This window comes from Streptomyces sp. NBC_00572 (assembly GCF_026341815.1).
GTDB lineage: Bacteria > Actinomycetota > Actinomycetes > Streptomycetales > Streptomycetaceae > Streptomyces.
The window spans coordinates 2731470-3184733 of sequence record NZ_JAPENX010000001.1; the positions used below are offsets into that span (position 1 = coordinate 2731470).

General features: G+C 71.1%; 418 protein-coding genes, 17 tRNA genes, 3 rRNA genes, 1 other RNA gene, 1 pseudogene and 2 riboswitches (2 of these 442 running past the window's edge). Of the genes and pseudogenes, 210 read left to right on the forward strand and 230 right to left on the reverse strand.

Annotation, left to right across the window (positions count from 1 at the left end; all coding sequences use genetic code 11):
* From OG514_RS12520 to pdhA (OG514_RS12535), 4 genes are all read right to left on the reverse strand, one after another.
* Window positions 1-202: the 5' end (the start) of a hypothetical protein gene (locus OG514_RS12520; protein WP_266893916.1), read on the reverse strand. The gene continues 266 nt to the left of window position 1, outside the view; the window shows 202 of its 468 coding nt (coding positions 1-202); it begins with the start codon at window positions 200-202; its stop codon lies off the left edge, out of view.
* 81 nt (window positions 203-283) lie between these two features.
* Window positions 284-1684 (reverse strand): dihydrolipoamide acetyltransferase family protein, encoded by a 1401-nt coding sequence (locus OG514_RS12525; RefSeq protein ID WP_266900830.1) that lies wholly within the window; start codon window positions 1682-1684, stop codon window positions 284-286.
* A 31-nt stretch (window positions 1685-1715) separates the two neighbouring features.
* Window positions 1716-2696 carry an alpha-ketoacid dehydrogenase subunit beta gene (locus tag OG514_RS12530; RefSeq protein WP_266893918.1) on the reverse strand — a complete coding sequence of 327 codons (981 nt, stop codon included), beginning with the start codon at window positions 2694-2696 and terminating at the stop codon, window positions 1716-1718.
* A 2-nt stretch (window positions 2697-2698) separates the two neighbouring features.
* Window positions 2699-3892 (reverse strand): pyruvate dehydrogenase (acetyl-transferring) E1 component subunit alpha, encoded by a 1194-nt coding sequence (pdhA, locus tag OG514_RS12535; protein ID WP_266893920.1) that lies wholly within the window; start codon window positions 3890-3892, stop codon window positions 2699-2701.
* Window positions 3893-4235: 343 nt separating this feature from the next.
* On the opposite strand from pdhA (OG514_RS12535), the gene OG514_RS12540 reads away from it, so the two are divergent.
* The 3 genes from OG514_RS12540 (at window position 4236) to OG514_RS12550 (ending at window position 6706) form a co-directional block, all read left to right on the forward strand.
* The gene (locus tag OG514_RS12540; RefSeq protein WP_266893922.1) at window positions 4236-4895 is read left to right on the forward strand and encodes a response regulator transcription factor; all 660 of its coding nucleotides are present in this window, start codon (window positions 4236-4238) and stop codon (window positions 4893-4895) included.
* 146 nt (window positions 4896-5041) lie between these two features.
* Window positions 5042-5494: a pyridoxamine 5'-phosphate oxidase family protein gene (locus OG514_RS12545; RefSeq protein ID WP_266893924.1), complete on the forward strand. Its 453-nt coding sequence runs from the start codon at window positions 5042-5044 to the stop codon at window positions 5492-5494.
* A gap of 213 nt (window positions 5495-5707) precedes the next feature.
* Complete coding sequence (locus tag OG514_RS12550) at window positions 5708-6706, forward strand: phosphotransferase (protein ID WP_266900831.1); 999 nt, start codon at window positions 5708-5710, stop codon at window positions 6704-6706.
* A 6-nt stretch (window positions 6707-6712) separates the two neighbouring features.
* Here OG514_RS12550 and OG514_RS12555 read toward each other — a convergent pair whose 3' ends face one another.
* Complete coding sequence (locus OG514_RS12555) at window positions 6713-8332, reverse strand: protein kinase (protein WP_266893926.1); 1620 nt, start codon at window positions 8330-8332, stop codon at window positions 6713-6715.
* Between the two features lie 275 nt (window positions 8333-8607).
* On the opposite strand from OG514_RS12555, the gene OG514_RS12560 reads away from it, so the two are divergent.
* Complete coding sequence (locus tag OG514_RS12560; protein ID WP_266893928.1) at window positions 8608-10272, forward strand: protein kinase; 1665 nt, start codon at window positions 8608-8610, stop codon at window positions 10270-10272.
* 194 nt (window positions 10273-10466) lie between these two features.
* Here the strand turns inward: OG514_RS12560 and OG514_RS12565 are convergent, their stop codons facing one another.
* The gene (locus OG514_RS12565) at window positions 10467-10853 is read right to left on the reverse strand and encodes a hypothetical protein (RefSeq protein ID WP_266893930.1); all 387 of its coding nucleotides are present in this window, start codon (window positions 10851-10853) and stop codon (window positions 10467-10469) included.
* Between the two features lie 67 nt (window positions 10854-10920).
* Between OG514_RS12565 and OG514_RS12570 the strand changes: the two genes are divergently transcribed.
* The 5 genes from OG514_RS12570 (at window position 10921) to OG514_RS12590 (ending at window position 16432) form a co-directional block, all read left to right on the forward strand.
* Complete coding sequence (locus OG514_RS12570) at window positions 10921-11220, forward strand: hypothetical protein (protein ID WP_266893932.1); 300 nt, start codon at window positions 10921-10923, stop codon at window positions 11218-11220.
* A gap of 96 nt (window positions 11221-11316) precedes the next feature.
* Window positions 11317-12054 (forward strand): PadR family transcriptional regulator, encoded by a 738-nt coding sequence (locus tag OG514_RS12575; protein ID WP_266893934.1) that lies wholly within the window; start codon window positions 11317-11319, stop codon window positions 12052-12054.
* A 136-nt stretch (window positions 12055-12190) separates the two neighbouring features.
* The gene (locus tag OG514_RS12580; protein WP_266893935.1) at window positions 12191-12925 is read left to right on the forward strand and encodes an ABC transporter ATP-binding protein; all 735 of its coding nucleotides are present in this window, start codon (window positions 12191-12193) and stop codon (window positions 12923-12925) included.
* A complete protein-coding gene (locus OG514_RS12585; protein ID WP_266893937.1) occupies window positions 12922-15789 on the forward strand; it encodes an FtsX-like permease family protein in 2868 nt (955 codons plus the stop codon). The genes OG514_RS12580 and OG514_RS12585 overlap by 4 nt, the downstream gene beginning before the upstream one ends.
* 97 nt (window positions 15790-15886) lie before the next feature.
* Window positions 15887-16432 (forward strand): bacterial proteasome activator family protein, encoded by a 546-nt coding sequence (locus OG514_RS12590; RefSeq protein ID WP_189833073.1) that lies wholly within the window; start codon window positions 15887-15889, stop codon window positions 16430-16432.
* Between the two features lie 126 nt (window positions 16433-16558).
* Here the strand turns inward: OG514_RS12590 and OG514_RS12595 are convergent, their stop codons facing one another.
* From OG514_RS12595 to pdhA (OG514_RS12625), 7 genes are all read right to left on the reverse strand, one after another.
* Complete coding sequence (locus tag OG514_RS12595; protein ID WP_266893939.1) at window positions 16559-17545, reverse strand: NAD(P)H-quinone oxidoreductase; 987 nt, start codon at window positions 17543-17545, stop codon at window positions 16559-16561.
* A gap of 97 nt (window positions 17546-17642) precedes the next feature.
* Complete coding sequence (locus OG514_RS12600; protein ID WP_266900832.1) at window positions 17643-18704, reverse strand: TrkA family potassium uptake protein; 1062 nt, start codon at window positions 18702-18704, stop codon at window positions 17643-17645.
* 20 nt (window positions 18705-18724) lie between these two features.
* A complete protein-coding gene (locus OG514_RS12605) occupies window positions 18725-20137 on the reverse strand; it encodes a molybdopterin molybdotransferase MoeA (protein WP_266893941.1) in 1413 nt (470 codons plus the stop codon).
* On the reverse strand, window positions 20134-20988 hold the full coding sequence (locus OG514_RS12610; RefSeq protein ID WP_266893943.1) for an NTP transferase domain-containing protein: 855 nt from the start codon (window positions 20986-20988) through the stop codon (window positions 20134-20136). Before OG514_RS12610 ends, OG514_RS12605 begins: the two co-directional genes overlap by 4 nt.
* Window positions 20989-21132: 144 nt before the next feature.
* Complete coding sequence (locus OG514_RS12615) at window positions 21133-22539, reverse strand: dihydrolipoamide acetyltransferase family protein (protein WP_266893945.1); 1407 nt, start codon at window positions 22537-22539, stop codon at window positions 21133-21135.
* Entirely contained in the window at window positions 22539-23513 is a 975-nt protein-coding gene (locus tag OG514_RS12620) for an alpha-ketoacid dehydrogenase subunit beta (RefSeq protein WP_266900833.1), read from the reverse strand. The genes OG514_RS12615 and OG514_RS12620 overlap by 1 nt, the downstream gene beginning before the upstream one ends.
* Window positions 23514-23602: 89 nt before the next feature.
* Window positions 23603-24763 (reverse strand): pyruvate dehydrogenase (acetyl-transferring) E1 component subunit alpha, encoded by a 1161-nt coding sequence (pdhA, locus tag OG514_RS12625; RefSeq protein ID WP_266900834.1) that lies wholly within the window; start codon window positions 24761-24763, stop codon window positions 23603-23605.
* A 294-nt stretch (window positions 24764-25057) separates the two neighbouring features.
* Between pdhA (OG514_RS12625) and OG514_RS12630 the strand changes: the two genes are divergently transcribed.
* A complete protein-coding gene (locus tag OG514_RS12630; RefSeq protein WP_266900835.1) occupies window positions 25058-25531 on the forward strand; it encodes an Lrp/AsnC family transcriptional regulator in 474 nt (157 codons plus the stop codon).
* Window positions 25532-25769: 238 nt separating this feature from the next.
* Here OG514_RS12630 and OG514_RS12635 read toward each other — a convergent pair whose 3' ends face one another.
* Together OG514_RS12635 and OG514_RS12640 are read right to left on the reverse strand one after the other, a co-directional pair.
* Window positions 25770-26363, reverse strand: coding sequence for a TetR/AcrR family transcriptional regulator (locus OG514_RS12635; RefSeq protein ID WP_266893947.1), 594 nt, complete (start codon window positions 26361-26363; stop codon window positions 25770-25772).
* Window positions 26360-27970, reverse strand: a complete 1611-nt coding sequence (locus OG514_RS12640) for a 3-hydroxyacyl-CoA dehydrogenase (RefSeq protein WP_266893949.1) — start codon at window positions 27968-27970, stop codon at window positions 26360-26362. The genes OG514_RS12635 and OG514_RS12640 overlap by 4 nt, the downstream gene beginning before the upstream one ends.
* A gap of 124 nt (window positions 27971-28094) precedes the next feature.
* On the opposite strand from OG514_RS12640, the gene paaN reads away from it, so the two are divergent.
* A complete protein-coding gene (gene paaN, locus OG514_RS12645; RefSeq protein WP_266893951.1) occupies window positions 28095-29792 on the forward strand; it encodes a phenylacetic acid degradation protein PaaN in 1698 nt (565 codons plus the stop codon).
* Window positions 29793-29885: 93 nt separating this feature from the next.
* On the opposite strand, the gene OG514_RS12650 is transcribed toward paaN, so the two are convergent.
* The 3 genes from OG514_RS12650 to OG514_RS12660 are packed head-to-tail and all read right to left on the reverse strand — an operon-like array spanning window position 29886 to window position 32688.
* Window positions 29886-30551, reverse strand: a complete 666-nt coding sequence (locus OG514_RS12650) for a TrmH family RNA methyltransferase (protein WP_266900836.1) — start codon at window positions 30549-30551, stop codon at window positions 29886-29888.
* A gap of 32 nt (window positions 30552-30583) precedes the next feature.
* Window positions 30584-31849 carry an HTTM domain-containing protein gene (locus OG514_RS12655; RefSeq protein ID WP_266893953.1) on the reverse strand — a complete coding sequence of 422 codons (1266 nt, stop codon included), beginning with the start codon at window positions 31847-31849 and terminating at the stop codon, window positions 30584-30586.
* Window positions 31846-32688, reverse strand: coding sequence for a DUF5819 family protein (locus tag OG514_RS12660; RefSeq protein WP_266893955.1), 843 nt, complete (start codon window positions 32686-32688; stop codon window positions 31846-31848). The genes OG514_RS12655 and OG514_RS12660 overlap by 4 nt, the downstream gene beginning before the upstream one ends.
* 112 nt (window positions 32689-32800) lie before the next feature.
* Here OG514_RS12660 and paaA point away from each other — a divergent pair, with 112 nt between their 5' ends.
* From paaA to OG514_RS12690, 6 genes are all read left to right on the forward strand, one after another.
* Entirely contained in the window at window positions 32801-33823 is a 1023-nt protein-coding gene (paaA, locus tag OG514_RS12665) for a 1,2-phenylacetyl-CoA epoxidase subunit PaaA (RefSeq protein WP_266893957.1), read from the forward strand.
* Window positions 33820-34107 carry a 1,2-phenylacetyl-CoA epoxidase subunit PaaB gene (gene paaB, locus OG514_RS12670; protein ID WP_266893959.1) on the forward strand — a complete coding sequence of 96 codons (288 nt, stop codon included), beginning with the start codon at window positions 33820-33822 and terminating at the stop codon, window positions 34105-34107. The genes paaA and paaB overlap by 4 nt, the downstream gene beginning before the upstream one ends.
* Before the next feature lie 62 nt (window positions 34108-34169).
* Entirely contained in the window at window positions 34170-34874 is a 705-nt protein-coding gene (gene paaC, locus OG514_RS12675) for a 1,2-phenylacetyl-CoA epoxidase subunit PaaC (protein ID WP_266900837.1), read from the forward strand.
* Window positions 34868-35365 (forward strand): 1,2-phenylacetyl-CoA epoxidase subunit PaaD, encoded by a 498-nt coding sequence (paaD, locus tag OG514_RS12680; RefSeq protein WP_266893961.1) that lies wholly within the window; start codon window positions 34868-34870, stop codon window positions 35363-35365. Before paaC ends, paaD begins: the two co-directional genes overlap by 7 nt.
* The gene (locus OG514_RS12685; protein WP_266893963.1) at window positions 35366-36469 is read left to right on the forward strand and encodes a 2Fe-2S iron-sulfur cluster-binding protein; all 1104 of its coding nucleotides are present in this window, start codon (window positions 35366-35368) and stop codon (window positions 36467-36469) included.
* 119 nt (window positions 36470-36588) lie between these two features.
* The gene (locus OG514_RS12690; protein WP_266893965.1) at window positions 36589-37722 is read left to right on the forward strand and encodes an acyl-CoA dehydrogenase family protein; all 1134 of its coding nucleotides are present in this window, start codon (window positions 36589-36591) and stop codon (window positions 37720-37722) included.
* Between the two features lie 6 nt (window positions 37723-37728).
* On the opposite strand, the gene OG514_RS12695 is transcribed toward OG514_RS12690, so the two are convergent.
* From OG514_RS12695 to OG514_RS12710, 4 genes are all read right to left on the reverse strand, one after another.
* Window positions 37729-38073 carry a rhodanese-like domain-containing protein gene (locus OG514_RS12695; RefSeq protein WP_266893967.1) on the reverse strand — a complete coding sequence of 115 codons (345 nt, stop codon included), beginning with the start codon at window positions 38071-38073 and terminating at the stop codon, window positions 37729-37731.
* 57 nt (window positions 38074-38130) lie between these two features.
* The gene (locus OG514_RS12700) at window positions 38131-38874 is read right to left on the reverse strand and encodes a hypothetical protein (RefSeq protein WP_266900838.1); all 744 of its coding nucleotides are present in this window, start codon (window positions 38872-38874) and stop codon (window positions 38131-38133) included.
* A gap of 420 nt (window positions 38875-39294) precedes the next feature.
* Window positions 39295-40794, reverse strand: coding sequence for a DUF2252 domain-containing protein (locus OG514_RS12705; protein WP_266893969.1), 1500 nt, complete (start codon window positions 40792-40794; stop codon window positions 39295-39297).
* Between the two features lie 103 nt (window positions 40795-40897).
* Window positions 40898-41992 carry a hypothetical protein gene (locus OG514_RS12710; RefSeq protein WP_266893971.1) on the reverse strand — a complete coding sequence of 365 codons (1095 nt, stop codon included), beginning with the start codon at window positions 41990-41992 and terminating at the stop codon, window positions 40898-40900.
* 228 nt (window positions 41993-42220) lie between these two features.
* Between OG514_RS12710 and OG514_RS12715 the strand changes: the two genes are divergently transcribed.
* On the forward strand, window positions 42221-42652 hold the full coding sequence (locus OG514_RS12715) for a MarR family winged helix-turn-helix transcriptional regulator (RefSeq protein ID WP_266893973.1): 432 nt from the start codon (window positions 42221-42223) through the stop codon (window positions 42650-42652).
* A 33-nt stretch (window positions 42653-42685) separates the two neighbouring features.
* Here the strand turns inward: OG514_RS12715 and OG514_RS12720 are convergent, their stop codons facing one another.
* From OG514_RS12720 to OG514_RS12735, 4 genes are all read right to left on the reverse strand, one after another.
* Window positions 42686-43345 (reverse strand): response regulator transcription factor, encoded by a 660-nt coding sequence (locus tag OG514_RS12720; RefSeq protein ID WP_266893975.1) that lies wholly within the window; start codon window positions 43343-43345, stop codon window positions 42686-42688.
* A gap of 37 nt (window positions 43346-43382) precedes the next feature.
* Window positions 43383-45164: a sensor histidine kinase gene (locus OG514_RS12725; protein WP_266900839.1), complete on the reverse strand. Its 1782-nt coding sequence runs from the start codon at window positions 45162-45164 to the stop codon at window positions 43383-43385.
* Between the two features lie 181 nt (window positions 45165-45345).
* Window positions 45346-46380: an aldo/keto reductase gene (locus OG514_RS12730; protein ID WP_266893977.1), complete on the reverse strand. Its 1035-nt coding sequence runs from the start codon at window positions 46378-46380 to the stop codon at window positions 45346-45348.
* A gap of 102 nt (window positions 46381-46482) precedes the next feature.
* A complete protein-coding gene (locus tag OG514_RS12735; protein ID WP_266893979.1) occupies window positions 46483-47949 on the reverse strand; it encodes an MFS transporter in 1467 nt (488 codons plus the stop codon).
* A 57-nt stretch (window positions 47950-48006) separates the two neighbouring features.
* On the opposite strand from OG514_RS12735, the gene OG514_RS12740 reads away from it, so the two are divergent.
* The 3 genes from OG514_RS12740 (at window position 48007) to OG514_RS12750 (ending at window position 50655) form a co-directional block, all read left to right on the forward strand.
* The gene (locus OG514_RS12740) at window positions 48007-48882 is read left to right on the forward strand and encodes a helix-turn-helix transcriptional regulator (RefSeq protein WP_266893980.1); all 876 of its coding nucleotides are present in this window, start codon (window positions 48007-48009) and stop codon (window positions 48880-48882) included.
* A 193-nt stretch (window positions 48883-49075) separates the two neighbouring features.
* Window positions 49076-49612, forward strand: coding sequence for a cupin domain-containing protein (locus OG514_RS12745; protein ID WP_266893982.1), 537 nt, complete (start codon window positions 49076-49078; stop codon window positions 49610-49612).
* Window positions 49612-50655 (forward strand): 3-oxoacyl-ACP synthase, encoded by a 1044-nt coding sequence (locus OG514_RS12750; RefSeq protein WP_266893984.1) that lies wholly within the window; start codon window positions 49612-49614, stop codon window positions 50653-50655. The genes OG514_RS12745 and OG514_RS12750 overlap by 1 nt, the downstream gene beginning before the upstream one ends.
* Window positions 50656-50873: 218 nt before the next feature.
* On the opposite strand, the gene OG514_RS12755 is transcribed toward OG514_RS12750, so the two are convergent.
* The 4 genes from OG514_RS12755 to OG514_RS12770 form a co-directional block, all read right to left on the reverse strand.
* Window positions 50874-51752 carry an AfsR/SARP family transcriptional regulator gene (locus OG514_RS12755; RefSeq protein ID WP_266893986.1) on the reverse strand — a complete coding sequence of 293 codons (879 nt, stop codon included), beginning with the start codon at window positions 51750-51752 and terminating at the stop codon, window positions 50874-50876.
* 274 nt (window positions 51753-52026) lie between these two features.
* Window positions 52027-52476, reverse strand: a complete 450-nt coding sequence (locus OG514_RS12760) for a MarR family winged helix-turn-helix transcriptional regulator (RefSeq protein ID WP_266893988.1) — start codon at window positions 52474-52476, stop codon at window positions 52027-52029.
* Between the two features lie 92 nt (window positions 52477-52568).
* Window positions 52569-53000: a hotdog fold thioesterase gene (locus OG514_RS12765; RefSeq protein ID WP_266893990.1), complete on the reverse strand. Its 432-nt coding sequence runs from the start codon at window positions 52998-53000 to the stop codon at window positions 52569-52571.
* Window positions 53001-53011: 11 nt separating this feature from the next.
* Entirely contained in the window at window positions 53012-54571 is a 1560-nt protein-coding gene (locus OG514_RS12770) for an MFS transporter (RefSeq protein ID WP_266893992.1), read from the reverse strand.
* Between the two features lie 175 nt (window positions 54572-54746).
* Here OG514_RS12770 and OG514_RS12775 point away from each other — a divergent pair, with 175 nt between their 5' ends.
* The gene (locus tag OG514_RS12775) at window positions 54747-55715 is read left to right on the forward strand and encodes an aldo/keto reductase (RefSeq protein ID WP_266893994.1); all 969 of its coding nucleotides are present in this window, start codon (window positions 54747-54749) and stop codon (window positions 55713-55715) included.
* Window positions 55716-55805: 90 nt separating this feature from the next.
* Here the strand turns inward: OG514_RS12775 and OG514_RS12780 are convergent, their stop codons facing one another.
* From OG514_RS12780 to OG514_RS12825, 10 genes are all read right to left on the reverse strand, one after another.
* Window positions 55806-56552, reverse strand: a complete 747-nt coding sequence (locus tag OG514_RS12780; RefSeq protein WP_266893996.1) for an HAD family phosphatase — start codon at window positions 56550-56552, stop codon at window positions 55806-55808.
* On the reverse strand, window positions 56549-58213 hold the full coding sequence (locus OG514_RS12785; protein ID WP_266893998.1) for an FAD-dependent monooxygenase: 1665 nt from the start codon (window positions 58211-58213) through the stop codon (window positions 56549-56551). Before OG514_RS12785 ends, OG514_RS12780 begins: the two co-directional genes overlap by 4 nt.
* Window positions 58201-58959 carry an SDR family NAD(P)-dependent oxidoreductase gene (locus tag OG514_RS12790; RefSeq protein ID WP_266894000.1) on the reverse strand — a complete coding sequence of 253 codons (759 nt, stop codon included), beginning with the start codon at window positions 58957-58959 and terminating at the stop codon, window positions 58201-58203. The genes OG514_RS12785 and OG514_RS12790 overlap by 13 nt, the downstream gene beginning before the upstream one ends.
* Before the next feature lie 109 nt (window positions 58960-59068).
* Window positions 59069-60055, reverse strand: a complete 987-nt coding sequence (locus OG514_RS12795) for a 3-oxoacyl-ACP synthase III family protein (RefSeq protein WP_266894002.1) — start codon at window positions 60053-60055, stop codon at window positions 59069-59071.
* A 54-nt stretch (window positions 60056-60109) separates the two neighbouring features.
* Window positions 60110-60862, reverse strand: a complete 753-nt coding sequence (locus tag OG514_RS12800) for an SDR family oxidoreductase (RefSeq protein WP_266894004.1) — start codon at window positions 60860-60862, stop codon at window positions 60110-60112.
* A complete protein-coding gene (locus OG514_RS12805) occupies window positions 60859-62118 on the reverse strand; it encodes a beta-ketoacyl synthase (RefSeq protein ID WP_266894006.1) in 1260 nt (419 codons plus the stop codon). The genes OG514_RS12800 and OG514_RS12805 overlap by 4 nt, the downstream gene beginning before the upstream one ends.
* Window positions 62118-62357, reverse strand: coding sequence for an acyl carrier protein (locus tag OG514_RS12810; RefSeq protein ID WP_266894008.1), 240 nt, complete (start codon window positions 62355-62357; stop codon window positions 62118-62120). Before OG514_RS12810 ends, OG514_RS12805 begins: the two co-directional genes overlap by 1 nt.
* Before the next feature lie 107 nt (window positions 62358-62464).
* The gene (locus OG514_RS12815) at window positions 62465-63520 is read right to left on the reverse strand and encodes a ketoacyl-ACP synthase III family protein (protein ID WP_266894010.1); all 1056 of its coding nucleotides are present in this window, start codon (window positions 63518-63520) and stop codon (window positions 62465-62467) included.
* A 6-nt stretch (window positions 63521-63526) separates the two neighbouring features.
* Entirely contained in the window at window positions 63527-64594 is a 1068-nt protein-coding gene (locus OG514_RS12820; RefSeq protein WP_266894012.1) for a ScbA/BarX family gamma-butyrolactone biosynthesis protein, read from the reverse strand.
* Between the two features lie 343 nt (window positions 64595-64937).
* Complete coding sequence (locus tag OG514_RS12825; protein WP_266894014.1) at window positions 64938-65867, reverse strand: NADP-dependent oxidoreductase; 930 nt, start codon at window positions 65865-65867, stop codon at window positions 64938-64940.
* 171 nt (window positions 65868-66038) lie between these two features.
* On the opposite strand from OG514_RS12825, the gene OG514_RS12830 reads away from it, so the two are divergent.
* The 8 genes from OG514_RS12830 to OG514_RS12865 all read left to right on the forward strand — a co-directional run bounded on the left by OG514_RS12830 (window position 66039) and on the right by OG514_RS12865 (window position 76121).
* Complete coding sequence (locus OG514_RS12830; protein WP_266894016.1) at window positions 66039-66680, forward strand: MBL fold metallo-hydrolase; 642 nt, start codon at window positions 66039-66041, stop codon at window positions 66678-66680.
* The gene (locus tag OG514_RS12835) at window positions 66677-67699 is read left to right on the forward strand and encodes a zinc-binding dehydrogenase (protein WP_266894018.1); all 1023 of its coding nucleotides are present in this window, start codon (window positions 66677-66679) and stop codon (window positions 67697-67699) included. The genes OG514_RS12830 and OG514_RS12835 overlap by 4 nt, the downstream gene beginning before the upstream one ends.
* A gap of 45 nt (window positions 67700-67744) precedes the next feature.
* Window positions 67745-69322, forward strand: coding sequence for a methylmalonyl-CoA mutase (locus OG514_RS12840; protein WP_266894020.1), 1578 nt, complete (start codon window positions 67745-67747; stop codon window positions 69320-69322).
* Between the two features lie 63 nt (window positions 69323-69385).
* On the forward strand, window positions 69386-69796 hold the full coding sequence (locus tag OG514_RS12845) for a cobalamin B12-binding domain-containing protein (RefSeq protein ID WP_266894022.1): 411 nt from the start codon (window positions 69386-69388) through the stop codon (window positions 69794-69796).
* Window positions 69793-72603, forward strand: a complete 2811-nt coding sequence (locus OG514_RS12850) for a non-ribosomal peptide synthetase (protein ID WP_266894024.1) — start codon at window positions 69793-69795, stop codon at window positions 72601-72603. Before OG514_RS12845 ends, OG514_RS12850 begins: the two co-directional genes overlap by 4 nt.
* A gap of 13 nt (window positions 72604-72616) precedes the next feature.
* Entirely contained in the window at window positions 72617-73573 is a 957-nt protein-coding gene (locus tag OG514_RS12855) for an NAD(P)-dependent oxidoreductase (RefSeq protein WP_266894026.1), read from the forward strand.
* 14 nt (window positions 73574-73587) lie between these two features.
* Window positions 73588-74685, forward strand: coding sequence for a methyltransferase (locus OG514_RS12860; protein ID WP_266894028.1), 1098 nt, complete (start codon window positions 73588-73590; stop codon window positions 74683-74685).
* Window positions 74682-76121 (forward strand): FAD-dependent oxidoreductase, encoded by a 1440-nt coding sequence (locus OG514_RS12865; protein WP_266894030.1) that lies wholly within the window; start codon window positions 74682-74684, stop codon window positions 76119-76121. Before OG514_RS12860 ends, OG514_RS12865 begins: the two co-directional genes overlap by 4 nt.
* Before the next feature lie 148 nt (window positions 76122-76269).
* Here OG514_RS12865 and OG514_RS12870 read toward each other — a convergent pair.
* Window positions 76270-76356 (reverse strand) — tRNA-Leu (locus OG514_RS12870).
* 432 nt (window positions 76357-76788) lie between these two features.
* Between OG514_RS12870 and OG514_RS12875 the strand changes: the two genes are divergently transcribed.
* The 6 genes from OG514_RS12875 (at window position 76789) to pknB (ending at window position 84963) form a co-directional block, all read left to right on the forward strand.
* Window positions 76789-77649 carry a DUF3662 and FHA domain-containing protein gene (locus tag OG514_RS12875; RefSeq protein WP_266894032.1) on the forward strand — a complete coding sequence of 287 codons (861 nt, stop codon included), beginning with the start codon at window positions 76789-76791 and terminating at the stop codon, window positions 77647-77649.
* A 10-nt stretch (window positions 77650-77659) separates the two neighbouring features.
* Complete coding sequence (locus OG514_RS12880; RefSeq protein ID WP_266894034.1) at window positions 77660-78190, forward strand: FHA domain-containing protein; 531 nt, start codon at window positions 77660-77662, stop codon at window positions 78188-78190.
* 179 nt (window positions 78191-78369) lie between these two features.
* Window positions 78370-79863, forward strand: a complete 1494-nt coding sequence (locus tag OG514_RS12885) for a Stp1/IreP family PP2C-type Ser/Thr phosphatase (RefSeq protein ID WP_266894035.1) — start codon at window positions 78370-78372, stop codon at window positions 79861-79863.
* Window positions 79864-79889: 26 nt separating this feature from the next.
* Window positions 79890-81332, forward strand: coding sequence for an FtsW/RodA/SpoVE family cell cycle protein (locus OG514_RS12890; protein ID WP_266894037.1), 1443 nt, complete (start codon window positions 79890-79892; stop codon window positions 81330-81332).
* Window positions 81329-82795 carry a penicillin-binding protein 2 gene (locus tag OG514_RS12895; RefSeq protein WP_266894039.1) on the forward strand — a complete coding sequence of 489 codons (1467 nt, stop codon included), beginning with the start codon at window positions 81329-81331 and terminating at the stop codon, window positions 82793-82795. The genes OG514_RS12890 and OG514_RS12895 overlap by 4 nt, the downstream gene beginning before the upstream one ends.
* A gap of 155 nt (window positions 82796-82950) precedes the next feature.
* The gene (gene pknB, locus OG514_RS12900) at window positions 82951-84963 is read left to right on the forward strand and encodes a Stk1 family PASTA domain-containing Ser/Thr kinase (protein ID WP_266894041.1); all 2013 of its coding nucleotides are present in this window, start codon (window positions 82951-82953) and stop codon (window positions 84961-84963) included.
* Between the two features lie 82 nt (window positions 84964-85045).
* Here the strand turns inward: pknB and OG514_RS12905 are convergent, their stop codons facing one another.
* From OG514_RS12905 to OG514_RS12930, 6 genes are all read right to left on the reverse strand, one after another.
* Window positions 85046-85720, reverse strand: a complete 675-nt coding sequence (locus OG514_RS12905; protein WP_266894043.1) for a class E sortase — start codon at window positions 85718-85720, stop codon at window positions 85046-85048.
* A gap of 37 nt (window positions 85721-85757) precedes the next feature.
* Entirely contained in the window at window positions 85758-86981 is a 1224-nt protein-coding gene (locus OG514_RS12910) for a class E sortase (protein WP_266894045.1), read from the reverse strand.
* Complete coding sequence (locus tag OG514_RS12915; RefSeq protein WP_086830118.1) at window positions 86978-87616, reverse strand: aminodeoxychorismate/anthranilate synthase component II; 639 nt, start codon at window positions 87614-87616, stop codon at window positions 86978-86980. The genes OG514_RS12910 and OG514_RS12915 overlap by 4 nt, the downstream gene beginning before the upstream one ends.
* On the reverse strand, window positions 87613-87774 hold the full coding sequence (locus tag OG514_RS12920; RefSeq protein WP_015034837.1) for a hypothetical protein: 162 nt from the start codon (window positions 87772-87774) through the stop codon (window positions 87613-87615). The genes OG514_RS12915 and OG514_RS12920 overlap by 4 nt, the downstream gene beginning before the upstream one ends.
* Before the next feature lie 64 nt (window positions 87775-87838).
* Entirely contained in the window at window positions 87839-88507 is a 669-nt protein-coding gene (locus tag OG514_RS12925; protein WP_266894052.1) for a class E sortase, read from the reverse strand.
* A gap of 61 nt (window positions 88508-88568) precedes the next feature.
* Window positions 88569-89336, reverse strand: coding sequence for a DUF881 domain-containing protein (locus tag OG514_RS12930; RefSeq protein ID WP_266894054.1), 768 nt, complete (start codon window positions 89334-89336; stop codon window positions 88569-88571).
* A gap of 140 nt (window positions 89337-89476) precedes the next feature.
* On the opposite strand from OG514_RS12930, the gene crgA reads away from it, so the two are divergent.
* A complete protein-coding gene (gene crgA, locus OG514_RS12935; RefSeq protein WP_030321260.1) occupies window positions 89477-89731 on the forward strand; it encodes a cell division protein CrgA in 255 nt (84 codons plus the stop codon).
* Between the two features lie 326 nt (window positions 89732-90057).
* Here crgA and OG514_RS12940 read toward each other — a convergent pair whose 3' ends face one another.
* Window positions 90058-90942 (reverse strand): rhomboid family intramembrane serine protease, encoded by an 885-nt coding sequence (locus OG514_RS12940; protein ID WP_266894059.1) that lies wholly within the window; start codon window positions 90940-90942, stop codon window positions 90058-90060.
* Window positions 90943-90964: 22 nt separating this feature from the next.
* Entirely contained in the window at window positions 90965-91492 is a 528-nt protein-coding gene (locus OG514_RS12945; RefSeq protein ID WP_266894061.1) for a peptidylprolyl isomerase, read from the reverse strand.
* A gap of 175 nt (window positions 91493-91667) precedes the next feature.
* Here OG514_RS12945 and OG514_RS12950 point away from each other — a divergent pair, with 175 nt between their 5' ends.
* Window positions 91668-92381, forward strand: a complete 714-nt coding sequence (locus tag OG514_RS12950) for a DUF5324 family protein (RefSeq protein ID WP_266894063.1) — start codon at window positions 91668-91670, stop codon at window positions 92379-92381.
* Window positions 92382-92631: 250 nt separating this feature from the next.
* On the opposite strand, the gene OG514_RS12955 is transcribed toward OG514_RS12950, so the two are convergent.
* On the reverse strand, window positions 92632-93018 hold the full coding sequence (locus OG514_RS12955; protein ID WP_266894065.1) for a DUF6344 domain-containing protein: 387 nt from the start codon (window positions 93016-93018) through the stop codon (window positions 92632-92634).
* 669 nt (window positions 93019-93687) lie between these two features.
* Window positions 93688-93760, reverse strand: a tRNA-Ala gene (locus OG514_RS12960).
* Window positions 93761-93888: 128 nt separating this feature from the next.
* Between OG514_RS12960 and OG514_RS12965 the strand changes: the two genes are divergently transcribed.
* Entirely contained in the window at window positions 93889-94437 is a 549-nt protein-coding gene (locus OG514_RS12965) for a DNA-binding protein (RefSeq protein ID WP_266894067.1), read from the forward strand.
* Window positions 94438-94496: 59 nt separating this feature from the next.
* On the forward strand, window positions 94497-95885 hold the full coding sequence (locus OG514_RS12970) for a serine/threonine-protein kinase (protein ID WP_266894069.1): 1389 nt from the start codon (window positions 94497-94499) through the stop codon (window positions 95883-95885).
* 39 nt (window positions 95886-95924) lie between these two features.
* Here OG514_RS12970 and OG514_RS12975 read toward each other — a convergent pair whose 3' ends face one another.
* The 12 genes from OG514_RS12975 to dnaA all read right to left on the reverse strand — a co-directional run bounded on the left by OG514_RS12975 (window position 95925) and on the right by dnaA (window position 112216).
* Window positions 95925-97232, reverse strand: a complete 1308-nt coding sequence (locus tag OG514_RS12975) for a hypothetical protein (protein WP_266894071.1) — start codon at window positions 97230-97232, stop codon at window positions 95925-95927.
* Entirely contained in the window at window positions 97229-99139 is a 1911-nt protein-coding gene (locus OG514_RS12980; RefSeq protein WP_266894073.1) for a VWA domain-containing protein, read from the reverse strand. Before OG514_RS12980 ends, OG514_RS12975 begins: the two co-directional genes overlap by 4 nt.
* Before the next feature lie 153 nt (window positions 99140-99292).
* On the reverse strand, window positions 99293-99427 hold the full coding sequence (locus tag OG514_RS12985; RefSeq protein ID WP_003958712.1) for a DLW-39 family protein: 135 nt from the start codon (window positions 99425-99427) through the stop codon (window positions 99293-99295).
* Window positions 99428-99585: 158 nt separating this feature from the next.
* A tRNA-Ile gene (locus OG514_RS12990) sits at window positions 99586-99659 on the reverse strand.
* Between the two features lie 97 nt (window positions 99660-99756).
* On the reverse strand, window positions 99757-100323 hold the full coding sequence (locus OG514_RS12995; protein ID WP_266894075.1) for a DUF3566 domain-containing protein: 567 nt from the start codon (window positions 100321-100323) through the stop codon (window positions 99757-99759).
* A 106-nt stretch (window positions 100324-100429) separates the two neighbouring features.
* Window positions 100430-103060 (reverse strand): DNA gyrase subunit A, encoded by a 2631-nt coding sequence (gene gyrA / locus OG514_RS13000; protein ID WP_266894077.1) that lies wholly within the window; start codon window positions 103058-103060, stop codon window positions 100430-100432.
* Between the two features lie 41 nt (window positions 103061-103101).
* Entirely contained in the window at window positions 103102-105132 is a 2031-nt protein-coding gene (gyrB, locus tag OG514_RS13005) for a DNA topoisomerase (ATP-hydrolyzing) subunit B (RefSeq protein ID WP_266894079.1), read from the reverse strand.
* Between the two features lie 436 nt (window positions 105133-105568).
* The gene (locus tag OG514_RS13010; RefSeq protein WP_266894081.1) at window positions 105569-106147 is read right to left on the reverse strand and encodes a DUF721 domain-containing protein; all 579 of its coding nucleotides are present in this window, start codon (window positions 106145-106147) and stop codon (window positions 105569-105571) included.
* Entirely contained in the window at window positions 106144-107265 is a 1122-nt protein-coding gene (gene recF, locus OG514_RS13015; protein WP_266894083.1) for a DNA replication/repair protein RecF, read from the reverse strand. Before recF ends, OG514_RS13010 begins: the two co-directional genes overlap by 4 nt.
* Before the next feature lie 60 nt (window positions 107266-107325).
* Complete coding sequence (gnd, locus tag OG514_RS13020) at window positions 107326-108204, reverse strand: phosphogluconate dehydrogenase (NAD(+)-dependent, decarboxylating) (protein WP_030321240.1); 879 nt, start codon at window positions 108202-108204, stop codon at window positions 107326-107328.
* 109 nt (window positions 108205-108313) lie between these two features.
* A complete protein-coding gene (dnaN, locus tag OG514_RS13025) occupies window positions 108314-109444 on the reverse strand; it encodes a DNA polymerase III subunit beta (RefSeq protein ID WP_015034855.1) in 1131 nt (376 codons plus the stop codon).
* A 1008-nt stretch (window positions 109445-110452) separates the two neighbouring features.
* On the reverse strand, window positions 110453-112216 hold the full coding sequence (gene dnaA / locus OG514_RS13030; protein WP_266894090.1) for a chromosomal replication initiator protein DnaA: 1764 nt from the start codon (window positions 112214-112216) through the stop codon (window positions 110453-110455).
* 393 nt (window positions 112217-112609) lie between these two features.
* On the opposite strand from dnaA, the gene rpmH reads away from it, so the two are divergent.
* The 9 genes from rpmH to OG514_RS13075 all read left to right on the forward strand — a co-directional run bounded on the left by rpmH (window position 112610) and on the right by OG514_RS13075 (window position 119351).
* Complete coding sequence (gene rpmH / locus OG514_RS13035) at window positions 112610-112747, forward strand: 50S ribosomal protein L34 (RefSeq protein WP_079045023.1); 138 nt, start codon at window positions 112610-112612, stop codon at window positions 112745-112747.
* 21 nt (window positions 112748-112768) lie between these two features.
* A complete protein-coding gene (gene rnpA, locus OG514_RS13040; RefSeq protein ID WP_266894095.1) occupies window positions 112769-113140 on the forward strand; it encodes a ribonuclease P protein component in 372 nt (123 codons plus the stop codon).
* Window positions 113137-113463 carry a membrane protein insertion efficiency factor YidD gene (gene yidD, locus OG514_RS13045; RefSeq protein WP_215065479.1) on the forward strand — a complete coding sequence of 109 codons (327 nt, stop codon included), beginning with the start codon at window positions 113137-113139 and terminating at the stop codon, window positions 113461-113463. The genes rnpA and yidD overlap by 4 nt, the downstream gene beginning before the upstream one ends.
* 3 nt (window positions 113464-113466) lie before the next feature.
* On the forward strand, window positions 113467-114792 hold the full coding sequence (gene yidC, locus OG514_RS13050; protein ID WP_266894102.1) for a membrane protein insertase YidC: 1326 nt from the start codon (window positions 113467-113469) through the stop codon (window positions 114790-114792).
* 29 nt (window positions 114793-114821) lie between these two features.
* A complete protein-coding gene (locus OG514_RS13055) occupies window positions 114822-115331 on the forward strand; it encodes a R3H domain-containing nucleic acid-binding protein (RefSeq protein WP_266894104.1) in 510 nt (169 codons plus the stop codon).
* 117 nt (window positions 115332-115448) lie between these two features.
* A complete protein-coding gene (rsmG, locus tag OG514_RS13060) occupies window positions 115449-116165 on the forward strand; it encodes a 16S rRNA (guanine(527)-N(7))-methyltransferase RsmG (RefSeq protein ID WP_266894106.1) in 717 nt (238 codons plus the stop codon).
* A 236-nt stretch (window positions 116166-116401) separates the two neighbouring features.
* Window positions 116402-117478 carry a ParA family protein gene (locus OG514_RS13065; protein WP_266894108.1) on the forward strand — a complete coding sequence of 359 codons (1077 nt, stop codon included), beginning with the start codon at window positions 116402-116404 and terminating at the stop codon, window positions 117476-117478.
* Window positions 117475-118575, forward strand: a complete 1101-nt coding sequence (locus OG514_RS13070) for a ParB/RepB/Spo0J family partition protein (protein WP_266894110.1) — start codon at window positions 117475-117477, stop codon at window positions 118573-118575. The genes OG514_RS13065 and OG514_RS13070 overlap by 4 nt, the downstream gene beginning before the upstream one ends.
* A 158-nt stretch (window positions 118576-118733) precedes the next feature.
* The gene (locus OG514_RS13075) at window positions 118734-119351 is read left to right on the forward strand and encodes a GNAT family N-acetyltransferase (protein ID WP_266894112.1); all 618 of its coding nucleotides are present in this window, start codon (window positions 118734-118736) and stop codon (window positions 119349-119351) included.
* A gap of 97 nt (window positions 119352-119448) precedes the next feature.
* Here OG514_RS13075 and trxA read toward each other — a convergent pair whose 3' ends face one another.
* The 7 genes from trxA to OG514_RS13110 form a co-directional block, all read right to left on the reverse strand.
* Complete coding sequence (gene trxA, locus OG514_RS13080; protein ID WP_323181532.1) at window positions 119449-119784, reverse strand: thioredoxin; 336 nt, start codon at window positions 119782-119784, stop codon at window positions 119449-119451.
* A 46-nt stretch (window positions 119785-119830) separates the two neighbouring features.
* Window positions 119831-120796, reverse strand: a complete 966-nt coding sequence (gene trxB / locus OG514_RS13085; RefSeq protein ID WP_266894114.1) for a thioredoxin-disulfide reductase — start codon at window positions 120794-120796, stop codon at window positions 119831-119833.
* Window positions 120797-120935: 139 nt separating this feature from the next.
* Window positions 120936-121886: a zf-HC2 domain-containing protein gene (locus tag OG514_RS13090; protein ID WP_266894116.1), complete on the reverse strand. Its 951-nt coding sequence runs from the start codon at window positions 121884-121886 to the stop codon at window positions 120936-120938.
* Window positions 121883-122593 (reverse strand): RNA polymerase sigma factor SigM, encoded by a 711-nt coding sequence (gene sigM, locus OG514_RS13095; RefSeq protein WP_266894118.1) that lies wholly within the window; start codon window positions 122591-122593, stop codon window positions 121883-121885. Before sigM ends, OG514_RS13090 begins: the two co-directional genes overlap by 4 nt.
* Window positions 122594-122701: 108 nt before the next feature.
* The gene (locus tag OG514_RS13100) at window positions 122702-124426 is read right to left on the reverse strand and encodes a protein kinase family protein (RefSeq protein ID WP_266894120.1); all 1725 of its coding nucleotides are present in this window, start codon (window positions 124424-124426) and stop codon (window positions 122702-122704) included.
* Between the two features lie 119 nt (window positions 124427-124545).
* Complete coding sequence (gene murJ / locus OG514_RS13105) at window positions 124546-126789, reverse strand: murein biosynthesis integral membrane protein MurJ (RefSeq protein ID WP_266894122.1); 2244 nt, start codon at window positions 126787-126789, stop codon at window positions 124546-124548.
* Between the two features lie 45 nt (window positions 126790-126834).
* On the reverse strand, window positions 126835-129210 hold the full coding sequence (locus OG514_RS13110; protein ID WP_266894124.1) for a DUF6049 family protein: 2376 nt from the start codon (window positions 129208-129210) through the stop codon (window positions 126835-126837).
* Window positions 129211-129421: 211 nt separating this feature from the next.
* Here OG514_RS13110 and OG514_RS13115 point away from each other — a divergent pair, with 211 nt between their 5' ends.
* Window positions 129422-130888: a CCA tRNA nucleotidyltransferase gene (locus tag OG514_RS13115; protein WP_266894126.1), complete on the forward strand. Its 1467-nt coding sequence runs from the start codon at window positions 129422-129424 to the stop codon at window positions 130886-130888.
* Window positions 130889-130969: 81 nt separating this feature from the next.
* Here OG514_RS13115 and OG514_RS13120 read toward each other — a convergent pair whose 3' ends face one another.
* The 3 genes from OG514_RS13120 to OG514_RS13130 all read right to left on the reverse strand — a co-directional run bounded on the left by OG514_RS13120 (window position 130970) and on the right by OG514_RS13130 (window position 134116).
* Window positions 130970-132229, reverse strand: coding sequence for an MFS transporter (locus OG514_RS13120; RefSeq protein ID WP_266894128.1), 1260 nt, complete (start codon window positions 132227-132229; stop codon window positions 130970-130972).
* A gap of 75 nt (window positions 132230-132304) precedes the next feature.
* Window positions 132305-133387, reverse strand: a complete 1083-nt coding sequence (locus OG514_RS13125; protein ID WP_266894130.1) for an inositol-3-phosphate synthase — start codon at window positions 133385-133387, stop codon at window positions 132305-132307.
* Window positions 133388-133435: 48 nt separating this feature from the next.
* Window positions 133436-134116 (reverse strand): PadR family transcriptional regulator, encoded by a 681-nt coding sequence (locus tag OG514_RS13130; RefSeq protein ID WP_189833684.1) that lies wholly within the window; start codon window positions 134114-134116, stop codon window positions 133436-133438.
* 372 nt (window positions 134117-134488) lie between these two features.
* On the opposite strand from OG514_RS13130, the gene OG514_RS13135 reads away from it, so the two are divergent.
* Together OG514_RS13135 and OG514_RS13140 are read left to right on the forward strand one after the other, a co-directional pair.
* Window positions 134489-137257 (forward strand): transglycosylase domain-containing protein, encoded by a 2769-nt coding sequence (locus tag OG514_RS13135; protein WP_266894134.1) that lies wholly within the window; start codon window positions 134489-134491, stop codon window positions 137255-137257.
* A 135-nt stretch (window positions 137258-137392) separates the two neighbouring features.
* Window positions 137393-138895, forward strand: a complete 1503-nt coding sequence (locus OG514_RS13140; protein ID WP_266894136.1) for a glycosyltransferase family 87 protein — start codon at window positions 137393-137395, stop codon at window positions 138893-138895.
* A 29-nt stretch (window positions 138896-138924) separates the two neighbouring features.
* Here OG514_RS13140 and OG514_RS13145 read toward each other — a convergent pair whose 3' ends face one another.
* From OG514_RS13145 to OG514_RS13155, 3 genes are all read right to left on the reverse strand, one after another.
* A complete protein-coding gene (locus OG514_RS13145; protein ID WP_266894138.1) occupies window positions 138925-139956 on the reverse strand; it encodes an alanine racemase in 1032 nt (343 codons plus the stop codon).
* A 103-nt stretch (window positions 139957-140059) separates the two neighbouring features.
* Window positions 140060-141178, reverse strand: coding sequence for a peptidoglycan bridge formation glycyltransferase FemA/FemB family protein (locus tag OG514_RS13150; RefSeq protein ID WP_266894140.1), 1119 nt, complete (start codon window positions 141176-141178; stop codon window positions 140060-140062).
* 119 nt (window positions 141179-141297) lie between these two features.
* Complete coding sequence (locus tag OG514_RS13155; protein ID WP_266894142.1) at window positions 141298-141612, reverse strand: hypothetical protein; 315 nt, start codon at window positions 141610-141612, stop codon at window positions 141298-141300.
* A gap of 284 nt (window positions 141613-141896) precedes the next feature.
* On the opposite strand from OG514_RS13155, the gene rpsF reads away from it, so the two are divergent.
* The 4 genes from rpsF (at window position 141897) to rplI (ending at window position 143615) form a co-directional block, all read left to right on the forward strand.
* Window positions 141897-142187: a 30S ribosomal protein S6 gene (gene rpsF / locus OG514_RS13160; RefSeq protein ID WP_015034882.1), complete on the forward strand. Its 291-nt coding sequence runs from the start codon at window positions 141897-141899 to the stop codon at window positions 142185-142187.
* Between the two features lie 74 nt (window positions 142188-142261).
* Window positions 142262-142858, forward strand: a complete 597-nt coding sequence (locus OG514_RS13165) for a single-stranded DNA-binding protein (protein WP_266894144.1) — start codon at window positions 142262-142264, stop codon at window positions 142856-142858.
* Between the two features lie 55 nt (window positions 142859-142913).
* Window positions 142914-143150 carry a 30S ribosomal protein S18 gene (gene rpsR, locus OG514_RS13170; RefSeq protein WP_003956534.1) on the forward strand — a complete coding sequence of 79 codons (237 nt, stop codon included), beginning with the start codon at window positions 142914-142916 and terminating at the stop codon, window positions 143148-143150.
* Between the two features lie 18 nt (window positions 143151-143168).
* Complete coding sequence (gene rplI, locus OG514_RS13175; RefSeq protein WP_266894146.1) at window positions 143169-143615, forward strand: 50S ribosomal protein L9; 447 nt, start codon at window positions 143169-143171, stop codon at window positions 143613-143615.
* Between the two features lie 119 nt (window positions 143616-143734).
* Here the strand turns inward: rplI and OG514_RS13180 are convergent, their stop codons facing one another.
* Window positions 143735-145072 carry an MATE family efflux transporter gene (locus OG514_RS13180; protein WP_266894148.1) on the reverse strand — a complete coding sequence of 446 codons (1338 nt, stop codon included), beginning with the start codon at window positions 145070-145072 and terminating at the stop codon, window positions 143735-143737.
* Window positions 145073-145495: 423 nt separating this feature from the next.
* On the opposite strand from OG514_RS13180, the gene dnaB reads away from it, so the two are divergent.
* The 3 genes from dnaB (at window position 145496) to OG514_RS13195 (ending at window position 148574) form a co-directional block, all read left to right on the forward strand.
* Entirely contained in the window at window positions 145496-146977 is a 1482-nt protein-coding gene (gene dnaB / locus OG514_RS13185; RefSeq protein ID WP_266894150.1) for a replicative DNA helicase, read from the forward strand.
* Window positions 146978-147147: 170 nt separating this feature from the next.
* Window positions 147148-147741 (forward strand): TetR/AcrR family transcriptional regulator, encoded by a 594-nt coding sequence (locus tag OG514_RS13190; protein ID WP_266894152.1) that lies wholly within the window; start codon window positions 147148-147150, stop codon window positions 147739-147741.
* Window positions 147738-148574 (forward strand): alpha/beta fold hydrolase, encoded by an 837-nt coding sequence (locus OG514_RS13195; protein WP_266894154.1) that lies wholly within the window; start codon window positions 147738-147740, stop codon window positions 148572-148574. Before OG514_RS13190 ends, OG514_RS13195 begins: the two co-directional genes overlap by 4 nt.
* Before the next feature lie 150 nt (window positions 148575-148724).
* On the opposite strand, the gene OG514_RS13200 is transcribed toward OG514_RS13195, so the two are convergent.
* Window positions 148725-149582 (reverse strand): alpha/beta fold hydrolase, encoded by an 858-nt coding sequence (locus OG514_RS13200; RefSeq protein WP_266894156.1) that lies wholly within the window; start codon window positions 149580-149582, stop codon window positions 148725-148727.
* A 225-nt stretch (window positions 149583-149807) separates the two neighbouring features.
* Here OG514_RS13200 and OG514_RS13205 point away from each other — a divergent pair, with 225 nt between their 5' ends.
* On the forward strand, window positions 149808-151190 hold the full coding sequence (locus OG514_RS13205) for a serine hydrolase (RefSeq protein ID WP_266894158.1): 1383 nt from the start codon (window positions 149808-149810) through the stop codon (window positions 151188-151190).
* Window positions 151191-151265: 75 nt separating this feature from the next.
* Here OG514_RS13205 and OG514_RS13210 read toward each other — a convergent pair whose 3' ends face one another.
* The 3 genes from OG514_RS13210 to OG514_RS13220 all read right to left on the reverse strand — a co-directional run bounded on the left by OG514_RS13210 (window position 151266) and on the right by OG514_RS13220 (window position 153301).
* Complete coding sequence (locus OG514_RS13210; RefSeq protein ID WP_266894160.1) at window positions 151266-151718, reverse strand: GNAT family N-acetyltransferase; 453 nt, start codon at window positions 151716-151718, stop codon at window positions 151266-151268.
* 52 nt (window positions 151719-151770) lie between these two features.
* Window positions 151771-152229, reverse strand: a complete 459-nt coding sequence (locus tag OG514_RS13215; protein ID WP_266894162.1) for a MarR family winged helix-turn-helix transcriptional regulator — start codon at window positions 152227-152229, stop codon at window positions 151771-151773.
* 208 nt (window positions 152230-152437) lie between these two features.
* Window positions 152438-153301, reverse strand: coding sequence for a GNAT family N-acetyltransferase (locus OG514_RS13220; protein WP_266894164.1), 864 nt, complete (start codon window positions 153299-153301; stop codon window positions 152438-152440).
* A gap of 119 nt (window positions 153302-153420) precedes the next feature.
* On the opposite strand from OG514_RS13220, the gene OG514_RS13225 reads away from it, so the two are divergent.
* Together OG514_RS13225 and OG514_RS13230 are read left to right on the forward strand one after the other, a co-directional pair.
* Window positions 153421-154074, forward strand: coding sequence for an HAD family phosphatase (locus OG514_RS13225; protein WP_266894166.1), 654 nt, complete (start codon window positions 153421-153423; stop codon window positions 154072-154074).
* On the forward strand, window positions 154019-155536 hold the full coding sequence (locus tag OG514_RS13230) for a globin domain-containing protein (RefSeq protein WP_266894168.1): 1518 nt from the start codon (window positions 154019-154021) through the stop codon (window positions 155534-155536). Before OG514_RS13225 ends, OG514_RS13230 begins: the two co-directional genes overlap by 56 nt.
* Here the strand turns inward: OG514_RS13230 and OG514_RS13235 are convergent.
* From OG514_RS13235 to OG514_RS13255, 5 genes are all read right to left on the reverse strand, one after another.
* The gene (locus OG514_RS13235; RefSeq protein ID WP_266900841.1) at window positions 155479-155958 is read right to left on the reverse strand and encodes an NUDIX domain-containing protein; all 480 of its coding nucleotides are present in this window, start codon (window positions 155956-155958) and stop codon (window positions 155479-155481) included. The genes OG514_RS13230 and OG514_RS13235 overlap by 58 nt on opposite strands.
* Window positions 155959-156049: 91 nt before the next feature.
* Window positions 156050-156946 carry a LysR family transcriptional regulator gene (locus OG514_RS13240; RefSeq protein WP_266894170.1) on the reverse strand — a complete coding sequence of 299 codons (897 nt, stop codon included), beginning with the start codon at window positions 156944-156946 and terminating at the stop codon, window positions 156050-156052.
* 317 nt (window positions 156947-157263) lie between these two features.
* On the reverse strand, window positions 157264-158388 hold the full coding sequence (locus OG514_RS13245; RefSeq protein WP_266894172.1) for a cystathionine gamma-lyase: 1125 nt from the start codon (window positions 158386-158388) through the stop codon (window positions 157264-157266).
* A gap of 5 nt (window positions 158389-158393) precedes the next feature.
* Window positions 158394-158885 carry a low molecular weight protein-tyrosine-phosphatase gene (locus tag OG514_RS13250; protein WP_266894174.1) on the reverse strand — a complete coding sequence of 164 codons (492 nt, stop codon included), beginning with the start codon at window positions 158883-158885 and terminating at the stop codon, window positions 158394-158396.
* 9 nt (window positions 158886-158894) lie between these two features.
* A complete protein-coding gene (locus OG514_RS13255; protein ID WP_266894176.1) occupies window positions 158895-159272 on the reverse strand; it encodes a phage holin family protein in 378 nt (125 codons plus the stop codon).
* 51 nt (window positions 159273-159323) lie between these two features.
* Here OG514_RS13255 and OG514_RS13260 point away from each other — a divergent pair, with 51 nt between their 5' ends.
* The 4 genes from OG514_RS13260 to OG514_RS13275 all read left to right on the forward strand — a co-directional run bounded on the left by OG514_RS13260 (window position 159324) and on the right by OG514_RS13275 (window position 161720).
* Window positions 159324-159641 (forward strand): cupin domain-containing protein, encoded by a 318-nt coding sequence (locus OG514_RS13260; RefSeq protein ID WP_266894178.1) that lies wholly within the window; start codon window positions 159324-159326, stop codon window positions 159639-159641.
* Window positions 159642-159911: 270 nt separating this feature from the next.
* Window positions 159912-160130: a DUF5326 family protein gene (locus OG514_RS13265; RefSeq protein WP_266894180.1), complete on the forward strand. Its 219-nt coding sequence runs from the start codon at window positions 159912-159914 to the stop codon at window positions 160128-160130.
* A gap of 237 nt (window positions 160131-160367) precedes the next feature.
* Window positions 160368-161138, forward strand: coding sequence for a helix-turn-helix domain-containing protein (locus tag OG514_RS13270; RefSeq protein ID WP_323181535.1), 771 nt, complete (start codon window positions 160368-160370; stop codon window positions 161136-161138).
* Window positions 161139-161276: 138 nt separating this feature from the next.
* The gene (locus tag OG514_RS13275; protein WP_266900842.1) at window positions 161277-161720 is read left to right on the forward strand and encodes an SsgA family sporulation/cell division regulator; all 444 of its coding nucleotides are present in this window, start codon (window positions 161277-161279) and stop codon (window positions 161718-161720) included.
* A gap of 9 nt (window positions 161721-161729) precedes the next feature.
* Here the strand turns inward: OG514_RS13275 and OG514_RS13280 are convergent, their stop codons facing one another.
* Window positions 161730-163172, reverse strand: a complete 1443-nt coding sequence (locus tag OG514_RS13280) for a YibE/F family protein (RefSeq protein ID WP_266894183.1) — start codon at window positions 163170-163172, stop codon at window positions 161730-161732.
* Between the two features lie 38 nt (window positions 163173-163210).
* Window positions 163211-163357, forward strand: a riboswitch (TPP riboswitch).
* On the opposite strand from OG514_RS13280, the gene thiC reads away from it, so the two are divergent.
* Window positions 163351-165144, forward strand: a complete 1794-nt coding sequence (gene thiC / locus OG514_RS13285; protein ID WP_266894185.1) for a phosphomethylpyrimidine synthase ThiC — start codon at window positions 163351-163353, stop codon at window positions 165142-165144. Its footprint overlaps the riboswitch before it by 7 nt.
* Before the next feature lie 94 nt (window positions 165145-165238).
* On the opposite strand, the gene OG514_RS13290 is transcribed toward thiC, so the two are convergent.
* The 3 genes from OG514_RS13290 to OG514_RS13300 form a co-directional block, all read right to left on the reverse strand.
* Window positions 165239-165886, reverse strand: coding sequence for a hypothetical protein (locus OG514_RS13290; protein ID WP_266894187.1), 648 nt, complete (start codon window positions 165884-165886; stop codon window positions 165239-165241).
* Between the two features lie 160 nt (window positions 165887-166046).
* Window positions 166047-167417 (reverse strand): metallophosphoesterase, encoded by a 1371-nt coding sequence (locus OG514_RS13295; protein WP_266900843.1) that lies wholly within the window; start codon window positions 167415-167417, stop codon window positions 166047-166049.
* Window positions 167418-167735: 318 nt separating this feature from the next.
* The gene (locus OG514_RS13300) at window positions 167736-168842 is read right to left on the reverse strand and encodes a LacI family DNA-binding transcriptional regulator (protein WP_041130217.1); all 1107 of its coding nucleotides are present in this window, start codon (window positions 168840-168842) and stop codon (window positions 167736-167738) included.
* Window positions 168843-169326: 484 nt separating this feature from the next.
* On the opposite strand from OG514_RS13300, the gene hisC reads away from it, so the two are divergent.
* Window positions 169327-170430, forward strand: a complete 1104-nt coding sequence (gene hisC, locus OG514_RS13305; protein ID WP_266894192.1) for a histidinol-phosphate transaminase — start codon at window positions 169327-169329, stop codon at window positions 170428-170430.
* Between the two features lie 110 nt (window positions 170431-170540).
* Here hisC and OG514_RS13310 read toward each other — a convergent pair whose 3' ends face one another.
* Window positions 170541-170921, reverse strand: a complete 381-nt coding sequence (locus OG514_RS13310) for a cyclophilin-like fold protein (protein ID WP_266894194.1) — start codon at window positions 170919-170921, stop codon at window positions 170541-170543.
* Between the two features lie 205 nt (window positions 170922-171126).
* On the opposite strand from OG514_RS13310, the gene OG514_RS13315 reads away from it, so the two are divergent.
* The 4 genes from OG514_RS13315 to OG514_RS13330 are packed head-to-tail and all read left to right on the forward strand — an operon-like array spanning window position 171127 to window position 179032.
* The gene (locus OG514_RS13315; RefSeq protein ID WP_266894196.1) at window positions 171127-172635 is read left to right on the forward strand and encodes a cytochrome ubiquinol oxidase subunit I; all 1509 of its coding nucleotides are present in this window, start codon (window positions 171127-171129) and stop codon (window positions 172633-172635) included.
* Window positions 172636-172653: 18 nt separating this feature from the next.
* Window positions 172654-173655, forward strand: a complete 1002-nt coding sequence (gene cydB, locus OG514_RS13320) for a cytochrome d ubiquinol oxidase subunit II (protein ID WP_266894198.1) — start codon at window positions 172654-172656, stop codon at window positions 173653-173655.
* 29 nt (window positions 173656-173684) lie between these two features.
* Window positions 173685-177299: a thiol reductant ABC exporter subunit CydD gene (gene cydD / locus OG514_RS13325; RefSeq protein ID WP_266894200.1), complete on the forward strand. Its 3615-nt coding sequence runs from the start codon at window positions 173685-173687 to the stop codon at window positions 177297-177299.
* A 20-nt stretch (window positions 177300-177319) separates the two neighbouring features.
* On the forward strand, window positions 177320-179032 hold the full coding sequence (locus tag OG514_RS13330; RefSeq protein ID WP_266894202.1) for a GAF domain-containing sensor histidine kinase: 1713 nt from the start codon (window positions 177320-177322) through the stop codon (window positions 179030-179032).
* 29 nt (window positions 179033-179061) lie between these two features.
* Here OG514_RS13330 and OG514_RS13335 read toward each other — a convergent pair whose 3' ends face one another.
* The 4 genes from OG514_RS13335 to OG514_RS13350 all read right to left on the reverse strand — a co-directional run bounded on the left by OG514_RS13335 (window position 179062) and on the right by OG514_RS13350 (window position 182309).
* On the reverse strand, window positions 179062-179922 hold the full coding sequence (locus tag OG514_RS13335; protein WP_266894204.1) for a Cof-type HAD-IIB family hydrolase: 861 nt from the start codon (window positions 179920-179922) through the stop codon (window positions 179062-179064).
* 185 nt (window positions 179923-180107) lie between these two features.
* Window positions 180108-180758: an NAD(P)-dependent oxidoreductase gene (locus OG514_RS13340; RefSeq protein ID WP_266894206.1), complete on the reverse strand. Its 651-nt coding sequence runs from the start codon at window positions 180756-180758 to the stop codon at window positions 180108-180110.
* Window positions 180755-181573, reverse strand: coding sequence for a GDSL-type esterase/lipase family protein (locus tag OG514_RS13345; RefSeq protein WP_266894208.1), 819 nt, complete (start codon window positions 181571-181573; stop codon window positions 180755-180757). Before OG514_RS13345 ends, OG514_RS13340 begins: the two co-directional genes overlap by 4 nt.
* Before the next feature lies 1 nt (window position 181574).
* A complete protein-coding gene (locus OG514_RS13350; protein WP_266894210.1) occupies window positions 181575-182309 on the reverse strand; it encodes a hypothetical protein in 735 nt (244 codons plus the stop codon).
* A gap of 68 nt (window positions 182310-182377) precedes the next feature.
* On the opposite strand from OG514_RS13350, the gene OG514_RS13355 reads away from it, so the two are divergent.
* Window positions 182378-182899, forward strand: coding sequence for a MarR family winged helix-turn-helix transcriptional regulator (locus OG514_RS13355; RefSeq protein ID WP_266894212.1), 522 nt, complete (start codon window positions 182378-182380; stop codon window positions 182897-182899).
* Between the two features lie 180 nt (window positions 182900-183079).
* On the forward strand, window positions 183080-183739 hold the full coding sequence (locus tag OG514_RS13360; protein ID WP_266894214.1) for a DUF6083 domain-containing protein: 660 nt from the start codon (window positions 183080-183082) through the stop codon (window positions 183737-183739).
* A gap of 96 nt (window positions 183740-183835) precedes the next feature.
* On the opposite strand, the gene OG514_RS13365 is transcribed toward OG514_RS13360, so the two are convergent.
* The 6 genes from OG514_RS13365 to OG514_RS13390 form a co-directional block, all read right to left on the reverse strand.
* Window positions 183836-184729 (reverse strand): LLM class flavin-dependent oxidoreductase, encoded by an 894-nt coding sequence (locus tag OG514_RS13365; RefSeq protein WP_266894216.1) that lies wholly within the window; start codon window positions 184727-184729, stop codon window positions 183836-183838.
* A gap of 25 nt (window positions 184730-184754) precedes the next feature.
* The gene (locus tag OG514_RS13370; protein WP_266894218.1) at window positions 184755-185207 is read right to left on the reverse strand and encodes a hypothetical protein; all 453 of its coding nucleotides are present in this window, start codon (window positions 185205-185207) and stop codon (window positions 184755-184757) included.
* A 125-nt stretch (window positions 185208-185332) separates the two neighbouring features.
* A complete protein-coding gene (locus OG514_RS13375) occupies window positions 185333-185893 on the reverse strand; it encodes an RNA 2'-phosphotransferase (RefSeq protein WP_266894220.1) in 561 nt (186 codons plus the stop codon).
* A gap of 141 nt (window positions 185894-186034) precedes the next feature.
* Window positions 186035-186964 carry a MerR family transcriptional regulator gene (locus tag OG514_RS13380; RefSeq protein ID WP_266894222.1) on the reverse strand — a complete coding sequence of 310 codons (930 nt, stop codon included), beginning with the start codon at window positions 186962-186964 and terminating at the stop codon, window positions 186035-186037.
* 202 nt (window positions 186965-187166) lie between these two features.
* Complete coding sequence (locus OG514_RS13385) at window positions 187167-189005, reverse strand: SDR family oxidoreductase (RefSeq protein ID WP_266894224.1); 1839 nt, start codon at window positions 189003-189005, stop codon at window positions 187167-187169.
* Window positions 189005-189850 carry a M24 family metallopeptidase gene (locus OG514_RS13390; RefSeq protein WP_266894226.1) on the reverse strand — a complete coding sequence of 282 codons (846 nt, stop codon included), beginning with the start codon at window positions 189848-189850 and terminating at the stop codon, window positions 189005-189007. The genes OG514_RS13385 and OG514_RS13390 overlap by 1 nt, the downstream gene beginning before the upstream one ends.
* Window positions 189851-190113: 263 nt before the next feature.
* On the opposite strand from OG514_RS13390, the gene OG514_RS13395 reads away from it, so the two are divergent.
* The 4 genes from OG514_RS13395 to OG514_RS13410 are packed head-to-tail and all read left to right on the forward strand — an operon-like array spanning window position 190114 to window position 193644.
* Window positions 190114-191094, forward strand: a complete 981-nt coding sequence (locus OG514_RS13395) for an ABC transporter ATP-binding protein (RefSeq protein ID WP_266900844.1) — start codon at window positions 190114-190116, stop codon at window positions 191092-191094.
* Complete coding sequence (locus OG514_RS13400; RefSeq protein WP_266894228.1) at window positions 191091-192002, forward strand: ABC transporter permease; 912 nt, start codon at window positions 191091-191093, stop codon at window positions 192000-192002. Before OG514_RS13395 ends, OG514_RS13400 begins: the two co-directional genes overlap by 4 nt.
* The gene (locus OG514_RS13405) at window positions 191999-192910 is read left to right on the forward strand and encodes an ABC transporter ATP-binding protein (RefSeq protein ID WP_266894230.1); all 912 of its coding nucleotides are present in this window, start codon (window positions 191999-192001) and stop codon (window positions 192908-192910) included. The genes OG514_RS13400 and OG514_RS13405 overlap by 4 nt, the downstream gene beginning before the upstream one ends.
* A gap of 14 nt (window positions 192911-192924) precedes the next feature.
* A complete protein-coding gene (locus OG514_RS13410; protein ID WP_266894232.1) occupies window positions 192925-193644 on the forward strand; it encodes an ABC transporter permease in 720 nt (239 codons plus the stop codon).
* Window positions 193645-193735: 91 nt separating this feature from the next.
* On the opposite strand, the gene OG514_RS13415 is transcribed toward OG514_RS13410, so the two are convergent.
* Entirely contained in the window at window positions 193736-195061 is a 1326-nt protein-coding gene (locus tag OG514_RS13415; protein WP_266894234.1) for an MFS transporter, read from the reverse strand.
* Window positions 195061-195738, reverse strand: coding sequence for a FadR/GntR family transcriptional regulator (locus tag OG514_RS13420; RefSeq protein WP_266894235.1), 678 nt, complete (start codon window positions 195736-195738; stop codon window positions 195061-195063). Before OG514_RS13420 ends, OG514_RS13415 begins: the two co-directional genes overlap by 1 nt.
* 123 nt (window positions 195739-195861) lie before the next feature.
* On the opposite strand from OG514_RS13420, the gene lpdA reads away from it, so the two are divergent.
* Window positions 195862-197265 (forward strand): dihydrolipoyl dehydrogenase, encoded by a 1404-nt coding sequence (lpdA, locus tag OG514_RS13425; protein WP_266894236.1) that lies wholly within the window; start codon window positions 195862-195864, stop codon window positions 197263-197265.
* A gap of 35 nt (window positions 197266-197300) precedes the next feature.
* Window positions 197301-197960: a rhomboid-like protein gene (locus OG514_RS13430; RefSeq protein ID WP_266894238.1), complete on the forward strand. Its 660-nt coding sequence runs from the start codon at window positions 197301-197303 to the stop codon at window positions 197958-197960.
* A gap of 207 nt (window positions 197961-198167) precedes the next feature.
* Here OG514_RS13430 and OG514_RS13435 read toward each other — a convergent pair whose 3' ends face one another.
* The 9 genes from OG514_RS13435 to OG514_RS13475 form a co-directional block, all read right to left on the reverse strand.
* Window positions 198168-198974, reverse strand: a complete 807-nt coding sequence (locus OG514_RS13435) for an HAD family hydrolase (RefSeq protein ID WP_266894240.1) — start codon at window positions 198972-198974, stop codon at window positions 198168-198170.
* Window positions 198971-200260 (reverse strand): serine--tRNA ligase, encoded by a 1290-nt coding sequence (serS, locus tag OG514_RS13440; RefSeq protein WP_266894242.1) that lies wholly within the window; start codon window positions 200258-200260, stop codon window positions 198971-198973. Before serS ends, OG514_RS13435 begins: the two co-directional genes overlap by 4 nt.
* A gap of 498 nt (window positions 200261-200758) precedes the next feature.
* Complete coding sequence (gene pheA, locus OG514_RS13445; protein WP_266894244.1) at window positions 200759-201694, reverse strand: prephenate dehydratase; 936 nt, start codon at window positions 201692-201694, stop codon at window positions 200759-200761.
* A gap of 147 nt (window positions 201695-201841) precedes the next feature.
* Entirely contained in the window at window positions 201842-203113 is a 1272-nt protein-coding gene (gene efeB / locus OG514_RS13450; protein WP_266894246.1) for an iron uptake transporter deferrochelatase/peroxidase subunit, read from the reverse strand.
* A 3-nt stretch (window positions 203114-203116) separates the two neighbouring features.
* Window positions 203117-205042, reverse strand: coding sequence for a copper resistance CopC/CopD family protein (locus OG514_RS13455; protein WP_266894248.1), 1926 nt, complete (start codon window positions 205040-205042; stop codon window positions 203117-203119).
* Between the two features lie 45 nt (window positions 205043-205087).
* Window positions 205088-205543 (reverse strand): copper chaperone PCu(A)C, encoded by a 456-nt coding sequence (locus OG514_RS13460; RefSeq protein WP_266894250.1) that lies wholly within the window; start codon window positions 205541-205543, stop codon window positions 205088-205090.
* The gene (locus OG514_RS13465; protein WP_266894252.1) at window positions 205540-206271 is read right to left on the reverse strand and encodes an SCO family protein; all 732 of its coding nucleotides are present in this window, start codon (window positions 206269-206271) and stop codon (window positions 205540-205542) included. Before OG514_RS13465 ends, OG514_RS13460 begins: the two co-directional genes overlap by 4 nt.
* A gap of 48 nt (window positions 206272-206319) precedes the next feature.
* Window positions 206320-207102: a YcnI family protein gene (locus OG514_RS13470; RefSeq protein WP_266894254.1), complete on the reverse strand. Its 783-nt coding sequence runs from the start codon at window positions 207100-207102 to the stop codon at window positions 206320-206322.
* Window positions 207103-207224: 122 nt separating this feature from the next.
* Window positions 207225-208016 carry a hypothetical protein gene (locus OG514_RS13475; protein ID WP_266894256.1) on the reverse strand — a complete coding sequence of 264 codons (792 nt, stop codon included), beginning with the start codon at window positions 208014-208016 and terminating at the stop codon, window positions 207225-207227.
* 214 nt (window positions 208017-208230) lie between these two features.
* Here OG514_RS13475 and OG514_RS13480 point away from each other — a divergent pair, with 214 nt between their 5' ends.
* A complete protein-coding gene (locus tag OG514_RS13480; protein WP_266894258.1) occupies window positions 208231-208716 on the forward strand; it encodes an ATP-binding protein in 486 nt (161 codons plus the stop codon).
* Between the two features lie 155 nt (window positions 208717-208871).
* Here OG514_RS13480 and OG514_RS13485 read toward each other — a convergent pair whose 3' ends face one another.
* Entirely contained in the window at window positions 208872-210332 is a 1461-nt protein-coding gene (locus OG514_RS13485) for an aminopeptidase P family protein (RefSeq protein ID WP_266894260.1), read from the reverse strand.
* 135 nt (window positions 210333-210467) lie between these two features.
* Window positions 210468-211919, reverse strand: coding sequence for a PP2C family protein-serine/threonine phosphatase (locus tag OG514_RS13490; protein ID WP_266894262.1), 1452 nt, complete (start codon window positions 211917-211919; stop codon window positions 210468-210470).
* A gap of 564 nt (window positions 211920-212483) precedes the next feature.
* Between OG514_RS13490 and OG514_RS13495 the strand changes: the two genes are divergently transcribed.
* Together OG514_RS13495 and OG514_RS13500 are read left to right on the forward strand one after the other, a co-directional pair.
* The gene (locus tag OG514_RS13495) at window positions 212484-213164 is read left to right on the forward strand and encodes a bifunctional DNA primase/polymerase (RefSeq protein ID WP_266894264.1); all 681 of its coding nucleotides are present in this window, start codon (window positions 212484-212486) and stop codon (window positions 213162-213164) included.
* 151 nt (window positions 213165-213315) lie between these two features.
* Window positions 213316-213960: a hypothetical protein gene (locus OG514_RS13500; RefSeq protein WP_266894266.1), complete on the forward strand. Its 645-nt coding sequence runs from the start codon at window positions 213316-213318 to the stop codon at window positions 213958-213960.
* A gap of 219 nt (window positions 213961-214179) precedes the next feature.
* Here OG514_RS13500 and OG514_RS13505 read toward each other — a convergent pair whose 3' ends face one another.
* The 3 genes from OG514_RS13505 to OG514_RS13515 all read right to left on the reverse strand — a co-directional run bounded on the left by OG514_RS13505 (window position 214180) and on the right by OG514_RS13515 (window position 216882).
* Window positions 214180-215157 carry a DUF5926 family protein gene (locus OG514_RS13505; RefSeq protein WP_266894268.1) on the reverse strand — a complete coding sequence of 326 codons (978 nt, stop codon included), beginning with the start codon at window positions 215155-215157 and terminating at the stop codon, window positions 214180-214182.
* Window positions 215158-215322: 165 nt separating this feature from the next.
* Window positions 215323-215946: an ATP-binding protein gene (locus OG514_RS13510; RefSeq protein ID WP_266894270.1), complete on the reverse strand. Its 624-nt coding sequence runs from the start codon at window positions 215944-215946 to the stop codon at window positions 215323-215325.
* A 105-nt stretch (window positions 215947-216051) separates the two neighbouring features.
* Window positions 216052-216882: a glycerophosphodiester phosphodiesterase gene (locus tag OG514_RS13515; RefSeq protein WP_266894272.1), complete on the reverse strand. Its 831-nt coding sequence runs from the start codon at window positions 216880-216882 to the stop codon at window positions 216052-216054.
* A 202-nt stretch (window positions 216883-217084) separates the two neighbouring features.
* Here OG514_RS13515 and OG514_RS13520 point away from each other — a divergent pair, with 202 nt between their 5' ends.
* From OG514_RS13520 to OG514_RS13580, 13 genes are all read left to right on the forward strand, one after another.
* On the forward strand, window positions 217085-218593 hold the full coding sequence (locus OG514_RS13520) for a S1C family serine protease (RefSeq protein WP_266894274.1): 1509 nt from the start codon (window positions 217085-217087) through the stop codon (window positions 218591-218593).
* 48 nt (window positions 218594-218641) lie between these two features.
* A tRNA-Ser gene (locus OG514_RS13525) sits at window positions 218642-218729 on the forward strand.
* A gap of 204 nt (window positions 218730-218933) precedes the next feature.
* Complete coding sequence (locus OG514_RS13530) at window positions 218934-219143, forward strand: antitoxin (protein ID WP_266894276.1); 210 nt, start codon at window positions 218934-218936, stop codon at window positions 219141-219143.
* Between the two features lie 121 nt (window positions 219144-219264).
* Entirely contained in the window at window positions 219265-219789 is a 525-nt protein-coding gene (locus OG514_RS13535; RefSeq protein ID WP_266894278.1) for an O-acetyl-ADP-ribose deacetylase, read from the forward strand.
* 460 nt (window positions 219790-220249) lie between these two features.
* Window positions 220250-220555 carry a hypothetical protein gene (locus tag OG514_RS13540; protein ID WP_015034951.1) on the forward strand — a complete coding sequence of 102 codons (306 nt, stop codon included), beginning with the start codon at window positions 220250-220252 and terminating at the stop codon, window positions 220553-220555.
* A 205-nt stretch (window positions 220556-220760) separates the two neighbouring features.
* Complete coding sequence (locus tag OG514_RS13545; protein WP_266894282.1) at window positions 220761-221927, forward strand: acyl-CoA dehydrogenase family protein; 1167 nt, start codon at window positions 220761-220763, stop codon at window positions 221925-221927.
* Window positions 221924-222886: a bifunctional MaoC family dehydratase N-terminal/OB-fold nucleic acid binding domain-containing protein gene (locus OG514_RS13550; protein ID WP_266894284.1), complete on the forward strand. Its 963-nt coding sequence runs from the start codon at window positions 221924-221926 to the stop codon at window positions 222884-222886. Before OG514_RS13545 ends, OG514_RS13550 begins: the two co-directional genes overlap by 4 nt.
* A gap of 1 nt (window position 222887) precedes the next feature.
* The gene (locus tag OG514_RS13555) at window positions 222888-223952 is read left to right on the forward strand and encodes an acyl-CoA dehydrogenase family protein (RefSeq protein WP_266894286.1); all 1065 of its coding nucleotides are present in this window, start codon (window positions 222888-222890) and stop codon (window positions 223950-223952) included.
* A 44-nt stretch (window positions 223953-223996) separates the two neighbouring features.
* On the forward strand, window positions 223997-224380 hold the full coding sequence (locus tag OG514_RS13560; RefSeq protein WP_266900845.1) for a MaoC family dehydratase: 384 nt from the start codon (window positions 223997-223999) through the stop codon (window positions 224378-224380).
* Window positions 224377-225543, forward strand: a complete 1167-nt coding sequence (locus OG514_RS13565; protein WP_266894288.1) for a lipid-transfer protein — start codon at window positions 224377-224379, stop codon at window positions 225541-225543. The genes OG514_RS13560 and OG514_RS13565 overlap by 4 nt, the downstream gene beginning before the upstream one ends.
* A gap of 52 nt (window positions 225544-225595) precedes the next feature.
* Window positions 225596-226816, forward strand: a complete 1221-nt coding sequence (locus tag OG514_RS13570; RefSeq protein ID WP_266894290.1) for a DUF1906 domain-containing protein — start codon at window positions 225596-225598, stop codon at window positions 226814-226816.
* 125 nt (window positions 226817-226941) lie between these two features.
* Entirely contained in the window at window positions 226942-227487 is a 546-nt protein-coding gene (locus OG514_RS13575) for a SigE family RNA polymerase sigma factor (protein WP_266894292.1), read from the forward strand.
* A 163-nt stretch (window positions 227488-227650) separates the two neighbouring features.
* Window positions 227651-229303, forward strand: coding sequence for a long-chain fatty acid--CoA ligase (locus tag OG514_RS13580; RefSeq protein ID WP_266894294.1), 1653 nt, complete (start codon window positions 227651-227653; stop codon window positions 229301-229303).
* Window positions 229304-229374: 71 nt separating this feature from the next.
* Here OG514_RS13580 and OG514_RS13585 read toward each other — a convergent pair whose 3' ends face one another.
* Window positions 229375-233379: a PAS domain-containing protein gene (locus OG514_RS13585; RefSeq protein ID WP_266894296.1), complete on the reverse strand. Its 4005-nt coding sequence runs from the start codon at window positions 233377-233379 to the stop codon at window positions 229375-229377.
* Between the two features lie 147 nt (window positions 233380-233526).
* Complete coding sequence (locus OG514_RS13590; protein WP_266894298.1) at window positions 233527-233952, reverse strand: SSI family serine proteinase inhibitor; 426 nt, start codon at window positions 233950-233952, stop codon at window positions 233527-233529.
* Between the two features lie 380 nt (window positions 233953-234332).
* Between OG514_RS13590 and OG514_RS13595 the strand changes: the two genes are divergently transcribed.
* A tRNA-Ser gene (locus tag OG514_RS13595) sits at window positions 234333-234423 on the forward strand.
* Between the two features lie 200 nt (window positions 234424-234623).
* Window positions 234624-234696 (forward strand) — tRNA-Arg (locus OG514_RS13600).
* Between the two features lie 164 nt (window positions 234697-234860).
* On the opposite strand, the gene OG514_RS13605 is transcribed toward OG514_RS13600, so the two are convergent.
* Genes OG514_RS13605 through OG514_RS13615 form a run of 3 tightly spaced genes read right to left on the reverse strand, consistent with a single transcriptional unit; the run spans window position 234861 to window position 236870 of the window.
* Window positions 234861-235658: an SDR family oxidoreductase gene (locus OG514_RS13605; RefSeq protein WP_266894300.1), complete on the reverse strand. Its 798-nt coding sequence runs from the start codon at window positions 235656-235658 to the stop codon at window positions 234861-234863.
* Entirely contained in the window at window positions 235655-236347 is a 693-nt protein-coding gene (locus OG514_RS13610; RefSeq protein WP_266894302.1) for an SgcJ/EcaC family oxidoreductase, read from the reverse strand. The genes OG514_RS13605 and OG514_RS13610 overlap by 4 nt, the downstream gene beginning before the upstream one ends.
* Before the next feature lie 58 nt (window positions 236348-236405).
* Window positions 236406-236870: an SgcJ/EcaC family oxidoreductase gene (locus OG514_RS13615; protein WP_266894304.1), complete on the reverse strand. Its 465-nt coding sequence runs from the start codon at window positions 236868-236870 to the stop codon at window positions 236406-236408.
* A 96-nt stretch (window positions 236871-236966) separates the two neighbouring features.
* Here OG514_RS13615 and OG514_RS13620 point away from each other — a divergent pair, with 96 nt between their 5' ends.
* The 4 genes from OG514_RS13620 (at window position 236967) to OG514_RS13635 (ending at window position 240364) form a co-directional block, all read left to right on the forward strand.
* Window positions 236967-237470, forward strand: a complete 504-nt coding sequence (locus OG514_RS13620; protein WP_266894306.1) for a MarR family winged helix-turn-helix transcriptional regulator — start codon at window positions 236967-236969, stop codon at window positions 237468-237470.
* 844 nt (window positions 237471-238314) lie between these two features.
* The gene (locus OG514_RS13625) at window positions 238315-238899 is read left to right on the forward strand and encodes a hypothetical protein (protein ID WP_266894308.1); all 585 of its coding nucleotides are present in this window, start codon (window positions 238315-238317) and stop codon (window positions 238897-238899) included.
* Between the two features lie 132 nt (window positions 238900-239031).
* Entirely contained in the window at window positions 239032-239397 is a 366-nt protein-coding gene (locus OG514_RS13630; RefSeq protein ID WP_030318096.1) for a PH domain-containing protein, read from the forward strand.
* Window positions 239398-239539: 142 nt separating this feature from the next.
* On the forward strand, window positions 239540-240364 hold the full coding sequence (locus OG514_RS13635) for a BRO family protein (RefSeq protein WP_266894313.1): 825 nt from the start codon (window positions 239540-239542) through the stop codon (window positions 240362-240364).
* Here OG514_RS13635 and OG514_RS13640 read toward each other — a convergent pair.
* Window positions 240349-240750: a hypothetical protein gene (locus OG514_RS13640; protein WP_266894314.1), complete on the reverse strand. Its 402-nt coding sequence runs from the start codon at window positions 240748-240750 to the stop codon at window positions 240349-240351. The two genes, OG514_RS13635 and OG514_RS13640, sit on opposite strands and share 16 nt — an antisense overlap.
* Window positions 240751-240814: 64 nt before the next feature.
* Between OG514_RS13640 and OG514_RS13645 the strand changes: the two genes are divergently transcribed.
* From OG514_RS13645 to OG514_RS13685, 9 genes are all read left to right on the forward strand, one after another.
* Entirely contained in the window at window positions 240815-241645 is an 831-nt protein-coding gene (locus tag OG514_RS13645) for a DUF2797 domain-containing protein (RefSeq protein ID WP_266894316.1), read from the forward strand.
* Window positions 241646-241742: 97 nt separating this feature from the next.
* Window positions 241743-242078, forward strand: a complete 336-nt coding sequence (locus OG514_RS13650) for an antibiotic biosynthesis monooxygenase (RefSeq protein WP_266894318.1) — start codon at window positions 241743-241745, stop codon at window positions 242076-242078.
* 76 nt (window positions 242079-242154) lie between these two features.
* On the forward strand, window positions 242155-243027 hold the full coding sequence (locus OG514_RS13655; protein WP_266900846.1) for an amidohydrolase family protein: 873 nt from the start codon (window positions 242155-242157) through the stop codon (window positions 243025-243027).
* 68 nt (window positions 243028-243095) lie between these two features.
* Entirely contained in the window at window positions 243096-243839 is a 744-nt protein-coding gene (locus OG514_RS13660) for a response regulator transcription factor (protein ID WP_323181536.1), read from the forward strand.
* A gap of 6 nt (window positions 243840-243845) precedes the next feature.
* Window positions 243846-245420 (forward strand): cell wall metabolism sensor histidine kinase WalK, encoded by a 1575-nt coding sequence (locus OG514_RS13665; RefSeq protein ID WP_266894320.1) that lies wholly within the window; start codon window positions 243846-243848, stop codon window positions 245418-245420.
* Between the two features lie 26 nt (window positions 245421-245446).
* Window positions 245447-246730: a bifunctional glycosyltransferase family 2/GtrA family protein gene (locus OG514_RS13670; protein WP_266894322.1), complete on the forward strand. Its 1284-nt coding sequence runs from the start codon at window positions 245447-245449 to the stop codon at window positions 246728-246730.
* Complete coding sequence (locus OG514_RS13675; protein ID WP_266894324.1) at window positions 246727-248952, forward strand: glycosyltransferase family 39 protein; 2226 nt, start codon at window positions 246727-246729, stop codon at window positions 248950-248952. The genes OG514_RS13670 and OG514_RS13675 overlap by 4 nt, the downstream gene beginning before the upstream one ends.
* Window positions 248953-249031: 79 nt before the next feature.
* On the forward strand, window positions 249032-250558 hold the full coding sequence (locus tag OG514_RS13680) for an MFS transporter (RefSeq protein WP_266894326.1): 1527 nt from the start codon (window positions 249032-249034) through the stop codon (window positions 250556-250558).
* Between the two features lie 35 nt (window positions 250559-250593).
* Window positions 250594-251394 carry a TetR/AcrR family transcriptional regulator gene (locus OG514_RS13685; RefSeq protein ID WP_266894328.1) on the forward strand — a complete coding sequence of 267 codons (801 nt, stop codon included), beginning with the start codon at window positions 250594-250596 and terminating at the stop codon, window positions 251392-251394.
* Between the two features lie 84 nt (window positions 251395-251478).
* On the opposite strand, the gene OG514_RS13690 is transcribed toward OG514_RS13685, so the two are convergent.
* Both OG514_RS13690 and OG514_RS13695 read right to left on the reverse strand, forming a co-directional pair.
* Window positions 251479-253098 carry an MDR family MFS transporter gene (locus OG514_RS13690; protein ID WP_323181539.1) on the reverse strand — a complete coding sequence of 540 codons (1620 nt, stop codon included), beginning with the start codon at window positions 253096-253098 and terminating at the stop codon, window positions 251479-251481.
* 15 nt (window positions 253099-253113) lie between these two features.
* Window positions 253114-253557 (reverse strand): MarR family winged helix-turn-helix transcriptional regulator, encoded by a 444-nt coding sequence (locus OG514_RS13695; protein ID WP_266894330.1) that lies wholly within the window; start codon window positions 253555-253557, stop codon window positions 253114-253116.
* Window positions 253558-253771: 214 nt separating this feature from the next.
* On the opposite strand from OG514_RS13695, the gene OG514_RS13700 reads away from it, so the two are divergent.
* Window positions 253772-254005, forward strand: coding sequence for a hypothetical protein (locus tag OG514_RS13700; protein ID WP_266894332.1), 234 nt, complete (start codon window positions 253772-253774; stop codon window positions 254003-254005).
* Between the two features lie 72 nt (window positions 254006-254077).
* Here OG514_RS13700 and OG514_RS13705 read toward each other — a convergent pair whose 3' ends face one another.
* Window positions 254078-254710, reverse strand: a complete 633-nt coding sequence (locus tag OG514_RS13705) for a TetR family transcriptional regulator (RefSeq protein WP_266894334.1) — start codon at window positions 254708-254710, stop codon at window positions 254078-254080.
* 100 nt (window positions 254711-254810) lie between these two features.
* On the opposite strand from OG514_RS13705, the gene OG514_RS13710 reads away from it, so the two are divergent.
* Together OG514_RS13710 and OG514_RS13715 are read left to right on the forward strand one after the other, a co-directional pair.
* Entirely contained in the window at window positions 254811-255749 is a 939-nt protein-coding gene (locus OG514_RS13710; protein WP_266894336.1) for an oxidoreductase, read from the forward strand.
* A 14-nt stretch (window positions 255750-255763) separates the two neighbouring features.
* Complete coding sequence (locus OG514_RS13715; RefSeq protein ID WP_266894338.1) at window positions 255764-256624, forward strand: hypothetical protein; 861 nt, start codon at window positions 255764-255766, stop codon at window positions 256622-256624.
* On the opposite strand, the gene OG514_RS13720 is transcribed toward OG514_RS13715, so the two are convergent.
* The 8 genes from OG514_RS13720 to OG514_RS13755 all read right to left on the reverse strand — a co-directional run bounded on the left by OG514_RS13720 (window position 256611) and on the right by OG514_RS13755 (window position 261441).
* The gene (locus OG514_RS13720) at window positions 256611-257516 is read right to left on the reverse strand and encodes an RNA polymerase sigma factor SigF (protein WP_266894340.1); all 906 of its coding nucleotides are present in this window, start codon (window positions 257514-257516) and stop codon (window positions 256611-256613) included. The two genes, OG514_RS13715 and OG514_RS13720, sit on opposite strands and share 14 nt — an antisense overlap.
* A 235-nt stretch (window positions 257517-257751) precedes the next feature.
* Window positions 257752-258597 carry an RNA polymerase sigma factor SigF gene (locus OG514_RS13725; protein WP_266894342.1) on the reverse strand — a complete coding sequence of 282 codons (846 nt, stop codon included), beginning with the start codon at window positions 258595-258597 and terminating at the stop codon, window positions 257752-257754.
* A gap of 244 nt (window positions 258598-258841) precedes the next feature.
* Window positions 258842-259135, reverse strand: a complete 294-nt coding sequence (locus OG514_RS13730; RefSeq protein WP_055599441.1) for a Dabb family protein — start codon at window positions 259133-259135, stop codon at window positions 258842-258844.
* Between the two features lie 10 nt (window positions 259136-259145).
* The gene (locus OG514_RS13735) at window positions 259146-259310 is read right to left on the reverse strand and encodes a hypothetical protein (RefSeq protein ID WP_015034987.1); all 165 of its coding nucleotides are present in this window, start codon (window positions 259308-259310) and stop codon (window positions 259146-259148) included.
* Between the two features lie 459 nt (window positions 259311-259769).
* A tRNA-Ser gene (locus OG514_RS13740) sits at window positions 259770-259854 on the reverse strand.
* Between the two features lie 67 nt (window positions 259855-259921).
* The gene (gene tadA / locus OG514_RS13745; protein WP_323181540.1) at window positions 259922-260350 is read right to left on the reverse strand and encodes a tRNA adenosine(34) deaminase TadA; all 429 of its coding nucleotides are present in this window, start codon (window positions 260348-260350) and stop codon (window positions 259922-259924) included.
* 62 nt (window positions 260351-260412) lie between these two features.
* Window positions 260413-260949, reverse strand: a complete 537-nt coding sequence (locus tag OG514_RS13750; RefSeq protein WP_266894349.1) for a hypothetical protein — start codon at window positions 260947-260949, stop codon at window positions 260413-260415.
* A 282-nt stretch (window positions 260950-261231) separates the two neighbouring features.
* Window positions 261232-261441, reverse strand: coding sequence for a hypothetical protein (locus tag OG514_RS13755; protein ID WP_266894351.1), 210 nt, complete (start codon window positions 261439-261441; stop codon window positions 261232-261234).
* A gap of 92 nt (window positions 261442-261533) precedes the next feature.
* Here OG514_RS13755 and upp point away from each other — a divergent pair, with 92 nt between their 5' ends.
* Window positions 261534-262169 carry a uracil phosphoribosyltransferase gene (gene upp / locus OG514_RS13760; protein WP_266894353.1) on the forward strand — a complete coding sequence of 212 codons (636 nt, stop codon included), beginning with the start codon at window positions 261534-261536 and terminating at the stop codon, window positions 262167-262169.
* A gap of 88 nt (window positions 262170-262257) precedes the next feature.
* Here the strand turns inward: upp and OG514_RS13765 are convergent, their stop codons facing one another.
* A complete protein-coding gene (locus OG514_RS13765) occupies window positions 262258-262887 on the reverse strand; it encodes a LytR C-terminal domain-containing protein (protein ID WP_266894355.1) in 630 nt (209 codons plus the stop codon).
* Window positions 262888-263004: 117 nt separating this feature from the next.
* Entirely contained in the window at window positions 263005-263301 is a 297-nt protein-coding gene (locus OG514_RS13770; protein ID WP_015034993.1) for a type II toxin-antitoxin system VapB family antitoxin, read from the reverse strand.
* Window positions 263302-263398: 97 nt separating this feature from the next.
* Here OG514_RS13770 and OG514_RS13775 point away from each other — a divergent pair, with 97 nt between their 5' ends.
* A complete protein-coding gene (locus OG514_RS13775) occupies window positions 263399-265015 on the forward strand; it encodes a helicase HerA-like domain-containing protein (protein ID WP_266894358.1) in 1617 nt (538 codons plus the stop codon).
* A 14-nt stretch (window positions 265016-265029) separates the two neighbouring features.
* Here OG514_RS13775 and OG514_RS13780 read toward each other — a convergent pair whose 3' ends face one another.
* The 5 genes from OG514_RS13780 to OG514_RS13800 all read right to left on the reverse strand — a co-directional run bounded on the left by OG514_RS13780 (window position 265030) and on the right by OG514_RS13800 (window position 271315).
* Window positions 265030-266583, reverse strand: coding sequence for a M28 family metallopeptidase (locus OG514_RS13780; protein WP_266894360.1), 1554 nt, complete (start codon window positions 266581-266583; stop codon window positions 265030-265032).
* Window positions 266584-266698: 115 nt separating this feature from the next.
* Window positions 266699-267352: an HhH-GPD-type base excision DNA repair protein gene (locus OG514_RS13785; protein WP_266894362.1), complete on the reverse strand. Its 654-nt coding sequence runs from the start codon at window positions 267350-267352 to the stop codon at window positions 266699-266701.
* A gap of 42 nt (window positions 267353-267394) precedes the next feature.
* Window positions 267395-268384, reverse strand: a complete 990-nt coding sequence (gene pip, locus OG514_RS13790) for a prolyl aminopeptidase (RefSeq protein WP_266894364.1) — start codon at window positions 268382-268384, stop codon at window positions 267395-267397.
* A gap of 10 nt (window positions 268385-268394) precedes the next feature.
* Window positions 268395-268955, reverse strand: a complete 561-nt coding sequence (locus OG514_RS13795; protein WP_266894366.1) for an alpha/beta hydrolase — start codon at window positions 268953-268955, stop codon at window positions 268395-268397.
* Window positions 268956-269032: 77 nt separating this feature from the next.
* Window positions 269033-271315: an excinuclease ABC subunit UvrA gene (locus tag OG514_RS13800; RefSeq protein WP_266894368.1), complete on the reverse strand. Its 2283-nt coding sequence runs from the start codon at window positions 271313-271315 to the stop codon at window positions 269033-269035.
* A 99-nt stretch (window positions 271316-271414) separates the two neighbouring features.
* Between OG514_RS13800 and OG514_RS13805 the strand changes: the two genes are divergently transcribed.
* A complete protein-coding gene (locus OG514_RS13805) occupies window positions 271415-272200 on the forward strand; it encodes a TetR/AcrR family transcriptional regulator C-terminal domain-containing protein (protein WP_266894370.1) in 786 nt (261 codons plus the stop codon).
* A gap of 65 nt (window positions 272201-272265) precedes the next feature.
* Here the strand turns inward: OG514_RS13805 and OG514_RS13810 are convergent, their stop codons facing one another.
* Window positions 272266-272904, reverse strand: a complete 639-nt coding sequence (locus tag OG514_RS13810; RefSeq protein ID WP_266894372.1) for a TetR/AcrR family transcriptional regulator — start codon at window positions 272902-272904, stop codon at window positions 272266-272268.
* Between the two features lie 175 nt (window positions 272905-273079).
* On the opposite strand from OG514_RS13810, the gene wrbA reads away from it, so the two are divergent.
* Window positions 273080-273688, forward strand: a complete 609-nt coding sequence (wrbA, locus tag OG514_RS13815; RefSeq protein WP_266894374.1) for an NAD(P)H:quinone oxidoreductase — start codon at window positions 273080-273082, stop codon at window positions 273686-273688.
* Window positions 273689-273791: 103 nt separating this feature from the next.
* Here wrbA and OG514_RS13820 read toward each other — a convergent pair whose 3' ends face one another.
* Complete coding sequence (locus tag OG514_RS13820) at window positions 273792-274079, reverse strand: metal-sensitive transcriptional regulator (RefSeq protein WP_266894376.1); 288 nt, start codon at window positions 274077-274079, stop codon at window positions 273792-273794.
* A 79-nt stretch (window positions 274080-274158) separates the two neighbouring features.
* Window positions 274159-274890 carry a TetR/AcrR family transcriptional regulator gene (locus OG514_RS13825; RefSeq protein ID WP_266894378.1) on the reverse strand — a complete coding sequence of 244 codons (732 nt, stop codon included), beginning with the start codon at window positions 274888-274890 and terminating at the stop codon, window positions 274159-274161.
* 64 nt (window positions 274891-274954) lie between these two features.
* On the opposite strand from OG514_RS13825, the gene OG514_RS13830 reads away from it, so the two are divergent.
* The gene (locus tag OG514_RS13830; protein ID WP_266894380.1) at window positions 274955-276478 is read left to right on the forward strand and encodes an MFS transporter; all 1524 of its coding nucleotides are present in this window, start codon (window positions 274955-274957) and stop codon (window positions 276476-276478) included.
* A gap of 31 nt (window positions 276479-276509) precedes the next feature.
* Here OG514_RS13830 and OG514_RS13835 read toward each other — a convergent pair whose 3' ends face one another.
* Together OG514_RS13835 and OG514_RS13840 are read right to left on the reverse strand one after the other, a co-directional pair.
* Window positions 276510-277052, reverse strand: a complete 543-nt coding sequence (locus tag OG514_RS13835) for a GNAT family N-acetyltransferase (protein WP_266894382.1) — start codon at window positions 277050-277052, stop codon at window positions 276510-276512.
* 91 nt (window positions 277053-277143) lie between these two features.
* Complete coding sequence (locus OG514_RS13840; protein ID WP_266894384.1) at window positions 277144-277560, reverse strand: YciI family protein; 417 nt, start codon at window positions 277558-277560, stop codon at window positions 277144-277146.
* Window positions 277561-277719: 159 nt separating this feature from the next.
* Here OG514_RS13840 and OG514_RS13845 point away from each other — a divergent pair, with 159 nt between their 5' ends.
* A complete protein-coding gene (locus OG514_RS13845) occupies window positions 277720-278349 on the forward strand; it encodes a MarC family protein (protein WP_266894386.1) in 630 nt (209 codons plus the stop codon).
* 14 nt (window positions 278350-278363) lie between these two features.
* On the opposite strand, the gene OG514_RS13850 is transcribed toward OG514_RS13845, so the two are convergent.
* Window positions 278364-279572 (reverse strand): winged helix DNA-binding domain-containing protein, encoded by a 1209-nt coding sequence (locus tag OG514_RS13850; RefSeq protein WP_266894388.1) that lies wholly within the window; start codon window positions 279570-279572, stop codon window positions 278364-278366.
* Between the two features lie 16 nt (window positions 279573-279588).
* Window positions 279589-280434, reverse strand: coding sequence for an alpha/beta fold hydrolase (locus tag OG514_RS13855; RefSeq protein ID WP_266894390.1), 846 nt, complete (start codon window positions 280432-280434; stop codon window positions 279589-279591).
* A 149-nt stretch (window positions 280435-280583) separates the two neighbouring features.
* On the opposite strand from OG514_RS13855, the gene OG514_RS13860 reads away from it, so the two are divergent.
* On the forward strand, window positions 280584-281444 hold the full coding sequence (locus tag OG514_RS13860) for a helix-turn-helix transcriptional regulator (RefSeq protein ID WP_266900848.1): 861 nt from the start codon (window positions 280584-280586) through the stop codon (window positions 281442-281444).
* Window positions 281445-281460: 16 nt separating this feature from the next.
* Here the strand turns inward: OG514_RS13860 and OG514_RS13865 are convergent, their stop codons facing one another.
* The 3 genes from OG514_RS13865 to OG514_RS13875 are packed head-to-tail and all read right to left on the reverse strand — an operon-like array spanning window position 281461 to window position 284396.
* A complete protein-coding gene (locus tag OG514_RS13865) occupies window positions 281461-282519 on the reverse strand; it encodes an aldo/keto reductase (RefSeq protein WP_266894392.1) in 1059 nt (352 codons plus the stop codon).
* Between the two features lie 9 nt (window positions 282520-282528).
* Window positions 282529-283404 (reverse strand): alpha/beta fold hydrolase, encoded by an 876-nt coding sequence (locus OG514_RS13870; protein ID WP_266894394.1) that lies wholly within the window; start codon window positions 283402-283404, stop codon window positions 282529-282531.
* Between the two features lie 14 nt (window positions 283405-283418).
* Complete coding sequence (locus OG514_RS13875; protein WP_266894396.1) at window positions 283419-284396, reverse strand: DUF5937 family protein; 978 nt, start codon at window positions 284394-284396, stop codon at window positions 283419-283421.
* 101 nt (window positions 284397-284497) lie between these two features.
* Between OG514_RS13875 and OG514_RS13880 the strand changes: the two genes are divergently transcribed.
* Window positions 284498-285787, forward strand: coding sequence for an MFS transporter (locus OG514_RS13880; RefSeq protein WP_266894398.1), 1290 nt, complete (start codon window positions 284498-284500; stop codon window positions 285785-285787).
* 25 nt (window positions 285788-285812) lie between these two features.
* Here OG514_RS13880 and OG514_RS13885 read toward each other — a convergent pair whose 3' ends face one another.
* The 4 genes from OG514_RS13885 to OG514_RS13900 all read right to left on the reverse strand — a co-directional run bounded on the left by OG514_RS13885 (window position 285813) and on the right by OG514_RS13900 (window position 289492).
* Entirely contained in the window at window positions 285813-286022 is a 210-nt protein-coding gene (locus tag OG514_RS13885; RefSeq protein WP_266894400.1) for a DUF4287 domain-containing protein, read from the reverse strand.
* 76 nt (window positions 286023-286098) lie between these two features.
* The gene (locus tag OG514_RS13890) at window positions 286099-288351 is read right to left on the reverse strand and encodes an FtsX-like permease family protein (protein WP_266894402.1); all 2253 of its coding nucleotides are present in this window, start codon (window positions 288349-288351) and stop codon (window positions 286099-286101) included.
* Window positions 288348-289022 carry an ABC transporter ATP-binding protein gene (locus OG514_RS13895; protein WP_266894404.1) on the reverse strand — a complete coding sequence of 225 codons (675 nt, stop codon included), beginning with the start codon at window positions 289020-289022 and terminating at the stop codon, window positions 288348-288350. The genes OG514_RS13890 and OG514_RS13895 overlap by 4 nt, the downstream gene beginning before the upstream one ends.
* Before the next feature lie 59 nt (window positions 289023-289081).
* On the reverse strand, window positions 289082-289492 hold the full coding sequence (locus tag OG514_RS13900; RefSeq protein ID WP_266894406.1) for a hypothetical protein: 411 nt from the start codon (window positions 289490-289492) through the stop codon (window positions 289082-289084).
* Between the two features lie 252 nt (window positions 289493-289744).
* Between OG514_RS13900 and OG514_RS13905 the strand changes: the two genes are divergently transcribed.
* Entirely contained in the window at window positions 289745-290377 is a 633-nt protein-coding gene (locus OG514_RS13905; protein ID WP_266894408.1) for a hypothetical protein, read from the forward strand.
* 82 nt (window positions 290378-290459) lie between these two features.
* Here OG514_RS13905 and OG514_RS13910 read toward each other — a convergent pair whose 3' ends face one another.
* Together OG514_RS13910 and OG514_RS13915 are read right to left on the reverse strand one after the other, a co-directional pair.
* Window positions 290460-290864 carry a VOC family protein gene (locus OG514_RS13910; RefSeq protein WP_266894410.1) on the reverse strand — a complete coding sequence of 135 codons (405 nt, stop codon included), beginning with the start codon at window positions 290862-290864 and terminating at the stop codon, window positions 290460-290462.
* 108 nt (window positions 290865-290972) lie between these two features.
* Window positions 290973-291191 (reverse strand): hypothetical protein, encoded by a 219-nt coding sequence (locus tag OG514_RS13915; RefSeq protein ID WP_266894412.1) that lies wholly within the window; start codon window positions 291189-291191, stop codon window positions 290973-290975.
* 112 nt (window positions 291192-291303) lie between these two features.
* On the opposite strand from OG514_RS13915, the gene OG514_RS13920 reads away from it, so the two are divergent.
* Entirely contained in the window at window positions 291304-291948 is a 645-nt protein-coding gene (locus OG514_RS13920; protein WP_266894414.1) for a TetR/AcrR family transcriptional regulator, read from the forward strand.
* A gap of 72 nt (window positions 291949-292020) precedes the next feature.
* Here OG514_RS13920 and OG514_RS13925 read toward each other — a convergent pair.
* Window positions 292021-292108 (reverse strand) — tRNA-Ser (locus OG514_RS13925).
* Window positions 292109-292225: 117 nt separating this feature from the next.
* Here OG514_RS13925 and ffs point away from each other — a divergent pair.
* From ffs to OG514_RS13955, 6 genes are all read left to right on the forward strand, one after another.
* Window positions 292226-292324: signal recognition particle sRNA small type (ffs, locus tag OG514_RS13930), an RNA gene on the forward strand.
* 204 nt (window positions 292325-292528) lie between these two features.
* Window positions 292529-294667: a DNA polymerase III subunit gamma and tau gene (locus OG514_RS13935; protein ID WP_266894416.1), complete on the forward strand. Its 2139-nt coding sequence runs from the start codon at window positions 292529-292531 to the stop codon at window positions 294665-294667.
* Window positions 294668-294728: 61 nt separating this feature from the next.
* A complete protein-coding gene (gene purD, locus OG514_RS13940) occupies window positions 294729-295979 on the forward strand; it encodes a phosphoribosylamine--glycine ligase (RefSeq protein ID WP_266894418.1) in 1251 nt (416 codons plus the stop codon).
* Between the two features lie 251 nt (window positions 295980-296230).
* Complete coding sequence (locus OG514_RS13945; protein ID WP_266894420.1) at window positions 296231-298165, forward strand: hypothetical protein; 1935 nt, start codon at window positions 296231-296233, stop codon at window positions 298163-298165.
* A gap of 337 nt (window positions 298166-298502) precedes the next feature.
* A complete protein-coding gene (locus tag OG514_RS13950; RefSeq protein ID WP_266894422.1) occupies window positions 298503-299963 on the forward strand; it encodes a N,N-dimethylformamidase beta subunit family domain-containing protein in 1461 nt (486 codons plus the stop codon).
* Window positions 299964-300051: 88 nt separating this feature from the next.
* Window positions 300052-300960 (forward strand): phosphoribosylaminoimidazolesuccinocarboxamide synthase, encoded by a 909-nt coding sequence (locus OG514_RS13955; RefSeq protein ID WP_266894424.1) that lies wholly within the window; start codon window positions 300052-300054, stop codon window positions 300958-300960.
* A gap of 105 nt (window positions 300961-301065) precedes the next feature.
* Here OG514_RS13955 and OG514_RS13960 read toward each other — a convergent pair.
* The 8 genes from OG514_RS13960 to OG514_RS13995 form a co-directional block, all read right to left on the reverse strand.
* Window positions 301066-301141 (reverse strand) — tRNA-Gly (locus OG514_RS13960).
* 22 nt (window positions 301142-301163) lie between these two features.
* On the reverse strand, window positions 301164-301808 hold the full coding sequence (locus OG514_RS13965; protein ID WP_266894426.1) for a response regulator transcription factor: 645 nt from the start codon (window positions 301806-301808) through the stop codon (window positions 301164-301166).
* Window positions 301805-303052 (reverse strand): sensor histidine kinase, encoded by a 1248-nt coding sequence (locus OG514_RS13970; RefSeq protein ID WP_266894428.1) that lies wholly within the window; start codon window positions 303050-303052, stop codon window positions 301805-301807. Before OG514_RS13970 ends, OG514_RS13965 begins: the two co-directional genes overlap by 4 nt.
* 29 nt (window positions 303053-303081) lie before the next feature.
* Complete coding sequence (locus OG514_RS13975; protein ID WP_266894430.1) at window positions 303082-303861, reverse strand: ABC transporter permease; 780 nt, start codon at window positions 303859-303861, stop codon at window positions 303082-303084.
* Window positions 303858-304832 (reverse strand): ABC transporter ATP-binding protein, encoded by a 975-nt coding sequence (locus OG514_RS13980; protein ID WP_266894432.1) that lies wholly within the window; start codon window positions 304830-304832, stop codon window positions 303858-303860. The genes OG514_RS13975 and OG514_RS13980 overlap by 4 nt, the downstream gene beginning before the upstream one ends.
* Before the next feature lie 163 nt (window positions 304833-304995).
* Window positions 304996-305071 (reverse strand) — tRNA-Gly (locus OG514_RS13985).
* An 82-nt stretch (window positions 305072-305153) separates the two neighbouring features.
* Window positions 305154-305225: transfer RNA gene (locus tag OG514_RS13990), tRNA-Gly, on the reverse strand.
* Between the two features lie 134 nt (window positions 305226-305359).
* Window positions 305360-305701 carry an Lsr2 family protein gene (locus OG514_RS13995; RefSeq protein WP_266894434.1) on the reverse strand — a complete coding sequence of 114 codons (342 nt, stop codon included), beginning with the start codon at window positions 305699-305701 and terminating at the stop codon, window positions 305360-305362.
* Window positions 305702-306068: 367 nt separating this feature from the next.
* Between OG514_RS13995 and purS the strand changes: the two genes are divergently transcribed.
* The 3 genes from purS to purL are packed head-to-tail and all read left to right on the forward strand — an operon-like array spanning window position 306069 to window position 309240.
* Complete coding sequence (gene purS, locus OG514_RS14000; RefSeq protein WP_017240564.1) at window positions 306069-306314, forward strand: phosphoribosylformylglycinamidine synthase subunit PurS; 246 nt, start codon at window positions 306069-306071, stop codon at window positions 306312-306314.
* Window positions 306311-306991, forward strand: a complete 681-nt coding sequence (gene purQ / locus OG514_RS14005) for a phosphoribosylformylglycinamidine synthase subunit PurQ (RefSeq protein WP_030318250.1) — start codon at window positions 306311-306313, stop codon at window positions 306989-306991. Before purS ends, purQ begins: the two co-directional genes overlap by 4 nt.
* Window positions 306991-309240: a phosphoribosylformylglycinamidine synthase subunit PurL gene (gene purL / locus OG514_RS14010; RefSeq protein ID WP_266894440.1), complete on the forward strand. Its 2250-nt coding sequence runs from the start codon at window positions 306991-306993 to the stop codon at window positions 309238-309240. The genes purQ and purL overlap by 1 nt, the downstream gene beginning before the upstream one ends.
* 194 nt (window positions 309241-309434) lie before the next feature.
* Here the strand turns inward: purL and OG514_RS14015 are convergent, their stop codons facing one another.
* Window positions 309435-309839 carry a nuclear transport factor 2 family protein gene (locus OG514_RS14015; RefSeq protein WP_266894442.1) on the reverse strand — a complete coding sequence of 135 codons (405 nt, stop codon included), beginning with the start codon at window positions 309837-309839 and terminating at the stop codon, window positions 309435-309437.
* Between the two features lie 76 nt (window positions 309840-309915).
* Here OG514_RS14015 and OG514_RS14020 point away from each other — a divergent pair, with 76 nt between their 5' ends.
* The 4 genes from OG514_RS14020 (at window position 309916) to purM (ending at window position 314534) form a co-directional block, all read left to right on the forward strand.
* On the forward strand, window positions 309916-310704 hold the full coding sequence (locus tag OG514_RS14020; protein WP_266894444.1) for a maleylpyruvate isomerase family mycothiol-dependent enzyme: 789 nt from the start codon (window positions 309916-309918) through the stop codon (window positions 310702-310704).
* Between the two features lie 60 nt (window positions 310705-310764).
* Complete coding sequence (locus tag OG514_RS14025; protein WP_266894446.1) at window positions 310765-311664, forward strand: META domain-containing protein; 900 nt, start codon at window positions 310765-310767, stop codon at window positions 311662-311664.
* A 218-nt stretch (window positions 311665-311882) separates the two neighbouring features.
* Window positions 311883-313409 (forward strand): amidophosphoribosyltransferase, encoded by a 1527-nt coding sequence (gene purF, locus OG514_RS14030; protein WP_266894448.1) that lies wholly within the window; start codon window positions 311883-311885, stop codon window positions 313407-313409.
* A gap of 57 nt (window positions 313410-313466) precedes the next feature.
* Complete coding sequence (gene purM / locus OG514_RS14035) at window positions 313467-314534, forward strand: phosphoribosylformylglycinamidine cyclo-ligase (RefSeq protein WP_266894450.1); 1068 nt, start codon at window positions 313467-313469, stop codon at window positions 314532-314534.
* A 140-nt stretch (window positions 314535-314674) separates the two neighbouring features.
* Here purM and OG514_RS14040 read toward each other — a convergent pair whose 3' ends face one another.
* Both OG514_RS14040 and OG514_RS14045 read right to left on the reverse strand, forming a co-directional pair.
* Window positions 314675-314929 (reverse strand): DUF3073 domain-containing protein, encoded by a 255-nt coding sequence (locus OG514_RS14040; RefSeq protein WP_030318267.1) that lies wholly within the window; start codon window positions 314927-314929, stop codon window positions 314675-314677.
* 280 nt (window positions 314930-315209) lie between these two features.
* Window positions 315210-316301 carry a Glu/Leu/Phe/Val dehydrogenase dimerization domain-containing protein gene (locus OG514_RS14045; RefSeq protein WP_266894453.1) on the reverse strand — a complete coding sequence of 364 codons (1092 nt, stop codon included), beginning with the start codon at window positions 316299-316301 and terminating at the stop codon, window positions 315210-315212.
* Between the two features lie 156 nt (window positions 316302-316457).
* Here OG514_RS14045 and OG514_RS14050 point away from each other — a divergent pair, with 156 nt between their 5' ends.
* Both OG514_RS14050 and bldC read left to right on the forward strand, forming a co-directional pair.
* The gene (locus OG514_RS14050) at window positions 316458-317342 is read left to right on the forward strand and encodes a hypothetical protein (protein ID WP_266894455.1); all 885 of its coding nucleotides are present in this window, start codon (window positions 316458-316460) and stop codon (window positions 317340-317342) included.
* Between the two features lie 592 nt (window positions 317343-317934).
* Complete coding sequence (gene bldC / locus OG514_RS14055) at window positions 317935-318141, forward strand: developmental transcriptional regulator BldC (RefSeq protein ID WP_003949541.1); 207 nt, start codon at window positions 317935-317937, stop codon at window positions 318139-318141.
* 341 nt (window positions 318142-318482) lie between these two features.
* Here bldC and OG514_RS14060 read toward each other — a convergent pair whose 3' ends face one another.
* The 3 genes from OG514_RS14060 to hrpA all read right to left on the reverse strand — a co-directional run bounded on the left by OG514_RS14060 (window position 318483) and on the right by hrpA (window position 322968).
* On the reverse strand, window positions 318483-318734 hold the full coding sequence (locus OG514_RS14060; RefSeq protein WP_266894457.1) for a DUF6274 family protein: 252 nt from the start codon (window positions 318732-318734) through the stop codon (window positions 318483-318485).
* Between the two features lie 127 nt (window positions 318735-318861).
* Window positions 318862-318935, reverse strand: a tRNA-Asp gene (locus OG514_RS14065).
* An 85-nt stretch (window positions 318936-319020) separates the two neighbouring features.
* A complete protein-coding gene (hrpA, locus tag OG514_RS14070; protein WP_266894459.1) occupies window positions 319021-322968 on the reverse strand; it encodes an ATP-dependent RNA helicase HrpA in 3948 nt (1315 codons plus the stop codon).
* 124 nt (window positions 322969-323092) lie between these two features.
* Between hrpA and OG514_RS14075 the strand changes: the two genes are divergently transcribed.
* The 3 genes from OG514_RS14075 to OG514_RS14085 are packed head-to-tail and all read left to right on the forward strand — an operon-like array spanning window position 323093 to window position 325176.
* Complete coding sequence (locus OG514_RS14075) at window positions 323093-323452, forward strand: hypothetical protein (RefSeq protein WP_266894461.1); 360 nt, start codon at window positions 323093-323095, stop codon at window positions 323450-323452.
* A 57-nt stretch (window positions 323453-323509) separates the two neighbouring features.
* Window positions 323510-324337, forward strand: a complete 828-nt coding sequence (locus tag OG514_RS14080; protein WP_266894463.1) for a thioredoxin domain-containing protein — start codon at window positions 323510-323512, stop codon at window positions 324335-324337.
* Window positions 324334-325176 carry a cytochrome c biogenesis CcdA family protein gene (locus tag OG514_RS14085; protein WP_266894465.1) on the forward strand — a complete coding sequence of 281 codons (843 nt, stop codon included), beginning with the start codon at window positions 324334-324336 and terminating at the stop codon, window positions 325174-325176. Before OG514_RS14080 ends, OG514_RS14085 begins: the two co-directional genes overlap by 4 nt.
* A 97-nt stretch (window positions 325177-325273) precedes the next feature.
* On the opposite strand, the gene OG514_RS14090 is transcribed toward OG514_RS14085, so the two are convergent.
* From OG514_RS14090 to OG514_RS14100, 3 genes are all read right to left on the reverse strand, one after another.
* Window positions 325274-325347: transfer RNA gene (locus OG514_RS14090), tRNA-Phe, on the reverse strand.
* Window positions 325348-325369: 22 nt separating this feature from the next.
* Window positions 325370-325443, reverse strand: a tRNA-Asp gene (locus tag OG514_RS14095).
* 40 nt (window positions 325444-325483) lie between these two features.
* A tRNA-Glu gene (locus tag OG514_RS14100) sits at window positions 325484-325556 on the reverse strand.
* 104 nt (window positions 325557-325660) lie between these two features.
* Here OG514_RS14100 and OG514_RS14105 point away from each other — a divergent pair.
* The 6 genes from OG514_RS14105 to OG514_RS14130 all read left to right on the forward strand — a co-directional run bounded on the left by OG514_RS14105 (window position 325661) and on the right by OG514_RS14130 (window position 331803).
* Entirely contained in the window at window positions 325661-326011 is a 351-nt protein-coding gene (locus tag OG514_RS14105; RefSeq protein ID WP_266894467.1) for a metallopeptidase family protein, read from the forward strand.
* Between the two features lie 113 nt (window positions 326012-326124).
* The gene (locus tag OG514_RS14110) at window positions 326125-326838 is read left to right on the forward strand and encodes a hypothetical protein (protein ID WP_266894469.1); all 714 of its coding nucleotides are present in this window, start codon (window positions 326125-326127) and stop codon (window positions 326836-326838) included.
* Window positions 326839-327035: 197 nt separating this feature from the next.
* Window positions 327036-329423, forward strand: coding sequence for a DEAD/DEAH box helicase (locus OG514_RS14115; RefSeq protein ID WP_266894471.1), 2388 nt, complete (start codon window positions 327036-327038; stop codon window positions 329421-329423).
* 153 nt (window positions 329424-329576) lie between these two features.
* Window positions 329577-329649, forward strand: a tRNA-Lys gene (locus tag OG514_RS14120).
* 150 nt (window positions 329650-329799) lie between these two features.
* Window positions 329800-331197 (forward strand): diacylglycerol kinase family protein, encoded by a 1398-nt coding sequence (locus OG514_RS14125; protein ID WP_266894473.1) that lies wholly within the window; start codon window positions 329800-329802, stop codon window positions 331195-331197.
* Between the two features lie 6 nt (window positions 331198-331203).
* On the forward strand, window positions 331204-331803 hold the full coding sequence (locus OG514_RS14130; RefSeq protein WP_266894475.1) for a phosphatase PAP2 family protein: 600 nt from the start codon (window positions 331204-331206) through the stop codon (window positions 331801-331803).
* Between the two features lie 31 nt (window positions 331804-331834).
* On the opposite strand, the gene sigJ is transcribed toward OG514_RS14130, so the two are convergent.
* Window positions 331835-332785, reverse strand: coding sequence for an RNA polymerase sigma factor SigJ (gene sigJ / locus OG514_RS14135; RefSeq protein WP_266894477.1), 951 nt, complete (start codon window positions 332783-332785; stop codon window positions 331835-331837).
* A 196-nt stretch (window positions 332786-332981) separates the two neighbouring features.
* Here sigJ and OG514_RS14140 point away from each other — a divergent pair, with 196 nt between their 5' ends.
* The 9 genes from OG514_RS14140 (at window position 332982) to OG514_RS14180 (ending at window position 341303) form a co-directional block, all read left to right on the forward strand.
* Window positions 332982-333476: a rhodanese-like domain-containing protein gene (locus OG514_RS14140; RefSeq protein ID WP_266894479.1), complete on the forward strand. Its 495-nt coding sequence runs from the start codon at window positions 332982-332984 to the stop codon at window positions 333474-333476.
* A gap of 53 nt (window positions 333477-333529) precedes the next feature.
* Window positions 333530-333603: transfer RNA gene (locus tag OG514_RS14145), tRNA-Met, on the forward strand.
* A 108-nt stretch (window positions 333604-333711) separates the two neighbouring features.
* Window positions 333712-334452, forward strand: a complete 741-nt coding sequence (locus OG514_RS14150; protein ID WP_266894481.1) for a MerR family transcriptional regulator — start codon at window positions 333712-333714, stop codon at window positions 334450-334452.
* 135 nt (window positions 334453-334587) lie between these two features.
* The gene (locus OG514_RS14155; protein ID WP_266894483.1) at window positions 334588-334968 is read left to right on the forward strand and encodes a hypothetical protein; all 381 of its coding nucleotides are present in this window, start codon (window positions 334588-334590) and stop codon (window positions 334966-334968) included.
* A 64-nt stretch (window positions 334969-335032) separates the two neighbouring features.
* Entirely contained in the window at window positions 335033-336073 is a 1041-nt protein-coding gene (locus tag OG514_RS14160; RefSeq protein ID WP_266894485.1) for a PLP-dependent cysteine synthase family protein, read from the forward strand.
* Window positions 336070-337287 carry an MFS transporter gene (locus OG514_RS14165; protein WP_266894487.1) on the forward strand — a complete coding sequence of 406 codons (1218 nt, stop codon included), beginning with the start codon at window positions 336070-336072 and terminating at the stop codon, window positions 337285-337287. Before OG514_RS14160 ends, OG514_RS14165 begins: the two co-directional genes overlap by 4 nt.
* 256 nt (window positions 337288-337543) lie before the next feature.
* Window positions 337544-338773 (forward strand): PP2C family protein-serine/threonine phosphatase, encoded by a 1230-nt coding sequence (locus OG514_RS14170; RefSeq protein ID WP_266894489.1) that lies wholly within the window; start codon window positions 337544-337546, stop codon window positions 338771-338773.
* Between the two features lie 201 nt (window positions 338774-338974).
* Window positions 338975-339120, forward strand: a riboswitch (cyclic di-AMP (ydaO/yuaA leader).
* An 11-nt stretch (window positions 339121-339131) separates the two neighbouring features.
* Window positions 339132-340295, forward strand: coding sequence for a M23 family metallopeptidase (locus OG514_RS14175; RefSeq protein WP_266894491.1), 1164 nt, complete (start codon window positions 339132-339134; stop codon window positions 340293-340295).
* 63 nt (window positions 340296-340358) lie between these two features.
* Window positions 340359-341303: an aldo/keto reductase gene (locus tag OG514_RS14180; RefSeq protein WP_266894493.1), complete on the forward strand. Its 945-nt coding sequence runs from the start codon at window positions 340359-340361 to the stop codon at window positions 341301-341303.
* A 131-nt stretch (window positions 341304-341434) separates the two neighbouring features.
* Here OG514_RS14180 and OG514_RS14185 read toward each other — a convergent pair whose 3' ends face one another.
* From OG514_RS14185 to OG514_RS14200, 4 genes are all read right to left on the reverse strand, one after another.
* Window positions 341435-342763, reverse strand: a complete 1329-nt coding sequence (locus tag OG514_RS14185; RefSeq protein ID WP_266894495.1) for a PrsW family intramembrane metalloprotease — start codon at window positions 342761-342763, stop codon at window positions 341435-341437.
* A gap of 67 nt (window positions 342764-342830) precedes the next feature.
* A complete protein-coding gene (trmB, locus tag OG514_RS14190; RefSeq protein WP_266894497.1) occupies window positions 342831-343634 on the reverse strand; it encodes a tRNA (guanosine(46)-N7)-methyltransferase TrmB in 804 nt (267 codons plus the stop codon).
* Between the two features lie 71 nt (window positions 343635-343705).
* A complete protein-coding gene (gene lhgO / locus OG514_RS14195) occupies window positions 343706-344890 on the reverse strand; it encodes an L-2-hydroxyglutarate oxidase (protein WP_266894499.1) in 1185 nt (394 codons plus the stop codon).
* Window positions 344891-344999: 109 nt separating this feature from the next.
* Window positions 345000-346481: an MFS transporter gene (locus OG514_RS14200; protein ID WP_266894501.1), complete on the reverse strand. Its 1482-nt coding sequence runs from the start codon at window positions 346479-346481 to the stop codon at window positions 345000-345002.
* Between the two features lie 571 nt (window positions 346482-347052).
* On the opposite strand from OG514_RS14200, the gene OG514_RS14205 reads away from it, so the two are divergent.
* Complete coding sequence (locus OG514_RS14205) at window positions 347053-349281, forward strand: asparagine synthase-related protein (protein WP_266900849.1); 2229 nt, start codon at window positions 347053-347055, stop codon at window positions 349279-349281.
* 245 nt (window positions 349282-349526) lie between these two features.
* Window positions 349527-352946, forward strand: coding sequence for a BTAD domain-containing putative transcriptional regulator (locus OG514_RS14210; protein ID WP_266894503.1), 3420 nt, complete (start codon window positions 349527-349529; stop codon window positions 352944-352946).
* Between the two features lie 51 nt (window positions 352947-352997).
* Here the strand turns inward: OG514_RS14210 and OG514_RS14215 are convergent, their stop codons facing one another.
* A complete protein-coding gene (locus tag OG514_RS14215) occupies window positions 352998-355052 on the reverse strand; it encodes a sigma-70 family RNA polymerase sigma factor (RefSeq protein ID WP_266894505.1) in 2055 nt (684 codons plus the stop codon).
* 248 nt (window positions 355053-355300) lie between these two features.
* A complete protein-coding gene (locus OG514_RS14220) occupies window positions 355301-356098 on the reverse strand; it encodes a TetR/AcrR family transcriptional regulator (RefSeq protein ID WP_266894507.1) in 798 nt (265 codons plus the stop codon).
* A 353-nt stretch (window positions 356099-356451) separates the two neighbouring features.
* Between OG514_RS14220 and OG514_RS14225 the strand changes: the two genes are divergently transcribed.
* Together OG514_RS14225 and OG514_RS14230 are read left to right on the forward strand one after the other, a co-directional pair.
* Window positions 356452-357816: an NAD(P)/FAD-dependent oxidoreductase gene (locus tag OG514_RS14225; protein ID WP_266894509.1), complete on the forward strand. Its 1365-nt coding sequence runs from the start codon at window positions 356452-356454 to the stop codon at window positions 357814-357816.
* A 106-nt stretch (window positions 357817-357922) separates the two neighbouring features.
* The gene (locus OG514_RS14230) at window positions 357923-359575 is read left to right on the forward strand and encodes a SpoIIE family protein phosphatase (protein WP_266894511.1); all 1653 of its coding nucleotides are present in this window, start codon (window positions 357923-357925) and stop codon (window positions 359573-359575) included.
* A gap of 38 nt (window positions 359576-359613) precedes the next feature.
* Here the strand turns inward: OG514_RS14230 and OG514_RS14235 are convergent, their stop codons facing one another.
* Complete coding sequence (locus tag OG514_RS14235) at window positions 359614-360882, reverse strand: MFS transporter (RefSeq protein WP_266894513.1); 1269 nt, start codon at window positions 360880-360882, stop codon at window positions 359614-359616.
* A gap of 154 nt (window positions 360883-361036) precedes the next feature.
* On the opposite strand from OG514_RS14235, the gene OG514_RS14240 reads away from it, so the two are divergent.
* From OG514_RS14240 to rrf, 4 genes are all read left to right on the forward strand, one after another.
* Complete coding sequence (locus OG514_RS14240; protein ID WP_266894515.1) at window positions 361037-361603, forward strand: MarR family winged helix-turn-helix transcriptional regulator; 567 nt, start codon at window positions 361037-361039, stop codon at window positions 361601-361603.
* Between the two features lie 663 nt (window positions 361604-362266).
* Window positions 362267-363792 (forward strand): 16S ribosomal RNA (locus tag OG514_RS14245).
* A gap of 288 nt (window positions 363793-364080) precedes the next feature.
* Window positions 364081-367203 (forward strand): 23S ribosomal RNA (locus tag OG514_RS14250).
* A 74-nt stretch (window positions 367204-367277) separates the two neighbouring features.
* Window positions 367278-367394, forward strand: a 5S ribosomal RNA gene (gene rrf / locus OG514_RS14255).
* The 16S, 23S and 5S rRNA genes sit together here, the layout of an rRNA operon.
* A gap of 100 nt (window positions 367395-367494) precedes the next feature.
* Here rrf and OG514_RS14260 read toward each other — a convergent pair.
* Genes OG514_RS14260 through OG514_RS14275 form a run of 4 tightly spaced genes read right to left on the reverse strand, consistent with a single transcriptional unit; the run spans window position 367495 to window position 371158 of the window.
* Window positions 367495-368163 (reverse strand): response regulator transcription factor, encoded by a 669-nt coding sequence (locus OG514_RS14260; protein WP_266894517.1) that lies wholly within the window; start codon window positions 368161-368163, stop codon window positions 367495-367497.
* Window positions 368160-369446 carry a sensor histidine kinase gene (locus tag OG514_RS14265; protein ID WP_266894519.1) on the reverse strand — a complete coding sequence of 429 codons (1287 nt, stop codon included), beginning with the start codon at window positions 369444-369446 and terminating at the stop codon, window positions 368160-368162. The genes OG514_RS14260 and OG514_RS14265 overlap by 4 nt, the downstream gene beginning before the upstream one ends.
* A 12-nt stretch (window positions 369447-369458) precedes the next feature.
* Window positions 369459-370259 (reverse strand): ABC transporter permease, encoded by an 801-nt coding sequence (locus tag OG514_RS14270; RefSeq protein WP_266894521.1) that lies wholly within the window; start codon window positions 370257-370259, stop codon window positions 369459-369461.
* Window positions 370256-371158, reverse strand: coding sequence for an ABC transporter ATP-binding protein (locus tag OG514_RS14275; protein WP_266894523.1), 903 nt, complete (start codon window positions 371156-371158; stop codon window positions 370256-370258). The genes OG514_RS14270 and OG514_RS14275 overlap by 4 nt, the downstream gene beginning before the upstream one ends.
* 133 nt (window positions 371159-371291) lie before the next feature.
* On the opposite strand from OG514_RS14275, the gene OG514_RS14280 reads away from it, so the two are divergent.
* Window positions 371292-371849, forward strand: a complete 558-nt coding sequence (locus tag OG514_RS14280; protein WP_266894525.1) for a GNAT family N-acetyltransferase — start codon at window positions 371292-371294, stop codon at window positions 371847-371849.
* A 69-nt stretch (window positions 371850-371918) separates the two neighbouring features.
* Here OG514_RS14280 and OG514_RS14285 read toward each other — a convergent pair whose 3' ends face one another.
* The 6 genes from OG514_RS14285 to OG514_RS14310 form a co-directional block, all read right to left on the reverse strand.
* A complete protein-coding gene (locus OG514_RS14285) occupies window positions 371919-373466 on the reverse strand; it encodes a type IV secretory system conjugative DNA transfer family protein (protein ID WP_266894527.1) in 1548 nt (515 codons plus the stop codon).
* Window positions 373467-374861, reverse strand: a complete 1395-nt coding sequence (locus OG514_RS14290) for an ATP-binding protein (RefSeq protein ID WP_266894529.1) — start codon at window positions 374859-374861, stop codon at window positions 373467-373469.
* Between the two features lie 20 nt (window positions 374862-374881).
* On the reverse strand, window positions 374882-376435 hold the full coding sequence (locus tag OG514_RS14295; RefSeq protein WP_266894531.1) for an SCO6880 family protein: 1554 nt from the start codon (window positions 376433-376435) through the stop codon (window positions 374882-374884).
* A complete protein-coding gene (locus tag OG514_RS14300; protein ID WP_266894533.1) occupies window positions 376432-377751 on the reverse strand; it encodes a hypothetical protein in 1320 nt (439 codons plus the stop codon). The genes OG514_RS14295 and OG514_RS14300 overlap by 4 nt, the downstream gene beginning before the upstream one ends.
* Window positions 377741-378577 carry a hypothetical protein gene (locus OG514_RS14305; RefSeq protein ID WP_266894535.1) on the reverse strand — a complete coding sequence of 279 codons (837 nt, stop codon included), beginning with the start codon at window positions 378575-378577 and terminating at the stop codon, window positions 377741-377743. Before OG514_RS14305 ends, OG514_RS14300 begins: the two co-directional genes overlap by 11 nt.
* 134 nt (window positions 378578-378711) lie before the next feature.
* Complete coding sequence (locus tag OG514_RS14310) at window positions 378712-379020, reverse strand: hypothetical protein (RefSeq protein WP_024757447.1); 309 nt, start codon at window positions 379018-379020, stop codon at window positions 378712-378714.
* Between the two features lie 320 nt (window positions 379021-379340).
* Here OG514_RS14310 and OG514_RS14315 point away from each other — a divergent pair, with 320 nt between their 5' ends.
* The 4 genes from OG514_RS14315 (at window position 379341) to OG514_RS14330 (ending at window position 382773) form a co-directional block, all read left to right on the forward strand.
* Complete coding sequence (locus OG514_RS14315) at window positions 379341-380375, forward strand: bifunctional lytic transglycosylase/C40 family peptidase (RefSeq protein WP_266894537.1); 1035 nt, start codon at window positions 379341-379343, stop codon at window positions 380373-380375.
* Window positions 380376-380589: 214 nt separating this feature from the next.
* On the forward strand, window positions 380590-381312 hold the full coding sequence (locus OG514_RS14320) for a phosphatase PAP2 family protein (RefSeq protein ID WP_266894539.1): 723 nt from the start codon (window positions 380590-380592) through the stop codon (window positions 381310-381312).
* A gap of 312 nt (window positions 381313-381624) precedes the next feature.
* A complete protein-coding gene (locus OG514_RS14325) occupies window positions 381625-382470 on the forward strand; it encodes a hypothetical protein (protein WP_266894541.1) in 846 nt (281 codons plus the stop codon).
* Window positions 382471-382587: 117 nt separating this feature from the next.
* The gene (locus OG514_RS14330) at window positions 382588-382773 is read left to right on the forward strand and encodes a hypothetical protein (RefSeq protein ID WP_266894543.1); all 186 of its coding nucleotides are present in this window, start codon (window positions 382588-382590) and stop codon (window positions 382771-382773) included.
* 84 nt (window positions 382774-382857) lie between these two features.
* Here OG514_RS14330 and OG514_RS14335 read toward each other — a convergent pair whose 3' ends face one another.
* Complete coding sequence (locus OG514_RS14335) at window positions 382858-383214, reverse strand: metal-sensitive transcriptional regulator (protein ID WP_266894545.1); 357 nt, start codon at window positions 383212-383214, stop codon at window positions 382858-382860.
* Window positions 383215-383406: 192 nt separating this feature from the next.
* Here OG514_RS14335 and OG514_RS14340 point away from each other — a divergent pair, with 192 nt between their 5' ends.
* Together OG514_RS14340 and OG514_RS14345 are read left to right on the forward strand one after the other, a co-directional pair.
* Window positions 383407-384027, forward strand: a complete 621-nt coding sequence (locus OG514_RS14340) for a DUF47 domain-containing protein (protein WP_229315230.1) — start codon at window positions 383407-383409, stop codon at window positions 384025-384027.
* Between the two features lie 6 nt (window positions 384028-384033).
* The gene (locus tag OG514_RS14345) at window positions 384034-385032 is read left to right on the forward strand and encodes an inorganic phosphate transporter (RefSeq protein ID WP_266894550.1); all 999 of its coding nucleotides are present in this window, start codon (window positions 384034-384036) and stop codon (window positions 385030-385032) included.
* Between the two features lie 106 nt (window positions 385033-385138).
* Here the strand turns inward: OG514_RS14345 and pstB are convergent, their stop codons facing one another.
* The 11 genes from pstB to mshD all read right to left on the reverse strand — a co-directional run bounded on the left by pstB (window position 385139) and on the right by mshD (window position 396775).
* On the reverse strand, window positions 385139-385915 hold the full coding sequence (gene pstB / locus OG514_RS14350; RefSeq protein ID WP_266894552.1) for a phosphate ABC transporter ATP-binding protein PstB: 777 nt from the start codon (window positions 385913-385915) through the stop codon (window positions 385139-385141).
* A 29-nt stretch (window positions 385916-385944) separates the two neighbouring features.
* Window positions 385945-387018, reverse strand: coding sequence for a phosphate ABC transporter permease PstA (gene pstA / locus OG514_RS14355; RefSeq protein WP_266894554.1), 1074 nt, complete (start codon window positions 387016-387018; stop codon window positions 385945-385947).
* Complete coding sequence (gene pstC / locus OG514_RS14360) at window positions 387015-387989, reverse strand: phosphate ABC transporter permease subunit PstC (protein ID WP_266894556.1); 975 nt, start codon at window positions 387987-387989, stop codon at window positions 387015-387017. Before pstC ends, pstA begins: the two co-directional genes overlap by 4 nt.
* 107 nt (window positions 387990-388096) lie before the next feature.
* Window positions 388097-389239 (reverse strand): phosphate ABC transporter substrate-binding protein PstS, encoded by a 1143-nt coding sequence (gene pstS, locus OG514_RS14365; protein ID WP_266894558.1) that lies wholly within the window; start codon window positions 389237-389239, stop codon window positions 388097-388099.
* Window positions 389240-389661: 422 nt separating this feature from the next.
* Window positions 389662-390114, reverse strand: a complete 453-nt coding sequence (locus tag OG514_RS14370) for an NUDIX hydrolase (RefSeq protein WP_266894560.1) — start codon at window positions 390112-390114, stop codon at window positions 389662-389664.
* The gene (locus OG514_RS14375; protein WP_266894562.1) at window positions 390111-391094 is read right to left on the reverse strand and encodes a CHAD domain-containing protein; all 984 of its coding nucleotides are present in this window, start codon (window positions 391092-391094) and stop codon (window positions 390111-390113) included. The genes OG514_RS14370 and OG514_RS14375 overlap by 4 nt, the downstream gene beginning before the upstream one ends.
* Window positions 391081-393357, reverse strand: a complete 2277-nt coding sequence (locus tag OG514_RS14380) for an RNA degradosome polyphosphate kinase (protein WP_266894564.1) — start codon at window positions 393355-393357, stop codon at window positions 391081-391083. Before OG514_RS14380 ends, OG514_RS14375 begins: the two co-directional genes overlap by 14 nt.
* Before the next feature lie 212 nt (window positions 393358-393569).
* Window positions 393570-394526, reverse strand: coding sequence for an ABC transporter permease (locus OG514_RS14385; RefSeq protein WP_266894566.1), 957 nt, complete (start codon window positions 394524-394526; stop codon window positions 393570-393572).
* Window positions 394523-395377 (reverse strand): ABC transporter ATP-binding protein, encoded by an 855-nt coding sequence (locus OG514_RS14390; RefSeq protein ID WP_266894568.1) that lies wholly within the window; start codon window positions 395375-395377, stop codon window positions 394523-394525. Before OG514_RS14390 ends, OG514_RS14385 begins: the two co-directional genes overlap by 4 nt.
* Window positions 395374-395760, reverse strand: a complete 387-nt coding sequence (locus tag OG514_RS14395) for a GntR family transcriptional regulator (protein WP_055601792.1) — start codon at window positions 395758-395760, stop codon at window positions 395374-395376. The genes OG514_RS14390 and OG514_RS14395 overlap by 4 nt, the downstream gene beginning before the upstream one ends.
* Before the next feature lie 88 nt (window positions 395761-395848).
* Window positions 395849-396775 carry a mycothiol synthase gene (mshD, locus tag OG514_RS14400; RefSeq protein ID WP_266894575.1) on the reverse strand — a complete coding sequence of 309 codons (927 nt, stop codon included), beginning with the start codon at window positions 396773-396775 and terminating at the stop codon, window positions 395849-395851.
* A gap of 152 nt (window positions 396776-396927) precedes the next feature.
* Here mshD and OG514_RS14405 point away from each other — a divergent pair, with 152 nt between their 5' ends.
* Complete coding sequence (locus tag OG514_RS14405; protein WP_266894577.1) at window positions 396928-398757, forward strand: bifunctional UDP-sugar hydrolase/5'-nucleotidase; 1830 nt, start codon at window positions 396928-396930, stop codon at window positions 398755-398757.
* Window positions 398758-398905: 148 nt separating this feature from the next.
* Window positions 398906-399769 (forward strand): phosphatidylinositol-specific phospholipase C, encoded by an 864-nt coding sequence (locus tag OG514_RS14410; protein WP_266894579.1) that lies wholly within the window; start codon window positions 398906-398908, stop codon window positions 399767-399769.
* Here OG514_RS14410 and OG514_RS14415 read toward each other — a convergent pair.
* The 6 genes and pseudogenes from OG514_RS14415 to OG514_RS14440 form a co-directional block, all read right to left on the reverse strand.
* A pseudogene (locus OG514_RS14415) lies at window positions 399766-399975 on the reverse strand (nucleotidyltransferase); the annotation flags it as partial. The gene OG514_RS14410 and the pseudogene OG514_RS14415 overlap by 4 nt on opposite strands.
* A 22-nt stretch (window positions 399976-399997) precedes the next feature.
* Window positions 399998-401425, reverse strand: a complete 1428-nt coding sequence (locus tag OG514_RS14420; RefSeq protein WP_266894581.1) for a cell wall metabolism sensor histidine kinase WalK — start codon at window positions 401423-401425, stop codon at window positions 399998-400000.
* Entirely contained in the window at window positions 401422-402150 is a 729-nt protein-coding gene (locus OG514_RS14425) for a response regulator transcription factor (protein WP_266894583.1), read from the reverse strand. Before OG514_RS14425 ends, OG514_RS14420 begins: the two co-directional genes overlap by 4 nt.
* 32 nt (window positions 402151-402182) lie before the next feature.
* Window positions 402183-403382, reverse strand: coding sequence for a S1C family serine protease (locus OG514_RS14430; protein WP_266894585.1), 1200 nt, complete (start codon window positions 403380-403382; stop codon window positions 402183-402185).
* A 148-nt stretch (window positions 403383-403530) separates the two neighbouring features.
* Entirely contained in the window at window positions 403531-404559 is a 1029-nt protein-coding gene (locus OG514_RS14435; RefSeq protein WP_266894587.1) for a LacI family DNA-binding transcriptional regulator, read from the reverse strand.
* Window positions 404560-404583: 24 nt separating this feature from the next.
* Window positions 404584-405402 carry a response regulator transcription factor gene (locus OG514_RS14440; RefSeq protein WP_266894589.1) on the reverse strand — a complete coding sequence of 273 codons (819 nt, stop codon included), beginning with the start codon at window positions 405400-405402 and terminating at the stop codon, window positions 404584-404586.
* Window positions 405403-405731: 329 nt separating this feature from the next.
* Here OG514_RS14440 and OG514_RS14445 point away from each other — a divergent pair, with 329 nt between their 5' ends.
* The 8 genes from OG514_RS14445 (at window position 405732) to OG514_RS14475 (ending at window position 411000) form a co-directional block, all read left to right on the forward strand.
* The gene (locus OG514_RS14445) at window positions 405732-406481 is read left to right on the forward strand and encodes a S9 family peptidase (protein ID WP_266894591.1); all 750 of its coding nucleotides are present in this window, start codon (window positions 405732-405734) and stop codon (window positions 406479-406481) included.
* Window positions 406482-406526: 45 nt separating this feature from the next.
* On the forward strand, window positions 406527-406781 hold the full coding sequence (locus OG514_RS14450) for a MoaD/ThiS family protein (protein WP_030323286.1): 255 nt from the start codon (window positions 406527-406529) through the stop codon (window positions 406779-406781).
* A 10-nt stretch (window positions 406782-406791) separates the two neighbouring features.
* Window positions 406792-408048 (forward strand): hypothetical protein, encoded by a 1257-nt coding sequence (locus OG514_RS14455; RefSeq protein WP_266894594.1) that lies wholly within the window; start codon window positions 406792-406794, stop codon window positions 408046-408048.
* 123 nt (window positions 408049-408171) lie between these two features.
* Entirely contained in the window at window positions 408172-408858 is a 687-nt protein-coding gene (locus OG514_RS14460; RefSeq protein ID WP_266894596.1) for a DUF2993 domain-containing protein, read from the forward strand.
* A gap of 333 nt (window positions 408859-409191) precedes the next feature.
* Entirely contained in the window at window positions 409192-409272 is an 81-nt protein-coding gene (locus OG514_RS39455; RefSeq protein ID WP_350203226.1) for a putative leader peptide, read from the forward strand.
* 186 nt (window positions 409273-409458) lie between these two features.
* Entirely contained in the window at window positions 409459-410304 is an 846-nt protein-coding gene (locus OG514_RS14465) for a sulfurtransferase (protein WP_266894598.1), read from the forward strand.
* Between the two features lie 51 nt (window positions 410305-410355).
* Window positions 410356-410643 (forward strand): DUF1416 domain-containing protein, encoded by a 288-nt coding sequence (locus OG514_RS14470; RefSeq protein WP_015035121.1) that lies wholly within the window; start codon window positions 410356-410358, stop codon window positions 410641-410643.
* A 96-nt stretch (window positions 410644-410739) separates the two neighbouring features.
* Window positions 410740-411000 carry a DUF3099 domain-containing protein gene (locus OG514_RS14475; RefSeq protein WP_266894601.1) on the forward strand — a complete coding sequence of 87 codons (261 nt, stop codon included), beginning with the start codon at window positions 410740-410742 and terminating at the stop codon, window positions 410998-411000.
* Window positions 411001-411009: 9 nt separating this feature from the next.
* Here the strand turns inward: OG514_RS14475 and OG514_RS14480 are convergent, their stop codons facing one another.
* Window positions 411010-411375, reverse strand: coding sequence for a DsrE family protein (locus tag OG514_RS14480; protein WP_055600546.1), 366 nt, complete (start codon window positions 411373-411375; stop codon window positions 411010-411012).
* Between the two features lie 103 nt (window positions 411376-411478).
* Here OG514_RS14480 and OG514_RS14485 point away from each other — a divergent pair, with 103 nt between their 5' ends.
* From OG514_RS14485 to OG514_RS14510, 6 genes are all read left to right on the forward strand, one after another.
* Window positions 411479-412291, forward strand: coding sequence for a hypothetical protein (locus OG514_RS14485; protein ID WP_266894606.1), 813 nt, complete (start codon window positions 411479-411481; stop codon window positions 412289-412291).
* 17 nt (window positions 412292-412308) lie between these two features.
* Entirely contained in the window at window positions 412309-413124 is an 816-nt protein-coding gene (locus OG514_RS14490; RefSeq protein WP_266894608.1) for a hypothetical protein, read from the forward strand.
* Entirely contained in the window at window positions 413121-414116 is a 996-nt protein-coding gene (locus OG514_RS14495) for a procyclic acidic repetitive family protein (RefSeq protein ID WP_266894610.1), read from the forward strand. Before OG514_RS14490 ends, OG514_RS14495 begins: the two co-directional genes overlap by 4 nt.
* Before the next feature lie 252 nt (window positions 414117-414368).
* On the forward strand, window positions 414369-414941 hold the full coding sequence (locus OG514_RS14500) for an FABP family protein (RefSeq protein ID WP_266894612.1): 573 nt from the start codon (window positions 414369-414371) through the stop codon (window positions 414939-414941).
* 40 nt (window positions 414942-414981) lie between these two features.
* Window positions 414982-415476, forward strand: a complete 495-nt coding sequence (locus tag OG514_RS14505; protein WP_266894614.1) for a Fur family transcriptional regulator — start codon at window positions 414982-414984, stop codon at window positions 415474-415476.
* Between the two features lie 31 nt (window positions 415477-415507).
* The gene (locus OG514_RS14510) at window positions 415508-416473 is read left to right on the forward strand and encodes a folate-binding protein YgfZ (RefSeq protein ID WP_266894616.1); all 966 of its coding nucleotides are present in this window, start codon (window positions 415508-415510) and stop codon (window positions 416471-416473) included.
* A gap of 57 nt (window positions 416474-416530) precedes the next feature.
* Here OG514_RS14510 and dtd read toward each other — a convergent pair whose 3' ends face one another.
* Window positions 416531-416956 (reverse strand): D-aminoacyl-tRNA deacylase, encoded by a 426-nt coding sequence (dtd, locus tag OG514_RS14515; protein WP_266894618.1) that lies wholly within the window; start codon window positions 416954-416956, stop codon window positions 416531-416533.
* Window positions 416957-417095: 139 nt separating this feature from the next.
* On the opposite strand from dtd, the gene OG514_RS14520 reads away from it, so the two are divergent.
* Window positions 417096-417716, forward strand: coding sequence for an ABC transporter substrate-binding protein (locus OG514_RS14520; RefSeq protein WP_266894620.1), 621 nt, complete (start codon window positions 417096-417098; stop codon window positions 417714-417716).
* Window positions 417717-417814: 98 nt separating this feature from the next.
* Entirely contained in the window at window positions 417815-419077 is a 1263-nt protein-coding gene (locus tag OG514_RS14525) for a GNAT family N-acetyltransferase (protein WP_266894622.1), read from the forward strand.
* A gap of 13 nt (window positions 419078-419090) precedes the next feature.
* Here the strand turns inward: OG514_RS14525 and OG514_RS14530 are convergent, their stop codons facing one another.
* Both OG514_RS14530 and OG514_RS14535 read right to left on the reverse strand, forming a co-directional pair.
* A complete protein-coding gene (locus OG514_RS14530; RefSeq protein WP_266894624.1) occupies window positions 419091-419846 on the reverse strand; it encodes an ABC transporter permease in 756 nt (251 codons plus the stop codon).
* Window positions 419839-420822: an ATP-binding cassette domain-containing protein gene (locus tag OG514_RS14535; RefSeq protein ID WP_266894626.1), complete on the reverse strand. Its 984-nt coding sequence runs from the start codon at window positions 420820-420822 to the stop codon at window positions 419839-419841. Before OG514_RS14535 ends, OG514_RS14530 begins: the two co-directional genes overlap by 8 nt.
* Window positions 420823-421025: 203 nt before the next feature.
* On the opposite strand from OG514_RS14535, the gene OG514_RS14540 reads away from it, so the two are divergent.
* From OG514_RS14540 to OG514_RS14550, 3 genes are all read left to right on the forward strand, one after another.
* Window positions 421026-421754, forward strand: coding sequence for a TetR/AcrR family transcriptional regulator (locus tag OG514_RS14540; RefSeq protein ID WP_266900850.1), 729 nt, complete (start codon window positions 421026-421028; stop codon window positions 421752-421754).
* Window positions 421751-422404, forward strand: a complete 654-nt coding sequence (locus tag OG514_RS14545; protein ID WP_266894628.1) for a TetR/AcrR family transcriptional regulator — start codon at window positions 421751-421753, stop codon at window positions 422402-422404. The genes OG514_RS14540 and OG514_RS14545 overlap by 4 nt, the downstream gene beginning before the upstream one ends.
* Window positions 422405-422474: 70 nt before the next feature.
* Window positions 422475-424481, forward strand: coding sequence for an ATP-binding domain-containing protein (locus OG514_RS14550; RefSeq protein WP_266894630.1), 2007 nt, complete (start codon window positions 422475-422477; stop codon window positions 424479-424481).
* Here the strand turns inward: OG514_RS14550 and OG514_RS14555 are convergent.
* From OG514_RS14555 to OG514_RS14565, 3 genes are all read right to left on the reverse strand, one after another.
* Entirely contained in the window at window positions 424393-425400 is a 1008-nt protein-coding gene (locus OG514_RS14555) for a YafY family protein (protein WP_266894632.1), read from the reverse strand. The two genes, OG514_RS14550 and OG514_RS14555, sit on opposite strands and share 89 nt — an antisense overlap.
* Window positions 425397-426824 carry an MFS transporter gene (locus OG514_RS14560; protein ID WP_266900851.1) on the reverse strand — a complete coding sequence of 476 codons (1428 nt, stop codon included), beginning with the start codon at window positions 426822-426824 and terminating at the stop codon, window positions 425397-425399. Before OG514_RS14560 ends, OG514_RS14555 begins: the two co-directional genes overlap by 4 nt.
* A gap of 177 nt (window positions 426825-427001) precedes the next feature.
* Complete coding sequence (locus OG514_RS14565) at window positions 427002-427487, reverse strand: MarR family winged helix-turn-helix transcriptional regulator (protein ID WP_266894634.1); 486 nt, start codon at window positions 427485-427487, stop codon at window positions 427002-427004.
* Between the two features lie 75 nt (window positions 427488-427562).
* Here OG514_RS14565 and OG514_RS14570 point away from each other — a divergent pair, with 75 nt between their 5' ends.
* Together OG514_RS14570 and OG514_RS14575 are read left to right on the forward strand one after the other, a co-directional pair.
* Window positions 427563-428042: a hypothetical protein gene (locus tag OG514_RS14570; RefSeq protein WP_266894636.1), complete on the forward strand. Its 480-nt coding sequence runs from the start codon at window positions 427563-427565 to the stop codon at window positions 428040-428042.
* A gap of 166 nt (window positions 428043-428208) precedes the next feature.
* The gene (locus OG514_RS14575) at window positions 428209-428955 is read left to right on the forward strand and encodes a class I SAM-dependent methyltransferase (protein ID WP_266894638.1); all 747 of its coding nucleotides are present in this window, start codon (window positions 428209-428211) and stop codon (window positions 428953-428955) included.
* Window positions 428956-429036: 81 nt separating this feature from the next.
* On the opposite strand, the gene OG514_RS14580 is transcribed toward OG514_RS14575, so the two are convergent.
* The 4 genes from OG514_RS14580 to OG514_RS14595 form a co-directional block, all read right to left on the reverse strand.
* Window positions 429037-429759 (reverse strand): DUF5710 domain-containing protein, encoded by a 723-nt coding sequence (locus OG514_RS14580; RefSeq protein WP_266894640.1) that lies wholly within the window; start codon window positions 429757-429759, stop codon window positions 429037-429039.
* 82 nt (window positions 429760-429841) lie between these two features.
* The gene (locus tag OG514_RS14585; protein WP_266894642.1) at window positions 429842-430255 is read right to left on the reverse strand and encodes a VOC family protein; all 414 of its coding nucleotides are present in this window, start codon (window positions 430253-430255) and stop codon (window positions 429842-429844) included.
* Between the two features lie 64 nt (window positions 430256-430319).
* Window positions 430320-430727 (reverse strand): helix-turn-helix transcriptional regulator, encoded by a 408-nt coding sequence (locus tag OG514_RS14590; protein ID WP_266894644.1) that lies wholly within the window; start codon window positions 430725-430727, stop codon window positions 430320-430322.
* 60 nt (window positions 430728-430787) lie between these two features.
* Window positions 430788-431462, reverse strand: coding sequence for a TOPRIM nucleotidyl transferase/hydrolase domain-containing protein (locus OG514_RS14595; protein ID WP_266894646.1), 675 nt, complete (start codon window positions 431460-431462; stop codon window positions 430788-430790).
* Window positions 431463-431556: 94 nt separating this feature from the next.
* Between OG514_RS14595 and OG514_RS14600 the strand changes: the two genes are divergently transcribed.
* The 3 genes from OG514_RS14600 to OG514_RS14610 all read left to right on the forward strand — a co-directional run bounded on the left by OG514_RS14600 (window position 431557) and on the right by OG514_RS14610 (window position 433041).
* Window positions 431557-431991, forward strand: coding sequence for a helix-turn-helix domain-containing protein (locus tag OG514_RS14600; protein ID WP_266894648.1), 435 nt, complete (start codon window positions 431557-431559; stop codon window positions 431989-431991).
* A 46-nt stretch (window positions 431992-432037) separates the two neighbouring features.
* Window positions 432038-432607, forward strand: coding sequence for a hypothetical protein (locus OG514_RS14605; RefSeq protein WP_266894650.1), 570 nt, complete (start codon window positions 432038-432040; stop codon window positions 432605-432607).
* 89 nt (window positions 432608-432696) lie between these two features.
* Window positions 432697-433041 (forward strand): DUF2516 family protein, encoded by a 345-nt coding sequence (locus OG514_RS14610; protein WP_266894651.1) that lies wholly within the window; start codon window positions 432697-432699, stop codon window positions 433039-433041.
* 138 nt (window positions 433042-433179) lie between these two features.
* Here OG514_RS14610 and OG514_RS14615 read toward each other — a convergent pair whose 3' ends face one another.
* The 3 genes from OG514_RS14615 to OG514_RS14625 all read right to left on the reverse strand — a co-directional run bounded on the left by OG514_RS14615 (window position 433180) and on the right by OG514_RS14625 (window position 436864).
* Window positions 433180-434427, reverse strand: coding sequence for a PP2C family protein-serine/threonine phosphatase (locus OG514_RS14615; protein ID WP_266894653.1), 1248 nt, complete (start codon window positions 434425-434427; stop codon window positions 433180-433182).
* A 331-nt stretch (window positions 434428-434758) separates the two neighbouring features.
* On the reverse strand, window positions 434759-435808 hold the full coding sequence (locus tag OG514_RS14620; protein WP_266894655.1) for a C40 family peptidase: 1050 nt from the start codon (window positions 435806-435808) through the stop codon (window positions 434759-434761).
* Window positions 435809-436069: 261 nt separating this feature from the next.
* Window positions 436070-436864, reverse strand: coding sequence for a class I SAM-dependent methyltransferase (locus OG514_RS14625; protein ID WP_266894657.1), 795 nt, complete (start codon window positions 436862-436864; stop codon window positions 436070-436072).
* Between the two features lie 244 nt (window positions 436865-437108).
* On the opposite strand from OG514_RS14625, the gene mshA reads away from it, so the two are divergent.
* From mshA to OG514_RS14640, 3 genes are all read left to right on the forward strand, one after another.
* Window positions 437109-438476: a D-inositol-3-phosphate glycosyltransferase gene (gene mshA, locus OG514_RS14630; protein ID WP_266894659.1), complete on the forward strand. Its 1368-nt coding sequence runs from the start codon at window positions 437109-437111 to the stop codon at window positions 438474-438476.
* On the forward strand, window positions 438469-438981 hold the full coding sequence (locus OG514_RS14635; protein WP_266894661.1) for a YbjN domain-containing protein: 513 nt from the start codon (window positions 438469-438471) through the stop codon (window positions 438979-438981). Before mshA ends, OG514_RS14635 begins: the two co-directional genes overlap by 8 nt.
* Before the next feature lie 85 nt (window positions 438982-439066).
* Entirely contained in the window at window positions 439067-440746 is a 1680-nt protein-coding gene (locus tag OG514_RS14640) for a glycosyl hydrolase family 28-related protein (protein ID WP_266894663.1), read from the forward strand.
* On the opposite strand, the gene OG514_RS14645 is transcribed toward OG514_RS14640, so the two are convergent.
* Window positions 440730-441710, reverse strand: a complete 981-nt coding sequence (locus OG514_RS14645) for an AraC family transcriptional regulator (protein ID WP_266894665.1) — start codon at window positions 441708-441710, stop codon at window positions 440730-440732. The two genes, OG514_RS14640 and OG514_RS14645, sit on opposite strands and share 17 nt — an antisense overlap.
* Window positions 441711-441816: 106 nt before the next feature.
* Here OG514_RS14645 and OG514_RS14650 point away from each other — a divergent pair, with 106 nt between their 5' ends.
* Window positions 441817-442749, forward strand: coding sequence for an MBL fold metallo-hydrolase (locus tag OG514_RS14650; RefSeq protein ID WP_266894666.1), 933 nt, complete (start codon window positions 441817-441819; stop codon window positions 442747-442749).
* Here OG514_RS14650 and OG514_RS14655 read toward each other — a convergent pair.
* Window positions 442739-444046: an MFS transporter gene (locus OG514_RS14655; RefSeq protein ID WP_266894668.1), complete on the reverse strand. Its 1308-nt coding sequence runs from the start codon at window positions 444044-444046 to the stop codon at window positions 442739-442741. The two genes, OG514_RS14650 and OG514_RS14655, sit on opposite strands and share 11 nt — an antisense overlap.
* 136 nt (window positions 444047-444182) lie before the next feature.
* On the opposite strand from OG514_RS14655, the gene OG514_RS14660 reads away from it, so the two are divergent.
* The 4 genes from OG514_RS14660 (at window position 444183) to OG514_RS14675 (ending at window position 447544) form a co-directional block, all read left to right on the forward strand.
* Window positions 444183-444941, forward strand: a complete 759-nt coding sequence (locus tag OG514_RS14660) for a phosphoglyceromutase (protein WP_266894670.1) — start codon at window positions 444183-444185, stop codon at window positions 444939-444941.
* Window positions 444942-445160: 219 nt separating this feature from the next.
* Window positions 445161-446522, forward strand: coding sequence for a S41 family peptidase (locus OG514_RS14665; protein ID WP_266894672.1), 1362 nt, complete (start codon window positions 445161-445163; stop codon window positions 446520-446522).
* Between the two features lie 122 nt (window positions 446523-446644).
* Complete coding sequence (locus tag OG514_RS14670) at window positions 446645-446995, forward strand: hypothetical protein (RefSeq protein ID WP_266894674.1); 351 nt, start codon at window positions 446645-446647, stop codon at window positions 446993-446995.
* A gap of 69 nt (window positions 446996-447064) precedes the next feature.
* Window positions 447065-447544 carry a GNAT family N-acetyltransferase gene (locus OG514_RS14675; RefSeq protein ID WP_266894676.1) on the forward strand — a complete coding sequence of 160 codons (480 nt, stop codon included), beginning with the start codon at window positions 447065-447067 and terminating at the stop codon, window positions 447542-447544.
* Window positions 447545-447637: 93 nt separating this feature from the next.
* Here OG514_RS14675 and OG514_RS14680 read toward each other — a convergent pair whose 3' ends face one another.
* Complete coding sequence (locus OG514_RS14680) at window positions 447638-447790, reverse strand: hypothetical protein (protein WP_266894678.1); 153 nt, start codon at window positions 447788-447790, stop codon at window positions 447638-447640.
* Window positions 447791-447976: 186 nt separating this feature from the next.
* Window positions 447977-448657 (reverse strand): phosphate signaling complex protein PhoU, encoded by a 681-nt coding sequence (gene phoU / locus OG514_RS14685; RefSeq protein ID WP_266894680.1) that lies wholly within the window; start codon window positions 448655-448657, stop codon window positions 447977-447979.
* Window positions 448658-448922: 265 nt separating this feature from the next.
* On the opposite strand from phoU, the gene OG514_RS14690 reads away from it, so the two are divergent.
* Both OG514_RS14690 and OG514_RS14695 read left to right on the forward strand, forming a co-directional pair.
* Window positions 448923-450152, forward strand: a complete 1230-nt coding sequence (locus OG514_RS14690) for a cell wall metabolism sensor histidine kinase WalK (RefSeq protein WP_266894682.1) — start codon at window positions 448923-448925, stop codon at window positions 450150-450152.
* Window positions 450149-450829: a response regulator transcription factor gene (locus OG514_RS14695; RefSeq protein WP_017242433.1), complete on the forward strand. Its 681-nt coding sequence runs from the start codon at window positions 450149-450151 to the stop codon at window positions 450827-450829. Before OG514_RS14690 ends, OG514_RS14695 begins: the two co-directional genes overlap by 4 nt.
* 68 nt (window positions 450830-450897) lie before the next feature.
* On the opposite strand, the gene OG514_RS14700 is transcribed toward OG514_RS14695, so the two are convergent.
* Complete coding sequence (locus OG514_RS14700; protein WP_266894685.1) at window positions 450898-451536, reverse strand: DUF461 domain-containing protein; 639 nt, start codon at window positions 451534-451536, stop codon at window positions 450898-450900.
* A 627-nt stretch (window positions 451537-452163) separates the two neighbouring features.
* On the opposite strand from OG514_RS14700, the gene OG514_RS14705 reads away from it, so the two are divergent.
* Complete coding sequence (locus tag OG514_RS14705; protein ID WP_003953493.1) at window positions 452164-452646, forward strand: CarD family transcriptional regulator; 483 nt, start codon at window positions 452164-452166, stop codon at window positions 452644-452646.
* Between the two features lie 328 nt (window positions 452647-452974).
* On the forward strand, window positions 452975-453264 hold the beginning of the coding sequence (ispD, locus tag OG514_RS14710) for a 2-C-methyl-D-erythritol 4-phosphate cytidylyltransferase (protein ID WP_266894687.1). It continues 460 nt past the right edge of the window; 290 of the gene's 750 nt are visible here — the first part of the coding sequence; the start codon lies at window positions 452975-452977; its stop codon lies beyond the right edge, outside the window.

Consider the following 453264-nt stretch of genomic DNA (forward strand, 5'->3'; position numbering starts at 1 on the left):
CGGCCGTGACCGTGTCCCGCTCCTCCAGGAGCACCTTGACGCCGACGCCGTCGCAGGCGGTCGAGACGGTCACGAGGACGCGGTTCGGCCGGGTACGCACCCGGGGCTCACCCCAGGAGGAGACGGCGGCCACCGCCTCGTCGAGCGCCATGCCGAGCCGTACGGGCCCGGCGCCGTGCGGAGGTTCGAGCAGTAGGTCCATTCCCCCACCCTGGCGGAAAGACGTCCGGCGGTGGCCGAAGCCACCGCCGGACGTTTCACGTGAAACAGGCCGATCTGTCCGTCACGCCCAGCTGATCAGGCGCTGCGGCTGCTCCAGGATCGCGGCGATGTCCGCCAGGAACTTGGAGCCGAGCTCGCCGTCGACCAGACGGTGGTCGAAGGAGAGGGCCAGCGTCGTGACCTGACGCGGCTTCACCTTGCCCTTGTGGACCCACGGCTGGAGCTTGATCGCACCGACCGCGAGGATCGCGGACTCGCCGGGGTTCAGGATGGGCGTACCGGTGTCGACGCCGAAGACGCCGACGTTGGTGATGGTGAAGGTGCCGCCCTGCATCGCCGCCGGGGTCGTCTTCCCGTCGCGGGCGGTGGAGATCAGCTCGCTCAGCGACGCCGAGAGCTCGGGCAGGGTCTGCGCGTGCGCGTCCTTGATGTTCGGCACGAGCAGACCGCGCGGGGTGGCCGCGGCGATGCCCAGGTTCACGTAGTGCTTGAGGACGATCTCCTGCGCCGCCTCGTCCCAGGCCGCGTTGATCTCCGGGTTGCGCCGGACGGCGACCAGGACGGCCTTGGCGATGAGGAGCAGCGGGTTGACCCGCAGGCCCGCCATGTCCGTGCCGGACTTGAGCTCGTCGACCAGCTTCATCGTGCGCGTGATGTCGAAGGTCACGAACTCGGTGACGTGCGGGGCGGTGAAGGCCGAACCGACCATCGCCGCCGCCGTGGCCTTCCGTACGCCCTTGACGGGGATACGGGTCTCCCGGGCGTCGGTCGACACGACGGGAGCGGCCTGAACGGCTGCCGGGGCCGCCACGGGCTCGGCCACGGGCGTCGGGGCCACCGGGGCCGCGACGGCCGGCGCGGGCGCCGGAGCGGCCGCCGCGTGGACGTCCTCACGGGTGATGATGCCGTCCGGGCCGGTCGGGGTGACCGTCGCCAGGTCGACGCCGAGGTCCTTGGCGAGCTTCCGGACCGGCGGCTTGGCCAGCGGGCGTCCGGCGGCCGGCGCGTGCCCGTTGAGCTGCTCCGGCACGGCGACGGGAGCGGCCTGCACTGGAGCGGCCGGGGCGCTCACGTCCGCACCCTGCGCCGCCTTGCGGGGCCGACGCTTGGTGGAGCTGGCGGCGACGCCGTAGCCGACGAGGACCGGCTGGCGGCCCTGCGGCTCCTCCTCGACGACGGGCACGACGGCCGCCGGGGCGGGCTCGGCCACCGGGGCGGCGGGCGCCTCGGGTGCCGCCCCGCCGCCGACGTTCACCGAGATGATGACCTGGCCGACGTCGACCGTGGTCCCCTCGGCGAAGAGCAGTTCGTGGACCGTGCCGTCGAAGGGGATCGGCAGCTCGACGGCAGCCTTGGCCGTCTCGACCTCGATCACGACCTGGCCATCGGTGACGGTGTCACCGGGCTGCACGTACCACTTGAGGATCTCGGCCTCGGTGAGGCCCTCGCCCACATCGGGCATCTTGAATTCGCGGATCGTCACGGTGCTCTCCTCAGTACGCCAGCGAGCGGTCGACGGCGTCGAGCACGCGATCGAGACCCGGCAGGTACTCCTCCTCCAGGCGCGCCGGCGGATACGGCGCGTGGTAGCCGCCGACCCGCAGGACGGGGGCCTCCAGGTGGTAGAAGCAGCGCTCGGTGATCCGGGCGGCGATCTCCGCGCCGGAGCCGAAGAACACCGGCGCCTCGTGGACGACGACCAGGCGGCGGGTCTTCTCGACCGAGGCCTGGATCGTGTCGAAGTCGAGCGGGGAGATCGAGCGCAGGTCCACGACCTCGATCGACTTGCCCTCCTCGGCGGCGGCCTCGGCCACCTCCAGGCAGGTCTTCACCATCGGGCCGTAGGCCACCAGGGTGAGGTCCGTGCCCTCACGGGCGACCCGGGCCTTGTGCAGCTCGCCGGGGATGGCCTCGACGTCGACCTCGCCCTTGTCCCAGTAGCGGCGCTTGGGCTCGAAGAAGATGACCGGGTCGTCGCTCTGGATCGCCTGCTGGAGCATCCAGTAGGCATCGGAGGAGTTCGCCGGGGTGACGACCTTGAGGCCCGCGACGTGCGCGAAGAGCGACTCGGGGGACTCGGAGTGGTGCTCGACGGCGCCGATGCCGCCGCCGTACGGGATACGGATGACGACCGGCATCTTCACCGTGCCGAGCGAACGGGCCCGGATCTTCGCCAGCTGGGTGACGATCTGGTCGTACGCCGGGAAGACGAAGCCGTCGAACTGGATCTCCACGACAGGCCGGTAGCCGCGCAGCGCGAGGCCGATCGCGGTGCCGACGATGCCGGACTCGGCGAGCGGGGTGTCGACGACCCGGTCCTCGCCGAAGTCCTTCTGCAGGCCGTCGGTGATCCGGAAGACACCGCCGAGCTTGCCGACGTCCAGGCCCATGATGACGACCTTGGGGTCGGTCTCCAGGGCCTTGCGCAGCGACTCGTTGAGCGCCTTCGCGAGGGGAAGCTTCTGAACAGCCATGATTACTCGCCCTCTCCGTTCGCGAAGGACGCCTCGTAGGCGGCGAACTGCGCGCGCTCCTCGTCGACGAGCGCGTGCCCGTCCGCGTACACGTTGTCGAAGATCGCCATGTGCTCCGGGACGGGCATGGCGCGCACGACCTCGCGGACCTGCTTGCCGAGCGCCTCGCTCTCCGCTTCCAGCTCCTCGAAGAAGGCCGCGTCGGCGTGGCCCTCGTTCTCCATGTAGACCTTGAGGCGCTGGATCGGGTCCTTGGCCTCCCACTCCTCGCGCTCCGCGTCGCGGCGGTAGCGGGTCGGGTCGTCGGAGGTGGTGTGGGCGGCCATGCGGTATGTGAACGCCTCGATGAGCGTCGGACCCTCGCCGCGGCGGGCGCGCTCGAGCGCCGACCGGGTCACGGCCAGGCACGCGAGGACGTCGTTGCCGTCGACACGGACGCCGGGGAAGCCGAAGCCGCGGGCGCGCTGGTAGAGCGGCACGCGCGTCTGCTTCTCGATGGGCTCGGAGATGGCCCACTGGTTGTTCTGGCAGAAGAACACGACCGGGGCGTTGTAGACCGCGGAGAAGACGAACGACTCGTTCACATCGCCCTGGCTGGAGGCGCCGTCACCGAAGTACGCGAGCACGGCGGAATCCGCGCCGTCCTTGGCGATACCCATGGCATAACCCGTGGCGTGCAAGGTCTGCGAGCCGAGAACGATCGTGTACAGGTGGAAATTGTTGGTGCTGGGATCCCAGCCACCGTGGTTCACACCGCGGAACATTCCCAGCAGATTCGTGGGGTCGACGCCACGGACCCACGCGACACCGTGTTCACGGTAGGTGGGAAAGACGTAGTCGTCGTCCCGAAGGGCCCGGCCGGAGCCGATCTGGGCGGCCTCCTGGCCGAGCAGTGAGGCCCACAGGCCCAGCTCGCCCTGACGCTGCAGCGAGGTGGCCTCGGCGTCGAAGCGACGAGTGAGGACCATGTCGCGGTAGAGACCGCGCAGCTCCTCGGCGCTCAGGTCGATGTCGTAATCGGGGTGCTGGACGCGCTCTCCCTCGGGCGTCAGCAGCTGGACGAGCTCGGGCTCCACAGCGTCCGCCTCGGCGCGCGTGCTCGTCTTCTTGGTGGTGCTGGTGCTCGCGCTTGCGGTGCGCTTGGTGCCGCTGCTGCGTCGCGTCGTCTTGCGCGCTGCAGTGCTCTCCACGGTCACGTGCGTGCTCCTCCGTCGGTCCGGCCCCCGGGTTCGCCGGGCAAGGCCAGTGCGGCTCTCCGCCTTATCCGTACCCTTCGCACGGGGTGGGTGCGACGCGGCCGGGGTCGGGCGTGACAGGTGCCCCGGCGAGCGCCCTGTCTTAGGCACGTTACCCACAGCGTGCCATTCCCGCGAAACCCCACTTGACCTGCGATTTTGCTTGGATTTCCAAGTAAATCGAGAAAAGCGGGAACACCGGCTGGTCAGCGCGTCGGCAGCGGCCGAGAGGGCCGCCGGAACATCCGGCACGTTATCCCGCGCACCCCGGGCGCGGGAAGAGCCAATATGTGAGACTGACTGCGTGCGCGAAGATGGAAAAATCCGGGTATTTCTGCTGGACGACCACGAAGTCGTCCGGCGCGGCGTCCACGAGCTGCTCTCCGTGGAGGACGACATCGAGGTGGTCGGAGAGGCCGGAACGGCTGCGGACGCGCTGGTCAGGATCCCCGCGACCCGCCCCGACGTCGCGGTGCTCGACGTCCGGCTGCCGGACGGCAGCGGGGTGGAGGTGTGCCGCGAGATCCGTTCGCAGGACGAGGGCGTCAAATGCCTGATGCTCACCTCGTACGCGGACGACGAGGCGCTCTTCGACGCGATCATGGCCGGGGCCTCGGGATACGTCCTCAAGGCCATCCGGGGCAACGAACTGCTGAACGCGGTACGGGACGTGGCGGCCGGCAAGTCGCTGCTCGACCCGGTGGCGACCGCCCGCGTCCTGGAGCGGCTGCGCGACGGCAACAATCCGAAGGGTGACGACAAGCTCGCCAACCTGACGGACCAGGAGCGCAAGATCCTGGACCTGATCGGCGAGGGACTGACCAACCGGGTCATCGGCGAGCGGCTCCACCTCGCGGAGAAGACCATCAAGAACTATGTCTCCAGCCTGCTGTCGAAGCTGGGCATGGAGCGCCGCTCGCAGGCCGCGGCGTATGTGGCGCGGCTCCAGGCGGAGCGCCACTGACGCTCGGCCGCCCCGGCCGGCCGGGCTCTCGCCTCACCCGTACGGGTCAGAGCACGGCCGGCGGCCCCGATTCGGGACCTACGTCCCCGTGAAAGCGGGGCAGGGGCCCCTTTCCGACACGGTGTTGGTGGCGGAGAGTGGATGCCATGTCCACCGACGAGATCCGCGCCATCGAGTTGCTCAGCGGCGTGTCGTACGGCCGGGTGGCGACGAGCATGCGGGCGATGCCGTTCATCGCCCCCGCCCGGCACATCGTGTCCGACGGCCGCGTCCTGCTCCGGCTGCACCGGGGCCTCGGCTACCACCGCGCCTGCAACGGCAGCGTCGTCGCGTACGGCGCGGACAACTTCAGCTCGGGCTCGCAGCACCTCTGGTCCGTGCAGTTCACCGGCACCGCCGAGATCGTCGAGCCGGCCGAGGAGGAGCTCGCGGCCTTCGGCGCCGAGCCGGAGCAGGTGGACGGCGAGACCTTCGACCCGGTCTACATGCGGATCGAACCGCAGTTCGTGACGGTGCACGCGCTCGACTACGCGAGCGAGACCCCGGTGACCCGGACCGCCCCCCATTCCGTCCGGCGACACCTCCACCACGTAGCGTGATCTAACATCTGGCGGGTGCCGCGCTCATCTGAAACGCTCACTCCGCCGGCTGCACCGCTCGCCCCGCCGGACGCCCCGACCGGTGCCCCCCGCGCGGCCACCCGGCCCGTCGGCGCCCCGGCACCCCGGACTGCCGGCGTCCCGGCCGCCAGGGTCGTCGGCGCCCCGTCGGCCCGGCCCCTCGGCGCCCCGCCCGCCCCACCCGTCGGGGCCCTGCTGCGCCGTCACCGGCACGCCGGGGAGCCCCTCTCCTGCGTGCCCGTCACCGAAGGGCTGCTCAACCGCGGCTTCCGGCTCTCCACCACCCGCGGCACGTACTTCCTCAAGCAGCACCTGGACGCCCCCACCGCCGACCGCGTCACCATCGCCCGCCAGCACCGCGCCACCCAGCGGCTGCACGCCCTCGGCCTGCCCGTCGCCCCGCCGCTGCCCGACGCCACCGGCCGCACCGTCGCCGTCGTCGACGGCCACTGCTACGCCCTGCACCCCTGGGTCGACGGCCGCCACCGGGACGGCACCCAGCTCTCCACCGGCTGCTCGCGGCGCCTCGGCACCCTGCTCGGGCAGGTCCACACGGCCCTGGACCGGGTCATGGAGCCCTCGGGGCCGGACGGGGCACCCGAGGCCGCCGACGACGGCGTCTGCGCGAGCGCCGACCTCCAGGACACCTTCCGGGCCATCGACGAACTGATCCGCCTCGCCCGCGCGCACCGCCCCCGCGACAGCTTCGACGCGCTCGCCGAGCACCGGCTCAGGGAGCGCCGCCGGCTCCTCGCCCAGCACGCCCACCACCGTCCGCCGCCCGCCGCGGCCGCCGACTGGGTGCACGGCGACTTCCACCCGCTGAACCTGCTCTACCGGGGCGCCGAGCCCGCCGCGATCGTCGACTGGGACCGGCTCGGGGTCCGGCCGAGGGCCGAGGAGGCGGTCCGGGCCGCCGCCATCTTCTTCGTACGACCGGGGGGTGAGCTGGCCCTGGAGAAGGTGCGGGCCTACGCGCGCGCGTACCGGCGGGCGACCGGCGCCGACCGCGCCGAGCTGGCGGCGGCGGCGCACCGGGTGTGGTGGGAGCGACTCAACGACTTCTGGACGCTGCGCTGGCGCTACCAGCTGCACGACCGAAGGGCCGACCCGCAGTTTCCTGCGGTGTCGGCCCTGGCGGTCTGGTGGACCCGCGAGTACGAGGCGGTACGCGACGCGTTCGCGGGATGAGACGGGTCAGCCCGCCTCGGTGCCGTCCGTGGGCGGCGGGTCCGAGTTGTTGTTGCCCCCGGTGGGGTCGGTCGGCGTCTCGGTCGTCGGCGTGTCCGTGGTCTCCGTCGGCGGGTCCGTCGGCTGCGTCGGCTCGTCCGTGGGCTCCGTGGGCGGCTCGGTCGTCTTCGACGGCTCGGTCGTCGGCGGAGTCGTGGTCGGCGGCTGGGTCGACGGCTGGGACGTGGTCGGCGGCGGCCACGGCGCCTCCGTGACGCCTCCGTCCGACGTGCCCTCGTCGGTCGACGGCTCCTCGGAGGGCTCCTCCGAGGAGGGCGTGGGCTCCTCCGACTTCGTCGACGGCGAGGTGGAGACCGTCGGCGGCGTCGTGCCGCCCGTGCTGCCGCCCTTCTCGCCCGCCTTGTCGAGGGCGAAGACGACACCGGCGACGACCGCGACCAGCGCGAGCGCGGCGAACAGCCACACCTTGCCGCGGCCGCCCCCGCCACCGCCGTGCGAGCCGTACGAACCGTCCTGGCCGTAGCCGCCGTTCCCGCCCGTACCGCCGTACCCGCCGACGCCGCCGTCGTCCGGGTTCCGCGGGGGAAGGATCGGGCCCTGCGAGGTCTCGCCGTGCATGGGGTGGCCCATCGCGGTCGTCGCGGCCATGCCGCCGACCGGGGTGTGACCGCCGTCGTGCATCTCGACCGGGCCGGTGTTCCACGTACCGGTGTGGCCGCCCTGCTGCTGGAGCATCTGGAGGCTGTACTGGATGAGGCCGCGCATCTCCTCGGCGCTCTGGAACCGGTCGTCCGGGTCCTTCGCGAGCGAGCGCATCACCAGTCCGTCGAGCTCCGGCGGCACGGACTGCGTGACGTCGGACGGCGGGATCGGCGCGTCCTGGACGTGCTGGTACACGACGGACAGCGGGGTCTCGCCGGTGAACGGGGGCCGCAGCGCGAGGAGTTCGTAGAGGAGACAGCCCGTCGCGTACAGGTCGGAGCGGTGGTCGACGGCCTTGCCGAGTGCCTGCTCGGGGGAGAGGTACTGCGGGGTGCCCATGACCATGCCGGTCTGGGTCATCGTCGACTGCGCGCCGTGCAGGGCGCGGGCGATGCCGAAGTCCATGACCTTCACGGCGCCGCCGTGGGTGATGATCACGTTCGCCGGCTTGATGTCACGGTGCACGATGCCGTGCTGGTGCGAATAGGCCAGCGCCTCCAGGACTCCGGAGACGATGATGAGGGCCTGCTCGGGCCCGGGGGCCTCGGCACTCATCAACAGCTCGCGGATGGTGCGGCCCTCGACCAGCTCCATCACGATGTACGGCACGGGCCGGCCGGCCACCAGGTCCTCGCCGGAGTCGTACACGGCGACGATCGCGTGGTGGTTGAGTCCGGCGACGGACTGCGCCTCGCGGGTGAATCGGGCCTTGGAGACCGGGTCCTCGGCGAGATCGGCGCGGAGGAGCTTGACGGCGACGGTGCGGCCGAGCCTTACGTCCTCGGCCGCGAAGACCTCGGCCATGCCGCCACGCCCCAGACGGTGCGTCAGTCGGTAGCGACCGTCGCCGACGACGCCACCGACGCCCCAGGACTCCGCCGACGAGTCGGGCACACCGCCATCTGCTCCGGATTCGGGTGCCATCAGTCCTCGCCGTCGTCTGTCGTGCCGTGTCCAGTCGTCACGCTACAGGCTCCGTACGACAACACAGTCCGAGATGGACCGGCCATCCAACCCCTTCCACGTACACCTGTGCAAATTCGGCAGGATTCCTCCGCCACTTCGAAAACGGTTCGGGGAACCTTCCTGTGCGGAGGGTCACGGAACGGGCACCCGGCTTGACGTGTCACTGCCCTCGGGCAGACTTGGCCAGGAAATTCCGGATCAACGCCGCCACGCGCGCGTAGGGGGAAGCACAGATGAGCCAGGACGGCGCACAGGGCCGCTATGCGGGCGGTTCGGTCGCGGGCGGCCGGTACCAGCTGCGCGACCTTCTCGGCGAGGGCGGTATGGCGTCGGTCTACCTGGCCTACGACAGCGCCCTCGACCGGCAGGTCGCCATCAAGACGCTGCACACGGAACTCGGCCGGGAGCAGTCCTTCCGCGAGCGGTTCCGGCGCGAGGCGCAGGCGGTCGCGAAGCTGTCGCACACCAACATCGTCTCGGTCTTCGACACCGGCGAGGACACCCTCGACGGCGCCGTCATGCCGTACATCGTCATGGAGTACGTGGAGGGGCAGCCGCTCGGCTCGGTCCTCGCCTCGGACATCCAGCAGTACGGCGCGATGCCGGCCGACAAGGCGCTGAAGGTCACGGCCGACGTGCTCGCCGCCCTTGAGGTCAGCCACGAGATGGGCCTGGTCCACCGCGACATCAAGCCCGGCAACGTGATGACGACCAAGCGCGGCGTGGTCAAGGTCATGGACTTCGGCATCGCGCGGGCCATGCAGTCCGGGGTCACGTCGATGACGCAGACCGGCATGGTCGTCGGTACCCCTCAGTACCTCTCCCCCGAGCAGGCCCTCGGGCGTGCGGTGGACGCCCGCTCCGACCTCTACTCGGTCGGCATCATGCTGTTCCAGCTGCTGACGGGCCGTCTCCCCTTCGACGCCGACTCTCCGCTGGCCATCGCATACGCGCACGTGCAGGAGGAGCCGGTCGCCCCGTCCACCGTCAACCGGTCGGTGACACCGGCGATGGACGCGCTCGTCGCCCGCGCCCTGCGAAAGAACCCGAACGAGCGGTTCCCGAGCGCGGCGTCGATGCGCGACGAGTGCCTGCGGGTGCTCTCGGCGGGTCAGACCGGTGCCCCGATGATCGTCCAGGGCGGTCCGGTCAGCAGCGGTGCGGGCGTCGGCTCGGCGGTCTTCCCGCCCGTCGGCCAGACCCCGCCGCCCACTCCGCAGCCCGGGACGCACGGGGTGCAGCAGCCCTACCAGCCGCCGACGCCGCAGCCGGGCCCCTACGGCCCCCCGACCCCGGCGCCCGCCCCCTCGTACGGCTACCCGCAGCAGGCCCCGACGCCCGCTCCGGTGTATCCGACCCCGGCCCCGCAGCCCGCGTACCAGAACCCCGGCCCCGCGCCGTACGCCCCGGTGCACACGCCGGTGCCCGCCCCGGCGGGCGGCGGTCCGCGGCGGAACACTCCGGTGCTCGTGGGCGCGATCGTCGTCTCCCTGCTCGCGGTCGGCGGCCTGCTCGTGGCCCTCAACCTCAACAAGGACGCGGACCCCGACGCCGGCGGCACGGGCGGCACCGACTCCCAGCAGAGCCAGACCGCGGCCCCCGGTCACAAGGGCCCGGACCTGACCAAGAGCATCGACCCGAAGAAGTGCACGCAGCCGACCGAGTCGAGCGACGACCCCGAGAAGTTCGAGGTCCCCAACTTCACCTACAAGAACATCCAGTCGGTGAAGGAATGCATCCAGGCGGCCGGCTGGAAGCTCAAGCCCCAGCGCCCGGTGGACGAGAACACCTACGGCGAGGGCACGGTCCTGGAGCAGTACCCGCCGTCGGGCCAGGACATCGCGGCCGAGGACGCCGAGTTCACCCTCACCGTCTCGTCGGGCAACCCGGGGCAGTGAGGCGCGGCCCTCGGCAGTGACGGGCGACCCGCGGGAATGCGGCGCGACCGGCGACCCGCGTCAGGGGAGCTGACACCTCCTTAAACACCCGCTCCGGGTCGCCGTTACGCCTGCTGCCCCTGTTCCGGATGCCGGAAATGTCCCAGCGTGTCTACGCTGAATCGACCATCTCGGCGGCTCGGTACGGGAGGGGGTCACCCAGTGACTCCAGCACTCCGCAGGGCACGGGCGCGGGCTCTCGGCCCCGCACTCACCTGCGTGTTCGCCTGCGCGTGCGCCCTGTACGGGGAGCCGCTCGCGTACGGAGCCGAGGCGCCCGGCAGCTCGGTGGGGGCCCCGACCACGCCTTCGGCTTCCCCTTCCTCCCCGTCCTCCTCTTCTTCCCCTTCCTCGTCGCCCTCCACGCTGTTCCCCTCGCCCGACGCGCCGTCCGCGACCGTCACTCCCTCCCCTTCTTCCTCCTCCACCTCTCCGGGGCCGACCGGGGGTGCCGGTACGCCCGCGTCACCCGCGCCCGCGCCCACCGGCACCGGGGCTGCCGCGCCCGCCGCGCCGAGCGCCGATCCCAGCGACGCACCCACCCCCATCGGCTCCGCCTCGCTGGCGGGCCGGCCCGCCGGCGAGGGGCGGCCACGGCCCGGACGGTCCGTGGACCCGAGCACCCCGGAGAGCGACACGACCCGGCCGTCGGAGGGCTCTCGTACCGAATCGGCAACAGACCCGGAGGCCGCCGAGGCCGCCGACGAAGAGGCCGGGGCGGTACGCGAGGAGGAGGCCGTCCTCCCGGAGGCGGCGCCCGCCAGCCGGCCCGGCGCCGCGCCGCGCATGGCGTCCGAAGCCGCGCCCACCCTCGTCCACCAGCAGATTCCCGTACTCACCCTGGGGGTCGGGATGGCTCTGATGGGGCTCGGGATCGGCTTCCTCGGGCTCCGGATGCGGCGCCGCTGAGCCCCTCGGCCGCGCCCGGGTCCCCCTTGAGGCGGACCTGCCGCTTCCGTCTCAGGACGGTTGTCGGCTCCGGCATACCCGGTATACATACTGAGTATGTCGATTCGCCACGGGCTTCTCGCCCTCCTCGAACGCGGCCCTCGGTACGGCTCGCAGCTCCGTACGGAGTTCGAGTCGCGCACCGGTTCCACCTGGCCGCTGAACGTCGGCCAGGTCTACACGACCCTCAGCCGGCTCGAACGGGACGGCATGGTCGCCCAGGGCGGCGAGGACGCCGCCGGGCACGCGCTCTACGCGATCACCGACAGCGGCCGCGCCGAACTCAGGACCTGGTTCGAGAAGCCGGTGGACCGCACCAGCCCCGCCCGTGACGAGCTGGCCATCAAGCTCGCCATGGCCGTGGGCGCCCCCAGCATCGACATCCGCGACGTCATCCAGTCCCAGCGCCGGCACACCGTGAAGGCGATGCAGGACTACACCCGCCTCAAGGCCCAGGCACTCGTCGCCGTCGAGAGCGGTGGGGCCCGGGAACGGGACGACGTCGCCTGGCTGCTCGTCCTGGAGCAGCTGATCTTCCAGACCGAGGCCGAGGCGCGCTGGCTGGACCACTGCGAATCCCGGCTGATCCGCCTCTCGGCGGCTGCGACGGCCGGGGCCGCCGCAGCCGCTGACTCGGCGCCCGACGCCGAAACGCCGACCACCCCGCCGACCACCGCGTCGGCACCCCGAACCGAAACGGCCCCGCCGGCCACCTCCGCCACCGCGGCCGAGGCCCCGGCGGCCACCGCCCGGACGGGCGCCGAGGCCGCGCCACCCGTGGCCGGGGCGCGCTGACCGCACGGTCGCGCCCCACCTCGTACCGCCCGCGCACCACCTTCCGTACGGCCCCCGCACCGCGTGCCGTACCGCCTTTCCACCGCTCGCTCCCGTACGCGGCCGACCGCCGCGTACGCCCAAGGGGGGACCCCTCATGTCCGCACAGCAGCCCGTGCTGCAACTCCAGAACCTGACCCGCGTCCACGGCGCGGGTGCCACCGAGGTGCATGCCCTGCGCGGCATCGACCTCGCCGTGTACCCGGGTGAACTCGTCGCCGTCATGGGCCCGTCCGGCTCCGGCAAGTCCACGCTGCTCACCATCGCCGGCGGCCTCGACACCCCCACCTCGGGGCAGGTGATCGTCGAGAACACCGACATCACCCGGGCGAGCGTCAAGGAACTCGCGGCCCTGCGCCGCCGCAGCATCGGTTACGTCTTCCAGGACTACAACCTCATCCCGGCCCTCACCGCCGCCGAGAACGTGGCCCTGCCCCGCGAGCTGGACGGGACCTCCGCCCGCAAGGCGCGCGTCGAGGCCCTCAAGGCGCTGGAGGAGATGGGGCTCGGTCACCTCGCCGACCGCTTCCCCGACGAGATGTCCGGCGGCCAGCAGCAGCGCGTGGCCATCGCCCGCGCGCTCGTCGGCGACCGCCGGCTCGTCCTCGCCGACGAACCGACCGGCGCCCTCGACTCCGAGACCGGCGAGTCCGTGCTCGCCCTGCTCCGCACCCGCTGCGACGCCGGCGCCGCCGGCGTCCTCGTCACCCACGAGCCGCGGTTCGCTGCCTGGGCGGACCGGGTCGTGTTCCTGCGGGACGGCGCCATCGTCGACCAGACCGTGCGCAGCGAGGCCGATTCCCTGCTGTCGGGCCAGGTGGCTGAGGCGTGAAGACCTGGTTCCATTCCTGGCGGGCCGCGATCCGTATCGCCCGTCGTGACGCCTGGCGTTCCAAGGGCCGCAGCGCCCTCGTACTGGCCATGATCGCCCTGCCGATCCTGGGTGTCAGCGCCCTCGATCTGACCATCCGCAGCTCCGAGCTGTCCCCCGCGGAGCGGGCGGACCGCACGATGGGCGCGGCCGACGCCCGGTTCCAGGACTCCGGCTACGGCGGGGTGCCCGTCTTCCAGGACCCGCCCGGCGACATGAACACTCCGGCCAAGGACTACGGGGACTCGGCCTGGCCGAGCGGTTCCGTCGATGTCACCAAGGCCTTCCCGGCGGGCTCCACGGTCCTGAAGGACACCATCGGCGGGGCCAAGCTGACGACGGTTCACGGTCTGCTGATGACGGAGGTCCGTGAGCTCAAGGCGGCCGATCCGATCGCCCGGGGCATCACGACCCTCCTGGAGGGGCGTTATCCGGAGAAGAACGACGAGGTGATCGCGACCTCGCACTTCCTGGAGACCAGCGGCCTGTCGATCGGCTCGACCCTTTCCGCACGCAATTTCGACCGCCAGTACCGCATCGTCGGCGCCTACGAAATTCCCGACTCCCTGAACACCGACCAGGTCAACGCGCTGCCGGGGGCCTTCCTCGCCCCGTACGCGAAGGCCGCGGAGAAGGCGGGGCTGCAGAAGCCCGGCGCCTCCAGCACCTATCTGGTGCGCGCGTCCGGTGGTTTCACGTGGAACATGGTCAAGGAGCTCAACACCAAGGGCGTCATCGTCACCTCGCGTGCCGTGCTCCTCGACCCGCCGGCCAAGTCCGAGGTCCCGCTCTACCAGAGGGGTGGCTGGGGCGACTTCGAGTCCAGCGCGGGGGCCGATGCCGCCGAGCTCGCCGCCCTCGGCACCGTCGTCGGCCTGGCGATGCTGGAGATCTGCCTGCTCGCCGGACCCGCCTTCGCGGTCGGGGCCCGACGCTCGCGCCGCCAGCTCGGTCTCGTCGGGGCCAACGGCGGTGCCCGCAGCCACATCCGGGCCATTGTCCTGAGCGGCGGCCTGGTCATCGGTATCGCCGCCGCCGTCACCGGTACGGTCCTCGCCCTGATCCTCACCCTGGCGCTCCAGCCGGTCCTTGAGGACACCATGGGCCAGCGGTTCGGCGCCTTCGACGTCCGGCCGCTCGAAATCCTCGGCATCGCCCTGCTCGCCGTGCTGACCGGTCTGCTCGCGGCGATCGTGCCGGCCATCACCGCCTCCCGGCAGACGGTCCTCGCCTCGCTCACCGGCCGCCGCGGAATCCGCCGCAGCAGCCGCGTGCTGCCCCTGATCGGCCTCGTGGCCCTCCTGATCGGCGGCGCGATCGCGCTCTTCGGCTCCCTCGTCAGCCAGCAGTTCATCATCGTGGCGGGCGGCTCCGCCATCGCCGAACTGGGCATCGTCGCCATGACCCCGGCCCTCGTCGGCCTGTTCGGGCGGACCGGGCGCTGGCTGCCGCTCTCGCCGCGGCTCGCGCTGCGGGACGCCGTGCGCAACCGGGGCCGTACGGCACCCGCCGTCGCCGCCGTCCTCGCCGCCGTCGCGGGATCGGTCGCCGTCTCCGTGTTCATGGCCAGCAGTGAGGCCCAGTACGAGGCCGAGTACCAGGCCCAGCTGCCGTACGGCGCGGTCTCCGCCTTCGTCACGGAGGAGGGCGGCCGGGACGTCCCCGCCGTCCGCGACGCGGTCCAGCGCTTCCTGCCGGTCGACGTCCGCGCCGATGTCGAGCGCGTCACGGTCGGCAAGGCCGGCTGCCCGATGTGGGGCGGCGGCGGCGACGGCTGCGGCCGCTACGAGGTCGTCGTCCCCCCGGCCAACGAGTGCCCCATGTACGCCACCGTCCCCGGCGACGGTGACCCCTCGGAGCGGTTCACCCCCGAGCAGCGGCGGAAGATGGTCGCCGAGGACTGGCGCTGCGACCAGTCCTACTCCGGCCACGGGGTCTACACCGAAGGCGGTCTGCTGGTCGGCGACGCCACGGTCCTCAAGGTCCTCGGCATCGAGGACGCCGGAGCCGCGAAGGCCCTCGCCGAAGGCAAGATCGTCAGCTTCACCCGCGCCCAGGTCGACAAGAACGGCACCATCGGGATCAAGCAGGTCACCGACATCGCCGCCGCCGACAAGGCGGCCGAGGAAGGCCGTCCCGCACCCGGGAAGGTCAGCTCGATTCCCGCCTACCGCGTGCCCGGCAGCCCGAAGACGTACGGCCTCCAGGCCCTGATCACCCCGGCCACCGCCAAGGCCGCCGGCCTCTCCACGACGCCGATGGGCCTGTACGTCGCCACCGACCGGCTGCCCGACAGCGAGGCGCGCCAGAAGCTCGACAGCGAACTCGCCAAGCTCGGCAGCGACGTCGAACTCCACGTGGAGGAAGGCTTCGTCAACGACAACAGCATCATCCTGCTCGCGCTCGCCATCTTCGCGGGCCTGGTCACCATCGGCGCCGCAGGCATCGCCACCGGCCTCGCCCAGGCCGACGCCGAGGCCGATCTGAAGACGCTCGCCGCCGTGGGCGCCCCGCCCCGCGTCCGCCGCACCCTCAGCGGATTCCAGTGCGGAGTCGTCGCCGCGATGGGCGTGATCCTCGGCTCGGCCGCCGGAATACTCCCCGCGGTGGGGCTCCGGCTCACCGAGGAACGGCAGCAGATCCGCTTCCACGAGGAGGCCGTCGCCCAGGGCTGGAGCAACGCGACGGACATTCCGTCCCTCCCGATCGTCATCCCGTGGGAGACCCTGGCCGGCCTGCTCATCGCCGTGCCGCTCGGTGCCGCACTGCTCGCCGCCCTGGTGACCCGCTCGCGCGGCGCACTGGCCCGGCGCGCGGCGATCTGACGTACTTCGTTGTCGTGCTGTGCCCCCGCACGAGGGTGGATCACCCTCGTGCGGGGGCACACCTCGTGGTGACGCGTGTGTACGAGAGAATGGCGGCATGGAGATGCCGAGGAATGACAGGTCGCAGGAGAGCCCCCAGGTCCTCATCGTGGGACAGGACGGGATGGCGCTCGGCGGCACTCAGGGCGACGACGAACCCCGCGAGGTCCCGGTGACGGAAATGGTCGAGCAGCCTGCGAAGGTCATGCGGATCGGCAGCATGATCAAGCAGCTCCTGGAGGAAGTACGCGCGGCACCTCTCGACGAGGCCAGCCGGGTCAGGCTCAAGGACATCCACGCAAGCTCCGTGAAGGAGCTGGAGGACGGGCTCGCGCCCGAGCTGGTCGAGGAACTGGAGCGGCTCTCCCTGCCGTTCACGGATGAGGCGATCCCCTCCGAGGCGGAGCTGCGCATCGCGCAGGCGCAGCTGGTGGGCTGGCTGGAAGGTCTCTTCCACGGCATCCAGACCGCGCTGTTCGCCCAGCAGATGGCGGCCCGCGCGCAGCTGGAGCAGATGCGCAGGGCGCTCCCGCCGGGTGCGTCGCACGACGATGACGACGACGACCGCGGCCACGGCGCGATCCGCTCGGGGCCCTACCTGTAAACAGCCCCTCACCTGCGGTCCCGCGTACGACGGGGGCTGCGGGTCCCTCGTACGGCAGGGGCTGCAAGCCCTTCACACGGCAGGGGCCCGGCACACGGTGTGCCGGGCCCCTGCCGTGTCCCCGTGTCAGTCCTGGGGTGCGAGCAGCAGGACCTTGCCGACGTGGCTGCCGGACTCCAGCGCCCGGTGGCCCTCGGCGGCGTCGTTCAGCGGCAGCGTCCGGTCGACGACCGGCCGGACCGTGCCCGCGCCGATCAGCGGCCACACGTGCTCCCGGACGGCGGCGACGATCGCCGCCTTCTCGTCCACCGGGCGGGCACGCAGCGTGGTCGCCATGACGGCGGCACGCTTCGCGAGCAGCGCACCCAGGTTCAGCTCGCCCTTCACCCCGCCCTGCAGACCGATGACGACGAGCCGGCCGCTCACGGCCAGCGCCTTCACGTTCCGCTCCAGGTACTTGGCGCCGACGATGTCCAGGATGACGTCCGCGCCCGCCCCGTCCGTCGCCTTGGCCAGCTCCTCGACGAAGTCCTGCTCCCGGTAGTCGATGAGGATGTCCGCACCGAGCTCGGCACAGCGCGCCAGCTTCTCGGGGCCGCCGGCGGTGACCGCGACCCGCGCCCCGACCGCCTTCGCCAGCTGGATCGCCATCGTCCCGATCCCGCTCGCGCCGCCGTGCACCAGCAGCGTCTCGCCCGGCCGCAGGTGCGCGATCATGAAGATGTTGGACCAGACGGTGCAGACCACCTCGGGAAGTGCCCCCGCCGTGGCCAGGTCGACACCCTCCGGTACGGGGAGGAGCTGACCGGCCGGGACGACGACCTTCTCCGCGTAACCGCCGCCCGCGAGCAGCGCGCACACCTCGTCGCCGACAGCCCAGCCGGCCACCCCCGGACCGAGCGCGGCGATCCGGCCCGAACACTCCAGGCCGGGGTACGGGGACGTGCCCGGCGGCGGGTCGTAGAAGCCCTGGCGCTGGAGCAGGTCGGCGCGGTTGACGGCGCTCGCCACCACCTCGACGAGGACCTCGCCCTCGCCGGGCACGGGATCGGGCACCTCGGCCCAGACCAGGGCCTCGGGACCGCCGGGTTCCGGAATCGTGATCGCATACATGGCGGCGAGGCTACTCCCGGCACCGGCCGGGGCCGGTCCTCCCCGCCGGTCCGCCTCCCCGGCCGGGGGTGTCCGGCCCTGACCGGCCGGTCAGGTCCTAGTCCTCCGGCGGCGTGCTGAGCGGGGTGACCGGCGCGGCGCGCACGATGGTGATCACCCGGTCGGTGAGCTGGAGCGGGCTGGCCGCGGGGTCGTCGTAACCGATCAGCCGGTGGCCTCGGAGCACGCTCACGACCAGGTCGCCGGTCTCCCGCACGCTCTTGCCCACCTCGCTCTTGGTCACCGGACGCTCGACCAGGTCGAGGCCGGAACCCTGCTGGATGAGGTCCTCCATCACCGTGCCGGCGCTGGGGCTCAGCACGGAGAGGCCGAGCAGGCGCCCGGCGGCGCTGGCGCTGGTGATGACCGCGTCCGCACCGGACTGGCGCAGCAGCGGCGCGTTCTCCTCCTCGCGGACCGCGGCGACGATCTTCGCGCCCCGGTTGAGCTGGCGGGCCGTGAGGGTGACCAGCACGGCGGTGTCGTCGCGCTGGGTGGCGATGACGATCTGCCGGGCCCGCTGCACCTCGGCGCGGAGCAACACGTCACTGCGGGTCGCGTCACCGACGACGCCGACGAACCCGTCCGCGTTCGCCGTCTCGATCACCTTGTTGGAGGGATCGACGATGACGATCTGCTCCTTGCGGAGGCCGGTCGCACAGAGCGTCTGGATCGCGGACCGCCCCTTGGTGCCGAAGCCGACGATGACGGTGTGGTCGCGCAAGGTGGACCTCCAGCGGTTCAGCCGGAACTCCTCGCGGGTCCGCTCCGTGAGGACCTCAAGGGTGGTACCGACCAGGATGATCAGAAACAGCACGCGCAGGGGCGTGACCAGCAGGATGTTGGCGAGCCGCGCCGTGTCGCTGTACGGGACGATGTCGCCGTATCCGGTGGTGGAGAGCGTCACGGTCGCGTAGTAGGCGCAGTCGAGGAAGTCGAGCGTCTCGTCGGCGTTGTCGTGGTAGCCGTCGCGGTCGATGTAGACGATGAGAACCGTCACCAGGAGCACGCCGAGCGCCATGAGCAGCCGCTTGCCGACCTGACGCAGCGGACGCTCGACCTCCCTGCGCGGCAGCCTGATCTGCGGGCCGGAGATCCGCTCGTCCGCGTGGCGGGCCATGGCGTCACGACTGGGAAGTTTCACGTGAAACACGCTCCTTGGGCCGGTACGGCCCCCTCGGCCGTCGGCCAGGGAAGGTCGAGGACATCCAGCTCGTGACCGGGGCGTGCGCCGCCGGGCGGGACGACGGCCAGGCCGTCCGCGGTGGCGATGCCCCGGAGCATGGCCGGTCCGTTGTAGCGCAGGGGTACGGCCCGTCCAGCACGGCGGACGACCGGGACGAGCCGGGTGTCGTGCGGATGCCCGTGCACCTCGTCCTGGACGGGTACGCGGGGCGGATCCCCTTGCCCCTGGTCGGCCAGGGCCCTGAGGAACGGCTCGGCCAGGGTGAGAAGCCCGGAGACGGCCGCGAGCGGGTTGCCGGGAAGGCCGACGAGGTGGCGGACGTGCCCGGGTCGGGTGGGCTCGGCGTGAGTGGGCTCGGCGCGGGTGGGCTCGGCGGGGGTGGGCTCGGCGCAGAGGCGGGCGAGCAGCATCGGGTGGCCGGGCCGGACCTTCACCCCGTCGACCAGGAGGGTGGCGCCGGCCTTGGCCAGCACACCGTGGACGTGGTCCACGGGCCCGGCGGCGGTCCCGCCGGTGGTGAGGACCAGGTCGGCGGTGGAGCCGGTGACGGCCGCGTACAGCTCCTCGGCCTCGTCGCCGATCCGGCGGATGGCGAGAACGTCGGCGCCGAGCGCCGTCAGCCAGGGGCCGAGCATGGGGCCGAGAGCGTCACGGATGAGGCCGTCGTGGGGGAGCCCCGCCGTGAGCAGCTCGTCGCCGAGGACCAGGATCTCCACCCGGGGGCGCGGTGCCACACGGAGCTCGTCGTAGCCGGCGGCCGCCGCGAGGCCCAGTACGGCGGGGGTCACGACGGTGCCCGCGGGGAGCAGTTCGTCACCGGAGCGGCACTCCTGACCCCGGGGCCGGATGTCCTGCCCCGGCACGACCTCGCGCAGGGCGTGCAGCAGGGCGCCCTCGGGAGCTGCGTGCTCGGTGCCGGAGGGCTCGGTACGGGTGCGTCCGGTACCGGAGTGCTCGGTGCGGGAGTGTTCGGTGCGGAGGACCGCGGTGGTCCCGGAAGGGACGCGGGCGCCGGTGGCGATCCGTACGGCCTCGCCGTCGGCCGTCGCGGCCCCGGACGCCTGCCCGGCAAGGACGGCACCCTCCGCGCGTACGGTCCAGGGTCCGGGCCCCGCGACCGCCCAGCCGTCCATGGCGGAGGTGTCGAAGGGCGGCAGGTCGGTGAGGGCGAGGAGCGGCTCGGCCAGGACCTGGCCGAGTGCCTGCCCGAGCGGTACGCCGAGCGGCGCCCGGCCGGCCCGCGCGGAGGCCCCGGCGCGGACGGCGGCGGCCCGCGCCTCGGGCCAGGCGGTGGCCCGGTGCGGCTGCCCGTCCCCCGCGTCCGGGGAGGTTCCCGGGGCCACCGGGAGGGGCTCCTTCAGGCTCATCCGGCCTCGTCCTGCTCGGCGGCCCAGCGCTGGGCCAGCGCGGCGGCCTTGCGGGCGGCCTCGGCGACCGCCTCCGGTCCGCCCCCGGCGGCCGCGCTCGCCGCCGCGTAGCCCACCAGGAAGGTGGTCAGGGGTGCGGCGGGGCGGGCCACGCCATGGGCGGCGTCACGAGCCAGATCGAGCAGCACGCCGGTGTCGACGTCCAATTCGATGCCCAGTTCGTCCTTGACTGCGGTGATCCATTCATCCAGCACGGTCCCATGCTCCCTGATGCGGGCCCGGGCCGTGGCGATGTCCTCCCAGGTGTCGCAGTCGAAGGAGGCGAGGGGCCCCGCGGCGACCCGGGTGAGCCGCAGCGCGCCCGTGAGCAGCCGCAGCGGGCCGCCGTCGAGGGTGCCGCGCTCCCCGGCGATCCGAGCCAGCTCCCGCCGGAGCGGGGCGGCACGGTACGCGGCGACGAGCGGCTGGTCCCGCCCCCCGGCGTCGGTGAGGAGCGCGGCCTCGGCCTCGGGGTCCTCGGCGAGCGCCCCGAGCAGCCGTCGGACGGTGTCCTCGTCGAGGAAGGGCAGGTCGGCGGAGAGGACGAGCAGGACGTCGGCCCGGGTCTCCCTCACTCCGGCGTCGAGAGCGGCCAGTGGCCCTCCGCCGGGCGGGTCCTCCCTGGTCCAGCGGACGGGGCGGACGGTCGGGCGGGGATCGCCGACGACCACGGTCCGGTCCGCGCCTCGGCAGGCGGTGAGGACCCGGTCGAGGAGTGCCCGGCCCCCGACCCGTACTCCGGGCTTGTCGGCACCGCCGAGGCGCCGGGCGGCACCTCCGGCGAGTACGACGGCGTCATGTGGGGTGGTCACCCGAGCAGTATGGTCCGCCGCCCGTCCCCGCCGTCGGGCGCGTCTCCCTTCGCGAGACGTCCCGGCCGGCCGGCTTGTCTCGCCAGGACGAGCCGGCCGGTGCGTACGGACCCGAGGGGCGGGCCCGTACGCACCGGTCGGGTGTCAGAGCGTGCGGAGCAGGACCGCCGGCTGCTCGACGCAGTCGGCCACGTACCTCAGGAAGCCGCCCGCCGTGCCGCCGTCGCAGACGCGGTGGTCGAAGGTGAGCGAGAGCTGCACCACCTGACGCACGGCCAGTTCGCCCTGGTGCACCCAGGGCTTGGGGATGATCCGGCCGACGCCGAGCATCGCGGCCTCGGGGTGGTTGATGATCGGCGTGGATCCGTCGACCCCGAACACCCCGTAGTTGTTCAGGGTGAACGTGCCACCCGTCAGATCGGCCGGGGTCAGTGCGGACTGCCGTGCGGCCTCCGTCAGCCGGGCGAACTCGGCCGTCAGAGACTCGGCCGTCCGGGTCCCCGCGTCCTTGACCACGGGGACGACCAGGCCGCGCGGGGTCTGGGCGGCGAAGCCGAGGTGCACGGACGGCAGCCGGACGATCTCCCGGGCCGCCATGTCCACGGTGGAGTTGAGCTCGGGGAACCGGGCCAGGGCGTGGGCGCAGATCCGGGCGAGGAGTGCGAGCAGGGAGATCTTCGGCCCGCCCGCCGCGTTCATCGCCCTCCGTGCGGCCATCAGCTCGGTCGCGTCGGCGTCGACCCAGCAGGTCGCGTCCGGGATCTCCGTACGGCTGCGCGACAGCTTGTCCGCCACCGCTCCACGGACCCCGCGCAGCGGAACCCGCTCACCGGCCGAGGCGAGCGCGGGCGCCGAAGCGGCGGCCGGAGCGGACGCGGGCGCCGGTGCGGCGACGGGCCGCTCCAGGGCCGCGATGGCCAGCTCCACGTCGGCCCGCAGGATCAGTCCCTCGGGCCCCGACCCGTGGATCTCCCGCAGGTCGAGTCCCCGGTCCCTGGCCAGCTTCCGCACGAGCGGCGAGATGACCGGCACCGGACCCTCGTGGCCGGCGACGGCCACGGCGACCGGCGCCGCAGCGGCCACCGGAGCCGCGACGGGTGCCGGGGCCGCGGCGGGTGCGGGTGCCTGTGCCACGGCGTGGCTCTCGTGCCGTACCCGGCGGCGCCGGGCGGCGGGCCCGGCCGTGCCGTACCCGACCAGCACATTGCCCGAGTACTCGGACGACACGGCGGACTCGGCGGCGGTCCCACCCGCCGTGGGGGTGGCTCCCGGAGCCGCCTCCGCGAGCTCCTCCGGCGCGCCCGTGCCGCCCACGGCCACCGTCAGCAGCGGTGCGCCGACGGGCAGTTCGGTGCCCTCCTCGCCGTACCGCGCGGTGACGACACCGCCGTACGGGCAGGGCACCTCGACCATGGCCTTGGCCGTCTCGACCTCGACGACCGGCTGGTCGATGGCGACGACGTCGCCGACGCTGACCAGCCAGCGGACGATCTCCGCCTCGGTGAGTCCCTCACCGAGGTCGGGCAGCTTGAACTCGAGCACCTGCGCCATCAGCTTCCCGCCTCCCACTGCAGCCGCGCCACCGCGTCCAGGACCCGGTCCACGCCCGGCAGATGGTGCCGTTCCAGCATGGGCGGCGGGTACGGGATGTCGAAGCCCGCGACACGCAGCACCGGCGCCTCCAGATGGTGGAAGCAGCGCTCGGTCACGCGCGCGGCGATCTCCGCGCCGGGGCCGCCGAAGCCGGTCGACTCGTGGACGACGACCGCGCGGCCGGTGCGCCGCACCGAGGCGCTGACGGTCTCGTCGTCGAAGGGCACGAGCGAGCGCAGGTCGACGACCTCCAGGTCCCAGCCCTCGGCCTGCGCGGCCTCCGCCGCCTCCAGGCAGACGGGCACGGAGGGACCGTAGGTGATCAGGGTGGCGCCGGTGCCCCGCCGCCGTACGACGGCCTTCCCGATCGGCTCCACGGGCGCGGGCGCCTCGGGGGACCAGTCGGACTTGGACCAGTAGAGCCGCTTGGGCTCCAGGAAGACCACCGGGTCGTCGGAGGCGATGGCCGCGCGCAGCAGCCCGTAGGCGTCCTCGACGGTGGCCGGGGTGACGACGTGCAGTCCGGGGGTGGCCATGTAGTAGGCCTCGGAGGAGTCGCTGTGGTGCTCGACGCCGCCGATCCCGCCGCCGTACGGGACACGGATGACGATCGGCATCGGCATCGCGCCGCGCGTCCGGTTCCGCATCTTCGCCACGTGGGAGATCAGCTGCTCGAACGCCGGGTAGGCGAACGCGTCGAACTGCATCTCGACGACCGGCCGCAGGCCGTACATGGCCATGCCGACGGCCGCGCCGAGGATGCCGGCCTCGGCCAGCGGGGTGTCGGTGCAGCGGTCCTCGCCGAACTCCTTGGCGAGCCCGTCGGTGACCCGGAAGACCCCGCCGAGGGTGCCGACGTCCTCGCCCATCACATGGACGGTCGGGTCCTCCGCCATCGCGTCGCGCATGGCGCGCTGGAGCGCCTGCGCCATCGTGGCGGGCTTGGCCTTGCCGGTCCCGCCGGTCTTACCGGTGCTCGCGGCGGTCTTGTCCGCCGCGGGTCCGGTCGTCGCCGTCGTCATCACGCCTCACCCTCGGCTTCGAGCTCGGCGCGCAGCTGCGCCGCTTGTTCCCGCAGCTGCGTGGTCTGCTCCGCGTACACGTGCGAGAAGAGGTCCATCGGGTCGAGCACCGGGTCGGCGTTCATCCGCTCGCGCAGGTCGGCGGCCATCGTCTCGGCGGCCTCAGCCGCCGCCCGCTTGCCGTCCTCGTCGAGCAGGCCGCGCTCCGTCAGTTCCCGTTCGAGGATCAGGATCGGGTCGTGCGCCCGCCAGGTCTCGACCTCGCCGGCCGCGCGGTAGCGGGTGGCGTCGTCGGCGTTGGTGTGGGCGTCGATCCGGTACGTGATGGCCTCGACGAGGGTGGGGCCGCCGCCGCGCCGGGCGCGGGCCACGGCCTCGGTCAGCACCTGGTGGACGGCCACCGCGTCGTTGCCGTCGACCAGCCGGCCCGGCATCCCGTATCCGACGGCCTTGTGCGCCAGGGAGGGGGCGGCGGTCTGCTTGGCCAGCGGAACGGAGATCGCGAAGCCGTTGTTCTGCACGAAGAAGACCACGGGGGCCTGCCACACGGCCGCGAAGTTCAGCGCCTCGTGGAAGTCGCCCTCGCTGGTGCCGCCGTCGCCGACCATGGCGAGGGCGACCACGTCGTCGCCCTTGAGCCGGGCGGCGTGGGCGAGGCCCACCGCGTGCGGGAGCTGGGTGGCCAGTGGGGTGCAGAGCGGCGCGATGCGGTGCTCGTGCGGGTCGTACCCGGTGTGCCAGTCGCCGCGCAGCAGGGTCAGGGCCTGCACGGGGTCGAGGCCGCGGGCGACGGCCGCCAGGGTGTCGCGGTACGAGGGGAAGAGCCAGTCCCGCTCCTCCAGGGCGAGGGCGGCGGCGATCTCGCCCGCCTCCTGCCCGGTGGTCGACGGGTACACGGCGAGCCGGCCCTGCTTGGTGAGGGCGGTGGCCTGCGTGTTGTACCGGCGGCCGCGGATCAGCTCCGCGTAGAGCCGGAGCAGCAGCGCGGGGTCGGCGTCGGCCACGGCGTCCGTGCCGAGCACGCGCAGCGGCTCGGCGTCGGGCAGCAGCGGGGCGGGGTCGGTACGCGGCTGCCACGCCGGCGGCGGGGTGGGCCGGTAGGCGGAAATGGCACCGGGCGGCTCTTGGACTGTCGAACTGCGCTGTTGCAACGAGTCCACCTCCTCGTGGGAGCGGGCATAAGACCCGAAGGCGGGTGGCGCGAGTGTGGCGCGCCTCACCTACCGATTGTTCGGTCGTGGAGGCATTTTGGCTACAGGCACCTCCAGCCTGTGGACAAACGGTTCTCCACAGCCTGGTATATGTGCAGGTCGTCCACCGGAGAGAGGCGGGGGGACATGGCGGATGAACAAATGGCCGTCGACCGGAACGAGGTTCCGGACGACGACGAGGGCGGCGCGCTCGGCGGGACCGGGAACGAGGTGCCCGGCGAGGCACTGAGCGCCCCGGTCGGCATGCCGACGGGCGCGCTTCCGGCACGCCCTCTGGACGCGATCGACCGCGACATCCTGCGGTTGCTGCAAACGGACGGGCGCGCCTCGGTACGCTCCGTGGCCGAGCGGGTGCACGTCTCCCGGGCCAACGCCTACGCGCGCATCAACCGGCTCATCGACGACGGGGTGATCCGCGGTTTCAGCGCCCGGGTCAACCACGAGCGGGCGGGCCACGGAGCCTCCGCCTACATCACGCTCAAGATCGTCCAGAACTCCTGGCGCACGGTCCGCGAGCAGCTCAAGACGCTGCCGGGCGCCACACACATAGCGCTGGTCAGCGGGGATTTCGACGTCCTGCTGCTCGTCCACACGCCGGACAACCGGACCCTGCGCGAGCTGGTCCTCACCCGGCTCCAGTCGATCCCGGAGGTGCTGTCCACGCGCACGCTGCTGGTCTTCGAGGAGACGGACCTCAACAACGATCCACGCGCCTGAGGGCCGCCCCGGGCGCGGCCCGGGACGACCCTCAGCAGGCCTCGGCAGATGCCCGGCAGCCCCGACAGATGCCCCTCAGGCCTCGGCAAGCCCACAGCAGCCGTCGCAGCCCACAGCGGGCCGTCCGCAGCCCACAGCGGGCCGTCCGCAGCCCACAGCGGGCCGTCCGCAGCCCACAGCGGGCCGTCCGCAGCCCACAGCGGGCCGTCCGCAGCCCACAGCGGGCCGTCCGCAGCCCTCAGCGGGCCGTCCGCAGCCCGTCGAAGGCCAGGTGCGCGACGGTCTGGGCGAGCTGCTCGCGCTCCGCCGGCGCGTCCGGATGCGGCCGGTACCACTCGACGAGCGAGTTGATCATGCCGAAGAGCAGCCGGGTCGCGAGCCGGATGTCCACATCGGCCCGCAGGTCTCCCTCCTCCGCGGCGGCCTTGAGCAGGTCGGCCACCTTGTGGTCGAACTCGCGCCGCCGCTCCATGGCCCACCGCTCGGTGGCCGTGTTGCCGCGCACCCGCAGCAGCAGCGTCACGTACGGCAGCTCCGCGATCAGCACCTCGACCGTGCGGCGGGTGACGTACTCGACCCGCTCGACGGCCCGGCCCCGCACCGCGTCCGGCTCGCCGAGGATCCCGAAGAGCCCGTCGAGCGCCCGGCTGACCGCCCGCCGCAGCAGGTCCTCCTTGCCGGCCACGTGGTGGTAGATCGACGACTTGGAGATCCCGGCCGCCTTGGACAGGTGCTCCATGGAGGTGCCGTCGTAGCCGCGCTCGTTGAAGACCCGCACGGCCACCGAGAGCAGCGTCTCGGGGGTGTAGGTGTCGCGCTTGGCGGTGGTCATCGGGAGTCCTCCGCTTCCTCGGCGTACCCCCGGCGCATGAGGCCGACACCCGGCGCGTAGCGGCCGTTCGCATACCGCGAGTGCAGCTCCCTGAGCAGACCGCACGTGCGCCGGTAGCCGACCTTCCCGGCCCACTCCAGCGGTCCGGCGGGATAGTTGACCCCGAGCCGCATCGCCGTGTCCACGTCCTCCGCCGTCGCGACGCCCCGGTCGACCGCGTCGGCCGCGACATCGGCCAGCATGGCGACCGTACGGGCGACGATCATGCCGGGCACGTCCCCGATGACGGAGACCTTCTTGCCGAGCGCCTGGAAGAGCCCCACCGCCTCCGCGAGGATCTCGGGGTCGACGCCCTCGCGTGCCGACAGCACGATCCTGCTCGCGGCGGCGTAGTCGAGCGCGAGGTCGAAGTAGAGGATCTCCTCCTTGTGGTACTCGAAGGAGGACTCGCCGTCCGCGAGGCTGAGCTCGCCGCCGCACGGCAGCTTGATGTACCCGCCGTCGCCCTTCTTGCGCCGGACCGTGATCCCGGCCGCCTCGAAAAGCCCCACCAGCGGCTCCGCCGGTCCGAGATCGCCCCGGACGACGATCCGCTCGGGCGCCGTCGCCGGCGCCGCCGTGTGCGGCTCGGGCCGCTCGGCGCCCTCCGCGTACGGGAACCAGCCCTGGCCCGTCTTGCGGCCGAGCCGCCCCGACTCCACGAGCCGCCGCTGCGCGAGCGAGGGCGTGAACTTCGGGTCCTGGTAGAAGGACTCCCAGACGGAGCGGGTGACGGCCTCGTTCACGTCCTGGCCGATGAGGTCGGTCAGCTCGAACGGGCCCATCTTGAAGCCGCCGCACTCGCGCAGGGCCGCGTCGATGGTGGCCGGGTCGGCCGCGCCCTCCTCGAAGACCCGCAGCGCCTCCGCGTAGAAGGGGCGGGCGACCCGGTTCACGATGAAACCGGGGGTGTCCGCGCAGCGCACCGGGGTCTTGCCCCAGCCCTTCACCGTCTCGTACGCGCGCGTGGCGACGTCCGGCTCGGTGGCGAAGCCGCTGACGACCTCGACGAGGGGGAGCAGCGGCGCCGGGTTGAAGAAGTGCAGTCCGACGAACCGGCCGGGCAGCCGCAGGCCTCCCGCGATGGCGGTGACGGAGAGCGAGGAGGTGTTGGTGGCGAGGACGGTGTCGTCGCCGACGACCTTCTCCAGGTCGGCGAAGAGCTGCTGCTTGACGGGCAGCAGCTCGACGATCGCCTCGACGACGAGCGCCGCGTCCGCGAGCTCCTCAAGGTCCCGTGCGGCGTACAGGCGGCCGACGGCCGCCTCGCGCGCGGTGGCGTCCAGGCGCCCCTTCTCGACGAGCCGGTCGAGGCGGGCGGTGAGGGCGGCCACGGCCTCCTCGGCGCGGCCCGGGGCGCTGTCGTAGAGGCGCACCGGGTGGCCGGCGACCAGGGCGACCTGGGCGATGCCCTGGCCCATGGTGCCCGTGCCGACGACGGCGACGGTACGGTCCGGCCCGACGGGCCCGAGGGCCCCTTCGGCTACGGCTTCTGCGGCTTCCACGGCGGCGGCAGGCTCACTGGCGGTCACGTCGTCGCTCCCCCTGACGGTCACGTTGGCGCTCATAGGAGTGATCCTCCCCGATGGGTTTTCCACAGGATCGACAGGCCCCCTTGTCCCGACCGATCGTTCGGTTACTCTAACTCCGTACGTGTCTCCCTGCCCAGCTCGACGAGGAGTTGGTCCACCCATGGCCACCGCTCTGCCGACCACCGACCGACTGGCCGAGAAGCACCGGTCCACGCTCGACCAGGCGCTCGACACCATCCGGACCCGTGCCTACTGGTCGCCGTACCCCGAGCACCCGAAGGCGTACGGGGAGGACGGCTCGCTCGACGCGGCGGCCGGCCTCGCCGCCCACCAGGCCCTGCTGAACACCCGCTTCGAGCTCGACCAGCCCGGCACGGACGGCTGGACCGGGGGCGAGACCTCGCCGTACGGCCCCGAGCTCGGCATCGAGTACCCGCACGCCGACATCGACGTCCTGCTCCCCGCGATGCGCGCGGGCATGGGCGCCTGGCGCGACGCCGGGGCCGAGACCCGCGCCCTGGTCTGTCTGGAGATCCTCGCCCGGATCTCCGCCCGCACCCACGAGTTCGCCCACGCCGTCATGCACACCAGCGGCCAGGCGTTCATGATGGCGTTCCAGGCCGGCGGCCCGCACGCCCAGGACCGCGGCCTGGAGGCCGTGGCGTACGCGTACGCGGAGCAGACCCGCACCCCCGCCGGCCGGGCCGACTGGTCCAAGCCGCAGGGCAAGCGCGACCCCCTGGAGCTGAGCAAGGAGTTCACCCCGGTCGGCCGCGGCATCGCCCTGGTGATCGGCTGCAACACCTTCCCCACGTGGAACGGCTACCCGGGCCTGTTCGCCTCCCTCGCCACCGGCAACCCGGTCCTGGTCAAGCCCCACCCGCGCGCGGTGCTCCCGCTCGCGCTGACCGTCCAGGTCGCCCGTGAGGTGCTCGCCGAGTCCGGCTTCGACCCGAACCTGGTCGCGCTCGCCGTCGAGCGGCCGGGCGAGGGCATCGCCAAGACCCTGGCCGTGCGCCCCGAGATCCGGATCATCGACTACACCGGCTCGACCGCCTTCGGCGACTGGCTGGAGGCCAACGCCCGCCAGGCGCAGGTCTACACCGAGAAGGCCGGCGTCAACACGGTGGTGGTCGACTCCACCGACAACTACAAGGGGATGCTCGCCAACCTGGCCTTCTCGCTGTCCCTGTACAGCGGCCAGATGTGCACCACCCCGCAGAACCTGCTGATCCCCCGCGACGGCATCACCACCGACCAGGGCCCCAAGTCGTACGACGAGGTCGTCGCCGACCTCGCCGCGGCGGTCGGCGGCCTGCTGGGCGACGACGCCCGGGCGAACGGCCTGCTCGGCGCGCTGGTCAACCCGGACGTGAAGGCGCGTCTGGAGGCCGCCGCCGGTCTCGGCGAGGTGGCGCTCGCCTCCCGCGAGGTGGCCAACCCGGACTTCCCGGACGCGGTGGTCCGTACGCCGGTCATCGTGAAGCTGGACGGCTCCAAGCCCGACGCGGACGCCGCGTACTTCTCGGAGTGCTTCGGCCCGGTCTCCTTCGCCGTCTCGGTGGACTCCACCGACGACGCCCTGGAGCTGCTGCGGCGCACCGTCCGGGAGAAGGGCGCCATGACGGTCGGGGCCTACACGACCTCGGCGGACACCGAGCGCGCGGTGGAGGAGGTCTGCCTGGAGGAGTCGGCCCAGCTCTCGCTGAACCTCACGGGCGGGGTCTACGTGAACCAGACGGCCGCGTTCTCCGACTTCCACGGCTCCGGCGGCAACCCGGCGGCGAACGCCGCCCTGTGCGACGGCGCCTTCGTCTCCAACCGCTTCCGGGTGGTGGAGGTCCGCCGCCAGGCCTGAGGCACGCACGCGTGGAGGCCCCTCGGGGCCTCCACGTATCGCCTACGCCCTCACGTCACCAGGACCTGTCCGGCCCTGATCCGCCGGACGGGCTCAGGGACTCTCGATCTCCGCGTAGCGCTGCACCCATGCGTGCATGGCGATGGCGGCGGCCGCTCCCGCGTTGATCGAGCGGGTCGAGCCGAACTGGGCGATCGAGCAGACCATCTCCACGTGCGCGCGGGCCTCCTCGGTGAGTCCCGGGCCCTCCTGCCCGAAGAGCAGCACGCAGCGGCGGGGCAGCACGGTCCGCTCCAGCGGCACGGCGCCCGGCAGGTTGTCGATCCCGATGACGGGGATGCCCTCGGCCGCCGCCCACGAGGTCAGCGACTCGGTGTCCGGATGGTGCCGGACGTGCTGATAGCGGTCGGTGACCATGGCGCCGCGCCGGTTCCAGCGCCGCCGGCCCACGATGTGGACCTCCTTCGCCAGGAACGCGTTGGCCGTCCGTACCACCGAACCGATGTTGAAGTCGTGACCCCAGTTCTCCACGGCCACATGGAAGTCGTGGCGGCGGGTGTCCAGGTCGGCGACGACCGCCTCCCGCGTCCAGTACCGGTAGCGGTCCACGACGTTGCGCCGGTCGCCGCCGGCGAGCAGCTCGGGGTCGTACCGCTCGCCCTCGGGCCACGGCTCCGCGTGCGGTCCGACGCCGATCTCGGGGCCGAAGCCCTCGTCGTACTGGACCGGCTCGACGGCCTCGGCTCCCGCTTCGGCCACGGTCTCGGGCGCTGCCTTCTCTTCGGTGGTGCTCACCCGACGAGGGTACGGGGACCGTGCTCCTCACCCGTACGGCGCTGCTCGGGCAGCGTCCCGGCGGGCTTGCGCCGCAGCAGCCGGTCCCTGCCGCGTACGGCCCAGGCGCCGAGCGCCAGCAGGAAGGGCGTCGGCAGGAACACGGCGTCGGCGGAGATCATCGCCAGCGAGAAGACCGGCAGTCCGAGGAGCACAGCGATCCCGGCGTGCTCCAGCATCATCACGACGAGCAGGACGTTCTTGACCTTGCGGCGGAAGAGCGTGAACGGGAAGGCGACCTGCACGATCACCGTGCCGTAGGTCAGCAGCATCACCATGACCCCGCTGGTGCCGAGCAACTCGGAGAGGGCCGGCCAGGGCGTGAAGTAGTCCAGGTTCAGCGGATAGAACAGCGCGGTGCCGTCCTGCCAGCGCGAGCCCTGGATCTTGTACCAGCCGGCCGTGGCGTAGATCAGACAGACCTCAGCCATGATCACGACGAGGGCGGCGTTGTGCGCGAGGTGGGCGAGGGCGTCGAGCAGGGTGCGCGGCTCCTCCGGCGCGTACCGGCAGACCAGCCACCACAGGCCGTTCCCCAGCCACAGGACCCACAGCAGCACCGGCAGCCACCACTCGCCGGTGACCTCGCTGAACCAGGTGGTGGCGAGGAGGAAGCCGCCGAGCACCGTCCACAGGAGCGGGCCGACGCGATCCTGACGCGGCGGCTCCCCGGCCCGGGCGGCACGGGCCTCACGGGCCGCCCGCCGGGCGTCGAGGGACCACACCTGGGAGCAGCGGGTCAGCACGAGGTAGATCGCGGCGAGGTGGAGGACGTTGTCGCCGCCGTCGCCCACGAAGACGGACCGGTTCAGCAGGGACAGCACGCCGACCATGAAGACCACCGACACGGCGCGGGTGCGCCAGCCGACCAGGAGCAGCACGGCGGAGAGCACGGCGAGCCCGTAGACCAGCTCGAACCAGAGGCCGCCGTCCGACCACATGAGCACGGTGAAGGACCGGTTGTCGGCGATCAGCCGGCGGGCCATCTCCCAGGACCAGGGGCCGTCGGGGCCGTACAGCTCGTGCCGGAACGGCAGCTCGCGCAGCAGGAAGAACAGCCAGGTCAGCGAGAAGCCGATCCGCACGATCGCGGTCTGGTACGGGCCGAGGGAGCGGCCCGTGACGGTCTGGACGGCGCGGGCGAGCCGCCGGTCGAAGGGCTCGCGGGCACGTCCACGCGCGCGCGTGGCGGCGGGGTTCGGGTTCGGGTTCGAGGTGCTCATCGGCCCGCCTCCGTGTGGCCTCGGTCGGCCCCGGTGGGCCGGTCGGCGTCGGTGACCGGCCACCACGGGAAGTCGCGGTAGGAGGGGGCGGTGTCGATCTTCTCGGTGCTCCACTTGGGGGCGGGGACCGCCCGGCTGGCGGTACGCAGCTGTACGCGCTTCACGTCACCGGGCAGGTCGCCGAGGCGGAGCATCGCGATCCGGCGCATGTACTCCTCCGAGAGGCGGCCGCGCAGCCCGCTGGGGCTGTGGTCGTCGGAGTGGGTGTTGAGGTAGAAGTCCACGGCCCGGCGGAGCTCGTTCTGCTGCGCGTGGCTGGGCATCGGATTGTGCCGTATCGCCGCGGCGTCCTGGGCGGTGAGGTCGATCCAGCCGGTCGTGCGGCTTCCGTCGGCGGTGGCGACTTCGGCGCGGACCTCGACGGAGATGTTCTGCTGGAGGGGATTGGGCGCGAAGAGCTTCCAGTTCTGTTCGAACTCGGGGTAGACCCAGTCGTCGACGGCCTGGCCGTGCCGCTTGGTCAGGGTGTTGGACGGCGCCACGTGCAGGAACACCATCGCCAGATGGACACAGGCGAAGACCCCGACGACGGCGAGGGCCACGGCGAGGACGACCTGGTAGGGCATCGACAGGGCCATGATCCCGGTGGTCGCGCGGCCCGCCGTGTGTGCGGTGTCCGGGGCGTGCGACGCGTCCGGGGTGTCTGTCGGCGAGTCCGCCGAGGGATCCCTCAGGGCGTCCGCAGAGGCATCCGGAGGGGCATCCGGAGAGGCGTCCGCAGGGGGTGTCGGACGGCCGTCGGCCACGTCAGCCGCGTCCTTTTCGACGTGCGCGTCCATCCCGCCCCGATCTCGATCGGCCCACCTCGGTTATCCACAGGGTTGACACCATACGGGCCGTCGACTCACCATTGAAGTCATTCAACCGAACGATCGGTCGGTAGGGGGTCCGATGACCGCAGTGACGGCAGGGACGGCAGAGACCACGGGCGTGCCCGGCGTGTCGGACGCGGCCGTGGCGGCGGAGCAGGCCGCTTACGAGGCCGTGTTCGACGCCGCCGTGGCCGCCGAGGAGCGGATCGAGCCGCGCGACTGGATGCCCGAGGCCTATCGCGCCTCGCTCGTCCGGCAGATCGCGCAGCACGCCCACTCAGAGATCATCGGCATGCAGCCGGAAGCAAACTGGATCACCCGCGCGCCCTCGCTGCGGCGCAAGGCGATCCTCATGGCCAAGGTCCAGGACGAGGCCGGCCACGGCCTGTACCTGTACAGCGCCGCGGAGACCCTCGGCACCAGCCGGGACGAGCTGCTCGACAAGCTCCACTCGGGCCGCCAGAAGTACTCCTCGATCTTCAACTACCCCACGCTGACCTGGGCCGACGTCGGCGCGATCGGCTGGCTGGTGGACGGCGCCGCGATCACCAACCAGGTCCCGCTGTGCCGCTGCTCCTACGGGCCGTACGCCCGTGCGATGGTCAGGGTCTGCAAGGAGGAGTCCTTCCACCAGCGCCAGGGGTACGAGGCGCTGCTCGCCCTGTCGAACGGCACCGAGGCCCAGCACGCCATGGCGCAGGACGCCGTGGACCGCTGGTGGTGGCCCTCGCTGATGATGTTCGGCCCGCCGGACGACGAGTCGACCCACACCGCCCAGGCGATGGCCTGGAAGATCAAGCGGCACTCCAACGACGAGCTGCGCCAGCGCTTCGTCGACATCGCAGTCCCGCAGGCCGAGGCCCTCGGACTCACCCTCCCCGACCCCGACCTCCGGTGGAACGAGGAGCGCGGGCACTACGACTTCGGCGCGATCGACTGGGTCGAGTTCTGGGACGTCCTCAAGGGCAACGGCCCCTGCAACGACCAGCGGCTGAGCAAGCGGCGCCAGGCCCACGAGGACGGCGCCTGGGTCAGGGAAGCCGCGGCGGCCCACGCGGAGAAGCACAAGCACACCGGCAAGCACGGGGAGGCACAGGCATGACGAGCGACGGTTGGCCGCTGTGGGAGGTGTTCGTGCGCTCCCGCCGCGGGCTGTCCCACACCCACGCGGGCAGTCTCCACGCGCCCGACGCGGAGATGGCCCTGCGCAACGCCCGTGACCTGTACACCCGCAGGAGCGAGGGCGTGTCGATCTGGGTCGTCCCCTCCTCCGGGATCACCGCCTCCTCGCCCGACGAGAAGGACCCCTTCTTCGAGCCGGCCGCGGACAAGCCCTACCGCCACCCGACGTTCTACGAGATCCCGGAGGGGGTGAAGCACCTGTGAGCGCCACCCCCGACACACGCGAGAGCGCCGCGACCCCCGGGGCCGCGACCCCCGAAGCCGCGATCACCGGCGCCGCACTCGCCCTCGGCGACGACGCCCTCGTCCTCTCCCACCGCCTGGGGGAGTGGGCCGGCTCCGCCCCCGTCCTGGAGGAGGAGGTCGCCCTGGCGAACATCGCGCTCGACCTCCTCGGCCAGGCCCGCATCCTGCTCTCCCTCGTCGGCGACGAGGACGAGCTCGCGTACCTGCGCGAGGAGCGCTCCTTCCGGAACGTCCAACTGGTCGAGCAGCCGAACGGCGACTTCGCCCACACCATCGCCCGGCAGCTCTACTTCTCCACCTACCAGCACCTTCTCTACGGGCAGCTGGCCTCCGGCGACGGCCCCTTCGCCGGCCTCGCGGCCAAGGCCGTCAAGGAGGTCGCGTACCACCAGGACCACGCCGAGCACTGGACCCTGCGCCTCGGCGACGGCACCGCCGAGAGCCACGAGCGCATGCAGCGCGCCTGCGCCGCCCTCTGGCGGTACACGGGCGAGCTGTTCCAGCCCGTCGAAGGCCTCGACGTCGACCACGCGGCCATGGAGAGCGCCTGGCTGACCTCGGTCACGGACGTCCTCGGCAGGGCCACGCTCACCGTGCCCGAGGGGCCGCGCACCGGCGCCTGGGCCGCGGGCGCCGGCCGACAGGGCCTGCACACCGAGTCCTTCGGCCGGATGATCGCCGAAATGCAGCACCTGCACCGCAGCCACCCGGGGGCGACATGGTGACCATGACCGCCCTGGAGGAGGAGCTGAGCCGGGTCGCCGGCGCCGTCCTCGACCCCGAGCTGCCCGTCCTCACCCTGGCGGAGCTCGGCGTACTCCGGGGCGTCCAGGTCACCGGCCCCGGCCGGGTCGAGGTCGCCCTCACCCCGACGTACACCGGCTGCCCCGCCGTCGAGACCATGTCCTCGGACATCGAGCGCGCCCTCCACGAACACGGAGTGCCCGAGGTCTCCGTCGTCACGGTCCTCGCCCCCGCCTGGTCCACCGACGACATCAGCGAGGAAGGGCGGCGCAAACTCGCCGAGTTCGGAGTCGCACCGCCGCGCCCCCAGGGCCCGGCCGGCGGCCCGATCCCGCTGACCCTGGCGATCCGCTGCCCCCACTGCGGCTCCACCGACACCGAACTCCTGAGCCGCTTCTCCTCCACCGCGTGCAAGGCCCTGCGCCGCTGCACCGCCTGCCTCGAACCGTTCGACCACTTCAAGGAGCTGTAGATGGAGTCCTCAGGCGTGGGCGGCCCGGCCGCCGGACGAGCCGGGTTCCATCCCCTCACGGTGAGCGAGGTCGAGCGGCTCACAGACGACTCCGTGGCCGTCACCTTCGCGGTCCCGCCCGAGCTCCACGAAACGTACCGGCACCTCCCCGGCCAGCACCTCGCCCTGCGCCGCACCGGCGAACAGGGCGAGGAGATCCGGCGCACGTACTCGATCTGCGCCCCCGCCACCCCGGCCGGCGAACCCCCCGTCCTGCGCGTCGGCATCCGGCTCGTCGACGGCGGCTCGTTCTCGACGTACGCCCTCAAAGAGCTGGCCGTCGGCGACCTCGTCGAGGTCATGGAGCCCATGGGCCGCTTCTCGCTCACCCCGCGCCCCGGCCACTTCGCGGCCGTCGTCGGCGGCAGCGGCATCACCCCGGTCCTGTCGATCGCGGCCACCCTGCTCGCCCGCGAGCCCGAGGCCCGGTTCTGCCTGATCCGAAGCGACCGCACCGCCGCGTCCACGATGTTCCTCGACGAGGTCGCCGACCTGAAGGACCGCTACCCCGACCGCTTCCAGCTGGTCACCGTCCTCTCCCGGGAGGAGCAGCAGGCGGGTCTGCCGTCCGGCCGGCTCGACCGCGAGCGGCTCGCCGCCCTGCTGCCCTCACTGCTGCCGGTCGAGGCGATCGACGGCTGGTTCCTCTGCGGGCCCTTCGGGCTCGTCCAGGGCGCCGAGCAGGCACTGCGCGGCCTCGGCGTCGACCGCGGCCGGATCCACCAGGAGATCTTCCACGTCGACGACGGCTCCGCGCCCGCCCCGGTCCCGACGGCCGACACCCCCGCGCACGCCACGCTGACCGCGACCCTGCACGGCCGGTCCGGCACCTGGCCCGTGGACCGCGGCGAGACGCTCCTCGACACGGTGCTCCGCTCCCGCGCGGACGCCCCGTACGCCTGCAAGGGCGGGGTGTGCGGCACCTGCCGCGCCTTCCTCGTCGGCGGAGAGGTGCGGATGGACCGCAACTTCGCGCTGGAACCGGAAGAGACCGAAGCCGGATACGTGCTGGCCTGCCAGTCCCATCCGGTCACCCCGGACGTGGAGCTGGACTTCGACCGCTGACGAGAGAGGCCCCGGCGCCACAGCCGACCAACTGCGGCGCCACCATTCCCTTCCACTAGAACCTGTTCTATCTTGACGAACCGTCAGGACCAGCAGGGGCACAACGGGAGGGCAGGGCAGTGGACTTCACCTTCACCGAAGAGCAGCAGGCAGCCGTCGAGGCGGCCAAGGCGGTCTTCTCCGGCGTCACGCCCGACGCCGTACCGAGCCCCGCCCTCACCCCGGGCGCCGTGTCCGAGGACCTCGACCGAACGCTCTGGTCCCGCCTCGCCGCCGCCGACCTGCTGGGCCTCGTGGTGTCCCCGGAACACGGCGGCGGCGGGCTCGACCCCGTCGCCCTCTGCCTCGTCCTGCGCGAATCGGCCCGCGTCCTCGCCCGCGTCCCCCTCCTGGAGACCAGCGCCGTCGCCATGACCGTCGAGCGGTACGCACCCCCGGAAACGGCCGCCGCACTGCTCCCCCGCGTGGTCCGCGGCGAACTCGTCCTCACCGCCGCCGCCCAGGGAAGCACCGGCCACGACCCCGCCGAGCGCGCCGTCACAGCCCGCCGCGACGGCACCCACTGGATCCTCGACGGCCTCCAGACCGCCGTCCCCTGGGCCCACGGCGCCGACATCATCGCCGTACCCGCGCACACCGCCGACGGCGCCACCGTCCTCGCCCTGCTGCCCCGCACGCACGACGGACTCACCCTCACCGCCCAGTACTCCACCAGCGGTGAACTCCTCGCCGAACTACGGCTCGACGCCATACGCCTCGACGGCACCGACGTCATCGACACCGAAGGCGCCTGGGACCGGCTGCGCGGACTCCTCACCACCGGCACCTGCGCGCTCGCCCTCGGCCTCGGCGAAGCCGTCCTCACCATGACGAGCGAATACACCGGGAAACGCGAACAGTTCGGCCACCCCGTGGCCACCTTCCAGGCCGTCGCCGTCCAGACCGCAGACCGCTACATCGACCTGCGCGCCATGGAAGTCACCCTCTGGCAGGCCGCCTGGCGTCTCTCCAGCGCAGCCGAAGCGGCACTCCCCGCCGCCGGGGACATCGCCGTCGCGAAGATCTGGGCCTCCGAAGGGGTACGACGAGTGGTGCAGACCGCCCAGCACCTGCACGGCGGCTTCGGCGCCGACACCGACTACCCCCTGCACCGCTACCACGCCTGGGCCAAGCACCTGGAACTCTCGCTCGGCCCCGCCGCCGCCCACGAGGAAGCCTTGGGCGACCTGCTGGCCACCCACCTCCTCGACTGAGACCCGTCAGAGAACGAAGGCCGGGCTTCCGGTACCCGCCACCATCGGGCGCCCGGCACCGTCCCAGGCGAGCATTCCGCCCTCGACGTTCACCGCGTCGAAGCCCTGCTGCACCAGATACTGCGTGACCTGCGCCGAACGGCCACCCACCCGGCACATCACATACGCCCGACCGCGCTCGGCCACCGCCTCGGTCACCTCACCGAAGCGAGCCACGAAGTCGCTCATCGGCACGTGCAGCGCGCCCTCGACATGACCGGCCGCCCACTCGTCGCCCTCCCTGACGTCCAGCACCAGGGCATCGGCCGGCACGGAAGCCGCGTCCACCGAGGGCAGCGGGGAGAAATTCATGGGACCGGCCTTCTCTCGTTCAGTACCGCCCGAAGGAACTCGAGCGCACGGAAAAACCTACTGCACCAACTCGGCCAGCTCGCTCTCCCGCTCGGAAACCTGCGCGAGCAGCTGCTCCGCGATCTCCTCCAGAAGCCGGTCCGGGTCCTCCGGCGCCATCCGCAGCATCGCGCCGATCGCGCTCTCCTCCAGCTCGCGCGCCACCGCCGACAGCATGTCCTTGCGCTGCGCCAGCCACTCCAGGCGCTCGTACAGCTCCTCGCTCTCGCTGAGCCGCTCCTCGGCCGACACGGGACCGGCCTCCCACTCCGCGGACAGCTCGCGCAGGAGCGCCTCGTCGCCCCGGGCGTAGGCGGCGTTCACCCGCGTGATGAACTCCTCGCGCCGCTTCCGCTCGTCCTCCTCGCGGGCCAGGTCGGGGTGGACCTTACGGGCCAGCTCCCGGTAGAGCCTGCGGGCCTCCTCACCGGGGCGGACCCGCTTCGGCGGCTGCACCGGACGGTCGGTGAGCATGGCCTGGGCCTCGGGCGAGAAACCGTCGGAGTCGATCCAGTCATGGAACAGCTCGTCCACCCCGGGCATCGGCATGACCGCAGCCCGCGCCTCCTGCGCACGCCGCAGATCCTCCGGGTCGCCGCTCCGCGCCGCCCGGGCCTCGGCGATCCGGGCATCGAGCTCGTCGAGCCGCGCGTACATCGGGCCGAGCTTCTGGTGGTGCAGCCGCGAGAAGTTGTCCACCTCAACACGGAACGTCTCGACCGCGATCTCGAACTCGATCAACGCCTGCTCGGCCACCCGCACAGCCCGCTCAAGCCGCGCCTCGGGCCGCTCAGCCTGAGGCGACTCGCCCTGGGGCTGCTCACCGTGAGGCGACTCGTCCTGGGACGGCTCGCCCTGAGGAGACTCGCCTTCGGGCTGCTCGCCCTGAGGAGACTCGCCCTGGGGCTGCTCACCCTGGGGCGCGCCCAAAGGTCGCTCGTCCTGGGCCGGCTCGTCCTGGGGCCGCTGGCTGTCGGGGCCCTCGTTCGCACCCTGGTGCACGCTCACGTCTACGCCCGCCCACGTCCTCGTTCCGGCTCGTCCCACCCAGCCTACGGTCCTTCCAGGGGGGCCTCCCCCCTCCCCTCCCCCTCCCCTCCCTCCCCCTGGTCGTGCGTGGTGCGTCAGCCGACGCCCAGGCCGGCCGGACGTCGGTCGGACGCCCAGCCCGGCGGACGTCGGTCAGACGCCCAGCTCGGCCGCGATTCGTCCGGAGCGGACGGCGGCGAGCAGGTCCGCGTGGTCCGCGGTGGTGCGGTCCGCGTAGGAGACGGCGAACGCGGCTACGGCCTCGTCGAACTCCTCGTTCTTCCCGCAGTACCCGGCTATCAGGCGCGGGTCGGCGCTGTGGGCGTGGGCGCGGGCCAGCAGGGCTCCGGTCATCCGGCCGTAGTCGTCGACCTGGTCCACGGTGAGCGCGGCGGGATCGACGCTGCCCTTGCGGTTGCGGAACTGGCGCACCTGGAAGGGGCGCCCTTCCACCGTGGTCCAGCCGAGCAGGATGTCGCTCACGACCTGTATTCGCTTCTGTCCGAGCACGACGCGCCGGCCCTCGTGGCCGGTGTCCGGCACGGTGAAGCCCGCGGCCGGCAGGTGGGGCAGCAGGGCGGACGGCCGGGCCTCCTTCACCTGGAGCACCAGCGCCTCGCCCCGGTGGTCGAGGAGCAGCACGACATAGGAGCGGGTGCCGACGCTGCCGGTGCCGACGACCCGGAAGGCCACGTCGTGGACGGCGTACCGCGCGAGGAGCGGCAGCCGGTCCTCGGACACGGTCTCCAGGTACGGGCCGAGGGCGGCGGCGACGGCGGCCGCCTCGGCGTCGGGGACCCTGCGCAGGACCGGGGGAGCGTCCACGAATCTGCGGCCGCCGCCCTCGGCGTCGGTCACGGCCTCGGTCGACCGGGCGGCGAACCGGGCGCTGGTGTTGTTGCGGGCCTTGGCGGAGACCCGCTCCAGGGTGCCGAGGAGATCGCGGGCGTCGGTGTGGGAGACGAGTTCCTCGTCGGCGATCGCGTTCCAGGCGTCGAGGGCGGGGAGCCGGGCGAGGAGCCGCATGGTGCGCCGGTAGGCGCCGACGGTGTCGAAGGCGGCGGCCCGGCACACCTCCTCGCTCGCTCCGACTTCACGGCCGGCGAGGACGAGGGAGGTGGCGAGCCGCTTGAGGTCCCATTCCCAGGGGCCGACGACGGTCTCGTCGAAGTCGTTGAGGTCCATGACGAGCCGGCCGCGTGCGTCGCCGTAGAGCCCGAAGTTGGCGGCGTGGGCGTCGCCGCAGAGTTGGGCGGCTATTCCGGTGACGGGGGTGCCGGCGAGGTCGTGGGCCATCAGTCCGGCGGATCCGCGCATGAAGGCGAAGGGGCCGGCGGCCATCCTGCCGACCCGCATCGGCGCGAGTTCGGGGACGCGGTCGCGGTTCGACTCCTCGACGGCCCGGACGGCGTCGGGGCGGTCGGCGGCGAGGGCGGGCTGCCGGTGTGCGGAGCGCGGGACCCGCTCGCGCAGCTCCTTGCCCCGCTCCTTGGGGGAGCCGACGGGGCGGGTGGTCCCGCCGGCGGTGGTGGCCCGGCGCGCGAACCCCGGCACGTGCGGCATGCGCACGCCGTCCGCCCCGCTGTGCGAGCGGCTGTCCGTCCCGCCGTCCGTGTCGCGCTGTTCCGGCACCACGGCTCGGATCTCGTCCATTGCCTGCCCTCCCCCGATGTGAAGTCCAACATCATCGGGGCTGACCGTACCGCCGCGTCCGAGCAGGCGTCTCCCCCTGTGGACAACCGCCTGTGGACAACTCTCAGACCGCGACGACCTCCTCCATCTCCTCCTCCATCTCCTCCTCCGTCTCCTGCTCCGTCTGCCGCTCCGTCTGCCGCTCCGTCTGCGGCTCCCCTTCCTGTTTCTGCGGCGTCGCGCGCCTCGCCTCCGTGATTCCTGCGGCGACGACGAGGGCGGCTCCGGCGAGGAGCCAGAGGGCGAGGACGAGGACGTGTCCGCCGAGGGCGTGCCCGCCGAAGTACACATGGCCGCGTACGCCCTCGACGAAGCCTGCACCGTTCCAGAAGGAGTGCAGCGCGCCGAAGAAGCCGGGCTGGAGTTCGGGCCGGTAGATGCCGCCGGAGCTGGTGAAGTTGAGCATGACGAAGAGGACCATCACGCCGAGCGTGGTCCAGCGGCGCAGGAAGGTGTGGAGGCCGACGCCGACGAGCAGGATCCCCGCCGCGTACAGCCAGGACAGTGCCCACACCCCGCCGAGCCCTTGATCGACGAGGTGGAAGGCCGGCCCGGCGAAGAGGGTGCCGATCAGGCTGACGACGAGCGACATCCCGGCGGCGAGGAGGGCCCTGATCCGCATGGGCAGAACGGCTCCGGCTCCGCCGATGACGGCGACCGAGGCGTACGCGCCGATGCTGAGGGCGACGAGCAGGAAGAAGACGCCCTGCCCGGTGGGGTCGCCGGAGGCGACGGGGGCCACGTCGGTGACCTTGAGCGGGGCGTCCTCTGCGGCGGCGACCTTGGTGAACACCTTCTCGACGGCCATGGCGCTGGTGTCGGAGGAGGCCGAGGCCACGAGCAGTTCGGGCCGGTCGCCGGGGATGTAGGCGCCGAAGCTGTGCTGCTCGCGCAGCGCGGTGATCGCGGTGTCCCGGTCGGCGACGGTGCGGACGTCGAGGGCGCCGGCGCCCTTGTTCTGGAGGGTCTGCGCGAGGACCTGGGTGGTGGGTCCGGAGCCGACGACGTCGACGCGCAGGTCGTGGGGTTGGGGGGCGTGGAAGGCGCCGAGGTAGGCGAGTCCCATGCCGACGCACATCAGCAGTGGGGTGAGCAGATGTCCGAGGACATGCCGCAACGCACCGGTGGTGTTCGGTCCTGCGGACACCGAGACCTCCATGGTTGGCTTTTACAACTAAAGAACCGTTGTACTATACAACCGGAAGCGCGTGGCGGGCGACCCGTGCCCGTTACGGCGACGAGGGAGCCCACCATGACCGGCGACACACAGCCACCGCGTGAGGCGTCGCACGCACAGCCATCACCCGAGACATCAGGCGCGCCATCCCCTGAGACATCGGGCGCGCGACCACGCGAGACCCCGGACGCGCCACCACGTGAGGCCTCCGTGGACGTCATCCAGCGCGAACTGACGGCCTTCGCCCGCCGGGCCCGCGCCGCGGCGGCCCGCGTCCACCCCGAGCTGCCGCTCGTCTCGTACACGCTCCTCGCCCACATCGAGGAGCAGCGCGGCTGCCGCGCGACCGACCTCGCGGCCCACTACCTGCTGGACAAGTCGACGGTCAGCCGCCAGGTCGCCGGCCTGGAGAAGCTCGGTTTCGTCGAGCGGCGTCCCGCGCCCGAGGACCATCGCGTGCACGTCCTGCACCCCACCGAGGAGGGCACCAGGGTTCTCGCCGCCGCCCAGACGAACCGTCTCGCGGCCTATCAGGAACGCCTCAAGGACTGGTCCGCCGAGGACCTCGCCCGCTTCGCCGCCTACCTGCTCCGCTACAACACCGCGGGCACGGCCGGCCTCCCGGACAGCCCCCCGCGCTGACCGGAACGACCGCGCCCGCGCGCAGCCCCCCTCCTACAGCCCGGCGTCCCGCGCGAGCAGCGCCGCCTGGACCCGGTTCTCGCAGTCCAGCTTGGCGAGGATCCGGCTCACATACGTCTTCACCGTCGCCTCGCTCATGTGCAGCCGCTTCCCCGCGTCCGCGTTGGACAGGCCTTCCCCGAGCAGCGCCAGCACATCGCGCTCCTTCTCGCTCAGGCCCGCGACCCGCCCCCGCGCCTCCTCGGCGCGGGCCGACTCCCGGCCCGTGGCGAGCCGCTCCACCACGTGCCGGGTCGCCGCCGGGGACAGATACGCGTCGCCCGCCGCGGCAGCCCGTACCGCCCGGATCAGCTCCGCCGGAGCCGTGTCCTTGAGCAGGAACCCGGCACCCCCGTGCTCCAGGGTCCGCAGTACGTTGTCCCGCTCCCCGAAGGTCGTCAGGACGATCACCCGGGCCGTCGGCACCGCCCGGCGCAGCTCCGGCAGCGCCGAGAGGCCGTCGAGCACCGGCATCTGGATGTCGAGGAGCACCACGTCGGCGGCGTGCGCCCGGGCCTGCTCGACCGCCTCCCGGCCGTTGGCGGCCTCGGCGACGACCTCGATCTCCGGGTCGGAGTTGAGGATCATCCGGATCCCGGCCCTGATCAGAGGCTCGTCGTCGGCGATCACGACCCTGATGGGCTGCCCTGCCACAGCTACTCCCCACGGCTCCGGTACGGGCGGGTCGGCGCTAGCGCGCCTCGACCTCGTACGACTTCTTCTCGATCAGCTTGCCGTCCTTGAAGCAGAACCGGAAAACGGGCTCCTTGTCGAAGGTGTCGCTCACCTCCGAGGACATCAGCACCAGGCAGTCCGCGCCGTCCGGCATCGCGGGTCCCTTGCCGCTCAGACCCGCGGTCGCGATCGTGTCACCGGACGGAAGTTGGCTGCGCACCTCCTTCTCAGGTGCCCCGACCTTCACCGCGTCGTACTTCTCGGGGTCGATCATCCCCTCCTGCACCGAGCCCATCAGGAAGTAGAGACCGAAGCCCGCTGCCACCAGCAGCAGCACGAACGCCGCGAACGCGATTCCGCAGCCCAGCGCGATCGAACCGCCCGTGCTTCTGCCCCTGCCCCCGCGTACCGCCATGGCCAGCTCCCGCTCCGTGAACGTCCAGTCGGCCGGTCCGACCGCGACCGGACGACCATCGCCCGCGAGCGGCCTCGTGGTCTGCTGCCGGAAGTCGTCGGCCGCATCGACCAAAGGCGCTGCCTCCGCGACGGGCGCCGCCCCGTAGGGCAGCATCCCGGCCACCCGGAACCCTCCGCCGTCGGCCGGACCCGCATGACACATGCCGCCCACGAGCCGGGCCCGCTCGGCGAGGCCGGTCAGTCCCTGCCCGCCGCTGACCACGTCCACCGCGGGCTCGTCCGTGGGCCGCTCGTTGAGGACCTCGACGACGAAGGTGTCCGGCTCGTACCGCAGTTCGACGCCGATCGCCGCCCCCGGCGCGTACTTGTAGGCGTTGGTGAGGGCCTCCTGCACGATCCGGTACGCGGCGTGGTCGGCCGCCGGTGCCAGCGTCCGCTCCGCCCCCGACCGGCTCAGACCCACCTTGGTGCCGGCCGTCCGCGCCGCCTCCACGAGCCCCTCGATGCCCGCGATCCCGCGCGCGGCGCGGCCCGTCTCGTCCCCGGACCGTCCGGGCGCCGCCGCCGTCCCGTCGGCGGCCTCGATCCCGTCGCGGAGGATCCCGACGACCTCCCGGAGCTCGTGCATCGCGGTCACCGACGCGTTCCGCAGGACGCCGACCACCTCGCGCTGACGCTCGCTCAGGTCCCGGTCCACCTCCAGGGCTCCGGTGTGGACGGCTATCAGGGCCAGTTGGTGCCCGAGGCTGTCGTGCATGTCCTGGGCGATCCGCTGCCGCTCCCGCAGCCGCGCCTGCCCGACCACCATGGTCCGCTCGCGCAGCAGTTGGGCGTTGCGCTCCTGGAGCGCGTGCAGCAGGGTCCGCCGCTGGGTCCAGTAGCGGTGGGCGAGCCCGGGGGCCAGGGTGGTGCCCAGGTAGTAGAGGGTCGCCATGAAGGCGATGGTGAGTACCCGGTCCCGGTCCCAGGGGCCCAGCAGGCTCCCCCCGACGTTCACCACGAAGGCGGCGATGTACGCGGCGAGGGCACGGCCCACCCCCGCGATGTACCGCCCAGAGGACCAGCCGACGACGAGCAGCAGGGGCCCGAAGCCGGGCACGAGGGGCGTGAGTCCCGCGGTGAGGACGAGCACGGTGGCGGGAAGTCTGCGCCGCACCAGCGACAGCAGGGCGGACCCGGCGGCGACGCCGGCCAGTGGCCATCCCTCGCCGCCCAGGAGGTCCTCGGTCCCGGCGCCGAGCAGCGCGAGGACCGCGGCGAGTGCCACCTCACCGGTGGTCCTGCGCCCCGACCACTGCCCGGGCACGGCGAACCACGCCCAGCCTGCGGCGAGCGTGGCCCCGATCCCGTACGAACTCCGGGTCCCCGACGACTTCGACATAGCGTCCACGCTCGAACGTTAGGCCGCGGCCCGGTCCCGGGTCTTCCCTCTTTCGTCTCGCCCCCCGACGACAAAAGTCGCACTCCGCCCACCGGAACCGAAGGCAACCCCCACCGGAACCGAAGACGCGGAAGCCCCGCGGGTCTCCCGGACCCACGGGGCTTCCGCCCGACGGACACCCTCAGCCCTCGTCCGACTCCTTGAGGCGGTCCACGTCGCAGTAGTCCTGGTGCCAGTACGGATACGGCAGCGGCGGGGCGCTGACCTCGTCGAGGGCGGCGTGCTCCTCGGGGGTCAGCGACCAGGTCGTCGCGGCCAGGTTGTCGGTGAGCTGGCGTTCGTTGCGGGCGCCGATGACCACCGAGGTGACGCCCTTTCCGTCCAGCGCCCAGCGCAGCGCCACCTGGGCCGGGGACACCTCGCGCTCCTGCGCGATCTTGCGCAGGATGTCGACGGTGTCGAAGGTGCGCTCGGGGTCGACGGGTTCGAACCAGCCCACCGCCCGTCGCGTGCCCGGCGGCGGCGTGGCGCCCCGCTCCTGGTGGCCGCTGAGCAGACCGCCGGCGAGCGGGCTCCACACCATGACTCCCACGCCCTCGGCCTCGGCCATGGGCAGCAGTTCCCACTCGACCTCGCGGGCCGCCAGGCTGTACTGGATCTGGTGCGAGGCGAAACGCTCCAGGCCCGCCCGCTCGCTGGTGGCGAGGGCGCGGGTGAGCTGCCAGGAGTTGAGGTTGGACGCGCCGATGTAGCGGACCTTGCCCGCCCGGACGAGGTCGTCCAGGGCCCGCAGGGTCTCCTCCCACGGGGTGCGGCCGTCGAAGCCGTGCGTCTGGTAGAGGTCGATGTAGTCGGTGCCGAGGCGGCGCAGACTGGCCTCCACCGAGCGCACGATGTGGTGCCGGGACAGGCCGCGGTCGTTCGGACCGCTGCTGCCGTCGGGCATCTGCCAGCGCACCTTCGTCGCGATGATCACGTCTTCGCGGCGGGTGCCGAGGGCGGCGCCGAGGACCTCCTCGGACTGTCCGGCGGAGTACATGTCGGCGGTGTCGAAGAAGTTGACGCCCGCGTCCATGCTCGCGTGGACGAGCCGCCGGGCCTCGATGGTGTTGAGCTGGCCCATGTGCTGGAAGCCGTGGCGGCCGCCGAACGTCATGGTGCCGAGGCAGATCTCGGACACCTGGAGGCCGGTGCGGCCCAGGTAGCGCATACGCATGTGAATCGTTTTCCTCGGTCTCGGCGCGTTCCTCGGTGGCTCAGCGCGCTCTGCGGTGGCTCGGTGGGACTGGGCGGAGTCTCACCGAGCCCCCTCGGTGGCTCAGTGCGCTTCGGCGGCGACCTTGTGGTCGGCCACCGGGGCTTCGGCCGCCGCGCGGCCGGGCCGCAGGAAGGCGATGGCGGCGAGGCCCGCGACGAGCAGCGCGCCGGCGGCGAGCAGCAGACCGCCCTGTACGCCTTCCAGGACGGCGGCGGGGCCGCTGCCGCCCGCGGAGTCGATGCCGGCCGCGGCGACGGTGGCGAGGACCGGGGTGCCGACGGTGACGCCGAGCTGCTGGCCCGTGTAGGCGAGGCCGGTGGCCAGGCCCTGCTCGCGGTCGGGCAGGCCCGAGGTCGCGGTGATCATGTAGCCGACGACGGCGAGGAGGTGGCCGAATCCGCCGGTGGCGGTGGCGATGAGGAGCAGCGGCATGCCGCCGGTGGTGTCGAGGAAGTAGAGCGCGGCCGTGCTCGCGGCCTGCAGCAGCAGACCGTAGACGAGGGCCCGGTGGACGCCGATCGCGCCGATGATCCGGGCGGCGAAGGCGCCGCCGAGGACGGCGGCGACGCCGAGGGAGGCGAAGGTGAAGCCGGCGTTGAGCGGGCTCATGCCGCGCACCTGCTGCATGTACAGGGTCAGCAGGAAGACCATGCCGGTCATCATCGCGAAGGTGATCAGGCCGGTGGCGTTGCCCCAGCTGACGGTGCGGCGGCGCAGCACCTTCAGGTCGATGAGGGGTGCGGCGACGCGCTGCTCGATGGCGAAGAAGGCGACGAGGAGGACGAGTCCGGCGGCGAGGGAGGCCAGGGTGATGCTGGAGCTCCAGCCGTTGCGCTCGGCCGAGGTGATGCCGAAGATCACCGAGAGGAGGCCGCCGGTGACGGTGACGGCGCCGAGGAGGTCCAGCTTCGGGGTCTCCTCGTTGCGGCTCTCCTTGATGAGGATCGGGGCGGCGATGGCGGCGACGATGCCGACGGGGACGCTGATGAAGAGCGTCACGCGCCAGCTGGTGAGGTCGGTGATGACACCGCCGAGGACCACGCCGGACAGGAAGCCGAGGGAGAGCAGGGCGCCGTTGATGCCGAGCGCGCGGTCGCGCTGCGAGCCCTCGGAGAAGCTGGTGGTGAGCAGGGACATCGCCGCGGGGGTGAGCATGGCGGCCGCGACGCCCTGGGCGGCGCGGGCTCCGAGCAGGAAGCCGGGCGTGGTGGCGAGACCGCCGGCGAGGGAGGCGACCGCGAAGAGGACCATGCCGGCGACGAACCAGTTGCGTCGGCCGTAGAGGTCGGCGGCGCGGCCGAAGAGCAGCAGCAGGCCACCGGAGGGCAGCGCGAACGCGGTGACCACCCACTGCAGGTCGCTCAGCTTGAAGCCGAGGTCCTCACCGAGGACGGGGAGCGCGACGCTGAGGATGGAGAAGTCGAGGGCGAGCATGAACTGCGCGCCGCACAGGAGCGCGATGATGAGCCACTGGCGGGTGGTGAAGGGCACCTTGCCGGGCGGCTGAGTGGCGGAGTCGGGAGTCATGCCAGAAGGCTGGCAAATATCGCCATGGCGTGGGGAGCCCGAACGTATCCTGGGTTCATGACCACCAGCCTCAACGCAGTACGGGAGCCCCGTCGACGCGAGGAGCTCAAGCACTTCCTGCGCACGCGCCGGGAACGGCTCAGGCCCGAGGACGTGGGGCTTCCCCCCGGTGCGCGCCGGCGCACGCCGGGCCTGCGCCGGGAGGAGGTCGCGATGCTGGCCGGCATCGGCGCCTCCTGGTACACGTGGCTCGAACAGGGCCGGGACATCAAGGTGTCGGAGCAGGTCCTGGACGCCATCAGCCGGACGCTGCGGCTGGACGCCGTGGAGCGGGACCACCTGTACCGGCTGGTGGGGATGAACCCGCCGCAGCGCGCGGCGGACGACCTCGCGGACACGGCGCAGTTGACGGCCCTCGTGGAGGGCTGGATGCCGAGTCCCGCGTATGTGATCGACCGGTGCTGGGACATCGTGGGGCTCAACAGGGCGGCCTCGCTGGTCTTCGGTTTCGGCGAGCGGGACACCAACTGTCTGGTGTCCTTCTTCACCAATCCGGCGTTCCGGGCGCGCCATCGGTACTGGGCGGAGGTCGCTCCGGGGCTGGTGTCCGAGTTCCGCAGGGATGCCGCGCGCTATCCGGAGGAGTCGCGGTTCACGTCGATCTCGCGTCGACTGACGGAGGAGAGCGAGGAGTTCGCGGAGCTGTGGTCGCGGTACGAGCTCACGGCGACGAACCAGGGCGTGAAGGGCATCGACCATCCGCGGTCGGGGTTCCTGGTCTTCGACCACTCGGTGCTGGAGATCCCGGACCGTCCGGGGATCCGGCTGATGCTGCACACGGCGCGGCCGGGTACGGAGACCCGCGAGAAGGTCGTGGAACTGCTGGGCCGGGACGAGCGGAAGGGCAGGATCTCGCTGGTCGAGGCGGGCTGAGCGGCCGGGCGGGAATCTCGCCCGGAGAGCCGCCCCGAAGCCGGTCACCCGTCGGGTCCGAGGGCGGGTCCGAAGGCGGGTCCGAAGGGCTCGCAAGAGAACCGCTCAAGGCCGACTCAAGGGCAGCACAGGAAGTCACGACAGACCTCATCTCAGTGACAATGCTCTGATACATATGACTGCGATCGTTCCCGTGAGCAGAGGACATTCCGTGGTCAAGAAGAGCAGGCTCATCACCGCCGGTGCCGTCGTCGCGGTGGCGCTCGGCGCCGGATTCGCCACCCAGCCCATGGCCCAGGCCGACGTCACGGCCGACGTCCCCCCGGTCAGCGCGGTCACGCTGAGCCAGGGCATCACCTCGGCGCCCTTCAAGATCAAGGCGAACGGCGACCGCAAGGTCCTCTACCGCAAGGCGATCGTGCAGCCGGGCGCCTCCACGGGCTGGCACTACCACGTGGGCGAGGAGATCGCCGTCATCAACTCCGGTACGTTCACCCGGATCGACGGCTCGGACTGCTCGGTGGAGGAGTACGCCTCGGGCGAGTCGCTGGTGGAGCCCGTCGGCCCGACCACCGTGCACATGGGCATCAACAAGGGCACCGAGCCGGTCGAGTTGTACGTCGTCGACATCATCCCCACCAAGGCGACCGCGCCGACCACGGCCGCCCCGGACCCGGGCTGCGACGTCGACGCGCTGACCTCGAAGAGCACGAGCGCCGGGGCCAAGTGATGCGTCTGCCGCGCCCGTTGGGCATCTCGGGTCCCACACTCTGGCTTCCCTCGGGCCGGCAGAGCGCGGCCGAGGCGGTCGCGCGTGAGCTGGTCGACGCCGAGACCGCCGACGAACTCGGGTACGCCGTACTGCCGGTGGCCGACCTCGCGCCGCCCGAGATGGCGGTCGAGGCAGGCCGCGAGGCACTCTCCGCGGCCGGTGTGGACCCCGGCGCCGTGGGCCTCCTGCTGCACGCCTGGATCCACTACCAGGGCCACGACCTGTGGTCCCCCGCGCACTTCGTCGCCGACCGGCTGGGTGCCGCCGGCGCCGTGCCCCTCGGCGTCCAGCAGGTGTGCAACGGCGGTGCGGCGGCCGTGGAGCTGGCCGCCGCCCGGCTCTTCGTCGAGCCCGGCCTCGGGAACGCGTTGATCACCACCGCCGACGCCTTCGTGGAGCCCGGCTTCGACCGCTGGAGCGGGGACTACGGCATCGGGTACGGCGACGGCGCCACCGCCCTCGTCCTGCACCACCTGCCGGGAACCGAGGGCGGCCGGCCGGCCGATCTGGTCCTGCACTCGATCGCCACGGTCGCCGCGCCCCGGCTGGAGCGCATGCACCGCGGCGACGACCCGTTCGGCCCGGCGGCCCGTTCCCTCGGGCCGAAGGTCGACATCCGCCGTACCAAGAAGGCGTTCCTCAAGGCGGGGGGCATGGAGGCGTTCACCGCGGCGAGCGCCGCGTCGCTGCGGTCGGCACTGGAGTCGTGCCTGGCCGACGCGGGCCTGTCGGCCACGGGCGACGTGCCGCTGCGGTACGTGGTGGCGCCGCGGCTCGGCCGCAAGACCATCGACCTGGCCTACGCGCCGCTGCTGGGCAAGCTCACCGGGGCGGAACTGCTGCGGCCGGGCGCCGACACCGGACACCTGGGCGCCGGCGACGCCGCGGCCAGCCTCGCGGAACTGCGGACCGGGCGGATGCTGGGTCCCGGCGAGTACGCGCTGGTGGTCAGTGCCGGGGCCGGGTTCACCTGGTCGTGCCTGCTGGTCAGCGGAGCCTGAGACCCGAAGCACCGCGCGCGTTCCGCGGGCACGGAGCGGTCCGCGTACGAAGAAGGTCGCAGAAGCAGGTCCCAGATGCAGGTCGGATACGAGATCGCATACGAGGTCGCATACGAAAGGGTCCGCGGGGCACGTGCCCGCGGACCCTTTCACGATGTCGGCCGCCCGGTTCGGCTGGTCAGTGCCGGCCCGGTTCAGCCGGTCACCCCCGGCCCGGTTCAGCCCGTCGCGCGCAGGGCCAGGCTGTGCACCACGCTGCCCATGCTCCGGCGGTCCTGCTGCCGTACGACGGTGGCCCGGTCGGCCGACCTGAGCCGGGGCGTGTCGAGGGACGGCTCGCCGCGCAGGATGTCCTGCTCCATCTGGACCAGGAACGGCGAGGGCTCAAGACCCAGCTCCTCCACCAGCCGGGCCCGCAGCCGCCGCATGACGGCGAGCGATTCCGCCCGTCGGCCGCAGCGGTACAGCGCGAGCATCAGGTGCCGGTGGAAGTTCTCGTGGAGCGGGTGGCGGGCGGTGAGCTCGGTGAGCTCCGGGACCAGGGTGTGGTGCGCGCCGCGCTGGAGGTCGGCGTAGATCCGGTGCTCCAGCGTGCACAGGAGGGACTCGTCCAGGTGGACGATCCGGGCGCCGAGCAGTTCGCCGGCCTCCACGTTGACGAGCGCCGGGCCGCGCCACAGTGCGACGGCCTGATGGAGCAGATCGGAACCCTCGACGAATGCGCCGCGCTGCACCGCGGCGTTTCCGGCGGCGGTCAGCATCTCGTACTCGGCGATGTCGAGCGCGACCCTCCGCGTGGACAGCACGTAACTACTGCCCTCGGTAATGAGGATTTCTTCGGCGATTTCGTTGGCGCTCTTGTTGAGGGCTTCCGCGATGGTGCGGCGGACCTGCCCAATATAGGTCTGGATCGTTGCGGTGGCGGTTCGGGGAGGATTGTTCCCCCACAACTCCTGCACAAGCGCATTGACGGATATCGCACTGTCGGCATTGACAGCGAGTAAAGCGAGCAGACGACGCGGCTTGGGTGCCAGAACGACCGGCTCCAGGTCATCGTCGAATACGGTCATCGGGCCCAGGACGTGAATCTGCACCATTCCCCCTTATTGGTACATCCATCCCACCCTGCGGTGAAATGGTCGAACCCTTCGCTCCCCGCGCAGGTACGTGCACCTAGCACGAGTCACCAGGTCACCCTAGCAGGAATCCGGCCGAAAACCGTTTTCGGTCGACCGTCGTACGAAATGTTTACGGGCCGGAGCCCCGCCTGTTACCTGCCTCACAGGTGACATAAAAAGAAAACCACCTTGAATTTCGTCGGCAGACGAATTCGAGGTGGTTTTCTACGCGTCCCGCATACCCCCGAGGGGTTTATTCAAGGGACCCCAGAACGGCGATCGACCGCTCCAGGTACTCCTCGAACCGGGCCCTTTCCTCGGGCGTGAACTCGGCGCCCAGCGACCCCTCGACGCGCAGGGCCGCCTTGTCGGCCTTCTTCGCGATGGCGCGGCCGGCCCGGGTCGCCCGGTTGACCACGACCTTCTGGTGCAGCTCCGAGGGTTCCCGGAACACCAGGTCGGCCTTCTCCAGGTTGGTCAGCACCGTCGCCATCGTCTGCGGCGTGACCATGCACTCGCGCGCCAGCTGGGCCGCGGACATGCCGTCCGAGACCGACAGCAACAGCAGGACCGAGTACTGGGGAACCGTCAGGCCGAACTCCCGCAGCACGTCCGTCTTGCGGCCGATCAGAGCCTGCTCGGCCCGCTTGATCGTGTGCCCGAGTCGGCCTGCGGCGACCGTCTCCGTCGTCGTCTTCGCCATATCAATAGTCTTGCATACGACAGAGGACGAAGCAGTAGTCGCGCATTGCCTTCGCCGCACCGGCCGGCCGTCGTTCCCCGCGGTGCGTTCGGTCACCGGCCCGCCCGGCGCCTGACCGGCGGGATCGCACAGGTCAGCCGGGCGGTACAGGTGCGCCGGCCGCGTTCGTCGCGGATGACGATCTCGTACGTGGCGGTGTGCGTGCCCACGTGCAGCGGACGGCACTCGCCGGTGACCCGGCCCGACCGCGCCCCGCCGTGGTGGGTGCAGGACAGTTCCTGGCCGACGATGATCCGGTCGGCGCCCGCGTGCGTCCAGGCCGCGAGCGAGCCGAGCGTCTCGGCGAGCACGGCGTTGGCTCCGCCGTGCAGCAGGCCGATCGGCTGGCGGTTGCCCGCCACCGGCATGCTGCCGATCACGAGGTCCGGCTCGCACACCGTGACCTCGATGCCGAGGAGTTCCACCAGCTGCTCGTCGACATAGGGGGACAGGACCTCGACGGGTCCGAGGGCGGTCTGTGTCATGACCCGCCCCCTCAGCGCGCGGAGGCGGGCTCGGGCGACGCCGTGACCGGCTCGGCCTCGGCGGGGGCGTCGGCCGAGGGCTTGCCGCCCTTCAGCAGACTGCCGACGACCACGGCCGTGACCGCGCAGGCCGCCGCGACGATCCACATGGTGGTGTGCAGGCCGGAGGCGTAGGCGTCGGCCATCGCGGTCACCGCCCGGTCCCGGACCTCACCCGCGGGCAGCGTCTCGGCCGCCTCGGTCAGACCGCCCTGGAGGGCGCGCGAGGTCAGCGCGTCGGCGCCGCCCTTGAAGGCGGAGACGGCGTCGTTGTCGAGGGCGCTCTTGGTGAGCGCCGTGACGAGCGCGCCGAGACCGGCCATGGACACGGCGTCGGAGGTGAGCCGCACCGTGTTGAACATGCCCGCGGCCATGCCCATCCGCTCCGGCTCGACGGCCGAGACGGCCGCGCCGTCCAGGATGCCGAGCGAGATGCCGTATCCGATGCCCAGGAAGAGCAGCGGGCCGGCCAGCGCGACGGTCGAGGCACCCGGCTCCACCATGGTCAGCCAGGCGGCGCCGACGGCGGAGAAGGCGAGCAGGACGAGGAACAGGGTGCGCTGCGAGACCTTCTGCGCGACCACACCGGTGAGGGCGGGCATCACGAGCGACGGGCCGGTCAGCAGCAGCAGGACCAGGCCGATCCGGACGGCCGACAGGCCGCTCGTGGAGGTCAGGTACGGCGGCAGCACGATGACGAGCGCGACGAAGCTGAACGCCAGCACCAGCGGCACCAGGCAGACGGCGAGGAACTGCGGGCGGGCGAAGAGGCCCAGGTCGAACATCGGGTGCTCGGATCGGCGCTCCACCGCCACGAAGGTCGCGAGCAGGACCAGACAGCCGACGGCCGAGGCGAGCACGATCGGGTCGGTCCAGCCGCGGCCCGGTCCCTCCACCAGGGCGAGGACGAACAGGGCGATGCCGAGGCCGAAGGCGAAGGTGCCGGCCCAGTCGAAGCGGGGTCCGCGGTTCGGTTCCGTACGGGGCAGCAGCGGCGTGCTCAGCAGGACGAGCGCGGCGACCCCGGCGAGCACCAGGAACACCGAGCGCCAGCCCCAGAGGTTGACCAGGACGCCGCCGAACATCGGGCCGAACGCGAGGCCCGCGCCCAGGAAGGTGCCGAAGAGTCCGAAGGCCTTCGCGCGGGCCGGGCCGTCGAAGGCCTGGGCCACGATTGCGGTGATGGAGGCGAGGGCCGCGCCGCTGCCGAAACCGGAGATGGCGCGCGAGATGTCGAGCAGCAGGATGCTGTTGGAGAGACCCGAGACCGTCATCCAGAACGCGAAGAAGGCCATGCCCCAGGTGAACATCCTGCGGTGGCCCACGCGGTCGGCGAGCGAGCCCATCGCGGCGAGGCTGCTGGAGGCGGTCAGCATGTAGCCGTCGACCACCCACTGGGCAGCGGCGAGGGAGCTGTGCAGGTCGGCGCCGATCTCGGGCACGGCCACGGACGGGCCGGTCACCACCAAGGTCATCAGCGGGCCGACGACGCACGCCGCGGCGAGCGTCGCCCGCGGGTTGCCGGTGGACACGGAGAATCACCCCTGTTCTGTTCTATTCGTTGGCAGGCATGTGTAAGAACTCTGTCATAGAGTAGGAGGCTGAGCATAGGAGATGTCAATGTCGTATGGCAGAGTTCTGCATGAAGACGAGGGCCTGTCACACGAATCGAGTGGGCGGGACTCCGCGGGCACAACGGGAGAGGCGGTGCGCACGAACATGCGCAGGATCCAACTGGGCGGCACGGAGCGGACCTTCGCGGCCGTCGGCATCGGCTGCATGGGCATGTCGTGGGGGTACGACGAACTGGGCCGGGACGAGAGCGAGTCCATCGCGGTCGTACGGCACGCCATCGACCTCGGCGTCGACCTGATCGACACGGCCGACCAGTACGGCCCGTTCACCAACGAGCTGTTGGTCGGCAAGGCGCTGCGGGGCTACCGCGACAAGGCCCTGCTCGCCACCAAGGGCGGGCTCGTCGTCGACGACCCGGCCACCTACAAGAGCCACCGGGACGGCCGGCCCGAGTATCTGCGCGCCGCCGTCGACGCCAGCCTGCAGCGGCTCGACGTGGACCACATCGACCTCTACCAGCTGCACCGCATCGACCCCGAGGTGCCGGTCGAGGAGAGCTGGGGCGCGCTCGCCGAGCTGGTGAAGGAGGGCAAGCTCGGCGCGATCGGGCTCTCCGAGGCGTCGGTGGAGGAGATCGGCCGGGCGCACGCGGTCCACCCGGTCGCGTCCGTGCAGAGCGAGCTGTCGCTGTGGAGCCGAGAGGCCCTGAAGGACGGCGTGGTGGAGTACTGCGGGCGCGAGGGCATCGCGTTCATCGCGTTCGCCCCGCTCGGCCGCGGCTTCCTGTCCGGCCTGATCAGCACCCCGCAGGACCTGCCCGCGGTGGACGGGCGGCACCGCATCCCGCGCTTCCAGCCCGAGGCCATCAGCGCCAACCAGGCCATCGTCGACCGGGTGCGGGACCTGGCCGACCGCGTCGGCGCGACCGTCGCGCAGGTGGCGATCGCCTGGGTGCTGGCGCAGGGCGAGCACGTGGGCGTCATCCCCGGCACCAAGACCCGCCGCTACCTGGAGGACAACGTGGAGGCCGGCTCGGTGACCCTCCCGCCCGAGATCCTGACCGAACTGGCCAACCTGCCGGAACCGGTCGGCGCCCGCTGACCTTGCCGACGACGGTCGACACCCGCCCGTCGGGCAACGCCGAAGGGGCGCCTCGGCCGAGGCGCCCCTTCGTGCTCTTTCTCCGCCTGGTCACACCGGCTGGCGGCGCGTCCCGGCCATCAGGGTGGCCGGGATGACCGGCCAGCCGTACTCGGCCGCGTGGGCCGTCATCCGCGGGTTCTCGCCGACGACCGTCGGGTGGCCCACCATGCTCAGCATGGTCAGGTCGCCCGGGTCGTCGCCGTAGGCGTAGCAGTCGGCGGGGTCCGCGCCGAACTTCGCCAGCGCCTCCCGGACCGCGTCCGCCTTCGCCGGACCGAACATCGCGTGCCGGATCGCCCCCGTCATGCGCCGGTCCGCGTCCAGCTCCGGCTCCGTGCACAGGACCAGGTCGACGCCCAGGTCGTCGGTGATCGGGTGGAGCGTCGCCGGCCAGGAGCCGGAGATGACCACCGTGTGGTGACCCGCCTCCTGGTGGCGGCGCAGCCGGGCGACCGTCGGCTCGATGAACGGCGCGCCGCGCTCGCGCAGATGGGCGTACCACTCCCGCGCCTCGGCGACCACGTCGTCCCAGGGGACACCCGCGTACAGCTCGTAGAACTTGGACACCACCTCGACCGGCGTCACGCCCATCGACGCCAGCCGCCGCAGCGGCTCGACGAGCCGCTCGTACGCGGCGCCGGTGACGTCGCCCTCCCGCTTCATCCGGTGCCGCAGCAGCGAGAACGGCGTCTTCATGGCGACGAGCGTCTCGTCGGCGTCGAAGAACGCCACCACCGGGCGGGAATGGTCGGTGATGAGGGGAGGGAGGGAGGGGAGGGCGGGGGACGTGGTCAAGACCGGCTCCTGAGGTGTGCCGCTCGGGTGAGCAGTCGCGTGATGTCCTGGGGGCTCCCGGGGTCGACCCGCGCGAGCAGATGGCCGTCCGGGCGTACGACCGCCACGGCGGGCCCGGGGCCGAGCGCCCGGGCCAGGCCCCGGGGAACGGCACGGGTCAGATCGAGTACGGGGGTGCCCTCGGGCAGCTCCCGGCGGACCCGGTCGCGGGTCCGCTGCCAGTCCGCGGGCGGGGTCCGCGTGCCGGGCCACAGCAGCACGGTGTGCCGGTCCCGGTCGATCGTCGGCCAGCCACCGCTGTCGAGCCGCGGGGCCACGGGGGCCGCCTCACCCGAACCACCGGCGTCCGGACCGGAATCGGCGCCCGTACCGGAGCCGGCGATCGGATCGGAGGCGACCGGTCCGGAGGCGACCGGTCCGGACGACACCCTCAGCGGCATACGGGGATGCCGGTCGCCGTCGTAGCTGACGGCCGTCTGGCTCAGCTGCGGGGCGAGCCTGCGCTGGAAGAGCCCTGTCCGGTCGGCCACCGTGAACGCGGCGTCCCGCAGCGCGACCTTCGCGGGCGTGTTGACCAGGCCCGCCTTGGTCAGCAGCGCCGTCGAGCGGGCCACCTGGTGGGAGACGGCACGGCGCTCGGAGTCGTACGAGTCGAGGATCGGCTCCCCGAACTCCCCACGGAGGACGCCGGACAGCTTCCACGCCAGGTTGAACGCGTCCTGCATGCCGGTGTTCATGCCCTGGCCGCCGGCCGGGCTGATCACATGGGCGGCGTCGCCCGCGAGGAAGCAGCGGCCGCTGCGGAACGCGGAGGCGATCCTGACCCGCACCCGGAAGGAGCCGCTCCACAGCAGCTCCTCGACGCGGCTGTGGCCGGCCGCCCGGTCGTCGACGACCTGCTGGAACATCTCGCGGGGCGGGGGGTTGTCCTCGCTGTACGCGTCGTGCGGCACGTTCAGCGCGATGCGGTGCACGCCGTCGCCCATCGGCCCGAGCACCATGGCGCCGCTCGGCGCGTAGCAGTAGTGCGACAGGTCCTCGGAGAGGGTGGTGGTCAGCCGGGCGTCGGTGATCGCGAACGACACGTCGACCGGCGGGCCGTCGTAGCCGATGCCCAGCTCCTTGCGGACGGTGCTGTGCGCGCCGTCCGCGCCGACGAGCCAGCTCGGCTCCAGCTCCTCGGTCCGGCCGTCCTCGTGCTCCAGCTTGACGGAGGGTCCGCCCGCGGTGTTGTCGAGGGCGGTGAGCCGGACGCCCTGCTCGACGGTGCCGCCGAGCGCGGCGAGGCGTCGGCGCAGCACTCCCTCGGTGTCGTTCTGCGAGAGGGTGAGCGCGAACGGGTAGGGGGAGTCGGGCAGTTTGCTCATCCAGGCGGTCGCGAGGTGCCGGCCGCGCGAGTAGAACGCGGTGCCCGCGAGGCGGTGACCGGTGTCGAGCAGCTCCTCGGTCACCCCGATCCGGTCGAGCAGTTCGAGGTTGCGCGGCCAGATGACGTTCGCGCGGGAGTGCGCGGTGTGTCCGCGGCCGGCGTCCACGACGCGTACGGGGATGCCCTGCTGGAGCAGTTCGCACGCGACGACCAGACCGACCGGCCCGGCCCCGACGACGAGGACGGGCCGGTCCGCCTCGTGGCCCGTGCGCCGTTCCGTCAGGCCGCCCACATCAGCCCCCCGTTGACCTCGACCACGCTGCCGTTGACGTACGAGCTGTCCTGCGAGGCGAGGAAGACGGCGGTCGCGCCGACCTCGGCGGGACGGCCGAGGCGGCCGGAGAGCAGACGGCCGCGGTAGCTCTCCCAGGCGCGCTCGTTGGAGGCGAGCTCCTTGCCCATGCCCTCGTCGATGTAGCCCGGGGACAGGCAGTTGACGGTGATGCCCTTGGGGGCGAGTTCGGCGGCCGAGGTCTTGGTGAACATCTCCACGGCGGCCTTGCTCGCGCTGTACGCGGCGGCGCCGATCGCGGCGCGGCCCGCGACGCAGGACGAGACGTTGATGATGCGGCCGCCGGTGCCGGTCGCCTCGCGGCGGGCGGCCATCGGGCCGATCACCGCGCGCGTGCAGAGGAAGACGCCGGTGAGGTTGGTGGCGAGCGTGGTGTTCCAGTCGTCCACCGAGAGCCGGGCGATCTTGCCGTCCCGGCTGACGCCCGCGTTGTTGACGAGGACGTCGACGCCGCCGAACGTCTCGCCCGCGGCGGCGACCAGCTCGGCCACCGAGGTCTCGTCGGTGACGTCGGTGTGGTGGAAGAGCAGCCGGTCGCCGTGGTCGTCGGCGAGTTCCTTGATGTCGTACGGGTTGCGCGCGGCGACCACGACCGAGGCACCCTCCGCGAGGAAGGCCTCGGCTATCGCCCGCCCCAGGCCCCGCGTGCCGCCAGTGATGACGGCCGTCTGTCCGTCGAGCCTCATGGCTCCTCCATCCGATGCTGCTGCGTGTGGTGTGCGTGTGGGGTCGGTAGTGGGGGTACGGGTGGGGCGCCGGCGCGGAAGGGGTGCGCCGGCGCCCCGGGGCGGGCCGTCAGTACCAGGTCAGGAGTGCGGCGCCCGCGGTCATTCCCCCGCCGACCGACGCCATCAGGACCCGCTCGCCGCGCTTCAGCGGGCGCTCCCGGTGCGTGGCGTGCAGGGTGAGCGGCACCGAGGCGGCGACCGTGTTGCCCAGGTGCGGCGCGGTGTAGGCGACGCGGTCCGGGTCGATGCCGGCGTCCGCCACGAAGGTCTCCAGGAGCCTGGTGTTGGCCTGGTGGAAGACGAACCGGTCGATGTCCTCCAGGGCGAGCCCGCAGTCGTCGAGCGTCTGGGCGGTCAGCTTCGCGAGCACCGAGAGGGCGTAGTCGCGCACCGCGCGCCCGTCCATCCGGAAGTACTGGTGGCCGGCCTCGCGGGCCTCGGCGTCGAGCGGCGTCCTGGTGCCGCCGCCCTCGACGCCCACGTAGTGGTGGAACTCGCCGTCGGTGACCAGGTGCACCGACTGCAGGCCGTAGCCCTCGGGCACCTCGCCGAGCAGGACGGCTCCCGCGCCGTCGCCGAACAGGCTCACCGTGCGCCGGTCGGACCTGTCCATGATCGTGGAGAACATGTCGGCGCCGACCAGGAGCACGTGCCCCCCGTGCCGGCCGGCCGCCAGCAGCCCCTCGGCGACCGAGAGGCCGTAGAGGAAGCCGCTGCAGACGGCGTTGATGTCGAAGGCGGGCAGGGTGGAGAGCCCCAGCTTGTGCTGGAGGATCGCCGCGGTCGACGGCTGCGGCACGTCCGGGGTGCTGGTCGCCACGACCAGCGCGCCGAGCCGCTCGCGGACCTCGTCCGGGACGCCTTCCAGCGCCTCCCGGGCCGCGTGCACGGCGAGGTCTGAGGTGGCGGTGCCCGGCTCGGCGTACCGCCGCGTCAGGACACCGGTCCGCTCGGTCACCCAGGACTCGGGCATCCCCGTCCAGGCGCTGATCTGCTGGTTGTCGACCACCTGGTCGGGTGTGTAGGAGCCGATCGACAGGACACCGACGGGCATGGTTTACCTTCCCTGTGCTTGGTGAGTGGTGGTGGATGCGTGCGGCACGGGGCCTCAGTGACCCATGCCGAGCCCACCGCTGACCGGCAGCACGGCGCCGGTGATGTACGAGGCCTCCTCGCCGGTGAGGAACCGCACGGCGGCGGCCACCTCGTCGGCGCTGCCGGCCCGGCCCAGTGGCGTCATCGCCAGGTACTGGTCCATGCGGGCCGGCCGTACGTCGCGCAGCATGTCCGTGTCGACGAGCCCGGGGGCGACGACGTTGACGGTGATGCCGCGGCTGCCGAGTTCCCAGGCGAGGGAGCGGGCGAGGCCGACGAGGCCGGACTTGGCGGCGGTGTAGTTCGTCTGGCCGGGCGAGCCGGTGAACGCGACGGCGGACGAGATCAGCACCAGTCGGCCCCAGCGCCCGCCGAGCATGCCCCGGGCCGCGTGCTTGGCGACCCGGATGACCGACCGCAGGTTGGTGTCGAGGACGGTGTCGATCGCGTCGTCGCCGAGGGCGAGCAGCAGCCCGTCCCGGGTGATTCCGGCGTTGGCGACCAGCACCTCGACGTCGCCGTGGGCGGCCGCGACCTCCTTGAAGGCGCGTTCCACCTGGGCCTCGTCCGTGACGTCGCACCGCACCCCGAGGAGCCCCTCCGGGGGTTCGCCGGTGCGGTACGTGACGGCCACCCGGTCGCCGCGCGCGGCGAGCGACCGGGCGACGGCCAGACCGATGCCGCGGTTGCCACCGGTGACGAGGACCGAGCGGCCCGAGGGCCCGGAGGGGGCAGCGGGGCTCGCGGGGCCGGGAGTCGCCGTCATGCCGGCGTCACCACGATCACGGCGTTCTGGCCGCCGAAGCCGAACGAGTCGTTGACCGCCGCGCCGATCTCCATCGGACGGGCCTCCTTGGCCACCACGTCCACCCCGATGCCCGGGTCCAGGCTGTTCAAGTTGGCCGTCGGCGGGACGAGGCTCCGCTCCACGGCGAGCACCGTGTACACCGCCTCGGCGGCGCCGGCGGCGCCCAGCAGATGGCCGACGACACCCTTGGTGGAGGTGACGGCGGGCTTCTCGCCGAAGACCCGGCGGAGCATCCCGGCCTCGGTGATGTCGTTGAGCGGGGTCGACGTGCCGTGCGCGTTGACGTGGTCGACCTCGGAGGTGTCGACCAGGGCGTCGGCGAGCGCCGCCCGGATGGCCCGCTCGGCGCCGCCGCCGGTCGGGTCGGGCGCCGACGCGTGGTGGCCGTCGGCCGAGGCACCGAAGCCGGAGACCCGGGCGCGGATGCGGGCACCGCGCGCCCGCGCGTCCTCGACCCGCTCCAGGACGAGCATGGCCGCGCCCTCGCCGGCGACGAACCCGTTGCGGTCCGCGTCGAAGGGGCGGGAGGCCGACGCCGGGTCGTCGCGCCGGGTCGACAGCGCTCCGGCGCGGGCGAGGCTGGCCATGGCGGTCGGGGACATCGCGGCCTCGGCGCCGCCCGCCAGGACGATGTCGCAGACACCGGACTCCAGGAGGGCGCGGGCGTACCCGATCGCCGTGTTGCCGGAGGCGCAGGCGGTCGACACGACCTGGTTGGGGCCGAGTGCCTTGAGGTCCATGGCGATGTAGCCGGCGGTCATGTTGACCGGGCCCATCACCATGAGCAGCGGCGAGACGAACTCGGAGCCGTCGGTGAGGTGCTTGCCGTGCTCGCGTTCGACGGTGGACCAGCCACCGAGCGAGGTGCCGACCACCACGCCGACGCGGGGGCCGTCCCAGGCCGTCGGGTCGAGCCCGGCGTCCTCGACGGCCTGCCGGGCGGCGACCACGCCGAAGTGGCTGATCGGGTCCATGCGGACGGCGCTGCGCCGCCCGAGCAGGGCACCCGCGTCGAAGTCCGGTACGCGGCAGGCGAAGTCGACGGGCAGACCGGCGAGGTCCGGGTCGGTGGCCGCGGTGGACCGGCCCGACCAGACCCGCTCGAAGTTGGCCTCGACACCGAGGCCGGCCGGGGTGACCAGGCCGACGCCGGTGACCGCCACGTCGAAGCGTTTGGTGCGCCCGCCCGGGCGCTGCGTCGGTATGCCGGTCATCAGGCCACCGCGACCTTGGAGTCGATCTCGGTGAGGATGTCGGCGAAGGTGTTCTCCGGGGTCAGCGCCGTCTCGTCGATCTGGACGCCGAACTCCTTCTGCACGATGACGCTGAGCTCGATCAGGGCGAGCGAGTCCAGGTCGAGGGCGTCGAAGGTGGACGTGGTGTCGAGCTCCTCGGTGGGGACGCCGAGCTTCTCGGAGACGAGGGCGAAGAGACGGTCCTGGTGAGCGGACATGAGGGGTTCTCCTTGGGAGTCGGATGCGAATCGGGTGGAGCGGTGGATCGGTGAAGCGGTGAAGCGGTGGATCGGTGAAGCGGTGAAGCGGTACGGATCGCGGGAGGTCAGCGCTTGCTGACCACGACCGCGGTGAAGGTGAACCCGCCGCCGCCGTTGAGCACGAGGGCGTGGGCCCCGGGCCTCAGGAGGTCCGAGCGGGCCAGGTCGGCCAGGGAGGCGTTCAGGTCGCCGGCCCCCACGTGCCCGGTGGCCCGGCCCAGGTCGAGGACCTCCGCCGAGGTGACGTCCTTCAGCGGCGGGATGTACGCCTCGTTCATCGCCTTGGCGCCCAGCCGGGGGATCACGGCGTAGTGCAGCCGCGGGTCGTCGCCGGTGAGCCCGGCGTCGGCCAGGGACTCCTCGACGACGGCCCGGATGCGGTCGGCCGCCGTCTTGACGAAGAAGTCGACGCCGTACGCCTTGATGAAGGCGCGCTTGGTGCGCCGCACGTCGATCATCGGGCTGTGCCCCATCGGCGTCGCGTTCAGCTCGTCGTCGCCGCGGTGCATCACCTCCAGTTCGGAGGCGGTCCGGGTGGCGAGCGAGTGCAGCAGCAGGTCCGGCGGGAAGGCGTGCGACGAGCCGGCCGCTGCCGTGGAGCCGGTGCGGTGGACGAGGACGGCGGTGGCCGCGTCGCCGGCCGCCATCCCGTAGTCGCTGCGCCAGCGGTGCCAGCTCGGCATCAGGAAGCGGTCGGCGGTCGTGACCAGGGCGGGTCCGGCGGCCGGGTCGCCCTGGAGGCGGCTCGCGGCCAGTTCGATGCCGATGGCGCCGCCGTTGCACTGCTGGAGCAGCCCGATCGGTACGGCACGGTCGGCGCCGATCCGACTGGCGATGTAGTGCGGGGCGGACCAGGCGTCGTGGCCCTGGTGGTGGACGCTGGCGTGCAGGACGAGGGAGAGGGCGTCGGCGCGGGCGCCGGAGAGGGTGAAGAGCCGGTTGGCGGCCTCGACGGCCATGTCGGGCGGCGCGATGTCCTCGCTGACGGGGAGCGAGGTGTAGCCGAGTTCGCGGGCGGTGCGGGCGTCGATGTCACCGGCGGCCACGGCCTCTTCGGTCGTCTGGAGACCGTCGGGGTACCAGGCGGTCGCGGAGAGGCCCAGGGGTGAGTCCAGTCGCACGGCCCGTCACCTGCCGTCCGTGTCGGGCGACTCGGACGCGTCGGCGGTCTCGGCCGCGGCGGACGACTCGGGCGACTCGTGCTCGGCAAGGACCGCGACCTCGATGTCGGCCGTGCAGACCGACTCCCCGTCCTGCCGGAAGTCGACGGTGAGGCGCTCGCCGGCCGACGGCGCGACGGAGACCGTGACCGGGCTGTCCAGCTCGACGAACCGGCGGAACGTGGCGCCGAAGGCACGTGCGTACCGCCGGTCGCCGGACTCCCCGGACTCGTCGGAGGCGAGGACCGCGGCCTGGCGGGCCGCCTCCATCAGGGCCATCGCCGGTACGTGGTCCAGCGGGTGGTCGTACATGGCCGCGTGCCGCACCGGGACGTCGAGCACGGCGCGCAGCGCGGTCGTGGCGTCGGGGTGCCGGACCACGTCGGTGAGGACGACGTTCTCCGTCCGCTCGCGGCCCACCAGGGCGGGTGCTACGGGCGTGCCGGTGCGGGTGTGCGGCATCGCGGAGGAGAGCGGCGGGACGGAACCCCGGCTCTTCTCGCGGTGGGCGGTGTAGCCGTCGCGGCTGAGGTATCCGGCCACGACGACGCTCGTCCCGGCCCGTCGGCCGCCCACCAGGAACACGCACTCCAGGGTGGCGGCGAGGAGCCTGGTGCCGCGCCGCTTGACGTCGCGCGTGGTGACCTCGACGACGAGCTCGTCCGGGACGTCGACGCGGGTCCGCAGGGCGGCGAGGTCGGTGAACTCGGTGGTCCAGTCGCTGATCAGGAAGGAGGTGTCGTACGTGACGTCCAGCCACTGGTGCGCCACGACGGTGACCGCCTGGCGGGCGGCCTCCAGGAGGAACAGCGGGTCGAGCAGCGCGGGCCGCTGCGTGTGGTCGTTGTAGTAGCTGTGCGCGCGGGGTGCCTGGACGGCCACGGCGAAGGCGTCGTCGCCGTGCCGGACGGCGTCGGTGACGAAGACCTCCATGACGGCCCGGCGGTGCACCAGGGCGCGGTCCATAGGACGCTGGTAGGCGAGTTCGGCCGCGGCCGGCGCCGCTACCGTCGGCTCCTGCTCAGCAAGGGTCATGCCCGGTTCCGTTCGTCCGTGGGTCTGCTTCGGCGGGCCCCTGAGGGCATGAATCAAGCCTCACAGTCGCCTCTGGGGTTTCATCTGCGAACGACGGGGCAGTCGACCGTGGCCTCACGTGTGGGCGGCTTGAGAGCCGCTGAAGATTCACTGAAGACCGGCCGCAGAGGCCTCCGGACACACGAGAAAAGGCCGCCCCTGACAGGGGCGGCCTCGGGCCTCTCACACGTGTGGAATGCGGATCTTCTTGTACGGGTAGCGCGTCGGGCTTGTCCGGTACGGGTCTCGGACGGGTGCGGTTCGGTCGGCGGGACGGGCCGGATCAGGCCTTTTCGACCGCCGGTCAGGCGGTTCCGACCGCCAGGACGACCTTGCCGCGCACATGGCCGGTTTGCACGAGTTCATGGGCGCGGGCCGCGTCGGCGAGCGGGAACTCGGCGCTCACGTGGACCCGGACCTCGCCGCGGTCCGCCATCGCCACGAGCTCGGCCAGATCGGCCGGGTCGGGGCGGACGAAGACGTAGCGTCCGCCGAGCCCCGTCACGTCACCGGAGATGGAGGCGAGCCGTCCGCCCGGCCTCAGCAGCGCCGGCGAACCGGCCAGGGTGTCCCCGCCCATGAGGTCGAAGACGGCGTCGACGCCCTCCGGGGCCAGGGCGCGCACCCGGTCGGCGAGCCCGGGGCCGTAGGTCACCGGCTCCGCGCCGAGCGACCGGAGGAAGTCGTGGTTGCGCTCACTGGCCGTGCCGATGACGCGGGCGCCGAGGGCGCGGCCGATCTGGACGGCGAGCGAGCCGACCCCGCCGGCCGCGGCGTGGACGAGCAGCACGTCGCCGGGGCCGATCTCCAGGTGGCGGCGGAGTGCCTGGTACGCGGTGAGGCCGGCGGCCGGCAGTCCGGCCGCCTCCCGCGCGTCGAGGGAGCGCGGCTTGTGCGCCAGGGTCCGGACGGGCGCGGCGACCAGTTCGCCGTACGTGCCGCGCTGCATGTGGTCGGCGCGGACGTAGCCGACGACCTCGTCGCCGGGGGCGAACTCGGTGACGCCGAGGCCGGTGCGCTCGACGACGCCGGACAGGTCGCAGCCCATCACCATGGGGAAGTGGGACTCGAACCAGTCGTCGATGTAGCCCTCGCGGATCTTCCAGTCGGCGGGATTGACGCCCGCGTACCGCACCCGGACGAGCACGACGTCGGGGCCGAGGCGCGGTTCGGGGAGATCCATGAGTTCCAGGACCTCCGGGCCTCCGTAACGCTGGACGGCGATGGCCTTCACGGACGAACCCCCTGGTGGGACGGCTGATTGACGGACTGACACGCACCGGACGCGGACCGTACGACGGGTACGGCGGTGGCGGCCCTCGCCACTATAGGGCAGACTTGAGCCAGAGTTCTGCGACACCTATGGCAATTGACATATGACCGAAGGCTCAGCCAAAGTCGCGTCATGCTCGTACTGTCCGCCGCCACCGGCAAGTTCGGAACGAACGTCCACATCGTCGCCGCCGGGCCGGGGAACCCCTGCCTCGTCGTCGACCCCGGACACGACTCCCGCGAGGCGGTCCTGCGGGCCGTCCGCGCCCACCGTCTCGAACCCGAGGCGATCCTGATCACGCACGGCCACATGGACCACACCTGGGACGCCGTGCCGCTCGCCCGGCACTACGGCGTCCCGGCCTGGATCCACCCGGCCGACCGCTACCAGCTCGGCGCTCCCGCCAAGGGACTGCCCGACTCGTTCCCCCGCGACCTCCTCGTCGGCCACCCCGACCAGGAACCCGACGAGGTGAGCGAACTCCCCGAGCGGGGCGGCGAACTGACCTTCGCCGCCGGCATCGTCACGGTGCTGCACACACCCGGCCACACCAGCGGCTCGGTGATGTTCCGCTTCGACAGCGGCGACGCTCCCCTGCTCGCCACCGGCGACACCCTGCTCGCGAACGGCCCGGGACGCGCGGACGCACCGACCGCCAGCCCCACGAGCATGGAGGACTCCCTCCGCATGGTCACCGGCCTCTGCCCGGACGACACCCGGCTGCTCACCGGCCACGGCCCCACCTCCTTCCTCAGCCAGACGGGAATCCGATGACGAACACCGCCCCGACCTCCACGACCTCCGGCAGCCGTATGCGCACCGTCCGCTTCGACGCCTTCGGCGCCCCGTCCGTCCTCACCGTCGGCGAGGTCGAGACGCCCGAGCCCGAGGCCGGTCAGCTCACGGTCGACGTCCGGTACGCGGGCGTGAACTTCGCCGAAGTGATGTTCCGCCGCGGCCAGTTCCCGGTCGGCCTGCCGCACTTCCCCGGCCTTGAGGCGGTCGGCACGGTCCGCGCCGTGGGCGAGGGCGTCACCGGCTTCGAGCCCGGCGACCGGGTGGCCGCGCTCACCCTGGGCGGCGGCGGAAACGCCGAGGTGGTGGCCGTCGGAGCCGAGCACGTCGTCCGCCTCGACGGCGAGCTGGCCGACCTCGACGGAGCCCTCGCGGCCGGCGCCCTGTGCAACGTCACGACCGCCCTCGGCGTCCTCACCTCGGCGGGTCACCTCGCCAAGGGAGAGACCGTGGTCGTCCTCGCGGCGGCGGGCGGCGTCGGTACGGCCGCGGCGCAGCTGGCGCGTCAGCTCGGCGCGGGCACGGTCATCGGCGTGACCAGCTCCCCCGCCAAGGCCGAGTACGCGCGCGGCTTCGGCTACGACAGCGTCGTGTCGTACGAGGAGCTTGAGCAGGAGGTGGCCGAGCGGACCGGCGGAGCGGGCGCGGACCTGGTCCTGGACTCCGTCGGCGGCGCGTTCCGGTCGTCCGTGTCCGGCCTCCTGGCCGCCTTCGGCCGCCACGTCATCTTCGGCAACGCGGCGGCCGAGGACGTCACCTTCGAGGGCAACCACCCCTGGTACACGAACAGTTCCCTCGCCGGATACAACCTCGGCGGCGTCGCCGGCCGAGCCCCGGAGCTGCTCCGCGCCCACCTGGAGCAGGCCCTCGCCGAGGTCGCCAAGGGCAGCGTCCGCGTGGACGTGACCGTGCTCCCGCTGGCCGACGCGGCACGCGCGCACGAGCTCCTGGAGACCCGGGCCTCCACGGGCAAGTACGTCCTCGATGTCCGGTCCTGAACAAGGCACGACCAGCACACAGCCGGTGGAAGACGGGGGATACGCATGACGCGCGAGTCGGAGTCGGGACTGCCCATCGAGCCGGTCTACGGGCCGGGGGCTCTGGAGGGCTGGGACCCGGCGGAGAAGCTGGGTGAGCCGGGCGGGTATCCGTTCACGCGCGGTGTGTATCGGTCGATGTACACGGGCCGGCCGTGGACGATGCGGCAGTACGCGGGTTTCGGTACGGCGGTGGAGTCCAATGCCCGGTACAAGCAGCTGATCGCGAACGGCACGATGGGTCTGTCGGTGGCGTTCGACCTGCCGACGCAGATGGGCCACGACTCCGACGCGCCGATCTCCTCGGGTGAGGTCGGCAAGGTGGGGGTGGCGATCGACTCGGTCGACGACATGCGGATCCTGTTCGACGGCATTCCGCTGGACAAGGTCTCGACGTCGATGACGATCAACGCCCCCGCCGCCCTGCTCCTCCTCATGTACCAGCTGGTGGGTGAGGAACAGGGCGTCCCGGCAGGTCAGTTGACGGGCACGATCCAGAATGACGTGCTGAAGGAGTACATCGCGCGGGGCACGTACATCTTCCCGCCGAAGCCGTCGCTGAGGCTGATCGCGGACATCTTCAAGTACTGCCGGGCCGAGATCCCGAAGTGGAACACGATCTCGATCTCGGGCTATCACATGGCGGAGGCGGGGGCCTCGCCCGCGCAGGAGATCGCGTTCACCCTGGCCGACGGCATCGAGTACGTCCGCACGGCGGTCGCGGCGGGCATGGACGTGGACGACTTCGCACCCCGTCTGTCGTTCTTCTTCGTGGCGCGCACGACGATCCTGGAGGAGGTCGCGAAGTTCCGGGCGGCCCGCCGGATCTGGGCGCGGGTCATGAAGGAGGAGTTCGGCGCATCGAGCCCCAAGTCGCTGATGCTCCGTTTCCACACCCAGACCGCGGGCGTGCAGCTGACCGCGCAGCAGCCCGAGGTCAACCTCGTCCGCGTCGCCGTCCAGGGCCTGGCGGCCGTCCTCGGCGGGACGCAGTCCCTGCACACCAACTCCTTCGACGAGGCGATCGCCCTGCCGACGGACAAGTCCGCCCGCCTCGCCCTGCGCACCCAGCAGGTCCTCGCCTACGAGACGGACGTCACCGCGACCGTCGACCCGTTCGCCGGCAGTTACGTCGTCGAGAAGATGACCGACGACGTCGAGGCGGCGGCCCTGGACCTGATGGGCCGGGTCGAGGAGATGGGCGGCGCGGTCAACGCGATCGAGCACGGCTTCCAGAAGAGCGAGATCGAGCGCTCCGCCTACCGGATCGCCCAGGAGACCGACAACGGCGAGCGGGTCGTCGTCGGCGTCAACCGCTACACCATCGACGTCGAGGAACCCTACGAACCGCTGCGCGTCGACCCCGCCATCGAAGCCCAGCAGGCCGCACGCCTCGCCACGCTGCGCGCCGAACGCGACCAGGCGACGGTGGACGCGGCGCTCACGGAACTGAAGAAGGCGGCCGAGGGCACCGACAACGTGCTCTACCCGATGAAGGACGCCCTCAAGGCCCGCGCCACCGTCGGCGAGGTCTGCAACGCACTCCGCGACGTCTGGGGCACCTACAGCCCGACGACCACCTGAGACCTCACGGACGCCCGCGTACGACAGAAGACAGCACACAACAGAAAACAGAGGGGGAATCCGATGGACACGCCGATTCGGGTCGTGATCGCCAAGCCCGGCCTTGACGGACACGACCGAGGGGCGAAGGTCATCGCTCGCGCCTTGCGGGACGCGGGAGTCGAGGTCATCTACACGGGGCTCCACCAGACCCCGCGCCAGATCGTCGACACCGCCGTCCAGGAGGACGCCGACGGCATCGGCCTGTCGGTCCTCTCCGGCGCTCATATGACGCTCTTCGCCGAGGTCCTCACACTCCTCGACGAGGCGGACGCACGGGACATCACCGTCTTCGGCGGCGGCATCATCCCGGAGGCCGACATCCCGGTGCTCCGCGCGATGGGCGTGGCCGCACTCTTCACCCCCGGCTCGCCCATCCGCGACATCTCCGCCTGGGTGACCCGGAACATCGCCGCACTTGAGGGGGCACGATGACGACCGAGCACGACACGACAGCCGACCACGACACGACCTCCGACCTGGGCGCCTTGCTGACCCGGGCCGCCGCCCGGTTCCCGGAGCACGGGATCCGTTACGGCTCCGCGGACCGGCCGCTCGACTTCCGGCTCCAGACCTATCCGGAGCTCCTTGAGGAGTCGCTGCGCGTCCTCGCCCGGCTGCGGAAGTCCGGAGTGGGCGAGGACCGGATCGTCGCGCTGCTCCTCGAACGGCCGGAGGACTTCCTGCCGGCCCTCTGGGCGTGCCTGCTCGGCGGGATCACGGTGTGCCCGCTGGTCCCCCTGCGCGACGACCCGCAGCGCTGGGCGGCCCAGCTCGGCCACGTCAACACCCTGCTCGACGGACCGCTCCTGGTCACCGACGCCCGAACGTGCGAGGAACTCCCCGCCGTCCAGGGCCTGTCGGTCGTCACCCTGGAGGACCTGACACCGGCCGGCACGGCCGCCGGTATCGAGGGAGACGCGCTTCCGCTCACCCCGGCCTCCCCCGACGACGTCGCCCTCCTCGTCCTCACCTCCGGTTCCACCAGTGCGTCCAAGGCCGTCCGGCTCACCCACGGAAATCTGCTGGCCTCCATGGCGGCGAAGGCCGGGACGCAGTCGCTGACCTCGGACGACGTCACCCTGAACTGGATCTCGTACGACCACGTCGCCGCGCTCCTCGAAGCGCATCTGCTTCCGCTGTCGGTCGGTGCCGTCCAGCTGCAGACCTCCCCGGAGACGGTGCTCGCCGCCCCGATGCGCTTCCTGGAGCTGATCGACGCGCACCGGGTGACGATGACGTTCACGCCGAACTTCCTGCTCGGTCAACTCAACAAGACCGTCGACAGCCTGCCGGCCGCTCCGTCCCTGGACCTGTCCTGTCTGCGGCACATCGTCTCCGGCGGCGAGGCCAACCCCGTCGCCACGGGCATCGGCTTCCTCGACCGGCTGGCCCCGTACGGACTGCGCCGCGAGGCCCTGTGGCCCGCCTTCGGGATGACGGAGACCTGCGCCGGCAGCATCTACAACCGGGAGTTCCCCGAGGCCGACCGCGAGGCCGAGTTCGCGGCGGTCGGCAGGCCGGTCGACGGGCTGCGCATCCGGATCGCGGCCGAGGACACCGGCCTGCCGCAGGCCGCGGGCGAGACCGGAGAGGTGCAGCTCACCGGACCGATGGTCACGGGCGGGTACTGGAACGACAAGGAGGCCACCGAGGCCGCCTTCACCACGGACGGCTGGTTCCGGACCGGTGACCTCGGCCGGCTCGACGGGGGCCGGCTGACCCTCGTGGGGCGCAGCAAGGACAGCGTCATCGTCAACGGCGTCAACTACTACAGCCACGACCTGGAGTCGGTGCTCGACGGCTTGGAAGGCATCGAGAAGTCGTTCGTCGCCGCGTTCCCGACCCGTCCGAAGGGCAGCGACACCGAGCAGCTCGCCGTCGCGTTCGCGGCCGCCCCCGAGGTGGCCGGCGACGAACCGGCACTGCACCGCCTGCTGATAGCCGTCCGGAACAGCGTCGTCCTGCACTGGGGCTTCCGTCCCGCGCTCCTGCTTCCGCTACCCAAGGACGCCTTCCCGAAGACCAGCCTGGGCAAGATCCCGCGCGCACTGATGCGGCGCCGGCTGGAGGCCGGCGACTACGCCGAGCAGGTGGGTTCCGTCCAGGCCCTGGTCACCCGGCAGCTCGGCGGGTACGTCGCTCCCGAGGGCGCCCGCGAGGAGGCGCTCGCGGAGCTGTACGGCGAGCTCTTCGAGACCGACCCGGCGACGATCAGCGCCACGGCGAGCTTCTTCGACCTCGGCGGTACGTCACTGGACATCCTGCGTCTCAAGAGCCTGATCGCCCGGCGCTTCCCGGGCACGGAGCCGCCGGTCCTCGCGATCCTCACCTCGCCGAGCGTCCGCGCGCTCGCCGCCCGCATCGAGGCGGACCGGAGCGACGCGCCCGCGCCGTACGACCCGATCGTCCCGCTGCAGACCAGCGGGGACGGGACGCCGCTGTTCTGCGTGCACCCGGGCGTCGGCGAGGTGCTCGTCTTCGTCAACCTGGCCAAGTACTTCGTGCACGAGCGGCCCTTCTACGCGCTGCGGGCCCGCGGCTTCAACCCGGGGGAGAAGCCGTTCGCGTCCTTCGACGAGATGGCACGCGCGTACGTGGACGCCATCCGGTCCCGGCAACCGCACGGCCCCTACGCGATCGCCGGGTACTCCTTCGGCGCGGCGGTGGCCTTCGAGGTGGCCAAGCTCCTTGAGGCCGACGGCGAACGCGTCGACTTCCTGGGCAGCTTCAACCTCCCCCCGCACATCAAGTACCGCATGGACGAGCTCGACTTCGTCGAGACCGCGGTCAACCTGGCCATGTTCCTGGACCTGGTCTCCGAGCAGCGGGCGAAGACGCTGCCCGCCGAACTCCGGCCGCTGGACAGGCGGGAGCAGCTCGGCCGCCTGATCGACATCGCTCCCCCGGAGCGGCTCGCCGAACTCGACCTGGACCTCGAACGGTTCACCGCGTGGGCGGAGCTCGCGGACGGCCTCACCGACCTCGGCCGGAGCTACGTGCCGTCCGGCGACGTCGCCCGGATGAGCGTCTTCTACGCCGTCCCGCTCCGCGGCAGCAAGCAGGACTGGCTGAACAACGAGCTGAGCCGGTGGACCGACTTCACCCGCGAGGCGCCGCGGTTCCTCGACGTGCCCGGCGAGCACTACACCCTCATGGGCGCCCGCCACGTGGCCGCCTTCCAGTCGATCCTGCGGGCGGAACTCGCCCGGTCGCTGTCCGCCCCGTCCGACGAGCAGTAGAGGAGCCACCCGGATGCAGACACCTACCGGCAAGAAGATCCTGATCACCGGGGCGACCGGACTGGTCGCACGCACGGCCGCCGAGACACTCGCCCGCGACAACGAGGTGTGGTGCCTGGGCCGGTTCTCGGACCCGGAGACGGAACGCGGGCTGCGGGACCGGGGCATCAGGACCCGGCGCTGGGACATGGCCGCGTACGGACCGGACGAGCGGGACGGCCTGGACGGGGTCCCCGACGACTTCACCCATGTCCTGCACGCGGCGGTCGAGCGGGGCGACGGGGACTTCGAGGACGTGGTGGCGGTCAACTCCGTCGGCACCGGCCGCCTGATGACCCACTGCCGATCCGCCGAATCGTTCCTCTTCATCTCCACCAGTGCGGTCTACGCCCCCGGGGCACTGGACCACCGGTACACCGAGACCGACCCGCTGGCGGCCCACTCGGCCTTCCTGCCGACCTACCCGGTGGGCAAGCTGGCCACCGAGGGAGCCGTACGGGCGCTCGCCGTCACCCTCGGCCTGCCCACCACCATCGCCCGGCTCAACGTCGCCTACGGGCCGCACGGGCACGGCGGGGCCCCGGTCATCCACTACCGGGCGATGCTCGCCGGGCAGCCCGTCGCGGTCCCGCACACGGACCAGCACTACTGCTCCCCGATCCACACCGACGACATCGCCCGGCACGTGCCAGGCCTGTGGGCCACGGCGACGGTGCCCGCGACCGTCGTGAACTGGGGCGGGGACGAGGTCGTCGGCATCACCGACCTCCTCGCCTACGTCTCGGAACTCACCGGCGTGCCCGTCGACTTCGTCCCGGGCGACGTCACCCGCGCGGTCGTCGCGTACGACGACACCCTCCGCAGGAGCCTGGTCGGCGCCTGCGAGTGGTCCTGGCGCGACGGCGTCCGCCAGGTGCTCGAAGCGCACTTCCCCGGCTGTGTCACCGCCGCCGCCCGACAGACCCGATAGAGAGGCCCCCTTTCGTGACCGGTTCCACCGCACCCACCAAGTCGTCCGCCGAACCGTCGTGGGAGCCGCCCACCCAGCCGCCCACCGAACCGTCCACCGGGCCGTCCACCGAGCCGCAGGTGCTGAGCCTGCTGGAGCGCGCGCTGAGCAGCAGTTGCGCCGCCGCGCTGCGGGCGGCCGTGAAGCTCGGTCTCGCCGACGCCCTCGGCGACGGCCCGGCGACGGCGGACGACCTCGCGCGGACCGTCGGAGCCGACCCGGACGCGCTGCGGCGCCTGCTGCGCTCGCTCACCTGCCACCAGGTGTTCGCCGAGGACCCCGAGGGCCGTTTCGTCCCCTCGGAGATCTCCCGGCTGCTGCGCACGGACACCCCGGACAGCCTCGACCAGCTCGTGCTGTGGATGACCGAGCCGTGGACCTGGGAACTGTGGGGCCGGCTCGACGAGTCCGTGCGCACCGGCAAGGACGTCTTCGTCGACCTGCACGGGCAGGAGTTCTTCGACCAGGTGCACTCCGCGTGGCCGGAGTCCGCGGCGGTCTTCGACCGTGCGATGACCCAGGCGAGCATCCAGTCCGCCAGGGCCGTCGCGGGAGCCGTGCCGCTGTCCGGCGCGCGGACCGTCGCCGACATCGGCGGCGGCCAGGGCGCGCTGCTCGCCGCCCTCCTCGAACACCACCCGGACGTGCGGGGCGTCCTCTTCGACCGGCCGGACGTGCTGGCCGGCGCGGACGCCCGGCTGCGCGAGGGCGGGACGCTCGCCGAGCGGGCGGAACTGGTCGCCGGGGACTGCCGCGAGGCCGTCCCGGCCGACATCGACGTGTACGTCTTCAAGAACGTCCTGGGGATGAACGACGAGGACGCGGTCGTCGTACTCGGCAACGTCGTACGCACGGCCCGCCCGGGCACCAGGGTGATCATCGTGGAGAACCTGGTCGACGACGGCCCCGGGCAGATGTTCAGCACCGGGATGGACCTGCGGATGCTCCTCACCGTCGGCGGCCGCAAGCACACCCGGCAGAGCCTGCTCGGACTGGTGGAGCGGGCCGGCCTGACCGTACGGGACGTCCGCCCGGTCAACACCTACCAGCACATGATCGAGGCGACGGTGTGAAGGAGAACACCGCGGACGTCCTCGTCATCGGGGCAGGCCCCACCGGCCTCCTCCTGGCCGGCGACCTGGCCACCGCCGGGGTGCGGGTCACCCTGCTCGAACGGCGCGAGCACGCCGCCGACACCGCCATGACCCGCTCCTTCGCGGTGCACGCCCGCACCCTGGAGCTGCTCGACGCCCGGGGCCTGGGCGACGAACTCGTCGCCCTCGGCCGCAAGGCGCCCGTGATCGGCGTCTTCGGCAGGATCGAACTCCGGCTGCACCGGCTGCGCTCCCGCTTCCCGTTCGCCCTGATCACCCCGCAGTACCACGTGGAACGGCTCCTGGAACGGCGGGCGCGCGCCGCCGGGGCGCGGATCGTGCGGGGCGCCGAGGTGACGCGGCTGCGCCAGAACGACGCCGGCGTCGAGGTGGAGACGGCCGACGGGGACGTCCTGACCGCCCGGTACGTGGTCGGGTGCGACGGCGTACGCAGCTCGGTGCGGCGGATGGTCGGCATCGCCTTCCCCGGCAAGTCGGTGGTGCGCTCGGTGATGCTGGCCGACATCCGGCTCACCGAGATCCCCGTCGACGCGGTGACCACCAACTCCAACGCGCACGGCTTCGCCTCCCTCGTACCGTTCGGCGACGGCTGGTACCGGGCGATCGGCTGGGTCGCGGGGGACGAGCGGCCCGACGACGCGCCGGTGGTGGCGGAGGAGCTCTCCGCGCTGCTGCGCCGGGTCCTGGGCTCCGACTACGGCATGCACGACCCGCGCTGGATCTCCCGCTTCCACAGCGACGAGCGGCAGGCCGTGCGCTACCGCGAGGGCAGGGTGCTGCTGGCGGGCGACGCCGCGCACGTGCATTCGCCCGCCGGCGGCATGGGGATGAACACGGGCCTCCAGGACGCCGCCAACCTGGGCTGGAAACTGGCCGCCGTGGTCCAGGGCCGCGCCGGGCAGCCGCTGCTCGACTCGTACGAGCGGGAGCGCCACCCCGTCGGGCGGCAGGCGCTGCGGGTCTCCGGGGCGATCACCCGGGGCGTGCTGCGGTCCCCCCGCAACGGTCTGACGCGTGGTCTGCGCCAGGTCGGGCTGCCGCTCGCGAACCGGCTGAACTCGCTGACGGCGACGGGCGAGCGCCTGCTCTCCGGCATCGGCATCGCCTACCCGGCGCCGCGCGGCAGTCACCGGCTCACCGGCCGTCGGGTCCCCGACCTCCGGCTCTCCGGTGGACGGCGCCTGTACGAGGTACTGCGCGACGGCCGTTTCGTCCTGGTCGCCCACGGCAGCCCGGTACCGGAGACGGAGTGGCTGCACCTCGCGGCCCCGGCGGGAAACCTGCCCGGCCCGCTGCTGATCCGCCCCGACGGCCACATCGCCTGGGCCTCCGACACCCCGGACCCCGAGGCCCTCCGCGCGGCCCTGAGGCACTGGCCGGTGACCGCGGCCTGACCCCGGAGACGTAGCCCACGGTCCCGCGGACGCGCCCCCCGCCCCGCACCCGTGGGTTACGTCACATCCCCGCCCGAAAGAAAGAGGGGGAAAACGAAACGGTCGGCATCGTGATCACGATGCCGACCGTTTCCTCGGTTTCCCGAGATGGTGCGCGAGGGGGGAGTTGAACCCCCACGCCCTTTCGGGCACTGGAACCTGAATCCAGCGCGTCTGCCTATTCCGCCACCCGCGCATTGGGTGTGCTCCGGGCTCCCTCACCTTTCGGTGCGATCGCCTGGCGACATCAGAAGATTAGCACGTCGCAGACCGTGGATTCACATCCGTTGTTTGGCCTCCGCTCACGGAGACCAAGGTGAGGGAGGGACGGAAGGACGGACGCGGGAAGGACGGTGCCTGGACGCCGGAAGAGAAGGGAGACCGACAAAGAGACGGAAGGGAAGGTAGGGGGAGGAAGGGGGCGGACCGCCCCCCGGACCCGGACCGAGCCCCCACTCCCACAGCCGGGTGCGGGACACTGTCCACAAGCCGCCTCTACGATCCGTGGGGAAGGCCTGTGAGAGGTGACACTCGTCCACAGGGCAGAGAAGGGGAACCAGCCGATTTCCCGACGCGTGGATACGATCAGTAAGCAGTACCAGGACGACAACGACGGAGGAGGTGCCCCATGGGAGTCATGAAGCGTTTCGAGCAGCGTCTCGAAGGTCTGGTCAACGGCACCTTCGCCAAGGTCTTCAAGTCCGAGGTCCAGCCTGTCGAGATCGCGGGCGCACTCCAGCGCGAGTGCGACAACAACGCACAGATCTGGAACCGCGAGCGGACCGTCGTCCCCAACGACTTCATCGTGGAACTGAGCACGCCGGACTACGAGCGTCTCAGCCCCTACTCGGGCCAGCTCGGCGACGAGCTCGCCGGCCTGGTCAGGGACTACGCGAAGCAGCAGCGGTACACCTTCATGGGACCGATCAAGGTCCACCTGGAGAAGGCCGAGGACCTCGACACCGGTCTGTACCGCGTCCGCAGCCGCACCCTGGCGTCGAGTACGTCACAGCCGCAGCCGCCCGCGGGCGGCCAGCAGCAGCCTCACCAGCAGCAGGCCCAGGGACAGGGTCGCGGCGGCTACGGGTACCCCCCGGCCGGCGCCCCGCCCATGCCCGCCTCCCCGCCTCCCGGCGCCCCCGGCCACCGGCCGGCGGCGGCCCGTCCCGCGGGCCCCGGCCCCGGTACGCACGGCGGAGCGGGCACCCAGGTCCGCCACTGGATCGAGATCAACGGCACCCGCCATCAGATCTCCCGCCCGACCCTGGTCCTCGGCCGCAGCACCGACGCGGACGTGAGGATCGACGATCCCGGCGTCTCCCGCCGGCACTGCGAGATCCGGACCGGAACGCCCTCGACGATCCAGGATCTGGGATCCACCAACGGCATCGTGGTGGACGGGCAGCACACCACCCGCGCTACGCTCCGCGACGGCTCGCGGATCGTCGTGGGCAGCACCACCATCGTTTACCGGCAAGCCGAAGGGTGAAGCGGGGGCAATGTCAGAGCTGACCCTGACGGTCATGCGGTTGGGTTTCCTGGCCGTTCTGTGGCTGTTCGTCATCGTGGCCGTCCAGGTCATCCGCAGCGACCTCTTCGGTACGCGGGTCACCCAGCGCGGTTCACGGCGCCAGGAGGCGCGACCTCAACAACAGCAGCAGCAGGCGCGGCAGGCCGCCGCGCCGCCGCAGCAGCGCGGCCAGCAGCCCGCGGGCGGTGGGCGGCAGCGCCGAGGCGCCCCGACCAAGCTGGTCGTGTCCGAAGGCACCCTCACCGGCACGACCGTCGCCCTCCAGGGGCAGACGATCACGCTGGGCCGGGCGCACGATTCGACGATCGTGCTGGACGACGACTACGCGTCCAGCAGGCACGCCAGGATCTACCCGGACCGGGACGGCCAGTGGATCGTCGAGGATCTCGGGTCCACCAACGGCACGTATCTCGACCGGACCCGCCTCACCACCGCGACACCCGTTCCGCTGGGCGCGCCGATCCGCATCGGCAAGACCGTCATCGAGCTGCGGAAGTAGTGCTACATCATGAATAGGCGCGAGCGGAGCGAGCGAGTCGGGACGGTCCCCGCCACAGGCTGTGCCGCGCTCCCGACCGGAGCGACTGAAGCGACCGGCGTGACCGGAGCGACCGGAGGGTGGGCAGTGTGGGTCGAGACCGGCCGTACCCCGATGCGGCGTCGACAGGGCAGGTGCGCATGACTCTGTCTCTGCGATTCGCCGCGGGCTCGCACAAGGGCATGATCCGCGAGGGCAACGAGGACTCCGGCTACGCCGGGCCCAGGCTGCTCGCCATCGCCGACGGCATGGGCGGCCAGGCCGCCGGTGAGGTCGCCTCCTCCGAGGTGATCTCCACCCTCGTCACGCTCGACGACGACGTCCCCGGCTCCGACATCCTCACCTCGCTCGGTACGGCGGTGCAGCGCGCCAACGACCAGCTCCGGATGATGGTCGAGGAGGACCCGCAGCTCGAAGGCATGGGCACCACGCTCACCGCCCTGCTGTGGACCGGCCAGCGGCTCGGGCTCGTGCACGTCGGCGACTCGCGCGCCTATCTGCTCCGCGACGGCGTGCTGACCCAGATCACCCAGGACCACACCTGGGTGCAGCGGCTCGTCGACGAGGGCCGGATCACCGAGGAAGAAGCCACCACCCACCCGCAGCGCTCGCTCCTCATGCGCGCGCTCGGCAGTGGCGACCACGTCGAACCCGACCTCTCCATCCGTGAGGTCCGGGCCGGTGACCGCTATCTGATCTGCTCCGACGGCCTGTCCGGCGTGGTCTCGCACCAGACGCTCGAGGACACCCTCGCCAGCTACCAGGGCCCCCAGGAGACCGTGCAGGAGCTGATCCAGCTCGCCCTGCGCGGCGGCGGCCCCGACAACATCACGGTGATCGTCGCCGACGTCCTGGACGTCGACGGCGGCGACACCCTCGCCGGTCACCTCAGCGACACCCCGGTCATCGTGGGCGCGGTCGCCGAGAACCAGGCCGCCCAGCTGAACGACGGCGGGGCGATGCAGACCCCGGCCGGCCGCGCCTCCGGACTCGGCCGCCCGGCCCCGCACCAGCAGCCGCCCGCCGGCGGCTTCGGCCCGCCCGGCAGCGGCGACGGCCACGGCTACGGCGGGATGCCCCCGCAGGGCTCCTTCGAGTCGTACACGGACGACGACTTCGTGAAGCCGCGCACCGGCCGCAAGTGGCTCAAGCGCTCCTTCCTCCTGGTCCTCGCCCTCGCCGTCATCGGCGGCGGGCTCTACGGCGGCTGGCGCTGGACGCAGACGCAGTACTTCGTCGGGTCCAAGGACCAGCACGTGGCGCTGTACCAGGGCATCAGCCAGGACCTCGCGTGGGTCTCGCTGTCGAAGGTCGAGAAGGACCACCCCGAGATCGAACTCAAGTACCTGCCCGCCTACCAGCAGAAGCAGGTCGAGGACACGATCACCGGCGGCAGCCTCTCCAAGGCCGAGACGAAGATCTCCGAGCTGGCCGTGCAGGCCTCCGCCTGCAAGAAGACCGAGCAGCGCCGCGCCGCCGCCGAGAAGGCCGCCGACCAGGCGAGCAAGCCGCCGGCCGAGACGCCGGACGGCACCGCCAAACCCGACTCCAAGCCCACCACAGCCGCTCCGACCCCGGGTCCCACCCTCACCGCGGAGGAGCAGAAGCTGGCCTCGAACTGCGGCAAGCAGTAAGCACCCGTAGGGGGCCTTTCACCACCATGAGCGTTGTCACCAACACGACCACCATCGGCGCGATCGAGGCGCCGAGCCGCCGCAACACCGAGCTGGCGCTGCTGGCGTTCGCCGTCGTCATCCCGGTGTTCGCCTACCTCAACGTGGGCCTGGCCATCGACGGCAAGGTCCCGGCCGGCATGCTCGGGTACGGGCTGGGCCTCGCCCTGCTCGCGGGCGTCGCGCACCTGGTGGTGCGGAAGTGGGCCCCCTACGCGGACCCGCTGCTGCTGCCGCTTGCGACCCTGCTCAACGGCATGGGCCTGGTGCTGATCTGGCGGCTCGACCAGTCGCCGCGGCTGATCTCGCTGGCGAAGCGTTCGTACGGCGCCTTCAGCCCGTCCGCGCCGAACCAGATGATGTACTCGGCGATCGGCATCGCCATGTTCGCGGGCGTGCTGCTGCTACTCAAGGACCACCGGGTCCTGCAGCGCTACACGTACATCTCCATGGTGGTGGCGCTCGTCCTGCTGCTGCTGCCGCTCGTCCCGGGGCTCGGCGCGGACGTCTTCGGCGCCAAGATCTGGATCCGCGTCGGTGGCTTCTCCATCCAGCCCGGTGAGTTCGCCAAGCTGGTGCTTGCGGTCTTCTTCTCCGGCTATCTCATGGTGAAGCGGGACGCGCTGGCCCTGGCCAGCCGCCGCTTCATGGGGCTCTACCTGCCACGTGGCCGTGACCTCGGCCCGATCCTCACGATCTGGGCGGTCAGCCTCCTCATCCTGGTCTTCGAGAACGACCTCGGTACGTCGCTGCTGTTCTTCGGCATGTTCGTGATCATGCTGTACGTGGCGACGGAGCGGACCAGCTGGGTCGTCATGGGTCTGCTGATGTCCTCGGCCGGCGCCGTCATCGTCGGTTCCACCGCGAGCCACGTGCAGTCCCGTGTAGCCGCCTGGCTCGACCCCTTCGAGTGCCTGAAGACGGCCCCCGAGGGCTCCAACATGGCGTACGCCTGTGACCAGATGACCCAAGTGCTGATGTCCTTCGGCTCCGGTGGCATCCTCGGCACCGGCCTCGGCCAGGGCAACTCGGACCTGATCCAGTTCGCCGCCAACTCCGACTTCATCTTCGCCACCGTCGGCGAGGAGCTCGGACTGGCCGGTGTGATGGTCTTCCTGCTCTTCTACGGACTGATCGTCGAACGCGGCATCCGCACCTCCCTCGCCGCCCGCGACCCCTTCGGCAAGCTGCTCGCGATGGGCCTGTCGGGCGCGTTCGCACTGCAGGTCTTCGTCGTCGCCGGCGGTGTGATGGGCCTCATCCCGCTCACCGGTATGACGATGCCCTTCCTGGCGTACGGCGGTTCCTCCGTGATCGCCAACTGGGCCCTGGTCGGCATCCTGATCCGGATCAGCGACACCGCGCGGCGCCCGGCGCCCGCGCCCGCCCCGTCCCCCGACGCCGAGATGACCCAGGTGGTCCGTCCGTGAACAAGCCGCTGCGGCGGGTCGCGATCTTCTGCGGCCTGCTCGTCCTCGCCCTGCTCCTGCGCGACAACTGGCTCCAGTTCGTCCGCGCCGACGAGCTGAACGCGCACCCCAAGAACCGCCGGGTTCAGATCGAGCGATACGCGAACGAGCGCGGCAACATCATCGTCGACGGCAAGCCGGTCACCGGCTCCGTCGACTCCCAGGACACCTTCTACAAGTTCAAGCGCACCTACACCGACGGCCCCATGTGGGCCCCGGTCACCGGTTACGCCTCGCAGGCCTACGACGCCAACCAGATCGAGAAGATCGAGGACGGCATCCTCACCGGCAACGACGACCGGCTCTTCTTCGACCGCACACTCGCCATGTTCACCGGCGAGAAGAAGAAGGGCGGCGACGTCGTCACCACCCTCAACGGGGCCGCGCAGAAGGCCGCCTTCGAGGGCCTCGGCAGCAAGACCGGCGCGGTCGTCGCCATCGAGCCGAAGACCGGCAAGATCCTGGCGATGGCGTCCACCCCCTCCTACGACCCCGGCTCCTTCGCCGGCTACTCCGGCAAGGACGAGAAGGCCTGGGTGGCCCTGGAGAAGGACAAGAACAAGCCGAAGCTGAACCGGGCGATCCGCGAGATCTACCCGCCCGGTTCCGTCTTCAAGGTCGTCACCGCCGCCGCTGCCCTTGAGAACGGCAAGGTCAAGGACATCAACGCGCCGACCGACACCCCCGAGGGCTGGAAGATCCCCCTCTCCAAGCGGGAGATGATCAACCACGCCAGGGGCTGCGCCAACGCCAGCCTGAAGCGTGCCCTCGACATCTCCTGCAACTCGGTCTTCGCGAAGCTCGGCGACGACGTCGGCCGCGACAAGATGGTGGAGATGGCCGAGAAGTTCGGTTTCAACGCCGAGCAGTTCACCCCGGTCCGTTCCTCCGCCTCGGTCTACGACAAGACGGCCGACCGCGGTGGCAACGCGCTCTCCTCCATCGGCCAGTTCAACACCGCGACCACTCCTCTCCAGATGGCGATGGTCACAGCGGCGATCGCCAACGACGGCAAGCTGATGAAGCCGTACATGATCGACGAGCTGCGCGCCCCCAACGTCGACCTGCTCAAGAAGACCGAGCCGGTGGAGATGAGCCAGCCGGTCTCGCAGGAGAACGCCCAGCTGCTCCAGCAGATGATGGAGAGCGTCGTCACCAACGGCACCGGCGGCAACGCCGACCTGAACATGGACGGCGTGAAGGTCGGCGGCAAGACGGGTACGGCCCAGCACGGCGCCAAGAACGCGAAGCGCCCCTACGCCTGGTTCATCTCGTACGCGAAGACCGCCGAGGGCTCCCCTGTCGCGGTGGCCGTGATCGTGGAGGACTCGGAGGGCACCTCGCGTGAGGACATCAGCGGTGGCGGTCTCGCCGCACCGATCGCGAAGGCCGTGATGAAGGCGGTCCTGAAGACCCGGGGCTGACGTCTCGGCCCCGTACGTGCCAGGTACCGGTCAGGTATCAGCTACCGGCCCCGGGCGGATCGTCTTCCCGGGGCCGGTACCGTATCCGCGAACAGCACACACCGCCGGACCACCCATGGGTGCGGTCGGGACAGACGGAGAGGGCTGGATTAGCTATGGAAGAGCCGCGTCGCCTCGGCGGCCGGTACGAGCTGGGCTCGGTGCTCGGCCGTGGTGGCATGGCCGAGGTGTACCTCGGACAGGACACCCGGCTCGGCCGCACCGTCGCCGTGAAGACGCTGCGGGCCGACCTGGCCCGCGACCCGTCCTTCCAGGCCCGGTTCCGCCGTGAGGCACAGTCCGCCGCCTCGCTGAACCATCCGGCGATCGTCGCGGTCTACGACACCGGCGAGGACTACGTCGACGGGGTCTCCATCCCGTACATCGTGATGGAGTACGTCGACGGGTCGACCCTGCGTGAGCTGCTTCACTCCGGGCGCAAGCTGCTGCCCGAGCGCACGCTCGAAATGACGGTCGGCATCCTCCAGGCGCTGGAGTACTCGCACCGCGCCGGCATCGTGCACCGTGACATCAAGCCGGCGAACGTCATGCTGACGCGCACCGGCCAGGTCAAGGTCATGGACTTCGGCATCGCACGCGCCATGGGCGACTCCGGCATGACCATGACGCAGACCGCCGCGGTGATCGGTACGGCCCAGTACCTCTCCCCGGAGCAGGCCAAGGGCGAGCAGGTCGACGCCCGCTCCGACCTGTACTCCACGGGCTGCCTGCTGTACGAGCTCCTCACCGTCCGTCCCCCGTTCATCGGTGACTCCCCGGTCGCGGTCGCGTACCAGCACGTGCGCGAGGAGCCGCAGCCGCCGAGCAACTTCGACCCCGAGATCACGCCCGAGATGGACGCCATCGTCCTCAAGGCGCTGGTCAAGGACCCCGACTACCGCTACCAGTCCGCCGACGAGATGCGCGCGGACATCGAGGCCTGCCTCGACGGTCAGCCGGTCGCGGCCGCCGCCGCGATGGGGATGGGCATGGGGAGCGCGCCCGCCTACGGCGGGGGCTACGGCGGCTACCCGGAGGACCAGCCGACCACGGCGCTGCGCCAGGCCGACCCGGCGGGCCAGACCTCGATGCTGCCCCCGATCAACGCGGACGACGGTGGCTACGGCTACGACGACCGTCCGGACCGCCGTCGCGGCGGCCAGAAGAAGTCGAACACCTCGACGATCCTGCTGGTCCTCGCGGGCATCCTGGTGCTCGTCGGTGCGATCTTCATCGGCGTCTCGCTCTTCGAGAAGAAGGACGGCGTCCGGCAGGTCACCGTCCCGCAGCTGGTCGGTCTGACCCTGGAGGCGGCGAACGGGAACGCGACCAACTCCGAGGTGAAGCTGCAGGAGGCCGGCACCGAGCGCTGCGACCAGCCCAAGGGCTCCATCTGCCGCCAGTCCCCGGTCGCGGAGAACGCCGCGAAGATGGACACCGGCTCCACGATCCAGGTGTACGTCTCCGAGGGCGCCCCCCTCGCCGAGGTCCCGGACGTCGTCGAGCAGTCCCAGGAGCGCGCCGAGGAGACCCTGAAGGACAAGGGCTTCAAGGTCAAGGTCGTGCAGGAGGAGTCCGACGAGGACCCCGGCACGGTCCTGCGGCAGAACCCGGACGGTCTCACCAAGGCGGAGAAGAACTCCGAGGTGACGATCACCGTCGCTAAGCAGAAGCTGCTCCAGCTCCCCGATGTGAAGACCCGGAGCTACGACCAGGCCGTGCAGCAGCTGAACGGCGTCGGCTTCACCAACATCGTCAAGGAGGAGGTGGACAACGACCAGCCCGCGGGCACGGTCGTCGACCAGACTCCCCAGGGCCCCTCGGACCAGTCCAAGGAAGTCCAGATCACCCTCAAGGTCTCCAAGGGCCCGCAGCAGACCCAGGTGCAGGTTCCCGGCGATCTGACGAACAGGCCGTTCAAGGACGTCAAGGCGCAGCTTGAGGCCCTGAACCTGGTCGTCGTCCAGGAGGGCTCCGACAAGGAGGACGCGATGGTGCTCGGCACGAACCCGGCCGCGAACTCCATGGTCAACCCCGGCACCTCGATCACCGTCTACACGATCGGTGGCGGCGGCAACGGCGGCAACAACGGGAACCCGGGCGACGGCGGCGGCGGCTTCTTCGACTGACGCCCCCACGACCGTTCACCAGGGGAGAGCCCCGGCATCCAGTGGATGCCGGGGCTCTCCCCTTCGGTCCTCGTCGGTCACCTCAGCGAAGCTCCGCCGGAGGGGTCCGGTCGCGGTCGACCTTCTCCGTGCGCTCCAGCTCGCCCCAGACGATGTACCGGTAGTCGGAGGTGTACATGGGGGTGCAGGTGGTCAGGGTGATGAACCGGCCGGGCTTGTTCTTGCCGGATTCCTTCGGCACGGGCTGGAGGACGTCCACGTTGTACTTCGTGGTCTCCGGCAGGGTCTTGTAGACCTTGTAGACGTACCAGGTGTCCTTGGACTCGAAGACGATCGCGTCGCCGTTCTTCAACTTGTGGATGTTGTGGAACTTGGCGCCGTGGCCGTCCCGGTGCGCGGCGAGCGTGAAGTTGCCCTGCTTGTCCTTCGGGAGCGCGGACTTGATCGGGTCGGTGTAGTAGCCGGCGACGCCGTTGTTGAGGATGCCGCTGCCGGTGCCCCGCTTGACCAGGACCTCACCGTTCTTCATCGCCGGCACGTGCAGGAAGCCGATGCCGTCCTTGGTGTCGAGCGCTCCGGGTCCGTCGGCCCAGCGGTCGCGGACCTGGGCGCCGTCCTGGTCGGCGGCACGGTCGGCGAGGACGTTCGTCCACCACAGGGAGTAGACGACGAAGAGGCCGAGCACCACGCCCGCCGTGATGAGGAGTTCCCCGAAGAGGCTGATGATCCCGGCGATCCGATTACGCACGCGTGCCACTAGGTCGTCCCGTCGTCCCGTCCGGAGGTGTGGGGTCTCAGCCTACGAGCGCTTTCGGCTTTCCCTGGCTGCGCGGGCGTTCCTCGACCAGCTTGCCCCACACGATCATGCGGTACGTGCTGGTGAACTCGGGTGTGCAGGTGGTGAGCGTGATGAACCGGCCCGCCTTCGTGAAGCCCGAGCCCTTCGGCACGGGGTCGATCACGGAGACGTTGGAGGGCGAGGTCTGCGGCAGGATGCTCGCCATCTCGTAGGTGTAGTAGGCGTTCCGGGTCTCGACGACGATCGGGTCGCCGGGCTTCAGCTGGTTGATGTACCGGAACGGCTCGCCGTGGGTGTTGCGGTGGCCGGCGACCGCGAAGTTGCCCTGCTTGTCGGCCGGCATGGCCGTCTTGAGCTTGCCGTCGGAGTAGTGGCCGACCATGCCCTTGTCGAGGACCTTGGCCTTGTTGATGCCCTCGGCGACGGGGACGACGACGTCCAGCTTGGGGATGTACATGATGGCGAAGCCCTCGCCGGGCTCGAAGGCGCCCGGCTTGCTGTCGTCCTTCTCGGCGTCGCCGTTGGCCCAGGTGTCCTCGATCCGCTCCTTGGCCCGGTCGGTCTCCTGACCGGCGAGGATGTTCGTCCACCACAGCTGGTAGGTGACGAAGAGCAGCATGACGACGCCGAAGGTGATGAAGAGTTCCCCGACGGCGCGGCTTGCGACGACGCCGACGCTGTCCTTGGCAGCGCGGGCTGCACGCCGGGCCTCGACGCGCGAGAGCGGGGCGGTGGGCGAGGCGCCGGACGGGGCGGTGGGCGGGCCGCCTCGACGGCTCTTGCCCCGGCCGCCCTTGGCGGCGCGCCGGCGCTCGGCCCGGCCGGGCCCGGGAAGGGCCTCCACGGCCTCCAGAACCGCCGTGTCGCTCGCTGAGGGCCGGGGGACCTCCACCGCCTCGTACGGCTCGTACGAGGGCACGTAGGAGTCCTCGCGGGGATCCTCATGAGGAGCTGCGTGAGGAGCTGCGTGAGGAGCCGTGTAGGGGGTCTCGTAGCCGGATTCGGGTTCCCGGTAGGGCTGTGCGGGTTCCCGGTAGGGCTGTTGAGGCTCCTGGTAGGGCTGCTGGTGCTCCTGGTAGGGCTGCCCGGGGTAGGCCTGCTCGGGGTACGGGGCCGGAGCCGGTTGCTGGTACGGCGAGGGGGCCGCGTAAGGGTCCACGGGTATCGGCTCGGGCTCCGGCTCGTTCGTCGCCCGGAACCACGGAGAGCCCGTCGTCACGCGACGGCCTTGCCCACCACCGGCGCGAGCCCCGCCGACCGTCCGACCGCCCCCTTGTCGCCGCACTGCTCCAGCCAGTTGGCGAGCATCAGGTGCCCGTGCTCGGTGAGCACCGACTCGGGGTGGAACTGGACGCCCTCGACGGGCAGTTCGCGGTGGCGAAGGCCCATGATGATGCCGTCCTCGGTCCGCGCGGTGACCTCTAGCTCGGCCGGCAGCGCGGCGGGCTCGGCGGCGAGCGAGTGGTAGCGGGTCGCGGTGAACGGCGAGGGCAGTCCGGCGAAGACGCCCTGGCCCTCGTGCGTGACGAGCGAGGTCTTGCCGTGCAGCAGCTCGGGCGCGCGGTCGACGACCCCGCCGTACGCCACGGCCATCGACTGCATGCCGAGGCAGACCCCGAAGACGGGCACGCCGGTGTCCGCGCAGTGGCGGACCATGTCGATGCAGACTCCGGCCTGTTCGGGCGCGCCGGGTCCGGGCGAGAGCAGGACGCCGTCGAAGCCGTCCTGGGCGTGGCTCAGCTCGACCTCGTCGTTGCGGAGGACTTCGCACTCGGCGCCGAGCTGGTAGAGGTACTGAACGAGGTTGAAGACGAAGCTGTCGTAGTTGTCGACGACGAGAATTCGCGCGCTCACTGGCCGTCCACCGTCACATCGTTGAACGGAAGCAGAGGCTCCGCCCAGGGGAACACGTACTGGAACAGGACGTAGACGACCGCGAGGACCAGCACGATCGAGATCAGCGCCCGCACCCACGCGTTGCCCGGCAGATGCCGCCAGATCCAGCCGTACATGACGTCGACCGCCCCTTCCGTTCGTTACGGGGACCAGAGTACGGGGCGAGGGAGCCGTGGGGGGTCAGCTGTCCAAAGCCTGTGGACGGCCGTCGGCGACCGGACGGGTGGCGTCGAGGTGCGCCCAGACGACCAGCCGGTGGCTGCTGCCCCACTCGGGTTCGCAGGTGGTGAGGGTGAGATAGCGGCCGGGCCCGGCGAAGCCGGACTTCGCGGGTACGGGATCGATGACGCCGATGTCCGTGGGCACGGTCCGGTAGGGGGCGCGGTCGACGCGGTACGTGAACCAGGTCGTCCCGTCGGTGAGGACGATCGCGTCACCCTCGCGCAGCCGGGGGAAGTCCTTGAAGGGGTCGCCGTAGGTGCGGCGGTGGCCGGCGACGGCGAAGTTGCCGGTCGCGCCGAGCCGGGCGGTGCCGGCGTAGTGGCCGAGGCCCTTCTTCAGGGTGCCGACCCCGGTGCCCTGGAGGACCGGCCACTTCCAGTCCCTGCCGAGCCGGGGGACGTACATGACGGCGATGCCCCGGCCGGGGACGTACGGCACGGCCCTGGGGGCGGGGGCGGCGGTCCGGACCGGGGTGCTCGTCCACTCCCGCTGGAGGGTGTCGATCTGGCCGGCGCTCGCGCTCGCGGCCTGGACGCCGGTCCAGTACAGGACGTACACGACGAAGAGGACGATCAGGGCGCCGACGGTGATGCACAGCTCGCTGAAGGTCCTCACGACGAGACGCAAGTGGCCCCTCCCGCAGTCGACGCACCGGGTGTCGGCCCACCAGCGGTCGGCTCGGCGGCTGTCAGCTCACCGGCTTCGCGTAGTGGAGGTCCACTGTGCCCGAGTACCCGGGAAGAGTCACCGCCCTGTGCTCGTCGACTTTCCAGCCGAGCCCGTACGCCTTCACGTACAGCTGGTAGTTCTGGATCGCCGGGGAGCCCGCGAGCGCCCTGTTCAGCTTTCCCCGGTCGCCGACGGCCGTGATCTTGTACGGGGGCGAGTAGACGCGGCCCTGGAGGATCAGGGTGTTGCCGACGCAGCGCACGGCGCTGGTGGTGATCAGCCGCTGGTCCATCACCCGGATGCCCTCGGCGCCGCCCTGCCACAGGGCGTTGACGACGGCCTGGAGGTCCTGCTGGTGGATGACCAGGTCATTGGCCTGCGGCTCGGGGTAGCCGGGGGCGGCCTGGGCGTTCGGCGGGGCGTCGTCGAGGGTGACGGTGAGACCGGAGCCGGAGACCTCGGTGGTGCCCGCCGCCGCCTCCAGCGCGTCGAGTCTCGCGTCCTCCGCACGGGTGGAACCGTCGTCGCGGGCGGCGAGGGTGTCGACCTGGGAGCGGAGGGCGGAGGTGGACTCGTCGAGGCCCGCGTTCTTGTGGCTGCGTTCCTCGATCAGGTCGGAGAGCCGCAGGAGCGAGGCGTCGGTGCGGATGTTGGTGCCCTTGGCCGTGTTGAAACTCGTGACGAAGATCAGTCCGGCGAGGGCGAAAACGGCAAGGGTGAGCACCCGGACGGGGCGCCACCTCGCGGGGCGGCCGGGTCCTTCGGGAGTGCCGGCGGAATTGCTCAACGTACCCTGATCCCCTTCGGTGCCGCGGAACCACTACGCTAACGGACGCCTGGGGGACGCAGTCGTCCTCCTTCGTCACATCCCGGCGCCAGCCACAGTTCCCTGCGCGGTCACGCAGCGCATCGACAGGAGAGTCCCTCGTGCCGAAGTCACGGATCCGCAAGAAGGCCGACTTCACGCCCCCGCCCGCGAAGCAGGCCACCTCGATCAAGCTGACCAACCGCAGCTGGGTGGCGCCTGTGATGCTGGCGCTGTTCGCCATCGGTCTGGTGTGGATCGTGGTCTTCTACGTCACCGACGGCTCGATGCCGATCGAGTCGATCCGGAACTGGAACATCGTGGTGGGCTTCGGCTTCATCGCGGCCGGCTTCGGTGTCTCCACGCAGTGGAAGTAGCTGCGGGGAAGTAGGGGAAACAGCGGCGGGCGCGGCGATCTAGCGTCCGCACCTGCCGCTCGTCAAGCTCTCCCCTGAACTTATCCACAGCGTTGTGCACAGCACTGGATAACTTACGAAGATCTGTGGATAACTCGCACGAGGTTGACGCCGGTATGACCGGAATCACCCTCGGCGGAGACCGCAACGCCCCTCGCCTTTCTGGAGAAACACCAGGTCAGAGGCGAGGGGCGCAGTCTTTCCCCACAGAACGGGGGGAGATCGCCACACACTGTGGATAACTCTGGGGAAAGCTCACAGGAGAGCTCACTCACAGCCCTGTGCGCTCAGGTGAGCGCCGCCGAACGGGCCAGCGCGATCCCCAGGTCGATCAGCAGCACCAGCGCCAGGGCCCCGTACTGCACGAGGTCCCGACGGGCCCTGGGCGCGTGCACCAGCGCGTACGTCACCAGGAGACCCGCGACCAGACCGCCGACGTGGGCCTCCCAGGAGATCCCCGGTCGGGTGAACGTCATGAGCAGCGACAGGGCCACGAAGAGGACCACCGGGCGCATGTCGTGCCGACGACGGCGGGCCAGCACCACCCAGGCGCCGATCAGGCCGTAGACGACGCCCGAGGCACCGAGCGAGGGCTGGTTGGGCGCGGCGACGAGATAGGCGAGCACGGAGCCGGAGAGACCGGAGAGCAGACACAGGGCCGCGTACCGGATCCGGCCCAGCTCGGGCTCGACGATCCCGCCGATCACCCACAGGCCCAGCACGTTGAAGAGGATGTGCCAGACCTCCTGATGGAGGACGGTCGAGGTCAGCAGCCGGTACCACTCGCCGTCGGCGACCCCGACGACCTCGCCGAGCGCCGGGCTGAAGGCGTAGCCGATGAGCACGAGCTCGTCGACGAGCCGGTCGCCGAACACCAGGACGGCGAGGTAGACCGCGAGGTTGATCCCGATCAGGATCTTGGTGACGAGACGGTCGTCCGCCGCCACCCGGCCACCCGCGAGCGTCCGCGGCTGGTTGGCGTCGGCGGCGTGACCGGTCCCCGAACCGTTGCGTACGCAGTCGGGGCACTGGAAGCCGACGGAGGCGGAGACCATGCACTGCGGGCAGATCGGCTTCTCGCAGCGCGTACAGCGGATGCCGGTCTCCACCTCCGGGTGGCGGTAGCAGCGCGGCAGCCCGGAGTGCGGGTTCTCGGAAGGTCGCGGATCCATGGGAGGTGCCGTCCCTTCCGCCTCAGCGCTTCTCGATCACCACGGACTCGATGACCACGTCCTGGAGCGGTCGCTCGGTGTGCGGGTCGGTCGCGGTGGACGCGATCGCGTCCACGACCTTCCGGCTCTCCTTGTCCGCGACCTCGCCGAAGATCGTGTGCTTGCGGTTCAGCCAGGTCGCGGCGCCCACGGTGACGAAGAACTGCGAGCCGTTGGTGCCCGGACCGGCGTTGGCCATGGCCAGCAGGTAGGGGCGGTCGAAGAAGAGCTCCGGGTGGAACTCGTCGGCGAACTCGTAACCGGGACCGCCCGTGCCGTTCCCCAGCGGGTCACCGGCCTGGATCATGAAGCCCTTGATGACCCGGTGGAAGACCGTGCCGTCGTAGAGCGGGTCCGAGGAGACCTTGCCGGTCGCGGGGTGCGTCCACTCGCGCTCACCGCCGGCGAGCTCGACGAAGTTCCTGACCGTCTTCGGGGCGTGGAACGGCATCAGCCGCACCTCGATGTCACCCAGGCTGGTCTTGAGGATCGCGTACAGCTGCTCGGCCACGGTCGCCTTCCGTCCACGTCATGTCGCGTCATGTCACGTCTGTCTCTGGCGTGTCCGATCCTCGCATGCCCCGGATGCCCGCCCCACATGCCGGACTTTGCTCCGGGGGGCATGATTCCGAAAAGGATGGAAAGGTGAAAAACCGACATCGTCGCCACCGAGGAGGAGGAATCCCGTGACCCGCATGGACAGCGTGCGCGCCGCGTCAGATTCGGCGAAGGAGAGCGTCCTGCACGCCGCGGAAGTGGTGGCGCCGTACGCCGGCACGGCCAAGGACCAGGCCGCGCACTACGCACAGGAGGCGCGTGCGGTGATCGCGCCGAAGGTCTCGAAGGCCGCTCAACAGGCACGGGCGCAGGCTCGTGCGCAGTACGACTCGCATGTCGCACCGCATGTACCGCCGCGGGTCGACGCGGCCGCACAACGTGCGGCGGTCAAGACCCGCCAGGCCTGCCGTCAGGCGGCCGACTACACCGTCCCGCGTGTCGAGCACGCGGTCGCCGCGACCGGTCCCGTCCTTGAGGAGGCCGGGTCGCGTTCCACTGCCGCCTGGGCCGCGCTGCGCGGTCAGGTGACACCGAGGGACATCGAGAAGATCGTGAAGAGGCACGAGCGGCGCACCAGGGCCGGACATCTCGCCAAGGGCCTTGTGGTCCTCGGCGTTCTCGTCGCCGGCGCCTACGTCGCCTGGAGGTGGTGGGACAAGCAGGCCAATCCCGACTGGCTGGTCGAACCGCCGGCTCCCACCGAGGTGGACGAGGAGGAGACCATGCTGACGTCCGTCGACGACAGTGGGACTTCCCTCGACCCGGAGGCGGAGGCCAAGGAGACCGAGGCCGAAGCCGCGGCCGCAGCCGAAGAGGCCGCCGAACGCGACGAACGCCGCTGACCGACCGGGTACTGCTGCTCTGGGTACTGCCAGGTACTTCTGAGGTACTGCCACCAGGCACTGCCGGGAGTACTTCTGGAGTTCTGCTGGGGTCCTGCTGGGTACTTCTGGAGGGTTCTGCTGGGGTTCTGCTGGGGCTCTGCTGAGGTCCTGCTGGGCTCTGCTGGGGTCCTACGGAGCAGGTTCTGCGAGGCAGGTCCTGCGAGGAGGTGCGAGGTGCGGGGAGTACGCGTGATCGTCTCTCCGCGCCCTACGCCGCGGCGGCGAGCGCCAGCTCCGTCAGCGCGGCCGGCTCGTCGTTCTCGGCCACGGCGTTCGCGCCGGCCGTGGAGCGGTGTCGGGCCGCGGGAGAGGAACCGTGGGCCTCGGCGGCGATGCGCTGCTTGATGGTGGGCGGCAGGGAGCGGTCCCCGACGAGCGGCCACCGGTGTGCCCTCTGTGCCGGTACGGACGCGTGGGCGGCCCGCTCCCCGGCGACGGGGTTCGTGACGGCGGCGGGGCCGACCGGCTCCTCGGGCTGCTGAACGGCGGGAAGCCGGGTCGCGGCGGCGGTGCCCGCCAGGCCGACGGAGGCGAGCAGGGCGAAGAGGACGGAGATGAAGGCGGTCCAGAACTGCTTGACCTTGGCGGTGGCCATGGCCCCTCACTTTCGTGACGTTCTCGAATGGTTCATTTCGGTTTGCGCGCTTTACGTACTTTCCTCATGATGTGGATGCGCGCCCGATTTCCACGGAACGTCGCCGCTGCCGCGCAGTTCTTCCGATGAACACCACCCGTCCGGAGCAGCGGTCCCTCCGGAGCGCCGGATCGGCCCCCCTCGGCCGCCCCTCTGCATCGCGCCGCTATCGCACGAATCGGCCGAAACTCCTCCCGATGATGTTGGGTGTCCATGCCAACTGATGCGGTTCAAGAGGAGTCCGTGTGAAGGCTGTTGTACGGGGGACCGCTGTCGCCGCGGCGCTGGTGCTCGCGCTGACCGGCTGCGAAGAAGGAGAGCGGGGAGGCCGTGAAGGACGGCTACCCGACGAAGCCGCTGACCGTGGACTCCGAGGCCGACGAGACCGAGGCGCTCACGAACGGGTCCTCCGCTCACGTCTACCCGCGCATCGGCTCGGTCGTGTCGCACATCTACTCGTCCGAGACGGACACCAGGAACCTGAAGTACGCGGCGGACATCCAGGCCCCCCGCGTCAAAAGGTCGCGGCGGGCAAGAACCCGGACCGCTGATCCCGGCCGCCCCCCGCCCCACCACATGAAAACACCCCCTCTGACCTGCGCTTCCGCAGTTCGGAGGGGGTGTTTCTCGTGGAGCCTAGGGGAGTCGAACCCCTGACATCTGCCATGCAAAGACAGCGCTCTACCAACTGAGCTAAGGCCCCGGAACGAAGACAGCGTACCGGGTCACCCCCCATGTCCGGCAAAAGGATTGGGACTCCCGGTCGGCGACCACTCTCCGTAAGATGCTGATCGAGGTTCGCAGTGGCGAACCGAGGGATGGGGAGAAGAAATGGACGCAGCGCAGCAGGAAGCCACGGCGAGAGCCAGAGAGCTTCAGCGCAGTTGGTACGGAGAGCCGCTGGGGGCGCTCTTCCGTCGGCTGATCGACGATCTCGGGCTCAATCAGGCCAGGCTCGCGGCCGTGCTCGGACTGTCCGCGCCCATGCTGTCCCAGCTGATGAGCGGCCAGCGGGCCAAGATCGGAAACCCGGCCGTCGTCCAGCGTGTCCAGGCACTCCAGGAGCTCGCCGTGCAGGTCGCCGACGGCAGCGTCAGCGCCGCCGAGGCCACCGACCGGATGGACGAGGTCAAGAAGTCGCAGGGCGGCTCCGTCCTCACCAGCTCGGGTCAGTCGACCGCCGGGTCCGGCGCTCCGACCGTCCGCCGGGTGGTCCGCGAGATCCAGTCGCTGCTGCGCTCCGTAGCCGCGGCGGGCGACATCATCGACGCCGCCGACTCCCTCGCCCCGGCCCACCCCGAACTGGCAGAGTTCCTCCGGGTGTACGGCGCCGGGCGCACCGCGGACGCGGTCGCCCACTACGAGTCGCACCAGAACTGACGCGGTCGGCAGCCGGCCGGCAGGCTTGAGACGAAGCAACGGGGAGCGGACGCAGCACGATGGGTGAGATCTTCGCTGGTCGGTACGAGCTGGTCGACCCGATCGGCCGGGGCGGGGCGGGCGCGGTATGGCGTGCCTGGGACCACCGTCGCCGCCGCTATGTGGCGGCCAAGGTGCTTCTGCAGAGCGACGCGCACACGCTGCTCCGCTTCGTGCGCGAGCAGGCGCTGCGGATCGACCATCCGCACGTCCTCGCGCCGGCCAGCTGGGCCGCCGACGACGACAAGGTCCTGTTCACCATGGACCTGGTCGCCGGCGGCTCTCTGGCCCATGTCATCGGGGACTACGGCCCGCTGCCGCCCCGATTCGTCTGCATCCTGCTCGACCAGCTGCTCTCGGGACTGGCCACGGTGCACGCCGAGGGGGTCGTGCACCGTGACATCAAGCCCGCGAACATCCTCATGGACGTCACCGGCACCGGGCGGCCGCATCTGCGGCTCTCCGACTTCGGCATCTCCATGCGCAAGGGCGAGCCGCGTCTCACCGAGACCAACTACGTCGTGGGCACGCCCGGGTACTTCGCGCCCGAGCAGCTCCTGGGCGCCGAGCCGGACTTCACCGCCGACCTCTTCGCCGTCGGCCTGGTCGCCCTCTATCTGCTCCAGGGCCGCAAGCCGGACTCGCAGGCCCTGGTCGAGCACTTCCTCGCGCACGGCACTCCCGGCGCTCCCGAGGGCATCCCGGAACCCCTGTGGCAGGTGCTCGCCGGGCTGCTCCAGCCCGACCCGCAGGCCCGCTTCCGGACGGCCACAGGTGCGCGCAAGGCGCTGACCGCCGCCGTCGACATGCTGCCCGAGCCGCGTCCCGACGAGGAGCCGGTCGAGATCTTCGACCAACTCGGGCCCCTGCCGTCCGGCTTCGGCCCCGAGGGCCCTGCGGGACCCGCCGGCCCCGCCGCCCCCACCGGCTTCGCCGGCGACCCCGCCACAGCCGCCCAGGGCGCCTCCACGGCCGCCGCACCCGGGTCCGTACCGACGCCCGCCCCCACGCCCGTACCGCCCCGGCAGCAGCCCCCACAGCCGCACTACCAGCCCCAGCATCCGGCCACCCCGGGCACGGCCCCGCTCGCCGCCCAGGTCCCGGCTGCCGCGCCGGTGCCCGCGGCCTCCGAGACGGGCAGCTTCCACCTGCCCCCGCCGGTCACGCATCCGACCCCCTCCTTCGAACAGACCCCCACCGCGGCGGTGCCGTACGGACAAGCCCCTACTCATCCATACACCGCTCACCCCGTTCAGGTTCCCGGGCAGCACACCGCCCCCGTGCCCGCCCCGGCGGACGCCCCCGGCCCCGTACGCCGACCGGGACCGCCCCCGAAGGTGACGATCCCGGTCCTGCTGCTCGCACTGGTCTGCTTCGCGGTCGGCTTCTGGGCCCTCGCCCAGACCTGAGCCACCCGTCGACCGAGAGTTCCGGGCCGCCCGCGAGTTCTAGGCCGCCCGCCGCCGCGCCATCAGCGTCCACGCGCCGAGCCCCAGCAGCAGCACCGTGCCGCTGCCGATGCCGGCCGCCGCGACGACCCGCATGGAGTCGCTTCCCGCCGCCTGCGCCCCGGAGGCGCCGTTCGCCGCCGCCTCCTTGTCGTCGGCGGTCACGGTGAACGGCCCGGGGTCACCGTCGTAGCCGGGCCCCGGCTTCGCGGCGCCCCGCACGGAGACCCGCAGGGTCAGCGGGACCGTCTTGTCCCCGTACTCCTTGGCGACTTCCGGGCTGAGCGTGGCCGACAGGTAGTACCAGCCGGCGAAGCCCATGCCGCTGGTGGCGGTGTCGTAGGTGTGACGGTTCTCGTGGGCCACCGGCCGATGCGGGTCGAGTGCCAGCGTCGCGGGCTCCCCGTCGTAGCTGACCGTGTTCATGTCGACGAAGCCGAGGGCCGGGTTGTCGAGCGAGAGGGTGAGCGCGTTGCTCACGGAGTCGCCCTCGGCGCCGCTGCCCAGTTCGGCGCTGGCGAAGAGCTGCTGCCCCCAGTCGACGGGCACCCGGTAGAAGAGCGTCTGGCCGGGCCGGATGTCGGCCCGCCACTCGCCCTCCCGCAGCGAGACGGCGTCGTGGAATCCGGCGCCGCCCTGCCTGTTCTGCTGGCCTCCGGCCGGCGGCGCGGGCGTGGCCGACGCCCAGGTCTCGGGGAGCGCGGTGGGGCCCGCCTTCTTGAGGAGGGGCTCGGTCACGTGCCGGAGTTCCAGTTCCCAGTCGTCCGGGGTGGAGACCGCCGCCGACTCGCGCTCGACGAGCACGTAGTGGGCGCCCTCCTTCTGGCAGGTGGAGGACTCCGGGTCGATGATCCGGCGGGCGTAGGCGGCGAGCGGCCGGGTGTAGGTCCCGGAGCCGAAGTTGACCTCCTGGTAGCCGCACTCGGCTCCGGTGGTGTCCTGGATGCTGACCTTGAAGCCGTCGCCGTACTCGACCTTGCCGCCGGGCTTGGGGACGGCGACGACGGACACGTACGCGTTCCGCTTCGTGTCGAGGTCGACCCGGTAGTAGACCTTGCCGTCCTTCTTGAGGGTGTCCCGGTACGTCTGCCCGGTCTTCAGGGCCTTCGCGTCCAGGCTGGAGGCGGCGCCCTGGATCCGCTGGGCGGAGCCGTCGAAGGCGTACGGCGGTACCGCCGACCCCTCGGCCGCGTCGGCCGCGCGGGCCTGGACGGGCAGTGCCGTCACCGCGCCCACCGCGGCGACCGCCGCGATCAGGGCTCCCGCCCTCCGGCCGATCCCGGTCCGCCTCCCGGCCTGCGTGTTCACGCGTTTCTCCCGTCCGTTCCTGCCCTGCGCCGCGCCCGCCCGAGGGCGATCAGCACCCCGGCGAGCAGCACGAGCGCCCCGCCGCCCACCGCGACGGCCGTGGTGCCGGTCCATCCTGCCCCGCCCGTACCTCCGGTGTCCGCCCGCGTGGTGGATTCGTCCGGCTTCGCGGGGGCCGTCGCGCGCGCGTGGTGCTCGGGTCCGGCCTTTTCCTCGCCGAGGACGGCGATCCGGAGGACGACGGCGATCTCCGGGTTGCGGGCGAGCCCGGCCGCGTCGGCGCCGAGGGTGACGGCGATGTAGTGGCCGCCGGGCGTGTGCACGGGGATGACGTTCGGGTCGGCCTCGTAGCGGTTGGTCCAGGCGACCGGGACCGTGCCCATCCGCAGCGAGGCCGGGTGCCCGGTGTACGTGGTCTGCGAGGTGAAGACCCCGGTGCCGGTGCCGACCGGGTGCCGGGCCGGGGTGTAGACCTCGGTGCCGCCGTACGACATGGCCGGGGAGCCCGGGCCCCTGACGGTCGGCTCGTTGGCGAAGTCGACGTCGTAGCGGAGCTGCTGTCCCCAGCCGAGCGGCACCTTGTACCAGAGGGTCTGGGCGGGCAGCAGCCGGTCGCGCCAGACGCCCGGGCCGAGCTCCTCGGCGTCGTTGAAGCCGGTGCCGCCCCGGACGTCCTTGGGGTCGCCGGTGGGCAGGGGGGCCTTCGGGCCGCCGGCCCCGTACTCGGGCTGCGACTGGGCCGGGACCGCCCCGGCGGGCAGCGGCTCCTCCCTGCCGAAGACGAGCTCCAGGGGCCAGCGGGCCGCGTCGGACTCCGGCTTGCTCTCCCGCTCGACGGCCAGCCAGTAGCGGCCGGCCTTGTCGCAGGTGGAGTACCGCGTCTCGGTGGGGATGCGGGAGACGGCCGAGGTCAGCGGGACCGCGCCCTCGTCCTGGTGGAAGATCTCGGTCTTCGTCGCGCAGTTGCCCTCGTCACCGACGCCGGAGACCCAGACGAGGCTGGTGGCCAGCTTGTCGACGGTGTCCACGGCCGCGCCGGGCTGGGGTACGGCGGTGGCCGCGAAGTTCGCGGTGGAGGCGGAGTCCAGGTCGACCGCGTAGTAGCGCCGCTCGCCGGGTCCGATGGTGTCGAGGTACTGCCCGGGGGCGATCTTCGGGGCGCCGTCCCTGGCCGGTGTCCCCTCCACCCGGGTGCCGCGCAGCCGGTAGCCGTCCGCGGAGAGGCGGGCGGCCCGCTGGAGCTGCCGGGCGAGCGCGTCGGCGTCGGGCGCGTCGTAGTAGCGGCCGTTCCCGGCCTCGGCGACGCACTCCAGCTGTTCCCGGGCCTTGCCCTTCACCTGGAAGCCGACGGTGTCGATGCGCAGCCCGATGCCCTGGCGGGCGAGCTCCGCCGCGACCTCGCAGGGCTGCGGGGTGCCGCAGGTGTCCTCGCCGTCCGAGATCAGCAGGATCGTGCGGGTCGTGATGGCTCCGGGGGCCGGCTCGGGCAGGTCCTCGGCGGCCTTCCTCAGCGAGAGCCCGATGGGGGTGTCACCCCTGGGAGTGAGGGCGGCGACGGCCGCTTTGAGGCCGGCCCTGTCGAGCGGGGCGACCGGCTTCGCGAGCCGGGTGTCGGTGCAGCCACTGGTCCGGTCGGCGCCGTACACGCGCAGTCCGGTGGGATAGCCGTCGGGGAGGCCGTCGACGACGGTCCCGACCGCGTCACGGGCCGCCGCCATCCTCGTACGTCCGGAGTCCTCGCCGCCGCCCACCGGTTCGGCCATGGAACCGGAGGAGTCGAGCACCATGACGAGGCTGCCCCCGCCCGGGTCCTCCGTGGTTTCCGCCACCGCCGCCGGAGCGGGTACGAGCAGCAGGGCGAGCAGTCCGGCGACCACGCCCCCGGCCGTTCCTCGTCGAACTCTCATGACCGTCCCCCTTGTTCGCGATCACTCAACTTTGCTTAAGCAAGTTAGCGATTTGCTCAGGCGAACTCAAGGAAGCCCGTGTCACGGTCCTGGAACAGCGAAACCCCGGCCGCGCTCACGCGCGGCCGGGGCCTCACCCACAGAATGTGTGTCTCAGACACCCGAACCTGCGGGCACGGAGTCGGTCGCCTCCGTCCACAGATCCTGCTCGGCGCGATCCGCCTGGATCTGGCGGTACACGAGGAGCCCGCCGATGGCGGCCAGTGCGACCAGGAGAAGCTTCTTCACCGCGCGACCTCGTCTTTCGTTGACGTAGGAGACATCTGACGCCCACTCTACACATCGACCGATACCGATCGGTGACCTGTACGAGGTTCAAACCTTCCAACGTCCCTGGGAAAACAGATCGACCCGGACGGAGTAACCGTCCGGGTCGATCGACACTGTGGGGCTAACAGGATTTGAACCTGTGGCCTCATCCTTATCAGGGATGCGCTCTAACCAACTGAGCTATAGCCCCGCCGCGCTTGCGGTGTGTGTCCCGCGCGCTGACTCCTGAAGATTAGCGCACGTGGGGGCCAGTCCCAAAATCCGTTCCCGGACCGGCCCCGCGCGTCCTACTCGTCCTCGGCGAGCGTGAGCTCCACGCCACCCACGAAGCCGGCCGACAGGTTGTAGATGAACGCGCCCAGGGTCGCCAGAGCGGTCATCAGGACCACGTCGATCACGGCGATCACCGAGGTGAACATCAGCACCCGCGGCAGCGACAGGAACGACTGCAGGTCGAAGCCGTTGGACTCGTTCGAGCCCGTGGCCTCGCTGATCGTGCCGCCGACCGTCGAGAAGACGCCCATGGCGTCCATGACCATCCACAGCACCGCCGCGGCGACGATCGTGCAGATGCCCAGTGCGATGGAGAGCAGGAAGCTCACCTTCATCACCGACCACGGGTCGGCCTTGGCCACCCGCAGCCGCGCCTTGCGCGTACGGGGCGTCGTGCGCGCCCCGGTACGCGGCCGGCGCACCGCACCGGCCGTACCGCCCGCCGTGCCGCCCGACGCCGGAGCGCCGTACGCCTGCGGCGGGTGGTAGGGCGTGCCCGGCTGCTGCGCACCCGTGCGCTCGCCGGGCAGCGGCCCGTTGTAGCTCTCGTACGAGGGCTGCTGCCCCCGAGTGTCCGTCACCGCAACCCCCTGGGAGTCCGTGGCGGGGCCACGGGCGCCGTTCGCTCCAGCACCAGCAGAAGCTCCGGCGGCCGCCGATGCGGCGCCCGTGGCTCCACTCACGCTCTTACTCCTCGTGCTCCCCGGCCGAGGGCTCCGTGCCCTCGACTGCCTCGGTCTCGACCACGACGGTCTCGACCGCCGCCACCTCGGACGCCTCCACGGCGCCCTCGGCGTCGTCGATGTCCTCGTCCTCGCCGCCGGCCTCGGCGTTCCGTGCGATGCCGACGACGGCATCACGCTTGCCCAGGTTGATCAGCTGGACGCCCATGGTGTCACGGCCGGTCTCCCTGACTTCGTTGACTCGCGTACGAATCACACCGCCGGACAGCGTGATGGCGAGGATCTCGTCCGTCTCCTCGACCACCAGCGCGCCCACGAGCGAACCACGGTCCTCCACGATCTTGGCGGCCTTGATACCGAGGCCGCCACGGCCCTGGACGCGGTACTCGTCGACGGGGGTGCGCTTCGCGTACCCGCCGTCGGTCGCGGTGAAGACGAACGTACCGGGCCGGACGACATTCATCGAGAGCAGTTCGTCGTCCGCGCGGAAACTCATCCCCTTGACGCCCGATGTGGCACGTCCCATCGGACGCAGCGCGTCGTCGGTGGCGGTGAAGCGGATCGACTGCGCCTTCTTGCTGATGAGCAGCAGATCGTCCTCGGCCGAGACCAGCTCGGCACCGATCAGCTCGTCGGCGATGCCCGCGGCGCCGTTGTCCGTCTCGCGAAGGTTGATCGCGATGACACCGCCGGAACGCGGCGAGTCGTAGTCCTTCAGCGCGGTCTTCTTGACCAGACCGGCCTTGGTGGCGAGCACCAGGTAGGGCGCGGCCTCGTAGTCGCGGATCGCCAGGATCTGGGCGATCTGCTCGTCCGGCTGGAAGGCGAGCAGGTTGGCCACGTGCTGGCCACGCGCGTCCCGCCCGGCGTCGGGCAGCTCGTACGCCTTGACGCGGTAGACCCGGCCCTTGTTGGTGAAGAAGAGCAGCCAGTGGTGGGTCGTGGAGACGAAGAAGTGGTCGACGATGTCGTCCTGCTTCAGCTTCGTGCCGCGCACGCCCTTGCCGCCGCGCTTCTGCGAGCGGTAGTCCTCGGTCTTCGTCCGCTTCACGTAGCCACCGCGCGAGATGGTGACGACGATGTCCTCCTCGGCGATCAGGTCCTCGATGGACATGTCACCGTCGAAGGGCACGAGCTTGGACCTGCGGTCGTCGCCGAACTTCTCGACGAGCGCGGCCAGTTCCTCGCTGACGATCGCACGCTGGCGCTCCGGCGAGGCCAGGATCGCGTTGTACTCGTTGATCTTCGCCTGGAGTTCGTCGTGCTCGGCGACGATCTTCTGGCGCTCCAGGGCGGCGAGCCGGCGGAGCTGCATCTCCAGGATCGCGTTGGCCTGGATCTCGTCGATCTGGAGCAGGTCCATCAGGCCGCCGCGGGCGACCTCGACCGTGTCGCTGCGCCGGATGAGCGCGATGACCTCGTCGATCGCGTCGAGCGCCTTGAGCAGACCGCGCAGGATGTGGGCGCGCTCCTCGGCCTTGCGCAGCCGGAACTTCGTCCGGCGGACGATGACCTCGATCTGGTGCGTCACCCAGTGGCGGATGAACGCGTCGAGCGAGAGGGTGCGCGGCACGCCGTCGACGAGCGCCAGCATGTTCGCGCCGAAGTTCGTCTGCAGATCGGTGTGCTTGTACAGGTTGTTGAGGACGACCTTGGCGACGGCGTCGCGCTTGAGCACGATGACCAGGCGCTGGCCGGTCCGGGACGAGGTCTCGTCGCGGACGTCGGCGATGCCGCCGACCTTGCCGTCCTTCACCAGGTCGGCGATCTTCTGCGCGAGGTTGTCCGGGTTGGTCTGGTACGGCAGTTCCGTGACCACCAGGCACTGGCGGTTCTGGATCTCCTCGACCTCGACGACCGCGCGCATCGTGATCGAGCCACGGCCGGTGCGGTACGCCTCCTCGATGCCCTTGCGGCCGACGACGAGCGCGCCGGTCGGGAAGTCCGGGCCCTTGATCCGCTCGATCAGCGCGTCGAGGAGCTCCTCGTGGCTGGCGTCGGGGTGTTCGAGCGCCCACTGCGCACCGGCCGCGACCTCGCGGAGGTTGTGCGGCGGGATGTTGGTCGCCATGCCCACCGCGATGCCGGCGCTGCCGTTGATCAGCAGGTTCGGGAAGCGGGCCGGCAGGACCGTCGGCTCCTGGTTGCGGCCGTCGTAGTTGTCCTGGAAGTCGACGGTCTCCTCGTCGATGTCCCGGAGCATCTCCATCGACAGCGTCATGAGCTTGCACTCGGTGTAACGCATGGCGGCGGCCGGGTCGTTGCCCGGGGAGCCGAAGTTGCCGTTGGAGTCGACGAGCGGCATCCGCATCGACCAGGGCTGGGCGAGGCGGACGAGCGCGTCGTAGATCGAGGAGTCGCCGTGCGGGTGGTACGTACCCATGACGTCACCGACGACGCGGGCGCACTTGTAGAAGCCCTTCTCGGGCCGGTAGCCGCCGTCGTACATCGCGTACAGCACGCGACGGTGGACGGGCTTGAGGCCGTCCCGTACGTCGGGCAGCGCGCGGGACACGATGACGGACATCGCGTAGTCGAGGTACGAGCGCTGCATCTCGGTCTCGAGCCCGACGGGCTCGATGCGCAGGACGGGCTCTTCTTCGGTGGTCCCGGTCGGGGTGTTTTCGTCGGCCATTGCTGGTCGTCAGTCCTTTCGTACGGTCAGCTGAGACCGACTCAGATGTCGAGGAAGCGAACGTCCTTGGCGTTGCGCTGGATGAACGAGCGGCGTGCCTCGACGTCCTCGCCCATCAGGACCGAGAACAGGTCGTCGGCCTGGGCGGCGTCGTCCAGGGTGACCTGGCCGAGGACGCGGTGCTCGACGTCCATGGTGGTGACGCGCAGCTCCTCGGCGTTCATCTCACCGAGACCCTTGAAGCGCTGGATCGAGTCTTCCTTGATGCGCTTGCCGCTCTGCTTGCCCAGCTCGACGAGCGCGTCCCGCTCGCGGTCCGAGTACGCGTACTCGAAGTCGTCCCGGCCCCACTTGATCTTGTAGAGCGGCGGGCGGGAGAGGTACACGTGACCGGCCTCGACCAGCGGCCGCATGAAGCGGAAGAGGAAGGTCAGCAGCAGGGTGTTGATGTGCTGGCCGTCGACGTCGGCGTCCGCCATCAGGATGATCTTGTGATAGCGGAGCTTCTCGATGTCGAAGTCCTCGTGCACACCGGTGCCGAAGGCCGAGATGAGCGCCTGGACCTCGGTGTTCTGCAGGATCTTGTCGATCCGGGCCTTCTCGACGTTCAGGATCTTGCCGCGGATCGGCAGGATGGCCTGGTACATCGGGTTACGGCCGGACTTGGCCGAGCCGCCGGCGGAGTCACCCTCGACGATGAAGATCTCGCACTTGGCCGGGTCGTTCGACTGGCAGTCGGACAGCTTGCCCGGCAGCGACGCCGACTCCAGCAGGCCCTTGCGGCGGGTCAGGTCGCGCGCCTTGCGGGCGGCCACGCGCGCGGTGGCGGCCTGGATCGACTTGCGGATGATGTCCGCGGCCTCGACCGGGTTGCGGTCCAGCCAGTCGTTGAGGTGCTCGTAGACCGCCTTCTGGACGAAGGTCTTCGCCTCCGTGTTGCCCAGCTTGGTCTTGGTCTGGCCCTCGAACTGCGGCTCGCTCAGCTTGACCGAGATGATCGCCGTCAGACCCTCGCGGATGTCGTCGCCCGTGAGGTTGTCGTCCTTCTCGCGGAGCAGCTTCTTGTCGCGCGCGTACTTGTTGATCAGCGAGGTCAGCGCCGCACGGAAGCCCTCCTCGTGCGTGCCGCCCTCATGGGTGTGGATGATGTTGGCGAAGGAGTAGACGCCCTCGCTGTAGCCGCTGTTCCACTGCATCGCGACCTCGAGGGACAGGGCCTTGTCCTTGTCCTCCGCCTCCAGGTCGATGACGGTCGGGTGGACCAGCTCGCCCTTGCGCGAGTTGAGGTACTTCACGAAGTCGACGATGCCGCCCTCGTAGTGGTACTTCACCGTGCGCGCGGCCGGCTCGGCGGCCGCCTCGGCGTCCGGGTCGTCGGCACCGACCGTGGCCTTGGCGGACTCGCGCTCGTCGGTGAGCGTGATCGTCAGGCCCTTGTTGAGGAAGGCCATCTCCTGGAAGCGGCGCGAGAGCGTCTCGAAGGAGTACTCGGTCGTCTCGAAGATGTCCGGGTCGGCCCAGAACGTGACCGAGGTGCCGGTCTCGTCGGTCGCCTCGTGCTGCGCGAGGGGCGCGGTCGGGGCGCCCATCTTGTAGTCCTGAGTCCAGCGGTGGCCGTCCGTCTTGATCTCGACGGAGACCTTGGTGGACAGGGCGTTCACGACCGACACACCGACACCGTGCAGACCGCCGGAGACGGCGTAGCCGCCGCCGCCGAACTTGCCGCCCGCGTGCAGCACGGTGAGCACGACCTCGACGGCCGGCTTGCCCTCGGAGGCCACGATGCCGACCGGGATGCCACGGCCGTTGTCGATGACGCGCACGGCGCCGTCGGCCAGGATCGTCACGTCGATGGTGTCGGCGTGGCCGGCCAGGGCTTCGTCGACCGAGTTGTCGACGACCTCCTGCACCATGTGGTGCAGACCGCGCTCGCCGGTCGAGCCGATGTACATGCCAGGGCGCTTGCGCACGGCATCCAGGCCTTCGAGGACCTGGATGTTGCTGGCGGTGTACTGGTTGTTCTCGTTGGGGTCGCCGGAATCGGCCACGAAGCGCCCTTTCTGGCACAGCACAGGCCGTTCTCCGGGCATACGGGAGCGGCTGCGTCGTTCGACTTGTTCCGCAGGGTGGCGGGATTGTCTCCCAGTCTACCGGTAGCGCCGACACTCATGGGGGTTTGCCGGTGCCTGAGTCCGCATGTGCCGCCCTGAGCGGGAGCCAAACGACTCCCCATATCCGGACAGGGGCTTCAGAGCCCTCTGACGGCCACCCAGCGCTTCGACCCGTAGCGCGGTGTGGGCACCGCCGCCGCCCCCGTCGCGGACACGCCCGCCGCCCCCGTTGTGGGCATACGTTCCGCAAGGCGTGGGGGTCCCCCGGACGGAGCCTGGGGGAGGGTGGGCACAGCACCACCAGCGCGGCGCCCCTCTGCTGTGACCAGCACCACCGGGACCCGCCGCAGCGACCACGCACGTGGCCCGCGCCAAGAAACCGAGGCCGCCCGGCGCCCTAGCCGTACGTGTCTCCGGGCCCCACGGACCCCGGCGCCCGCAACGGCCCGTACCCCCGCCGCGGCGCCCCCGGCCCGAGCACCTTGATCATCCGCACGGTCCCGTGGCCGAGGTCCTCGTTGAGCCGCGCGACGAGCGTCGGCGCGAGCAGTCGCAGCTGCGTCGCCCAGGCCGTCGAGTCGCACTGCACCGTCAGCACCCGTGCGTCCGGCTCGTCGTCGAACTTCAGCGGTACGCAGTGCTTGGCCAGGTCCTCGCCGACGATCTGCGGCCAGCGGCCCATGACCCCGCCGACCGCGGCCGGCGTCTCCCAGCCCCGCTCGGTGATGAGCCGGTTGATCGCGGCGCCGAGCGCCATCGGGTCGCGCCCGTCGGCGCGCGCGCCGGAGCGCAGGCCGCCCCCGCGCCGGGCCTGCTTCTTCTGCTGGGCGGCAGCGCCCTTGGCCTTCGCCTGTTCCTTGGCGGCGCGCAGCGCGACCCGCGCGAGATCCACACCCGAGGGTTCGGGCACCGACGGCGCGGAAGGCCCCGAGGGCGAAGAAGTATCCACAGGCTGGGGAAGGTTTTCCTCGCTCATACCCGCTCCACCGTCCCTCCGGCCACCTCGTACCGCGTCCCCGCGAGGACACCCGGTACGTCGTCGTCCACGGCGGCCGTCACCAGGACCTGCTCGCCGCCGGCCACCAGCTCCGCGAGCCGCTCCCGCCGCCGCGCGTCCAACTCGGCGAAGACGTCGTCGAGGACGAGGACGGGCTCGTTGCCCTCGGACCGCAGCAGGTCGTACGAGGCGAGCCGCAGCGCCAGCGCGTACGACCAGGACTCGCCGTGGCTGGCGTACCCCTTCGCCGGCAGCTCACCGAGCTTGAGCAGCAGCTCGTCGCGGTGGGGGCCGACGAGGGTGACACCCCGTTCGATCTCCTGCTTGCGCACCTCGGCCAGCGCGGCGATCAGCTGTTCGTACAGCTCCTCGCGGGTGTGTCCGGTGCCCGGCGCGGAGGGCCGGTACTCCAGCAGAATCGGTCCGCCGCCGGGTGCGAGCTGCTCGTACGCCTTGTCGGCGAGCGGCTGCAGTACGGCGATCAGATCGAGCCGCTGCGCGAGCAGCTCGGCGCCGGTCCGCGCCAGGTGCTGGTCCCAGACGTCGAGGGTGGACAGGTCCATGCCGCGGCCGCCGTGCCGCCGTGCCATGGCCGCCGACTTCAGGAGCGTGTTGCGCTGCTTGAGCACGCGCTCGTAGTCGGAGCGCACGCCCGCCATGCGCGGCGTGCGCGCCGTGATCAGCTCGTCGAGGAAGCGCCGGCGCTCGCCGGGGTCGCCCTTCACCAGGGCGAGGTCCTCGGGCGCGAACAGCACGGTCCGTACGATCCCCAGCACGTCACGCGGTCTGACCTGCGAGGACCTGTTGATACGGGCACGGTTGGCCCGGCCCGGATTGAGTTCGAGCTCGATCAGCTGGGAGCGTTCGCCCTGGGTGACGGCGGCGCGGATGACCGCGCGCTCAGCCCCCATCCGGACAAGCGGGGCGTCGGAGGCGACGCGGTGGCTGGAGAGAGTCGCGAGATAGCCGACGGCCTCGACCAGATTGGTCTTGCCCTGGCCGTTGGCGCCCACGAAGGCGGTGACGCCCGGGTCGAGCGGGACCTCGACCCGGGCGTAGGAGCGGAAGTCGGCCAGCGACAGATGCGTGACGTGCATGGTTGGGCGCCGACCTTCTTCCCCCGGCGGCTGTGCACCGCGGGGTGCACAGCCTGTGGATTACTTCTTCGTCTCGACCGCGTGGCCACCGAACTGGTTGCGCAGCGCGGCGATCATCTTCATCTGCGGGGAGTCGTCCTGGCGGGAGGCGAACCGCGCGAACAGCGAGGCGGTGATCGCCGGCAGCGGTACGGCGTTGTCGATGGCGGCCTCGACCGTCCACCGGCCCTCGCCGGAGTCCGACGCGTAGCCGCGCAGCTGGTCCAGGTGCTCGTCCTCGTCCAGGGCGTTCACCGCGAGGTCGAGCAGCCAGGAACGGATGACCGTTCCCTCCTGCCAGGAGCGGAAGACCTCACGCACATCGGTGACGGAGTCGACCTTCTCCAGGAGCTCCCAGCCCTCGGCGTAGGCCTGCATCATCGCGTACTCGATGCCGTTGTGGACCATCTTCGCGAAGTGACCGGCGCCGACCTTGCCCGCGTGGACCGAGCCGAACTCGCCCTCGGGCTTGAGCGCGTCGAAGATCGGCTGGACCCTCGCCACGTCCTCGGCGGAGCCGCCGTACATCAGCGCGTAGCCGTTCTCCAGGCCCCAGACACCGCCGGAGACGCCGCAGTCGACGAAACCGATGCCCTTGGCCGCCAGCTCCTCGGCGTGCTTCTCGTCGTCGGTCCAGCGCGAGTTCCCGCCGTCCACGACGATGTCACCGGGGGAGAGCAGGTCGGCCAGCTCGTCGATGGTGGACTGGGTCGCGGCACCGGCCGGAACCATGACCCACACGACGCGCGGACCCTTGAGCTTGCCCACAAGCTCTTCCAGGCTGTGGACATCGGCGAGGTCCGGGTTGCGGTCGTATCCGATGACGGTGTGGCCTGCGCGGCGGATGCGCTCACGCATGTTGCCGCCCATCTTGCCGAGACCGACGAGACCGAGCTCCATCAGAGATTCCTTAAGCGTCGTGTGCGGTTTACCCGGGTCCGAGCCTACGCCCGGACCCCGGTGCACACCTGTGGGGTCAGCCGCTCAGTCGACGCCCGCCCATGAACGGTCAGCCGCTCAGGCGAACCGGCATGATCAGGTACTTGTAGGCCTCGTCCGCCTCGGCGTCGAGCGCGGGCTTGCCGCTCAGCAGCGCCGGCTTGGTGGAGGTCGTGAAGGAGAGCTGGGCGACCGGGGAGTCGATCGCGCTCAGGCCGTCCAGCAGGAAGGTCGGGTTGAAGGCGATCGAGATGTCGTCGCCCTCCAGCTGCGCGTCGACGCGCTCCACAGCCTGTGCGTCGTCGCTGGAGCCCGCCTCAAGGATCAGCACGCCCTGCTCGAAGCTCAGCCGGACAGGGGTGTTGCGCTCGGCCACCAGGGCCACGCGCTTGACGGCCTCGACGAAGGGCGCGGTCTCGATCACCGCGACCGAGTTGAACTCGGTGGGAAAGAGCGTCCGGTACTTCGGCAGGTCGCCCTCGAGCAGGCGGGTGGTGGTGCGGCGGCCCGCGCCCTCGAAGCCGATGAGGCCCTCGCCCTTGCCGGAGCCGGAGAGCGCCAGGGTGACCGTGTCGCCGCTCGTGAGCGCCTTGGCGGTGTCCAGGAGGGTCTTCGCGGGCACCAGGGCGACCGCGGAGGCGTCCGGGGACTCCGGCTTCCACAGGAACTCGCGGACCGCGAAGCGGTAGCGGTCGGTGGAGGCCAGGGTGACCGTGTCGCCCTCGATCTCGATGCGCACACCGGTGAGCACGGGCAGCGTGTCGTCACGGCCGGCGGCGATGGCCACCTGCGCGGCGGCGGAGGCGAAGACCTCACCGGGGACGGTGCCGGTCGCGGTGGGCATCTCCGGCAGCGCCGGGTACTCCTCCACAGGCAGGGTGTGGAGGGTGAAGCGGGAGGAGCCGCAGACCACGGTCGCCCGTACACCGTCTGTGGAAATCTCCACCGGGCGGTTGGGGAGGGCGCGGCAGATGTCGGCGAGCAGCCGACCGGAGACCAGGACGGTGCCGTCCTCCTCGACCTCCGCCTCGACGGAGACACGGGCCGAGACCTCGTAGTCGAAGCTCGAGAAGCTCAGCGCGCCGTCCTCGGCCTTCAACAGAAGGCCAGCGAGCACGGGGGCCGGCGGACGGGCCGGGAGGCTGCGGGCCACCCAGGCCACCGCCTCGGCAAGTACGTCGCGCTCCACCCGGATCTTCACCGGAACCGCCTCCTGCTTGTTGCTGGCTCTTCGTCGACTGCGGGAACCAGTCTGACGTACGCCGCGGACACTCGGTGCTGCTCGGGGTCAAGTCGCGACAAGAGCGCGTCGGAGCTCCGGCGCCGAGTTGTGCACAGGCCCCACTTCGAAGCGGATTCCTAGCTAACTCTAAGTGGGAGTAGTAGTAGGGCCTGTGGAAACGGTGGATAACGTCGTTTTCGCAGGTCAGGCCCGGTTTTTTGTCCACTGCGCCTGTGGGTGGAGCCGGTGGACAACTGGGGTTCTCTGTGGACACCCAAAAGTTCTGCACACCCGATGCACAGGCCATGGGGAGTTCTCCCCAGCGCTGTCCCCAGCTTTACCCACGTTCCCCACAGCCCAACCGTCCTCCTTGGTGTGACGGCTTTCACTCGACGCGGTGAGAGGGGGCGATTCGTTGCCGAACAGTGGACAGGGGTGTGGAGAAGCTGTGGGCAACGGACCCTGCCCTGTGGGCAGCCGGTGGACAACCTTCGAGGCCTCCTGTGGACGAAAGTTTTGTCCACAGCCTGTGGAGATCTTTTACCAACAATTCCACAAGGGGCTGACCTGGGGTGATGATCTGTCAGCAGTCCAGCCTGTGGACACGATCCGGATAACTCGACAGTCCCCACCCTGTGGACGGGAGATCATCCCCCAATCTGTGGAGAACCCGCCACCGGAACGGAGTAATCGAACAGCTCGTCCCCCGGACGAGGCCCCGGCCGGCGGTCGCGAGCGCTTCGGGATGCCTTCGGGAGGGCTTCGGGAGGGTTCTTCGACCCCTTCCGGAGGGTCCGGGAAGGGCTCCGGAACGTCCTGTGGACGGCCTTACGACGGCTTCAGGGGAACTTCAGCAGAGTTCCAGGAGGGCCTCAGGAGCCCCCGCGAAGTCCTGGGGTAACGCCGAAGGGCGCCTCGGGAGGTGTCCCGGGGCGCCCTTGCAGGGGGTCGGCTGCGGCCGTCCGCCGGCCGGATGTCGGTCGGCCGTCAGCCGTTCTTGATGCGGTTGGTGAGCTCGGTGACCTGGTTGTAGATGGAGCGCCGCTCCGCCATCAGGGCCCGGATCTTGCGGTCCGCGTGCATCACCGTCGTATGGTCACGGCCGCCGAACTGCGCGCCGATCTTCGGCAGCGACAGATCCGTGAGCTCGCGGCACAGATACATGGCGATCTGCCGGGCCGTCACCAGGACGCGGCTGCGCGAGGATCCGCAGAGGTCCTCCACCGTCAGACCGAAGTAGTCGGCCGTCGCCGCCATGATCGCCGGTGCCGTGATCTCCGGGGACGAGTCCTCGCCGCCCGGGATCAGGTCCTTCAGGACGATCTCGGTGAGCCCGAGGTCCACCGGCTGCCGGTTGAGGCTCGCGAAGGCCGTCACCCGGATCAGCGCGCCCTCCAGCTCACGGATGTTCCGCGAGATCCGGGACGCGATGAACTCCAGCACCTCCGGCGGGGCGTTGAGCTGCTCCTGCACCGCCTTCTTGCGGAGGATCGCGATGCGCGTCTCCAGCTCGGGCGGCTGCACATCGGTGGTGAGGCCCCACTCGAAGCGGTTGCGGAGCCGGTCCTCCAGGGTCACCAGCTGCTTGGGCGGCCGGTCCGAGGAGAGCACGATCTGCTTGTTCGCGTTGTGCAGGGTGTTGAAGGTGTGGAAGAACTCCTCCTGCGTCGACTCCTTGCTCGCGAGGAACTGGATGTCGTCGACGAGCAGGATGTCCACATCGCGGTAGCGCTTGCGGAAGGCATCGCCCTTGCCGTCACGGATCGAGTTGATGAACTCGTTCGTGAACTCCTCGGAGCTCACGTACCGCACGCGCGTGCCCGGGTAGAGGCTCCGCGCGTAGTGCCCGATCGCGTGCAGCAGATGGGTCTTGCCGAGCCCCGACTCCCCGTAGATGAAGAGCGGGTTGTACGCCTTCGCCGGCGCCTCGGCCACCGCGACCGCGGCCGCGTGCGCGAAGCGGTTCGAGGAACCGATGACGAAGGTGTCGAAGAGGTACTTGGGGTTCAGCCGCGCGTGCTGCTCGCCGGGAGCGCCGGAGCCCTGCCCGGAGGAGGCACCGTGGCCGCCGCCCGGGACACCCCCGGGACCGCCCGGCCGGGGACCGGGGCGGGCACCGTGGTTCTGCGGGTCGGGCAGCTCGGCGCGCTCGGGCCGCTGCTGCTCGTAGCCGCGGGGCGGCTCGTCGTAGCGCGACTGTCGGGACTGCTCGGGGCCGGTGTACGGGGCCCGCTCCTGGTAGCCGCCCAGCCGGGGCTGCTGCCAGGACAGGTCCTCCTGGGTACGCGGCCAGGCGCCCGGGTCCGGGCGCTGCTGCGAGTAGTCCGGGTAGGCCGGGCGCGCGGTGGGCAGCCCGTCGTCGGGCATCGGCCGGTGGCCGTAGCCGTCGTACTTCTCGTACGGCTCGGGCTGCTGGCGCTCGTCGTAGCGGGGCTGCTGGGACTGCTGCACCGGGGGCGCCGGCGGAGTCGGCTCGCCGACGGAGTCGTCGACGGTGATCGCGATCCGGATCGGGCGGCCGCACTCACGGCTGAGGGTCTCGCTGATCAGCGGGGCGAGCCGGCCCTCCAGGACGCGCTTGCCCCATTCGTTGGGCACGGCGAGCAGCGCCGTGTCGGCGACCAGGGCCAGGGGCTGGCAGCGCTCGATCCACTGCTTGTCCTTGGGCTCGATCCCTTGCTGACCCTCGGCGAGGAGATGCTCGAGGACGCGTGGCCACACTGCGGCAAGATCAGCAGGTACGTCAGCCACAGGGCACGCTTTCTCGCAGGTCCCACGATGGTGTGGTTCTCGGGGACGGTGGGTCGATGTCCGTGAGGACGGACCCGTGAGGACAGTAAGGACAGAACGGAAAAGATTGTGGAGTCCATCCACGGTAGTCGGGGCGGCTGACGTGGTTCAAGTTGTTGTCCACAGCCTGTGCACAATGGGGGGTGGCGACAGGTCGGTTTGACCGGATGGCGTAGCCGCGCGTACCGTGACCAGGTCGAGTTGTCGATGGCTGCTGCCGCCTGCCTCCGATGGGCAAAGATCACGGTTTTGAACGTGTAGCGGTGCACTCGGGCGTATTGCGAGCTACTCGTGGGCGCACGGTGACAGCCAGGCGATGTCCCGCCATCTACGAATCATTTCTGGAGCCCCCGAGTGAGCAAGCGCACCTTCCAGCCGAACAACCGTCGTCGCGCCAAGACCCACGGCTTCCGCCTGCGGATGCGTACGCGTGCCGGCCGAGCCATCCTTGCGAACCGCCGTTCCAAGGGTCGCACTGAGCTGTCCGCCTGATCTGCTTAAGCAGGTCATGACGTGCTGCCTACCGAGAATCGGCTGAGGCGGCGCGAGGACTTCGCAACCGCGGTACGCCGAGGGCGCCGGGCCGGTCGCCCGCTCCTCGTCGTCCACCTACGCAGCGGTGACACGAACCCGCACGCGCCTGGGGAGAGCGCTCCCCCGGCACGTGCGGGTTTCGTCGTGAGCAAGGCCGTGGGCGTTGCGGTCGTACGCAACCAGGTGAAGCGTCGTCTGCGCCATCTCGTCCGCGACCGCCTCACCGAGCTGCCCCCCGGTAGCCTGGTGGTCGTACGGGCGTTGCCCGGAGCCGGCGACGCCGACCACGCACAGCTGGCCCGAGACCTGGACGCCGCTCTCCAGCGGCTGCTGGGAGGGGGCGCGCGATGAAGTACCCGCTGCTGGCTCTCATCAAGCTGTACCAGTGGACGATCAGCCCTCTTCTGGGGCCCGTCTGCCGGTACTACCCGTCGTGTTCCCACTACGGATTCACGGCCATCGACCGGCATGGCGCGATCAAGGGCACAGCCCTGACCGCCTGGCGCATCCTGCGGTGCAACCCGTGGTCGCCCGGCGGCGTGGACCATGTCCCCGCGCGTAAGCGCCCCCGCTGGCACGAAATGCTGAGGAACGCGCTGCGCGGCGACAAGGGCGGGTCCACCGCCGAGACGAGCCCGGCCGCAGAGACCTCGCCCAATGCTCAAGGAGCCTGATTAGTGGACACGATTGCCAGTCTGTTCAGCTTCATCACCTGGCCCGTTTCCTGGGTCATCGTCCAGTTCCACAAGGTGTACGGGGCGATCTTCGGCCCCGACACCGGCTGGGCCTGGGGCTTGTCGATCGTGTCCCTTGTGGTGCTGATCCGTATCTGTCTGATCCCGCTGTTCGTCAAGCAGATCAAGTCGACGCGGAACATGCAGGCGCTCCAGCCGAAGATGAAGGCGATCCAGGAGCGCTTCAAGAGCGACAAGCAGCGTCAGTCCGAAGAGATGATGAAGCTGTACAAGGAGACGGGTACCAACCCGCTCTCCTCGTGCCTTCCCATCCTTGCCCAGTCGCCGTTCTTCTTCGCCCTGTACCACGTGCTCTCCGCCATCGCCTCCGGCAAGGAGATCGGTGTCATCGACGGGCCGCTGCTGGCCAGTGCCCGTCAGGCGCACATCTTCGGTGCCCCGCTGGCCTCGAAGTTCACGGACAGCGCCGCTGAGGTCGCCGCGCTCGACGCCTCGATCACCTCGGTCCGCATCGTCACCGCGATCATGATCGTCATGATGTCGGCCTCGCAGTTCTTCACCCAGCGACAGCTGATGATGAAGAACGTCGACCTCTCGGTGAAGACCCCGTACATGCAGCAGCAGAAGATGCTCATGTACATCTTCCCGGTCATCTTCGCCGTCATGGGCATCAACTTCCCCGTCGGTGTCCTCATCTACTGGCTGACCACCAACGTGTGGACCATGGGCCAGCAGATGTACGTGATCAACCAGAACCCGACCCCGGGCAGCAAGGCGCAGGACTCCTACCTCCAGCGACTGCTGAAGAGCGTCACGCAGCACGGTGAGGTCCGCGGCCGTCGCCGGAAGAACATCGTCAAGGTGATCGTCGCCAAGGGCAGCGACCGCAATGACAACGAGCGCCGCTTCTTCGCGGGTCTGACCAAGGCCGGCTTCGCCGCCCAGGCGGACGGCACCGTGATCAAGGGCGACACGATCGTGGCCGAGGCCGAGGGCGGTTCCGCCGCCAAGCGCCAGCAGCCCAAGCGTCAGACCAAGTCCCAGCGCCAGGCCGCCGCAGCTCAGCACGTCGTGGCAAAGGACACCGAGGAAGCTTCCGAGCCGGCCGCCGAAGAGGCGCCGACCACCTCGCTCGAGAAGAAGCCCCAGGACCCGGCCAAGACCGCCGCCAAGGATGAGCCGAAGGACGAGGCAGAGGGCGACAAGCCCGCGCGTCCGAGCCGCGCCAACTCCGGAGGCTCCCGCCAGGGCAAGTCCGGCCAGCGCAAGGGCCAGCAGCGGCCCAAGCACCCGTCCTCCAAGAAGTAAGCCTCGCCGAAGCAAGAAGGAGTCCATCCGTGACGGAAGGCACCACCTCCGCCGCCGCCGAGGGTGGCGACACCCTGACCCGCCTGGAGCAGGAGGGTGAGATCGCGGCCGACTACCTCGAGGGTCTGCTCGACATCGCCGACCTCGACGGCGACATCGACATGGACGTCGAGGCGGACCGGGCCGCGGTCTCGATCATCAGCGACTCTGCCCGTGAGCTGCAGAAGCTCGTGGGCCGCGACGGTGAGGTCCTGGAGGCACTCCAGGAGCTGACCCGGCTGGCCGTGCACCGCGAGACCGGTGACCGCAGCCGCCTGATGCTCGACATCGCCGGTTTCCGTGCCAAGAAGCGCGCCGAGCTCGCCGAGCTGGGCGCCAAGGCCGCAGCCGAGGTGAAGTCCACCGGTCAGCCGGTCAAGCTGGACCCGATGACGCCGTTCGAGCGCAAGGTCGTGCACGACGCGATCGCCGGCGCCGGTCTGCGCAGCGAGTCCGAGGGCGAGGAGCCGCAGCGCTTCGTCGTTGTGCTCCCGGCCTGAAGCCTCACGTAGTGTCGGCCCCGTCTGTTCGCAGGCGGGGCCGATCTTTGTCAGCCTGATAGTCAGCCACCACAGTGCGCTCGCACGCGATGCGTGCGGTACGGAAGGACGGTTCCCGTGACGGAGGAAGCGGTGCTCCCCGAGGCTCCGGAGCAGGCGCGGACAGTCTTCGGTGAGTACTTCCCGGAGGCCGTGCGATACGCGGAGCTCCTCGCGGACGCGGGTGTGAAGCGCGGTCTGATCGGCCCGCGTGAGGTCCCGCGGCTGTGGGAGCGCCACCTGCTGAACTGCGCCGTCCTTTCGGAGGTCGTCCCCCAGGGCGTCACCGTCTGCGACGTGGGCTCGGGCGCCGGTCTTCCCGGCATCCCCCTGGCGCTGGTCCGGCCCGACCTGAAGATCACGCTTCTGGAGCCACTTCTTCGCCGGACGAACTTCCTCCAGGAGGTCGTCGAGCTGCTCGGCCTCGACCATGTGACCGTGGTCCGAGGACGCGCCGAGGAGATGCTCGGCAAGATCACGCCCGTGCACGTGGTGACCGCACGCGCGGTGGCGCCGCTCGACCGGCTGGCTGGCTGGGGAGTCCCCCTGCTGCGTCCGTACGGGGAGATGCTGGCACTCAAGGGCGACACCGCGGAGGAGGAGATCACCGGTGCTCGCGCCGCGCTCTCCCGTCTCGGTGTGGTGGAGACCTCGGTGCTGCACGTGGGCGAGGGGATCGTCGATCCGCTGTCCACGGTCGTCCGGGTGGAGGTCGGCGAGAGCCCGGGTGGTGTGCGGTTCGCGGCCAAGCGAGCCAAGGCGGCCCGGACCAGCAAGACCCGTCGACGCCGCTGAGCGTCGCATACGTACCATTTCGGAGTGTCGAACGGTCCCGGCCGGGCAGCAGGGGCATGGTGTTTCACGTGAAACATCGCTCACTGCTGCAGGGGATCATCAGCCGCGGTCGCGCGGCTGCCACGCCCCGGGACCGTAGACCCCGCGTGAACCCACCCGCGAGGGTTACGGAGATGTCCACAGAGGTGGATTCACCCACAGAACCACCGGCCTCGCTGGTTCACGACCCCGAAAGCATGGCAGGCTCTCCCCATCGCGAGCCTGAAGCCGAGGAGAGTGAATCCTTGCGGTCCGACGCCAACATCGCGGGACCGATGACCGATCCGGTCCCCGGTCCCCGAACCGAATCGGTGGGGGAGGATGTTTCACGTGAAACACCGCCCCCGATGGACGACACCCCCATTGGTCGTGCTGCCCAGCTGGCAGTAGAGGCCTTGGGTCGTGCCGGTGAGGGACTTCCCCGCCCGGCCCAGACTCGCGTGATGGTGGTCGCCAATCAGAAGGGCGGCGTCGGCAAGACGACCACGACGGTCAACCTTGCCGCGTCCCTCGCCCTGCACGGTGCCCGTGTCCTGGTCATCGACCTGGACCCCCAGGGCAACGCCTCCACGGCACTCGGTATCGACCACCATGCCGAGGTCCCCTCGATCTACGACGTCCTCGTGGACAGCAGGCCGCTCTCCGAAGTGGTGCAGCCCGTCATGGATGTCGAGGGCCTCTTCTGCGCCCCCGCCACCATCGACCTGGCCGGCGCGGAGATCGAGCTGGTCTCGCTGGTGGCCCGTGAGAGCCGCCTGCAGCGGGCGATCCAGGCCTACGAGCAGCCGCTCGACTACATCCTGATCGACTGCCCGCCCTCGCTCGGTCTCCTCACGGTCAATGCCATGGTGGCCGGAGCCGAGGTGCTGATCCCGATCCAGTGCGAGTACTACGCGCTGGAGGGGCTCGGACAGCTTCTGCGGAACGTCGAGCTGGTGCGGGGGCATCTCAACCCCGTGCTCCATGTCTCGACGATCCTGCTCACCATGTACGACGGCCGGACGAGGCTCGCCTCGCAGGTCGCCGACGAGGTGCGCACCCACTTCGCGGAAGAGGTGCTGCGCACCAGCATCCCGAGGTCCGTCCGTATCTCGGAAGCCCCGAGCTACGGGCAGACGGTCCTCACCTACGACCCGGGCTCCAGCGGCGCCCTGTCGTATCTCGAAGCGGCCCGCGAGATCGCCCTGCGGGGGGCGGCCGTGCACTACGACCCGCAGCACGCCCATATGGGGCACCAGAACCACCAGCGCAGCATGTCGGAGGGGATTCAGTGAGTGAGCGACGTAGGGGATTGGGGCGTGGGCTCGGTGCGCTGATCCCCGCTGCTCCCCAGGAACGGCAGACGCCGGCCGCCGGCGCGGGGGCGGGCGTGGCCTCCCCCGGCGCGGCCCCTGTGCTGACCTCGGACCGAGGGGTAGCCGCCGCGAAGCTGGCGACGCTCCCGCAGAGCGCGCAGTCCCCGGAGTCGATGCGGGCATGGAACGAAGCCGAGCCGGTGGTCCGGCCGGAGCCCCCGGCGGGGGCCTACTTCACCGAACTTCCGCTCGACGCCATCGTTCCCAACCGGCACCAGCCGCGTGAGGTCTTCGACGAGGACGCCCTGGCGGAGCTCGTCGTCTCCATCAAGGAGGTCGGCCTCCTCCAGCCCGTGGTCGTGCGCAAGCTCGACGACGAGGGCTACGAGCTCGTCATGGGCGAGCGGCGCCTGCGGGCCTCCAAGGAGGCGGGTCTTGAGCGGATCCCGGCGATCGTCCGGGACACCGATGACGAGAAGATGCTCCTGGACGCCCTCCTGGAGAACCTTCACCGTGCCCAGCTGAACGCGATCGAAGAGGCTCACGCCTACGAGCAGCTGCTCAAGGACTTCGGTTGCACCCATGACCAGCTCGCGGAGCGGATCGGGCGCTCGCGCCCGCAGATCTCCAACACGCTGCGACTGCTGCGGCTCTCCCCTCCGGTGCAGCGCCGGGTCGCCGCCGGAGTGCTCTCCGCCGGCCACGCGCGGGCGCTGCTCGGTGTGGAGGACCCGGAGTCCCAGGACAAGCTGGCGTACCGGATCGTCTCCGAAGGCCTCTCGGTGCGTACCGTCGAGGAGATCGTGAGCCTCATGGGCTCCGAGGAGCCCGCCGGTTCGGTCAAGCCGACGAAGCCGCGCGCCGGTGGCCGGGTCTCGCCCGCGCTCACGGATCTGGCTTCCCGTCTCTCGGACCGCTTCGAGACCCGGGTGAAGGTCGACCTGGGGCAGAAGAAGGGCAAGATCGTCGTCGAGTTCGCCTCGGTGGAGGATCTGGACCGGATCCTGGCGACCCTGGCTCCCGGTGAGGGACGGGTCATGGACCAGAAGAACACCGAGAAGGGTGCGGAGGGCTGACGCCTTCCCCTGTCTGAGGCCGCCGAGGGCGGGTCGTGCTCCGGTCTTCGCCGGAACGCGGCCCGCCCTTTGCCTGTGAGCGGTGTCGTCCGGATCGCCCGATCGATACGATTCGAATGGCGTATCCGTGCTCGATGGCGAGGGAATGAGGAGCGGCCGTGGGGCGTCGGCTCGTACCGCTCACGCTGGACAATCTTCCGGACCTGCCCAAGCGTTGTCGCTCCTGTGTGTTCTGGGAGCTGGACCCGGTCAGTGGAGAAGCCGCTGCGAAGGCGGGGCGTCCGGAGCTGGAGAAGGAAGCCTGGATCTCGGGCGTTCTCCTGGAGTGGGGCTCCTGCGGTCGGGTGGTCTACGTCGACGAGGTCCCGGTCGGCTACGTCCTCTACGCTCCCCCGGCCTATGTGCCGCGCTCCACGGCCTTCCCGACGAGTCCTGTGGCGGCCGATGCCGCGCAGTTGATGACGGCCTGGATCATGCCGGGTTACCAGGGCCAGGGACTCGGCCGGATGGTCGTACAGACCGTGGCCAAGGATCTGCTGCGGCGGGGGTTCAAGGCCATCGAGGCGTTCGGCGACGCCCGGTGGAAGGAGCCGGCCTGTGTACTGCCGGCCGATCACCTGCTGGCGGTGGGGTTCAAGACGGTGCGGCCGCACCCGGCCTTTCCGAGACTGCGGCTGGAGCTCCGGACGACGCTCTCCTGGAAGGAGGACGTCGAGATGGCGCTTGACCGGCTGCTCGGGGCCGTGCAGAAGGAACCCGTCCTCAGGCCGCTCTAGCGTCGGGACACGAGAACGGCCCGCCCCCGGAAAGGGGCGGGCCGTCGCTGTTTCACGTGAAACGCTGCTCTGTTTCACGTGAAACAGAAGGAGAGCATCAGGCCTTGGTCGGCTCGACGAAGTCCGCGAGGTCGCGCAGGATGGCGGCCTTCGGCTTGGCACCGACGATCGTCTTCACGACCTCGCCACCCTGGTAGACGTTCAGCGTCGGGATGGACATGACGCCGTACTTGGCGGCCGTGGCCGGGTTCTGGTCGATGTTGAGCTTCACGATCTCGATCTCGCCGCCGTGCTCGGCGGCGATGGCCTCCAGCGACGGGGCGATCTGGCGGCACGGGCCGCACCACTCGGCCCAGAAGTCCACCAGGACGGGCTTGTCGCTCTTGAGGACGTCCTCTTCGAAGGAAGCGTCGGTCACAGTCTTCAGGGCCACAGCGGCCTCCTTGATCTCGCGGGGTGTGGGTGAGGAGAGACGGGGGTCAGACCGCGGGGGTCTCGGCCAGCTTCTCGCTGTCGGCGAGGGCGGCCAGGAAGCGCTCGGCGTCCAGCGCGGCGGAGCAGCCGGTGCCGGCGGCCGTGATGGCCTGACGGTAGGTGTGGTCGACGACGTCGCCGGCGCCGAAGACACCGGTGAGGTTGGTGCGCGTCGACGGGGCGGCCACCTTGAGGTAGCCCTCCTCGTCGAGGTCCAGCTGGCCCTTGAAGAGCTCGGTCCGCGGGTCGTGGCCCACGGCGATGAAGAGGCCGGTGACGGGCAGAGCACGGGTCTCGCCGGTCTTCGTGTCGCGCAGGGTCAGGCCGCTGAGCTTCTGCTCACCGTGGATCTCGGTGACCTCGCTGTCCCAGGCGAAGGAGATCTTCGGGTCGGCGAAGGCGCGCTCCTGCATGGCCTTGGAGGCACGCAGGCTGTCACGGCGGTGGACGATCGTGACCGACTTGGCGAAGCGCGAGAGGAAGGTGGCCTCCTCGATCGCGGTGTCGCCGCCGCCGACGACGGCGATGTCCTGGTCCTTGAAGAAGAACCCGTCGCAGGTGGCGCACCAGGAGACACCGCGGCCGGAGAGCGTGTCCTCGTTCGGGAGGCCGAGCTTGCGGTGCTGGGAGCCGGTGGTGACGATGACGGCCTTGGCGCGGTGCACGGTGCCGGCGGTGTCGGTGACGGTCTTGATGTCACCGGTCAGGTCCACGGCGATGACGTCGTCGGGGACGAGCTCGGCGCCGAAGCGCTCGGCCTGGGCCCGCATGTTGTCCATCAGGTCCGGGCCCATGATGCCGTCACGGAAGCCGGGGAAGTTCTCGACCTCGGTCGTGTTCATGAGTGCGCCACCGGCGGTGACGGCACCTTCGAAGACCAGGGGGTTCAGCGACGCTCGGGCGGTGTAGAGCGCAGCGGTGTAACCCGCGGGCCCGGAGCCGATAATGATCACGTTACGGACGTCGCTCACGGGTTTCTTCCTCGTCTCTGCAGACTGCCACTGCCTACGGGGGCGGTCGTCTCGGTCACTCTCACCCCACCCAACGGATCCTAAGGGGCGTACATTCCCGAGACCGCCGCGCGGCACCGTGGCCGGACGGGGAGGGAGATCAGGAGCGAGGGTATGTCTCGCTGAACAGGAGATCGGCTGCCGGGCTTCCGCTGCCGGTGGTGCGGTTCGCGCAGGAGGCGTCGAGCACATAGGCCTGGACCCGGGTGCTGTCCCCGCGGTCGGGGAGGATCAGCAGATAGGCGGGCGATCCCCGGTACTCACCGCGCTCGTGCTCCAGCACCGCGTCGGAGCGGCCGGTGCCCGCGAGGACGCAGCCGGGGACCGTGGAGTCCCTGTTCCGCTCGGGGGCCGTGTTCTCGGTCTCGGCGGACATGGATTCCGGTGCGATGCCACGGGGAGTCTGGGCCGTGTCGCCCTCGGCCAGGAGCGCGTGGACCCGGTCTTCGACGGGAGAGCCCGAGAAGGGGCTCAGGGCCGCCCCGGCGACGGTGTCGGCCTTCTTGGCACTGCCCGCGTCACCACCGGCGGTCACATTGCCCGTCTGGCTGAGATACAGGCTCGTTCCGAGGAGCACGGCTCCGAAGGCGGCGCCGATCGTCGAGAGCAGGGCGATGCGCCGGCGACGGGGCTTCCCGGTCCGGCCGGGGCCGGTGGTGGCGCCGGAGCGACCGGCAGGCCGGTCCGCAGCGCGGGCCGTGACCGGACGGGGAGGGACGGCGGGAGCCGCCTCGGCCGTCGTGCGCGCTGTTTCACGTGAAACAGCGGTGTCGCTCTCCGGCGTGGTGGCGTTGAGGAGCGCTTCGGCGGCGAGGGCGGCATCGATCCGTCCGGCGATCTCCGCGGGCATGCGGGGTGGCCCGGGAAGGGTGCCGAGCAGGCCACGGATCTCCTCCAGGGAGGACCGTACGTCCGCGCAGAGGGGACAGCTGTCGAGATGCCGACGGACGGCGGCCGAGCGGGTCGGTGAGAGCAGCCCCTCGGTGAGATCGGAGATCTCCGAGACGTCCGGGTGCTGTGTGGTGTTGGCCCTGCCGGCCGTGGAAGTCACGTGCGCCCACCTCCGCCCTTCACAGCAGCTGGATCAGTCGGTCCGGTATCCGTCGGCCCCGGCACCGGTGGGACGGATGTCCCCGGCGTCCGGTTCCTTCCCCCATCGGGGGGCTCGTTACCCACAGTGTCGGCGCGCAGATGAGTGACCATCGGAAGCAGTCGTGCCCGCCCGCGCGCGCAGCGGCTCTTCACGGTGCCGGTGGGAACGCCGAGGATACGGGCCGCCTCGGCGACGGGGTATCCCTGCATGTCGACCAGGACGAGGGCGGCGCGCTGGTCCGCGGGCAGTGTGGCGAGCGCGGCCAGCAGCTCCCGGTGGAGGTCCTGGCGCTCGGCGGGGGCTTCGGCCGACTCGTGGGGTTCGAGGAGCTGCTCGAACCGGGCGGTGTCGTCGACGGACGAGGTCCTGCGGGAAGCGGTCTTTCGGGCGCGGTCGATGCAGGCGTTCACCGTGATGCGGTGGAGCCACGTTGTGACGGCCGACTGGCCGCGGAAGGTGTGGGCGGACCGGAAGGCGGAGATGAGGGCGTCCTGGACGGCGTCAGCGGCTTCCTCGCGGTCCCCCAGGGTCCGCAGGGCCACGGCCCACAGCCGGTCGCGGTGTCGCCGTACGAGCTCACCGAAGGCGTCGGGGTCCCCGGCGACATGGCGTGCCAGTAGGGCGTCGTCCGTCGCGGTCCGGGGATCGTCAGCCGCTGGTGCCACGGTTCCCCTCCTCGCTCGGCAGCCGTGCAGGCATTCAATCCGGTCCGTGCCCGGAAGTAAATGAGCGCCGAGCTGGGCTCGGCGCTCATCGGTGGGGCGTGGTCGTGACTAGGGGGTGGTCCCCTTGAAGGAGACGTTCGTGATGGCCTGCTTGAAGCCGGCCCCGAAGTACTCGTCCCCGCTGGAGTACGGCGCGGAGGTCATCCACAGCAGCACGTAGCGAGTCTTGACCGGCGTCGTGGTCTCCGGCTTCGCCGTCGAGTCCGAGGTCTCGACCGTGGCGATCTTCTTCATGGAGTCCGGGGTGCCGGAGGGCGACATCGCGTCCGCCGCGTACAGGGTGACGGTCGTGTTCGGGCCGCCGTAGCGGAGAGCTATGGACGCCGACGAGACGTTCCGCTCGCTCCCCAGGTCGTAGACGATCCCGACACCCTGCTTGTACGGCGCCAGGACGGGGCCGTCGACGAAGGTCTTGGTGCGCCAGTACGAGGAGCTGTCGCTGTCGTAGGTGTTGCCGACGTTCTCGGGGTTCTGGGGCTTCCCGTCGGGCGCGTACTCCTCGGCGGACTCGATCGCGAGCGGCTTGGGCGGCTCGGGCTTCTCGTCGTCGATCGTCGGAGACGTGTTCGGAGGCTTGGTCGGGTTGTCCTGGCCGAGGAGCCGGTCCGCGATCTGCCAGCTGCCGAGGCCCAGGGCGGCGATCAGCAGGGCCGAGACGGCCCACTTCAGCGCCTTGCCGGTGCGGCTCTGCAGCGGGGGCGGCGGGATGACCACCGGCTGGGTGACCGGCGGGCGCATCTGGGGACGCCCGTAGGTGCCCTGCTGGTACGTCGTGCGCTGGTACTCGGGCGGAGGAGCGAACTCCGGCTCGGGCGGCTTCACACGGGGCATCGCCGCCACGGCCTTGGCCAGCTCGTCCGGGGTCGTGCAGGGCGGCTCCTGGCGCGAGGCGGTGGCCCCGTCGTTGGCCAGGGCGCGCATGGCGATCTCGGAGAGGCCCCGGTGGACGCCGGCGCGGACCTGGTCGGGCGGGAGCAGACCGACGCCCTTGGGCAGGCCGGAGAGCCCGTAGGCGTCGCTGTCGTACGGCCAGCGCTGGGTGAGGGCGGCGTACAGGAGCGCCCCGATGGCCTCGGTGTCACTGCGCTGCGGGCGCTCGGCGGTGATGCCGCGCAGGGCGGCGTTCACGGCCAGGCCGCGGATCCGGTACTGGCCGGTGGAGCTGCGCAGGACGGCGCTCGGCGTGAGCCGGAGATGGGCGAGGCCCTCGCGGTGGGCGGCGGCCATGGCCTGGGAGACCTGGCTGACGAGCTGGTAGGCGTCGTGGGGCTCCAGCGGGCCGGCCGCGAGCAGCGCGGTCAGCTCGGTGGAGTCCGGCAGCCACTCGTGCACGACGTAGACCAGGTCGTTCTCCTCGACAGCGTCGAGGACCTGCACGAAGCGAGGGTCGCCGAGGAGGGCCGAGGAGCGGGCCGCGGCCAGGACCGAGCGGGCCCTGGGGTGATCGGCGGGCAGCAGGTGGACCCCGACGGCACGCCGTAGTTTCTCGTCGACGGCACGCCAACTGCTGAAGCCGTCCAGACGGGTGACGCACTCCTCCAGCCGGTAGCGCCGGGCCAGTTTGTGGCCGCTGTGCAGTTCCGGAGCCGTGATGGAGGGCTGTTCGCCGCTCTGTCGTTCGACCGCCTTCTTGTCCGTGGCCTCGGCGGGCTGTTCCGCCGTCTTCTGCTTGTCCGCCACCCCGTCGGTCGCGGCCGTGTCCGCCTTGGCGGTCAGCGGGTCGTCACCGCTGTTGTCGGCCACGTCGACGGCAGCCGTGCTACGTTCCGCCACCGTCGTTCCCTGCCTCCCCATCCGTTGCGCCACATCCAACAGCCAAGCCAATTGTGCCCACAGTCGGACGCTATGCACGACACGCGGCTCCCCCCGATGGTTGTGCGGGAACCGTCGGTTCAGCGTCCCAGACGGCCGCGCACCATTCCGACCAGGGTGTTCAGCTCTGCGATCCGCATGCGCTTGGCCGCGACGAAGAAGACACCGAGGAGCACCGCTCCGCCGACGAGCAGGGCGACGAGCGAGCCCAACGCGCCCTCACCGAGGAGCTTCAGCAGGCCGAAGCCGACGGCGCCGGAGACGATCGCGGCGGGCACGGAGGCCATGCAGAGGCGGGCGTAGGTCCGCATCACGTGGGTGCCGTCCAGGTCGCCTCCCAGCAGCTTGCGGAGGCGGCGCCACGCGATGCCGACACCGACGGCGTAGGCGAGGCCGTACGAACCGGCCATGCCGACGACGGCCCACTGGGCGGGCAGGATGACGTAACAGATCGCCGAGGCGGCCGCGTTGACGGCGGCGACGATGACCGTGTTGTAGAAGGGCGTCCGGGTGTCCTCGTAGGCGTAGAAGCCGCGGAGCACGACGTACTGGACGGAGTAGGGGATCAGTCCGAGGCCGAAGGCCATCAGGATGAAGCCCATGCCCTGGGCGGCCTCGACGCCGCTGGAGGCGTAGAGCAGGGTGCACATCGGGACGCCGAGCGCGAGGAAGGCGAAGGAGACGGGGACGATCGCGACGGCCGAGTTGCGCAGGCCCTGCGAGATGTCGTCCCGGACGGCGCCGGGGTCGTTGTCGTGGGCGGCGCGGGAGATCCGCGGCAGCAGCGCGGCCATCACGGAGACCGTGATGATGGCCTGCGGCATGCCCCAGATCAGCTGGGCGTTGGAGTAGGCGAGGAAGCCGGCACCGTTCCTTCCGGACTCCTCACCGGCGGCCGTGGCGAGCTGGGTGACGACCAGGACGCCCGCCTGGTTGGCGAGGACGAAGAGAACGGTCCACTTGGCGAGCTTGACCGTCTTGCCGAGCCCGTGGCCCTTCCAGTCGAAGCGGGGGCGGAAGCGGAAACCCGTCTCCCGCAGATACGGGATCATCGCCAGGGCCTGGACGACGAGGCCGAGCAGGGTGCCGATGCCGAGCAGCCGGATGCCTTCGTCCGGGATGGTCTGCACACCCATGTGGGACTCGGCGGAGGTGCCGTAGACCCAGATGAACAGGCCGAAGGTGACGATCATGACGATGTTGTTGAGGACCGGGGTCCACATCATCGCGCCGAACTTGCCCCGGGCGTTGAGGATCTGACCCATCACCACGTGCACACCCATGAAGAAGATCGTGGGCAGGCAGTAGCGGGCGAAGGTCACGGCCACGCTGTTGGCCGCGGCGTCGTCGGCGATGGTGTTCGACATCAACCGGATGAGCAGTGGCGCCGCGAAGACGGCCAGGGCCACGATCGCGGCGAGCGCCACCATCACCAGGGTGAGCAGACGGTTGGCGTAGGCCTCGCCGCCGTCCTCGTCGTTCTTCATCGAGCGGACGAGCTGCGGGACGAAGACCGAGTTGAGGCCGCCGCCGACGGTGAGGATGTAGATCATCGTCGGCAGGGTGTAGGCGATGGTGAAGGTGTCACCGAGCAGGGCGGCGCCGAGCGCGCCGGTGATCACCAGGCTGCGGACGAAGCCGGTGAGCCGGGAGACCAGGGTGCCGGCGGCCATCACCGCGCTCGACTTCAGCAGCCCGGAGGCGCGGCCGGACTTCTTGGGCGTGGGGGCGGGCATGGGGTCCGGCTCCGGGGCGGGCGGGGGCACCTGGCCGGGCGTCTGCTGGTCCCGGTAGAGGTGCGCGAAGGCGTCCGGCTCGGGCTCCTCCTCGCCGGCCCGGGTCACCAGGTCGTCGACGCCGGTGAACTGGACGGTGCGCGCGTCGTCGCCGTACGGCAGGTGGCGCGAGGGGCCCTCGGGTTCCGGCGCCGGGGTCTGCGCCCACACCCGGGGGTCGGGAGCGTGGTGGGGCGCGGCCGGCTGCTGGTAGAGCGGCTGCGGCTCCTGGTACAGGCCGGGCGGGGGCGGCGGATGCGCGGCGCGGTCGTAGAGCGCCTCGGTCACCGGGTCTTGCGCGGACAGGTCCTGGGCCCGGTACGGGTCATGGGTGAAGACGTCCTGGACGTAGGGGTCCTGGGCGTACGGGTTCTGCGTGGCGGCGTCCTGCGCGTAGGGGTCGTGCCCCTGCCCCTGCGGGCCAGGGGCACCCTGCTGCGGGGGCGGCACCGGCGGGTAGCCGGAGCCGGGGAGCGCCGCGGGCGTCCCACCGGACGGCGGGGTGCCGTCCGAGCCCTGGCCGCGGTCACCGTCGTACGGCGCGTTCATGGTTACCCCACCTCATCGTCCCCGGCCGACCGGCCACGACATCGCTCAACGGTCCACTTTCTCACCCGGGCCCGACGGGTCGCCGCTTTCGGGCCCGGTGTCCGGTGTCGGGTCACTCGGCTGCTCGGGTTCGTCCGCGTCGGGCTTCACCGACGGGGCCGAGGCCTCCTGCGGCTCCGTGTCCACCTCCGGCTCCGGATCCGTCTCGTCCGGAGTGGCGTCCGTCTCCGCCGCTTCGGACTCGGCGTTCCGCGCGGCCACCCGCTTGCGCTGGCTGTACATCCGCACGCCGGCCAGGACGAGGAGCAGGACGCCACCGGCGATCACGAGCATCACCGTGGGGGTGATCTCGGAGACCCGGACGGTGAAGGTCATCGGCTTCCCGTACGGGGTGCCGTCGTCGGTGTAGAGCTGGGCCGTCATCGGCACCTGGCCGTTGACATAGGCGGAGGCGGAGAACTTCACCGACTGGCTGTGGCCACCGTTGATCTTCACGGGCTGCTCGGCGACCCCGTCACCGTTCAGCTTCAGCCGGTGCTTGTTGTCGGAGGTGAGCCGCAGCACGAGGTGTACGTCCTGCAGCAGCTTGTTCTGGACGGTCACGGGGATCGTCGCGCTGCGGCCGGAGAGCGTGAGGTCGGACTTGTCGACCAGCTGGACCCCCTCGGTGAGGGTCTGTAGATACTCCAGGACGTTGATCCGGTAGAGCGCGGCGGCTCTGGCCTGCCCGCGCCACGAGGTCGACATCTCGCGGTTGATCGCGTTGCTGAACGGAGGCACGACGCGGTACTGGGCGGTGAGGATGACCTTGAAGTCGTCCAGCTCGTCGCGGGTGGTCTTCATGTCACGGAAGGCCTGGACGGGCAGCTCCCGGTCGCGCAGCTTCTTCGGGTACCGGGAGCCGGCGGGCACCGCGGTGGAGGCGTCCGGGTCCGGCTTGGCCGTGGCGGCGGCCAGGAGGTCGCTCGGCTGGCTCCACCGCTTGCCTGAGAGCCCCCGCAGGGCGGTCGCCATGGTCTGCGCCTGCGCGACGCTCGGCATCCGCTGCGGGGCGACGACGATGCTGCGCTGGTCCTCGGGCTGTTCCAGGGTGATCGCGAGGGACTGGGCGAGGAACTCCTGGACCGCGAGCGTGGAGTTTTCCGCGCGGACCATGTCCCCGTCGAAGGTGGTGGACAGCAGCGCGTCGCTGACCACCGCCGTGGTGCTGCCGTTGCCGAAGGGGCGGGCAGCCGTGGGCGTGTAGGGGAGGTCGTCGCGGACGCTGTCGCTGCGGGCGATCACCTTGTCGGCCCCGGCCGAGGTCGCCACCGCCACGATGGAGGGGTCGACGGCCCCGTCGACGGGCCAGGCGAATTCGGTGGAGGGCTGGACGTGGAGGATGGTCTCCACCGTCGTCCCGGCGAGGGCGGTCGCCGACTGGAGGTGCCCCAGCGAGCCGGGAACGTCCTTGCCGCGGTGGGCCAGGGAGGCGAGGTCGGGATCGGCGAAGGGAAGGGCGACGACCTTGTGGCCCTGGATCGCCTTCTCGAGGGAGTCCAGCCACCGTTCGGCGACGGCCTGGTTCTTGCCGGGGACGTGCGGGGTGCCGTCCTTGACGCGGTAGCCGTTCGCCATGGCGTCGACCGAGGCCAGCAGATCCGGGTCGACCACCCAGGTGACCGGGAGGTCCTTGCCCAGTGAGACCAGCTCGTCGAGGCGCCCTCCCGGCTTCAGCTCGGCGGCCAGAGCGTCGTCCTCGAACACCGGGGTCTGCTGGTCGTCGGTGGCCGTCTCCGCCGACACATGGGCCGAGGAGATCAGCGGCCAGAGGTAGGTGAGCTGGGTCTTCTTCTCGGTGGCCTCGGGCTGGTACGGCACGAAGGTCCGCTCGATGCCGAGGACCCGGTCGTAGCGCCGGTCCGAGGTCTGCCCCATGAGGGAGACGCCCAGCTGGTAGACGCCCGCCTCGTCGAGTCCGAGATCGGAGACCGGCACGGAGAGGGAGAACTCCGTACTGAGGCCGGGGCCCAGTCGGGGGACCTTCACCGTGGGGGCGTCGTCGAGGGGGGCGGGGTCGCTGTCGTTCCGGAAGCCGGTCCGCTTCGTGACCTGGTCGATCTCGCTGCGGCTCGTCATTCGGGGCCCGACGTGCAGGTCCACGGTCGCGTCGGTGACGGTCTTCTTGCTCCGGTTGGTCACCGTGCCGGTGATGGTGACCGTGTCCCCCTCGACGGGCGCGCTCGGCGCCAGCGTGTCGAGAGACACATCGACGGTCTTCGAACCGGTGGCGTCCTCGGCGGCGGAAGCCGGGGAGGTCGCGGCCGGGGCCTGGAGCAGGCCGGCCAGGAGCGGCGCCCCGAAGGCGACGGTGATTGTGCGCCGCAGCCATCGGCGGGCAGGTGAGGGACCGGTTCCCTGGATGTCTGCCGCCTCGGCCACGCGTTCGCCCGTCCTCGTCGTTGTCTCTGGTGTCAGTGGTGTAGGTGGTTCCCGGTTGCTGTGTCCAGGCATGGTAACGAGGCACGCTGGGAGCAAGTGCCGGGGACTGCTCCAGCCGATCTTCGTCCGGCCCCGTCCGGCGGCTCGGTGGGTCCTGCCCACGGGAAAACGCGGACGTCACCGCGAGCCGGGGCACGTACCCTTTTCTGTTGTGCCGAACGCCAACGAAGACACCCCGACTGCACTGAGCCAGGTGCAACGCCGCGCGGTCAGTGAACTGCTGCGTGTGTCCCCCGTCGCCGACGACCTCGCCCGCCGTTTCCGGGAGGCCGGGTTCAGCCTCGCGCTGGTCGGTGGCTCGGTCCGGGATGCGTTGCTCGGCCGGCTCGGCAACGACCTGGACTTCACCACCGACGCCCGCCCCGAGGACGTACTGAAGATCGTCCGCCCGTGGGCCGACGCGGTGTGGGAGGTCGGCATCGCCTTCGGGACGGTGGGCTCCCAGAAGGAGGCCCGCGTCGGAGACGTCGTTCAGAGCTTCCAGATCGAGGTCACCACGTATCGCTCGGAGGCGTACGACCGGACCTCGCGCAAGCCCGAGGTCTCCTACGGCGACTCCATCGACGAGGACCTCGTCCGGCGTGACTTCACCGTCAACGCCATGGCCGTGGCCCTCCCGGAGAAGGAGTTCATCGACCCGTACGGAGGCCTTGAGGACCTCGCCGCCCGGGTGCTCCGTACGCCGGGTACGCCGGAGGAGTCCTTCTCCGATGACCCGCTGCGCATGATGCGGGCCGCGCGTTTCGCCGCCCAGCTGGACTTCGAGGTCGCCCCCGAGGTCGTCACGGCGATGAAGGAGATGTCCGGCCGGATCGAGATCGTCTCCGCCGAACGGGTCCGTGACGAGCTCAACAAGCTGCTGCTCTCCGCCCACCCCAGGAAGGGCCTCGGGCTCCTCGTGGACACCGGTCTCGCCGACCATGTGCTTCCCGAGCTGCCCGCGCTCCGTCTGGAGAGCGATGAGCACCATCGCCATAAGGACGTCTACGAGCACTCGCTGACCGTGCTCGACCAGGCCATCGATCTGGAGGAGGACGGCCCCGACCTGGTGCTGCGCCTCGCGGCCCTGCTCCACGACATCGGCAAGCCGCGCACCCGCCGTTTCGAGAAGGACGGCCGGGTCTCCTTCCACCACCACGAGGTGGTGGGCGCGAAGATGACCAAGAAGCGCATGACCGCGCTCAAGTACTCCAACGAGATGATCAAGGACGTCTCGCGGCTCGTGGAGTTGCATCTCCGCTTCCACGGCTACGGGACCGGCGAATGGACCGATTCGGCCGTGCGCCGTTACGTCCGTGACGCCGGGCCGATGCTCTCGCGTCTGCACAAGCTGACCCGCTCGGACTGCACCACCCGCAACAAGCGCAAGGCGGGCGCGCTCTCCCGTGCCTACGACGGCCTGGAGGACCGCATCGCCCAGCTCCAGGAGCAGGAGGAGCTCGACGCGATCCGTCCCGACCTCGACGGCAACCAGATCCAGGAGATCCTGAGCATCGGTCCCGGTCCCGCCATCGGCCAGGCCTACAAGTTCCTGCTGGAGCTCCGGCTGGAGAACGGGCCGATGGAGCACGACGAGGCCGTCGCCGCACTCAAGGAGTGGTGGGCCGCACAGAGCTGAGCCGCGTCCCGACGCTGCGATGTTTCACGTGAAACATCGCAGCGCGCGAGACCCGTGAGGGGTGACGTTTCACGTGAAACGTCACCCCTTCGCGCGTTCCCCGCGCAACGCCAGGGCGATCGCCGCGTAGATCACGGCCACCAGGACGATCAGCAGGGCGGAACGGCCGTCGGGTGGCAGCATCAGCGCGGCGACCCCCGCCGCGGCCACGAAGGCCACGTTGAACAGCACGTCGTACAGCGCGAAGACCCGGCCTCGGTAGGCGTCGTCCACGGACGTCTGCACCACCGTGTCCGTCGCGATCTTGGATCCCTGGGTGATGAGCCCGAGGACGAAGGCGGCGACGAAGAACGGAGCGGGGGCGAAGGTCAGGCCGAGCAGCGGTTCCAGCACGGCGGCCGTCGCCGCGCACACCGTCATCCAGCCGAAGGGGCCGAGCCGTCCCACGGCCCAGGGGGAGAGCACGGCCGCCGCGAAGAAGCCCGCGCCCGAGGCGGCGACGGCGATTCCGAGGAGTCCGAGCCCTTCGGACTCCGTGGAGCTCCACTCGTAGCGGCAGAGCATGAGCACGGTGACGAGCAGCGCTCCGTAACAGAAGCGCATGAGGCTCACCGCGGCGAGGGCGCGGGCCGCGGGCCGCCGTTCGCCGAGGTGTCGCACTCCCTCGGCGAGGCCGCGGGCCGTGGAGGCCAGGGTCGAGGCGAGCCGCTGGGGCACGAGGCCGGGATCGGGCCCCAGGAGTTCCCTGGACATCCGCAGGGAGGCGAGGGCGGCGCAGAGGTAGAGAACGGCGCCGAAGGCCACCACGGCGGCGTCGGACTTGTCGGCGATCAGCTGGATGCCGAACGCGAGACCGCCTCCCACGGTCGCGGCGAGAGTGCCGGCGGTGGGGGAGAGCGAGTTCGCCACGACCAGCCGTTCGGCGTCGACGACTCGCGGGAGCGAGGCCGAGAGACCCGCGAGGACGAAGCGGTTGACGGCCGTGACGGAGAGCGCGGAGGCGTAGAAGAGCCACTCGGGGACGGAGGCGAGGACGAGTACGGCGGTCCCGCCGGCGAGGACGGCCCGCAGGAGGTTGCCGTACAGGAAGACCTGGCGGCGCTGCCAGCGGTCGAGGAGCACGCCCGCGAAGGGCCCGACGAGCGAGTACGGCAGCAGGAGGACCGCCATGGCGGAGGCGATCGCTGCCGGGGAGGTCTGTTTCTCGGGGGAGAAGACGACGTACGTGGCCAGGGCCACCTGGTAGACGCCGTCGGCGCACTGGGAGAGCAGCCGGACGGCGAGCAGGCGGCGGAAGTTCGTCAGGCGCAGGAGTACGCGCAGATCACGTACGACGGACATGGCAGCAAGACTCACATACGACGAGGGCCCCCGGGCAGTGCCGCGGGGACCCTCGATCGACAAGCGTGCGGAGCTTTAGCGCTCGACCTCACCCTTGATGAACTTCTCGACGTTGGCCAGGGCCTCGTCGTCGAAGTACTGCACCGGCGGGCTCTTCATGAAGTAGCTCGACGCGGACAGGATGGGGCCGCCGATGCCGCGGTCCTTGGCGATCTTCGCGGCGCGCAGGGCGTCGATGATGACACCCGCCGAGTTCGGGGAGTCCCACACCTCGAGCTTGTACTCGAGGTTCAGCGGAACGTCGCCGAAGGCACGGCCTTCGAGGCGCACGTACGCCCACTTGCGGTCGTCCAGCCAGGCCACGTAGTCCGAGGGACCGATGTGGACGTTCTTCTCGCCCATCTCGCGGTCGGGGATCTGCGAGGTGACGGCCTGGGTCTTGGAGATCTTCTTGGACTCCAGGCGGTCGCGCTCCAGCATGTTCTTGAAGTCCATGTTGCCGCCGACGTTGAGCTGCATGGTGCGCTCAAGACGGACACCGCGGTCCTCGAACAGCTTCGCCATCACACGGTGCGTGATGGTCGCGCCGACCTGCGACTTGATGTCGTCGCCGACGATCGGGACGCCCGCCTCGGTGAACTTGTCAGCCCACTCCTTGGTGCCGGCGATGAAGACCGGAAGGGCGTTGACGAAGGCGACCTTGGCGTCGATGGCGGCCTGGGCGTAGAACTTCGCCGCGTCCTCGGAACCCACCGGCAGGTAGCAGATGAGAACGTCGACCTGGCGGTCCTTGAGGATCTGGACGACGTCCACCGGCTCCTCGGCGGACTCCTCGATGGTCAGGCGGTAGTACTTGCCGAGACCGTCGAGCGTGTGACCGCGCTGGACCGTGACGCCCTTGTTCGGGACGTCGCAGATCTTGATGGTGTTGTTCTCGCTGGCGCCGATGGCGTCGGAGAGGTCGAGGCCGACCTTCTTCGCGTCGACGTCGAAGGCGGCCACGAACTCGATGTCACGGACGTGGTAGTCGCCGAACTGGACGTGCATCAGGCCGGGCACCTTGGCCGCCGGGTCGGCGTCCTTGTAGTACTCGACGCCCTGCACCAGCGAGGCGGCGCAGTTGCCCACGCCGACGATGGCTACGCGAACCGAACCCATTCCGGTTGCTCCCTGTTAGATCGTGGAAGCCCTGCTGTGCGCAGGGTTTCACTTGGCGGTGTCGTCGGACGGATCCGGCCGGGTACTGCCCCCGTGCCGGGGCAGGCCGCCCGTCTCTCCAGAATCGTTGTCGTGCAGAGCGGGGGCGTCGGGGCCGGATCGCTGATCCCGCCCTGCCCGCTCGCTCTCGATGAGCTCGTTCAGCCAGCGCACTTCGCGCTCCACGGACTCCATACCGTGGCGCTGCAGCTCAAGCGTGTAGTCGTCGAGGCGCTCGCGGGTCCGGGCCAGAGAGGCGCGCATCTTCTCCAGACGCTCCTCCAGCCGGCTGCGGCGGCCTTCGAGGACCCTCATCCGCACCTCGCGCTCGGTCTGCCCGAAGAAGGCGAAGCGTGCGGCGAAGTGCTCGTCCTCCCAGGCGTCCGGGCCGGTGTGGGACAGGAGCTCCTCGAAGTGCTCCTTACCCGCGGCCGTCAACCGGTAGACGATCTTGGCTCGGCGTCCTGCGAGTGAAGCGGCGAGGGCTTCCTCGGGAGCGCTGCCCGGTTCCTCGATCAACCAGCCGTTGGCGACCAGCGTCTTGAGGCAGGGGTACAGCGTTCCGTAGCTGAAGGCCCGGAAGACGCCCAGCGAGGTGTTGAGGCGCTTCCGCAGCTCGTACCCGTGCATCGGAGCCTCGCGCAGCAGGCCGAGAACAGCGAACTCGAGGATGCCGGAGCGTCTGCTCATTCGTCGCCTCCTCCTCCGCCTTCGGGGCTCTTATGCCGTGCTGATGTATCGACTCGATACATCAGCACGATAGAACGGCCCGTCTGTCTCGACAAGTGGGACCGCCGTGACCGGCGTCACATCGTCAATTCACAGCGATCGACTTGCCTGATTTGGGGTGAACTCCGGCCCTAGGTGGGTTTTGGCCGTGCGTAGTCTGTGCGGCATGCAGAACACCGGGAACCGAGCGCTGCCGAGGGGCGTCAGTGCTCCGGGTGACCGGCTGCGATACGGAGGGGCCTCCGATGGGGCTCCGGCCGTGCGCATTTCGGGGGGACCGGAACTCAACTGCCGCTTCCAGGCCTGTGTGCCTGCCCGAGGAGTAGTCGTTCGATGAGCGAGCATCGTCGCAAAATGCCGCCGCAGCAGCCGCCGACGGGCGGTCGCGCGGCGGCACGGCGCGCTGCCCAGCAGCCGGTGGGCCGCAGGTCGGCCCCGGCCCAGGACGTCGGTACGGGGGCCCCTTCGGCCTCGTACGGACCCCGTTCCTCTCATGGAGAGGAGCAGCAAGCCTATGGAGGCCGCGCGGAGGCCCGTAGGGCTGCCCAGCGCGGCAGCCGCCGCAGGGGGGCGGAGGCCGGCCCCGGTGGCCCGGCCGGCCCCGGGGGCGGCCGGCGTGGTGGCGGTGGCGGCGGCGGTGGTGGCCGCGGTCCTGGTCGCGGCCCCGGTGGCCGTCCGCCGGGCAAGAGGCGCATGATCGACTACCCGAGGTACGGCAAGTACGGCTGGCGTCGCTGGATGCCGTCGTGGAAGTTCGTGACGGGCACCTTCCTGTTCGTCGTGGCGAGCGTGATGGGCGCTGCCTTCATCGCGTATTCGCGGGTGGAGGTGCCCAACGAGGCTCTGTCCGCGAAGTCGCAGAACAACATCTACTACTGGGCCGACAAGACCCGGATGGTCGCGACGGGCAGCGGTACGAACCGTCAGATCGTTCCGTTCGCGAAGATTCCGAAGTCCATGCAGGACGCGGTGATCTCGGCCGAGAACAAGACCTTCTGGGACGACTCCGGAATCGACCCCATGGGTATCGGCCGCGCCGTGTGGAACATGGCCAAGGGCGGCGAGACCCAGGGTGGCTCGACGATCACCCAGCAGTACGTGAAGAACAACCGCCTCGACGACCAGTCGCAGACGATCAGCCGAAAGGTGAAGGAACTCTTCATCTCCATGAAGGTCGGCAACGAGACCGACAAAGAAGAAATCATGGCCGGCTATCTGAACACCGCGTACTACGGACGCGGCGCCTACGGCGTTCAGGCGGCGGCTCGCGCCTACTTCAACACGGACGCCGAGAAGCTCAACCCCAGCCAGTCGGCGCTGCTCGCCGCGGTCCTCAAGGGCGCGACGTACTACGACCCGGCCGGCTATCCCGAGATCGACCCCGAGGCCACGCCCGAGAAGAACACCGTGCGGGCCACCAAGCGGTGGTCATGGATTCTCGACGAGATGCAGAAGGACGGGTCCCTTCCGGCCGAGGAGCGCGCGAAGTACACGAAGTTCCCCAAGATCGAGGGGCCCAAGAAGAGCGCCAATCTGAGCGGTCAGATCGGATATCTGGTCAGTACCGCCAAGGCGAACGTCAAGGCGCAGTTCGGTATCACCGAACAGGATCTGGAGCGCGGCGGCTACGAGATCTACACCACCTTCGAGAAGGACAAGGTGGACAAGATGGAATCCGTGATCAAGGGCGTGATCAAGGAGAACATCGACCCGAAGAAGCGCCCGAAGACGGACACCCACGTCCAGTTCGGCGGCGCTTCCGTCGACACGGCGACCGGGAAGATCGTCGCCCTCTACGGCGGCGCCGACGCCACCAAGCACTTCCAGAGCAACGCCGACAGCACCGGCGCCCAGGTCGGATCGACGTTCAAGCCCTTCGTGCTGGCCGCCGCGATGAAGGACGGCGTCCGGGACCCGGAGCTCAGTGCCGATCAGGACGCGTCCGACCGCACGATCCTGGACCCGGACAAGAGCCTCTACAACGGCAAGGACGACCTGGAGATCCGCCGGTACAACGGGGAGATCTGGAAGGACGAGAACGGGGACGAGTGGCGCCAGAGCAATGACGAGGACGCCAGCTACGGGCCCATCTCGCTGCGCTACGCCATGATCAAGTCCGCCAACTCGCCGTATGTGCAGCTCGGCATGGACGTCGGCATCGACAAGGTCCGCGAAGCCGCCGTGGCCGCCGGACTCCGCGAGGAATCCCTCGTCAAGGGTGAGGTGCCCTCCTTCTCCCTCGGTGTCTCCAGCCCGAGCGCCATTCGCATGGCCGGCGCGTACGCCACCTTCGCCAACGAGGGCAAGCAGAACGACCCCTACTCCGTCGAGATGGTGAAGAAGAGCGGCGTCGTCTACAAGAAGCACGAGGACAAGACCAAGGTGGCCTTCAGCCCGGCCATCGCCGGCAACGTCACCGACGTGCTGCGGAGCGTCGTGGACGACGACCGGGGCACCGGCCGGAAGGCGCGGATCCCGGGCCGCGCGGTGGCCGGCAAGACCGGTACGACCGACGACAACATGTCGGCCTGGTTCGTGGGCTACACGGCCCAGCTGTCGACCGCGATCGACATGTACCGCTTCGACGACGACGGGACCAAGAAGGACCGCAAGTTCGAGAAGATGTACGGCACGGGCGACCAGCCGACGATTCACGGTTCGTCGTTCCCCTCGCGGATCTGGCGGGAGTACATGACGGATGCCGTGGAGGGCATGCCGCTGGTGGACTTCCCGAAGCCGGAGAAGCTGGAAGGCGCCCAGCCCGTCTTCGGCGGCGGCGCCAAGAGCCCGACGCCGACCCCGACGGCCACGCCGACGCCGACCGAGACCTCGGCGACGCCGACGACGGCTCCCCCGACCACCACAGCGCCTCCGACGACGACTCCCCCGCCGACGCGGACGCCGAAGCCGGGCAAGACGACCTGTGGCGTCTGGGACTGGGACTGCAACAACACCGAGGAACCGGGCAACCCGGGCGGGAACACCGGGCAGCCCACCACCACGCCACCCGCCACCGACACACCGACGCCGACGGACTCACCGACGGACGACGGCCCAGGTGGGGGCAACGGCAAGCCCGGCGACGGGACCTGGATCCCCTGATCCTCGTCCGGGGCACTCGCTGATCCCCCGTCGACGCACTCCGTGAGGGCCGCCGCGTCCGATCCGTACCTTCCGTACGGGTCGGCCGCGGCGGCCCTCACCGTTTTCCCGGAGCCGTACGGCAGGATGTCCCCCATGCCGAGCCTCCAGAAGACGAGTGCGCCGCAGGACCGGTCGCAGGGCCGCTCGCAGACGGTCATCCCCACCCACCGGGACAAGGTGGCCGCCGCGGGCAGCGAACTGATCGGAGGCCCCTACGGCCGACGGGCGGTGACCGGCACCGGGCAGCTGACGCCGGTGCGGGTGATCGCCCTCGTCGCCATCGGCATGTTTGCCCTCGGCATGGTGCAGAAGCTGCCCTGCTACAACTGGGCCTGGTTCCGGGGCACGACCTCCCAGTACACCCACGCCTGCTACTCGGACATCCCGCACCTCTTCTCGGGGCGGGGCTTCGCCGACGGCCTGGTGCCGTACTTCGACCGGCTGGGCGGCGACATACCGTTTCTGGAGTACCCGGTCCTGACCGGGCTCTTCATGGAGGTCGCGGCCTGGCTGACGCCGGGCGGCGGCGACACCATGCAGCAGGAGCAGTCGTACTGGCTGGCCAACGCGGGTCTGCTGATGGTCTGCGCGGCCGTCCTCGCGGTCTGTGTGGCCCGGACGCACCGGCTGCGTCCCTGGGACGGGCTGCTCGTCGCCCTGGCCCCCTCGGTCGCGCTGACCGCCACCATCAACTGGGACATACTGGCCGTCGCGCTGACCGCCGCCGCGATCCTGATGTGGTCGCGCGGACGCCCGCTGGCCTTCGGCATCCTGCTCGGCCTGGCCACCGCTGCCAAGTTCTACCCGATACTGCTCCTCTGCCCGCTGCTGTTGCTCTGCTGGCGGGCCGGGAAGTGGCGGGAGTACGGGACCGCGGTGCTCGGTGCGGGCGGCGCGTGGCTGGTGGTGAACCTGCCCGTGATGCTGCTGGCCCCCGAGGGCTGGAAGCAGTTCTACCTCTTCAGCCGGGACCGGAACGTCGACTTCGGTTCGATCTGGCTGCTGGTCAGCCAGCGGACGGGCGACGCGATCACGCCGGACCAGGCCAACCTGTACGCGCTGCTGCTGATGGTGCTGGCGGTCGGCGGGCTCGCCTACCTGGCGTTCACCGCGCCCCGCAGGCCGCGCTTCGTCCAGCTGGCCTTCCTGATCGTCGCCGCGTTCGTGCTGACCAACAAGGTCTACTCACCGCAGTACGTGCTGTGGCTGGTCCCGCTGGCGGCGCTCGCCCGGCCGCGCTGGCGCGACTTCCTGGTCTGGCAGGCGTGCGAGGTCATGTACTTCGTGGGCGTCTGGATGTACCTGGCGTTCACGACCAGCGGCAACAGCAAGCAGGGACTGCCGGTGGACGGCTACCAGTTCGCGATCGTCCTGCACCTGCTCGGCACCCTGTACCTGTGCGCGATGGTCGTACGCGACATCCTCACGCCCGAGAAGGACCCGGTCCGGCAGGACGGGGGGGACGACCCCTCCGGGGGCGTCCTGGACGGTGCGGAGGACGTCTTCGTCGCGGGCAGGGCGGCCCATCCGGCCCGGCACGCGGCCCTGCCCGCCGAGGACGGGCCGCGGGTGGAATGGGGCACCCCCAGGAGCTGAGCTCCCGGGGGTGAGGGGGACCGGCCGGCTCAGCGCTCGACGAGCCGGTCGAACTGCGTCGTGGTGTGGCGCAGATGCGCCACGAGCTCGTCGCCGACCCGGGGCTCCTGGGCATCGGACGGGACGAACAGGATCGACACCTGCATGTGCGGCGGCTCGGCGAACCAGCGCTGCTTCCCGGCCCAGACGAACGGCGAAAGGTTCCGGTTGACGGTGGCGAGACCGGCCCGTGCGACGCCCTTGGCGCGCGGCATGACGCCGTGCATCGCCTTGGGGGCCTCCAGGCCCACGCCGTGCGAGGTGCCGCCGGCGACGACGACCAGCCAGCCGTCCGACGCGGCCTTCTGCTGGCGGTAGCCGAACCGGTCGCCCTTGGAGACCCGGGTCACGTCGAGGACCGCGCCCCGGTACTCCGTGGCCTCGTGGTCACCCAGCCACAGGCGGGTGCCGATCCGGGCGCGGAAGCGGGTCTGGGGGAACTGCTGCTGGAGCCGTGCCTGTTCCTCGGCCCGCAGATGGCTGACGAACATGGTGTGCAGCGGCAGCCGGGCGGCGCGCAGCCGGTCCATCCACCCGATGACCTCCTCGACGGCGTCGGTGCCGTCCGGGCGGTCCAGGGGAAGGTGGAGCGCGAAGCCCTCCAGGCGCACGTCCTCGGTGGCGGCGTGGAGCTGCGGGAGCTCCTCCTCGCGGACACCGTGCCGCTTCATCGAGCTCATGCACTCGATGACGACCCGGGCCCCCACCAGGGCGTGGACGCCGTCCACCGACGACACGGAACGGATGACCCGGTCGGGCAGCGGAACCGGTTCCTCACCCCGTCGGAAGGGGGTGAGGACCAGCAGGTCGCCGCTGAACCAGTCCTTGATCTTCGCGGCCTCGTACGTGGTGCCCACGGCGAGCATGTCGGCGCCGAACCGGGCCGCCTCGTCTGCGAGGCGCTCGTGGCCGAAGCCGTAGCCGTTGCCCTTGCAGACCGGGATCACACCGGGGAACTGGTCGATGACGGTCTTCTGGTGCGCGCGCCAGCGAGCGGTGTCGACGTAGAGGGAGAGCGCCATGGCCGGCCCGGAACCTTTCTGATGGCAGCGGTGTATCAAAGGTATGTACGAGACTACGGAAACGTCAGCGGTACGGCACGGGGCAGCGACGCGACGTCACGGATCAGCGGCGCGACATGTAGATGTCGAGCGCCTTGTGCAGCAGCTTGTTGAGCGGGAAGTCCCACTCGCCGACGTACTCGACGGCCTCGCCGCCCGTGCCCACCTTGAACTGGATGAGCCCGAAGAGGTGGTCGGTCTCGTCGAGCGAGTCCGAGATGCCCCGCAGGTCGTAGACGGTCGCACCCATCGCGTAGGCGTCGCGCAGCATGCGCCACTGCATCGCGTTCGAGGGCCGGACCTCACGGCCGATGTTGTCGGAGGCGCCGTAGGAGTACCAGACGTGGCCGCCGACGACGAGCATCGTCGCCGCGGAGAGGTTCACGCCGTTGTGGCGGGCGAAGTAGAGCCGCATGCGGTTGGGGTCCTCGCTGTTGAGGACGGTCCACATGCGCTGGAAGTACGAGAGCGGGCGCGGCCGGAAGTGGTCACGGACGGCCGTGATCTCGTACAGGCGCTGCCACTCGGCCAGGTCCTCGTAGCCGCCCTGGACGACCTCGACACCGGCCTTCTCGGCCTTCTTGATGTTGCGGCGCCACAGCTGGTTGAAGCCCTTGAGGACATCGTCGAGCGAGCGGTTCGCGAGCGGGACCTGGAAGACGTAGCGGGGCTGCACGTCACCGAAGCCGGCGCCGCCGTCCTCGGCCTGCTGCCAGCCCATCTTCCGCAGCCGGTCGGCGACTTCGAAGGCACGCGGCTCGATGTGGGTGGCCTCGACGTCCTTGAGGCGCTTGACGTCCGGGTCCTGGATGCCGGCCTTGATGGCGGCCGAGTCCCAGCGTCGGATGACGACCGGCGGGCCCATCTTCACCGAGAAGGCGCCCTGCTGCTTGAGGTGCGCCAGCATCGGCTGCAGCCAGTCGTCGAGGTTGGGCGCGTGCCAGTTGATGACCGGGCCCTCGGGCAGATAGGCGAGGTAGCGCTTGATCTTCGGGAGCTGGCGGTAGAGCACCAGGCCGGCGCCTACGAGCTCGCCGTTCTTGTCGAACCAGCCGAGGTTCTCCGAGCGCCACTCGGTCTTCACATCAGCCCACGCCGGGACCTGGCAGTGGCTCGCCGCGGGCTGGCTCTGGATGAAACCCAGATGCTGCTCACGGCTGATGGTCCTCAGGGTCAGGCTCATGCGGGGCGCTCCTCGGCAGGTGTGTCCCCATCGGTCAGGGGCTCCGGCTCTCGCGCCGAAGCCTACTGTGACCGGGGAGCGCCCCGGATGGGCGTGTACGCCCTGACGTGCCGCTCGGCTCAGCTGATGACGCCGCCGAAGAGACCGCCGTGGGCCATACCGAGGTAGAAGCCGAACGCCGATGCGCCGAGTCCGACGATCAGCAGGAAGCGTTCGCGGGTCGTCACGGAGATGAACTGTCCGTACGCGCCGGTCAGGATGCCGATCAGGCCTGACCAGGAGCTCAGTAGGTGCAGGTTGTAGAACTGCGCGGTGACGAAGGCGACGACGCCGAGCACCAGTGTCACGCCGACCAGGGTGTCCTGGATCGGGTGCGGTTTGCCGTCGGTGGCGAAGAGGGAGTGGCCGGGGTCGGGTCGCATTGCCTGTGCCATGGGGCACCTCCTGGCGTGGCTACCGGAAGGCGGCGCATCGTAGCGCCGCCGACATCCGTTGTGTACAGATTGCGTCCCCTCACCAGTGAATTTCAACCGCAGGGCGATGAGCGGGTACTCTGTACGATCTGCACCGGTGTCTGCCCTGGTCCGTCTGGATCCCGGCAGTGCCCCTCGTTCGCCGAGGGGGACTGTCAGTGGTGGCGGATACCGTTGCTTACGCATCACGACCCTCCTGCCACGGAACGACCGTGGCCGCTGAGTCCAAAGGAGGTGGGTTCCACATGCGTCACTACGAAGTGATGGTCATCCTCGACCCCGATCTCGAGGAGCGCGCTGTCTCCCCGCTGATCGAGAACTTCCTTTCCGTCGTCCGTGAGGGCAACGGAAAGGTCGAGAAGGTCGACACCTGGGGCCGTCGTCGTCTCGCCTACGAGATCAAGAAGAAGCCCGAGGGCATCTACTCGGTCATCGACCTGCAGGCCGAGCCTGCAGTCGTCAAGGAGCTCGACCGGCAGCTCAACCTGAACGAGTCGGTCCTCCGGACCAAGGTCCTCCGTCCCGAGACCCACTGAGCATCTAGCTCAGTGGTCATCGGATCCGAGTAGCAACAAAGCAGCCAGAAGCAATCCCGCCGAGAGGTTCCCCCATGGCAGGCGAGACCGTCATCACGGTCGTCGGCAATCTTGTCGACGACCCCGAGCTGCGCTTCACCCCGTCCGGTGCGGCGGTCGCGAAGTTCCGTATCGCGTCCACCCCCCGCACCTTCGACCGTCAGACCAATGAGTGGAAGGACGGCGAAAGCCTCTTCCTCACCTGCTCGGTCTGGCGTCAGGCGGCGGAGAACGTCGCCGAGTCGCTTCAGCGAGGCATGCGCGTCGTCGTGCAGGGCCGGCTGAAGCAGCGGTCCTATGAGGACCGTGAGGGCGTCAAGCGCACGGTCTACGAGCTGGATGTCGAGGAAGTCGGCCCCAGCCTCAAGAACGCCACGGCCAAGGTCACCAAGACCACCGGTCGAGGCGGCCAGGGTGGTTACGGCGGGGGCGGCGGCGGCCAGCAGGCCGGCGGCGGTGGCAGCTGGGGTGGAAACTCCGGCGGTGGCCAGCAGGGTGGTGGCGGTGCTCCCGCCGACGACCCGTGGGCGACCGGCGGTGCCTCCTCCTCCGGCGGCGGCCAGCAGCAGGGCAGCGGTGGCAGCTGGGGTGGAAACTCCGGCGGCGGCTACTCGGACGAGCCCCCCTTCTAGGGCACGCCCTCGAAGCAGCTCGTACCCCCATTCTTGATCACACAGGAGAAACACCATGGCGAAGCCGCCTGTGCGCAAGCCTAAGAAGAAGGTCTGCGCGTTCTGCAAGGACAAGACCGTCTACGTGGACTACAAGGACACGAACATGCTGCGGAAGTTCATTTCCGACCGCGGCAAGATCCGTGCCCGCCGCGTGACCGGCAACTGCACGCAGCACCAGCGTGACGTCGCCACGGCCGTCAAGAACAGCCGTGAGATGGCGCTGCTGCCCTACACGTCCACCGCGCGATAAGGAAAGGGTGACCGAATAATGAAGATCATCCTGACCCACGAGGTCTCCGGCCTCGGCACCGCCGGCGACGTCGTCGACGTCAAGGACGGCTACGCCCGCAACTACCTGGTCCCGCGTGGTTTCGCGATCCGCTGGACCAAGGGTGGCGAGCAGGACGTGGCGCAGATCCGCCGCGCCCGCAAGATCCACGAGATCGCGACCATCGAGCAGGCCAACGAGATCAAGGCCCGCCTCGAGGGTACGAAGGTGCGCCTGGCCGTTCGCTCCGGCGACGCCGGCCGTCTCTTCGGCTCCGTGACCCCGGCCGACATCGCCTCGGCGATCAAGGCCGCGGGTGGCCCCGACGTCGACAAGCGTCGCGTCGAGCTCGGTTCGCCGATCAAGACCCTGGGCTCGCACCAGGTGTCCGTGCGTCTGCACGCCGACGTGGCCGCGAAGCTCGGCGTCGAGATCGTCGCCGCGTAACGCTGCCCCTGGCAGTCTGCGCTCAGCAGTGAGGAAGGGCCGCACCCCTCGGGGTGCGGCCCTTCCGCTGTGTCGGCTGCCTTCGTTTCACGTGAAACAGGACGTTTCACGTGAAACATTCAGCGCGTGGCGCCGGTGACGATCCAGCGTCCCGAGCGGGAGCGGAACCAGAGCGTGGCCATCCGGACCGACATCATCAGCGTCATCGCCCACCAGAGTGCCGTCAGCCCGCCGCCGAGCGCCGGGATCGCGAGAGCGACCGGGGCGAAGACGGCCAGCGTCAGCAGCATGGCCCAGGCCAGGTAGGGACCGTCCCCGGCGCCCATCAGGACACCGTCGAGAACGAAGACGACCCCGGAGATCGGCTGCGAGAGCGCGACGACGAGCAAGGCGGGGAGCAGGGTGTCCTGGACGGTCGTGTCGCCGGTGAAGAGCGGGATGAACAGAGGACGGGCGGCGATGAGCAGCGCGCCCAGGACCACACCGGAGACCACGCCCCACTGGACCATGCGGCGGCAGACCTGGCGTGCGCCGTCGGCGTCGCCAGCGCCGAGGTAGCGCCCGATGATGGCCTGGCCCGCGATGGCGATCGCGTCGAGGGTGAAGGCCATCAGGCTCCACAGGGACAGGATGATCTGGTGGGCGGCGACCTCCGCGTCGCCCATGCGGGCCGCGACCGCCGTGGCGATCAACAGGACCGCGCGGAGCGAGAGCGTACGGACGAGGAGTGGGGCACCGGCCTGGGCGGAGGCGCGTATGCCGGCCGCGTCGGGGCGGAGGGAGGCTCCGTGGCGCCGGGCGCCCCGTACGACCACGACGAGGTAGGCGGCGGCCATGCCGCACTGGGCGATGACCGTGCCCCAGGCGGAGCCCGCGATCCCCAGACCGGCCCCGTAGACCAGCCCGATGTTGAGCGCGCCGTTGGCGGCGAAGCCGCCGATGGCCACGTAGAGCGGCGTACGAGTGTCCTGGAGACCGCGCAGGACGCCGGTCGCGGCCAGGACCACCAGCATCGCGGGGATGCCGAGGCTGGAGATCCGCAGGTACGTGATGGCGTACGGAGCCGCGGTGTCGGAGGCTCCGAAGACATCGACGAGCCACGGTGCCGTGGGCAGCGTCAGCACGACGACGGCGGTGCCGAGGAGGAGGGCGAGCCAGATGCCGTCCATGCCCTGCCGGATGGCGGCCTGGAGGTCTCCGGCGCCGACACGGCGGGCGACGGCGGCCGTGGTGGCGTAGGCCAGGAAGACGAAGACGCTGACCGCGGTGGACAGCAGAGCGGCGGCGATGGCGAGACCCGCGAGCTGGGGGGTGCCGAGATGGCCGACGATGGCACTGTCGACCATGAGGAAGAGCGGCTCGGCGACGAGAGCGCCGAAGGCCGGCAGGGCGAGGGAGACGATCTCGCGGTCGTGCTGTCGGCGGACGGCCTTGGAGGTCTCGGGGGCCTGGGTCATGGGGTCAATCTAATCTTCCACAGGTAAGAGATGCAATGCATCTGTGATCCTTACTTGTGGAGGGCAAGGCGCTTCGGGCGTGGGTCGTTTGTTCTGATCTTGGCCCAGGGGGAAAAGTTTTTCTCCCCCACAGCCCCCGGATGGGAAAAGTGCAGGTCAGGCCCATGAGGTCGGGGGGTCTATGAGTTTGTCCACATGGCTGTCCCCCGGTCCGTGCACAGGTTCCGGCGAGTTCTCCACAGACTCTGGGCCTTCACCCACAGGGCCTGTGGATAACCAGATTGGCTGACGCCCCTCGCGGGCCTACCGTGGACCGGCGCCCGACGCGCCAGAAGCGGTCGCAAAGCCACTCGTTGATCAAGCCCGTGGCGTAAGAAAGAGTGGCACGGCGATGTCCGCGGAGCGGACGGGAGGAGGTGCTTGGTGAGCGTTCCCGAGCCCATGGACGACCCTTGGGCCGACAGCGGACCAAGTGACCGACTGCCCACCCGTACCCGAGGCGAAGGGCGTGGTCGCGGCCGCGGGCGCGACGACCAGCACGAGCGGGGCAACGAGGGGCCGTGGGACGGAGGGCTCTCCGGCTTCGAGCGCGTTCCCCCGCAGGACCTCGACGCCGAGCAGTCCGTCCTCGGCGGCATGCTGCTCTCCAAGGACGCCATCGCGGACGTCGTGGAGATCATCAAGGGCAACGACTTCTACAAGCCCGCCCACGAGACCGTCTACTCCGCCATCCTCGACCTCTACGCCAAGGGCGAGCCGGCCGACCCGATCACCGTCGGCGCCGAGCTCACCAAGCGCGGCGAGATCACCCGGGTCGGCGGTGCCTCCTACCTCCACACCCTGGTCCAGTCGGTCCCGACCGCGGCCAACGCCTCGTACTACGCGGAGATCGTCCACGAGCGGGCCGTCCTGCGGCGGCTCGTCGAGGCAGGCACCAAGATCACGCAGATGGGATACGCGGCCGACGGAGACGTCGACGAGATCGTGAACTCGGCCCAGGCCGAGATCTACGCGGTCACCGAGCAGCGCACCACCGAGGACTATCTGCCGCTCGGCGACATCATGGAGGGGGCGCTCGACGAGATCGAGGCGATCGGCTCCCGCAGCGGCGAGATGACCGGTGTGCCCACCGGCTTCACCGACCTGGACTCGCTCACCAACGGTCTGCACCCCGGCCAGATGATCATCATCGCGGCCCGTCCCGCCATGGGTAAGTCGACCCTCGCCCTGGACTTCGCCCGGGCGGCGTCCATCAAGCACAACCTGCCCAGCGTCATCTTCTCCCTCGAAATGGGCCGCAACGAGATCGCCATGCGCCTGCTCTCGGCGGAGGCCCGGGTCGCGCTGCACCACATGCGCTCCGGCACGATGACCGACGAGGACTGGACCCGTCTGGCCCGCCGGATGCCGGACGTCTCACAGGCCCCGCTCTACATCGACGACTCCCCGAACCTGTCGATGATGGAGATCCGGGCGAAGTGCCGCCGGCTCAAGCAGCGCAACGGGCTCAAGCTCGTCATCATCGACTATCTGCAGCTGATGCAGTCCGGCGGCTCGAAGCGGCAGGAGAGCCGCCAGCAAGAGGTCTCCGACATGTCGCGAAACCTCAAGCTCCTCGCCAAGGAGCTTGAGCTGCCCGTGATCGCGCTCTCCCAGCTGAACCGTGGCCCCGAGCAGCGCACCGACAAGAAGCCGATGGTCTCCGACCTGCGTGAGTCCGGCTCGATCGAGCAGGACGCCGACATGGTGATCCTGCTGCACCGCGAGGACGCCTACGAGAAGGAGTCCCCGCGAGCGGGCGAGGCCGACATCATCGTCGGCAAGCACCGTAACGGCCCGACGGCCACGATCACCGTGGCCTTCCAGGGCCACTACTCCCGCTTCGTGGACATGGCTCAGACCTGACCTCGCCGGCTGTAGAGCCTCAGATTTCAGCGAAGCAGTGAAGGGGTGCCCCCGTCGGCGTGTCGACGGGGGCATCGTGCTGCCGGCGGCGGTCGAGGAAGTGGGCAGACATTGCTTCCCTAGGACCTCTAGGTTATACCTAGAGGTCCTAGGTGAATGGGAGGGGACGCATGGTGCGTGCCGGGCTGACGGCGGAACGGGTGACGATCGCGGGTGCCGAGCTGGCGGACGAGGTCGGGCTCGACCGGGTGACCATGTCCCAGGTCGCACGGCGGCTGGGGGTGAAGGACGCCAGCCTCTACACGCACGTCCGCAACCTGGAGGACCTACGGGGACGGATCGCGCTTCTGGCGGCGGACGAGAAGACCATCCGCATCGCGGAGGCGACCGCCGGCCGGTCGGGCAGAGACGCTCTGGTCGCCTTTGCGAACGCCTGGCGGGAGTACGCCCACAAGCACCCGGGTCGCTACACGGCGACGCAGACCCCGATCCGGATCGACCCTGAGCTTGCCGCGAAAGCGCCCGGACCCCGGCGCGCGGTCGAACTGACCTACGGCATGCTGCGCGGCTACGGGCTGGCCGAGCCCGACCTGACCGACGCGGTCCGGCTACTGCGCAGCACGCTCCACGGTTTCGTCGCCTTGGAGGCCGCGGGCGGGTTCGCGCACGCGCGTTCGCCGCAGCAGTCCTGGGTCCGTGCGCTCGACGCCCTGCACACCCTCCTGGAGCACTGGCCCCCGTCCCGAGAAGGAGACCCCTCATGACCGCCCCGACCATGGGCAGCCTGCGTGTGAACGGCGCGACCCTGCACTACGAAGTGCGCGGCAAGGGCCCGCTCCTGCTGCTGATCCCCGGCGGGACGGGCGGCGCGGCCTCCTTCGACGGCATCGCCGACGACCTGGCCACGGAGTACACCGTCGCGACCTACGACCCGCGCGGCATGTCCCGCAGCACGCTGGACGACCCCGACGCCGAACAGCACGTGGCCGAGCACGCCGACGACGCGTTCCGGATCCTGGAGCTGATGTCGCCCCGTGAGCCGGCCCGAGTATTCGGCGCCAGCTCGGGCGCGATCGTCGCAGTGCACCTGCTCACCGCCCGTCCCGAACGCGTCGCACGCGTCGTGGCGCACGAGCCCCCGTTGGTGGAGGTCCTTCCGGACGCCTCCGAACATCGCGCGCTCATCGCCCGCGTGAAGGAAACCTTCCGCACCCAGGGGCTCATGCCGGCGATGGCCGTGTTCGCCGCCGGGCTGAAGAAGGACGGTGAGGCCACCGAGCCGGCGGCCGAGATCGAACTTCCGCCCCAAGCGGCGGCGCGGGCCGAGCAGACGATGGCGAACCTGCCGTACTTCGTCGGCCGCATCGTGCCCAGTTTCATGTCCTACGCGCCGGACATCGACCGGTTGGCGGCGCTGTCGGACCGGCTCGTCCTCGCATGCGGCGAGGACTCACGCGGCGAGCTGCCCTACCGTCCGGCCGCTCTTCTGGCCGAGCGTCTCGGCATGGAACTCCAGCACTTCCCCGGCGGGCACACCGGACTGACCACACACCCCGCCGAGTTCGGCGAACTCGTGCGGAAGGCCCTCCGTGCCTGAATCCCACTCGGCCTGGCCCACCATGCCGAAGACCGTCGGAGGAACTGACACGACTGACGCGGATCTGAGACTGAACCAATCCGTCTCTGTCTGAGACAGAGGGAAGAGCAGCAGGTCACAGAGTCGCCAGAGGGCAGCGCACGGGAGAACCTACAGCTGGAGGAGCGCGGGAACGACCACGTCCCAGACCTCGCGGGGGAACACCTCGTGGCCGGTCCGCTCCATGGCGAGGAAGCCGGCGCCGGGGATCTCGGCGGCGAGCGCCAGCCCGTGTTCCAGCGGGAACAGCGGGTCCTCGGTGCCGTGCAGGACGAGTGTCGGTGCCGTGATCGCACCGAGGCGGTCCCGCCAGGGCGCTCCGGCGTCGATCATGAAGGGGTTGGTGACCTGCGCGGCGATGTCGCGCGCGTGGTCGGCGACCCGCGCGGCCCAGGCGCGCATGGCGTCGGTGTCGAACGGGCGTGAGGGGGCGGCGAAGGGACGCTCGCCCTCGACGAGATGGTCGACGACGGCGGCCCGGTCGCCCCAGTCGGGCACCGGCGCGTCCTCGGTGAAGACCGCCCGCAGGGCCTCGGACATCGGCGGCAGATCGGGCTGGTCGTGGCCCGGCCCTCCGGGGGTCGAGGACGCGAGGGCCAGTGCGGCGACCCGGTCCGGGTGGTCGAGGGCGAGCAGTTGGGCGACGGCCGCGCCCTGGGACATGCCGATGATCTCCGCGGACGGCAGGTGGAGGGCGTCGAGCAGCCCGGCGGCGTCGGCGACGAGGGCGCGCAGGTCGTACGGCGGCTCGCCCGCGGGATATCCCGTGGACCGGCCCGCGTCCCGGCTGTCGTAGCGGATCACGTACCTGCCGCCGGTCGCGAGGCGACGGAGGAACTCCTCGTCCCAGGCGAGCATCGAGTGACCCGCACCGTGGATGAGCAGGAGGGGTGCGTCGGCGGGGTCACCGAAGGTCTCGGTGCACAGTTCGACGCCGTTGGTGCGGATGAAGTGTTCGGTGCCTCGCATGGGTGCTGCCGCCTTCCGGTCACTTTTGTTACCCCTCTGACGAAGATGCACCGGGCGTGCGGCACACGACGCGGCGACCCCCGCCCATCTGGCCTCCGGCCACTGGCATTTCGCCTCGTCGCTCTCCCGGGAACGGCTCGCCGCCCTCGTCGGCATCGAGGAGACCATCGCGGCGCAGCGGTAATCGGAAAGCCGCCACGGGGAAGATCACGTTGGATGGGTCTCATGACTACATCTTTCGAATCCCTTTTGCCCGGTACCGAGCGGGCTCTGCTGCACCGCGTCGCGGTCGCCCAGTCCGAGGGGCGGGCGCCGTCCTTCGTGGGGGCGGTGGTGCGTGACGGAGCTTTGGTGTGGAGCGGTTCGCGCAGTTGTGTGGACGGACACGCGCCGGACGCCGACACGCAGTTCAGGATCGGGTCGATCACCAAGGTGTTCACCGCCGTGCTGGTGATGCGGCTGCGGGACGAGGGACTCCTCGGTCTCGACGACTCGTTGGAGCGGTATCTCAAGGGGACCGGCGTCGGGGAGGTGACGATCGCCCAACTCCTCGGACACAGCGGGGGGCTCGCGGCCGAGACGCCCGGCCAGTGGTGGGAGCGCTCGTCATCCGCACTGCGGCCGGAGCTCGCAGACGTTCTGGGGGAGCGGCCCTTCCTCCGGTCACCGGGGCGCCGTCACCACTATTCCAACCCCGGGTACACGCTGCTCGGTTCGCTGATCGAGGCCGTGCGAGGGGTCTCCTGGGAGGAGGCGCTGCGGCGCGAGATCCTGGAGCCGCTGGGGATGAGCCGGACGACGCTCGATCCGGTCGCCCCGCACGCCGGTGGCTGGGCGGTGCACCCCTGGGCCGATGTGATGTTGCCCGAGCCGTCCGAGGACCTCGGGCTGATGGCGCCGGCCGGGCAGCTCTGGTCGACGGCGGGGGACCTTGCCCGCTTCGCCGCGTTCCTCGCGGGGGGTGACGAGAGGGTCCTCGCCGCGGCTTCCGTGGAGGAGATGCGCGCTCCGGCCTCCGCGGCCGGCGAAGGGGACTGGGAGGGCGGCTACGGGCTCGGTCTCCAGCTCGTACGCAAGGACGGCCGCACCCTGATCGGCCACACCGGCTCCCTCCCCGGCTTCGTCGCAGCCCTCTGGGTGAGCGTGGAGGACGGACTGGCGGCGATCGCCCTCTCCAATGCCACCTCGGGACCGCTGACGGGGGTCGTGGCCGCCGATCTCGTACGGATCGTGGCGGAGGCGGAGCCGAGGTTCCCGGAGCCGTGGCGCCCGCTTCCCGAGGCCGAGGCCGACGCGGAGCTGCTGGCCCTGACGGGGCCCTGGTACTGGGGTACGTACGCCTACGGGCTTCGGCTCGGCCCCGAGCGGGGGGTGGTGCTCGAACCCCTGCGGGGAGCCGGGCGGCGGGCTCGCTTCCGAGCGCTGCCCGAGGGTGGCTGGGTCGGGCTGAACGGCTACTACGAGGGGGAGACGCTCCGGGCGGTGCGGCGCGCCGACGGCAGTGTGAGCCACCTCGACCTCGGCTCGTTCGTGTTCACCCGGGAGCCGTACGCGCCGGCGGACGCGGTGCCGGGTGGCGTGGACGAGGCGGGGTGGCGCGGCCTCTGAGCCGTTCTGCGCTGTTTCACGTGAAACAGCGCACCGGGACGATGTCCCGGTGCGCTGTTCTCGTGCCCGCCCGTCTCAGAGGGTCTTCTTGAAGCCCACGTGGGAGGCCTCGAAGCCGAGGCGCTCGTAGAAGCGGTGTGCGTCGGTGCGGGTGGCGTCGGAGGTCAGCTGGACGAGGTGGCAGCCCAGACGTCCGGATTCCTCGACGGCCCACTCGATGAGCTGCGTCCCCAGGCCACTGCCGCGTTCCTCCGCGTGGACGCGGACGCCCTCGATGATGGAGCGGGTGGCGCCCCGGCGGGAGAGCCCGGGGATGACGGTCAGCTGAAGGGTGCCGACGACCTTGTCTCTGCGGACGGCCACGACGACATTCTGGTGCGGGTCGTTCGCGAGCCGCTCGAAGGCGGCGAGGTACGGAACGAGGTCGTCCGGGGATTCGCGCTGCGCGCCCAGGGGGTCGTCGGCGAGCATCGCGACGATGGCTTCGAGGTCCTCCGCGGTGGCGGGGCGTATCTCAAGATCGCTCATGCCCCGCAGCGTACGCCGGGCTCACTTCCGCCATCTCGCTGCACGGGAGCGCTCACGCGGGAACGCTCACGCCCTCCACGACCCGGACCAGGGGGGCCAGCTCCGGGTTCTTCGCGGCCTCGTCGAGGGCCTCGCGCAGGGCGCTGTCGTTGGTGGGGCGGGCTTCTGCCAGAAGCTTCAGGCCGGGCTCGGTGACATCGGTGTAGATGCCGCGCCGGTCGGTGGCGCAGAGGTACCGGGTGAGCAGGCCGCGGTCTTCCAGCCGGGTGACCAGTCGGGTGGTGGCGCTCTGGCTGAGCACGACCGCGTCGGCGACCTGCTTCATCTGGAGGTGGCCGCCCGGTCCGCTGTGCTGGCGGCTGAGGACGTCGAGGAGCGAGTACTCCCGCACGCTCAGTCCGTGCCGGGACTCCAGGGCGCGCTCGATGTGCGACTCGATCCTGCCGTGCAGCAGGGAGAGGGCGCACCAGCGCTGGGAGAGCGCGGTGAGTGCGGGGTCGGTCGCGGTCATGGTCTCTCCTCGGTCTCTCCTCGGCACCGGAGCGGCTCTCGACCCAGGGTAGACGATGCGGCGCAATAATGCGCGTCTGCAAGTAATCTACCGAGGGTCGCGAGCCAGGAGCCGAGGCCCAGGAGCCGAGGCCCAGGAGCCGAGGTGCGGAGGCGAGGCACGGGAGGCGAGGGCCGGAAGCCGAGATCCGAGCCCGGACGCCGAGGGCCTATCCGGCCGCGACCGTCAGGGGGGCGAAGCGCTGGCGCCAGTCGCCGGGGAGGTCCGGGAGGGAGCGGACCATCACCGAATTGGACATGATCGAGTCGAGGCCGTTCTCCTTCACCCAGCTCAGCAGAGCTGTGTGACGCACGTCGATGTCCGTACGCAGGGGGCGGTCGGTGGCCGCCGCCAGCGAGGCGATCAGGGCCTGGGCCGTGGCCGGGTCCCGGGCGATCAGCGGTCCGATCACATGCGTGTCCATGTTGGGCCAGGCCGCTCCGAAGCCCGTGATCTCGCCGTCCTCCTCCGCGACCCGGAGGTGGTCCGCGAACGCGGGGAGCCGCGTGATGAGGTGCGTGCGGTCGAGGCCGAAGACCTCCTGGTCCAGGCGCAGGATCGCCTGGAGGTCCTCCGCCGTCGCCGCGCGGACCGGAACGGCCGGAGCGGGCGTGGTGAAGGTGAAGCGCCCGTGCACCATCTCCGCCCGGCTCGTCTGGACGAAGCCGAGCTGCTCGTACAGGGGCTGCCCGTTCGGCGTGGCGTGCAGGGTGAGCGCGGTGTCCCCCGCCTCCGCCAGGACGTGCCGCATGAGCCGGCGTCCCACCCCTTGGCGTGCGTACCGCTCGGCGACGAGGACCATGCCGATCGCGGCGAGTCCCGGGCCGTACGAGGTGACCACGCTGCAGGCCGCAAGCCCCGGGCCGGACGGGTCGTCGATGCCGTAGCCGGTGCCCGCGGCGAGCAGCAGCCCCCACTTGTGTTCCTCGCGCGGCCAGTTCCGGTTCTCGGAGAGGTCGGCGCAGGCGAGGAGGTCGTCGGAGCCGAGGCGCCGGACGGGGAGCTGGGCGAGCGGGGAGGGGGAGGTCGGCATACCTTTCAGGCTGACCGACGCGGTGATCTTCCGTCCACCGGTTTAGCGGATCTGGCCGATACGAATGCGTGACCCTTGGCCGGGAGGAGACGTTGATTCCACGTCGTGGCATGGGGACGATGTTTCACGTGAAACCTCGCATTCGACGACTGCACCTCTTCGACCTCGACGGCACCCTGATCCGCGGATCGGCCGCCGCCGTGGAGATCTCCCGACAGATGGGCCTCGTCGACGAGATCGCCGCCCTGGAGGAGGGCTTCCTCCAGGGGCTCACCCCGGACGAGTTCGCCGTCCGTGCCCGCGAGCTGTGGTCCGCGCTCACTCCGGACCAGGTCGCGGCCGCCTTCGAAGGGGCGCCCTGGCTGGCGGGTATCCGCGAGGTCTGGGCCGACATCCGGGACCGGGGCGACCGCTGTGCGGTCATCTCCCTCTCTCCGGACTTCTTCGTCGAGCGTCTTCTCGACTGGGGCGTCGACGCGGCGCACGGTTCGCGCTGGCCGGCCGTCCCCTTCACCGAGCCGATCCACCGGCCCGGCATCCTCGACGCGAGCGCGAAGGTGCGGATCGCACGGAAGCTCTGCGCGGAGTACGGGGTGGACCCGGCCGACTGCATCGCCTACGGAGACTCGATGTCCGACGCGGAACTCTTCGCGATCGTGCCGGAGACCGTGGCGGTGAACGCGGACCACCATCTCGCCGGGCTCTCCCGTCACAGCTATGCCGGCGGGGATCTGCGCGAGGCCTACGCCCTGGTCCGAAACAGCGCAGCTTAGCCAGAAACCCTGCCCTATGGCCCGAGAACTCCGCTTTCAGTCCGAAGTGGCGTTCGGGAGGGTCATGCTGCGACCACGGAAGCCGGCCAGCGCGAGGGCGAGGCACATGATGGATGCTCCGACCACCACGAGGGCGGCGGACGACGCGGACGGCCGCGAGCCCGGGGCGACGGACAGGTACGCGGCCCGCGCGGGGGATGGTCAGGGCTCCCCGGCAGAGGACCAGGGGTCCCCGGCGGGTGACGGTCAGGAGGGCCGGGCGGGGGACGGGAACGAGCCCCGAATACCCGGGGAAGCCTCCGTCGACGCGGTGCTCGTCCGCCGCACTCTGGCGGAGATCGCCCCGGTCGCCGACCGGGTGACCTCGTACTTCTATGCCCTGCTCTTCATCCGGAACCCCGAGCTGCGCGAGATGTTCCCCGCGGCCATGGACACCCAGCGGGACCGGCTCCTGAAGGCGCTCCTCACCGCGGCGGAGCAGTTGGACGACGTTCCGGTGTTCACCGCCTACCTGCAGAACCTCGGCAGGGGCCACCGCAAGTACGGCACCCACTCCGCCCACTACCCGGCTGTGGGTGAGGCCCTGATCGGCGCGCTCGTGCGGTACGCGACGACGACCTGGAGCGAGGAGACCCAGGCGGCCTGGGTCCGTACGTACACGACGATCTCCCAGATCATGATCGACGCGGCGGCGGAGGACGAGCGGTCGGCGCCCGCCTGGTGGCAGGCGGAGGTGGTCTCCCACGATCTGCGCACCCCGGACGTCGCCGTCGTCACGCTGCGGCCCGACCAGCCGTACCCGTTTCTCGCGGGGCAGTACACGACGCTGGAGACTCCGTGGTGGCCACGGATATGGCGTCACTACTCCTTCGCGTCGGCGCCCCGGCCCGACGGACTGCTCTCCCTGCACGTGAAGGCGGTTCCGGCCGGTTGGGTGTCCAACGCGCTGGTCCATCGGGCCCGCCCCGGAGACGTCCTGCGCCTGGGGCCGCCGGCGGGCTCCATGACCGTCGACCACGCCACGGACACCGGCCTGCTCTGCGTGGGCGGTGGCACCGGGATAGCCCCCATCAAGGCCCTGGTGGAGGACGTCGCCGAGCACGGGGACCGGCGTCCGGTCGATGTCTTCTACGGGGCCCGCAGCGGCCACGACCTCTATGACATCGACACGATGATGCGGCTCCAGAAGACCTTCCCCTGGCTCTCCGTCCACCCGGTCACCGAGGAACAGGGCCGGCTCCCGGAGGCCGTCTGCCGCTACGGCCCCTGGGGCGAACGCGACGCCTATCTCTCGGGGCCGCTCGGCATGGTCCGTCGCGGGGTGGACGCGCTGCGGGGAGCGGGGGTCCCCGCGGAGCGCATCCGCCACGACTTCCTTGCCGAGCTGGCTTCGGCGGCCGCCGATCAGCCCAGGTCGGGGGCGTGCATCGCGCGGACGCCCTCGATGTTGCCGTCGAGGTAGTGGCGCAGGGAGAGCGGGACGAGGTGCACGGCGGCGATGCCGACCCGGCTGAAGGGCACCCGGACGATCTCGTACTCCCCGACCGGTTCGTCCATCTCGGGGCCATGCCGCAGTGAGGTGTCCATGGAGTCGAGGCGGCAGACGAAGAAGTGCTGGACCTTCACCCCGGAGACCCCGCCGTCGACGATGTGCTCGACGGTGTCGACGAAGCAGGGCACCACATCGGTGATCTTGGCGCCGAGCTCCTCGTGCACCTCGCGGTGCAGGGCCTCGACGACGGTGGTGTCGGTGGATTCCACGCCGCCACCGGGCGTGAGCCAGTAGGGATCCATCCCCGGCTTGGTGCGCTTGATGAGGATGAGATCGTCCCCGTCGAGCAGGATGGCGCGTGCGGTGCGCTTGATCACGGGCCGTTCGTTCATGGGCCGTTCGTTCATGGGAAGAAAATGGCCCGTCCGAGGTGTCCTGAAACTCGCTGTCCCCGGCGGAAAGTCATCAGTGCCCCGTGGAAACTCACCAGTCCCCCGCGGCCCGCAGCAGTTCCTCGTGAGCCCGGGCGATGGGCGCGAGCGCGAGCGTCCCCGTGCGTACGACCAGAAAGTAGGTCCGCAGCGGAGGGACCGGGGGATCGAGCAGCGCCACGAGCCTGCCCTGCTCCAGGGCCTCCTCGCACAGATAGCGGGGAAGCACGGCGAGCCCCGCGCCGGAGGCGGCCGATTCCTGCACGGCCCGCAGATCGGGGGCGATGACGGTGGCGGCGACCGCCGGCTTGGTCTCGAAGACGCTCGCCCAGTAGCGGGCGACGAACGGCAGCGACTCGTGCACCTCGACCACCGGGAGCTGCTCCAGGACCACCGCGCCCTTGCGCAGGAGTACGTCGGGGGAGAGCCGGGTCGCCCAGCGCGGCGCCGCGACCAGGACGTACTCCTCGTCGCAGAGCGGCGTGGAGACAAGAAGACCGCCCCGGGGCCGGGCGGTGGCGACGGCCAGATCGTGGTGGCCCGCGGCGAGCCCGTCGAGGATCTCCTCGGTGTTGCCGAGGAACGACGCCCGTACGGCGAGCCCCTGGCCGACCAGCGGGGTGAGGGCGGGCAGGACGCGGAGCGCGGTGAACTCCGGGGGCCCCGCGACATGGAGGGTACGGACGCCGCTCTCCTCGTCGAGGCCGGTCTCGGCGATCTCCACGAGGGCGTCCAGATGGGGAGCGGCGCGGTGCGCGAGTTCGTCGCCGATGGTCGTCGGTGTGACCCCGCGGGCCTGTCTGAGGAAGAGGGGACGTCCGAGCTGTCGTTCGAGCGTCCGGATCTGGCTGGTGACGGCCGGCTGGGAGAGCCCGAGGAGCGCGGCGGCGCGGGTGAAGGAGCCGGCCCGGTGCACCGTGACGAACGTGCGCAGCAGAGCCAGATCCATGTCCGCCTCCTCCCGGCCGTGCGGCCGTTCGACTCAGGCGGCCGGCTGACGGCGCCTCAGGACCGTCCAACTATAAATAAGTCGATAGGTCTCTGTCGCTACCGTGATTGGACACTGACGCACAGTCAACTAGCCTTGTTCAGGCGGTCTCCGCGCGTGGAACCGAGGCGTTCCGAGCCACGAGGGGGGAGGCTCGGAGCGCCTCGTTCCGTGCGCCCGGGACCGTGAAGGCCGTGCGCCCGGGACCGTGCGGCCGATGTCCCGGGACCCGTGAAGCCGATGTCCCGGGGCCGACGCCGGCCGCGTCCCGGACGTGCCTACGCCCCGGCCTCGTCGAGGGCCCGCAGCACATCGGCGATCAGGTCCTCCGGGTCCTCGGCGCCGACCGAGAACCGGATGAAGCCCTCCGCGACCGCGTCCCCGCCCCAGCGCCCGCGCCGCTCCGCCGTGGAGCGCACGCCGCCGAAGCTGGTGGCGTCGTCCACGAGCCGCAGCTCGTCGAGGAACCGCTCGGCCCGCTTCCGGTCCGCCAGCTCGAAGGAGATCACGGGCCCGAAGCGCCGCATCTGCCGGGCGGCCACCGTGTGCGAGGGATCGTCGGGCAGCCCCGGGTAGCGCAGCCCGGTCACGTCCGCGCGCCCGGCGAGCGTCTGCGCGAGCGCGAGCGCGGTGGAGCACTGGCGGTCGATCCGCAGCTGGAGCGTGGCGAGCGAACGGTGGGCGAGCCAGGCCTCCATGGGGCCGGGGATGGCGCCGACGACCTTGCGCCAGCGCCGTACCTCCGCCGCCCGCTCGGGATCGCGGCAGCTGACATGGCCGAGCAGGATGTCGCCGTGTCCGGTCATGCCCTTGGTGTCGCTGGCGACGGAGAAGTCCGCGCCCAGTTCGAGCGGCCGCTGGCCGAGCGGGGTGGCGAGGGTGTTGTCGACAGCCACGAGCGCCCCCACGGCATGCGCCTCGCGCACCAGACGCCGGATGTCGCAGACGTCGAGCCCGGGGTTCGACGGGGTCTCGATCCACAGCAGCCGGGCCCCTTCGAGGACGGCGAGCTGGCCGTCGGCGGCGGTGGGTGCGGTGCGGACCTCGATGCCGTACGCCCTCAGCTGCTCGTGGAGCAGCGGCAGGGCCTGGTAGCCGTCGGTGGGCACCACCACGGCGTCGCCCGCCTTCAGCTGGGAGAAGAGGACGGCGGAGATCGCGGCCATGCCCGAGGCGAACACCAGCGTCTCGACGCCCTGCTCCCCCGGCGCTTCCAGCTCGCCGATCGCCCGCTCCAGATGGGTCCAGGTCGGGTTCTCGTCGCGGCCGTACGCGTACCCGCCCGTCGGCTCGCCCGGCAGATGGAAGTGCGCGGCGAATACCGGCCCCGGCAGGGTCGGCTCGTACTTGACGGGCTCGGGCAGCCCGGCCCGTACCGCGCGCGTTCCGTCACCGATTTCCATGTCCGTCACAGTGTCCGGTCCTCCAGTTCCAGGCGAACGGCCGCGAGCAGTCCTCCGCTCGCGGCCTCCACCATCTCAAGGCACTCCTCGTAGTCCGCACGGCCCCCGGAGTACGGGTCGGGGACGTCGAGCGCGTTCCCGGCGGCCGGGTCGTAGGAGCGCAGCAGTCGTGTCCGCGCCGCCTCCTCGGGCGTGCGGGCGAGCCGGTGGAGCTCCCGCAGGTGCCCTTCGTCCAGCGCGATCACCAGGTCGACGGCCGGGAACCAGGAGGCCCGGAACTGACGGGCGGTGTGCGCCGAGGTGTAGCCGTGCTCCTCCAGTACGGAGACGGTGCGCGGGTTGGCGGCCTCGCCCTCGCGCCAGACTCCGGTGCCGGCGCTCTCGACCACCACGAGCCCGCCGAGGCCGGCCTCCTCCACATGTCTGCGGAAGACGTGCTCGGCCATCGGCGAGCGGCAGGTGTTGCCGGTGCAGACGAAACAGACGCGGTAGGTCACGGGCGGCACTCAGTCGCCGTCGGGGAGCACGACGTTCAGCGCCCACGAGACGACGGAGATGATCAGACCGCCCAGAACGGCGGTCCAGAAGCCCTCCACGTGGAAGCTGAGGTTGAACTGCTCCGCCAGCCAGGAGGTGAGGAGCAGCATCAGGGCGTTGATCACGAGGGTGATCAGGCCGAGCGTCAGAATGAAGAGCGGAAGTGTAAGGAGCTTGACGACCGGCTTGACCAAGACGTTCACGAGCCCGAAGACCAGGGCCACGAGAATGAGGGTCAGGGCCTTCTTGCCGGTGCTTTCACCGGTCAGGGTGATGTCCTGGAGCAGCCAGATGGCGACTCCGAGGGCGCCCGCATTCGCGAGCGTCTTGACTACGAAATTCATCATGTGTCTGATCGTGGCAGACATGATCGGGCCAACGGCAGGGGCTGACAGGCAATGAAGGCATTCCGACTGGATGAACTGGAGGCGGAACGTGCCGCGAACAAGGGCGCGTACCTTCAGTTCCTGCGGGAGCGGAACATGTCGGTCGGTCTGTACGCGCTGGACGCCGGGGAGCTCGATCCGCAGCAGCCGCACCGCCAGGACGAGGTGTACTTCGTGGTGAGCGGCCGGGCGGCGATCACGGTCGGGGCGGAGACGACCCAGGTGGCGCGCGGCAGCGTCGTCTATGTGCCGGCCGGGGTGGAGCACAAGTTCCACCACATCAGCGAGGACCTGCGGGTGATGGTGGTCTTCTCCCCGCCGGAGAGCTGAGGGCCGGGGAGCCGGACGGCGAGACCCCTGGGGCAGGCCCCGAGACCCGGGCTCCGGCCCTGACGAGACCCGGGCTCCGACTCCCGGACCCGGGCTCCGACCCCGAGACGCGGGGTCCCGGATCGAGGGTCGGGCGGCCCGAAGCCCCTAGGGGTCGGATCAGGGGAGAGCGGGGGCCGCAGGGCCCCCGTGGGCCTCTCCCGGCCCCTAGCCTTGGAGGTGTTCGGCGCGGAGTGCGCGGAACAGTCTTCGAGAGCGAGGGAGTGGACCATGGCCGTACAGGAGATTCTCGCGGGGATGCCCTGGTGGGTGAAGTGGGTGGCCATACCCGCGCTTGCCCTGATCGTCTTCGGCGGACTGATCACCAGCGTCCTGGCCTTCGTGGTCGGAGTGCTCTTCAAGGTGCTGCTCTTCGTGGCCCTCGTCGCCGGACTGATCTACGTCGTACGGAAGTTCAGCTCCTCCGACCGGTCGCGCGAGGAGTGGTAGCACAAGCTACCGATCGGTATGGAGCCGACGGAGGGTATTAGCCCGCCCGGGGGAACGCGCTGGTCGAATCAGGGCGTGGCCCCGGGGGCTGCCACTAGAGTGGAATCCCTCCGCCGCGTTGGGGACTACAGGTGTAGACCTCCGTTCTGACCAGCGGTTTCCCAGGCCCGGCGGGCGCGCGGGGGCGGCCCCCGCGGGCGGATGCAATGCGTCCGTCGTCACGCCTGGGGGTGACCTTTGGCCACGGCTACGCAGACGGCTGCGCCTACCCTGATCGGCTCGGTGCAGCGAGCGCTGAGACTTCTGGAGGCCGTGTCCTCCCATGCGGAAGGCGCCCCGGCCAAACAGCTCGCCCGTGAGACGGGCCTTCCGCTACCCACCACGTACCACCTGCTCCGCACCCTGACGCACGAGGGCTATCTGGTCCGCGAGAAGGGTGTGTTCGTCCTGGGCGACGCCGCGGTCCGACTGGCCGGCGGTGGAGATGTGCAGAATCGTCGCATCAAGATCGAAGACTCCCTTGCCCGTTGGCGGGACGAGATCGGTGTGCCCGTCTACTTCGCCCTCTATCGCGAGGGGGAGATCGAGCTCGTCGCTGTCGCCGACACCCCTTCCGCCCCCGCAGTGGAGGAATGGGCCGACTTTCGCGAGACCGCACACGCCCACGCGATCGGGCAGTGTCTGCTGAGTCAACTCGATCTGAAATCTCGTCAAGACCACCTTGACCGCCACCCGGTGGAAGCCATCACTCCGTACACGGTGCGTAACCAACGCCTGCTTTTGGAGCGTTTGGGCGGTTTGGGGCGAATGGAGCCCCTGGTAGAGCGTCAGGAATATGCGCTCGGCACTGTCTGTGCCGCAATCCCCATCACCGCGGGCTCCGCGGCGGCCGCAATGGCCATTTCCCTCCCCCTTCACCAGGAAGAACGGTTGCTCCCAGCAGTCGAGCGGCTACGCACGGAGATCGGGAGGCTCTTCAGTTCACTCGCGTTCTCTATCAGTATCTGAAAAATCACTCCTTGTGATCTGCTAGTGCTTACAGCACGATTGCGTCAAGAGGGCCACGGGGGATCATTCCTGGCCGTTTCGGTCACAGCTTTCAGCAGCTGTGTTTACACAACTGCTTCATCTACTGCGGGGTACATGATGCGAGAGTCCGTTCAGGCCGAGGTCCTGATGAGCTTCCTCGTCTCCGAGGAGCTCTCCTTCAAGATCCCGGTAGAACTGCGATATGAGACCCGGGATCCCTACGCGGTGCGGATGACCTTCCACCTCCCCGGAGACGCGCCTGTGACCTGGGCGTTCGGCAGGGAGCTGCTGCTCGACGGGATCAACCGGCCGAGTGGGGACGGTGATGTGCACATCGCCCCGACGGAGCCCGAGGGACTCTCGGACGTCTCCATCCGACTCCAGGTCGGCGGTGACCGCGCCCTGTTCCGGGCCAGCGCACCGCCGCTGGTCGCCTTCCTCGACCGTACGGACAAGCTCGTTCCACTCGGTCAGGAACGGACACTCGGCGACTTCGAGGACAACCTGGAAGCCGCATTGGGCAAGATCCTGGCCGAGGAGAACGCCGGACCGGCGGCCTGAGCCGGGACGTCACTTCGCGCGACGGCGCCGTCCGCCGCGTGCGGCCGCGGGCTTTCGGCCGCCCGTCGCCGCCAGGCCCCCGGCCTCCGTACGGTCGGCGGAGACCACCAGGGCCGCGAGCGCCGTGGTGAGCGGCACGGAGGCGACCAGACCGATCGACCCGACGAGCGTCCGGACGATCTCCACGGCGACCAGCTCGCTGTTGGCCACCGTCCCCATGCTGCTCTGCGCGATGGAGAAGAGCAGCAGCAGCGGGAGGGCGGCACCCGCGTAGGCGAGCACCAGTGTGTTCACGACCGAGGCGATGTGGTCGCGGCCGATCCGGATCCCGGCCCGGTACAGCGCGCGCGGCCCCATGCCCGGGTCGGCCTGGTGCAGCTCCCAGACCGCCGACGTCTGGGTGACCGTGACGTCGTCGAGCACGCCGAGCGAACCGATGATCACCCCGGCCAGGAGCAGGCCGGACATGTCGATGTTCGGGTACAGGCCGTGGATCAGGCCGGTGTTGTCGTCGGTGTTGCCGCTCAGCGAGGCCCAGCCGATGAACACCGAGCCGAGGAGACCGATCAGCAGCAGGGAGATCAGTGTCCCGAGCACCGCGACCGAGGTGCGGGCCGAGAGACCGTGGCACATGTACAGCGCGATCAGCATGATGGCGCTCGATCCGACCACCGCCACGACCAGCGGATTCGACCCGTCGAGGATCGCAGGCAGGATGAAGAACGTCAGGATCAGGAAGCTCACGACGAGCGCGACGAGTGCCATCACGCCCTTCATCCGGCCGACGACCACGACCGCGATGGCGAAGATCCCGGCGAGCACCGCCATCGGGAGCTTCCGGTTCACATCGGTGACCGAGTACTGCAGATCGCGCGGGGCGTCGGGCGCGTACGCCACCACTACGCCCTGTCCCTCGTGCAGTTGGCGCGGTGCGTCCGGCTGCACGATCTCGGTGAACGTACGCCCCTTCTCCGGACCGCTGGTGACTTCGATCGTCGCCTTCTCGCACTCCCCCTGCTGCGCGTTGACCGCCTCGCGCCCCTGCGGGGTCGAGGTGTCACCGGTCGGCGGGACCTGCCCCGCGTTCACCGAAGCGCAGTCGACCTGCTCGACGGCGACGACCTTGCCCTGCTCGGTCTGCCGGTCGAAGCCCACGCCGGTGCGCTCGTGCGCCGGAGCGCCACCGGGCCACAGGACCACGAGCCCGACCACGACCGCCGTGGCGAAGGGGATCAGGATCGCGGCGATGACCCTGCGCAGATGCCGGGAGACCGGGGTGGCGGGCCCGTGGTTGTGGCTGTGCCCGTGGGATCCGTGTGCTTGACCGTGCCCGTGGGATCCGTGTTCCTGAGCGTGCTGGTGAGGGCCATGATCCTGGTCGGGGGAGTGCGGCTCGGGAGTCTGTTGGGGGGAAGTCACCGACCGATCATCGCAAGAACGGTGGGGGCCCACTGTTCAGCACGCCAGGGAGGACGCTAGCGTGGTGGCACCTTTGCACACGCGGGAGCTCGGAGCACCGGGCTGAGAGGGCGCTGATCACCGTACGCGCGTACTGATGTACGTACGGGAGGAGGCTGCGCCGACCGCCGAACCTGTTACCGGGTAATGCCGGCGTAGGGAGATCGGTCTCATGACCATTCAGGATGCACGCACGCCTGCCTCCGAGCAGGACGACACCTCTGCCGACGGCGCCCGCACGCCGGGCTGGCACAAGGGGTACGTCCAGGGCTCGCGCCCCGACCTCCGGGTGCCGGTCCGTCAGGTGCACCTCACCAACGGCAAGGACGTCACGCTGTACGACACGTCCGGCCCGTACACCGACCCCACCGTCGACACCGACGTACGGCGGGGCCTTCCGCCGCTGCGCGAGAACTGGATCATCGCGCGCGGCGACACCGAGGAGTACGCGGGCCGCCCGGCCCGCCCCGAGGACGACGGCATCAAGCACACCTCGCCGCGCGGCGGGGGGCTGAAGAACCTCGACGCCGTCTTCCCCGGCCGCCCGCGCGTGCCGCGCCGTGGCCGCGACGGCCAGGCCGTGACCCAGCTCGCGTACGCCCGCCGGGGTGAGATCACCCCGGAGATGGAGTACGTGGCGATCCGGGAGAACGTCTCCCCCGAGGTCGTACGGGAGGAGATCGCGGCAGGTCGCGCGGTGCTCCCGGCCAACGTCAACCACCCGGAGATCGAGCCGATGATCATCGGCAAGCGGTTCCTGGTGAAGGTCAACGCCAACATCGGCAACTCCGCCGTCACCTCCTCCATCGAGGAGGAGGTGGAGAAGATGACCTGGGCGACCAAGTGGGGCGCCGACACGGTCATGGACCTCTCCACCGGCCGCAACATCCACACCACCCGCGAGTGGGTCCTGCGCAACTCCCCCGTGCCGATCGGCACCGTGCCGCTCTACCAGGCGCTGGAGAAGGTCGACGGCCGTGCCGAGGACCTGACCTGGGAGATCTACAAGGACACGGTCATCGAGCAGGCCGAGCAGGGCGTGGACTACATGACCGTGCACGCCGGCGTACTCCTGCCGTACGTGCCGCTCACCGCGCGCCGCAAGACCGGCATCGTCTCGCGCGGCGGATCGATCATGGCCGCCTGGTGTCTCGCGCACCACAAGGAGAACTTCCTCTACACGAACTTCGAGGAGCTCTGCGAGATCCTCGCGACGTACGACGTCACGTACTCGCTGGGCGACGGGCTGCGCCCCGGCTCGATCGCGGACGCCAACGACGCCGCTCAGTTCGCCGAACTGAAGACGCTGGGCGAGCTGAACACCATCGCCAAGCGGCACAACGTCCAGACCATGATCGAGGGTCCGGGCCACGTCCCGATGCACAAGATCAAGGAGAACATCGACCTCCAGCAGGAGATCTGCGAGGAGGCGCCGTTCTACACGCTCGGCCCGCTGACCACGGACGTGGCGCCCGCGTACGACCACATCACCTCCGGCATCGGTGCGGCGATGATCGCCTGGTGGGGCACGGCGATGCTCTGCTACGTCACGCCCAAGGAGCACCTGGGCCTGCCCAACCGCGACGACGTGAAGACCGGTGTCATCACGTACAAGATCGCGGCCCACGCGGCGGACCTCGCCAAGGGGCACCCGGGCGCGCAGGAGTGGGACGACGCGCTCTCGGACGCGCGGTTCGAGTTCCGCTGGGAGGACCAGTTCAACCTGGCCCTCGACCCGGACACCGCACGTGAGTTCCACGACGAGACGCTGCCGGCGGAGCCCGCGAAGACCGCGCACTTCTGCTCGATGTGCGGTCCGAAGTTCTGCTCGATGAAGATCTCGCAGGACATCCGGCGGGAGCACGGCGGCGATCTGAAGGCGGACGAGATCGAGGCCGGCATGGCGGCGAAGTCGGCCGAGTTCGCGGCGACCGGCAACCGCGTGTACCTGCCGCTGGCGGACTGACCACCTCTGGCGGACTGACCCCCGCCGGTGGACCGACCACCTCCAGCGCTTGAGCCGGCCCGCGACCCCGGGGGAGTCGCGGGCCGGTGGTGTCTCAGGGGCCCGGTGGGCCGGTGGCGGCGAGGACGTCGCGGAGGAACGGCAGGATGCCGCGCTCCAGCAGCGCGCGACGCCATGCCTCCCGCGCCAGTGACAGCTCGTCGTCGGGTGCCGCGGCGGGCGGTCCGCCCGCGCTGACTTCGGCCGGGCTGTTGCGCAGGGCCGTCACCAGGAGTCCCGCGGCGGCGCCGAGCAGTCCGGCGGCGGCGACGGCGCCGAAGACCAGACCTGCCGTGAGGAGGGTCGCCCCGAACACCGCGGTGGGGGCGAGGGCGTGCAGGACCGCGCCGACCAGCAGGAAGATGACGGCGGCCGCGCCCGCGAGGACGGGCACCATGACGGTGAAGATCGCGACGACGCCCGGGCCGGGGCCGGAGCGGTCCGGGGACGCAGGTGCCCGGGTCCCGAGGGCCGCGCGGTTCTGCTCGCGCACCTTCACGAAGTGGTCGTACTCGCTCGCCGCCGCGCTGGTGACCAGAGTCGTCGCGTTCAGGGTCAGGGAGCGTAGTTGGGCGAGTGTGAGCCGGGTCCCGGCCCCGGCGAGATCCGGACGTGCGTGGGCGGTGCTCAGTGCGTCGTCGAGGACCCGCTCGTACTCGGCGCGGTCCTCGGTCAGCAGGTGCGGAGCCACGTTCATGTGCATCCCCCGATGCTCCGTAGGCCCGGATCAGCCGTGGGAAACGGTCGGTTGGGCGGAAACGGAGGAGAGCCTGCTACGGATGGACCCGATGGTATTGCGGTCGTGCCACGCGCTGACAGGGTGTTTCCGGAATTCGCCTTCCCCGGATGCGGAGGGTTATGCGTCAGCTGTTCAGCGGGAGTTGGACGACCAGTAGCTTTCCGGCCATGGTCACTCCGCCGTCCATGGCGATCGCCAGCCCGTCGGCGTACACGTGCGGTCCGTCGACGTTCGGGCCCGAATTGCCCTCGCTGTCCTCCGTGCCGACCTGGCCGAGGAGGTACGGGATCGGGCTGTGACCGTGCACGACCCGGTGGCCGCCGTAGGTGGAGAGCAGCTCCTGGACTGCCTGCGGGCCGCCTTCGTCGCGGAACGCGAAGCGCTTGGTGAACTTCCGGAAGACGTCCCAGACCTCGTCGGCGTCGTTCCGGTTGAGGATCTCGTGGACCGTGTCGTTGACGTCCTCGATGGTCTCGCCGTATTCGAGGTACGCGGTGGTGTCGGAGTGCAGGAGGAGGTGGTCGTCCTCCAGCACCACGGCGTCGAGCCGGGACATCCACTGCAGGTGGACGTCCTGGAGCCGGTCCATGTCGTGCTTCTGGCCGCCGTTGAGCAGCCAGGCGGCCTGGAAGGTGGCGGTGCCCGCGCCGGAGTTCACCGGGGTGTCGCCGAAGCGCTTGGCGCCGATGAGCAGCAGTTCGTGGTTGCCCATGAGGGCCTTGCAGTAGCCGCCGGCGGCGGCGGCCTCGGCGGAGAGGCGCATGACGAGGTCGATGACGCCGATGCCGTCGGGGCCGCGGTCGGTGAAGTCGCCGAGGAACCAGAGACGGGCGTTGCCGGCGGCCCAGCCGCCGTTCTCGTCGATGAGGCCCTGGGCGCGCAGCGCGGCGACGAGTTCGTCGAGATAGCCGTGGACGTCACCGACGACGAAGAGCGGGCCGGGGCCCTCGCCGCTCGCGACGGCGGGCTCCGCGGCGAGGCCGGGCTCGGGGGCGATCGGGACCTGGACGGTGTCGCCGCGGTTGATGACCGGGAGGTCGCGCTCGGTCGGGGTGTAGCCCTCGGGCATCGCGCCCTCCGGGAAGGCGTTGCCGGGGTGACCGGTGGCGACGGAGACGATGGAGGAGCCGGCCGCGGCGGGGTACGCGGGGGCGGTCAGGCGGCGTCCCAGATGCAGGGTCGGTTCGGCGGGGGCGGGCGCGGTGGGCGCGGGTGCGGCGGGCACGACGGGTGCGGCCACGGGTGCGGCGGGCACGACGGGTGCGACGGCCGGGGGTGCGGCGGGCGGGACGGGCGCGGGTGCGGCCGTGGGTGCCCGCTCCGCGGGAGGAGGTCCGGCCGGTGGAGGCACCGGCAGAGGCTCCGTGGACGTCGGTTCGGTGGCATGGCCCTGTACGGGCACGCGGGCGTACGGCGGTACACGGAAGTCACGCAATGTCGCCGTGCGCACCACGGGCTCCTGCCCGGCCCCCTGAGTCATGGACCCCTCCACCACCGTCGCGATGCCCTGCACATCGTGGACCGGCCTGGTCGGGGAGGTCCACGATGTCGTGCGCCCATCATAGGAATGAGGGTCCTCCTGTGTGACGCACCAGGGGTGGTGAATCCGGGTCCACTCGGGGTTCACCGGTTGTTTCGCCCGAATTGAGAAGGTCGAGTCCAGGGTTGAGGCCGGTTCGGTGGCCGGTTTCGCCGCCCCGGCCCACGGGCAGGGGACGGGACGGCGGATTCGGTGACGCTGGTTGACGGGGTGTCGATGCTGCGTGGATCAGTGCTGCGTGGATCAGTCGTTCGTGGACCCGTCGTCCGGGGGTCAGTCCTTCGCGGGTGAACGCGGTGGGCTGACGGTCGTGCGCGGCGAACGGCGCTGCGAGGAGGTGCGGACGATGAGTTCGGTCGGTATCACCTGCTCGACCGGGCCGTCGGTGTCGATCCCTTCGATGGCGTCGATGAGGAGCTGGACGACGGCCGTGCCGATCCGGCGCGGCTTGAGCGAGAGCGTCGTGATGGGCGGTTCGGTGGTGGCGTAGACGGTCGACTCGCTGCAGCAGACCAGCAGCAGGTCGTCCGGGACACGCAGCCCGTAGCGGCGCGCGGCCGCGAGGAGGTCGGTTCCGTTGGGGTCGAAGAGGCCGTACACGGCGTCCGGCCGGTCCGGGCGGGCGAGCAGCCGGTCGGCCGCGACGGCGCCCGCGCACGGGTCGTGCGCCGGATAGGCCTCGTAGACGGGGTCCTGGCCCACCCGCTCGCACCAGTTGAGGTACGCGGTGGTGGACAGGCGGGTGTAGGTGTCGGTGGTGGTTCCGGTGAGGAGACCGATGCGGCGGGCGCCGGCGTCGGCGAGATGGTCGAGCAGATCGAGGACGGCGGCTTCGTGGTCGTTGTCGACCCAGGCGGTGACCGGAAGGGTGCCGGCGGGGCGTCCGTCGGAGACGACGGGCAGGCCCTGGCGGACCAGTTCGGTGACGACCGGGTCGTGGTCGGAGGGGTCGATGACGACGGTGCCGTCGAGGGCGACGTTCGACCAGACGTCATGTCGGGAGGTGGCGGGGAGGATGACCAGGGCGTAGCCCCGGGCGAGCGCCGCCGATGTGGCTGCTCTGGCCATCTCCGCGAAGTACGCGAATTCGGTGAAGGTGAAAGGTTCATCCCCGTACGTGGTCACGGTCAGGCCGATGAGTCCCGACTTCCCGGTGCGGAGCGTGCGGGCCGCCGCGGATGGGCGGTAGCCCAGCCGGTCTGCGACCTCGCGCACGTGACGGCGGGTGGCGTCGGGGAGTCGGCCCTTGCCGTTGAGCGCGTCGGAGACAGTCGTGATGGAGACCCCGGCGGCGGCGGCCACGTCCCGGATGCCTGCCCGGCCCTGCCGGCTTCCCCGGGTCTGTGCCCGGCTCACCTGGTGCTTCCCTGCTGCTGTCATGGCGAGCCGATAGTAGGGCGATGAGGGGTGGTTGGGCCGGTCGCATATGCGGGCGTTGACAGGCACGTTTCTGCATGGCCGAAAGGCATCAAGAGGCAATGAATCCAAGGTAGTTAGGGCCTTCGCCATGGGACCTGTGGTTGTCGAACGGCGTAGGCCTGGCGAGGGGGCGAGGTCTCGAAGAGGTCTCAACTCACCTCTACGGGGGATGCGCGCCACGGCGCCAGCCACCGGCGCACGCCACCCGGGCGCGCGCTCCCCCACTCCGGAACCGCTCCGCAATCGCGCCGTGGGCCGCCTCGGTATCGCTGCGGAGGCCACGTCCTGTCGCTCCGGAGGCCGCTTCGCCATCGAGCCGGCGGTCGGCGCCGGGGAGCCGTGTCCACAGCGTGTCCCTCCTGTTGTCCACAGCCCATTCGCAGCGGAGGGGAATCCTCTTAAGGTGAGGAGTATTGGCGGTACGGACGGTCGAGGAGGCCACACTGTGAGCGAGACCAGCGGGACCAGCGGGACGAGCACGGGCCCGAAGCTGCGCGCCGAGCTGGACGGCGTCCCCACCTACAAGCCGGGCAAGCCGGCGGCCTCGGGCGGCCCGGTGGCCTTCAAGCTGTCCTCCAACGAGAACCCGTATCCGCCGCTGCCGGGGGTCATGGAGACCACGCTGGCCGCCGCCGCGAACTTCAACCGCTACCCGGACATGGCCTGCACGGGTCTGACCGAGGAGCTGGCCGACCGCTTCGGCGTGCCCGTCTCGCACATCGCGACCGGCACCGGTTCGGTCGGCGTCGCCCAGTCGCTGCTCCAGGCGACCTCGGGCCCCGGTGACGAGGTCATCTACGCCTGGCGCTCCTTCGAGGCGTACCCGATCATCACGCAGATCAGCGGGGCCACCTCGGTGCAGGTGCCGCTGACCGAGGGCGAGGTGCACGACCTCGACGCGATGGCCGAGGCGATCACCGACAAGACCCGGCTGATCTTCGTCTGCAACCCCAACAACCCCACGGGCACCGCGGTGCGCCGGGCCGAGCTTGAGCGTTTCCTCGACCGGGTGCCCTCCGACGTCCTGGTGGTCATCGACGAGGCGTACCGCGAGTTCGTCCGCGACACCCAGATCCCCGACGGCATCGAGCTGTACCGCGACCGGCCGAACGTCGCCGTGCTGCGGACCTTCTCCAAGGCGTACGGCCTGGCGGGGCTGCGGGTCGGCTTCGCGGTCGCCCACGAGCCGGTGGCGGCGGCGCTGCGCAAGACGGCGGTGCCGTTCGGGGTGAGCCAGCTGGCGCAGGACGCGGCGGTGGCCTCGCTGCGGGCCGAGGACGAACTGCTCGGGCGGGTCGGCTCCCTGGTGTCCGAGCGCGAGCGGGTCCACGCCGGGCTCGTGGGGCAGGGCTGGACCGTGCCGGACACCCAGGCGAACTTCGTCTGGCTGCGGCTCGGTGAGCGGACCCTGGACTTCGCGGCGGAGTGCGAGAAGCACGGGGTGATGGTGCGGCCGTTCGCCGGCGAGGGCGTGCGCGTCACGATCGGCGAGTCCGAGGCGAACGACCTGTTCCTGAAGGCGGCGGAGGGCTTCCGCAAGGAGGGCTGATCGGCCGCCGGCGAGCTCCCTGCACGTCGGCTGACGATCGGCCGCCCGTGAGTTCCACACCCGTCGGCCGACGATCGCCGCCGGCGGGCTTCCCGTGAATCGGCTGTCGATCAGCCGCTGACGAGTTCCACGCGGATCGGGTCGCCGTCCCGGACGGTGGCCAGGACCCCGGGGTCGCCGTCGAGCGCGCCCAGGAGGTTGCACGGGCTCGCGAGCCGGCACTCGTCGCCCCGTGAGATCGGGGTGGGGCCGTAGGGGAGGGCCAGTGCGTCGCCCTCCGTCCAGAAGGCCACCGTGCCAGGGTCGACGACCTGGCGCGCGCCGTCCTCGACGGAGGCGGAGACCGGAGTGTCGAAGTAGACCTCCTCGCCCCAGGTCCGGGCCGTGGAGGAGATCGGGAGAGCCCCCGCGAGCTTCTTGCTCGTGGGGGTTTCCTCAAGGGTGGCCGTGGTGTGTCCGGCCGGCCAGACGATGCGTATCCGAAGGGTCATGCCCCGGATTCAACAATATGTTGAAGGGCCTGGGAAGGGGCGACCTTCGGTAGGGGGACCCCGACCGAAGATACGGATTTCGTATGAGCCATAATTGCTTGTGAATGTGAACGCGTTCACAAGCGTGTCCCGGTTCATCCCTGGATGGGTGGGATTATCGGGGCAAACTGCCGATGTGACCACGGCGATGTAAGGAGAAAACGACGTGGACCTCGCTCTAGCGCCAGAGACCTTGGCACGCTGGCAGTTCGGCATCACCACCGTCTACCACTTCCTCTTCGTCCCCCTGACGATCTCCCTCGCCGCACTGACCGCCGGTCTCCAGACCGCATGGGTCCGCACGGAGAACGAGAAGTACCTCAGGGCGACGAAGTTCTGGGGCAAGCTCTTCCTGATCAACATCGCCATGGGCGTCGTCACCGGGATCGTCCAGGAGTTCCAGTTCGGCATGAACTGGTCGGACTACTCCCGGTTCGTCGGCGACATCTTCGGAGCCCCGCTCGCCTTCGAGGCGCTCATCGCCTTCTTCTTCGAGTCGACCTTCATCGGTCTGTGGATCTTCGGCTGGGACAAGCTCCCGAAGCGGATCCACCTCGCCTGCATCTGGATGGTGTCGATCGGCACCATCCTCTCCGCGTACTTCATCCTCGCGGCCAACTCCTGGATGCAGCACCCGGTGGGCTACCGCATCAACGAGGAACGGGGCCGGGCCGAGCTCACCGACTTCTGGCACGTGCTCACCCAGAACACCGCCCTCACCCAGTTCTTCCACACCATGACGGCGGCCTTCCTGGTCGGCGGCGCGTTCATGGTCGGCATCTCCGCCTTCCATCTGGCCCGCAAGAGGCACATCCCGGTGATGCGGACCTCGCTGCGGCTCGGCCTGATCACCCTGATCATCGCCGGCCTCGGCACCGCCATCAGCGGGGACCTGCTCGGCAAGGTCATGTTCAAGCAGCAGCCCATGAAGATGGCCGCCGCCGAGGCGCTCTGGGACGGCGAGGCACCCGCACCCTTCTCGGTCTTCGCCTACGGCGACGTCGACAAGGGCCACAACTCGGTCGCCATCGAGATCCCCGGTCTGCTGTCCTTCCTCGCCAACGACGACTTCACCTCGTACGTCCCCGGCATCAACGACATCAACAAGGCCGAGCAGGAGAAGTTCGGGCCCGGCGACTACCGGCCCAACATCCCCGTCGCGTACTGGGGATTCCGCTGGATGATCGGCTTCGGCATGGCCTCGCTGACCATCGGCGTGATCGGCCTCTGGCTGACCCGCAAGAAGTTCATGCTGGCACCCGGGATGCGGACCGGTGAGGACGAGGTGCCGAACCTGGTCCTGTTCAAGCGGAAGGCGCTCAGCCCCCGCCTGGGCAAGTGGTACTGGATCGTCGCCCTCTGGACCATGGCGTTCCCGTTGATCGCCAACTCCTGGGGCTGGATCTTCACCGAGATGGGCCGTCAGCCCTGGGTCGTCTACGGCGTGCTGCGTACCCGGGACGCCGTCTCCCCCGGCACCACGACGGGCGAGGTGCTCACCTCGATGATCGTCTTCACCGCGCTCTACGCCGTCCTCGCCGTGATCGAGGTCAAGCTGCTCGTGAAGTACATCAAGGCCGGTCCGCCGGAGCTCACCGAGGACGACCTCAACCCGCCCACCAAGATCGGCGGGGACTCTCGTGACCCCGACCGCCCCATGGCCTTCTCGTACTGAGGCTCAGGAGAACGAGGCATGGAACTCCACGACGTCTGGTTCGTACTCATCGCCGTCCTCTGGATCGGCTACTTCTTCCTCGAAGGCTTCGACTTCGGGGTCGGCATCCTCACCAAGCTGCTCGCCCGTGACCGGCCCGAGAAGCGGGTCCTCATCAACACCATCGGACCCGTCTGGGACGGCAACGAGGTGTGGCTGCTCAGCGCCGGCGGCGCGACCTTCGCCGCCTTCCCCGAGTGGTACGCGACGCTCTTCTCCGGCTTCTACCTGCCGCTGCTGATCATCCTGGTCTGCCTGATCATCCGGGGTGTCGCCTTCGAGTACCGGGCGAAGCGGCCTGAGGAGAACTGGCAGCGCAACTGGGAGCAGGCCATCTTCTGGACCTCGCTGATCCCCGCGTTCCTCTGGGGCGTGGCCTTCGGCAACATCGTCCGGGGCGTGAAGATCGACGCGGACATGGAGTTCGTCGGCAGCTTCTGGGACCTGCTCAACCCGTACGCGCTCCTCGGCGGCCTGGTCACGCTCACCCTCTTCACCTTCCACGGCGCGGTCTTCGCCTCGCTCAAGACCGTCGGCGACATCCGGGTACGGGCCCGGGCGCTCGCGCTCAAGCTGGGCCTGGTCACGGCGGTGCTCGCGCTCGTCTTCCTGATCTGGACCCAGATCCACACAGGGGACAGCTGGAGCCTCGGGGCGATGCTGGTCGCCGTGGTGACCCTGGTCGGCGCGATCGGCGCGATCAAGGTGGGGCGTGAGGGCTGGTCGTTCGCGCTCTCGGGCATCACCATCGCCGCCGCCGTGGCGATGCTCTTCCTCGCGCTCTTCCCGGACGTCATGCCGTCTTCGCTCGACCCGGAGTGGAGCCTTACCGTGACGAACGCGTCGTCGAGCCCCTACACGCTCAAGATCATGACCTGGTGCGCGGCGATCGCGACCCCGTTGGTGCTGCTCTACCAGAGCTGGACCTACTGGGTGTTCCGCAAGCGGATCGGTACGCAGCACATCGCCGAGGCCCACTAGCCGGCCCTTTCCAGGGGAGCATGTTTCACGTGAAACCGATCGATCCGCGCCTGCTCCGGTACGCCAGGGCCGCCCGTGTCTTTCTGATCGCGGTGGTCGTACTCGGCCTCGTCGGGGCGGCGCTGGTCATCGCCCAGGCGATGCTCATCGCCGAGATCGTGGTGGGCTCCTTCCAGAAGGGCCAGTCGGTTTCCGCCCTGACCACCCCCCTGCTGCTGCTCGCGGGCATCGCGGCGGCACGGGGGCTGGTCTCCTGGCTGACCGAGCTCGCCGCCCACCGGGCGAGCGCGGCGGTCAAGTCCGAACTCCGCGGCCGGCTTCTCGACCGGGCGGCCGCGCTCGGACCGGGCTGGCTGAGCGGCCAGAAGGCCGGATCGCTGATCGCCCTGGCCACGCGCGGTGTGGACGCGCTCGACGACTACTTCGCCCGCTATCTGCCCCAGCTCGGCCTCGCGGTGGTCGTGCCGGTGGCCGTCCTGGCCCGGATCGTCACCGAGGACTGGGTCTCGGCGGCGATCATCGTCGTCACCCTGCCGCTCATCCCGGTCTTCATGATCCTCATCGGCTGGTACACCCAGGCCCGGATGGACCGGCAGTGGAAGCTGCTCTCCCGGCTCTCCGGACACTTCCTGGACGTCGTGGCCGGGCTTCCCACCCTCAAGATCTTCGGCCGGGCGAAGGCCCAGGCCGAGTCGATCCGCGCGATCACCTCGGAGTACCGCCGGGCGACGATGCGCACCCTGCGGATCGCCTTCCTCTCCTCCTTCGCGCTGGAACTCCTCGCCACCCTGTCGGTCGCGCTCGTCGCCGTGACCATCGGCATGCGGCTCGTCCACGGCGAACTCGATCTGTACACCGGTCTCGTCATCCTGATCCTGGCGCCCGAGGCGTATCTGCCGCTGCGGCAGGTCGGCGCACAGTTCCACGCGGCGGCGGAGGGGCTCGCGGCGGCGGAGGAGATGTTCGACGTCCTGGAGGAGCCGGTACGGGACGGGGGTGGCGCGGGCGCCGGCGTCCCCGGCTCCGTGCGGCTTGAGCTGGAAGGCGTGACCGTACGTCATGCCGGTCGGGCCGAGCCCTCGCTCGACGCCATGTCCCTGACGGTCGAGCCCGGAGAGACGGTGGCCCTGATCGGGCCGAGCGGCGCCGGGAAGTCGACGCTGCTCGATGTCGTCCTCGGGTTCGCCGCGCCGGAGGAGAGCGGTTCCGTGCGCGTCGGGGGCGAGCCGCTCGCCTCACTCGACCTGGAGGCCTGGCGGTCGCGGATCGCCTGGGTGCCGCAGCGGCCGTATCTCTTCGCGGGGACGGTCGCCGAGAACGTCCGCCTCGCCCGCCCGGACGCCTCCGACGAGGCGGTACGGGAGGCCCTGCGGGACGCCGGGGCGGACGGGTTCGTCGCGGGGCTGCCGCAAGGGCTCGACACCCCGCTCGGCGAGGACGGCGCCGGACTCTCGGCGGGGCAGCGGCAACGCCTCGCGCTCGCCCGGGGCTTCCTCGCCGACCGTCCGCTGTTGTTGCTCGACGAGCCGACGGCGGCGCTCGACGGTGAGACCGAGGCGGGTGTCGTCGACGCGGTGCGCCGGCTGGCGGCTGGGCGGACGGTGCTGCTGGTGGCGCACCGGCCGGCGTTGCTCGCGGTGGCGGACCGGGTGGTGCGGGTCGGCGCGGCCCCATCGAGCGCGGGAGCGGGTGCCGGTGGCGCGGCCGAGGCTGTGGAAAGCGCGCGTGCCGGTGATGCGGGTGTGGGTGCGGAGCCGGGGCGCGGCGTCGCTCTGGGGGTGCACCCACCCGTTCCGACCTCTGCGGAACAGACACCCGCACGGAGCGGGTCGGTCCTGGCGCGCGTACGTGGGATGGCCGGTGAGCTCAAGGGGCGGATGGCGCTCGCGCTGTTGCTCGGGAGCCTCGCCCTTGGTTCCGCCGTCGGGCTCATGGCCGTGTCCGGATGGCTCATCTCGCGTGCCTCCGAACAGCCGCCCGTGCTCTACCTGATGGTGGCCGTCACCGCCACGCGCGCCTTCGGGATCGGGCGGGCCGTCTTCCGGTACGCCGAGCGGCTCGTCTCGCACGACGCCGTGCTGCGGATGCTCGCCGAACTCCGGGTCTCCGTCTACCGGCGTCTGGAGCGGATCGCCCCCGCCGGGCTGCGCCGCACCCGCCGCGGTGACCTGCTCTCCCGGCTCGTCCAGGACGTCGACGCGCTCCAGGACTACTGGCTCCGTTGGCTGCTCCCGGCGGCCGCCGCGCTCGTCGTGGGAGTCGCCTCCGCCGGATTCACCGCCTGGCTGCTGCCCGAGGCCGGTGCCGTCCTCGCCGTGGGCCTGCTCGTCGCGGGCGTCCTCGTACCGGCCGTCGGTGGCGCCCTCGCCCGCCGGGCCGAACGGCGGCTCGCTCCCGCACGCGGCGCCCTGGCGACCGCCGTGGCCGATCTGCTGCGCGGCTGCGCCGAGCTGACCGTGGCCGGCGCCCTGCGGGGCCGGCTCGAACGGACGCGGGCCGCCGACCGCACCCTCACCGACATCGCCTCCCGGCAGGCCGCGGCCGCCGCGCTCGGCGCCGGACTCTCCGCCCTGGTCTGCGGTCTGACGGTGGCGGCCGCCGGGGTCGTCGGCGTCCAGGCCGTGGCGGACGGCCGGCTCGACGGGGTGGCCCTCGCCGTGGTCGTCCTCACGCCGCTCGCCGCCTTCGAGGCCGTCACCGGGCTTCCGCTGGCCGTCCAGTACCGGCAGCGCGTCAAGCACAGCGCCGAGCGGGTCTTCGAGGTGCTCGACGCCCCCGTCCCCGTCCACGAGCCGGACCGGCCCGAGACTCCCCCGGCGAGCCCGTTCCCGCTGGAGCTTTCCGGGCTCTCCGCCCGGCACGCCGGGCAGGACCGGGAGGCGCTCGCCGACTTCCGGCTCACCCTGGAGGCCGGGCGCAGGGTCGCCGTCGTCGGCGCCTCGGGATCCGGCAAGACCACGCTCGCCCAGGTGCTGCTGCGGTTCCTGGACGTCGAGTACGGCACGTACCGGCTCGGCGGGGTGCCCGCCTGGGAGCTCGAAGGCGACGAGGTACGGCGGCTCGTCGGCCTCTGCGCTCAGGACGCCCACCTCTTCGACAGCTCCGTCCGCGAGAACCTGCGGCTCGCCCGTACCGGCGCGAGCGACGAGGAACTGCGCGAGGCGCTGCGCAGGGCCCGGCTGCTCGACTGGGTGGACGGGCTGCCGGACGGGCTCGACACCCTCGTGGGCGAGCACGGCTCCCGGCTCTCCGGCGGTCAGCGGCAACGCCTGGCGCTCGCCCGCGCGCTGCTCGCCGACTTCCCCGTCCTCGTCCTCGACGAGCCCGCCGAGCATCTGGACCTGGCCACCGCCGACGCGCTCACCGACGACCTGCTCCGCGCCACCGAAGGCCGTACGACCGTCCTCATCACCCACCGGCTGCACGGACTCGACGCGGTCGACGAGGTGCTGGTCCTGGACGAGGGCCGGACCGTGCAACGCGGCCCGTACGCGGAGCTCGCCGTCGCGGACGGCCCCCTGCGCCGGATGCTGGAGCAGGAGCGGGAGACCGATCTGCTGGCCGCCGACGCGGAGGCGGAGACGACGACCGGCGCCACGTCGGTCCACGAGGACAAGGACCGGCCGACTTTTCTCGCCAAATAGGACTTACTAGGCTCAAGCCCATGACCGCCGCAGCGTCCGACGCCTCGGACCCCCTGGAAGCCGCCACCCAGGCCACCCGCAGCCTCCAGGGGCTGTCCACGGAGCTCACCGCCCGCGTGCCCCAGCTCCTGGAAGCCATGCGCTCGGTGGGCACCGGGCTCGAACTCCACTCCACCCTCGACCGCATCTGCGAGACCGCCGCCGAACTCGCCGACGCCCGCTACGCCGCCATCGGCGTCGTGGACGAGGAGGGAAAGGGCCTGTCCGACTTCGTCACCTTCGGCGTCGGCGACGACGTGGCCCGCACGATCGGGCACCGGCCCGACGGGCACGCCGGGCTGCTCGGCGCACTGATCCGCGACCCCCAGACGATCCGGCTCGCCGACCTCTCCGCCGATCCGCGCGCGGCGGGCTTCCCGCCGGGACATCCCCCGATGCGGACCTTCCTCGGCGTCCCCATCCGGGTCCAGGGCGAGATCTTCGGCAATCTCTACCTCGCGGAGAAGCGCGGCGGGGGCGAATTCAACGACTACGACGTGCACATGGTCCGGGTGCTCGCCACCGAGGCGGGCATCGCCATCGGCAACGCCCGCCTGTACGAGGCCGCCCGGCAGCGCGAGCGCTGGATCGACGGCTCCGTCGCCGTCACGACCGCGCTGCTCTCCGGCGGAGACGCGGACGACGCCCTCACGGTCGTCGCCGAACAGGCACGGCGTCTCGCCGACGCGGACGCGGGGATCGTGCTGCTGCCCGCCGAGGACGGCGGCCTTGAGATCGTCGCCGTCTCCTCGCCCCGGCCCACGAAATCGCTCGGCGTGGTGATCCCGCCCGAGAGCGCCGTGGTGCGGCGGCTCCTGGACGGCGAAGCGGTCTTCGTCGCGGACGCCTCCACCGACCCGCGCATGATCAGCCGGCTGACCTCCCCGTACGGGCCGAGCATGATGCTGCCGCTGCAGAGCGGCGGTCGGGTGCTCGGTGCGCTCGCCACGCCCCGGGTGCGGGGCGGGCGCCAGTTCACCGAGATGGAGCGGACGCTCGCCACGCAGTTCGCCTCGCAGGCCGCGCTGGCGCTGATGATGGCCGACGCGCAGCGGGACCGGGAGCGCCTCGCCGTGTACGAGGACCGCGACCGGATCGCCCGTGACCTGCACGACCTCGTCATCCAGCGGCTCTTCGCCACCGGCATGATGCTGGAGAGCGCCCAGCGCAGGTCGATCGTGCCGGCCGTGCGCGAGGGCGTCGGCAAGGCCGTGGACGAGCTGGATGTGACCATCCAGGAGATCCGTACGGCGATCTTCGCGCTCCAGCAGGGGCCCGCCGAGGCCCCGTCCGGGCTGCGGACCCGCGTGCTGCGGGAGATCAACATGGCGGCCGTGCCGCTCGGCTTCAAGCCCGCCCACCGCTTCCTCGGCGCGATCGACGCGATGGTCGGCGAACTCACCGGGAAGAACCTCATCGCCGCCCTGCGCGAGGCGCTGTCCAACGCCTTCCGGCACGCGGAGGCGAGCCGGATCGAGGTGGTCGTCGACGCCGGCGTCACCCTGCCCGACGGCTCCGCCGGGGTACGCCTGGAGGTCGCCGACGACGGCATCGGCCTTCCGGCGGGCGGGCGGCGCAGCGGCCTGCGCAACCTGGCGCGTCGGGCCGAGTCGCTGGGCGGCGCGAGCTGGTGCGGGCCGGGCATCGGGGAGGACGGCGGCGGTACGACAGTGGTGTGGGAGGCCCCGCTGTAGGCCCGCTGTGGCCCCTGCCCCGTTCGGGGCTAGCCCGCGGCGGACACCTCGGCGATCAGCTGTTCGATGACGACGGCCACCCCGTCCTCGTTGTTGCCGACCGTACGGCCGGAGGCGGCGGCGATCACGTCCGGGTGGGCGTTGCCCATCGCGTACGAACGGCCCGCCCAGGTCAGCATCTCGATGTCGTTGGGCATGTCGCCGAAGGCGACGACCTCCTCGGCCGTGATGCCCCGCTCGGCGCAGCACCGGGCCAGAGTGGACGCCTTGGAGACGCCGAGCGCGCTGATCTCGATGAGTGCGGTGGGGCTGGACCGGGTGAACGAGGCCCGGTCCCCGGCCGCCTCCCTGGCCACCGCCAGGAACGCGTCGGGGTCGAGCTCCGGGTGCTGGGCCAGCAGCTTCAGCACCGGGGCCGCGGCGCCGGGCGCCTCCTCGAACAGGAGCTTCTCGGCGGTGGCGACGGTCGCGCCGGGGTCGAGGAAGAACGGCGGGTACTGCGGCTCGTAGTGGATGCCGGTGGTGAGCTCGACCGCGAAGGAGGTCCCGGGCGCGGCGGCGCGCAGGGCCCGGACGACATCGAGGGCGACCGGCCGCTCCATCGGCCGCACCTCCAGGAAGGCGCCTCCGGAGTGGAGGTCGACGACGGCTGCGCCGTTGGCGCAGATCGCCATGCCGTGGCCGTGGACGTGGTCCCTGACGACGTCCATCCAGCGGGCCGGGCGGCCGGTGACGAAGAAGACCTCGATCCCGGCCTGCTCGGCTGCGGCGAGGGCCGCGACCGTGCGCGCGGAGACGGCCTTGTCGTCGCGCAGCAGCGTGCCGTCGAGGTCGGTGGCGATCAGCCGGGCTGTCGGGGCGGGCGTGCGCGGGGAGCGAGGAGAGGTCACCGCACCATTCTTCCGCACCGGACGCACGGGCGTGCGGGGAGCCGCACATATGAGTGGCCGGATTCAGGCCCTCCGCCTCCTCTCTCCCAGCCGCCCCTTCCGTCCGTGTCTCCCTTCCGGGCCTCGCTTCGGCCCCCACCGTCCGCCCTCACCCACCCCGCCCCTCCCCTGCGCGTACGGCTTTCTCAGTACGCGACCTCCACGACGGCCCGGTGCGTGTCGCGGTCGGCGACATGCGTCAGGAGGTAGTGGGCGAGGTCGGCGCGGGAGAGGGACTTCGGCCGGTCCAGGTGCCCGTTCTCGGCGGTCCGGTAGCGGCGGGTCAGCGGGCCGTCGGTGAGCATCGGCGGCCGGACCACCGTCCAGGCGGTGTCGCCGGCGGCCTCGGAGGCCATGAAGCTCTCCATCCGGGCCATGTCGGCGTAGCCGTGCCGGTACAGCCGCTGGACCACGTACCGGGTGACCAGCCGCTGCGGCAGCGGCACGCCGGCGGTGATCTCAAGACCGGCCGAGGAGAGGCAGAGCAGCCGGCCCACGCCGGAGGCGCTCATGGCCTCGACGATGTTCCGGGTGCCCTGCGAGTAGACGGTCGTGGGGTGCTTGCGGTCGGTGCTGCCGAGACAGGAGAGGACGGCGTCGTGCCCCGGGACGGCCTGCCGCCAGGCCTCGGGGGCCAGGGCGTCGCCGGGCAGCACGGTCAGCCGCGCCTTGGGGTCCGTGACCGGCACCCGGGCCGGGTCGCGGGCGACGGCGGTGACCCGGTGGCCCGCGCCGAGGGCCTGGTTCAGGAGCTGCGCACCGGTGCCGCCCGTGACGCCGAAGAGCAGGAGCCTCACGATGCCGCCTCCGCCAGGGCGTCGACGAGGGAGACGGCCACGGCCCGCTGGCCTTCGAGCGTGAGGTGGATGCCGTCGTCGAGGTGCAGGTGCGCGGTGGCCGCCCGGGTGTCGACGGTGAGCTCCGGGCGTCCGCCGAGGAAGGCGGCGAGGCCGTCGACGTCCTCGGCGTCCCAGCCGATCCCGGCGCGGCGGAAGTGCGGGTAGGCGTCGGCCCGTTCCTGGTCCAGGGAACTCGGGGTGAGCCAGATCCAGCGGTCCGGGTCGGGCTGCCCGGCGAGTTCCCGCAGGGCGAGGAGGTTGCGCTCCGTCTCGGCTTCGCTGACCAGCCGGGTGCCCGGAGCCCCCGCGCCTCGGCCGAGCCGCTGGGCGTCGTTCGCGCCGAGCATGCACAGGATCCAGTCGGGGCGCAGGAACGCGAGCTGGGGCAGCTGGGTGAGGGCCTGGGTGGTGGTGAGCCCCGAGACGGCGAGGTTGACGAGTTCGACGCCGTCCGGGAGGAGATGGCCCAGGACCGAGAACCAGGAGAGCCGGTCGGCGGTGGTGCTCTCGCCGAGGGCGACGATCCGCTGCCCCGGCCGGAAGGGCAGTCGGTCGGCCCGGTCGGCGAAGTCGGGATCCTTGAGCAGATCGGCGGCGGTGTCCCGGGTCTGGTCGTCGAGGTCCCGCACCAGCTTGCGGTACGTGTCGGTGGCCAGGCCGAAGAGGCCGGCCAGTTCGGTCTCGGGCAGGTCCCCCAGGTAGCGCAGGTTCTTCTCCGGCTGCTGGAAGCGGACGAGCTTGGCGGTCAGGTGCTCGTTCCTGTTCTCGGACATGTCAGGCCTCCTTGCGGGTGCGGGTGCGGGCGCGGGTGCGGGGAAGCAGGAATCCGGCGGCGATCAGCCAGCCCAGGCATGTGAAGCGAGCGAGCGGCAGCAGCAGGGCGGCGCCGTCGAGGAGAAGGGTGAGGGCGGCGAGTTCGGCGACGGTCGCCATGACCAGGCCGGTGATGGCGAGGGCGCGGGGCAGCAGGCCGGCGAGGAGACCGGGAACGGCGATCCCGGCCACGAGCAGGCCCAGCGTCACCACGTGCCCGGGGCCGCCGGTGGCGAACGCCAGGTACTGCAGCGCCCGGACCAACGGCGGGAGTTCGAGGACCTCCGTACGGGAGAGGGTCCAGCTCACCAGGCCGCAGCAGGCCAGGAATCCGGCGGCGAGGAGGCCGCCGGCCAGGGCGATGGTGGCGCCGGGGGCTCGGACTCCGAGCCGGTGGAGCCGGGCCGAGACCGTGGCGGCGTAGACGGCCAGCGGGACGGAGGCCGCGAACTGGAGGGCGCCGGAGACCTGGACGGCGCCGGAGTGGGCCCGGAAGTACGCCACGATCTCGCCGGTGTCGCCGAAGGGGGACGGGAACGGGTCGCCGTCGGCGAGGACGGTACTGAGGACGAGCCCGGCCAGGAACAGCGCGGTGAACACCACGGCGAGCACTCCCGGTGGTGGTCCTCCCTGGGCTTCCCGGCGCTCTCGTGGGGCCTCGGTGGGCCGGGGGTCGGTCCAGCTCTCTGTCGACACGGATCCTGTCCGTTCTCTCGGAGAATAGTTCACTAAGGAGAACCGTTCTTTTCGCGTACCATAACCCCGTGAGCAGTGACCGGCAAGCAGCGGAAGATCCCGAAGCGGCGGCGGCCCCGCCCCCGCGCGGCGGCGCGTTCCTGCTCGCGCAGCTCGGAGCCCATGCGGCGGGGCGCTTCGGCGAACGGGTCGGGGAGTTCGGCCTCACACCGCCGGACGTCGGCCTGTTGCGGATGATCGCGGTGGAGCCCGGACGCAGTCAGCGTTCGCTCGCCGCCGACCTCGGCGTCGTCCCGAGCCGTGTTGTCGCGCTCATCGACAACCTGGAGCAGAAGGGGCTCGTCGAACGGCGGCGCAGTGCCGAGGACCGCCGCCACCACGAGCTGTACGTCTCCGAGGGTGGCCGCCGTGCCCTGGAGCGCGTCCGGGAGGCGGCGGCGGTGCACGAGGACGATCTCTTCGCGGCCCTCGACGAGGACGAGCGCGTGCGGCTGACGGAACTGCTGGGGCGGATCGCCGCGCAGCAGGGCCTCACGGCGGGCGTTCACCCGGGCTACCGGAACCTGCCGAAGCGCCCCGGCGGTCGCTGAGCGGTCGGATCCGTCCGACCGGGTGTCCCGTGTGAGCCTGAGCCCGGCTGTGTGTCCGGTGCGGCGCCAGGCCGTGTGTCCGGCGACCTGTCCGACAATGTGTCCTTAAACGTCCGTTCGTTCGTGCGGACGGTGGGGAAGACCCCTGGGAGCTGGTGGCTTCTCAAGGGGGGCAGGGCAATGGGCACGGGCCGACGAAGCGACGCGTGCGACTCCTGTGGCGCGCTGTACGGGACGTGGATCGCGAGCCTCGGCATGGCCCTGTGCTCACTGTGCGAGGGGACCGGAGCCGGGCAGTCCGCGCGGGACCCGGTGCTGGTGGGCGATGTCCTGGCGGGGCTGGTCGACGCCGCTTCGTTCGCGGTGCGCGCCGGTGGTGGCGGGGGCGGTGGTGGCGGCGTACGGGACACCCACCCGGGGGATGCGACACGGGATGCCCGGCTCAGGGACGCGATCCGGGATGTGCGGCTCGGGACCGCCGGTGTGCCGGAGCCTCGGTCCGGGGGTGGCGTGCGGGACGACCGGCCCGGGGGCGGTCTGCCCGGTGCGGGGCGGCCGGCAGGCGCGGTCTGCCGCCGGTGCGGGGCGCGCGCCGAGTGGCACCGCACGGTGCGTGGCCGCTGGATCATGATCGAGCCCGGGGAGCTGATGACCGCCGCCGTCCCGGCGGGCAGCCGCTGGCGGGTCGCGGGGGACGGAACAGCGGTCAACCTGGGCTCCGCGGTGCCGTCCGACACCTGTCGGGTCAGCCACTTCGATGTCTGCGCGGCGGGTCCGGAGCCGGTCGGCTCCCCCGTCCTGCTGGCCCTGTGGCGCGGCCACGCCCGGCGGATCGCGTGATCCACCGGGCGAGTGCCTCGGGGTCCGTAGCCGACGCCGACGCCTGATCCACCGGGCGAATGCCTCGGCGCTCGTACGCCGACGCCGACGCCGACGTCAGCCCAGCTGAGCGAGTGCCTCCGTGGCGATCTGCTCGAAGACCGTCTGGTCGGCGGCGAAGTCCGAGTCCGGGATCGGCCAGTGGATGACGATCTCGGTGAAGCCCAGCTCGCGGTGGCGCCCCGCGAAGTCGACGAACGCGTCCACGGACTCCAGCGGCCGCCCGCGATCCGGGGTGAAGCCCGTCAGCAGGACCTTGTCGAGCTCGGCCACGTCGCGCCCGGTCTCGGCGCAGGCCTTGCCGAGCTTCTCGATCTGCCCGCGCAGCGCCGCCACGGACTGCTCCGGGGTGCCGTCCTCGAAGATCTTCGGGTCACCCGTCGTCACCCACGCCTGCCCGTACCGCGCGGCCAGTTTCAGCCCGCGCGGCCCGGTGGCCGCGACCGCGAACGGCAGCCGGGGGCGCTGCACGCAGCCGGGGATGTTCCGGGCCTCGTCGGCCGAGTAGAACGTGCCCCGCTCCGTCACCGCGTCCTCGGTGAGCAGCCGGTCGAGCAGCGGCACGAACTCGCCGAAACGGTCCGCGCGCTCCTTCGGCGTCCACGGCTCCTGCCCCAGCGCGGTGGCGTCGAAGCCGTTGCCGCCCGCGCCGATGCCGAGCGTGATCCGCCCGTCGGAGATGTCGTCGAGCGCCATCAGCTCCTTGGCGAGCGTCACCGGGTGGCGGAAGTTCGGCGAGGTCACGAGCGTGCCGAGGCGGATCCGCTCGGTGGCCGTCGCCGCCGCGGTGAGCGTGGGCAGCGCCCCGAACCACGGGCCGTCCCGGAAGGTCCGCCAGGACAGGTGGTCGTAGGTGTAAGCGGCGTGGAAGCCGAGTTCTTCGGCCCGCTGCCAGGTCTTCTGCCCCTCGCTCCATCGGTGGATGGGGAGGATCACCGTACTCAAGCGCATGACTGCCACGATACGCGCGGGAGGTTCAGCGGACGTTGCGGTTCATCCAGGGGGTGAGCGAGGCGCCGGGGACGAGCTCCTTGTACGTCTCGTCGCCGGGCAGCGGGACGACCAGCCACCAGCCGGGCGGGAAGAAACGTCCCTTCACGTGGGCGGTGCCACCGTGGACCGCGCGGACGAAGGCGGGGACGGAATCGCGGGGGACGTCCGCGAACTCGATGCCGTCGACGATGATCCGGGCGTCGTCCTCGGGGAAGATCTGGACGGTCACGGAGGGCGAGCCGCCCAGTTCGACGTAGGCCTCGTGCGGCAGCGAGCCGTCGTCGTCGACGATGGCGAACGCGCCGGCGGACGTACGCCGGGACGTCTGGTCCGCGCCGATGTCGTCGGTCACCGTCATCTCCAGGTTGAACTCCTGGGCGAGCTCGCGGATCGCGACGACGGCCGCTTCGGTGCTGGGCAGGTGCGGAAGAGCCATGGGAACGATCATGCCTCAGCCGGACCGGGGCAGGGCGGTCTCAGCCGCAGATGGTTCTCAGCCGCAGATGGTTCTCAGCGGCAGATCGTCCTCCGCCGCAGACCGGTCTCCGCCGCTGATCGTTCTCAGCCGGGAAAGCGGAGGAACCGGGGCGGGACGGCGTCCGCCAGCCAGACCCCGTTGGCGCTGACACGGAAGACGTGTCCGGCCCGGTGCATGGCGCCGGCATCGACGCTGAGCACGACCGGCCGTCCGCGACGCGCGCCGACGCGGGTGGCGGTCTCCCGGTCGGGGGAGAGGTGCACATGGTGGCGGGCCATGGGCCGCAGTCCCTCCGCCCGGATCGCGGGAAGCACGGCGGCGACCGTACCGTGGTAGAGGTATGCGGGCGGTTCGGCGGGCGGCAGGTCCAGGTCCACCTCGACGGTGTGGCCCTGGCTGGCGCGGATGCGGGTGCCCTCGATCGCGAAGCGCTTCTTGTCGTTGGTCGCGACGACGTGGTCGAGTTCCTCGCGGGTGACCGGGAAGCCGTTCCGTGCGAGGGCCTTGAGCAGCGAATCGATCTCGGTCCAGCCGTGCGCGTCGAGGACGAGTCCGATGCGCTCGGGCTGGTGGCGCAGGTGCTTGGAGAGGTACTTCGAGATCTTCACCGTACGGCGTTCGTCCGGTGGTTGTGGGCGGGTCATTCCGTCAGGATGACGGAGCCAGGATCGCCGGGCCAGAGATTTTCGGCTGTCAGGTTTGATCCACAGCCAAAGCTAGTTATCCACAGGCAAGTTGACGATTCTGTGGACAACAGCCCTCCGTTTTAAGGGGTATTGGATAAATTACCCATCAATTGGGCGACTTGAGGCAAGGGTGTCCAATGTCCTTTTGTGAACTTCCCGTTCGGCTGCCGCGGCGACGAAGGCCGCGACCCCCTCCGGCCCCACCAGGCCCTGAACGGCCCGCACCGTCCCGGCTGGTAGCGCCACCGGGCGCGGCTCGTCGCCCGTCGCCGGATGCGCGTCGGGTGCCAGATGGAGCTGGAGGTGACGGGTCGCCAGCAGGCGCATGGCGCGGGCCAGTTCGGCGTCCACCGTCTGCTGGGCGAGTGGCCGGAGTCGCCGCACCATCGTCGCCGCCTCGGTCGCGTCCGCGTCCGTCGGCGGCCGGTGCTCCAGATAGCGCGCGAAGACGTGCTCGGTCGTGAACTCCAGGAAACGGGCGGCGATGTGCTCCACCTGATCCCGAAGTTCCCGCAGATGCCCGGTGATTGCCGCGAGCGGGACTCCCGCCGCGTACAACTCCGCTGCCACGGCGAGTTCCTGGGGACTCGGTACGAGATACTCCTCCGTCTCCCGGTCCGGAAGCGGCTCCAGTACGCCGAGCTCGACGGCCTCCAGAATGGCGTCCTCGTCCGGCGTGCCGCCGAAGCGGGCGTCCAGCTCCGCGCGGGAGATCCGGTCCGCCTGCTCGTCCGTCCACGGCCCGTGGACCTCCGCGACCAGCCCGAGCACCCCGCCGAGTCCCCGGCCGGTGTCCCAGGCCTCCAGGAGCTCCTTGATCGAGGCCAGGGTGTAACCCCGGTCGAGGAGGTCGGCGATCTGCCGGAGCCGCGCGAGATGCGCGTCCCCGTACACGTTCGACCTGCCCCGCCGCTCCGGGCGGGGCAGCAGACCGCGGTCCTGGTAGGCGCGGATCGTCCGGACCGTGGCCCCGCTGTGATGGGCGAGATCCTCGATCCGGTACTCCGGCTGTGCTGACTGCTCGGACAAACCCGCTCCCACCGACCGCTCGCTCCACCCCGCGCCGCGGGGCCCCTCCTGCAGGGGATCGTACGACCGCAGCCCCGACCCGGCCCCCGCGCGTAGGACAGCAGGCCCGGCCCGGCCCGGCTCCCGCGCGTACGACCGGCGGCCCCGGCCCGGCCCCCGCTCCTACGGCCGGGACCGCGCCCCGGCCCGCCGCGCTCCCTTCCTACGCCGGCGGCTGCCACCGTGCGAAGGCCCGCAGCGTTCCCGGGCTCAGCCGGGACAGGAAGTGCGCGCCCTTGGCCTCGGGCGTCACCGGGACGACCGCGCGGTCGTGCAGGACCGCCCCCAGGATCGCGTCCGCGACCTTCTCCGGCGGGAAGTTCCGCAGGCCGTACAGCCGGGAGGCCTTCTTCTGGCGCCGCTTCTCCTCCGCCTCGTCCGTGACCCCGGCGAACCGCGCGGTCGCCGTGATGTTGGTGTTGACGATGCCGGGGCAGATCGCGGACACCCCGATGCCCTGGTCGGCCAGCTCGGCGCGCAGGCACTCGCTGAGCATCAGCACCGCCGCCTTCGACGTGCTGTACGCGGGCAGGGCACGGGAGGGCTGGAACGCCGCGGCGGACGCGGTGTTCACGATGTGGCCGCCCTGGCCGCGCGCGGTCATCTGGGCGCCGAAGACCCGGCACCCGTGGATCACGCCCCACAGATTGACGTCGAGGACCCGCTTCCACTCCTCGCTCGTCGTGTCGAAGAAGGAGCCGGTGAGTCCGATGCCGGCGTTGTTGACGAGGACGTCGACCGTTCCGTATTCGCTCGCCACCTTGGCGGCCAGCTTCTCCATCGCCTGTTCGTCGGCGACGTCGACGGTCTCGCCCCAGGCCTCGGGGGCGCCGATCAGCCGGGCCATCTCGGCCGTGCGGACCGCGCCCTCGGCGTCCCGGTCCACGGCCACGACCCGGGCACCGGCCTCGGCGAAGGCGAAGGCGGTGGCCCGTCCGATGCCGCTGGCCGCCCCGGTCACCAGGACGAGCTGGCCGCCGAACCGCTCCGCGTACTCCGGCTTCACCCCGCTCTTCGCCACCGTCTCCGCGACCGGCTTGGGCGCCTTGGCCGCCGGTTCCTCGTTGGTCCGGACGAACTCGCCGATCCAGGCGGACAGCTGGTCCGGCCGGGTGCGCGGCACCCAGTGCTTCGCAGGCAGCGTGCGCCGGGTCAGGTCCGGCACCCAGTCGCCCAGGTCGTCGTAGAGCCGCTCGGAGAGGAAGGCGTCACCGGTCGGCGTGATCAGCTGCACGGGCGCGTGCGCGTACGCGTCGGGGCGCGGCCTGCCGAGGCGGGCCCGGACGTTGTCCCGGTAGAGCCAGGCGCCGTGTGCCGCGTCGCTCGGCAGCGAAGGCGTCGGGTAGTCGCCGGCCGGGACCTTCTCGACACGTTCGAGGATCTTCGGCCAGCGCTTGCCGAGGGGGCCGCGCCAGGCGAGCTCCGGCAGCACGGGCGTGTGCAGCATGTACACGTACCAGGACTTGGCGCCCTGGCCGAGGAGCTGGCCGACCCGGCGCGGGGTGGGCCGGGCCATCCGCCGTTTGATCCAGTGCCCGAAGTGGTCGAGGGAAGGCCCCGACATCGAGGTGAAGGAGGCGATCCGGCCCTCGGTGCGCGCGACGGTGACGAACTCCCAGGACTGCACCGAGCCCCAGTCGTGGCCGACGAGGTGGACCGGCCGGTCCGGGCTGACGGCTTCGGCGACCGCGAGGAAGTCGTCCGTCAGCTTCTCCAGGGTGAAGCCGCCGCGCAGCGGAGCCGGTGCCGTCGAGCGGCCGTGGCCCCGGAGGTCGTAGAGGACGACGTGGAAGTCCTCGGCGAGCCGGGTGGCGACCTCGGACCACACCTCCTTGGAGTCCGGGTAGCCGTGCACGAGCAGGACGGTGGGCCGGTCGGTCTCGCCGAGCTCGGCGACACACAGCTCGATCCCGCCCGTACGGACCCAGCGCTCCCGTGCGCCCGCGAGCCCGGTCGTCGGTCCGCCGGCCACTGCCGCCGCCGGCTTCTTGAGCCCCGCCATCAGACCGCCCCCTCGTTCCAGCGCCGCACGTGCGGCAGATCGTCGTCCAGCCAGAATGCGCTCTGCTCCGGGTCCCGGGAGTCGGTGACGACCAGGATCTCCTCGAACTTCGCGCCCGTCCCCCGGAAACCGAGGTGCGGCTCGACCGCCCACAGGCCGGGCTTCGGCGGGTGGTCGGAGAACTTGTACGGCGACCAGAGCGGTGACCAGCCGTCCCGGTGGCCGTGCAGGGCGTCGCTCGCGAGGCCCTTGAGCGCCTGGGTGCCGAAGCCGAAGACCGTCGGCGACCAGCGGCGCTCCTTCACCCGGTCGATCTTGTGGGCGATGACGCCGAAGGGGTAGGCCCGGTGCCGGTTCGCGTACCCCTGGCGGACCATCAGCCGGTCCACGTCCTGGTAGATCTCGCGGAGCGTGCGGCGCTCGCGGACCTCGCGCAGGATCAGCTCGCGGTGGTCCTTGAGGTCGGCGAGCAGCTTGTCGTGCAGGGGGTTGAGGCCCAGGCAGCCGCTGTAGCCGATGTCGGCCGTGTGCCCCTTGTAGACCGGGGCCATGTCGAGGATGAACGGCATCCCCGCCTCAAGACGCCGGTTCGTCGGGAAGAACTGCAGCGGGATCTTGAAGTCGACGAAGGCGGTGCGGTCCCCGAACCATGCGAACGGCCGGTGGAACCAGTCCCGCACCCCCCGCTCGTACAGCCAATCGCGCTGCATCCGCGCCGCCTCGCGCTCGGTCACCCCCGGCTTGAGCTGCGCCGCGACGGCCTCCGCGCATTCGTAGGAGAGCCGCTGTACTTCCCTGAACCCCCGCAGCTCCGCGGAGAGTTCCCCTGTCACTGCTGAGGCCATGCCACCCGCCGTCCCGTGTGAGCGCCCGACTGCGCTACGCGTCCGTAACTTGACACCGATGAATGTGACAATGCCCGGCGGCTGCGTCAAGGGGTCGGACAGCGGCCTGTGGAAAAGCGGACGCCGACGCCGATCCCGAGCCTGTGGAAAAAGACTTTCGTCGCGACCGCCCCTACTGGCTTGTACTCCTCTGGTCGGACAAGGATCGAGCCGTTGGGCTGACGACTGCTGTGGCGCACACCACTACCGTCGAAGGCGTGACTGTGATCGCGACCGAAAGCCTCAGCAAGCGGTTCCCCCGGGTGACCGCTCTTGACCGGCTCTCCCTGGACATCGGACCCGGTGTGACCGGACTCGTGGGTGCCAACGGAGCCGGCAAGTCCACCATGATCAAAATCCTGCTCGGACTCTCCCCCGCCACGGAGGGCACCGCCCAGGTCCTGGGCATGGACGTCCGGACCTCCGGCGCCCAGATCCGTGAGCGCGTGGGATACATGCCCGAGCACGACTGCCTCCCGCCGGACGTCTCGGCCACCGAGTTCGTGGTCCACATGGCGCGGATGTCCGGGCTGCCCGCCACCGCCGCCCGTGAGCGGACCGCCGACACCCTTCGGCACGTCGGTCTGTACGAGGAGCGGTACCGCCCCATGGGCGGCTACTCGACGGGCATGAAGCAGCGCGTGAAACTCGCGCAGGCCCTGGTCCACGACCCGAAGCTGGTCCTCCTGGACGAGCCGACGAACGGTCTGGACCCGGTCGGCCGGGACGAGATGCTGGGACTGATCCGCCGGGTCTGGACCGACTTCGGCATCTCCGTCCTCGTCACGTCGCACCTCCTCGGCGAGCTGGAGCGCACCTGCGACCACGTCGTCGTCATCGACGGCGGCCGGCTCCTCCGCTCCAGCTCCACCAGCGACTTCACCCGGAGCACCACGACGCTCGCGGTCGAGGTCACCGACTCCGACACCCACCCCGACGGCACGGCGGCACTCCGCGCGGCCCTCTCCGGTGCGGGTGTCACCCTCCACGCGGGCGTGGAGGACGGCCTGCCCGGCGCCGGCCACATCCTTCTCCTGGAAGCCCCGGGCGAGGAGACGTACGACCTCGTGCGGGACACCGTCGCCGGTCTCGGCCTCGGTCTCGTCCGCATGGAGCAGCGCCGTCACCACATCGCCGAGGTCTTCCGCCCCGAGGCGTCCCCGCAGCACGAGGACCCGCAGCACGAGGAGGTGCCGGCCCGATGAGCACCCAGATCCCCCAGCCCTCCCAGGCCGCTCCCGACACGACCCGCATCCACAACATCGGCTACCGGTCCTACGACGGCCAGCGTCTCGGCCGGGCGTACGCGCGCAGGTCGCTGTTCTCGCAGTCGCTGCGCGGCGCGTACGGCCTGGGCCGCAGCGCCAAGTCCAAGGTGCTGCCGATGCTCCTCTTCGGTGTGATGTGCGTTCCCGCGCTGATCATCGTCGCGGTCGCGGTCGTCACCAAGCAGACCAAGCTGTCGATCGAGTACACGCAGTACGCGATCTTCCTCCAGGTCGTCATCGGCATCTACCTGGCCTCGCAGGCACCGCAGTCGGTCTCCCGCGACCTCCGCTTCAGGACCGTGCCGCTGTACTTCTCCCGGCCGATCGAGCGCGCGGACTACGTGCTCGCGAAGTTCGGCGCGATGGCCTCGGCGCTCTTCCTGCTGACCTCCGTCCCGCTGCTGATCCTCTGGATCGGCTCGCTGCTCGCCAAGATGGACTTCGGTACCCAGACGCAGATGTTCGGCCAGGGACTGCTCTCCGTGGCGCTGCTCTCGCTGCTGTTCGGCGGCATCGGGCTGGTCATGGCGGCGCTCACCCCGCGCCGCGGCTTCGGTGTCGCCGCCGTGATCGGCGCGCTGACCATCTCGTACGGCGCGGTCTCGACGCTCCAGGGCATCGCGTACGGCACGGACAACCTGGGCGCCATCTCCTGGCTCGGCCTCTTCTCGCCGATCACGCTCATCGACGGCGTGCAGACCGCCTTCCTCGGCGCGCCCTCCTCCTTCCCCGGAGGCGAGGGGCCGGGCGCCGGCACCGGCGCGGTCTATCTGCTGGTCGTCCTCGCGCTCATCGCCGGCTCGTACGGCATCCTGATGCGCCGCTACCGAAAGGTCGGGCTGTGACCACCCTCCACATCGACCACGTCTCCCGCTGGTTCGGAAACGTCGTGGCCGTGAACGACGTCACGATGACGGTGGGCCCGGGTGTCACCGGCCTTCTCGGGCCCAACGGCGCGGGAAAGTCCACCCTGATCAACATGATGGGCGGCTTCCTCGACCCCTCCACCGGCAGCGTCACCCTCGACGGGCAGAAGATCTGGGGCAGCGAGTCGGTCTACCGCGAGATCGGCGTCGTGCCCGAGCGGGAGGCGATGTACGACTTCCTCACCGGCCGCGAATTCGTCGTGGCCAACGCGGAGCTGCAGGGCCTCGGCGCAAAGGAGGCCCAGCAGGCCCTGGCCACGGTCGAGATGGAGTACGCGCAGGACCGCAAGATCTCCACGTACAGCAAGGGCATGCGGCAGCGCGTGAAGATGGCCTCGGCCCTCGTTCACGGCCCGTCCGTGCTCCTGCTCGACGAGCCGTTCAACGGCATGGACCCGCGCCAGCGCATGCAGCTGATGGAGCTGCTGCGGCAGATGGGTGCGGACGGCCGGACGGTGCTGTTCTCCTCGCACATCCTGGAGGAGGTCGAGCAGCTCGCCTCCCACATCGAGGTGATCGTGGCCGGGCGCCACGCGGCCTCCGGTGACTTCCGCAAGATCCGCCGGCTGATGACGGACCGGCCGCACCGCTACCTGGTCCGCTCCAGCGACGACCGGGCACTCGCCGCGGCGCTGATCGCCGACCCGTCCACGGCCGGGATCGAGGTCGACCACGCGGAGGGCGGACTGCGCATCCAGGCGGTGGACTTCGGACGGTTCACGGAACTGCTGCCGAAGGTCGCGCGCGAGCGGGGGATCCGTCTGCTGACGGTCTCGCCCTCGGACGAGTCCCTCGAATCGGTCTTCTCGTACCTCGTCGCGGCCTGAAAGGAGCCTGACCGATGTACAACCCCACAGTCGCCCGGCTCACCTACCGGGCCCTCCTCGGCCGCCGCCGGGCCTTGATCCTCTTCCTGCTGCCCGGCATGTTGCTGCTCATCGCGGCGGCGGTGCGCGCCTTCAACGGTGCGGACGACCAGGTCGCGGCCGATGTCCTCGGCGGCTTCGCGCTGGCCACGATGGTGCCGCTGATCGGTGTGATCGCCGGTACGGGCGCGATCGGACCCGAGATCGACGACGGCTCGATCGTCTATCTGCTGTCCAAGCCGGTGAAGCGACCCTCGATCATCTTCACGAAGCTGATCGTGGCGATCGCGGTGACGATGGTCTTCTCGGCGGTGCCGACGTTCATCGCCGGCTTCATCCTCAACGGCAACGGCCAGCAGGTCGCCGTGGCGTACACGGTGGCGGCGCTCGTGGCCTCCATCGCGTACAGCGCGCTGTTCCTGCTGCTCGGCACGATCAGCCGGCACGCGGTGGTCATCGGCCTGGTCTACGCCCTGGTGTGGGAGGCCCTGTTCGGCTCCCTGATCGCCGGCGCGCGGACCCTGAGCGTGCAGCAGTGGGCGCTCGCCCTCGCGCAGAAGGTCACCGGCGACGGCCTGGTCACCTCCGAGGTCGGCCTCACGACGGCGGTGGTGCTCCTCGCCGCGGTCACGGTCGCGGCGACCTGGTTCGCCGGCCACAAGCTCGGCAAGCTGACCCTGGCGGGCGAGGAGTAGACCGGAGAAGCAGGAGACGCGGTACGGCTCCGAGGATCACCGTCCCGGCCCCGGGAGCCCCACCCCGGAGCCGCACCGCAGCCCCCACCCTTCACACCGCCCGGTCCCGGGCGGCGAGCAGTCCCACGGCGAGGGCCGCCGCGCAGACGCCGAGGACCCCGCAGATCGGCAGGGTCCAGGAGCCGGTGGCCTGGTGCAGCGCGCCGGCCGCGAGCGGACCCGCGGCGGCGAGCAGATAGCCGACCGTCTGGGCCATCCCGGACAGCCGGGCCGCGGTCACCGCGTCCCCGGAGCGGAGCACGATCAGGGTCAGGGCGAGACCGACAGCACCGCCCTGGCCGACTCCGAGCACTGCCGACCAGAGCCAGGCACCCTCCACCGGCGCCACCATCAGACCGGCGTAACCGGCCGCGACCAGCGTGGTGACCAGCACGATCAGCGGACGCTGGCTCCGCATCCGGCCGGCGAGCAGCGGCACCACGAAGGCGCCGGCGACCTGGATCAGGTTGTTGAAGGCGAAGACGACACCGGCCGTGGAGCGGCTCATCCCGTGGTCGGTGAAGATCGTCGGCATCCAGGCGATCAGCACGTACGACCACAGCGACTGCAGGCCCATGAAGAGCGTGACCTGCCAGGCCAGCGCCGAGCGCCAGACGCTCACCGGGCGGCCGCCGGCGGCCGGGACGGCCCGTACCTCATGGCCCGTCCGGCCCCGGGCGATCAGCACCTGGGGCAGCCAGGCGACCGCGGCGACGACGGCGAGCAGCGACCAGGAGCCGAGCGAGCCCTCCCAGCCACCGCCGAGCGCCTTCTCCAGCGGCACGGCGGCCGCCGCCGCGACCGTCGCACCGGCGATCATCGCGCCCGTGTAGACCGAGGTCATCGCCGCGGCCCGGTCCGGGAAGTCACGCTTGATCAGGCCCGGCATCAGCACATTGAGCAGGGCGATCGCGGTGCCGACGAGGAGGCCGCCGCCGTACAGCGCGTACACGGAGGGCAGTACGCGCGCGAGGATGCCGACGGCGAGCAGCAGCAGGGCCGCGAACAGGACGCGTTCGGCACCGAAGCGGCGTCCCAGCCAGGGCGCGACCAGTGCGCCCACGCCGAGGAACAGCACGGGCACCGAGGTGACGAGCGAACTCGCCGTCGCGGAGAGCCCGAAGGCTTCGGATATCTCGCCGACCAGGGGCGCCACGCTCGCGAGCGCGGCCCGCATGTTCAGCGAGGCCAGCACGATGCCGATCAGGAGCAGCGACGGATGCGCGAGCAGTGCCTGCCGGGCCGCCGCCCCCGCCGCCGACCCCCGGACCCCGGCCTCGGCGTCGACGAGCACGGGCGCGGACCCCGGTACGGGTACGGGCGCGGTGAAACCCGTACCGGGGTCCGCACCCGTACCCGTACGTGTCTCCGCGCCCATCAGGAGTTCTCCGTCAGCGTCGCGACGGTCTCCATCGGGACCCGCAGCAGCTCGCGGGCCTGCCGCTCCGCGGCCTCCGGGTCGGCCGCCTCGATCGCCGCCACCAGGGCCTCGTGGGCGTCTATGTCGACCGGCGGCATCTCCCGGTCGCCGAGGGCCTCCACGAGCACCTCGTGGACCTGGGCGGAGAAGAACCGGTAGACCTCGACGAAGGCCGCGTTGTGGGTGGCGCCGACGACCGCCAGGTGGAAGGCGAGGTCGGCGTCCGCGTCCCGGTCGCCCTCCTCGCGCAGGGTGGTCAGGGCCGCCCGGAGCCGCAGCAGGTCGTGGGTGTCCCGCCGGGTCGCCGCGAGCCGGGCGGCCTCGGCCTCCAGGGCCACCCGGAGTTCGAGGACGTCGCCCGCGCCCGCGTGCCGCATCCCGCGCAGCACGGCCGCCGGATCGGCGGTCGACCTGACGAAGGTGCCGTTGCCCTGACGGGATTCGAGGAGCCCCGCGTGGACCAGGACGCGGACCGCCTCCCGGACGGTGTTGCGGCCCACGCCGAGCTGTTGCGCGAGCTCGTGCTCGGTCGGGATGCGGTCGCCGACCGCCCACTCGCCGTCCGCGAGCTGCGTCCGCAGCTGGTCCACGACGGAGTCCACCAGCGAGGTCCGCCCCGCCGCCCTGAGTGCCATGCCGTTCCGACCTCTCCATTTGCCCGGTTGCCCAGTCATCCTACAACTGACCGTGTGGGGGACACCGGACTACTGTGGGCCCGTACGCGGACCGAACACCCTCACCACCCTCGGGAGTCAGTCATGTCAGACCGCTTCGACGTCGTCGTACTCGGAGCTGGCCCCGGCGGCTACGTCGCCGCCATCCGCGCCGCCCAGCTGGGCAAGCGGGTCGCGGTCGTCGAGGAGAAGTACTGGGGCGGTGTCTGCCTGAACGTCGGCTGCATCCCCACCAAGGCACTGCTGCGCAACGCCGAACTGGCCCACATCTTCAATCACGAGGCCAAGACCTTCGGCATCAAGGTGGACGGCACCGTCTCCTTCGACTACGGCGAGGCCTTCAGCCGCAGCCGTTCGGTCGCGGACGGCCGCGTCAAGGGCGTCCACTTCCTCATGAAGAAGAACGGGATCACCGAGTTCGACGGCCGGGGCACCTTCCTCGACGCGAACACCCTCCAGGTCGCCAAGTCCGACGGCACCTCGGAGACGATCACCTTCGACAACTGCATCATCGCCACCGGCGCCACCCCGCGCCTGCTCCCGGGCACCGCCCGCAGCGAGCGCGTCGTCTCGTACGAGGAGCAGATCCTCGCCGCGGACGCGCCGAAGTCGATCATCATCGCCGGCGCCGGCGCGATCGGCATCGAGTTCGCGTACGTCCTCAGCAACTACGGCACCAAGGTCACGATCGTCGAGTTCCTCGACCGGATCGCGCCGCTGGAGGACGAAGAGGTCTCCAAGGAGCTGGCGAGGCAGTACCGCAAGCTCGGCATCGACGTCCTGACCTCGACCCGCGTCGAGGCCATCGACGAGTCCGGCCCGCAGGTCCGCGTCACCGTCACCGGCAAGGACGGCGTCCAGAAGGTCCTGGAGGCCGACAAGGTCCTCCAGGCCATCGGCTTCGCCCCGAACGTCACCGGCTACGGCCTGGAGGCCACCGGCGTCGCCCTGACCGAGCGCGGCGCGATCGACGTCGACGGCCGCTGCCGCACCTCCGTGCCGCACATCTACGCCATCGGTGACGTCACCGCGAAGCTGATGCTCGCGCACACCGCCGAGGCCATGGGTGTCATCGCCGCCGAGACCATCGGTGACGCCGAGACCATGGAGCTCGACTACCCGATGATCCCGCGCGCGACCTACTGCCAGCCGCAGATCGCCAGCTTCGGCTGGACCGAGGCGCAGGCCCGCGAGAAGGGCTACGACGTCAAGGTCGCCAAGTTCCCCTTCGTGGCGAACGGCAAGGCGCACGGCCTCGGCGACACCACCGGCTTCGTCAAGATCATCGCCGACGGCACCCACGGCGAGATCATCGGCGCCCACCTGATCGGCCCCGACGTCACCGAGCTGCTCCCCGAGCTGACCCTGGCGCAGCAGTGGGACCTCACCGTCCACGAGGTCGCGCGGAACGTCCACGCGCACCCGACGCTGGGCGAGGCCGTGAAGGAAGCCATCCACGGCATTGCCGGACACATGATCAATTTCTGAGGTTTCTCCCAGCTCGGGGTGATAGGCACGGATATGTGCCTCCCGAGAGCTCCCCGGGTGGCGAACCGTCCCGACCGATCAGGTCGTGGGTGCGTTCGTCACCCGGTACGCATCTGTGGCTGGCGATCATCGCGATCACCAGCCTCGTCATCGCGCTGTCCCCCGAGGGCCTTGAGACCTACCTCCTGCACCGCAACAGCAGCAATCTCCATCAGCTGGCCCACCACCCGCTGCGGGCCCTGCTCGGCAGCGCGTTCTGGATCGAGGATCCGGCCGACCTCCTGCTGTACGCGGCGCTCTTCGAGCTGATCCACGCGCCCGTGGAACGCTGGCTCGGCACACCGAAATGGCTCTTCGTCGTCGCCACGGCCCACATCGCGGCGACCCTGATCAGCCAGCAGGTCGTCCTGGTGGCCATCCGCCTCCACGACGTGCCGCGCAGCATGGCGCACGTCGTCGACATCGGCGTCAGCTACGGCCTCGCCGCCTCGGCGGGCATCCTCACCTACCGGCTGCCCGGTCCCTGGCGCTGGCTCTACCTCGCCGGAGTGGCGGCCTTCTTCGTCGTCCCGCTGCTCGCCGACCGCACGTACACCGACCTCGGGCACGCGATCTCGCTGGCGATCGGCCTGGCCTGCTACCCGCTCACCCGCGGAAAACCAGTCGCCCCCGAACAGGGCTCCGGAGCACACTAGTTGTGCGGGGGGAACGGGGGATCCCCCGAAGGGGGCGGCCGCTTCGAGCGCGCGGACCTGTCCGTGCGGGCCGCTCCCTCCCGAAACGACGAAGGCCCGCTCCCCTCAGGGGGAGCGGGCCTTCGTCACGGTTGTCGAGGGTTCTCGAAGCCGTTCTCGACCCCTTCTTGAAGCGGGTCGCGAATTCTTGAAGCGGGTCCCGAAACGTCAGGCCGACAGCAGGCGTTCCAGGACGACCGCGATGCCGTCCTCCTCGTTGGAGGCCGTGGTCTCGTCCGCCACCGCGCGCAGTTCCTCGTGGGCGTTGCCCATGGCCACGCCGTGGGCCGCCCAGCCGAACATCGGGATGTCGTTCGGCATGTCGCCGAAGGCGATCGTCTCCGCCGCCTTCACGCCCAGTCGGCGTGCCGCGAGCGAGAGACCGGTCGCCTTGCTCAGGCCGAGCGGAAGGATCTCCACGATCCCGGGCCCGGCCATGACGACGTCCACGAGACCGCCGACCGTCTCACGGGCGGCCCGGGTCAGCTCGTCGTCCGTCAGCGTCGGGTGTTGGAGGTAGAGCTTGGTCAGCGGCGCCGCCCAGAGCTCCGCCGGGTCCTCGTACGGGACGTACGGCAGCGGCCCCTCGTGGACCTGGTAGCCGGGGCCCATCAGGACCTCGCCCTCCAGGCCGTCGCGGCTGGCGGCCAGCGCGAGCGGGCCCACCTCCGCCTCGATCTTGGAGAGCGCGAGCCCGGCGAGCTGCCGGTCCAGGGTCAGCGAGGTGAGCAGCCGGTGCTCACCCGCGTGGTAGACCTGCGCACCCTGCCCGCACACCGCGATCCCCTCGTAGCCGAGGTCGTCCAGGATGTGCCGGGTCCAGGGCACCGCCCGGCCGGTGACGACGATGTGCGCGGCGCCCGCCTCCGTGACGGCGGCGAGCGCGTCCCGCGTGCGGGCCGAGACGGACTCGTCGGCACGCAGCAGCGTGCCGTCGAGATCCGTCGCGACCAGGCGGTAGGGGAAGGGGCTCACTTGGTGATCGGCTCCAGGACCTCACGGCCGCCGAGGTAGGGCCGCAGGATCTCGGGCACCCGCACGGAACCGTCGGGCAGCTGGTGGTTCTCCAGGATCGCCACGATGGTGCGCGGTACGGCGCACAGCGTGCCGTTCAGGGTGGCCAGCGGCTGGACGGTCTTCTTGCCGCCCTGCTCGTCGCGCATGCGGACGGAGAGCCGGCGGGCCTGGAAGCTGTCGCAGTTGGAGGCCGAGGTCAGCTCGCGGTACTTGCCCTGGGTCGGGATCCACGCCTCGCAGTCGAACTTGCGGGAGGCGGAGGAGCCGAGGTCACCGGTGGCGACGTCGATCACCTGGAACGGCAGCTCCAGAGCGGTCAGCCACTGCTTCTCCCAGTCGAGGAGCCGCTTGTGCTCGGCCTCGGCGTCCTCCGGAGCGACGTACGAGAACATCTCGACCTTGTCGAACTGGTGGACGCGGAAGATGCCGCGGGTGTCCTTGCCGTACGTGCCGGCCTCGCGGCGGAAGCAGGGCGAGAAGCCCGCGTACCGCAGCGGCAGCTTGTCCGCGTCGATGATCTCGTCCATGTGGTACGCCGCGAGGGGCACCTCGGACGTGCCGACGAGGTAGTAGTCGTCCTTCTCCAGGTGGTACACGTTCTCCGCGGCCTGGCCGAGGAAGCCGGTGCCCTCCATGGCGCGCGGACGGACCAGCGCCGGGGTCAGCATGGGAATGAAGCCGGCCTCGGTGGCCTGGGCGATCGCCGCGTTGACCAGGGCGAGCTCCAGGAGGGCGCCCACGCCGGTCAGGTAGTAGAAGCGCGAGCCGGAGACCTTGGCGCCCCGCTCGACGTCGATGGCGCCGAGCGCCTCGCCCAGCTCCAGGTGGTCCTTGGGCTCGAAGCCCTCGGCCGCGAAGTCGCGGATGGTGCCGTGCGTCTCCAGGACGACGAAGTCCTCCTCGCCGCCGACCGGGACGTCCGTGTGGACGATGTTCCCGAGCTGGAGCAGCAGCTGCTTGGCCGTCTCGTCGGCCTCGTTCTGCTCGGCCTCGGCGGCCTTGACGTCGGTCTTGAGCTGCTCGGCCTTCTGGAGGAGCTCGGCGCGCTCCTCCGGGGTGGCCCTGGGGATCAGCTTGCCGAGCGCCTTCTGCTCGGATCGGAGCTCGTCGAAGCGGACGCCGGACGACCTGCGCCTTTCATCGGCGGAGAGCAGGGCGTCGACGAGCGCGACGTCCTCTCCACGGGCGCGCTGGGAGGCGCGAACACGGTCGGGGTCCTCACGGAGCAGGCGAAGGTCAATCACCCCACCAGGCTACCGTCGCGCGTTCGCCCGCCCCCACCGGATAACGTCACGCGTGTTGTCACGCGGGCTGTTTCGCCCGAATTGATACCCGTGGAAATGCCGGGAGCCGGGCCTTCGCATTCAGTTATCCACAGGCTGTGCGGAAGATCTGTGGACTACGGGGAAGGTCCCGTGGATTTCCCGTCCCGCGCCTGGGAATTCCGTGATCAAACGTCATTGAGGCACTCATTTGGGTGGGAATTACTCGCTCCAAAGAGTTGGTCGGGCGAGCCGTGCTGACGAGGGCTTCTTCCGCGCGCTGTGGACAGCTGGGTGGTGCCGAGGAGTGGCTAGGGCGATTTGTCGACCTTGTCGGGGCGAGCTGTCGACTTGTCCCCAGGTCGAACGTGGAGCCTGTGGATAACCGCTGTGGGTAACTGAAAAATGTGCAGGTAGGACTAGTGGTTCGCACCTGTGGACGAACGCTCCCGTCGCCGGGAGCGTTCGGTCACCATCGGGTCAGGCCCGACCGTCCTGGGCCCTCGCCAGCCAGTCGGAGGCCGACATGAACTCCCCGTCCGAGGTGCCGCGCCGCAGCGCCGCCACGTCCTCGACCGCGACGCCCGCCCTCGGGTACGAGCCGAGGAAGCGCACCTTGGGGCAGATCCGCTTGAGGCCCATCAGCGCCTCGCCCACCCGCCGGTCCGAGATATGGCCCTCGGCGTCCACGGCGAAGCAGTAGTTCCCGATCCCCGCCCCCGTGGGCCGGGACTGGATCAGCATCAGGTTCACCCCGCGCACCGCGAACTCCTGGAGCAGTTCGAGAAGGGCACCCGGATGATCGTCACCCAGCCACAGCACCACCGAGGTCTTGTCGGCGCCGGTCGGAGCCGCCGGCCGGGCCGGCCTGCCCACCAGGACGAACCGGGTCTCGGCGTTCTCCGCGTCGTGGATCTCGGTGACCAGCGCTTCGAGACCGTACGTCGCCGCCGCGAACTCCCCCGCGAAGGCGGCGTCGAAGCGGCCCTCCTGCACCAGCCGGGCCCCGTCCGCGTTGGACGCGGCCGACTCCCACAGCGCCTCGGGCAGATGCGCCCGCAGCCAGTTCCTGACCTGCGGCTGGGCCACCGGATGGCCCGTCACCGTCTTGATGTCCGACAGCTTGGTCCCGGGCCGGACGAGCAGCGCGAAGGCGATCGGCAGCAGCACCTCGCGGTAGATCATCAACGGCTCGCCGGAGGCCAGCTCGTCCAGGGTCGCGGTCACCCCGCCCTCGACCGAGTTCTCGATCGGGACGAGCGCGGCGGCGGCCTCCCCGTTCCGTACGGCGTCGAGCGCGGCCGGGACCGAGACCATGGGGACGAGTTCCCTCGTCGCGGCCTCGGGCAGCGTACGCAGCGCGGCCTCCGTGAAGGTGCCCTCGGGGCCGAGATACGTGTACCGGGTGGCGGACATACCGTCACCCTAATGGGCCCCGGAGCCACGGGCCGCCCGTCCGGTGGGACATCTACGTCCGTGCGGCGCCCGCTCGGGGAGACGCGAATGTCGGCGGGCCGCCCGCTCGCGGAGACACGGATGTCCGCGGGCCGCCCGCCCCGGGGATCACGACTCCAGGAGCCGCTGCCCCACGTACTCGCCCTCGGCGGGACCACCCGGCACCGCGAAGAGGCCGCTGGCCTCGTGCCGGATGAACGCGGACAGCGCGTCGCCCCGGTCGAGCTTGCGCTGCACGGGCACGAAGCCCCGCAGCGGGTCGGCCTGCCAGCAGACGAAGAGCAGACCGGCGTCCGGCGTCCCGTCGGGAGCGATCCCGTCGTGGAAGGAGAACGGCCTGCGCAGCATCGCCGCCCCGCCGTTCTGTTCGGGGGCGGAGATCCGGGAGTGCGCGTTGTCCGGGATCACCGTCTCCCCGTCGGGACCGCGCTTGTTCAGGTCGAGCTCGGTGCTCTCCGTACCACCGGTGAGCGGGGCCCCGTCGGACTTGCGGCGCCCGATCACCTTCTCCTGCCGGTCGAGCGGCAGCTTCTCCCAGTTGTCGAGCAGCATCCGGATCCGGCGCACCACCGCGTACGAGCCGTCGGCCATCCACTCCTCCGCGCCGCCGGCTCCGGACGGGACGAAGATCCGCCGGTCGAAGTCGGGGTCGGTGACCTTCGGATTGCCCGTGCCGTCGATCTGGCCCATCAGATTGCGTGCGGTCATCGGCTTGGCGGTGGCACCGGCCGAGCGGTTGAAGCCGTTCATCTGCCAGCGCACCCGGGCCGCGTCGCCCGCGTCCTTCTGTACGGCGCGCAGCGCGTGGAAGGCGACGAGCGCGTCGTCGGCGCCGATCTGCACCCACAGATCGCCCTCCGAACGCCGGGCGTCCAGGGCGTCGGCGGAGAAGGCGGGCAGCGGGTCGAGCCCGGAGGGGCGGCGCGCGACGAGTCCGGTGCGGTCGAAGAACGTACGGCCGAAGCCGAAGGTGACCGTGAGCGACGAGGGGCCCGCGTCGAGCGCGATGCCGGTGTCCTCGGCCGGGGCCTTGCCCGACATCAGCGCCTCCGCCGTCACCGACCAGCGGCGCAGCAGGGCGATCGCCTCCTTGCGACCGGCGCCCGGGGCGAGGTCGAAGGCGATCAGATGACCATGGGACTGCGAGGGCGTGGTGATGCCCGCCTGATGTTTCCCGTGAAACATCACCTCGGTCGAACCGACCGTGGTCAGCAGCGGGGTGCCGTCGGTGCCGGCCCCGTCGGTGGTGCCGCTGTCCGACCCGGCCGTGGTGACGCCGACGCCGCCTGCGGCGCCGATGAGGAGTCCGGCCGCGCCGGCCGCGCCGACGGTGCCGAGCAGTCGTCGCCGGGAGATCTCAAGGGTGTCGTTCTCGGTCAAGGATCAGCCGATCTTCACGTTCTTCTCGATGGTGGTCTGGTCGATCTCGGACGTCCGGACGGTGACTTGGATCCGCCACTCGCCGGGCATCGGGATCTGGACGCCGCTCGCGCTCCAGTGCCCGGTCTGGATCCGGTCCGGGGCGACGGGCAACGGCCCGACGTCCTTGGCCTCCAGCGTGAGGGCGACCTTGATCTCGGGCACGTCCAGCGGCTTGCCGTTGGGCCGTTCGACGAAGAGGTGCAGCGCGTTGGCCCCGGTGCGGCCGGGGTCGAGGCTGAGCCGGACGACGCCCTTGCCGTCGACGCCGCCGGTGTCGAAGGGAAGCCGGATGTCGACGGGCCGGTCGGGCACGGCGGCCGGCCCGGAGGCGGCGGTGCCCCGCCCCGCCTCCTCCTCGGTACGGCCGGGCTCGGTCGAGGTGAGGACGGTGGTCACGGCGAGGAGTACGACGGCGACGGCGGCCTCGGTCAGCACCGAGCGGCGCAGCCCGGCCCGCTCCGGGTCGGCGTCCCGCTCCCGCTTGCGCCGCGCGGTGGCGACGGCGGCCCGCTGCCGGGCGAGCTGAGCGGCCCGCTCGGGATCGGCGGCCTCGGTCTCCGCGGTCTCGTCCGGCTTCTCCGCGGAAGCCTGCTCGGTCTCGTCCGCCTCCTCTACGGCGGACTCCTCGGCTTCCTCGGCAGGCTTCGGGTCGGCGAGGCGCTGGGTCCAGCGGCGCGAGATCCAGGCGATGCCGATGAGGACGCACATCAGGCCGATCTTGACGAGCAGCAGCTGCCCGTAGCGGGTCCCGGTCAGCGCGGACCAGGAGCCGACCTGGCGCCAGGACTGGTAGAGCCCGGTGGCCGCGAGCACGGCCACGGAGCCGAAGGCCACCTTGGAGAAGCGCTCGATCGCCGAGCGGTCGACGGACGGCACCTTGTAGAGGGAGACGAGCAGCACCGTGAGACCGCCGAGCCAGGCGGCGACGGCCAGCAGGTGCAGGATGTCGACGGGCATGGCGATACCGGGCTGGATACCGGTGGAGGCGTGCTCGGCCAGCGCCCAGGTACCGGCGATGCCGGCGGCGACGACGGTGCCGCCGATGCCGAGCCCGAAGGCGAGGTCCTTCCTCTCCTTCGGGTCGGTCCGCCGGGCGTAGGCGCCGAAGAGGACGGCTACGAAGAGCGCGGCCGCGCCGAGCAGCAGCAGCCGGGAGGTGAGCGCGGCCCCGGTCTTCGTCTCCAGGACGGCCTTCAGACCGGCCAGGTCGAAGGCGTCGGAGAGTTCACCGGAGCCGGTGTACGGGTTGCGCAGGAGCAGCATGACGAGGGTGGCGCCGGTGAGGGTCAGCCAGCCCCGGACCACGGTCTGCTGGACCGGGCGGACGCTCGCCCCGCGCGGCCAGCAGGCCAGGACGAAGGCGCCGCCGCCGACGAGGATCGCGAAACCGGCGTACGAGACGTAGCGCGCGATGCCGTAGAGGGTGCCGACGAGGCCGCCGCCGGCGGTGCGGTCGGGCAGGGCGACGGACGTCGTGGAGGGGGCGCCGATGGAGAAGGTGAAGGCGCCGGAGATGGGGTGGCTGTCGGCCGAGACGGTCTGCCAGGCCACGGTGTACGTGCCGTCGGGCAGTCCGGCACGGAGCTCCACCCCGTAGCGGACGACGGAGCCGCTGCACAGGTCGCGCATCTCTCCGGTGTCGGCCCTCCGGCCCGCCGGGTCGAGGACCCGGATCGAGTCATCGCTCATGGCGACCTGCTCGGAGAAGGTGAGGTTGACCTCCTTGGGAGCGGTGGCGACCACCGCCCCGTCCCTCGGATCGCTGCCGGTCAGCGCCGCGTGCGCGGACGCGGGGGCGGCACCGGCGAGCAGCGTGCCGAGCAGCGCGGCCGCGAGGATCAGCAGCCGGGCCAGGGCGGTACCGAGGCGCGGGGCGGTGGTTGTCATCTTCCGGTTCACTCCGTCAGTTCTGTGAGAACTCCGTCAACGCGCTCAGTGCTGCGGGTTGTGGCCGGCGGCTTCGACGGGAAGGTCGACCTTGATGGGGTCGGACTTCTCGAAGTGGAGCTCGATGCCGACCTTCTCGCCCTGCTTGGGCTTCTTCTTCAGCTCCATGAACATGATGTGGCTGCCACCACGGGCGAGCTTCAGCTCCCCGTTCGCGGGGATGTCGAAGGACGTCACCTGCTGCATCTTCTGGTTCTTCGTCTCGTGGATCGTGACGTCGTCCGAGATGGCGCTGGTGACCGAGGTGAGCTTGTCCGCGGTGCCGCTGTCGTTCGTGATGGTGAGGAAGCCGCCGGCCATGTCCATCACCGGCTGCGGCATGAACGCGCCGCTGACCTTCAGCTCGGGCTTCCCGTCATCGGCCGAGGACGAACACCCGGTCAGTGCGAGCGCGGCGGCGAGCGCCACGGAGGCGGACAGGGTGGTGGTGCGGCGGTTCACGGGTTCTCCCCCTTGATGAGCTTCGGCAGATCCTTGGCGTAGTCGTCGATGGACGCGTCCTCGCCGTACAGGACGTAGCCCTGGTCGGTCGTCGGCGAGAAGGCGATCACCTGCGCTCCGTGCATGGAGACGACCTGGCCGTTCTCCTTCTTCGGCGGGTCGATGCCGATGCCGATCTGCCGCGCCCCCGCCTGGATGGCGGAGAACGGGCCGGTGAGCCCGGTGAAGGAGGGGTCGCCCGCGGCGGGCAGCCACTTGGCGAGCTCGGCCGGGGTGTCCCGCTCGGGGTCGGTGGTGACGAAGACGACCTGGAGCTTGTCCTGGTCGGCCTTGGGGAGCTGCTTCTTGGCGATGGCGATGTTGCTCATCGTCATGGGGCAGACGTCGGGGCAGTGCGTGTAGCCGAAGTAGATGAGCGTCGGCTTGCCCTTGGTCCGCTCCCGCAGGTCGTACTTCTGGCCCTTGGTGTCGGTGAGGACGAGCGCCGGCTTGGTGAACGGCCGGTCGAGGACGGTGGCGGCCTTGGTGGTGTCGTCACCGCCGGAGACCACGGCGACCGAGTCGGAGCCCGCGCCGGAGTCCTTGCCGTCGTTGCCGCCGAGGCCGACGGCCGCGGTGATGCCGAGGGCGGCGACGATCGCGGCCGCGGCGACGATCAGCGGGGTGCGCCGACCGGGCCGGGCCGGTCCGTCCCCGGGCTTCGGAGAGGGTGTCTTCTCTGCGGACATGCTGGTTCTTTCCGCTTCTTTCCGGGTTCTCTGGATGAGGTGCGGCCGTCAGGCCGAGCGGCGGCGGCCGGCGAGGACACCGAAGGCGACGCCGGCGATGCCGACGAGGATGCCGATGACGCCGAGGATCCGGGCCGTGGTGTCGGAGGAGGAGGCGGCGGCCGTCTCGGTCTCCTCGTGGGAGGCCGTCTTGTCCTCGTGACCGGCCTTGTCGTCCTTCGGGGCGGAGGCCGAGGCGGACGGGGCGGCGCCGCCGTGGTGGTCCTCGGAGGCGGCGGAGAGCTTCAGGACGGGGGCGGGGTTCTGCGGCTCCTCCGCGCCCTCCTTCTTCTCCTCGATCCAGCGCACGACCTCCTTGTTGTCGTACGTCTGGATCGCCTTGAGGACCAGCTGGTCGGCGTCCTCGGGCAGCTGGCCGAGGGAGAGCGGGAACTGCTGGAACTCGCCGGGGCCGATCTTCGAACCGTCGGCGGTCCAGGTCACCTTCGACACGGCCTTGTCGATCTTCTTGCCGTGCAGCTCCAGCGGCTTGCTGAGCTGGCTCTTGGTCACCACGGCCTTCCAGCCGGGAATGGGCTGCGGCATGACGGAGGCCAGCGGGTGGTCGAGCGGGAAGTTGACCTCGACCTTCACGGTGGAGGCGTTGTCGCGCTCGTTCGGGACCTTGATGTTGACGGTCGCGTAACCGCCCTTGGCGGCCTCGCCCTGCGGCTGCACGCTCACGTGTGCGAAGGCCGTGCCGGACAGCAGCACGACGGAGGAGAGGGCGATGCCACCGGCGAGGGCGACACGGGCAGCGGAGAGACGGGAGGAGACACGGGAAACGGTCATGGCAGAAGACACTCCAGCTCGGAGAAAGGCGAGGGAGTCCTGCGCGCCGGGGAGGGAAGAGCTCCGTGGGCGTGCGGACGTTCGCGGCTCCGCTCCCGTTGAGCGGACCGCGGCGGGCTGCGTCAGGCTGCGAGGACGCAGTCGACGGCCGGCGGTCCCCGCCTGATCACCGTGTGCTGAAGGGCCTCGGCCACCGGCGGCGGCGAGGAGTCGAAGGCCGTACGGACCGTCCGGCGCGGCCCCGTACCGGGAAGCGCCGAAAGCCCGGTGAGCAGCGTCCGTACGAGACGGAGCGCGGCCCGAAGCGCGCGGACGGGGGCGCACTCGGCGAGCTCCGTCGCCCCCTGCTCGGAGAGTTCGACGAGGCGGCCGAGGGCGCGGTCGCCGCGGCGCAGCAGCCAGCCCGTGGCGACGGCGGCGAGCAGGTGGCCGAGGAGCATGGGCAGATCGGGCAGCAGCTCACCGGCGGGCGCGGTCGTCGAGGTGGCCGCGTGTCCGAGGTGGGCGTGGGCGCCGCTCGCGGTGGCCGGGTCGAGTCCGGCGTCGCGGATGATCCGGGTGGCGTCGGCGGAGCTGAGGGACGAGGTCCCCGCTCCGCAGACGAGCCGGGCCGCCATCCGTACGAGGGCGTCGTCCGCCTGGGCGCTCAGGGCGAGCTGGTGCTGGCCGAGGCCGAAGAGCGCGTGCAGACCGAGCTGTCCGACGGCGAGGGCGCCGACGACGACACCGAGGGAGCGCTCACGACCTGCGAAGAGGACGGTGATGCCGAAGACGCCGAGGAACCCGGCGAGCAGCGTCCACAGGGCGATGCCCGCACAGGCGGCGATGGCGTGCCCGAGCGCGGACAGCACGACGCAGACCGCGGTGAACACCGCGGCCCTCAGCAGCCGTGGAGCGAGCGCGGGGGGAGTCATGGCGGGCCCATCATCGCACCACGGGTCCCACCGGTATGAGGCAGGTCCGGAAGGTCGTTTCTCGGGGGGCTTGGGGGTCTTCGGGGTGACATACACCGGCGCACAAGCCCGGTGCATCCGCCGAACGAGCGCTCTTGACGCCTCCGTGCGCTTACGAAGGGTTCTGTCCGGCAATAGGTATCGGTATGTCGAGCCGCTGCCGGGAGGCTGGAGCATGAGCATCTGGTGGTCACTCCATCTGCGGCGCGAGGCCGCGAGCGTGCCCCTGGCCCGAAGGCTTCTGATGGGCACGATGGAGACGGCGGGCGTCGATCCCGACGTGTCGTACGAGCTGTCGGTCGCGCTGACCGAGGCGTGTGCGAACGCGGTCGAGCACGGCGGTGGCGGCGGAGAGGATTCCGGCGCTGCGGGCCGGGCCTACCGGGTGACCGCGTATCTGGACGGCGAGACCTGCCGTATCGAGGTGGCGGACTCGGGCCCCGGGTTCCCCGGCCCCGACGCGGCCGCCCAGGAGCCGGGTCTCCTCGGCACCGAGCTGCCCCTGGCGGCGGCGGACGCCGAGCACGGCCGGGGGCTGCGGCTGATCGAGGAGCTCGCCGACCACGTGCAGTTCGGCAACCGCTCGGGCCGGGGCGGCGCGGTGGTCAGCTTCGACAAGATCCTGAAGTGGAAGGACAGCCCTTCCCTGCTCATGGCGTGAGCCCATGGGCGCACGGGTCCCTGCTCCTGGCGTGAGCCCACGGGTGCGGGTCCCTGCTCATGGCGTGAGCCCACGGGCCGACGGGCGCGCGGGCAGGGGGAAGGGCCCCCGCCGGTCGGTCGGCGAGGGCCCTTCGGTTCCAACGTACGCGGACGTCAGCCCTTCAGCGCGGCCATCCACGCCTCGACCTCGTCGGCGTGGCGCGGCAGCCCGTCCGAGAGGTTCCGGTTGCCGTCCTCGGTGACGAGGATGTCGTCCTCGATCCGGACGCCGATGCCTCGGTACTCCTCCGGCACGGTCAGGTCGTCGGCCTGGAAGTACAGGCCCGGCTCGACGGTCAGGCACATGCCCGGCGCGAGCGTCGTGTCGACGTAGGCCTCGGTGCGCGCGGCGGCGCAGTCGTGGACGTCCATGCCGAGCATGTGACCGGTGCCGTGCAGGGTCCAGCGGCGCTGGAGGCCGAGCTCGAGGACGCGCTCGACCGGGCCCTCGACGAGGCCCCACTCGACGAGCTTCTCGGCGAGGACGCGCTGGGCGGCGTCGTGGAAGTCGCGGTAGGCGGCGCCGGGCTTCACCGCGGCGATGCCGGCCTCCTGCGCCTCGTACACGGCGTCGTAGATCTTGCGCTGGAGCTCGGTGTAGCGGCCGTTGATCGGCAGGGTGCGGGTGATGTCCGCGGTGTAGAGCTCGGTGGTCTCGACGCCGGCGTCGAGCAGCAGCAGGTCGCCGGAGCGGACGTCGCCGTCGTTGCGCACCCAGTGCAGGGTGGTGGCGTGCGGGCCGGCGGCGCAGATGGAGCCGTAGCCGATGTCGTTGCCCTCGACGCGGGCGCGCAGGAAGAAGGTTCCTTCGATGTAGCGCTCGCTGGTGGCCTCGGCCTTGTCGAGGACCTTGACGACGTCTTCGAAGCCGCGGGCGGTGGAGGCGCAGGCCTTCTCCAGCTCGGAGATCTCGAAGGAGTCCTTGATGAGGCGGGCTTCGGAGAGGTAGACGCGGAGTTCCTCGTCGCGCTCGGCGGTGACCTTGTCGGTGAGCGCGGCCTCGATGCCGGCGTCGTGGCCGCGGACGTTGCGGACGGGGCCGGTGGCCTCGCGCAGCGCCTCGGCCAGCTCGCGGACGTCCTTCGCGGGGACGCCGAGGAGCTGCTCGGCCTCGGTGAGGGAGTGGCGGCGGCCGACCCACAGCTCGCCCTGGCCGTCGAGCCAGAACTCGCCGTTCTCACGGTCGGAGCGCGGCAGCAGGTAGATCGTCGCCTGGTGGCCGCTCTTCGTCGGCTCCAGGACGAGGACGCCGTCCTGCGTCTGGTCGCCGGTGAGGTACGCGTACTCGGTGGAGGCGCGGAAGGCGTACTCGGTGTCGTTCGACCGGGTCTTCAGCTTGCCGGCCGGGATCACCAGACGCTCGCCCGGGAAGCGGGCGGAGAGCGCGGCGCGGCGCGCGGCGGTCTTGTCGGCCTGGGCGATCGGCTCCAGGCCGTGCAGCTCGGTGTCGGCCCAACCGGACTTCATGTTCTCGGCGAGCTCGTCGGACACGCCCGGGTACAGGCCGTTCTTCCGCTGCTTGATCGCCTGCTCTTCGGTCTCTTCCGGGGTCTCCGGCGTGAGCTCCTCGGCCACGGGTCTGCCTCCTCTTGGTACGACACTGAACCCCCACCATCGTACGGTCGTACGGAAGGGGGCCCAGGGCCGGAAGACCCATTACCGGAATCTCACGCTCCGGTTATTGCCGCCTACAGTTCCGCGCCCTGCCGCTCAGTCGAAGCGGGCGGCGAGCAGGACCACGTCCTCCCCGTCGACAGCGGTGTCGAGGCCCTCGGGCAGCAGGGTCCGCAGGACGTGGTCGGCGACCGCACCCGGGTCGCCCCGGTCCGCCTTCGGCACGCTCGACGCCGCCGCGTGGAGCCGCGCGAAGGCACGGTCCATGGCATCGCCGGTACGACGCAGCAGCCCGTCCGTGTAGAGAAGCACCGTTTCTCCGGGTGCCGGGGACAGCTCCACGCTCGGCGCCTCCCAGCAGGAGAGCATCCCGAGCGGAGCCGAGAGCGAGGTCTCGACGAACTCGGTCCGCCGCTCGCCGATGACCAGCGGCGGGGCGTGCCCGGCCCCGGCGAGGACGATCCGGCGCTGCGCCGGTTCGGCGTACGCGAAGAGCGCGGTCGCCGAGCGGGCCGGTTCGGTGAGCCGGAGCAGGAGCTCCAGGTCGGAGAGGACGGCGACGGGGTCCTCGCCCTCCATCACGGCGTACGCCCGGAGGGAGGCGCGCAGTCGTCCCATGGCGGCGAGCGCGCTGGGCCCGGTCCCGGAGACGGAGCCGACGGCGAGCCCGAGGGCGCCCTCGGGCAGCGGCAGCGCGTCGTACCAGTCGCCGCCGCCCCGGGGGCCGGTGCGGTGGCGGGCGGCGAGCTGGACGCCGGGGACGCGGGGGAGACGGCTGGGGAGCAGCTCCTCGGCGACGGTGGCGACCTGCACGCGGGCGCGTTCCACCTGGAGGAGGCGGGCGAGCTGCTCGGTGGCGAAGCGGCCGTAGAGCCCGATGAGGTGTCGCTGGCGGTCGGTGGGTTCGGCGGGCTCGTCGTAGAGCCAGACGGCCGCGCCGAGCCGGCCGGCCTCCTCGGTGGCGAGCGGGAGGGCGTAGCTGGCGGCGTAGCCGAGGCGGGCGGCGACCTCGCGGTGGCGCGGGTCGAGGCCCTCCTCGGTGCGTACGTCGCGGATGGCGATCGGATCGGGGACGCGCTCGGGGTGGACCGGATCGGGGAGGCCGTCCAGGAGGCGGCCGTAGCTGCTGGTGCCGCGCGGGACGGTCTCGATGGTGCCGAGGTCGGAGTGGGCGAGACCGAGACCGATGGTGGAGGCGGGGCCGAGCCCGTCGGCCGGTTCGAGGACGGCCATTCCACGGCGGGCCCCGACCAGGGCGGCGCCCGCGCCGAGCACCTCGCGGAGGGCCTCGTCGAGGGAGGAGGTCCTGATGAGGCGCTCGGTGAGTTCGTGGAGGGTGGTGAGGTCGGAGACCCAGGCGGCGAGCCTGTCCTGGATCAGCGCCCCGGGTGGGGGGACCGGATCGGAGGGTGTCGCCGCCGCGGGCACACCGGGGAGGGGCGCCGTAGTGTGCGGGGGCCCGGGAACCGTTGAATCGATTCCGGCCACTTTCGGCATGTGTGGGGCGCTCATGTCAGTCGGCTTTCCGACCGGTGCGTTTGACGCCATAGCATCGCAAACCCCCATGTCATTCTGAGCCGCTCGATGCATCCACATGTACACGCACAAGAGGAACGATGTCCAGCATTGTCCCCACGGGACTTGTGGTGTCCGTGAGGTCGTGCGAGAGGGTTGAAGTCCACGGCAAGTTGGCCGAAAATTGTCCTCGGTGTGCACCTTTTGCGGTCGACTGGCGTCGTTTCAAAGCGCGTCATTCCGAGCGTGCTGGGTACGTAATCGGTGACAGGCAGGGGCAGTTGGAGCTGCCCTGGAACGTGACGCGGAACCCCGGCGTCTTACATGCCGCAGGCCGCAACCCGTCACCGAGTGGCGGGGAACGTGTTCTGACCCGCCTCTGGTGCTGACCCGGCTCCACCTCGTTCTGACCCGGCCCCACCTGGTACTGAACCGCTCCATCTGGTTCCACGTGGTTCCACCTGGTTCCGGCCCGGCCGGCCCCGCTCCGACAGGGGTCGCCACCCCGCCGACCCGGTACGCGCTGATACGCACGGTGAAGTGTCCTGCACATGGTGTGATGTGGATTCGGCGTTCAACGGAAAGGAACGAGCGCTCATGCGCGAGATCCTCGGAAGGCGACGCAGGCTCCGGTTCCGGCGCAAGGCGAGGACCGCCCGGCTCGACGCGGCGGTCACCTTCGCCGTCGAGTGGGACTGGCCCGTCCTGCCGGGAGCGGGCCTGAGAGCGACGACCCGTACGGCCGCGGGGCCCGCCTGCTCCTGCCCCGACCCCGACTGCGTGGTGCCCGGCGCCCACCCCTACGACCCCGGGCTGCTGGCTGCCACCACCGACGAGCGGATGATCCGCTGGTGGTGGACCCGGCGGCCGGACGCCCCGGTCGTGCTCGCCACGGGCGGCAGCGCGCCCTGCGCGGTCAGCCTGCCCGCGGTGGCGGGCGCGCGGGCGCTCGCCGCGCTCGACGCGACGGGCATGCGGCTCGGCCCGGTGGTGGCGACCCCGACGCGCTGGTCGATCCTCGTCGCCCCGTACGGCCTCGAACGGCTCGGCGAGCTGCTGTACGCGAAGGACAGCGTCCCCAGCTCGCTGCGCTTCCATGGAGAGGGCGGCTATCTACTCCTGCCGCCCTCGGTCGCCGGCACCGGACAGGTCCGATGGGAACGGTCACCCCTCGCGGGCTCCGCCCGGCCGTGGCTGCCGGACGTTGAGGCGGTGGTCGACGCGCTCGTGGACGCGAGCACGAGCACCCCGGGCGGCGGGAGCCGGCTGGCGTACTGAGGAGGCGGCCGAGCGCCTCTTCACCCGTACGGGTGTGTCCTGGTCCGACTTGTACGGGAAACGGGCGCGCGGCCGACCGCGCGCCCGCCGGCCGCCGATATGTTCACCCCACCGTTCAAGATCTCCAGCCGAGCAGGAGCAGGTGGGGCGCATGGGTCCGGTGAACCTCCGCGTGGTCGGACTCGGGGCCGTGGTCACGGTCGCCGTGCTGCTGCCGCTCGTCGCGAGGGCGGGGTCGACGGGGGAGCCCGTACGACCGGTGGGCGCGACCGATGCCGCCGACGCCGCCCATGCCGTCGACGCGAAGCCCGGGGACCTGCTGAAGGGGCTCGGCCTGGGGCCCCGTACAGACTCCGCCGCCGACCCGGCCTCCCCCGGCACCCGCGTCTCCCCGGGCACCCCCGTCACTCCCCGTCATGCCCCCGCCGCTCCGGCGTCCCCGGAGCGGGTCACGAACTGTGGGCCGGAACTCGCCTCTCCCGAGGGGGTCGAGGCGCAGACCTGCGTCCTGGCGGAGGGTCCCGACAACTGGGCGCGTACGTACTACCGGAACGCCACCGGCCAGGATCTCGACGCGTTTCTTACCCTCATGGCCCCCGGCGGGCGGACCGTACAGGTCCGCTGCCCGGTTACGGCGCAGGACGAACCGGGAACCTGTGAAACGCCCAGGGAGCGCGGTCGGGGCATGGCCACGGCGTATACGGCGGTGGCGGAATTCGCGGGCACGGGCGAGGGGGACAACACTCCACTGCTGCTCCGGGCCGGTAGCAACACGGCGGACAGCGAAGGAAGTTGAGCGTCGACGCTTCGGGCCTGCCGGAAGCGGACATGGAAAGGCCCGATCGCTGGCGACGGGGGATGCACCAGCGACCGGGCTTCCAGAACGGTAACAAGAGATCTGCTGTTCGCAAATTCGATCTCGGTTATTCGGACAGGGATTTACCCGTCCGCAGACCGGGTTGTGGCAGAAGTCACCGACTGGTCGGTCTGTCAGTCACCGATACCACGCGGGGTATCAGCTGAGAGTCACCTGACGGTTCGTGAGGCCGCCGCGCGCCCGACGCTCCTCCGCGGTGAGGGGGGCGTCCGAGGCGAGCGCCTCGGTCAGCCGCTCGGCGAACTCGGCGGCCGGCTTCTCGCACTGCTCGGCGGTCATCGAGGTCGGCAGGTCCCAGACCGGCACCATCAGACCGTGCGCGCGGAACGAGCCGACGAGCCGGGTGTCCGCGCCGATGGAGGTCCCACCGGCGGCCTGGAGGCGGGCGAGCGCGTCGAGGAGCTTCTCCTCCGGGTACGGCATGACCCAGCGCAGGTGGTTCTTGTCCGGGGTCTCGCACCAGTACGCGGAGTCGACGCTCGCCAGCTTCACGGTCGGGATCGCGGCCGCGTTGGCCCGCTCCAGGGAGGCGGCGACCTCCGGGTCGGCGCCGTCCGCGGACTGCGGGATCCAGAACTCGAAGCCCTCGTGGACCTCGGGGGCGAACACGGCGTCCGCGTCGAGCAGGTCCTGCAGGCGCGGGCCCTCGGCCGGGACGCGGCGCGGCGGGACCGGGGTGCCCGGCTCGGTCTCCAGGGCGCGCTGGAGGGTGTCGGCGAGGTCGCGGGCGAGGTCGCCGGAGGTGGAGTCGTTCTGCAGGGCGAGCAGGACGGAGCCGTCGTCGCGGCGGAGCGCCGGCCAGGCCATCGGCAGCACGGTCGCGAGCGTCACGGAGGGAACGCCCTCCGGGAGGCCGCCCTTCAGGGTGAGCGGCACGGTGGCGGCGGGCACCAGCTCGCGGAGTGCGACCCAGTCGCACTCGCCGGCCAGACCCTCGAAGGGGCGCTGGACGAGCTCGGTCACGGCGTGCGCGGCGGCCCGGCCGTGACACGCCTTGTAACGGCGGCCCGAACCGCACGGGCACGGCTCGCGCGCCCCGACGACCGGGATCTCCCCGTTCGTGACCTGTGCCTGACCGGTCTTGCCGGCCTTCGTCTGGGGGCGCTTCTTGGCCATGGTGTGGCTTTCTCCCGATCGCGGCGGTGCGGTGCTTGTTCCGGGCGCGAGCCTAGCCGTACCGGGCACCGACACCCTTCAGGCGGGCCGCTGCCCCCTGAGGGGGCGCGGCCGCCGTACGCCCTCGGGCGGGATCGCCGTACGCCCACGGGAACGCCGTACGCGTCAATCCAGGTCGTCGTACGCGTCCAGGATGTCGAAGCGGGAGCCGCCTCCGACGCGGGAGGCGAAGTCCTCGCGGCGGTGTCCCTCGGTGACCACCACCCAGACCGTCACTTCGCCGGTCGCACTGTCCCGTACGCCCCAGTCCTGGGCCAGCGCGCTGATGATGTTCAGCCCGCGGCCGCCCCGTGCGGTCACCGACGGCGTCGCCGGAACGGGCCTGGTCGGACCACCGCCGTCCGTCACCTCGACCCTGAGGCCGCCCGCCGGGTCCACCCGCCAGGCCGCCCGTACGTCCCCGTCGCCCCGATCCGCGTGACCCAGCGGCCTGCCGTAGCGACAGGCATTGCTGAGCAGCTCGGAAAGGATCAGTACCGCGTCGTCGACGACCGATTCGGACATCCCGCTGCGGTACAACTCGTCCCGCATCCGGTGTCTCGCCTCACCCACGCCCGCAGGGCCATGGGGTACGGCCATGCTCGACGACGTGGGCACCTCCTGTGCCACCACCAACGCCACCCCCGAGACCTCCTTTGCCCCACGCCACCGTGTGGATGCCCCAATGGACTGGACCGGAAACCGGCCAATCCGCGTTCGATGAGGCACTCGTGACGATCGCGTACGCATCGAACGCGCCGGTGCACACCCTGAAAGCCCTGTGAACCCTTGTGACGTAAGGGAAAGGGGAGGCTGAGGGGGCTGAGGTGAGAGGTCGAGAGGGACGGAACGTGCTCAGTCGCGGCGCAGGTCGGAGAGCTGCGAGAGCACCTGCTTGGGGCGGTTGGTGATGATCGCGTCCACGCCGAGGCGCTCGCAGAGTTCGACGTCCTCGGGCTCGTCCACCGTCCAGACGTGCACCTGGTGTCCGGCCTTCTGGAGCCGCAGGATCACGGCCGGGTGGTGGCGGACGATCCGGATCGAGGGCCCGGCGATGCGCGCGCCCGCGGGGAGCCGCCCGTCGCGCAGCCGTGGTGAGACGAACTGGGCGAGGGAGACGGTGGGGAGCGTCGGGGAGGCCGCGGCGATCCGGTGCAGGGAGCGGGCCGAGAAGCTCATGACGCGTACGGGGGAGTCGGCGGGGGACGCGGGCGCGTCCAGGCCGAAGCGCTTGAGGAGCTGGAGCAGCCGCTCCTCGACCTGACCCGCCCAGCGGGTGGGGTGCTTGGTCTCGATGGCCAGCTCGACCCGGCGTCCGGCGTCGGAGACCAGCTCCAGGAGCCGCTCAAGGGTGAGGACGGAGGTGTACCCGGGGTCGCCCCAGTCGGGGCTCTCGCCGGCCTCGTCGCGGCCCTTCCAGGTGCCGAAGTCGAGGGCGGCGAGATCGGCGAGTTCGAGGGCGGAGACGGCGCCGCGGCCGTTCGAGGTGCGGTCGACGCGGCGGTCGTGGACGCAGACGAGATGGCCGTCGGCGGTGAGCCGGACGTCGCACTCCAGGGCGTCGGCGCCGTCCTCGATGGCCTTCACATAGGCGGCCAGGGTGTGTTCCGGTGCGTCCTCGGAGGCTCCACGGTGGGCGACGACCTGGAGGGGGACGCGGTTCGGGTGCTGCCGTGCGTGAGTCACGGCGTCATGGTGCCATTGGCGGCGTCGGGCGGGCACACCGGAAGGTGTCCGATCTGTCCGTATATAAAGGTGGGGGTGTGAATGCACAGCTCCGCCTTACAGCGGCCTGACGTCCTGTGGGAAAAGCTGGTGCAGCACCCTGGAGCCAGTAGGTGGCCCCGTAGGTACCACCACCCCGCCCAGTCAACGAGGAGAGCGAGCTGTGAGCACCGAGAACGAGGGCACGGCGGTACCGGCGGACCCGGCCGCCCCGTCGGCCCCTCCGACGCCTCCGTCGCCTCCGACGTCCGCGTCGACGCAGACCCCGACCCCGACGGACGCCCCGACCCCGACGGACGCCCCGACCCCGGCGGACGCCCCGACGGTCGCGCAGGCGCAGGCGCAGGCGCAGGCCCCGGATCCGACCCAGGCCCCGGATCCGACCCCGACCCCGGACCCGACCCTCACCCATGAATCGGTCGCGGCCGCTCCTGCCCCGGCGGCCGCGGCGACCGGAGCGGCCGGTGGCTGGCCGCCGCCCCCGCCGACCGTGCCGTCCTGGGGCGCCCCGCTCCCGCCCGCACCCCCCGCGTCCGCGGCGCCGCGCAAGCGCACCGGCGGCCTCGTGGCGGCCGTCCTGGTCGCGGCGCTCGTCGCGGGCGGCATCGGCGGCGGCATCGGCTACTGGGCGGCCCAGCGCGGTGACGAGGGCGTCAGCTCGACGACGGTCTCCGCGGGCGAGGCCCCGGCGTCCTTCAAGCGCGAACCGGGGACGGTCGCGGCGGTCGCGGCGCAGGCGCTGCCGAGCGTCGTCACGATCCAGGCGAAGTCCGGCGGTGCGCAGGGCGAGAGCGAGGGCGGTACGGGCACGGGCTTCGTGTACGACCAGGAAGGCCACATCGTCACCAACAACCACGTGGTGGCGTCCGCGGCGGACGGCGGCACGCTCTCCGTGACGTTCCCGGACGGCAAGTCGTACGACGCGGAGGTCGTCGGCCGGGCCGAGGGCTACGACGTGGCCGTACTGAAGCTCACGAACGCGCCGAAGGGGCTGAAGCCGCTGCCACTGGGCGACTCCGACAAGGTGGCGGTCGGCGACTCGACGATCGCGATCGGCGCGCCCTTCGGCCTGTCGAACACGGTGACGACGGGCATCATCAGCGCCAAGAACCGCCCGGTGGCCTCGGGTGACGGCTCCGGCGGCAGCAACTCGTACATGAGCGCGCTGCAGACGGACGCGTCGATCAACCCGGGCAACTCGGGCGGTCCGCTGCTCGACGCGAGCGGCGCGGTGATCGGCATCAACTCGGCCATCCAGTCCACGGGAAGCGGCTTCGGCCAGTCCCAGGCGGGCTCGATCGGCCTGGGCTTCGCGATCCCGGTGAACCAGGCGAAGAACGTGGCCCAGCAGCTGATCAAGACGGGCAAGCCGGTGTACCCGGTGATCGGCGCGACGGTGAACATGCAGGAGCAGGGCGAGGGCGCGACGATCGCCTCCCAGGGCTCGGGCGGCACCCCCTCGGTGACCCCCGACGGCCCGGCGGCGAAGGCGGGCCTGAAGGCCGGCGACGTGATCACGGGCTTCGGGGGCCACCCGATCGACAGCGGCCCCTCCCTGATCAGCGAGATCTGGACCCACAAGCCGGGCGATCAGATCAAGATCACCTACGAGCGCGACGGCAAGACCTCCACGGCCACGGTCACCCTCGGCGAACGCACCGGCGACAGCTGACCGGCTAGGCTGTTCCCCGCGCCGCACGTGGACACACCGCCGGCGCGGGGTGGGTTGCCCGAGCGGCCTAAGGGAACGGTCTTGAAAACCGTCGTGGCGCGAGTCACCGTGGGTTCAAATCCCACACCCACCGCCAGTGGAACGGCCCCTGACCAGGCAGAACGGTCAGGGGCCGTTCTGTTGTCCGTTTCCTCGGGCGGTGGTGCCGTGAGGCCCGCCCGATCCACGGCTCGTGGTGCGTGTGCGCGGCGTGCCCGTAGACCTCGGCGGCTCTGCGGATGCGGGACTCGGGTGGTGCCGTGATGCTGGAGGGGCTGGAACAGTGGCTAGGAGGGCCAGGATGTCTGTGTTCGACAAGCTCAAGGGAATGCTGAAGGGCCACGAGGATCAGGCCTCCAAGGGCATCGACAAGGCCGGTGACTTCGCCGACGAGAAGACCCAGAGCAAGTACAGCAGTCAGGTCGACACCGCCCAGGAGAAGCTCAAGGAGCAGCTGGGAGGCACGGGCCAGAACCCGGACTCTCCGCCGCAGCCCCCGCCCCAGCAGTAGCGGGGAGGCGCGACGCGATCGTCAGGGGCGCCCCGGATCTCATGTCCGGGGCGCCCCTTCGGGGTTCACCGGGTTTCAATGTGCTCGTCGGAGGGGTGCGGCCGGAGGAAGGGTTTCTGTCGTGGTGCGGATCGTGCTCGTTCAGGGGGACATCACCGCCGAGGCGGCGGACGCGATCGTGAACGCCGCGAACTCCTCGCTGCTGGGCGGTGGCGGCGTCGACGGAGCCATCCACCGGAAGGGCGGCCCCGAGATCCTCGCCGCCTGTCAGGACCTGCGGCGCTCGCACTACGGCAAGGGCCTTCCGACCGGGCAGGCCGTGGCGACCACGGCGGGGCGGTTGCCGGCCCGGCATGTGATCCACACGGTCGGGCCGGTCTGGTCGCGTACGGAGGACCGTTCGGAGCTGCTGGCCTCCTGCTACCGCGAATCCCTGCGGGTCGCAGACGAGTTGGGGGACCGCACGGTCGCGTTCCCCGCCATCTCCACCGGGATCTACGGCTGGCCGATGGACGACGGTGCCCGGATCGCCGTGGAGACGGTACGGGCCGCCCGTACCGACGTGGAGGAAGTCCGCTTGGTGCTCTTCGACGCGCCGGCCTACGCGGCCTTCGAGGCGGCCGCGGGGGAGCGGGACGTCCCGTAGGGGGCGCGCGGCCCGTCTGCCGGACGCGGGGGAGGTGTCGTTCGTGGAGCGCGAACCTCTCCTCGGAGTCGAAAGTCTTCTCCCGTGCGATGTGCGTGTTCGGCTCGTTCGGTCGGGGGACTCGCCGTTGCGATCTTGTGAGGGCGAGATTGGCGGAAAATCTGCCGGAACGCTTCCTCCCTTGCGCCGCACCGTCGGTGGCTGTCCTGAACTCTTCCCGTCCGTGTGAGCTGGGCCGTTCCGCGGAGCGCCCGGGTTTATCGGCTTGTCCTCACGCTTGCGGGGGAATCGGGTGCTCCGGGGTGGTTCGCCGGGGATTCGGTGGGCAACTCTGGATTCGCGACGTCGAGCACGAACGACCGGGGCGGTCGGCCAACTGCCTTGGAAATGGCCGTACTTCACGGCACTTCAGAGCAGTTCCGTGCAACAGCACCAGCTTTCAGTTCCCGGAGGAACAGACATGGCAAGCATCCGTACCGCCCGCATCCTCGCCGCTGCCGCCGCCCTGCCCCTCGCCGCCGCGCTCTTCACCGGGGTGGCCCAGGCCGACAACGGTGGGTTCGCGGACGACGGATCGAACACGAGCGTCGCCACGATCATCGGCAGCGGCGTGGGTGGGGACAACTTCGGTAACTCGACCACGACGCAGCAGGTGGCGACCGGTTCCGGTGCCTCCAATCAGAACAACACGGCCAGTGTGAACGGCTCCGCCTTCACCCACATCGCCCAGAACAACGCGGTGGTCAACTTCAACCCGTGGTGGTGACCGGCTCGGTCAGCACGGCAGCCGGCCCGACGGGGGGCGTGACCGCGGTGTGAACGACGGCCTGTGCGCCGGTACTTCGGTACCGGCGTGCGGGCCGTCGCGTTTTCCCCGCCGGGGGAGCCGCCCGTCGGTCGGCGAGCTTGACAGAGGTCCATTATCTGACGGACAGTCAGAAACCTCAGTCGTCCCCCGGGAGGCCGTCGCCGTGCACCTCGCCCCGACCGAGCGGCAGCTACGGCTGCGCGCCGAACTCCGTGCGTACTTCCGGGACGTGATGCCCGAAGGACCGCCTCCCGCCACCGACACCGACGCCCAGCGCCGGCTGCTCCGCCGGATCGGCGCCGACGGGTTTCTCGGACTCGGCTGGCCCGAGGAGTACGGCGGGCAGGGCCGCGGCGCCGACGAGCAGTTCGTCTTCTTCGACGAGGCGTACCGCGCGGGCGCCCCCGTCTCGATGGTCACTCTCAACACCGTCGGCCCCACCCTCATGACCTACGGGACCGAGGAGCAGAAGGCCTCCTTCCTGCCCCGGATCCTCCGTGGCGAGACCGTCTTCGCGATCGGGTACAGCGAGCCCGAGGCCGGCACGGACCTCGCCTCCCTCCGGACGCGGGCGGTCAGGGACGGCGCGGACTGGGTGATCGACGGGCAGAAGATCTTCACCTCCAACGCGCAGAACGCCGACTGGATCTGGCTCGCCTGCCGCACCGACCCCGACGCGCCCCCGCACCGGGGCATCTCGATCGTCCTCGTCCCCACCGACGTGCCCGGCTTCTCCTGGACCCCGATCGAGACCGTGGGAGGGCTGACGACCACGGCCACCTACTACGACGGGATACGGGTCCCCGCCGGGAACCTCGTCGGGCCCGAGCACGGCGGCTGGGGGCTCATCACCAACCAGCTCAACCACGAGCGGGTCGCGCTCGCCGCGATCGGCATGCAGGCCGAGGACTTCTTCGCCGCCGTGCTCGACCGGGCCCGTACCCCCGATCCGGTGACGGGCAGGCGCCGCATTGACGAGCCGTGGGTGCGGATCCGCGCCGCCGAAGCGCATGCCCGGCTGGCGGCGACACGCCTGCTGAACTGGCGTTTGGTGGGGGACGTGGGGGCCGGCCGGCTCGCTCCGGGAGATGCGAGCGGCGTGAAGTTCGTGGGAACCGAATCGGCGGTGGAGGTGTATCGAATATGTCAGGAGATCGCGGGTGGGCCGGGGACGGTGCGAGCGGGATCACCGGGGGAGTTCGACGCCGGTGAGCTGGAGCGCATGAACCGGGCCGCCCAGATCAACACCTTCGGGGGAGGGGTGAGCGAGGTGCAGCGCGAGATCGTCGCGAGGATGCGGCTCGGCATGAAGGGGAGGGGTCGGCGATGACCCTCACACGGAGCCAGGACGGGCCGGACCCGTCGGCGGACGGGCTGTACGAGCGGCTCACGGGGTTCGCGGGGAGGTCCGCCGCCACGGCCGGCGTCGGCAAGGACCCGGTCAACCTGCCCATGATCCGGCACTGGTGCGAGGCCATGGGGGACGCCCACCCCGCCTACCGCGGGCCCGACGCCGTCGCGCCGCCGACGATGCTCCAGGCCTGGACGATGGGTGGCCTCTCGGGGCACACGGACCGATCCTCCGCCCACGAGGAACTGTTCGCCCTCCTCGACGGGGCCGGATACACCTCCGTGGTCGCGACCGACTGCGAGCAGGAATACCTGCGGCCGCTGCGGCCCGGCGACGAGATCACCTTCGACACCGTCATCGAGTCCGTCTCGGAGCTCAAGACCACCAAGCTCGGGGCGGGACACTTCGTCACCACCCGGACGGACGTCCGGGCCGACGGCGAACTCGCGGGCACCCACCGCTTCCGCATCCTCAAGTACGCGTCCGCGGCCAGGCCCCCCAAGCCCGCCGCCGCCCCGAAGCCCGCCGCCCAGGCCGCCCGGCGGCCCCGGCCCGTGATCAACCGGGACAACGCCGGATTCTGGGAGGGCGTGGCCGCGCACCGGCTGCTCATCCAGCGCTGCGGCGACTGCGCGGCCCTCCGCTTCCCGTGGCTGCCGGGGTGCGCCGACTGCGGCTCGGCGGAGTGGGACACCGTGGAGGCGAGCGGCACGGGGACGGTCTTCTCGTACGTGGTGATGCACCACCCGCCCTTCCCGGCCTTCGACCCGCCCTACGCGGTCGGGCTGATCGAACTCGCCGAGGGCGTACGGATGATCAGCAACGTGGTGGGGGTGCCGTACGACAAGGTGCGGATCGGGATGCCGGTGCGGCTGGAGTTCCTGCGGGTCGACGAGGAGCTGGAGCTTCCCGTCTTCCGCGCGGGAGGGGAGGACTGACATGGACTTCACCCCCACCGAGGAGCAGGAGGCGGCCCGGGAGCTGGCCGCCCGGATCTTCGCCGACCTCGCCACCCACGAGCGGCTCAGGGCGGTCGGCACCGGCACCGACGCCGAGCTCTGGAAGGCGCTCTGCGCCGCCGGACTGCCCGGCTCCGTCGAGGAGACCGGCCTGCTCGGCCTGGTGCTGCTCCTGGAGGAGCAGGGACGCGTGACGGCCCAGGTGCCGTTCGCCGCCGCCGGTGTGTACGGCATCCTCGCCGTCGCCCGGCACGGTACGGACGAGCAGCGCGCCCGGCTCATGCCCGGACTCCGCGACGGCACGACGCTGGTGACGGGGGCCTTTCCGGCGTCCGGCACGGTCGTCTCGCGCGAGGGACGCCTCAGCGGGACCGTGGACTGGGTTCCGTGGCTCAGGGACGCCACCCACGTCCTGGTCCCGGACGAGGACCGCACCCTGTGGCTGGTCCGCACCGAGGACGCGGCCCGGGTCGATCCCGTCGAGCTCACCGCGCCGTGGTCCGCCGGCCGGCTCGTCCTCGACGGGACGACGGGGGAGCGGCTCGGGGCGGGGGAGGGGCCCGGAGACGGGGAGCGGAGTGGGGAGGGCGCTGCCTACGCGGACGTGCTCGCCGCCGCGCGGATCGCGTTCGCCGGGCTCCAGGCCGGGGTCTGCGCCGGGTCGCTCGCCAGGGCCGTGGAGTACACCTCCGTACGTGAGCAGTTCGGCCGCCCGCTCTCCACCCACCAGGCCGTGCAACTGCGGGCCGCCGACGCGCATATGGACACCGAGGCCATCCGGGTCACCGCCTACGAGGCGGCCTGGCGCTTCGACGAGGCCCTGGACGCCACCGGGGCGGGCCTGACGGCCGCCTGGTGGGCCTCCGAGGCGGGGAAGCGGGTCGTGCATGCCGGGCAGCACCTGCACGGCGGCATGGGCGCGGACCTCGACCACCCCGTCCACCGGCACTTCCTGTGGGGCCGGCAGCTCGACGCCTACCTCGGCTGCGGCACCGAACTCCTCGCCGAACTCGGCGACCTGCTCGCGGAAGGAGAACTGTCATGAAGCCGGTCGTGAAGCCCGTCGTGAAGCCCGTCGTGGAGTCCGTCATGAAGCCCGGGGACGAGCTGCCGCCGCTGACGGTCCCGATCACCCGCACCCTGATCGTCGCCGGGGCCGTCGCCTCCCGCGACTACCAGGACGTGCACCACGACGCCGAGCTGGCCCGGGAGAAGGGTTCCCCGGACATCTTCATGAACATCCTCACGACCAACGGTCTCGTCGGCCGCTACATCACCGACCACTTCGGCCCCCGCGCGGTCCTCCGCAGGGTCGCCATCCGGCTCGGCGCCCCCAACCACCCCGGCGACACCATGGTCCTGACCGGCACGGTCACCGAGGTCGACGGGGACACCGCACAGGTCCGGGTCGTCGGGGCCAACGGCCTCGGGCACCACGTCACGGGGACGGTCACCGTGGAGGTGCCGCGATGAGCCTCCGCACCCGGGACGGACTCGGCGGCCGGGCGGCCGTGGTGGGCATCGGCGCCACCGAGTTCTCCAAGGACTCGGGCCGCAGCGAGCTCTCCCTCGCCGTCGAGGCGGTACGGGCGGCCCTCGACGACGCCGGGCTCGCTCCCGCCGACGTCGACGGCATGGTCACCTTCACCATGGACACCAACCCCGAGATCACCGTCGCCCAGACGGCCGGCATCGGCGAGCTGTCCTTCTTCTCCCGCGTGCACTACGGGGGCGGGGCCGCCTGCGCCACCGTGCAGCAGGCCGCGCTCGCCGTCGCCACCGGGGTCGCCGAGGTCGTCGTCTGCTACCGGGCGTTCAACGAGCGCTCCGGGCGCCGCTTCGGCTCCGGCGTCCAGCAGCGCGAGCCCTCCGCCGAGGGCGCCGCGCTCGGCTGGCAGCTGCCCTTCGGGCTGCTCACGCCGGCCTCCTGGGTCGCGATGATCGCGCAGCGGTATCTGCACACCTACGGGTTGACCCCGGACGCCTTCGGCCATGTCGCCGTCACCGACCGGCGCCATGCGGCCCGCAACCCCGCCGCGTACTTCCACGGGAAGCCGATCACCCTCGCCGACCACGCCGCCTCGCGCTGGATCGCCGAACCGCTGCGGCTCCTCGACTGCTGCCAGGAGACCGACGGCGGCCAGGCGATCGTCGTCACCTCCGTCGAGCGCGCTCGCGACCTGCGGCGCCCGCCCGCCGTGATCCTGGCGGCGGCGCAGGGTGCCGGCCGGAAGCAGGAGGCGATGACCAGCTTCTACCGGGACGAGCTGACGGGCCTTCCGGAGATGGGCGTGGTGGCCCGGCAGCTCTGGCGGACCTCCGGGCTCGCACCGAGCGACATCGACGTCGGCATCCTCTACGACCACTTCACCCCGTTCGTGCTGATGCAGTTGGAGGAGTTCGGCTTCTGCGGGCCGGGAGAGGCAGCCGACTTCGTCGCGGCGGACGCGCTGCCGCTGAACACGCACGGAGGGCAGCTCGGCGAGGCCTATCTGCACGGCATGAACGGCATAGCGGAGGCGGTACGGCAGCTGCGCGGCACCTCCGTGAACCAGATACCCGGGGCAGAGCGGACCTTGGTCACGGCGGGCACCGGGGTTCCCACGTCCGGGTTGATCCTGGGCACGGACGGCTGAGGCGACGGCCCCTGCGGTGGCCGGGCGGGGCGGGCGGTCCTTCACTCGCGGCATGAGCACACACGCACCGCCGCCGGAGCCCGGACCCGCCCCGACGACACCCACGCCCGTCGCCGGGCCCGCCCCGACGTCCACGCCCGTCGCCGGACCCCCGCCCGCACCCACACCGTCCCGGACCCCCTCGCCGTCCCTGCCGTTCTCCCCGACCCGCTTGCCGTCCTCGACCCCCTCACCCACCCCCTCACCCACCCCCTCACCCACCCGCTCGCCGTCCCTGCCCCTCTCCCCGACCCCCTCACCCACCCGCTCGCGGTTCGCGTCGCCTGCCGGGGTGCGGGCCGTGGTCGGTGCACTGGTGGCGGTGCTTGCCGGGGCGGCCCTGGTCGCCGCTCCCCTCCCGGCCTCCGCGGCCCGAGAGGGAGCCGAGTCCGGGACCCCGTCCCGCTCCACCACCCTCGCCGCCCCCGCCCACTACGTCGGCCGGGCCTTCGACACCTGTGAGGCGCCGTCCCTCGCGGTGATGAAGGCCTGGCGCAGCTCGCCGTACGGCGCCGTCGGGATCTACTTCGGCGGCCGGGGGCGCGGCTGCCCGACCCAGCGGGAGCTGAACCCCGCCTGGGTCGCCTCCGTCCACGCGATGGGCTGGCGGCTGCTGCCGCTGTTCGTCGGGTCCCAGGCGCCGTGCGTCACGGCCGCGGCCAAGCGGCCCTTCGCCATCGGGAGCAGCCCCGTGCGCCAGGGCACCCAGGAGGGGGCCGACGCGGTGCGGGCCGCGTCCGCCCTGGGGCTGGACACGAGCAGCCCGCTCTACCTCGACATCGAGGCGTACCGCTCGGGTGACGCGGGCTGCACCGCGACCACCCTCTCCTTCGTCCGCGCCTGGAGCCGGGAGGTGCGGCGCCTCGGCTACGTGCCCGGGTACTACAGCAGCGCGGACACGGGGGTGCGGGACATCGAGGCGGCGCGGCGGGCGGGTACGCAGGACCTGCCGGCCGTGATGTGGTTCGCGCGCTGGCTGGGGCGGCCCACGCTGTACACCGAGCCGGTGCTGCACCCGGAGGCGTGGATGCCGCACGCCCGGATCCACCAGTACGCGGGCAACGTCACCGAGGCGTACGGCGGGCGCCGCCTCAACATCGACCGGAACGCGATGGACGCGCCGGTGGCCAGCGTCACGCCGGTCGCCGCGTCCCTGGCCCGCGGGACGCCTGACGGGGACTCGGCAGCGCCGATCGGGGTCGAGGAGGGGGCGCTCGGCGGCCCTCGACCCTGACGCGGACCCGAGGAGTCTCCACCCATAGGAGGTGAGGCCGTCCCCACCCCTACAACCTGAGGCGGACAGCGGGTCGGGACCTGGGGCCGATCCGCCGGACGGCCCTCCCCTCCTAGCGTGGAGTCATGACTCCGCCACCCTCTGGCCCCGTCTGCGCCGGTGCCTCGCAGTACGCGTCGTACTCGACCTTCTCCTCGTACGTACGGGCGCGTGGGCCCGTACTGCTGCGCACCGCGCGCTCCCTGACCGCCAACCCCTGCGACGCCGAGGACCTGCTGCAGACCGCGCTGGCCAAGACGTTCGTCGCCTGGGAGCGCATCGAGGACCACCGTGCCCTGGACGGCTACGTACGCCGCGCGCTGCTGAACACGCGCACGTCGCAGTGGCGCAAGCGCAAGGTCGACGAGTTCGCCTGCGAGGAGCTGCCCGAGCCGGCCGGTCTCCCGGAGCCGGACCCGGCCGAGCGGCAGGTGCTGCACGACGCGATGTGGCGTGCGGTGCTGAAGCTGCCGGAGCGTCAGCGCCAGATGGTGGTCCTCAGGTACTACGAGGACCTCAGCGAGGCCCAGACCGCCGAGGTGCTCGGGGTGTCCGTCGGCACGGTCAAGAGCGCGGTGTCGCGAGCGCTCGGCAAGCTCCGCGAGGACCCGGAACTGACCCCCGTCCGGTAGCCCTGCCGCCCGGGGTCGAAATCCTCGGCAATCGCCACATACCACCACTCCTGCCAGCGATCACTGGCAATTTCCGTACTCTCGGGTAGTGACATACCGCGCGGTACGTGCGCAGAATCGCCACACCCTTTCTGCCACGTAGCGCCCACCGGGAGGACGCCCCGTGTACAGCACCATGCAGGACGTACAGCTGACCGTGAGCCGCATCCTCAAGCACGGGATGACGATTCACGGGAAGTCGATCATCACCACCTGGACGGGCGAGCCCGAGCCGCAGCGCCGCACGTTCGCGGAGGCCGGAGCACGCGCGCACCAGCTGGCCAACGCCCTGCGCGACGAACTCGGGGTCATCGGCGACCAGCGGGTCGCGACCCTCATGTGGAACAACTCGGAGCACGTCGAGGCGTACTTCGCGATTCCCTCCATGGGTGCGGTCCTGCACACCCTCAACCTCCGTCTTCCCCCCGAGCAGCTGGTGTGGATCGTCAACCACGCCGCCGACCGGGTCGTCCTCGTGAACGGCTCCCTGCTCCCCCTCCTCGCCCCGCTGCTGCCGCACCTGCCGACGATCGAGCACATCGTGGTCGCGGGTCCCGGGGACCGTTCCGTCCTGGACGGCGTGGCGCCCCGCGTGCACGACTACGAGGAGCTGATCGCGGGCCGGCCGACCACGTACGACTGGCCCGAGCTGGACGAGCGTTCGGCCGCCGCCATGTGCTACACCTCGGGCACCACCGGCGACCCCAAGGGTGTCGTCTACTCGCACCGTTCGATCTACCTGCACTCGATGCAGGTGAACATGGCCGAGTCGATGGGCCTCACCGACAAGGACACGACCCTGGTCGTCGTCCCGCAGTTCCACGTCAACGCCTGGGGCCTGCCGCACGCCACCTTCATGACCGGCATCAACATGCTCATGCCGGACCGTTTCCTCCAGCCGGCCCCGCTCGCCGACATGATCGAGCGCGAGAAGCCGACCCACGCGGCCGCCGTCCCCACCATCTGGCAGGGCCTGCTCGCCGAGGTCACCGCGAACCCCCGCGACCTCTCCTCGATGTCCCAGGTCACCATCGGCGGCGCGGCGTGTCCGCCCGCGCTGATGGAGGCGTACGACCGGCTCGGTGTCCGCCTCTGTCACGCCTGGGGCATGACCGAGACCTCCCCGCTCGGCACGATGGCCCACCCGCCGCACGGCCTGACCGCCGAGGAGGAGTGGCCGTACCGCGTCACGCAGGGCCGCTTCCCGGCCGGCGTCGAGGCGCGTCTGGTCGGCCCGGCCGGCGAACACCTGCCCTGGGACGGCGAGTCCGCCGGTGAGCTGGAGGTGCGCGGCACCTGGATCGCGGGCTCGTACTTCGGCGGCATCGACGGCGAGGCGATCCGCCCGGCGGACAAGTTCAGCGAGGACGGCTGGCTCAAGACCGGCGACGTCGGCGTGATCAGCCCCGACGGCTTCCTCACCCTCACCGACCGCGCCAAGGACGTCATCAAGTCCGGCGGCGAGTGGATCTCCAGCGTCGAGCTGGAGAACGCGATCATGGCGCACCCGGAGGTCGCCGAGGCCGCCGTCGTCGCCGTGCCGGACGAGAAGTGGGGCGAGCGCCCGCTGGCGACCGTCGTCCTCAAGGAGGGGGCGACGGCGGACTACGAGACGCTGAAGGCCTTCCTCGCCGACGAGGGCGGCATCGCCAAGTGGCAGCTGCCGGAGCGCTGGGCGATCGTGCCGGCGGTGCCGAAGACGAGCGTGGGCAAGTTCGACAAGAAGGTCATCCGAAAGCAGTACGCGGAGGGCGAGCTGGACGTGACCCAGCTGTAGTCACCGGCGGTGGAACGCGGTACGGGGAGGGCTTCGACGACGAAGCCCTCCCCGTACCGCGTTCCCGCGTTCTAGTTGGTGCCGATCTTCGCGAGCAGGTCGACGATCCGGGCCTGGACCTCGGCGCTGTTCGAGCGCTCGGCGAGGAAGAGGACCGTCTCGCCGGAGGACAGCCTCGGCAGCTCCTCCTCGGCGAGGTCGGCCGAGGTGTAGACGACGAGCGGGGTGCGGTTGAGCTGCCCGTTCGCCCGCAGCCAGTCGATGATCCCGGCCCGTCGGCGGCGCACCTGCATCAGGTCCATCACCACGAGGTTGGGCTGCGTCTGTGTGGCGAGGGTGACCGCTTCGGTGTCCGTGGCGGCCCGGGCGACCTGCATGCCGCGCCGCTCCAGGGTGGCCGCGAGCGCCTCAGCGATGTCCTCGTTCTCCTCGATCAGCAGGACCCTGGACGGGTGCTGCTCGCTGTCGCGCGGCGCGAGCGCCTTGAGGAGTACGGCGGGATCGGCGCCGTACGCGGCCTCCCGGGTCGCCTGCCCGAGTCCGGCCGCGAGGAGCACGGGAACCTCGGCGGCGACGGCCGCCTGACGGAGCGACTGGAGCGCGGTACGGGTGATGGGCCCGGTCAGCGGGTCGACGAAGAGCGCGGCCGGGAAGGCGGCGATCTGGGCGTCGACCTCCTCGCGGGAGTGCACGATCACCGGCCGGTAGCCCCGGTCGCTCAGCGCCTGCTGGGTGGAGACGTCGGGAGCGGGCCAGACGAGCAGCCGGCGCGGGTTGTCGAGGGGCTCCGGGGGGAGTTCGTCGTCGACGGGGCGGGGCGCGGGCCGGTTGGCGACCTCGACGGCGCCACCGGGGCCGTCGAGCGGCTCGGGCCCCTCGGCGGAGCCCTCGGCGGGCGCCCCTATGGCGTACGCGCGGCCCTCGGGTGCGGCGGGGACGAGCCCGAGCGAGGCCTCGGGCTGCGAGGGGGCCTGGGCCGGAGACAGGGCCTGAGACGGGGTCTGGGCCAGGGCCTGCGAAGGGGATTCCGTCTGCGGGTGCGGCCTGGCCTCGCCGTTGGACGGTGCGGGGAGCGCGGCCGGGACCGGCGGGTCGACCTCCGGCGGGGTGGCGAGCTTACGCCGCCGCCCGGAGCCGTTGGAGGGCGTCCCGGAGGCCGCGGGGGCCGCCGGGACGGGAGAGGCCACCGGGGCGACGGGGACCGCCACAGGAGGGACGGGAGGGACGGGCGGGGAGGCCACGGCGGTCGGAGGGACGAAGGGGACGCCCTGCCCGAGCGTGCGGACGCTGAACGCCCGTCCCTGGGTCGAGTCCTTCGGCATGGGCAGCTCGGGCGGCAGCGGTACGGAACCGGTGCCGGTCCCGGAACCGGTGCTGTTGCGGGGCTCGGGCCGAGCCGGGGAGGACGACGGAGCGTGCGGCACCCGCGGCACCGAGTCCGGCTCCGGCTCGGGCGGCGGAGGTGCGACGGCCCGGCGGCGCCCGGTCGGCTCGGCCGGCGGCATCACGGGCGGAACCGGCGACGGCACCGGGCCCTGCGGCTGCCCGTGCGGATGGGGCTGCGGAGGCGTGTGTTCGGCGCCGGGGACACCCCGTACGGCCTCGTGCTGCCCTTCGTCGGAGACCGGCAGCGGCCCGGTGACGGGAGCGGCACCCGGCATGGCGAACGGAGACACGACCTCGTCGGGGGCGCGGTCGGCGTCAGCGGGCGGGAGCGCGAACGGCGTCCGGGGCCCGGCTTCGGCCGCGGCCGCCCGTTCCTGCGCGGCGGCGAGCGCACGCCGACGGCGCCCGCTCGGCTGAACCTCGGGAGCGGCCTCCGCGGAGGCGACGGCCGGCAGCGCACGCGCGAGGGCGGGAGCCGAAGCAGCCCCCGAGGGCTCGACGGAGACACCCTGCGGCGGCACGGCGGCGCCGAGCGCGGCCCGCCCCTGCGCACCCTCGGCGGCGGTCACGACGGACCCCTCGGCGGGCCGCCCCCGCCGACGCCCGGTCGGCTCGACGCCGGAAGCGCCGGAAGTGCCTGAGGAGGCGGAGGAGGCTGAAGGGGTCGAGCCGGAGGCGGAAACGGCCTGCCCTACGCCCGAGTTCTGCTGGGCCGGGATCAGGTCGGCGGCTCCTCCGGCGGCCTCACCCGTACGGGCACGGCGGCGCCCACTGGGTTCCGCACCGCCCTCAGGGGCGACCGAACTCTCCAGGAAGGCATCCGTGGATCCGCGCCGGGCCCGCCGCCGCCCCCCACCGGAGCCGTCCGTGGAGTCACCGAAAGGAGCGGACGGAGCGGAAGGAGCGATAGGAGCAGGAGGGGCTGTGACGGGCGCGGAGGCCTGAACGGGCAGCGCGAGCGCCTCCCGACCACCACCGGCCGGCCCATCGGCCGGTCCACCAGCCGGTCCACCGGCCGGTCCAAGAGCCAGCGCACCGCTCGGCCCGCCGTTCCTGCTCTCCGCCGATCCCGCCGTGGCCGTCGGCCGCGTCGCGGGGATCGTGCCCCGCCCGGTGCCGAGCGGGACCTCCAGCACATACGCGCCGCCGCTCGTCCCCGGCACCTCGTGGGTCTGCACGACACCGCCGTGCGCCGCCACGATCCCACGCACGACGGGCCCGTGGACCGGGTCGCCGCCCGCGTACGGGCCGCGGACCTCGATCCGTACGACGTCACCGCGCTGTGCGGCCGCGACGACGATCGTGGAGTCGGCCGGTACGGAGCCCTGGGCGGTCGTCCGGTTCTTGCCGGTCGCGTCGACGCCGGCGACGTCCGCGACGAGGTGCGAGAGCGCGGTCGCGAGCCGGGCCGCGTCGACCTCGGCCTCGATGGGCGGCGCGTGCACGGCGAACTGGGCGCGGCCGGGTCCGATCAGATCGACGGCCCCGTCGATGCCCGCCGTCACGACGCCGTCGAGGAGCGCGACGTGCTTGTCGAGCGCTTCCGCGCCCGCGTCCAGGCGCTGGTAGCCGAGGACGTTGTCGACGAGCGCCGTCATCCGGGCGTAGCCGGCGGCGAGGTGGTGCAGGACCTGGTTGGCCTCGGGCCAGAGCTGTCCGGCGTCGTCGGCGGCGAGGGTGCCGAGCTGGGCGCGCAGCTCCTCCAGGGGGCCGCGCAGCGACTCGGCGAGGACGGCCGTGAGCTGCTCGTGCCGGGCGGTGAGGGAGGCGTACCGCTCCTGCTGCGCCTCCCGTTCGGCGGCGTTCCGTTCGGCGCGGTCGGCGAGTTCCGCCGCGTTCCGCTCGGTCAGTTCGGTGATCTCGGCAGCGTGCTCGTCGACGAGCTGCTCGTACGGCCTGCGGTCGGTGAAGGTCATGACGGCGCCGACGAGCTGGTCGCCGTCGCGGACCGGAGCGGTCGTCAGGTCGACCGGCACCCGGTCGCCCTTCTTCGCCCAGAGGACCTGCCCGCGGACGCGGTGCTTGCGGCCGGACTTGAGGGTGTCGGCGAGCGGCGAGTCCTCGTACGGGAAGGGCTCGCCGTCGGCCCGCTTGGACAGGATCAGCGGGTGCAGCTCCTGGCCGCCGAGTTCGCCGGCGCGGTAGCCGAGGATCTGGGCGGCGGCGGGGTTGACCAGGACGACCCGGCCGTCGGTGTCCGTGCCGACGACGCCCTCGGCGGCGGCGCGCAGGATCATCTCGGTCTGCCGCTGCGAGCGGGCGAGTTCGGCCTCGGTGTCGAGGGTGCCGGTGAGGTCCCGGACGACCAGCATGAGCAGCTCGTCGCCGGTGTAGCCGCCGTACGAGTCATAGGCCTCGCGGCCGTCCTCCAGGCTGGCGCTGGTCACCTCGACGGGGAACTCGCTGCCGTCCGTGCGGCGGGCGATCATGCGGGTCGGCTTGGTGCGGCCCCGCTCGTCGGTGCCTTCGGGTCGGCGCATGGAGCCGGGGATGAGGCGCGAGTCGAACTCGGGCAGGAGGTCGAGCAGGCCGCGCCCGACGAGTGCGGTGCCCGGCGTCTCGAACATGCCGAGGGCGATGGTGTTGGCGTTGACGACCGTGCCGTTGCAATTGACGAGCACGAGGCCGTCGGGAAGGGCGTCGAGTATGGCTGCGAGGCGAGCAGCGCCCCGGGATGGCCTGCTGCTCACGACGACGTTCCTCCCTGACGCACTGCAACGTGCATGCCCTATCGGCCGGCCGGCCCCATCTTGCCCCTCGGGCCGCACCCTGTCACGGAAGGGAGTCTAAGGGAGCCTCCGGGGGGTGACCCCGGTCTCATCCCGGCCCATCCTGTCTCATCCCCGGACAAGAGGAAGGACTGGCTCCAGATTTTCCCAGCGGTCGATCTCGCAGCCGTCGGCGCGGGAGAAGCGGGCGTCGACCGAGCGGCCCTGCCAGGTGCCGGTGATGTGGGCGACCGCGGGCCCGCCGTAGACCTGCGTACAGAACTGGTCCGCGGGCACGGGCTTGAACGGGTTCTCGCCCGCCTTCGCGAGCTGCTCCAGACGCGCGCAGGCGTGCTCGCGGGCCGGGTGGGTCCCGCCCGCCGGATCGTCACACGTCAGCTCGAAGGTGCCGTCGGCGTTCGGATATCCGCTCTCGGAGACGGTCACGGTCAGCGCCTCGGGCGGCGAGAGCAGAGGCAGTGGCGGCAGCGGACCGAACCCGGCGGTGCCGGCGGCGGCGGTGGCGAGGGTCGAGAGGACGAGGCGGCGCAGCATGCGGATCTCCAGGAACGGGGGAGCGGGTGTGCGGCGGGCAGGCGCGGGCGCACGGCGTGCCCCGCCCCGCCCCCTCTAACGCTCCGGGCGCCGGGGCGTTGCGCAAGCGGGGTGCGCCGGGCGGCTCAGGCCGGCGACTCCGGCGAGGAGGGCGGCTCCGGGCGGGCGGCGGTTCCGGCGCGAAGAGCGGCTCCGGGCGGGCGGCGGATCCGGCCGGGAGGTGGCTCGGTACGGCTCCGGTGGTTCCGGCGGACGGCACGACGGGGGGCGCTGGGCTTTGCTCTCGACCCCGGAGGGCTAGTACGGTGAGAATCGATTGGTGACAGCCGGTTCGCCTGTGTCATCATCTGCACGCACCACCGCGCATGCGCGAGGTGCATGGAGGCGTCGCCTAGTCCGGTCTATGGCGCCGCACTGCTAATGCGGTTTGGGTCTTAAAGCCCATCGAGGGTTCAAATCCCTCCGCCTCCGCCCCTACCGAAGCCCCGGCCCCACAGGCCGGGGCTTCGGCCGTTCCCGGAGGGGTCCGCCCACTGCCCTGTACGACGTTTTCGCAGGTCACAAGGGGTGGGGTCAATGGATTTCACATGGCGGCGGCAGTCATGTAATGTTCTGTCTGTCGCCGCGAGCGGGTCGAAAGACCGGGGAGCGAAGGCAAGACAAAAGAACAAGCACTCGTAGCTTAACGGATAGAGCATCTGACTACGGATCAGAAGGTTGCAGGTTCGAATCCTGCCGAGTGCACATGGATGAGAGGCCCGGACGAGAGTCCGGGCCTCTTGCGTTGTCAGGGTGTACAGCAGCGAAGTACAGCAACCGCGTTGATCGCTGTCTGCGAGTGCCGAAGGATCCTCCGAAAGGGTGCGAGGCCGGGCTGCCTCGGCCCGTAGGGGCTCCTGGTCGCAGGTCTAGCGGCTGAGCATCGCCAGGAGCGTGCGGCGTGGCAGCAGGCGGGTGGCGAGGACGAAGAGGGAGTTCGCCCGCCCCGGGACGACGAGGGGGCCGGTACGGCGGTCCAGGGCGCGCAGGGCGGTGCGTACGACCGCCGCCGGGCTCTGGACCATGGCCGCCGGGGCGTCCTGGTGGCGACGGGAGGCCGCCCGGGAGCTGGGCTCCGGCTCCGGCTCCGTCTCCGGCTCCGTGGCGGTCGGGCCGGGGGAGAGGGCCATGACGTGGACGCCGAGGGGGCGTTGCTCGTACCAGAGGGCTTCGGAGAAGGCCGTCACGAAGGCCTTGCCGGCGCTGTAGACGGCGAGGCCCGGGGCCGGGGCGTGCGCGAGGGTGGAGGAGACGTTGATGAGCGCGTCCCCGCGCCGGGCCCCGGAGAGGAAGGCGTGCGCCAGTACGACGACGGCGTCGCCGCTCAGGTGCAGGGCGGCCAGCGCTTCCCGCGGCCCGGTCCCGGTGAAGGGGCCGTGGTGGGCGGTGCCGGCGTTGTTGACCAGCAGCTCGACGGGACGCTGGACCAGCTCGGCGGCGACCAGTCCCTGCCCTTCGGGGGTCGAGAGGTCGGCGACCAGGTAGCGGTGGCCGGGCCCGAGCTCCTCCACGAGGGCGCGCAACCGGTCCTCGCTCCGGGCCACGGCGGTCACGGTCCAGTCGGCCGAGGCGAGTTCGCGGGCGAAGGTCAGGCCGATGCCCGCACTGGCCCCGGTGACCAAGGCGGCGCGAGCGGGTCGGGCAGGTCGGGCGGCTCGGGCGGTCACTTCTCGGCCCTGGGCACCGTGCCGGGGGACAGCAGGAAGGAGGCCTTCTCCATGACCGGCTGGCGCTGCGTGTTCTGGAAGGCCGCGATCCGCCACCGCCCGTCGGCTTCCCGGGTGAGGGTGTACGTCTGGACCTTCGACAGCTCTCCCGGCCGCCCGCCCGTGTACGTGTCGCCGCGGCTGGTGACGACGGCCGCGTCGGGGCCGAGGAAACGGATGCCCAGGATGGAGTCGGCCAGCTTCGTCCCCTTGACGAAGCCGCCGAAGAGGGCCCGGTGGGCCTCGGTGATGTCGCCGCGGCCCTGGTAGTGGGTGCCGACGTAGGTCGTGTACGTGGCGTCCTGCGTGAAGAGGGCTCCGTACGCGTCGGCGTCGGCCGCACCCCACGCCGCGGCGAGCGAGGACAGCACCCCGCACACGGCGTCGCGGTCTCCCGTGCCGGTGCCGGTGCCGGTGCCCGCCGGGGTGACGGCGGTGCACGCCGCGGCGCCGGTGACCTTGACCTCCGAGGCGGAGTCCAGCCACAGGTAGCCCCCACCGGCTGTCAGGCCGAGGGTGAGCGCGGTGGCGATCAGAGCGCGCTTGAGGGTGCGTCGACGTCGGCGGGGCGAGGCGGGAGGGGCGGGCGAGGTGGCCGGGGCATCGGCTCCGTCGCGCGGGGCGGCGGCGGTGGCGAGATCGGTGGTCATGTGGGCTCTCCGTAAGGTCGTCGGGTCGGCGAGTGGTGCGGGTCGGCGGCCGCGCACGTCAGTGCTCGGCGGACGGGACGAGGCCCGGGGCGAAGCGGTAGGAGACGGCCTCCAGCAGCGGCTTGCGCTTGGTGTTCTGGAAGGCGGCGATCCGCCACTGCCCGTCGGCCTCGCGGACGAGCGTGTACGTCTGGATCTTGGCGAGCTTCTCCGGGCGCTTGCCCTTGTAGGTGTCCCCGCGCCCGTTCACCACGGCCACGCCGGGCCCGTAGAAGCGGATGTCGAGAACCTCGTCCGCCAGCCGGGTGCCTTTGAGGAAGCCGGTGAAGAGGGTGCGGTGGCTCTCCACGATGTCGCGGCGCCCCCGGTAGAAGGTGCCGACGTAGGTGATGTACGTGGCGTCCTCGGTGAACAGCTCGCCGTAGGCCTCGGCGTCGTGGCGCTCCCAGGCGGCGACGAGGCGGTTCAGCATGGCCTGGACGGAGGCGACGGACTCGCTGGTGGACGTGCTGATGGGCTGCATGACGGACCACTCCCCAATTGGCTAGACTCATGCAGATACTGACTGAACGCAGTATCTGCATGCGTGCAGATATAAAGGTAGGAGGCGATCCCGAGAATGGCAACAGGTAGCGACGCGGACGCGCACACGGTCTTCCGGCAGTACCTGGACGCCGTCGGACTCCAGGGTCTGGCCAGCGCCGAGGCGGCCGGTCTGCACACGTCCGAGTGGTACGCGCTCAGCCTCATCACCCTTGAGGGGGGCCTGTCCTCCGGTGAGCTCGCCACTCGTACCGGGCTGACCACGGGCGCGACCACCCGGCTCATCGACCGACTCGAACGGGCCGGTTACGCCCGCCGGGCCGCCGATCCGAGCGACCGGCGCCGGGTCATCGTGGAGCCGGTGCCGGACGCGCTGGGTCGCATCGAGGACGTGGTCGGCCCGGCCCGCCGGCACATCGCGGCGGTGATCGGCTCCTACCCGCCGGAGCACCAGGCCGTGCTCTTCGACTACTTCGCCCGCGCCGCGCCCGCGTTCCGCGCGGCCACGGAGGAGATCCGCGGCGCCGCGGCGCCCCGGCGGAGCAAGCGCCGGCCGGAGAAGCCGGAGGAGACCGGCTAGGGGGTGTCCTGTCGATCAGGCCGGATCAGGGCGCGGCACCAGCCGCCGCGAGCCCGGACTGATCGACAAGACACCCCCTAGGTCCACCTTGGCCAACTGGTTCGAGGGACAGGGAAGAAGTCTGACGCGCAGGAGTTGCCGGCGGCTGGAGGACGGCGCCTGACATCAGCCGCTGACATCAACGTCCGCGTACACCAGCGCATGTGTGAGGACGGCAGATCGTTTTGGGCCGTGAGCCGGCCGGGGCCGCCTTCCATGGATGTGGGTCGGCACGCGCCTGCGGATCGGAAGATCGCAGGTTCGAATCCTGCCGAGTGCCCATGGACGAGAGGCCCGGACGAGAGTCCGGGCTTCTCGCGTTGTGGGGCCGTACGGCAGCGAGGTACAGCGACGGGCTCAGGTCCGAGCGCTGACCGGGTTACTGGTTCTTCCTCGGGCGGCACGCTTACCTGGAGCCGCACGTCTGGCCGGAGCTGTAGGGGCGTCCCGCGTCGGAGACTGCCCGGCGCGTCGCCATCGGATTACCGGGTCATTTGCCGACTGCCGTGTGATTGCGCGCCTCATGGTGACCCCGCCCAAAGCCGCTCCATGACCCCGCAGTTCAGCTGCCGCTTCCATTTGCGAGACGCGTCCGGCGAGCGCATGGTGGGAGATGGGGAGAGGGCTCTGGTATCGAAGATCAAGGCAGCTGGCCGGGCCGCATGTCATCGGCACCCTCGTCGCGCCTGGCCTACAAGCGACTTAGGCGCATTCTTCGTGGCCTCCTTCAGGTGAATCACCCGTGCGCGCTACCGACAAGCGCTTGCCCTGAGGTCTGCGGCGGTTGCTACAGAGGGGCACCGGAATGGAATTCTTCCCGATCGTCACCCTTGTCATCGCGACTTTCCTTCTCCTGATTGGGATCGTGGGGCGCGGGGCGAGCATGGGGTCGTCGCAGTTCCACATCACCCTGGAAGGGAGCATCGGACGCCTTCCCAGGGTCGCCATCCTGGCGGTCAGTATCGTGACCTACGGCCTGGCCATTTTCGGCTTCATATACGTGGCGCAGTCCAATTCGGAACCTAAAACGACTCCTACGACTCCTGTGACATCTGTGGCTTCGACGGAATCGCCGAGTTCCCAAATTGCGGTGAACGTCGTGAGTGAACTGTGGGAGGACGAGGGGGTTGTCGAAGAGCGGGACGAGATCAGTATTGCTGGATCCGATCCCTTGGTTCTGACTACGAACGAAAATGATTCCAGCGCAACAGACGTCTTTTATCTGGACAAGGCCGTGGCCGACCTGGAGGTGAACTATTCCGTCAAGATTGTCGTCACATACTCGGACGGAACCGTGAATGAATATGAGGGGAGGGGGGCGCTGGTTGCACAAGATGGCCAAACGTTTAGCGTCACACTCGATAGGAACGGCGTGCCTGCGCTCGAATAGTGCGTGGCTCCTGGCGTGCTGCAGCCGGTGAGGTGGGGGTTCGGGGGTGGTCCGGGGGGCCTTCGGCGTCGGCCGGTCGGGGGGTTAGGGTCGGATGATCGTTCTTTTCGCTTCGAAGGTGGGGGTTGGGGCATGGCGCTCTTCGGAAACGCGCACGCGATTGATCCGGCGCAGGCGCAGCAGGACTACGCGCGGCTGCTCGGGCAGGGGGAGCAGGTGCACGCCGCGTACCTGCTGATCCGCGACACGATCTTCTTCACCGACCGGCGGCTCGTGCTGGTCGACAAGCAGGGCATCACCGGCAAGAAGGTCGAGTACCACTCGATCCCGTACAAGAGCATCACGCACTTCGCGGTCGAGACCGCCGGCACCTTCGACCTGGACGCCGAGCTGAAGATCTGGATCTCGGGCAGCCAGCTGCCGGTCCAGAAGACCTTCACCAAGGGCGTCGACATCTACGAGGTGCAGGCGATCCTCACTCAGTTCGTCGCCCGGTAGGCAGCGGGGCGCCGCCATAGGCGTGGGGGAGGGATTTCCGGGGGCATACCCGGGAATCCCTCCCCTTTTGGGTGAACCTGTCTTATTTGCATGTCAGTTGAATATGCCTTCGTCCTAGCTTGCGAGGCGGAGGTGATGATCGATGGACGCGATCGACATCGATGACTTGGTGTACGCCGCCACCGGTGCGCCCTTGCGGCGCCTGACCGCGCCGGACGGGACCCACTGGTTCCCCGTCGTGGACGTGGCGAAGCGGCTGGGGTACGCGGGGACGCGGGAGGCACTGCGGACCGTGGACCTGCCCGGGACGTGCCTGGTGTCCGCGCGGGAGCTCGCCGGGGGCGAGGAGTTCCTCGGGCGGTGCGGGATCAGGGCGGCGACGCGGATGGTGAGCCTGCAGGGGCTCGTCCAGCTCGTCGGGGCCTGCCGGAGACCGGAGGCCGGCCCGTTCCGGGCGTGGACGGCCGAGGTCATAGCGGCGATCCAGCGGTACGGGGGGTACGGGCTCGAACCCTCCCCCGTGCACACCGGGTTCGTCCTGCCGCAGCAGCTCGTCGACGTCCTCGTACGCCTCGACGGACAGTTCGACGAGCGGGCCGCCGCGTACGCCGAGCACACCGAGTACGCGGAGCTGCTCCGTGAGACCCGGCGGAGTCTCTCAAGGGTCGCCGACTCCCTTGAGCGGCTCTCCGTGCCGCGCCAACGCACCGGCGCCGCCGTCGCCCTCACCCCGCAGGAGCTCGTCGAGTCCTGGGCCATCACCGGCGATGTACGGACGGTCGCCAGCTGCCTCGCCCCCGCTCTGGTCCGGGGCGGGGTCCGCTACCGGGCGCAGGACGTCACCCGGCGCACCGGTCTCTCCCGCGAGCGCGTCCGGGACTGCGTACGCCTCCTCATCGAGCGCGGCTGCATGCGGGAGGTCGGGGGGCCCGACGCGGACGGGGCACGGATCTACGTCCTGCCGTAGGGCGCCGCTGCCACCGCCACCACCTGGTACGCGTCCTCGTAGACGATCCTGCCCGGGTTCGCCGACTCCAGGCGTACACAGGGCACTCCGTGGTCACTGAGGATGCGGAGGTACGGGGCGACCCGGGCCAGTGCCTCGGTCGCCGTCGGGCGGAACCAGGCGGCGGCGCCCGGGTTCAGCTCCGGGTCGTAGACCGTCGGGTCGACCGTGGTCGGGTTCGGGAAGTGGGCGTCGTACCAGTCGTTCGAGGAGCGCCAGACCGCCCACTCCTCGGGGGAGAGCCTGCCCTCCTCGGCCAGCGAATTGGCCAGTCCGAAGACGCCGGGGTGATGCCCCCGGGGGCTCCGGGTCGGGGACTGGAACCGGATGTGTCGGAGACTGGGCATCCACGGAGCATAGGGAGGCGCGGGCGTGGAGTGGCGGTGTCGGGGGATCACCTGGAGCGGGGGCGTGCCCGGGCTGCGGTGGCGGGGCGGGAAGGTCAGTGCCCTCGCGTACGGGCAGGTGCTCGCCTTCCGGGCCGTGGGGGAGCGGCGGTGTCCCGGGGCCCGGGGGAACCCCTGTCCCCTGGAGGCCGTCGTGCCGGGCCGGGCCACCGGCGGGCGGTGCGCGGAATGCGCGCGGCTCGACCGGGCGCACTCCGTGGCCGCCGACACCTTCCTGGACGATCCGCAGCCTTACCGGGTGTACCTGGCCTGGTTCGGGCCCGGTATGACCAAGGTGGGGATCACCGCCGAGGCCCGGGGCGAGGCCCGGCTCCTCGAACAGGGCGCCGTCACGTTCAGCTGGCTCGGGCGGGGGCCGCTGATGGCCGCCCGGCGGACCGAGGAGGTGCTGCGGCAGGCTCTGGGGATCCCCGACCGCGTGGCGTACGAGCGGAAGCGGGCCGCCCGGCACGCGCTGCCGGCCGCTGCGGAACGGGCCCGCGAGGTCGGGGAGCTGCACCGGCGAGCGCGGGAGGTGGGCGGCTGGACGGAGACCCTGGAGCCGCTGGAGTTCGCCCCGCGTGACCACGTCCCGGCCTTCGGTCTCGACGGGCTGCCGCCGCTCGCCGGCACGGTCACGGAGCTGGTCGACGGGGGTGTCGTCAGCGGGCGGCTGCTCGCCGCCGCCGGGCCCGATCTGCACCTCCTCGACCCGGGCGGACGCTGTCTCGCCCTCGACACCCGGCTGATGGGCGGCTGGGCGCTCCAGGCGGCGGGGGAGGGCGAGGCCTTCTCCGTGCCGGTGTCGGAAGCGGTGTCCGCCGTCGACCCGAGCACCCAGGGGGAGCTGTTCTGAGGGGGCCGGCCGACCGCAGCGGTCCCTTCGTAAAGTCTTGGATCCCCTTGCCCGGGCGCTGTGGACATCCCCCCACCGGCCCGGCAAGGGTGATCACATGACCCCCAAGCTGGTGGCGGACCTCGAACCGCCCTACTACACGGCTGTGTTCACTTCGATCCGGCCCGACGCCCCCGAGGGCTACGCCGAGACGGCCGCACGGATGGACGAACTCGCCAGAGAGATGCCCGGCTTCCTCGGCCACGAGTCCGCCCGTAGTCCCGGCGGCATCGGCATCACCGTGGCCTACTTCCGGGACCTGGAGGCACTCGACGCCTGGCGTCTGCACGCCGAGCACCAGGCCGCCAAGGCCCACGGCCGGGAGCACTGGTACGACAGCTACAGCGTCCACATCGGCAAGGTCGAACGGAGTTACAGCTTTGAGCGCGAGTAGCGAGAGCCGAGAGAGCCACGAGAGCCGAGAGGACCGCGCCGGTAGCGAGAACCGCGAGCGCCGTGAGGCCGACGACATCCGGGCCCTCGTCGAGCGGCTCGGCATTCCCGGGCTCGTGGACGTGCACACGCACTTCATGCCGCAGAACGTCCTCGACAAGGTCTGGGCCTACTTCGACGCCGTCGGTCCGCTGACCGGCATGGAGTGGCCCATCACCTACCGCGAGGAGGAGGAGCGCCGGCTCGCTCTCCTGCGCGGCTTCGGGGCGGTCGCCTTCACCGCGATGCTCTACCCCCACAAGCCCGGGATGGGCGCCTGGCTGAACTCCTGGGCCGCCGACTTCGCCGCCCGCACCCCCGACTGTCTGCACACCGCGACCTTCTTCCCCGAGCCGGGCGTCGACCGGTACGTCCAGGAGGCGCTCGCCGCCGGAGCCCGCGTCTTCAAGGTGCACCTCCAGGTCGGCGGCTTCGACCCGAATGACCCCGCGCTGGACGGGGTCTGGGGAGCCCTCGCCGACAGCGGCACCCCCGTCGTGGTCCACTGCGGCTCCGGGCCCACCCCGGGCAACTTCACCGGGCCCGGGCCCATGGCGCGGCTGCTCGCCCGGCATCCCAGGCTGCGCGTGATCGTCGCCCACATGGGGATGCCCGAGTACGGCGACTTCCTCGATCTCGCCCAGCGGTACGAGGGCGTCCACCTGGACACCACCATGGCCTTCACCGACTTCAGCGAGCGACTGGCGCCGTTCCCCGAGGCGGAGCTCAAGCGGCTCGTGGACGTCGGCGACCGGATCCTCCTCGGCTCCGACTTCCCGAACATCCCGTATCCGTACGTGCACCAGCTCCAGGCCCTCGAACGTCTCGGGCTCGGGGACGACTGGCTCCGGGGCGTCCTGTACGAGAACGGCGCCGCGTTGTTTCACGTGAAACCGTCCTCGGACCGCTGAGTCCTTTCTCAGGGAATTCACAGGAAAGGGAAAGAGGCCTCTCAGCGGCGCCCGCGAGCGTGGGTTCCATGACCGTCACCACACGCCGTACCGGCACCCGCGCCGACATGCTCCGTGCCGACGGAACCGCCGTCCGCGTCCTCGTCGTCGACGACGAGGCCTCGCTCGCCGAGCTGCTCTCCATGGCCCTGCGCTACGAGGGCTGGCAGGTCAGAAGTGCCGGGGACGGGGCCGCCGCGCTGCGCTCCGCGCGTGAGTTCCGGCCCGACGCCGTCATCCTCGACATCATGCTGCCCGACGTCGACGGGCTGAGCCTGCTCGGCCGGATCCGGCGCGAGCTGCCGGACGTACCGGTGCTCTTTCTGACGGCGAAGGACTCGGTCGAGGACCGGATCGCCGGACTCACGGCGGGCGGCGACGATTACGTCACCAAGCCCTTCAGCCTGGAGGAGGTCGTGGCCCGGCTGCGCGGCCTCATCCGCAGGTCCGGGGCGGCCGTGGCGCGCAGCGAGTCGCTGCTCGTCGTCGGGGACCTGACCCTCGACGAGGACAGCCACGAGGTCACCCGGGGCGGGGCCTCCATCCACCTCACGGCGACCGAGTTCGAGCTGCTGCGCTATCTCATGCGCAACCCGCGGCGGGTGCTCAGCAAGGCGCAGATCCTCGACCGGGTCTGGTCGTACGACTTCGGCGGTCAGGCCAATGTCGTCGAGCTCTACATCTCGTACCTCCGGCGGAAGATCGACGCGGGGCACGCCCCGATGATCCACACCCGGCGCGGGGCCGGCTACCTCATCAAGCCGGGGGAGTAGCGGCTCGTGTGGCGAGGTGCAGGGCAGCGGACACGGTCTCCGAGGACACGGCGGCCGTGGTCGCTGCGGACTCGTCTCGTCGTCTCGGCGGTCGCGCTGATCGCGGTCGTCGCGGCCGTCATCGGCACCGTCACCACGATCGCGTTCCGCTCGTACCTGTACGACCAGGCCGACAAGCAGGTCCGCGGACTGTCCAACCGGGCCGCCGGGCCTCCCGGCGCGATGGTCGAGCCCGATCCGGGCCGGGACCGGGATCCGCTCTTCTTTCTCGGCGGGCCGGGTGCCCCGATAGGGACCCTCGGCGCCGCCTTGACCGCTGCGGGGGAGGTCTCCTCGGCCGGGTACTCGACGGAGGAGGCAGGCAGCGGCCGGTTCCCCACGAAGCCACTCGACGGGGCCCAGCGGGCCGTGCTCGCCGCAGTCCCGCGTGACGGCGAGCCGCACACCGTCGAACTGCCCGGCGGCCTCGGCTCCTACCGGGTCGAGTACGCGAAGGGCAGCCACGCCGCCTTCCTCACCGGCATCCCGCTCACCGAGGTCGAGAACGCCCTCTCCACCCTTGTCCTCGTCGAACTCAGCGTCACCGGCGCCGGCCTCTTCGCGGCCTCCCTCGCCGGAACCGTGCTCGTCCGGGTGGCCCTGCGGCCCCTGCGACGGGTCGCTGTGACAGCACGGCAGGTCGCCCGGCTGCCCCTGCACAGCGGGGAGGTGGCGCTCCACCAGAGGGTGCCGGAGACGGAGGCCGATCCCCGGACGGAGGTCGGCCAGGTCGGCGCGGCCATCAACCGGATGCTCGACCACGTCCACTCGGCCCTCGACGCCCGCCAGCAGAGCGAGACCCGCGTCCGGCAGTTCGTCGCCGACGCCAGCCATGAACTGCGCACCCCGCTCGCATCGATCCGGGGGTACGCGGAGCTGACCCGGCGCGGCCGCGAGGAGTGCGGCCCCGACACCCGGCACGCCCTCGGCCGGATCGAGTCCGAGGCGACCCGGATGACGGGCCTGGTCGAGGACCTGCTGCTGCTCGCCCGGCTCGACGCCGGACGACCCCTCTCGTACGAGCCCACCGATCTCGTCCCGCTGGTCGTGGACGCCGTGAGCGACGCCCGCGCCGCCGGGCCGGACCACCACTGGAGCCTCGAACTGCCCGAGGACGGCGGGACACCGGTACGGGCGGACGGCGCCCGGCTCCAGCAGGTGCTCGTCAACCTCCTCGCCAACGCCCGTACGCACACCCCGCCCGGAACCAAGGTCACCGCGCGGGTCCTGACCGGGGCGGACGCGATGACCGTCCAGATCGAGGACAACGGGCCCGGCATCCCGCCCGCGCTCCTGCCCGCCGTCTTCGAGCGGTTCGCGCGCGGCGACGCCTCCCGCTCCCGCAACGCCGGATCCACCGGCCTCGGGCTCGCGATCGTCCGCGCCGTCGTGCTCGCCCACGGCGGGGAAGTGACCGTCGAAAGCACCCCCGGCCGGACCGTCTTCACCGTCCGGCTGCCCGCCGACCAGGTCCCGGGCACCGGCACGGACCCGTACGCGCCCCACTCACAGGCAGGCCACAGGCTCATCACACAGCCGTGACAGCGGCCCCGGCGAGTGTCGGTGGCATGCGAACCCCAACGATCGCGGGGCCCACGTCCGGGGCCCTCCCCGCCCGGGAACACCTGCCGGTGAACATCGCGGGACGGCCCGTCCTGGACGTGGTGATCCCCGTCTACAACGAGGAGAAGGACCTGGAGCCGTGCGTCCGCCGGCTCCACGAACACCTCCTCCGGACCTTCCCGTACGGCTTCCGCATCACCGTCGCCGACAACGCCTCCACCGACAGCACCCCCGACGTCGCCGCCGGCCTCGCCGCCGAGGTGCCCGAGGTGCGCTCCGTACGTCTGGAGCAGAAGGGGCGTGGCCGGGCGCTGCGGACGGTGTGGTCGGGCTCGGACGCGCCCGTCCTCGCGTATATGGACGTGGACCTGTCCACCGACCTGAACGCCCTGCTCCCGCTGGTCGCGCCGCTGATCTCCGGCCACTCCGACCTGGCGATCGGCTCCCGGCTCGCCCGCTCCTCGCGGGTGGTGCGCGGCCCGAAGCGCGAGTTCATCTCCCGCGCGTACAACCTGATCCTGCGCGGCTCGCTGGCCGCCCGGTTCTCCGACGCGCAGTGCGGGTTCAAGGCGATCCGACGGGACGTCGCCGAGCGGCTCCTCCCGATGGTGGAGGACACCGGCTGGTTCTTCGACACCGAGCTGCTCGTCCTCGCCGAGCGCGCCGGGCTGCGGATCCACGAGGTGCCGGTCGACTGGGTCGACGACCCCGACTCGACCGTGCACATCGTCAGCACGGCCACCGACGACCTCAAGGGCGTCTGGCGGGTCGGGCGGGCCCTCGCGACGGGTTCGTTGCCCCTCGACCGGCTGGCCAGGCCCTTCGGCGACGACCCCCGGGACCGTGAACTCAGCGGTGTGCCGGGCGGACTGGCCCGTCAGCTGGTCGGCTTCTGCGTGGTCGGGGCCCTCTCCACGCTGTTCTACATAGCCCTGTACTCGCTCTTCCGGCTCGGCGTCGGCCCGCAGTTCGCCAACGCCGCCGCCCTCCTGGTCTCCGCCGTCGCCAACACGGCGGCCAACCGGCGGCTCACCTTCGGGGTACGGGGCCGGGACCGGGCCGTCCGCCATCAGGCGCAGGGGCTCGTGGTCTTCGCCATCGGCCTGGCCCTGACCAGCGGTTCGCTCGCCGCCCTCGGCGCGGCGACCGGCGATCCGGCGCACTCCACCGAGCTCGCCGTCCTGGTCGTCGCCAACCTCGCCGCGACCGTCCTGCGCTTCCTGCTCTTCCGGCTCTGGGTCTTCCCCGAGCGGGCCACCTCAAGGAACGACCCAAGGAACGACCGATGACTTCGACCTCCCTGGCCGCGTCGGCCGGCGCGGCCCATGCCGCGCCGTCCCGCGGTGGCCCCCTCACCCGGCTCTGGCGCGGCCGCGCCGAGGACGCCCCCTGGGTCCGTCCCGCGTTCCTCGGCCTGCTCGCCGTGACCACCGTGCTCTACCTGTGGAACCTGAGCGCCTCCGGCTACGCCAACTCCTTCTACTCCGCCGCCGTCCAGGCGGGTGGCGCGAGCTGGAAGGCCTTCTTCTTCGGCTCGCTCGACGCGGCCAACGCCATCACCGTCGACAAGCCGCCGGCCGCCCTCTGGCCGATGGCCCTCTCCGTCCGCCTCTTCGGCCTCGGCTCCTGGCAGATCCTCGTGCCCGAGGTGCTCATGGGCGTGGCCACCGTCGCCGTGCTCTACGCGGCCGTACGGCGCCGGTTCGGCGCGGGCGCGGGCCTGATCGCCGGTGTGGTCCTGGCGCTCACGCCCGTCGCGGCGCTGATGTTCCGCTTCAACAACCCGGACGCGCTGCTCGCCCTGCTCATGACGGTCGCCGTCTACTGCGTGCTGCGCGCCCTCGAACAGGACAAGGGCGCGGCGAAGTGGCTCGTGTGGGCCGGGGTGGCCTTCGGCTTCGCGTTCCTCGCGAAGACCCTGCAGGCCTTCCTGATCCTGCCGCCGCTCGCCCTCGTCTACGGGGTGTGCGCACCGGGTGGTATCGGGCGCCGGATCGGCCGGCTCGCCCTCGCCGGGCTCGCGATGATCGTGTCGGCGGGTTGGTGGGTGGCCCTGGTCGAACTGTGGCCGGCGTCCTCCCGCCCGTACGTCGGAGGCTCGCAGAACAACAGCTTCCTGGAGCTGACCTTCGGCTACAACGGCCTCGGCCGGATCAACGGCAACGAGACCGGCAGCGTCGGCGGCGGGGGAGGCGGCGGCGGTGGCGGTGGCGGCCGGTGGGGCGAGACCGGCATCGTCCGGATGTTCAACGACTCCATCGGCGGCCAGATCTCCTGGCTCCTGCCGGCCGCGCTGGTCCTCCTCGTCGCGGGGCTCGTCGTCACCTGGCGGGCGCCCCGGACGGACACCGCGCGCTCGGCGTTCCTGGTGTGGGGCGGTTCGCTGCTGATCACGCTGGCCGTGTTCAGCTTCATGGCCGGCATCTTCCACGAGTACTACACGGTGGCCCTGGCCCCGTACCTCGCGGCGCTCGTCGGCATGGGCGCGGCCGTGCTCTGGGAGGAGCGCACCCGGCTGCTCGCCTCGGCGGCCCTCGCGGTGACGGTGGCGGTGACCGCCTGGTGGGGCTGGGCCCTGCTCGGGCGGACGCCGGACTGGCAGCCGTGGCTGCGCTGGACGGTCCTCGTCGCGGGCGCGGTGGCCGCGCTCGGGCTGCTCTTCGCGGGCCGGATCGACCGGCGGCTCGGCCTCGGGGTCGCGGGCCTCGGCCTGGCGGCGGGACTCGCGGGTCCCTTCGCGTACACCCTGGCGACGGTGGACTCCGGACACCAGGGCTCGATCGTCACGGCGGGCCCGTCCGGCGGCGCGATGGGCGGCCGGGGTCCCGGCGGCGGTGGCGGCATGCGGATGATGGAGGGCGGGGGGTTCCCCGGCGGCGGCCAGGGCGGCCAGATGCCCGGTGGTCCCGGTGGCCAGGGCGGTCAGATGCCGGGTGGCCAGGGCGGCGGACAGATGCCGGGTGGCCAGGGCGGCAGTCAGATGCCCAACGGCCAGGGCCAGGCTCAGGGCCAGGCTCAGGGCCAGACCCAGGGCCAGATGCCCGGCGGCACCCCGCCTCAGGGCACGACCCGAGGCGAAGGCCCCGGCGGTGGCGGCGGCATGGGCGGCCTGCTCAACGGCGCCAGTGTCGGTACGGCGGCGAAGAGCGCGCTCCTCGCGGACGCCGACTCCTACACCTGGGTCGCGGCCACGGTCGGCGCCCAGAACGCGGCCAGCTACCAGCTCGCCACCGAGAAGCCGGTGATGGCGATCGGCGGCTTCAACGGCAGCGACCCGTCCCCGACCCTCGCGCAGTTCAAGCAGTACGTCGCCGAGGGGAAGATCCACTACTTCATCGGCAGCGGTGAGAGCGGCGGCAGCGCCGGCGGCACCGGTGAGGACGGCGGGGGCCGCATGGGCGGCGGCGGTGGCCCCGGCGGCAACTCGGAGATCTCCACCTGGGTCGCGGAGACCTTCGAGAAGGTCACGGTCGGCAACGCCACGTTCTACGACCTGACCGCCGAGAAGTAGATAAGCGCTATACAGCGTAAGAGAGTCCTTGTACGGTGTACGAGACCTAGTCCCGTACACCGTACAAGGAGCCCTGCCCATGACGGCGACGACCGCCGCGACCGAACCGACCGCCACCGGCGGTCACCCGCAGCGCTGGCTGATCCTCGGCGTCATCTGCCTCGCCCAGCTCACCGTGCTGCTCGACAACACCGTGCTCAGCGTCGCCATCCCGTCGCTGACCTCCGAACTCCACGCGACCACCACCGACATCCAGTGGATGATCAACGCGTACTCGCTCGTCCAGTCCGGCCTGCTGCTCAGCGCGGGCAACGCCGCCGACCGCTACGGCCGCAAGAAGCTGCTCGCGATCGGCCTCGCGCTCTTCGGCCTCGGCTCGCTCGCCGCCGGCCTCGCCGACTCCACCGCCCAGCTGATCGCAGCCCGCGCGGGCATGGGCGTCGGCGGCGCGCTCCTGATGACCACCACCCTCGCCGTCGTCATGCAGATCTTCGACGACTCGGAGCGGGTCAAGGCCATCGCACTCTGGTCGACCGTCGCCTCGCTCGGCTTCGCCGGCGGCCCGCTGATCGGCGGCGTGATCCTCAACCACTTCTGGTGGGGAATGATCTTCCTGATCAACATCCCGGTCGCGGTCGTGGCCCTCGTCGCCGTCCTCAAGCTCGTCCCGGAGTCCAAGAACCCGCAGGGCGAGCGCCCCGACCTGCTCGGCGCGCTGCTCTCCACCATCGGCATGACCGCCGTCGTGTACGCGATCATCAGCGGCCCCGAGCACGGCTGGGTCTCCGCACAGGTGCTGGTCCCGGCCGTGATCGGTCTGCTCGGCCTCGGCGCGTTCGCGCTGTGGGAGCTGCACACCCCGTACCCGATGCTCGACATGCACTTCTTCCGGAACCAGAAGTTCATCGGCGCCATCGGCGGTTCGATCCTGGTCGTCTTCGGCATGGGCGGATCGCTCTTCCTGCTCACCCAGCACCTGCAGTTCGTGCTCGGCTACGAGCCTCTGGAGGCCGGTCTGCGGATGGCGCCGCTCGCGCTGACCATCGTCGGTCTCAACCTGACCGGCATCGGCCCGAAGATCGTCATGAAGCTGGGTACCCCGCCCACCGTCGTCCTCGGCATGACCCTGGTGGCCGGCGGCCTCACCTCGATCTCGCTGCTCGGCGGCGGCACGGACGGCAGCTACGCGGGCATGCTCCTCGGCCTGGTCCTGATGGGCGGCGGCATCGCCGTCTCCTCCCCGGCCATGGCCAACGCGATCATGAGCTCGATCCCGCCGGAGAAGGCGGGCGTGGGCGCCGGGATCAACGGCACCCTCGCCGAGTTCGGCAACGGCCTCGGTGTCGCCGTCCTCGGCGCCGTCCTCAACGCCCGCTTCGCCGCGCTCGTCGCCGTCACCGCGACCTCCCTCCCGGCCGCCCTGGCCGCCGCGGGCAGCGATGCCGAGCGCCAGGAGATCTCCGACGCCTTCGCCTCCGGCCTCCAGACCAGCCAGCTCGTCGGCGCGATCGCGGTCTTCGCCGGCGGTCTGGTCGCGGCGGCCCTGCTCCGGCGGGCCGAGCGCACGGAGAAGGCCCTGGCATCCGAGCAGTCCATCGCTGCCTAGCATGGTCACGGAGCACTGACAGACGGAGGAACGCGATGGTCAAGGCAGCCGACCGGGCCAAGAACCCGGCGCGTTCCAGCGTCTGGCTGGAGACCCGGACCCAGCGGAGCGGCGGCGGTCCGGCCGGTCTCGACCGGGACCGGATCGTCGCCGCCGCGATCCGGATGCTCGACGAGGAGGGCCTGGCCAAGCTGTCGATGCGCAAGCTCGCGGCCGAGCTGAACGTCACCGCGATGTCCCTGTACTGGTACGTGGACACCAAGGACGACATCATCGAGTTCGCCATGGACAGCGCGTACAGCGAGTTCGATCTCGCGGAGATCGACGCCGCCGCGGGCTGGCAGGACCGGATCCGGGTGCTCGCCACGGGATACCGCCGGATGCTGGTCCGCCATCCGTGGATGTCGCCGAGCGCCGGGCAGTACCTGAACATCGGCCCGCACGCGATCGCCGTCGGCGCCAAGATCCAGGAGACGATCGCGGGCACAGGCCTGCCGATCGACCGTCAGCCCAGCGCGACCTCGGCGGTCTTCCAGTTCGTGTACGGCTACGGGACGATCGAGTCCCAGTTCAGGCGGCGTGCGGCGGAGGCCGGGATGTCGCAGGACGACTTCTACGTGGAGTCGGTCAAGGCCTTCCGCGACAACCCCGGCTTCGTGGACGCCATCGAACCCATGGCGGAGATCCTCGACGAGCGGGCCTCGCACGGCACCGTCACCGAGATCTGGGACCGTGACTTCGTCTACGCCCTGGACGTCTTCGTGGCCGGCATCGAGACCATGGTTTCCCGTGAAACCGAGGCCCGCGACGCCAGGGCCCCCGAAACCGAGAAATGACGGAGCGGCGGGCCGTCCCCTGCCCGCCGCTCCGTACCGGACCCGGCCGCGCCTCCGCTCGAAGCGCGCCCGGGAGTCTCTTTTCTAGGCCTCCGCGGCCACCGGCTTCTCGTCGGCCTTCACCGAGCTGCTCTTCAGGGCGACTTCCTTGATGAACAGCGTCACCACGAAGGCCAGCAGCGCGAACGGCGCCGAGTAGAGGAAGACGTCGCCGACGCCGTGCCCGTACGCGCTCTCCATGACCGTGCGGATGGGGGCCGGCAGCTTGTCCATGTCGGGGATCCCGCCGCCCGAGCCGCCCTGGCCCATGGCCGCCGCGGCCTTCGGGCCGAGCTCGGTCAGGCCCTCCTTGACGTAGTCCGTGACCCGGTGGGCCATGACCGCGCCGAGCGCCGAGACACCGATCGCACCGCCCAGGGAGCGGAAGAAGGTGACGACGGAGGAGGCGGCGCCGAGGTCGGCGGGGGCCACCTGGTTCTGGGTGCAGAGCACCAGGTTCTGCATCATCATGCCGAGGCCGAGGCCGAGGACCGCCATGAAGAGCGCGATGTGCCAGTACGTCGTGTCGTAGCGGATCGTGCCGAGCAGCCCGAGGCCGCCCGCGGCGAGGGCGCCGCCGCTGACCAGCCACGCCTTCCACCTGCCGGTCTTGGTGATGATCAGACCGGAGACGGTGGAGGAGACGAACAGGCCCGCGATCATCGGGATGGTGAGGACGCCGGACATCGTCGGCGACTCGTTGCGCGCCAGCTGGAAGTACTGGCTGAAGAAGACCGTGCCGGCGAACATCGCGACACCCACGAAGAGCGAGGCGAGCGAGGCGAGGGTGATCGTGCGGTTGCGGAAGAGGCGGAGCGGGATGATCGGCTCGCTCGCCTTCGACTCGACGAGCAGGAAGATCCCGCCGAGCGCGATCGCGCCGAGCACCATCGCGGCCGTCTGCCAGGACATCCAGTCGTACTTGTCGCCCGCGAAGGTGACCCAGATGAGGAGCAGGGAGACGGCGGCGCTGATGAAGAAGGCGCCGGCCCAGTCGACCTTGACCTTGCGCTTCACGACGGGGAGCTTGAGGGTCTTCTGCAGGACGATCAGCGCGATGATCGCGAAGGGCACGCCCACGTAGAAGCACCAGCGCCAGCCGAGCCAGTCGGTGTCGGTGATGACGCCGCCGAGGAGCGGGCCGCCGACGGTGGCGACGGCGAAGGTCGCGCCGAGGTAGCCGCTGTACCGGCCGCGCTCACGCGGGGCGATCATCGCGGCCAGGATGATCTGGGAGAGGGCGGTCAGACCGCCGACGCCGATGCCCTGGACGACACGGCAGGCGATGAGCATGCCGGTGCTCTGCGAGAGGCCGGCGACGACCGAGCCCGCCACGTAGATGACCAGGGCTATCTGGACGAGCAGCTTCTTGGAGAAGAGGTCCGCGAGCTTGCCCCAGAGCGGGGTGGTCGCGGTCATCGAGAGCAGCGCGGCGGTGACCACCCAGGTGTAGGCGGACTGGCCGCCGCCCAGGTCGGTGATGATCTGGGGGAGGGCGTTGGAGACGATCGTCGAGGACAGGATGGCGACGAACATGCCGAGCAGCAGCCCGGACAGCGCCTCCATGATCTGCTTGTGCGTCATCGGGGCGCCGCCGGAGGCGGTGTCCCCCTGCTTGGCGCTCCCGCCGCTCACACCGGTCTCTGGTGTGGTGGTCGTAGCCATCAAGTTCCTTCGTTCTCAAGCGTGGTGGGCCCGGCAGTCCCCGAAGGAATCGCGGAGGCGGGCGAGCAGGGTGGTGAGCAGTTCGACGTCGTCGTCGGACCACTCCGCGAGGGTGCGGGCGAGCATGTCGGTCAGCCGTCGGTCGAGGACGGCGAGCATGTCTTCGCCCGCCCGGGTCAGGTGCAGGATGCGGGAGCGTTTGTCGGCGGGATCGGGCAGTCGCTCGACCCAGCCGCGGTCCACGGTGTGGGCCACGTGGCGGCTGCTGACCGACATGTCGACGGCCATCAGTTCGGACACCCGGCCCATCCGCATGTCGCCGTGGTGGTTGAGCAGGGCGAGGACGATGGCGGATCCGCCGGGGCACTCGGTGGGCAGGACCCGCGCGAGGCCGCGCTTCACCGCTCCGATGGCGCTCACCTGGCGGGCGAGGTTCTCGTAGCGATTGCCTCGGTCCATCGAGCTGTCCATCGAGCCGTCCATCGGGCACCCCATAGATGTTGTTGCTTAGGGCAACCATAGAGATGGATGGTTGCTCCAGGCAAACTAAATCGGTCAAACGGCGCTAAAGAATCGGCAAAGGTGGAGCGGAGGTGTGGGTCGCGGATGCTTCCGCCGAGGTGGGGGTGCGGGGCTTGGGCCCGTCACCCGTACTTCGCTAGGGTCCTGACCCATGGCACACAACCCCCAAGCACCGTACGGCCAGGGCCAGGGCCCCGAGGGCTCCTACAACGACCCCGCCGGCAGCACCCAGATGTTCCGCGCCTTCGTCGACGAGGGCGCCCCGCAGCAGCGGCAGCCGCAGGCCGCGGCCACGTCGTCGGGTGGTCCGAAGGTCGGCCTGATCGTCGGAGTGGTCGCGGTGATCGTCGTCCTGGCGGCCGTCGCGTGGCTGGCCCTGGGCTGACCGACCCGTCCCTCACCGAGCCCCGGGTGGGCCGGATCCGCACCACGCGGACCCGGCCCACCTTTTCGTTTCCTACCGCGGGGTGACGGAGTCCAGCGCGGGCGCGAGGACCGCGAAGGCCTCCCCGATCAGCGCGGCCGGGTCCGCCGCGCTCTCCGCGTCCTCCCCCTCGCTCCACCGGCGCAGTACGGCGTCGAACGCGGCCAGTGCCATGCCCGCGGCCAGCCGGGGATAGAGGTCGGACCCGGGATCGCGCCCCAGGCGGACGGCCAGCTCCTCCGTCAGTTCCTCGCGCCACTGTGCCTGGTGCTCCAGGAGGCGGGCGAGCAGTGCGGGGGTCCGCAGGATCAGCCGGACCACCGGCAGGGCGCGCTCGGCGTGGTCGCCGCACGTCTTCAGGGGTACGGAGACGGCGTGCAGGAGTGCCTCGGAGGGGCGCTCCCCGGCGGGCCGGGCGGCGAGCCCGACGCGCATGTCGGCGCCCATGCCGGCCAGGAACTGGACGACCACGTCCTCCTTGGACGCGAAGTACCGGAAGAAGGTCCGCTTGGAGACCCCGGCGGTGGTCGCGATCTCGTCGACGGTGACCGCGTCGAAGCCCTTGAGGGCAAGCAGTTGGAGGGCCGCCTCGGTGAGCTCGGTCGCGACGAGCTGACGTTTGCGCTGGGCCAGGCTGACGGGGCCGGTGTCGGGGCGGCTACTCACCGGAGAATGGTAACGCGGTGCCTTCGATGACACCAAGACCCCTCTACGGCATTCAGCCGCATGCTTAACACTCAGTGACACAGGCGGCAGCGTGTGTCGCATGACCAAGAAGCAGAGCTGGACCGCCGACCGGATCCCGGACCAGACCGGGCGGCGCTTCGTCGTCACCGGGGCCAACAGCGGTCTCGGCCTCGCCACCACCCGCGAGCTCGCCCGCCGGGGCGGCCGCGTGGTCCTCGCCGTACGGGACGAGGAGAAGGGCCGCCGGGCCGCCGACGAGCTCGTGGCGGCCGGAGTCGCGCCGGACCTCCTCGACGTACGCCCCCTCGACCTGGCGGACCTCGACTCGGTCCGCGCCTTCGCGGGCCGGATGCGCGAGGAGCACGACCGCCTGGACGTACTGGTCAACAACGCGGGCGTGATGGCTCCGCCCCGCACCCTCAGCCCCCAGGGGCACGAGCTCCAGTTCGCCACCAACCACCTCGGCCACTTCGCGCTCACCGGGCTGCTGCTCGATCTGCTCGCCGCGGGGCGGGACCCCCGGGTGGTCACGGTCAGCTCGATCAACCACCGGCAGGGCCGCCTCCGCTTCGACGACCTCGCCGGTGAGCGCGGGTACGCACCCATGGCCTTCTACAACCAGTCGAAGTTCGCCAACGCCGTCTTCGGACAGGAGCTCCACCGGCGCCTGACCGGGGCCGGCAGCCCGGTCCGCGGAGTGCTCGCCCACCCCGGCTACACCGCCACCCGACTCCAGATCCGGGACACCTCCGGCCTCCTGCGCTGGGTCTTCACTCACCTCGGCAACCCGCACATCGCCCAGAGCCCGGAGCGGGGCGCGCTGCCGCAGCTGTACGCGGCGACCGAACCGGGCCTGGCGGGCGGCGAGTTCATCGGCCCCGACGGCATGGCCGAGCTGCGCGGCGCACCGACCCGGGTACGCCTCTCCGACGCGGCGGCCGACGCCGGGACGGGCCGCAGACTGTGGGACGTCTCGGAGGACCTCACGGGGGTGCGCTTCCCCGTCACTGCCAGCTAGCGGAGACCTTCCGGGTGTCGATCCGCATCCCCAGCGGCACCCGCCAGGAGTCCACGCACACGGTGTACGTCTCCGTCCGCGCCGTCCCGGCGGCGATCGGCGCCGGCAGCGGCTGGGTGGAGATGAGCGTCGCCCAGTCGACGCCGAGGGCGCCGATGACATGGGTGGCGAAGGTGACCGTGCCCGAACGGGCCGCCGTACCCCCGCTGTTCGAGAAGGTGACGGTCACCTTCTCGCACCAGCGCCGGTCCCCGTCGGCGAGGACGGGCGCGGAGACGGTGACCACGGCGGGCCCGGGCGTGGGCTTGGGCGTGGGGACCGGGGTGGGGGTGGTGGGCGCCGGCGTGCCGGTACCGGTGCCGGGCGCGGGCTCGGAGGGCGGTGCGGAGGGCGTACGGGGAGGGGTGCCGGCGCCGGGACCCGGGGGCGTACCGCCGGAGCCGCCCGGTGCGGTCGTCGGGGCCGCACTCGACCCCGTACCCGTGCCGGCCCCTGCGCCCGCCCCCGTACTCGCGTCCGCACCGGAAGACCCGGGTGTGCCCGGGGGCGCGGTGTCCCCACCCACCGGCGGCACCACGGGCGACGGGTCCGGGTCCGGCGAGGGCGACGACGTGCTGGACGTGTCCCCGCGCGTCGTGGGGCCGTCCAGGGGGACGAGCGTGACCGCGCCCGAGGGCGTGCCCGCACCGCCCGGGGAGGGGCCGGCGCCCACCGCCGCGTACCCCTCGCCGTCTCCTCCACCGCCACAGGCGGTCAGCGCCCCGCCGAGGCAGAGCGCCACCGCCACGAGTCCCGGCTTCCTTCGCCTCATGACCGCCAGTCTGGCTGACGATCCGTCAGTAAGGGAGCCCTTCGGGGAACTCAGTCCGCGATGAGGCCCTCGCGCAGCTGGGCGAGGGTGCGGGTGAGCAGCCGGGAGACGTGCATCTGGGAGATGCCGACCTCCTCGCCGATCTGCGACTGGGTCATGTTGGCGAAGAAGCGCAGCATGATGATCTGCCGCTCACGGGGCGGGAGTTTGGCGAGCAGCGGCTTGAGCGACTCGCGGTACTCGACGCCTTCGAGGGCCGTGTCCTCGTAGCCGAGGCGGTCGGCGAGCGAGCCCTCGCCGCCGTCGTCCTCGGGCGAGGGGGAGTCGAGCGAGGAGGCGGTGTACGCGTTGCCCACGGCGAGGCCGTCGACGACGTCCTCCTCCGACACCCCGAGTACGGCGGCGAGTTCGGGCACGGTCGGGGAGCGGTCGAGCTTCTGGGCGAGCTCGTCGCTGGCCTTGGTGAGGGCGAGGCGCAGCTCCTGGAGCCGGCGCGGGACGCGCACGGACCACGAGGTGTCGCGGAAGAAGCGCTTGATCTCGCCGACGACCGTCGGCATCGCGAACGTCGGGAACTCCACGCCCCGTTCGCAGTCGAAGCGGTCGATCGCCTTGATGAGGCCGATGGTGCCGACCTGGACGATGTCCTCCATCGGCTCGTTGCGGGAGCGGAAGCGGGCCGCCGCGTACCGCACGAGGGGGAGGTTGAGCTCGATCAGGGTGTCGCGGACGTAGGTCCGCTCCGGGCTGTCCGTGGCGGCGCCCTGGTCGTCGAGGGCGCGCAGCCGGAGGAAGAGGGAGCGCGAGAGGGTGCGGGTGTCGAGGGCTCCCGACGTGACGACCATCGGCGGAGGCGAGGCCTCCGTGCTGTCGGTCGCGGTCGGCGCCGTCGTCTGCGCGGGCACGGGAACGGGCGTGAGCGTGAGCACCTTCGAGCTGCCCAGTTCTGTGGACATGCCACCCCCTTGAGGTCGCGGACGGTCGCGGTGGCCGCGACCATCTGAGGAACGCAGCCACCACCTGAATACCGGCGGCGGGGCTGCGGCAAACTCGGTTCCAGCAGAATGTCACATGTCGGCAACACGCTGTAGTGACTTGTCGACAAGGCGAGGGTGTATATCCGCAGGAAACAAGGGGTGTACGGCATTTGGGGCGCCGCGGAACTGCTCCGAACCGGTCTACCCGTTCCGGTTACGCCTCGATTCTGTTTGCGGATCTCAAACGCGCGAAGCTGCGGGCGAGGAGTCTTGACACATGCATCTGGGAGACGCCGAGTTCCTGGCTGATCTGAGACTGGGTCAAGTTGCTGTAGTAGCGCAGCATGAGGATCCGCTGCTCGCGCTCGGGCAGTTGTACGAGCAGATGCCGGACGAGGTCGCGGTGTTCGACGCCGGCCAGGGCGGGGTCCTCGTAGCCGAGCCGGTCGAGCAGTCCGGGCAGCCCGTCGCCCTCCTGTGCGGCCTCCAGGGAGGTCGCGTGGTACGAGCGTCCGGCCTCGATGCAGGCGAGCACCTCGTCCTCGCCGATCCGGAGCCGCTCGGCGATCTCGGCGGTCGTGGGGGAGCGGCCGTGAGCGGTCGTCAGGTCCTCGGTGGCGCCGTTCACCTGGACCCACAGCTCGTGCAGCCGGCGCGGCACGTGCACGGTGCGGACGTTGTCGCGGAAGTACCGCTTGATCTCGCCGACGACCGTCGGCATGGCGAAGGTCGGGAACTGGACGCCACGGTCGGGGTCGAAGCGGTCGATGGCGTTGATGAGGCCGATGGTGCCGACCTGGACGACGTCCTCCATCGGCTCGTTGCGGGAGCGGAAGCGGGCCGCCGCGTACCGCACGAGGGGGAGGTTGGCCTCGATGAGGGCCCCGCGCACCCGGTGGTGCTCCGGAGTGCCCGGTTCCAGGTTCTTGAGCTGCCCGAAGAGCACCTGGGTGAGGGCGCGGGTGTCGGCGCCACGGGTGCTCTGGGGCCGGGTGCGAGGGGTCTCCGCGCCGCCTGCCTCGTGCTGGGGCGGGACTTGAGGTGCTGTACTGGCCGGCACGTTCACGCCACCCCTTTGGCTGGTCTTGCTGGTCGACTGGGTCAACTACGGTCAACTCATCCGTCAAAAGCGGTCATAGCATCACAAGACATGTCCACTGTGTGCAAGCACCGCATAGCCACGTGTTGAGGGCATGTTGGCGGAAAAAGGGGAGGTCACGCGCGGAATCGCCGACGAAAAAGGCCCCCCACCCCGACGGTGGAGGGCCTGAGGGGCATCTGGTCGATCCCCGGCGCGGAACGGACTAGAACGCGTAGTCCGCGATCACCCAGGTGGCGAACTCGCGCCACTGGGCGACACCCGCCTGGTGCGCGGGGTGGTCCAGGTAGCGCTGGAGCGCGTCCGTGTCCTCGACGGCCGAGTTGATGGCGAAGTCGTACGCGATCGGCCGGTCCGTGATGTTCCAGTCGCACTCCCAGAAGCGGAGCTCCGGGATCTGGTCGCCGAGCGCGCGGAACGCCTCGACACCGGCGACGACACGCGGCTCGTCGCGCGCGACACCGTCGTTGAGCTTGAAGAGGACCAGATGGCGGATCACGAAAGGGCTCCTAGTTGATGAGTTCGGTCATGAACTCGCCGACACCCTGGGCGGCGCTGGAAATGCCCTCGAACCCTACCTGCACCAGATCGGCCGCCCGGGCCGGGGACGTGACGATCGTGTACAGCACAAAGACCACGACCGCGTACAGCGCGACCTTCTTCGCTTGCACCATTGCCCAGTCCTCCCCTGTTCCCCCGCCTGTTCCCCCGCCGTACGACCGCGCCACTCTAACCGAGGCTTTATGGACCAAGGGCCCGGTGATCGAGGCCTTTTGCCGCCCCCCGGAAGAGTGACGGGCGAGCAGGATGGATGTCGAGCCCGGAGGATCTGGCAGGAATCCGAAGGGCTCCTGGAACCGGCCCGCACTGCGGGGTCCGCGCCGCAAGCTTCCCCCCTGACTGCGGCGCAGGGCTTGGAGGACCGGTTCTCATCGGGGGGAGCGGCTTGTCCCCCCGATGCCGCTCCCCCCGTCCTAGCTTCCCGTCCTGGCTCCACATCCTGGCTCCCGTCCCCACGGAAGAAGGCCCCGGCCGCGCCCCGAGCGCGCCGGGGCCTTTCCGGCACGCGCACAGGGGTGGTGAGGGGATACGCCGAAGGGCCCGGTGCAATGCACCGGGCCCTTCGATCGAAGCGGTAGCGGAGGGATTTGAACCCTCGGTGACTTGCGCCACACTCGCTTTCGAGGCGAGCTCCTTCGGCCGCTCGGACACGCTACCGAGAGAGAGCTTAGCCGAAACTGGCGCTGCGATGAAATCCGTATCCCCCGTGAGGTCAGGAGGGGTGTCAGCGGGTGCGGAAGAAGGCCGTCAGCTGCTCCGCGCACTCCTCGGCGAGCACGCCCTGGACCACCTCGGGGCGGTGGTTGAGCCGGCGGTCCCGTACGAGGTCCCAGAGCGAACCCGCCGCGCCCAGCTTCTCGTCCGGTGCGCCGAACACCACCCGCTCGACCCGCGACTGGACGAGTGCACCCGCGCACATCACGCACGGCTCCAGGGTCACGACGAGCGTGCAGCCCGTCAGGCGCCACTCGCCGGTCGCCGCGGCCGCCCGGCGCAGGGCGAGCACCTCGGCGTGCGCGGTGGGGTCACCGGTCGCCTCCCGCTCGTTGTGCCCGCGGGCGATCACGGTGCCGTCGGGGCCGAGCACGACCGCGCCGACCGGTACGTCACCGGCCGGCACGGCCGCGTCGGCCTCGGCGAGAGCGAGGCGCATGGCGTCCCGCCAGGGGTCCCGAACGGGGTCGGGCGCAGGTACGACAGGTACAGCGCGTGCCACTAGCGGACGGCCTCCAGGACCTCGGCGGCCCCCAGCGCGTCCGCGATCTCCGCGAGCGCGTCGCTGTCGAGCGCCAGCAGATCGGCCGGCGGCATGCCGAGGTCCGCCAGGATCAGCCGGTCGCCGACCGGAGCGGCGGGCACGGCCTCGGCGGCGACGCCCGTCTCCTCGTCGTCCTCGTCCGAGTCGCCGTCGAGCGGCTCCCCGTCCTCGGTACCGTCCAGGTCCAGCGACTCGAGCTCGTCGACGATGTCGTCCAGGTCGTCGCCGAGGATCTCCCGGGTGAGGATCTCCCCGTACGAGGAACGGGCGGCGGCGGCGCCGTCCGAGACGTAGATGCGAGGGTCTTCCTCACCCTCGATCCGAACGATCCCGAACCACGCGTCCTCCTGCTCGATGAAGACGATCACCGTGTCGTCGTCCGAGGCCTCGCGGGCGAGCTCGGTCAGATCCGACAGGGTCTCCACGTCGTCGAGCTCCGTGTCGCTCGCTTCCCACCCGTCTTCGGTGCGCGCGAGCAGTGCGGCGAAGTACACCTGACTCTCTCCCACTGATCAGAGGTGTGACGATCCGGCGGCGCGGTCCTGATGCCCCGCCCAATCGGCATCGTGACAGAAACGACGCCGACAGGAGAGGTCTTCGGCTCTTGCGTCGTGCATCAGTCTGAACGACCCCGCGATCGGGCGGGCGTGCGACCCCGGCGCACGCAGGGGGCGCACAAGGGGACGGGCCGGGGGGACACGCCGGGCGGGCCGGGAACGGGCCTGGGCGCGCCGTACGGGCCGGGGGCGGGCTGGGGCACGCGCCGGGTGAGGCCCTCACCAGCGGAAGGTCCGCATCCGCATGGCCTGGCGCATCCGGGCCGCCCGGGCGCGTCTCGGCTGTACGCGCTCACGCAGCGCCTTGGCCTCGCCCAGTTCGCGGAGGAACTGGGCGCGGCGCCTGCGGCGCTCCGCGTCCGTCTCCTGCGCCGGCTTCCGGGCCGCCCGCTCGGCGGCGCCCTCGGCCGGTTCTTCCAGGTCGGGCATGGGCCACTCCACCCCATCGCCGGGTCCCCGTGTCCCCACCTTCCCCCAGTGGCGCGGGTCGACGCCAGTGCGCGGCGGGCTACTGTTGGGTCATGCGTCTCCACGTCGTCGATCACCCGCTGGTCGCCCACAAGCTCACCACGCTGCGCGACAAGCGCACGGACTCCGCGACCTTCCGTCGGCTCTCCGACGAGCTGGTCACCCTGCTCGCCTATGAGGCCACCAGGGACGTCCGGACCGAGCAGGTCGACATCGAGACCCCCGTGACGCCCACGACCGGCGTGAAGCTGTCGTACCCGCGTCCGCTGGTGGTCCCGATCCTGCGCGCCGGGCTCGGCATGCTCGACGGCATGGTCCGGCTGCTCCCGACCGCCGAGGTCGGCTTCCTGGGCATGATCCGCAACGAGGAGACGCTGGAGGCGTCGACCTACGCCACGCGGATGCCGGAGGACCTCTCGGGCCGCCAGGTGTACGTCCTGGACCCGATGCTGGCGACCGGCGGCACGCTGGTCGCGGCGATCCAGGAGCTGATCAAGCGCGGCGCCGACGATGTGACCGCGGTCGTGCTCCTCGCCGCCCCGGAGGGCGTCGAGGTCATGGAGCGCGAGCTCGCGGGCACCCCCGTCACCGTCGTCACGGCCTCGGTCGACGAGCGTCTCAACGAGAACGGCTACATCGTTCCGGGCCTGGGCGACGCGGGCGACCGCATGTACGGCTCCGCCGAATAGCAGGCTGTCGGCTCCGCCGAATAGCAGGCCGTCGGCTCCGCCGAGTAAGGCCTCGGCTGAGGCCTGGGTCAAGGCCTCAGCCGACTCTTCAGCACTTTCCGGTCGGTACGGGCGCGGGTTTGGTCAGGGCGACCAGGGCCGCGTCCGCCGTCGTTTTCGGGGACAGGTTCTTGAAGGCGGTCCCGATGATCAGGTCCACGTCCGCGGTGCCCCGGGTGTCCGTCTTGGTCGTGGCGCCCGCGAGCTGGGTGCCGAGGACCGGGAAGGCGCCCTTGGTGGCGGTCGTGGCGCCGAGCAGCAGGCCGGCGCCGGGGACCTTCTTGTCGTAGGCGGTGGGCGCGTTCCCCACCTTGCCGATCTTGAAGCCGCGTTTCTTGAGCTCGTCCGCGGTCGTCTTGGCGAGCCCGCTGCGCGGGGTCGCGTTGTAGACGTTGACCGTGATCTGGGCGGGCTTGGGGAAGGCGGCCGCGGGCGGGGTCGTCGCCTTGGCGACGGGTTTGCAGTCGGCCTGTTTGCCGGCCGTCGCCTTCTTGCCCTCGTCGCCCGAGAAGACGTCGACGAGCTGGAGCGTGCCCCAGCCGGCGGCGCCGAGCACGACCACGGCGGCCGCGGCCGCGAGGACGATCCTGCGACGGCGCCGCGGGCGGCGCATGCGGGGGTAGGTGTCCCCTGTGATGCGGTACTTTCCGCCCATTCCGGGGGGAGTGAGCATGCTCATGAACGCAGCGTAATGCCGCCCGTCGGCGATGCCTACTTGATGATCATGTGATCGCGTCCGGATGGGGGCGAACTGACCCCGAAAGGGTCAGCGAGTACGGGGCCGGTCGGCGCCGTCTCAGTCCATTTCCAGGACGCGGGCGTGCAGCACCTGGCGCTGCTGGAGCGCCGCGCGGACGGCGCGGTGCAGTCCGTCCTCGAGGTAGAGATCGCCCTGCCACTTCACGACGTGCGCGAAGAGGTCGCCGTAGAACGTGGAGTCCTCGGCGAGCAGCGTCTCCAGGTCCAGCTGGCCCTTGGTGGTGACCAGCTGATCGAGGCGGACCGGGCGCGGGGCGACGTCCGCCCACTGCCGGGTGCTTTCCCGGCCGTGGTCGGGATACGGCTTTCCGTTTCCGATGCGCTTGAAGATCACACGGAAAGCCTACCGGGCGAGCGGCTACCGGCGCAGCCATGCACGGGCAGTGGGATGCTGGTGCAAACCGTGACAAAACCGGAATTGGGGTGCCGTGATGAGCGTGAGCGAGCAGCCACCGGCCGCTGCCGGAGGAGCCCAGGAGGCCCCTGCCGCCGCACCGGCCGGGCCCGCCGCCGAGATCGCCGCCGGGTACGCCTTCGAGGGCGCGGCACTCGATCTGGGGGCTCTGCTCTGGGACGGTGCCTGTCACCCGGACGCGCCGATCCGGATCCCGCTGCCCGTGCTCAACCGGCACGGTCTGGTCGCCGGCGCGACCGGCACCGGCAAGACGAAGACCCTGCAGCTGATCGCCGAGCAGCTCTCGGCGAACGGCGTGCCGGTCTTCCTCGCCGACATCAAGGGCGACGTCTCAGGCGTCGCGGCCCCCGGCGAGGACGGCGAGAAGGTCCGGGAGCGGGCCGCCCAGGTCGGCCAGGAGTGGCGGGCGACGGGCTTCCCCTGCGAGTTCTACGGGCTCGGCGGGACCGGCCCCGGCATCCCGGTGCGCGCCACGGTGACCAGTTTCGGCCCCGTACTCCTGTCGAAGGTGCTCCAGCTCAACCAGACGCAGGAGCAGTCCCTCGGCCTGATCTTCCATTACGCCGACTCCAAGGGCCTGGAGCTGGTGGACCTGAAGGATCTGCGGGCGGTGGTGGCGTTCCTGGTCTCGGACGTCGGGAAGGCCGAGCTCAAGGGGATCGGCGGTCTCTCGACGGTGACGGCCGGGGTGATCCTGCGGTCGATCACGGCCTTCGAGCAGCAGGGCGCGGGGAACTTCTTCGGGGAGCCGGAGTTCGACACCTCCGAGTTCCTGCGGACGGCGGCGGACGGACGGGGGATCGTCTCGGTCCTGGAGCTGCCGGCCGTACAGGACAAGCCGCAGCTCTTCTCGACGTTCCTGATGTGGATGCTGGCGGACCTCTTCAACGACCTTCCGGAGGTCGGTGATCTGGAGAAACCGAAGCTGGTCTTCTTCTTCGACGAGGCGCATCTGCTGTTCAAGGGGGCGTCGAAGCCGTTCCTGGAGTCGATCACCCAGACGGTGCGGCTGATCCGTTCGAAGGGGATCGGCGTGTTCTTCGTGACGCAGACGCCGAAGGACGTGCCCTCGGACGTGCTCGCCCAGCTCGGCAACCGGGTGCAGCACGCGCTGCGGGCCTTCACCCCGGACGACGCGAAGGCCCTCAAGGCGACGGTGCGGACGTTCCCGAACTCGCCGTACGACCTGGAGGAGGTCCTCACGGGGCTCGGTACGGGCGAGGCGGTGATCACCGTACTGAGCGAGAAGGGCGCCCCGACTCCGGTGGCGGCGACCCGGCTGCGGGCGCCGGAGTCGCTGATGGGCCCGATCGACGCGGCGGCCCTGGACGCGGCGGTGAAGGGCTCGCCGCTGTACGGGCGGTACGCGGAGGCGGTGGACCGCGAGTCGGCGTACGAGAAGCTGACGGCCGAGCAGCGGGCGGCGGAGGCGGCGGCCCTGGAGGCGGCGGCGGCGAAGGACGCCGAGAAGGCGCAGAAGGAGGGTGCGGCGAGGGCTCCGAAGCCGGAGCCCTCGCTCGCCGAACAGGTGGTGGGCAGTGGGATGTTCAAGTCCCTGGCGCGGTCGATCGGCACCCAGCTGGGCCGGGAGATCAGCCGGTCGATCTTCGGTACTGCCCGCCGTAAGCGGTAACGGGCCCGACAGGGCTACTGGGTGACCTCGTCGTGGTCGCTGTGCAGGCCGCCGCCACTGCCCTCGCCGCCCGTGGTCGGGGTGGAGACGACCGGCTTGCGCAGGGAGGAGATGTCGTGGGCGTACGTGCCCACGGCGTTGGCGATGACCTTGATGTTGGCGTCGAAGGCCTTCATGTTGACGTTCTTCAGGTCGTCGCCCTTGGCGTGGTAGTTCACGTCGTACGCGACGCCCGCCGTGCCGCCGAACTTGGCCGCCTGGGCCGCGGTCTTGATGCCCTCGGCGCCGGTGAAGGTGCCGCCGGAGGGGATGCCGACCTTGATGAACGGGCCGTAGTCGGAGCGGCCGGAGAAGTCGGTGCCCTCGTGCGGGAGCCCGCGCTTGCCCATGAAGTCGGTGATGTCCCGCTCCAGCTGGGCGGAGCCCGCGGGGCCCGCGCCCTCGCCGACGTTGTCCGAGTTGTCGCCGTCGTAGACGAACAGGCCGTAGTTCGGCGAGGCGATCATGTCGAAGTTGAGGTAGAGCTTGATCTCGCTCTTGTCGAGCGCGGTGAGGTTCTTGACGTAGTGGTCGGAGCCGAGGAGGCCGTTCTCCTCCGCGGACCACCAGGCGAAGCGGACCTTGTTGCGGACCTTGTCCTTCGACTTGGCGAGCTCCAGGGCGGTCTGGAGGAGACCGGCGGAGCCGGAGCCGTTGTCGTTGATGCCGGGGCCTGCGGTGACGGAGTCGAGGTGCGAGCCGAGCATCACGGTGTTGGCGGCGTTGCCGCCCTTGGTCTCCGCGATGACGTTGTTGGTGATGCGCTTCTGCTGGAGCTGGCGGATCTCGAAGGAGAGGTTGACCGCGCCCTTGGCGAGGTCCGCGGCGAGCTGCTCGCCCTCGGCCTGGGTGAGGCCACCGGTCGGGATCTTGCCCGCGGCGGGCTCGCCGAGGGTGCCGGAGAGGACGCCCGCGACGTTGTTGTAGATGATCGCGCCGGCGGCGCCGGCCGCGGCGGCCTGCTGCTGCTTGATCGCGAAGGAGCAGCCGCCGCGCTTGATGAGCGCGATCTTTCCGGTGAAGGTGCCCGAGGCGTAGTCGCCGGGCTCGCAGCCGGTGGTCCCGTCGGCGTCGACGGTCACGGCGGCCAGGTCGGCCTTGATGCCGCCGACCGGGGTGGACGTGGTGTACGTCATCGCCTTGACGTCGAGGGCGCGGGGCGCGGGCGAGACGACGGAGACCTTCTCGGCGAGCGTCTCGGTGTAGATGAAGTCGAACTGCTCGTACGAGACGTCGTAGCCGGCCTTCTTGAGCTGCTGGTACACGTACGCGGCCGAGGCGTCGTGTCCGAGCGTGCCGGCGGCGCGGTGACCGCCGGCCGAGTCGGCTATCGCCTGGAACTTCTGCAGGTGCTTGTAGGCGTCCTGGCCAGTGGTTTCGCGGACCAGCTTCTTCGCCAGTTGGGCGGCATCGCGGGCGGGTGCGGCCGTGGGGTCCTTCACCGCGGTGGCGGGGGAGGCAAGGACCAGCGGGGTGGCGAGGGCGGCGGCGGCCAGAATGGCCGCGGCTCGGCGCTGGGTAGCGTTCACAGAAGTCCTTCCCGTTACGGACGAGGTTGAGGGGAAGTTAGCGATCAGCAGGGCGTTCTGTGAACACCTTCTCCACAATTCCTGTCACGTAGAGCAGGATTGAAATCTGGAATTATCAATTCCCGGACGGTTTCTGGCCCTTGGTGGCTTTTGCCGCTTTCTCTGCTTTCGCCGCCGCCTTCATCTCCTGCTTGTGCGCCCGCACCTTCGCCAGTGACTCCGGGCCCGTGATGTCGGCGGCCGAACGGTACGAGCCCTGCTCGCCGTACGCGCCCGCCGCCTCCCGCCAGCCCGTGGGCCGCACGCCGTACTGCTTGCCGAGCAGCGCCAGGAAGATCTGCGCCTTCTGCTTGCCGAAGCCGGGCAGCGCCTGGAGCCGCGCGAGCAGCTCCTTCCCGGTCGCCGCGTCCGCCCAGACGGCCTCGGCGTCGCCCCCGTACTCCTCGACGAGGAAGGCGCACAGTTGCTGTACGCGCTGGGCCATCGACCCCGGGTAGCGGTGCACGGCCGGCTTCTCGGAGAGCAGCGCGGCGAACTCCTCGGGGTCCCGGGCGGCGATCTCGTGCGCGTCGAGATCGTCCGCGCCCAGCCGCGAGGCGATGGTGTACGGCCCGGAGAACGCCCACTCCATCGGGACCTGCTGGTCGAGGAGCATGCCGACGAGCGCGGCCAGCGGCGACCGGCCGAGCAGCGCGTCGGCCTCCGCCTGCTGGGCGAGATGGATCTCCGGGGGCGAGGAGGCGGCGGGGCTCTTGGACACGGGGCTCATGCCTCGATCATCCCGCCCGGGCGGGCCGCCCGCCCGGTGGATTCACCCCTTCGCGAAGCCGTCCAGGGCGGTGAGGATCAGCTTCCCGGTCTCCTCGCCGCCCAGGTGACCGGCGCTCTCGACCACGTGCAGCCGGGCGTCCGGCCAGGCCCGGGACAGCTCCCAGGCGGTGCCGAGCGGCCCGCCCATGTCGAGCCGGCCGTGGATCAGGACACCGGGGATGCCGGCGAGCCGGTGGGCGTCGCGGATCAGGGCGCCCTCCTCAAGCCAGGCACCGTGCGCGAAGTAGTGCGAGCAGATCCGGACGAAGCCGAGCCGGGCGTCGTCGAGCCGGTCGGTGTAAGGGGTGCCCTGGCCCTCCATGGAGAGGACCGCGTCCTCCCAGGTGCACCAGTCGGCGGCGGCCTTCTCCCGGACGGCCCGGTCGGGGTGGTTCATGAGGGCGGCGTAGGCACCCACGAGGTCCGAGGCCCCTTCGCTCCCTGCGGCCCCGCCGGTCCCCGAGGCCCCGCCGGCGCCCGGGGCCCCTTCGACCCCCGCCCGGAAGCGCTCGTGGGCCTCGGGGAAGAACCGCCCCACACCCTCGTACAGCCAGGCCGTCTCGGAGCGGCGGGTGGTCGTCACGGCCGCGATCACGATCTCCGTCACCCTCTCCGGGTACGCCTCCGCGTACGCCAGGATCAGCGTGGAGCCCCAGGAGCCGCCGTACAGCAGCCAGCGGTCGATCCCGAGGTGCTCGCGCAGCCGCTCCATGTCCGCGACCAGGTGCGCGGTGGTGTTCACGGCCATGTCGGCGGCCGGATCGCTCGCGTGCGGGGTGGAGCGGCCGCAGCCGCGCTGGTCGAAGAGGACCAGACGGTACGCCTCCGGGTCGAAGAAGCGGCGGCTGCGCGGCGAGGACCCGGAGCCGGGCCCGCCGTGCACCACGAGCGCGGGCCTGCCCTCCGGGTTGCCGGAGACCTCCCAGTGGATGAGATTGCCGTCGCCCACGTCGAGCCGGCCCTGGTCGTACGGTGCGCTGTCGGAGTACATCCGGTTGAGCCTAATGGCCCTTGATGCGCACCGCGGGGTCCTCGCACCATGCCAGGAGCGCGGGCCATTCCCCGTACCCCGAATCGGGGTTGAGGTGCTTCCCGTCCGGTACGAGGTCCAGGTCGAGGCCGAGCGGGAGGCCGTAGTGCAGGTCGGCGCCCTCGGGGCAGTAGGGGTCGCCGTCGCCGTACACCAGGCGCGCGTCGAGCCCCGTCTCGGTCAGGTCGAGCCCGTCGGCGAAGGCGGCGATCCCGGGGATCGAGGCGGTCACCGGCGGCGACGGCGGGGCGACGAGCAGCACCCGGTCGGCGAGCGGCCTGCGGGCGCCCGCCCGCAGCCACAGCAGCACGGACAGGCTGTGCGCGAGGACCACGAACTCGCCCTCGGCCGGCCGCTTCCCGTGCTCGTCGAGCGCGGCGAGCCAGTCCGCGAGCACGGGCGCGTCCGGCTCGGGCAGCTGCGGGTAGCGCACCTCGTGGCCGCGCGCCCGCAGCTCCCCGGCGAGCCAGTGCTGCCAGTGGCCGGGCGGGCGGTGGTTCTCGTAACCGTGCAGGATCAGATACGTGGTCATGCCACGATCCTGCGGCCGGTGCCCGCCCCCGGTCCACCACCGTCCACGGAGCGGGCGTCCGGTCGCACCGCGACGGCTCAGCCGCCCACGTACTCCTTCAGGTGGCGGGCCGTCAGGGTGTCGCCCTTCTCTACCAGTTCGGTGGGCGTGCCCTCGAAGACGATCAGGCCGCCGTCGTGTCCGGCGCCCGGGCCGAGGTCGATCAACCAGTCGGCGTGGGCCATGACGGCCTGGTGGTGCTCGATCACGACGACCGTGTTGCCGGCCTCGACGAGGCGGTCGAGGAGGGCGAGGAGCTTGTCGACGTCGGCGAGGTGGAGGCCGGTGGTCGGCTCGTCGAGGACGTAGACGGCGCCCTTCTCCGCCATGTGGATGGCGAGCTTGAGCCGCTGGCGCTCGCCGCCGGAGAGCGTGTTGAGGGGCTGGCCGAGGCGGAGGTAGCCGAGACCGACGTCCTTGAGGCGGCCGAGGATCGTGCGGGCCTGGCTCTTGGTGGTGAAGAAGTCGTACGCCTCCTCGATCGACAGCGAAAGGACCTCGTGGATGTTCTTGCCGTTCAGCCGGTACGTGAGGACCTCGGGCGTGAACCGCTTGCCCTCGCACTCCTCGCAGACCGAGGCGACGCCCGCCGCGATGGCCAGGTCGGTGTAGACGAGCCCGAGGCCGTTGCAGCGGGGGCAGGCGCCCTCCGAATTGGCGCTGAAGAGGGCCGGCTTGACGCCGTTGGCCTTGGCGAAGGCCGTACGGATCGGGCCGAGGAGCCCGGTGTAGGTCGCCGGGTTCGAGCGGCGCGAACCCCGGATGGGGGACTGGTCGGCGACGACGACCCCCTCGCGGCCCGGCAGGTTGCCGTGGATGAGGGAGGACTTGCCGGAGCCCGCCACGCCCGTGACCACGGTCAGGACCCCGGTCGGGATCTCGACGCTCACGTCCTTGAGGTTGTGCTGCGTGGCGCCGGTGATGCTCAGGGCGCCGCTGGGGACGCGTACCTCCGTGCGGAGCTTCGCCCGGTGCGCGAGGTGGTTCCCGGTGAGGGTGCCGGAGGTGCGCAGGCCCGGAACGTTTCCGCTGTAACAGATCTCGCCGCCCGCGGTCCCGGCGCGCGGGCCGAGGTCGACGACGTGGTCGGCGATCTCGATGACCTCGGGCTTGTGCTCGACGACGAGGACGGTGTTGCCCTTGTCGCGCAGCCGCAGGAGCAGGTCGTTCATGCGCCGGACGTCGTGCGGGTGCAGGCCGGTGGTCGGTTCGTCGAAGACGTACGTGATGTCGGTCAGCGGGGAGCCGAGGTGGCGGACCATCTTCACGCGCTGGGCCTCGCCGCCGGAGAGCGTGCCGGAGGACCGGTCGAGGGAGAGGTAGCCGAGACCGATCTCGACCAGCGAGTCGAGGAGTTCGCGCAGGCCGGCGAGGAGCGGGGCGACGGAGGGGTCCTCGATCCGGCGGACGAACGCGGCGAGGTCGCTGATCTGCATCGCCGAGCACTCGGCGATGTTCACCCCGTCGATACGGGAGGACAGCGCGGCCCGGGTCAGCCGGGCGCCCTCGCACTCGGGGCAGGTGCGGAAGCCGACGGCCCGGTCGACGAAGGCCTTGATGTGGGCCTGGAGGGACTCCCGGTCCTTGGCGAGGAAGAGCCGCTGGACCTTCGGGACCAGGCCTTCGTAGGTGAAGGAGTTGCTGCCGACCTTGACCTTGCAGGACGGCTTGTGGAGGAAGTCCTCCCACTCCTGCTCGGTGAAGTCCGCGAGCTTCTTGTCGGCGTCGTAGAAGCCGGACTCGGCCATGATCCGCCAGTACCAGGAGTCCACGGCGAAGTTGGGGACGGTGATCGCGCCCTCGTTCAGGCTCTTCTCGCGGTCGACGAGCTGGTCGACGTCGATGTCGGAGACCTCGCCGGCGCCCTCGCAGCGCGGGCACATCCCCTCGGGCAGGTTGAAGCTGAACGCACCCGAGGTGCCGATGTGCGGGGTGCCGAGGCGGCTGAAGACGATCCGCAGCATCGTGTACGCGTCGGTGGCGGTGCCCACGGTGGAGCGGGAGTTGGCGCCCATCCGCTCCTGGTCGACGACGATCGCGGCGCTCAGGTTGTGCAGTCCGTCGACGTCGGGGCGGGCGAGGGACGGCATGAAGGACTGCAGGAAGGCGCTGTAGGTCTCGTTGATCAGCCGCTGCGACTCGGCGGCGATGGTGCCGAAGACGAGGGAGGACTTCCCGGAGCCGGAGACCCCGGTGAAGACGGTGAGGCGGCGCTTGGGGAGGTCGACGTCGACGTTCCTGAGGTTGTTCTCCCGGGCCCCGCGGACCTGGATGACGTGGTGGCTGTCCGCTGCGACGGGGTGGTTCACGGGGTGGTTCATGCGTGCGCCTCCGATGGTCGTCCTGCTTACCGGGGAAGGGTACTCTATACGGTGTATAAAGTAAGGTGATATCGGTTTGACCTGCGAGAACGGAACGACATGGTGGCGGCGAAGGGGAACGACAGCAGCGGCGCGGGCGACCCGGCACGCACCCTGGAACTCCTCTGGCGCGACGGCTCGGCCGCCCCGGCGGGGCGCCGGGGCCCCCGGCAGGGCCTCACGGTCGACGCGGTCGTCGACGCCGCCCTCGCCCTCGCGGACGGCGGCGGCCTCGCCGCGCTGACCATGCGCGCGGTGGCCCAGCACCTCGGCGTGACCCCGATGACGCTCTACACCTACGTCCCCGGCAAGGCGGAGCTCCTCGACCTCATGCTGGACAGCGTCTTCCTGCGGATGGACCGGCCGCCGTTCCGCCCCGACGAGCCCTGGCGGGCCCGCGTCACCGCGGTCGCGGACGCGAACCGGGCCCTGCACCTGCGCCACCCGTGGCTGGTCGAACTCCGCATCGTACGCGCCCCGTTGGGGCCCGGCGTGATGACCAAGTACGAGTACGAGCTCGCGGCCTTCGAGGGGCTCGGCCTCGACGACGTGGCCCGTGACTCGGCGCTGACGTACGTCCTCGGCTTCGTGCAGTCCGGCGCGCGGGCGGAGCTCGACGCGCGGGCCGTGGAGCGGGAGAGCGCGATGTCGGACGGGGAGTGGTGGGAGGCCCACGAGCCGCTGCTCGCCCGGGCGTTGGACGAGTCGCGGTTCCCGCTGGCGCGGCGGGTGGGGGAGGCGGCGGCGATCGCGTACGACGGGCTGTACGACGCGGAACACGCGTACCGCTTCGGTCTGGCGCGGGTGCTGGACGGGCTGGCGGCGCTGGGCTCGCGCGCCGTCTAGGGCGACCTGGCCCCGGGCGGGCAGCCTTCAGGCCCGCAGTCGGAGCAGTTCCCGTACCCCAGGCTTCAGGCCCGCAGTCGGAGCAGTTCCCGTACCCCCGCCTTCAGGCGGTCGGCCGACAGTTCTTGCTCGACGGCCAGGTGGTGCATGACGTCCGGTGAGAACGACGAGAGCAGCAGGTGCGCGAGGAGCGTGCTGTCGGACCCGGGCTTGAGCCGTCCGATGAGCAGGGCCGCATGGGTGTGCATCACCCGGTACGCGCCGCTGTGGTAGCGGGCGCGGGGTGCGGCGGTGTGCGCGGCGAGCAGGAGTGAGCGCTGCTCGCCGACGCGGTCGACGAGCGCGTCGAGGAAGGCGTCGAGCCGCACCTCGGCCGGGGCGCCGGGTCCGAGCGGCGGCGGGCCGCTCATGTACGCCTCCTGGAACTGGCGCTCGCGGTCGTCGAGGAGCGCCCACAGGAGCTGGGAGACGTCGCCGAAGCGGCGGTAGACGGTGCCGACGCCGATGCCGCTGGCGTGGGCGACCTGGTTCATGGTGACGGCCTCGGGGCCGTCCTCGGCGATGATCCGGGCGGCCGCGTCGAGGATCTTGCGCCGGTTGCGGGCCGCGTCGGCGCGTTCCGGGGCGGGGGCGTCGACGGTGGGGAGCAGTCCGAGCAGCGGCGCGGCCGCCGCGCCTCCGGCCTGCGGATTCTCCGTGCTCATCTGCCGACTCCCTGTCCTTGGTGCGCCGCCTGCGCGCGCTGTGGCTCGTTGGCGCCCCGTCTCCCCCTTCCGGTAGCCCTCGGTGTGAGCATACCCGTGCCCCTTGCAAACCGGATAGTGATCCGCTTAACCTCGGGGCATTGAAACGGAAACTGATCCGGTTGAGGAGATCGCCATGTCCGTGAAGGTCGCCGTCATCTACTACTCGGCCACGGGTAGCGTCCACCAGCTCGCGCAGGCCGTCGCCGAGGGTGCCGAGAAGGCCGGCGCCGAGGTGCGTCTGCGCCGGGTGCCCGAGCTCGCCCCCGCCGCCGCGATCGACTCGAACCCGGCCTGGCGCGCCCATGTGGACGCCACCGGTGACGTGGAGGTCGCCACCCTTGAGGACCTGGAATGGGCCGACGCGTACGCGCTCGGCTCCCCGACGCGCTTCGGCAATGTGGCCGCGCAGCTGAAGCAGTACATCGACACCACGGGCGGCCTCTGGCAGCAGGGCGTCATGGCGGACAAGCCGGCGACGGCCTTCACCAGCGCGCACAACGTGCACGGCGGCAACGAGTCGACGCTGCTCGCGCTCTACAACACCTTCCACCACTGGGGCTCGGTCATCGTCTCCCCCGGCTTCACCGACCCGGCGGTCTACGCGGCCGGCGGCAACCCGTACGGCACGGCGCACCCGGGTGCGAACGGCGCCCCGGAGGAGAACGTCCTCGCGGCCGCCCGCTACCAGGGGCAGCGCCTGACGACGTTCGCGAAGCGTCTGAAGGGCCTCGCGGTCGACTGACTTGCCCGGAGACGAGCCGTACCCCCGGGGGGAGCTCCCCCCGGGGGTACGGGTGTCCGGCGGTTCCGAGGTGCGGGCGGGCCTACGCCGGCGACGCGCGGGCCTACGCCAGCGACAGGAAGAGCTTCTCCAGCCGCTTCCGCATCGCGTCGCGGTCCTCACCGTTCCGGCGGGCGTCCTCGACGTCGGTCAGGCACTGCTGGAGTCCGGTCGCGATGATCGCGAACCCGGCCCGGTCGAGGGCCCGGGAGGCGGCGGCCAGCTGGGTCACGACCTCCTCGCAGTCCCGGCCTTCCTCGATCATCCGGATCACGCCCGAGATCTGGCCCTGGGCCCGGCGCAGCCGGTTCAGTACCGCCTTGAGCTCCGCACCAGCGAGATCCAGTTCCACAGCCACTCCTCACAGATACCCCAGGGGGTAATTTACTCCCCGCGCGGGGCTCCGTCGAAGACCAAGGATGACACCTGTGTCAGGGTGCGGGCTCGGAGGCGGGTGCGGGGGTGGCCGCGGAAGCGGGAGTGGGGGCGGGCGCGGGGGCGGCGGCGTACCGGCGGAGGAACATCTCCACCCCGTCCATGACGAGCCGCTCGCCCAGCTCCTCGCCGAGCTCCGCCCCGTACTGCTCGAACACCATCTGCGGGAAGACGAGCAGCGAGTAGAGCTGAAGGACGGCGACCTCCAGGTCGGGAATGTCGAGGAGGCCGCGCTCGGCGAGCGTGCGCAGGGCGTCCGCGACGGCGGGGTGGTGGCCGGCCGGGCCGTGCGCGCGCCAGGCGCGGCCCAGCTCGGGGAAGCGGTGGAGTTCGGTGGCGACGAGGGTGCGCAGGGCGCGGCCCTCGGCGTCGGCGCGGACGGCCCGTCCCCAGGCGCGACCGGCCTCGGTGAGCGCGGCCTTGAGCCGCTCGGGCCCGTCGGCGTCGACGAGTCGCGCGAGATCGGGCCCGGCGGCCTGTCCGTCGCCGGCCAGGGGCTCGTCGAGGACGCCCGCGACGACGGCGGTGAAGAGGGCTTCCTTGCTGCCGAAGTGGTTGTAGACGGTGACCTTGGAGACGCCCGCCTCGGCGGCGATGGCGTCCATGCCGACGCCGAAGCCCTCGCGGAGGAAGAGGTCGCGCGCGGCCCGTACGACGGCCTGCCGCTTGCGGGCGGCGCGGGGGCCGGTGGGGGCGGGCTTGGCGGCCGGTGCGGGCTGGGCGTCCATGGCCCCACCCTATCAACGGAACTGTACTGTTGAGTTCAACTGTACTGTGCCGTACAGTTCAGTTATGCCCACCGACGACACCGCACCCTCCCCTGCCCCTGCCCACGACCGGGCCCATGATCACGGCCACGTGCCTCGTCACAGCCACAGCCACAGCCACAGCCACGGCCATGACCCAGCCCACGATCAGGACCACCCACAGCCCGACCCGCGCCGCTGGAAGGCCCTCGCGCTGATCTGCGCGGCCCAGTTCATGCTGGTCCTCGACGTGACGGTGGTGAACATCGCCCTGCCGGCGCTCGCCACCGACCTCGACCTCGGACGTACCGTCCTGACCTGGGTCGTCACCGCGTACACGCTCTGCTTCGGCGGGCTGATGCTGCTCGGCGGACGGCTCGCCGACGCCCTCGGAGCGCGCCGCGTGCTCCTCACCGGACTGGCCCTCTTCACCGCCGCGTCCCTGGCGTGCGGCCTCGCGCCGAACGCCGGCGTCCTGCTCGGTGGCCGTATCGCCCAGGGCGTCGGCGCCGCGCTGCTCTCCCCGGCGGCACTCGCCCTGGTCACCACGATGTTCCACGGCCACGAAAGGCCCAGGGCGCTCGGCGTCTGGGCAGCCATCGGCGGTACGGGCTCGGCGGTGGGCGTCCTGCTCGGCGGCGCGCTCACCTCGGGCCCGGGCTGGCCGTGGATCTTCTACGTCAACGTCCCGGTGGGCCTCGCGGTCCTGGCGACCCTCCCGAGGTTCGTACCGGCGACGGCGAAGCGCGCCAAGGAGGGCGGCCTCGACATCCCGGGAGCCCTGCTCGTCACGACGGCGACCGGCGCACTCGTCTACGCCCTGGTCACGGCGGGCGACTCCGGCTGGACGTCGACGGCGACCCTGCTGCCCCTCCTCGGCGCGCTCGCGCTCTACGGGGCTTTCGCGGCGGCCGAGCGAAGGGCCCGCACACCACTGATGGACCTGCGGATGTTCACCCGGCGACCGGTCGTCGCGGGCTCAGTGCTCATGCTGGTGGCGACGGCGCTCCTGATCTCGTTCTTCTTCCTCGGCTCGATGCAGCTCCAGCACGTCCACCACCTCGACGCCCTCCGCACCGGCCTGCTCTTCCTCCCGGTGGCACTCACCACGGCGATCGGCGCCCACCTGGGCTCGCGGCTGGTGGCCACGGCGGGCCCGCGCGCCTGCGCGACGGGCGGCCTGACGATCGCGGCCCTGGGCTGCCTGCCGCTGGCGTTCCTCAGCCCCGGCTCCGGCCCGTGGACCACTCTCCTCCCGGCCCTGGCTACGGCGGCGTTCGGCCTCGGCGCGGTCTTCGTCTCGGCGACGACCACGGCCCTGGGCCTGATCGCCCCGCACGAGGCGGGCCTCGCCTCCGGCATCGTGAACACCTTCCACGAGCTGGGCGGCTCCATCGGCGTGGCGACCGTCTCCACCCTCGCCCTGACCGCCACGACCCCCACTCCCGACGGCCTCACCACCGCCTACACCCTCTGCACCCTCACCGCGGCAGCCACAGCCCTGGCCGCCCCCTTCCTCATCCCCCGAGGCCGCCCCCACCTGACGGGCGGCCCACACGGGATGCACTGAGCGGCCGACCGCGCCACGAGGCCGACCGAGGTCAGAGGGGGGCCAGGACCATCAGGACCTCGTCCCGATCGTCCCCGGGGGCCAGGCGAAGGGCGCCCGGCCAACGGCCGATCTCCTTCCAGCCGAGGCGTCCGTAGAACGTCTCCAGACCGACGCCGCCGCGCGCGGCAAGACGGAGCTGCTCAAGACCCATCTCGTCGCGGGCGATCTCCCGTACGCGACGCATGAGAGAGGCCCCGATGCCGAGGCCCCGCAGACCCGTCCGCGTCTGGACATGGTGCAGCGTCCCCCAGTGCGCGATGAGTTCGAAGGGGTCGCGGCGGACGTTCAGCCACCCGACGAGTTCGTCGTCGAGCGAGGCGACCACGAGGCGGCTCGTCCCGGGGGCGAGGCCCGCGACGAGGGAGTCGACCGCGGGGGCGGCCAGGCGCGCGTCGATGGGAGGGAAGGGAAATCCGGCCGCACCACCGGCGTTGGTCACCTCGATCCAGCAGTCGACGAGTGCGTGCCGCAGCCCGGGGGAGACGTCCTCCGGAGCCGTGACCTGTCGTATGTCGAGTGTTCCGATGTCCACGCGGGCGATCGTCGCACCCGGCACCGACAGTGCCGGGTGCGAGCGAGCGGGTGAGTCCTGGCTCGGACCGGCCAGTCCTGGCTCGGACCCGTCAGTCCTGGCTCGGGCCCCTCTCGTCGACCTGACGGATGACCACCGCGTACTCCGGGGCGCCGGCCGGCTGGGGGCAGCGGGCCACCTGGGCGGCGATCTCCGTGACGCGTTCCAGGGAGGCGCAGTCGAGCAGCCAGTAGCCGGCGATGACCTCCTTCGTCTCCGCGTAGGGGCCGTCGGTGACGACCGGCTTGCCGTCGCCGTCCACGGTCACGAACCGGGTCGAGGACGGGGCGGTGAGGCCCTGGCCGTCGATCATCTCGCCGTTCGCCGTCAGTCCCTCGTTGATCGCGTTCATGTGCGCGAACATCGCCGTGAGGTCGGCCTTGGTCCAGGCGGGGCTGTGGTCGGTGGGGCGGCCCACCATGGCCTCGTAGTCGGCCTGGCTGCCCTGCACCATCACCAGATACTTCATGACGTCCTCCTCGCGTCTCGTTCTCGGCTTCCTGTGGGGTGCTGCGGTACTCCGTACCGCCTCTCGCAGCACAGTCGGAGCCGAGGACCGGTTCTCGACACCGCGCGGGCAGCAGCCGCAAAACCGGGAGAAATCACCCGCCCGCACCATGATTCCGGTGTGAACGCCTTCAGCTACTCCGCCGCCTTCATCACCTTCTTCTCCGTCGTCGGCCCCCCGAAGGTCCTCCTCGCCTTCGCCGGCCTCGCCCAGGTCCACACCGTGAGCCAGCTGCGGACCATCGCCCTGATCTCCTCGGGCGCGGCCGTCCTCGTCGGCCTGGTCGTCGGCATCACCGCCCCCTGGCTGCTGAACGTCTTCCACATCAGCACCCCCGCGCTCCAGCTCGCGGGCGGCCTCATCTTCTTCGTCTACGCCGTCGGGCTCGTGCTCGGTCTCCACCTCGGCTCCAGCACCACCCACCAGGACGCCCCCGACCTGGTCAGCGGCGTGCGCGACCTGCTCATGCCGTACGTCGTGAGCCCGCTCGCCATGACCGCCGTGCTCATCGAGGCGGCCGCCCGCAACTCCTTCACCTGGCGCTCGACCGTCGTCGGCTCGTACGTGTCCGTCATCGCGCTCGACCTGATCTGCGTCGTGCTCCTCGCCCGCGTCCTGCGCCGCACCCACCACGCCACGATCGAGCTCCTCGGCCGCCTCCTGGGCCTGCTGCTCGCCGCCGTCGGCGTCGACCTGGTCCTCGACGGCCTCTCCGACCTGGGCGTCCCGGGCCTGTACCTGCGCCACTGAGCAGCCGGGCGCGCTCAGCCGCTCAGCTCGCGCTCCAGCGGCGTACGGAAACGAGGCGTCACTCGTACGCCCCCGGCCCCGCCCCCGACCCAGCCCGCCAGCCGCTCCGTCTCCGCCCCGATCGCCCGCTCCGCCGCCGCCCCCACGTCCGTCAGGAGCCGGTGGACGATCTCGCCGTCCGGGCGCTGCGCCCAGCCGCCGACGATCCGGCCGTCCCACCACACCGTCGGCCCGATGTTCCCGCTGCGGTCGTACAGCGCCGCCCGGTGCTCCGGGTCCAGGTACCAGTCCCGGGCCTGCCACCCCATCGGCGTCGGATCGAGCGCGGGCAGCAACGCTGCCCAAGGACCCGAATCCCGGTCCGTTACGGGGCCGAGGTCGTCCGGCAGGACGAACCCGGTCCCCTCGTCGAGCGCCACCGGCACCGCCCCGACGGCGGCGAGCGCCCCGCGCACATCCGTCACCTTCCACCCCGTCCACCACTTCAGATCTGCCTCGGTCGCCGGCCCGCACGCCCCGAGCCACCCCCGGATCAGCTCCGCCCGCGCCTCCGTCGGATCGAGAACGGGGTCGGAAGCGGAGTGGGGAACAGCGGGCGCCCAGCGAAACCGGCTCGACGTCCAGGTGCCCTGCGGCCGACCCCGTACGATCCGCCCCTCCATGCCGAGCACCCGCAGCACCCGGCTCGCGACGGACTGAACGCCCTCCTGGCGGGTGCCCTTCCCGTACACGTACGTCGATCTCAACCGCGGTACCGTTCCGCCGAGTTCGCTTCCGGTGGCCTCGCCCCGTACGGCCAGCTCGGCCAGAACGAGCCGCTCGGTCTCCGCCAGCCACTCCGCGTCGAAGGTGCTGCCGTCCGCCAAGTGCTTGAGGAGGGAGGTGCGTTCGCGGAACGCGGCCGGTCCGGTCGTCGAGGCTTGCACGGCGGGGGCCAGCGTGGAGGGGAAGACGAAGACCGTGTGCCGCATGCCGTGCATCCGGACCAGCGACCGGTCCTCGTACAGCGCCCGCTCGACGTCCGCCACCGGCCCGACCTTCCCGGTCAGCCGCGCCCCCACCGCGAGGAACACACTCGCCGGGTCCGTCCCGTGCAGCGCCACCAGCGAGCCCGCGACCTCCTCCGCCGACCCGGCCCGCGCACCCCGCGCCAGCCGGTGCCGCACCCCGAGCCGCGCCCTGCGTTCGGCGGCCCCGATCGTCCTCGCCCTCGTCTCACCCATGCGGCCAAGGATGACCTCAGGCACCGGCGGACACGAGGACATCCGAGGCGATGGCCTCTGTGCCGACGGCATCCGCGTCGAGGAAGTCCGTCACCGTCTTCACGAACTCGTCCTCCTTCTCGAAGAAGACGACATGACCGGCGTCGATCTCCGCGTACGAGCTGCCGCCGATCGCCGCGTGCAGCTCCCGGCTGTTCTCCACCGGGACGGTGGCGTCCTGTGCGCAACCCACCACCAGCGTTCGCGCCGTGATCCCGGGCAGCAGCGCGCGGATGTCGACTTCCAGGTCGAGCGCCACGTGTCGCAGGGTGCCGGGGGTGGGCGGCATGTTCGGGATGAGCGCCTCGACGCCCTCGCGGCCGATCGAGTTGAGGAAGCCGCGGCTGAACCCGGTCATCGTCACGCTCCGCCCGAACCCCGCCGGGTCGAACTCCCCGAGCCGCTGCCAGAGCGTGAAGAGGTTCCGCAGGTACTCGTCGCCGTCGGTGTACGCCCACCCCGCGACCAGGACCAGGCGGTTGACCAGGTCGGGACGGAGGGCGGCGACGGTCGCCGAGACCGGGGAACCCATGGAGAACCCGAGCAGGTCGACGGGCCCGGTGCCGGCGTCCTCGATCACCGCGATCACCTGCGCGGCGAGCGACTCGACGGTCAGCGGACCGCCGTCGTCGACGGTCCGGTCGGCGCCGGACAGGTCCAGGGTGATGACCGTACGGCCGGGGGTGAAACGGGGCGCGGTCTGCCCCCAGTTGACGACGGCGCCACCGGAACCGGTGCCGTGGACGAGGAGGAGGGCGGGCCCGGCGCCCGGGCCCTCGACGTCGTAGCGGACGCGGGCGGTGCCGACGGTGACGGTGGCCATGATGGCTGCTCCCGGTGCTGGTGGGTGGGGTGTCCTTGGCTGACACCGAGGACTCTGCCGCCCACCGGAAACAGGCGGGAGAGCCCTTCCGACCCTGGGATCGCCAGTCCCTGGATACGGCCTGGATGAGCGGTCGGGGCTCCGGCAGGATGATCCGCATGACGATCGACCGCCGTGAACTCGCCGACTTCCTCCGCCGTTCCCGCGACCGGGTCCGTCCGCAGGACGCGGGCCTCCCGGCCGGTCCCCGGCGCCGTACGCCCGGACTGCGCCGCGAGGAGGTCGCCCAGCTGGCCGGCATGTCCGCCGACTACTACATCCGCCTGGAGCAGGCCCGCGGCCCGCAGCCCTCGCCGCAGATGCTCGCCGCGCTCGCCCGCGCGCTGCGGCTCGACACGGACCAGCGCGACCACCTCCACCTCCTGGCAGGCCACCGCCCGCCGGCGGGACCCATGGCGGGCGGCCACGTCGCACCCGGCCTGCTCCACCTGCTCGACCAGCTGGCGACGACCCCCGCGCAGGTCCTGAGCGACCTCGGGGACGTGCTGGCGCAGAACGCGATGGCCCGCGCGCTGCTCGGCGGGGTGTGCACGGTGTCGGAGCACGGCCGGAACGTGGTGTGGCGCTGGTTCGCCGACCCGGAGGCCCGTACGGCGTACCCGGCCGAGGAGCACGCGTACTACAGCCGCCTCCATGTCGCCGATCTGCGCGCGGCGTTCGGCCGCCGCTCGGGCGACCCGGCCGCGACGCGGCTGGTGGAGCGGCTGCGCGGGGCGAGCGAGGAGTTCGCGGAGCTGTGGGAGCGGCACGAGGTGGCGGTCCGCCGGAACAGCCGGATGCGGGTCGCGCACCCGGTGATCGGCCCGGTGGACCTGGACTGCCAGGTGCTGCTCGCCCCGGAGGGAGAGCAGCGGCTCGTCCTGTTCACCCCACCGCCGGGCACGGACGCGGGGGAGCGGCTCGCGCTGCTGAGGGTGGTGGGCACGGAACAGTTCACGGCGACGACCTGATCGGGCTCCAGTCGGCTCAGCCCGCCGCCCGCGCATGCAACGGCCGTCGCCGCAGGGCGGGTTCGGTCAGGGCGGGCGGCTGCCAGACGCCGTCGGCGCGGTAGAGGTTCGTCCCCGGCGGCACGATCGCGTCGATCCGGTCCAGGACCTCGTCCGTGAGGACGACGGGCGCGCCCTTCAGCAACCCCTCCAGCTGCTCCATCGTCCGGGGCCCGATGATGACGGAGGTCACGGCCGGGTGCGAGGCGGCGAAGGCGATCGCGAGTTCGGGCAGGGAGCAGCCGATCTCGTCGGCGAGGGCGACGAACTCCTCGACGGCGTCGAGCTTGGCGGCGTTGCCGGGAAGCGTCGGGTCGAAGCGGTGCGGGGTGAGCGCCGGGCGCCCGCTGGTGAGGTCGATCGGCCGGCCCTTGCGGTACTTGCCGGTGAGGAAGCCGGAGGCGAGCGGCGACCAGGTCAGGACGCCCATTCCGTACCTCTGGGCGACGGGCAGGACGGAGGCCTCGATGCCGCGCGCGAGCAGCGAGTACGGCGGCTGCTCGGAGCGGAAGCGGCGCAGCCCGCGCCGCTCGGCGACGGCGTGGGCCTCGACGATGTCCTCGGCGGGGAAGGTGGAGCAGCCGAACGCCCGGATCTTCCCCTGGCCGACGAGGTCGCCGAGGACGTCGAGGGTCTCCTCGATGTCCGTGCGGTGGTCGGGCCGGTGGACCTGGTAGAGGTCGATCCAGTCGGTGCCGAGCCGCTTGAGGCTGTTCTCGACGGCGCGAGTGATCCAACGACGGGAGAGACCGCCCCGGTTGGGGCCCTCGCCGCCGAAGGGGAAGTACACCTTGGTGGCGAGCACGGTCTCTTCCCGTCGGCGGGAGTCGCGCAGTGCCTTGCCGACGATCTCCTCGGACTCGCCGGCGGAGTACATGTCGGCGGTGTCCACGAAGTTGATGCCCTGGTCGAGGGCCGCGTGGATGATCCGTACGGAGTCCTGGTGGTCAGGATTGCCGACGGCGCCGAACATCATCGTGCCGAGGCAGTACGTACTTACTTCGAACCCGGTCCCGCCGAGTACCCGATAGCGCATGCGCGCACTCTAGGAATTGGAGTGCGCTCCAAGGCAAGGGGTATGCGGGCCGGTGTGGAGGGCGTCGCTGCGGAGGAAGTCGACGACGAGCCGGTGCAGGGTCCCGGGCCGCTCCAGGTGTACGTCGTGCCCGGCGCCGGGCAGGCTGGCGCCGTGCAGCGCGGGTCGGAGCCGGACCATCTCCGCGTACTCCTCGCCGTCGATGATTCCGCCCCGCTCGCCCTGCCCGAGGACGGCGAGTGTGGGGCAGGTGACGGCGGCCCACTCGTCCCAGAAGGCGCGGATGGCGTGGTCGTCGAGGGACCGCACCATGACCTCGGGGTCGAAGCGCGGCCACAACCCGTCGGCACGCTCGTCGAGCCCACGGGCCCAGCCCTCCCCCACGGGATCCGTCCCGCCGCCCAGGTACGCGACGGCCGCCTCCCGCGAGGGGAACGGCACCGGCCAGGCCCGCAACCAGCCCCCGATCTGCCCCTGGACGTCGGGGTCGGCCCCGCCGGGACCGGCCTCGACGAGGACGAGGGCGCGCGGCAGGCCGGGGTGGGCGGCGGCGGTGAGGAGGGCGGTGCTCCCGCCCAACGACTGTCCGATCAACACGGGACGTTCGAGCCCGAGTCGATCGATGACGGCGACGACGTCGGCGACGTGGGCGGCCCGCGAGACGTCCCCGGGGTGCCGTTCGCTGCCGCCGTGCCCGCGCTGGTCGAGGGCGACGACGCGATGGCCGGAGTCCCGCAGGAGCCGCGCCGTGTCGTCCCACTCGCCGGCGTGCCCGGCGAGCCCGTGCAGGAGGAGTACGTCGGGCCCGGTGCCGCCCCAGTCACGGCAGGCCAGCCGTACCCCGTCACGAGTCACGAACCGCTCTGACCAGGAGGAAGGAGTCATCCCTCCATGATCCCCTACGGGTTGAGGAGTTGGTCGGCGACGGCGGTGCGGGCGTACAGGACGGAGCGCCCGCTGCGGTGGGCGGTGACCAGACCGGCGTTCCGCAGGGCGATGAGGTGCTGGGAGACGCCGGCGGCGGACAGGCCGCAGTGCGCGGCGAGTCGGGTCGTGGAGGAGGGCGTGTCGAGTTCGGTGAGGAGCAGGGTGCGGGAGCGCCCGAGCACGGCGGCGACGGCTTCCGTGGCCGCTGCGGAACGGGGCTCCCAGACGGCGCCGAACCCCAGTGCCGGATAGGCGAGTTGAGGCGGATCGGGATGGACGGACCGGGTGAGGACCCGGGGCCAGGCGAACACGGAGGGGACGAGCAGCAGCCCGGACCCGGCCTGGTCGCGGCTGAGCGAGCAGTGCCGCCGTACGAGCCGCAGGGTGCCGTCGTCCCATCGCACGGTCTCGTGGAGCTCGCTCAGGACCCGGGCGGAACCGTGCTCGGCGACCTGCCGGGCCCGATGGAAGACATCGGCTTCCAGGACCTGCTGGATCCGGGCCCAGTAGGGGGCGAGGGCAAGCTCCCAGTAGGTCTCGATCTCGTCGGTGATCTTGCGGAGGGCGGCCGGCGGATCGTCCTGCAGAAGCCGGAGCTTCGCATCGGGATCCCGCTCGTTCGCCAGCATGCGGAGGTCGTCGCGTACCTGCTCGGCGGGGGTGCGGCGGACGGCGTCGAGTTCGGAGCCGAGGGTGGGGAAGGGCCCGGAGGGGGTGGGGTTGAGGAAGTCGGCGAGGTATCCGCGACCGGGAACGAGCGCGGAGAGCCACCCCCGGTCGAGCCCGGCCCGCGCGATCCGGGGCCGGACCTGGGCGGCCCAGCGTCGATGGGGGGCGGAGTCCGGCCGGTCGACGAGGACGCGGTAGCTGGTGACGACCTCCCACATGGGGGAGACGGCGAAACGGGTCTGGGCGAGGTCGGCGGCGGAGAAGCTGAGCCCGGATTCCAAGGTTCCACGTCCTAGCTGCGAGAGGCGCGCGCGAGAGGAGATCGGATTCGGCCTGAGCTTAATCAATGGAGAAGCAGCGGGGACCCGAGCAGGCTCGCAGCATGCCAACTCGCACCCCCTCCGGGACTGCTCCCCGGACCCCGTCCTCCCTCCCGTCCCTCATCCCGTCCTCCTTCCAGGGGCTGCCGCCCGTCGTGTGGACGATCTTCGCGGGAACGATCGTCAACAGGCTCGGCTACCTCGTGACCCCGTTCCTGGTCTTCTTCCTGGCCGCGCGCGGAGTGACGGGCGCGGAGACCTCGTACGTCCTGGGAGCGCTGGGCGCGGGCAACCTCCTGGGCCCGGCCGTGGGCGGCATCCTGGCCGACCGGATCGGACGCCGCCCCACGATGCTGATCGGCCTGATCGGCGCGTCGGCGGCGCAGGGCGCGCTGTTCCTGGCGCCCGGCGTATGGACGATGGCAGCGGCGGCGCTGCTGATCAGCGCGGCGGGCAGCACGGTGTCGCCGGCGGCGTACGCGCTCCTCGCCGACGCCGTGGACAGCGAGCGCCGGCAGCGCGCGTACGCCCTGTTCGGCTGGGGAGTGAACATCGGCACGGCCGTGGCGGGCGTCCTCGGCGGCTACCTGGCCGCACACGGCTACTGGCTGCTCTTCGCGGTCGACGCGGGCTCGATGCTGCTCTACGCACTGGTGGTGGCGGTCCGCCTCCCGGAGCCGAAGCGCAGGACGACGGAGGAAAGGTCCCGAGGGAATGCCGAGGGGCCGGGGCCCGAGTCGGCGAAGAAGGACGGCATCGGATACGGGGTGGTACTCCGCGACCGCCTGGCGCTGCTCCTGCTGCCGCTCTTCGGGGTCCAGCTCTTCGTGTACTCGCTCACCGAGGTCGCCCTGCCGCTGGCGGTCCACGACAGCGGCCTGTCGCCGGCGGTGTACGGGGCGATGGCGGCGGTCAACGCGATCCTGGTCGTGGCGGTGCAGCCCTTCGCGACGGCCCGGCTGGCCCGGTTCCCGCAGCTGGCGGTGCAGAGCGCGGGCAGCACGCTGATCGCGGTGGGAGTGGCGCTCACGGGCCTGGCGGACGGGATCGTCGGCTACACGGTGTCGGTCGTGGTCTGGTCCCTGGGCGAGCTGGTCGTCGCGGGCATCGCGGCGGGCGTCGTGGCCAACCTGGCCCCGGCACACGCCAGGGGCCGCTACCAGGGGGCGTTCAGCTGGACGTGGGGAGTGGCGCGGTTCGCGGCGCTCACCCTGGGGGTCGCCACGTACACGACACTGGGCCCGTCGGCCCTGTGGTGGACGGCCCTGGTGGCGGGCACGGCCACAGCGGCGGCGACGCTGACGCTGACGGCGCGGGTGAAGGCCCGCACGGCCCACGAACTGGCGGCGTGAGCGGGTGCCGCGTGAGCGGGTGCCGCTACTTCCCCTCGGCAAGCGTGTGGGCCACGAGCGCGTTCGCGTGCCCGTGGCCCATCCCGTGCTCGGCCTTCAACCAGGAGACCAGCTCCATGTGCTTGGTGAGCGGCGAGGAACGGATGAGGTCCTGCCACTCGGAGACCGGCCGCCCGTACTTCTTCTCGATGGAAGGGAAGTAGCTGGCAGGACCCTTGACGACGTTCTCGGCCACGGGGATCTCCTCGGTGTGGGCGGGGCAACTGGAAGTAGGACCCCCACCTCACCGAAAACTCATCGGCGCGGCAACCTCAATCCCGCCGAATGTGCTCGGGATCGATGTGCCGCCGCACCATCGGCACGGAAGCGAGCGCGGCGGCGAGCAGCACCCCGAGCGCACAGACGAACAGCAACGGCAACCCGTCCCAGTCCCAGTGCACGGCCCCACCCCCGGTGATCAGATAACTGGACTCGGCAAGCCACCCGGTGACGATCGCCGCCCCCAACCCCACCACGAGCGGCAACAACACCTGCATGACCTGCACCCCCCGCAACGTCCCGGCCCGAGCCCCCAACAAGGCCAGCGCGGTCACCTGCCCCCGCCGCTCCATGGCCCGATCGGCCACGGACACCACAAACGCGGCCACCCCGATGACCAGCCCGAGCACCATCCCGACGGCAAGCAGACTCCGGATGACGGTGAGCTGAGCGAGCGAGTCGATGACGATCCCGACGGGCTCGACGGAGGAGGTGGGCGCGATGGCCCCGATGCCGTCGAGAACGGAACGGATGGTGGCGGGGTCGGCGTCGCTGACGAGGGTGAGGGTGCCGGCGGAATCGGCGAGGGGGGCCGGGAGGAGAGTCGGGGGGACGAGAAGGGCGCCTGAAGCGAAGACGGAGATGTCCCAGGGGTGTACGTCAACCCTTTCCCGGGGCACCGTGAACGTGGCCTTCCGGCCGTCCTTCAACTCAAAGGGGTAGCGCTCTCCCGCCTTCGGGTTGTATTCCAAGGGCGAGCGGTCATTGCGCAGTTGCATGATCCTGCCGTCTACGCAGCCTGCGGACCACTCTGTGGACGAGGCAAGCTGCGCGCAGGTGGCGACTACCAAGTCGGCGCGCGAGACATCTCCGTCACCCAACGGATCCCAGGAGCTGTACGAGACTACCTGCGTCCGCACACCCGGCACCTTCTCGAGCGCCTTCCGCTGTGGCGGCGTGAGTTCGTCCAAGCTGATCTTGTACTCCTGAAGGGGAGCTGTTCGCCGACTGACCTGGTCCAGTTCGACAAGCACCCCTTGCGTCAGCGAGGCGCCGAAGACCAGCAGCACGAGCCCGGTGACCACCCGCAACGAGGACCCGGGGTCGACCTCGGTGCGCCGCATCGCCAGCGCCACCGGCAGCGACTTCGCGGCTCCGGCCAGTCGCCGCGCGAGCCACGCAGTGATGGGCGTCAACCCGAAGACGAGCCCGGCACCGGTCAGCAACACGGCACCGGGCACCAGTAGGGAGCTGGCCGATCCCCCGGACGGGTCTTGCCCCATGATGCTGAGCACGCAGTACCCACCGATGATCCCCAGCCCCGGCACCAGCAGCAGCGTCCCGAACTTCTTCGGAGTCTTACGCTCCCCCGTCCGCCGCACACTGATCGGCGAAAGGGCGGCCCGCCGCGCACTGAACTGCCCTACGAACCATGCGAGCGCCGGGCATCCCAGCAGGCACAGAGCAACGGTCGTCCCAGAAGGCCGGCCATCCGCGGGATACCAGTGCAAGCCCGGCAACCCGACCCGAGCCATGACCTCGTTGACCCCGAGATACCCCACGACCCCGATCGCGGCCCCGACCGAGGCAGCGGCGACGCTCTCCCCGGCATTGACCCGCAGGGTGTCCTTCATGCTGAGCCCGACGAGCCGGAGGGCAGCGAGCCGCCGGGCGCGCGACTCTCCGGAGAGCCGCGCACAAACAGAGAGGAAGATGACTAGGGGGAGCAGCACAATGCACCCGAGCGTGAAGCGAAGGATGCTGAGTGTCGATGGGTCGACGATCTCCCGCCACGTTCGGCCAGTGCCGAAGCTACCCAGCTCTTCTGCCTCGGTCAGCTCGGCCGGAGTAGTGCCGATGTATGCGTACAGATCGTCGCTGGCACCCAATCCCTGCGGCGCGATGATGCCGGTGACACGGCCGGGGACAAGCCTGGCCGTTCGTGGATTGGAGGCAAGGACCTTACTGAGCTTGGGGGAAACGATCGCCTCACCGGCACCAGGAAGCTTCTCGACTCCCGGAGGCACCGGCGTAGGACCGGGTCTCGTCTGTGCGACGAAGATCCGATGGAGTGGCTGCGACCCGTACGGATCCCTGAACTCTTGGAACAAGACGTTACTGGTGCCTGGACGCGGCTCACGGGCGGCCGTGCGAGCGTCATGGGCCATGAGGATCGATGGAATCGTGAGGACGGCGGCAAGGCACGCCACTCCGAGCGCCGAGCCGAACGTCATCAACAGGAAGCGCACTCGCCCGCGACGTCCACTGCCCCACAGCAGGCGCATGCCGAGGACGAAAGCGTTCACACTGCCACCCGCTGATCCAGGGCGCCGTCCGACATCGTGTACTGCGTATCAGCCCTCGCGGCGACATCGGCATCGTGCGTCACGATGATCACGGCCGTCTTCTGCCTCCGCGCCAGCTGAAGAAACTCATCCAGCACTGCCGTCGCGTTGGCGCTGTCGAGTGCCCCGGTCGGCTCATCCGCGAACACCACGTCCGGCCGGTGGACCAGAGCCCGCGCAACCGCAACGCGCTGACTCTGGCCCCCCGACAGCTTCGAGGTCCTGCGCCGCAAGAGATCGCCCATCCCGAGCCGCCCCAGTACCTGGGCGGCCACCGCGTGGGCATGCGTCTTGCTGATCCCGGCGAGCCGGAGGGGAAGCGCCGCGTTCTCCTCGACGGTCAGTTCGGGCAGCAACTCCCCGTACTGGAAGACGAACCCGAGGCGGGTACGACGCAGGGCGCTCAGTTCCCCGTCGGGGAGCGTCGAAAGCTGCACCCCGTCGAAGGTCACGGTGCCGCTGGTAGGTGGCAGAACCCCTGCGAGGCAGTACAGCAGCGACGACTTCCCCGACCCGCTGCTGCCCATGATGGCGGCCACTTCGCCGCGCTTGAGCGTGAAATCCGCGTTACTGACGGCTTGCTCAGTGCCGTAGAAGAGATCCACGCCCTCGGCGCGGAGGATGACGTCCATCGTGGTGCGCTCCCTGGGGGGTGGGGAGCCGTGGTTGGGCGGCTCCCGAGACCGATTGACTACTTCCGCCAGAACAGCCGCTCCGGTGAGCAGTAGTCAGGGCGCAGGGAGCCACGGTCGATGCACGCGTGAATCCGCACTTCCTTGGTCTTCAGAACAGCGCCGTCGACGAAGACCTTGTCGACCTTGATGGTCTTGTTCTGAACGCCTGCGAGATGGCCCCACGCGTAGCCCTCGACCTTGGTGCGCAGGTAGACGTTGTGGCCGTCGTTCTTGTTTCCGTCCCGCAGCTGGCCCTTCACGTGAAGACCACTCGGCACCTTGGTCGTGGGCTGCCACTGGTACTTACCGTCGAACGCAACGCCCGGCGTTTCCATGACCAACTCGCGCCAGGACGAGTCCGCCACCGCCACCCCCATCCCCCCGAAGAACAGCCCCGCGGCCACCACCGCCGTAGCGAACTTCCTCATCGATAACCCCTGTTTGGTCGAGCCGACTGGTCATCACAGAAAGTATCGGCATCACTACACACTGGTGGTCGCAGTAACGTCCCTCCCTCCCATCACCCCCCGATCCAGTGAACGGGGTGCCGTGGGACCCACAGCACCTTCAGGGGTGGCGAACTGGTCACCGGTGACGTCGTGTTAGCCCCGCACAGCCGCTCTCTACGCGACTGGCTCACTCTCTCGGCGCCACGTAGGAGTGATCATCGGTGCGCCTGCGTGAGGGGGTGCGGCGGCGTCCCCAAGGATGCCCGCATGCCGAATTCCCCTTCCCCTTCCCCGTCCCCTTCCCCGTTCTCTCCTTCCTCCAGGCTGCGCCGAGCGCTTCTGCCGTTCGTAGCCGCCGTCGCCCTCCTGGGCACCGCCGGTTCATCCGCGGCCGGCGCCGTCGAGGCGTGCGGTTCCGTCATCACGGCTCCGCTCGCCCGGCCCGTATCCGCCGACGATCCCTGTCCCAGCGCCGACCCGGTCGTGTGCCGGATCCGCGTTCTGCCGATGGACGAGAAGGTCGAGGCCCAGCGGACCCGGATGCGGTACCACGGGCTCCTGGAGGACATGCACCGCACGGAGGCCGCCATGCGGGAGGCGGGTGCCACGGACGAGGAGATCGCCCGGGAGCTGGTCGACATGCGGAACCAGGCCAAGGAGATCACCCGCGCCGGCATGACCCGGGAGGAGGTGCGGATCCTGGAGGAGCGGAACATCGCCAAGTACGGCAACCCGCTCGGCCCCACCGCGGACCAGCTGTACGCCAAGTACGGCTCCTGGCAGCAGGTGATCGACGCGTCGATGCGGACCAGCTACGCCGTCGACCGCGAACTCAGCCTTGAGTACCGCCCCTGCCCCGTGTAGGTGGGCGGAACGCACGTACGCCGGTGGGCCGGAACGCATCAGCGTCCCGGCCCACCGGCGTTCCCCGCGCCGCGGGGGCCTCCTACTCGGTCGTGCCGTGTGTGGCGGAGGGCGTGACCCACTCGACCAGCTGGACGACGACGCCGTTGGGGTCGGTCAGCTGGAACAGGCGCTCTCCCCAGGGCTCTTCGCGCAGCGGCATCGTGAGGGGAGCGCCCGCGGCGCGCAGGCGGGCCTCTTCCGCCGCGAGGTCGGTCACGGTCAGCGCCAGGATCAGGCCGGCGGCCTGCTGGTCGCGCTGCTCGGGCGGGAGGACCTCGGTGCCCCGGCTGAGCAGCACGATGTCGACGGCGGCGTCCTCGCGGGTCAGCGAGGCGAAGCCGTCGGCGGCCATCGCCACCTGGTAGCCGAGGTGGGTGGTGAGGAACTCGCGGGAGGCGTCCACGTCGGCGACGGTGAGGGAGAGGGTGGAGGTTGAGACGTTCACGGCGACTCCTCGCTAGTCATGCAGCAGGCGATCAGGCGGTCAAGCAGTCAAGAAATCAAGCGGTCAGGCGATCAGGCGACCAGGCAGTCAGGCGGGCGGGGCCAGGTCTCAGTACGTGCGCCGCGGCGCCTGGATCCGGTTGCGGGTGGCGGCGGGCGCCCCGCGGTGGCCGGTGCGCGGCAGTTCGCGGAGCGGGCGGCGCTGGGCGGTGACGGGCACCGGCCCTGCGTCCTGCCGTCCATCGGCGGCGGCGAGCTTGGCGGTGCTGAACGCAGCACTGAGAGCGGTGCTGAGCGTGGCGGGATCCAGCTTCGGCAGATGCGGCATGCGCGACCTCTTCCCTCTGGTTCTACGAGGCGATTTTTGCGACGGACGTAACTTTACGCACGACGTCGCGAGTGCGTCAAGCATATTTTTACGTCGCGTGTAAGATTCGCTCATGGGTACCGAGAGCATGGGACTCCGAGAGTCCAAGAAGCAGGAGACCAGGCAGCTGATCTCCGACCACGCCACCCGCCTCTTCATGGAGCAGGGCTTCGAGCAGACGACCATCGCCGAGATCGCCACGGCGGCCCGCGTCGCCAAGAAGACGGTCACCAACTACTTCCCGCGGAAGGAGGACCTGGCCCTCGACCACCACGAGGCGTTCACCGCGACCCTGGCCCGCGCGGTCGCCGGCCGGGCCGCGGGCGAGTCGGCGCTCACCGTGCTGCGGCGCGAGTTCGCCGCCGCGGTGGAGCGGTGCGACCCCGTCGCGGGCTTCGCCGGCCCGGAGTTCGCCCGCATGATCGCCGAAAGCCTCACCCTGAGCGCCCGCCTGCGCGAACTCCACGACCTGCGCGAGGAGGCCCTCGCCGAAGCCCTCGCGGCGGACGTCCCCTCCAACACCTCGCCCGAGCGCCCGGCCATCGCCCCCCGGGCCGCCGCGGCACTCCTCGGCGCCGCCCACCGGCTGCTGTTCCAGCGGATCCAGGAACTCACGCTCGCCGGAGAGCCCAACGCCCAGATCGCCGCCACCGTGGCCCCGGAGGCCACGTACGTCTTCGACCTCCTCGAAACCGGCCTCCCCACCGGGGAACACTGACCGACCCCGACAACGCCGAAGGGCCCCGCTGCAAGCAGCGGGGCCCTTCAACGAATTGCCCGGTGAGAGCAATGGCGGAGGATACGAGATTCGAACTCGTGAGGGGTTGCCCCCAACACGCTTTCCAAGCGTGCGCCCTAGGCCTCTAGGCGAATCCTCCGCGGCGAACATTACATGACCGGAGAGGGTGCTCGCGAACTCGATCCTGGTGGGGGGTGGTGAGGGGGTCCGGGAGGGGGCGTGGGGCCTTGGGGGGTCTGCGATCGGGTACTCTGGGCGGAGCCCCTCACGCGGTGCTATCTGACTGAACTCCCCCAGGGCCGGAAGGCAGCAAGGGTAGGTCGGCTCTGGCAGGTGCGTGGGGGGCGCTTGCGTTCCCGTGCGTGGGTCGAGTCCGGGGCTGTGGGGACGGCGTACCGGGGCTGCTGCTGTCTGATGGGGGCGGTCGTACGAGGGCGGCTCGCGCTGTCCGTGAGGGCGGCGTACGAGGGCGGCTCCCGCTGTCTGTGAGGGACGGGGTCCGGGCGGAGCCGCGGCGGTTTTTCCCGGGTTGTCGGTGGGCGCCTATAACCTCGTACATGTGTCGTCTCTCGCGCTCTACCGCCGCTATCGCCCCGAGTCCTTCGCCGAGGTCATCGGGCAGGAGCATGTCACTGACCCGTTGCAGCAGGCCCTGCGGAACAACCGGGTCAATCACGCGTACCTGTTCAGCGGCCCCCGCGGCTGTGGCAAGACGACCAGTGCGCGCATTCTCGCGCGGTGTCTGAACTGCGAGCAGGGGCCCACGCCGACGCCCTGCGGGGAGTGCCAGTCCTGCCGTGACCTCGCGCGGAACGGGCCGGGGTCGATCGACGTCATCGAGATCGACGCCGCCTCGCACGGTGGTGTGGACGATGCCCGTGACCTGCGCGAGAAGGCCTTCTTCGGGCCCGCCTCCAGTCGGTACAAGATCTACATCATCGACGAGGCCCACATGGTCACCTCGGCGGGCTTCAACGCCCTCCTGAAGGTGGTCGAGGAGCCGCCGGAGCACCTCAAGTTCATCTTCGCCACGACCGAGCCCGAGAAGGTCATCGGGACCATCCGGTCGCGTACGCACCACTACCCCTTCCGGCTCGTGCCCCCCGGCACCCTGCGGGAGTACCTGGGCGAGGTCTGCGGGCGCGAGGGCATTCCCGTCGAGGACGGCGTGCTGCCGCTCGTCGTGCGCGCCGGTGCCGGTTCCGTGCGTGACTCGATGTCCGTCATGGACCAGCTGCTCGCCGGCGCCGCCGCCGACGGCGTGACGTACGCCATGGCCACCTCTCTGCTCGGCTACACGGACGGGTCGCTGCTCGACGCGGTCGTGGAGGCCTTCGCCGCCGGTGACGGCGCCGCCGCGTTCGAGGTCGTCGACACGGTCATCGAGGGCGGCAACGACCCGCGCAGGTTCGTCGCCGACCTCCTTGAGCGGCTGCGCGACCTGGTGATCCTGGCCGCCGTGCCGGACGCCGCCGAGAAGGGGCTCATCGACGCCCCGGTCGACGTGATCGAGCGCATGCAGGCGCAGGCGTCCGTGTTCGGTGCCGCCGAGCTCAGCCGGGCCGCCGACCTGGTCAACACCGGACTCACCGAGATGCGGGGCGCCACCTCGCCCCGGCTCCAGCTGGAGCTGATCTGCGCGCGCGTGCTGCTGCCCGCCGCCTTCGACGACGAGCGGTCCGTCCAGGCGCGCCTCGACCGGCTGGAGCGCGGTGCAGCCGCCGCGCCCGCGCCCGTCTTCACGCCCGGACCTCCCGCGACCTCCATGGGGTACGTCCCCGGTCCCGACGCCCACACCCCGATGGCCCCGCCCCCGCAGGCTCCCGCGCCCGCCCCCATGTCCGTACAGGCTCCGCCGCAGGCCGCACCGGCACCCGCAGCGCCGGCACCCGAGCCCGTCCAGGCGCAGCCCGCCGCGTCCCGTCCCGGTGCCTGGCCAGGCGCCGCCGCCCCCGGCGGTGGTGGACCCGGCGCCTGGCCCGGCACATCCGCCCCCGCGGCCCCGGCCCCGGCCCCGGCTCAGGCCGCCCCCGCTCCCGCGCACGCACAGCCCGCGCCGCAGGCCCCCGCGCCCGCTCCCGCCGCCACGGGCGGCGGCGGGGACACCGCCCAGGTGCGCAACCTCTGGCCGCAGATCCTCGACGCCGTGAAGAACCGGCGACGCTTCACCTGGATCCTGCTCAGCCAGAACGCGCAGGTCGCGGGCTTCGACGGCACGACCCTCCAGCTCGGCTTCCTCAACGCCGGAGCCCGCGACAACTTCGCGAGCAGCGGCAGCGAGGACGTCCTGAAGCAGGCCCTCGCCGAGCAGTTCAACGTGAACTGGAAGGTCGAGGCGATCATCGACCCCTCGGGCGGCGCCTCGCCGCCGCCCGCCGCCACCGGCTTCGGCGGGTCGGGCGGGACCGGAGGCTTCGGCCGCCCCCAGGCCCCCGCGCCGGCCTTCCAGCAGGCCCCGCCGCCCGCCCCCGTACAGCCGCAGGCGCAGGCTGCTCCCGCGTTCCCGCAGGCGCAGGCGTCCGCCCCGGCGCAGGCCCCCGCGCCCGCGTACACGCCGCCCGCGCCGCAGCCCGTGGCGCCCGAGGACGACGTGCCCGAGGAAGACGATCCGGACCTCGTCGACTCCGCCCTCTCCGGGCACGACCTGATCGTGCGCGAGCTCGGAGCCACCGTTGTGGAGGAATACACGAACGAGTAGGGGCGTCTCGTTCAGTGGCCCGCACAAGGGGCATCCCGGTCGGCGGACTACCCTGGCTGGCGTGAAGGTCCTCGTAATCGGCGGCGGCGCCCGCGAACACGCCCTGTGCCGCTCTCTCTCCCTCGATCCCGACGTCACCGCTCTGCACTGCGCGCCCGGCAACGCCGGAATCGCGGAGGTCGCCGAGCTGCACCCCGTCGACCAGCTGGACGGCGACGCCGTCGCACGCCTCGCCACCGAGCTCGGCGCCGGCCTGGTCGTCGTCGGCCCGGAGGCCCCGCTGGTCGCCGGTGTCGCCGACGCCGTCCGCGCGGCCGGCATCCCCGCCTTCGGCCCGTCGCGGGAAGCGGCGCAGCTGGAGGGCTCCAAGGCGTTCGCCAAGGACGTCATGGCCGGCGCCGGGGTGCCCACCGCCCGCAGCTACGTCTGCACGACCCCGGAGGAGATCGACGAAGCGCTCGACGCCTTCGGCGCTCCCTACGTCGTGAAGGACGACGGCCTCGCCGCCGGCAAGGGCGTCGTCGTCACCGACGACCTCGCCCAGGCCCGGGCCCACGCGCTCGCGTGCGACCGCGTGGTCATCGAGGAGTACCTCGACGGCCCCGAGGTCTCCCTCTTCGCCATCACCGACGGCACCACCGTCCTCCCGCTGCGGCCCGCGCAGGACTTCAAGCGCGCGCTCGACGGCGACGAGGGCCCGAACACCGGCGGCATGGGCGCCTACTCGCCGCTGCCCTGGGCCGACCCGAAGCTGGTCGACGAGGTCCTCGCGACCGTCCTCCAGCCGACGGTCGACGAGCTGCGCCGCCGCGGCACGCCGTTCTCGGGCCTGCTGTACGCGGGTCTGGCGATCACCAGCCGTGGCGTACGGGTCATCGAGTTCAACGCGCGCTTCGGCGACCCCGAGACCCAGGTCGTCCTGGCCCGGCTCCGCACCCCGCTGGCGGGCATCCTGCTGAACTCCGCCAACGGCACCCTGGACGACCAGGCCCCGTTGAGCTGGAGCGACGACGCCGCGGTCACCGTGGTCGTCGCCTCCCACAACTACCCGGACACCCCGCGCACCGGTGACCCGATCGAGGGCCTCGACGAGGTCACCGAGAAGGACGCCCCCCACGCGTACGTGCTGCACGCCGGGACCCGGCAGGACGGCGACGCGATCGTGAGCGCGGGCGGCCGCGTCCTTTCGGTCACCGCGACCGGAACGGACCTGGCGCAGGCCCGCGAGCGCGCGTACGCGGCGGTCGGCCGTATCCGTCTTGACGGCTCCCAGCACCGTACGGACATCGCGCGGAAGGCCGCCGAAGCCTGACGGCGCCGCCGATTTCTCGCGCGGCCGTGCGGTGGACCGTACGGCCGCGCGAAATCCATCACCTTTGCCCAAAGCCATACCTTCGAGTGACGGCTGGGCCATCCGGATGACGTTCGCCGAAGCCCCAACTAGGGTGCGGCGGAGGCGTTCCGGCACTTGGCCCACCGGCATTGCGATGTCAGTGACGGGTGCCACAGTGGGGGAGTGAGCAACACCGCCACAGGCAGTCCCGACATGGGCAGGAGGGGGTGATGTACGGCGTGTCCGGTACCGGTTCCGTTGTCGGCGAGGAGTGGGGAGCGCGCGCCGCGCACTCCCGGGCCCTCGCCGTCCTCCGGGTCCGCGGCAGGGCGCTGGGCCTCGCGGTCCTCCCCGCCGCCGTGGCCGTCGTCCTCTACGCGGGCGGGGTCACCGGCCACTTCACCGGCTCCGGCTGGGACACGGCCCGCTGGGTCGTGACCGTCCTCGCGATCCTCGTCCTCCTCGCCGCCACGGCCGTCGCCCTCGTCGTCGTCCGGGCCCGCCCGGCCGCCACTCCGACGGTGGAGCTCTCCGAGACCGCCGCCCCCGACCTCTACCGGCTCGTCCGGGACCTGGCCGACCGGCTCGACGTCCCGGCACCCGCCGCGATAGCCCTGACCCCGGACTGCGACAGCTGGCTTGAGGACCGCACCCACCGGGCCCACCGCGCGCTGCGCACACCGGCCGACGGTGAGGGCGAAAGCGAAGGCGCGCCCGTCCTCGTCATAGGTTCGCCCTTCCTGTGGTGGATGCGCGTCGGCGAGCTGCGGGCGGTCCTCGCCCCCGTCGTCGCCGGTACGGGCCCCGCGGGGCACCCCGACATAGCCGCCGCACGCCGCTTCGTCCGAGGCCTGGACGCCGCCGTGGCCGTACCCGGGACGCCCGGCCTCGACCCCGTCCGCCGACTCGGCGCGCGAGGCGTCGGGCGGGTCGCCCGCGTCCTCCTCCGCGCCTGCCGCGGGCACGCCGCCGAGATGGAGCGCGGGGTCGCCGCCGCCGGATCGGAGCGCGCCCAGGCCGTCGACTACGGCGTACGGATCGTCGCCCAGGAACAGGTCGGCCTGGCGTACGCGGGCTGGGACCGGCTTCTGACCCGCGTCGCGCTCCCCGCCTGGCGCATGGGCCGCTGGCCCGCCAAGCTCGACGCGGGCGTGGTCTCGGCCCTGACCGAACTCTCCCGCCGCGACCGGCTCGCGGACGGCTTCTCCTCCCGGCTCGGCGAGCGCCCCGCCTGTGACCTCCTGGAGGAGCCGGGCGCGGTCGACGAGGCCACCTCGCTGCTCGCCGCCCGCCTCTTCCACGGCGGCCCGGCCGCACCCGGGCCCGACTGGTCCCCGGTGGAGTGGAGCCAGTACCCGGAGGAGGTCGTCGACCGGAAGTGGCGCACCGACGCGGCCCGGCTGCACCAGGTCCTGGACGGCCTCGGCCGGGCGGACTCCGCGGCCGGTGGCGGGACCGGGAACGGTGTGGACGTCGCCGCCGGCCCGACCCTGACCCGGGTGATCGCCCACCTGTCCACGGAGCCGACGAAGCCCGCCGACCCCGACGCCGACCCCGACCCCGACGGGAACGTGGACGGGGCAGCGCCCGAGGCCGCCGCCGACGAGCTTTCGCCCCCGGAAGGCGATCACGCCCTCGCTCACGACGACGGCCACCTCGCCGACGCCGATACCGATACCGATACCGATACCGACGTCGACGAAGAGCCCGTCAACCCCGCCGCCGAGGCCCTCGCGGGCGCGCTCAGCGCGCTCCTCGCGCGCGAGGAGGCCGAACGGGAGGCGCGGGTGGCCGCCACAGCGCTGACGGTCGAGGCGGCGGCCCTGGGCGCCGAGAAGGACGACCGGTCCGGCAGCACACCCCCCGGGGCCGTCAGCGGCCCCGACGGGCCCTTGCCGCTGTTCCCGCTCCAGCCGCCCCGTTCCGGCCGTGATCTGCTCGCCGACCACGTCACCGCGATGGTCTGCTGCGCGGCCGTGGACACCGCCGAGGCCGCCCCTGGCCTCGACTGGCTCGACGGGCCCGCCCTGCTCGTCGGCGGCGAGCGGGCGGCGGACCTCGGCCCCCGTGTCCTCGCCCTCGTCGAGGACGGCGACCCGGAGCCGCTGCGGGTCTGGCTGGCCCGCACGGGAGTACGCCCGGAGAAGCCGGTACGCCTGGTCTGAAGCCGGCCTGAAGCCTGGTCTGATGCCGGAAACGAAGCCGGAAACGAAGCCGGAAACGAAGCCAGGCACGAAGCCGGGCCCGAGGTCGCCCGGACGCGCCCCGGAGATCACCCGTTTCGGAGCCCTGGCTTCCACTCTCGTCAATTCACGACGAACGGTGACGGAGTGCGTGCGTTATGTGATGTGCTGGAGACCGCCACTGACAGAGGCACGAACCAGGGGCCTGAACCGGGCGCCTGAACCAGCGGCACGAGCCGGGGCATGTACACGGCAGGCACGTCGGGCATACAGCAGGCACTGACCAGCCGACCCGGGGGAGTCGAGGGAGGGGCGCAGCATGGGGGCGGACCAGATCAGGCGGTGGGAGTCGGGCGCACTCGCGCACGCCGTCACCGATCCCTTCGGCCAGGGCCCGTTGCCCTGGCTGCGCGGTTCCGAGAACTACTTCGACGACACCGGACAGATGGTCCCCTGGTACGCGGACGAGATCCTGGCCCGGGGCGGCAGCGGCGGCCCGCGCACGGCCGACGACGTACGCCGCCAGATCAAGGGTTTCGCGTCCGACGGGGCCGTGGCACCGGGCGAGTCGATCGACTTCCACATCACGGTGGATCCGCCGCAGCAGTTCTCGGTCGACGTCTACCGGATCGGTCACTACGGCGGCGACGGCGCCGCGAAGATCACCACGAGCCCCCGGCTCTCCGGGATCGTCCAGCCGGCCCCGCTGACCGCCGACCGCACGGTCTCCTGCCACCACTGGTGGCAGTCCTGGCGGCTGCAGGTGCCCAGCTACTGGTCGATCGGCGCGTACGTCGCCGTCCTCACCACCGCCGACGGCTACCGCTCGCACATCCCCTTCACGGTCCGCGACAACCACCCGGCCGATCTGCTCCTCGTCCTCCCGGACGTGACCTGGCAGGCGTACAACCTCTACCCGGAGGACGGCCACACCGGCGCCAGCCTCTACCACGCCTGGGACGAGGAGGGGCGGCTGCTCGGCGAGCAGGACGCGGCCGTCACCGTTTCCTTCGACCGTCCGTACGCGGGCGCGGGGCTGCCCCTCCACGTCGGGCACGCCTACGACTTCATCCGTTGGGCCGAGCGCTACGGCTACGACCTGGCGTACGCCGAGACCCGCGACCTGCACGCGGGGCGGGTCGACCCGAGCCGCTACCGGGGCCTGGTCTTCCCGGGGCACGACGAGTACTGGTCGGCGCCGATGCGCAAGACCGTCGAACTCGCCCGCGACCAGGGCACGTCGCTGGTCTTCCTCTCCGCCAACACCATGTACTGGCAGGTGGAGCTGGGCCCTTCGCCGTCCGGGGTGCCGGACCGGCTCCTCACGTGCCGCAAGCGGCGCGGCCCCGGCCGCCCCGCGCTCTGGCGCGAGGTCGACCGGCCCGAGCAGCAGCTCCTCGGCATCCAGTACGCGGGCCGGGTGCCCGAACCGCACCCGCTGGTCGTGCGGAACGCCGAGCACTGGCTCTGGGAGGCCACCGGAGCCGGTGACGGCGACGAGCTCCCCGGCCTGGTCGCGGGCGAGGCCGACCGCTACTTCCCGCGTACGGCGCTGCCCGAGCACCAGGGCCGCATCCTGCTCGCCCACTCGCCCTACCGGGACGGCGACGGGGCACTCCGGCACCAGGAGACGAGTCTCTACCGGGCGCCCTCGGGCGCCTGGGTCTTCGCCTCCGGCACCTTCGCCTGGTCGCCGTCGCTCGACCGGCCGGGCCATGTCGACGCCCGCGTCCAGCGCGCCACCGCGAACCTCCTCGACCGGATCTGCAAGAGGGACTGAGCGGGGGGTCACAGGGCCTGGCGGCCGGAGCCGCCCGGATGTGCGAGAGAATCGGACACGCTCCTGGATCAACCTACGCGGAGGAACCGTGTCCGGATTCGTAGAAAAGCCCGAGCCCGTTCAGGTCCCGGGCCTCACCCATCTCCACACGGGCAAGGTGCGCGACCTGTACCGGAACGAGGCCGGTGACCTCGTGATGGTGGCGAGCGACCGCATGTCCGCGTACGACTGGGTGCTGCCCACCGAGATCCCCGACAAGGGCCGGGTGCTGACCCAGCTCTCCCTGTGGTGGTTCGACCAGCTCTCCGACCTGGTCCCCCACCACGTGCTCTCGACCGAGCTGCCGGCCGGCGCCCCCGCCGACTGGGCGGGCCGCACCACCGTCTGCAAGTCGCTGGCCATGGTCCCGGTCGAGTGCGTGGCCCGCGGCTACCTCACCGGCTCCGGCCTCCTGGAGTACAACGAGTCCCGCACGGTGTGCGGCCTCGCGCTCCCCGAGGGCCTCAGCGACGGCTCCGAGCTGCCCGCCCCGATCTTCACCCCGGCCACCAAGGCCGCGGTCGGCGACCACGACGAGAACGTGTCGTACGAGGAGGTCGCCCGCCAGGTCGGCGCCGAGACGGCCGCGGAGCTGCGCCGGACGACCCTCGCCGTGTACGGCCGCGCCCGGGACATCGCCCGCGAGCGCGGGATCATCCTCGCCGACACCAAGTTCGAGTTCGGCTTCGACGGGGAGACGCTGATCCTCGGCGACGAGGTCCTCACCCCGGACTCCTCGCGCTTCTGGCCGGCCGACCAGTGGGAGCCGGGCCGCGCCCAGCCCTCGTACGACAAGCAGTTCGTCCGGAACTGGCTGACCTCCCCGGCCTCCGGCTGGGACCGCAAGAGCGAGCAGCCGCCGCCGCCCCTCCCGCAGGAGATCGTGGACGCCACGCGCGCCAAGTACCTGGAGGCGTACGAGCTGCTGACCGGCAAGGCCTGGTCCGACAGCTTCTGAGTTCCCGGGCCCCCGTGCCCCCGGCGCTCGCGTCGGGGGCACGGGGTGAGGGCATGTGTCAGGGCACGAGAAAGCCCCCGGTCGATTCGACCGGGGGCTTCTTCATGGAGCGGACGACGAGATTCGAACTCGCGACCCTCACCTTGGCAAGGTGATGCTCTACCAACTGAGCCACGTCCGCATGCGCCGTAGCGCGGAGCCAACTATACCCAACCTTTCGCCTGTGCGAGACGCACTGCCGTGTGCCGGTTCTCGGCACCGAGCTTCGCGGCGGCCGAGGAGAGGTAGTTCCGGACGGTTCCGGGGGAGAGTGAGGCGCGCCGGGCGATCTCCGCGACGGGCGCCCCGTCGGCGGAGAATTCGAGCACCTCGGCCTCCCGCGCGGTCAGTGGGGAGTCCCCGGCGGCGATGGCGTCGGCCGCCAACTCCGGGTCCACGTAACGGTTTCCGGCGTGCACGGTACGGATGATCTCGGCGAGCCGCTGGGCGCTGACGGTCTTCGGGACGAAGCCGCGGACGCCGGCCGAGAGGGCCCGCTTGAGGTGGCCCGGGCGGCCGTGACCGGTCACGATCATGGTGCGGCAGCCGGGCAGTTCGTCCCGCAGAACTGTGGCGACCGTCACACCGTCGGCGCCCGGCATCTGCAGATCGAGCACGGCGACATCGGGTCGGTGGGCGCGGGCCATGGCGAGCGCCTCGGGACCGGTGGCGGCCTCGGCGACGACGACGAGATCGTCCTCAAGACCGAGCAGCGCGGCGAGCGCACCACGGATCAGATGCTCGTCGTCGGCGAGCAGGACGCGCAGGGGTGCCGATACGGGTACGGGTAGGGACCCAGTCGCGGTCATCGGTCCGCCCCCGTCCGGGGCACGGGGATCCGGGCCGTCACCAGGAACGTACCGCCGTCACCCGGCCCGGCCTCAAGCGTCCCGCCGACCGCGGCGAGCCGCTCCCGCAGCCCCACGAGCCCGGTTCCGGCACCCGAACCGCCGCCACCGGCCCCGCCACCGCCGCCGTCCCCCGCACCCACCCGCACCCCGTCGTTCTCCACCGTCAGCAGCACCGTGTCCTCCTCCTTCCGCACGGCGATCGTGCAGCGCCGCGCGTCCCCGTGCCGCAGTACGTTCGTCGTGGTCTCCCGGACCACCCAGCCGAGCGCCGACCGGACCTGATCGGGCAGGTCGAGCCCGGGCCCCGGGGAGTCGACGGCGCAGTCGATGCCGGCCGCGCCGAGCACGCCCCGCGCGCCCTCCAGTTCCACCCGCAGGTCCGCCTCGCGGTAGCCGCGCACGACGTCCCGTACCTCTCGCTGGGACTCCTGCGCGATGCGCTGGACCTCGATCATCTGGTCGACGGCCTCCGGGCGTTCGCGCCGCGCGAGCTGGACGGCCAGCTCGCTCTTGAGGGCGATCACGGAGAGGTTCCGGCCGAGGATGTCGTGCAGGTCACGCCCGAAGCGCAGCCGTTCCTCGGCGACCGCGAGCCGGGCCTGTACGTCGCGGGCCTCGCGCAGTTCGAAGACGACGCCGAGCACCCAGAGCGAGAGGCGGACGGTGACGGCGAGCCAGCCGGTGATGAAGGCGACGCTCGTCACGGTCGTGAGGGTCTGTGTCGTGTCCCGGCCGGTGAGCGGCACGAGGGCCAGGAGCACGCCGGCCAGGAGCGCCTGGTGCAGGGCGGTGGTCCGGCCGGGATGGATCAGGCAGTGCCCGGAGAGGAAGGGGACGAGCGCCGCCCCGAGCATCCCCGGCAGCAGCCCGGTCAGGTCGGCGGTGGCCGCTTCCAGGAGGACGGCTCCGGCGGTCGCGGCCCCGGCCGCCGCGGCGGGCAGCACCTCACGCGGCGGGAGTACGGTCCCGGGCCTCAGGTACGCGTCCATGGCGCGGCGCAGGAAGCGGTGGCCGAGCACTCCGTTGGCGAGGTTCAGCAGCGGGGCGACGACGACGAGGACGAGCGGGGCCTCGTGCCGGACCGGCCGGATCAGGAGCATCAGCCCGAGGACGAACACGGCGGACCACAGCAGCATGTACGCGGTGACGCGGGTGTAGAGGTCGACCTTGGCCAGGCCGCTCCGGCCGCTCCAGCTCTTCACGGGCGAAGGCCCTTCCCTCGATGACACGTTCAGCGCCGGGGCTCCCAGCGGAACCACCGCTGGACGGCGAACACCGACATCATGATCCAGGCCACCGTGACCGCCGTCGCCCCCAGCAGGTCCCCCGCCTCCGCGCCGCCGGCCCAGCCGGCCCGTACGAGCGTCATGACCCCGGTCGCCGGAAGCAGTTCACAGAAGGCCGCGAGCCGTTCGGGAAGCATGGAGAGGGGGACGAAGAGCCCGGAGCCGATGGAGGAGATCAGGACCAGCGGCAGGGCGGTGAGCTGGGCGCTCTCGGGTGTGCGGGTGACGGCCGAGGTTGCCGCGGCGAGGGCGGTGAGCAGGACGGTGCCGAGGACGACGCCGGCCAGGAGCAGATCGGGCCGGGCGGGTGCGGGCAGGTCGAGGACGGCGATGCCGCCGATCGTCAGGACGGTGCACTGGGTGAGGGCGAGCGTGGCGGCCGGCAGGGCGATCCCGGTGAGGATCTCGGGGTCGGTCGGTTCGCCCGTACGCAGCCGCTTGAGGACGAGGGCTTCGCGGCGGGCGACGAAGGCGGCGACGAGGTTGCTGTACACGCCGATGAGGAGGCCCATGCCGATGGCGCCGGTCACGGCGACCTCGGCGATGCTCGTGCCCGCCTTGCCGAGGTCGGCGCTCCGGAGGGAGCTGCGGACCGCTTCGACCATGAGGAGGGGGACGAGGAGGGCGCCGAAGAGCGCGGTGCGGTTGCGGAGGAGGAGCGTCAGCTCGGCCCGCCCGAGCGCGACGAGCCGCGTGGGGGAGGGGATCTGGGCGAGAGCGCTCATCGGGAGGCCTCCAGTGCGGCTCGGGACGCCTCCGGTGCGGCGGGTGCGTCGGACGGGAGTGTCTGCGCGGCGATGTCGAGGAAGGCCTCTTCGAGCGAGGCGGACCGCGCGTCGAGCCCTTCGAGGCGTACGTCCTCGTCCCGGGCCCAGCCGAGGAGCACGGCGAGGTCGTCCTGGAGCGATTCGGTACGGATCTCGATCCGCCCGCCGTCCTCGGCGGCCCGCAGGCGCAGCGGCAGCCGGGCGGCGGGGACGCCGGCGGGGAGGGTGAAGCGGATGCGGGCGGGCCGGGCGGCGGTGACCTCGGCCGGTGTTCCGGTGAGGACGATCTGCCCGCGGTGCATGATCGCGAGCCGGTCGGCGAGGGTCTCGGCCTCCTCCAGGTAGTGGGTGGTGAGGAGCACGGTGGTGCCGCCGTCGCGGAGGGCGCGGACGAGTTCCCAGGTGTCGCGGCGGCCCTCGGCGTCGAGGCCGGTGGTGGGTTCGTCGAGGAAGAGGACCTCGGGGCGGCCGAGGAGTGCGAGGGCGAGGTCGAGGCGGCGTCGTTCGCCGCCGGACAGCTGCTTGACCCGCACGTCTTCGCGACCGGTGAGCCCGGTGGCGCCGAGGGCTTCGTCGGCGGGCCGGGCGTGGGTGGTGCAACCTGCCCACATCCGTACGGTTTCGGCCACGGTCAGATCGGAGGGGAAGCCGCCTTCCTGGAGCATCACGCCGATCCGGGGGCGGACGGCGGCCCGTTCGCGGTACGGGTCGTGGCCGAGGACGCGGGCGGTGCCGGCGCTCGGGGCGGCGAGGCCTTCGAGGAGTTCGACGGTGGAGGTCTTCCCGGCGCCGTTGGTGCCGAGGAGGGCGAAGATCTCGCCGCGGGGGACGGTGAAGGAGATGCCGCGTACGGCCTCGAAGTCGCCGGAGTAGCCGCGGCGGAGGCCTTCCGCCTCGATCGCGGGGGTCGCACGGGTCGCGTTGGTCATGTGTCCAGGCTTCCGGCGGCGCGGCCCGTCCGGCAGTGCGCGCTGTCACCACCCGTTTCTGACAAATGTCATGGGGGTGGCGGGAGTCGGGGGCACTCGGGGCTCATGAGACACAGGGGGATACGCCGAAGGCCCCGGTTCCAGAGAACCGGGGCCTTCGATCTGGAGCGGACGACGAGATTCGAACTCGCGACCCTCACCTTGGCAAGGTGATGCTCTACCAACTGAGCCACGTCCGCATTTTGCTGCCGCTCAGCTTTCACTGGGCGGTGCGAGCACCACTCTACCTGATGCACCGGAGTGCTCGGTCTTGCGATGCAGAGCGGGTGACAGGAATTGCACACTGCGCCTTCCCCCTGGAAGGGGGATGTTCTGCTACTGAACTACACCCGCACGCTGCGTGAGGTGGGGCTTTGCGGCCTCGCCCCTCGGCGTGTTCCAGACTTTAGCGGATCATGGGGGGTGCAATGCAAATCGGCTCGCCCCGCCCCGTCGGCGGGCCGGGGTCCCGCCGGGTCCGCGCTGCCTCAACTCGCGGCGCGGAAGGCCTCGTAGACCCGCTTCGGGATCCGGCCGCGGGCGGGCACCTCCATCTTGTTGGACTGTGCCCAGGCGCGGACCGCCGCCGGGTCGGGGGCGAGGGAGGTGTGGGTGTACGTCTCCAGGGAGGGGCTCCGGCCGGTCAGGGCCCTGGCCGGCAGCTTGCGTCCGGCGGCGAGGTACGGGGCGAGAGCCTTGCGGAGTTTCTTTGCATTGGCAGCATTCAGGTCGATCTCGTACATCTTCCCGTCGAGGCCGAACGCGACCGTTTCAGCCGCTTCTCCGCCGTCCATGTCGTCGGAGATTGTGACCACCACACGCTGAGCCACGGATATCGGTCCTTTCCTGCGGCCGACGCCGCAGAGGGGGCGCTTGTGGCGCCTCTGACGTGCGGCGATGCCGACCGTACGGCTGTGCCGGGACAATGCTGATTTCTTCTCGATTCCTTTGTACAGCGGTGGGCGTCGCATTGTGAAGCCCTGGCAATTGTTTCAGCGTGTCCCGGTGCAATGAGGTACGCAATATTTCACTCGAATTTTGCGTGGGTGTGCCCCGTCGGGGGGCGTGCGCTGTGTTCGCTGGTGGAGCGGCGCCGTGGCCTGGCTTTTGGAGGATCCTTCAGATCTCTACCCGCGTAGAATTTGGAGACAGGTACGCTGAGGGAACCGCCCACGCAACACACCACCGGGAGTGCCAGTGGCACGCGTCGTAGTCGACGTCATGCTCAAGCCGGAGATCCTCGACCCTCAGGGGCAGGCGGTGCAGCGTGCACTGCCCCGCCTGGGATTCGCCGGAATCGCCGACGTCCGTCAGGGGAAGCGTTTCGAGCTGGAGGTGGAGGGACCGGTCGACGATGCCGCCCTCGCCCGCATCCATGAGATGGCCGAAACCTTCCTTGCCAACACTGTGATCGAAGACTTCATCGTGAAGGTGGAGTCGTGACCGCACGCATCGGCGTCGTCACGTTCCCCGGAACGCTCGACGACCAGGACGCGCTGCGTGCCGCCCGCCTCGCGGGCGCCGAACCCGTATCGCTCTGGCACCGCGACAAGGACCTCAAGCAGGTCGACGCCGTGGTCCTGGCCGGCGGTTTCTCCTATGGCGACTACCTGCGGGCCGGAGCCATCTCCCGCTTCTCGCCGGTGATGGAGACGATCATCGAGCAGGCGAAGGCGGGCATGCCCGTCCTCGGTATCTGCAACGGCTTCCAGATCCTCACCGAGGCCCATCTGCTGCCGGGCGCGATGCTGCGCAACAACCACCTCCACTTCATCTGCCGCGACCAGAAGCTGCGGGTGGAGAACGCGGAGACCGCCTGGACCTCGGACTACACCGAGGGCCAGGAGATCGAGGTCCCGCTCAAGAACATGGACGGCCGGTACGTCGCCGACGAGCGCGTCCTCGACGAGCTGGAGGCCGAGGGGCGGGTCGCCTTCCGCTACCTCGACGTCAACCCCAACGGCTCGCTGCGTGACATCGCGGGCATCACCAACGCCGCGGGCAACGTGGTCGGCCTCATGCCGCACCCCGAGCACGCCGTCGAGCCGCTCGTCGGCACCGGGAAGACGGACGGCCTCGGTTTCTTCACCTCGATCCTCAAGAAGCTGGTCAACGCCTGATGAGCCTCGACACCGTCAAGCACGCGAGCGAGACGCCGGACAGCGAGCAGCCCTGGAAGGAGCTCGGCCTCAAGGAGGACGAGTACGCGCGCATCCGCGAGATCCTGGGCCGCCGTCCCACCGGCGCCGAGCTCGCCATGTACTCCGTCATGTGGTCCGAGCACTGCTCCTACAAGAGCAGCAAGGTCCACCTGAAGCAGTTCGGCGAGAAGGTCCCCGAGAACGACGCCATGCTGGTCGGCATCGGTGAGAACGCGGGCGTCGTCGACGTCGGCCAGGGGTACGCGGTCACCTTCAAGGTCGAGTCGCACAACCACCCCTCGTACATCGAGCCCTACCAGGGCGCGGCCACCGGCATCGGCGGCATCGTCCGCGACATCCTCGCCATGGGTGCCCGCCCGGTCGCGGTCGTCGACCCGCTGCGCTTCGGCGCGGCCGACCACCCCGACACCAAGCGCGTGCTGCCCGGTGTCGTCGCCGGCATCGGCGGCTACGGCAACTGCCTCGGCCTGCCGAACATCGGCGGCGAGGTCGTCTTCGACGAGTGCTACCAGGGCAACCCCCTGGTCAACGCCGGCTGCATCGGCGTGATGAAGCACGAGGACATCCACCTCGCCCAGGCCTCGGGCCCCGGCAACAAGGTGATCCTTTACGGCGCCCGCACCGGCGGCGACGGCATCGGCGGCGTCTCGGTCCTCGCGTCCGAGACGTTCGACGACTCCAAGCCGACCAAGCGCCCCGCCGTCCAGGTCGGCGACCCCTTCCAGGAGAAGCTCCTCATCGAGTGCACCCTGGAGATCTTCAAGGAGAAGCTGGTCGCGGGCATCCAGGACCTCGGCGGCGCCGGGCTCTCCTGCGCCACGTCCGAGCTGGCCTCGGCCGGTTCCGGTGGCATGCGCGTCGAGCTCGACCGGGTCCACCTGCGCGACGCGACCCTCTCGCCCGAGGAAATCCTCATGAGCGAGTCGCAGGAGCGCATGTGCGCGATCGTCGAGCCCGAGCACGTCGACCGCTTCCTGGAGATCTGCGAGAAGTGGGACGTCATCGCGGTCGTCATCGGTGAGGTGACCGAGGGCGAGCGTCTGGAGATCTTCTGGCACGGCGAGCAGATCGTCGACGTGCCGCCGCGCTCCGTCGCCCACGAGGGCCCGACCTACCACCGGCCGTTCGCGCGCCCGGAGTGGCAGGACGCGCTCCAGGCCGACGACGCGGGCAAGCTGGCCCGGCCGCAGAACGGCGAGGAGCTGAAGGACCAGGTCCTGAAGCTGGTCTCCTCCCCGAACCAGGCGTCGAAGTCCTGGATCACGGACCAGTACGACCGGTTCGTGCAGGGCAACACGGTCCTGGCGCAGCCCGAGGACGCGGGCATGGTCCGTATCGACGAGGAGACCAACCTCGGCGTGGCCATGGCCACCGACGGCAACGGCCGGTACGCGAAGCTCGACCCGTACACGGGTGCGCAGCTCGCGCTGGCGGAGGCGTACCGCAATGTCGCCGCCTCCGGTGCCAAGCCGCTGGCGATCTCGGACTGCCTGAACTTCGGTTCGCCCGAGGACCCGGCCGTGATGTGGCAGTTCGCCGAGGCCACGCGTGGTCTCGCGGACGGCTGCCTGCAGCTCGGCACCCCGGTGACCGGCGGCAACGTCTCGCTGTACAACCAGACCGGTGAGGTCGCGATCCACCCGACGCCGGTCGTGGCCGTCCTCGGTGTGATCGACGACGTCAACCGCCGTACGCCGATCGCCTTCGCGGAAGAGGGCCAGCTCCTCTACCTGCTCGGCGACACGCGCGAGGAGTTCGGCGGCTCGGCCTGGTCCGAGGTCATCCACAAGCACCTCGGTGGCATGCCGCCGGCGGTGGACCTCGACCGGGAGAAGCTGCTCGGCGAGATCCTGATCTCGGCCTCCCGCGACGGCATGATCGACGCGGCGCACGACCTGTCCGACGGCGGTCTGGTGCAGGCGGTCGTCGAGTCCTGCCTGCGCGGCGGGAACGGCGCGCGCCTGGTCGTCCCGGAGGGCCTGGACGCGTTCACGTTCCTGTTCAGCGAGTCGGCCGGCCGTGCGGTCGTGGCCGTCCCGCGCAGCGAGGAGCTCCGCTTCACCGACATGTGCGGTGCGCGGGGTCTGCCGGCGGTGCGGATCGGTGTCGTCGACGGCGATGCCGTCGACGTCCAGGGCGAGTTCGCGCTCTCCCTGACGGAGCTGCGCGCGGCGCACGAGGCGACGATCCCGGCCCTGCTGGCCTGATCGGCGCCTGACACACAGCAGTGGGGGAGCCCCCGTCCGGACCTTCGGGTCCGGGCGGGGGCTTTCTCGTTTCGCGCTTGCGGGTGATGACGTAGCTCGGCGGCGGTACGTACGCGATGTACGCGCATCTGAAGCGCGGCTCGCTCGCGGTCCGGGCGGGCGACCGCGACGTTCGAAGTGCCACGCGATTCCGTCTACTCGGCCTGACCCCAGAAGGCGTCGGACTGCGCGATGTCCGCCACGCACTCGTCGATGTCGGAGATCTTGCCGCCGATGATCGTGAAGACCAGCGCACCCTTCATCTCGATGCCCCGGTCACCGCGCTCGGCGTAGAACGTGTTGGCCGCCACGGCATGACCGCGGCCGTCGACGGAGATGCTGTCGAGCTCGACGCGCATCTTGCCACCGGTGAGCTCGAACATCTGTCCGTACATGGCGAGGACGTTGTCCCGGCCCTTGAAGTGGCCGGAGATCTGGCTCTCGCCGGGCGAGTGGTGCGTACAGTCCGCCGTCATCAGCGTGCCGACGGTCTCCATGTCTCCCTTGGTCCAGGCTTCGAAGCCCCGGCGGACCAATGCGGCGTCAGGGTGCTCGGCCATGGCTGATCGACCCCTCTCGTACGGGTGGGTGAGCGGGCGGTCCTCCCCCTCTCAGTCTCCGACTACCCTCGCCCCCATGCCACCGGCCAAGAAGCGCACCCGCAGCTACGACTCCGCCAGGACCAGGGCCGCCGTGCTCGCCCAGTTCCGGAACGTACGGGAGGCGGTGACCGCCCTCACTCCCGAGCAGCTCGACGGGCCGACCCGGCTGGGGGAGTGGACGGTACGGGAGCTGGCGGCGCACCTGACGATGGTGCTCGCCTCGATGACCCGGAAGCTCGCGGAGCCCGAGCCGGCCCGCCGGGAACTCGCCCTGCTCGACTGGCCCCTGGCCACGGTGACGGGGGCGGCGAGCATCGACGAGGACACCCGGGCGATCGACACGGCCGACCTGCCGGCGCTGTTCGCGGAGACGGCGGAGCGGTACGAGGCGGCGATCGCGGGCGTCGCCGACGAGCGGCTGGTCCCGACCCGCTTCGGCGCGATGACCCTCGCCGACTTCCTCGTCACCCGGACCGTCGAACTCGTCGTCCACACCGACGACCTGAACGCGGCGACCGGCGCCGGCGTCCCCTTCGACCGGCAGGCCCTCGCCGCCTGCACCCGGCTGCTCGCCGACGCGCTCGCCGCGGAGGCCCCGGGCGGGGCGGTCGAGGTGCGGATCCCGCCGTACGCGGTGGTGCAGTGCGTGGAGGGCCCCCGGCACACCCGGGGCACCCCGCCCAACGTGGTCGAGACGGACCCGCTGACCTGGATCAGGCTCGCGACCGGGCGGGCGCGGTGGGCGATCGAGCTGGACGAGGCCCGTGTCAGCGCGAGCGGCGAACGCGCTGACCTCAAGGACCTCCTGCCCCTGATGGGCTGAGCTTCCCGTACGGCGGGGGCGGCGACGGAACCGACTTCCGCCGCCGCCCGTCCCACCGCCATGCAGACGCAGACGCCGCGCACCCTCGCCTCCGCCGCTTCCGCCGCCGCCCTGGTCCTCCTCCTCGCCGCCTGCGGCACGGAGGGAGGCACCGCGGGAGCCGGCTCCGGATCAGGTTCCGACACCGTCTCCCCCGACCTGCCCGTCGCCGGTACCCATTGGACGATCGGCGCCGTCACGGTCGACGGCCGCAGGTCCGCCGCCCCTGACGGCGCCCGCGTCGAGTTCGGCTCCGACGGCCGTGCCCGGGGGAACAGTGGCTGCAACACCTTCGGCGCGACCGTCGCCGTGAAGGGGGACACCCTCACCGTCTCCCCGCAGGAGATCACCGAGATGGGCTGTCCCGGGGACCGGCAGCGCTTCGAGACCGAGCTGGTCAAGGCCTTCACCGGCCCGCTCAAGGGGAAGCAGAAGGGCGACGCCCTCACCCTGACCTCCGCGGACGGCCGCAACGGCCTGGAGCTGACCGCCGAGGCGGACCTCCCGCTGCGCGGCACGACCTGGAAGATCGACGGCCTGATCTCCGGCGACACCGCGTCCTCGCTGCCCGCGGGCAGCGGCGACAAGGCCCGTTTCGTCCTCGGCGCCGACGGCCGGGTCACCGGCAACCTGGGCTGCAACAACTTCGCCGCGACCGCCCGGGTCGAGGGGAAGACGCTCACGATCGAGGGCCCGGCGGCGACCACCCGGATGATGTGCACGAGCCCGCAGATGCAGCTGGAGACGAAGCTGTACGAGCTCCTCGACGGCCCGCTCACCTACCGCCTGGACCACCGGACGCTGACCCTCACCAACGCCGCCGGCGAGGGCCTGGGGGCGAAGGCGGCCGCCGGGACGACTGGCGAAACCTCTGAAGGAACGGGCGGAACGGACGGCCAAGAGCCCCCGGCGCCCCGGTGAACGACTCTCCGCGGGGTGCACTCCGTCACATCGCGGAGAGGGGAATCACCTGGTACGAGCGTCCGCTCGGGAAGGCCCCGGGGCCTTGAATCCCTTACCGCGCCTGCTTCGTAGCCCTCTCCGAGCCCGAGATGATCAATTCATGCGATCACACAAGCCTGGAGGCGCCGGATTTCCTCAATTCGGACCAGTGGTCGAGCCCGTCTACACTCGGAAACGTGCCACGTGGTGACGGTCGACTCAATCACGACTTGCTCCCCGGAGAGAAAGGCCCCCAGGACGCTTGTGGCGTCTTCGGTGTCTGGGCTCCGGGTGAAGAGGTCGCAAAGCTCACGTACTTCGGGCTCTACGCCCTCCAGCATCGGGGCCAGGAATCCGCGGGAATCGCGGTCAGCAACGGCTCCCAGATCCTCGTCTTCAAGGACATGGGCCTCGTGTCCCAGGTCTTCGACGAGACCTCTCTCGGTTCCCTCCAAGGTCATATCGCGGTCGGTCACGCCCGCTACTCGACCACCGGGGCGTCCGTGTGGGAGAACGCGCAGCCGACGTTCAGGGCAACCGCCCACGGCTCGATCGCGCTCGGCCACAACGGCAACCTGGTGAACACGGCGCAGCTCGCCGAGATGGTCGCCGACCTGCCCAAGAAGGAAGGCCGCAGCACCCGTGTCGCGGCCACCAACGACACCGACCTACTCACGGCGCTCCTCGCCGCCCAGGTCGACGACGAGGGCAAGCCGCTCACCATCGAGGAGGGTGCCGCCAAGGTCCTCCCCGATGTCCGCGGTGCCTTCTCCCTCGTCTTCATGGACGAGCACACGCTCTACGCGGCCCGTGACCCGCAGGGCATCCGCCCGCTGGTCCTCGGCCGTCTGGAGCGCGGCTGGGTGGTCGCCTCCGAGTCCGCCGCCCTCGACATCTGTGGCGCCAGCTACGTCCGCGAGGTCGAGCCGGGCGAGATGATCGCGATCGACGAGAACGGCATCCGCACCTCGCGATTCGCGGAAGCGAAGCCCAAGGGCTGTGTCTTCGAGTACGTGTACCTGGCTCGCCCGGACACCGACATCGCCGGCCGGAACGTGTACCTCTCCCGCGTGGAGATGGGCCGCCGCCTGGCGAAGGAGGCGCCCGTCGAGGCCGACCTGGTGATAGCGACGCCGGAGTCCGGCACCCCGGCCGCCATCGGCTACGCCGAGGCGTCGGGCATCCCCTTCGGCGCAGGTCTGGTGAAGAACGCCTACGTCGGGCGCACCTTCATCCAGCCCTCCCAGACCATCCGCCAGCTCGGCATCCGGCTGAAGCTGAACCCGCTCAAGGACGTCATCAAGGGCAAGCGCCTGGTGGTCGTCGACGACTCGATCGTCCGCGGCAACACCCAGCGCGCCCTGGTCAAGATGCTCCGCGAGGCCGGCGCGGCCGAGATCCACATCCGGATCTCCTCGCCGCCGGTGAAGTGGCCCTGCTTCTTCGGCATCGACTTCGCGACCCGCGCGGAGCTGATCGCCAACGGCATGTCGATCGACGAGATCGGCAAGTCGCTGGGAGCGGATTCGCTCTCGTACATCTCGCTCGACGGGATGATCGAGGCGACCACGATCCAGAAGCCGAACCTCTGCCGTGCCTGCTTCGACGGCGAGTACCCGATGGAGCTTCCGGACCCCGAGCTGCTCGGCAAGCAGCTCCTGGAGACCGAACTGGCCGCGGGTCCCGCTGCCACGGCGGCCTCCGACGCGCTCCGTCGCCCGTGAGCACCGTCGCCCGTAAGACCCCGCTGCAACCGCAGTACGACACGAAAGTTCTTCAGCATGTCTGAGACCACTGGTGCCAGCTACGCGTCCGCGGGCGTCGACATCGAAGCGGGTGACCGCGCCGTCGAGCTCATGAAGGAGTGGGTGAAGAAGACGCAGCGCCCCGAGGTCCTCGGTGGCCTGGGCGGCTTCGCCGGCCTCTTCGACGCCTCCGCCCTCAAGCGCTACGAGCGGCCGCTGCTCGCCTCCGCCACCGACGGTGTCGGTACGAAGGTCGACATCGCCCGCCAGATGGGCGTGTACGACACGATCGGCCACGACCTGGTCGCGATGGTCATGGACGACATCGTCGTCTGCGGCGCCGAGCCGCTCTTCATGACCGACTACATCTGTGTCGGCAAGGTCCACCCCGAGCGGGTCGCCGCCATCGTCAAGGGCATCGCCGAGGGCTGTGTCCTGGCCGGCTGCGCCCTGGTCGGCGGCGAGACGGCGGAGCACCCGGGCCTCCTCGGCCCGGACGACTTCGACGTGGCCGGCGCGGGCACGGGTGTCGTGGAGTACGACCGGCTGCTCGGCGCCGATCGCATCCGTACGGGGGACGCGGTCATCGCCATGGCCTCCTCGGGTCTTCACTCCAACGGGTACTCGCTCGTCCGGCACGTGGTCTTCGACCGCGCCGGCATGACCCTCGACCAGCGGGTCGAGGAGCTCGGCCGGACGCTCGGCGAGGAGCTCCTGGAGCCCACGAAGATCTACTCGCTGGACTGCCTGGCCCTCACCCGGACCACGGACGTCCACGCGTTCAGCCACATCACGGGCGGCGGTCTCGCGGCCAACCTGGCCCGGGTGATCCCGGACGGCCTGCACGCCACGGTCGACCGTTCGACCTGGGCGCCGGGCGCGATCTTCGACCTGGTCGGCAAGGCCGGTCAGGTGGAGCGCCTGGAGCTGGAGAAGACCCTGAACATGGGCGTCGGCATGATGGCCGTCGTGCCGGCGGACTTCGTGGACGCGGCCCTGACGACGCTGGCGGACCGGGGCGTCGAGTCCTGGGTCGCGGGTGAGATCACCGAGCGCGGCGCGCACACCACGGGCGCCGAGCTGGTCGGGGACTACGCGAACTAGAGCAGGGCAGTACACGGACGGGGCGCTCCTGAGGGGCGCCCCGTTCGCGTTGTGCCGTCCGCGGTCGGGCTCGGACGCGGACAGCACAGAAACCCGGCCGGGTGATCCCGGACCGGGTTTCTGTGATGCGATTCAGAAGGTCAAGCGCGACGCGGGGACGCACTGGGACCGGACTCGTCGTCCTCGTCCTCGTCGTCCTCGTTGTAGAGATCCGCGTACTGGGCGTACGGGTCGTCTTCCTCGTCGTCGTCCTCGAACGGCTCGCCATTCGGCGGCTGGTTCGAAGTCGAAGCGCCCAGCTCATTGGCCAGACGCGTCAGGTCTGTCCCGCCGCTGCTGTACTTCAGCTGGCGGGCGACCTTGGTCTGCTTGGCCTTTGCCCGGCCGCGCCCCATGGCTCGACCCCCTCGGTGACGGGGCTCGGTGGCCCCAGAGTCTTGACACGCGTTCATGATTCAGAACGGACTCTCGACAGAGAGACCGGTCCGTAGGGCTTCAACGGTACCTGTTTCCGCGGGTCTACGGTACGCCGCGCGCATCACATACCCCGGTACAGAACCTTCGAGGTGCCCTTTCCTCGCTGGTCAATCGCGATTTTAACCTCTTCTTGAGGGCCGACCCGCCGAGGGGCGTGAGCGAAGTCTCTTCGGCGGCGGGTCGGACCCCGGGTACGGCTCAGGCGCGGCGCGCGTCCGCCATCCGCTGCTCGGCGATCCGGTCGGCCGCCGCGGCCGGCGGAATCCCGTCCGCCTTCGCACGTGCGAAGATCTCAAGGGTGGTGTCGAAGATCTTCGTCGCCTTCTTCTTGCAGCGGTCGAAGTCGAAGCCGTGCAGCTCGTCGGCGACCTGGATCACGCCACCGGCGTTGACCACGTAGTCGGGTGCGTAGAGGATCCCGCGGTCCGCGAGGTCCTTCTCGACGCCGGGGTGGGCGAGCTGGTTGTTGGCCGCACCGCAGACGATCTTCGCGGTGAGGACCGGCACGGTCTCGTCGTTCAGGGCGCCGCCGAGCGCGCAGGGCGCGTAGATCTCCAGGCCCTCGACGCGGATCAGCGCGTCGGTGTCGGCGACGACGGTGACCTGCGGGTGCTTGTCGGTGATCCGGCGCACCGACTCCTCGCGCACATCGGTGATCACGACCTCGGCGCCGTCCTCCAGGAGGTGCTCGACGAGGTAGTGGCCGACCTTGCCGACGCCCGCGACGCCGACCTTGCGGCCGCGCAGCGTCGGGTCGCCCCAGAGGTTCTGCGCGGAGGCGCGCATGCCCTGGAAGACGCCGAAGGCGGTGAGGACGGAGGAGTCGCCGGCGCCGCCGTTCTCGGGGGAGCGGCCGGTGGTCCACTTGTTCTCGCGGGCGACGACGTCCATGTCGGCGACGTAGGTGCCGACGTCGCAGGCCGTGACGTACCGGCCGCCGAGGGAGGCGACGAAGCGTCCGTAGGCGAGGAGGAGCTCCTCCGTCTTGATCTTCTCCGGGTCGCCGATGATGACGGCCTTGCCGCCGCCGTGGTCGAGACCGGCCATGGCGTTCTTGTACGACATGCCGCGGGCCAGGTTGAGGGCGTCGGCGATCGCCGCGGCCTCGGTGGCGTACGGGTAGAAGCGGGTGCCGCCGAGGGCGGGGCCCAGGGCGGTGGAGTGGAGGGCGATGACGGCCTTGAGGCCGGTGGCGCGGTCCTGGCAGAGCACGACTTGCTCGTGGCCACCCTGCTCCGAGTGGAACAAGGTGTGCAGTACGTCAGCAGGAACGCCGGTCACATCGGTCACGGTGGTGACTCCCAAGTACGAAGCGGCGGTTTGCGGCCCTCCCTACGGGTGGGGGAGGACCAGTTCGGCAAGAGAGTAAGTCCTACCTGGGCGTAGATCAGCGGCAGTGCTCAGGATCACCCCCTCCCGGAGTACCTCCGTGGAAGGATTCGCGACATGTCGGTCGCCTCCTCGGTCCTCATTCCCTACGCGTCCTATCTGCGGGTGTACGAGCCGCTGGCCGCGTTCCCCGAGCCGGAGCGGACCCATTGGGCCCGGTACGCCCGCCGGCCGCGCACCCCGGGGGCGCAGGAGGAGCTGCGGCGCTCCCTCGCGGACCTGCTGCCGACGCCCCCGGTCCCGGTCCCGGTGCACGAGAGCGGGGAGGCCTTCGTCGCGCATCTGGACGGGGTGGTGGTGATCTGTCCGTGGCGGACCCGGCTGCGGGGGTGGCTGGCCCTCCAGGAGCTGGCGGACCAGTTCCCGGAGCCGGTGCTGGACGCGATGCTGCCGCCGGTGGTGCGCGCCCAGGTGGCGGCGGACCACGAGCGCTGGCTGGAGCGGAACCCGGACGCGCGGCCGTGGATCCGTACGGCGGTCTGGCACGTGCCGCTGCGCTGGTTCGCGCTCTTCGGGGACGAGGACCGGCAGTACGAGCCGGGGGAGCCGGCCGGGAGGGGCGGTGAGGGCGGCGAGGCCGCTACGGAGCCGGGCCGGGCGCCGGTGCTCCGCTACCGGACGACGATGGCGCAGGCGCGCCGGCGGCTGGCGCGGGCGCTGCGGGCCCTGCGGGAGTCGATCGACGACGGTCCCATGACAGAGGGGCTGATCGAGGTGGGGCGCTGGCTGGAGGAGTTCCATCCGCGGGCGCTCGTGGAGCTGGACTTCGGCGGTCTGGTGCACGCGGTCACGGAGGAGTGGCTGGCGGAGGACCGGTCGGCGGCTCAGCTGGCGGAGGGGATCGCGGCGCTGCGGGCCGGCGACGGCGAGGGGGCGAGCGACGTGTACGGGCGGCTCGCGGAGCGCTGGCGGACGGTCAGGGACCTGCGCTTCGCGAATTGACATCTCTCGGGCATCTTCGTCAGGTCGGTATCGACAAGACATGTCCGGCGGGTGTAAATGATCTTCAGGGGTGTCCGAATCTGCATGCCCGGATTTCGGTGCTCCTCTTCGTCCGCGGCGGTTCGGGTCTTTCGGCACCCGCATGGCGGGGACGTTGGTCCCGATCCGGGCCTTTGGCTCAAGCGTGACGGACAGCACTTACCGCACCCTTGCGCCCATCACCCACCCTCGTGCCAAAATAGGACAAGGAGTCCGGGGAGGGTTCCTTCCGTCCATCTATGGGCGGAACGCTCAGCATTGCACTCTATGGGGGGTCTGAGGACTCCTGATCGCTCTGTGACTGATCGTCACAGTGGCGTGACTGTCCGTTATGGCATGGTCCATCGACTTCCGCCGCTGATGAACACCTGCGAGGGCAATTCCATCGGTTTGGCCGACGTGGCTGGACGGATGGTGTAGTTGTAGTGCCGAGGACAAGCCGTTCGTCCTATAACCGACTCGGCCCGCTTCTGCCATTTCGGGCAACGCGGGTCAAGGTGCAGAATTTAGAGGAAAGAACCGAGAAGGTTCGGTTCTCCCGAGGAGGCCGCTCATGACCGCTCGCACCCCTGATGCCGAGCCGCTGCTGACCCCTGCCGAGGTTGCCACGATGTTCCGCGTGGACCCGAAGACGGTGACCCGTTGGGCGAAGGCCGGGAAGCTCACGTCCATCCGCACCCTGGGTGGGCACCGCCGGTACCGCGAAGCTGAGGTTCGCGCACTGCTGGCGGGCATTCCGCAGCAGCGCAGCGAGGCCTGAGGTCGCGCAAACACCCCGTAGTACCCCGCAGTACCCCGTAACACCGGGCCTGTCCGGATCCCCCAATCCGGTCGCCCACACCTAGCTCTGCCGACGGATTCCTGCCCCAACAGGCCTTCGTCAACGATCGCGCTGGACTCCGCCGGGTCTGGCGCGATCTTCTTTTGTGTCCGGCGCCACTCTTTGGAGAGCGGTGCAATTGCACATATTAAATCGGGCCGGTGTAGGGAGGGTGTAAGTGAAGCGGTTTCTGAAACTACCTCAGTGACTCCCGTCACACCTGCGAAGTCTTGCCAAAGAACAGCCTGCCACTTCGCGGAACGCCCCCAACCCGCCGTTGGTCATGGGTCGGTGGGACTTTCGTCCCCGCTGCCGTCCTCACTGCCGTCCGCCGGCTCCGCAGGCCCGGGAGTGCCGTCCTGGGGCTCGGGAAGGCCCTGAAGCTCCGGGAGCTCCGGGAGCTCCATGGAGAGCCGCAGGAGGCGGTGGCAGACCACGCAGTGGCGGGTGAGGTGTCCGTACCGGGAAGCGGCCGCCAGATGGGCGCGCAGCAGTGCTCTCGTTTCGTGCCGTGCTGCGGACGCCGCGGCCATGCGCGACCACCTCCGGTGTGGGCCCCCGAATCCCTGATGTCCGGGGTACCGGCGGGCCCGTGGCCCCGTCAAGACACGGGAACACAAAGAAAGGCCCGCATCTCGCGATGCGGGCCTTTCGGTAAAGCGAACCTGACGGGACTTGAACCCGCGACCTCCACCTTGACAGGGTGGCGAGCTAACCAACTGCTCCACAGGTCCTTGCTTGCGGCCCCTCGTGAGTGGCTGCAAGCAAGACTGTACAGCAGGTCAGCGGTCCGGTCGAACTCACCGACGGTCAGGCCCGTCAGGGGGCCGCCGCGTCGATCGCCTTCACGATCCGCTTGTCCGAGACCGGGTGCGCCGTGCCGAGCGCGTGGGCGAAGTAGCTCACCCGCAGCTCCTCGATCATCCAGCGGATGTCGGTGACCTCGGAGGGCACCGGGCGGCCCTTCGGGAGCTGTTCGAGCAGCCAGGCGTACTCGTCCTGCATCTCCTGGACCTTCTCCATCCGGGTGGTGTCCCGCTGCACCCCGGTCGGCATCTGCTGGAGCCGCCGGTCCACCGCCACCAGATAGCGCATCAGGTCCGGGAGCCGCTTGAGACCCGTACGGGTGACGAACCCGGCCGGCATCAGCCACGCCAGCTGCGCGCGCACGTCGGTCAGGTTGTTGATCAGCGCCAGGCTGTTCGTCGACTTCAGTCGGCGCTCGCACGCCTGCCAGGCCGCCAGGATCTGCTGGACCTGGCCCACCGTCCGTACGGTCGTGTCCACCAGGTCCGCACGCACCTTGTCGTACAGCTTCCGGAACGACTCCTCGTCCCACGCCGGACCGCCGTGCTCCGCGATCAGCTTGTCGGCCGCCGCGGTCGCGCAGTCGTCGAAGAGGGCCTGGATCGATCCGTGCGGGTTCGAGGACAGGGCCAGCTTCTGCTGGTTGGTCAGCTTGTCCGAGGCGAACTTCGCCGGGTTCACCGGGATGTTCAGCATGATCAGCTTCCGGGTGCCCCGCCACATCGCCCGCTCCTGCTCGGCCTCCGTGTCGAAGAGCCGTACGGCGACGGTCGCGCCCTCGTCCACGAGCGCCGGGTACGCCTTGACCGGCTGGCCGCCCCGCTTGGTCTCGAAGATCCTCGTGAGGGCGCCGACCGTCCAGTCCGTGAGCCCCGTGCGCTCCAGGGAGGGCCCGGAGCCGTCCGGGCCGCCCGTGGCCGCCGCGGCGGCCTGCGAGAGGGCCTTGCGGGCCTTCGGGCGCAGCTGCAGTCGCAGCGTCTCCAGGTCCTTGTCCTCGGCGAGCTTCCTGCGCCGCTCGTCGACGATCCGGAAGGTGACCTTGAGGTGCTCGGGGACCTTCGCCCAGTCGAAGTCGTCGGCCGTCACCGGCACGCCGACCATCCGCTGGAGCTCGCGGGCGAGCGCCCCCGCCAGCGGCTCCTGCACGGGCACGACCACGTCCAGGAAGCGGCTCGCGAAGTTCGGCGCGGGCACGTAGTGGCGGCGGATCGGCTTCGGGAGGGAGCGGATCAGCTCGGTGACGACCTCCGCGCGCAGCCCCGGGATCTGCCACTCGAAGCCGTCGTCCGTCACCTGGTTCAGCACCTGGAGCGGGACGTGGACGGTCACGCCGTCGGCGTCCGCGCCGGGCTCGAACTGGTACGTCACCCGGAACTTCAGCGGACCCTGCCGCCAGGAGTCCGGGTAGTCGTCCTTGGTGACCCCGGCGGCCTTCTCGTTGATGAGCATCTCGCGCTCGAAGTCCAGGAACTCCGCCGCAGAGCCTCCTTCGTGGAGCTTGTGCTTCCACCAGGAGTCGAAGTGGGCTCCGGACACGACGTGTTCGGGGACGCGCTTGTCGTAGAAGTCGAAGAGCGTCTCGTCGTCGACCAGGATGTCCCGGCGTCGCGCCCGGTGCTCCAGCTCTTCGACCTCGGTGAGGAGCTTGCGGTTGTCCGCGAAGAACTTGTGGTGGGTGCGCCAGTCGCCCTCGACGAGCGCGTTCCTGATGAACAGGTCGCGGGAGACCTCGGGGTCGATCCGGCCGTAGTTCACCTTGCGGTCGGCGATGATCGGGACGCCGTACAGCGTCACCTTCTCGAAGGCCATCACGGCCGCCTGGTCCTTCTCCCAGTGCGGCTCGCTGTACGTCTTCTTCACCAGGTGCTGGGCGAGCGGCTCGATCCACTCGGGCTCCACGCGCGCGTTGACCCGGGCCCAGAGGCGCGAGGTCTCCACCAGCTCGGCGGACATGACGAAGCGCGGGGGCTTCTTGAAGAGCGCGGAACCGGGGAAGATCGCGAACTTGGCGCTGCGGGCACCCAGGTAGTCGTTCTTCGCGCCCTCCTTCACGTCCTTCATGCCGATGTGGCTGAGGAGACCGGCGAGCAGCGACACGTGGACGGACTGCTCGGGCGCGTCCTCCTCGTTCACATGGATGCCCAGCTGCTTGGCGACCGTCCGCAGCTGCGCGTAGATGTCCTGCCACTCGCGGATGCGCAGGAAGTTCAGGTACTCCTGCTTGCACATCCGGCGGAAGGAGCTGGATCCGCGCTCCTTCTGCTGCTCACGGACGTACCGCCACATGTTCAGGAAGGCGAGGAAGTCGCTCGTCTCGTCCTTGAACCGGGCGTGCTGCTGGTCGGCCTGCGCCTGCTTCTCCGCCGGCCGCTCGCGCGGGTCCTGGATGGAGAGCGCGGCGGCGATCACCATGACCTCGCGGACACAGCCGTTCTTGTCGGCCTCCAGGACCATCCGGGCGAGCCGCGGGTCCACGGGCAGCTGGGCGAGCTTCCGGCCCTGCGGGGTGAGCCGTTTCTTCGGATCCTTCTCGTTCGGGTCGATCGCGCCCAGCTCCTGCAGGAGCTGCACGCCGTCCCGGATGTTCCGGTGGTCCGGCGGGTCGATGAAGGGGAACTTCTCGATGTCGCCGAGACCGGCCGCGGTCATCTGGAGGATGACGGAGGCCAGGTTCGTACGGAGGATCTCGGCGTCCGTGAACTCCGGCCGGGTGACGAAGTCGTCCTCGGAGTACAGCCGGATGCAGATGCCGTCGGACGTACGGCCGCAGCGGCCCTTGCGCTGGTTGGCGCTGGCCTGGCTGACCGGCTCGATCGGCAGGCGCTGGACCTTGGTCCGGTGCGAGTAGCGGGAGATGCGGGCGGTGCCCGGGTCGATCACGTACTTGATGCCGGGGACGGTCAGCGAGGTCTCGGCGACGTTCGTCGCGAGGACGATCCGGCGGCCGGAGTGCGCCTGGAAGACCCGGTGCTGCTCGGCGTGCGACAGGCGCGCGTAGAGCGGGAGGACCTCGGTGTTGCGGAGCTGCCGCTTGAGGAGCGCGTCCGCGGTGTCCCGGATCTCGCGCTCGCCGGAGAGGAAGACCAGGACGTCGCCGGGGCCCTCGGACTGGAGCTCGTCGACGGCCTCGCAGATCGCGGTGATCTGGTCCCGGTCCGAGTCCTCCGAGTCCTCTTCGAGGAGGGGCCGGTAGCGGACCTCCACGGGGTACGTACGGCCGGAGACCTCGACGATCGGGGCGTCGCCGAAGTGGCGGGAGAAACGCTCCGGGTCGATGGTCGCCGAGGTGATCACGACCTTGAGGTCGGGGCGCTTCGGGAGCAGCTGGGCCAGATAGCCGAGCAGGAAGTCGATGTTGAGGGACCGCTCGTGGGCCTCGTCGATGATGATCGTGTCGTAGGCGCGCAGCTCGCGGTCCGTCTGGATCTCGGCGAGCAGGATGCCGTCCGTCATCAGCTTCACGAAGGTCGCGTCGGGGTTCACCTGGTCGGTGAAGCGGACCTTCCAGCCGACGGCCTCGCCCAGCGGGGTCCGCAGCTCCTCGGCGACCCGCTCGGCGACCGTGCGGGCGGCGATCCGGCGGGGCTGGGTGTGCCCGATCATGCCCCGGACGCCCCGGCCGAGCTCCAGACAGATCTTCGGGATCTGGGTGGTCTTTCCGGAGCCCGTCTCACCGGCGACGATCACGACCTGGTGGTCGCGTATCGCCTCCAGGATCTCGTCCTTCTTCTGCGAGACGGGCAGCTGTTCGGGATACGTGACCGCGGGCACGCGTGAGGCGCGCCCGTCGGTGCGTTCCTTGGCCTTGGCCGCCTCGACGGCGATCTCGTCCAGGACGGCCGCGCGGGCCTCGGGCTTGCGGATGCGGCGGGCGCCTTCGAGACGGCGGCCGAGGCGGTGGGAGTCCCGCAGCGAGACCTCGGCCAGGACGGACTGGAGGGCGGCGAAGGAAGTAGACATACGGAATCCAGGATCGCACCTGCGGACGAGAAGCGGCGAACCGATTTACGAGTGGTTCCCCGGGGGTGCCCGCGCGAGGGTGCGTACTATTTCGGGCACGTCGACCGGACCGGAGAGGTTTCGCATGTTCTGCACCACCCGCGCGGCGGCGGCGTTCGCCGCGTTCGCGGCTCTGGTGCTCGGCCTCCTGGTGTGCGGAGCGACGGGCCCGTCCTCCCCCGGGGTACCGGCGACGGCCCCGCTCGTCGCGGTCGCGGCCGTGCCCGGATGCGACCCGGGCCACCCCGTCGAGGAAGGGGCCGCGGGTCCCGTCGTACCGCCGCGTGCGAGCGGCTTCGCCGAGCTGCTGCCGGCGCTCGCCGCCGACCGGACGCCGTGCGGGGCCCGGGTGCTGGATCCGGGCGGCCGGGGCGTGTCGGCCGGGCGGGAGCCACCCGCGCGCGTACTCCTGTCTCCCGTGGAGCTGTCGGTCCTGAGGGTGTAGACGGACGGCCGCCCTCCGCCGTCCGTCCCGTCCTGCGTACCTCAGGAGCACTTCCGCATGTCCAAGCCCAAGCCCACGTCCACCTCGGCGTCGACGTCCAAGCCCACGTCCGCGCCCACCTCGAAGTCCAAGCCGGTCGTCATCGTCGCCGGCGTGGCGCTCGCCGCCGTCCTGCTCGGCGTCGTCTCGTACACCGCCACCAGGCCCGCCTCCCCCGGCACCGTCGGCTCCTCGGCCGTCGCCGAGGTCTCCGCGGACCCGGACGCCGGCGTCTACGCCGAACTGGAGGCGTACGCCCGGCGCGACGCCTCCGACAAGCTCGCCGTCGGCCGGGCCGACGCGCCCGTCGTGCTCATCGAGTACGCCGACTTCAAGTGCGGCTACTGCGGGAAGTTCGCCCGGGACACGGAGCCGGTCCTGGTGAGGAAGTACGTCGAGAACGGCACCCTGCGCATCGAGTGGCGGAACTTCCCGATCTTCGGCGAGGAGTCGGAGGCCGTCGCCCGCGCGTCCTGGGCGGCCGGGCAGCAGGGCCGGTTCTGGCAGTTCCACCGGGCGGCCTACGCGGAGGGCGCCAAGGAGAAGGGCTTCGGGAAGGACCGGATCGCCGCCCTCGCGAAGGAGGCGGGCGTCCCCGACGCCGCCCGGTTCGCGAAGGACAGCGACGGGGCCGCGGCCCGCGAGGCCGTCCGCGCCGACCAGGAGCAGGGGTACTCGCTCGGCGCCACCTCCACCCCCTCCTTCCTGATCAACGGCCGGCCGATCGCGGGCGCGCAGCCCCTGGAGACGTTCACGGAGGCGATCGAGGCGGCGGCCAGGACAGCCGAGGCGGCCGAGCCGACGACGCCGACCGATGACGCCAAGAAGCCGGGCGCCGGGCAGTGACCTCCGGCATCGGCTACTTCGCGGCCTTCCTCGGCGGGCTGCTCGCCCTGCTCAGCCCGTGCAGCGCCCTGCTCCTGCCCGCCTTCTTCGCGTATTCGATCGACACGCGCGCGAAGCTGGTGGCGAGGACCGGCATCCTCTACGCGGGTCTGGCGACCACCCTCGTCCCGCTCGGCGCGGCGGGCTCCTTCGCGGGCCGCCTCTTCTACGGCCACCGGGACCTGCTCGTCACCGTCGGCGGCTGGCTGATCATCGGCCTCGGTGTCCTCCAGATACTCGGTCTGGGCTTCGCCTCCCGGCGGATCGCGGAGGCGAGCGGCCGGATCCGGCCCACGTCGGCGCTCTCCGTCTACGCCCTCGGCCTGGTCTACGGCCTCGCGGGCTTCTGCGCGGGCCCGATCCTCGGCAGCGTCCTCACGGTGGCGGCGCTGAGCGGCAGCCCGGCGTACGGGGGACTGCTCCTCGCCGTGTACGCGCTCGGCATGGCCGTCCCGCTGTTCGTCCTGGCGCTGCTCTGGGAGCGGTACGACCTGGGCCGGCGGTCCTGGCTGCGTGGCCGGCCGCTCCGGGTGGGCCGCCTCACGCTCCACTCGACGTCGCTGCTCTCGGGCCTGTTCTTCGTGGCCCTCGGCACGCTCTTCCTGGTCTTCGACGGGACGACCGCGCTGCCGGGCCTGCTGTCGGTGGACGACTCGTTCGCGGTGGAGCAGCGGGTGGCCTCGTTGGGCCGGGCGGTGCCGGACTGGGCGCTGCTGGTCGCGGTGGTGGCCGTGGTGGCGCTGGTGCTCGCGCTGCGGGCGAGGCGGGGGAGCCGTTCGGGGGAACGCGAGGAGGCCTGACGGTACGGGGAGGGGGCGCCGGCCTCCTCCCCGTAGGTATCTCCGCGTGCAGACACACGAAGAAGGCCCCGTTCTTTCGAACGGGGCCTTCTGTTTGTGGCTGGGGCCGGGGTCGAACCGGCGACCTATCGCTTTTCAGGCGATCGCTCGTACCAACTGAGCTACCCAGCCACGAAGCTGTTTCCAGCTTCAGCGACTCTGACGGGACTTGAACCCGCGACCTCCACCTTGACAGGGTGGCGAGCTAACCAACTGCTCCACAGAGCCAAGCTTGTGCGCGATCACTAGTCTCGCACACGGTACTACGTGCCCCCAACGGGATTCGAACCCGTGCTACCGCCTTGAAAGGGCGGCGTCCTGGGCCACTAGACGATGAGGGCTAGGGGCTCACCTGGGCGCTTCTCAGCGCGTCGGGGACGTGAGAAGCATATGGGATGGCGGGCGCTATCGCCAAAACGGTTTCCGGCAGGGGGACAATGGGCGCGTGCTGGAGATGACGCGCGAGGAGTTCGAAGAGCTTGTCGCCGAGGCCCTGGACCGGATTCCGCCGGAGCTGACGCGGCTGATGGACAACGTCGCGGTGTTCGTGGAGGACGAGCCTCCCTCCGACGATCCCGAGCTGCTCGGGCTGTACGAGGGGACGCCGCTGACCGAGCGCGGTGAGTGGTACGCCGGTGTGCTGCCGGACCGGATCACGATCTACCGGGGGCCGACGCTGCGGATGTGCGAGTCGCGCACGGACGTGGTCGCGGAGACCGAGATCACCGTGGTGCACGAGATCGCCCACCACTTCGGCATCGACGACGAGCGGCTGCACGCGCTGGGCTACGGCTGAGCCTGCCGCCGGGCCGACGCTCGGACCGGCTGGGGCGTGTCCCTTGTGGCGCCAAGGGAGTTGGGCAGTGCAACGCGTTCCGTTCCTGCCTGTTGTGTCCTGGAGGTGCCCCCGTGCGCCATTTGCCCACCCCGGTGAGATGGGCCGCCACCGCGCTGGCCGTCGCGGCCTGTGCCGGTCTGAGCGGCTGTATGAGTGTGAGCGACGAGGGGGCGAAGCCCTCGCCCGGCGCGTCCGGCGGGAAGCGGGGCGTGGCGACCGAGTCCGGTGGCGGCGGCGCGGGTCTCCCGGGCGGCGACGGCGGCTCGTGGAACGGCCGGCCGGACGCGGGTGGCCCGGACGTGGCCGGCGCGGGTACGGAGTCCCCGGTGCCGAGCGGCTCGCCCTCGGGTACGGCCAAGCCCTCTCCCGGTGCGGTGCTGCCGGTGGAGGTCCCGGGCGGCCCCGCGGCCCCGTCGAAGCCGCAGCCGACGGGCGGCCACGGCGGCCCGGGCGGCGGTGCGGGTGGCTCCGCCGGGAACGGCGGCGGTGACGGCGGCGGCAACGGAAGCGGGGGCGGCGGGAACGGCGGCGGGGCGAACGGCGGCGGTTCCGGCGGTCCGGGCGGCGGCGAGGTCACACCGACGCCGGAGCCGACCGTGCCGACCCCCGAGCCGACGCCGGAGCCGACCTCGAACCCGACCCCCGAGCCGACGCCGGAACCGACCTCCAACCCGACCGATCCGCCGACGCCCGGAGCCGACACCCAGATGGGTGCGATGCGTGCGGCGGACGGGCCGGGCGCGCCCCCGGAGCCAGTGGCGTCTCCGCAGGTCGGACCGGTGTGACGGAGTCCGATTTGCCATAGGTGAGGGAGAGTGCGTATGGTGGTAGATCGTTTGATCCCATTGCCCGGCGCCGACACAGAAGAGCGCCGTGTGGCGCGTACTCTCCCTAGCCGTGGCTGACCGCATTGAGGCGGTCGTTTGCGAAATCACGGAGTTGACGGGCGCGTGCCGAGACTCCGGAAGGTTTCGCATTTCGCATGTCCATTTTCAGTTCTGACCACGCCGTCATGCCCGAGAACGACGAGATCGTCGAGGCCGTAGAGGCCACCGAGATCGTCGAGACGGCCGTCCTCGACGCTGCCGACATCCTCGACGCCGACATCGACGCCGACGACCTCGTCGACGCCCTCGACAGCATCGACACCGACTCGGACGACTCCGTCGAGGAGCCCTCCGAGCCCACCATCACCTTCGGCGACCTCGGTCTGCCGGACGGCGTCGTGCGCAAGCTCGCGCAGAACGGCGTCACCACCCCCTTCCCGATCCAGGCGGCGACCATCCCGGACGCCCTGGCCGGCAAGGACATCCTGGGCCGTGGCCGTACCGGCTCCGGCAAGACGCTCTCCTTCGGTCTGCCGCTCCTGGCCGGTCTGGCCGGCGGCCACACCGACAAGAAGAAGCCCCGCGGCATCATCCTCACTCCGACCCGTGAGCTCGCGATGCAGGTCGCGGACGCCCTCCAGCCCTACGGCGACGTGCTCGGCCTCAAGATGAAGGTCGTCTGCGGCGGTACCTCCATGGGCAACCAGATCTACGCCCTGGAGCGCGGCGTCGACGTCCTCGTCGCCACCCCGGGCCGTCTCCGCGACATCATCAACCGCGGCGCCTGCTCCCTGGAGAACGTGAAGATCGCGGTCCTCGACGAGGCCGACCAGATGGCCGACCTGGGCTTCCTGCCCGAGGTCACCGAGCTGCTCGACCAGATCCCCGGCGGCGGCCAGCGCATGCTCTTCTCCGCCACCATGGAGAACGAGATCGGCACCCTGGTCAAGCGCTACCTGACCGACCCCGTCACGCACGAGGTCGACAGCGCCCAGGGCAACGTCACCACCATGACCCACCACGTCCTCGTCGTGAAGCCGAAGGACAAGGCGCCGGTCACGGCCGCGATCGCCGCCCGCAAGGGCCGCACGATCATCTTCGTCCGTACGCAGCTGGGCGCCGACCGTATCGCCGAGCAGCTCCAGGACTCGGGCGTCAAGGCCGACGCCCTGCACGGCGGCATGACGCAGGGCGCCCGTACCCGCGTCCTCGAGGACTTCAAGAAGGGCTACGTCAACGCCCTGGTCGCCACCGACGTCGCCGCCCGAGGCATCCACGTCGACGGCATCGACCTGGTCCTCAACGTGGACCCGGCCGGCGACCACAAGGACTACCTGCACCGCTCGGGCCGTACCGCCCGTGCCGGCCGCTCCGGTGTCGTGGTCTCCCTGGCCCTGCCGCACCAGCGCCGCCAGATCTTCCGTCTGATGGAGGACGCGGGCGTCGACGCCTCGCGCCACATCGTCGGCGGTGCCGGCGCGTTCGACCCCGAGGTCGCCGAGATCACCGGCGCCCGGTCGCTGACCGAGGTCCAGGCCGACTCGGCGAACAACTCGGCCAAGCAGGCCGAGCGCGAGGTCGTCGACCTGACCAAGCAGCTGGAGCGCCTGCAGCGCCGCGCGGTCGAGCTCCGCGAGGAGGCCGACCGTCTGGTGGCCCGCGCCGCCCGTGAGCGTGGCGAGGACCCCGAGGCCGCCGTGGCCGAGGTGACCGAGGCCGCCGAGGCCGAGGTCGCGGCCGCCGCCGTCGAGGCCGAGCGTGCCGCCCGCGCCGAGGAGCAGCGCCGCGAGGAGCGTCCGGCCCGCGACGAGCGGGGCAACTACGAGCGTCGTGACCGTGGCGGCTTCAACCGCGACGACCGCGGCGGCGACCGTGGCGGCGACCGCGGTGGTTTCCGTGGCGGTGACCGTGGTGGCGACCGTGGTGGCTTCCGCCGCGACAACGACCGTCCGTCCGGTGGCTTCCGTCGTGACGACCGTCCGTCGGGTGGCTTCAACCGCGATGACCGTGGTGGCGACCGTGGTGGCTTCCGCCGCGACAACGACCGTCCGTCCGGTGGCTTCCGTCGTGACGACCGTCCGTCGGGTGGCTTCAACCGTGACGACCGTGGTGGCGACCGTGGTGGCTTCCGCCGCGACAACGACCGTCCGTCCGGTGGCTTCCGTCGTGACGACCGTCCGTCGGGTGGCTTCAACCGTGACGACCGTGGTGGCGACCGTGGTGGCTTCCGCCGCGACAACGACCGTCCGTCCAGCGGTGGTTTCCGTCGTGACGAGCGCCCCTCCGGTGGCTTCAACCGTGACGACCGCGGCGGCCGTTCCTTCGAGCGCCGTGACGACCGTCCGGCCGGCGGCCACCGTGGCAGCGACCGTCCGTTCAACCGCGACCGTCGCGACGACCGCCCCGCCGGCGGCTTCCGCGCCGGTGGTGGCGACCGCCCGTACGGCCGTCGTGACGACCACCGCGGCACCGGCTCGGCCGGCTCGACGGGCGGCTCCTTCGCCCGCCGTGACGACAAGCCGCGCTGGAAGCGCAACGACTGAGGTCGACTGACCTGACAGCTGAGCAGGGCCCGTACAGCACTTCGGTGATGTACGGGCCCTGCTCGTTGTTCCGGCGACTGATCCACGCCGTGTCGGATACCCGATCGGTTCGGGGGATCTCTCGGGCTATGCTGCACGGGTGTGCTTGTCCACGGGCCGTTAGCTCAATTGGCAGAGCAGCGGACTTTTAATCCGTTGGTTGTGGGTTCGAGTCCCACACGGCCTACGTGTGGCGGGCGGGGGGTTGCGACCTCCCGACTGCCGAGAAGCGCCCCGACCGGTCTCGACCGGTCGGGGCGCTTCATCGTTCCCGGGCACGGCGTGCGGGACCGTGGGGGAATCTGGAGCATGGACGCTGAGCGTGGAGGTGGGGACCATGACGGTGAACGGATCCGGTGATCCGATGGGGGAGGCCCGGACCCTGGCCCGGTGGGCCCTCGGTGCGGCCGCGGCGACGGTGCTGCTGCTGCTGACGGGGCTCGGCGCCGGCGGGCTGCTCGTCCTCGTGAGCGCGCTCCTGGGGCTCGCCTGTTCGGCCGTGGGCATCTGGTGGTTCCTCGCCCACCGCGGGCCGTTGCGGGTGTTCGGCGCGCTGCTCGCCGTCGCCGCGCCCCTCCTCGTCCTCGTCCTGTACGTCGTCTGGGGACTGTGGCTGACCGCGCTCACCGCCGTCGGGCTGTGGAGCGTGGCGCTGCTCTGCGCGCGGGCCGCCCTGCGGCGTCTCCGGGACCTGGACGGCAACGGGCGGGGTGCGCGGGCCGGCCTCGTACGCGGGGAGCGGCGGCCCCGGCCGCAGCGGCCCGTGCTGATCATGAACCCGAAGTCCGGGGGCGGGAAGGTCGCCCGCTTCCGCCTCGTCGAGCGCGCCGAGAAGCTGGGCGCCCGGGTCGTCGTCATCGACCCGTCCGTCGAGACCGATGTCGCCGCGCTCGCCCGGCAGGCCGTCGCCGACGGCGCCGACCTGCTCGGGGTGGCCGGCGGCGACGGCACGCAGGCGCTCGTCGCCGCCGTGGCCGCCGAGCACGACCTGCCGTTCCTCGTCATCTCCGCCGGAACCCGCAACCACTTCGCCCTCGACCTGGGCCTCGACCGCGCCGACCCGGCCACCTGCCTCGACGCCCTCGTCGACGGCGAGGAACTCCGCGTCGACCTCGGCTCGGTCTCCGGGCGGGCTTTCGTCAACACCGTCTCCTTCGGTGTGTACGCCGATGTCGTCCAGCGCCCCGAGTACCGCGACGCCAAGGCCGGCACCGCCGTCGACGTCCTGCCCGACCTGCTCCAGGGCGGTGAGGGCGACCGTCTCGACGCCACCGCCGACGGCCTCCGGCTGCCCGCGCAGCAGGCCCTCCTCGTCAGCAACAACTCGTACGCGGCGCCGGATCCGTTCGGGGCCGCCGCTGCCCGGAGACCGCGCCTGGACGGCGGCGAGCTCGGGGTGATCGCCATCCGCGTCGACGGGGCCGCACAGGCCGCCGAGATGGCCGTACGGGGCACCCAGTCGGCCGGCTTGAACGTCCTGACGGCCGCTCGCGTCGAGGTGACGGGGAAGGCCCCGGCGCCGGGTGCGGGACCGGCCGGGAGCTCGGACGGGACCATCGCCGTCGCCGTGGACGGTGAGGCGCTGACCCTGCCCACCCCCGTGGTCTGCACCCTCCGCCCCCGAGCCCTACGGGTCCTCGTGCCGCGCCACCGGCCCGGCGTCATCGAGCCCCGGCCGCCCATGGACTGGCGGCGCATCACCGAAATCGCCTTCCAACCCTCCCCGAGGAGCTAGCGGCACATGACCGGGACGACGCCGACCACCACCACGACCACGAACCCCGTCCGGGCCGTCCTCAGGGACCTCAGGGCGATCGACGGGGCCGTGTACGCCGCCGTGGCGGCCACCCCCACGCCCACGCTCGACTCGGCATTCCGCAGGCTCTCGAACGCGGCCGACCATTCCAAGATCTCGTTCGCCGTGGCGGCCACGCTCGCCCTGGTGCCCGGGCGGCCCCGCCGTGCGGCCCTCGCCGGCCTCGGGGCCATCGCCGTCGCCTCGGCCACGGCCAACCTGCTGGGCAAGCGTCTCGTCCGCAGGCCGCGGCCCGACAGGGAGGCGGCCCGCGTCGTGGTGGGCCGCCATGTGCCGATGCCGGACTCGGCCTCGTTCCCCTCCGGGCACACCGCGTCGGCGGTAGCCTTCGCCACCGCCGTGGGCGTGGTGCTGCCTCCGGCGGCCGTGCCCCTGGAGATCCTGGCGATGGCCGTGGGCTACTCCCGCGTCCACACCGGGGTGCACTACCCGGGTGATGTCGCCGCGGGCGCCGTCCTCGGCATCGCGAGCGCCGCCGTCTCCCTGGCGGCCGGGGCCTCCTTGACGGCCGCCAGGGGGAAGTGACCGGGCGTCAGGGGTACGCGTCCCGGCCGCGTCAGTACGTGGCGCGGGCCAGGTCCTCCTCCGAGAGGTCGAGCGCGGCGAGCCGCTCCGGATCCGCCAGGATCTGGAGCCCGACGATCCGGTCCCCGGAGATGGTGAACGACATGAGTGCGGCCGGGCGTCCGTTGGAGACCGACAGGACCGCGGGTGCGCCGTTGACGACCATCCGCAGTGCTCCCGTACGGAACTTGGCGTAGGTGAGCGCCTGCGAGATGACGGCCTCGGCGCCCCGGACGACCTTGGAGACGGCCGCGAGGGTCCTGCCGCCGTCCGCGCGCAGCACCACGTCCGGGTCGAGGACGGCGAGCAGCCCCTCGAAGTCGCCGCCGTGGGCGGCGGCGAGGAAGGCGTCGGCGATCTCCCGCTGGCGGCGCGCGTCGGGCCCGGCGGCGGGGGTGGCGTCCTGCACGCGGCGGCGGGCGCGGCTGGCGAGCTGGCGGGTGGCGGTCGGGGTGCGGTCGACGATCCGCGCGATCTCGTCGAAGGAGACGGCGAACATGTCGTGCAGGACGAACGCGAGCCGCTCCGCCGGTCCCAGGGTCTCCAGGACGACGAGGAGCGCCAGGCCGACGGACTCGGTGACCTCGGCCGCGTGCTCCGGGTCGGTGGTGTCGGCGACCCGGACGATCGGGTCGGGGACGTAGTACTCCAGCGGGTCCTCGCGGCGCGAGCCGCGCGAGCGGAGCATGTCGAGGCAGACCCGGCCGACGACGGTGGTCAGCCAGCCGCTGAGGTTCTCCACCGCGCTGACGTCGCTGCGGCTGAGCTTGAACCAGGCCTCCTGGACGGCGTCCTCGGCCTCGCTGAGCGAGCCCAGCATCCGGTAGGCCACCGCCCGCAGGTGCCCCCGGTCGGCCTCGAAGCGCCGGGCCAGCAGGTCCTTGTCGGTGTGGTTCTCGCGGTCCCTGTCCACTCGTCGATCTCCCCGTTCGCGTCCCGTCATGTCCTCATGACGGATGGAACCGCGTCGATGTGACACCGGCGCGGCGGTGGCGGAAGCGGTGACGGCGGCTCTCGCAGTCCCGATGCGTGAGATCCACGCCGTCCCTTGGCGAACGCCCGGGATTCACCGGTCGATGCCCCCGACCACCGTGGATCATCACTTCAGCACGGTGATCTTCGTCCGTAGATTGATCACCATGACGACGACAACGCCGCAGGTCAACCCCGTACTTCGCGCCCCGGCGGCCTCTCCCGCCGCCGCGGCCGCGTACTTCTCCGCGAGCCTCGCCTTCCACGCCGATGTCTCCGACGTGGCCTCCACGCTGGCCGCCGCGGCCGCCGACGGCGCCGACCCGGGCTTCGTGGTGATCGACTCGCGGTCGACCGCCTCCTGGGACCAGGGGCACGTCCCCGGCGCGATCCACCTGCCGACCGCGCTCATCCCCGAGCAGGCCGAGCAGCTGCTCGACCGGTCCGTGCCGGTCGTCACGTACTGCTGGGGCCCCGGCTGCAACGGCGCCACGCGCGCCGCGCTGGCCCTCGCCGAGCTGGGCTTCCAGGTGAAGGAGATGCTCGGCGGCTTCGAGTACTGGGTGCGCGAGGGCTTTGCGTATGAGACGTGGGAGGGCCCCGCGGAGAAGGCCGCGGACCCCCTCACGGCGCCGGTCGACTCCGACGACTGCGGGTGCTGACGTAAACCGATTTCGTGATCGCCCCGGTCATGCCGTAGAGTCGTGTTTACCGACGCGGGGTGGAGCAGCTCGGTAGCTCGCTGGGCTCATAACCCAGAGGTCGCAGGTTCAAATCCTGTCCCCGCTACTCAGTAGCAAACGAAGGCCCGGATCCAGTCACTGGATCCGGGCCTTCGTCGTGTTGCCGTCCTTCGGGCTTGACCTTTACGCGACGTCAAGATTTAGCGTTCTCGGTATGGAGTGGTCGATCCAAGAGATCGCCAAGAAGGCCGGCACCACCAGTCGCACCCTCCGGCACTACGGAGACCGCGGACTGCTGGAGCCGAGCCGGATCGGCGCGAACGGTTACCGGTACTACGACCAGGCGGCGCTCGTGCGGCTGCAGCGGATCCTGCTGCTGCGCGAGCTGGGGCTCTCGTTGCCCGCCATCGCCGAGGTCCTCGCGGGGCAGCGGGACACCTCCGCCGCCCTGCGCACCCATCTCGCCCTCCTGGAACAGGAGCGCGAGCGCATCGGACGCCGGATCGCATCGGTGCGGACCACTCTTCACAAGACCGAGAACGGAGAAGAACTCATGGCCGACGAAGTGTTCGACGGTTTCGACCACACGGTGTACGAGGAGGAGGTCACCGAGCGCTGGGGTCGCGACGCGTACGAGAAGGGCGACCGGTGGTGGCGCTCGCTCACCGCCGCACAGAAGAAGGCGTTCATGGACGAGCAGGCCGGCATCGCCCGCGACTTCGCGCAGGCGCTCAAGGACGGCCTCACCGCAGGCAGCGACGAGGTGCAGGCCATCGCGCGGCGCCAGGTCGCGTGGCTGTCCACCACCACGACCCCGAGCAAGGAGTACGTGATCGGCCTAGGCCGCATGTACGTCGACGACCCGCGCTTCACCGCGAACTACGACAAGCACGGTGAGGGCACCGCCGTCCTCGTCCGGGACGCGATGGAGATCTACGCCGAGCGGAACCTGTAGCGCCTCCGGCCCGGCTGTCCGAAGGCCCGGCTGTCTGAAGGCCCGGCTGTCTGAAGTAAACGGTGGCCAAAACCGTGCCCGCCTCTTTGCGGGTGCGCGTTGTCCCACCGTAGTGTCACGCGCACCATGAGTGACTTGCGTAGGGGTGATGTACGACGGCGGGCGCCCGCCGTCCTCGCCCTGCCCGTCCTGTTCGCGCTCCTCACCCTCCTCGTCAGCGTCTGCCACGGCTCGCACGGCCATGTGCTGCCCCCCTCGGGCTCCGCGACCCTCGTCTCGGCCCCCGCGCCGCCGCACGGCTGCGAGCGGCCCGGAGAGACGTGGTCCTTCGACGCCCATCTCCCCGCGCAGGCCTCCGCCGCGCCCCTCGCCGCCCCGGACGCGGGCGGAGCCGTACTCCTGCCGTACGCGGCCGACCTCCGCACCGATCCCCGCGCGCGCTGTGTCCGGGGCAGGGCGGGACCCGGCCCCGAGCCGGGCCGGCTGCTCATCGCCCTCGGAGTGGACCGGAACTGAGCCGGGTCTCGCCCTCGCGTGACCAGGTCCCTTTCCGCGTGCCAACCCCAAGGACATGCCACCCATGAACAACCTGCTGTCCGGCAGCCTGCTGCCCGTCGCCGAGCAGACCGTCGGCAACACTCCCGTCCTCCGCACGGACGACGGCTACTGGGCCAAGCTCGAAGGCTTCAACTTCGGCGGCATTAAGGACCGCGCCGCCCTCTACATGGTCGAACAGGCCCGCCGCCGCGGTGAGCTGCGGCCCGGCGCCCCGATCGTCGAGTCGACCTCCGGGACCCTCGGCCTCGGACTCGCCCTCGCCGGGGTGCTCCACGGGCATCCGGTGCACGTCGTCACCGACCCCGGTCTGGAGCCGATCGTCGAGCGGATGCTCGTCGCCCACGGCGCCCAGGTCCATGTCGTACGCGAGCCGAGCCCGGAGGGCGGCTGGCAGCAGGCCCGGATGGACCGGGTCGCCGAGCTGCTCGTGAGCCTCGACGGGGCCTGGTGGCCCAACCAGTACGGGAACCCCGACAACCCCGACGCGTACGCGGGGCTCGCCGCCGAGCTGTCCGGGCAGCTCGACCGGATCGACGTCCTCGTCTGCGCCGTCGGTACCGGCGGCCACTCGGCCGGCATCTCCCGGGCCCTGCGCTCCACCAGCAGCCCCGCCCTCGAACTCGTCGGCGTGGACTCCGTCGGCTCCACCGTCTTCGGCCTGCCGGCCGGGGAGCGACTGATGCGCGGCCTCGGCTCCTCCATCCACCCGGGCAACGTGGACCACGGCGCCTTCGACGAGATCCACTGGGTGGGCCCCGCGGAGGCGGTACGGGCGGCCCGCCGCCTGGCCTCGCGTCAGTTCGCGACGGGCGGCTGGAGCGTGGGCGCGGTCGCGCTGGTCGCCGGATGGCTGGCCCGCACCCGGCCGCGCGGGACGCGGATCGCGGCCGTCTTCCCCGACGGGCCGCAGCGGTACTTCGACACCGTCTTCAACGACGAGTTCTGCGCGGCCCACGGCCTCCTCGACGGGCCCGTACGGGAGGATCCGGCGGGGTACGTCTCCGCCGACACGGTCAGCGGCTGGACCCGCAAGGTCATCGACCGGACGGGGTCGGCGCGTTGACCACGACGGCAGCGCCTCCCAAGGGAGGCGTCTGGAAGCAGAGCCGTAGCTTCGAACCGGCCGTACGGCTCCTCTTCCTCAACCAGCTCACCATCAACCTCGGCTTCTACATGCTCATGCCGTACCTGGCCGCGCACCTCGCGGACGGGCTCGGCATGGCGGCCTGGGCCGTCGGGCTCGTCCTCGGAGCCCGGAACCTCTCGCAGCAGGGCATGTTCCTCGTCGGCGGGGCGCTCGCCGACCGGCTCGGCTTCAAGCCGCTCATCGTGGCGGGCTGTGCGCTGCGGACGGTCGGCTTCGGGGCGCTTGCGTTCGCACAGTCGCTGCCGATGCTGATCGCCGCCTCGCTGGCGACCGGCCTCGCGGGGGCGCTGTTCAACCCCGCCGTACGGGCCTGCCTCGCGGCGGAGGCGGGGGAGGAGCGCCGGGTCGAGGCCTTCGCGCTGTTCAACGTCTACTACCAGGCGGGCATCCTGCTCGGGCCGCTCGTCGGGGTGGCCCTGACAGGGGTGTCGTTCCGGCTGACGTGTGTGGTGGCGGCGGTGCTGTTCGCCGGGCTGACCCTCGTACAGCTCCGGTACATGCCCACCTCGGGGGCCGCCGCCAGGGGGAAGGAGGAACGCGGGCAGTTCCGCACGGTGCTCTCCCACCGCACCTTCTGGCTCTTCTCGCTCGCGATGACCGGCTCGTACGTGCTGTCCTTCCAGGTCTATCTGGCGCTGCCGCTCGCCGCGGGCGGCACGGGGCCCACGACGGCGCTCTTCGTCGTCTCCGCCCTGGTCGCGCTGGCCGGGCAGCTGCGGATCACCGCCTGGTGCAAGCGGCGGCTGAGCCGGGAGCGGTGTCTGGTCCTCGGGCTCGCCCTGATGGGCGGGGCCTTCCTGCTCCCGGCCGTCCTCGGCCGGGGGCTCGTGGGGCTGCTGCTGTGCGCGGCGGTCCTGGCCGTCGCGAACGCCGTGCTCTACCCGTACGAGATGGACACCGTCGTCGCCCTGTCCCGGGGGCGCTGGGTGGCCACCCACTACGGGCTCTACAACACGGTGTGCGGGATCGGGATCACCCTCGGGAACCTGGGGACGGGCGCGCTGCTCGACGTGACCGGGTGGTCGGCGGTGCCGTGGCTCGCGCTGTGCGCGGTGGGGCTGGTGTGCGCGGCCGCGATGGCGCTGCTGGCGAGGGGAGGGCGGCTGGCCGAGGGGGCTGCCACGGACTGAGCCCCCTGCCCGCTCCGGCCCCACTCCGCGCGCGTGCCCCCGGCTCCGGCCCCGCCCGGTCCCGGGGGCCGCTACGCGCGCGTGCCCCGGTCCGGCCCGGGACCGGCCCGGTCCCGCCCCGGCCTGTCCGGTCCCGGCCCGCCCCGCTCCGTACGCCAGTCGGCCCCGTGGGAGTCGCCGCCCCGTTCGGCGGCGGCGACCCTGGGAGGGCGCGGTACGGGCCGCGGCCGGGTACGGACCGGGCAGGAGAGCACAGGTGGGGCACCCCCTAGGAGTGGGCGGCGAGCGTCGGGGCGGCAACGGCCGTCGCCCTTACGGGGGCGCCCGGAGGTTCATCCGCGCCCTGCCGCCGCTGATCATCCTGGGCGGTGTCTTCTTCGACCTGCTGACACCGGCCACCTACACGGCGGCGCCGCTCTTCTCCGCCGCCCCGCTGATCGCCGCGCCCTTCTTCTCCACCCTCACCACGCTCCTCACCGGGTTCGCCGCCGTCCTGGCCTCCGTGGGGCTGCACCTCTACAACCGCACGATCTCCGACATCCCGTCCCTGACGGAGACCCTGACCGTTTTCACGGTCTCCGCGCTCGCGCTGCTCATCAACCGGGTCGTGCGCCGCAGCGGCGAGCGGCTGGCCTCGGCGCGGGTCATCGCGGAGACCGCGCAGAAGGCGGTCCTGCCGATGCCCGACGAGCGGATCGGCGGGCTGCAGTGCGCGGCCCGTTACGAGGCGGCGCAGGCGGACGCGTTCATCGGCGGTGACCTGTTCGCCGTCCAGGACACCCCCTACGGGGTGCGGTTGGTGGTCGGCGACGTCCGGGGCAAGGGGATGGACGCGGTCGAGGCCGTCGCCATCGTCATCGGGGCGTTCCGGGAGGCGGCCGAGCAGGAGCGGACCCTGGAGGGCGTGGCGCAGCGCCTCGAACGGGCCCTCGCCCGGGAGGGCACCCGTCGGCACGGGCTCGACGCCTTCGAGGGGTTCACCACGGCCGTGCTGGCCGAGATCCCGCGCGGCGACGGGGGAGGCACCTTCGACGGTTTCGTACGGGTCGTCAACCGCGGGCATCCGCCCCCGTTGATGCTGTACGCGGACGGGCGTCTCGACACGCTGGAGCCGGGCGAGCCGGCGCTGCCGCTCGGCATGGGCGAGCTGGCGTCGTGGCCGGACCGGGCCGAGGCGCGGCCGTACCCGCCGGGCGCGACGCTGCTCTTCTACACCGACGGCCTCTCGGAGGCGCGGAACCCGGCGGGTGTCTTCTACGACCCGGGGGAGCGGCTGGCGGGAGCGATCTTCCCGGGGCCCGAGGAACTGCTCGACGCCCTCGTGGACGACGTACGGCTGCACACGGGCGGCGGGTCGACGGACGACATGGCGCTGCTCGCGCTGAGCCGTCCGGCGGCGGGGCAGCCGGAGCGGCGGCGGACGATGCCGGTGGTGCCGCCGGGCGGGCCCGGAGAGCCGCGGGGCGAGCCCGGTCACCGGCCGTAGTCACGAGGTGTCACTGCGATAACAATTGACATAACGTCAGATCGCGAGGGTTTCGGCATCCCTTACTGAAGGGGGGTCAACTCGGGCCATTCCCCCTCAATTCAATGAATGATCAAGAGGAACAGCTTGGAATCGGGACCCCCTGTCTATTAACGTTCGATAACGCAGCGCGGTCGTCCCAGCCGTCGCAAGAGGCGGCACCGTGCGCACGCGCCGAATCCTGAAAAGGAACCGGGGAACCACTACTTGGGGTGAATCGGGCCCTTCGCACCTGTGCGACGAGCCCGTAGGAGACCTTCCTGCTCCGAACCCGTCAGCTAACCCGGTAGGCGAGAAGGAAGGAAAGGAGCGCGCCCCCGTGGCGTCCAACACTCCCGCACCCGAAGCCCCCTTCGATGCCTTCGGTGGTGGTGCGGGTCCTGCCGCTCCGGACACCGAGTGGAACCCCACCGAGGGCTCCCTCCGCGCCGAGAGCCGCTCCGGCGGCCGGCACCGTGTGGTCAAGCAGCGCTCCAACTTCGCCCGTTCCTCCACCGTTCTCGGTGTCGGTGTGATCGCGGCCGTCGGCGCCGGCGGTCTCGCCACCGCGCAGGAGAAGCCCCCGGTCGCCATTTCGCTCCCGGACCTTCCCGACCTCGCGGACCTCCACCTGCCGGACGCCCACGACCTCCCCGGTGTCGGTGACCTCCTCCCCGAGGAGACCCACGAGACGGTCACCGCGGCCCGCGCCAATCCGAACCCGCTCACCGTCGCCACGTACGCCACCGTCGACGACGAGCAGGGCACGAAGACCACGCAGGTGACGCAGGCATCCCTGGCCAGCCGGAACGGTCAGGCCACCAAGGCCGCCACCGGCGACGCCGGCGAGGCCCTGCGCGCCCGCATCCTCCAGCAGGCCGAGCAGCAGCAGGCCTCCGCCGACGCCGCCGACAAGGCCGCGGCGGAGAAGGCGGCGGCCGAGAAGGCGGCCGCGGAGGCCGCGGCCAAGGCCGACGCGGCGGAGAAGGCGGCCGCCGAGGCGAAGGCCAAGGCCGAGGCGGAAGCCAAGGCGAAGGCGGAAGCCGAGGCCAAGGCGAAGGCCGAGGCGGCGGCCGAGGCCGAGCGCCTCGCCAAGCTCGCCGCGAGCTACACGCTGCCGCTCTCCTCGTACAGCCTCAGCGCCACCTACATGCAGTCCGGCTCGATGTGGTCCTCCGGCTACCACACCGGCCTCGACTTCGCCGCCCCCACCGGCACCCCGCTCAAGGCGGTCCACGGCGGCACCGTCAAGTCGGCCGGCTGGTCCGGCTCGTACGGCTACCGGGTCGTCCTGGAGCTGGAGGACGGCACCGAGATCTGGTACGCCCACATGTCGTCCATGACGGTCTCCGCCGGCCAGACCGTGGGCACCGGCGAGACGATCGGCCGCGTCGGCGCCACCGGCAACGTCACCGGCGCCCACCTCCACATGGAGGTCCACACGCCCGGCGGCTCCGGCCTCGACCCGGCGGAGTGGCTCCGCTCCAAGGGCCTCAGCCTCTGACCCCGCTGCTCGTCCCCGGGACGTGACGGAATAGGCCCGGCGGCGCGGACGGTTGTGTCGACCATGACCACTCTCCGCCCGCTGGGCAGCTCCGACCTGCACGTCTTCCCGCTCGCCCTGGGCGGCAACGTCTTCGGCTGGACCGCCGACGAGTCGCAGTCCTTCGCCGTCCTCGACGCGTACACCGCCGCCGGCGGCAACTTCGTCGACTCCGCCGACGTCTACTCCGCCTGGGCCGAGGGCAACGAGGGCGGCGAGTCCGAGACCGTCATCGGCCGTTGGCTCGCCTCGCGCGGCAACCGTGCCGACGTCGTCGTCGCCACCAAGGTCGGCGCCCACCCCCACTTCAAGGGGCTGTCCGCCACCACCATCAAGGCGGGCGCCGAGGAGTCCCTGCGCCGCCTCGGCACCGACTACATAGACCTCTACTACACGCACTTCGACGACGAGTCCGTCCCGGTCGAAGAGATCGTCACCGCCCTCGACCAGCTGGTGAAGGACGGCAAGGTGCGGGCCGTCGCCGCCTCCAACATCTCCCCGGAGCGTCTGCGCGCCTCCCTCGACTTCGCCGAGTCCGAGGGCCTCGCCCGTTACGTGGCCCTCCAGCCGCACTACAACCTGGTCTCCCGGGACACCTACGAGGGCCCCCTCCTGGAGACCGTCGAGCGGGCCGGGCTCTCCGCCGTCCCGTACTACGGCCTCGCCGCCGGCTTCCTCACCGGCAAGTACCGCCCCGGCACCACCGTCGACAGCGTCCGCGCCTCCGGGGCCGGCGGGCACCTGGACACCGAGCGGGGCCGGGCCGTGCTCTCCGCGCTCGACACCGTCGCCGAGGCGCACGGCGCGGAACTCGCCACCGTCGCCCTCGCCTGGCTCGCCTCCCGCCCGACCGTGGCCGCCCCGATCGCCTCGGCGCGTACGGTCGAGCAGGTCCCGGCGCTCGTCGCGGCGGCCGAGCTCACGCTCACGGAGGCGGAGCTGACCCTCCTCACGGAGGCGTCGGCCTGAAGCGCCACGCCCCTTGCCCGGCAGCTTCCGGGCAAGGGGCGTCGCCGTTCGATCTTCCGGAGTGACGGTACGTATGCCCGGCGCCCGTGCGGCCGTCCCACGGCGTCCGGGACGTCCGCAGACTCCGGCGCTCAGCTCCGGTACGGGTTGAAGCCGTCGTAGTCCAGGTACTGCGGCGGCGCCCACACCTGGCCCGTCGCCCGTGCCGCGTACGTGAGGGCGGGAGAGGCGACCTCCCGGCGCTGCCACAGGTGGTGGAGCAGCTCCTGCTCCCGGACCGGGAAGTCGGGCCCGGCCGTGCCGCGCCTGGCCCGGTCCCGCAGGAACGCGAGGGTCGTCGCGAACGACTCGTACTCGCCGACGGTCCGCGCGGCCGGCGGGCCGTACGTACGTGCGGCGAAGGCGCGGGCCAGCTGGCGGGCGCGCATCGAGGAGAGTGCGAGCGGCTCGGCGGGGGAGATCCAGCCGGCCGCCGCGTACGCCGGGAGCTCGCCGGATATCGTGCGCAGCTCGCGCTGCCGGCTCCACACCGCGAGCCAGGTCAGCAGGCCGAAGGCCGGGACCATCAGCGCCCCGTACACCGCGTAGAAGGCCAGCGGGCCGCCGAAGGTGGCCGAGCCGTTCCACGCGGCGTGCAGGCTCATGGCGAGCAGCAGCCCGGCGAGCGGCAGCAGCACCCGGCGGAGCCGCTTGCCGCGCGGCGCGAGGGCGGCGAAGCCGAAGCCGATGCCGGTGAGCACGGTGAAGAGCGGATGCGCGAACGGCGACATCACGACCCGGACGAAGAAGGTCGCGGCGGTCACCGAGCCGAGGCCGGTGGAGCCGAACTCCTGGTCCTCGCCGAAGGCGTTGCCGAGGTAGAGGATGTTCTCCGTGAAGGCGAAGCCGGTCGCGGTGAACCCGGCGATCACGACACCGTCGACGAGCCCGCCGAAGTGCTTCCTGCGGAAGAGGAAGAGCAGCAGGACCGCGGCGGCCTTCGCGCTCTCCTCCACCACGGGCGCGACGACCGTCGCACCGAGGGTGTCCGCCGAGGCGGGATCCGCGGTGGCCGTCGCGATCCAGCGGACCGCGAAGGAGTTCGCCAGGATCGCGACGAGCGCGGCGGCGAAGGCGCCCCAGGCGAACGCGAAGAGCAGGTTCTTCCACGGCCCCGGCTCGACCCGGTCGAGCCAGCGGAACGCCGCCATCAGCAGCGGTACGGGGAGCACCGCGAGGCCCAGGCCGACGAGGAAGCCCTCGGTGCCGGTCTGCTCGCGGACGAGCCCGAGGATGAACAGGGCGCAGATCGCGAGCACGGTGATGACGGTGACGGCCCGGACCAGCCGGCTGCGCCAGAAGGCCCGGCGGGGCCGGTAGCGCCACTGGGACCGGTCGGCGGCGGCCGGGAAGGCCGGCTCCTCGGTGTCCCGGTGGGGGACGGGAGCGGTGCCGGCTGCGGTGGGGGCGGGGTAGGACACGTGAGCGACCCTAACGACCCCCACCGACACGGGGCGAAGGATTAGCGCCCCCGGTGGCTTTCTTCGGTCACTTCCTCAGGAAGAGGAGATCGTGCACGACGTGGCCCTTGTCCAGCCCCTGGCCCTCGAAGCGGGTGAGGGGACGGAAGTCGGGGCGGGGCGCGAAGCCGCCGTCGGCCCGGGTGTTCTCGAAGTCCGGATGCGCGGAGAGCACCTCCAGCATCTGCTCGGCGTACGGCTCCCAGTCGGTGGCGCAGTGGAGCACGCCGCCGGGCCTGAGCCGGGTCGCGAGGAGGCTGAGGAACTCGGGCTGGATGAGGCGCCGCTTGTGGTGGCGGGCCTTGGGCCAGGGGTCCGGGAAGTAGACGCGGCAGCCGTCGAGGGCGTCCTTGTCGAGCATCTCGCGGAGCAGGATGATCGCGTCGCCGTTGGCGACCCGGACGTTGGTCAGCCCGTTCCGGTCGGCGAGACCGAGCAGATTGCCCTGGCCGGGGGTGTGGACGTCCACGGCGAGGATGCCGGTGCCGGGGTCGGCGGCGGCCATCTGCGCGGTCGCCTCGCCCATGCCGAAGCCGATCTCGAGGACGACGGGAAGCCCGTCGAACATCTCGCCGAGGTCGAGGACCCGCTTGCCGTCGATGTCGAGACCCCAGTCGGGCCACCGCTTGAGCAGCGCCTCGGCCTGACCGGTGGTGACGCGGCTGCGGCGCGGCTGGAAGCTGCGGATCCGCCGCTCGTGATGGGACCCGGCGGGATCGGGCAGGGGCCCCTCGCCGGGCGCGAACCTCTGACTGCCCCGCTGAGTGACGGGCTGTACGGACTCGGCGGACGCGGCAACGGGCGGCGCGCTGTTCTCTGGCTGCTCAGACACAATGCCCCCGATTCTACGGCGCCCCACCCCACCTCCGCCCTGGCGAGGGCGCCGGGCCGCAGGGACTGCGGCTACAGGAGGGCCAGTGCTCGGCCCGCCACCTCTCGGCCGATCGGTAGTGACGCCGTCGCCGCCGGGGAAGGCGCGTTCAGGACGTGGACCGTGCGCGCCGCCTCCCTGATCAGGAAGTCGTCGACCAGCGTCCCGTCCCGCAGCACCGCCTGCGCCCGTACGCCCGGCGCCGCCCGCCGCAGGTCCGACTCCTCCACCACCGGAAGCAGTCGCCGTACCGCCTCCGTGAAGGCCCGCTTCGACACCGACCGCCGCAGCTCGCCCGCCCCGTACCGCCAGTGCGCCCGGGCGATCGCCCAGGAGCCGGGCCACGCGAGCGTGCCGGCCAGCTCGCGGGGCCGGACGACGGACCAGCCGTACCCCTCCCGCGCGAGCGCCGGGACCGCGTTCGGTCCGATGTGGACGCCGCCGTCGATCCCCCGGGTCAGATGCACCCCGAGGAAGGGGAACGCCGGGTCCGGCACCGGATAGACCAGACCCCGGACGAGCGAGGGGTCCGCCAGCTCGTAGTACTCCCCCCGGAAGGGCACGATCCGCATGCCCGGGTCGTCGCCCGCGAGCCGCGCGATCCGGTCGCAGTGCAGCCCCGCGCAGTTCACCAGGACCCGCGCCCGCACCACCCGGCCGTCCGCGGTCCGCACGGCGACCCCCCAGGGGCGCCGGTCGATGACGGTGACCTCCGCCCCGTACAGGATCCGGGCCCCGGAGGACTCGGCGAGCCGCTCCGACACCGCCCCGTAGTCGCAGATGCCGGTCGTGCCGACGTGGATCGCGGCCAGGCCCCGCACCCGCGGCTCGTACTCGCTGATCTGGGCCGGGCCGAGCTCCCGCACCGGGATGCCGTTCTCCCTGCCGCGCTGCACGAGCGCGTGCAGCCGGGGCAGCTCCTCGCGCGCGGTGGCCACGACGAGCTTGCCCGTCACCTCGTACGGAATGTCCCACTCCGCGCAGAACTTGACCATTTCGGCCGCGCCCTCGACCGCGAACCGGGCCTTGAGCGATCCCGGCCGGTAGTAGATCCCGCTGTGGATCACCCCGCTGTTGCGCCCCGTCTGGTGGCGCGCGAGCGCGTGCTCCTTCTCCAGGACCGTGACCCGCGTGCCGGGAGCGGCGCGCGTCAGGGCGTACGCCGTCGACAGACCGACGATCCCGCCGCCGATCACCAGCACGTCACAGTCAAACACCAGCGCCACCTCCCACCCCCGATAGTGCACTGGCCCACTGACAATCCCGTGAAACCTCGCGCGACATCACGAGACGCAGGTCACGCTCCCGAGTCGCCCCGCGTCCCGCTCACACCGGCGCGACGAGCAGCGGTCGGGCCCGTTCCCGCAGCTCCATCACCCGGGGCTCGTCCCCGTACGGTTCGAGCCGGTGCAGCAGATCCCGTACGTACTCCGTCGTCCGCGCCGAGGAGATCCGTCCCGCCACCTCCACCGCGCGCGTGCCCGCCGCGCAGGCCGCGTCGAGATTGCCCGACTCCAGTTCGGCGACGGCGGAGACCACGAGCCGCAGTCCGTGCGAGCGGACGAACTCCTCCGTCGGCCGGGAGAGCGCCTGCTCGGTGAAGCGGCGCACCTCTCGCGGCGCCTTCAGATCGCTGTAGCACTCGGCGGCGTCGGCGCAGAACCGGTCGTACGAGTAGAAGCCCAGCCAGGTCGGGTCGCCGTCGCCCTCCCGGGAGCGCTCCAGCCAGCCCTCGGCGGACTTGAGCGCGGCCGCCGCGGCGACCCCGTCACCGGCCTTCGCGTGCGCGCGTGCCTCGACGAGCCGGAAGAAGGACATGGTGCGGGCGGTGGCGAGCCCCCGGTTCCTCTCCAGCGCGGCCTGGGCGAGGTCGACGCCCTCGTCGGCGAAGCCCCGGTAGGTGGCCTGGAGGGACATGGAGGCGAGGACGTAGCCGCCGAGGGGCACGTCGGCGGCGGCGCGGGCGAGCCGCAGCGCCTGGATGTAGTAGCGCTGGGCGGCCTCTTGCTGCCCGGTGTCGAAGGCCATCCAGCCGGCGAGCCGGGTGAGCTCGGCGGTCGCGCCGAAGAGGGCCCGGCCGACCTCGTCGGAGTACGAGGCGAGCAGCAGCGGGGCCGCGTCCACGCGTAAGCACTCGGGGACCATGGACGAACGCCAGTCCCCGCCGCCGTACTTGGAGTCCCACCGGCGGGCGTCCTCGGCGGCCTCGCGGAGCTTGGCGACGTCGCTGTGCCCCACGCGCACGTACTCCGGCGGGGCCGCGGCGGCGGTCCCGGTCCCCGTCGAGGACGCGCCCGCGACCGTGATGCCGGCTCCCGGGGTTCGTGGGGCCTCGCGCTCCACGGACGGGTCGGCCGGGGTTATCAGCCAGCGGGACGCGGGAGTCGCGTACGCGCTCACCGCGAAGGACCCGGCGAGCGACTGCCAGATCCCGCCTCCGCCGGCCCGGCGTCCTGCGAGATCCAGCCGGTACAGGTCGGTGGCGGAGCGCACGGCCTCGCCGACGTCGCGCGGGAAGGCGAGCCCCACCTCGGGCGCCGGGTCGGCGTCGGCGAGGCCGATCTCGTGCAGCGGCACGGGCCGGCCGAGCTTCTGCCCGATCGCGGCGGCGATCAGATGCGGGGCGGCGCCCTGCGGCACCATGCCCTTGGACACCCATCGGGCGACCGAGGTCTTGTCGTAACGAAGCGTCAGGCCCCGCTGTGCACCGAGGTCGTTGACGCGCCGGGCGAGCCCGGCGTTGCTGATTCCCGCGAGGGCGAGAACCGTGCCGAGCTTTTCGTTCGGCCCGCGTTGCTCCCTGGACATGACGCCACCCCTCGACAACCCAGACGGCCGCCACGACGCCGGGCATAGGCGTGCGGCATTCGTAAACACAGCGTAGTTCGCCGCATCCCTACCGTTAAGGGGCGGTGTTCCGTATGGCGAGATTGTTGTGTGAAAGGCCGACAGTCGGGCCCGGCTGCCCGGCTCGTGCTCCCGCCGTGTGGCCGTGCGCCCGGCCGTGCGCTCTCTCCGGGCGGCAGGGAGAGCGCTTCCATGAATATCGCGTGGGTCGGCCCGCTCGGCCGGGATCAGTGTCCCGGACCAGTGGGCTGGGGGATACCGCCGCCCCATTCCCCGCGGGCGGCGGACGGCGCCGGGAGGCGGGAGCGCCTCCCGGGCTGCCGGTGGCCGGTGTGAAGCGGTGTGCGAGGGCAGATGCCCCGGGCGCGTTCCAACCCCGCCGGGGAGGGTCGATATTTGGCCGAATGACGCCGGTGGTCAACTGGCCCATGCCAGGGGCGCATTCGGCTTTCGCACGCGTGCGCCCGGACTCCGCCCCGTGCGCCGTTGTCGTGGCAGCATGTCTCCCACCGAAACGGATGTGGAGGCGCCGATGCGATGGCTGGTGGGCTGGAGCAGTGTCGCCGCGAGCTTCGCAACGACGGCCGGGGCCCGGGCGGGATCGGTGAGCGCCTCCTACGACCGCGGTCACGGCGGCTCGCAGCCCGGCTACGGAGCGACGCACCCGGCGGACGGCGGCTACGGAGCGACATACTCCGCGAGCTCGGGTCGGGCCGCCGCCACCGAGGGGCGCACGGTGCAACCGGTCGGCGCGCAACTCCTCTGGGGTGACCCCGATCCCCTGTGGGCGGTCGGCGACTGGCGCCCCGACGAGGTGCGCGTGGTGGCCGTCGACGACCACACCCGCCTCGCCGTCCTCGGCTGTTGCGCCGCGAGCGACGAGGAACTGCGGATCGGCCTGCTCACCGCGCGCGGGGGCGCGTTGCGGCATCTCACGGCCTGGCCCGGCAGCTACACGGCGGTCGTCAAGGCCGGCCGCCGCGTCACCGTCACCGGTGATCTCGCGGGCGCCCGGCCCGTGTTCCACACCCCGTGGGCGGGCGGCACCGCCTTCGCCACCGCCGCCCTGCCGCTCGCCGACCTCGTCGAGGCCCAGCTCGACATCGGCCATCTCGCCGCACTGCTCGCCTGCCCGGAGACCCCGGAGGCACTGCGCGACTCCACCCCGTACGAGGGGGTCCGGCGGGTGCCGCCGGGGCACGCGCTGATCCTGCGGGAGGGATCGCGGGAGATCACCGGGTACGAGCAGGTCGCCTCGCTCGCGGTCGCGGCGGCCGAGGCCGACCCCCGGCAGGCCGTCGAAGGGGTCAGGGACGCCCTCGTCGAAGCCGTACGCGCCCGGCTCACCGCGCCCCGGCACGCACCGGAGACCCCGCTCCCCGACCCCGGCCCCGTCCCCGGCATGGGGCCCGCCGACCGGCGCGCGGCGCGGGGCGGGGGCCCGGCGCCCGGCATCGGCGCCGACCTGTCCGGCGGCAGCGCCTCGGGCACGCTCGCGCTGCTCGCGGCGGGCCTCCCGGGGGTGCCGGGCACGATCACCGGGCACGGCACGGGCGCGGGGGAGAGACTGCTCGCCGTCACCTTCAACGACCTGGCCACGCGCGCGGGTTCGGACCGAGAGGACGAGCTGAAGCGGGCCGGGGAGATCGCGGCCGACCCGCGCCTGCACCACGTGGTCGTCGCGGGCGGCGAGGAGGCGCTCCCGTACGCCGCGCTCGACGGGCCGCTCACCGACGAGCCGGGTCCCTCGCTCGTCACGGCCGAACGGCACCGCAGGCGCCTCTCGGGCGGCAGCGCCGACCACTTCACCGGCATGGGCGCCAAGCAGGTCCTGGACGCGCACCCGGCGCGCCTCGCGGACCTCCTGATGGACCGCAGGCGCCGCTCCCTGGTGCGTCCCGTGACGGCGCTCGCCAAGGCCTCGGGCCCCTCGGCGGGCTCGCTCCTGGTGCCCCTGACCGTGTACCGGGCGGCGCGGAAGCTGGCACGCACCCCGTACCGGACGGGCCTGGAGGCGGCGGCCCAGCGGGTCCTGGAGGCGAACCGCACGGCTCCGGACGGCTTCGGCCCCCTGGAGGCGTCCCTCTCCGCGCTGACCTGGTCGCGGCCGGGTCCGGCGGCGCGCTGGCTGACGGGGGAGGCGCTGGCTGAAGTATCGGTTCGCCTGAACCGGGCGGCGACCCTGCCGACCTCCGTCCAGCGCCCGGGCGAAGCACGCGCGCGTGCCGCCCTCGCGCGCGCGGCGGCCGACCACCGCGTCCTGGAACAGGCCGCCGAGATCCGCGGCCAGCGCCTGCACGCCCCCTTCCTCGACAACCAGGTCGTACGGGCCTGCCGGGAGCTCCCCGAATCCCTCCGGGTCCAGCCGGACGCACGCGCGGGCGTGCTGCGCACGGTCCTGTCAGGCGCCGGCATCCACGACCTCCCCCCGGGCTGGGGCGCCCCCCACCCGGCGGTCCCGGCCGCCGCCACGCGCGCGGGGCTGCGCGCGGCGCTCCCCCACCTGATCGCCCTCTTCGACGCCCCGCTGCTCGCCGACGCGGGCCTGATCGAGGCCCGTGTGGTCCGCGAGGCCCTCCGCGCGGCGGCCGACGGCGAACCCGTCCCCCTGGACGGCCTGGCCGACCTCGTCTCCACCGAACTCTGGCTCCGCCGCCTCATGTCCCGCCGGGGCTCCTGCTGGACGAACACGACGGAACCACGCGCCCACCGCGCGGTCCAGGGCCCCCTGATTCCCGCGACGAGGTCGCTGCCCGCCTGAGGGGGCGCCCTCGGACGAATCGCCACAGCACGCTCGTTCGAAGGAACGCGCTGGCCGTCATCTGTTCCGGTCCGTCCGGCGACGACTACGGTCACAAGTCCATCCACAAGCTGGGGACAGTGGTCCCGCTTCCCCACCCGCTCAGTTTCGAGCCCGACACCGGCGCGTTCTGACGGCCGGGATCCGAGGGTCACCCCCGGGTAAACCCCGAGGCGTACGTCCGTGCCGCCGGACACAATGAGCCGGTGCGGTATCTCATCCTCGGCACCACCGAGGCCCTCGACCCCCGCGGCGCCCGCCTCCCCCTCGGCGGCGCCCGGCTGCGCGCGCTGCTCGCCGCCCTCGCGCTGCGCGGCGGACGCGCCGCCTCCGTCACCGAGCTGGCCGACGACGTGTACGGGGACGCCCCGCCGCAGGACGCCCCCGCCGCTCTCCAGGCCCTGGTCGGCCGCCTCCGGCGGACCATCGGCAGCGATGCCGTCGCCTCCACCCCCGGCCCCGGCTACCGGCTCGTCGCCGCCCCCGAGGACATCGACCTGTACGTCTTCGAGCGCCACGTCCAGGACGCGGGCGCCCAGCTCGAAGCCGGCGACCCGGAGAAGGCCGCCACCCTGCTCCGCCTGGCCCTCGGCCTCTTCCGGGGCGCCGCCCTCGCCGATCTGTCCGGCCCGGCCGGCGTCCGCCCCGAGGCCCAGCGGCTCGCGGCCCTGCGGCAGCGCGTCGAGGCCGACCTGCGCCGGGGCGCCACCGACGGACTCGTGCCGGAGCTGACCGAACTCACCACTACGTACCCGTACGACGAGGCCTTCCGCGCCCATCTCATCCGCGCCCTGCGGGCCGAGGGCCGCCACGCCGACGCCCTCACCGCCTACGAGTCGGCCCGCCGTACCCTCGCGGACGCCCTCGGCGCCGACCCGGGCCCCGAACTCACCGCCCTCCACCGGGAACTCCTCGCGGGCCCGCCCCCGAGCCCGCCCCCGAGCCCCGCCCCGAGCCCCGCCCCGGGCCCCGCCCCGGGCCCCGCCCGTACGGGCACCCCGTGGGGGTCGCCGACCGCCCACCCGCAGCCGCAGTCCCCGCCGGACCACGCGCAGGCCCCCAGCCCGGCGACCCCCACCGTCCTCCCCGGCAACATCCGCCCCCGTCTCACCTCCTTCGTGGGCCGTGAGCCCGAACTCGCCGCGCTCCACGCCGATCTGGCCCGCTCCCGGCTCGTCACGCTCACCGGCCCCGGCGGTTCGGGCAAGACCCGCCTCGCCGAAGAGGCCGCCCTCAGGGCCGTCGCCCCCGCCACGGGCCCCGTGGCGAGCACCGACGCCCCCACCCCCGCCACCGGCCCCGCCGCGAGCACCGACGCCGCCACCCCCGCCTGGATCGCCGAGCTCGCCCCGCTCGACGACCCCGAGGCCGTCCCCGGCGCCGTTCTCTCCGCGCTCCGGCTCCGCGAGATCAACCTGATCACCCGCGACGGCGCCGCCCTCCAGGACGACCCCACCGCCCATCTCGTCGAGCACCTCGCCCGCCGCCCCTTCCTCCTCGTCCTCGACAACTGCGAGCACGTGATCGACGCGGCCGCGGCCCTCGCCGAGACCCTCCTCACCCACTGCCCGCAGCTCCGCGTCCTCGCCACCAGCCGCGAACCCCTCGGCGTCCCCGGCGAGGCGGTCCGGCCCGTCGAGCCCCTTCCGCCCGACCCCGCGCACCGCCTCTTCGCCGAGCGCGCCCGCGCCGTGCGCCCCTCCTTCGACCTCGCCCGGGACGGCGCCGCCGTCGACGAGATCTGCCGCCGCCTCGACGGCCTGCCCCTCGCCATCGAACTGGCCGCCGCCCGGCTGCGGCTGCTCACCCCGCGCCAGATCGCCGACCGTCTCGACGACCGCTTCCAGCTGCTCACCTCCGGCTCCCGCACGGTCCTGCCCCGCCAGCAGACCCTCCGCGCGGTCGTCGACTGGTCCTGGGACCTGCTCGACCCCGACGAGCGCACCCTGCTCCGCCAGGTCTCGGTCTTCGCCGGCGGCTGGGACCTCGCGGCGGCGGAGGCCCTCTCCCCGCGCGCGGCGGACTCGCTCGGCGCCCTGGTCGACAAGTCCCTCGTCGTCGCCACCCCCACCGAGGGCGGCGAGATGCGCTACCGGCTCCTGGAGACCATCCACGAGTACGCGGTCGAGCGCGCCGCCGAGACCCCGGCGCTCCTCGCCGCCGCCGAGGCCACCCACACCTTCCATTTCACGGCCCTCGCCGAGGCCGCCGAGCCCAAGCTCCGCTCGGGCGAACAGCTGCCGTGGATCGCGCGGATCGAGCGCGACCTCGACAACATCCGCGCCGCCCTGCACCGCACCGTCGTCACCTCCCCCGACGAGGCCGCCGCCCATCGCCTGGTCTTCGCCATGGGCTGGTTCTGGTGGCTGCGCAACTACCGTCCCGAAGGCCTGACCTGGGTGGACCGCACGGTCGCGCTCGGCGACGACCCGGCCGACCCCGAGGACCCCCGCTACTGGCCCCGTATGCGGCTGCGCATGCTGCAGTTCTTCCTCGCGGTCGACAGCCGCACGCTGGGCGACTTCCAGGAACCGGAGGCGATCGCGCTCGCCGGCCGCGTACGGTCCGCGTTCGGTGAGCCACCCGGCCCCGAGGGAGCCCGGTTCCCCGGCCTGCTCTGGCCGTTCACCGCGTACCTCACCGAGGAACCGGCCGTGGTCCGCGACCTCCTCGACGAGGCCGTCGCCAACTGCCGCCGCCACGGCGGCGACTGGGAGGTCGGCGTCAGCCTCATGTTCCGTACGCACATGGTCGTCGACATGCCCGGCGGCATGCCCGGCATCGACGAGGACCTGTCCGAGCTCGGCCGCCTCGCCCGGAGCGTCGGCGACCGCTGGATGGGAGCCCAGATCGCGAGCGCGACGGGCGAGGCCCATATGCTGCGCGGCCGCAGCGAGGAGGCCGGGGAGGCGTACCGGGAGGCGCTCCGGCTGGCCCGCGAGGTCGGCGCCCATGCCGAGTCGCCGTTCCTCATCGCTCGCCTTGCCGAACTCGACTACCAGGCAGGGGACATGGAGGCCGCCGAGAAGGGCCTCGACGAGGCCGCGCGGGAGGCGGAGCGCTACTTCGTGCGGGACACCGGCGTGTTCGTCTGCTTCCTCCGTGCCGCCCTCGCCCTGCACCGCGGGGAGATCGCGGAGGCCCGCGCCCAGCTGGAGGAGGCGGGCCGCACGGCCGCGACCGGTGCGCCCCCACCACACTTCGAGGCGGCCCTCGTGGGGCTGTCCGCGCGCGTCGAGGCGGGCGAGGGCCGGGCTTCCGCCGTCGCCACGGCCACCGACGCACTGCGCGGCGCGCGGGACGCGCAGTGCGCGGACTACATCACCGCGGGCCTGGCGGAGGGCCTCGCGCTCGTCCTGTCCTCGGCGGGCGAACCGGCTCTGGCGGTACGGATCATGACGGCCGTCGAGGGCTGGCGCGACGAGCGGCCCCGCTCCGTCCCGGGCGTGCGGGACCTGGAGACCGTGACCGACCGCGCGCTCGCGGCGCTCGGCCCGTCGGGCCTCGCCGCCGCCCGCGCGGCGGGGGAGGGCCTCGGCATCGACGACGTACTGGCCCTCGCGGAGACCGTCACCGCGAGGCCCGAACCGGACGGAAACGGGAGCGAGACCGTCGGGAGCGGCTGACCCGGGACGTACGACACCGTCGGGAGTGGCTGACCGCGACGTACGAGTACGTCAGGAGCAGCTGATCTGGGACTGTGCCCAGTCGGCGACCGCGGCCCGGCCGAACGGCGTGTGTTCCTCCACCACCAGCCGGATCGTGCTGCGGCCGGAGATGTCGACGTGCACCGGGATCGGCGGGTCGCCGGCCCGGACCACGTCGGAGCGCCAGAGCCGCTCCTCGTCCCCGTAGACGGAGAAGCGGACGCCGCCGACACCGAGCAGGGCGCTCAGGTCGTCGACGCCGACGATCGCGTCGTAACTCGTGCACTGCCGGTTGAGGTCGATCAGCAGGGACGAGGGCGCGTGGACGCTCACCCCGTGCGCGTACTGCGTGCCGCCGAGGGAGAGGCCGTTGCGCTGCCACATCCAGCTGCTGTCGGAGAGGGCGACCTCGGGCTTGGAGCCGTCGCCGAAGATCCCGTAGTCCAGCTCGTTGACCTGGTAGACGCTCGGCGGCGCGGGCGGCGGCGTCGGCTTCGGCGAGGGCTTCTCGGGACTCGGCGTCGGCGTCGGCGTGGGTGTCGGCGTCGGGCTGGGCTTCGGCGGCGGCGTCGGCTTGGGGGACGGCTTCGCAGGAGTCGGCTTCGGCGAGGGCTTCTCGGGACTCGGGGTGGGCGTCGGGGTCGGCGTGGGTGCCGGCGGCTCGGACCGTACGGGCGGAGGCGGCGGTACGGGCGTCGGCGTCGGCTTCGGCGGGGGCGCGGGCTCCGCCGGTACGACGGGGGTGACCACGGGCTGCGTGGGCCGGGGCGCGGCCACGGGCTGCGGATCCCCGGCCATGGCCCAGACGAGCCCGGCGGCCGCGGCGACGGCCACGGCCGCCGCGATGCCGGCCTTCGCCGGCGCGCCGAGACCCTCGGCGGCGGCACCACCGGAGGCCGCGCCCCCGGAGGCCCCGGAGGCGGCCGCGCCCGCGCCGACGGCGCCACCGGCGACGACACCGGCGGCCTTGAGCGAGTACCCGGCCGCGAACCAGCCGATGACGGCGACGGGCAGCAGCGCGGGGATCCCGGCGTTGACATGGGCCAGCTCACCGGCGGCGAGCCGGCACTTGGCGCACTCGTCCAAGTGCTTGCGCAGTCCGCGTTCGGCGCGCATCCGCAGCCCACCGCGCGCGTAGGCGCCGAGCCGGTCCGCGTACCGGGCGCAGTCGCCGCCGGCCGTCAGGGACTGGCTGACGTGGGCCTGGAGGTAGGCCTGCTTGAGGCCTTCGCGGGCACGGCTGGCGAGGACGGCCGTGGCGTTGGCGGTCAGGCCGAAGAGCGGCGCGACCTCGCTCGGGGACTCCTCCTCGACGGTGGTGTGCCACAGCACGGCCTGCCAGCGCTCGGGCAGCGAGCGGAAGGCCTGCATGGCGAGCGACTGCTCGGCCTCGTGCATGGCCCGGACGTCGGCGCCGAGGTCCATCGTCTCCTGGTCGGAGACCTCGGAGGAACGGGCGGCGTCCGCCGCGAACACGGCGAAGTCCTCGACCAGGTGTTCCCGCTTCTGGGTCCTGGCCCAGTTGGCCGCGGCCCGCCGGACGGTGGTCATCAGGTAGGCGCGTACGGCCTGTTCGGGCCCGGCGCCGCCCCGGACCGCCTGGAGGGTACGGGCGAAGACCTCGGCGGTCAGGTCGTCGGCGGTGTGCGCGTCCCGGCAGCAGGTTCTCGCGTACCGGCGCACGGCCTCGGAGTGGCGGCGGAACAGCTCCTCGTACGCGGAGTCGTCGCCCTCCCGCATGAGCTGGACGAGCTCGGCGTCGGAGGGCGGCAGTTCGAGGGGCGGCGGAAGCACGCTGTCGTGCTCGTCGTCCTCGGCAGTCGCACCGTTCCCGGCCGTCCCGTCGCCGGCGTGGTCGGTGAAGCCCGTGGAGGCCGCCCCCGCGACAGCCCCGGAACCGGCACCCCACCCGGACGCCTTGCCCTCACGCTGCTGCGGCACGCTCGCGTCGAACGGCTCGCCCTGCCCCGGCGCGCCGGAGAGGCCTCCCGGCCCGCCCTGGCTGGGCACCTGCCGTGAGGGCATGCCCCCGGTCTCCGCGGTGCCGCCGTTTCCCAGCGGCTCGTCCCGACCGTCACCGCTCATCGCGGAAGCCCCCGTACGCACGCTCAGACCCGAACACCGGCCAAGCCTGCCACAGAGCGCGGGCACGCCGGAGCGCCGCGTCCACTTACCACTCGTCCGGGGCGACTTCGTGTATCCGGGCGTAACCGCTCACACGTTCGTGTCATGCTCGTTGATCCGCCCGGACCACGAAAGCGCCAAAGCGCCAAAGCGCCAAAGCGCCAAAGCGCCAAAGCGCCAAAGCGCCAAAGAGCCGAAGGGCGAACTCCCTACCGGGAGCGCAGCCCCTCAAGAAGGATGTCGAGGAGCCGGGTCGAGGCCGCCGCCTGCTGCACCGCGTCCGGCAGGGCCGGGGCAGCGGTGGCGATGACGAGGAGAACGTCCGCCACGGTCACATCGGCCCGCAGCTGACCCGCCTCACGCGCCCGGTCGACCAGCCGGCCGACCACCTCAAGAAGCTCCGCGGCGCCCGAGTCGTCCTTCTCCTCGGCCGGTACGGCCCGCGGCGCGACCACGCGCGCGTCGGTGGGCTCGCCGACACCCCGCTGGTACGGCACCCGCGCCGCGTCGTCCGCGTCGTGGGACTCGCCACCGAACGGCAGCACCGTGGCGTCGTCCACGCCCACCCGCAGCACCTGCGGCGGAAGGAGCCGGCCCGCGCCCGAGGCCACCGAGGTCCGCAGGAACCGGGAGAGCGCCGACCACGGCTCGTCCTCCTGGCCCAGCGCGGCCCGCGCCTGCTCGGTCAGCCGGGAGGTCTCCTCCTCGGCTATGCGCCGGACCAGCACGTCCTTGCTCGGGAAGCGCCGGTAGACGGTGCCGACCCCGACGCGGGCGCGGCGTGCCACGTCCTCCATCGGAGCCCCGTAACCGAGCTCGCCGAACACCTCGCGCGCGGCGCGCAGGACGTGCTCCAGATTGCGCTGGGCGTCCACCCGCAGCGGCGCGGACCTGCCGCCGGCCACCGGTGCGCCATTGCGCTCGGAGCCGACGACGCCCGTGTGCGGGCCGTCGTCCACGGTCGCCGTGCCGGCGCCCGTCTGCCATCGTGAATCCTGAATCTGCATAAGCGTTCCCCCGCTCATGATGTCTCCCCCCGGAGACTCCCCGCCCTGAAACGGGGCTTCCGGTCGACGAGCGCTTCGGTCCACGCGCTCCCATCCGACACCCCGACGAAGTACGAACATAGTTGAGTCCGGGTCAATTCAGAAGGGGGAGTTCCGTACGGTGCGCCCCCCGATCGGAGCAAGGACCGGAACACTCCCGATTCAGACCCCCGACTGAACCCGGCACGGCCCCCCTGACCTGCACCGTTGTGCCCGCACCCCCCTCATGCGCCACCCCGCGCCTCCGTACCCCTCCGGTCACACAATTTGCCGGGGCTGTGGACAAACCACGGACGGCGGTGCGTCATGGGACAGTGACCGAACCTGCGCGCATTCTCGTGGTCGGCGGTGGCTACGTCGGCATGTACACCGCGCTGCGCCTCCAGCGGCAGCTCAGCGCCGAGCTGAGAGCCGGCGCGGCCGAGATCGTGGTGGTCACCCCCGAGCCGTACATGACGTACCAGCCGTTCCTGCCCGAGGCCGCCGCCGGCTCGATCTCCCCGCGCCATGTCGTCGTGCCGCTCCGCCGGGTCCTGGACCGCTGCCGGATCGTCATCGGCGAGGTCCTCTCCGTCGACCACGCCAAGCGGACCGCGACCCTCTCCACCCTCGCCACCGCCGAGGAGGGCACCGGCGCCGTCGACCTCACGTACGACGAGCTGGTCATCGCGCCGGGCTCGGTCTCCCGCACCCTCCCGGTCCCCGGCCTCGCCGACCACGGCATCGGCTTCAAGACGGTGGAGGAGGCCATCGGCCTGCGCAACCACGTCATCGAGCAGATGGACATCGCCTCCTCGACCCGTGACCCCGCGATCCGCGACGCCGCCCTCACCTTCGTCTTCGTCGGCGGGGGCTACGCGGGCGTGGAGGCGCTCGCCGAGCTGGAGGACATGGCCCGCTACACGGCGCGGTACTACCACAACGTCAAGCCCGAGGACCTGCGATGGGTCCTCGTCGAGGCCTCGGACCGGATCCTGCCCGAGGTGGGCGCGGAGATGGGCAAGTACGCCATCCGCGAGCTGCGCGGCCGGAACATCGACGTACGCCTGGAGACCCGCCTCGAATCCTGCGAGGACCGGGTCGCCGTCCTCAGCGACGGCACCCGGCTGCCCACCCGCACGGTCGTCTGGACCGCGGGCGTCAAGCCCGCCCCCGTCCTCGCCGCGACCGACCTGCCGCTGAACGAGCGCGGCCGGCTCCGCTGCACGGCCGAGCTCGCCGTCGAGGGCGTGGCCCACGCCTGGGCGGCCGGCGACGCCGCCGCCGTCCCCGACGTGACCTCGGACGAACCCGGCAAGGAGTGCGCGCCCAACGCGCAGCACGCCGTCCGCCAGGCCAAGGTCCTCGCCGAGAACATCGCGGCCTCCCTGCGCGGGCAGCCGCTCAAGGAGTACGCGCACGCGTACGTGGGCTCCGTCGCCTCGCTCGGCCTCCACAAGGGGGTCGCCCACGTCTACGGACGGAAACTGAAGGGATATCCGGCGTGGTTCATGCACCGCGCCTATCACCTCAGCCGGGTGCCCACCTTCAACCGCAAGGCCCGGGTCCTCGCCGAATGGATCCTGTCCGGCCTGTTCAAACGGGAGATCGTCTCCCTCGGCTCGCTGGAACACCCCCGCGCCGAATTCGAACTCGCCGCCGCTCCGCCACCCGACCACGGCGACAAGCCGTCGTCCTGACATCACTGTCAGTGCACTCGTCCACACTGGACGTGTGACCATAGGTGGGCTCACACCTGCACAGCGTGACTCTGCACGGCACCGACACCACGAGGCATAGAGATCCGTGAACTTCACCCGTTGGAGCGCCCGGCTCCCCGGCACACAGCGCCGCGCGGCGCGGGGGACCGAAGGCTCCGTGCCCGCCGCCCGCGGTGAGTACGCGCAGCAGCTGGGGCAATTCGCCGCCGACACCCCCGCCGCCGCCGAGACCGTCGACGTCCCCACCCTGGAGGACTTCTCCGTACGGGAGCTCCTGGGCCGCCTCCCCGGCCTGGTCGCGCTCGTGTACGGCCCCGAGCACCGCATCGCGTACGTCAACGACGCCTATGCCGCCGCCTTCGGCCCACGCCCCGCGGGCGCAACGGTCGCCGACACCTGCCCGGAGGCGGAGGAGCTCGGCCTGCTGCCCCTCATGGATCAGGTGCTGCGCAGCGGCAAGCCGCGTACGGTCAAGTCCCGCCGCACCCAGGACGGCGGCTCGTACACGGTGACGTGCCTGCCCGTGGACAGTCCGGACCTCGACGGGGGCGGAGTCCTCGTCCACGCCGCGGACGTCACCGACCACGCCGAGGCCGCCGAGCGACTGCGGGCCAGCGAGCGCCGCCACCGGGAGACCGCCGTCACCCTCCAGCGCTCCCTGCTCCCGCAGGACCTGGAGCAGCCCGACGACCTGCGGATCGCCGCCACCTACCAGCCCGGTGGCACCGACGCGGCCGTCGGCGGCGACTGGTACGACGTGATCACCCTCGGCGCCGGCCGCACCGCGCTCGTCATCGGCGACGTGATGGGCCGGGGCGTGCGCGCCGCCGCCGTCATGGGTCAGCTCCGCACCGCCGTCCGGGCCTACGCGCGCCTGGACCTGCCCCCGCACGAGGTGCTCCAGCTCCTCGACGGCCTCGCCGCCGAGATCGACGCCAGCCAGATCGCCACCTGTGTGTACGCGATCCACGACCCCAACGAGGGGAAGCTGGTCTACGCCTCCGCGGGCCACCTCCCGATCCTCGTTCGGGACGAGGACGGCAGCGTCCGGCGCGCCGAGGACCCGACGGGCCCGCCGCTCGGCACGGGCGGCTGGCTGCACACCTCCGGCTCCATCGCCCTGCCGCCCGGCTCGACCGCCGTCCTCTACACCGACGGACTGGTCGAGCGGCGCCGCGAGGACATCGACGAGGGCGTCGCAGCCCTGGCCCGCGCCCTCTCCGGCGCGAGCGGCACCCCGCAGGTGGTCTGCGACCGGCTGCTCCGCTCTCTGGGGGTCACCGCGGAGCACGACGACGACGTGGCCGTGCTGGTGGTCCAGCACCCCTCCCGCAAGGGAGCGGACGCGGAGCTCTTCCACAACGCGGCCCTGGAACTCCTCGGCGGCGTCGAGGCGGCTCCCCGCGCGCGTGCCTTCGCCTCCGGGGTCCTGTCGTCCTGGCGCTTCCCGGTCGAACTGCGCGACCTGGGCGTCCTCGCCACCAGCGAACTGGTGGCGAACTCCCTCCAGCACGGCACCCCGCCCATGCGGCTGCGCCTGCGCCGTACCGACCGCCGCCTGATCATCGAGGTGACGGACGGGGACGACCATCTGCCGCGCCGCCGCAGGGCGGAATCGGAGGACGAGGCGGGTCGCGGGATCTCGATCATCGCGACGATCGCCTCGTCCTGGGGGAGCCGCCGCACACCGGGCGGCGGCAAAGCCGTCTGGTGCGAGTTCGCCCTGCCTGACCACTAGGGCCTGTCCGGCGGATCATGGCCGGGGCCGCGCAGGCCCTAGGCGGCCGCGGTCTCCTTCTCGGGCATGTGCTGCGCCACGACCCGGGACGGCTTCCCGGCCGGCGAGGGCTGGTTCTGCTCCGGGGTCAGCTGCTTGCCGAGCCGCACGGCGAGGAAGGTGATGCCGAGCGAGAAGAGCACGAAGGTCACGATGTACGGACCGTGCAGCGCGGCCCCCATGGGCCCGCCCACGGCCGGTCCGACGGCCAGCGCCAGCTGCTTGACCAGCGCGAAGGCCGAGTTGTACTGCCCGACCATCGACTCCGGCGCCAGGTCGGCGACCAGCGGCGCCACGGTCGGCGACAGCATCGCCTCACCGAGCCCGAAGAGGGCGTACGTGGAGACGAAGGCCGCCGTCGCCATGGCCTGGCTGCCGTGCCCGAGGCCCGCGTAGCCGGCGATCAGCCAGGCCACGGTCCAGATCAGACCGACGGCCGCGATCACCCGGGTCCGCTTGCGGCGCTCGACGAACTTCAGCACCAGGAACTGCGCGGCCACGATCACCGCGGTATTGGCGGCCAGTGCGATACCGAGCGTCGAGGGCTGGATGCCGGCGGCCTCGGTGCCGTAGGCGGCCAGACCCGACTCGAACTGTCCGTAGCAGGCGAAGAAGAGGACGAAGCCGAGGACGCACAGCTGCACCATCGCCTTGTGCCCGAGCAGCGCGCGGACACCGCCGCCCTTGCCGCCCCCGGAAGGACGGGCGCCCTGGAACGCGGGGGAGCCGGGCATCCGCACGGTCCCCACGATCGCCGCCAGGACCAGGAACATCGCCGCCTCGATCGAGAACAGCAGGATGAAGCTGCCCGGACGGCTCGTGTCGACCAGCAGACCGCCGATCAGACCACCGACACCGAGACCCAGGTTCTGCAGGAAGAACTGCATGGCGAAGGCCCGCGTGCGGCCGACGGGCGTCGAGCACCAGACGATCATCGTGGCGAGGGCCGGCTGGAGCACGGCCGTGCCGGCACCGAGCAGCGCCGCGGCCCCCACGGCCGCAGGCACGCTGGAGGCGAAGCCCATCGCCACCGCACCCACCGCGGCGACGACCGAGGCGACCAGCAGGACCGGCACGGGCCCGCGCCGGTCGATGGCCCGCCCGCTGAAGGGCAGCACCACGAGTGCGGCCATGGCGAACACGGCCAGGACGATGCCCGCCGTGGCCGCGCCCAGATCCCGCACCTGTGCCACGTACACATAGAGGTACGGCACGGTGAAGCCGAGTCCGAACGCGCTCAGCGCGCTGCCTGCCTGAATACGGCGCATCGCTGCGCCCCTCGCCTCGGTCACACTCACCCACTTCGGTCGCAGGTTCAGAGATGTAGCCCTGAACCTTGAAGACTTCAACACTAAAGTTAGACCCTTAACAGTACACACCGAAGGACTTCAACGCCAACGAGAGCCGTGGGATACTCCCCGCATGTCCGACAACCCCGAGCGGTCCGGCCCGCAGGCTCCGCAGGAGCCGAGCCTCGACGAGCAGATCGCCGCCTACCAGCGCGAGTTCCGCGACCTCGACCCCCAGGTCGAGAAGGTCGTCTCCGCCCTTGGCCGGCTGAACCGCCGGATGAACGTGGCGTACGGACGCCAGCTCGCCGACCTCGGGATCAGCAACGCCGAGTGGGAGGTCCTCAAGACCTTGGTCCTCGCCGGCGAGCCCTACCGCCTGGGACCCGGTGAGCTCGCCAAGCGCCTGGGCCTCACCCCGGCCGCGATGACCCACCGCATCGACCGCATGGCGGGAGAGGGCCTGGTCACCCGCGACCGCGACGAGAACAACCGCGTCCGGGTGATCGTCGAGCTCACCGACGAGGGCCGCTCGAAGTGGTTGGAGGCCATGCGCATGGCCTCGGACTTCGAGGAGGAGCTGCTCCAGGACCTGACGTCGGACGAGAGGGGAGTCCTGGGCGAGATCCTCATCCGTCTCCTCCGTCGCGTGGAGCTCACCCAGCCCGACGCCGGCGGCCGTCTGACGGACCTCGACTGAGGTCCTCCGGGGTCACCCGAGGGCATCTGAGAGGGGTTGACACGCCCCTTCCGGATGCGTAGTGTTCTCCGAGTTGTCACAGAGCCGGAACGGTTCTTCGACAACCACTCCGCCGCTGATAGCGGCACCTCTACTCAGTACGATCTCCCCACCGGGAAGAATTTCGGCATGCCGAAATTCATTTCGAAAGCTCGATTATGAGCCGCCGGGGAAATCCGCTAGAGTTTGAGACGTCGGAACGGCCCAACAGCCGCAAAGACAAACCCCGCTGACTGGGAATCAGACGCCGAAAGGATCTGATAGAGTCGGAACCGCCGGAAGGGCCCGGAGCGAAAGCGAATGGGACCGGAAAGCACCGAGGAAATCGGATCGGAAAGATCTGATAGAGTCGGAAACGCAAGAACAGAAGGGAAGCCCGGAGGAAAGCCCGAGAGGGTGAGTACAAAGGAAGCGTCCGTTCCTTGAGAACTCAACAGCGTGCCAAAAATCAACGCCAGATTAGTTGATACCCCGTCCATCTTCGGATGGCGAGGTTCCTTTGAAAGTCCTGCCGGCCCTTGTGGCGGGTAGGCAACATACACAGCGAGGACGCTGTGGACAGTCGGCCTTATTCCGGCCTGACTGTCCCGCTCAACGCGAGTGTCACCCGATTACGGGTAAACATTCACGGAGAGTTTGATCCTGGCTCAGGACGAACGCTGGCGGCGTGCTTAACACATGCAAGTCGAACGATGAAGCCCTTCGGGGTGGATTAGTGGCGAACGGGTGAGTAACACGTGGGCAATCTGCCCTTCACTCTGGGACAAGCCCTGGAAACGGGGTCTAATACCGGATAACACCGGCTTCCGCATGGGAGCTGGTTGAAAGCTCCGGCGGTGAAGGATGAGCCCGCGGCCTATCAGCTTGTTGGTGGGGTAATGGCCTACCAAGGCGACGACGGGTAGCCGGCCTGAGAGGGCGACCGGCCACACTGGGACTGAGACACGGCCCAGACTCCTACGGGAGGCAGCAGTGGGGAATATTGCACAATGGGCGAAAGCCTGATGCAGCGACGCCGCGTGAGGGATGACGGCCTTCGGGTTGTAAACCTCTTTCAGCAGGGAAGAAGCGAAAGTGACGGTACCTGCAGAAGAAGCGCCGGCTAACTACGTGCCAGCAGCCGCGGTAATACGTAGGGCGCAAGCGTTGTCCGGAATTATTGGGCGTAAAGAGCTCGTAGGCGGCTTGTCACGTCGGGTGTGAAAGCCCGGGGCTTAACCCCGGGTCTGCATCCGATACGGGCAGGCTAGAGTGTGGTAGGGGAGATCGGAATTCCTGGTGTAGCGGTGAAATGCGCAGATATCAGGAGGAACACCGGTGGCGAAGGCGGATCTCTGGGCCATTACTGACGCTGAGGAGCGAAAGCGTGGGGAGCGAACAGGATTAGATACCCTGGTAGTCCACGCCGTAAACGTTGGGAACTAGGTGTTGGCGACATTCCACGTCGTCGGTGCCGCAGCTAACGCATTAAGTTCCCCGCCTGGGGAGTACGGCCGCAAGGCTAAAACTCAAAGGAATTGACGGGGGCCCGCACAAGCAGCGGAGCATGTGGCTTAATTCGACGCAACGCGAAGAACCTTACCAAGGCTTGACATATACCGGAAAGCATTAGAGATAGTGCCCCCCTTGTGGTCGGTATACAGGTGGTGCATGGCTGTCGTCAGCTCGTGTCGTGAGATGTTGGGTTAAGTCCCGCAACGAGCGCAACCCTTGTCCTGTGTTGCCAGCATGCCCTTCGGGGCGATGGGGACTCACAGGAGACCGCCGGGGTCAACTCGGAGGAAGGTGGGGACGACGTCAAGTCATCATGCCCCTTATGTCTTGGGCTGCACACGTGCTACAATGGCCGGTACAAAGAGCTGCGATGCCGCGAGGCGGAGCGAATCTCAAAAAGCCGGTCTCAGTTCGGATTGGGGTCTGCAACTCGACCCCATGAAGTCGGAGTTGCTAGTAATCGCAGATCAGCATTGCTGCGGTGAATACGTTCCCGGGCCTTGTACACACCGCCCGTCACGTCACGAAAGTCGGTAACACCCGAAGCCGGTGGCCCAACCCCTTGTGGGAGGGAGCTGTCGAAGGTGGGACTGGCGATTGGGACGAAGTCGTAACAAGGTAGCCGTACCGGAAGGTGCGGCTGGATCACCTCCTTTCTAAGGAGCACAGTACCGATTGCAGGCAAATGTTCTGCACGGTCAGCTCATGGGTGGAACGTTGATTAGTTGGCACAGTCTCTCTCCGAGAAATCGTTAGTACTGCTTCGGCGTGGAAAACGGGCTTCGAGGAACGGACTGTGCTTGGCACGTTGTTGGGTATCTGAGGGTACGGCCGTAAGGTTTGTATCTTCGCGATGCCGGCCCCAGTGAACTCGCTGCTTATGTGGCGGGGTGATGGGTGGCTGGTCGTTGCTTGAGAACTACACAGTGGACGCGAGCATCTGTGGCCAAGTTTTTAAGGGCGCACGGTGGATGCCTTGGCACCAGGAACCGATGAAGGACGTGGGAGGCCACGATAGTCCCCGGGGAGCCGTCAACCAGGCTTTGATCCGGGGGTTTCCGAATGGGGAAACCCGGCAGTCGTCATGGGCTGTCACCCATGCCTGAACACATAGGGCATGTGGAGGGAACGAGGGGAAGTGAAACATCTCAGTACCCTCAGGAAGAGAAAACAACCGTGATTCCGGGAGTAGTGGCGAGCGAAACCGGATGAGGCCAAACCGTATGCGTGTGATACCCGGCAGGGGTTGCGCATGCGGGGTTGTGGGATCTCTCTTTCACAGTCTGCCGGCTGTGAGACGAGTCAGAAACCGTTGATGTAGGCGAAGGACATGCGAAAGGTCCGGCGTAGAGGGTAAGACCCCCGTAGCTGAAACATTAACGGCTCGTTTGAGAGACACCCAAGTAGCACGGGGCCCGAGAAATCCCGTGTGAATCTGGCGGGACCACCCGCTAAGCCTAAATATTCCCTGGTGACCGATAGCGGATAGTACCGTGAGGGAATGGTGAAAAGTACCGCGGGAGCGGAGTGAAATAGTACCTGAAACCGTGTGCCTACAAGCCGTGGGAGCGTCGCTCATTGAGTTTACTCAATGGGTCGTGACTGCGTGCCTTTTGAAGAATGAGCCTGCGAGTTTGCGGTGCGTTGCGAGGTTAACCCGTGTGGGGAAGCCGTAGCGAAAGCGAGTCCGAATAGGGCGATTCAGTAGCGCGCTCAAGACCCGAAGCGGAGTGATCTAGCCATGGGCAGGTTGAAGCGGAGGTAAGACTTCGTGGAGGACCGAACCCACCAGGGTTGAAAACCTGGGGGATGACCTGTGGTTAGGGGTGAAAGGCCAATCAAACTCCGTGATAGCTGGTTCTCCCCGAAATGCATTTAGGTGCAGCGTCGTGTGTTTCTTGCCGGAGGTAGAGCACTGGATAGGCGATGGGCCCTACCGGGTTACTGACCTTAGCCAAACTCCGAATGCCGGTAAGTGAGAGCACGGCAGTGAGACTGTGGGGGATAAGCTCCATGGTCGAGAGGGAAACAGCCCAGAGCATCGACTAAGGCCCCTAAGCGTACGCTAAGTGGGAAAGGATGTGGAGTCGCAGAGACAACCAGGAGGTTGGCTTAGAAGCAGCCACCCTTGAAAGAGTGCGTAATAGCTCACTGGTCAAGTGATTCCGCGCCGACAATGTAGCGGGGCTCAAGCGTACCGCCGAAGTCGTGTCATTGCAGCAATAGGGCCAACGCCCGCTGTGATGGGTAGGGGAGCGTCGTGTGCCGGGTGAAGCAGCCGCGGAAGCGAGTTGTGGACGGTTCACGAGTGAGAATGCAGGCATGAGTAGCGATACACACGTGAGAAACGTGTGCGCCGATTGACTAAGGGTTCCTGGGTCAAGCTGATCTGCCCAGGGTAAGTCGGGACCTAAGGCGAGGCCGACAGGCGTAGTCGATGGACAACCGGTTGATATTCCGGTACCCGCTTTGAAACGCCCAATATCGAGCCCATTAATGCTAAGGCCGTGAAGCCGTTCCGGACCCTTCGGGGAAAGGAAAGTGGTGGAGCCGCTGACCCAAGGTGGTAGTAGGTAAGCGATGGGGTGACGCAGGAAGGTAGTCCAACCCGGGCGGTGGTAGTCCCGGGGTAAGGGTGTAGGGCGTTGTCCAGGTAAATCCGGACAGCACATAGCCTGAGACCTGATGCCGAGCCGATTGTGGTGAAGTGGATGATCCTATGCTGTCGAGAAAAGCCTCTAGCGAGTTTCATGGCGGCCCGTACCCTAAACCGACTCAGGTGGTCAGGTAGAGAATACCGAGGCGTTCGGGTGAACTATGGTTAAGGAACTCGGCAAAATGCCCCCGTAACTTCGGGAGAAGGGGGGCCACGTCTGGTGATCGGATTTACTCCGTGAGCTGGGGGTGGCCGCAGAGACCAGCGAGAAGCGACTGTTTACTAAAAACACAGGTCCGTGCGAAGCCGTAAGGCGATGTATACGGACTGACGCCTGCCCGGTGCTGGAACGTTAAGGGGACCGGTTAGCTCTGTTTCGACAGGGCGAAGCTGAGAACTTAAGCGCCAGTAAACGGCGGTGGTAACTATAACCATCCTAAGGTAGCGAAATTCCTTGTCGGGTAAGTTCCGACCTGCACGAATGGCGTAACGACTTCTCGACTGTCTCAACCATAGGCCCGGTGAAATTGCACTACGAGTAAAGATGCTCGTTTCGCGCAGCAGGACGGAAAGACCCCGGGACCTTTACTACAGTTTGATATTGGTGTTCGGTTCGGCTTGTGTAGGATAGGTGGGAGACTTTGAAGCCGTGACGCCAGTCATGGTGGAGTCGCCGTTGAAATACCACTCTGGTCGTGCTGGATGTCTAACCTCGGTCCGTGATCCGGATCAGGGACAGTGTCTGATGGGTAGTTTAACTGGGGCGGTTGCCTCCCAAAGGGTAACGGAGGCGCCCAAAGGTTCCCTCAGCCTGGTTGGCAATCAGGTGTTGAGTGTAAGTGCACAAGGGAGCTTGACTGTGAGACCGACGGGTCGAGCAGGGACGAAAGTCGGGACTAGTGATCCGGCGGTGGCTTGTGGAAGCGCCGTCGCTCAACGGATAAAAGGTACCCCGGGGATAACAGGCTGATCTTCCCCAAGAGTCCATATCGACGGGATGGTTTGGCACCTCGATGTCGGCTCGTCGCATCCTGGGGCTGGAGTCGGTCCCAAGGGTTGGGCTGTTCGCCCATTAAAGCGGTACGCGAGCTGGGTTTAGAACGTCGTGAGACAGTTCGGTCCCTATCCGCTGCGCGCGTAGGAATATTGAGAAGGGCTGTCCCTAGTACGAGAGGACCGGGACGGACGAACCTCTGGTGTGCCAGTTGTCCTGCCAAGGGCATGGCTGGTTGGCTACGTTCGGGAGGGATAACCGCTGAAAGCATCTAAGCGGGAAGCCTGCTTCGAGATGAGTATTCCCACCTCCTTGAGAGGGTAAGGCTCCCAGTAGACGACTGGGTTGATAGGCCGGATGTGGAAGCCCAGTAATGGGTGGAGCTGACCGGTACTAATAGGCCGAGGGCTTGTCCTCAGTTGCTCGCGTCCACTGTGTTAGTTCTGAAGTAACGAACCGTGCCGATATCCGGTTGGTTAACTTCATAGAGTTTCGGTGGTCATAGCGTTAGGGAAACGCCCGGTTACATTCCGAACCCGGAAGCTAAGCCTTTCAGCGCCGATGGTACTGCAGGGGGGACCCTGTGGGAGAGTAGGACGCCGCCGAACAATCATTGTGGGAAAGCCCCGCACCTTATGGTGCGGGGCTTTTCTGCGTTTACGGGCCGGAACCCCTTGCGAGACCCCTTCCCTTCGAACCCCTTGCGGGTCAGGCCGGCGCGACCAGCTGGGTGTCGTACGCCAGGATCACCGCCTGGACGCGGTCGCGGGCGCCGGTCTTCGCGAGGATGCGGCCGATGTGGGTCTTCACCGTCGATTCCGCGAGGTGGAGGCGTTCGGCGATCTCCGTGTTCGTCCAGCCCTGGCCGATGACCGTGAGGATCTCGCGCTCCCTTTCCGTGAGGGAGGCGAGCCGGGGGTCCTCCGGGCCCGGGTCCGCGGTGGGGGAGGCCGGCAGGTGGTGGATGTACGCGTCCAGGAGACGGCGGGTGAGGCTCGGGGCGACGACCGCGTCGCCGCTCGCCACCGCGCGGATCCCGGCGAGGAGTTCCTCCGGCTGGGCGTCCTTCACCAGGAAGCCGCTGGCGCCGGCGCGCAGGCCGTCGTACGCGTACTCGTCCAGGTCGAAGGTGGTGACGATCAGGATCCGGGTCCGGGCGCCTGCGGCGACGATCCGGCGGGTGGCCTCGATGCCGTCGAGGCCGGGCATCCGGATGTCCATCAGGACGACGTCGGGGTGGTGGCGGTCGACCAGCCGGATCGCCTCGGTGCCGTTCGAGGCCTCGCCGACGACGGTCATGTCGTCCTGGCTCTCCAACAGCATGCGGAAGCCGAAGCGTTGCATCGGCTGGTCGTCCGCGATGAGCACGGTCGTCACGAGGGGGAGCCCTTCCGGGGAAGTGTGAGTGTGACGCGCCAGCCGCCGGTCGGCAGCGGGCCGCTTTCGAGAGTGCCGTCGTAGAGGGCCGCGCGTTCGCGCATGCCCGTGAGCCCCTGGCCCGGCGGTGAGGCCGGGGCCGGAGCTCCCGTGTTCGTGATCTCCGCTCGTACCTCGCCGGGCGCGTACGTCAGCAGGACCGTTGCGCCGGCGCCCTCGCCGGCGTGCTTGAGGGTGTTGGTCAGGGCCTCCTGGATGGCCCGATAGACCGTCAGCTGGGCGCCCGGCGTGAGCGGTTGTGTCGTGAGGGCGTCGGGGGCGTCGGGGGCGTCGGGGGCGTCGGGGGTGCCGAGGGTGCCGAGGGTGCCGAACCGCACCGGCAGGCCTGCCTTGCGTACTCCGGTGATCAAGGTGTCCAGGTCTGCCAGGGTGGGCTGGGGGTCGCGGACCGCCTCCTGTTCGTCGTCGCGCAGGACGCCGAGGAGGCGGCGGAGTTCGGCGAGGGCCTCGCGGCTCGTCGTACCGATGGCGTCGAGGGCCTGGGCGGCGCGCTCGGGGTTCTTGGCCGCCGCGTACCGGCCTCCGTCCGCGAGGCCCGTGATGACCGAGAGGTTGTGGCCGATGATGTCGTGCATCTCGCGGGCGATCCGGGTGCGTTCGGCCGCCGCGGCCAGCCGGACCTCCTGGTCGCGTTCGATCTCCAGGCGCCGGGCCCGGTCGACGAGGGACGCCGTGTGGTCCTTGCGGGAGCGGACCGCGATGCCGAGGAGGGCGACGAGCGCGTACGTCCACAGGGTGGGGACGACGTGCTGGTCCCAGCTGCCCCGGGGAAAGCGGAGCGCGCCCGTCAGGAGCGGCGGCAGGAGCAGGGCGGCGGCGCCCAGGAGGGCGCGGGGCGGGCGGGTGAGCGCGATGTGGAAGAGCGGGATCAGCTGGAGGTAGCCGGCCTGGAGGAAGGCGCCCGACGCGGCGCTGACGAGCGCCGCGCAGGCCATCACGGCGAGGACGGCCGTGGGGTTGCGGCGGCGCAGGTACAGCGGAAGGGCGAGGGCCAGGCTGAGGGTGATCACGAGCCAGACCGGGACGGACGGGTCGGGGGCCGTGGTCCGCCAGCCGCCGGACGCGTCCACGAGCGCGGCGCCCGTCCAGAAGAGCGTGAGCGTGGTGTCCCACAGCCAGGGGCGGCGGGAGTCGACGGCACGGGCGCGGGTGAGCAGTTGCTGGGTGTGCCGGCTGAGCCCCGTCGTTCCGGGTGCCGTGTCCCGTGCCGTCTCGGTGGTCACGTGATCATCTCCTCATACGTCCCGGCGCTTGAGCAACAGCGCGGGGACGGCGAGTGCGGCGGTCGCCCAGAGGAGCAGGGCGAGGAGGGCGGCGCCGGGGGAGGCGGCGCCCGGCATCGGGGTGGCCGAGCCGAGGGCGCCGGCGGCCTGGGTGGGGAAGTACCGGACGGCTGTCTGCATGGCCTCGTACGGGAGCATCCCGAGGACCTCGGGAAGGATCATCACGCCGCCGACGAAGGCGCCGATCGCGCCCGGTACCGAGCGGAGGGTCGCGCCGAGGCCGAGGGCGATCAGGCCGAGGAGGGTGATGCCGGCGGCGTTGCCCGCGAGGGCTCCGAGAACGCCGTCGTCGGCGAGGGAGGCGGCCTGGTCGGTGTCGGAGAGGAAGAACTGGGCGGTGAGGAAGGTGAGCAGGTTGGTGACGAACGTGAGGGCGAGGACGACGCCGGTGTAGACGGCCGCTTTCGCCCACAGGACGGGGAGGCGGCTCGGGACGGCGGTGAGCGTGGCGCGGATCATGCCGGTCGTGTACTCGCCCGCGGTGACCAGGATGCCGAGGACGGCGAGGGCGATGGCGCCGAGCTGGGAGCCGTAGAGGGTGAGGATGACGGTGTCGACGTCGGAGTCGCCGCCGTCATCGGTGTAGGTGGCGCCCATGAGGATGCCGACGCCGAGGACGAGTGCGACGGCGCTGAGGACGGTGATCCAGGTCGAGCGGACGGTCCAGAGCTTGTGCCACTCGGAGCGGAGTACGCGCGCGTGGGTGAGGCGGGGGACAGGGGCGATCTTCGGTGTGGCCGTCTCGGTGGTCATGCGGTGGCTCCCTGGTACTCGACGGAATCGTGGGTGAGGGCCATGAACGCCTGCTCCAGGGAGGCGGCCTGAGGGGTCAGTTCATGGAGGGGCAGTCCGTGGGCGGCGGCCGTGCGGCCGATCTCCGGTGCGTCCGGGCCGGTGACGAGGAGGGTGTCGGGGGCCTCCACCGTGATGCCGGCGCCGGGGAGCAGGTTGCGCAGCCGGTCGGCCTCGGGGGTGATGACCTTGACGGAGGTGCCGCCGGAGGCGCGGACGAGCTCGTCGACGGTGGTGTCGGCGAGGAGCCGGCCCTTGCCGATGACGATCAGGTGGTCGGCGGTGAGGGCCATCTCGCTCATGAGGTGCGAGGAGACGAGGACCGTACGGCCTTCGGCGGCCAGGGACTTGAGGAGGGTGCGGATCCAGAGCACGCCCTCGGGGTCGAGGCCGTTGACCGGCTCGTCGAGGACGACGGTGGCCGGGTCGCCGAGGAGTGCGGCGGCGATGCCGAGGCGCTGACCCATGCCGAGGGAGAAGCCCTTCACGCGCTTGTCGGCGACATGGGTGAGGCCGGCGAGGGCGAGGACCCGGTCGACGCGGGAGCGGGGGATGCCGTGGGTGAGGGCGAGGGCCGTGAGGTGGTGACGGGCGGAGCGGCCGGGGTGCACGGAGCGGGCTTCGAGGAGGGCGCCGACGCGGGTGAGCGGGGCGCCGTGCCGGGCGTAGGGGCGGCCGTCGACGGTGGCGTGGCCGCGGGTGGGGGCGTCGAGGCCGAGGATCATGCGGAGGGTGGTGGACTTTCCGGCGCCGTTGGGGCCGAGGAAGCCGGTGACGGCGCCGGGGTGGACGGTGAAGCTGAGGTCCTGGACGACGGTGGTGTCGCCGTACCGCTTGGTGAGGTTCTCTGCTCGGATCATGTATTCGACGTTAGGGAGCGGGCGGGGGGCGTTCGTCCGACCTGGGGCGGGAGGTGGGGCGGGGGCGTAGTACCGGGGTACGACAGGGGAAAAGCCCTTGTCAGGGGGGTGCGGGCGTCGGAGGATCGGTCCCATGGACTTTTCGATACGTGTCATCCGCGCCGACGAGTGGGAGCAGACCCGCGAGATCCGTCTGGCGGCGCTCCGGGACCCGATCGCGCATCTCGCGTTCCTCGACACGTACGAGGACGCCGTGCAGCGCCCGGACTCCTTCTGGCAGGAGCGCGCCGAAGGGGCGTCCGACAGCGGCGAGGGGAAGGTGCGGCAGCTCGTGGCCGAGGCCCCGGACGGGCGCTGGGTGGGCACGATCTCGCTCCTGGTGGAGCGGACGACGGACGAGGTGCGCTTCGGGGAGCCGGCGAAGGCCGACCAGACGCACATCGTGGGTGTCTACGTACGGCCCGAGGCCCGGGGTACGGGTGTGATCGACGCGTTGTTCCGTGCGGGCGTGGAGTGGTCCTGGTCGCTGACGCAGCCGGTGGAGCGGGTGCGGCTGTACGTCCACGAGGACAACGCGCGGGCCGCCGCCTTCTACCGTCGCTTCGGGTTCGTGGCGACGGGGGACCGGGTGGCGGTGCCGGGGCACGACACGGCTATGGAGGAGGAGTACGAGATCCGGCGGGCCCTCTAGGCCGTGTCCGGAGAGTCCGGGCCCTGCCCTGCGGGCAGACGGCGCTACTTTCCGGACACGGCCTGGGCGTCAGCGGCTCGGGGAGGTCTCCGGCCACCTGGTGCGGGCCTGTTCCGGGGATCGCATCAGGGCCAGGGTCGGGAGGCCCTGGGTGTGGCCGGTGGCGAGGAGCTCCGGGAGCTGGGGGAGCGGGGCCACGGCGGCGACGTCGTCCAGGACGAGGGTCATTGGTGGGTCGAGCCGACCGTCGGATGACCGTGCGGCCATGCGGCGGCCGTGCTCGACCACGCTTGCGGCGAGCGCCGTCAGGAGCGGCATCGCGCCGGGGTGGGTGCGGGGATCCTCGATCGGTTCCCCCACCACGTAGAGGGTGCCCCCTTCGGGGAGGAAAGATGCCAGCGCCAGCGAATCCGTTCGATTCGGGGTGCAGGCCTCCCTGATGTGGATCGAGGAGAGTGACGCGAGCGCACGGGCCGTCAGTTCCTGTGCCAGGCGGCGGCTTTCCGGGTGGGCGGTGAGCGCCGATTCGAGCAGCCCCGCGTGGCCGGAGGCCGCCTTCGGGTGGCTGCGGAGGATCCGTACCGGCTCGTGGGCGCCGGCGCCCTGGGCCCAGCGGTGGACCTGGCGGAACGGGCGCCCGTCGACGGCCGCGGCGTGCAGCCAGCAGCGCAGGAGCGTTTCCGCAGTGTCGGCGGTGGCCGCGTCCAGACGGGAGTGCGGGCGGACGGGGGCCAGCAGAGCGATCGCCCGCTCCGTGGCCACGGCCGGGTCCTCGCAGCGCTCGGACGGCGACCAGTGGAGCCGCGCGGGGGTGTCGCACAGGTGGCCGGGGTCGTGGACGAGGACCGGGCCGAGTTTGCCGCGCGCGTCCTTGGTCGTGGACCAGAGCGTGGGGTCTGAGGTGACGACCAGGACCGGGCCCTCGGCGTCCTGGATCGCCTGCACGGCGGCGGGACGGCGGGCGGCCGGGGGGCCGTAGAAGGTGCGGGGGGTTCCCGTGGGAGTGGGGGTGAGAGCGGGCGGCGCGGGGGTGGGGTCCGGCTCCGGTGCCTCCACCGTGGCCGGGCGGCGGGGAGCAGGAGGAGCCGCCTTCCGAGCGGGCTCCTCACGTACGGAGTCCTCACGTACGGAGTCCTCGCGCACGGGTTCCTCCCGTACGGGCTTCGCGGGCGACCGCTTCGGGGTCTGCCGTACGGGCTCCTCGTACGCGGGCTCCCGGGTGTCGCCTACGGGCTCCCGGGTCGGCCCGTACACGCCCGCCTTCCTGTTCGCCCGTACCGCTCGCCAGCGGGCGATCGTGCCCAGGGCGAAGACCGCGAGGACGAGGAGGATCATCGCCTCGCCGATCAGCAGGCCCCAGAACAGGCCGTATCTCGACAGCTGGCCCGGTGGAGTGGTCGGCCAGGCGGCGGCGAGGTCCGTCGGCGCGGTGGCCAGGGAGCGCAGGGCCGAGGGCGTGCCGGTGAAGGCGACGTCCTGCGGCCAGGCGCCGTGGGAGAAGAGGCCGGCCAGGCCGGTCGCCGTCCACACCAGGACCGTGAGACAGAGGAGGAGGGCGAACAGGCTGAGCAGCAGCCCGTCGGAGACCCCTCCGCCTCCCTTCCGTGCCGTTTCCATCTATGCCACCGTCGACTGCGAAGTGCCGTTCATCTGCTGCTCGATGAGGATCGCGCGCTGCTCCGTCTCCCACTCCAGCTCCGGGTCCGTGACGGAGGCCTCCGTCATGGCGCGGTCGGTGTAGACCAGCGGGCGTTCTCGTTCGGTGATGAGGTGTTTGACCACCTGCACGTTGCCGTTGACGTCCCAGACCGCGATGCCGGGGGTGAGGGTCGGGATGATCTCCACCGCCCAGCGTGGCAGGCCGAGGACCCGGCCCGTGTTGCGTGCCTCGTCGGCCTTCTGGGCGTAGATGGTCCGGGTGGAGGCCATCTTGAGGATCGCCGCGGCCTCCTTGGCCGCCGCTCCGTCGACGACGTCGGAGAGGTGGTGGACGACGGCGACGAAGGACAGGCCGAGGCGGCGTCCGAACTTGAGCAGCCGCTGGAACAGCTGCGCCACGAACGGGCTGTTGATGATGTGCCAGGCCTCCTCGACCAGGAAGATGCGCTTCTTCCGGTCGGGGCGGATCCAGGTGTGCTCCAGCCAGACGCCGACGATCGCCATGAGGATCGGCATGGCGATGGAGTTGCGGTCGATGTGGGAGAGGTCGAAGACGATCAGGGGCGCGTCGAGGTCGATGCCGACGGTCGTCGGGCCGTCGAACATGCCCCGCAGGTCACCGTCGACGAGGCGGTCCAGGACGAGGGCGACGTCCAGGCCCCAGGCCCGTACATCGTCTATGTCGACGTTCATCGCCTCGGCCGATTCGGCCTCGGGGTGGCGGAGACGCTCCACGATGTCGGTGAGGATCGGCTGGCGGTGGGTGGTGTGCTCGGTGACGTAGGCGTGGGCGACCTTGAGCGCGAAGCCGGCGCGCTCGTCGAGGCCGTGGCCCATCGCCACCTCGATGATCGTACGGAGCAGGGCGAGCTGCCCGGTCGTGGTGATCGACGGGTCGAGCGGGTTGAGGCGGATCCCGGAGTCGTTGGCGACCATCGGGTCCAGGCGGATGGGGGTTATCCCCAGCTCCTGCGCGATGAGGTTCCATTCGCCGACGCCGTCCTCGCCCTGGGCGTCGAGGACGACGACCTGCCGGTCGCGGAAGCGGAGCTGGCGGAGCACGTACGTCTTCTCCAGGGCCGACTTGCCGTTGCCGGACTCGCCGAGGACCAGCCAGTGCGGGGCGGGGAGCTGCTGCCCGTACAGCTGGAAGGGGTCGTAGATGTACCCCTTGCCGCTGTAGACCTCACGGCCGATGATCACGCCGGAGTCGCCGAGGCCGGGGGCGGCGGTCGGCAGATAGACGGCCTGGGCCTGCCCGGTGGAGGTGCGGACGGGCAGGCGGGTCGTCTCCACCTTGCCGAGGACGAAGGAGGTGAAGGCGTCGGTGAGGACGGACAGCGGATCTCGCATGGGTCTGTGCCCCTTCGGCCCTAGCGGCGGATGCCGGTCGCGAACGGCAGGGTGTTCACAAAGGCCCGGTGGTGCTCGCGGTCGCACCACTCCAGCTTCAGGTACGACTTGCCGGCGGAGGCCCTGATCGTGCGCTTGTCCCGGGCCAGGGCCTCGGGCGAACGCGACGACACCGTGATGTACCCGACCAGGTTCACTCCGGCCGCGCCACTGGCGAGATCTTCACCCCGCTGGTCGAGTCGGCCGTGGGCGGCGATGTCGCGCGGGTCGACCGTGCGGTTCATCTTGGCGGCGCGGCTGGCGTCGGCCTCGTCGTTGGTCTTCTCGGTGAGCATCCGCTCGATGGCGACCTCGGTGGGCTCCAGATCCATGGTGACGGCGACCGTACGGATCACGTCCGGGGTGTGGACGAGCAGCGGGGCGAGGAAGTTGACGCCGACGGGGGTCATCGGCCACTCCTTCACCCAGGCGGTGGCGTGGCACCAGGGGGCGCGGGTGGAGGACTCGCGGGTCTTCGCCTGGAGGTACGTCGGCTCCATCGCGTCCAGTTCGGCGGGCCAAGCGTTTCGTTTCGTCATGGCCTGGATGTGGTCGATGGGGTGGTCCGGGTCGTACATGGAGTGCACGAGGGAGGCGAGCCGGGACTGGCCGAGGGGCTGGCGGACGCGGATGTCGGCCTCGGCGAGGCGGGCGCAGATGTCGGTGAGCTCGCGGGCCATGACGACGGCGAGGCCGGCGTCGCGGTCGAGCTTGCGGGCGCCGGAGGCGTGCTTGGCTGCGCGGGCCATGGCGTTGGCCTCGGCGGCGAGTTCGCGCGTGTAGTGCATACAGGCGACGAGGTAGGCGCGGTGCTGCTCGCTGGAGGTGGAGACCATCGACTGGAGCTGGTCGTACGACTCCATGAGCCACGCGGGCGCGTGGGGGTCGCCACGCTGGCCGACGTCCTTGGCGTGCGCGTCGGGGTCGGCGGGGAGGGTGCGGGCCAGCATCTGGAGGCGGGTCACGAACCCGTCGCCGTTGGCGACGTGCTTCAGAAGGGTGCCGAAGCGGTCGACCAGGGCTTCCTGGTCCTCGCTGTCGCGCAGGCCGACGCCGGGGCCCTCGATCTCGATGGCGGCGGTGACCGTACGGCGGTCGGCGTGCAGGAGGACGGCGATCTCGTCGGGGCCGAAGGGGGCGGCGAGCCAGCCGACGCGGCCGATGCCGGGCGGCGGGCCGACCTCGACCTCGCGGCCGTCGAGGCGGGTGCCGGCCTCGGTGACGACGGAACGGTACGCCGTGCCGCGCTTGAGCATCCTCTTGTAGCTGCGGTTGATCTCGAACCACTTGTAGAACGTGCGGTGCTTGTACGGGAGGTACACGGCGGCGATCGCGAGCATGGGCAGGCCGGCGAGGAGCGCGATCCGCAGGGGGAGGAGGGGGACGAGGAGTCCGCTCATCATGCCGAGGAAGGCGCCGACGATGATCAGGGCGATCTCGCCGGTCTCGCGGTTCTTGCCGACGATCGCGTTGGGCCGGGCCCGGCCCACGAGATACGTACGGCGGGGCGCGACCGGCTGGGACTGGGTCGTCAACGCCCTGCACCTCCAGAGTTCTTGCGGTTGCTGTGCGGGGTGCCCGCGGTGGGGCTGCTGCTACGGGGCGGAGGCGGGGGAGTCGCGCCGCCGCCGCTGCCACCGCTTCCGCCACGACTGCTGTGGGCGGCCATGCCGCCGGACATGGGGTTGGCGGGGCGGGCGGGCTGGGCGCCCTGGCCGCCGCCGCCGTCGCCGCGGGAGCTGTGGGTCTTGATGCCCTGGGAGACGAGGGAGGCGGGGGAGGAGATGACGGCCGCGGCCGCGTTCTCGCCGGCGCGGTGGAGGCGGTTGTTGCGGGAGGCGGCGATCTCGTCGCCGAAGCCGGGGACGAAGCGGTAGATCATCGCGGAGGCGAAGATCGCGAGCAGGATGATCGCGAGGCCGGAGACGACGGCGGAGAACGAGTCGGGTCCAGTGCCGGAGGAGAGCGCGCCGGCCAGGCCGAGGACGATGACGATGACCGGCTTGACCAGGATGATCGCGATCATGATGCCGGCCCAGCGGCGGACGTGGCCCCACATGTTCTTGTCGACGAGGCCGGAGTAGACGACGACGCCGAGGAGGGCGCCGACGTACAGCATGACGGCGCGGAGGAACAGCTCCAGGTACAGCACGCCCGCGGCGAGGACCGTCACCAGGGACACGATGATCAGCATGATGGGGCCGCCACCGATGCTGTCGCCCTTCTGGAGGGCCTCCTTGAAGCTGCCGAAGAAGATGTCGGTCTGCTGGCCGGTGCCGGAGGCGATGACCTCGGTGACGGCGTCGGTGGCGTTGACGACGGTGTAGAGGATCAGCGGCGTGAAGGCGGAGGCGAGGACCGTCAGCCAGAGGAAGCCGATGGCCTCGGAGAGGGCGGTGGTGAGGGGGACGCCGCGGATGGCCCGCTTGGCTACGGCGAGCAGCCAGAGGAGGAGGGTGAGGACGGTGGAGGCGGCGAAGACGATGGCGTACCGGCCGAGGAACTCCGTGTTGGTGAAGTCGACGTCGGCGGTTTCTTTTACGGCTTTGGAGAGGTAGTCGAGGGTGGCGATGGCGGCGTTGGCGCAACCGTTGGCAAGGGAGCTGAGGGGGTCGAGTGCGGTGGTGGGGTCGGTGAGGGAGCCCTGACCGCCCCCGCCGCCTGACAGACCGCTTTCGCAGTGCTTCCTGGCCTGTCCCGTGAGGAGGTCGCAGCCCTTGGTGCTCGGGCTCGCGCTCGGGGTGGGCGTGGGTGCCGCGGAGGCTCGGCCGGCGAACAGGACGAGAGCCGTCTGGGCTGCGCCGAGCGCGGCAATGATCCGGGTGGTGCGGACGGCGGGCTTACCGGGCATAAGTGAAGCCTCCGAACTGACCGACGGCGTTCTCCATGTCCTGGGCGCTGGACGCCCTCTGGTCACGGCCGACGGGAACGGGGCCGTCCTTCTGGGTGGATTTGCTGACCTTCCAGTCGCCGTCGACCCAACGCAGCTCGAACGTTTCGGTGTACCAGGCCTCGGTGACGGGGTTCTTCGAGTCCACGCCGGTGAGGCCGAACAAGGACGAGTACCAGACCGACACCGTCGCCTGGTTGTCGGTGTAGCTCTCGACCTTGGAGCCCACCGGAATGACCCGGGAGACGAACGTCATGCCCTGCGGCGCCGTGCCGTCCTCCTGGAGACCGACACTGCTCAGGAAATCCTTGGCGCCGTAGGCCTTGCGGAGCTCGTCCCGGTCGGCGGCCGCAGCGTCGGGCGCGTAGACCGTGTCGACGATCTCGTTGCGTCCGTCGGTGGAGAACATCTCCGCCGAGCCCAGCGCCACCGCGTAATTCGTCGCCGCGCTCTGTGCCCCCTGGTCGTCGTGGGCGTAGCCGGTGGGGATGTGGCCGTTCTTGCCGGTGACCGGGCGGGTGCCTGTCGCTGCTGTGGCGGCCGTTTTGCCGGGGGTGTCGGAGGAGGGGGCCGCGTCTGCCGGGTCGGCACCGCCGCGGTTGGCGAAGGCGATGGCCGCGACGAGGAGGACCACCACGCCGACGACCGTGAGGAGGGAGCGGGAGCTGCGGACGGGGCGGCGGGCGCCGCCGTACACGTCGCCGCTGTTGCCCTCGGGCAGGCGGGTCCGGGTCTGGCCCGAGCCGCCCACGCCGCCGAAGCTGTCGTGCTCGTCACCGGGACTCATGCCGGGTACGCCCCCTCACTGGTTCGCGGTACGGGCAGTGCTGCAACATGGCTGGTCTGGCTCGTCTGACTGGTCTGGATGGGCTGGCTGGACATCAGGGGCGCGATCTCAGGGGGGCGGTGTCCGACGGGGAGTCAGACGGCCATTCCGTACACGATGGTGAACAGCGTCCCCAGGGATCCGATGATGAAGACGCCGGTCAGGCCGGCCACGATCAGGCCCTTGCCCTGTTCCGCGCTGAACGTGTCGCGGAGGGCGGTCGCGCCGATGCGCTGCTTGGCCGCTCCCCAGATGGCGATGCCGAGGCAGAGCAGGATGGCCACGGCCATCACGACCTCGATCATCACCTTGGCCTCGTTGCCCAGGCTCCCGAAAGGCCCCCAGTTCGGGGCGATTCCACCGATGATGGTGGTGATGTCGCCTTTTTCGGCCGCCAGGTACATGTAACTCACCGCCCCTGTATGGGTAGTTAGTCGCCCCTGCCGGACGGCATGGGTCATCGCCCTATCTTCGCTGATGAAACCGCTCGCGTGTGACGGCTTGACGGCTCTCTTTACCCGATCCCCGCACATCTGACCGACTTGACCGTCTTGACCTGCGGTGGTGTGGCCGGTTTCTATGCAAAGAAGCGTATGGTCACTCTGTGTATCACGGAGAGTGACTCCGGGCAATGATTGTCGTTGTTGCACTCTTGGGGCGGCGTCAGGCGGCGTCCCGCCGCCTAGACTGGCCCGGGGGCGTACTGCCATGAACCGAGGGGTGGTTGACGGTGCGTAGGGCCGGTAGGGCGTGGCTGTGGTCGGGCGGGGCTTTAGGGGTCTGTCTCGGTTTCGTCGCACTGCTCGTCATCGGTACGTACTCGGCGGCGGCCGGGCTTGCCGGCGGTGCGGGCAGCGGCAAGAACGGCACCGTGGGGCTCGCCAAGGGTTCGGTTCCCACGCTCTACCAGGGGTTGGTGCAGCAGTGGGGGAACCTCTGCCCCGCCATCAACCCGGCTCTGCTCGCCGCCCAGCTCTATCAGGAGAGCGGCTGGAACCCGCGGGCCGTCTCCTCGGCCGACGCCCGGGGCATCGCCCAGTTCATTCCCGGCACCTGGGCCGGTCACGGGGTGGACGGTGACGGGGACGGCGACCGGGACATCTGGGACCCCAAGGACGCGATCCCGTCGGCCGCCTCGTACGACTGCGAGCTCGCCGGCTATGTGAAGAACGTGCCCGGGGATCCGGCGAGCAACATGCTGGCCGCGTACAACGCGGGCGCGTACCGGGTGATCAAGCACGGTGGGGTGCCGCCCATCAGCGAGACCCAGAACTACGTACGCATCATCAAGTCCCTGGAGAAGAGCTTCGCCCGGCCGCTCGGCCGCGTCGATCCCTCCCGGCAGGCGGCCGGCGCGATCCACTACGCGCAGCAGAAGCTCGGTACCCCGTATCTCTGGGGCGGGACGGGCACGGCCGCGCAGAACGGCCGGTTCGACTGCTCCGGGCTGACCCAGGCCGCGTACGACGCGGTCGACATCCGGCTGCCGCGCGTCGCCAACGACCAGTACAACGCCGGGCCGCATCCGAGCAGGGAGGAGTTGCTGCCGGGCGACCTCGTCTTCTTCTCGGACGACCTGACCAACTCCCGGGCCATCAGGCACGTCGGGATCTACGTCGGCGGCGGGTACATGATCGACGCGCCGCGCACCGGGGCGGTGATCCGCTTCGACCGGATCGACACCCCGGACTACTTCGGCGCGACCCGGGTCACGGCGGAGGGCGCGGCGGCGTTGCCGACCCATCTGCCGCAGGCCTGAACGGAGCAGACGGACCGTCCGGGCGTACCGGACATGGCCGGAACTCTCCGTCATGCACAGGCCCTGAGCTGCGGTGAACCGTCACTCTTCGATAACGTCATCATGATCCACCGGAGAGAGCGGAACGTGCGCCTCAAGCGGTTCGTTCCCTGATCCGACCGCTCTGACCACGGGGGTTGGAAAACACAGACACGAGAGCAAGGGGCCTCAGCAGATGGCTGGACTCGCATCGGACGGTTCGAACCCCGATGTCAGCCTGCTCTACGACATCAACGAGCTGGCCAAGGCCGCCCCGCCGTGGTTCGACCGCGTCATGGAATTCGTCGGCGAGTACGGGCTCATGCTCGCGATGGCCCTCGTCTGCCTGTGGTGCTGGTGGAGCATCCGCCGCCGCGGCACCCTCGCCGACTCCGTCTCGGCCGCCGCCGGGCTCGTCTGGGCCCCGCTGGCCGCCGGGATCGCCCTTCTCGTCAACATCCCCATCCGCGGCTTCGTCGAGCGCCCCCGGCCCTTCAAGGACCACCAGGGACTAGAGGTCCTCATCGACGGGAAGACCGACTTCTCCTTCGTCAGCGACCACGCCACCCTGGCGATGGCACTCGGCGTCGGTGTCTTCGTCGCCCACCGCAGGTTGGGGCTCGCCGCCATCGGCCTCGCCCTCGCCGAGGGCTTCGCGCGGGTCTACATGGGCGTCCACTACCCGACCGACGTGATCGGCGGCTTCGCCCTCGGTACGGCGGTGGCGCTGCTCCTCGCCCCGCTCGCCCTCGCGCTGCTCACCCCGGTGCTCTCCGCCGTCGCCCGCTCGGGCCGCGGCGCCCGCCTCGTCCGCTCCCGCCGGGCCGACGCGCCCCGGCACCCGGAGACGGTCGGCATCCCCGAGCCCCGCGTCGGCGGCCCTGCCACCGGCACCGACCACAACGACCTCGCGGCCTGATCGGCGGGAACGCTCCGTCAGTTCTCCTGGCCGGCCGTCGTACGGACGTGGTCCGCCGCGTCCGTACGGGCGCGGTCGCGGGATCTTCGGGCCGGGCCCGTCCAGCCGCAGCTGCAGCGTGCAAGCGCGAACGAACCGCGCTCCGTCGTCGTGGTGGTGTGGGGTGAGGCCTGCGCGTGCACGTCACCACCGTACTGCGCGTGACGGTACGCCCCGACCGTCGTTATGGGATCGGGTGTCCCCGGACCCGCGGGGTCCGGGGAAGGGCGGGTCCCGGGCAAACAGCGGTGAGGCGTTGGGGGTTGGCAGGCGATGGTGGTGCAGCTGCGGTACGGGCGTCCGGGTGCTCGTGGGAGCGGGGCGTTCGCCGTCACCGCCGTCCTGGTCGGCTCCCTCGTCGGGCCCGCGGCGGTCACGGGGTGCGGTGCCCCCGGGGAGCCGAGGCCGACGGTCGATCCCGCGCTCGCCGTACGGAGCGCCGCCGACGCGCTGACGAAGGCCGGCACCTCCAAGGCGAGCACCTCTATGGAGATGGCCGCCGGCGGGACCCGGGTCACCATCCGGGGCGAGGGCGGCTACGACTTCCGGCGCCGCACCGGCCGGCTCCAGGTGGTGCTGCCGAAGGACGCGGCCGGGGCCAGTGAGCACCGGCCGATCACCGAGCTCCTCACCCCCGGCGCCCTCTACATGAAGAACCGGGGGGCCGGGGTGCCCGCCGACAAGTGGGTCCGGGTCGACACCACGACCCTCGACGACGGGAACCTGGTCACGGGCGGGGCCACCGATCCGGCGGCCGCGGCGGAGCTGCTGCGGGGCGTCCGGCGGGCCACGTACGTCGGCGAGGTCGAGCTGGCAGGGGTGAAAGTCAGCCACTACCGGGGGGTCGCGGACATCGGGCGGGCGGCCAGGGCCGCCTCGCCGCAGCTCCGGGGGGCGCTCGCCGCGGCGGCGAGAGGGTTCGCCACGGACACCGTGCCGTTCGACGCGTATCTCGACGGGGAGGGGCGGCTGCGGAAGGTGCGCCATCAGTTCAGCTTCAGCAACCAGGGCCGTACGGTCGCGGTCGCGTCGACGACCCTGCTGTACGGCTTCGGGGTCCGCGTCGAGGTGACGCTGCCGGACCGCCGGGACATCTACGCCGGGAAGATCAAGGCCTGAGCAGGCCGGTGTTGGCATGGACCATCGGCAAATGGTCCGGACGTGTCATGCGCGGTGCGTGGCGCCGTCCCTACGCTGGGAGACCGCTGGGAGACCGACGCCGGCAGGAAGAGGTGGATGCGCGTGGCCCCGCCCGGTACAGCAACCGTGCCCGCAGACCCGGACTGCGTCGCCCTTGCCGAGATCGAGTTGTGCGGCGAGCTGATCATCGCCGCGTCGGCCGCGGACGGGGAACGGCTCAGCGCCGACCGGATCGACGAGGTGCTGAGGGTGGCGGCGGAGCGGGCCGTGGAGGATCTCTGAGGACCTCGGACGGTACGGCCCGGCTCACCCCGCGTACGTGCTCACCGCCCCGCCCGCGCGCACCGCCCCGCGTACGGCGAGGCCTCAGGTGCGGAGCATGCGGGCGATGGCCTTCGTGGCCTCCTCGACCTTGGCGTCGATGCCCTCGCCGCCCTTGGTGGCAGCGTCCGCGACGCAGTGCCGCAGGTGCTCCTCCAGGAGCTGGAGCGCGAACGACTGGAGTGCCTTCGTCGAGGCGGAGACCTGCGTGAGTATGTCGATGCAGTAGACGTCCTCGTCGACCATCCGCTGCAGACCGCGGATCTGGCCCTCGATCCGGCGGAGTCGCTTGAGGTGCTCGTCCTTCTGCTTGTGGTAGCCGTGCACGCCGTGCTCGTGGTCGGCCGGCCCGACGGCCTCGACGGCCTCGGGGGTGACCTGGTCCGCCTCGGTGGTCGTCATCGCGTCCTCCCGTTGTCCATTAAGGGGGTGTATACCCCTCGTGGGTATATGGTACCGATCCCCGCCGATCCGGACGGGGGCCCGTGCTGTTCACTGTGCCCGATGGGCGACACTGAGAGACGCCGGTTAGCCGTGGCCGGATGATGCGCCTAGCATCAGCCTGACCGAAACCCAGCACCCCGAGGACCTCACGTGCGATTTCGTCTGACCCCCAGGGAGACGAGCTTCTACGACATGTTCGCCGCGTCCGCGGACAACATCGTCACGGGCTCGAAGCTCCTGATGGAACTGCTCGGAGCGGAGCCTTCCGCCCGGGCCGAGATCGCGGAGCGGATGCGGGCAGCGGAGCACGCCGGCGACGACGCGACCCATGCGATCTTCCATCAGCTGAACTCCTCCTTCATCACGCCGTTCGACCGCGAGGACATCTACAACCTCGCGTCCTCCCTCGACGACATCATGGACTTCATGGAGGAGGCCGTCGACCTGGTCGTCCTCTACAACGTCGAGGAACTCCCCAAGGGTGTCGAGCAGCAGATCGAGGTCCTCGCGCGCGCTGCGGAGCTGACCGCCGAGGCGATGCCGAACCTGCGGACGATGAAGGACCTCACCGAGTACTGGATCGAGGTCAACCGGCTGGAGAACCAGGCGGACCAGATCCATCGCAAGCTGCTCGCCCAGCTCTTCAACGGCAAGTACGACGCCATCGAGGTGCTCAAGCTCAAGCAGATCGTCGACGTGCTGGAAGAGGCGGCCGACGCGTTCGAGCACGTGGCCAACACGGTGGAGACCATCGCGGTCAAGGAGTCCTGAGGCTTCGTGGACACCTTTGCTCTGATCGTGACCATCGGTGTCGCGCTCGGTTTCACGTATACGAACGGTTTTCACGACTCGGCCAACGCCATCGCCACCTCGGTGTCGACGCGGGCGCTGACCCCCCGGGCGGCCCTGGCCATGGCCGCCGTCATGAACCTCGCCGGTGCCTTCATGGGCAGCGGGGTCGCCAAGACGGTCAGTGAGGGTCTGATCGAGACGCCGCACGGTGACAAGGGGATGGGCATCCTCTTCGCCGCGCTGGTCGGCGCGATCATCTGGAACCTGGTGACCTGGTACTTCGGTCTGCCGTCCTCCTCCTCGCACGCGCTGTTCGGCGGCATGGTGGGTGCGGCGCTGGCCGGTGGCACGGAGGTCATCTGGGGAGGCGTCCTCGACAAGGTCGTCATCCCGATGTTCATCTCGCCGGTCGTCGGTCTGGTCGTCGGTTACCTGGTGATGTGCGCGATCATGTGGATGTTCCGCAAGGCCAACCCGCACAAGGCCAAGCGCGGCTTCCGTATCGCCCAGACGGTGTCGGCGGCGGGCATGGCGCTGGGCCACGGTCTGCAGGACGCGCAGAAGACGATGGGCATCGTGGTGATGGCCCTCGTCATCGCCGATGTGCAGGACTCCGGCGACGACATCCCGGTGTGGGTGAAGATCGCGTGCGCCGTGATGCTCTCGCTGGGCACGTACGCGGGTGGCTGGCGCATCATGCGGACGCTCGGCCGGAAGATCATCGAGCTGGACCCGCCGCAGGGTTTCGCGGCGGAGACCACGGGCGCGTCGATCATGTTCGGCTCGGCGTTCCTCTTCCACGCGCCGATCTCGACCACTCACGTCATCACCTCCGCGATCATGGGTGTGGGCGCGACGAAGCGGGTCAACGCGGTGCGCTGGGGTGTCGCGAAGAACATCATCCTGGGCTGGTTCATCACGATGCCGGCCGCCGCGCTGGTCGCTGCGGGCAGCTACTTCGTGGTGCAGCTCTTCTTCGGCTGATTCGTACGGACCAAATGGTCGGGCCCGGCTCCCTGTGGGGAGCCGGGCCCTTCGTCGTACGGTGGCACCGCCATGCAGCACCGTAGACGAGCTTGGGGAGCGCGGTTTAGCCGAAGCGGCCGGAGATGTAGTCCTCGGTCGCCTGGACGCTCGGGTTGGAGAAGATGCGCTCGGTGTCGTCCAGCTCGATCAGCTTGCCGGGCTGGCCGACGGCCGCCAGGTTGAAGAAGGCCGTGCGGTCCGAGACGCGGGCGGCCTGCTGCATGTTGTGCGTCACGATGACGATCGTGAAGCGCTCCTTCAGCTCGCCGATGAGGTCCTCGATCGCCAGCGTCGAGATCGGGTCGAGGGCCGAGCAGGGCTCGTCCATCAGCAGGACGTCGGGCTCGACCGCGATGGCGCGGGCGATGCACAGACGCTGCTGCTGACCGCCGGAGAGGCCGGAGCCCGGCTTGTTGAGGCGGTCCTTGACCTCGTTCCAGAGGTTGGCGCCCTTGAGGGACCTCTCGACGATGTCGTTGAGCTGCGACTTCTTGTACTTGCCGTTGAGCCGCAGGCCCGCTGCCACGTTGTCGAAGATCGACATGGTGGGGAAGGGGTTCGGGCGCTGGAAGACCATGCCGACCGTGCGGCGCACGGCGACGGGGTCGACGTTCGTCCCGTACAGGTTCTCGTCGTCGAGCATCACCTTGCCCTCGACGCGGCCGCCGGGGGTGACCTCGTGCATGCGGTTCAGGGTGCGCAGGAAGGTGGACTTGCCGCAGCCGGACGGGCCGATGAAGGCGGTCACGGAGCGGGGCTCGACGGTCATGGAGATGTCGTCGATCGCCTTGTGGGCGCCGTAGTACGCGGAGAGGCCGCTGACGTCGATTCGCTTGGCCATATCAATTCACTTCCAGAGGTGGACGCTGGTCAGCGGCCGGTCTTGGGGGCCTTCCAGCGGGCGATGCCGCGGGCCACCAGATTGAGGATCATGACGAAGGCGATCAGGACGAGCGCGGCTGCCCATGCGCGGGACACGGCTGCGTCGGTGCCGACCGCGTACTGCTCGTACACGTAGAGCGGCAGGGAGGACTGAGCGCCTTCGAAGGGGTTCGGGTTGATGAGCTTCGTACCGAACACGAGGAGCAGGATCGGGGCCGTCTCGCCGGTGATTCGGGCGACCGCGAGCATGACGCCCGTGGTGATGCCGCCGATCGCGGTGGGCAGGACCACCTTCAGGATGGTGCGCCACTTGGGGATGCCGAGGGCGAGGGAGGCCTCACGGAGCTCGTTCGGGACGAGCTTGAGCATCTCCTCGGTGGAGCGGACCACGACCGGCATCATCAGGATGGCGAGGGCCATCGCGCCGGCGAAACCGGAGGGGCCGAAGCCCAGCATCAGGTTCCAGGTGGCGAGGATGAAGAGGCCGGCGACGATCGACGGGATGCCCGTCATGACGTCGACGAAGAAAGTGACGGCCTGGGCGAGCTTCCCGCCGCCGTACTCGACGAGGTAGACGGCGGTCAGGAGGCCGATCGGGGCGGCGATCACGGTCGCGATGGCGACCTGCTCGATGGTGCCGAGCAGCGCGTGGTAGACGCCGCCGCCGGCCTCGGCGTCGAGGACGCCGTTCATCGAGTGGCTCAGGAAGTACGGGTCGAGGACTTCCATGCCCTTGCTGATCGTGACCCAGCCGAGGGAGACCAGCGGGACGACGGCGAGCACGAAGCAGACCCAGACCAGGCTGGTGGCGACGTTGTCCTTGGCCTGACGCCTGCCCTCGACCTTGGTGGTCAGCGCGTACGTGGTGAGGACGAAGAGCAGCGCGGCGATCATGCCCCACTGGACCTTGCTGTGCCAGCCGGCGGCGAGGCCGATGCCGACGGCCGCGGCGATGGAGCCGGCGGCGATGGCGATCGGGCTCCAGCGGGGGAGGCGGGCGCTGGAGAGCGAACTGGCGCGCTTGACCGTCGAGACCGGACGATCCTGTATGGCGTGGCTCATGCCGCTGCCCCCGAGTACTCCTTGCGGCGGCCGATGATCCAGCGGGCGGCGCCGTTGACCAGCAGGGTGATGGCGAAGAGGACGAGACCGGACGCGATCAGCGCGTCCCGGCCGAACTCGTTGGCCTCGTTGAACTTGGCGGCGATGTTCTGCGCGAACGTGCCGCCACCCGGGTCGAGAAGGTGGCCCGAGATGAGGAAGCTGGGGGAGAGGACCACGGCGACGGCCATGGTCTCGCCGAGTGCGCGGCCGAGGCCCAGCATGGAGGCGGAGATGATGCCGGAGCGGCCGAAGGGCAGCACCGACATGCGGATGACCTCCCAGCGCGTGGCGCCGAGGGCGAGGGCGGCTTCCTCGTGCATCTTCGGGGCCTGGAGGAAGACCTCACGGGTGACGTTGGTGATGATCGGAAGGATCATGATCGCCAGGAGGATGCCCACGGTGAAGAGGTTGCGGGCGGGGCCTTCGTTGGCCTTGTCGAAGATGTACGTCCAGCCGAAGTACTGGTCGAGCCACTTGTTGAGGCCGTCCAGATACGGGACGAGGAAGATCGCGCCCCAGAGGCCGTAGATGATGCTGGGCACGGCGGCGAGCAGGTCGACGACGTACGCGAGCGGCTTGGCCAGCTTGCGCGGGGCGTAGTGCGAGATGAAGAGCGCGATGCCGATCGCGACGGGCACGGCGATGACCATCGCGACGATCGACGAGACGATCGTGCCGAAGGCGAGGACGGCGATGCCGAAGACCGGCGGGTCGCCGGCCGGGTTCCACTCGAAGGTGGTGAAGAAGTTGGCGCTGTCGTCCGAGATCGCGAGGACGGCGCGGTAGGTGAGGAAGCCGGCGATCGCGGCCATGATCACGAGGAGGGTGATGCCGGAACCTCGGGAGAGCCCGCTGAAGATGCGGTCCCCGGGGCGCGAGGCGCTCTTGGCGCGCCGGCTCCTCTGTATGTCTGGTGTGCTGGTAGCCATCTGCTTCTCCGGTCTGCGGGGCCCCTACGGATGTACGGGCTCCTGGCGGCGGTGCACCGGATGCCGGGTCCGGCCCCCCGGTGCGGGGGGCCGGACCCGGCCGGGGGTCAGGACAGGGTGGGGACGATCGCGCGGACCTTCGCGGCGATCTCGGCCGGGAGCGGGGCGTAGCCGGCGTCGGCGAGGACCTTCTGGCCCTCCTCGCTCACGGTGTAGTTGAGGAAGGCCTTCAGGGTCGGCAGGGTCTCCGCCTTGTTGCCCTTGTCGCAGGCGATCTCGTAGGTGACGAGGACGATCGGGTAGGCGCCCTCGGCCTTCGTGGCGTAGTCGAGGGAGAGGGCGACGTCGTTGCCCTTGCCCTTGACCTTGGCGGCGGCGATGGCCTTGGACGCGTTCTCCGAGGAGGCGGCGACGGGGGCGGCGGCACCGGTGTTGATGGCGACCGTGGAGATCTTGTTCGCGGTGGCGTACGAGAGCTCGAAGTAGCCGATGGAGCCCTCGGCGTCCTTGACCGCGGTGGCGACACCGGAGGAGCCGTTGGCGGCCTGGCCACCCTGGGCGGGCCACGACTTCGACTTCGGGTCGTGCTTCCAGTCGGCCGCGGCGGCGGTCGAGAGGTACTTGCCCAGGTTCTGGGTGGTGCCCGACTCGTCCGAGCGGTGGAAGGCCTGGATCGTGCTGTCGGGGAGCTTGGCGCCCGGGTTCAGCTTGGCGATCGCCGGGTCGTTCCACTTGGTGATCTTGTTGTCGAAGATCTTGGCGATGGTGGAGGCGTCGAGGATCAGGTTGTCCACGCCGTCCAGCTTGTAGCCGATGGCGATGGGGCCGCCGACCATGGGCAGGTTGACGCCCGTGCCGCCCTTGCAGATCTTCTGCGACTCGGCGACCTCTTCGTCCTTCAGGGCGGAGTCGGAGCCCGCGAAGGCGACCTGGCCCTGGTTGAACTTGGTGATGCCGCCGCCGGAGCCGATGCCCTGGTAGTTGATCTCGACGCCGGAGCACGCGGCCTGGAAGTTCTTGACCCACAGGTCCATCGCGTTCTTCTGCGCGCTGGACCCGGCGGCGAGGAGCTGGCCCTTGGCGCCCTCGCAGGCGATGTTGGAGGCGGCGGCGGAGGTCTGCTTGCCGCTTTCCTTGGCCGGCGTCTCCGTGTTGTTGTCCGACCCACACGCCGAGAGGACGAGCGCACCGGAGACGACGAGGGCACCGATCGCGGAGGCGCGAAGCCCGTTCTTGCGCGAAAGCTTCACTTTCGGGTGTTCCTTCCAGAAGCCGCCCTGTCGCGGACCGAGTGTCCCGAACGTTCTACGGCGGCGTGTGTCGGTTGGTGGTGCATCGCTGTGCTCTGTGCACCGTGTAAGGCCGAAATTAGGCAGAACAGGTGAAGCGGTCGGCCGCACAGAGTGAACGGAAAGTGAACCGTGCCGTAAGGCCGGGTGCGGGTGGAGCGGGGCTGGGCGGGACGGACGCGTGCGCTTCCGGTTGCTACCAGCCGTTGTCCCGTATCGGGCACGATGCAGGAGGAGGACATACGCGATACGCGTGACCCGGAACGACCGTCCAGGACCTTCTCCCGCTGTTGCGTCGCACCGGAGCGCCGGAGCACCGGAGCACCGGAGCACCGGAGCTCCGGGCGGGGGCGGCGACAAGGCGCCGTTCGACCCCGCCCTGCTCAGCCCCGGGTGGCGCCGGGCGACGACTCGCGGGCGTCCCGCAGTCTGAGGAACGTGCCGATCAGGTCCTTGTCCCTGTCCTGCGTGAGGCAGGTCCGTGCGGCTTCCGGGGCGAGCCACAGCAGACGCGTCACTTCCCGGTTCGGCTCGAACGAGCCGCCCGTGGCCTCGGCCGCCCAGTAGCGGACCTCCTTGGGGCGGTCCTGGACCCGGTAGTGGACGGTGGACAGCTCGACGCCCAGCACGCACGTCATGCCGGTCTCCTCCCGAACCTCGCGGACCGCTGCCGCTCGCGCCTCTTCTCCGGACTTCAGCTTGCCCTTGGGGTGAGACCAATCGGACCACTTCGGTCGGAAGACCACGGCGATCTCGATGCCGTGGCCGGATCGCGCCGGGCGCCAGAGGACGCAGCCGGCGGCGAGGATCGGGGGTTCGGGGGCGGGGACGGTCATGGGACCGGCGCCGTCGTTCTCCGCCAGGCACGCTGGAAGGCGAAGCGGGAGGCTTCGACCTCGTGGCGTTGGTCGGCGTGGAGGACACCCAGGGCGTAGGCCGTCGCCGGGGCGATGCGCGGGGTGCGGGCGGCCGCGGCGGCGGCCGAGGCGGCTTCGGCGGCGTCGCGGTGCCGGTCCAGGGCCCGGGCGGCCTCGTACAGCACGGAGTCGGGTTCGCCCCCGATGTGCAGGGCCTCGGTGGCGTAGCGGTGCAGCCGGAGCAGGAGCCGTGTCTGGTGCCAGGGCGCGTCCTGGCTCTCCCCGGCGGCCAGCGCGAGCGCCTCCGCGTTGTACGGGTGGGCCGCCCGCGTCAGGGGCAGGGTGGCCACCGCGTCCAGGAGGCGCCGTTCGGCGAGCTCGGCGGGGCCGTCCAGGACCTCGACGGCCGGGGCCCCGCCCACCGGGCCGAGCGGTACCTCGGAGGCGAGGAGCGCGACGGCGTCGGCGACCGCGTGGAAGCGGGCCGAGCCCAGGGCCTGCAGCGATGCCGAGTGGGCTCGGGTACGGGCCAGGGTCAGCTGCCGTTCGAGCAGGGCGCCCGCCCGGGCGGCTCCCACGGTGAGACCGGCCGCCTCGCTGCCGCGGGCGGCGGGGACGGGCCCCGCTCCGTTCGATAGGCGGGACAGCGCGTCCACCAGGCGGACGAGCCGTGAGGTGCAGGCCTGCTCCAGGGCCAGTGTCCCGGAGAGCCAGGCGAGCTCGGGGCGCAGCTGGTCCGCCCAGGCCGTGTCGAGCAGCGGCCGGAACGTGTGGAGCGTCCCGCCGATCCGGCGGGCGGCGGCCCGCAGCGTGCGGGCGGCCTCCTCCGCTCCGGCCGTGTCCGAGCCGCTCTCGCCGTGGAGCCGGAGGCCGCGGAGGAAGTCCGCGGCTCGGGCGTGCAGGTAGGGGGCCAGGACCTCGCCCGCCGTGACGTCCTGTGAGTGGTCAGGGTTGTGCACGCCGGCGCCTCCGCGCGTCGATGAGCATCTCCTGGACGTGCCGTAGGGGGCGGCCCTCGGGGTCGGTCGCGTGCCGCGTCCAGTTCCCGTCGGGGCCGAGGTGCCAGGAGGAGGTGGTGTCGGACATTCCGGTCTCCAGGAGCCGGGTGAGCGCGGCCCGGTGCGCCGGGTCGGAGACCCGTACGAGGGCCTCGATCCGGCGGTCCAGGTTGCGGTGCATCATGTCGGCGCTGCCGAACCAGACCTCGGGTTCGCCGCCGTTGCCGAAGGCGAAGACCCGGGAGTGCTCCAGGAAGCGGCCGAGGATCGAACGGACCCGGATGTTCTCCGAGAGGCCGGTGACGCCGGGGCGTACGGCGCAGATGCCGCGGACCCAGATGTCGACCGGGACGCCGGCCCGCGAGGCCTGGTAGCAGGCGTCGATGACGGCCTCGTCGACCATCGAGTTGACCTTGATCCGCACGTACGCGGGCCGGCCGGCGCGGTGGTGGGCGATCTCCTTGGTGATCCGGGAGACCAGCCCGTCGCGCAGCGACTTCGGGGCGGTGAGCAGCCGCCGGTACGTCTCGCGGCGGGAGTAGCCGGAGAGCCGGTTGAACAGGTCGGAGAGGTCCGCGCCGACCTGCGGGTCGGCGGTCAGCAGGCCCAGGTCCTCGTACAGGCGGGCCGTCTTCGGGTGGTAGTTGCCGGTGCCGACGTGCGAGTAGCGGCGGAGCAGCTCGCCCTCCTGCCGTACGACCAGGGACAGCTTGCAGTGGGTCTTCAGGCCGACGAGGCCGTAGACGACGTGGCAGCCGGCCTCCTCCAGCTTGCGCGCCCACTTGATGTTGGCCTGCTCGTCGAAGCGGGCCTTGATCTCGACGAGGACCAGGACCTGCTTGCCGGACTCGGCGGCGTCGATGAGGGCGTCGACTATCGGCGAGTCGCCCGAGGTCCGGTACAGCGTCTGCTTGATCGCCAGCACGTCCGGGTCGGCCGCCGCCTGCTCCAGGAAGGCCTGCACGGACGTCGAGAACGAGTCGTACGGGTGGTGCAGCAGCACGTCCCGCTCGCGCAGCGCCGCGAAGATGTCCGGTGCGGACGCCGACTCGACCTCGGCCAGGTCACGGTGGGTGCCGGCCACGTACTTCGGGTACTTCAGCTCCGGCCGGTCCTGCCCGGAGATCCCGAACAGACCCGTGAGGTCGAGCGGCCCCGGCAGCGGATAGACCTCGGCGTCGGAGACCTTCAGCTCGCGGACGAGGAGATCGAGGACGTACGGGTCGATGGACTCCTCGACCTCAAGGCGCACCGGCGGCCCGAAGCGGCGCCGCATGAGCTCCTTCTCCAGGGCCTGGAGGAGGTTCTCGGCGTCGTCCTCCTCGACCTCCAGGTCCTCGTTCCTGGTCACCCGGAACATGTGGTGCGCCAGCACCTCCATCCCGGGGAACAGCTCCTCCAGGTGCGCCGCGATCACGTCCTCCAGCGGCACGTACCGCTGCGGGGAGGCCTCCAGGAAGCGGGACAGCAGCGGCGGCACCTTCACGCGCGCGAAGTGGCGGTGGCCGCTCACCGGATTGCGTACGACCACGGCGAGGTTGAGCGAGAGTCCCGAGATGTACGGGAAGGGGTGTGCCGGGTCCACGGCCAGTGGGGTGAGGACCGGGAAGATCTGCTGCCGGAACAGGGTGAAGAGCCGCGCCTGTTCCTTCTCCGTGAGCTCGGGCCAGCGGATCAGGTGGATGCCCTCGTCGGCCAGGGCCGGGGCCACGTCCTGCTGGTAGCAGGCCGCGTGCCGGGCCATGAGCTCGCGCGACCGGGTCCAGATCAGGTCCAGGACCTCGCGGGGCTGGAGGCCGGAGGCGGATCGGGTGGCGACGCCGGTGGCGATGCGGCGCTTGAGGCCGGCGACCCGGACCATGAAGAACTCGTCGAGGTTGGACGCGAAGATCGCGAGGAAGTTCGCCCGTTCGAGGAGCGGGGTCGTGGGGTCCTCGGCGAGTTCGAGCACGCGCTCGTTGAACGCGAGCCAGCTGCGTTCCCGGTCGAGGAAACGGCCCTGCGGCAGCTCGTCGCCGAGCGCGCCGTCGTCCTTGTACGTGTCCGGGTCGGCGTCCAGGTCGGCGTCGATGTCGGTGACGACGGCCCCGTTCACCACCTGTGCGCGGTGCGCGGCTATGGAGCCGTGGGACGTCGAGGCGGACGCAGCGGGCGTCTCGGTGGACGACGGGGCGGACTGCGTGGCGGAGGACTGGACCGGGACCTCGGCGGGCTGCTGGCTCATGACCCCATTCTTCCGCGCGAAGGGGTGGTCGGGCGCGTCGGAGCGGGCCGTGGGGGAGGGAAGTCTCCCTTTGGGGAGGGCCGCCCTTCCGGGCGGGGGCACGGAGCGCTTCATTGCGTGAGCGTCGCAAGCGCGTCTGAATGGCCGGTAACGACGACATGTCGTCCCGGAATCGGGGGCGGGGCCGTGTGCGGCCCCGCCCGCTTGATCCTTTAGGGGTGCCGGGCGCGCAGGACGCGGAAGGCGGCGAAGAGCGCGAGGGCGGCGAGGGCGAGGACGATGCCGGTCTCGATGAGCTGGGTGGGCCAGAAGTGTGAGCCGGGGTGGTAGTCGAGGTACTGGGCGGCTATCGGCTCTTGGGGGAGGCAGCTGCCGTCGATGGCGGGGACGGGTTCGCTGGAGCAGAACCAGCCGGGCCAACGTTCCCCGGAGGCGCTGATCAGGCCTTGTTCCATGAGCAGGCCGTGCTCGGGCATGGTGAGGACGGTGGACTCCGCGTCCGCCGGGCCGGTGATGGTCGTCACCGGCAGGAAGTCCCAGCGGCGGGCGCCGAGGATCAGCAGGACCAGGCCCACGACCCCGCCGGTCACGGCCATGGCCACGAGGGTGCGGCGGATCAGCAGACCGACGAGGGCGCCGACGGCGACGGCGAGCAGGACGTAGGCGACGAGGACGGTCCCGGTGGCCTCGTAACTGCCCCGGTCGGCCCAGTGGAGCTCGCTGCTGCCGCCGACCCGTACCCAGCCCAGCGCGTAGACGGCCATCAGCAGGAGCGTGGCTCCCACGGCCGCCGCCGTGGACGTCAGCAGCTTCGAGCCGAGCCATCGGGCCGGGCTGATCGACTGGGTGAGGGAGAGCTTGTACGTCCCCGATTCCAGCTCGCGGGCGATGAGCGGGCCCGCGACGAAGGCGCCGACCAGGAGGGGGAGCAGGACCACGCCCATGGAGAAGTACTCCATGGCCCAGCGGAGCGTTGCGTACCCGCGGTTGTCGTGGGACGGGACCTGGTAGCCGTCCTGTACGTACACGTCCGGTGTCTGCGCGTCCCAGATCCGCAGCCCCCCGATCACGGCCAGGGCCAGGACCACCAGGCCCCCCGCCAGCCACAGCGTCCGCCGGTACTGGCGGACCGTCACCCAGTAGGGGCCCTTCAGGGCGAGGGTGCTCATGCCGGGGCTCCTTCGGTGGTGCGGAGGTGGGCGAGGAGGAGGTCCTCAAGGGAGGGCTCCGTGGTCTCCCAGGGGCCTTCGACCGGGCCCTCGCGGCGGATCAGGGCCGTGAGCTGACGGCCCGTCGTGCGGGATTCGACGACCGTGTGCGGGGCGAGGTCGGCGACCGGGCCCCTGAGCAGGGCGTGGGCGGCGAGGAGTTCGTCGACGGGTCCGTCGAGGCGGATCCGGCCGCCGTTCAGCAGGAGGAGGTGGTCGCAGGCGCCCTCCAGCTCGGTGAGGATGTGGGAGGACATGACGACGGTGGTGCCGTGTTCGGCGGCGTCGGCCATGAGCAGGCCCATCAGCTGGTGCCGGGCGAGCGGGTCGAGGTCGGCCATCGGCTCGTCGAGGAGCAGCAGTTCGGGCCGCTTGCCGAGGGCGAGCGCGAGGGCGACACGGGTGCGCTGGCCGCCGGAGAGGGTCCGAACGACGGCGTCGGGGTCGAGCGCGTCGGCCATGACGCGCAGGGCGGCGGCCTCGTGCCAGCGGCCCGGGTTGAGCTCGCGGCCCATCCGCAGGGTGTCGGCGACGGTGAGCCGGGGGTGGAGCGGCTTGTCCTGGGCGACGTACGCGAGGTGTTCGCGGGCCGGGGCGTGGATCGTGCCCTCGGTGGGGCGCAGCAGCCCGGCGGCGAGGGCGAGGAGGGTGGACTTGCCGGCGCCGTTGGGGCCGACGAGGGCGCAGACGCGGCCGGCGGGGAGGGCGAAGTCGCACTCCCGCAGGGCCCAGCCGGGGCCGGTTCCCCGGCCCCTTCCCCCGTATTTCTTGCCCAGGAGATCGGCCTCCAGTGCGATGCCGTCTCTTGTCATGCGTCGTCCCCCTCGAAGTGTTCCTTCAGTACGGATGTGAAGAGCGCGGCCACGTCCTCGCGGTCCAGTCCGGCGGTGCGGGCGCGGCGGGCCCAGTCGGCGAGCTCGCCGCGCAGGGGCGAGTCGGCCGGGCCGGTGCCGAGCGTGGCTCGGACGAAGGTGCCGAGGCCGCGGCGGGCCTCGACGAGGCCTTCGCGTTCGAGCTCGCGGTAGGCCTTGAGGACCGTGTTGGGGTTGATGGCCGTCGCTTCGACGACCTCGCGTGCGGTGGGCAGTCGGTCGCCCGGCTCCAGGAGACCCATCCGGAGGGCCTGTTTCGTCTGCTGGACGATCTGGAGGTAGGTGGCGACGCCACTGCGCCGGTCGATGCGGTACTCGACCACGATGCTTCCACCACCCTTTCACTAATCAAGTAGTGAAAGGGTGGTGCAAAGAAGGGGGCGGTGTCAACCGCCCCCTTCCCGAAGGGTGTTACGACTCCGTGCGGTACATGAGGTCCACCTCGTGCGTGACGAAGCCCAGCCGCTCGTACACCGTCACCGCCGCCGTGTTGTCGGCGTCCACGTACAGCATCGCCGTCGGCAGTCCCTGCGCCGCCAGGTGCCGCAGGCCGATCGCGGTCAGGGCCTTGCCGAGGCCGCCGCCCTGGGCGTCGGGCAGGATGCCGACCACGTACACCTCGCCGAGCTGCTCCTCGGCGTGGGTCTTCGTCCAGTGGAAGCCGACGAGCCGGCCGTCCTTCTCGGCGAGGAAGAAGCCCTTCGGGTCGAACCAGGGCTCGGCGATCCGGTCGTCCAGGTCCCGCTGGGTGAGCGAGCCCTGCTCCGGGTGGTGGGCGAAGGCGGCGGCGTTGACCGCGAGCCAGGCCGTGTCGTCCTGACCGGGGACGAAGGTGCGGACGGTGACGCCCTCGGGGAGCACCGGCTCCGGGATGTCGAGCGGGGTGAGGGGGCGCCTGAGCTGGCGCAGTTCGCGGAAGAGGGTCAGGCCGAGGACCTGGGCGAGGTGCCGGGCGGCGGACTTGCCGCCGTGCGCCCAGACGCGCAGCCGCTTGCCGGAGGCGCCGAGCAGGGTGGTGCCGAGCGCCCGGCCGTGGCCGCGGCCACGGTGGGAGGGGTGGACGACGAGCTCGGCGGCCGGGGCCTCGATGGGGTCGGTCTCCTCCAGCTGGGCGTAGCCGTAGAGGTGGGTGCCGACGGTGAGCAGGAAGTGCCGCACGCCCTCGCGGCCGCCGTGACGGAGGTAGAGCCGGCCCTGCTCGGAGACGGCGTGCATGCCGTCGGCCTGGTCCGCGGCCTCCAGCAGGTCCAGTACGTCCTGGATCTGCTCGGGCGTGAGCTCGTCATAGGTGTGGATCTGCCGTCCGGGTTCGAGGGCCGGCGCCGCGTCGGAAGTCATGGCTACGAGCCTACGGCGACACTTCGTCGGTCAGAGGCAACTGTCTTGTAACCAGCTACCCCCTGTTGCGCTACGCGCGTTGACTCTAGGCTGCAGCGGCATACGGGGAGTACGTCAAGGCCGCGAACAGGGGCAAGGGGACTAGGGGAGAGATGGCAGCGACACCGAGGAAGAACAAGACCGGACGGCGAATTCTCGCCGCGGGTGCGGGACTTGCGACGGTCGGGGCGCTCGTCGCCGCGATGCCGTCGGCCGGGGCCGACGGCGACGCCTTCGCCGCCGGGCACGGCAAGGGCTGGGGCCGGATGGTCGACGTCCAGTTGCTCTCCTTCAACGACCTCCACGGCAACCTGGAGCCGCCGGCCGGTTCGTCCGGTCAGGTCACCCGGGTCAAGGAGGACGGCACCACCGAGAAGATCGACGCCGGTGGCGTCGAGTACCTGGCCACGCACCTGCGCCAGGCCCGTCAGGGGAATCGTTACTCCGTGACGGCCGCGGCCGGTGACCTCATCGGTGCCTCGCCCCTGCTGTCCGGGCTCTTCCACGACGAGCCGACCATCGGGGCCCTGAACAAGCTGGACCTCGACGTCACCTCGGTGGGCAACCACGAGTTCGACGAGGGCGCGGTCGAGCTGGCCCGGATGCAGAACGGCGGCTGTCACCCGACCGCCGGCTGCTTCGTCGACGGCAAGAAGTTCAAGGGTGCCGACTTCCCGTACCTCGCCGCGAACGTGACGAAGGAGAAGACGGGGAAGCCGCTGCTCGACCCGTACTTCATCTGGGAGAAGAACGGCGTCCGGATCGGCTTCATCGGCGTGACCCTGGAGGGCACCCCGAACGTCGTCACCGCCGAGGGCGTCAAGGGCCTCAAGTTCGGCGACGAGGTCGAGACGATCAACAAGTACACGAAGATCCTGGAGCGCAAGGGCGTCAAGTCCATCGTCGCCCTGGTCCACGAGGGCGGCATGCCGGCCTCGGCCGCGTACAACTACAACTGCGACGGTGACGGTGACGGCGACGGTGACGGCGAGGGCGTCTCGGGCGCGATCGTCGACATCGCCAAGAACGTCTCGCCGCAGGTCGACGCGCTGGTCACCGGTCACACGCACCAGGCGTACGTGTGCTCCATCCCGGACCCGGCGGGCAAGCCCCGTCTGGTCACCTCGGCGTCCTCGTTCGGCAAGCTGTACACGGACACGACGCTGACGTACGACCGTGCCACCAAGGACATCGTGCGCACGGCGGTGGCCTCGGCCAACCACGTCGTCACGCGTGACGTGCCGAAGGCCGCGGACGTCACGAAGCTGATCGAGGACTGGCGCACGCTGGCCGCCCCGATCGCGAACCGTCCGCAGGGCTTCATCGCCGCCGACATCAACGGCCGCGGTTCCACGGCGCTGGAGAAGCCGCTCGGCGACCTGATCGCCGACGCGCAGCTGGAGGGCCTGGCCCCGGCGGACAAGGGCGGCGCTCAGCTGGCCCTGATGAACCCGGGCGGTATCCGCTCCGACCTGGTGTACGCGGCCTCCGGCAGCGAGGGCAACGGCGTCGTGACGTACGGCGAGTCGTTCACCGTGCAGCCCTTCACCAACATGATGAACGTGGTCGACCTCAGCGGCGCGAACCTGATCTCGGCGCTGAAGCAGCAGGTCAGCGGCTCGAACCTGAACTCCATCAAGATCCTTCAGGTCTCGAAGGGCCTCACCTACACGCTCGACATGACGAAGACGGGCGCGGACCGCGTCGTCGACGGCACGATCAAGCTGAACGGTGAGGCGATCGACCCGTCGAAGACCTACCGCGTCGCGATGAACGAGTTCCTCGCGGGCGGCGGCGACGGCTTCGCGGCCCTGGCCACTGGTACCAACAAGCTGGTCGGGGCCTCGGACCTGGACCTCTTCAACGCCTACCTGGCGGCCCACTCCTCCGCGAGCGCCCCGCTGCCGGTCCCGGCGGCGGACCGCATCACCGTGGTGCAGTAGTCCGGAAAAGCCCTGAGGGGCGGCGGACCGTTTCGACGGCCCGCCGCCCCTTTTCCGTGCCGGTCGCCCCCTTTTCGTGCCCGCAGCGCTCCTTCCGGGTCCGACGCACTCTGGCGGGTGTTGTTGTGGACCTGTCATAGTGCGGCCCATGGAGCGACGACGCTTTCTCGCAGGAGCCGTGGGAGCCATGGGTGCCGGGGCACTCCTCCTCGCGGGAGCCCCCACCGCCTCGGCCGTGGACACGCGCGCGTGGATGGGTGGACACGGGGACGGGACGCCCCTCCAGCGGCTCACCATCCCCGGCACGCACGACTCCGGCGCGCGCTTCGGCGGGCCCTGGTCGGAGTGCCAGAACACCACCATCGCCCAGCAGCTGGACAGCGGCATCCGGTTCCTGGACATCCGCTGCCGGGTGACCGGCGGGTCCTTCGCCATCCACCACGGCGCCTCCTACCAGAACATGATGTTCGGGGACGTCCTCGTCGCCTGCCGGGCCTTCCTCGCCGCGCACCCCTCCGAGACGATCCTCATGCGGGTCAAGCAGGAGTACTCGGAGGACTCCGACGCCACCTTCCGCGCGGTCTTCGACGACTACCTCGACGCGCGCGGCTGGCGCTCCCTCTTCCGGATCGGCGACGGGGTGCCCCTGCTCGGCGAGGCCCGCGGCCGGGTCGTGCTGATCGCCGACAACGGCGGACTGCCGGGCGGCCTGAGGTGGGGGGACGGCTCCCTCGCCATCCAGGACGACTGGAACGCCCTCCCCGACCCCAAGTACGCCAAGATCGAGGCCCACTTCCGCGAGGCCGTGGCCCAGCCCGGCCGGCTGTACGTGAACTTCGTCAGCACCTCCGCCTACCTCCCGCCCCGCTGGAACTCCGACCGCCTCAACCCGCGCGTGCACGGCTACCTCGACTCGGCGGGCGCGTCCGGCGCGAAGGGCCTCGGGATCGTCCCCATGGACTTCCCCAACACCCGTTCGGGACTGGTCGAGGCACTGCTCCGACACAACTAGCGACCCGCGGCAGGCGGCTGGGCCCCCCGCCGCGGGGCCTTCTCGCCGTGCACGGCGGTGTATTCGGCCGCCAGCCAGGGAGCCAGTTCGTCGATGAGGGTCCTCAGGACCGCCGGGTCGGGCGAGGCCGAGCGGCCGGTCGTCATGACCAGGGTGAATCCCGTACGGACGAGCCGGCGGCCGACCCTTCGCCCGAGCCCCCGTCGACCGCCTCGGGGTTTTCCCCGGTCACCGCTCCGGCGGCGGGGTGGGTGCCCCTGGCAGTCGGACCGTCGCCACCGTGCCGCCGCCGCTCTCCGCCGGGGTCAGAGCGACCGTGCCGCCCGCGTGGTGGACGGTGCGGGCCACGATCGAGAGGCCGAGGCCGGAGCCCGGGAGGCTGCGGGCCGACGGCGAGCGCCAGAAGCGGTCGAAGACGTGCGGGAGCTCGTCCGGGGCGATGCCGGGACCCTGGTCGCGGACCTTCAGTTCGCCGCGCATCAGGGTCACCTCGACCGTGCCCCGGGGCGGCGAGAACTTCACCGCGTTGTCGAGGACGTTCACCAGGGCCCGTTCCAGAGAGGCCGGTTCCGCCCGTACGTACCAGGGCGCCAGGTCCGTCACGAAGGTCAGCTCGGGGCCCCGCAGCCGCGCCCGGTCCAGGGCCGCCCGCAGGATCGTGTGGAGCGGGACCACTTCGAGGGGGCCCGGCTGCGCCGCGTCCGGGCGGGCCAGTTCCTGGAGGTCGCCGATCAGCGCCGCCAGTTCCGTCATCTGCGCCTTCACCGAGGCCATCAGGGCCCGCCGGTCGTCCGGCGGGATCGCCCGGCCCGTCTCCTCGCTGCGCGCGAGGAGCTCGACGTTCGTACGGAGGGAGGTCAGCGGCGTCCGCAGTTCGTGTCCGGCGTCCGCGATCAGCTGCGCCTGCCGGTCCCTGGACGTCGCCAGCGCCGCCGTCATCGCGTTGAACGAGCGCGACAGACGGGCGATCTCGTCCTCGCCCTCGACCGGGATCCGCACGGTCAGGTCCTCGGTCGCGGCCACGTGCTCGACCGCCCCGGTCAGCCGGTTCACCGGCTCCAGACCGGTCCGCGCCACCCACAGGCCCGCCGCGCCCGCGCCGACGACGCCGATCCCGGAGACCAGGAGCAGCACCCAGCGCAGGGTGGACATCGAGTTGTCGATCTCGTCGAGGGGGCGGGCGACGGAGACCGCGAGCAGCCCGATCGGGCCGTTGTCCTGGTAGGTGTAGACCCGCATCTCCCGCCCGGCCTCGTCCTTCACCGTGTGCAGGGCGAACTCCAGCTGCCCCCGAGCCACCGCGAGGTCCCCGGCCCCGGCCGGGATCGCGGCCTTGCCGGCGGTGCACACGGTGCCGTCGGCGAGGATCACCTGCACCGTGTGCGAGACGGTCACCGGCGGCGGTGTGGCGCCCTGCCGGCAGAGGGTGAGCAGGCCCTGCACGCCGCTCCTTTCGAGCCTGGTGTTGCGCAGCGAGGAGTCCAGTTCGTTCTCCAGCTGCGCCCGGGTCACGAACCAGCACGCGAGCGAGACCGCGCCCACGGCCACCGCCACGGCGACCGCCGTGAGGAGGGCGAGCCGCGAGCGGAGGGGACGGGAGCGGAACCACGCGAGGGGGCTTCTCAGACCCCCGCGGCCCGTCCGGGAACCGCTCACTCCCCGCCTCCTCCGCGCAGCGCGTATCCCACGCCCCGCACCGTGTGCACGAGGCGCGGCTCGCCGCCGGCCTCCGTCTTGCGTCGCAGGTACATCACGTACACGTCCAGTGAGTTCGAGCTCGGTTCGAAGTCGAAGCCCCATACGGCCTTGAGGATCTGCTCCCGGGTCAGCACCTGCCGCGGGTGCGCCAGGAACATCTCCAGGAGCGTGAACTCCGTCCGCGTCAGCTCCACCGTCCGCCCGCCCCGCGTCACCTCGCGCGTGGCGAGGTCCATCCGCAGGTCCTCGAAGGACAGCACGTCGGCGTCGGCCGGGCCGGAGGCCATGGCGGAGGCGTACGAGCTGCGCCGCAGCAGCGCCCTGATCCGGGCGAACAGCTCGTCCAGCTCGAACGGCTTCACGAGGTAGTCGTCGGCGCCCGCGTCGAGCCCGGTGACCCGGTCGCCGACCGTGTCGCGCGCGGTGAGCATCAGGATCGGCACGGTCGAGCCGGAGGCCCTGATCCGGCGGGCCGCCGTGAGCCCGTCCATGCGGGGCATCTGGACGTCGAGGACGACGAGATCGGGGGCGTACGACTCCATCCGGGCGAGCGCGTCGAGTCCGTCCACGGCGTCCTGCGTCCCGTACCCCTCGAAGGCGAGGCTGCGGCGCAGGGCCTCCCGTACGGCGGGCTCGTCGTCGACGATGAGGATGCGCTCGGGTTCGTGTCGCTGGGCGGTCATGGGCTCAGCGTCGCATGTCGCCCGTTCGCCGGTCAGTTGTCGCCGCCCGCGCGCAGGCTGTCCAGGTCGGCCTTCACGGTGTCGACCGGGATCGCGAATCCGAGGCCCACGCTTCCGGCCGTCGAGCCACTCGAAGAACTGGGCGAATACATGGCCGAATTGATTCCGATGATCTCGCCGTTCATATTGATCAACGCGCCGCCGGAATTCCCCGGATTGAGCGACGCATCGGTCTGCAGCGCCTTGTACGTGGTCTTCGACGAGCCGGTGTCGCCGTTGAACTGCTGTCCGCCGAACTCGAACGGCCAGCCCTGCCGCGGGTCGTACTGCTGCCCCTGCCGCTGGTCCTGGCCGCTGTCCTCGTCCTTCGCGACGGTCACGTCCCGGTCGAGTGCGGAGACGATGCCGCTGGTGACGGTCCCGGTCAGGCCCTCGGGGGAGCCGATCGCGACGACCTGGTCGCCGACCTGCACCTTGGACGAGTCGCCGAGGGTGGCGGCCTTGAGGCCGGAGGCACCCTGGAGCTTGATGAGGGCGAGGTCCTTGTCGGGGTCGGTACCGACGACCTCGGCCGCGTAGGACTTGCCGTTGCTGAGCTGCACGGTGATCTCGGACGCGCCGGAGATCACGTGGTTGTTGGTGACGATCTCGCCGTCGGAGGTGATGATCACGCCCGAGCCGGTGGACTTGCCGGCGTTCGAGTTCGCGGAGATCTCGACGATGGAGGGGGAGACGGCCTCGGCGACGCCGGCGACCGTGCCCGCGCTGCTCGCGGAGACGTTGGTGCCGCTCACGGCCGAGGAGGCGGCGACGGGGGTGTCCGAGCCGAGCTGCTGGACGAGCGTCGCCGTACCGCCGCCGATGGCCGCGGCCGCGATGGCCACGGCCGCCATGAGGCCGACCCCGCGCTTGGCGCGGCGACGGGAGCCGGGGCCTCCGGCGGGAGCGGCGGCCGGGGCGCCCGTCGCGGTGACGGGCGGGGCCGGCGGGCCCACCGGCGGCGGTACGTGCCCGCCGGACGGCCAGATGGTGGTGCCGGGCTCGGTGACGATCGGCTGGGTGGAGAGCGGCTGCGTCGCGTGGGGCTGCGGGGTGGCGTACGGCTCGCCCGCGGTCGGCTGCTGGGCGGTCTGCTCGGCGCCGGCCGGCTGCGGGGCCGGGGCGTACGGCGGCCTCGGCGGCTGCGGCGGGTAGTAGGGCTGCTGCGGCTGCTGCTCCTGGAAGTCCGTCATGGCTATGACTCTCGGAGCCGTACATGAGAGTCGTCTGAGGACCGGCTGAGAAGCCCGACAGAAGCCTGTATGCCCGATATAAAGAGCCCTCCCGGGGGAGGGCTCTCGGGGGAGGGCGCCTGGGAGAGGGCTCTGGGCGGTGAAGCGCTCAGCCGCCGTCGCAACCGCAGGAGCGGCGGACGACCAGGGCCGACGGGAAGAGCTTCACGCGCTCGCGGCGCGAGCCCGCCACCCGGAGCGAGTCGTCCAGGACCAGGTCCACGGCCGCGCGTGCCATCGCCGGCCGGTCCGAGGAGATCGTGGTCAGCGGCGGGTCGGTGAGCGCCGCCTCCTTCACGTCGTCGAAGCCCGCGACCGCCAGCTCGGAGGGCACCTCGATGCGCAGCTCGCGCGCCGCCCGCAGGACACCGAACGCCTGGTCGTCGGTGGAGCAGAAGATGGCCGGCGGCCTGTCCGGCCCGGCGAGCAGCTTGAGGGCGACCTGGTAGGCGTCGTAGCGGTTGTACGGGGCCTGGAAGAGCCGGCCCTCGATCGAGCGGCCCGCCTCCAGCATGGCCCGCCGCCAGCCCTCCTCGTGGTCGGCGACGGGGTCGCCGACGGCCGGGGTGTTCGGGATGCCACCCATGCAGGCCACGTACTCGTGGCCGTGCTCCAGGAGGTGCCGGGTGGCGAGCTGGGCGCCGCCGATGTCGTCGGTGACGACGGCCACGTCGTCGAGGGCCTCGGGCCGCTCGTGCAGCAGCACCACGCGCGCGTCCCAGGCCTCGATCTCGCTCGCGGCCCGCTCGCTCATGCCCTGGCTGACCAGGATCAGTCCGGAGACCCGCATGCCGAGGAAGGCCCGCAGGTAGTGGACCTCGCGCTCGTCGCGGTAGTCGGAGTTGCCGACGAGGACCATCTTTCCGCGCTCGGCGGCGGCCTGCTCGACCGCGTGCGCCATCTCCGCGAAGAACGGCTGCCGCGCGTCCGGGACGATCATGCCTATGAGGTCCGTGCGCCGGGACGCCATCGCCTGGGCGACCCGGTCGGGCCGGTAGCCCAGTTCCTTGATCGCGGCGAGGACACGCTCGCGCGTGGCCGGGGCGACCGGCCTGGGTCCGTTGTTGATGACGTAGCTCACGACCGCGGTCGAAGTACCTGCCAGTCGAGCTACGTCATCCCGCGTCACCTTGGCCACGCGCGGCAGTCTACGCGGGGTGACCTACCTACCGGCAGGTCGCACTGTGGCGTCCGCCACGTTCCTGTCCTCCAGGGGGGTGACATCCGCCGTGGTGTCCTTGACGCGGGCGCCCTCGGCCTTGACCCGGGCCTCCTCCTTCGCCCGGGCCTCCTCCGCCGCCCGCTCCACCTTCTCGGGGGTGACGAAGCGGTAGCCGACGTTACGGACGGTCCCGATGAGCGACTCGTGCTCGGGGCCGAGCTTGGCCCGCAGACGCCGTACGTGGACATCGACCGTTCGGGTGCCGCCGAAGTAGTCGTACCCCCACACCTCCTGCAGGAGCTGCGCGCGCGTGAAGACGCGGCCCGGGTGCTGGGCCAGGTACTTGAGGAGCTCGAACTCCTTGAAGGTCAGGTCCAGGACCCGGCCCTTGAGCTTCGCGCTGTACGTCGCCTCGTCGACCGACAGGTCGCCGTTGCGGATCTCCATGGGGGAGTCGTCCGCGACGATCTGCTGGCGGCCCATGGCGAGGCGCAGCCGCGCCTCGACCTCGGCCGGTCCCGCGGTGTCGAGGAGGACGTCGTCGATGCCCCAGTCGGCGGTGACGGCCGCGAGGCCGCCCTCGGTGACGACGAGGATCAGCGGACAGCCGGGCCCCGTGGAGCGCAGTAGCTGGCAGAGCGAACGCACCTGCGGGAGGTCCCGCCGCCCGTCGACGAGGATCACGTCCGCGCCGGGGGTGTCCACGAGGGCGGGGCCCTCGGCCGGGGCGACCCGGACGTTGTGGAGCAGCAGGCCGAGGGCGGGCAGCACCTCGGTGGAAGGCTGGAGAGCGTTGGTCAGGAGCAGCAAGGCGCTCATCGCGCACCACCTGCCAAACCTGCCGTCGGTCGGTCGTGCTTCGGTCGCTCGCTCATAACGTCGGTTCCTCCTCGGTCCCTGCGAGGACGTGCACTGCTTCGTACAGACACTGTTCGTACGGGCACTGCTTCGTACGGATCACTGCCGGCTCCCGCGCCCGGAGAGCTTTTGTTCATCCGTCCGTAACAACGGTCGGAAAACGCAAAAGGACCCGGGGGCTGCGTCGCCCGGATCCTCTGCACAGGAGAATAGCCCACATGAGTTCAGAGGGAGAGGTCGGATTTCATATGGTGGATGTCTCTCTGATCACTTCCGGCTCCCGGCGGGCAATGTTGCGTACGGATGACGATGTCCGTATCGAGGCGGTTTACGAACCGTCCAGGGCAAGTGTCACCGATACGGCGGTCACCGGGACGGCGGTCGTCGTGGCCCACGGCTTCACCGGGGCGGCGGACCGGCCCGCCGTCCGGCGCGCCGCCCGTGTCTTCGCGGACCGCGGCGCGGCGGTCGTGACCTTCTCCTTCCGCGGCCACGGCGGCTCCGGGGGCCGCTCCACCGTCGGCGACCGGGAGGTCCTCGACCTGGCCGCCGCCGTCCGCTGGGCCCGTGAGCTCGGCCACGCGCGCGTGGCGACGGTCGGCTTCTCGATGGGCGGCTCCGTGGTCCTGCGCCACGCCGCCCTCGACCGGGACACGGACGGACGCGCCGACGCGGTGGCCGCCGTCTCCGCGCCCGCCCGCTGGTACTACCGGGGAACGGCGCCGATGCGCCGCGTCCACTGGATGGTCACCCGGCCGACGGGGCGCCTCGTCGGCCGGTACGGGCTCCGCACCCGGATCGACAGCCGGGCCTGGGACCCCGTGCCGCTGTCTCCCGTGGAGGCGGTGCCGCTGATCGCACCGACCCCGCTCCTGATCGTGCACGGAGACCGGGACGCGTACTTCCCGCTCGACCACCCGCGGATGCTGGCCGGGGCGGGCGACGCCGCACTGTGGCTGGAGCGGGGGATGGGCCACGCCGAGAACGCGGCGGACGAGGAGCTGCTCGCCCGGCTGGGGGACTGGCTCACACGCGGATAGCCCATCATGGGGGGCGGCGCGCACACGAACGAAGGGAGCGCCGCTATGGCAGCGGGAACCATCCGCTACTGGGCCGCGGCCAAGGCCGCCGCCGGTGTCGCGGAGGAGCCGTACACCGCCGAGCACCTCGCGGAGGCCCTCGACGCGGCCCGCGCGAAGCACCCGGGCGAGCTCGTCCAGGTCCTCAAGCGGTGCTCGTTCCTGGTCGACGGTGACCCCGTCGGGACCCGGAGCCATGAGACGGTACGGCTTGCCGAGGGCGGCACGGTCGAGGTGCTCCCCCCGTTCGCAGGAGGGTGAACCCCAGAGCATGAGCAATGACCAGTACTACGGCGGTCAGCAGTACGACCCGTACGCGAACGGGAACGGGAACGGGCAGAACCCGAACCAGGGCCCGGCGAACCAGGGTCAGGCCAACCAGGGCCCCGACGTCACGCAGACGTGGGAGGGCCAGACCTGGGACACCTCGTACCAGCCGACCGTCTCGTACGAGCAGGTCCAGGCCGAGCGGGCGCGGGCCGCGCAGCAGGAGGCGTACCGGCAGCAGTACGCGCCGGACCAGCAGCAGCCGTACGCGCCGTACGCGCCGGACCAGGCCGCCCAGCCCCCCGCGGCCTCCTACGAGTCTTACGGGACCCCCGCCGCGTACTACGCCGAGCCGCAGCAGGCCCAGGGTCAGGCCCAGGCCCATGGTCAGGGTCAGGCGCCGATCCCGGCCCATGCCTCCGCGGCCCCTGTGGAGACCGCCCCCGGCCCGGTGGCCGAGGCGGGGCCTTCGTACTCCTCGCCCACCACCTCCGGCAACACCCGGATCACCGACGCCCAGCGCGCCCGCGCCGAAGGCCGCTCGCCCGTGATCGAGCCCGGGATGCAGCCCGCCGCGCTGACCGCGGTCCTCGGACTGCTGCTCGCCGGTGGCGCCGCCCTCGGCACGTACGGGCTCCTCGTCCCGCTCGTGCTGCTCCAGGGCCTCACCGCCGCCGGCTGGTTCCGGCTCAACGGCATGTGGCCCGCCCGGCAGGGCATCGCCCTCGCCTTCGCGGGCGGCCTCGCCGCCGACGCCGCCCTGCTCGCCACCGGCCGGGAGAACGCGGCCGCCGCGATCCTCGGCACCCTCGGTGTCTGGGTGCTGCTCTGCCTGGTCCTCCAGCTGCGGAGCCACGCCGACCCGGACGAGCGCATGTACGGCCTGATGGCCACGATCGCCTCGGCGGCGCTCACCGTCGTTGCCACCGGACACCTCGGCGCCGAGCCCGACGCGGTCGTCGTCGGCGGGGTCGGGGTCGCCGCCGCCGTCCTCGCCCGGGTGCTTCCGCTGCCCGGCCCCGTCTCCCTGATCGCCGCGCTGCTCGCCGCGGCGGGTGCGGGGATCGCGGCCGGTGGCCTCACCGATCTGGGCTCCTCCGGGGCGCTGCTCGGCCTCGGCGCCGGGGTCTGCGCGCTCGTCGGCCTGCGGGTGGCGAGCTACGACTATCCGTCCCGCTTCGTGCACATGACGGCCGGGGTCGCGCTGCCGCTGACGGCCGCCGCGCCGGCGGTCTACCTGCTGGGCCGGGCCCTGGCCTGACCCTGACGCGGCCCTGACCGGACCCTGATCCGGGACGGGCACGGGAACCAACCGGCCCCCCGACACGTCGATCTTCGTGTCGGGGGGCCGGAACTTATCCATCCATCGGGGGGACACACCGCCATGCGAGCACTGCGGATTCTGTTGATCGTGGCCGTCGTGCTGGGCGGGGCCCTCGTGGGGATCGACCGGCTGGCCGTGTCGTACGCCGAGGACGAGGCGGCGGGTCGGGTGAAGCTCGCCTCCGTGGACAGCGATGCCATCGAGGTCGACATCAAGGGCTTCCCGTTCCTGACACAGGTCGCGGACAAGCACTTCGACGAGGTCGACGTGAAGGCGACCGGCGTGAAGGCGACGGCGGGCAGCAAGCTCGTCCGGGTCGGCGAGCTGACCGTGGCCCTGCGGGACGTGACCGTGACCGGTGACTGGTCGGGCGCGAAGGCGGGTTCCGCGAGCGGGGCGGCCCTCATCTCGTACGCGGACCTCACCGCCGCCTCCGACCGGGAGGCCACCGTCGCCTACGGCGGGAACGGCAAGGTGAAGGTGACCGGTGGAGTGACGGTCATGGGCCGCACCCTGACCCGTACGGTCCTCTCGACGGTGACCGTGGTGAACGGCGACACGATCCGGGTCCGTGCCGACGAGGTGCCCGGCGAGGGCATCCCGGGCATCGAGGAGCTGGTCCGCGAGCGCACCGACTTCGAGCGCCCGCTCGGCGTGATCGCCGGGATGAAGGTGGAGAAGGTCGAGCCGAGGCCGGACGGTCTGGCCGTCTCCGTGACCGGCACGGACGTCGTCCTGGCGGGCTGACCGGCCCCGGCGCGACGCCGGACGCACGACCCCAGCCCCGCGACCTCAGAGGCACGACCTCAGAGGCACGACCTCAGAGGCACGACCCCCGGTTCGACCGGCGACCCGCCCGCGTGCGACACCCTCACGGCACCCGGATGCCCCTCGATGCGTACCCGTTGGTCACATGCTGAGACGCCGCTGTCCGCTCCGTAGAAACGCTGGTCGACGCCCCGGTGCGGAGGCACTCGAAGCCCGCTCGTACGGTGATCGCGTCTCGCATCTCGGACGATCGCGTCTCAAAATACGACACACCGGTGACACGGCCGCCTGTCCGTCCCTACGATCGTGGGCATGAAGCGACAGGCGGATCTCACGAAGCGGCGGGCAGTGGACCTGTGCCGCGTCGCCGCCATGCTCTGTCGCACCGTCTGAGCGGGACTCACCACTCCCGTATTCCTCAGGCCCTCCCACCGAGGTCAGGGCCGCCCCGTGTAGCCGTACGCACGTCCGTTCCGCACGTCCTTCTTGTCCGACGAGTAGTCGACGAGCCTCCCGCGACGAGGCGTACCGCACCACACCCGCACCACACCGCCGCACACTGCCCCGGAGGAGAACAGCATGGCTCGCAGCGACGTCCTGGTCGACGCGGACTGGGTCGAGGCCAACCTCGACAACCCGCAGGTCGCCCTTGTCGAGGTCGACGAGGACACCTCGGCCTACGAGAAGAACCACATCCGCAACGCCATCCGGATCGACTGGACCCAGGACCTGCAGGACCCGGTCCGCCGCGACTTCATCGACCAGGAGGGCTTCGAGAAGCTCCTGTCGGCGAAGGGCATCGGGAACGACACCACGGTCGTCCTCTACGGCGGCAACAACAACTGGTTCGCCTCCTACGCCTACTGGTACTTCAAGCTCTACGGCCACCAGGACGTGAAGCTCCTCGACGGCGGCCGCAAGAAGTGGGAGCTCGACTCCCGCGACCTGGTCGACGGCTCCGAGATCCCGGCCCGCCCGGCCACCGAGTACAAGGCCAAGGCCCAGGACTCCTCGATCCGCGCCTTCCGCGACGACGTCGTGGCCGCGATCGGCGCCCAGAACCTGGTCGACGTCCGCTCGCCCGACGAGTTCTCCGGCAAGCTGCTCGCCCCGGCGCACCTCCCGCAGGAGCAGTCGCAGCGCCCCGGCCACGTGCCGAGCGCCCGCAACATCCCGTGGTCGAAGAACGCCAACGACGACGGCACGTTCAAGTCGGACGACGAGCTCAAGGCCCTCTACGAGGACGAGCAGGTCGACCTGGCGAAGGACACCATCGCCTACTGCCGCATCGGTGAGCGCTCCGCGCTCACGTGGTTCGTCCTGCACGAGCTGCTCGAGGTCTCGAACGTCAAGAACTACGACGGCTCGTGGACCGAGTACGGCTCCCTCGTCGGCGTGCCGATCGAGCTCGGCGCCAACAAGTAATTCCCCGGATCCTCCCTCCTCCGGACCCCTCGACCGTAAGGACAGAACGACATGTGTGGAGCGCAGCCCGGCGGCCCCGACGCCTCGACGATCAAGCCCGGTGAGACCACCATCCAGGGCTTCGTGACCAAGGACGGCCAGCCCGTCACCGGTTACGTCCGCCTCCTGGACTCGACCGGTGAGTTCACGGCCGAGGTCCCGACCTCCGCCACCGGCCAGTTCCGTTTCTACGCGGCCGAGGGCACCTGGACCGTCCGTGCCCTGGTCCCCGGCGGCACCGCCGACCGTCAGGTCGTGGCGCAGCACGGTGGCCTCGCGGAGGTCGCCATCGCGGTCTGATCCGCGACACCGAACCGGCCGAAGGGCCGTGCCTCCTGGGGGGTTGGACGCCATTCCAGGACTTGAGGCACGGCCCTTCGGTCGTACCCTGAAGGTGTGTACGCACGACGTCGCCACGTCTATTTCTGGATGATGGGCGCCTGCCTGCTGCTCTTCGTGGGCGCCTGGGCCGTCGTGCGCCTCTTCTCGATGCCGGTGGCCATCGGCATGTGCGTGGTCGCCATGGTCATCCCCCCGATCGCCGCGATGGTCGCGAACCGCCGGGGCCCGGAGGATCGCTGGTGGGACGACCCCTCGGGAGACCCGAAGTCGGACGAGTGGTGGGACGAGCTGGACGGCAAGAAGCGCCGGGAGTAGCTCCCCCGCTCAGTAGACGAGCGCCTGCGTCTCGTCCGCCATCGCCTCCTGGACGAAGAGTTGCGCGCCGGCGATGCGGAAGCCCTCCAGGAGGTCCTTCTCCTCGATGTCGCGGCGGGCCGCGCACTGCGTGCAGACCGTGATGCGGCCCCCGCCCGCCACGATTCCGTCGATCAGGTCCGGCAGCGGCGCGGCGTGCGGGAGCTCGAACTCGGCGGCGCGGCCCGGGAGGGCGAACCACGAGGACTCGCCGGTCAGCCAGAGCGAGACCTCGACGCCGCTGGCGGCGGCCACGGCGGCCACCGTGAAGGCCTGGGAGCAGCGTTCGGGGGCCTCGGCCCCCGCGGTCACCTTGATCACGAGCTTCTTCGGCATATGCCGAACTGTAATGCGATGCGCTGCAACCTCATGCGTCCCTCGCGTGTCAGCTGTGTGCGTGGATATCGGAATCCGCGCTTCAGGTCTCGTGGGGGGACTCTTGAGCATCGAAGAAAGTATCCAAAATCCGGATACTGCACCACCGCCGGAGCCGGAGACCGGGGCGGAAACCGCCCCTCCGGTCGCCCGGCCGCGCCGCCGCGTCCTTCGTACCGTCGGGCTGATCGCCGTCGCCACCGTCCTCGGCCTCGTCGGTGGCACCGCCGTCGGCTACGGCATCCAGGCCGACCGCGAACCGACCGCGCTTCCGGCCCTCAATCAGCCGGACCTCGCCTACCCGAAGCCCCTCCCGAAGGGTCAGGAGCCGGATCCGCTCCCGGCCTCGGAGGACCTTCAGGCGAAGGCGCAGGGCGACCTGCGGAAGCTGCTGCTGCCGAAGCCCGCGGGGGCGAGGAAGGCCGAGTTCGCGGACCGCGACGGCTGGATGCCGGTCGCCGACTTCGCCTCCGACTTCGAGCGGCCCGGGAACGCGCTGAGCTACCAGCTGGAGCTGGGAATTCGTCGCGTCGCGGTCACGTCCTGGGAGTCGGGCAAGGACCGGGCGACCGAGATCCGCCTGATCCAGTACCGGTCCGGCGACGGCCTCGGTGCGCAGGACTACGTCGAGGACCAGCACGGCTACATGCCCGACGAGGACTACGCGAACAGCGAGGGCGAGACGCTCAAGGGCTCCGCCGACGGCCGCTACTACGTCTTCCCCGTGCACCGGGAGGCCGGCTACTTCGACGTGTACCAGGCCAGGGCCTACTTCCACCGCGGCGACATCGCGGTCGAGATCATGATCTTCGACACGAAGAAGATCCCGGAGAAGGACATCCGTTCGCTGGCCGAGCGACAGCTGGGGCGCCTGTGAGTGAGGACCGGAACGACGTGACCGTACCCGTCGACGAGGCCGTGCCCGTCGAGCAGCCGCCGAAGAGGAGGCGCGGTGCGCGCCGCGTCCTGCTCGGGATCGTGCTGCCCTCCGTGCTCGTCCTCGGCGTGGCCGGGGGCGGTGTGGCGTACACCGCCGTCACCGTCTCCTCCGCCGACCGGACCGCGCCGACGGAGGTGTGGGCCCCGGCGGAGACGACCGCCGCCGACAAGGACCCTGCCGGGACCGCCGCGCGCGGCAAGGCCGGGACGCCGCTGAGCAAGCTGCTGCTGCCCGTGCCGGCCGGGTACGAGCTCGGTCCCGACCACGAGCTGTACGGGAACGACGGCGAGCTCGGCGAGAGGGAGGCCGTCGCGCTGATGAAGCAGGGGGGCGAAGGGCTCTCGGGCAAGAAGCGGCGTGCGTACGAGAAGGCGGTCGACCGGCTCGGCATCCAGGGCGTCGCGGTGCGTACCTTCAGCGACCTGGGCGATGCCGCCGTCACCTCCGTCGTCATCACGCGGATGAAGGACAAGAAGCGGATCAAGGACAGCTTCACCCTGCGCAAGGACGTCTTGGAGGCCCTGGAGTTCCCGAAGGGGCCCAAGGTGAAGGACCACAGGAACGCGGCCTGCTACCTGGTGCCCGAGGACAAGACGCTGAAGAAGAAGGAGCGGGAGGAGCAGCTGGACGGCATGGTCTGCGTCGCCTACGACTCCGAGGTCATGGTCGCGGTCACGGCGGCGAGTGCCAAGCCGTTCGACCGGGCGGCCGTGGCGGACCTGCTGAAGAAGCAGCTCGACCACATCGAGTCCCCGGGGGAGTACGTATGACCGAGCAGACCCAGACCCAGAACGGTTCTTCTACCGAGGCCCCGATCGAGCCGAAGCCCGAGCCGAAGCCCGAGCCGCAGACCCAGGCCGAGCCGAAGCCCGAGCTGCAGACCCAGGCCGAGCCGAAGCCCGAGCCGCAGACCCAGGCCGAAGCCCAGGGCCAGTCCCAGGCCGCTCCCGAGCCGGTGACCGAGCCGGTGACCGAGCCCGTGACCGAGCCCGCGCCCGCGCCGAAGAAGTCCCGGCGGCCCCTGCTCCGGGGCATCGCCCGGTGGACCGCCGCCGTTCTCGTGTGCGGCGGCGTGGGGACCGGTGCGGCCATGGGGATCACCGCCATGGACCGCCATGACGTCCCCGGTCTCGCGACGGAGTCCGACGGCCGCTGGACCTACCCGAAGCTCGTCCTTCCGGCGCTGCCCGAGGGGGTCCAGCGCCCGTTCACCGACGGCAACGACGGCGAGATCCACCACGCCGACCTGCGGAAGCTCGTACTGCCCGCGCCTGAGGGCGCCACGGTCGACCCCGCGCTGAACGGCGGCTGGATCGGCCTCGACACCTACCTCACCCACTTCTACGCCGACGACCGGGTCGCGGTGAAGGAGGCCCTGGCCGACTCCGCCCTGCGGCACATCGCCGCTCGCGGCTGGACGACTACGGACGGGACGGCCAGCCGGGTGTACCTGCTGCGGTTCTCGTCGGTCGCGTTCGCGGAGGCGTTCAAGGACGACGTCCTGGACACGGGCACCCGCGGCAGCAGGCTCCCGGACGGTGTCGAGGGCGAGACGCTGGACGACTCCTTGCGGGACGTCAGGGTTCCCTTCCTCTCGGTGTACTCCTACGACGAGCGGAAGCCGTACGGCCCGGAGCACACCCGCTGGGCCTACATCCAGGCCGGCGACACGCTCGCTCTGATCACCCAGACCCGCAAGGGTGAGGCCCTCACCGTGCCGTTCCAGCAGACCGTCGCCCTCCAGGCGCAGCTGCTCGGATAGCCGCCGAGCGGTCACAGCGCGCGAGACCCACCTCACCGAGTGGGCCGGGCCCCCGCCCACTAAGCTGGGGTCCGGCCCGTTCCGCCTTCACTGCTCAGTCGAGGAGCACCCTGTGATCGTTTTCTTCGAAACCCTGCTGGTCCTGGTCGCCGTCGGCGTGCTCGCCTTCACCGGACTGGTTGTGAAGAAGCTGTACCAGGGTCAGCGCTAACACCCCTCGCCAACCACTCCTAGAGAACGCCAGAGCTGCTCATGATCGAGATCCCGTCCGACCTCAACCCGGAGCTCGTCCCCCTCGCGTTCCTGCTCGGCACGTGGGAGGGCGCGGGCGTCGCCGACTTCCCCGGCGCCGAGAAGTGCAACTTCGGCCAGTCCGTGACGTTCAGCCACGACGGCCGTGACTTCCTTGAGTACACGTCCCACTCCTGGGTCCTGGACAACGAGGGCAACAAGGTCCGTCCGCTGGAGAGCGAGAGCGGCTACTGGCGCATCGACAAGGACCGCAAGGTCGAGGTCGTCATGGTCCGCGACCAGGGCATCGTCGAGATCTGGTACGGCGAGCTCGCCGACCAGAAGCCGCAGATCGACCTGGCGACGGACGCCGTCGCCCGCACCGCGGCCTCGGGCCCGTACTCCGGTGGCAAGCGGCTCTACGGCTACGTCAAGAGCGACCTCATGTGGGTGGGCGAGAAGGCGACCCCCGAGGTCCCGCTGCGGCCGTACATGTCGGCCCACCTGAAGAAGGTCGTGACGCCGGAAGAGGTCGCGGAGATGGCCCGCAACCTCGGCGACCTGCCGGACGACGGCATCGCCTTCTTCCGCTAGACCCTGGGGTGGCGCACCGCGCCCTCTTACACTGGGGGGCGTGGTGAGCACCGACTGGAAAAGCGACCTGCGGCAGCGCGGCTATCGGCTGACGCCGCAGCGTCAGCTTGTCCTGGAGGCCGTCGACGCGCTGGAGCACGCGACGCCCGACGACATCCTCGTCGAGGTCCGCAGGACCGCGTCCGGGGTGAACATCTCCACCGTCTACCGGACCCTGGAGCTCCTGGAGGAGCTCGGGCTGGTGAGCCACGCCCATCTGGGGCACGGGGCTCCGACGTACCACCTCGCCGACCGGCACCACCATCTGCACCTGGTCTGCCGGGACTGCTCCGAGGTGATCGAGGCGGACGTCTCGGTGGCCGCCGAGTTCACCGGGAAACTCCGCGAGACCTTCGGCTTCGAGACCGACATGAAGCACTTCGCCATCTTCGGGCGGTGCGGGAACTGCGCGAAGAAGTCGACGGAGGCTGCCGCGGAGGCCACCCGGGCCGCGGAGAGGCCCACCGAGGCGACCGGCGGCGACCGCGCCCCGTAGGACTCCCGCGCCGAGTCGTAGGCTTTCTTCCATGAAGAGCCCTCTGCTGTCCCTGCCCGGCGCCGTCGCCGCCGAAGGCCGCGACGAAGGTGTCGCCGCGCACTACGGCGACCTGTTCCGTGAGCAGCGCGCCCTCGCCGACGGACGCGGTTTCGTCGACCTCTCGCACCGCGGTGTCGTCGCCGTCACCGGTGACGACCGGCTGAGCTGGCTGCACCTGCTCGTCACCCAGCACATGACCGACCTGGCGCCCGGACAGGCCACCGAGGCGCTGATCCTCTCGGCGAACGGGCACATCGAGCACGCCCTGTACCTCGTCGACGACGGCGAGACGGTGTGGGCGCACGTCGAGCCGGGGACGCGGGAGGAGCTCGTCGCGTACCTGGAGTCGATGAAGTTCTTCTACCGCGTCGAGGTCGCCGACCGTACGGACGACATCGCCGTCGTCCACCTCCCGGCCGGTTCCATCGCCGAGGTGCCCGCGGGAGCCGTCGTACGGGAGACCCCGCACGGCCGCGACCTGTTCGTGCCCCGCGCCGACCTGGAGTCCTTCGCGGCCTCCCACGGGCCGGCCGCCGGCATCCTCGCGTACGAGGCGCTGCGCGTCGAGGCCCACCGGCCCCGGCTCGGCTTCGAGACCGACCACCGGACCATCCCGCACGAGGTCGGCCTCATCGGCAGCGCCGTCCACCTGCAGAAGGGCTGCTACCGGGGCCAGGAGACCGTCGCCCGGGTGCAGAACCTGGGGAAGCCGCCGCGCCGCCTGGTCTTCCTGCACCTGGACGGCAGCGAGGTGCTGCTGCCCGGGCACGGCACCCCGCTCCGGCTCGCCGCCGACGGCGAGGAGGGCCGCCAGCTCGGCTTCGTGACCAGCTCCGTCCGCCACCACGAGCTGGGGCCGATCGCCCTGGCGCTGGTGAAGCGGAACGTGCCGGTGGACGCCCCGCTGATCGCCGGGACGACGGCCGCCGCGCAGGAGACCGTCGTCGAGCCGTAGGACCCGGGTTTCCCGGCGGGGCAGAGCGTCCCGGCGGGCCGGAGCTCTCCCGGTGGGTCAGACGTCGATCAGCACCGTGAACGGGCCGTGATTCGTGAGCGAGACGCGCATGTCCGCTCCGAACCGGCCCGTCTCCACGTGCGCGCCCAGTTCGCGCAGCCGGGCCACGACCTCGTCCACGAGGGGCTCGGCCACCGGGCCGGGCGCGGCCGCGTTCCAGGTGGGGCGGCGGCCCTTGCGGGCGTCGCCGTAGAGCGTGAACTGGGAGATGACGAGCAGCGGCGCGTTCACGTCCGAGCACGACTTCTCGTCGTCCAGTACCCGGACGGACCAGAGCTTTCTGGCCAATTGGGCGGCCTTCTCCGGGGTGTCGTCATGGGTCACCCCGACCAGCACGCACAAGCCCTCGCCGGTGATCTCACCGACGGTCTCCCCTGCGACGACGACGCTCGCGCCGTCCACCCTCTGCACCACTGCACGCATACGCCCCAACCTACCGAGCGGCCACCAGTCCGGCGGATGAGGGGCCGAACGGGTGCAGAGCGCCTGCACGCGCGCGTGCAGGAGTGGCACCATGCGTGTCAGGCGGTGCGGCTCCGCACCGGTCGAGGGGACGATTCTCATGAGTGCACCTGGCACCGGGCCGACGCCGTCCGGCCCCGTACCGCTGATCCGCGCCGGAACCAGGGGCGGTGGACCGGGCGGAGGCCCGGGCACCCGCCCACCCGTACAGAGGACCGCCGAACCGGCCCTGCCGGACCGGACCCAGCCCGAACTGGGCGCGCTGCGGCTGCCCGAGCTGCGCGCGCTGCGCCGCGACGCGCAGAGCGACGAGGCCGACCTGAGCTACGTACGGCGGATGCTTCAGGGCCGTATCGACATCCTGCGGGCCGAGCTGGCACGGCGGACCGATCCGGAGGCCTCGGTCCTCGACCGGCTCTCCGAGATCCTCGCCGACGTGCCCTCGCGGCACCGCAGCTCGGCCCGGCACGTGACGCTGTCGACGCCGCGCAGCGAGGAGTACCGGCGGCTGGCGGCCGAGATGCTGTCGGAGGTCGAGCTGTCGGACCTGACGGCCCGTACGGACGACGAGCTGCACGCGGGGATGGGGCGGCTCGCGGGCTACGAGCAGCAGATCTCCCGGCGCCGGCAGCACCTCCAGCGGACCGCCGACGACTGCAGCGGGGAGATCGCCCGCCGCTACCGGGAGGGCGAGGCGCAGGTCGACGATCTGCTGGCGTGAGCCGCGGACGAGGCCGCGGAGGCCGGGCCGCGGGGCTTCCGGGTGGGCGCGGGGAAACTCGGATGCGGGTGCGCCGGGGCCGTGCGTAGGGTCGAAGGATGACTGTCGACGTACGCGCGGTGACGGAGTCCGAGTTCCCCGACTGGCAGTGTGCCCTGCGCACCGGGTTCCTCCGCCCGCCGGTCGTGACCGACGCGGAGGTCGCCGACCGGCTGGCGCACGTCGACCTCGCGCGGACGCTCGGGGCCTTCGACGGGGACCGTCTCGTCGCCACCTTCCGGTCGTTCCGGCAGGAGGTCAGCACGGTCGGCGGCGGCAGCCTCACGGCCGACGCGATCACCCAGGTCACCGTGGCCCCGACGCACCGCAGGCGCGGGCTGCTCAGCCGGATGATGACCTCCGACCTGGCCGCCGCGAAGGAGCGGGGCGACGCGATCGCCACCCTGATCGCCGCCGAGTACCCGATCTACGGGCGGTACGGCTTCGGCCCGGCCAGCTGGTGCAGCGAGTGGAGCGTGGACGTCCGCCGGACCGGGCTCGACCCGCGCCGCTCGGGCCGTCCGGAGGACGGCGGCCGGATCGATCTGACCGACGCCGACGAGATCCGCAAGATCGGCCCCGAGACGCACCGCCGGCTCGCCGGTGTCCGCGCCGGGGTGACCAACCGTTCCCCGCGCGACTGGGAGGTCGGCACCGGGCTCGGGGTGCAGAGCGAGCCGTGGCGGGAGCCGTTCTACGCGGTGTACCGGGCGGAGTCCGGCGAGGTCGAGGGCTATGCGGCCTACACGGCCGACGACAAGTGGGACGACGCCAAGCAGCCGATGAACACGGCGACCGTGCGGGACCTGATCGCCGTCACCCCGGCCGCCGAGCGGGCGCTGTGGCACTACCTCTGCTCGATCGACTGGATCGGCACCGTCCGCTCCGGCTACCGGGCCCCCGACGACCCGCTGCCGCTGCTCCTGCCGGACCCGCGTGCCGCGAAGCTGCTGACGCATGCGGACATGCTGTGGGTGCGGGTCCTGGACGTCGTCCGGGTCCTGGAGAGCAGGACGTACCCGGTGGCGGACAGCCTCGTGCTCGACGTGCGGGACGGGGCCGGGGAGGGGGACGGGGCCGGTTTCGCCGGTGGGCGTTTCCGTCTGGACGCCTCTCCGGACGGCGTCTCCTGTGTCCGTACGACCGAGTCCGCCGATCTCGCCTTCGGCATCGCCGAGTTGAGCACGCTCGCCTTCGGCGACGAGTCGGCGGTACGGCTCTCCCGGGTCGGGCGCGTCGAGGAGCTGACGGCCGGCGCGGCCGCCCGCGCCGATCTGCTCTTCCGTACCTCGCTGCGGCCCTTCTCGCCCGACATCTTCTGATCCCCGCAGGGGGTCAGCGGGTACGGAGCCGGAAGAGGAACCCTGACGCGGCGAGCGCCAGGGCGAGCAGGCCCACGCACCAACCCAGGGCGATCCACGGCGAGTTGCCGACCGGCTGGTCGAGCAGCAGGCCCCGCATGGACTCGATCAGCGGGGTCACCGGCTGGTGCTCGGCGAAGCCGTGGAGCCAGCTCGGCATGGTGTCGATCGGCACGAACGCGCTGCTCGGATACGGCAGGAACATCATGAAGAAGGTGACCGCGCCGGCCGCCTCCGCCGTCCTGGCGACCAGGCCGATCGCCGCCGAGAGCCAGGACACGGCGGTGATGTAGGCGAGCAGCAGTCCGATCGCCGCGAGCCAGCCGCCCGGTGTGGCGGCCGGGCGGAAGCCGATGGCGAAGGCGGCGGCGAGGACGAGCGTGGTCGAGAGCGCGTTGCGGGTGACGGCGGCGGCGACGTGTCCGGCGAGGAAGGGCGTCCCGCCGACGTCGAGCGTGCGGAAGCGGTCGACGACCCCGAGCCGCATGTCCTCGCTGACGGAGACCGCGGTGCCTGCCGCGCCGAATCCGGCGCAGAGGACGAGTACTCCGGGGACGACGTAGGTGACGTACCGGGTGCCGGTGTCGATGGCTCCGCCGAAGAAGTAGACGAAGATCAGCATCAGCATGATCGGCAGCATCATCGAGGTGATGACGGCGTCGAGGTTGCGGCGGCTGAGGCGGATGCCGCGCCCGGCGAGGGTGCTCGCGGCGGTGAGCGTGTCAGACACGAGTGGCCTCCTGGTCGGCGGTGGGGTTCCTGTCGGCGGTGGGGGGCTTGTCGGCCGTGAGGGTCAGGAAGACGTCGTCGAGCGTGGCCGTGTGCAGGCTGAAGCGGGCGATGTCCCGGCGCTCGGGGTCGAGCGCGTCGAGCAGTGCTCGTACGTGACCGGCGCTGCCGTCGGTGGGGATGCCGAGCGTGCGGGTCTCGGGGTCGTGGGCGGCGGTGGGGCCCGCGAGCGTGCTGAGCCGCAGGCGGCTCTCCTCGTCGTGGGCCACGACGTCGAGGCGGTGGGCGGCGTACCGGGCCTTGAGGTCGGCGGGAGTGCCCTCGGCGAGGGTGCGGCCCCTGCCGAGGACCGCGATCCGGTCGGCCAGCCGGTCCGCCTCCTCCAGGTACTGGGTGGTGAGGAAGACCGTCGTACCGCCGTCGGAGAGTTCGCGGACGACCTCCCACAGTTCCCGGCGGCTGCGCGGGTCGAGTCCGGTGGTCGGTTCGTCGAGGAACATCACCTGGGTCGCGCCCGGGTCGCGGACGAGACCGGCGGCGAGGTCCAGGCGGCGGCGCATGCCGCCGGAGTACGTCTTGGTGAGGCGGTCGCCGGCCTCGGTGAGGCCGAAGCGTTCGAGGAGTTCGGCGGCGCGGCGGGCGGCGGCGGGGCGGGAGAGGCCGGAGAGCCGGGCGGCCGTCCACAGGTTCTCGGTGCCGGTCTGGTTCTCGTCGACGGCGGCGAACTGTCCGGTGAGGCTGATCGCGCGGCGGACCCGGGAGCGTGCGGTGACGACGTCGTGCCCGGCCACGCGCGCGTGGCCGGCGTCGGGCCGGGTGAGGGTGGCGAGGATGCGGACGGTCGTGGTCTTCCCGGCGCCGTTGGGGCCGAGGAGGGCGAAGACGGTGCCGCGCGGGACGTGGAGGTCGAGGGCGTCGAGGACGCGGACGTCTCCGTAGGTCTTGGTCAGGGCGATGGCTTCGATGGCCGGAGGCATGGGTGTGCTCCCTGGGCGTGTGGACTGCTCAACCGTACTGCGTATGTCGTACGCGTTACTGCGTAAGGGTTACGCATTACTAGGATGGACGTCAAGCGTGCGAGGTGGCCGGGAGGTGGCGGGTTGTGACGACGAACGGCGAGGGGCGTGCGGGTGGAGGCGCCGGTGACGGTGGTTCCGCCGTCGGTGACGGCGGGAGCTTTCTGCCGCCGAGCATCGAGGCGGCCTGGGGGTTGCGGGAGCGCCCCTCGAAGGGCCCCAAGCCCGGTCTGACCCTGGACCGGATCGTCGACGCTGCCGTCTCCCTCGCCTCGACCGAGGGGATCGGCGCCGTCTCCATGGGTCGGGTCGCCAAGGAGCTCGGCGCCTCGACGATGTCGCTCTACCGGTACGTCTCCGCCAAGAGCGAGCTGTACGTCCTCATGCAGGAGGCCGCCACGGGCGCCCCGCCCGAGCTCTTCCCGCCCGGCACCGGCTGGCGCGAGGCGCTGGAGGCCTGGGCCTGGGGGATCCGCGAGGTCTACCTCCGCAACCTCTGGATCCTGCGGCTCCCCGTCTCGGGCCCGCCCGCGACGCCGAACCTGGTCGCCTGGTGGGAGAAGGCCCTCGTCGCCCTGGAGGGCACCGGCCTCGACGCGGGCGGCAAGATCTCGGTGACCCTGTTGGTCGGCGGTTTCGTCCGGAGCGACGCGTTGGTCATGGCCGACCTCGCCACCGTCATCGCCGGTGGCGACGCGGCCCCGGAGGAGGTCGTCGCCCGCTACGGCCGCACCCTGCGACGGCTCGCCGACCCGGAGAAGTACCCGGAGGTGGCGCGCATGCTGGAGTCGGGCGTGATGGACGTCGCCGACGAACCCGAGGCCGAGTTCCGCTTCGGCCTCACCCGGATCCTGGACGGGGTCGCCGTGCTGGTGGAAGGGCGTGCCTCATGACCCCGGACCGTGAGGCCGCCGGCGCCCCCGGGCTGCGTGAACGGAAGAAGGAGCGCACCCGGCAGGCCCTGTCGGACGCTGCCGTCGCGCTCTTCCTGGAGCGGGGCTTCGACGCCGTCTCGGTCGCGGAGGTGGCGGCCGCCGCCGAGGTCTCCAAGCCGACGCTCTTCCGGTACTTCCCGGCCAAGGAGGACCTGGTCCTCCACCGGTTCGCCGATCACGAGGACGAGTCGGCCCGGGTGGTGACCGCGGCGCGGGCGGCCGGTACGGCTCCGCTCGACGCGCTGTACGCGCACCTGCTCGACGGCCTCGCCCGGCGCGACCCGGTCACCGGGCTCTGCGACCACCCTTCGGTCCTGCGCTACCTCCGGCTCCTGTACGGCACTCCGGCGCTGGTCGGGCGCCTCCACGCGTACCGGGTGAGGTCGGAGGAGGCCCTGGCGGGCGCGCTGGCCGGTGGTGCGGAGGGGGTGGGCGATCCTCTACTCGCACGGCTCGCCGCCGGGCAGATCGTGACCGTGCTCCGGGTCCTCGCGGAGGAGAACACGGCCCGGATCGCGGGCGGGGAGACGGCCGACGCGGTGGCGGCGGACGCGGTGGCGGCGGCGGGGCTCGCCTTCCGGGCGCTGCGGGAGGGGCTCCCCTACTGAACGGCGTACCCGGATCTCGTAGACAAGTAAAAAATGTAACCCAGTAACGTTTTCGGTTAGGCTTGCCGGAATGACGTCACTGGATTTCGAGCTCGCCCGCGAACGCGCCCATCACGACGCCTGCCGTGCCGTCCTGACCCGGATGACCGAGGACGTCGCCGAGCAGGTCGTCATCGGCGAGGACACCGCCGCGTCCGGTGCCGACGCCGAAGCGCTCGGCCGGCATCTGCGCAGCCGCGCCAAGGAGATGCGCGAACAGCCGCCGGGCCCGCTGTTCTTCGGCCGACTCGACCTCGACGACGGTCAGGTCCACCACATCGGCCGCCGCCGGATCGGCGAGGACCCGGCCGCCCCGCCGCTCGTCGTCGACTGGCGCGCGCCCGTCTCCCGCGCCTACTACCAGGCAGGCGCCCGCGACCCGCAGGGCGTCCTCCGGCGCCGCCGCTTCGGCTGGGCCCCGTACAGCAAGGGCGTTTCGGAGGACCTGACCGCGCTGGAGGACGAACAGCTCACGGCCGGCGGGGCGGTGACGGTCAGCGCGCTGCTCGCCGGGGAGATCGAGCGGCCCCGGGTGGGCCCGATGCGGGACATCGCGGCCACCATCCAGCCCGAACAGGACGATCTCGTACGCTCCGACCCGGCCGCCTCCCTGTGCGTGCAGGGCGCGCCCGGCACCGGCAAGACCGCCGTGGGCCTGCACCGGGCCGCGTACCTCCTCTACACACATCCGCAGCGGATCCGCCGCTCCGGGCTCCTCGTCCTCGGACCCCACCGCGCGTTCCTCTCGTACATCTCCGAGGTGCTGCCCTCGCTCGGCGAGACCGGGGTCCGGCAGGCCACCCTCGACGACGAGATCGCCCGGCACCCGGTGCGCGCCGAGGACGGCGGGGCGGCGGCCCGGGTCAAGCACGACGCCCGGATGGCGCAGGTGCTGCACCGCGCGCTGTACGGCAGGGTCGATCCGGCTCCGGCGGACGACCTCGCGGTGCGGGACGGCGCGTCGCACTGGCGGCTGCCGGCCGCGCAGCTCGCCGGGATCGTCGCGGCCGTACGGGAGGAGGCGCCGCCCTACGCGACGGGCCGCGAGCGGGTCCGCGCCCGGATCGTCCGGGCCCTCCAGCTCCGCGCCGAACGCCGTTGGGGGCCCATGGGCGCGGCCTGGGCGCGGCGGATCGAGCGGGCACGGGCGGTGACGGCGTTCCTCGACGCGTGCTGGCCGAAGGCGAGCCCGGAGGAGGTGCTGGCGGCCTTCCTCACGGACCCCTCCGGCGCCTCCGACGGAGTGCTCGCGGAGGACGAGCGGGCGGCGATCCGCTGGGAGCGGCCGCCGCGCTCGTACCGCTCGGCGCGCTGGACGGCCGCCGACCTCGTGCTCCTCGACGAGCTCGCGGGTCTGATCGAACGGCCCGAGAGCTACGGCCATGTCGTCGTCGACGAGGCCCAGGACCTCTCGCCCATGGAGTGCCGGGCGATCGCCCGGCGCACCGAGTTCGGCTCGCTGACCGTCCTCGGCGACCTGGCGCAGGGCACCACGCCGTGGGCGGCCCGTGACTGGGACGAGCAACTGGCCCATCTGGGCAAGGCCGGGGCGCCCGTGGTGCCGCTCACCCTCGGCTACCGGGTCCCGGCCGCGATCGTGGACCTCGCCAACCGGCTCCTGCCGCACCTGGGCGCGGACGTACCCGCGGGTCGGTCCGTCCGCAAGGACGGCGAGGTGACCGTCCTGCGGGCGACGGACCTCCACGCCGCCGCTCTTGAAGCGGTGCGCGAGGCGCTCACGGCGGAGGGCTCGGTGGGGGTGATCACGGCCGACGGCCTGGTCGGCGGGGTGGAGAAGGCGGTACGGGAGGGCGGGACGGCGGAGGACCGGGTGACCGTGCTGCCCGCGAGCGTCGTCAAGGGCCTGGAGTTCGACCATGTCGTCGTGGTCGAACCGGCCGCGATCGTGGCGGCCGAGGCGCGCGGACCGAACCGGCTGTACGTGGCGCTCACCCGGGCGGTGTCCCGGTTGACGCTGGTGCACGCGGAGGAGCTGCCGGAGTGGCTTGAGGCGTCGACTGCCCGTAGAGCAGGGTGAGTTCGGCTCCTATGCGGGCGAGGGCCGTACGTGCCTCCGGCGGGTCGAGGAGTTCCACGCGGGCGCCGAGGCCCGCCAGTTGGGCGGCGATCACCTCGGGGGAGGGCCCGTCGGCCTCGATCGGCGTCCAGCCGTCCGGGGCGCGCTCCCCGAACCGTATCCGCCTGCCGAGCAGGCCCTCCAGGACCGGCTCCGTGCCGGGCCCGGCACGGCCCCGTACCGTCGCGGCGACCAGCCGGTCCTCCATCCGGGCGGCGAGCGCGCGCCAGGCGGTGGGCAGATCGAAGCCCTCCGGGCGTACGGCGGGGGCGCCGGTCTCGGTCACGGAGGTGACGCGGTCGATCCGGAAGGTCCGCAGGCCGTGCTCGGTGCCGGCGACCAGGTAGCGGATCCCGGACTTCGCGGCGATCCCCAGCGGCTGGACGGTCCGCTCGCGCGGCTCGCGGCCGGGCCGGGCGTACCCGATCCTGACCTCCCTGGCCTCGACCACCGCCCGCTGCAGCGGGGCGAGTCGGGCTTCCTCGGTGTCCGTGCCCGCCCAGTCGGTGCTGTCGGAGATCCCCGCGCGGGCGGCGGCCTCGGCGCCCTCCCGGAGGGTCGGGGGCAGGGCCCGTACGAGCTTCCGCAGGGCGGTCCGGGTCTGCGGGCTCGCGCCGGTGTCCGGCCCGGTCAGCAGGAACAGCGCGCGGATCTCGGGGGCGGTGAGTCCGGTCAGGTCGGTACGGGCTCCGCCGACGAGGGACCAGCCGCCGCCCTGGCCCGCCTGCGAGTACACCGGGATCCCGGAGCTCGCGAGAGCTTCGAGATCCCGGCGTGCGGTGCGCTCGGACACGTCCAGTTCCGCGGCCAGCTCGGCGGCGGTGACGCGCTGCCGGGTCTGGAGGAAGAGCAGGGCGGCGACGAGTCGGTCGGCTCTCATGCCGCCATTGTCGCGGGGGTCTTCGCCTCCTTCGCCTCCTTCGCCTCCTTCGCCTCGTTCGTCGTCTCCGTCGCCTCCGGCTTCTCGGGGCGGTGCAGGACGGTGAAGGCGATGGCCAGGGCGGCGAGCAGGAGACCGGCGCCGACGGCGAAGGCCAGGTGGTAGCCGCCGGTCAGGGCCTCGGCGGCGGGTCGGCCGGCCGCGGTGAGGCTCTCGGTGCGGGTGGCGGCCAGGGTGGAGAGGACGGCGATGCCGAGGGCCATGCCGATCTGCTGGGTGGTGTTGAAGAGGCCGGAGGCGAGGCCCGCGTCCTTCTCCTCGGCGCCCGACATGGCGAGTGAGGTGAGGGCGGGGAGCGCCAGGCCGAACCCGGCGGCGAGCAGCATCACGGGGAGCAGGTCGGTGACGTAGGAGGCGTGGACGGGGACGCGGGTCAGCAGGCCGAGGACGCCGACGAGCAGGAGGAGGCCGGTGACCAGGACGTTCCGCTCGCCGAAGCGGGCGATGAGGCGGGCCGAGACACCGAGGGAGACGGCGCCGATGACGGCCGCGGCCGGCAGCATCGCGAGACCGGTCTCGGCGGCCCCGTACCCGAGGACCTTCTGCAGGTAGAGGGCGACGAGGATCTGGAAGGAGAAGAGCGCGGCGACCATCAGCATCTGGACGGCGTTGGCGCCGGAGACGCTGCGCGAGCGGAGGATCCGCAGGGGCATGAGCGGGTTCGCGGTCTTCGCCTGGCGGACGAGGAAGCCCGCCAGGAGGGCGAGCGCGAGGGCGCCGAGGCCCAGGGTGTGCGCCGAACCGGCCCCGTACTCCTCGATCTTGACGACCGCGTAGATGCCGGTCATGAGGCCGGTGGTGACGAGCACCGCGCCGAGGACGTCGGCGCCGGCCCTGAGCCCGAGGCCTTGGTCGGAGGGAAGGGCGCGGAGGGCCACGAGGAGGGTGGCGAGGCCGATGGGCAGGTTGATGAAGAAGATCCAGTTCCAGGTGAGGGCATCGGTGAGGATGCCGCCGAGGACCTGGCCGAGGGAGGCGCCCGCGGCGCCGGTGAAGCTGAACACGGCGATGGCGCGGGCCCGTTCGCGCGGCACGGTGAAGAGCGTGACGAGGATGCCGAGGCCGACGGCGGAGGACATCGCGCTGCCGACGCCCTGGAGGAAGCGGGCCGCGATGAGGACGCCGGGGGAGGTGGCGACCCCGGCGAGGAGGGAGGCGGCGGTGAAGATCCCGGTGCCCACGAGGAACATCCGCTTGCGGCCGATCAGGTCGCCGAGGCGGCCGGCGAGGAGCAGGAGCGAGCCGAAGGCGATCAGGTAGGCGTTGACGACCCAGCTGAGGCCGACGGGGGTGAAGCCGAGGTCGCTCTGGATGGCGGGCATCGCGACGGTGACGATGCTGCCGTCGAGGATCGTCATGAGCATGCCGGTGGCGAGGACGCCGAGGGCGAGCTGGCGGGAGGGGGTGCGGGCGGAGGTGGGCACGGGGATCACTCCTGTTCGGTGGAGCCGACAGGAGAGACGTTAGCAGAAGGTTTTGTTGCAGACTATTTTTTACGGAACGGGTTGGGGGTGTGTGCGGGGGCGCGGGGTGGGCGGGGGTCAGCCGCGCTGGCGTGCCCGGCGGGCCGGCCTCGGGCTCTCGACGGGGGTCTCCAGGTGGCCGGTGACCAGCAGGTTCAGGGCGCGCAGCAGAGCGGCGCGCTCGTCGTCCGGAAGGGAGGCGAGGGCGCTCTCGTGCACGCCGTCGACGATCTTCTGGCTCTCCCGCGCGACCTCGGCCCCCGCCTCGGTCACGGCGATGATCCGCGCCCGCCGGTCGGTGCTCGACGGCCGGCGCTCGGCGAGTCCGGCCTTCTCCAGGGCGTCGACGGTGACGACCATGGTGGTCTTGTCCATGTCCCCGATCTCCGCGAGCTGTGCCTGGGTGCGCTCCTCTTCCAGGGCGTGGACGAGGACGCAGTGCATCCGGGGGGTGAGCCCGATCGCGTCGAGCGCGGCGGCCATCCGGGTTCGCAAGGCGTGACTGGTGTGGTCGAGGAGGTAGGAGAGGTCGGGCTCGGTGCGGGTGGGTGCCATGGCTGTCATGTCTGCCAGGGTAGCGAGGATCGATCCGTCGCGGATTATCGAGAAGTGGACGAGTGGCCGGGTCAGGATGGGCTCATGGTGACCCCGCTGCTCTTCCTGGACGTCGACGGCCCGCTGATCCCCTTCGGCGCGGGGGACCGGGAGTATCCGACGTACCCGCCCGCGCCGCCCGCGTCCGTGAGCCCGCTCCTCGCGCGGCTCGACCCCGCGCAGGGGCCGCGGCTCGCGGCACTGCCGTACGCACTCGTCTGGGCGACGACCTGGGAGGACGACGCGAACGCCTGGGTCGCCCCGCGTCTCGGGCTGCCGGCTCTGCCCCTGGTCCGGTGGCCCGAGGACGGGCCCGATCCGGTGGCGGGGGTGCACTGGAAGACACCGGCGCTGGTGGCGTGGGCCGACGGGCGGCCGTTCGCCTGGGTGGACGACGAGATCGGCACGGCCGACCGGGACTGGGTGGCCGCCCACCACCCGGGCCGGGCGCTGCTCCACCGGGTGGACGCCCGGCGCGGGCTCGCGGCGGCGGATTTCGAGGCGCTCGTCGCCTGGGCGGAGTGAGTGGCCCTCCAACTCGGGTCTCAGCGGCGGGTGTTGGGTGATACGAGGGTTGTCCTGCCGACTTCTCGTGCCATCTGCCAGTACGGCGGACGGGGCAGGGCGGAGCAGACTCGACTCGCGCGCAGGACTTCGGGATCACACGAAGAAGCACACGAGGGGGCGCCGCATGGGCGGGCAGCAGCAGTACGACGGGATCGGCGAGGCGTTCGAGGGATTCAAGTCCCTGCCGATGATCCGCCACGGGGAGGTGCCGAGCTTCCTCGGCATGGTCGGGGACGTGAGCGGCGCGTCGGTCCTCGACCTGGCGTGCGGCACCGGCTTCTACAGCAGGGAGTTCAAGCGGCGCGGCGCCAAGGACGTCTTCGGCGTCGACATCTCCGTCGAGATGATCGCCGCCGCACGGGAGATCGAGAAGCGCGACCCGCTGGGCGTGCGCTACGAGGTCGGCGACGTGGCCGAACTGCCGCTTCTCGGCCGGCGCTACGACATCGCCCTGGGCGTGCAGTGCCTCAACTACGCCGAGGGCATCGCCGGGATCGAGCGGATGTGCCGCAGCATCCACCAGAACCTGGTGCCGGGCGGCGAGTTCTTCGTGCTCGCGCAGAGGCCCGACTACGCGTTCGACTGCACGTCCCTGCCCGCGTACGGGTTCCGCTGCGAGCCGACCGGCGAGGAGACCGAGGCGGGTTCTCGCGTGCGGGTCACGGCGCTCCTCGACCCGGAGCCGATCAGCATCGTCTCCACGATCCCGCGCCGCGAGGTCTACGAGGAGTGTCTGCGGGCGGCCGGGTTCAAGGACGTGGAGTGGGTTCCGCTGCAGGTGTCGGAAGCGGGCCTCCGTGAGTTCGGCGAGGACTTCTGGGCGGACCTCCTGGAGAAGCCGCCGCTGGTGATGCTGCGCTGCCGTGCCTGAACGGCGGACAGCCCCTGGGCCGTGTCCGGAAAGTAGGGCCGGGCGGGACTTTCCGGACACGGCTTGGGGCGTTCCGCCGGATCACGGCAGGGGCCGCTGCCGGGGCAGGGGCCGGGTCAGGGTGTCGTCGGCGACCCGGGCGCGGTCGCCCGCCCCGGGCGGCGGGGCGAGGGTGATCCCCGCCCCGGTGAGGATGCCGAGGTCCAGCTCCCAGTCGTAGCGGGAGCGGTCCTCCCAGACGGCGAAGGCGGCGCGGACGTGTTCCCGGGCCTGCGATCCGCTCATCCCCGTGACCTTCACGAGGTGGGCGAAGGCCCGGTCCTCGATGCCGCGCACCTGAGCCAGGCCGAAGTGGGTGACGGTGTGGCAGTCGGTGCAGAGGCAGATGAGCCGCCTGAGGGTCTGGACCCGGGTGGTGGGTTCGTAGGTCCACCGCTCGTGGGCCTCCAGCCACCGACGGGCCTCCCTGTCCTCGCCCGCACCACAGGCCTCGCAGCGCCGGCCGGCCCGGCCGGTGATCATCCGGCGCAGCCGCTCCCAGTCGGCCTGGGCCACGCAGGACCGGACGTTGGTGAACCAGCAGGTGCGCGGGACGAGGTCGACGAAGAGCCCGCTGCCGAGTGTCCGGTCCTCGCCGGGCAGCAGGTCGGGTACGGCCGCGGCGGCGGCCCACCGGGCCAGTTCGGCCATTCCGGCCCGGGGCGCGAACCACCGCTTGGCGACGGGATCCCAACGGGCCCCGCCGCGCTTGGCCGCGTCCTTCTCGGCGTACGGCACGTCCAGCCAGACCCGCTCAACCGGCATGTGGAACCCCCCTGTTGGCCTCGCTCCATGGTGGCACGGGCCGCGGAGGCCGACAGGGGGTTCGGGGAGGTCCGGAGTGCTGTCAGGGGCGGGGCTGGGTGAACCGCAGCATGTTGCCGGACGGGTCGCGGAAGGCGCAGTCGCGGACGCCGTACGGCTGGTCGACCGGCTCCTGGAGGACCTCGCCGCCGGCGGCCCGGATGTGTTCGAAGGTGGCGTCGACGTCCTCGGTGGAGAAGATCACGCCGCGCAGCATGCCCTTGGCGAGCAGCTCGGCCACGGCCTGCCGGTCGGCCGGGGAGGCGTTGGGGTCGGCCAGCGGCGGTTCGAGGACGATCTCCACGTCCGGCTGCGCGGGCGACCCTACGGTCACCCAGCGCATCCCTTCGAAACCGACGTCGTTCCGCACTTCGAGGCCGAGGGCGTCGCGGTAGAAGGCGAGGGCCTTGTCGTGGTCGTCGACTGCGATGAAGCACTGCGAGAGCTTGACGTTCATGAGATCGAAGCTACGGCGGACGGCAGGATTCCGCTTCTCCGAAACCGACCGATGGGGGATCCCCTCAACTCCTTCGTACCGGCCGGGTGCGGACCTTGGCGACACAGGCGGGGATCGCGGCGCCGTCGTCGTGGCGGCGGGCCCGGTAGGCGGACGGCGTCTCGCCGACCAGTTCGGTGAAGCGGGAGCTGAAGGACCCGAGCGAGGTGCACCCGACGGCGAAGCAGACGTCCGTGACGCTCAGGTCGCCCCGCCGGAGCAGCGCCTTGGCCCGCTCGACGCGGCGGGTCATGAGGTAGCCGTACGGGGTCTCGCCGAAGGCGGCGCGGAAGCTGCGCGCGAAGTGCCCGGTCGACATGAGGGCGACGGAGGCGAGGGCGGCCACGTCGAGCGGCAGCGCGTAGTCGCGGTCCATCACGTCCCGCGCACGGCGCAGCCGTACCAGGTCCTCCAGGGTCACGTTCACCAGCATGGCACGGCGGGGGAGGGTCGGCGGGGGAGGGCGGGCGCGGGGTCGGCGGGGGCACGTCCCTCAGTGCGCGGACACGGACACGTGCGCGAGCAGGCGGTCCAGCGGGCGGGGCACCTCGGCGAGGGCCAGGGCGTCGATGAGCGAGCGGGCGTACTGGCTCTTGCGGCCGCTGATGGTGCCCATGAAGCGCCGCAGCTGCCGTTCCACGTTCCGTTCGCGCTGGGCGGGCTGCTTCTGGAAGATGCGGAAGGCCCGCAGGTCGCCCTGGGCGTCGACGACCCGCTGCACCGACTCGGCGCCGAGCGAGCGGATCAGCTCCTCCTCCAGGTCGGCGACGCACACGTAGAAGCCGAGCGGCTCCATGTCGGCGCGCGCGAGGTCGTGGCCGAGCCCCGCTCGTTCCAGGGCGCGCGCGAAGTGGCCTTCCTCGCCGGCGTCGCACAGACCGGCCAGCGGTACGTCGAGCCCCCGGGGTCCGAGCAGCTGCACGAATCTGCCGATGTTCGTCGCTCCTCCGAGCGGGACGACGGCGATGCCCTCCGCGGCGAGGGAGCGGCCGTGTCGGGCGGCCAGCGCGTCGAGCGCGACCTCGTCGCTGACCCCTTCGACCAGTACGGCCGTCCGCAGCTCGGCGCCGGCCGCCAGCTCGCGCGCCGCCGCCGCGGCCGCCGGAGCCTGCGCACTGTCGGCCGCCCACTCGATGACCGCCTGCCGGAACCGCGCTGTCGCATCCATGATCCCCAGTTTTCTCATTCATGGGGTGCGAGTCGAGGGTGACTATTGCAAGCAGCTGCTTGCAATAGTTAGCAAAGGCTGGCATGGTCGGAGCATGGCATCGCTCAACGTCGGCAATCTCGGTGAGTACCTCCGCGAGCAGCGGCGGACCGCACAGTTGTCCCTGCGGCAGCTCGCCGACGCCGCCGGGGTGTCGAACCCGTACCTGAGTCAGATCGAGCGTGGGCTGCGCAAGCCCAGCGCCGAGGTGTTGCAGCAGGTCGCGAAGGCGCTGCGGATCTCCGCCGAGACGCTCTACGTACGGGCCGGGATCCTCGACGAGAAGGAGCGGGAGGAGCTGGAGACGCGCGCCGTCATCCTCGCCGATCCCTCGATCAACGAGCGGCAGAAGCAGGTGCTGCTCCAGATCTACGACTCCTTCCGCAAGGAGAACGCCGCGGAGGCCGCGGAGGCCGCCGAGGCCGCCGGAGCCGCCGAGGCCGCCGCCGAGGCGGCCGGGGCAGCGGCCCCCGATGCCGAACGCCACTGAGCCAGCCCTCGCTCGTCCGTACGTCACATCCGGGAGGACCACCAGCATGGCCATCATCGACGAACTGCGTACCCCTCTCTACTTCGCCGCCGGCACCGCCGACCTCGCCGTGCAGCAGGCCAAGAAGGTTCCCGGCCTGATCGAGCAGATCGCCGCCGAGGCGCCCGCCCGCATCGAGGCCGTACGGAAGACCGACCCCAAGGCCGTGCAGGAGAAGGTGACCGCGCAGGCCAAGGAGGCCCAGGCCACCGTGCAGTCGAAGTTCGCCGATGTCGTCGGCGGTCTCGACACGGACCTCAAGAAGCTCGGCGAGACCGCCCAGGACCTCGCGCTGCGCGGTGTCGGCGTCGCCGCCGAGTACGCCGTCAAGGCGCGCGAGAAGTACGAGGAGGTCGCCGCTCACGGCGAGGAGGCCGTGAAGGCCTGGCGTGGCGAGGTCGCCGAGGAGATCACCGAGATCGCCGTCGTCGTCGAGCCGGAGGAGACCAAGGCCGAGGAGCCGGTGGCGGCCTCCGCCGAGTCCGAGTCCGTCGAGGCCAAGAAGGCGCCCGCCAGGAAGGCGACCGTCCGCAAGGCCCCCGCCAAGAAGGCGGCCGTCGCCGCCGAGAAGGAGTAGGGCCGGGCACCAATACGGGTACCTGGTGCGTTGAACCGGGTACCTTGACCGCGAGGCGCTCTTCCCCTCTTCCCTAGGCGGTGCTCAGCATGTTGCGCGACGGATTCGACTCCCTCCTCTCCCTGGTGATGTTCCTGATCTTCACCGGCTTCGCCGTCGCCGCGCTCGCCTTCGCCGCCATGGCGCGCGAGGACGCGTATCGCGCCGCCGAGAAGCAGACGAAGAAGTTCTGGCTGATCATCCTGGGCATCAACCTCGCCCTGAACCTGATCTTCCCTATGCTGTTCCTGCAGATCGCGGGCGTGATCGCCGCCATCGTCTTCATGGTGGACGTCCGCCCGGCGCTCCAGCAGGTCTCGGGCGGCGGGGGCGGCCGTCGGGGCGGCGGCTCCAGCAGCGACGGACCGTACGGTCCCTACAACGGCGGCCGGTAGCTGTCAGGCCGACAGCCGCAAGACCGAAGGCTGTAAGGCACGGCAGCCGTACGACCGACAGCCTTACGACCGACAGTCTTAAGGCCGGTCACCGCGAGAAGTGCCGGTCACCGCGAGAAGTGACGTCAGGGCCCGGGGTCATCCCCGGGTCCTGCCCCTTTCCCGGTCCCTTTCCAGGGCCAGGACCGCGACGTCGTCCGTCAGCTCGCCGCCGTTCAGGGACCGGACCTCCGTCACCGCCGCCTCCAGGAGCTCCTCGCCCCGCAGGCCCGACGCCAGCTGCCGGTTGATCATCCCGACCATTCCGTCCTGGCCGAGCCGCGGCGAGCCGGGTCCGGCCGAGCGCCCCTCGATCAGTCCGTCGGTGTACATGAGCAGGCTCCACGCCCCGCCGAGCTCGACCTGTCGGCGCGGCCAGCGGGCGCGCGTCAGCAGGCCCAGGGCCGGGCCGCCGTCCTCGTACGGCAGCAGCCTGGCCGCCCGCCCCTGCCGGGCGATCAGCGGCGAGGGGTGTCCGGCCAGGCACAGGCCCGCTCGGCGCCCGTCGGGCGCGATGTCTACGGTGCAGAGGGTCGCGAAGATCTCCTCGCTCTCCCGCTCGTGCTCCAGGACCTGCTGCATCGTGGAGAGCAGCTCGTCCCCGCACAGGCCCGCGAAGGTCAGGGCCCGCCATGCGATCCGCAGCTCGACACCGAGCGCGGCCTCGTCGGGGCCGTGTCCGCACACGTCGCCGATCATCGCGTGGACGGTGCCGTCGGGCGTACGGACCACGTCGTAGAAGTCGCCGCCGAGCAGCGCGCGCTCGCGGCCGGGCCGGTAGCGGGCCGCGAACCGCAGGTCGGAGCCCTCCAGGAGCGGCGTGGGGAGCAGGCCGCGCTCCAGACGGGCGTTCTCCTGTGCCCGGAGGCGGGACTCGGCCAGTTTCACCTGGACCGCGTCGGCCCGCTTCCGCTCGACCGCGTACCGGATGGCGCGGCTGAGCAGCCGCCCGTCGAGTTCCTCGCGGAAGAGGTGGTCCTGGGCCCCGACGCGTACCGCCTCGGCCGCCAGCTCCGCGTCGGCGGAGGCCGCGAGGGCGAGGACGGCGTGGCGGGGGGCGAGGCGCAGGATGTGCCGGAGCGGGGCGAGCGGGTCGTCGCCGGCGGCGGCGCGGGGGCCGGGCAGGGACAGGTCGACGAGGACGCAGTGGACGTCGTCGGTGAGGAGCCGCTCGGCCTCGGTGAGGTTGCGGGCGGTACGGATGCGGACCCGGGTGCCGGCGGCGTCGGCCGCGTCGAGCAGTTCGGGTACGGCGAAGGCACCCGCCGGGTCGTCCTCGACGACCAGGAGAGTGAGATCGGTGCGATCGGTGCCTGTGACTGTGCCTGTCATAGCGGTGGCGTCCATGGCGGTGGCGTCCGTAGTGGCGACGTCGCCGGGTCCCGCAACGGCAGAGACGTTTCTCTGACGCGGTACGGATACGGGCATCGGTCCGGGTTTCCTTCCCTCCCCCCGAGGGTGCGCAGGGCGCCGGGTGGCGCCCCGCCCGTCCCGGACCATAGCGGTAGGGCGGTGCGCAGCGGAATGGCGATCAACGGGTGAGCGGCCGCGTCGTGATTGGCATATGCCGCGGAAGGGGAGGTACTTGCCCGTGTGCGGCTGAGCGGGCGCCCCGAAGGCAATGAGAAACGTCACGCCGGGCGGGCGCCCATGGTTCCGCCTCCGCGCGTGGACTCCGTCACGTCGGGCGGACGACTCCCAGGATCTCCATCGAGCCCGCGCCCGCGAGCGTCACGTTCCGGCCGGGGCGCGGCGCGTGGACGATGGTGCCGTTGCCCACATACATCCCGATGTGGCTCGCGTCCTTGAAGTAGACGATCAGGTCGCCCGGCTGCATGTCCTTGATGTCCACCCGCTGCATCAGGCGCCATTGCTCCTGCGAGGTGCGCGGGATCGGCCGACCGGCCGATCCCCAGGCGCGCTGGGTCAGCCCCGAGCAGTCGAACGAGTCCGGGCCTTCGTCCCCCCACCCGTACGGCTTGCCGATCTGGGCGGTCGCGAACTGGATCGCCTTCCTGGCCTCCGGCGTCGTGTCCGCCTTCAGACCGGCGAGGATGCCGGTGCCGATCCAGGTCGTCTGCGCCCTGGCCCGCTCCTGCTCCTCAAGGCGCCGCAGCCGCTCCCGCTCCTCGGCGGCGAGTTCGGACTCCAGCTTCTTCGCCGCGGCGATCTTGCCGTCGATCTCCTTCTTCGCCTGGGCCTGCCGGATGCGGTTGGACTCCAGCTTGGTCCAGTTGACGCCCGCGTCCTTGGCGTAGAGGTCCAACTGGGCCTGGGTGCGGTTCATTTCACCGAGCAGGTCCGTGGTGGCCTTCGCCCCGGCCTTGAGGCGCCCCGCGTTGTCGAGGAAGAGCTGCGGGTCGTTCGTGAGGACGAGCTGCGCGCCGTCCGGGAGTCCGCCGTTGCGGTACTGGGCACGGGCGGTCGCGCCGGCCCTGGCCTTGAGGGCCTCGATCTTCTCGCGGCCCTCCACGATCATCCGGGCGACCCGGACGATCTCGGCGGACTGCTCCTTGGTCTGCTCGTCCGCGAGGTTGTACGCGTCGGTGGCGACGGCGGCCTGCCGGTACAGGGTGTCTATCTCCTTGCGCACCTCCTCCAGGCTCTTCTTGGGAAGAGGCGGCGGCAGCGGTGCGGCGGCGGCCTGGAGGGTCAGCGCGGGCGAGGCCAGCACGGTCAAGGCGCAGATCACGGTGATCGCGGCGGTGGCGTGGCGGCGTCGGTTCACGAGCTCCCCCTCGATTGACCAAATCTGATTTACCGTCAGTAACTTAGTGGTGACCTTGGCGATGGTGCCATGCGAAACCACAAAGCAACAGGGGAAACCGGGGCCTGTCGGGCCCGCTCCCCCCACGGGGGACGAGTGATACGTGCGTGGCGTTCCCGGCGTACGGGAAATTCAGCGGGAGTTAGGGAAAGAAGGGACGCGTGTGGTCGGTCCCGAGGCGCCGGCGCCTCCGGCCTCCGGCTCACCCCTCCGGCCTCCGGCTCACCCCCGAGGCGCCAGCGCCTCCCACCGCACCGTCACCTCGCCCTGGCGCCACCGCCGGGGACCGTCCGTCAGGGGCCAGTCCGCCGCCAGGTCGCGGACGGAGCGGATCCACCGCTGCCGTGCGCCGAGCGAGGCGTACGGGGCCGCCGCCGCCCATGCCCGGTCGAAGTCCCGCAGGAACGCGTGCACCGGCTCGCCCGGCACGTTGCGGTGGATCAGCGCCTTCGGCAGCCGCTCCGCCAGGTCCGAGGGCCGCTCCAGCGAGCCGAGCCGGGTCGCGAAGGTCACCGTCCGAGGGCCGCTCCCGTCGAGCGCCACCCACACGTGCCGGCGCCCGATCTCGTCGCAGGTGCCCTCCACGAGCAGTCCACCGGGTGCGAGCCGCCCGCACAGCCGCCCCCAGACGGCCGCGACCTGCTCCTCGTCGTACTGGCGCAGCACGTTCGCGGCCCGGATCAGGGCGACCCGGCCGGGCACGGGCACCTCGAAGCCGCCGTGCAGGAAGGAGAGGCCCTCGTGTTCGTACGGCTTGGCGGCCTCGACGCGGGCGGGTTCGATCTCGATGCCGTAGAGGCGGGTGCGGGGTTCGGCGGTGCGCAGCCGGGCGAGGAGCTCGACGGCGGTCCAGGGGGCGGCCCCGTACCCGAGGTCCACGGCGAGCGGCGGCTCGGGGGAGCGGCGCAGGGCGGGCCCGTGGACGGCGGCGATCCAGCGGTCCATGCGGCGCAGACGGTTGGGGTTGGTGGTCCCGCGGGTCGGGGTGCCGACGGGGCGGGTGGTGCGCGGGGCCATGCCGAAAGCGTACGGGGTGGGGGTCGGGGGCCCGCGCGCCCCGGCGGTCGCCTGGCCACGCCGGTCATCGCCCGGTCATGCGGGCGATGGCCCGCCCACCCCGGTAATGAATTGGCAAAGTGCCGCGTGTGATGGAAATGAAAGGGTCCATTCCGGTGTTGTCCGGGCCGGAGGGCGCACCACGCCCTCCCGCCGTCATGCCCACGGCGCCCATGCTCAGCCCCCGAGCGGAAGGACGGCCGACGTGAGCCAGTACGTGTCCCGGTTCGCCGGTACCCGGCACCGGCACCCGGCACCGACCCGGCTCCGGCTCCCCGGCCGGAACCGCACCCCGCGCCGCGTGGCCATGCTCAGCGTCCACACCTCCCCGCTGCACCAGCCCGGCACGGGCGACGCGGGCGGCATGAACGTCTACATCGTCGAGCTGGCGAAACGACTCGCCGCCATCGACATAGAGGTCGAGATCTTCACCCGGGCCACCACCGGCGGCCTCCCCCCGGTCGTCGAGCTCACCCCCGGCGTCCTGGTCCGGCACGTCGACGCGGGCCCCTACGAGGGCCTGGCCAAGGAAGAGCTGCCGGCGCAGCTCTGCGCCTTCACGCACGGCGTGATGCAGGCGTGGGCGGGCCACCGCCCCGGCCACTACGACCTGGTCCACTCCCACTACTGGCTCTCCGGCCACGTCGGCTGGCTGGCCGCCGAGCGCTGGGGCGTTCCGCTCGTCCATGCCATGCACACCATGGCGAAGGTCAAGAACGCGGCGCTCGCCGAGGGCGACACGCCCGAGCCCGCGGCCCGGGTGATCGGTGAGACGCAGATCGTCGACGCCGCCGACCGGCTGATCGCGAACACGGCCGAGGAGGCCGACGAGCTCGCCCGCTTCTACGACGCGGACCCCGGCAAGATCGCGGTCGTCCACCCGGGCGTCAACCTCGACCACTTCCGCCCCGCCGACGGCCGCGCCGCCGCCCGCACCCGGCTCGGGCTGCCGCTTGACGCCTTCATCCCGGTCTTCGCCGGCCGCATCCAGCCGCTGAAGGCCCCGGACATCCTGCTGCGCGCCGCCGCCGAGCTCCTGGACAGGGATCCTTCCCTCCGCTCGCGCATGGTCGTTCCTGTGGTCGGCGGCCCGAGCGGCAGTGGTCTCGCGAAGCCGGAGGGGCTGCAGAAGCTTGCCGCGCGGCTCGGCATCGCCGACATCGTGCGCTTTCACCCGCCGGTGGGCCAGGACCGGCTCGCCGACTGGTTCCGGGCGGCGAGCGTCCTCGTCATGCCCTCGTACAGCGAGTCCTTCGGCCTGGTCGCGATCGAGGCGCAGGCGGCCGGGACCCCGGTCGTCGCGGCGGCGGTGGGCGGTCTGCCCGTCGCCGTACGGGACGACGTGACGGGCTTCCTCGTCCAGGGGCACGACCCGGTGGACTACGCCCGCGCGCTGGGCCGGTTCGTGGCGGACCCGTCGCTCTCGGCCCGGATGGGCGCGGCGGCGGCCCTGCACGCCGGGTCCTTCGGCTGGGACACGGCCGCCTCGGGCACGGCCGACGTGTACACGGCTGCCGTGCACGACCATCGGCTGCGCGAGAACCGCCGTCGCGTACGCTCCCACCATGGCTGATCTTGAGGACGTCCGGCGGACCGTCGAGGACACGTTCAAGGACGCGGAACTGGAGTGGGAGTCCCCCGAGCCGGGCTCCTACGTGGTCAAACTCCCCGGCACGCGCAAGCTCTTCACCACGCTGTCGCTGCGCGTCGGCCGCCACTCGCTCTCCCTCAACGCCTTCGTCATCCGCCACCCGGACGAGAACGAGGCGGGCGTCCACCGCTGGCTGCTCGAACGCAACCTCAAGCTGTACGGGGTGAGTTACGCGATCGACGGCCTCGGCGACATCTACCTCGCCGGCAAGCTCCCGCTCGCCGCCGTGACGCCCGAGGAGCTGGACCGGCTGCTCGGCTCGGTCCTGGAGGCGGCGGACGGCGACTTCAACACGCTCCTGGAGCTGGGGTTCGCGTCGGCGATCCGGCGCGAGTACGAGTGGCGGGTCTCGCGCGGCGAGTCGACCCGGAACCTCGACGCGTTCAAGAACCTGACCCAGAAGTCGTCGGAGAAGTCCGCCAACTGACCCCTTCCCGCAAGGGTCTTCTACTGCCATGCTCACGCCCAACGCAGATCTGAACACCGTTCATATATGTGAAGGGCTCAGGTTCATGGCACTCAGCAGAAGGCAGTTCGTCGGCGGCGCGGTGGCGGTGGCGGGAGCGGCGGGCACGACGGGTTTCACCGCACCGGCCCCCGCCCGCCCCACCCCCCTCTGGCGCGAGTTCGAAGCCGCCCCCTACACCCACCCCCAGATCCCGTACGTGGGCCGGGCCGGCGCCCACGGCGGCGCCCGCCGCGCGCCCCGCCCCCGCGTCGTCGCGAACGTCCTCACCTACGGGGCCACCCCGGACGCCCGTCGCGGAGCGACCGATGTGCACGGCACCGACTCGGCGCCCGCGATCAACCGCGCCCTCGCGGAGGCGGGGGAGCGCGGCGGCGGCACGGTCCTCCTGCCGCCGGGCACGTACCGGATCGACGACTACCTGCGGATCGGCCACAGCGGGGTCGTCCTGCGCGGCGCGGGCTCCGGCCGCACGACCCTGCTCGCCACCCGGAACCTCACCGAACTGATCGGCCCGTACGGCTCCCGCTACGGCGGCGACAAGTCCTCCTGGTCCTGGGCCGGCGGCCTCATCTGGCTCTCCCCGTGGGCTCGGCACGCCTCCCTCGTCGCCGCGATACGGGACCGGGCCTGGCCCTTCGAGGGCTGGACCGGCAACCGCCGCGACGAGTGGACCACCCTGACGGCCGTCCGCCCGGCCCGCCGGGGCGACCGCTCGGTGACGGTCGAGGACCCCTCGGCACTCCGGCGCGGCCAACTGGTCGTCCTCCGCCTCGCCGACGACCCCGACCACACCCTCCTGGAGCACATGGCGGGCGGCGGTCCGGGCCCGGAGGCGTACACCTGGGACGACAAGACGAAGCTGACCAGCTACGTCCCCTACGAGTGGCCCGTACGGATCACCGCCGTGCGCGGTCGGACGGTGACCCTGGAACGCCCGCTTCCCCTCGACGCGCGCCCGGAGTGGGACCCCCGACTGGTCTCAGGGACCGAGGCGCTCACCGACTCGGGGGTGGTGGGCCTGACCCTGGAGGCGGTGGAGACGCCGCAGTCCCCGCACCTCCTCGACAAGGGCTACAACGGCGTCACCTTCCAGTGCGCGTACGACTGCTGGGCGGAGGACGTGGTGGTCCGCCACGTCGACAACGGCTTCGGGTTCGTCGCCGCCTCCGCCTGCACCCTGCGCCGCACACGGGTGGAGGGACGGGGCGCCCACCACCCGTACTTCTGCCGGGAGGGCGCGCACGACAACCTGGTCGAGGACTTCCGCATCGCGGCCCGTACGGTCCCGGCGCCGGCCGGCACCCAGCTCCACGGCATCAACGTCGAGGGCCTGTCCAGTCACAACGTCTGGTCGCGCGGCGTGATGGAGATGGGCACCTTCGACACCCACCGGGGCATGCCCTTCGCGAACGTACGGACCGAGATCACGGTCGAGAACAACGGCCGCCACGGCGGCGACGCCTCGGCGGGTCCCCTCTACGGTGCCCGTTTCACGCACTGGAACGTGATGGTGACGAACGGCCGGGCCGGCCTGGTGAAGATCGACACCATCGCCCCGTACAGCGCGACGGTCGGGATCAGTGAGGTCCGCGAGTTCGACCAGACCGACGTCCCGGACTTCACCGGCGACCTCCACGCGCGCGTGGAGGCGTACGGAAGCCCGGGATCGGTGCACCCGAGGAACCTGTACGAGGCACAGCGCGCGCTCAGCCGTCGGCGGTAGCCGCGCCCAGCCGCGTCCGGTACTGCCCGGGGGTCGTGCCGAACTCCCGGCGGAAGGCGTGCGAGAGGGCGTACGGCGTGCTGTAGCCGACGCGTCGGGCGACGGAGGCCAACGGGTCCCGGGTGTCCCGGAGCAGGGCGGCGGCGCGGGTGAGCCGCCACCAGGTGAGGTACGCCATCGGGGGCCGGCCGACCAGGGCGGTGAAACGGCGGGCCAGGGTGGGGCGGGAGACGCCCGCCTCGGCCGCGAGCAGGTCGTTGGTCCAGGGGGCGGCCGGGTCGGTGTGCAGGGCCCGCAGCGCGGCGGCGGTCACGGGATCGCCCAGGGCGGCGGGCCAGGTCCCGGCCGTTCCGGCCCGGCTCGCAGGGCCGGCGTTCTCGGCCGTCCAGGAACGGATCATGTAGACGAGGAGCAGGTCGAGCAGGCTCGGCAGCGCGACCCCGGAGCCGGGAAGCCGCTCGCCCACCTCGCGGCCGAGCAGGTCGATGGCGGAGCGGAGGCCGGGATCGGCACGGTCGGTGCCGTCCGCGGCCCGGTTCGGCAGATGGACGAGCGCGGGTAGCTCCGCCAGGAGCGGGTGGACATGGCTGCGGTCGAGCCGGTACTTGCCGCACAGCATCTCGACCGCGGTGCCGTCCTCGGTGGCGACGGGTGGGGGCGGCCGCGAACCGGTCCCGTCCAGCCACCGCTCGAAGGACACCGCGCGCGCGAGCCGCGCCGCGTCGGCCGGCCCTTCGGCGATCACGTGTCCCGTCCCGTGCGGCAGCAGGACGGCGTCGCCCGGACCGAGTTCGACCGGATCACCCCCGTCGGGCAGCAGCCAGCAGTTCCCCTCCAGGACGACGTGGAAGCCCGCTCCGTCGTATGGGGCGAGGCGGGTGCACCAGCTCCCGGCGACCCGCACCCGCTGGGAGGAGGGCCGCCCGATCCGTACGGCCGAGATCGCGTCGCTCACCACGTCCATCGCGCCAGCGTAGTCCCGCCGGACGGATCCAGGGTGAGACGTACGCGTATCCAGTGGAGCCGTACAGGCATTGAGAGGCTCAATCGTGCTCCCTAACGTCGACTGCATGACGTATGAGAGCGCACAGCGCATGGTCCTGGGAGACGTCGAGGTCGTCCGGGTCGTCGAGTGGCAGGGGCCGTTCGCCGGTACCCGCGAGCTGGTCCCCTCGGCCGGCGAGGAGACGTGGAAGGACAACGAGGACTGGCTGGCGCCGGACCACTGGGAGCCGGAGGGCGACCGGGCGGTCATGTCCCTGCAGACGTGGGTGCTGCGCAGCGGGGGCCGGACGATCCTGGTCGACACGGGGGTGGGCAACGGGCGCGAGCGGCCCGGCTCGCCGCAGTTCCACCACTGGCAGGGGGACTTCCTCGGCCTCCTGGAACGGGCCGGCGTCCGACCCGAGGACGTGGACGTCGTCGTCAACACCCATCTCCACGCCGACCACGTCGGCTGGAACACCCGAGCGGCCGAGGGCGCGGAGGGCGCGGAAGGGGAGTGGGTGCCGACCTTCCCGCGCGCCCAGTACCTCGTACCGGCGGCCGACGACGCCCACTTCGGGCCGGACAACGCCTACGGCGGCGGCCTGAGCGAGGACGACCGGCTCGTCTACGAGGACAGCGTCGCACCCCTCCACCGCGCGGGGCGGACCGTGCTCTGGGACGGCGTCCACCGTATCGACGAGCACCTCACCCTGGAGTCCGCGCCCGGGCACACGCCCGGCTCGGCCGTACTGCGGCTCGCGTCGGGCGGAGAGCGGGCGGTGTTCGTCGGGGACCTCCTGCACAGTCCTGTGCAGATCCTCGACCCCGCGCACAACAGCTGCTTCTGCCTGGACGCGGCGGCGGCGTCGGCGAGCCGCCGCCGGATCCTCGAACGGGCCGCCGACGAGCGGGAGCTGGTCGTCCCTGCGCACTTCGGCGGGTCGGGCACCGCCGAAGTGCGCAGGGAGGGGAGCCGGTTCCGTCTCGCGGGGAGGGGTTCCTCCGTCAGGCGCTGACGGAGGACTTGTCGGCGGAGTCGTCCGCGGCGGCCCTGTCCTCGACGCTGTCGCCGGCGGGGCGGTCGAGGACGTCGTGGTCGTCGGCCAGGGCCTTGCGGAGCCGGAGGCTGTAGCCGACGGCGGCGAGGAGGCCGATCGCGAAGGTCGCCGCCCACAGGACGCCGGGGCCGGGCCCGTCGACGATCGCGCCGGCGCCGATCGGGGCGACGAAACCGGCGACGGCCCACGACATGCCCATGACGCCCTGGTAGCGGCCCCGGGCGTGCTCGGGGGCGAGGCGGGCGGTGGCGGCGGCGTTCGTCGGGACGTGGATCATCTCGCCGACCGTCCAGACGACCACGGTCGCGGCGAAGGCCACCACCGAAGAGCCGGCGAGGGCGGTGGCGCCGGTGCCGACGGCGAAGAGGACGGAGGAGAGGCTGAGCAGGAGGGCGGGGGAGCGCTTGTCGGTCAGCTTGTTGACGAGCAGCTGGAAGCCGACGATCACGATGCCGTTGACGGCGATGACGACGCCGTAGGAGGAGGGGGAGAGGCCCTTGTCCGCCATGGTGAGGGGGAGGCCGATCCAGGGGGCGGTGAAGACGACGCAGACGAAGAGATTGAGGAGGACGAGGGTGCGGAAAGGGGCGTCGCGCAGCACGGTGAACATGCTGACCTTGGCTTCGACGACCGGCTTGCCCGCCTTGTCGGTCCGGGCCTCGGGGCGGGTCTCGGGGAGGCGGAGGAAGACGATGACGGCGCACAGGACGGTGGCGATGGCGTCGACGACGAACAGCGTCCGGTAGCCGAGGAAGATCGCGGCGCCGCCGCCGATGGAGGCGATGGCGAAGCCGAGGTTGAGGGCCCAGTAGTTGAGGGCGTAGGCCCGGCGCACGTCGTGGGCGGGGACCATGTCGGCGATGGTGGCGTTGATGGAGGGTCGGACGGCCTGCATGGCGACGCCCATGAGGAGGACGACCGTCGCGATGGCCCAGGCGCTGGTGACGACGGCGAGGGCGGCGGCGGAGGCGGCGGCCGCGAGGTGCATGGTGACCATGGTGGGGCGGCGGCCCCAGCGGTCGGTGAGCGCGCCGCCGAGCGGGGAACCGGCGACGCCGCCGAGGCCGTGGAGGGCGACGACGAGTCCGGCGAACCACGCCGAGTGCCCGAGTTCCACCGTGAGATAGAGGGACAGGAACGTCAGGACGAAAGCCCCGGTCCGGTTGACCAAGGTCGACAGCCAGAGCCACCAGAAGCCCTGCGGAAGTCCGGAAACCGTCGTACGGGCTGATCGTCTGAGCGAGTCGATGGACATGTGTGGCCGGCCCCCTGCTGTGTACGCCTTGATGTAAGTCCCTCTTGCGGCAGTCGTAACTTACGCATCTCAGGTGCCGGACGCCAGCGGATTGACGACGCGCGTCAATCGTCGGCGGTCTATTAGTCTCGTACGCATGGCCGACGCACCGTACAAGCTGATCCTCCTCCGCCACGGCGAGAGCGAGTGGAACGAGAAGAACCTGTTCACCGGTTGGGTGGACGTGAACCTCACCGCGAAGGGTGAGAAGGAGGCGACGCGCGGCGGCGAGCTGCTCAAGGACGCCGGCCTGCTCCCCGACGTACTGCACACCTCCCTCCAGAAGCGCGCCATCCGCACCGCCCAGCTCGCGCTGGAGTCCGCGGACCGCCACTGGATCCCGGTCCACCGCTCCTGGCGCCTGAACGAGCGCCACTACGGCGCCCTCCAGGGCAAGGACAAGGCGCAGACCCTCGCCGAGTTCGGCGAGGAGCAGTTCATGCTGTGGCGCCGCTCGTACGACACCCCGCCGCCGGCGCTCTCGGACGACAGCGAGTACTCGCAGGCGCACGACCCGCGCTACGCGACGATCCCGCCGGAGCTGCGCCCGGACACCGAGTGCCTGAAGGACGTCGTGGAGCGCATGCTCCCGTACTGGTACGACGCGATCGTCCCCGACCTCCTGAACGGTCGCACGGTCCTGGTCGCCGCCCACGGCAACAGCCTCCGCGCCCTGGTCAAGCACCTCGACGGCATCTCGGACGGGGACATCGCGGGCCTCAACATCCCGACGGGCATCCCGCTCGCCTACGAGCTGGACGAGAACTTCAAGCCCCTCAACCCGGGCGGCACCTACCTCGACCCGGAAGCCGCCGCCGCGGCCATCGAGGCGGTCAAGAACCAGGGCAAGAAGTAGCTCCACCCAGCCCCACGCCTGATCAAGGCCCCCACCCCGCGGTTCCTCCGCGGAGTGGGGGCCTTGTTTCGTGTTCGCCGGCCGTCGGGCGGGTGTCCGGGGGGTAGCCCCCGGCCGGGTCGCGGGTCCGCCGGATGGTGGCGGGTGTCTGCCCCGACCATGATCGTTTTCTGGGTCGGGCACCGGCCCGGCACGCCGTGGACGAGAAGGAGACACCGGATGCGACACAAGAGGCTCGGTGGAGCCATGGCCGTGACGGCCGTCATGGCAACGGCCATGGCCGCCGGGACGGTCGGGCCCGCCACCGCGACGGGACGCACGACCGGCCCGACGGGACCGGTCGACGGCGTCTGGCGCGTGGACGGATACGGCACCGTCCTGTCGATCGCCGACGGACATCTGCGGGAGTACCAGACCACGGCGATCAGCTGTGTACCCGGCGAGGAAGCCGTACGGACGGCCCCGGGCACCTACCGCACCGAGGACGGCACCCTGCTCACCGTCCGCCCGCAGGGAACGCTGCACATCGCCGGGTCCACGGGTGACCGCGTACTGCGGCGGCTCGCGGCACTGCCCAGCACCTGTGACCGGACGCTGCCCGACGACCCGTTGACGGCCTTCGACGTCTTCTGGCAGACCTTCGAGGAGAACTACCCCTTCTTCGCGGACAAGGGCATCGACTGGCAGGCCGTCCGGGACACCTATCGCCCCAAGGTCCACGAGGACACCACGAAGGAGGAACTCCTCGCCCTCCTCGACGACATGGTGGCGCCCTTGTACGACGCGCACGTCTCCGTCTCCGACGGGGACCGCCGCTCCCTCCCCCACTTCCGGCCCGGCACCACGAGCAGGCCCGATCTCCTGGACAGCAGGGCCAAGGAGCACATCGTCCGGCGGGACCTCGGCGGGACGGAGCCGCAGGAGTTCGGCAACGGCCGGATCTCCTATGCCGACCTGCCCGACGGTCAGGGCTACCTGCGGATCTCCGGATTCGCCGGATACGACCGTGGCGACCGCACGTACGCCGGCCAGCTCGCCGTACTGGACCGGGCGCTGGACACCGTCCTCACCCGCGAGCGTACGGCCTCCCTCCAAGGGCTGATCATCGACCTCCGGGTCAACGGCGGCGGCGACGACGCCCTGGGCCTGCACCTCGCCGGGCGCCTGACCGACACCCCGTACGTCGCGTACCGCAAGCGCACCAGGGACACCCCGCCGCAGGCCGTCCGGGTGGAGCCGGCCCGCCACACCCCCCGGTACACCGGCCCCGTCGCCGTGCTCACGGCCGACACGACGTTCAGCGCGGGGGAGACCTTCACCCAGGCCCTCATCGACCGGCCCGGCCGGACCGTCCGCGTCGGGGCACCGACCCAGGGCGTCTTCTCGGACGTCCTGGAACGCTCGCTCCCGAACGGCATGGCCTTCCTGCTCCCGAACGAGGAGTTCCTGACCCGTACGGGGAGGACCTTCGACATCACCGGGATCCCCCCGCACCTTCCGGCGCCGGTCTTCACCGAGGAGGAGTTCCGGCAGAACCGGGACTCGGCCTTCGACACGGCAGCCGCGGCGCTGAAGCGCTGAAGCGCCCCCGGACGGGTGAGGGCGAAACCTTCCGGCACGGGCTCCCCGCATGGCGGCCGCGAGGGAGAGGTACGGGTGCGGAGGAACCTGCTTCCTCCCCCCCCCATGAAACGAGAACTGTCGTGCGTCTCCGGCACTCCCTCGCCGCTGTCTGCGGTGCCCTCGCCCTCACCGCCACGCTCGCCTCCCCCGCCCACGCCGCCACCGGCGACTTCAGCTACCGGTTCGTCGGGCTCGACGGGTACCCGCAGTCGGTCACGCTTCACGACCCGGCCGGCCCGGAGTGCATCACGATTCCCGAGGCGGCCGACCCCGGATCCTCCGAGCCCGCGTTCGCGCCGCACAACGACACCGACGCCCACGCGATCGTCTTCACCGAGCCCGACTGCACCGGCGACTCCTGGACCCTCCGCCCCCACGGCCGCCCGGCCTCCGACCGCCTGAAGCTCCGCTCGGTCTGGTTCGCCGGCTGAGAGCCGGCCGGGCCGGGGCCTGCGTAACTCGCTAGGAGAACGCCCGCCCCCGCCGCTACCGTCCAGGTCATGAGTACCCGTACCCACCCCTCACTCCGCCTGGAGAAGGTCACCCCCGCCACCGTCGACGCCGCCCTCGACCTGCGGGTCCACCCCCATCAGGAGCAGAACGTCTCCCCCGTCTCGCGCTCCCTCGCGGAGGCGTACGCCTTCGGGGACGCGGCCTGGCCGCGGCTGATCTTCGACGGCGACCGGCTCGTCGGCTTCCTGATGGCCTTCCTCGACCTCCCCTGGAACGAGAAGAAGGACCCCACCGACCGGCGCAGCGGTCTCTGGCGACTCAACATCGCCGCCGATGTGCAGGGCAAGGGGTACGGGCGCTTCGCCGTCGAAGCCGTCCGCGACGAGCTGCGGCGGCGCGGCGAACAGCGCCTGTACGTCACCTGGGCACCCGGGGACACCGGCCCCGGCGCCTTCTACGAGCGCCTCGGTTTCCGTACGACGGGGGAGACCTCGGGCGACCAGGTCGTCGGCGTCCTGGACGTATAGCGCGGGACACGTCCTGGACATGTGGCCCGGGGCACAGAGAGGGGGTGGGGTGCGGATGCAGCACCCCCGCACCCCACCCCCCGACCCGTTCCGTCAGCCCGAGCAGCCGCCGCACTGGCACGGGGCACCCGACTGGCAGCCGCAGCCGCAGCCCGAGCCGCACCCGCAGGCGCCCAGCAGCGGCAGGTGCACCACCTCGCGCGGAGCCTCCGGCCCGGAATCGTTCGTCATGGGGGATTCGGCCATGGGGGTCCCTCCCTTTCGAGGCGCACGTCGCCTCCCCCCATTGCATGCCCACCCGGGCGGGCGCATCAACGGCGCATCGGCGCCCGTACGCCAGTACGCCCGTGTGCGTGGGCACGTGGGCACCCGGGCGCGCAGGGACTGCCCGGCGGACCACGGCCACGACGACCTTGATCCGCCGGACGGACGCTACGCGCCCTCGACCGGCGCGTCCGCCGCCTGCAGCTCGTCCGCGTGCTCACCCGTCACCAGGTACACCACACGCTTCGCCACCGACACCGCGTGGTCGGCGAACCGCTCGTAGTAACGGCCGAGCAGCGTCACGTCGACCGCCGTCTCGATGCCGTGCTTCCAGCGGTCGTCGATCAGGTGCTGGAAGAGCGTCCGGTGCAGCAGGTCCATCTCGTCGTCGTCCTGCTCCAGCTGGAGCGCCAGGTCGACGTCCTTCGTGATGATGACCTCCGCCGCCTTCGCCATCAGGCGCTGCGCCAGCTGTCCCATCTCCAGGATGGTCGCGTGCAGGTCCCGCGGCACCGCCGACTCCGGGAACCGCAGCCGCGCCAGCTTCGCCACGTGCTGCGCCAGGTCGCCCGAGCGCTCCAGGTCGGCGCTCATGCGCAGCGAGGTCACCACGATCCGCAGATCCGTCGCCACCGGCTGCTGCCGCGCGAGCAGCGCTATCGCCCGGGCCTCCAGGTCGTGCTGGAGGTCGTCGACCTTCTGGTCCGCCGCGATCACGCTCTCCGCGAGCTTGAGATCCGCGTCGAGCATCGCCGTCGTGGCGCGCCCGACCGCCGACCCGACGAGCCGGGCCATCTCGACCAGGCTTTCACCGATCGAGTCCAGTTCCTCGTGGTACGCGTCCCGCATGGATGTCCCTCTCTACGCAAAGCTCCGGGGTCCGGGTGGGGCTTCGGACCCCCACGCTCCCACGTTCGGCCCCCTACGCGTCCGGTTCCACCCCCTCACATGAACCGGCACTTTCCCCAAGGTGAACTCTGGGCGACACGCGCCACCGCGCCGGTCAGGGCAAATGAACCAGCCCCGTCTCCACGGTGAACTCTGGGCGACGACTGTTCGAGCAGCCACTCGGACGGCTGGGAGGGAGTCGTCGGGCCCGCATAACCTTGGGGGCATGGACGTGAACGCGGCGGTTGCCGCATTGGCCGCGATCGCCGGCGTGTGCACCGGCGTGATCGCCATGCTGGCGTTCCGCTGGAGCGAGCGCGACCAGGCGAGACCCACCCGAACCTCACTGCACACCGACGCCGTGCTCCCGCCCGGCGTCGACACCGTGCTGTCCGTGCTGCGCTCCTCCGCGGTCGTCCTCGACGAGAGCGACTCCGTGGTGAAGGCCAGCTCGGCGGCGTACGCGCTCGGCCTGGTCCGAGGCGGGAAACTGGCCGTGGAGCCCATGCTCAACATGGCCCGCGACACCCGCCGCGACGGAGAGATACGGCAGGTCGAGCTGGACCTGGCGCGGCGCGGCAGCGGACGCGGCGAGGCCCTCGCCGTCTCCGCCCGGGTCGCCCCGCTGGGCTCGCGCCTGGTGCTGCTGCTGGTCGAGGACCTCACCGAGGCCCGTCGTATCGAAGCGGTACGGCGCGACTTCGTCGCCAACGTGAGCCATGAGCTCAAGACCCCGACGGGCGCGCTCTCCCTGCTCTCCGAGGCGGTCATGGACGCCTCGGACGACCCCGAGGCGGTCACCCGCTTCGCCGGCCGCATGCAGATAGAGGCGACCCGCCTCACCAACCTCGTACAGGAGCTCATCGACCTCTCCCGCGTGCAGAACGACGACCCGCTGGAGGACTCCGAGCCCGTGTCCGTGGACGAACTCGTCGCCGAGGCGATCGACCGCTCCCGGCACACCGCCTCCACCAAGCAGATCACCATGGTCTCCGGAGGAGAAGCCGATCTGCGGGTCTGGGGGAGTCGCGGCCAGCTCGCCGCCGCCCTCGGCAACCTCGTCGAGAACGCGGTCAACTACTCACCGGCCCGTACGCGGGTGGGCATCGCCGCCCGCCGCGTAGCCGCCCCGGCCGGCGACCTGATCGAGATAGCCGTCACCGACCAGGGCATAGGGATCCCCGACAAGGACAAGGAGCGCGTCTTCGAGCGCTTCTACCGCGTCGACCCGGCCCGCTCCCGTGCCACCGGCGGTACGGGGCTCGGCCTGGCCATCGTCAAGCACGTGGCCGCCTCCCACGGCGGAGAGGTCACCGTCTGGAGCACCGAGGGTCAGGGCTCCACCTTCACCTTGCGGCTGCCCGAGGCGGGCGCCGTACGGGACCGCCGACCCGCCTCGTCCCCCACCCCTGATCTCATGACCGAACCGCTTCCTGCCCCGGAGGTCCTTCCGTGACCCGAGTGCTCGTCGTCGAGGATGAGGAATCCTTCAGCGACGCCCTGTCCTACATGCTTCGCAAAGAGGGCTTCGAGGTCGCCGTAGCGGCGACCGGGCCCGACGGTCTCGACGAGTTCGAGCGCAACGGGGCCGACCTCGTCCTCCTCGACCTGATGCTTCCGGGGCTGCCCGGTACCGAGGTGTGCCGTCAGCTGCGCGGCCGCTCGAACGTCCCGGTCATCATGGTGACCGCCAAGGACAGCGAGATCGACAAGGTCGTCGGGCTGGAGATAGGAGCCGACGACTACGTGACGAAGCCCTTCTCCTCGCGGGAGCTGGTCGCCCGCATCCGCGCGGTCCTGCGCCGCCGCGGTGAGCCGGAGGAGGTCACCCCCGCGGCCCTGGAGGCCGGCCCGGTCCGTATGGACGTCGACCGCCACGTGGTGACGGTCTCGGGCGGCAAGGTCGACCTGCCCCTGAAGGAGTTCGACCTCCTGGAGATGCTGCTGCGCAACGCGGGCCGTGTGCTGACCCGTATGCAGCTCATCGACCGGGTCTGGGGCGCGGACTACGTCGGCGACACCAAGACCCTCGACGTCCACGTCAAGCGCCTCCGCGCCAAGATCGAGCCGGACCCGGGCGCCCCGCGCTACCTGGTCACGGTCCGAGGCCTGGGCTACAAGTTCGAGCCGTAGAAAGCGGTGCATGCGTGAAGGGCGCCTCCCCGCCGGGGAGGCGCCCTTCACGCATGCCTGCGTACGGGTCAGTGACCGGCCGCGTGGCTCGCCTCGCCCGACGGCTCGCCGGAGGCCTCGCCGCCGTGCTCACCCTCCGCCGCGCCCGAGGGCGTCGCGGTGGCGGTCGGCTGGGTGCCCGGGGGCGCCGGGAGGATGGTCGGGCCGAAGTCCTTGAAGTAGCTGGTCGCCGGGACGACGAAGGCGCTGAGGCTCACGTCGCCGGTCTGGCTCAGCTTGAAGACGACCTGCTGCGCGTCACCGTCGCGGGCGGCCTCGCTGCCGTTCTCGATGACGGCGGAGGCGTTGCCCTCGCCGCCGATCACGACGGAGCCGCCGGCCGGGACGACGATCGGGCCGGCGCCCGTGGCCGACTTCAGCGCCACGGTGGCGCTGCTGCCCTGGAGGGAGATGGCGTCGAGCGTCTGGGGCTGGTCACCGTTGTTGAAGACGGTGGCCGAGACGGCGGCCGGGCCCTTGGCCACGTCCAGCGGCTGGGTGATCACGAGCGCGTTCTGGATCTTGACATCGCCCACCGTGACGGCGGCGTTGTCCGGCTTGATTTCGAGCGTCTGCGCGTCGTTGCCCGCTCCACAGGCGGACAGCGCGGCGATGGAGAAAACGATGGCGGTGGCGGCGAGGGCGCCGCGTCGAAGGCTGCGGCTCACGGCGGCGGCATCTCCTAGGACGTACGGACAAGCTACGGACAGGCTTGGAACTAAAGACCAACTAAGGGTGTGTCAGCGCGCTCAGGTTACCGAGCCGCACTCTCCGTCCCGCACCCGACCCGCCCCTAACCGGCCATGGGGTCCCCGGGGCGGTCCCGCGAGCCGTCCACCGCTCTCGCCGCGCACCGGCGGCCGTGGCCGGATCACGACCCATTGACCTGTTGTTCACATAACCGCCTTGATCAATTCGAGGGCCGCCCCGCATTCCCCGCAGCCGTGCCTCCGGAAAAACCCGGACCCGCGTCGGCTGATCAATTACGGAATCACCCGGTGATGCATCCGTACGGGTGGACGATCCTCGAACGGAGTACGTTGGGAAGGCCACTCCGAACCCGACAAAACGGGGCATCGGACCTCCTTGGAGGGGCTGCGGGTAGGTGTAACGTGCGCGTTTCTCTCCGTCCGCGCAGCCGCTCCGACCTGCGAATACCGCCTTCCGGAAGCCCTCCGCAGCACGTCCGTGTTGCTGTTGTCAAGCCCCGAGATATGCCCTGACCTGCGAAAACGCCATTCAGAAGAAGCCGTATCCGTGTTACCCTGGATAGCCACGGAAGGGGTACCTGTCACATGACGTTCAAGGTTGGCGACACCGTGGTCTATCCCCATCACGGGGCCGCGCTGATCGAGGCCATCGAAACTCGCCAGATCAAAGGCGTGGACAAGACCTACTTGGTGCTCAAGGTCGCGCAGGGCGACCTGACTGTTCGCGTGCCTGCGGACAATGCGGAGTTCGTTGGTGTTCGCGACGTAGTCGGTCAGGACGGGCTGGACCGGGTCTTCGAGGTGCTTCGCGCGCCGTACGCCGAAGAGCCGACGAACTGGTCTCGTCGCTACAAGGCAAATCTCGAGAAGCTCGCCTCCGGCGATGTCATCAAGGTCGCCGAAGTAGTCCGCGACCTGTGGCGGCGCGAGCGCGAGCGCGGTCTCTCCGCCGGTGAGAAGCGCATGCTCGCCAAGGCTCGGCAGATCCTGGTCAGCGAGCTGGCCCTCGCGGAGAACACGAACGAGGACAAGGCCGAGGCTCTCCTCGACGAGGTCCTCGCGTCCTGAGCGTGCTCTGACGACATCCGAGCGCGCTCACAAGTGAAGCGATGCCGCGGTGCCCGCTGGCGTGCTGTGATCCACACAGTGCTGCCGCCGGGCGCTGCGGCATGTTCATGTACGTACTGTCTGTCACGTACGGCATGCATGCGTACGCCACGTACGCATGCATGCCGTACGTCCACATCCCCCTCTTACTTACTCACGTCCGAACCCCTGTGCTCGGGCGGCACGCCTCGACCGTCGTCACGGAAAGGGCCCGGTCAAGGCGGAGCGTCCGGCACGGTGAGGCCATACCCATGTCGGCCGCGGAAACAAACCTGCCGGAGTGCAACCGATGTCAGACGAAGCGCGTCCTTCTCGTACCGCCGTGGTGATCCCGGCGGCCGGACGGGGCGTACGCCTCGGTCCGGGGGCCCCCAAGGCGCTGCGCGCGCTGAACGGCACCCCCATGCTCATCCACGCCGTCCGTGCGATGGCCGCCTCCCGCGCGGTCTCGCTGGTGGTTGTGGTCGCCCCCTCCGACGGCGCCGCAGAGGTCAAGAACCTCCTCGACGCCCACGCCCTCCCCGAGCGGACCGACTACCTCGTCGTGCCCGGCGGTGACACCCGGCAGGAGTCCGTGCA

Coding starts and splice junctions, on each gene's coding strand:
- OG514_RS12735 (WP_266893979.1), bottom strand. CDS start 47,949: ATGACTCCCGACTCCGCCACTCAGCCGCCCGGCAAGGTGCCCTTCACC.
- OG514_RS14610 (WP_266894651.1), top strand. CDS start 432,697: ATGTTGCGCGACGGATTCGACTCCCTCCTCTCCCTGGTGATGTTCCTG.
- OG514_RS13130 (WP_189833684.1), bottom strand. CDS start 134,116: ATGAGCAGACGCTCCGGCATCCTCGAGTTCGCTGTTCTCGGCCTGCTG.
- OG514_RS14625 (WP_266894657.1), bottom strand. CDS start 436,864: ATGGCCCCGCGCACCACCCGCCCCGTCGGCACCCCGACCCGCGGGACC.
- OG514_RS14585 (WP_266894642.1), bottom strand. CDS start 430,255: ATGAACGTCAAGCTCTCGCAGTGCTTCATCGCAGTCGACGACCACGAC.
- OG514_RS12760 (WP_266893988.1), bottom strand. CDS start 52,476: ATGGCGAAGACGACGACGGAGACGGTCGCCGCAGGCCGACTCGGGCAC.
- OG514_RS13880 (WP_266894398.1), top strand. CDS start 284,498: ATGCCAACTCGCACCCCCTCCGGGACTGCTCCCCGGACCCCGTCCTCC.
- OG514_RS13230 (WP_266894168.1), top strand. CDS start 154,019: ATGCCGGCGGGGATCTGCGCGAGGCCTACGCCCTGGTCCGAAACAGCG.
- OG514_RS13915 (WP_266894412.1), bottom strand. CDS start 291,191: ATGCCGCATCTGCCGAAGCTGGATCCCGCCACGCTCAGCACCGCTCTC.
- OG514_RS13800 (WP_266894368.1), bottom strand. CDS start 271,315: ATGAACCACCCCGTGAACCACCCCGTCGCAGCGGACAGCCACCACGTC.
- OG514_RS13195 (WP_266894154.1), top strand. CDS start 147,738: ATGACCGCCCCGACCATGGGCAGCCTGCGTGTGAACGGCGCGACCCTG.
- OG514_RS14015 (WP_266894442.1), bottom strand. CDS start 309,839: ATGGCCGAGCACCCTGACGCCGCATTGGTCCGCCGGGGCTTCGAAGCC.
- pknB (WP_266894041.1), top strand. CDS start 82,951: ATGGAAGAGCCGCGTCGCCTCGGCGGCCGGTACGAGCTGGGCTCGGTG.
- OG514_RS14615 (WP_266894653.1), bottom strand. CDS start 434,427: ATGGACGCCACCGCTATGACAGGCACAGTCACAGGCACCGATCGCACC.
- OG514_RS12725 (WP_266900839.1), bottom strand. CDS start 45,164: ATGTCGAAGTCGTCGGGGACCCGGAGTTCGTACGGGATCGGGGCCACG.
- OG514_RS12845 (WP_266894022.1), top strand. CDS start 69,386: ATGGACACGCCGATTCGGGTCGTGATCGCCAAGCCCGGCCTTGACGGA.
- OG514_RS13805 (WP_266894370.1), top strand. CDS start 271,415: ATGGTGGCGGCGAAGGGGAACGACAGCAGCGGCGCGGGCGACCCGGCA.
- OG514_RS14655 (WP_266894668.1), bottom strand. CDS start 444,046: ATGTCCATCGACTCGCTCAGACGATCAGCCCGTACGACGGTTTCCGGA.
- OG514_RS12640 (WP_266893949.1), bottom strand. CDS start 27,970: ATGAGCGCCAACGTGACCGTCAGGGGGAGCGACGACGTGACCGCCAGT.
- rpsF (WP_015034882.1), top strand. CDS start 141,897: ATGCGTCACTACGAAGTGATGGTCATCCTCGACCCCGATCTCGAGGAG.
- murJ (WP_266894122.1), bottom strand. CDS start 126,789: ATGAACGCGCCGTACGACGGTGACCGCGGCCAGGGCTCGGACGGCACC.
- OG514_RS13215 (WP_266894162.1), bottom strand. CDS start 152,229: ATGACCGCGACCGACCCCGCACTCACCGCGCTCTCCCAGCGCTGGTGC.
- OG514_RS14075 (WP_266894461.1), top strand. CDS start 323,093: ATGTTCTGCACCACCCGCGCGGCGGCGGCGTTCGCCGCGTTCGCGGCT.
- OG514_RS14240 (WP_266894515.1), top strand. CDS start 361,037: ATGTCCGACAACCCCGAGCGGTCCGGCCCGCAGGCTCCGCAGGAGCCG.
- OG514_RS14205 (WP_266900849.1), top strand. CDS start 347,053: ATGCGATGGCTGGTGGGCTGGAGCAGTGTCGCCGCGAGCTTCGCAACG.
- OG514_RS13265 (WP_266894180.1), top strand. CDS start 159,912: ATGGCCGTACAGGAGATTCTCGCGGGGATGCCCTGGTGGGTGAAGTGG.
- OG514_RS12560 (WP_266893928.1), top strand. CDS start 8,608: ATGAGCCAGGACGGCGCACAGGGCCGCTATGCGGGCGGTTCGGTCGCG.
- OG514_RS13855 (WP_266894390.1), bottom strand. CDS start 280,434: ATGGCCACCGTCACCGTCGGCACCGCCCGCGTCCGCTACGACGTCGAG.
- OG514_RS12810 (WP_266894008.1), bottom strand. CDS start 62,357: ATGTCCGCTCACCAGGACCGTCTCTTCGCCCTCGTCTCCGAGAAGCTC.
- OG514_RS12980 (WP_266894073.1), bottom strand. CDS start 99,139: ATGAGAGTTCGACGAGGAACGGCCGGGGGCGTGGTCGCCGGACTGCTC.
- gnd (WP_030321240.1), bottom strand. CDS start 108,204: ATGGAGCTCGGTCTCGTCGGTCTCGGCAAGATGGGCGGCAACATGCGT.
- OG514_RS39455 (WP_350203226.1), top strand. CDS start 409,192: ATGAAGCGACAGGCGGATCTCACGAAGCGGCGGGCAGTGGACCTGTGC.
- OG514_RS13695 (WP_266894330.1), bottom strand. CDS start 253,557: ATGGACCGAGGCAATCGCTACGAGAACCTCGCCCGCCAGGTGAGCGCC.
- OG514_RS14545 (WP_266894628.1), top strand. CDS start 421,751: ATGACCCCGGACCGTGAGGCCGCCGGCGCCCCCGGGCTGCGTGAACGG.
- OG514_RS13390 (WP_266894226.1), bottom strand. CDS start 189,850: ATGGCCTCAGCAGTGACAGGGGAACTCTCCGCGGAGCTGCGGGGGTTC.
- OG514_RS12890 (WP_266894037.1), top strand. CDS start 79,890: ATGAGCGTTGTCACCAACACGACCACCATCGGCGCGATCGAGGCGCCG.
- OG514_RS14690 (WP_266894682.1), top strand. CDS start 448,923: ATGGACGTGAACGCGGCGGTTGCCGCATTGGCCGCGATCGCCGGCGTG.
- OG514_RS13720 (WP_266894340.1), bottom strand. CDS start 257,516: ATGTCCACAGAACTGGGCAGCTCGAAGGTGCTCACGCTCACGCCCGTT.
- OG514_RS12525 (WP_266900830.1), bottom strand. CDS start 1,684: ATGCCCGATGTGGGCGAGGGCCTCACCGAGGCCGAGATCCTCAAGTGG.
- OG514_RS14285 (WP_266894527.1), bottom strand. CDS start 373,466: ATGGAAACGGCACGGAAGGGAGGCGGAGGGGTCTCCGACGGGCTGCTG.
- OG514_RS13650 (WP_266894318.1), top strand. CDS start 241,743: ATGACCCCCAAGCTGGTGGCGGACCTCGAACCGCCCTACTACACGGCT.
- OG514_RS14405 (WP_266894577.1), top strand. CDS start 396,928: ATGGCAGCGACACCGAGGAAGAACAAGACCGGACGGCGAATTCTCGCC.
- OG514_RS13690 (WP_323181539.1), bottom strand. CDS start 253,098: ATGGCTACGACCACCACACCAGAGACCGGTGTGAGCGGCGGGAGCGCC.
- OG514_RS13370 (WP_266894218.1), bottom strand. CDS start 185,207: ATGGCTCTTCCGCACCTGCCCAGCACCGAAGCGGCCGTCGTCGCGATC.
- sigJ (WP_266894477.1), bottom strand. CDS start 332,785: ATGACGGGACGCGAACGGGGAGATCGACGAGTGGACAGGGACCGCGAG.
- OG514_RS12555 (WP_266893926.1), bottom strand. CDS start 8,332: ATGGCACCCGAATCCGGAGCAGATGGCGGTGTGCCCGACTCGTCGGCG.
- OG514_RS14020 (WP_266894444.1), top strand. CDS start 309,916: ATGCCACCGGCCAAGAAGCGCACCCGCAGCTACGACTCCGCCAGGACC.
- OG514_RS13260 (WP_266894178.1), top strand. CDS start 159,324: ATGAAGGCATTCCGACTGGATGAACTGGAGGCGGAACGTGCCGCGAAC.
- yidD (WP_215065479.1), top strand. CDS start 113,137: ATGAAGTACCCGCTGCTGGCTCTCATCAAGCTGTACCAGTGGACGATC.
- OG514_RS13415 (WP_266894234.1), bottom strand. CDS start 195,061: ATGGGCGCGGAGACACGTACGGGTACGGGTGCGGACCCCGGTACGGGT.
- OG514_RS12685 (WP_266893963.1), top strand. CDS start 35,366: ATGGAGTCCTCAGGCGTGGGCGGCCCGGCCGCCGGACGAGCCGGGTTC.
- OG514_RS12795 (WP_266894002.1), bottom strand. CDS start 60,055: ATGCCCGTCGGTGTCCTGTCGATCGGCTCCTACACACCCGACCAGGTG.
- OG514_RS14330 (WP_266894543.1), top strand. CDS start 382,588: ATGCGCGTGGCCCCGCCCGGTACAGCAACCGTGCCCGCAGACCCGGAC.
- OG514_RS12885 (WP_266894035.1), top strand. CDS start 78,370: ATGACTCTGTCTCTGCGATTCGCCGCGGGCTCGCACAAGGGCATGATC.
- OG514_RS13495 (WP_266894264.1), top strand. CDS start 212,484: ATGCGCGAGATCCTCGGAAGGCGACGCAGGCTCCGGTTCCGGCGCAAG.
- OG514_RS13685 (WP_266894328.1), top strand. CDS start 250,594: ATGGTCAAGGCAGCCGACCGGGCCAAGAACCCGGCGCGTTCCAGCGTC.
- OG514_RS14565 (WP_266894634.1), bottom strand. CDS start 427,487: ATGACAGCCATGGCACCCACCCGCACCGAGCCCGACCTCTCCTACCTC.
- OG514_RS14455 (WP_266894594.1), top strand. CDS start 406,792: ATGAGCAATGACCAGTACTACGGCGGTCAGCAGTACGACCCGTACGCG.
- OG514_RS13640 (WP_266894314.1), bottom strand. CDS start 240,750: ATGCCCAGTCTCCGACACATCCGGTTCCAGTCCCCGACCCGGAGCCCC.
- OG514_RS13400 (WP_266894228.1), top strand. CDS start 191,091: ATGAGCACCCAGATCCCCCAGCCCTCCCAGGCCGCTCCCGACACGACC.
- OG514_RS13755 (WP_266894351.1), bottom strand. CDS start 261,441: ATGCCCGACCTGGAAGAACCGGCCGAGGGCGCCGCCGAGCGGGCGGCC.
- OG514_RS14050 (WP_266894455.1), top strand. CDS start 316,458: ATGTCGGTCGCCTCCTCGGTCCTCATTCCCTACGCGTCCTATCTGCGG.
- OG514_RS14410 (WP_266894579.1), top strand. CDS start 398,906: ATGGAGCGACGACGCTTTCTCGCAGGAGCCGTGGGAGCCATGGGTGCC.
- OG514_RS14440 (WP_266894589.1), bottom strand. CDS start 405,402: ATGAGCGCCTTGCTGCTCCTGACCAACGCTCTCCAGCCTTCCACCGAG.
- OG514_RS13365 (WP_266894216.1), bottom strand. CDS start 184,729: ATGCGCTTGAGTACGGTGATCCTCCCCATCCACCGATGGAGCGAGGGG.
- OG514_RS12590 (WP_189833073.1), top strand. CDS start 15,887: ATGGAGATGCCGAGGAATGACAGGTCGCAGGAGAGCCCCCAGGTCCTC.
- OG514_RS14660 (WP_266894670.1), top strand. CDS start 444,183: ATGGCCGACGCACCGTACAAGCTGATCCTCCTCCGCCACGGCGAGAGC.
- OG514_RS13300 (WP_041130217.1), bottom strand. CDS start 168,842: ATGACAGCAGCAGGGAAGCACCAGGTGAGCCGGGCACAGACCCGGGGA.
- OG514_RS14215 (WP_266894505.1), bottom strand. CDS start 355,052: ATGAGCGGTGACGGTCGGGACGAGCCGCTGGGAAACGGCGGCACCGCG.
- OG514_RS14025 (WP_266894446.1), top strand. CDS start 310,765: ATGCAGACGCAGACGCCGCGCACCCTCGCCTCCGCCGCTTCCGCCGCC.
- OG514_RS13345 (WP_266894208.1), bottom strand. CDS start 181,573: ATGTCCGAGAACAGGAACGAGCACCTGACCGCCAAGCTCGTCCGCTTC.
- OG514_RS12840 (WP_266894020.1), top strand. CDS start 67,745: ATGACGCGCGAGTCGGAGTCGGGACTGCCCATCGAGCCGGTCTACGGG.
- OG514_RS13240 (WP_266894170.1), bottom strand. CDS start 156,946: ATGGATCTGGCTCTGCTGCGCACGTTCGTCACGGTGCACCGGGCCGGC.
- OG514_RS14380 (WP_266894564.1), bottom strand. CDS start 393,357: ATGAGCCAGCAGCCCGCCGAGGTCCCGGTCCAGTCCTCCGCCACGCAG.
- OG514_RS14550 (WP_266894630.1), top strand. CDS start 422,475: ATGACGTCACTGGATTTCGAGCTCGCCCGCGAACGCGCCCATCACGAC.
- OG514_RS14280 (WP_266894525.1), top strand. CDS start 371,292: ATGGACTTTTCGATACGTGTCATCCGCGCCGACGAGTGGGAGCAGACC.
- OG514_RS14675 (WP_266894676.1), top strand. CDS start 447,065: ATGAGTACCCGTACCCACCCCTCACTCCGCCTGGAGAAGGTCACCCCC.
- OG514_RS14220 (WP_266894507.1), bottom strand. CDS start 356,098: ATGCAGATTCAGGATTCACGATGGCAGACGGGCGCCGGCACGGCGACC.
- OG514_RS14590 (WP_266894644.1), bottom strand. CDS start 430,727: ATGCTGGTGAACGTGACCCTGGAGGACCTGGTACGGCTGCGCCGTGCG.
- OG514_RS14495 (WP_266894610.1), top strand. CDS start 413,121: ATGACCGAGCAGACCCAGACCCAGAACGGTTCTTCTACCGAGGCCCCG.
- OG514_RS12790 (WP_266894000.1), bottom strand. CDS start 58,959: ATGAGGCTCGACGGACAGACGGCCGTCATCACTGGCGGCACGCGGGGC.
- OG514_RS13680 (WP_266894326.1), top strand. CDS start 249,032: ATGACGGCGACGACCGCCGCGACCGAACCGACCGCCACCGGCGGTCAC.
- OG514_RS13870 (WP_266894394.1), bottom strand. CDS start 283,404: ATGACTCCTTCCTCCTGGTCAGAGCGGTTCGTGACTCGTGACGGGGTA.
- OG514_RS13135 (WP_266894134.1), top strand. CDS start 134,489: ATGAGCGAGCATCGTCGCAAAATGCCGCCGCAGCAGCCGCCGACGGGC.
- OG514_RS13155 (WP_266894142.1), bottom strand. CDS start 141,612: ATGGCACAGGCAATGCGACCCGACCCCGGCCACTCCCTCTTCGCCACC.
- OG514_RS14665 (WP_266894672.1), top strand. CDS start 445,161: ATGCGACACAAGAGGCTCGGTGGAGCCATGGCCGTGACGGCCGTCATG.
- OG514_RS14500 (WP_266894612.1), top strand. CDS start 414,369: ATGATCGAGATCCCGTCCGACCTCAACCCGGAGCTCGTCCCCCTCGCG.
- OG514_RS14370 (WP_266894560.1), bottom strand. CDS start 390,114: ATGACCGTCCCCGCCCCCGAACCCCCGATCCTCGCCGCCGGCTGCGTC.
- OG514_RS13245 (WP_266894172.1), bottom strand. CDS start 158,388: ATGGAAATCGGTGACGGAACGCGCGCGGTACGGGCCGGGCTGCCCGAG.
- OG514_RS13420 (WP_266894235.1), bottom strand. CDS start 195,738: ATGGCACTCAGGGCGGCGGGGCGGACCTCGCTGGTGGACTCCGTCGTG.
- OG514_RS12965 (WP_266894067.1), top strand. CDS start 93,889: ATGGACGCAGCGCAGCAGGAAGCCACGGCGAGAGCCAGAGAGCTTCAG.
- OG514_RS13560 (WP_266900845.1), top strand. CDS start 223,997: ATGAAGCCCGGGGACGAGCTGCCGCCGCTGACGGTCCCGATCACCCGC.
- OG514_RS13860 (WP_266900848.1), top strand. CDS start 280,584: ATGATCCGCATGACGATCGACCGCCGTGAACTCGCCGACTTCCTCCGC.
- hrpA (WP_266894459.1), bottom strand. CDS start 322,968: ATGTCTACTTCCTTCGCCGCCCTCCAGTCCGTCCTGGCCGAGGTCTCG.
- OG514_RS12730 (WP_266893977.1), bottom strand. CDS start 46,380: ATGCGTATGCGCTACCTGGGCCGCACCGGCCTCCAGGTGTCCGAGATC.
- OG514_RS14605 (WP_266894650.1), top strand. CDS start 432,038: ATGGCCATCATCGACGAACTGCGTACCCCTCTCTACTTCGCCGCCGGC.
- OG514_RS14465 (WP_266894598.1), top strand. CDS start 409,459: ATGGCTCGCAGCGACGTCCTGGTCGACGCGGACTGGGTCGAGGCCAAC.
- OG514_RS13570 (WP_266894290.1), top strand. CDS start 225,596: ATGAGCACACACGCACCGCCGCCGGAGCCCGGACCCGCCCCGACGACA.
- OG514_RS12740 (WP_266893980.1), top strand. CDS start 48,007: ATGACCACCAGCCTCAACGCAGTACGGGAGCCCCGTCGACGCGAGGAG.
- OG514_RS13625 (WP_266894308.1), top strand. CDS start 238,315: ATGGAATTCTTCCCGATCGTCACCCTTGTCATCGCGACTTTCCTTCTC.
- OG514_RS13360 (WP_266894214.1), top strand. CDS start 183,080: ATGGGCACGGGCCGACGAAGCGACGCGTGCGACTCCTGTGGCGCGCTG.
- lpdA (WP_266894236.1), top strand. CDS start 195,862: ATGTCAGACCGCTTCGACGTCGTCGTACTCGGAGCTGGCCCCGGCGGC.
- OG514_RS14645 (WP_266894665.1), bottom strand. CDS start 441,710: ATGGACGTGGTGAGCGACGCGATCTCGGCCGTACGGATCGGGCGGCCC.
- OG514_RS13220 (WP_266894164.1), bottom strand. CDS start 153,301: ATGCCGACCTCCCCCTCCCCGCTCGCCCAGCTCCCCGTCCGGCGCCTC.
- OG514_RS14275 (WP_266894523.1), bottom strand. CDS start 371,158: ATGATCCGAGCAGAGAACCTCACCAAGCGGTACGGCGACACCACCGTC.
- OG514_RS14300 (WP_266894533.1), bottom strand. CDS start 377,751: ATGCCCGGTAAGCCCGCCGTCCGCACCACCCGGATCATTGCCGCGCTC.
- OG514_RS13895 (WP_266894404.1), bottom strand. CDS start 289,022: ATGGACGTCATCCTCCGCGCCGAGGGCGTGGATCTCTTCTACGGCACT.
- OG514_RS13840 (WP_266894384.1), bottom strand. CDS start 277,560: ATGAAGTATCTGGTGATGGTGCAGGGCAGCCAGGCCGACTACGAGGCC.
- OG514_RS12800 (WP_266894004.1), bottom strand. CDS start 60,862: ATGACGGCGACTCCCGGCCCCGCGAGCCCCGCTGCCCCCTCCGGGCCC.
- OG514_RS14385 (WP_266894566.1), bottom strand. CDS start 394,526: ATGAGCACCCTCGCCCTGAAGGGCCCCTACTGGGTGACGGTCCGCCAG.
- OG514_RS14635 (WP_266894661.1), top strand. CDS start 438,469: ATGGCTGATCTTGAGGACGTCCGGCGGACCGTCGAGGACACGTTCAAG.
- OG514_RS13555 (WP_266894286.1), top strand. CDS start 222,888: ATGGACTTCACCCCCACCGAGGAGCAGGAGGCGGCCCGGGAGCTGGCC.
- OG514_RS13375 (WP_266894220.1), bottom strand. CDS start 185,893: ATGACCCGCCCACAACCACCGGACGAACGCCGTACGGTGAAGATCTCG.
- OG514_RS13830 (WP_266894380.1), top strand. CDS start 274,955: ATGCCCACCGACGACACCGCACCCTCCCCTGCCCCTGCCCACGACCGG.
- OG514_RS13550 (WP_266894284.1), top strand. CDS start 221,924: ATGACCCTCACACGGAGCCAGGACGGGCCGGACCCGTCGGCGGACGGG.
- paaB (WP_266893959.1), top strand. CDS start 33,820: ATGACGAGCGACGGTTGGCCGCTGTGGGAGGTGTTCGTGCGCTCCCGC.
- pip (WP_266894364.1), bottom strand. CDS start 268,384: ATGTACTCCGACAGCGCACCGTACGACCAGGGCCGGCTCGACGTGGGC.
- OG514_RS13255 (WP_266894176.1), bottom strand. CDS start 159,272: ATGATGAATTTCGTAGTCAAGACGCTCGCGAATGCGGGCGCCCTCGGA.
- OG514_RS12820 (WP_266894012.1), bottom strand. CDS start 64,594: ATGACCCTTGCTGAGCAGGAGCCGACGGTAGCGGCGCCGGCCGCGGCC.
- OG514_RS14335 (WP_266894545.1), bottom strand. CDS start 383,214: ATGACGACCACCGAGGCGGACCAGGTCACCCCCGAGGCCGTCGAGGCC.
- pstB (WP_266894552.1), bottom strand. CDS start 385,915: ATGGCCAAGCGAATCGACGTCAGCGGCCTCTCCGCGTACTACGGCGCC.
- OG514_RS14425 (WP_266894583.1), bottom strand. CDS start 402,150: ATGACCGCCCAGCGACACGAACCCGAGCGCATCCTCATCGTCGACGAC.
- OG514_RS13120 (WP_266894128.1), bottom strand. CDS start 132,229: ATGTCCGTCGTACGTGATCTGCGCGTACTCCTGCGCCTGACGAACTTC.
- OG514_RS12755 (WP_266893986.1), bottom strand. CDS start 51,752: ATGGTGCAGATTCACGTCCTGGGCCCGATGACCGTATTCGACGATGAC.
- OG514_RS12655 (WP_266893953.1), bottom strand. CDS start 31,849: ATGAGCACCTCGAACCCGAACCCGAACCCCGCCGCCACGCGCGCGCGT.
- OG514_RS14160 (WP_266894485.1), top strand. CDS start 335,033: ATGAACAACCTGCTGTCCGGCAGCCTGCTGCCCGTCGCCGAGCAGACC.
- OG514_RS14040 (WP_030318267.1), bottom strand. CDS start 314,929: ATGGGGCGCGGCCGGGCAAAGGCCAAGCAGACCAAGGTCGCCCGCCAG.
- OG514_RS14525 (WP_266894622.1), top strand. CDS start 417,815: ATGACTGTCGACGTACGCGCGGTGACGGAGTCCGAGTTCCCCGACTGG.
- OG514_RS13945 (WP_266894420.1), top strand. CDS start 296,231: ATGTACGGCGTGTCCGGTACCGGTTCCGTTGTCGGCGAGGAGTGGGGA.
- paaD (WP_266893961.1), top strand. CDS start 34,868: ATGGTGACCATGACCGCCCTGGAGGAGGAGCTGAGCCGGGTCGCCGGC.
- OG514_RS13310 (WP_266894194.1), bottom strand. CDS start 170,921: ATGACCCTTCGGATACGCATCGTCTGGCCGGCCGGACACACCACGGCC.
- paaN (WP_266893951.1), top strand. CDS start 28,095: ATGGCCACCGCTCTGCCGACCACCGACCGACTGGCCGAGAAGCACCGG.
- OG514_RS13575 (WP_266894292.1), top strand. CDS start 226,942: ATGACTCCGCCACCCTCTGGCCCCGTCTGCGCCGGTGCCTCGCAGTAC.
- OG514_RS13675 (WP_266894324.1), top strand. CDS start 246,727: ATGACTTCGACCTCCCTGGCCGCGTCGGCCGGCGCGGCCCATGCCGCG.
- OG514_RS13975 (WP_266894430.1), bottom strand. CDS start 303,861: ATGAGCGCTCTCGCCCAGATCCCCTCCCCCACGCGGCTCGTCGCGCTC.
- OG514_RS13200 (WP_266894156.1), bottom strand. CDS start 149,582: ATGCGAGGCACCGAACACTTCATCCGCACCAACGGCGTCGAACTGTGC.
- OG514_RS13125 (WP_266894130.1), bottom strand. CDS start 133,387: ATGGGTTCGGTTCGCGTAGCCATCGTCGGCGTGGGCAACTGCGCCGCC.
- OG514_RS13470 (WP_266894254.1), bottom strand. CDS start 207,102: ATGACCGTTTCCCGTGTCTCCTCCCGTCTCTCCGCTGCCCGTGTCGCC.
- OG514_RS14305 (WP_266894535.1), bottom strand. CDS start 378,577: ATGAGTCCCGGTGACGAGCACGACAGCTTCGGCGGCGTGGGCGGCTCG.
- OG514_RS13920 (WP_266894414.1), top strand. CDS start 291,304: ATGGGTACCGAGAGCATGGGACTCCGAGAGTCCAAGAAGCAGGAGACC.
- OG514_RS13490 (WP_266894262.1), bottom strand. CDS start 211,919: ATGGCGTCAAACGCACCGGTCGGAAAGCCGACTGACATGAGCGCCCCA.
- OG514_RS13785 (WP_266894362.1), bottom strand. CDS start 267,352: ATGAGCCCCGTGTCCAAGAGCCCCGCCGCCTCCTCGCCCCCGGAGATC.
- OG514_RS14580 (WP_266894640.1), bottom strand. CDS start 429,759: ATGCCGGTTGAGCGGGTCTGGCTGGACGTGCCGTACGCCGAGAAGGAC.
- mshD (WP_266894575.1), bottom strand. CDS start 396,775: ATGACTTCCGACGCGGCGCCGGCCCTCGAACCCGGACGGCAGATCCAC.
- OG514_RS13505 (WP_266894268.1), bottom strand. CDS start 215,157: ATGGCCAAGAAGCGCCCCCAGACGAAGGCCGGCAAGACCGGTCAGGCA.
- OG514_RS13615 (WP_266894304.1), bottom strand. CDS start 236,870: ATGCAGCCCATCAGCACGTCCACCAGCGAGTCCGTCGCCTCCGTCCAG.
- OG514_RS13475 (WP_266894256.1), bottom strand. CDS start 208,016: ATGACTCCCCCCGCGCTCGCTCCACGGCTGCTGAGGGCCGCGGTGTTC.
- gyrA (WP_266894077.1), bottom strand. CDS start 103,060: ATGGCCGACGAAAACACCCCGACCGGGACCACCGAAGAAGAGCCCGTC.
- OG514_RS12920 (WP_015034837.1), bottom strand. CDS start 87,774: ATGTACGGCTGGATCTGGCGGCATCTGCCGGGCAACGCGTGGGTGCGG.
- OG514_RS12620 (WP_266900833.1), bottom strand. CDS start 23,513: ATGGCGCAGGCGCTCCAGCGCGCCATGCGCGACGCGATGGCGGAGGAC.
- OG514_RS14200 (WP_266894501.1), bottom strand. CDS start 346,481: ATGTCCAGGGAGCAACGCGGGCCGAACGAAAAGCTCGGCACGGTTCTC.
- OG514_RS14270 (WP_266894521.1), bottom strand. CDS start 370,259: ATGACCACCGAGACGGCCACACCGAAGATCGCCCCTGTCCCCCGCCTC.
- OG514_RS13530 (WP_266894276.1), top strand. CDS start 218,934: ATGTCTGTGTTCGACAAGCTCAAGGGAATGCTGAAGGGCCACGAGGAT.
- OG514_RS13630 (WP_030318096.1), top strand. CDS start 239,032: ATGGCGCTCTTCGGAAACGCGCACGCGATTGATCCGGCGCAGGCGCAG.
- OG514_RS13710 (WP_266894336.1), top strand. CDS start 254,811: ATGACCAAGAAGCAGAGCTGGACCGCCGACCGGATCCCGGACCAGACC.
- OG514_RS14140 (WP_266894479.1), top strand. CDS start 332,982: ATGACGACGACAACGCCGCAGGTCAACCCCGTACTTCGCGCCCCGGCG.
- OG514_RS14180 (WP_266894493.1), top strand. CDS start 340,359: ATGACCACTCTCCGCCCGCTGGGCAGCTCCGACCTGCACGTCTTCCCG.
- OG514_RS13150 (WP_266894140.1), bottom strand. CDS start 141,178: ATGAGCCTGACCCTGAGGACCATCAGCCGTGAGCAGCATCTGGGTTTC.
- purL (WP_266894440.1), top strand. CDS start 306,991: ATGAGCCTCGACACCGTCAAGCACGCGAGCGAGACGCCGGACAGCGAG.
- OG514_RS13660 (WP_323181536.1), top strand. CDS start 243,096: ATGACCGTCACCACACGCCGTACCGGCACCCGCGCCGACATGCTCCGT.
- OG514_RS14555 (WP_266894632.1), bottom strand. CDS start 425,400: ATGAGAGCCGACCGACTCGTCGCCGCCCTGCTCTTCCTCCAGACCCGG.
- OG514_RS13385 (WP_266894224.1), bottom strand. CDS start 189,005: ATGGCGGGGCTCAAGAAGCCGGCGGCGGCAGTGGCCGGCGGACCGACG.
- OG514_RS12595 (WP_266893939.1), bottom strand. CDS start 17,545: ATGTATGCGATCACGATTCCGGAACCCGGCGGTCCCGAGGCCCTGGTC.
- OG514_RS13165 (WP_266894144.1), top strand. CDS start 142,262: ATGGCAGGCGAGACCGTCATCACGGTCGTCGGCAATCTTGTCGACGAC.
- upp (WP_266894353.1), top strand. CDS start 261,534: ATGCGTCTCCACGTCGTCGATCACCCGCTGGTCGCCCACAAGCTCACC.
- rpsR (WP_003956534.1), top strand. CDS start 142,914: ATGGCGAAGCCGCCTGTGCGCAAGCCTAAGAAGAAGGTCTGCGCGTTC.
- OG514_RS13480 (WP_266894258.1), top strand. CDS start 208,231: ATGAGCATCTGGTGGTCACTCCATCTGCGGCGCGAGGCCGCGAGCGTG.
- dtd (WP_266894618.1), bottom strand. CDS start 416,956: ATGCGTGCAGTGGTGCAGAGGGTGGACGGCGCGAGCGTCGTCGTCGCA.
- bldC (WP_003949541.1), top strand. CDS start 317,935: ATGACCGCTCGCACCCCTGATGCCGAGCCGCTGCTGACCCCTGCCGAG.
- OG514_RS13980 (WP_266894432.1), bottom strand. CDS start 304,832: ATGACCAACGCGACCCGTGCGACCCCCGCGATCGAGGCGGAAGGCCTC.
- OG514_RS12750 (WP_266893984.1), top strand. CDS start 49,612: ATGCGTCTGCCGCGCCCGTTGGGCATCTCGGGTCCCACACTCTGGCTT.
- OG514_RS13635 (WP_266894313.1), top strand. CDS start 239,540: ATGGACGCGATCGACATCGATGACTTGGTGTACGCCGCCACCGGTGCG.
- pstC (WP_266894556.1), bottom strand. CDS start 387,989: ATGGCTACCAGCACACCAGACATACAGAGGAGCCGGCGCGCCAAGAGC.
- OG514_RS14150 (WP_266894481.1), top strand. CDS start 333,712: ATGGAGTGGTCGATCCAAGAGATCGCCAAGAAGGCCGGCACCACCAGT.
- OG514_RS14520 (WP_266894620.1), top strand. CDS start 417,096: ATGAGTGCACCTGGCACCGGGCCGACGCCGTCCGGCCCCGTACCGCTG.
- OG514_RS14650 (WP_266894666.1), top strand. CDS start 441,817: ATGACGTATGAGAGCGCACAGCGCATGGTCCTGGGAGACGTCGAGGTC.
- OG514_RS12605 (WP_266893941.1), bottom strand. CDS start 20,137: ATGAGCCTGAAGGAGCCCCTCCCGGTGGCCCCGGGAACCTCCCCGGAC.
- OG514_RS12805 (WP_266894006.1), bottom strand. CDS start 62,118: ATGACCGGCATACCGACGCAGCGCCCGGGCGGGCGCACCAAACGCTTC.
- OG514_RS12955 (WP_266894065.1), bottom strand. CDS start 93,018: ATGGCCACCGCCAAGGTCAAGCAGTTCTGGACCGCCTTCATCTCCGTC.
- OG514_RS13210 (WP_266894160.1), bottom strand. CDS start 151,718: ATGAGCGATCTTGAGATACGCCCCGCCACCGCGGAGGACCTCGAAGCC.
- OG514_RS13700 (WP_266894332.1), top strand. CDS start 253,772: ATGGCACACAACCCCCAAGCACCGTACGGCCAGGGCCAGGGCCCCGAG.
- rplI (WP_266894146.1), top strand. CDS start 143,169: ATGAAGATCATCCTGACCCACGAGGTCTCCGGCCTCGGCACCGCCGGC.
- OG514_RS14115 (WP_266894471.1), top strand. CDS start 327,036: ATGTCCATTTTCAGTTCTGACCACGCCGTCATGCCCGAGAACGACGAG.
- OG514_RS13145 (WP_266894138.1), bottom strand. CDS start 139,956: ATGGCGCTCTCCCTCTACGTCGACACCGCTCGCTGGCGCGCGCACCAG.
- OG514_RS13950 (WP_266894422.1), top strand. CDS start 298,503: ATGGGGGCGGACCAGATCAGGCGGTGGGAGTCGGGCGCACTCGCGCAC.
- OG514_RS13810 (WP_266894372.1), bottom strand. CDS start 272,904: ATGAGCACGGAGAATCCGCAGGCCGGAGGCGCGGCGGCCGCGCCGCTG.
- OG514_RS12850 (WP_266894024.1), top strand. CDS start 69,793: ATGACGACCGAGCACGACACGACAGCCGACCACGACACGACCTCCGAC.
- OG514_RS12635 (WP_266893947.1), bottom strand. CDS start 26,363: ATGACCACCGCCAAGCGCGACACCTACACCCCCGAGACGCTGCTCTCG.
- OG514_RS13500 (WP_266894266.1), top strand. CDS start 213,316: ATGGGTCCGGTGAACCTCCGCGTGGTCGGACTCGGGGCCGTGGTCACG.
- OG514_RS14235 (WP_266894513.1), bottom strand. CDS start 360,882: ATGCGCCGTATTCAGGCAGGCAGCGCGCTGAGCGCGTTCGGACTCGGC.
- OG514_RS12600 (WP_266900832.1), bottom strand. CDS start 18,704: ATGGCCCGCCACGCGGACGAGCGGATCTCCGGCCCGCAGATCAGGCTG.
- thiC (WP_266894185.1), top strand. CDS start 163,351: ATGACCATTCAGGATGCACGCACGCCTGCCTCCGAGCAGGACGACACC.
- OG514_RS13235 (WP_266900841.1), bottom strand. CDS start 155,958: ATGAACGAACGGCCCGTGATCAAGCGCACCGCACGCGCCATCCTGCTC.
- OG514_RS13900 (WP_266894406.1), bottom strand. CDS start 289,492: ATGAGGAAGTTCGCTACGGCGGTGGTGGCCGCGGGGCTGTTCTTCGGG.
- OG514_RS14430 (WP_266894585.1), bottom strand. CDS start 403,382: ATGACGGACTTCCAGGAGCAGCAGCCGCAGCAGCCCTACTACCCGCCG.
- OG514_RS13510 (WP_266894270.1), bottom strand. CDS start 215,946: ATGCGTACGCGATCGTCACGAGTGCCTCATCGAACGCGGATTGGCCGG.
- pheA (WP_266894244.1), bottom strand. CDS start 201,694: ATGTCCGCCACCCGGTACACGTATCTCGGCCCCGAGGGCACCTTCACG.
- OG514_RS14445 (WP_266894591.1), top strand. CDS start 405,732: ATGTTGCGTACGGATGACGATGTCCGTATCGAGGCGGTTTACGAACCG.
- OG514_RS13540 (WP_015034951.1), top strand. CDS start 220,250: ATGGCAAGCATCCGTACCGCCCGCATCCTCGCCGCTGCCGCCGCCCTG.
- OG514_RS14470 (WP_015035121.1), top strand. CDS start 410,356: ATGTGTGGAGCGCAGCCCGGCGGCCCCGACGCCTCGACGATCAAGCCC.
- OG514_RS13775 (WP_266894358.1), top strand. CDS start 263,399: ATGAGCGTGAGCGAGCAGCCACCGGCCGCTGCCGGAGGAGCCCAGGAG.
- OG514_RS14130 (WP_266894475.1), top strand. CDS start 331,204: ATGACCGGGACGACGCCGACCACCACCACGACCACGAACCCCGTCCGG.
- OG514_RS12705 (WP_266893969.1), bottom strand. CDS start 40,794: ATGGACGAGATCCGAGCCGTGGTGCCGGAACAGCGCGACACGGACGGC.
- OG514_RS12615 (WP_266893945.1), bottom strand. CDS start 22,539: ATGGCGCAGGTGCTCGAGTTCAAGCTGCCCGACCTCGGTGAGGGACTC.
- OG514_RS13330 (WP_266894202.1), top strand. CDS start 177,320: ATGACCGCCGCAGCGTCCGACGCCTCGGACCCCCTGGAAGCCGCCACC.
- OG514_RS14325 (WP_266894541.1), top strand. CDS start 381,625: ATGGTGGTGCAGCTGCGGTACGGGCGTCCGGGTGCTCGTGGGAGCGGG.
- OG514_RS13865 (WP_266894392.1), bottom strand. CDS start 282,519: ATGCGCTATCGGGTACTCGGCGGGACCGGGTTCGAAGTAAGTACGTAC.
- OG514_RS14310 (WP_024757447.1), bottom strand. CDS start 379,020: ATGTACCTGGCGGCCGAAAAAGGCGACATCACCACCATCATCGGTGGA.
- recF (WP_266894083.1), bottom strand. CDS start 107,265: ATGCACGTCACGCATCTGTCGCTGGCCGACTTCCGCTCCTACGCCCGG.
- OG514_RS14450 (WP_030323286.1), top strand. CDS start 406,527: ATGGCAGCGGGAACCATCCGCTACTGGGCCGCGGCCAAGGCCGCCGCC.
- OG514_RS14575 (WP_266894638.1), top strand. CDS start 428,209: ATGGGCGGGCAGCAGCAGTACGACGGGATCGGCGAGGCGTTCGAGGGA.
- OG514_RS12970 (WP_266894069.1), top strand. CDS start 94,497: ATGGGTGAGATCTTCGCTGGTCGGTACGAGCTGGTCGACCCGATCGGC.
- OG514_RS12855 (WP_266894026.1), top strand. CDS start 72,617: ATGCAGACACCTACCGGCAAGAAGATCCTGATCACCGGGGCGACCGGA.
- OG514_RS12830 (WP_266894016.1), top strand. CDS start 66,039: ATGCTCGTACTGTCCGCCGCCACCGGCAAGTTCGGAACGAACGTCCAC.
- OG514_RS14705 (WP_003953493.1), top strand. CDS start 452,164: ATGACGTTCAAGGTTGGCGACACCGTGGTCTATCCCCATCACGGGGCC.
- OG514_RS13850 (WP_266894388.1), bottom strand. CDS start 279,572: ATGGGTGAGACGAGGGCGAGGACGATCGGGGCCGCCGAACGCAGGGCG.
- OG514_RS13620 (WP_266894306.1), top strand. CDS start 236,967: ATGGCAACAGGTAGCGACGCGGACGCGCACACGGTCTTCCGGCAGTAC.
- tadA (WP_323181540.1), bottom strand. CDS start 260,350: ATGCGCCTCGCTCTCGCCGAGGCCGACGCGGCCGTGCCGGCCGGTGAC.
- OG514_RS14060 (WP_266894457.1), bottom strand. CDS start 318,734: ATGGCCGCGGCGTCCGCAGCACGGCACGAAACGAGAGCACTGCTGCGC.
- OG514_RS14640 (WP_266894663.1), top strand. CDS start 439,067: ATGGCACTCAGCAGAAGGCAGTTCGTCGGCGGCGCGGTGGCGGTGGCG.
- OG514_RS13735 (WP_015034987.1), bottom strand. CDS start 259,310: ATGGTGCAAGCGAAGAAGGTCGCGCTGTACGCGGTCGTGGTCTTTGTG.
- OG514_RS13410 (WP_266894232.1), top strand. CDS start 192,925: ATGTACAACCCCACAGTCGCCCGGCTCACCTACCGGGCCCTCCTCGGC.
- OG514_RS13455 (WP_266894248.1), bottom strand. CDS start 205,042: ATGACAACCACCGCCCCGCGCCTCGGTACCGCCCTGGCCCGGCTGCTG.
- OG514_RS13140 (WP_266894136.1), top strand. CDS start 137,393: ATGCCGAGCCTCCAGAAGACGAGTGCGCCGCAGGACCGGTCGCAGGGC.
- OG514_RS13590 (WP_266894298.1), bottom strand. CDS start 233,952: ATGCTGCGCCGCCTCGTCCTCTCGACCCTCGCCACCGCCGCCGCCGGC.
- OG514_RS13190 (WP_266894152.1), top strand. CDS start 147,148: ATGGTGCGTGCCGGGCTGACGGCGGAACGGGTGACGATCGCGGGTGCC.
- OG514_RS12765 (WP_266893990.1), bottom strand. CDS start 53,000: ATGACACAGACCGCCCTCGGACCCGTCGAGGTCCTGTCCCCCTATGTC.
- OG514_RS14570 (WP_266894636.1), top strand. CDS start 427,563: ATGGTGACCCCGCTGCTCTTCCTGGACGTCGACGGCCCGCTGATCCCC.
- OG514_RS14125 (WP_266894473.1), top strand. CDS start 329,800: ATGACGGTGAACGGATCCGGTGATCCGATGGGGGAGGCCCGGACCCTG.
- OG514_RS13765 (WP_266894355.1), bottom strand. CDS start 262,887: ATGAGCATGCTCACTCCCCCCGGAATGGGCGGAAAGTACCGCATCACA.
- pstA (WP_266894554.1), bottom strand. CDS start 387,018: ATGAGCCACGCCATACAGGATCGTCCGGTCTCGACGGTCAAGCGCGCC.
- OG514_RS14480 (WP_055600546.1), bottom strand. CDS start 411,375: ATGCCGAAGAAGCTCGTGATCAAGGTGACCGCGGGGGCCGAGGCCCCC.
- OG514_RS13565 (WP_266894288.1), top strand. CDS start 224,377: ATGAGCCTCCGCACCCGGGACGGACTCGGCGGCCGGGCGGCCGTGGTG.
- wrbA (WP_266894374.1), top strand. CDS start 273,080: ATGTCCGTGAAGGTCGCCGTCATCTACTACTCGGCCACGGGTAGCGTC.
- OG514_RS14390 (WP_266894568.1), bottom strand. CDS start 395,377: ATGACAAGAGACGGCATCGCACTGGAGGCCGATCTCCTGGGCAAGAAA.
- OG514_RS12875 (WP_266894032.1), top strand. CDS start 76,789: ATGGGAGTCATGAAGCGTTTCGAGCAGCGTCTCGAAGGTCTGGTCAAC.
- OG514_RS12545 (WP_266893924.1), top strand. CDS start 5,042: ATGTCCACCGACGAGATCCGCGCCATCGAGTTGCTCAGCGGCGTGTCG.
- purM (WP_266894450.1), top strand. CDS start 313,467: ATGTCTGAGACCACTGGTGCCAGCTACGCGTCCGCGGGCGTCGACATC.
- OG514_RS12695 (WP_266893967.1), bottom strand. CDS start 38,073: ATGAATTTCTCCCCGCTGCCCTCGGTGGACGCGGCTTCCGTGCCGGCC.
- OG514_RS13610 (WP_266894302.1), bottom strand. CDS start 236,347: ATGACCACCGATCTCGCCACCGCCGCCGCCCCGCGCGACGGAGCCGAT.
- paaA (WP_266893957.1), top strand. CDS start 32,801: ATGACCGCAGTGACGGCAGGGACGGCAGAGACCACGGGCGTGCCCGGC.
- OG514_RS14320 (WP_266894539.1), top strand. CDS start 380,590: ATGGCTGGACTCGCATCGGACGGTTCGAACCCCGATGTCAGCCTGCTC.
- OG514_RS12710 (WP_266893971.1), bottom strand. CDS start 41,992: ATGGAGGTCTCGGTGTCCGCAGGACCGAACACCACCGGTGCGTTGCGG.
- cydB (WP_266894198.1), top strand. CDS start 172,654: ATGGAACTCCACGACGTCTGGTTCGTACTCATCGCCGTCCTCTGGATC.
- OG514_RS12580 (WP_266893935.1), top strand. CDS start 12,191: ATGTCCGCACAGCAGCCCGTGCTGCAACTCCAGAACCTGACCCGCGTC.
- OG514_RS13670 (WP_266894322.1), top strand. CDS start 245,447: ATGCGAACCCCAACGATCGCGGGGCCCACGTCCGGGGCCCTCCCCGCC.
- OG514_RS12575 (WP_266893934.1), top strand. CDS start 11,317: ATGTCGATTCGCCACGGGCTTCTCGCCCTCCTCGAACGCGGCCCTCGG.
- OG514_RS13795 (WP_266894366.1), bottom strand. CDS start 268,955: ATGACCACGTATCTGATCCTGCACGGTTACGAGAACCACCGCCCGCCC.
- OG514_RS12530 (WP_266893918.1), bottom strand. CDS start 2,696: ATGGCTGTTCAGAAGCTTCCCCTCGCGAAGGCGCTCAACGAGTCGCTG.
- OG514_RS13290 (WP_266894187.1), bottom strand. CDS start 165,886: ATGCACATGAACGTGGCTCCGCACCTGCTGACCGAGGACCGCGCCGAG.
- OG514_RS14680 (WP_266894678.1), bottom strand. CDS start 447,790: ATGGCCGAATCCCCCATGACGAACGATTCCGGGCCGGAGGCTCCGCGC.
- OG514_RS13825 (WP_266894378.1), bottom strand. CDS start 274,890: ATGGACGCCCAGCCCGCACCGGCCGCCAAGCCCGCCCCCACCGGCCCC.
- OG514_RS14080 (WP_266894463.1), top strand. CDS start 323,510: ATGTCCAAGCCCAAGCCCACGTCCACCTCGGCGTCGACGTCCAAGCCC.
- OG514_RS12940 (WP_266894059.1), bottom strand. CDS start 90,942: ATGGATCCGCGACCTTCCGAGAACCCGCACTCCGGGCTGCCGCGCTGC.
- OG514_RS13225 (WP_266894166.1), top strand. CDS start 153,421: ATGTTTCACGTGAAACCTCGCATTCGACGACTGCACCTCTTCGACCTC.
- OG514_RS12660 (WP_266893955.1), bottom strand. CDS start 32,688: ATGGACGCGCACGTCGAAAAGGACGCGGCTGACGTGGCCGACGGCCGT.
- OG514_RS14460 (WP_266894596.1), top strand. CDS start 408,172: ATGCGAGCACTGCGGATTCTGTTGATCGTGGCCGTCGTGCTGGGCGGG.
- OG514_RS13065 (WP_266894108.1), top strand. CDS start 116,402: ATGGCAGGCTCTCCCCATCGCGAGCCTGAAGCCGAGGAGAGTGAATCC.
- OG514_RS13205 (WP_266894158.1), top strand. CDS start 149,808: ATGACTACATCTTTCGAATCCCTTTTGCCCGGTACCGAGCGGGCTCTG.
- OG514_RS14510 (WP_266894616.1), top strand. CDS start 415,508: ATGAAGAGCCCTCTGCTGTCCCTGCCCGGCGCCGTCGCCGCCGAAGGC.
- OG514_RS13180 (WP_266894148.1), bottom strand. CDS start 145,072: ATGACCCAGGCCCCCGAGACCTCCAAGGCCGTCCGCCGACAGCACGAC.
- OG514_RS13465 (WP_266894252.1), bottom strand. CDS start 206,271: ATGTCCGCAGAGAAGACACCCTCTCCGAAGCCCGGGGACGGACCGGCC.
- OG514_RS13010 (WP_266894081.1), bottom strand. CDS start 106,147: ATGAGCGAGGAAAACCTTCCCCAGCCTGTGGATACTTCTTCGCCCTCG.
- OG514_RS12835 (WP_266894018.1), top strand. CDS start 66,677: ATGACGAACACCGCCCCGACCTCCACGACCTCCGGCAGCCGTATGCGC.
- phoU (WP_266894680.1), bottom strand. CDS start 448,657: ATGCGGGACGCGTACCACGAGGAACTGGACTCGATCGGTGAAAGCCTG.
- OG514_RS14290 (WP_266894529.1), bottom strand. CDS start 374,861: ATGCGAGATCCGCTGTCCGTCCTCACCGACGCCTTCACCTCCTTCGTC.
- OG514_RS14600 (WP_266894648.1), top strand. CDS start 431,557: ATGGCATCGCTCAACGTCGGCAATCTCGGTGAGTACCTCCGCGAGCAG.
- OG514_RS14535 (WP_266894626.1), bottom strand. CDS start 420,822: ATGCCTCCGGCCATCGAAGCCATCGCCCTGACCAAGACCTACGGAGAC.
- OG514_RS13965 (WP_266894426.1), bottom strand. CDS start 301,808: ATGACCGCGACTGGGTCCCTACCCGTACCCGTATCGGCACCCCTGCGC.
- OG514_RS12880 (WP_266894034.1), top strand. CDS start 77,660: ATGTCAGAGCTGACCCTGACGGTCATGCGGTTGGGTTTCCTGGCCGTT.
- OG514_RS14595 (WP_266894646.1), bottom strand. CDS start 431,462: ATGGATGCGACAGCGCGGTTCCGGCAGGCGGTCATCGAGTGGGCGGCC.
- OG514_RS14560 (WP_266900851.1), bottom strand. CDS start 426,824: ATGCTCATGACGATCCTCGACGGCAGCATCGTCACCGTCGCGATGCCC.
- OG514_RS13275 (WP_266900842.1), top strand. CDS start 161,277: ATGCGAGAGTCCGTTCAGGCCGAGGTCCTGATGAGCTTCCTCGTCTCC.
- OG514_RS12630 (WP_266900835.1), top strand. CDS start 25,058: ATGCCGACGGGCGCGCTTCCGGCACGCCCTCTGGACGCGATCGACCGC.